Source organism: Natronorubrum daqingense, assembly GCF_001971705.1.
GTDB lineage: Archaea > Halobacteriota > Halobacteria > Halobacteriales > Natrialbaceae > Natronorubrum > Natronorubrum daqingense.
The window spans coordinates 279,752-734,980 of the sequence record NZ_CP019327.1; the positions used below are offsets into that span (position 1 = coordinate 279,752).

431 protein-coding genes, 5 tRNA genes, 1 other RNA gene and 4 pseudogenes (1 of these 441 running past the window's edge) are annotated in these 455,229 nt (G+C 61.3%); 234 read left to right on the forward strand and 207 right to left on the reverse strand.

All coding sequences use genetic code 11. The annotated features are described in order from the left end of the window. From BB347_RS01420 to BB347_RS01430, 3 genes are all read right to left on the reverse strand, one after another. On the reverse strand, positions 1-1,099 hold the 5' portion of the coding sequence (locus BB347_RS01420; RefSeq protein WP_076579115.1) for a cation:proton antiporter domain-containing protein. 551 nt of this gene lie to the left of the window's left edge; 1,099 of the gene's 1,650 nt are visible here — the first part of the coding sequence; it begins with the start codon at positions 1,097-1,099; the stop codon falls past the left edge of the window. Further along, entirely contained in the window at positions 1,092-2,843 is a 1,752-nt protein-coding gene (locus BB347_RS01425; protein ID WP_076579112.1) for a cation:proton antiporter, read from the reverse strand. The genes BB347_RS01420 and BB347_RS01425 overlap by 8 nt, the downstream gene beginning before the upstream one ends. Positions 2,844-3,182: 339 nt before the next feature. Then, the gene (locus BB347_RS01430) at positions 3,183-3,806 is read right to left on the reverse strand and encodes an OsmC family protein (RefSeq protein WP_076579110.1); all 624 of its coding nucleotides are present in this window, start codon (positions 3,804-3,806) and stop codon (positions 3,183-3,185) included. A 364-nt stretch (positions 3,807-4,170) separates the two neighbouring features. Here BB347_RS01430 and BB347_RS01435 point away from each other — a divergent pair, with 364 nt between their 5' ends. Then, the gene (locus BB347_RS01435; RefSeq protein WP_076579107.1) at positions 4,171-5,334 is read left to right on the forward strand and encodes an ATP-binding protein; all 1,164 of its coding nucleotides are present in this window, start codon (positions 4,171-4,173) and stop codon (positions 5,332-5,334) included. Between the two features lie 547 nt (positions 5,335-5,881). On the opposite strand, the gene BB347_RS18880 is transcribed toward BB347_RS01435, so the two are convergent. Further along, on the reverse strand, positions 5,882-6,421 hold the full coding sequence (locus BB347_RS18880) for a hypothetical protein (RefSeq protein ID WP_076579105.1): 540 nt from the start codon (positions 6,419-6,421) through the stop codon (positions 5,882-5,884). Positions 6,422-6,670: 249 nt separating this feature from the next. Between BB347_RS18880 and BB347_RS01445 the strand changes: the two genes are divergently transcribed. Together BB347_RS01445 and BB347_RS01450 are read left to right on the forward strand one after the other, a co-directional pair. Further along, positions 6,671-8,152, forward strand: coding sequence for a hypothetical protein (locus BB347_RS01445; RefSeq protein WP_076579103.1), 1,482 nt, complete (start codon positions 6,671-6,673; stop codon positions 8,150-8,152). A gap of 112 nt (positions 8,153-8,264) precedes the next feature. Further along, entirely contained in the window at positions 8,265-10,304 is a 2,040-nt protein-coding gene (locus BB347_RS01450) for a DUF262 domain-containing protein (RefSeq protein ID WP_076579101.1), read from the forward strand. A 92-nt stretch (positions 10,305-10,396) separates the two neighbouring features. On the opposite strand, the gene BB347_RS18885 is transcribed toward BB347_RS01450, so the two are convergent. Then, a complete protein-coding gene (locus tag BB347_RS18885; RefSeq protein ID WP_139326962.1) occupies positions 10,397-11,476 on the reverse strand; it encodes a hypothetical protein in 1,080 nt (359 codons plus the stop codon). Between the two features lie 63 nt (positions 11,477-11,539). After that, positions 11,540-12,262, reverse strand: coding sequence for a hypothetical protein (locus BB347_RS01455; protein ID WP_076579099.1), 723 nt, complete (start codon positions 12,260-12,262; stop codon positions 11,540-11,542). Positions 12,263-12,341: 79 nt separating this feature from the next. Between BB347_RS01455 and BB347_RS19905 the strand changes: the two genes are divergently transcribed. Together BB347_RS19905 and BB347_RS18890 are read left to right on the forward strand one after the other, a co-directional pair. After that, positions 12,342-13,052: a hypothetical protein gene (locus tag BB347_RS19905; RefSeq protein WP_076579097.1), complete on the forward strand. Its 711-nt coding sequence runs from the start codon at positions 12,342-12,344 to the stop codon at positions 13,050-13,052. A gap of 148 nt (positions 13,053-13,200) precedes the next feature. Beyond that, positions 13,201-14,067: a hypothetical protein gene (locus BB347_RS18890; RefSeq protein ID WP_139326961.1), complete on the forward strand. Its 867-nt coding sequence runs from the start codon at positions 13,201-13,203 to the stop codon at positions 14,065-14,067. A 194-nt stretch (positions 14,068-14,261) separates the two neighbouring features. Here BB347_RS18890 and BB347_RS01475 read toward each other — a convergent pair whose 3' ends face one another. Further along, positions 14,262-14,756, reverse strand: coding sequence for a hypothetical protein (locus tag BB347_RS01475; RefSeq protein ID WP_076579091.1), 495 nt, complete (start codon positions 14,754-14,756; stop codon positions 14,262-14,264). Between the two features lie 209 nt (positions 14,757-14,965). Here BB347_RS01475 and BB347_RS01480 point away from each other — a divergent pair, with 209 nt between their 5' ends. Then, a complete protein-coding gene (locus BB347_RS01480; protein ID WP_076579089.1) occupies positions 14,966-15,475 on the forward strand; it encodes a hypothetical protein in 510 nt (169 codons plus the stop codon). A 33-nt stretch (positions 15,476-15,508) separates the two neighbouring features. Beyond that, positions 15,509-16,030 (forward strand): annotated as a pseudogene (locus tag BB347_RS19910) (tyrosine-type recombinase/integrase); the annotation flags it as partial. A 372-nt stretch (positions 16,031-16,402) separates the two neighbouring features. On the opposite strand, the gene BB347_RS01490 reads toward BB347_RS19910, so the two are convergent. The 4 genes from BB347_RS01490 to BB347_RS01500 all read right to left on the reverse strand — a co-directional run bounded on the left by BB347_RS01490 (position 16,403) and on the right by BB347_RS01500 (position 20,003). Then, complete coding sequence (locus BB347_RS01490) at positions 16,403-16,594, reverse strand: hypothetical protein (RefSeq protein WP_076579087.1); 192 nt, start codon at positions 16,592-16,594, stop codon at positions 16,403-16,405. Between the two features lie 420 nt (positions 16,595-17,014). Then, positions 17,015-18,472 (reverse strand): sodium:solute symporter family protein, encoded by a 1,458-nt coding sequence (locus tag BB347_RS01495; RefSeq protein WP_076579085.1) that lies wholly within the window; start codon positions 18,470-18,472, stop codon positions 17,015-17,017. Then, positions 18,465-18,656 (reverse strand): hypothetical protein, encoded by a 192-nt coding sequence (locus tag BB347_RS18765; RefSeq protein WP_083687692.1) that lies wholly within the window; start codon positions 18,654-18,656, stop codon positions 18,465-18,467. The genes BB347_RS01495 and BB347_RS18765 overlap by 8 nt, the downstream gene beginning before the upstream one ends. 177 nt (positions 18,657-18,833) lie before the next feature. Then, complete coding sequence (locus BB347_RS01500) at positions 18,834-20,003, reverse strand: M20 family metallopeptidase (RefSeq protein WP_076579083.1); 1,170 nt, start codon at positions 20,001-20,003, stop codon at positions 18,834-18,836. 264 nt (positions 20,004-20,267) lie between these two features. Here BB347_RS01500 and BB347_RS01505 point away from each other — a divergent pair, with 264 nt between their 5' ends. The 5 genes from BB347_RS01505 (at position 20,268) to BB347_RS01525 (ending at position 24,249) form a co-directional block, all read left to right on the forward strand. Next, positions 20,268-21,011 carry an SDR family NAD(P)-dependent oxidoreductase gene (locus BB347_RS01505; protein WP_076579081.1) on the forward strand — a complete coding sequence of 248 codons (744 nt, stop codon included), beginning with the start codon at positions 20,268-20,270 and terminating at the stop codon, positions 21,009-21,011. Beyond that, positions 21,011-22,270: an ArgE/DapE family deacylase gene (locus BB347_RS01510; RefSeq protein WP_076579078.1), complete on the forward strand. Its 1,260-nt coding sequence runs from the start codon at positions 21,011-21,013 to the stop codon at positions 22,268-22,270. The genes BB347_RS01505 and BB347_RS01510 overlap by 1 nt, the downstream gene beginning before the upstream one ends. A gap of 197 nt (positions 22,271-22,467) precedes the next feature. Beyond that, positions 22,468-23,202: a glycosyltransferase gene (locus BB347_RS01515; RefSeq protein ID WP_076579076.1), complete on the forward strand. Its 735-nt coding sequence runs from the start codon at positions 22,468-22,470 to the stop codon at positions 23,200-23,202. 127 nt (positions 23,203-23,329) lie between these two features. Beyond that, complete coding sequence (locus tag BB347_RS01520; protein WP_076580181.1) at positions 23,330-23,731, forward strand: pyridoxamine 5'-phosphate oxidase family protein; 402 nt, start codon at positions 23,330-23,332, stop codon at positions 23,729-23,731. 191 nt (positions 23,732-23,922) lie between these two features. Further along, complete coding sequence (locus tag BB347_RS01525) at positions 23,923-24,249, forward strand: hypothetical protein (protein ID WP_076579074.1); 327 nt, start codon at positions 23,923-23,925, stop codon at positions 24,247-24,249. A 30-nt stretch (positions 24,250-24,279) separates the two neighbouring features. Here BB347_RS01525 and BB347_RS01530 read toward each other — a convergent pair whose 3' ends face one another. Then, positions 24,280-24,918, reverse strand: a complete 639-nt coding sequence (locus BB347_RS01530; RefSeq protein ID WP_076579072.1) for a hypothetical protein — start codon at positions 24,916-24,918, stop codon at positions 24,280-24,282. A 206-nt stretch (positions 24,919-25,124) separates the two neighbouring features. Here BB347_RS01530 and BB347_RS01535 point away from each other — a divergent pair, with 206 nt between their 5' ends. Both BB347_RS01535 and speB read left to right on the forward strand, forming a co-directional pair. Continuing rightward, complete coding sequence (locus tag BB347_RS01535; protein WP_076579070.1) at positions 25,125-25,499, forward strand: translation initiation factor IF-5A; 375 nt, start codon at positions 25,125-25,127, stop codon at positions 25,497-25,499. Next, positions 25,499-26,407 carry an agmatinase gene (speB, locus tag BB347_RS01540; RefSeq protein ID WP_076579068.1) on the forward strand — a complete coding sequence of 303 codons (909 nt, stop codon included), beginning with the start codon at positions 25,499-25,501 and terminating at the stop codon, positions 26,405-26,407. Before BB347_RS01535 ends, speB begins: the two co-directional genes overlap by 1 nt. A gap of 51 nt (positions 26,408-26,458) precedes the next feature. Here speB and BB347_RS01545 read toward each other — a convergent pair whose 3' ends face one another. The 3 genes from BB347_RS01545 to BB347_RS01555 form a co-directional block, all read right to left on the reverse strand. Further along, a complete protein-coding gene (locus tag BB347_RS01545) occupies positions 26,459-27,133 on the reverse strand; it encodes a hypothetical protein (RefSeq protein WP_076579066.1) in 675 nt (224 codons plus the stop codon). An 84-nt stretch (positions 27,134-27,217) separates the two neighbouring features. Then, positions 27,218-28,027 (reverse strand): hypothetical protein, encoded by an 810-nt coding sequence (locus tag BB347_RS01550; protein ID WP_076579064.1) that lies wholly within the window; start codon positions 28,025-28,027, stop codon positions 27,218-27,220. Positions 28,028-28,096: 69 nt separating this feature from the next. Further along, positions 28,097-29,014 carry an acetamidase/formamidase family protein gene (locus BB347_RS01555; protein ID WP_076579062.1) on the reverse strand — a complete coding sequence of 306 codons (918 nt, stop codon included), beginning with the start codon at positions 29,012-29,014 and terminating at the stop codon, positions 28,097-28,099. A 205-nt stretch (positions 29,015-29,219) separates the two neighbouring features. On the opposite strand from BB347_RS01555, the gene BB347_RS01560 reads away from it, so the two are divergent. The 4 genes from BB347_RS01560 (at position 29,220) to BB347_RS01575 (ending at position 35,014) form a co-directional block, all read left to right on the forward strand. Continuing rightward, positions 29,220-31,679 (forward strand): cbb3-type cytochrome c oxidase subunit I, encoded by a 2,460-nt coding sequence (locus tag BB347_RS01560; protein ID WP_076580179.1) that lies wholly within the window; start codon positions 29,220-29,222, stop codon positions 31,677-31,679. An 83-nt stretch (positions 31,680-31,762) separates the two neighbouring features. Then, on the forward strand, positions 31,763-32,530 hold the full coding sequence (locus tag BB347_RS01565; protein ID WP_076579060.1) for a Nif3-like dinuclear metal center hexameric protein: 768 nt from the start codon (positions 31,763-31,765) through the stop codon (positions 32,528-32,530). A gap of 274 nt (positions 32,531-32,804) precedes the next feature. Then, positions 32,805-33,794 (forward strand): hypothetical protein, encoded by a 990-nt coding sequence (locus tag BB347_RS01570; protein WP_076579058.1) that lies wholly within the window; start codon positions 32,805-32,807, stop codon positions 33,792-33,794. A 185-nt stretch (positions 33,795-33,979) separates the two neighbouring features. Next, positions 33,980-35,014: a deoxyhypusine synthase gene (locus BB347_RS01575; RefSeq protein ID WP_076580177.1), complete on the forward strand. Its 1,035-nt coding sequence runs from the start codon at positions 33,980-33,982 to the stop codon at positions 35,012-35,014. A gap of 15 nt (positions 35,015-35,029) precedes the next feature. On the opposite strand, the gene BB347_RS01580 is transcribed toward BB347_RS01575, so the two are convergent. The 4 genes from BB347_RS01580 to BB347_RS01595 form a co-directional block, all read right to left on the reverse strand. Beyond that, the gene (locus tag BB347_RS01580) at positions 35,030-35,566 is read right to left on the reverse strand and encodes a small multi-drug export protein (RefSeq protein ID WP_076579056.1); all 537 of its coding nucleotides are present in this window, start codon (positions 35,564-35,566) and stop codon (positions 35,030-35,032) included. Between the two features lie 85 nt (positions 35,567-35,651). After that, a complete protein-coding gene (locus BB347_RS01585) occupies positions 35,652-37,322 on the reverse strand; it encodes an ABC1 kinase family protein (RefSeq protein ID WP_076579054.1) in 1,671 nt (556 codons plus the stop codon). 73 nt (positions 37,323-37,395) lie between these two features. Continuing rightward, entirely contained in the window at positions 37,396-37,770 is a 375-nt protein-coding gene (locus BB347_RS01590; protein ID WP_076579052.1) for an Hsp20/alpha crystallin family protein, read from the reverse strand. 116 nt (positions 37,771-37,886) lie between these two features. Then, the gene (locus tag BB347_RS01595; protein ID WP_076579050.1) at positions 37,887-38,717 is read right to left on the reverse strand and encodes an E3 ubiquitin--protein ligase; all 831 of its coding nucleotides are present in this window, start codon (positions 38,715-38,717) and stop codon (positions 37,887-37,889) included. Positions 38,718-38,844: 127 nt separating this feature from the next. Between BB347_RS01595 and BB347_RS01600 the strand changes: the two genes are divergently transcribed. Next, on the forward strand, positions 38,845-40,143 hold the full coding sequence (locus BB347_RS01600; protein ID WP_076579048.1) for a molybdopterin molybdotransferase MoeA: 1,299 nt from the start codon (positions 38,845-38,847) through the stop codon (positions 40,141-40,143). 42 nt (positions 40,144-40,185) lie between these two features. Next, positions 40,186-40,326: a hypothetical protein gene (locus tag BB347_RS19165; RefSeq protein WP_168170918.1), complete on the forward strand. Its 141-nt coding sequence runs from the start codon at positions 40,186-40,188 to the stop codon at positions 40,324-40,326. A 71-nt stretch (positions 40,327-40,397) separates the two neighbouring features. On the opposite strand, the gene BB347_RS01605 is transcribed toward BB347_RS19165, so the two are convergent. After that, positions 40,398-41,531 carry a serine hydrolase domain-containing protein gene (locus BB347_RS01605; RefSeq protein ID WP_076579046.1) on the reverse strand — a complete coding sequence of 378 codons (1,134 nt, stop codon included), beginning with the start codon at positions 41,529-41,531 and terminating at the stop codon, positions 40,398-40,400. Positions 41,532-41,610: 79 nt separating this feature from the next. Then, positions 41,611-41,934, reverse strand: coding sequence for a hypothetical protein (locus BB347_RS01610; RefSeq protein WP_076579044.1), 324 nt, complete (start codon positions 41,932-41,934; stop codon positions 41,611-41,613). A gap of 296 nt (positions 41,935-42,230) precedes the next feature. On the opposite strand from BB347_RS01610, the gene BB347_RS01615 reads away from it, so the two are divergent. From BB347_RS01615 to BB347_RS01625, 3 genes are all read left to right on the forward strand, one after another. Further along, positions 42,231-44,153 carry a molybdopterin biosynthesis protein gene (locus BB347_RS01615; protein WP_076579042.1) on the forward strand — a complete coding sequence of 641 codons (1,923 nt, stop codon included), beginning with the start codon at positions 42,231-42,233 and terminating at the stop codon, positions 44,151-44,153. A gap of 101 nt (positions 44,154-44,254) precedes the next feature. Next, positions 44,255-44,908: a helix-turn-helix domain-containing protein gene (locus tag BB347_RS01620; protein WP_076579040.1), complete on the forward strand. Its 654-nt coding sequence runs from the start codon at positions 44,255-44,257 to the stop codon at positions 44,906-44,908. A 70-nt stretch (positions 44,909-44,978) separates the two neighbouring features. Then, positions 44,979-45,242, forward strand: a complete 264-nt coding sequence (locus tag BB347_RS01625) for a glutathione S-transferase N-terminal domain-containing protein (RefSeq protein WP_076579038.1) — start codon at positions 44,979-44,981, stop codon at positions 45,240-45,242. 115 nt (positions 45,243-45,357) lie between these two features. Here the strand turns inward: BB347_RS01625 and BB347_RS01630 are convergent, their stop codons facing one another. The 4 genes from BB347_RS01630 to BB347_RS01645 form a co-directional block, all read right to left on the reverse strand. Then, positions 45,358-45,561, reverse strand: a complete 204-nt coding sequence (locus BB347_RS01630) for a hypothetical protein (RefSeq protein WP_076579036.1) — start codon at positions 45,559-45,561, stop codon at positions 45,358-45,360. A 100-nt stretch (positions 45,562-45,661) separates the two neighbouring features. After that, entirely contained in the window at positions 45,662-46,303 is a 642-nt protein-coding gene (locus BB347_RS01635) for an HAD family hydrolase (RefSeq protein ID WP_076579034.1), read from the reverse strand. 89 nt (positions 46,304-46,392) lie between these two features. After that, positions 46,393-46,809, reverse strand: a complete 417-nt coding sequence (locus BB347_RS01640) for a hypothetical protein (protein ID WP_076579032.1) — start codon at positions 46,807-46,809, stop codon at positions 46,393-46,395. A gap of 107 nt (positions 46,810-46,916) precedes the next feature. Beyond that, a complete protein-coding gene (locus BB347_RS01645; protein WP_076579030.1) occupies positions 46,917-48,890 on the reverse strand; it encodes a 3-hydroxyacyl-CoA dehydrogenase/enoyl-CoA hydratase family protein in 1,974 nt (657 codons plus the stop codon). 114 nt (positions 48,891-49,004) lie between these two features. Here BB347_RS01645 and BB347_RS01650 point away from each other — a divergent pair, with 114 nt between their 5' ends. Next, positions 49,005-50,156, forward strand: coding sequence for an acyl-CoA dehydrogenase family protein (locus BB347_RS01650; RefSeq protein ID WP_076579027.1), 1,152 nt, complete (start codon positions 49,005-49,007; stop codon positions 50,154-50,156). Positions 50,157-50,633: 477 nt separating this feature from the next. Further along, positions 50,634-52,202, forward strand: a complete 1,569-nt coding sequence (locus BB347_RS01655; protein WP_076579025.1) for an outer membrane protein assembly factor BamB family protein — start codon at positions 50,634-50,636, stop codon at positions 52,200-52,202. 74 nt (positions 52,203-52,276) lie between these two features. On the opposite strand, the gene BB347_RS01660 is transcribed toward BB347_RS01655, so the two are convergent. Continuing rightward, positions 52,277-53,107: a hypothetical protein gene (locus tag BB347_RS01660; RefSeq protein WP_076579023.1), complete on the reverse strand. Its 831-nt coding sequence runs from the start codon at positions 53,105-53,107 to the stop codon at positions 52,277-52,279. A 60-nt stretch (positions 53,108-53,167) separates the two neighbouring features. Between BB347_RS01660 and BB347_RS01665 the strand changes: the two genes are divergently transcribed. Together BB347_RS01665 and BB347_RS01670 are read left to right on the forward strand one after the other, a co-directional pair. After that, complete coding sequence (locus BB347_RS01665) at positions 53,168-53,917, forward strand: helix-turn-helix domain-containing protein (RefSeq protein ID WP_076579021.1); 750 nt, start codon at positions 53,168-53,170, stop codon at positions 53,915-53,917. A 52-nt stretch (positions 53,918-53,969) separates the two neighbouring features. Next, positions 53,970-56,552 carry a heavy metal translocating P-type ATPase gene (locus BB347_RS01670; protein WP_076579019.1) on the forward strand — a complete coding sequence of 861 codons (2,583 nt, stop codon included), beginning with the start codon at positions 53,970-53,972 and terminating at the stop codon, positions 56,550-56,552. A 19-nt stretch (positions 56,553-56,571) separates the two neighbouring features. Here BB347_RS01670 and BB347_RS19170 read toward each other — a convergent pair whose 3' ends face one another. Together BB347_RS19170 and BB347_RS01675 are read right to left on the reverse strand one after the other, a co-directional pair. Then, on the reverse strand, positions 56,572-56,730 hold the full coding sequence (locus BB347_RS19170; protein WP_168170919.1) for a hypothetical protein: 159 nt from the start codon (positions 56,728-56,730) through the stop codon (positions 56,572-56,574). 96 nt (positions 56,731-56,826) lie between these two features. Continuing rightward, positions 56,827-57,351 (reverse strand): metal-dependent hydrolase, encoded by a 525-nt coding sequence (locus BB347_RS01675; RefSeq protein WP_076579017.1) that lies wholly within the window; start codon positions 57,349-57,351, stop codon positions 56,827-56,829. 146 nt (positions 57,352-57,497) lie between these two features. Here BB347_RS01675 and BB347_RS01680 point away from each other — a divergent pair, with 146 nt between their 5' ends. Together BB347_RS01680 and BB347_RS01685 are read left to right on the forward strand one after the other, a co-directional pair. Next, complete coding sequence (locus tag BB347_RS01680; RefSeq protein WP_076579015.1) at positions 57,498-58,091, forward strand: DNA-3-methyladenine glycosylase family protein; 594 nt, start codon at positions 57,498-57,500, stop codon at positions 58,089-58,091. A gap of 253 nt (positions 58,092-58,344) precedes the next feature. Next, complete coding sequence (locus BB347_RS01685) at positions 58,345-59,781, forward strand: hypothetical protein (RefSeq protein WP_076579013.1); 1,437 nt, start codon at positions 58,345-58,347, stop codon at positions 59,779-59,781. Positions 59,782-59,824: 43 nt separating this feature from the next. Here BB347_RS01685 and BB347_RS01690 read toward each other — a convergent pair whose 3' ends face one another. Further along, positions 59,825-62,929, reverse strand: coding sequence for an efflux RND transporter permease subunit (locus BB347_RS01690; RefSeq protein ID WP_076579011.1), 3,105 nt, complete (start codon positions 62,927-62,929; stop codon positions 59,825-59,827). Positions 62,930-62,980: 51 nt separating this feature from the next. After that, positions 62,981-64,969, reverse strand: a complete 1,989-nt coding sequence (locus BB347_RS01695; RefSeq protein WP_157524976.1) for a hypothetical protein — start codon at positions 64,967-64,969, stop codon at positions 62,981-62,983. A 171-nt stretch (positions 64,970-65,140) separates the two neighbouring features. Between BB347_RS01695 and BB347_RS01700 the strand changes: the two genes are divergently transcribed. Then, positions 65,141-66,985, forward strand: a complete 1,845-nt coding sequence (locus BB347_RS01700; RefSeq protein WP_236995971.1) for a PGF-CTERM sorting domain-containing protein — start codon at positions 65,141-65,143, stop codon at positions 66,983-66,985. Positions 66,986-67,392: 407 nt separating this feature from the next. On the opposite strand, the gene katG is transcribed toward BB347_RS01700, so the two are convergent. From katG to BB347_RS01720, 4 genes are all read right to left on the reverse strand, one after another. Continuing rightward, positions 67,393-69,576 (reverse strand): catalase/peroxidase HPI, encoded by a 2,184-nt coding sequence (gene katG, locus BB347_RS01705; protein WP_076579007.1) that lies wholly within the window; start codon positions 69,574-69,576, stop codon positions 67,393-67,395. 233 nt (positions 69,577-69,809) lie between these two features. Next, positions 69,810-71,168 carry a RimK family alpha-L-glutamate ligase gene (locus BB347_RS01710; RefSeq protein ID WP_076579005.1) on the reverse strand — a complete coding sequence of 453 codons (1,359 nt, stop codon included), beginning with the start codon at positions 71,166-71,168 and terminating at the stop codon, positions 69,810-69,812. Positions 71,169-71,261: 93 nt separating this feature from the next. Then, entirely contained in the window at positions 71,262-72,731 is a 1,470-nt protein-coding gene (locus BB347_RS01715; RefSeq protein ID WP_076579003.1) for an oligosaccharide flippase family protein, read from the reverse strand. A 373-nt stretch (positions 72,732-73,104) separates the two neighbouring features. Beyond that, positions 73,105-73,854, reverse strand: a complete 750-nt coding sequence (locus tag BB347_RS01720; RefSeq protein WP_076579001.1) for a GNAT family N-acetyltransferase — start codon at positions 73,852-73,854, stop codon at positions 73,105-73,107. A 194-nt stretch (positions 73,855-74,048) separates the two neighbouring features. Here BB347_RS01720 and BB347_RS01725 point away from each other — a divergent pair, with 194 nt between their 5' ends. The 7 genes from BB347_RS01725 (at position 74,049) to BB347_RS01755 (ending at position 80,501) form a co-directional block, all read left to right on the forward strand. Then, positions 74,049-75,161 (forward strand): succinylglutamate desuccinylase/aspartoacylase family protein, encoded by a 1,113-nt coding sequence (locus BB347_RS01725; RefSeq protein WP_076578999.1) that lies wholly within the window; start codon positions 74,049-74,051, stop codon positions 75,159-75,161. A gap of 180 nt (positions 75,162-75,341) precedes the next feature. Further along, on the forward strand, positions 75,342-75,737 hold the full coding sequence (sdhC, locus tag BB347_RS01730; RefSeq protein WP_076578997.1) for a succinate dehydrogenase, cytochrome b556 subunit: 396 nt from the start codon (positions 75,342-75,344) through the stop codon (positions 75,735-75,737). Continuing rightward, the gene (locus BB347_RS01735) at positions 75,737-76,099 is read left to right on the forward strand and encodes a succinate dehydrogenase (RefSeq protein ID WP_076578995.1); all 363 of its coding nucleotides are present in this window, start codon (positions 75,737-75,739) and stop codon (positions 76,097-76,099) included. The genes sdhC and BB347_RS01735 overlap by 1 nt, the downstream gene beginning before the upstream one ends. A gap of 2 nt (positions 76,100-76,101) precedes the next feature. Then, a complete protein-coding gene (locus BB347_RS01740; protein ID WP_076578993.1) occupies positions 76,102-76,977 on the forward strand; it encodes a succinate dehydrogenase/fumarate reductase iron-sulfur subunit in 876 nt (291 codons plus the stop codon). Between the two features lies 1 nt (position 76,978). Beyond that, positions 76,979-78,868, forward strand: coding sequence for an FAD-binding protein (locus BB347_RS01745; protein ID WP_076578991.1), 1,890 nt, complete (start codon positions 76,979-76,981; stop codon positions 78,866-78,868). A 96-nt stretch (positions 78,869-78,964) separates the two neighbouring features. Beyond that, the gene (locus tag BB347_RS01750; protein WP_076578989.1) at positions 78,965-79,153 is read left to right on the forward strand and encodes a hypothetical protein; all 189 of its coding nucleotides are present in this window, start codon (positions 78,965-78,967) and stop codon (positions 79,151-79,153) included. 43 nt (positions 79,154-79,196) lie between these two features. Further along, positions 79,197-80,501 (forward strand): 5'-deoxyadenosine deaminase, encoded by a 1,305-nt coding sequence (locus BB347_RS01755; RefSeq protein ID WP_076578987.1) that lies wholly within the window; start codon positions 79,197-79,199, stop codon positions 80,499-80,501. Between the two features lie 39 nt (positions 80,502-80,540). Here BB347_RS01755 and BB347_RS01760 read toward each other — a convergent pair whose 3' ends face one another. Further along, a complete protein-coding gene (locus BB347_RS01760; protein ID WP_076578985.1) occupies positions 80,541-80,735 on the reverse strand; it encodes a XapX domain-containing protein in 195 nt (64 codons plus the stop codon). A 156-nt stretch (positions 80,736-80,891) separates the two neighbouring features. Here BB347_RS01760 and BB347_RS01765 point away from each other — a divergent pair, with 156 nt between their 5' ends. Continuing rightward, positions 80,892-81,116: a MarR family transcriptional regulator gene (locus BB347_RS01765; RefSeq protein WP_076578983.1), complete on the forward strand. Its 225-nt coding sequence runs from the start codon at positions 80,892-80,894 to the stop codon at positions 81,114-81,116. Between the two features lie 24 nt (positions 81,117-81,140). Here the strand turns inward: BB347_RS01765 and BB347_RS01770 are convergent, their stop codons facing one another. Both BB347_RS01770 and BB347_RS01775 read right to left on the reverse strand, forming a co-directional pair. Further along, positions 81,141-81,956: an HD domain-containing protein gene (locus tag BB347_RS01770; RefSeq protein WP_076578981.1), complete on the reverse strand. Its 816-nt coding sequence runs from the start codon at positions 81,954-81,956 to the stop codon at positions 81,141-81,143. An 85-nt stretch (positions 81,957-82,041) separates the two neighbouring features. Further along, on the reverse strand, positions 82,042-82,521 hold the full coding sequence (locus tag BB347_RS01775; protein WP_076578979.1) for a redoxin domain-containing protein: 480 nt from the start codon (positions 82,519-82,521) through the stop codon (positions 82,042-82,044). A 305-nt stretch (positions 82,522-82,826) separates the two neighbouring features. Between BB347_RS01775 and tatA the strand changes: the two genes are divergently transcribed. The 9 genes from tatA (at position 82,827) to BB347_RS01820 (ending at position 93,284) form a co-directional block, all read left to right on the forward strand. Continuing rightward, positions 82,827-83,144: a twin-arginine translocase TatA/TatE family subunit gene (gene tatA, locus BB347_RS01780; protein WP_076578977.1), complete on the forward strand. Its 318-nt coding sequence runs from the start codon at positions 82,827-82,829 to the stop codon at positions 83,142-83,144. An 18-nt stretch (positions 83,145-83,162) separates the two neighbouring features. Next, positions 83,163-83,235, forward strand: a tRNA-Arg gene (locus BB347_RS01785). A gap of 871 nt (positions 83,236-84,106) precedes the next feature. Then, complete coding sequence (locus BB347_RS01790; protein ID WP_076578975.1) at positions 84,107-88,399, forward strand: ATPase, T2SS/T4P/T4SS family; 4,293 nt, start codon at positions 84,107-84,109, stop codon at positions 88,397-88,399. Next, positions 88,396-90,462 carry a type II secretion system F family protein gene (locus BB347_RS01795; protein WP_076578973.1) on the forward strand — a complete coding sequence of 689 codons (2,067 nt, stop codon included), beginning with the start codon at positions 88,396-88,398 and terminating at the stop codon, positions 90,460-90,462. Before BB347_RS01790 ends, BB347_RS01795 begins: the two co-directional genes overlap by 4 nt. A 1-nt stretch (position 90,463) precedes the next feature. Continuing rightward, positions 90,464-90,970 carry a DUF7287 family protein gene (locus tag BB347_RS01800; RefSeq protein ID WP_076578971.1) on the forward strand — a complete coding sequence of 169 codons (507 nt, stop codon included), beginning with the start codon at positions 90,464-90,466 and terminating at the stop codon, positions 90,968-90,970. 67 nt (positions 90,971-91,037) lie between these two features. Further along, the gene (locus tag BB347_RS01805; protein ID WP_236995972.1) at positions 91,038-91,595 is read left to right on the forward strand and encodes a DUF7288 family protein; all 558 of its coding nucleotides are present in this window, start codon (positions 91,038-91,040) and stop codon (positions 91,593-91,595) included. Continuing rightward, the gene (locus tag BB347_RS01810; protein WP_076578967.1) at positions 91,589-91,990 is read left to right on the forward strand and encodes a hypothetical protein; all 402 of its coding nucleotides are present in this window, start codon (positions 91,589-91,591) and stop codon (positions 91,988-91,990) included. The genes BB347_RS01805 and BB347_RS01810 overlap by 7 nt, the downstream gene beginning before the upstream one ends. Further along, a complete protein-coding gene (locus BB347_RS01815) occupies positions 91,987-92,481 on the forward strand; it encodes a DUF7266 family protein (protein ID WP_076578965.1) in 495 nt (164 codons plus the stop codon). The genes BB347_RS01810 and BB347_RS01815 overlap by 4 nt, the downstream gene beginning before the upstream one ends. 65 nt (positions 92,482-92,546) lie before the next feature. Further along, positions 92,547-93,284, forward strand: coding sequence for a DUF7289 family protein (locus BB347_RS01820; protein WP_236995975.1), 738 nt, complete (start codon positions 92,547-92,549; stop codon positions 93,282-93,284). 27 nt (positions 93,285-93,311) lie between these two features. Here BB347_RS01820 and BB347_RS01825 read toward each other — a convergent pair whose 3' ends face one another. The 9 genes from BB347_RS01825 to BB347_RS01865 all read right to left on the reverse strand — a co-directional run bounded on the left by BB347_RS01825 (position 93,312) and on the right by BB347_RS01865 (position 104,902). After that, entirely contained in the window at positions 93,312-94,484 is a 1,173-nt protein-coding gene (locus BB347_RS01825; RefSeq protein WP_076578961.1) for a hypothetical protein, read from the reverse strand. A gap of 97 nt (positions 94,485-94,581) precedes the next feature. Beyond that, positions 94,582-95,430 carry a CheR family methyltransferase gene (locus BB347_RS01830; RefSeq protein WP_076578959.1) on the reverse strand — a complete coding sequence of 283 codons (849 nt, stop codon included), beginning with the start codon at positions 95,428-95,430 and terminating at the stop codon, positions 94,582-94,584. Beyond that, positions 95,427-95,948, reverse strand: coding sequence for a chemotaxis protein CheD (locus tag BB347_RS01835; protein ID WP_076578957.1), 522 nt, complete (start codon positions 95,946-95,948; stop codon positions 95,427-95,429). The genes BB347_RS01830 and BB347_RS01835 overlap by 4 nt, the downstream gene beginning before the upstream one ends. Then, on the reverse strand, positions 95,945-97,201 hold the full coding sequence (locus tag BB347_RS01840) for a chemotaxis protein CheC (protein ID WP_076578955.1): 1,257 nt from the start codon (positions 97,199-97,201) through the stop codon (positions 95,945-95,947). Before BB347_RS01840 ends, BB347_RS01835 begins: the two co-directional genes overlap by 4 nt. After that, positions 97,198-97,803 (reverse strand): chemotaxis protein CheC, encoded by a 606-nt coding sequence (locus tag BB347_RS01845; protein ID WP_076578953.1) that lies wholly within the window; start codon positions 97,801-97,803, stop codon positions 97,198-97,200. Before BB347_RS01845 ends, BB347_RS01840 begins: the two co-directional genes overlap by 4 nt. A 34-nt stretch (positions 97,804-97,837) precedes the next feature. Beyond that, the gene (locus BB347_RS01850) at positions 97,838-102,358 is read right to left on the reverse strand and encodes an Hpt domain-containing protein (RefSeq protein WP_076578951.1); all 4,521 of its coding nucleotides are present in this window, start codon (positions 102,356-102,358) and stop codon (positions 97,838-97,840) included. After that, the gene (gene cheB / locus BB347_RS01855; RefSeq protein ID WP_076578949.1) at positions 102,351-103,598 is read right to left on the reverse strand and encodes a chemotaxis-specific protein-glutamate methyltransferase CheB; all 1,248 of its coding nucleotides are present in this window, start codon (positions 103,596-103,598) and stop codon (positions 102,351-102,353) included. The genes BB347_RS01850 and cheB overlap by 8 nt, the downstream gene beginning before the upstream one ends. Beyond that, positions 103,595-103,957, reverse strand: a complete 363-nt coding sequence (cheY, locus tag BB347_RS01860; protein WP_076578947.1) for a chemotaxis protein CheY — start codon at positions 103,955-103,957, stop codon at positions 103,595-103,597. Before cheY ends, cheB begins: the two co-directional genes overlap by 4 nt. A 144-nt stretch (positions 103,958-104,101) precedes the next feature. Further along, entirely contained in the window at positions 104,102-104,902 is an 801-nt protein-coding gene (locus BB347_RS01865; RefSeq protein WP_076578944.1) for a chemotaxis protein CheW, read from the reverse strand. A gap of 144 nt (positions 104,903-105,046) precedes the next feature. Here BB347_RS01865 and BB347_RS01870 point away from each other — a divergent pair, with 144 nt between their 5' ends. Next, complete coding sequence (locus BB347_RS01870; protein WP_076578942.1) at positions 105,047-105,505, forward strand: chemotaxis protein CheW; 459 nt, start codon at positions 105,047-105,049, stop codon at positions 105,503-105,505. Positions 105,506-105,532: 27 nt separating this feature from the next. Here the strand turns inward: BB347_RS01870 and BB347_RS01875 are convergent, their stop codons facing one another. From BB347_RS01875 to BB347_RS01885, 3 genes are read right to left on the reverse strand one after another with little or no spacing between them, the layout of a single operon-like run. Then, positions 105,533-106,306, reverse strand: a complete 774-nt coding sequence (locus BB347_RS01875) for a DUF5803 family protein (RefSeq protein WP_076578940.1) — start codon at positions 106,304-106,306, stop codon at positions 105,533-105,535. 1 nt (position 106,307) lies between these two features. Next, positions 106,308-107,012 (reverse strand): DUF2110 family protein, encoded by a 705-nt coding sequence (locus tag BB347_RS01880; RefSeq protein WP_076578938.1) that lies wholly within the window; start codon positions 107,010-107,012, stop codon positions 106,308-106,310. Next, the gene (locus tag BB347_RS01885; protein WP_076578936.1) at positions 107,012-107,539 is read right to left on the reverse strand and encodes a transcription factor; all 528 of its coding nucleotides are present in this window, start codon (positions 107,537-107,539) and stop codon (positions 107,012-107,014) included. Before BB347_RS01885 ends, BB347_RS01880 begins: the two co-directional genes overlap by 1 nt. 201 nt (positions 107,540-107,740) lie before the next feature. Here BB347_RS01885 and BB347_RS01890 point away from each other — a divergent pair, with 201 nt between their 5' ends. Beyond that, entirely contained in the window at positions 107,741-108,736 is a 996-nt protein-coding gene (locus BB347_RS01890) for an MBL fold metallo-hydrolase (RefSeq protein ID WP_076578934.1), read from the forward strand. Positions 108,737-108,803: 67 nt separating this feature from the next. Here BB347_RS01890 and BB347_RS01895 read toward each other — a convergent pair whose 3' ends face one another. Continuing rightward, positions 108,804-109,037: a hypothetical protein gene (locus BB347_RS01895; RefSeq protein ID WP_076578932.1), complete on the reverse strand. Its 234-nt coding sequence runs from the start codon at positions 109,035-109,037 to the stop codon at positions 108,804-108,806. Positions 109,038-109,265: 228 nt separating this feature from the next. On the opposite strand from BB347_RS01895, the gene BB347_RS01900 reads away from it, so the two are divergent. Both BB347_RS01900 and BB347_RS01905 read left to right on the forward strand, forming a co-directional pair. Next, entirely contained in the window at positions 109,266-110,165 is a 900-nt protein-coding gene (locus BB347_RS01900; protein ID WP_076578930.1) for a thiamine-phosphate synthase family protein, read from the forward strand. A 1-nt stretch (position 110,166) separates the two neighbouring features. Then, entirely contained in the window at positions 110,167-110,877 is a 711-nt protein-coding gene (locus tag BB347_RS01905; protein ID WP_076578928.1) for a class I SAM-dependent methyltransferase, read from the forward strand. Between the two features lie 28 nt (positions 110,878-110,905). On the opposite strand, the gene BB347_RS01910 is transcribed toward BB347_RS01905, so the two are convergent. From BB347_RS01910 to BB347_RS01920, 3 genes are all read right to left on the reverse strand, one after another. Beyond that, positions 110,906-111,316, reverse strand: coding sequence for an acyl-CoA thioesterase (locus BB347_RS01910; protein ID WP_076578925.1), 411 nt, complete (start codon positions 111,314-111,316; stop codon positions 110,906-110,908). A 120-nt stretch (positions 111,317-111,436) separates the two neighbouring features. Next, the gene (locus BB347_RS01915; protein ID WP_076578923.1) at positions 111,437-112,204 is read right to left on the reverse strand and encodes a DUF7001 family protein; all 768 of its coding nucleotides are present in this window, start codon (positions 112,202-112,204) and stop codon (positions 111,437-111,439) included. A 98-nt stretch (positions 112,205-112,302) separates the two neighbouring features. Beyond that, a complete protein-coding gene (locus tag BB347_RS01920; RefSeq protein ID WP_076578921.1) occupies positions 112,303-113,193 on the reverse strand; it encodes an NAD-dependent epimerase/dehydratase family protein in 891 nt (296 codons plus the stop codon). A 151-nt stretch (positions 113,194-113,344) separates the two neighbouring features. Here BB347_RS01920 and BB347_RS01925 point away from each other — a divergent pair, with 151 nt between their 5' ends. Then, positions 113,345-114,916, forward strand: a complete 1,572-nt coding sequence (locus tag BB347_RS01925; protein ID WP_076578919.1) for an alpha/beta hydrolase domain-containing protein — start codon at positions 113,345-113,347, stop codon at positions 114,914-114,916. Between the two features lie 74 nt (positions 114,917-114,990). Here BB347_RS01925 and BB347_RS01930 read toward each other — a convergent pair whose 3' ends face one another. Beyond that, complete coding sequence (locus BB347_RS01930; protein ID WP_076578917.1) at positions 114,991-115,920, reverse strand: sulfide-dependent adenosine diphosphate thiazole synthase; 930 nt, start codon at positions 115,918-115,920, stop codon at positions 114,991-114,993. Between the two features lie 176 nt (positions 115,921-116,096). Between BB347_RS01930 and BB347_RS01935 the strand changes: the two genes are divergently transcribed. The 4 genes from BB347_RS01935 (at position 116,097) to BB347_RS01950 (ending at position 121,388) form a co-directional block, all read left to right on the forward strand. Then, complete coding sequence (locus BB347_RS01935; protein ID WP_076578915.1) at positions 116,097-116,486, forward strand: FxLYD domain-containing protein; 390 nt, start codon at positions 116,097-116,099, stop codon at positions 116,484-116,486. Positions 116,487-116,585: 99 nt separating this feature from the next. Then, the gene (locus BB347_RS01940; protein ID WP_236995976.1) at positions 116,586-118,277 is read left to right on the forward strand and encodes a flippase; all 1,692 of its coding nucleotides are present in this window, start codon (positions 116,586-116,588) and stop codon (positions 118,275-118,277) included. 281 nt (positions 118,278-118,558) lie between these two features. Next, positions 118,559-121,048 (forward strand): DNA topoisomerase I, encoded by a 2,490-nt coding sequence (locus tag BB347_RS01945; RefSeq protein ID WP_076578913.1) that lies wholly within the window; start codon positions 118,559-118,561, stop codon positions 121,046-121,048. A gap of 121 nt (positions 121,049-121,169) precedes the next feature. Further along, entirely contained in the window at positions 121,170-121,388 is a 219-nt protein-coding gene (locus BB347_RS01950; RefSeq protein WP_170871996.1) for a MarR family transcriptional regulator, read from the forward strand. Between the two features lie 24 nt (positions 121,389-121,412). On the opposite strand, the gene BB347_RS01955 is transcribed toward BB347_RS01950, so the two are convergent. From BB347_RS01955 to lrpA1, 3 genes are all read right to left on the reverse strand, one after another. Further along, positions 121,413-122,006, reverse strand: a complete 594-nt coding sequence (locus BB347_RS01955) for a nitrous oxide reductase accessory protein NosL (protein ID WP_076580169.1) — start codon at positions 122,004-122,006, stop codon at positions 121,413-121,415. 97 nt (positions 122,007-122,103) lie between these two features. Further along, complete coding sequence (locus BB347_RS01960; protein WP_076580167.1) at positions 122,104-122,601, reverse strand: SRPBCC family protein; 498 nt, start codon at positions 122,599-122,601, stop codon at positions 122,104-122,106. Positions 122,602-122,709: 108 nt separating this feature from the next. Further along, positions 122,710-123,138 (reverse strand): HTH-type transcriptional regulator LrpA1, encoded by a 429-nt coding sequence (lrpA1, locus tag BB347_RS01965; protein WP_076578909.1) that lies wholly within the window; start codon positions 123,136-123,138, stop codon positions 122,710-122,712. 170 nt (positions 123,139-123,308) lie between these two features. Between lrpA1 and BB347_RS01970 the strand changes: the two genes are divergently transcribed. Next, complete coding sequence (locus BB347_RS01970) at positions 123,309-123,623, forward strand: hypothetical protein (RefSeq protein ID WP_076578907.1); 315 nt, start codon at positions 123,309-123,311, stop codon at positions 123,621-123,623. Between the two features lie 70 nt (positions 123,624-123,693). Continuing rightward, positions 123,694-124,440: a LolA family protein gene (locus tag BB347_RS01975; protein ID WP_076578905.1), complete on the forward strand. Its 747-nt coding sequence runs from the start codon at positions 123,694-123,696 to the stop codon at positions 124,438-124,440. A gap of 126 nt (positions 124,441-124,566) precedes the next feature. Here BB347_RS01975 and BB347_RS01980 read toward each other — a convergent pair whose 3' ends face one another. The 3 genes from BB347_RS01980 to aroC all read right to left on the reverse strand — a co-directional run bounded on the left by BB347_RS01980 (position 124,567) and on the right by aroC (position 128,844). Next, on the reverse strand, positions 124,567-125,502 hold the full coding sequence (locus BB347_RS01980; protein WP_076578903.1) for a thiamine pyrophosphate-dependent enzyme: 936 nt from the start codon (positions 125,500-125,502) through the stop codon (positions 124,567-124,569). Between the two features lie 2 nt (positions 125,503-125,504). Beyond that, positions 125,505-127,409 carry a 2-oxoacid:acceptor oxidoreductase subunit alpha gene (locus tag BB347_RS01985; RefSeq protein ID WP_076578901.1) on the reverse strand — a complete coding sequence of 635 codons (1,905 nt, stop codon included), beginning with the start codon at positions 127,407-127,409 and terminating at the stop codon, positions 125,505-125,507. Positions 127,410-127,692: 283 nt separating this feature from the next. Then, a complete protein-coding gene (gene aroC, locus BB347_RS01990) occupies positions 127,693-128,844 on the reverse strand; it encodes a chorismate synthase (RefSeq protein ID WP_076578899.1) in 1,152 nt (383 codons plus the stop codon). Between the two features lie 228 nt (positions 128,845-129,072). Between aroC and BB347_RS01995 the strand changes: the two genes are divergently transcribed. Next, entirely contained in the window at positions 129,073-129,555 is a 483-nt protein-coding gene (locus BB347_RS01995; protein ID WP_076578897.1) for a hypothetical protein, read from the forward strand. 119 nt (positions 129,556-129,674) lie between these two features. Here the strand turns inward: BB347_RS01995 and BB347_RS19530 are convergent, their stop codons facing one another. The 4 genes and pseudogenes from BB347_RS19530 to BB347_RS02005 all read right to left on the reverse strand — a co-directional run bounded on the left by BB347_RS19530 (position 129,675) and on the right by BB347_RS02005 (position 133,394). Then, entirely contained in the window at positions 129,675-130,040 is a 366-nt protein-coding gene (locus tag BB347_RS19530; protein WP_236995977.1) for a hypothetical protein, read from the reverse strand. Beyond that, positions 130,040-130,978: an alkaline phosphatase family protein gene (locus BB347_RS02000; protein ID WP_236995978.1), complete on the reverse strand. Its 939-nt coding sequence runs from the start codon at positions 130,976-130,978 to the stop codon at positions 130,040-130,042. The genes BB347_RS19530 and BB347_RS02000 overlap by 1 nt, the downstream gene beginning before the upstream one ends. 873 nt (positions 130,979-131,851) lie before the next feature. Then, positions 131,852-132,598 (reverse strand): hypothetical protein, encoded by a 747-nt coding sequence (locus BB347_RS18895; RefSeq protein ID WP_139326960.1) that lies wholly within the window; start codon positions 132,596-132,598, stop codon positions 131,852-131,854. A 62-nt stretch (positions 132,599-132,660) separates the two neighbouring features. Next, positions 132,661-133,394: pseudogene (locus BB347_RS02005) on the reverse strand (IS6 family transposase). 306 nt (positions 133,395-133,700) lie between these two features. Here BB347_RS02005 and BB347_RS18900 point away from each other — a divergent pair. Next, positions 133,701-133,922 (forward strand): hypothetical protein, encoded by a 222-nt coding sequence (locus BB347_RS18900; RefSeq protein WP_139326959.1) that lies wholly within the window; start codon positions 133,701-133,703, stop codon positions 133,920-133,922. A gap of 304 nt (positions 133,923-134,226) precedes the next feature. Here the strand turns inward: BB347_RS18900 and BB347_RS02010 are convergent, their stop codons facing one another. Then, a complete protein-coding gene (locus tag BB347_RS02010) occupies positions 134,227-135,369 on the reverse strand; it encodes a thiolase family protein (protein WP_076578896.1) in 1,143 nt (380 codons plus the stop codon). 159 nt (positions 135,370-135,528) lie between these two features. Beyond that, entirely contained in the window at positions 135,529-136,824 is a 1,296-nt protein-coding gene (gene aroA / locus BB347_RS02015) for a 3-phosphoshikimate 1-carboxyvinyltransferase (protein WP_076578893.1), read from the reverse strand. Between the two features lie 232 nt (positions 136,825-137,056). Between aroA and BB347_RS02020 the strand changes: the two genes are divergently transcribed. Continuing rightward, positions 137,057-138,247 carry a M24 family metallopeptidase gene (locus tag BB347_RS02020; RefSeq protein ID WP_076578891.1) on the forward strand — a complete coding sequence of 397 codons (1,191 nt, stop codon included), beginning with the start codon at positions 137,057-137,059 and terminating at the stop codon, positions 138,245-138,247. Positions 138,248-138,353: 106 nt separating this feature from the next. On the opposite strand, the gene BB347_RS02025 is transcribed toward BB347_RS02020, so the two are convergent. Beyond that, positions 138,354-139,397: an NAD(P)/FAD-dependent oxidoreductase gene (locus tag BB347_RS02025; RefSeq protein WP_076578888.1), complete on the reverse strand. Its 1,044-nt coding sequence runs from the start codon at positions 139,395-139,397 to the stop codon at positions 138,354-138,356. Between the two features lie 94 nt (positions 139,398-139,491). Next, on the reverse strand, positions 139,492-140,223 hold the full coding sequence (locus BB347_RS02030; protein ID WP_076578885.1) for a GNAT family N-acetyltransferase: 732 nt from the start codon (positions 140,221-140,223) through the stop codon (positions 139,492-139,494). A 174-nt stretch (positions 140,224-140,397) separates the two neighbouring features. Here BB347_RS02030 and BB347_RS02035 point away from each other — a divergent pair, with 174 nt between their 5' ends. The 6 genes from BB347_RS02035 to BB347_RS02060 all read left to right on the forward strand — a co-directional run bounded on the left by BB347_RS02035 (position 140,398) and on the right by BB347_RS02060 (position 145,069). Next, positions 140,398-141,195 (forward strand): NAD(P)-binding domain-containing protein, encoded by a 798-nt coding sequence (locus BB347_RS02035; RefSeq protein ID WP_076578883.1) that lies wholly within the window; start codon positions 140,398-140,400, stop codon positions 141,193-141,195. Continuing rightward, positions 141,192-142,835, forward strand: a complete 1,644-nt coding sequence (locus BB347_RS02040) for a small ribosomal subunit Rsm22 family protein (protein WP_076578881.1) — start codon at positions 141,192-141,194, stop codon at positions 142,833-142,835. The genes BB347_RS02035 and BB347_RS02040 overlap by 4 nt, the downstream gene beginning before the upstream one ends. A 66-nt stretch (positions 142,836-142,901) precedes the next feature. After that, the gene (surE, locus tag BB347_RS02045) at positions 142,902-143,714 is read left to right on the forward strand and encodes a 5'/3'-nucleotidase SurE (protein WP_076578879.1); all 813 of its coding nucleotides are present in this window, start codon (positions 142,902-142,904) and stop codon (positions 143,712-143,714) included. A 65-nt stretch (positions 143,715-143,779) separates the two neighbouring features. Then, on the forward strand, positions 143,780-144,010 hold the full coding sequence (locus BB347_RS02050) for a SelT/SelW/SelH family protein (RefSeq protein WP_076578877.1): 231 nt from the start codon (positions 143,780-143,782) through the stop codon (positions 144,008-144,010). Between the two features lie 202 nt (positions 144,011-144,212). Further along, the gene (locus BB347_RS02055) at positions 144,213-144,599 is read left to right on the forward strand and encodes a helix-turn-helix transcriptional regulator (RefSeq protein ID WP_076578875.1); all 387 of its coding nucleotides are present in this window, start codon (positions 144,213-144,215) and stop codon (positions 144,597-144,599) included. A 323-nt stretch (positions 144,600-144,922) separates the two neighbouring features. Next, positions 144,923-145,069, forward strand: coding sequence for a DUF1328 family protein (locus tag BB347_RS02060; protein WP_076578873.1), 147 nt, complete (start codon positions 144,923-144,925; stop codon positions 145,067-145,069). Positions 145,070-145,262: 193 nt separating this feature from the next. On the opposite strand, the gene BB347_RS02065 is transcribed toward BB347_RS02060, so the two are convergent. Next, complete coding sequence (locus BB347_RS02065) at positions 145,263-145,574, reverse strand: HalOD1 output domain-containing protein (RefSeq protein ID WP_076578871.1); 312 nt, start codon at positions 145,572-145,574, stop codon at positions 145,263-145,265. A gap of 1,058 nt (positions 145,575-146,632) precedes the next feature. On the opposite strand from BB347_RS02065, the gene BB347_RS02075 reads away from it, so the two are divergent. Next, positions 146,633-147,019 carry a hypothetical protein gene (locus BB347_RS02075; protein ID WP_076578868.1) on the forward strand — a complete coding sequence of 129 codons (387 nt, stop codon included), beginning with the start codon at positions 146,633-146,635 and terminating at the stop codon, positions 147,017-147,019. An 84-nt stretch (positions 147,020-147,103) separates the two neighbouring features. After that, entirely contained in the window at positions 147,104-147,691 is a 588-nt protein-coding gene (locus BB347_RS18905) for a hypothetical protein (protein ID WP_139326958.1), read from the forward strand. A 120-nt stretch (positions 147,692-147,811) separates the two neighbouring features. On the opposite strand, the gene BB347_RS02085 is transcribed toward BB347_RS18905, so the two are convergent. After that, complete coding sequence (locus tag BB347_RS02085; protein WP_076578866.1) at positions 147,812-148,846, reverse strand: restriction endonuclease; 1,035 nt, start codon at positions 148,844-148,846, stop codon at positions 147,812-147,814. Between the two features lie 374 nt (positions 148,847-149,220). Here BB347_RS02085 and BB347_RS19535 point away from each other — a divergent pair, with 374 nt between their 5' ends. After that, complete coding sequence (locus BB347_RS19535; protein ID WP_236995979.1) at positions 149,221-149,478, forward strand: hypothetical protein; 258 nt, start codon at positions 149,221-149,223, stop codon at positions 149,476-149,478. Between the two features lie 213 nt (positions 149,479-149,691). Here BB347_RS19535 and BB347_RS02095 read toward each other — a convergent pair. After that, positions 149,692-149,763, reverse strand: a tRNA-Ala gene (locus tag BB347_RS02095). 295 nt (positions 149,764-150,058) lie between these two features. Here BB347_RS02095 and BB347_RS02100 point away from each other — a divergent pair. From BB347_RS02100 to BB347_RS02125, 6 genes are all read left to right on the forward strand, one after another. Continuing rightward, positions 150,059-151,681, forward strand: coding sequence for a long-chain-fatty-acid--CoA ligase (locus BB347_RS02100; protein ID WP_076578862.1), 1,623 nt, complete (start codon positions 150,059-150,061; stop codon positions 151,679-151,681). Positions 151,682-152,159: 478 nt separating this feature from the next. After that, positions 152,160-152,627 (forward strand): 30S ribosomal protein S15, encoded by a 468-nt coding sequence (locus BB347_RS02105; RefSeq protein ID WP_076578860.1) that lies wholly within the window; start codon positions 152,160-152,162, stop codon positions 152,625-152,627. Positions 152,628-152,636: 9 nt separating this feature from the next. Beyond that, positions 152,637-153,827: an exonuclease gene (locus tag BB347_RS02110; RefSeq protein ID WP_076578858.1), complete on the forward strand. Its 1,191-nt coding sequence runs from the start codon at positions 152,637-152,639 to the stop codon at positions 153,825-153,827. Next, positions 153,824-154,159: a KEOPS complex subunit Pcc1 gene (locus tag BB347_RS02115; protein WP_076578856.1), complete on the forward strand. Its 336-nt coding sequence runs from the start codon at positions 153,824-153,826 to the stop codon at positions 154,157-154,159. Before BB347_RS02110 ends, BB347_RS02115 begins: the two co-directional genes overlap by 4 nt. Beyond that, entirely contained in the window at positions 154,152-154,793 is a 642-nt protein-coding gene (locus BB347_RS02120) for a 30S ribosomal protein S3ae (protein WP_076578854.1), read from the forward strand. The genes BB347_RS02115 and BB347_RS02120 overlap by 8 nt, the downstream gene beginning before the upstream one ends. 130 nt (positions 154,794-154,923) lie before the next feature. Continuing rightward, a complete protein-coding gene (locus BB347_RS02125; RefSeq protein ID WP_076578852.1) occupies positions 154,924-156,153 on the forward strand; it encodes an iron-containing alcohol dehydrogenase family protein in 1,230 nt (409 codons plus the stop codon). Positions 156,154-156,265: 112 nt separating this feature from the next. On the opposite strand, the gene BB347_RS02130 is transcribed toward BB347_RS02125, so the two are convergent. From BB347_RS02130 to BB347_RS02150, 5 genes are all read right to left on the reverse strand, one after another. Then, positions 156,266-157,396 carry an ATP-binding protein gene (locus BB347_RS02130; protein WP_076578851.1) on the reverse strand — a complete coding sequence of 377 codons (1,131 nt, stop codon included), beginning with the start codon at positions 157,394-157,396 and terminating at the stop codon, positions 156,266-156,268. Between the two features lie 69 nt (positions 157,397-157,465). Then, positions 157,466-158,197: a 7-cyano-7-deazaguanine synthase QueC gene (queC, locus tag BB347_RS02135; RefSeq protein ID WP_076578850.1), complete on the reverse strand. Its 732-nt coding sequence runs from the start codon at positions 158,195-158,197 to the stop codon at positions 157,466-157,468. 12 nt (positions 158,198-158,209) lie between these two features. After that, positions 158,210-158,995, reverse strand: coding sequence for a 7-carboxy-7-deazaguanine synthase QueE (locus BB347_RS02140; RefSeq protein WP_076578849.1), 786 nt, complete (start codon positions 158,993-158,995; stop codon positions 158,210-158,212). Position 158,996: 1 nt separating this feature from the next. Continuing rightward, complete coding sequence (locus BB347_RS02145; protein WP_083687688.1) at positions 158,997-159,485, reverse strand: 6-pyruvoyl trahydropterin synthase family protein; 489 nt, start codon at positions 159,483-159,485, stop codon at positions 158,997-158,999. 311 nt (positions 159,486-159,796) lie between these two features. After that, a complete protein-coding gene (locus BB347_RS02150; RefSeq protein ID WP_076578848.1) occupies positions 159,797-160,153 on the reverse strand; it encodes a winged helix-turn-helix domain-containing protein in 357 nt (118 codons plus the stop codon). 208 nt (positions 160,154-160,361) lie between these two features. On the opposite strand from BB347_RS02150, the gene BB347_RS02155 reads away from it, so the two are divergent. Continuing rightward, positions 160,362-161,048 carry a competence/damage-inducible protein A gene (locus tag BB347_RS02155; RefSeq protein WP_076578847.1) on the forward strand — a complete coding sequence of 229 codons (687 nt, stop codon included), beginning with the start codon at positions 160,362-160,364 and terminating at the stop codon, positions 161,046-161,048. 21 nt (positions 161,049-161,069) lie between these two features. Here BB347_RS02155 and BB347_RS19760 read toward each other — a convergent pair whose 3' ends face one another. Further along, positions 161,070-161,195 carry a hypothetical protein gene (locus BB347_RS19760; protein ID WP_257787631.1) on the reverse strand — a complete coding sequence of 42 codons (126 nt, stop codon included), beginning with the start codon at positions 161,193-161,195 and terminating at the stop codon, positions 161,070-161,072. Positions 161,196-161,350: 155 nt separating this feature from the next. Here BB347_RS19760 and BB347_RS02160 point away from each other — a divergent pair, with 155 nt between their 5' ends. The 4 genes from BB347_RS02160 (at position 161,351) to BB347_RS02175 (ending at position 165,561) form a co-directional block, all read left to right on the forward strand. Then, positions 161,351-162,460: an ATP-NAD kinase family protein gene (locus BB347_RS02160; RefSeq protein WP_076578846.1), complete on the forward strand. Its 1,110-nt coding sequence runs from the start codon at positions 161,351-161,353 to the stop codon at positions 162,458-162,460. A gap of 103 nt (positions 162,461-162,563) precedes the next feature. Beyond that, positions 162,564-163,595, forward strand: a complete 1,032-nt coding sequence (locus tag BB347_RS02165; protein WP_076578845.1) for a phosphate uptake regulator PhoU — start codon at positions 162,564-162,566, stop codon at positions 163,593-163,595. A gap of 104 nt (positions 163,596-163,699) precedes the next feature. Next, positions 163,700-164,989 carry an MFS transporter gene (locus BB347_RS02170; protein ID WP_076578843.1) on the forward strand — a complete coding sequence of 430 codons (1,290 nt, stop codon included), beginning with the start codon at positions 163,700-163,702 and terminating at the stop codon, positions 164,987-164,989. A 68-nt stretch (positions 164,990-165,057) separates the two neighbouring features. Next, the gene (locus BB347_RS02175) at positions 165,058-165,561 is read left to right on the forward strand and encodes a DUF5797 family protein (protein WP_076578841.1); all 504 of its coding nucleotides are present in this window, start codon (positions 165,058-165,060) and stop codon (positions 165,559-165,561) included. Positions 165,562-165,607: 46 nt separating this feature from the next. On the opposite strand, the gene BB347_RS02180 is transcribed toward BB347_RS02175, so the two are convergent. Further along, a complete protein-coding gene (locus BB347_RS02180; protein ID WP_076578839.1) occupies positions 165,608-166,663 on the reverse strand; it encodes a DUF5787 family protein in 1,056 nt (351 codons plus the stop codon). Positions 166,664-166,906: 243 nt separating this feature from the next. Continuing rightward, complete coding sequence (locus tag BB347_RS02185) at positions 166,907-167,335, reverse strand: bis(5'-nucleosyl)-tetraphosphatase (RefSeq protein ID WP_076578837.1); 429 nt, start codon at positions 167,333-167,335, stop codon at positions 166,907-166,909. Positions 167,336-167,445: 110 nt separating this feature from the next. On the opposite strand from BB347_RS02185, the gene BB347_RS02190 reads away from it, so the two are divergent. The 3 genes from BB347_RS02190 (at position 167,446) to BB347_RS02200 (ending at position 170,516) form a co-directional block, all read left to right on the forward strand. Continuing rightward, positions 167,446-167,781: an uS10/mL48 family ribosomal protein gene (locus tag BB347_RS02190; protein WP_076578835.1), complete on the forward strand. Its 336-nt coding sequence runs from the start codon at positions 167,446-167,448 to the stop codon at positions 167,779-167,781. An 81-nt stretch (positions 167,782-167,862) separates the two neighbouring features. Beyond that, positions 167,863-169,134, forward strand: a complete 1,272-nt coding sequence (locus BB347_RS02195) for an amidohydrolase (protein ID WP_076578833.1) — start codon at positions 167,863-167,865, stop codon at positions 169,132-169,134. Positions 169,135-169,295: 161 nt separating this feature from the next. Beyond that, positions 169,296-170,516 carry a M48 family metallopeptidase gene (locus BB347_RS02200; RefSeq protein ID WP_139326957.1) on the forward strand — a complete coding sequence of 407 codons (1,221 nt, stop codon included), beginning with the start codon at positions 169,296-169,298 and terminating at the stop codon, positions 170,514-170,516. 300 nt (positions 170,517-170,816) lie between these two features. Here the strand turns inward: BB347_RS02200 and BB347_RS02205 are convergent, their stop codons facing one another. Next, positions 170,817-172,223 carry a geranylgeranyl reductase family protein gene (locus BB347_RS02205; RefSeq protein WP_076578829.1) on the reverse strand — a complete coding sequence of 469 codons (1,407 nt, stop codon included), beginning with the start codon at positions 172,221-172,223 and terminating at the stop codon, positions 170,817-170,819. Positions 172,224-172,435: 212 nt separating this feature from the next. Between BB347_RS02205 and BB347_RS02210 the strand changes: the two genes are divergently transcribed. Then, entirely contained in the window at positions 172,436-172,771 is a 336-nt protein-coding gene (locus BB347_RS02210; RefSeq protein ID WP_076578827.1) for a 2Fe-2S iron-sulfur cluster-binding protein, read from the forward strand. Positions 172,772-172,963: 192 nt separating this feature from the next. Here BB347_RS02210 and BB347_RS02215 read toward each other — a convergent pair whose 3' ends face one another. The 5 genes from BB347_RS02215 to BB347_RS02235 all read right to left on the reverse strand — a co-directional run bounded on the left by BB347_RS02215 (position 172,964) and on the right by BB347_RS02235 (position 177,767). Beyond that, a complete protein-coding gene (locus BB347_RS02215) occupies positions 172,964-173,950 on the reverse strand; it encodes a tyrosine--tRNA ligase (RefSeq protein WP_076578825.1) in 987 nt (328 codons plus the stop codon). Next, positions 173,947-174,255, reverse strand: a complete 309-nt coding sequence (locus tag BB347_RS02220) for a hypothetical protein (RefSeq protein WP_076580163.1) — start codon at positions 174,253-174,255, stop codon at positions 173,947-173,949. Before BB347_RS02220 ends, BB347_RS02215 begins: the two co-directional genes overlap by 4 nt. A 291-nt stretch (positions 174,256-174,546) precedes the next feature. Continuing rightward, positions 174,547-174,831, reverse strand: coding sequence for an amphi-Trp domain-containing protein (locus BB347_RS02225; RefSeq protein ID WP_076578823.1), 285 nt, complete (start codon positions 174,829-174,831; stop codon positions 174,547-174,549). Positions 174,832-175,002: 171 nt separating this feature from the next. Next, entirely contained in the window at positions 175,003-176,169 is a 1,167-nt protein-coding gene (gene ftsZ, locus BB347_RS02230) for a cell division protein FtsZ (protein ID WP_076578821.1), read from the reverse strand. Positions 176,170-176,324: 155 nt separating this feature from the next. Further along, entirely contained in the window at positions 176,325-177,767 is a 1,443-nt protein-coding gene (locus tag BB347_RS02235) for a D-aminoacyl-tRNA deacylase (RefSeq protein ID WP_076578820.1), read from the reverse strand. 305 nt (positions 177,768-178,072) lie between these two features. Between BB347_RS02235 and BB347_RS02240 the strand changes: the two genes are divergently transcribed. Further along, positions 178,073-180,562, forward strand: a complete 2,490-nt coding sequence (locus BB347_RS02240) for a PAS domain S-box protein (RefSeq protein WP_076578818.1) — start codon at positions 178,073-178,075, stop codon at positions 180,560-180,562. 87 nt (positions 180,563-180,649) lie between these two features. Continuing rightward, on the forward strand, positions 180,650-181,909 hold the full coding sequence (locus BB347_RS02245; protein WP_076578816.1) for a DUF7344 domain-containing protein: 1,260 nt from the start codon (positions 180,650-180,652) through the stop codon (positions 181,907-181,909). A gap of 81 nt (positions 181,910-181,990) precedes the next feature. Here the strand turns inward: BB347_RS02245 and BB347_RS02250 are convergent, their stop codons facing one another. Both BB347_RS02250 and BB347_RS02255 read right to left on the reverse strand, forming a co-directional pair. After that, positions 181,991-182,935 (reverse strand): calcium/sodium antiporter, encoded by a 945-nt coding sequence (locus BB347_RS02250; protein ID WP_076578814.1) that lies wholly within the window; start codon positions 182,933-182,935, stop codon positions 181,991-181,993. Between the two features lie 136 nt (positions 182,936-183,071). Then, on the reverse strand, positions 183,072-183,488 hold the full coding sequence (locus BB347_RS02255) for a universal stress protein (RefSeq protein ID WP_076578812.1): 417 nt from the start codon (positions 183,486-183,488) through the stop codon (positions 183,072-183,074). Positions 183,489-183,669: 181 nt separating this feature from the next. Between BB347_RS02255 and BB347_RS02260 the strand changes: the two genes are divergently transcribed. The 5 genes from BB347_RS02260 to BB347_RS02280 all read left to right on the forward strand — a co-directional run bounded on the left by BB347_RS02260 (position 183,670) and on the right by BB347_RS02280 (position 188,804). Continuing rightward, positions 183,670-184,473, forward strand: coding sequence for a shikimate dehydrogenase (locus BB347_RS02260; RefSeq protein ID WP_076578810.1), 804 nt, complete (start codon positions 183,670-183,672; stop codon positions 184,471-184,473). A gap of 145 nt (positions 184,474-184,618) precedes the next feature. Next, positions 184,619-185,410: a helix-hairpin-helix domain-containing protein gene (locus BB347_RS02265; RefSeq protein ID WP_076578808.1), complete on the forward strand. Its 792-nt coding sequence runs from the start codon at positions 184,619-184,621 to the stop codon at positions 185,408-185,410. A gap of 155 nt (positions 185,411-185,565) precedes the next feature. Further along, positions 185,566-187,206, forward strand: a complete 1,641-nt coding sequence (gene pabB, locus BB347_RS02270) for an aminodeoxychorismate synthase, component I (protein WP_076578806.1) — start codon at positions 185,566-185,568, stop codon at positions 187,204-187,206. Beyond that, positions 187,190-187,840, forward strand: a complete 651-nt coding sequence (locus tag BB347_RS02275; RefSeq protein ID WP_394329255.1) for an anthranilate synthase component II — start codon at positions 187,190-187,192, stop codon at positions 187,838-187,840. The genes pabB and BB347_RS02275 overlap by 17 nt, the downstream gene beginning before the upstream one ends. Next, positions 187,833-188,804 (forward strand): aminotransferase class IV, encoded by a 972-nt coding sequence (locus tag BB347_RS02280; RefSeq protein ID WP_076578804.1) that lies wholly within the window; start codon positions 187,833-187,835, stop codon positions 188,802-188,804. Before BB347_RS02275 ends, BB347_RS02280 begins: the two co-directional genes overlap by 8 nt. A 43-nt stretch (positions 188,805-188,847) precedes the next feature. On the opposite strand, the gene BB347_RS02285 is transcribed toward BB347_RS02280, so the two are convergent. Further along, a complete protein-coding gene (locus BB347_RS02285; protein ID WP_076578802.1) occupies positions 188,848-189,966 on the reverse strand; it encodes a saccharopine dehydrogenase family protein in 1,119 nt (372 codons plus the stop codon). A 141-nt stretch (positions 189,967-190,107) separates the two neighbouring features. Here BB347_RS02285 and BB347_RS02290 point away from each other — a divergent pair, with 141 nt between their 5' ends. Further along, on the forward strand, positions 190,108-190,608 hold the full coding sequence (locus tag BB347_RS02290; protein WP_076578800.1) for a Rieske (2Fe-2S) protein: 501 nt from the start codon (positions 190,108-190,110) through the stop codon (positions 190,606-190,608). Here the strand turns inward: BB347_RS02290 and BB347_RS02295 are convergent. Both BB347_RS02295 and BB347_RS02300 read right to left on the reverse strand, forming a co-directional pair. Next, positions 190,598-190,972 (reverse strand): DUF7344 domain-containing protein, encoded by a 375-nt coding sequence (locus tag BB347_RS02295; protein WP_076578798.1) that lies wholly within the window; start codon positions 190,970-190,972, stop codon positions 190,598-190,600. The genes BB347_RS02290 and BB347_RS02295 overlap by 11 nt on opposite strands. Before the next feature lie 200 nt (positions 190,973-191,172). After that, the gene (locus BB347_RS02300; RefSeq protein ID WP_076578796.1) at positions 191,173-191,469 is read right to left on the reverse strand and encodes a transcriptional regulator; all 297 of its coding nucleotides are present in this window, start codon (positions 191,467-191,469) and stop codon (positions 191,173-191,175) included. 112 nt (positions 191,470-191,581) lie between these two features. On the opposite strand from BB347_RS02300, the gene BB347_RS02305 reads away from it, so the two are divergent. After that, complete coding sequence (locus tag BB347_RS02305; protein WP_076578794.1) at positions 191,582-192,553, forward strand: sugar phosphate nucleotidyltransferase; 972 nt, start codon at positions 191,582-191,584, stop codon at positions 192,551-192,553. Positions 192,554-192,693: 140 nt separating this feature from the next. Further along, positions 192,694-193,407, forward strand: coding sequence for a hypothetical protein (locus BB347_RS02310; protein ID WP_076578792.1), 714 nt, complete (start codon positions 192,694-192,696; stop codon positions 193,405-193,407). Positions 193,408-193,455: 48 nt separating this feature from the next. Here the strand turns inward: BB347_RS02310 and BB347_RS02315 are convergent, their stop codons facing one another. From BB347_RS02315 to BB347_RS02360, 10 genes and pseudogenes are all read right to left on the reverse strand, one after another. Next, complete coding sequence (locus BB347_RS02315; RefSeq protein ID WP_139326956.1) at positions 193,456-194,328, reverse strand: hypothetical protein; 873 nt, start codon at positions 194,326-194,328, stop codon at positions 193,456-193,458. A 114-nt stretch (positions 194,329-194,442) separates the two neighbouring features. Then, a complete protein-coding gene (locus tag BB347_RS02320; protein WP_076578788.1) occupies positions 194,443-194,907 on the reverse strand; it encodes a DUF892 family protein in 465 nt (154 codons plus the stop codon). Between the two features lie 264 nt (positions 194,908-195,171). Continuing rightward, positions 195,172-195,291, reverse strand: a pseudogene (locus BB347_RS02325) (diphthine--ammonia ligase); the annotation flags it as partial. 116 nt (positions 195,292-195,407) lie between these two features. Further along, on the reverse strand, positions 195,408-196,133 hold the full coding sequence (locus BB347_RS02330; RefSeq protein WP_076578786.1) for a diphthine--ammonia ligase: 726 nt from the start codon (positions 196,131-196,133) through the stop codon (positions 195,408-195,410). Positions 196,134-196,184: 51 nt separating this feature from the next. Continuing rightward, positions 196,185-197,525: a DUF373 family protein gene (locus tag BB347_RS02335; RefSeq protein ID WP_083687686.1), complete on the reverse strand. Its 1,341-nt coding sequence runs from the start codon at positions 197,523-197,525 to the stop codon at positions 196,185-196,187. Between the two features lie 69 nt (positions 197,526-197,594). Beyond that, entirely contained in the window at positions 197,595-198,590 is a 996-nt protein-coding gene (gene sppA / locus BB347_RS02340; RefSeq protein ID WP_076578784.1) for a signal peptide peptidase SppA, read from the reverse strand. A gap of 241 nt (positions 198,591-198,831) precedes the next feature. Next, entirely contained in the window at positions 198,832-200,190 is a 1,359-nt protein-coding gene (locus BB347_RS02345; protein ID WP_139326955.1) for a carboxylate--amine ligase, read from the reverse strand. Positions 200,191-200,248: 58 nt separating this feature from the next. After that, positions 200,249-200,716 carry a nuclear transport factor 2 family protein gene (locus tag BB347_RS02350; protein ID WP_076578780.1) on the reverse strand — a complete coding sequence of 156 codons (468 nt, stop codon included), beginning with the start codon at positions 200,714-200,716 and terminating at the stop codon, positions 200,249-200,251. A gap of 279 nt (positions 200,717-200,995) precedes the next feature. Further along, positions 200,996-201,877 carry a coiled-coil protein gene (locus BB347_RS02355; protein WP_076578778.1) on the reverse strand — a complete coding sequence of 294 codons (882 nt, stop codon included), beginning with the start codon at positions 201,875-201,877 and terminating at the stop codon, positions 200,996-200,998. 316 nt (positions 201,878-202,193) lie between these two features. Further along, complete coding sequence (locus BB347_RS02360) at positions 202,194-204,140, reverse strand: glycoside hydrolase family 2 protein (protein ID WP_076578773.1); 1,947 nt, start codon at positions 204,138-204,140, stop codon at positions 202,194-202,196. A gap of 255 nt (positions 204,141-204,395) precedes the next feature. Here BB347_RS02360 and BB347_RS02365 point away from each other — a divergent pair, with 255 nt between their 5' ends. From BB347_RS02365 to BB347_RS02375, 3 genes are all read left to right on the forward strand, one after another. Continuing rightward, a complete protein-coding gene (locus BB347_RS02365) occupies positions 204,396-204,821 on the forward strand; it encodes a DUF5791 family protein (protein WP_076578771.1) in 426 nt (141 codons plus the stop codon). Between the two features lie 95 nt (positions 204,822-204,916). After that, on the forward strand, positions 204,917-205,813 hold the full coding sequence (locus BB347_RS02370) for an SDR family oxidoreductase (RefSeq protein WP_076578769.1): 897 nt from the start codon (positions 204,917-204,919) through the stop codon (positions 205,811-205,813). A gap of 78 nt (positions 205,814-205,891) precedes the next feature. Further along, the gene (locus BB347_RS02375; RefSeq protein WP_076578767.1) at positions 205,892-207,079 is read left to right on the forward strand and encodes a DHH family phosphoesterase; all 1,188 of its coding nucleotides are present in this window, start codon (positions 205,892-205,894) and stop codon (positions 207,077-207,079) included. Between the two features lie 53 nt (positions 207,080-207,132). Here the strand turns inward: BB347_RS02375 and glmM are convergent, their stop codons facing one another. Next, positions 207,133-208,464, reverse strand: coding sequence for a phosphoglucosamine mutase (glmM, locus tag BB347_RS02380; RefSeq protein ID WP_076578765.1), 1,332 nt, complete (start codon positions 208,462-208,464; stop codon positions 207,133-207,135). A gap of 188 nt (positions 208,465-208,652) precedes the next feature. On the opposite strand from glmM, the gene BB347_RS02385 reads away from it, so the two are divergent. The 5 genes from BB347_RS02385 to BB347_RS02405 all read left to right on the forward strand — a co-directional run bounded on the left by BB347_RS02385 (position 208,653) and on the right by BB347_RS02405 (position 215,713). Next, positions 208,653-208,961: a transcription factor S gene (locus tag BB347_RS02385; RefSeq protein ID WP_076578763.1), complete on the forward strand. Its 309-nt coding sequence runs from the start codon at positions 208,653-208,655 to the stop codon at positions 208,959-208,961. A gap of 127 nt (positions 208,962-209,088) precedes the next feature. Continuing rightward, positions 209,089-209,394, forward strand: coding sequence for a DUF7518 family protein (locus BB347_RS02390; protein WP_076578761.1), 306 nt, complete (start codon positions 209,089-209,091; stop codon positions 209,392-209,394). 111 nt (positions 209,395-209,505) lie between these two features. Next, positions 209,506-213,093, forward strand: a complete 3,588-nt coding sequence (gene smc / locus BB347_RS02395; RefSeq protein ID WP_076580160.1) for a chromosome segregation protein SMC — start codon at positions 209,506-209,508, stop codon at positions 213,091-213,093. Then, positions 213,086-214,096, forward strand: coding sequence for a segregation and condensation protein A (locus BB347_RS02400; RefSeq protein WP_076578759.1), 1,011 nt, complete (start codon positions 213,086-213,088; stop codon positions 214,094-214,096). The genes smc and BB347_RS02400 overlap by 8 nt, the downstream gene beginning before the upstream one ends. Before the next feature lie 153 nt (positions 214,097-214,249). Beyond that, positions 214,250-215,713, forward strand: coding sequence for an MATE family efflux transporter (locus BB347_RS02405; RefSeq protein ID WP_076578757.1), 1,464 nt, complete (start codon positions 214,250-214,252; stop codon positions 215,711-215,713). A 3-nt stretch (positions 215,714-215,716) separates the two neighbouring features. Here the strand turns inward: BB347_RS02405 and BB347_RS19765 are convergent, their stop codons facing one another. Then, positions 215,717-215,839 (reverse strand): hypothetical protein, encoded by a 123-nt coding sequence (locus BB347_RS19765; protein WP_257787632.1) that lies wholly within the window; start codon positions 215,837-215,839, stop codon positions 215,717-215,719. Between the two features lie 133 nt (positions 215,840-215,972). Next, a complete protein-coding gene (locus BB347_RS02410; protein WP_076578755.1) occupies positions 215,973-216,671 on the reverse strand; it encodes a phosphoribosyltransferase in 699 nt (232 codons plus the stop codon). A gap of 137 nt (positions 216,672-216,808) precedes the next feature. On the opposite strand from BB347_RS02410, the gene BB347_RS02415 reads away from it, so the two are divergent. Further along, positions 216,809-218,128 (forward strand): chymotrypsin family serine protease, encoded by a 1,320-nt coding sequence (locus BB347_RS02415; protein ID WP_076578753.1) that lies wholly within the window; start codon positions 216,809-216,811, stop codon positions 218,126-218,128. A 112-nt stretch (positions 218,129-218,240) separates the two neighbouring features. On the opposite strand, the gene BB347_RS19975 is transcribed toward BB347_RS02415, so the two are convergent. Further along, positions 218,241-218,363 (reverse strand): type II toxin-antitoxin system HicB family antitoxin, encoded by a 123-nt coding sequence (locus BB347_RS19975; RefSeq protein WP_449289609.1) that lies wholly within the window; start codon positions 218,361-218,363, stop codon positions 218,241-218,243. 159 nt (positions 218,364-218,522) lie between these two features. Here BB347_RS19975 and thiC point away from each other — a divergent pair, with 159 nt between their 5' ends. From thiC to BB347_RS02430, 3 genes are all read left to right on the forward strand, one after another. Beyond that, positions 218,523-219,989, forward strand: coding sequence for a phosphomethylpyrimidine synthase ThiC (thiC, locus tag BB347_RS02420; protein ID WP_076578751.1), 1,467 nt, complete (start codon positions 218,523-218,525; stop codon positions 219,987-219,989). 76 nt (positions 219,990-220,065) lie between these two features. Continuing rightward, on the forward strand, positions 220,066-221,406 hold the full coding sequence (locus BB347_RS02425) for an alpha/beta hydrolase (RefSeq protein ID WP_076578749.1): 1,341 nt from the start codon (positions 220,066-220,068) through the stop codon (positions 221,404-221,406). A 95-nt stretch (positions 221,407-221,501) separates the two neighbouring features. Beyond that, positions 221,502-222,401, forward strand: coding sequence for a PhzF family phenazine biosynthesis protein (locus BB347_RS02430; protein ID WP_076578747.1), 900 nt, complete (start codon positions 221,502-221,504; stop codon positions 222,399-222,401). A 197-nt stretch (positions 222,402-222,598) separates the two neighbouring features. Here BB347_RS02430 and BB347_RS02435 read toward each other — a convergent pair whose 3' ends face one another. Then, entirely contained in the window at positions 222,599-223,315 is a 717-nt protein-coding gene (locus tag BB347_RS02435) for a helix-turn-helix domain-containing protein (RefSeq protein ID WP_076578745.1), read from the reverse strand. A gap of 213 nt (positions 223,316-223,528) precedes the next feature. Here BB347_RS02435 and BB347_RS02440 point away from each other — a divergent pair, with 213 nt between their 5' ends. The 10 genes from BB347_RS02440 to BB347_RS02485 all read left to right on the forward strand — a co-directional run bounded on the left by BB347_RS02440 (position 223,529) and on the right by BB347_RS02485 (position 234,819). Further along, complete coding sequence (locus BB347_RS02440; RefSeq protein WP_076578743.1) at positions 223,529-224,386, forward strand: SDR family NAD(P)-dependent oxidoreductase; 858 nt, start codon at positions 223,529-223,531, stop codon at positions 224,384-224,386. A 2-nt stretch (positions 224,387-224,388) separates the two neighbouring features. Then, positions 224,389-226,416 carry an AMP-binding protein gene (locus BB347_RS02445; RefSeq protein ID WP_076578741.1) on the forward strand — a complete coding sequence of 676 codons (2,028 nt, stop codon included), beginning with the start codon at positions 224,389-224,391 and terminating at the stop codon, positions 226,414-226,416. A gap of 192 nt (positions 226,417-226,608) precedes the next feature. Beyond that, the gene (locus tag BB347_RS02450) at positions 226,609-227,106 is read left to right on the forward strand and encodes a cupin domain-containing protein (protein ID WP_076578739.1); all 498 of its coding nucleotides are present in this window, start codon (positions 226,609-226,611) and stop codon (positions 227,104-227,106) included. Positions 227,107-227,155: 49 nt separating this feature from the next. Next, a complete protein-coding gene (gene gatB, locus BB347_RS02455; protein ID WP_076578737.1) occupies positions 227,156-228,649 on the forward strand; it encodes an Asp-tRNA(Asn)/Glu-tRNA(Gln) amidotransferase subunit GatB in 1,494 nt (497 codons plus the stop codon). Positions 228,650-228,911: 262 nt separating this feature from the next. Next, entirely contained in the window at positions 228,912-229,913 is a 1,002-nt protein-coding gene (locus tag BB347_RS02460; protein WP_076578735.1) for an MBL fold metallo-hydrolase, read from the forward strand. A 305-nt stretch (positions 229,914-230,218) separates the two neighbouring features. Next, positions 230,219-231,442 carry an ABC transporter substrate-binding protein gene (locus BB347_RS02465; RefSeq protein WP_083687685.1) on the forward strand — a complete coding sequence of 408 codons (1,224 nt, stop codon included), beginning with the start codon at positions 230,219-230,221 and terminating at the stop codon, positions 231,440-231,442. Positions 231,443-231,445: 3 nt separating this feature from the next. Continuing rightward, complete coding sequence (locus BB347_RS02470; protein WP_076578731.1) at positions 231,446-232,327, forward strand: branched-chain amino acid ABC transporter permease; 882 nt, start codon at positions 231,446-231,448, stop codon at positions 232,325-232,327. Next, positions 232,320-233,378, forward strand: a complete 1,059-nt coding sequence (locus tag BB347_RS02475; RefSeq protein WP_236995981.1) for a branched-chain amino acid ABC transporter permease — start codon at positions 232,320-232,322, stop codon at positions 233,376-233,378. The genes BB347_RS02470 and BB347_RS02475 overlap by 8 nt, the downstream gene beginning before the upstream one ends. Beyond that, positions 233,375-234,106 carry an ABC transporter ATP-binding protein gene (locus tag BB347_RS02480; protein WP_076578729.1) on the forward strand — a complete coding sequence of 244 codons (732 nt, stop codon included), beginning with the start codon at positions 233,375-233,377 and terminating at the stop codon, positions 234,104-234,106. The genes BB347_RS02475 and BB347_RS02480 overlap by 4 nt, the downstream gene beginning before the upstream one ends. After that, the gene (locus tag BB347_RS02485) at positions 234,103-234,819 is read left to right on the forward strand and encodes an ABC transporter ATP-binding protein (protein ID WP_076578727.1); all 717 of its coding nucleotides are present in this window, start codon (positions 234,103-234,105) and stop codon (positions 234,817-234,819) included. The genes BB347_RS02480 and BB347_RS02485 overlap by 4 nt, the downstream gene beginning before the upstream one ends. Positions 234,820-234,947: 128 nt before the next feature. Here BB347_RS02485 and BB347_RS02490 read toward each other — a convergent pair whose 3' ends face one another. Together BB347_RS02490 and BB347_RS02495 are read right to left on the reverse strand one after the other, a co-directional pair. Beyond that, the gene (locus tag BB347_RS02490) at positions 234,948-235,415 is read right to left on the reverse strand and encodes an acyl-CoA thioesterase (protein ID WP_076578725.1); all 468 of its coding nucleotides are present in this window, start codon (positions 235,413-235,415) and stop codon (positions 234,948-234,950) included. 69 nt (positions 235,416-235,484) lie between these two features. Then, a complete protein-coding gene (locus tag BB347_RS02495; protein WP_076578723.1) occupies positions 235,485-236,276 on the reverse strand; it encodes an N-acyl homoserine lactonase family protein in 792 nt (263 codons plus the stop codon). Between the two features lie 129 nt (positions 236,277-236,405). On the opposite strand from BB347_RS02495, the gene BB347_RS02500 reads away from it, so the two are divergent. Beyond that, the gene (locus BB347_RS02500; RefSeq protein WP_076578721.1) at positions 236,406-236,540 is read left to right on the forward strand and encodes a transporter; all 135 of its coding nucleotides are present in this window, start codon (positions 236,406-236,408) and stop codon (positions 236,538-236,540) included. A 35-nt stretch (positions 236,541-236,575) separates the two neighbouring features. On the opposite strand, the gene BB347_RS02505 is transcribed toward BB347_RS02500, so the two are convergent. Beyond that, a complete protein-coding gene (locus BB347_RS02505) occupies positions 236,576-238,345 on the reverse strand; it encodes a GMC family oxidoreductase (protein WP_076580156.1) in 1,770 nt (589 codons plus the stop codon). Between the two features lie 78 nt (positions 238,346-238,423). Next, a complete protein-coding gene (locus BB347_RS02510; RefSeq protein ID WP_076578719.1) occupies positions 238,424-239,641 on the reverse strand; it encodes a gluconate 2-dehydrogenase subunit 3 family protein in 1,218 nt (405 codons plus the stop codon). Positions 239,642-239,791: 150 nt separating this feature from the next. Here BB347_RS02510 and BB347_RS02515 point away from each other — a divergent pair, with 150 nt between their 5' ends. Next, complete coding sequence (locus tag BB347_RS02515; RefSeq protein ID WP_076578717.1) at positions 239,792-241,087, forward strand: NAD(P)/FAD-dependent oxidoreductase; 1,296 nt, start codon at positions 239,792-239,794, stop codon at positions 241,085-241,087. Positions 241,088-241,124: 37 nt separating this feature from the next. On the opposite strand, the gene BB347_RS02520 is transcribed toward BB347_RS02515, so the two are convergent. Both BB347_RS02520 and artA read right to left on the reverse strand, forming a co-directional pair. After that, positions 241,125-241,829 (reverse strand): metallophosphoesterase, encoded by a 705-nt coding sequence (locus BB347_RS02520; RefSeq protein WP_076578715.1) that lies wholly within the window; start codon positions 241,827-241,829, stop codon positions 241,125-241,127. Continuing rightward, entirely contained in the window at positions 241,826-242,836 is a 1,011-nt protein-coding gene (gene artA, locus BB347_RS02525; protein ID WP_076578713.1) for an archaeosortase A, read from the reverse strand. The genes BB347_RS02520 and artA overlap by 4 nt, the downstream gene beginning before the upstream one ends. Before the next feature lie 180 nt (positions 242,837-243,016). Between artA and BB347_RS02530 the strand changes: the two genes are divergently transcribed. Continuing rightward, a complete protein-coding gene (locus BB347_RS02530) occupies positions 243,017-243,796 on the forward strand; it encodes a DUF7839 domain-containing protein (protein ID WP_076578711.1) in 780 nt (259 codons plus the stop codon). 86 nt (positions 243,797-243,882) lie between these two features. On the opposite strand, the gene BB347_RS02535 is transcribed toward BB347_RS02530, so the two are convergent. Next, on the reverse strand, positions 243,883-244,779 hold the full coding sequence (locus BB347_RS02535; protein WP_076578709.1) for a glycosyltransferase family 2 protein: 897 nt from the start codon (positions 244,777-244,779) through the stop codon (positions 243,883-243,885). A 116-nt stretch (positions 244,780-244,895) separates the two neighbouring features. After that, a complete protein-coding gene (locus tag BB347_RS02540) occupies positions 244,896-245,603 on the reverse strand; it encodes a class I SAM-dependent methyltransferase (protein ID WP_076578707.1) in 708 nt (235 codons plus the stop codon). Between the two features lie 348 nt (positions 245,604-245,951). Between BB347_RS02540 and BB347_RS02545 the strand changes: the two genes are divergently transcribed. The 4 genes from BB347_RS02545 to BB347_RS02560 all read left to right on the forward strand — a co-directional run bounded on the left by BB347_RS02545 (position 245,952) and on the right by BB347_RS02560 (position 248,771). Further along, positions 245,952-246,233, forward strand: coding sequence for a MarR family transcriptional regulator (locus BB347_RS02545; protein WP_076578705.1), 282 nt, complete (start codon positions 245,952-245,954; stop codon positions 246,231-246,233). 126 nt (positions 246,234-246,359) lie between these two features. Further along, positions 246,360-247,154, forward strand: a complete 795-nt coding sequence (locus BB347_RS02550) for an MBL fold metallo-hydrolase (RefSeq protein WP_076578703.1) — start codon at positions 246,360-246,362, stop codon at positions 247,152-247,154. 29 nt (positions 247,155-247,183) lie between these two features. After that, positions 247,184-247,936, forward strand: coding sequence for a YkgJ family cysteine cluster protein (locus BB347_RS02555; RefSeq protein WP_076578701.1), 753 nt, complete (start codon positions 247,184-247,186; stop codon positions 247,934-247,936). A gap of 70 nt (positions 247,937-248,006) precedes the next feature. Then, on the forward strand, positions 248,007-248,771 hold the full coding sequence (locus tag BB347_RS02560) for a heptaprenylglyceryl phosphate synthase (RefSeq protein WP_076578699.1): 765 nt from the start codon (positions 248,007-248,009) through the stop codon (positions 248,769-248,771). Positions 248,772-248,899: 128 nt separating this feature from the next. Here BB347_RS02560 and BB347_RS02565 read toward each other — a convergent pair whose 3' ends face one another. Both BB347_RS02565 and BB347_RS02570 read right to left on the reverse strand, forming a co-directional pair. Beyond that, a complete protein-coding gene (locus BB347_RS02565) occupies positions 248,900-249,304 on the reverse strand; it encodes a TRAM domain-containing protein (protein ID WP_076578697.1) in 405 nt (134 codons plus the stop codon). 140 nt (positions 249,305-249,444) lie between these two features. Next, the gene (locus BB347_RS02570; RefSeq protein WP_076578695.1) at positions 249,445-251,205 is read right to left on the reverse strand and encodes a radical SAM protein; all 1,761 of its coding nucleotides are present in this window, start codon (positions 251,203-251,205) and stop codon (positions 249,445-249,447) included. Positions 251,206-251,343: 138 nt separating this feature from the next. Here BB347_RS02570 and BB347_RS19175 point away from each other — a divergent pair, with 138 nt between their 5' ends. Together BB347_RS19175 and BB347_RS02575 are read left to right on the forward strand one after the other, a co-directional pair. After that, positions 251,344-251,502 (forward strand): DUF7559 family protein, encoded by a 159-nt coding sequence (locus BB347_RS19175; RefSeq protein WP_168170922.1) that lies wholly within the window; start codon positions 251,344-251,346, stop codon positions 251,500-251,502. 188 nt (positions 251,503-251,690) lie between these two features. Next, entirely contained in the window at positions 251,691-252,188 is a 498-nt protein-coding gene (locus BB347_RS02575; RefSeq protein ID WP_076578693.1) for an Hsp20/alpha crystallin family protein, read from the forward strand. 6 nt (positions 252,189-252,194) lie between these two features. Here the strand turns inward: BB347_RS02575 and BB347_RS02580 are convergent, their stop codons facing one another. Beyond that, positions 252,195-253,379 (reverse strand): NAD(P)/FAD-dependent oxidoreductase, encoded by a 1,185-nt coding sequence (locus BB347_RS02580; RefSeq protein ID WP_076578691.1) that lies wholly within the window; start codon positions 253,377-253,379, stop codon positions 252,195-252,197. A gap of 147 nt (positions 253,380-253,526) precedes the next feature. Further along, positions 253,527-254,306, reverse strand: a complete 780-nt coding sequence (locus BB347_RS02585; RefSeq protein WP_076580154.1) for a DUF7388 family protein — start codon at positions 254,304-254,306, stop codon at positions 253,527-253,529. Between the two features lie 218 nt (positions 254,307-254,524). On the opposite strand from BB347_RS02585, the gene BB347_RS02590 reads away from it, so the two are divergent. Next, on the forward strand, positions 254,525-255,211 hold the full coding sequence (locus BB347_RS02590; RefSeq protein ID WP_076578689.1) for a DUF502 domain-containing protein: 687 nt from the start codon (positions 254,525-254,527) through the stop codon (positions 255,209-255,211). A gap of 53 nt (positions 255,212-255,264) precedes the next feature. On the opposite strand, the gene BB347_RS02595 is transcribed toward BB347_RS02590, so the two are convergent. The 3 genes from BB347_RS02595 to BB347_RS02605 form a co-directional block, all read right to left on the reverse strand. After that, positions 255,265-255,855 carry an NUDIX hydrolase gene (locus tag BB347_RS02595; RefSeq protein WP_076578687.1) on the reverse strand — a complete coding sequence of 197 codons (591 nt, stop codon included), beginning with the start codon at positions 255,853-255,855 and terminating at the stop codon, positions 255,265-255,267. 97 nt (positions 255,856-255,952) lie between these two features. Next, positions 255,953-256,432: a DUF7109 family protein gene (locus BB347_RS02600; protein WP_076578684.1), complete on the reverse strand. Its 480-nt coding sequence runs from the start codon at positions 256,430-256,432 to the stop codon at positions 255,953-255,955. 26 nt (positions 256,433-256,458) lie between these two features. Further along, positions 256,459-257,622, reverse strand: coding sequence for a glycosyltransferase family protein (locus tag BB347_RS02605; protein ID WP_076578681.1), 1,164 nt, complete (start codon positions 257,620-257,622; stop codon positions 256,459-256,461). A gap of 235 nt (positions 257,623-257,857) precedes the next feature. Here BB347_RS02605 and BB347_RS19180 point away from each other — a divergent pair, with 235 nt between their 5' ends. Further along, complete coding sequence (locus BB347_RS19180) at positions 257,858-258,028, forward strand: HVO_0758 family zinc finger protein (protein ID WP_168170923.1); 171 nt, start codon at positions 257,858-257,860, stop codon at positions 258,026-258,028. Positions 258,029-258,089: 61 nt separating this feature from the next. Here BB347_RS19180 and BB347_RS02610 read toward each other — a convergent pair whose 3' ends face one another. From BB347_RS02610 to BB347_RS02625, 4 genes are all read right to left on the reverse strand, one after another. Beyond that, positions 258,090-258,668 (reverse strand): metal-dependent hydrolase, encoded by a 579-nt coding sequence (locus BB347_RS02610; RefSeq protein ID WP_076578679.1) that lies wholly within the window; start codon positions 258,666-258,668, stop codon positions 258,090-258,092. A gap of 91 nt (positions 258,669-258,759) precedes the next feature. Beyond that, positions 258,760-259,941: a bifunctional sugar-1-phosphate nucleotidylyltransferase/acetyltransferase gene (gene glmU, locus BB347_RS02615; RefSeq protein ID WP_076578677.1), complete on the reverse strand. Its 1,182-nt coding sequence runs from the start codon at positions 259,939-259,941 to the stop codon at positions 258,760-258,762. A gap of 140 nt (positions 259,942-260,081) precedes the next feature. Continuing rightward, positions 260,082-261,683: an aldehyde dehydrogenase family protein gene (locus BB347_RS02620; RefSeq protein ID WP_076578675.1), complete on the reverse strand. Its 1,602-nt coding sequence runs from the start codon at positions 261,681-261,683 to the stop codon at positions 260,082-260,084. 60 nt (positions 261,684-261,743) lie between these two features. Further along, entirely contained in the window at positions 261,744-262,553 is an 810-nt protein-coding gene (locus BB347_RS02625) for an RIO1 family regulatory kinase/ATPase domain-containing protein (protein ID WP_076578673.1), read from the reverse strand. Positions 262,554-262,743: 190 nt separating this feature from the next. Between BB347_RS02625 and BB347_RS02630 the strand changes: the two genes are divergently transcribed. The 4 genes from BB347_RS02630 to BB347_RS02645 all read left to right on the forward strand — a co-directional run bounded on the left by BB347_RS02630 (position 262,744) and on the right by BB347_RS02645 (position 265,792). Beyond that, complete coding sequence (locus BB347_RS02630; protein ID WP_076578671.1) at positions 262,744-264,009, forward strand: DUF7544 domain-containing protein; 1,266 nt, start codon at positions 262,744-262,746, stop codon at positions 264,007-264,009. 72 nt (positions 264,010-264,081) lie between these two features. Beyond that, positions 264,082-265,224 carry an acyl-CoA dehydrogenase family protein gene (locus tag BB347_RS02635; protein WP_076578669.1) on the forward strand — a complete coding sequence of 381 codons (1,143 nt, stop codon included), beginning with the start codon at positions 264,082-264,084 and terminating at the stop codon, positions 265,222-265,224. A 10-nt stretch (positions 265,225-265,234) separates the two neighbouring features. Then, positions 265,235-265,459 carry a hypothetical protein gene (locus tag BB347_RS02640; protein WP_076578667.1) on the forward strand — a complete coding sequence of 75 codons (225 nt, stop codon included), beginning with the start codon at positions 265,235-265,237 and terminating at the stop codon, positions 265,457-265,459. A 63-nt stretch (positions 265,460-265,522) separates the two neighbouring features. Further along, complete coding sequence (locus tag BB347_RS02645; RefSeq protein WP_076578665.1) at positions 265,523-265,792, forward strand: hypothetical protein; 270 nt, start codon at positions 265,523-265,525, stop codon at positions 265,790-265,792. A gap of 66 nt (positions 265,793-265,858) precedes the next feature. Here BB347_RS02645 and BB347_RS02650 read toward each other — a convergent pair whose 3' ends face one another. The 6 genes from BB347_RS02650 to BB347_RS02675 all read right to left on the reverse strand — a co-directional run bounded on the left by BB347_RS02650 (position 265,859) and on the right by BB347_RS02675 (position 271,149). Next, positions 265,859-266,566 carry a DUF6517 family protein gene (locus BB347_RS02650; RefSeq protein WP_076578663.1) on the reverse strand — a complete coding sequence of 236 codons (708 nt, stop codon included), beginning with the start codon at positions 266,564-266,566 and terminating at the stop codon, positions 265,859-265,861. A 109-nt stretch (positions 266,567-266,675) separates the two neighbouring features. Next, a complete protein-coding gene (locus BB347_RS02655) occupies positions 266,676-267,176 on the reverse strand; it encodes a DUF2062 domain-containing protein (protein WP_076580151.1) in 501 nt (166 codons plus the stop codon). A gap of 131 nt (positions 267,177-267,307) precedes the next feature. Next, entirely contained in the window at positions 267,308-268,567 is a 1,260-nt protein-coding gene (locus BB347_RS02660; RefSeq protein ID WP_076580149.1) for a Glu/Leu/Phe/Val family dehydrogenase, read from the reverse strand. Positions 268,568-268,675: 108 nt separating this feature from the next. Next, positions 268,676-269,563: an HpcH/HpaI aldolase/citrate lyase family protein gene (locus tag BB347_RS02665; RefSeq protein WP_076578660.1), complete on the reverse strand. Its 888-nt coding sequence runs from the start codon at positions 269,561-269,563 to the stop codon at positions 268,676-268,678. Between the two features lie 89 nt (positions 269,564-269,652). Continuing rightward, entirely contained in the window at positions 269,653-270,387 is a 735-nt protein-coding gene (locus BB347_RS02670) for a cytochrome c biogenesis protein CcdA (RefSeq protein WP_076578657.1), read from the reverse strand. A 177-nt stretch (positions 270,388-270,564) separates the two neighbouring features. Next, positions 270,565-271,149, reverse strand: a complete 585-nt coding sequence (locus BB347_RS02675) for a TlpA family protein disulfide reductase (RefSeq protein ID WP_076578655.1) — start codon at positions 271,147-271,149, stop codon at positions 270,565-270,567. Between the two features lie 95 nt (positions 271,150-271,244). Between BB347_RS02675 and BB347_RS02680 the strand changes: the two genes are divergently transcribed. Beyond that, positions 271,245-271,748 carry a MaoC family dehydratase gene (locus tag BB347_RS02680; protein WP_338141496.1) on the forward strand — a complete coding sequence of 168 codons (504 nt, stop codon included), beginning with the start codon at positions 271,245-271,247 and terminating at the stop codon, positions 271,746-271,748. Positions 271,749-271,780: 32 nt separating this feature from the next. Here BB347_RS02680 and BB347_RS02685 read toward each other — a convergent pair whose 3' ends face one another. Next, positions 271,781-272,131, reverse strand: a complete 351-nt coding sequence (locus tag BB347_RS02685) for a DUF5658 family protein (RefSeq protein ID WP_170871995.1) — start codon at positions 272,129-272,131, stop codon at positions 271,781-271,783. A 306-nt stretch (positions 272,132-272,437) separates the two neighbouring features. Next, positions 272,438-274,252 (reverse strand): acyl-CoA carboxylase subunit beta, encoded by a 1,815-nt coding sequence (locus tag BB347_RS02695; RefSeq protein WP_076578647.1) that lies wholly within the window; start codon positions 274,250-274,252, stop codon positions 272,438-272,440. Positions 274,253-274,844: 592 nt separating this feature from the next. Here BB347_RS02695 and BB347_RS02700 point away from each other — a divergent pair. Both BB347_RS02700 and BB347_RS02705 read left to right on the forward strand, forming a co-directional pair. Beyond that, positions 274,845-276,017, forward strand: a complete 1,173-nt coding sequence (locus tag BB347_RS02700) for a hypothetical protein (RefSeq protein WP_076578645.1) — start codon at positions 274,845-274,847, stop codon at positions 276,015-276,017. Beyond that, positions 276,017-276,256 carry a hypothetical protein gene (locus BB347_RS02705; RefSeq protein WP_076578643.1) on the forward strand — a complete coding sequence of 80 codons (240 nt, stop codon included), beginning with the start codon at positions 276,017-276,019 and terminating at the stop codon, positions 276,254-276,256. Before BB347_RS02700 ends, BB347_RS02705 begins: the two co-directional genes overlap by 1 nt. Positions 276,257-276,329: 73 nt before the next feature. On the opposite strand, the gene BB347_RS02710 is transcribed toward BB347_RS02705, so the two are convergent. The 3 genes from BB347_RS02710 to BB347_RS02720 form a co-directional block, all read right to left on the reverse strand. Next, entirely contained in the window at positions 276,330-277,199 is an 870-nt protein-coding gene (locus tag BB347_RS02710) for a class 1 fructose-bisphosphatase (protein WP_076578641.1), read from the reverse strand. A gap of 1 nt (position 277,200) precedes the next feature. Next, positions 277,201-277,995 carry a class I fructose-bisphosphate aldolase gene (locus tag BB347_RS02715; RefSeq protein ID WP_076578639.1) on the reverse strand — a complete coding sequence of 265 codons (795 nt, stop codon included), beginning with the start codon at positions 277,993-277,995 and terminating at the stop codon, positions 277,201-277,203. 185 nt (positions 277,996-278,180) lie between these two features. Continuing rightward, positions 278,181-279,026 carry a hypothetical protein gene (locus BB347_RS02720; RefSeq protein ID WP_139326954.1) on the reverse strand — a complete coding sequence of 282 codons (846 nt, stop codon included), beginning with the start codon at positions 279,024-279,026 and terminating at the stop codon, positions 278,181-278,183. A 148-nt stretch (positions 279,027-279,174) separates the two neighbouring features. Between BB347_RS02720 and BB347_RS02725 the strand changes: the two genes are divergently transcribed. Both BB347_RS02725 and BB347_RS02730 read left to right on the forward strand, forming a co-directional pair. Next, on the forward strand, positions 279,175-280,029 hold the full coding sequence (locus BB347_RS02725; protein WP_076578637.1) for a 3-hydroxyacyl-CoA dehydrogenase family protein: 855 nt from the start codon (positions 279,175-279,177) through the stop codon (positions 280,027-280,029). Between the two features lie 74 nt (positions 280,030-280,103). After that, on the forward strand, positions 280,104-280,553 hold the full coding sequence (locus tag BB347_RS02730; RefSeq protein WP_076578635.1) for a hypothetical protein: 450 nt from the start codon (positions 280,104-280,106) through the stop codon (positions 280,551-280,553). An 18-nt stretch (positions 280,554-280,571) separates the two neighbouring features. On the opposite strand, the gene BB347_RS02735 is transcribed toward BB347_RS02730, so the two are convergent. Then, entirely contained in the window at positions 280,572-281,618 is a 1,047-nt protein-coding gene (locus BB347_RS02735) for a phytoene/squalene synthase family protein (protein ID WP_076578633.1), read from the reverse strand. Positions 281,619-281,827: 209 nt separating this feature from the next. On the opposite strand from BB347_RS02735, the gene BB347_RS02740 reads away from it, so the two are divergent. Next, entirely contained in the window at positions 281,828-282,466 is a 639-nt protein-coding gene (locus BB347_RS02740) for an SDR family oxidoreductase (protein ID WP_076578631.1), read from the forward strand. Between the two features lie 135 nt (positions 282,467-282,601). After that, positions 282,602-283,750 carry an acyl-CoA dehydrogenase gene (locus tag BB347_RS02745; protein WP_076578629.1) on the forward strand — a complete coding sequence of 383 codons (1,149 nt, stop codon included), beginning with the start codon at positions 282,602-282,604 and terminating at the stop codon, positions 283,748-283,750. Between the two features lie 30 nt (positions 283,751-283,780). On the opposite strand, the gene BB347_RS02750 is transcribed toward BB347_RS02745, so the two are convergent. The 3 genes from BB347_RS02750 to BB347_RS02760 form a co-directional block, all read right to left on the reverse strand. Beyond that, the gene (locus tag BB347_RS02750) at positions 283,781-284,005 is read right to left on the reverse strand and encodes a hypothetical protein (RefSeq protein ID WP_076578627.1); all 225 of its coding nucleotides are present in this window, start codon (positions 284,003-284,005) and stop codon (positions 283,781-283,783) included. A 79-nt stretch (positions 284,006-284,084) separates the two neighbouring features. Further along, complete coding sequence (locus tag BB347_RS02755; protein WP_076578625.1) at positions 284,085-284,384, reverse strand: PadR family transcriptional regulator; 300 nt, start codon at positions 284,382-284,384, stop codon at positions 284,085-284,087. A 57-nt stretch (positions 284,385-284,441) separates the two neighbouring features. Continuing rightward, complete coding sequence (locus BB347_RS02760) at positions 284,442-285,356, reverse strand: DUF3267 domain-containing protein (protein WP_076580145.1); 915 nt, start codon at positions 285,354-285,356, stop codon at positions 284,442-284,444. Between the two features lie 109 nt (positions 285,357-285,465). Between BB347_RS02760 and BB347_RS02765 the strand changes: the two genes are divergently transcribed. The 3 genes from BB347_RS02765 (at position 285,466) to BB347_RS02775 (ending at position 288,010) form a co-directional block, all read left to right on the forward strand. Then, a complete protein-coding gene (locus tag BB347_RS02765; RefSeq protein ID WP_076578623.1) occupies positions 285,466-285,771 on the forward strand; it encodes a DUF7111 family protein in 306 nt (101 codons plus the stop codon). Positions 285,772-285,888: 117 nt separating this feature from the next. Then, positions 285,889-287,328 carry a heme o synthase gene (locus BB347_RS02770; protein WP_076578621.1) on the forward strand — a complete coding sequence of 480 codons (1,440 nt, stop codon included), beginning with the start codon at positions 285,889-285,891 and terminating at the stop codon, positions 287,326-287,328. A gap of 58 nt (positions 287,329-287,386) precedes the next feature. Beyond that, positions 287,387-288,010 carry a thioredoxin domain-containing protein gene (locus tag BB347_RS02775; protein ID WP_076578619.1) on the forward strand — a complete coding sequence of 208 codons (624 nt, stop codon included), beginning with the start codon at positions 287,387-287,389 and terminating at the stop codon, positions 288,008-288,010. A gap of 64 nt (positions 288,011-288,074) precedes the next feature. Here the strand turns inward: BB347_RS02775 and BB347_RS02780 are convergent, their stop codons facing one another. Both BB347_RS02780 and BB347_RS02785 read right to left on the reverse strand, forming a co-directional pair. Then, entirely contained in the window at positions 288,075-289,082 is a 1,008-nt protein-coding gene (locus tag BB347_RS02780; RefSeq protein WP_076578617.1) for an aldo/keto reductase, read from the reverse strand. Positions 289,083-289,157: 75 nt separating this feature from the next. Beyond that, entirely contained in the window at positions 289,158-290,114 is a 957-nt protein-coding gene (locus BB347_RS02785; protein WP_076578615.1) for a TIGR03557 family F420-dependent LLM class oxidoreductase, read from the reverse strand. A gap of 147 nt (positions 290,115-290,261) precedes the next feature. On the opposite strand from BB347_RS02785, the gene BB347_RS02790 reads away from it, so the two are divergent. The 3 genes from BB347_RS02790 to BB347_RS02800 all read left to right on the forward strand — a co-directional run bounded on the left by BB347_RS02790 (position 290,262) and on the right by BB347_RS02800 (position 292,265). Continuing rightward, positions 290,262-291,263 carry an ABC transporter ATP-binding protein gene (locus tag BB347_RS02790; protein WP_076578613.1) on the forward strand — a complete coding sequence of 334 codons (1,002 nt, stop codon included), beginning with the start codon at positions 290,262-290,264 and terminating at the stop codon, positions 291,261-291,263. After that, the gene (locus tag BB347_RS02795; protein ID WP_076578611.1) at positions 291,260-292,033 is read left to right on the forward strand and encodes an ABC transporter permease; all 774 of its coding nucleotides are present in this window, start codon (positions 291,260-291,262) and stop codon (positions 292,031-292,033) included. Before BB347_RS02790 ends, BB347_RS02795 begins: the two co-directional genes overlap by 4 nt. A gap of 159 nt (positions 292,034-292,192) precedes the next feature. Then, a tRNA-Gln gene (locus BB347_RS02800) sits at positions 292,193-292,265 on the forward strand. Between the two features lie 253 nt (positions 292,266-292,518). Here BB347_RS02800 and BB347_RS02805 read toward each other — a convergent pair. Together BB347_RS02805 and BB347_RS02810 are read right to left on the reverse strand one after the other, a co-directional pair. Further along, entirely contained in the window at positions 292,519-293,106 is a 588-nt protein-coding gene (locus BB347_RS02805; RefSeq protein WP_076578609.1) for a hypothetical protein, read from the reverse strand. Between the two features lie 239 nt (positions 293,107-293,345). Next, a complete protein-coding gene (locus tag BB347_RS02810) occupies positions 293,346-294,695 on the reverse strand; it encodes a DNA methyltransferase (protein ID WP_076578607.1) in 1,350 nt (449 codons plus the stop codon). A gap of 163 nt (positions 294,696-294,858) precedes the next feature. On the opposite strand from BB347_RS02810, the gene BB347_RS02815 reads away from it, so the two are divergent. Then, on the forward strand, positions 294,859-296,226 hold the full coding sequence (locus tag BB347_RS02815; RefSeq protein WP_076578605.1) for a DNA methyltransferase: 1,368 nt from the start codon (positions 294,859-294,861) through the stop codon (positions 296,224-296,226). A gap of 525 nt (positions 296,227-296,751) precedes the next feature. On the opposite strand, the gene BB347_RS02820 is transcribed toward BB347_RS02815, so the two are convergent. Continuing rightward, positions 296,752-297,591: an AAA-associated domain-containing protein gene (locus BB347_RS02820; protein WP_076578603.1), complete on the reverse strand. Its 840-nt coding sequence runs from the start codon at positions 297,589-297,591 to the stop codon at positions 296,752-296,754. A gap of 208 nt (positions 297,592-297,799) precedes the next feature. Between BB347_RS02820 and BB347_RS02825 the strand changes: the two genes are divergently transcribed. Beyond that, entirely contained in the window at positions 297,800-300,073 is a 2,274-nt protein-coding gene (locus BB347_RS02825; protein WP_077202625.1) for a DUF262 domain-containing protein, read from the forward strand. A gap of 421 nt (positions 300,074-300,494) precedes the next feature. Here BB347_RS02825 and BB347_RS02830 read toward each other — a convergent pair whose 3' ends face one another. Then, on the reverse strand, positions 300,495-300,746 hold the full coding sequence (locus tag BB347_RS02830; RefSeq protein ID WP_076578599.1) for a hypothetical protein: 252 nt from the start codon (positions 300,744-300,746) through the stop codon (positions 300,495-300,497). A 649-nt stretch (positions 300,747-301,395) separates the two neighbouring features. Between BB347_RS02830 and BB347_RS02835 the strand changes: the two genes are divergently transcribed. The 3 genes from BB347_RS02835 (at position 301,396) to BB347_RS02845 (ending at position 304,868) form a co-directional block, all read left to right on the forward strand. After that, entirely contained in the window at positions 301,396-301,926 is a 531-nt protein-coding gene (locus BB347_RS02835; protein ID WP_139326981.1) for a DUF7344 domain-containing protein, read from the forward strand. A 342-nt stretch (positions 301,927-302,268) separates the two neighbouring features. Then, a complete protein-coding gene (locus tag BB347_RS02840) occupies positions 302,269-302,931 on the forward strand; it encodes a helix-turn-helix domain-containing protein (RefSeq protein ID WP_076578595.1) in 663 nt (220 codons plus the stop codon). Between the two features lie 287 nt (positions 302,932-303,218). Beyond that, positions 303,219-304,868: a right-handed parallel beta-helix repeat-containing protein gene (locus BB347_RS02845; RefSeq protein ID WP_394329258.1), complete on the forward strand. Its 1,650-nt coding sequence runs from the start codon at positions 303,219-303,221 to the stop codon at positions 304,866-304,868. A 99-nt stretch (positions 304,869-304,967) separates the two neighbouring features. On the opposite strand, the gene BB347_RS02850 is transcribed toward BB347_RS02845, so the two are convergent. After that, positions 304,968-306,044 carry a polysaccharide deacetylase family protein gene (locus tag BB347_RS02850; RefSeq protein ID WP_076578591.1) on the reverse strand — a complete coding sequence of 359 codons (1,077 nt, stop codon included), beginning with the start codon at positions 306,042-306,044 and terminating at the stop codon, positions 304,968-304,970. 281 nt (positions 306,045-306,325) lie between these two features. Here BB347_RS02850 and BB347_RS02855 point away from each other — a divergent pair, with 281 nt between their 5' ends. Beyond that, the gene (locus BB347_RS02855; protein ID WP_076578589.1) at positions 306,326-307,963 is read left to right on the forward strand and encodes a flippase; all 1,638 of its coding nucleotides are present in this window, start codon (positions 306,326-306,328) and stop codon (positions 307,961-307,963) included. A gap of 291 nt (positions 307,964-308,254) precedes the next feature. Here BB347_RS02855 and BB347_RS02860 read toward each other — a convergent pair whose 3' ends face one another. Continuing rightward, the gene (locus BB347_RS02860) at positions 308,255-309,310 is read right to left on the reverse strand and encodes a glycosyltransferase family 2 protein (protein ID WP_076580143.1); all 1,056 of its coding nucleotides are present in this window, start codon (positions 309,308-309,310) and stop codon (positions 308,255-308,257) included. A gap of 303 nt (positions 309,311-309,613) precedes the next feature. On the opposite strand from BB347_RS02860, the gene BB347_RS02865 reads away from it, so the two are divergent. The 3 genes from BB347_RS02865 to BB347_RS02875 all read left to right on the forward strand — a co-directional run bounded on the left by BB347_RS02865 (position 309,614) and on the right by BB347_RS02875 (position 313,562). Then, positions 309,614-310,615 carry a glycosyltransferase family 2 protein gene (locus tag BB347_RS02865; RefSeq protein WP_076578587.1) on the forward strand — a complete coding sequence of 334 codons (1,002 nt, stop codon included), beginning with the start codon at positions 309,614-309,616 and terminating at the stop codon, positions 310,613-310,615. A 149-nt stretch (positions 310,616-310,764) separates the two neighbouring features. After that, a complete protein-coding gene (locus BB347_RS02870) occupies positions 310,765-311,910 on the forward strand; it encodes a sugar-transfer associated ATP-grasp domain-containing protein (RefSeq protein ID WP_076578585.1) in 1,146 nt (381 codons plus the stop codon). A 149-nt stretch (positions 311,911-312,059) separates the two neighbouring features. Next, entirely contained in the window at positions 312,060-313,562 is a 1,503-nt protein-coding gene (locus tag BB347_RS02875) for a PKD domain-containing protein (protein WP_083687681.1), read from the forward strand. A 27-nt stretch (positions 313,563-313,589) separates the two neighbouring features. Here the strand turns inward: BB347_RS02875 and BB347_RS02880 are convergent, their stop codons facing one another. Next, the gene (locus BB347_RS02880) at positions 313,590-314,918 is read right to left on the reverse strand and encodes a polysaccharide deacetylase family protein (protein ID WP_076578583.1); all 1,329 of its coding nucleotides are present in this window, start codon (positions 314,916-314,918) and stop codon (positions 313,590-313,592) included. Positions 314,919-315,172: 254 nt separating this feature from the next. Here BB347_RS02880 and BB347_RS02885 point away from each other — a divergent pair, with 254 nt between their 5' ends. Further along, on the forward strand, positions 315,173-316,855 hold the full coding sequence (locus tag BB347_RS02885) for an asparagine synthetase B family protein (RefSeq protein WP_076578581.1): 1,683 nt from the start codon (positions 315,173-315,175) through the stop codon (positions 316,853-316,855). A 153-nt stretch (positions 316,856-317,008) separates the two neighbouring features. Next, the gene (locus tag BB347_RS02890; protein ID WP_076578578.1) at positions 317,009-317,536 is read left to right on the forward strand and encodes a hypothetical protein; all 528 of its coding nucleotides are present in this window, start codon (positions 317,009-317,011) and stop codon (positions 317,534-317,536) included. A 34-nt stretch (positions 317,537-317,570) separates the two neighbouring features. On the opposite strand, the gene BB347_RS02895 is transcribed toward BB347_RS02890, so the two are convergent. After that, on the reverse strand, positions 317,571-318,158 hold the full coding sequence (locus BB347_RS02895) for a DUF7344 domain-containing protein (RefSeq protein ID WP_076578576.1): 588 nt from the start codon (positions 318,156-318,158) through the stop codon (positions 317,571-317,573). A gap of 388 nt (positions 318,159-318,546) precedes the next feature. Between BB347_RS02895 and BB347_RS02900 the strand changes: the two genes are divergently transcribed. Next, positions 318,547-319,551, forward strand: coding sequence for a DUF1616 domain-containing protein (locus BB347_RS02900; protein ID WP_076578573.1), 1,005 nt, complete (start codon positions 318,547-318,549; stop codon positions 319,549-319,551). Beyond that, positions 319,552-320,130, forward strand: a complete 579-nt coding sequence (locus BB347_RS02905; protein WP_076578571.1) for a metal-dependent hydrolase — start codon at positions 319,552-319,554, stop codon at positions 320,128-320,130. A gap of 36 nt (positions 320,131-320,166) precedes the next feature. On the opposite strand, the gene BB347_RS02910 is transcribed toward BB347_RS02905, so the two are convergent. The 5 genes from BB347_RS02910 to BB347_RS02930 form a co-directional block, all read right to left on the reverse strand. Next, positions 320,167-321,249, reverse strand: coding sequence for a sensor histidine kinase (locus BB347_RS02910; protein ID WP_076578568.1), 1,083 nt, complete (start codon positions 321,247-321,249; stop codon positions 320,167-320,169). An 88-nt stretch (positions 321,250-321,337) separates the two neighbouring features. After that, on the reverse strand, positions 321,338-323,317 hold the full coding sequence (locus BB347_RS02915; protein ID WP_076578566.1) for a DUF2206 domain-containing protein: 1,980 nt from the start codon (positions 323,315-323,317) through the stop codon (positions 321,338-321,340). Next, positions 323,307-324,269 (reverse strand): glycosyltransferase, encoded by a 963-nt coding sequence (locus tag BB347_RS02920; RefSeq protein WP_076578565.1) that lies wholly within the window; start codon positions 324,267-324,269, stop codon positions 323,307-323,309. Before BB347_RS02920 ends, BB347_RS02915 begins: the two co-directional genes overlap by 11 nt. Next, complete coding sequence (locus tag BB347_RS02925) at positions 324,266-325,336, reverse strand: DUF354 domain-containing protein (protein ID WP_076578564.1); 1,071 nt, start codon at positions 325,334-325,336, stop codon at positions 324,266-324,268. The genes BB347_RS02920 and BB347_RS02925 overlap by 4 nt, the downstream gene beginning before the upstream one ends. 6 nt (positions 325,337-325,342) lie before the next feature. Next, positions 325,343-326,743 (reverse strand): nucleotide sugar dehydrogenase, encoded by a 1,401-nt coding sequence (locus tag BB347_RS02930; RefSeq protein WP_076578563.1) that lies wholly within the window; start codon positions 326,741-326,743, stop codon positions 325,343-325,345. 598 nt (positions 326,744-327,341) lie between these two features. Between BB347_RS02930 and BB347_RS19870 the strand changes: the two genes are divergently transcribed. The 3 genes from BB347_RS19870 to BB347_RS02945 all read left to right on the forward strand — a co-directional run bounded on the left by BB347_RS19870 (position 327,342) and on the right by BB347_RS02945 (position 331,210). Next, positions 327,342-327,749 carry a helix-turn-helix transcriptional regulator gene (locus BB347_RS19870; protein WP_338141495.1) on the forward strand — a complete coding sequence of 136 codons (408 nt, stop codon included), beginning with the start codon at positions 327,342-327,344 and terminating at the stop codon, positions 327,747-327,749. Positions 327,750-328,651: 902 nt separating this feature from the next. After that, positions 328,652-330,457, forward strand: coding sequence for a glutamine--fructose-6-phosphate transaminase (isomerizing) (gene glmS / locus BB347_RS02940; protein WP_076578559.1), 1,806 nt, complete (start codon positions 328,652-328,654; stop codon positions 330,455-330,457). A 294-nt stretch (positions 330,458-330,751) separates the two neighbouring features. After that, a complete protein-coding gene (locus BB347_RS02945) occupies positions 330,752-331,210 on the forward strand; it encodes a hypothetical protein (protein ID WP_076578557.1) in 459 nt (152 codons plus the stop codon). 316 nt (positions 331,211-331,526) lie between these two features. Here BB347_RS02945 and BB347_RS02950 read toward each other — a convergent pair whose 3' ends face one another. Beyond that, positions 331,527-332,582 (reverse strand): carboxypeptidase regulatory-like domain-containing protein, encoded by a 1,056-nt coding sequence (locus BB347_RS02950; protein ID WP_076578556.1) that lies wholly within the window; start codon positions 332,580-332,582, stop codon positions 331,527-331,529. 540 nt (positions 332,583-333,122) lie between these two features. Between BB347_RS02950 and BB347_RS02955 the strand changes: the two genes are divergently transcribed. Then, the gene (locus BB347_RS02955; RefSeq protein ID WP_076578555.1) at positions 333,123-333,584 is read left to right on the forward strand and encodes an SPW repeat domain-containing protein; all 462 of its coding nucleotides are present in this window, start codon (positions 333,123-333,125) and stop codon (positions 333,582-333,584) included. 108 nt (positions 333,585-333,692) lie between these two features. Here BB347_RS02955 and BB347_RS02960 read toward each other — a convergent pair whose 3' ends face one another. After that, positions 333,693-334,256, reverse strand: coding sequence for a hypothetical protein (locus BB347_RS02960; RefSeq protein ID WP_139326953.1), 564 nt, complete (start codon positions 334,254-334,256; stop codon positions 333,693-333,695). 166 nt (positions 334,257-334,422) lie between these two features. On the opposite strand from BB347_RS02960, the gene BB347_RS02965 reads away from it, so the two are divergent. The 3 genes from BB347_RS02965 (at position 334,423) to BB347_RS02975 (ending at position 338,474) form a co-directional block, all read left to right on the forward strand. Further along, the gene (locus tag BB347_RS02965; RefSeq protein ID WP_076578553.1) at positions 334,423-337,230 is read left to right on the forward strand and encodes a leucine--tRNA ligase; all 2,808 of its coding nucleotides are present in this window, start codon (positions 334,423-334,425) and stop codon (positions 337,228-337,230) included. Between the two features lie 196 nt (positions 337,231-337,426). Beyond that, positions 337,427-337,714, forward strand: coding sequence for a HalOD1 output domain-containing protein (locus tag BB347_RS02970; protein WP_076578550.1), 288 nt, complete (start codon positions 337,427-337,429; stop codon positions 337,712-337,714). Positions 337,715-337,868: 154 nt separating this feature from the next. Next, complete coding sequence (locus BB347_RS02975) at positions 337,869-338,474, forward strand: DUF420 domain-containing protein (RefSeq protein WP_076578547.1); 606 nt, start codon at positions 337,869-337,871, stop codon at positions 338,472-338,474. Positions 338,475-338,593: 119 nt separating this feature from the next. On the opposite strand, the gene BB347_RS02980 is transcribed toward BB347_RS02975, so the two are convergent. Together BB347_RS02980 and ribH are read right to left on the reverse strand one after the other, a co-directional pair. Beyond that, a complete protein-coding gene (locus BB347_RS02980) occupies positions 338,594-339,742 on the reverse strand; it encodes a pyridoxal phosphate-dependent aminotransferase (protein WP_076578544.1) in 1,149 nt (382 codons plus the stop codon). Further along, positions 339,739-340,161, reverse strand: coding sequence for a 6,7-dimethyl-8-ribityllumazine synthase (gene ribH / locus BB347_RS02985; RefSeq protein WP_076578542.1), 423 nt, complete (start codon positions 340,159-340,161; stop codon positions 339,739-339,741). The genes BB347_RS02980 and ribH overlap by 4 nt, the downstream gene beginning before the upstream one ends. Before the next feature lie 351 nt (positions 340,162-340,512). On the opposite strand from ribH, the gene BB347_RS02990 reads away from it, so the two are divergent. From BB347_RS02990 to BB347_RS03070, 17 genes are all read left to right on the forward strand, one after another. Further along, positions 340,513-340,917, forward strand: a complete 405-nt coding sequence (locus tag BB347_RS02990; RefSeq protein ID WP_076578539.1) for a carboxymuconolactone decarboxylase family protein — start codon at positions 340,513-340,515, stop codon at positions 340,915-340,917. Between the two features lie 66 nt (positions 340,918-340,983). Beyond that, entirely contained in the window at positions 340,984-342,195 is a 1,212-nt protein-coding gene (locus BB347_RS02995; protein WP_076578536.1) for a 5-(carboxyamino)imidazole ribonucleotide synthase, read from the forward strand. A 55-nt stretch (positions 342,196-342,250) separates the two neighbouring features. After that, on the forward strand, positions 342,251-342,883 hold the full coding sequence (locus BB347_RS03000) for an AIR carboxylase family protein (protein ID WP_076578534.1): 633 nt from the start codon (positions 342,251-342,253) through the stop codon (positions 342,881-342,883). A gap of 376 nt (positions 342,884-343,259) precedes the next feature. Beyond that, entirely contained in the window at positions 343,260-343,673 is a 414-nt protein-coding gene (locus tag BB347_RS03005; protein ID WP_076578528.1) for an NADH-quinone oxidoreductase subunit A, read from the forward strand. Further along, positions 343,670-344,377, forward strand: coding sequence for an NADH-quinone oxidoreductase subunit B (locus tag BB347_RS03010; protein ID WP_076578526.1), 708 nt, complete (start codon positions 343,670-343,672; stop codon positions 344,375-344,377). Before BB347_RS03005 ends, BB347_RS03010 begins: the two co-directional genes overlap by 4 nt. Then, positions 344,374-346,029 carry an NADH-quinone oxidoreductase subunit D gene (locus BB347_RS03015; protein ID WP_076578524.1) on the forward strand — a complete coding sequence of 552 codons (1,656 nt, stop codon included), beginning with the start codon at positions 344,374-344,376 and terminating at the stop codon, positions 346,027-346,029. Before BB347_RS03010 ends, BB347_RS03015 begins: the two co-directional genes overlap by 4 nt. A gap of 2 nt (positions 346,030-346,031) precedes the next feature. Continuing rightward, positions 346,032-347,120: a complex I subunit 1/NuoH family protein gene (locus tag BB347_RS03020; protein ID WP_076578522.1), complete on the forward strand. Its 1,089-nt coding sequence runs from the start codon at positions 346,032-346,034 to the stop codon at positions 347,118-347,120. Continuing rightward, entirely contained in the window at positions 347,117-347,578 is a 462-nt protein-coding gene (locus tag BB347_RS03025; RefSeq protein WP_076578520.1) for a NuoI/complex I 23 kDa subunit family protein, read from the forward strand. Before BB347_RS03020 ends, BB347_RS03025 begins: the two co-directional genes overlap by 4 nt. A gap of 2 nt (positions 347,579-347,580) precedes the next feature. Then, positions 347,581-347,850, forward strand: coding sequence for an NADH-quinone oxidoreductase subunit J (locus BB347_RS03030; RefSeq protein WP_076578518.1), 270 nt, complete (start codon positions 347,581-347,583; stop codon positions 347,848-347,850). Further along, entirely contained in the window at positions 347,847-348,386 is a 540-nt protein-coding gene (locus BB347_RS03035; protein WP_076578516.1) for a hypothetical protein, read from the forward strand. The genes BB347_RS03030 and BB347_RS03035 overlap by 4 nt, the downstream gene beginning before the upstream one ends. Continuing rightward, positions 348,383-348,688 carry an NADH-quinone oxidoreductase subunit NuoK gene (gene nuoK / locus BB347_RS03040; RefSeq protein ID WP_076578514.1) on the forward strand — a complete coding sequence of 102 codons (306 nt, stop codon included), beginning with the start codon at positions 348,383-348,385 and terminating at the stop codon, positions 348,686-348,688. The genes BB347_RS03035 and nuoK overlap by 4 nt, the downstream gene beginning before the upstream one ends. Position 348,689: 1 nt before the next feature. After that, positions 348,690-350,723 carry an NADH-quinone oxidoreductase subunit L gene (nuoL, locus tag BB347_RS03045; RefSeq protein WP_076578512.1) on the forward strand — a complete coding sequence of 678 codons (2,034 nt, stop codon included), beginning with the start codon at positions 348,690-348,692 and terminating at the stop codon, positions 350,721-350,723. After that, entirely contained in the window at positions 350,723-352,249 is a 1,527-nt protein-coding gene (locus tag BB347_RS03050; protein WP_076578510.1) for a complex I subunit 4 family protein, read from the forward strand. The genes nuoL and BB347_RS03050 overlap by 1 nt, the downstream gene beginning before the upstream one ends. Beyond that, on the forward strand, positions 352,249-353,784 hold the full coding sequence (locus BB347_RS03055) for an NADH-quinone oxidoreductase subunit N (protein WP_076578509.1): 1,536 nt from the start codon (positions 352,249-352,251) through the stop codon (positions 353,782-353,784). The genes BB347_RS03050 and BB347_RS03055 overlap by 1 nt, the downstream gene beginning before the upstream one ends. Before the next feature lie 41 nt (positions 353,785-353,825). Further along, positions 353,826-355,370: a DHH family phosphoesterase gene (locus tag BB347_RS03060; RefSeq protein ID WP_076578507.1), complete on the forward strand. Its 1,545-nt coding sequence runs from the start codon at positions 353,826-353,828 to the stop codon at positions 355,368-355,370. Between the two features lie 113 nt (positions 355,371-355,483). Next, the gene (locus BB347_RS03065) at positions 355,484-356,287 is read left to right on the forward strand and encodes a CBS domain-containing protein (RefSeq protein ID WP_076578505.1); all 804 of its coding nucleotides are present in this window, start codon (positions 355,484-355,486) and stop codon (positions 356,285-356,287) included. Positions 356,288-356,388: 101 nt separating this feature from the next. Continuing rightward, a complete protein-coding gene (locus BB347_RS03070; RefSeq protein WP_076578503.1) occupies positions 356,389-358,089 on the forward strand; it encodes an acyl-CoA mutase large subunit family protein in 1,701 nt (566 codons plus the stop codon). Between the two features lie 20 nt (positions 358,090-358,109). On the opposite strand, the gene BB347_RS03075 is transcribed toward BB347_RS03070, so the two are convergent. Genes BB347_RS03075 through BB347_RS03085 form a run of 3 tightly spaced genes read right to left on the reverse strand, consistent with a single transcriptional unit; the run spans position 358,110 to position 360,516 of the window. Next, positions 358,110-359,069, reverse strand: coding sequence for a hypothetical protein (locus BB347_RS03075; protein ID WP_076578500.1), 960 nt, complete (start codon positions 359,067-359,069; stop codon positions 358,110-358,112). 56 nt (positions 359,070-359,125) lie between these two features. Then, entirely contained in the window at positions 359,126-359,392 is a 267-nt protein-coding gene (locus tag BB347_RS03080; RefSeq protein WP_076578498.1) for a hypothetical protein, read from the reverse strand. Positions 359,393-359,451: 59 nt separating this feature from the next. Beyond that, positions 359,452-360,516: a polyprenyl synthetase family protein gene (locus tag BB347_RS03085; RefSeq protein ID WP_076578496.1), complete on the reverse strand. Its 1,065-nt coding sequence runs from the start codon at positions 360,514-360,516 to the stop codon at positions 359,452-359,454. Between the two features lie 113 nt (positions 360,517-360,629). Here BB347_RS03085 and BB347_RS03090 point away from each other — a divergent pair, with 113 nt between their 5' ends. Then, a complete protein-coding gene (locus tag BB347_RS03090; protein WP_076578494.1) occupies positions 360,630-361,940 on the forward strand; it encodes a M28 family peptidase in 1,311 nt (436 codons plus the stop codon). Between the two features lie 41 nt (positions 361,941-361,981). Beyond that, a complete protein-coding gene (locus BB347_RS03095) occupies positions 361,982-362,860 on the forward strand; it encodes an NAD(+)/NADH kinase (RefSeq protein ID WP_076578492.1) in 879 nt (292 codons plus the stop codon). A 7-nt stretch (positions 362,861-362,867) separates the two neighbouring features. Here the strand turns inward: BB347_RS03095 and BB347_RS19190 are convergent, their stop codons facing one another. Then, entirely contained in the window at positions 362,868-363,158 is a 291-nt protein-coding gene (locus BB347_RS19190) for a HalOD1 output domain-containing protein (protein ID WP_076578490.1), read from the reverse strand. Positions 363,159-363,348: 190 nt separating this feature from the next. Between BB347_RS19190 and BB347_RS03105 the strand changes: the two genes are divergently transcribed. After that, complete coding sequence (locus BB347_RS03105) at positions 363,349-364,260, forward strand: CbiX/SirB N-terminal domain-containing protein (protein ID WP_076578488.1); 912 nt, start codon at positions 363,349-363,351, stop codon at positions 364,258-364,260. A gap of 3 nt (positions 364,261-364,263) precedes the next feature. Continuing rightward, a complete protein-coding gene (locus tag BB347_RS03110; protein WP_076578486.1) occupies positions 364,264-365,454 on the forward strand; it encodes a DR2241 family protein in 1,191 nt (396 codons plus the stop codon). A gap of 30 nt (positions 365,455-365,484) precedes the next feature. Here the strand turns inward: BB347_RS03110 and BB347_RS03115 are convergent, their stop codons facing one another. The 3 genes from BB347_RS03115 to BB347_RS03125 form a co-directional block, all read right to left on the reverse strand. Continuing rightward, positions 365,485-366,060, reverse strand: a complete 576-nt coding sequence (locus BB347_RS03115) for a DUF7524 family protein (protein ID WP_076578484.1) — start codon at positions 366,058-366,060, stop codon at positions 365,485-365,487. Positions 366,061-366,075: 15 nt separating this feature from the next. Continuing rightward, a complete protein-coding gene (locus BB347_RS03120) occupies positions 366,076-366,285 on the reverse strand; it encodes a methytransferase partner Trm112 (protein ID WP_076578482.1) in 210 nt (69 codons plus the stop codon). Positions 366,286-366,386: 101 nt separating this feature from the next. Next, the gene (locus tag BB347_RS03125) at positions 366,387-367,766 is read right to left on the reverse strand and encodes an adenylosuccinate synthase (protein ID WP_076578480.1); all 1,380 of its coding nucleotides are present in this window, start codon (positions 367,764-367,766) and stop codon (positions 366,387-366,389) included. A gap of 376 nt (positions 367,767-368,142) precedes the next feature. On the opposite strand from BB347_RS03125, the gene BB347_RS03130 reads away from it, so the two are divergent. Beyond that, a complete protein-coding gene (locus tag BB347_RS03130; protein WP_076578478.1) occupies positions 368,143-368,448 on the forward strand; it encodes a hypothetical protein in 306 nt (101 codons plus the stop codon). 184 nt (positions 368,449-368,632) lie between these two features. On the opposite strand, the gene BB347_RS03135 is transcribed toward BB347_RS03130, so the two are convergent. The 4 genes from BB347_RS03135 to BB347_RS03150 form a co-directional block, all read right to left on the reverse strand. Continuing rightward, on the reverse strand, positions 368,633-371,194 hold the full coding sequence (locus BB347_RS03135; protein ID WP_076578476.1) for a DUF7527 domain-containing protein: 2,562 nt from the start codon (positions 371,192-371,194) through the stop codon (positions 368,633-368,635). 48 nt (positions 371,195-371,242) lie between these two features. Beyond that, the gene (locus BB347_RS03140; RefSeq protein WP_076580139.1) at positions 371,243-371,521 is read right to left on the reverse strand and encodes a UPF0058 family protein; all 279 of its coding nucleotides are present in this window, start codon (positions 371,519-371,521) and stop codon (positions 371,243-371,245) included. 146 nt (positions 371,522-371,667) lie between these two features. Beyond that, positions 371,668-372,828 (reverse strand): ABC transporter ATP-binding protein, encoded by a 1,161-nt coding sequence (locus BB347_RS03145; RefSeq protein ID WP_076578474.1) that lies wholly within the window; start codon positions 372,826-372,828, stop codon positions 371,668-371,670. Positions 372,829-372,968: 140 nt separating this feature from the next. Next, on the reverse strand, positions 372,969-373,439 hold the full coding sequence (locus tag BB347_RS03150) for a DUF5793 family protein (protein WP_076578472.1): 471 nt from the start codon (positions 373,437-373,439) through the stop codon (positions 372,969-372,971). 247 nt (positions 373,440-373,686) lie between these two features. Between BB347_RS03150 and BB347_RS03155 the strand changes: the two genes are divergently transcribed. Together BB347_RS03155 and BB347_RS03160 are read left to right on the forward strand one after the other, a co-directional pair. Further along, the gene (locus BB347_RS03155) at positions 373,687-374,394 is read left to right on the forward strand and encodes a class I SAM-dependent methyltransferase (protein ID WP_076578470.1); all 708 of its coding nucleotides are present in this window, start codon (positions 373,687-373,689) and stop codon (positions 374,392-374,394) included. A gap of 108 nt (positions 374,395-374,502) precedes the next feature. Next, positions 374,503-374,573 (forward strand) — tRNA-Gly (locus BB347_RS03160). Positions 374,574-374,980: 407 nt separating this feature from the next. On the opposite strand, the gene BB347_RS03165 is transcribed toward BB347_RS03160, so the two are convergent. The 3 genes from BB347_RS03165 to BB347_RS03175 all read right to left on the reverse strand — a co-directional run bounded on the left by BB347_RS03165 (position 374,981) and on the right by BB347_RS03175 (position 378,401). Beyond that, positions 374,981-376,198 carry a sensor histidine kinase gene (locus tag BB347_RS03165; protein WP_076578468.1) on the reverse strand — a complete coding sequence of 406 codons (1,218 nt, stop codon included), beginning with the start codon at positions 376,196-376,198 and terminating at the stop codon, positions 374,981-374,983. Between the two features lie 68 nt (positions 376,199-376,266). Then, entirely contained in the window at positions 376,267-376,926 is a 660-nt protein-coding gene (locus BB347_RS03170; protein WP_076578466.1) for a helix-turn-helix domain-containing protein, read from the reverse strand. A gap of 305 nt (positions 376,927-377,231) precedes the next feature. Beyond that, the gene (locus BB347_RS03175; RefSeq protein ID WP_076578464.1) at positions 377,232-378,401 is read right to left on the reverse strand and encodes a zinc-dependent alcohol dehydrogenase; all 1,170 of its coding nucleotides are present in this window, start codon (positions 378,399-378,401) and stop codon (positions 377,232-377,234) included. A 228-nt stretch (positions 378,402-378,629) separates the two neighbouring features. Between BB347_RS03175 and BB347_RS03180 the strand changes: the two genes are divergently transcribed. Continuing rightward, positions 378,630-379,109, forward strand: a complete 480-nt coding sequence (locus BB347_RS03180) for a hypothetical protein (protein ID WP_076580137.1) — start codon at positions 378,630-378,632, stop codon at positions 379,107-379,109. A 26-nt stretch (positions 379,110-379,135) separates the two neighbouring features. On the opposite strand, the gene BB347_RS03185 is transcribed toward BB347_RS03180, so the two are convergent. Then, complete coding sequence (locus tag BB347_RS03185; protein WP_076578462.1) at positions 379,136-379,690, reverse strand: hypothetical protein; 555 nt, start codon at positions 379,688-379,690, stop codon at positions 379,136-379,138. 142 nt (positions 379,691-379,832) lie between these two features. Here BB347_RS03185 and BB347_RS03190 point away from each other — a divergent pair, with 142 nt between their 5' ends. Beyond that, the gene (locus BB347_RS03190) at positions 379,833-380,471 is read left to right on the forward strand and encodes a GNAT family N-acetyltransferase (protein ID WP_076578460.1); all 639 of its coding nucleotides are present in this window, start codon (positions 379,833-379,835) and stop codon (positions 380,469-380,471) included. Positions 380,472-380,834: 363 nt separating this feature from the next. Here the strand turns inward: BB347_RS03190 and BB347_RS03195 are convergent, their stop codons facing one another. The 3 genes from BB347_RS03195 to nth form a co-directional block, all read right to left on the reverse strand. Continuing rightward, positions 380,835-381,587, reverse strand: coding sequence for a DUF2797 domain-containing protein (locus BB347_RS03195; protein ID WP_076578457.1), 753 nt, complete (start codon positions 381,585-381,587; stop codon positions 380,835-380,837). A 237-nt stretch (positions 381,588-381,824) separates the two neighbouring features. Then, positions 381,825-382,067 carry a hypothetical protein gene (locus BB347_RS03200; protein ID WP_076578454.1) on the reverse strand — a complete coding sequence of 81 codons (243 nt, stop codon included), beginning with the start codon at positions 382,065-382,067 and terminating at the stop codon, positions 381,825-381,827. Positions 382,068-382,200: 133 nt separating this feature from the next. Beyond that, a complete protein-coding gene (gene nth, locus BB347_RS03205) occupies positions 382,201-382,884 on the reverse strand; it encodes an endonuclease III (protein WP_076578452.1) in 684 nt (227 codons plus the stop codon). Between the two features lie 227 nt (positions 382,885-383,111). Between nth and mvaD the strand changes: the two genes are divergently transcribed. From mvaD to BB347_RS03220, 3 genes are all read left to right on the forward strand, one after another. Beyond that, positions 383,112-384,095: a phosphomevalonate decarboxylase MvaD gene (gene mvaD, locus BB347_RS03210; protein WP_076578450.1), complete on the forward strand. Its 984-nt coding sequence runs from the start codon at positions 383,112-383,114 to the stop codon at positions 384,093-384,095. A gap of 233 nt (positions 384,096-384,328) precedes the next feature. Further along, complete coding sequence (locus BB347_RS03215; RefSeq protein WP_076578448.1) at positions 384,329-385,345, forward strand: hypothetical protein; 1,017 nt, start codon at positions 384,329-384,331, stop codon at positions 385,343-385,345. 84 nt (positions 385,346-385,429) lie between these two features. Then, a complete protein-coding gene (locus BB347_RS03220) occupies positions 385,430-386,524 on the forward strand; it encodes a carbon-nitrogen hydrolase family protein (RefSeq protein ID WP_076578446.1) in 1,095 nt (364 codons plus the stop codon). Positions 386,525-386,638: 114 nt separating this feature from the next. Here BB347_RS03220 and fen read toward each other — a convergent pair whose 3' ends face one another. Further along, entirely contained in the window at positions 386,639-387,616 is a 978-nt protein-coding gene (gene fen, locus BB347_RS03225; RefSeq protein WP_076578444.1) for a flap endonuclease-1, read from the reverse strand. A gap of 151 nt (positions 387,617-387,767) precedes the next feature. Here fen and BB347_RS03230 point away from each other — a divergent pair, with 151 nt between their 5' ends. Further along, positions 387,768-388,196: a hypothetical protein gene (locus BB347_RS03230; protein ID WP_211137171.1), complete on the forward strand. Its 429-nt coding sequence runs from the start codon at positions 387,768-387,770 to the stop codon at positions 388,194-388,196. A 107-nt stretch (positions 388,197-388,303) separates the two neighbouring features. On the opposite strand, the gene BB347_RS03235 is transcribed toward BB347_RS03230, so the two are convergent. The 4 genes from BB347_RS03235 to BB347_RS03250 all read right to left on the reverse strand — a co-directional run bounded on the left by BB347_RS03235 (position 388,304) and on the right by BB347_RS03250 (position 393,796). Beyond that, positions 388,304-389,161: a phosphatase PAP2 family protein gene (locus BB347_RS03235; protein ID WP_076578442.1), complete on the reverse strand. Its 858-nt coding sequence runs from the start codon at positions 389,159-389,161 to the stop codon at positions 388,304-388,306. Further along, positions 389,161-390,942, reverse strand: coding sequence for an ABC transporter substrate-binding protein (locus BB347_RS03240; RefSeq protein ID WP_139326952.1), 1,782 nt, complete (start codon positions 390,940-390,942; stop codon positions 389,161-389,163). The genes BB347_RS03235 and BB347_RS03240 overlap by 1 nt, the downstream gene beginning before the upstream one ends. 143 nt (positions 390,943-391,085) lie before the next feature. Continuing rightward, entirely contained in the window at positions 391,086-391,910 is an 825-nt protein-coding gene (locus BB347_RS03245; protein WP_076578438.1) for a phosphatase PAP2 family protein, read from the reverse strand. Beyond that, the gene (locus BB347_RS03250) at positions 391,910-393,796 is read right to left on the reverse strand and encodes an ABC transporter substrate-binding protein (RefSeq protein ID WP_076578435.1); all 1,887 of its coding nucleotides are present in this window, start codon (positions 393,794-393,796) and stop codon (positions 391,910-391,912) included. Before BB347_RS03250 ends, BB347_RS03245 begins: the two co-directional genes overlap by 1 nt. Before the next feature lie 224 nt (positions 393,797-394,020). Here BB347_RS03250 and BB347_RS03255 point away from each other — a divergent pair, with 224 nt between their 5' ends. Together BB347_RS03255 and BB347_RS03260 are read left to right on the forward strand one after the other, a co-directional pair. Then, complete coding sequence (locus tag BB347_RS03255; protein ID WP_076578433.1) at positions 394,021-394,299, forward strand: ribonuclease P protein component 4; 279 nt, start codon at positions 394,021-394,023, stop codon at positions 394,297-394,299. An 89-nt stretch (positions 394,300-394,388) separates the two neighbouring features. Further along, positions 394,389-394,637 (forward strand): YhbY family RNA-binding protein, encoded by a 249-nt coding sequence (locus tag BB347_RS03260; protein WP_076578431.1) that lies wholly within the window; start codon positions 394,389-394,391, stop codon positions 394,635-394,637. A 198-nt stretch (positions 394,638-394,835) separates the two neighbouring features. Here the strand turns inward: BB347_RS03260 and BB347_RS03265 are convergent, their stop codons facing one another. The 4 genes from BB347_RS03265 to BB347_RS03280 form a co-directional block, all read right to left on the reverse strand. Beyond that, entirely contained in the window at positions 394,836-395,630 is a 795-nt protein-coding gene (locus BB347_RS03265) for a LolA family protein (protein WP_076578429.1), read from the reverse strand. A 125-nt stretch (positions 395,631-395,755) separates the two neighbouring features. Next, positions 395,756-396,067: signal recognition particle sRNA (gene ffs / locus BB347_RS03270), an RNA gene on the reverse strand. A gap of 96 nt (positions 396,068-396,163) precedes the next feature. After that, a complete protein-coding gene (locus tag BB347_RS03275) occupies positions 396,164-396,865 on the reverse strand; it encodes a DUF2270 domain-containing protein (protein WP_076578427.1) in 702 nt (233 codons plus the stop codon). Between the two features lie 54 nt (positions 396,866-396,919). Then, positions 396,920-398,602, reverse strand: a complete 1,683-nt coding sequence (locus tag BB347_RS03280) for a potassium channel family protein (protein ID WP_076578425.1) — start codon at positions 398,600-398,602, stop codon at positions 396,920-396,922. Between the two features lie 274 nt (positions 398,603-398,876). Here BB347_RS03280 and BB347_RS03285 point away from each other — a divergent pair, with 274 nt between their 5' ends. Next, positions 398,877-399,095 (forward strand): hypothetical protein, encoded by a 219-nt coding sequence (locus BB347_RS03285; RefSeq protein WP_236995984.1) that lies wholly within the window; start codon positions 398,877-398,879, stop codon positions 399,093-399,095. Positions 399,096-399,282: 187 nt separating this feature from the next. Here BB347_RS03285 and BB347_RS03290 read toward each other — a convergent pair whose 3' ends face one another. Continuing rightward, entirely contained in the window at positions 399,283-399,519 is a 237-nt protein-coding gene (locus BB347_RS03290) for a hypothetical protein (protein ID WP_076578421.1), read from the reverse strand. Between the two features lie 205 nt (positions 399,520-399,724). On the opposite strand from BB347_RS03290, the gene BB347_RS03295 reads away from it, so the two are divergent. Next, complete coding sequence (locus tag BB347_RS03295) at positions 399,725-401,236, forward strand: aldehyde dehydrogenase family protein (protein ID WP_076578419.1); 1,512 nt, start codon at positions 399,725-399,727, stop codon at positions 401,234-401,236. A 62-nt stretch (positions 401,237-401,298) separates the two neighbouring features. On the opposite strand, the gene BB347_RS03300 is transcribed toward BB347_RS03295, so the two are convergent. Beyond that, positions 401,299-401,952, reverse strand: a complete 654-nt coding sequence (locus tag BB347_RS03300) for a hypothetical protein (protein WP_076578417.1) — start codon at positions 401,950-401,952, stop codon at positions 401,299-401,301. A gap of 234 nt (positions 401,953-402,186) precedes the next feature. Further along, on the reverse strand, positions 402,187-403,251 hold the full coding sequence (locus BB347_RS03305) for an enolase-like domain-containing protein (protein ID WP_076578415.1): 1,065 nt from the start codon (positions 403,249-403,251) through the stop codon (positions 402,187-402,189). 247 nt (positions 403,252-403,498) lie between these two features. Between BB347_RS03305 and BB347_RS19915 the strand changes: the two are divergent. Next, positions 403,499-403,687, forward strand: a pseudogene (locus BB347_RS19915) (tyrosine-type recombinase/integrase); the annotation flags it as partial. Positions 403,688-403,858: 171 nt separating this feature from the next. Here the strand turns inward: BB347_RS19915 and BB347_RS03315 are convergent. From BB347_RS03315 to BB347_RS03345, 7 genes are all read right to left on the reverse strand, one after another. Further along, the gene (locus tag BB347_RS03315) at positions 403,859-404,671 is read right to left on the reverse strand and encodes a hypothetical protein (RefSeq protein WP_076578413.1); all 813 of its coding nucleotides are present in this window, start codon (positions 404,669-404,671) and stop codon (positions 403,859-403,861) included. Next, positions 404,668-405,063, reverse strand: a complete 396-nt coding sequence (locus tag BB347_RS03320) for a hypothetical protein (protein ID WP_076578411.1) — start codon at positions 405,061-405,063, stop codon at positions 404,668-404,670. Before BB347_RS03320 ends, BB347_RS03315 begins: the two co-directional genes overlap by 4 nt. Continuing rightward, the gene (locus BB347_RS03325; RefSeq protein WP_076578409.1) at positions 405,053-405,451 is read right to left on the reverse strand and encodes a hypothetical protein; all 399 of its coding nucleotides are present in this window, start codon (positions 405,449-405,451) and stop codon (positions 405,053-405,055) included. The genes BB347_RS03320 and BB347_RS03325 overlap by 11 nt, the downstream gene beginning before the upstream one ends. Positions 405,452-405,454: 3 nt before the next feature. Further along, entirely contained in the window at positions 405,455-405,841 is a 387-nt protein-coding gene (locus BB347_RS03330; protein ID WP_076578407.1) for a hypothetical protein, read from the reverse strand. A 129-nt stretch (positions 405,842-405,970) separates the two neighbouring features. Then, complete coding sequence (locus BB347_RS03335) at positions 405,971-407,896, reverse strand: DEAD/DEAH box helicase (RefSeq protein WP_076578405.1); 1,926 nt, start codon at positions 407,894-407,896, stop codon at positions 405,971-405,973. A gap of 104 nt (positions 407,897-408,000) precedes the next feature. Next, positions 408,001-408,621 (reverse strand): hypothetical protein, encoded by a 621-nt coding sequence (locus tag BB347_RS03340; protein ID WP_076578403.1) that lies wholly within the window; start codon positions 408,619-408,621, stop codon positions 408,001-408,003. 382 nt (positions 408,622-409,003) lie between these two features. Next, positions 409,004-409,078, reverse strand: a tRNA-Arg gene (locus BB347_RS03345). 153 nt (positions 409,079-409,231) lie between these two features. On the opposite strand from BB347_RS03345, the gene BB347_RS03350 reads away from it, so the two are divergent. The 4 genes from BB347_RS03350 to BB347_RS03365 all read left to right on the forward strand — a co-directional run bounded on the left by BB347_RS03350 (position 409,232) and on the right by BB347_RS03365 (position 411,773). Then, positions 409,232-409,414: a DUF7511 domain-containing protein gene (locus tag BB347_RS03350; protein ID WP_076580133.1), complete on the forward strand. Its 183-nt coding sequence runs from the start codon at positions 409,232-409,234 to the stop codon at positions 409,412-409,414. Positions 409,415-409,548: 134 nt separating this feature from the next. Beyond that, complete coding sequence (locus BB347_RS03355; RefSeq protein WP_076578401.1) at positions 409,549-410,397, forward strand: geranylgeranylglycerol-phosphate geranylgeranyltransferase; 849 nt, start codon at positions 409,549-409,551, stop codon at positions 410,395-410,397. Positions 410,398-410,573: 176 nt separating this feature from the next. Beyond that, positions 410,574-411,305, forward strand: coding sequence for an RAD55 family ATPase (locus BB347_RS03360; protein WP_076578400.1), 732 nt, complete (start codon positions 410,574-410,576; stop codon positions 411,303-411,305). Positions 411,306-411,362: 57 nt separating this feature from the next. Next, complete coding sequence (locus BB347_RS03365; RefSeq protein WP_076578398.1) at positions 411,363-411,773, forward strand: CoA-binding protein; 411 nt, start codon at positions 411,363-411,365, stop codon at positions 411,771-411,773. A gap of 92 nt (positions 411,774-411,865) precedes the next feature. Here BB347_RS03365 and BB347_RS03370 read toward each other — a convergent pair whose 3' ends face one another. From BB347_RS03370 to BB347_RS03385, 4 genes are all read right to left on the reverse strand, one after another. Continuing rightward, positions 411,866-412,204: a DUF5798 family protein gene (locus tag BB347_RS03370; protein WP_076578396.1), complete on the reverse strand. Its 339-nt coding sequence runs from the start codon at positions 412,202-412,204 to the stop codon at positions 411,866-411,868. 75 nt (positions 412,205-412,279) lie between these two features. Further along, positions 412,280-413,125: an alpha/beta fold hydrolase gene (locus BB347_RS03375; protein WP_076580131.1), complete on the reverse strand. Its 846-nt coding sequence runs from the start codon at positions 413,123-413,125 to the stop codon at positions 412,280-412,282. A 123-nt stretch (positions 413,126-413,248) separates the two neighbouring features. Beyond that, positions 413,249-414,826 carry a uracil-xanthine permease family protein gene (locus tag BB347_RS03380; protein WP_076578395.1) on the reverse strand — a complete coding sequence of 526 codons (1,578 nt, stop codon included), beginning with the start codon at positions 414,824-414,826 and terminating at the stop codon, positions 413,249-413,251. Positions 414,827-414,910: 84 nt separating this feature from the next. Then, positions 414,911-417,163 carry a VWA domain-containing protein gene (locus BB347_RS03385; protein WP_076578393.1) on the reverse strand — a complete coding sequence of 751 codons (2,253 nt, stop codon included), beginning with the start codon at positions 417,161-417,163 and terminating at the stop codon, positions 414,911-414,913. Between the two features lie 34 nt (positions 417,164-417,197). Here BB347_RS03385 and cobN point away from each other — a divergent pair, with 34 nt between their 5' ends. The 3 genes from cobN to BB347_RS03400 are packed head-to-tail and all read left to right on the forward strand — an operon-like array spanning position 417,198 to position 422,666. After that, positions 417,198-421,094, forward strand: a complete 3,897-nt coding sequence (gene cobN / locus BB347_RS03390; protein WP_076578391.1) for a cobaltochelatase subunit CobN — start codon at positions 417,198-417,200, stop codon at positions 421,092-421,094. Next, positions 421,087-421,878, forward strand: a complete 792-nt coding sequence (locus BB347_RS03395) for a precorrin-8X methylmutase (RefSeq protein WP_076578389.1) — start codon at positions 421,087-421,089, stop codon at positions 421,876-421,878. The genes cobN and BB347_RS03395 overlap by 8 nt, the downstream gene beginning before the upstream one ends. Then, positions 421,875-422,666 carry a cobalt-precorrin-7 (C(5))-methyltransferase gene (locus tag BB347_RS03400; protein ID WP_076578388.1) on the forward strand — a complete coding sequence of 264 codons (792 nt, stop codon included), beginning with the start codon at positions 421,875-421,877 and terminating at the stop codon, positions 422,664-422,666. The genes BB347_RS03395 and BB347_RS03400 overlap by 4 nt, the downstream gene beginning before the upstream one ends. Positions 422,667-422,768: 102 nt before the next feature. Here the strand turns inward: BB347_RS03400 and BB347_RS03405 are convergent, their stop codons facing one another. The 3 genes from BB347_RS03405 to BB347_RS03410 form a co-directional block, all read right to left on the reverse strand. Next, positions 422,769-423,065: a hypothetical protein gene (locus BB347_RS03405; RefSeq protein ID WP_338141494.1), complete on the reverse strand. Its 297-nt coding sequence runs from the start codon at positions 423,063-423,065 to the stop codon at positions 422,769-422,771. 117 nt (positions 423,066-423,182) lie between these two features. Further along, on the reverse strand, positions 423,183-423,347 hold the full coding sequence (locus tag BB347_RS19195; protein ID WP_168170924.1) for a hypothetical protein: 165 nt from the start codon (positions 423,345-423,347) through the stop codon (positions 423,183-423,185). Positions 423,348-423,504: 157 nt separating this feature from the next. Beyond that, complete coding sequence (locus tag BB347_RS03410; RefSeq protein WP_076578386.1) at positions 423,505-424,074, reverse strand: DUF1802 family protein; 570 nt, start codon at positions 424,072-424,074, stop codon at positions 423,505-423,507. Positions 424,075-424,191: 117 nt separating this feature from the next. Between BB347_RS03410 and BB347_RS03415 the strand changes: the two genes are divergently transcribed. From BB347_RS03415 to BB347_RS03495, 17 genes are all read left to right on the forward strand, one after another. Further along, the gene (locus tag BB347_RS03415) at positions 424,192-425,499 is read left to right on the forward strand and encodes a cobyrinic acid a,c-diamide synthase (RefSeq protein ID WP_076578385.1); all 1,308 of its coding nucleotides are present in this window, start codon (positions 424,192-424,194) and stop codon (positions 425,497-425,499) included. 80 nt (positions 425,500-425,579) lie between these two features. Then, a complete protein-coding gene (locus BB347_RS03420) occupies positions 425,580-426,506 on the forward strand; it encodes a ribonucleotide-diphosphate reductase subunit beta (protein WP_076578383.1) in 927 nt (308 codons plus the stop codon). Positions 426,507-426,669: 163 nt separating this feature from the next. Beyond that, positions 426,670-427,266 (forward strand): precorrin-6Y C5,15-methyltransferase (decarboxylating) subunit CbiT, encoded by a 597-nt coding sequence (cbiT, locus tag BB347_RS03425; RefSeq protein ID WP_076578382.1) that lies wholly within the window; start codon positions 426,670-426,672, stop codon positions 427,264-427,266. Beyond that, complete coding sequence (locus tag BB347_RS03430) at positions 427,263-428,081, forward strand: cobalt-factor II C(20)-methyltransferase (protein ID WP_076578380.1); 819 nt, start codon at positions 427,263-427,265, stop codon at positions 428,079-428,081. Before cbiT ends, BB347_RS03430 begins: the two co-directional genes overlap by 4 nt. A gap of 2 nt (positions 428,082-428,083) precedes the next feature. Next, complete coding sequence (locus tag BB347_RS03435; protein ID WP_076578378.1) at positions 428,084-429,019, forward strand: cobalt-precorrin-4/precorrin-4 C(11)-methyltransferase; 936 nt, start codon at positions 428,084-428,086, stop codon at positions 429,017-429,019. A 207-nt stretch (positions 429,020-429,226) separates the two neighbouring features. After that, positions 429,227-430,228 (forward strand): cobalt-precorrin 5A hydrolase, encoded by a 1,002-nt coding sequence (cbiG, locus tag BB347_RS03440; RefSeq protein WP_076578377.1) that lies wholly within the window; start codon positions 429,227-429,229, stop codon positions 430,226-430,228. Continuing rightward, a complete protein-coding gene (locus BB347_RS03445; protein ID WP_076578375.1) occupies positions 430,225-431,100 on the forward strand; it encodes a precorrin-3B C(17)-methyltransferase in 876 nt (291 codons plus the stop codon). The genes cbiG and BB347_RS03445 overlap by 4 nt, the downstream gene beginning before the upstream one ends. A gap of 19 nt (positions 431,101-431,119) precedes the next feature. Next, positions 431,120-432,178: a precorrin-3B C(17)-methyltransferase gene (gene cobJ / locus BB347_RS03450; protein ID WP_076578374.1), complete on the forward strand. Its 1,059-nt coding sequence runs from the start codon at positions 431,120-431,122 to the stop codon at positions 432,176-432,178. Positions 432,179-432,215: 37 nt separating this feature from the next. Next, entirely contained in the window at positions 432,216-432,482 is a 267-nt protein-coding gene (locus BB347_RS03455; RefSeq protein ID WP_076578372.1) for a ferredoxin, read from the forward strand. Beyond that, positions 432,479-433,195: a cobalamin biosynthesis protein gene (locus BB347_RS03460; protein ID WP_076578371.1), complete on the forward strand. Its 717-nt coding sequence runs from the start codon at positions 432,479-432,481 to the stop codon at positions 433,193-433,195. The genes BB347_RS03455 and BB347_RS03460 overlap by 4 nt, the downstream gene beginning before the upstream one ends. A gap of 21 nt (positions 433,196-433,216) precedes the next feature. Further along, entirely contained in the window at positions 433,217-434,452 is a 1,236-nt protein-coding gene (locus BB347_RS03465) for a CbiX/SirB N-terminal domain-containing protein (RefSeq protein WP_076578369.1), read from the forward strand. An 83-nt stretch (positions 434,453-434,535) separates the two neighbouring features. Further along, complete coding sequence (locus BB347_RS03470; RefSeq protein WP_076578367.1) at positions 434,536-434,907, forward strand: DUF3209 family protein; 372 nt, start codon at positions 434,536-434,538, stop codon at positions 434,905-434,907. 2 nt (positions 434,908-434,909) lie between these two features. After that, positions 434,910-436,211, forward strand: a complete 1,302-nt coding sequence (locus BB347_RS03475) for an outer membrane protein assembly factor BamB family protein (RefSeq protein ID WP_076578366.1) — start codon at positions 434,910-434,912, stop codon at positions 436,209-436,211. 172 nt (positions 436,212-436,383) lie between these two features. Beyond that, a complete protein-coding gene (locus tag BB347_RS03480; protein WP_076578364.1) occupies positions 436,384-437,601 on the forward strand; it encodes a prolipoprotein diacylglyceryl transferase in 1,218 nt (405 codons plus the stop codon). Beyond that, positions 437,601-438,134, forward strand: coding sequence for a hypothetical protein (locus BB347_RS03485; protein WP_076578362.1), 534 nt, complete (start codon positions 437,601-437,603; stop codon positions 438,132-438,134). The genes BB347_RS03480 and BB347_RS03485 overlap by 1 nt, the downstream gene beginning before the upstream one ends. A gap of 60 nt (positions 438,135-438,194) precedes the next feature. Next, positions 438,195-439,007: a hypothetical protein gene (locus BB347_RS03490; RefSeq protein WP_076578360.1), complete on the forward strand. Its 813-nt coding sequence runs from the start codon at positions 438,195-438,197 to the stop codon at positions 439,005-439,007. A gap of 84 nt (positions 439,008-439,091) precedes the next feature. Next, complete coding sequence (locus BB347_RS03495; RefSeq protein WP_076578358.1) at positions 439,092-439,880, forward strand: hypothetical protein; 789 nt, start codon at positions 439,092-439,094, stop codon at positions 439,878-439,880. A gap of 18 nt (positions 439,881-439,898) precedes the next feature. On the opposite strand, the gene BB347_RS03500 is transcribed toward BB347_RS03495, so the two are convergent. Further along, positions 439,899-440,114, reverse strand: coding sequence for a hypothetical protein (locus BB347_RS03500; RefSeq protein ID WP_076578356.1), 216 nt, complete (start codon positions 440,112-440,114; stop codon positions 439,899-439,901). 107 nt (positions 440,115-440,221) lie between these two features. Between BB347_RS03500 and BB347_RS03505 the strand changes: the two genes are divergently transcribed. The 8 genes from BB347_RS03505 (at position 440,222) to BB347_RS03540 (ending at position 450,791) form a co-directional block, all read left to right on the forward strand. Then, positions 440,222-440,659 (forward strand): universal stress protein, encoded by a 438-nt coding sequence (locus tag BB347_RS03505; protein WP_076578354.1) that lies wholly within the window; start codon positions 440,222-440,224, stop codon positions 440,657-440,659. A gap of 85 nt (positions 440,660-440,744) precedes the next feature. Further along, a complete protein-coding gene (locus BB347_RS03510; RefSeq protein ID WP_076578352.1) occupies positions 440,745-441,239 on the forward strand; it encodes a universal stress protein in 495 nt (164 codons plus the stop codon). A 154-nt stretch (positions 441,240-441,393) separates the two neighbouring features. Further along, complete coding sequence (gene acs, locus BB347_RS03515) at positions 441,394-443,373, forward strand: acetate--CoA ligase (RefSeq protein WP_076578350.1); 1,980 nt, start codon at positions 441,394-441,396, stop codon at positions 443,371-443,373. Between the two features lie 162 nt (positions 443,374-443,535). Then, complete coding sequence (locus BB347_RS03520) at positions 443,536-445,866, forward strand: bacterio-opsin activator domain-containing protein (protein WP_076578348.1); 2,331 nt, start codon at positions 443,536-443,538, stop codon at positions 445,864-445,866. A 277-nt stretch (positions 445,867-446,143) separates the two neighbouring features. Continuing rightward, complete coding sequence (gene acs / locus BB347_RS03525) at positions 446,144-448,120, forward strand: acetate--CoA ligase (protein WP_076578346.1); 1,977 nt, start codon at positions 446,144-446,146, stop codon at positions 448,118-448,120. A 54-nt stretch (positions 448,121-448,174) separates the two neighbouring features. After that, on the forward strand, positions 448,175-448,579 hold the full coding sequence (locus tag BB347_RS03530) for a DUF4212 domain-containing protein (RefSeq protein ID WP_076578344.1): 405 nt from the start codon (positions 448,175-448,177) through the stop codon (positions 448,577-448,579). Then, positions 448,576-450,330 carry a solute symporter family protein gene (locus tag BB347_RS03535; RefSeq protein ID WP_076578342.1) on the forward strand — a complete coding sequence of 585 codons (1,755 nt, stop codon included), beginning with the start codon at positions 448,576-448,578 and terminating at the stop codon, positions 450,328-450,330. The genes BB347_RS03530 and BB347_RS03535 overlap by 4 nt, the downstream gene beginning before the upstream one ends. Before the next feature lie 2 nt (positions 450,331-450,332). Continuing rightward, on the forward strand, positions 450,333-450,791 hold the full coding sequence (locus BB347_RS03540) for a universal stress protein (RefSeq protein WP_076578339.1): 459 nt from the start codon (positions 450,333-450,335) through the stop codon (positions 450,789-450,791). A gap of 77 nt (positions 450,792-450,868) precedes the next feature. Here BB347_RS03540 and BB347_RS03545 read toward each other — a convergent pair whose 3' ends face one another. From BB347_RS03545 to BB347_RS03555, 3 genes are all read right to left on the reverse strand, one after another. Next, positions 450,869-451,087 (reverse strand): hypothetical protein, encoded by a 219-nt coding sequence (locus BB347_RS03545; RefSeq protein ID WP_076578337.1) that lies wholly within the window; start codon positions 451,085-451,087, stop codon positions 450,869-450,871. Between the two features lie 101 nt (positions 451,088-451,188). Further along, positions 451,189-451,581, reverse strand: a complete 393-nt coding sequence (locus BB347_RS03550) for a PIN domain-containing protein (protein ID WP_076578335.1) — start codon at positions 451,579-451,581, stop codon at positions 451,189-451,191. Next, positions 451,578-451,790, reverse strand: a complete 213-nt coding sequence (locus tag BB347_RS03555; protein ID WP_076578334.1) for an antitoxin VapB family protein — start codon at positions 451,788-451,790, stop codon at positions 451,578-451,580. Before BB347_RS03555 ends, BB347_RS03550 begins: the two co-directional genes overlap by 4 nt. 125 nt (positions 451,791-451,915) lie before the next feature. Between BB347_RS03555 and BB347_RS03560 the strand changes: the two genes are divergently transcribed. Beyond that, positions 451,916-452,482, forward strand: a complete 567-nt coding sequence (locus BB347_RS03560; RefSeq protein ID WP_076578333.1) for a tRNA (cytidine(56)-2'-O)-methyltransferase — start codon at positions 451,916-451,918, stop codon at positions 452,480-452,482. 23 nt (positions 452,483-452,505) lie between these two features. On the opposite strand, the gene BB347_RS03565 is transcribed toward BB347_RS03560, so the two are convergent. Then, a complete protein-coding gene (locus BB347_RS03565; protein ID WP_076578332.1) occupies positions 452,506-453,255 on the reverse strand; it encodes a hypothetical protein in 750 nt (249 codons plus the stop codon). A 189-nt stretch (positions 453,256-453,444) separates the two neighbouring features. Between BB347_RS03565 and BB347_RS03570 the strand changes: the two genes are divergently transcribed. Next, complete coding sequence (locus BB347_RS03570) at positions 453,445-455,013, forward strand: class I adenylate-forming enzyme family protein (RefSeq protein WP_076578330.1); 1,569 nt, start codon at positions 453,445-453,447, stop codon at positions 455,011-455,013. Positions 455,014-455,229: the final 216 nt, after the last annotated feature.

The following is a 455,229-nucleotide window of genomic DNA, read 5'->3' on the forward strand; positions in this document are numbered from 1 at the left end:
CGCCGGCGTGACGACCAGTGTACGTCGCGACGAGCATCGTTACGACTGCAGCGAGGACGATGGCGTTGAAGACCTCCCGAGCGATCTGGTCCGCGGCGAACGCTTCGATCGCGATGAAGAGGCTGAACGTACTCACCTGATCGAGGGTTAGTCCCGTCAGAATCGCGCTCCGTCCGTCGAAACCACGTCTGAGCAGGATGGCTGTGACGAGAAGTGGGTTGACGATCACGACCGCGATCACCAACACGAGCGTATATCCGAGCGACTCGAGCGACGGGAGAGCCACCAGCGCCCCGAGCGTGATGAAGAAGATCGGCGAGAAGAAGTCCTCGAGGTCGTCGACGGTGTCGACTAACTCGAGGGAGTGTGGATAGTCGTCGGCGATGGCGATGCCGGCGGCGAACGCGCCGACGACGATCGAGAGGTCCGCGGCTTCGGCGAGCGCGATGAAGCCGACGACGAACGAGATGCCGATCAGCATCATCACTTCCGAATCGCCGCGAAGTCGTGCCGTCAGCCGGTGAAAGAGAAGGTATCGAATGCCGACTGCGAGCGCGATCAGGCCGCCAGCGACGGCGAACTGTTCCCAGGCGGGCGTCGCGGCGTAGACGAACGCGCTCAACGAGAGGACGACGAGCACGCCGAGCAGGTCCTCCGTGAGGTGGATCGACTCCGCGAGTTGCTGGTAGGTCGGACGGACGTCACGCTCGGTGCCGAGGTAGCTGGTCGCCACGAGCGAGGAACTCAACGCGGCAGCGATACCTAGGTAGCCGGCGTTCAGGGGATCGAGGCCGAACGCGAGCCCGACGCCGACCGTCAGCGCCCCGACGACGGTTGCCTGCACTACCCCGACGGTGACGCTGACCCGGCCGGTCGACCGAAATGCCTCGAGGTCGACGTGGACGCCGAAGAGGAACACGAGGAAGGCGATACCCCACTGCGCGAGGTCGAGCAGTTGCGTTTCGTCGATCGCCGCTCCAGCGACGATGCCCGCGAGGAGGTAAAACGGGATCACCGAGAGCTCTTTCTGGGCTGCGACGAGTAACAACGCGGCTGCGAGCACGAATATCAGCGTCAGCGCGAGGAGGATATCATACATCGTTCTCACCACCGCTGTCGGTCGGGTCGGCATCCGCTCCGCCGTCGTCGGTCGCGACGGTATCGACCGGTCGCTCGTGTTCGCTCACACGGTCGTTCAGCGCCTCGAGTCGCCGTTCGAATTCTTCGGGGTCGTCGAGTAACTCGAGGACGGTTTCGAACTCCTCGCCGACGAGTTCGCGTTCTAACACGACGTAGTCCGCGCCGGCCTCGCGGAGGCGTTCGGCTTCGGCGTCGGTCGTCGCCGTCACGATGGAGAGCGCGTCGGGTGCGTCCTCGACGAGCCGCAGGTTAACGTCCGTTCGCTGGGCGACGCTGATCAGGACGGTCGCGCCGCCGACGTTCGCTTCCTGACGAATGTCGCCGTGTCGAGCGTTGCCGAAGATGAAGCCGTGCTCGCGTTCGGAGAGTTCCTCGACGTACTCGGCTCGGTCCTCGACGAAGACGACGTCATCTACGTCGTCCTCGAGCACCTCGGCGAGTTCGGCCGAGAGGCGGCTGTAGCCGACGCACACCGCGTGGTCAGCGTACTCGACCGGTTGTGCCTCGATGGTGTCCTCGCGCTCGAGTCGTTCAAGGTACGGCCTGACGAGTGCGAATATCTGCCTGTTATAGATCACGTAGTAGGTCGAAACCGGCATCGTGATCAGTGCCATCAGGCTGAGGAAGCCGAGGATCCCTTCTTCGATGAAGCCTTCGTTGACGGCTAACGTGCCGAGGACGAGCGAAAACTCGCTGACCTGAAGCATCGAAATCGTCCCGAGGAACGAGGTCTCGATATCGAAGCGTTGGCTGTAGAAGAGCCCGAAGACGATGAAGAAGTTGATGACGATGAGTGCGACCGCTGCGATAATCGCTTCCTGCCAGTAAGCGAGCAGTTGATCGACTTCCATCTGGAGGGCGATGCTCGCGAAGAAAATCGCGATGAAGAAGTTCGTCGCCGGGCGCATTCGCTCCTTGAGCTCCGTGCTGTAGGGGAGTTGTGCGAGTGCGAGGCCGGCGAGGAAGGCACCGACCTCGACGGAGAGTTCGAGCGATTCGGCGGCGAAGATGAACAGAAACGCCCAGCCGATGCCGACGGTGAAGAGCGTACTCTTGTTCGCGGCGCTGGCGCGCAACAGCGTCGGCAGGAGGTACTTGCTCCCGAGGTAGGCGAGGACGCCGATGAGTCCCATCAACACGAGCACGCGCCCGATACTGAACGCGATCTCCCCGAGGTCATCGACGGCTCCGACGGAGAGAATCGCGAGGGCCAACACGAGGTAGATGTCCTGGAAGATCAGAATGCCGACGTCGACTTTGCCGTAGAGTTCTTTCAGGTCTTCTTTGTCTCCGAGCACCTTGACGATGATCGGCGTCGCACCGAAGGTCGTCGCGAGCGCGATCATCAGCGACTGAAAGAGCGTGAAGCCGAGGAGGAGAGCGACACCCGTCGACGCGATGGCCTGCAAAACCGCCTGGCCGAGCGCAATCGCACCGACGGGGCGCATGATCTCCCTGATGTCGTCGAAGCGCATCTCGATCCCCAGAACGAACAACAAGAAGCCAAGTCCGAGTTCCGCGATGATCTCGATCAGTTGATCCTCGGCGACGATGCCGAGGCCGATCGGGCCGACGACGACCCCCGTCAGCACGTAAGCGACGATCGTCGGCTGTTTCGTCAGCCTGGCGATGTAGCTGAGGACGGCCGCAGCAACGATGAGCAACGCGAAATCCGTAGCCAGTGCAATGCCTCCGAGCGACATAGTCTTCAATCAAACTGATCAGCGACGATTCGACGGTAGTCACTCAATCGTTCCGTACACTGCCAGAAAAGGCTTGTCGCTGCAGTATCTCAGGTTTGGGAATAGTACACGAATGGGTACATATACCACTAGCGAACGGTGAACCCATCACGTTCGTCCATCGAACGACGGGACACCAGTTTGTCCGAGTTGTGCTGTTACTCGAGGCAATAGTGGCTGCTCGAGTCACGTGAGTCGGCAACTGGCCGTCACTGAGTGGGGAGTGCTCGAGCGCAGTACGTGTCTCACTCCGCGAACACGTTCGGTAAGGATCGAAAAGATTGCCGCGCGTTCACGCGTTTACGCTGCCGTCTGGAACTCCACTCGAGGCCTGTTGGGCTGCTCGAGCGTCACGAGCGTGTAGACGGGCGAGCGCTTCGGGTAGTCGCGCACGGCCGATTGCTCCTCGGGGGTCAGGTCGCCAGTTACGTCGACGTCGATCTCGAGTTCGCCGTACATCTCGTCCGCCCGGTCCGTGTCGTGGATACCGAACAGCATGCTGAGATCGACCGGCGCGCGAACGGTCGTCGTCACGCTCTCGACGTCGATCCCTTCGCGGATCGCGTTCCAGACGATCGTGCCGTTGATGCACGCGGTGAGGCCCGCGAGCGCCCCTTCGATCGCCTCGTAACGGTCCGTCGGCTCGAGGTAACCCATTGCCTCCTCGAGTTCCGGTGGGAGACCGAACTCGAGGACGTGTTCGCGTTCGTCACCCATCTCGTCACCGCCGAGCGCCCAGTCGCCGATCGTCGCCGTCGTGCGGTTCGCCACCGCTTCGGTGTCGCCCGAGGCGCGGAACTCGAGCATGCCGTCGTCCGGGTTCGCCTCGAACCACTCGATGAATTCGTGGAAGTCGCCAGCGTCGAGGCCGTGTTCGACCTCGCCGGTTCGCTCCATCGTGGCTTGGTGGTCGTCTGTCGTCATGATACTCCCTCGAGTAGAGGTTCGTCGTCAGCGGTCTTAACCTGTTATTGCGAGACTCGCGTACAGTCCGTTTCGGTGGCTCTACCACACAGCGTGGGTGTCTACCGGAGCGACTAGTACTGAACAGCTGGGAATCGGTTCCGGTCGTCCAGAGAGACAACGGTGTGAGTCGTCGGCTGTTCGGCTTGGCAACCGTCCTCGTCGAGAGCGGGTTCTGCGTCTCCGCCTGCTCACAGGCGTTCGTATTCAATCCACTCGCGGTACAGTCAATACGACGTTACCGACGGACGGACCTCTCAGGCTCGAATGACACTCATCGAATCCGTACAAAACGCCTACCTTTTCAGCGTCCGGATTGGTACTGATGGCGTTCGTGACTCGGTACGTCTCCCCGACCAGTGGCAGAGGGGTCATCCTCTTTCTCGGCCTTACGTACGCAACGCTTTCGCTCGTCTGGGCGAGTTTGCGGTTGTCCAGCGGCGAACCGTACTCGAACGTCGCCGTCATCATCTTACTCACCGGCGGCCCGGCCTTCGTTCTCCTCTACGGCGGGTTCCAGTTGGTACACGCCGATCTCGATTCCGACCTGTACCCGCTGATCGGCGGCTGGACCCTCGGCGCCGTCGGGGTAATGTTCGCTCTTTTGAGTCTCTACCACTTTCAGCCCGCTGACAGTCTTCGCAATCCGTACCGCGAAATCCTCGTCCTCACTGCGCTCAGTAGCGTCGCGGGGCTGGGCGTCGGGATGTACGACGCCCGTGCCAGGACGAGCGCCCGCGAGCTCACCCAGCGCAACGAGGAGTTACAGCGCCTGCAAGCCCAACTCGAGGCGTCGAACGAACGCCTCGAGCAATTCGCTTACGCGGTCTCTCACGACCTCGAGGAGCCACTGCGGATGATCACGAGTTACCTCTCGCTTTTGGAACGTCGCTACGCGGACGAACTGGACGACGACGCCGACGAATTCATCGACTACGCCGTCGACGGCGCAGAGCGAATGAAAGAGATGATCGACGGCCTCCTCGAGTACTCTCGTATCGAGACGCGAGGCGAGTCCTTCGAATCGGTCGACCTCGACGCGCTCCTTACAGACGTCCAGCAAAACCTCGAATTACAGATCGACGAGAGCGACGCAAAAATCACCAGCGACGCGTTACCTCGAGTCACGGGCGACCCACGCCAGCTCCGACAGGTGTTTCAAAACTTGCTCAGCAACGCACTCGAGTACAGCGGCGACGACCCCCCTCGCGTTCACGTCGGAGCGACAGCAACGGACTCGAGGTGGCAGATGTCCGTCCGGGACGAGGGTATCGGCATTCCACCCGAGCAACAAGATCGCGTCTTCGAGGTGTTTCAACGTCTCCACAGTCACGAAGAACACGCCGGCACGGGGATCGGACTCGCGTTGTGCCAGCGGATCGTCGAGCGCCACGGCGGTACCATCTGGATCGATTCCGAACCCGGCGCGGGTACGACCTTTACGTTCACTCTGCCGCCAACCCAAGCACCCTCGAAACCGGCCCGATGAGGCTTTTGCGGGAGACTCGAGTCAGTGTGAACACGACGGCGTGCTCGAGTGCGAGTACAAGCCAGATGCGGAATCGACACGGCTTCTCTCCGAGACGCAGAAATAGGCGAAAACGCTTCGGAAAGCATTCTCGAGACTGGTGTTGAGAACCGTCACTGCTCGAGGAGTGGCACCTGTAAATCGATGGCCTCGGCACTCGAACAGGAACGACTTACCAGTACCACGATATTATCTAAGAAGAATCGATACCATTAGGCCACTTATCGGTATCATTATTATCTGATATGGTGTCTATCTATATGGTGTTTTCGCATGTCCGAAGTCCCACCAGCGCCACGGCGAGCGAGTGATGAAGCCAGAAATCTACCCGAAGATACGACGAGTCTCGAGGTGTATTGCCATCGCCAGCACAAGGGCGAATGGATGAAAGAAGCTGAAGAACAGGGATGCAGTCTTAGTCAGTACGTCTATGACCTAGTGCAAGAAGCTCGCTGGCATCGCCAAGACGGCGACGTCCCGGTGAATGTAGAGTACTGAATACTGATCTCTATGTGCTCGAGTCTGTGACTGCTGGTTCTTCTCCCGGGATTTCCTCTTTAGGAACTATTGCTAGCTTTGAATCATTCTCCTGAGCAGCTTTACATCGACTAAAGAGCGCGTGAACTCGGCCAATACCCTCAGTGAATTCAAACCCGTCCTCATCTTGCTCATCACGGAGTTCACAGTAATGTAGATACGATTTTAATCGCCAGTCACTAGCGACTGGCCACCAAACCGCCGATGGCTCTGCATCCATCTGGCTCTCCCAAGTTTCGATAAGATCACGAACAAAAGGCGAAAGTTCATCCCCTGATTTTCTGAGGCGGAGTTCGTCATCAATCGCATCTTTGAGGAAAGCAGTTTGTTCGATTGATGTCGATGATGAGGACTCGGCTTCTACAAGCTCCTTTAGCGCCCTCAGATCTTCTTGGTAGATCGAAACGGCATATGCGGGCCCATAGGTATCTGAGGGGAAGTGTTCATGCTGAGGTACATTCGGTCCTTCATGTGGTTCATTATTGCCAAAATTATCATCGAATATTCCCATGACTGATACTCATATTCAATAGAAATTAAACTTCTGGTCATCGATAAATCTGAATAGACTTGGATCCCACTGGCGAAATCAACCCCACAATATCGGGTAACACTAGAATTATGATAGTAGGCTAAAAGTCAACTACATGGACACTCCGCAATCACGTGATGCTGATCCCCTGGTCTGTAAACTACGGTCTGCCCATCTCGAGAGTGGCTCTATTGGGAAGAAATCGACATTATATTGCGACATATAACAGTGGATTCAGATATCATTCTCAAGGACGAGGCGGATTCGCTTGAGCAGTATTGCCAGTCGCTAAAAGATCTAACTCACCTTCAGGAGTTCGAAGAAACCTATACGGTAGCAAGACGTACAGCAAAGACTTGGACCTCATATGGCCAATATTTGCCTAGCGAATTGCTTAGCACGGAATATAGGTGGACAAGGATTGAGTGTGGGCGCTTCTTTGTATATTCCTTCTCAATCCTTGAAGATATTTATCCGAAACTCTTAGCTCAGGAATTAGGTGAGAAGCCGAAGAAAGCAGAGAATTATCTATCCGGGATAAGTAAAGCACAACTCGAGGAGCTATTGTATCATTTTGGTATTATTGATGGGAAAACAAAACATGAGTTGGGGAAAATTCGGAAACGTCGGAATACATTCGCACATGGACATGATCCTCAGGAAAATTATTTTGGTGATATAGATCTCTTATCTGCTATTGATCGACGTTATAACGTGATCTCTGATTTTATCGAAAGAGTCTACGATAATTCACTTCCAGATATTGCAAATTATGTTTCAAAGTGTTACGAAGTCCCGATCAAACGTCATGATAGGCTTCAAGACTATGCAACTGCTCAGCTCCTAAAAATTTATAGAGATCTGGAACCAGAGATGGCTGCGTTTCCATCGGGGTTTCAAGAGGAAGTCAGAGAAGACTTTGAAGAAATAATGGTACCTCTTCCTATCAATATTGAAGAAGAGCTTGAGCGGAGGGGTTATGATCCAACCACGATCTCAGAGGTTGTTCCCCCTGCTCGCCGACCTTTAGAACTAAAATCAACTGAATATTCTATAGATGACACCTATATTGATATCACGCTTACTGATTATCAGGAGCTAATTGGCTGGGACCATAATTTCGAGCTCTCATTCCATTTTGAGTTGCTAAATTACTATGCATATAATGGGAAGAGGACAGAGAAACCACCAAAACAGGCTACTGCACTTTTACTGATGGATGGAACGATTGTCGATACTGAGCAGATATCACCAGTTCCAGAAGTAGGTACTCGCTGGAGCGTGAAATTGTCGTACCACCTAGGAGAAGAGTTCTATGCAACCCCCACAGTACCGATTCGATACGGAATTATTGTCGAAGGAGAGGATCGATATCATATGAGTATTCGTGACGAGTCTATCCTTAATATGGTCCCAGTCTCACGTGAATTCACAGAAGCTAAATCCCGACTACATGGGTTGACTGTAAATGATCAATCACGAGAAGAAGTGATTAATACCCTTAGAAATGTGAGGTCTAAGTTGAGATATATTGAACAAACCGTTAACCGGTTTAACTCTGATGTAAATATGTGTGACGTAAATAATTTAGAAGAGATGGACAAAGATGAAATTCTCGAGGAGATAGAAGAATTATCAGGTACTATCGAGGATTACCATCGAGTATTTGGGCTAGACAAAGAGCAGCAGGTGAGAGAAAACAACCATTGAACAGGTTGCACATCTGGCCAGCTGTATACGCGAACGAACTCAGACGGTTTACCAGTACCAACACGATCAAACTGGACAACGCTTACATCCAATCCGTTTGAAACTGTTTCTCATGTCCTCACTGGGGCCGGACCAGAATATGTCGGAACCGCTCGAAAATAACGACTATCGCCTCTATCGACTCTTGGATGGCTATGTCTTCCATATTCCCGAGTACCAGCGTTTCTATTCATGGAGTAAGCCACATTGGGACGATCTGTGGAGCGACCTCCTCAACATCATTGGCGAAGACCGGGATCACTACATGGGAACCATCATCTGTAAGGATGAACAGAAGGCCATTGAAACAGAGGAGTATACCGCTAACTATCGAGAATACGGTATCGTGGACGGGCAACAGCGATTCACAACCCTTGTTCTTCTGGTGAAGGCAATTGTCTCTGACTACGAGTCGATCAATCCTGAGGAACTGTCTGCAGACGCCCGAAAACGGTACGAGAAACTCCCCATAGAGGACAGCAAGAAGTTGTTTGTCCAAGATTCAACCATGGGACCTACCAATGAGGGCTACGAGGTCAGAAATAGACTCAAACTCCAGCAAGAGGATAATCGGATATTCAAAGAAGTCCTCCGTGATGGGACCGACACGGCCACCATATCTACACCCTCGCAGCAACGGCTTGTTGATGCGTATCAGTTCTACAAAGATCGCCTTGAACAACTTCGAGAAGAACAGTCTTCTATCGAATATCTGCATCAGATTGGGCGACTTCTATCTGGTATTCAATCTCTCCAATTCATGCTCTATACGATTGATAACCAGGCACAGGCGACACTCATTTTCGAGTCAATCAACGACCGAGGAAAGGGGCTGAGCAACCTCGATAAGACAAAGAGTTTCCTCATGCACAAGGTGTATCTCACTCGTTCCAATGATCCTTCAGAGGTTACGATCAATGAGGTACAGATGCGGTTCGGTGAAGTGTACCGTTCTCTCCAAACGATAGATACCAAAGATCGGACCTCTGGAATCAGCGAAGACCGGATTCAGAGGTATCATTACATCGCAACCATCGATAGGTCTGTGAATAGTAAATACATCAAGAGTGAGACTGGACGGCGCAACTATACTCTGCCATCGGGAGCAACGGTCTACCTGGAGGCTCTCAAATGGCACTTTAGCCAGCTACATAATGACGCAGACTTCGGACCCTACGAATTGTATCCTCGGAACTGTATCGATGAAATTGACTGGTACACAGATGGCCTCAAACGATATTACTCCCACATGGAAACGATTGCGACTTACGGAGATGATGAAGACCACGATTCCGACCTTGCCTGGGAATTAACCAAGCTATTTTCACTCGGTCGTCTTGGGAACTTTTACCCGCTGTTGCTTGCACTTTGGGACGAATACAACTCTAATCAGCTTACATATGACGAACTCTATGAAATTCTACAGCTTATTGAGGTGGCTTCTTTCAGAATCTACTCGATAGCAGGAAGGCGGTCAGATACTGGAGAATCAAGATTCTACCGTTTAGCCAACAAAATCGCAACCGATGATAAGGACGCAGACTGGATCATCTCAAAGCTCAAAAATAATATTTCATCGCTGGAATACGAATTCACTGAATCACTCCGTGACTCTAACGCCTATAAGAGATTCCGGCGTAAAGACATCCGTTACTTGTTCTACTCGTATGATTTGCATCTGAGAAAGGAACAAAAAGGCGGTGCAGCGCCAACCATAGAGCAAGCCGTCGGAAACGCTGGAAACGATTATAGCATTGACCATATTCGGCCCAATGATACATCTAAATTGGATCTGAACGAAATAGAGGAGCAGCAACATGGGGAAATCAAGCACAGTCTTGGAAATCTAACGCTAACCACCGGCCCCAGAAACGCTGCATGGAAAAACCAACCATACACCGTGAAGCAAGAACGAGTCCAGGAGGACAAACCTGACTATAAGAACTCTGATTTCCTGATGACACGTGAGTTAGCACGAAAGTACGAAACCTGGGGCGAAGACCAAATCAACGACCACTTGGATGACATAATTGAATACGCTGAGAAGCGATGGAATCTCGATGCAGACGTGCGGGAAAAATATGCTTCGATCAAACCGTCGGAAATCGATTAAACAGGCTATCAACTACACGAATCAATTACCCCGCTTACGCGGACATAGGCCAACGATCTACTCTCAAACAATGTCGTCAGAACGTTCTCGCACTAAAAGTTACTCAATGTTCGCTGGTAGACTTCATATCGGTCAACTGCGTGAGCTGCTCCTTCTGAGACGCCTTCTTCACAGGATTCTCCATAGTATCTTAGTTCTCGTTCAAACCTATCAATTCCAAATGCGCAAATTAGCGCGACCTCTGCAGTAGTGATTGCAGAGTATGCTAAAAGTCGCATTCCCCTATCAAGAAACTTGACATATCCTGGACCATACAGCCTGCTGAATATCCCACCATGCTCATAGTTTGCCCATTCTCTGAGTAACTTGAAAACGTGGTAGAATGTGGAGGTATTTCGACCGCTGTCCCAACTACTGACATTTTCTGCTTTACTGTATACCGCTTCCATTTGGCGTTTATAGTAGTCTGCATACGTATCTTCGTGCTGACTACGAAGACGGTCTTTCAACTCTTCATCTTCAACACCTAAGAAATACGGAAATGGTTTCCTGAAATCAAAGAATTGGCTCGAGGCTGGGTCAAAATTGAACGGATAACCATAGAGACAGCGAGCACGTGAGGCCATAAATTGGTTAGAGTGCACGTCTAAAGTTTTCTGATGCGATATAGATAGGTCTGAATTATCCTTTGTGCGGATTATCGCTGAAGCAGATTTGTAAAGTGCGTAATAGCACATCGTAATCCGCCATTCGGCTGTTTTCATCCTTTCTTCCGCTCCGGCATCAACAGGGGCGCTTAAACAATATTCATCTCGCCAAGCATTGGTCAAATTACGAAAGGCCTTCTCTTCATAGATTCTGTCAGAGCCCGAGCGATTTCGGAAGAAACCTAAAAGCTGACCTTTATTGTCTACTGCTTGTTCGAGAGTTGCATAGATAATATGGTCTTTTAACCGTTCGACATCGCGATCACTGCTTGCTTCAGCTAAGTTCAAATCCCAAATTTTCAGTTCATCTGTATCAATCTCTGTATTAGGTGCAACGGAATTCCCTATACCCATGTTTTGACCTCGGTTATATTCATAGGCCCAATAATATCCTTTTGAAATAGTCTTGAAAAACTGACCCACTGGTATAGCCTGCTCTACAAATCTACGTGCAGTATGCGGCATTTCACTTAACTGTATCTACTATTATCTAATCTCTTTTCATTGTCCTGTGTTATTATATTGCGGCTATGACATGTCCCATACACTTAGTCCACGTACTTCTTTGGGACTTACTTGGAGGTGTTTGAGGTGTCGGCAGTCTCTGATATTCTCCGCTAAGGTAAGTAGTTCTCTCCCGCGTAGTTCAAGCCATGTCGTCCCAAGATGGCTCCGTTCAGACTCGGTTGCGGGAATCCAATAGCAGTCTCCGATGAACTCCTTGCTCCCTTTAGAGGCGAACGCAAACGCAGCCGTCTCTTCCGACATTGAGGTCAACGCCTCCTGAGCAGCAATCAAATACTTGGTCCCCAATGCGACGAAGACTAAGTCATAGCCTTCGGCAAGGATTTTCTCGAGGTCTTGAGGAATATTCTTCTCCCAACTGACGGCGGCTACCAGCTCGCTGTTAGTCATCTCTTCTATGTCTAACCCCATCCTCTCTGCTCGTTCTCGAACTTGCTCAATCTCGCTGAATGTACACTCGTAGGAGGGAATTTCGGCCTCAGAGTCGAGCACACCAAACCCAGCCGAGATGATACACCAATCGACGGTAGCGATCTTTGAAAGCTGTTTTACGGCAGATTGAATATGCCCATGTTCGCGCCCCGTATACAACTCGGCAGCCGACGCGACAGAACTAGGGAACTCTTCAATTAAGATTTCCCGATTTTCTTCGTCGACCAGTCTGCAGTCAGCTATCGCATCGTGTCGCTTGCTTCCAGAACAAGGAGACACAACGAGGACGTCCATCACCATCGTCTTTTCTTATTGCTAGCAAGGGAACTATAGCATGAAACTCTTTGTGTGATTACCTATCAACACCATACGTATGGGACGAAGAGATGACCTCGATCGATTCTACCAGCTAATGGGTAACCTCGAGGAACAAGTTGGAGGAACACAAAAACTTAAAGACTGCACTGGGTACATGGATTGGCCCGATCGAGGTGTCTATTTCTTTTTTGCCCCAGACGAAACTCGAGCCTCGAGTGATCAGCTTCGAGTTACCCGTGTCGGGACTCATGCTGTTTCTGAAGGAAGCAGCACATCACTGTGGAATCGCCTTCGAACCCATCGGGGTGCAATGAGTGGGACATACGAAGGAGGTGGAAATCATCGAGGCTCTGTATTTCGAAAACGGGTCGGTGAAGCAATAATCGACCGCGACGAATATCAGGAGGAATATCCCGAGTGGGGAGATGGCTCGAGCGCCGGCCGAGAACTTCGTCTCGAGGAACTCGAGATGGAACGGAAAGTGAGTGAGTATAACCGTGATCTTCCGTTCCTCTGGTTAAACGTAGACGATGAACCCAGTGCCAAGAGCCAACGGTCCTATATCGAACGAAACGCGATTGCACTGCTCAGTAACTACCAGAAGACAGCGATTGATGCCCGTTCTGATGGTTGGCTCGGAAAACACAGTCGAAGTGAGAAAATCTGTCAATCAGGACTCTGGAACGTGAACCATGTGGAGGAGAACTATGATCCGAATTTCCTCGATCAATTAGAACGGAAAATCGAAGAGACCGATTCGATCTAAAACATAGGATCAAAATCAGCTCTGGTCCTTTCAAGGATTACGTAAACAGAGGCCAATTTTAGCAGTCAAAATAGTTTGACGGATCGCTTCGATAAAAGCGATACCATGAGAGAAAGCTATTTCGTGGTGAGTGTTCTGATTTTATTTCGTGCCGGAGCATCTGACGTACCACCGCCGTTTGGATGATGGGACAGTGCTTTCCCTGCAATTTGTTCATCCCGATCAGGAGCGGGTTGAGAGACAGGAAGAAGGGCTACGTCAGGATGCCAATACAAATGATGTCCAGCGCTTCGAATCAGAAATCCAGTCCCAGACTTATGATCAGCAGATCCATGCTCTCTATACTGCAGAAATATACCCTCGCGAATTTCCAGACGAAGATATAGATAGCTTATCTCATAGAGAATCACTCATCATAGATTCCCTCTTGAAAGCGTTCAGGACTATTGAAGACCGGTGGGAAACACAAGGAGACCCGTTAAAGTGGTACAAGCGACCAGACCTCTCTCGAATTATTGAAGAAGTATCTGAAACACAATGGAGACAACCTGTTCCCGATGTCGCTGGGCGTCTCTTATCAAATCTTATCTTTGGCCACGGACTGCCGAATGCTAACCATCGGAGTTCGCTTAGCTTCGTGGAAACGTACCTAAGCACCTTCGAACCCGAATTTGAAATTCCGGATACAGGCGTCCGAGGTGAATGGTTTGATTGGTCTGAACAGTATGTACACGAATCTAAGCGGCTTCTCATGCTATCACGGAAAGCCCCGATGTTTCAATACCTCGAAGACTGGGGATGTGAGTCAGTTATTCGGAAAAACGATATCGTCGTTAGCTTTAAGGAGTATGATATTTCGGTAGAAGATCCCCGATCTCGTTTCCGACAACAACACAAGGAGTTGAGTACTGAATTTGTCTACCAAGTTCTCGAGCGGACGGAATACGACTCGCTCATTGGTGCGGAGGATCCTGGAAAACAGGTGTTTCTCGATAGAATATCGGGAACTCAGTAATCCGGAAGATCAGACAAGGCTCGAGCCTTCCTCTGAATACGCTCACTTACCTCTGGGCGCATTTCTGCCCGTTCACGAACCCGTCGGTATGCCTTATCAGCGTCCATATTAGAAGAAATGATCTGGAATCTCTTAAGGATATGGATTGCAATATCGTCCTTGAGAATCGGCAAAACATTTTGGATTATTCTGGACTAATCCTCCGCTTGGTTATTGAGCGTATTTACCCGATTCATCTCTTCAAATACCTTCTCAACATAATCCTGCTTTTCGTTCTTCTCTTCGATAGTCATTTGAATGGCCTCCGTTGGAAGATCTTTTTGACAATCTCCGTTCTGGAGTGTACGAATATACGCTCTCAATGTCGCCGCAACCTCCAACCAACGGACTTCACGATTAGCAACAAACTTAACGAAATGTTCAGAATCGAATTCACTGATAGAGTCTTCATCTGGTGCAATAGAATCTAAATCTGAATAATAATCCTGCGCGAGGGGAGGAGAGTATGGGCCTCGAAGATGCATTCCGTAAGAATACGGATGTTCAAACCCAAAATCGGAAGAGAGATAAACAAATTTCTGGAGGCGTAGTCGGTCATCGAAGTTGTCTAAGTTAAATTCCCATTCCATCTCTTCCTCGAGCGTGTCCAAAAATGCCTGGAGTGTTGAAAGACTCGACTCAGAACCCATGTTAGTAAAGAGTCTCCTCGTTATCATTGTTAAAGGTATCCCATATTTGATCCTGTCTTCTCAGATGTCGTCTCTATGATTTTCCTCTGAGGATGGCAGCCCATCTTAGCACATACTCTTTCATAGACCGCGCCCTGTGGCCACAGACCCTAACGAATTACCAGTAGTTATAATATTAAGGCGACCATCTATCCTATTGGAGTTACACAATGAGTGACAAGTATGACGAGGGCCGACAAGCTAGCCAAGAATGGGCGAGATTAGGCGAAGACACCGAGCGAGCGGAAGTCTATTGCCACGAAGATCACAAGACAGAATGGAAGAAAGAAGCTAAGCATGAGGGACAAAGCCTCAGCCGATACCTTTACGACCTCGTTCAGGAGGCTCGAGCCTACCGGGAAGGTGGCCTCCCGCTGATCGCATCGAAAGACGAGCGGGTCGAAGAACTACAATCCCGCATCGAAGAGTTACAGGACGAACTCTCTCGAGCCCAAGAAGAACAGTCCGGTAGAACACGGATCACAGTGGATGATCTCACAGAGGAAGTTCTAACCGACCAGTACCAAACACTCGACGAACTCCTAGAGGACGTCAAGGCAACTGAGGATGTATCTGATCATCTTCGTCGATGTCTCGAAGAACGACTCTATTCCCTCGCAGAGGATAAGAAAGTCGAGTTCCAACGAGGACATGGCTGGCGGTTCGCGGAGGGTGAATAAGATGCCAGCCGAACCCAACGAATCCAAGATCTACGAAAACGAGCCACTGGTCGAAGCGAGAAAACGCTGAACTCATACAGTCGTGTACTCCGTGAGTTCTTCTACGATCAATTTCCGGACCTCGAGCCCCAGGACGTCGAAGTTATTCATGTTGAGGATTACGTCATGGCCCTCAATGAGCGTGACCTCACCCAGAACTCAGTAAAGAAATATCTGGAGGTCCTGTCGAGCTTCTACAGCTATGCGATGAAACGACCGCACTTCGAGGGGATCACTGGTAACCCCGCAGCGGTGGTCATGGAAGAGATTCCACGAACATACCGCGACCGTCCCGACTGTGCGACGTGGGAGAGTGCCTGCAAAATCATCCAATATATGCCGGATCCTCGCGACAAGACCGTCGCGATCGTTCTTGCAAAGACTGGCTGTCGTCTTCTCGAGGGACTCTCGATTCGAGAAGAGGATCTGATGTTCGAAGAGGGGTTCATCAGGCTCCGGAATCGAAAAGGAGGGAGACAAACGGTAGTTCCCGTCGACGATGAGACGATCAACGCCGAGTGGGACCACGGCGAGAATCGCGAGCAAGTACCAGAGAACGCCGTCTATCCCCTTGAACATCGAGTAGCTGGCTTGTAAACACTTGGTCAGGTTAGAGTCTCAGCTGAGGCGCTAAAAATCACGCTGATTACTCCTATCGAATGTTACATTGAACCGTTACTGCCAGATGTTCGTGTGGGAAATGATTCTGTGACCTCTCATTGTAGATCAAGGAATGGCACCTGTAAATCGATGGCCTCGGCACTCATAGGGCTCGTCACAACCGAATGCCGAGTCCGGCTCGGAGCGAGTGAATCGTCATCGGCCACTCGAGTCTAACGCAGTCGCTCCAAAGACGGTTTGGATTGTGCGAGAGAACGAATTTCGAACTTACGTGCTCGAGCCGTTGGCGAACGCGGCGTTGAACTCGTCGATCAGGTTCTCGAGTTGGGCCCGGTTCTGATAGGAGAACGTTCGTGGGGCGTGCTCGGTCGTCAGCTGCGTCGTCGCAACTGCCATCGGCTCCGGTGTCTGGGTTGGTCGGTCGGGCTGTGCGTCGGTGTGTGGGTGTTGGGTGCTCATTGTCGGTCGGTGTATGACGTTCGTCGAAATCAGTACGGACTCGTCTGGATGCAGGGGCGAAGTTACGCTACTACGTGTACGACCGACATCTGTACTCACCTCTTCAGCCTCCTTGGTTATAAAAGTTCATGATAGATAATCGTGCCAGTTGTAGAGGGATGAAAACAAGTGCCATGGGTATGGGTGTAATTCGACTCGAGCGACGACACGAGTTGTCGTCCCTGTCCAGTCTGTGATCGGCTGGGAGGCTCGCTCACTGGTGTCGAACCGATGGCCGACTACGCATTCCCGTGGGTGTGAAGGTGGTCTCGGAACGCTCGAGTAACAGTCGCTGAGGGCGCTTTCTCCGAAGTGAGGGGTGTAACTCGCGTGTTCGTGTCGTCGCGAATCTGTTTCCACCAGCAATAACGCACCGACGGGTCAGTCGCCTCCGGTCGGGTCGGGGCCGTCGTCCGAAGCCGGGATGAGGTGGTGGACGACGAGGAGTACGATGGTTCCGGTTCCGATTCCGATGAATGCCGAGGGGACCGCGCCGATTCCACCGTCGATAAGATCGGTGCCGAGTCCGAGGATCCCACCGCCGGCGACCGCGGCGACGATCGCTCGCCCATCGAGGTCGGACCAGTACATCGCGACGTAGACGGGAACGAGGAACGCGCTGGTCAACAACACCGCGCGGAGATTGTACAGTTCGATGATCGTCCCCGGCGGATCGACCGCGGCCGCAGTTGCAGAGATTCCGAAGACGACGGTCGCGATTCGAGAGACCGTCATCAGACGCGTTTCGGCCGCATCGGGCTTGAAGTAACTGTAGATGTCTCGAGCCGTCGTGATACCCGTCGAGTGAAGCCGCGTGTCGGTGGTCGAGAGAATCGCGCTCATCACGGCGAGGATGATGACGACGCCGATTCCCGTCGAGACGTAGTCAGTAATGAGGACGGGGAACGCGGCATCGGGGTCGTCGACGGCTAATCCGCTCTCGAGCAACGCGACGGTCGTTGCGCCGCCGAGGATGATGAGCAGCGAGTAAAATATCGACAACACTGCGCCCGCTCCTGCGAGGTGAATCTTCGCCGTCCGGATGTCTCTGGTTGCGGCGATCCGGATGAGCATATTCTGTTCGGTGAATATCGATCCAAAGAACGCGACGATCGTCGCTGCGATCATGAGGGCGGTGTAGGTACCCTCGTTCGTCGGATGGACCAACGCGGAGTCGACTGCGGCGAGTTCGGCGTTGATCGCGGTGAAACTACCGAGATCGAACAGCATATAGACGAACGTGATGGCGACAGCGGCCACCATAATCACGCCTTGGACCAGATCGGTCCAGGCGACGCTCACCAGTCCGCCGAGGACGGTGTAGATGATGAACACGGCACCGATCACCCAGACCATGTACTCGTAGGGAACGCCCGTGATTGCGGTGATGAGTAAGCTCGCACCGACGAGTTGCATGATGAGGTAGAGCCACGCGTTCGCGAGCAAGACGGACCCGGATATCGGCCGTGCGACGTCGTAGCCGGACACTTCTGCGATCAGATCGGGCAGCGTGAGAACGTTGAGTGCGCGGACTCGGCCGACGACGAAGTACAATCCACTGATCCCGAGCATCAATCCGAGGATGGTGTGGGTCATCAACGAATAGCCCTCGACGTAAACAGACCCGATAAAGCCGATTACGCTCACAGAGCTGACGAAATTCGCGATGAGCGACCACGTCGCGAGGGTCGGCCCCATATCCTGTCCAAACACCCAAAAATCCATCACGTCGTTCGTTCTGGTGTATCCCCAGACTCCCAGCCCCAAGATGAGGAGCATGTAGAGGACGAACGCTGCGAGGTAGTACGGATTGGCATCGCCCGGAATCAGATCAATCATTGACCTCACCCGCTTCGATTACCGGCTCTGCTTCGTCTTCGGTCTCTTCGACGTCGTCTTCGTCACCGAATGGCTTTCCGAGCAGCACGTGGACGATGACGTAGTGAAGTGCGCCGAGGTTCCCTGCAATTATGGTCGCAACGAATATCAGGAACATCGATTCCGGCATGCCAAATACAGTCATGGTAAGTCTAACCAACACATTACGACACTGTGTTATAAAATTACCGGGGAAAGTATGTACTCTATACAAATTTTAACGAGAATATTAGGACATATTCCACAATCTGTAGCGGTTATTTACAACTAATAGTGAAGGGGGATGCCGCAATCGCAGTCTTTCGAGTGAAGCCCACCGTCGTTATCCACCCTCTCCCGCGAGAATTTCCCGACCAGCCGAACGCAAAATCTCGAGGCCGGTCGCTGCGTCCTCGAGATCGACGTGCTCGTTGTAGGTATGGGCCTGCGTCATGTCGCCAGGCCCCCACGTAATCGCCTCGGTCTGTGCGTCGTTTATGAAATTTCGGACGTCGGTCGACGCTTGCACTCCCCACGGCTCTGTTGGGGCGTCAGCGAGTGCAGCGGAGTGATCCCGAAAGGTGGTCGCTAACGGACTCTCCGGATCGATTGCAGCCGATTCGTACGTTCGGGTACGCGTCCACGAGGTGGAAATATCGTGCGCCGATTCGACGTCGGACAGCAACTCGTCGATCTCGGCGTCGATGTCGGTAACGGTCTCGTCGGGCAAGAACCGACGGTCGACCGTGATCGTCGCTCGTTCCGGGACGACGTTCTCTTTCGTGCCGGCCTCGAGCATCGTGACCGTCGCGTACGCCTGTCCCACGAGGTCCGCAGATCGTTCTCGGACGGTTTCGTCGTACGAAGCGAGTGCATCCAGTACCGGCCGCGCACCGTCGATTGCGTTCTCTCCTTGGTCTGGCCGACTCGCGTGGGAGGGGTCACCGACGACGCTGATCTCGTACCAGGCGAGGCCTTTTTCGCTCGTTGCGGTTTTGAAACCGGTTGGCTCGAGCACGACGCCGTAATCACCGTCGTAGCCCTGTTCCAACAGGGTTTTCGTGCCCGGTTCGGCGGTTTCCTCGCCGATAGCAGCCTGAAACACGACCGAACCCGACAGGTCGCCCGACTCGATCGCGCTTGCAAACTCCACCGTTGCGAGCATCCCGATCGCAACACCCGTTTTCATGTCGACGCTCCCGCGGCCATACAGTGAGTTTCCGACGCGTTCTGCACCGTATGGATCGTACTCCCACTGCTCGAGGTCCCCTGCAGGAACGACGTCGATGTGACCGTTGAGAACGAGCGTTGGGTCCCCATCGCCGACGGAAACTCCGACTTGCGGGCGGTCGGGATAGGGGTCGGTAAGTAGGTCGGCGTCGATACCGCGATCAGCGAACCACGACTGAATGAACTCAGCACAGTCACCTTCGTTGCCGGGTGGATTTTCTGTTTCAATTTCGACTAACTCCGCGATGAGTGTCTCCAGTTCGGTATATTGTGTGTCAGTCACACTCACTCGTTCATGAGCATTCGGCAAAACTGTTCCGAACGACACCAATTAAATATGAATAATTATCCCAATAGGTGAGCAGCATTCGGAATAGGTTGGTTTTATTGGACACGATCCTAACTGCACCATCTATTGGTCAAACCCGTATCGCACCATCAGACGGAATAGACGTTCTCACTTGCCATGTTGTCAAATATTGGGGCTGTACTATCTATCCAATTTCATTCCCGAAGATTCATTGCGAGGATATCGATATCATACACCATGGACAGTGACGGTCGCGTTGTACTCGTTACCGGCGCCGGTTCTGGCATGGGGAAGGCAATTGCCCGCGAATTCGGCTCGACGGGAGCTGCCGTCGCCTGCGCCGATATCGACCGACGCGCTGCAACCGAAACGAAACGTGCGATCCAATCGGCCGACGGCGATGCGATCGCGGTCGAAGCCGACGTGTCCGAGTCTGAGGACGTACAGGAGATGATCGAGCGGACTGTTTCCGAGTTGGGCGGACTGGACGTGTTACACAACAACGCTGGCATTCCACAGCGAGCGACGCCAGTCGAGGACGTTTCCGAGGAGACGTGGGATCAGCTCATCGACGTCAATCTCAAGAGTGCGTTTCTCGGAACGAAGCACGCCCTCCCTCATCTGCGAGAGCGCAACGGTGTCATCCTCAACACGGCATCGACGGCAGCGATCCGACCGAGAACGGGGCTTTCCGCCTACGTCGCGTCGAAGGGCGGGATGGTTGCACTGACGAAGCAGTTAGCGAAAGAACTCGCACCGGACGTCCGGGTGAACGCGATCTGTCCCGTCGCGACTGAGACGCCGATGCTCGACGAGTTTTCGGGAGCGGACCTGAGCGTCGGTGATATGGAATCGACGATTCCGATGGAGCAACTCGCAACTCCCCAAGACGTCGCCACAGCAGCCGTCTTCCTCGCGAGTGACGAGGCGGATATGATCACCGGGACCGCACTCGAGGTCGACGGAGGACGAGATATCTGATGACGTCCCAACAGCAGGTGTTCGATGCGATCGACGCTCGCCGAGATCGAATCGTCGAATTTCTCAGTGAGTTCATCGGGATCCCAACGGAAAACCCGCCCGGTCGAGCGTATCCCGAAGGAGCGGCGTTTCTCGAACAGGCGTTGAACGCGCGTAACTACGACGTCGAAACGGTCCCGGTTCCGCGGGACGTCGTCGCCGAACACTATCCGGACCGGGCGGAGCACCCTCGGACGAACGTCCTCGGTCACCGCGAGTACGGCGACGGCCCGACGCTCCACTTCACCGGTCACTTCGACGTCGTTCCGGCCGGCGCCGACTGGACGCGCGATCCGTACGACCCCGTGGTCGAGGACGGGAAACTCTACGGTCGCGGTGCCAGCGATATGAAGTCGGGAATCGCCGCGAGTCTCCTTGCAGTCGACGCGCTCGAGGCGGCCGACGTGGACCTCGCGGGAACGATCACCCAGAGTATGACCGTCGACGAAGAAACGGGTGGGTTCACCGGTCTCGGCTACCTCGTCGACGAGGGGTACTTCGCGGAGACGGACTACTGCATTTACACGGAGTGTTTCGACTCCACTCGCGTCTGTCTCGGTCATCGCGGCGTGTTGAAATTCGAAGTCACGGCCAAAGGGAAGAAATCTCACGGCTGTATGGCTCACGACGGCCAGAACGCGATTACGGCCATGCAGGACTTCCTCGGCCGGATCGAAGAGTATCGTGAGACGCTTCATACGCGGACGACTGATCTTCCCGTTACGCCGCCGGAATCGCGTCACGCGGATATCTCCACGACGATGATCGACGCCGGCTATTCGGAGAACGTCGTTCCCGATCGCTGCACGGCAACGTTCTACCGAGTCCTCGTTCCCGGCGAATCGGTTTCCGATGCACGCTCGGAAATCGCTGATCGCCTTCAGGCCACACATGAGGCGACGGGAGCCGAGTTCGACTACGACGAGATCATGTTTGCAGAACCCGCCGAGGTGCCCCGGGAGTGCACCGTGAGTCAAACGGTCGCAACGCACGTCGAACGCCACCACGGTGACGTCGAATTCGTCGTTTCTCCCGGCTCCGACGATCAGCGATTCGTCGTCAACAATGCCGGAATCGAGAACTGCATCGTCTACGGACCGGGACTCCTCGAGCAAGCGCACGTCGAGGACGAGTACGTGCCGGTCGACGAGGTACTCACGGCGGCCAAAGTGATGGCTGCGACGACGATGGATCTCCTCGGCGAGACCGACGCGAACTGATCGCGAACCGAGCTCGACGTCGCTCCACGGTCAGCCGCGAGTTGGGTTCCAACGGGCGTTCGACGGGTCGTGGGCCGTGCGTACTCACCGTATTTTGACGAGACGAGACCTCGTCGAATCTTCCGTCCGTTGTCTCACCTCGTTGCAGACACCACAAGTTAAGGCCGACCGTGTGCGATTGTTCGAGCAGAGACCGAATGGGGGACACCGTCGACGAACCGGCTATCGACCGCGGGGATCGCTCCGACACCCTCAGTCCAGACGTCAGCTTCGTCGTTCCAACATACAACGAAGGCGAGTACCTCCGGAGTGCACTGGCGAGCATCGCCGGGTTGGACACGGCCTACGAGCACGAAGTGATCGTCGTCGACGGCGGTTCGACCGACGACACGTTAGCCATCGCCCGGGAGTACGACGTGACCGTACTCGAGGACCCAGACTCGAGTATCGCGCAGGCGCGAAATCGCGGCGCGGCACGCGCGAACGGCGAATGGCTGGCGTTCGTCGACGCCGATACGGAGCTGCGAGCGAACTACCTCACCGCGATGGTTGGCTTCGTCGAATCGAACGCCCTCGCCGCCGCCAGTTCGCACTGTCGAATCACCGGCCCGCTGCGGGCGACGCTGATGGCAGCGACGATCAACCACGTCTTTCCGCGACTCGAGCGACCGGTGCTTCCCGGGTTCAACACGTTCGTCCACGCTCGAGCGTTCGACGAGGTGGGCGGATTTCCGGACGTGCCGAACGAGGATACGGCCTTTAGCCGTCGACTCGCGAAACGCTATCCGACGGGGTACTGTCCCGATGTGCTCGCCGAAAGCTCGGGGCGTCGCATCGCCGCGGACGGACTGACCGGGACCCTCTGGCACTACCTGCGATTGGACATGGGTCGCGTTCGCCAATCGGGGGAGGGCGAACGCACACCCGAGTAGTCAGGAGTACGCCAGCGCCAGCCGGCAACTCTCCACCGACGTACACTCTCCGGTGAGCGCGCTGGCCGTCGTCGCCGTGGCACCGCCAAGGAAACCGCTTTTCCCGGACTCCGTTGGATTCACTGTCGTGACAGTCTCCGAGGAAATCGAACGGTTACTCGAGGGCGAGGTTCTGATGGCTCACCTCGCGACCAGCGTCGACGACCGACCCCACGTCGCGCCGGTCTGGTACCGATACCTCGCCGACGACGAGGTCGTCGAAATCGTCACGACCGGACGCAAACTCTCGAATATCGAGGCGAATCCGCGCGTCGCGCTCTCGATCCAATCCGACGACGGCGGGGAGCCACAGTGGATGGTGACGCTCCGTGGATCCGCAGGGGTGGTCGACGACGACGAAGCGACGACCACGGCCAGACGCGCTATCAACGAGAAGTACGGCGCTGAACCCGACGCCTACGACGAAAACACGCTCGTACGTATCGATATTGCGTCGGCGAGTTCACAGACGTATTCGGACGAATCCTAATCGGTGTGTGGAAATCGCGAATCCGACACGACACTCGGTGTGATAACCGACAAAAACTTACGTTCCGACACCATCTCGATACCTGTCACGTTTTCTCGCAGCCGTGAGTATCGCTGGTGATCAGCTGAGACCCCGTTTCGAGCGAAGAACGCCGTTACTCCCGTGTCTGCGGGAGAGCGGACGAAACACGCATGACCGAGAGACTACCACCGATTCAGCCGCTCGTACCGATCATCGACGAAATGCAAGCTATTGCGAAGAAAGCACTTCCCGAGCCTCATACCTGCCGAATTCGGCTGTGGGACGACGGGACGTTCGACGTACACATCTACCACAATTCGATCGGCGACGAAATGGAGGTGATCAGATACGACCGAACGACGAGCGAAATCACCTGGGAGCGCGTCGTCGACGCGACCTGGGATCTGACGACGTTCGCGGACGGCACGACGGTTACCGAACCGACCGCCGAGCGTGAGGTCCGCGTCCTCACGACCGTTACACCACCCTACGAGTAATCGAGCACATCGTCCGCCGACAGCCAGCCCTCACTCGAGTCGCGTCCGGATTGCTGCGGACGACCGACAGGGTTCCCACAGCGCCGTCGGCGTTTCGCCGTCGCGATCCCCGCGTTTGACGTCGCGCCAGAGTTCGAAGGCACCGTAGCGGTCGTCCTCGAGCAACCGATCGGCCAGTTCCGGTGTGACCGACACCCGACGGCACTCGCCCTCGACGAGCAGGCCGTCGGGCCCGAAGGTACACTCGACGTCGTAGTGTGCTACGCGCACGTCACGCGACTCGAGGACGGGGTGAACCGTCTCGAGGACGTTCGCGACGTACTCGAGGACGAACTTCATTCCCGGCGCGTCGGTCGTCTCGAGGTCGATTCGGACGATCGGAACCACCGTCGGCACGTCGTTTTCGCCCTTTTTGTCCTCACCACCCTCACCACCCCCTCCGACCTTCCCGTCATCGTTGCTCTCGATCGAGACGATCCGGCGAACCGACGGCGGCTGCTCGAGGTGGGAGCCGGACCCGGGCCCCATCGCGTCCGCGAGTCGGTCGTCGAGGTCGGTCGCGATGGTTCGCTGTGTGCGGCTTCCTCGCCGGTAGCGAACGACCATCGCTGCGCTTATTCCCGAGAGGAAGAGCGCGACGGCACCGAGAACGACGGCGGTGACTTCCATCGCGTGAACCGTCGTCGCCCAGTCAGTAGTGCGTTCGCCTCTCGGCACGGGTTTCGCCCTGCGCTCGAGGGCTTCACACACCAGTTTCTGCAGATATTCCAAACGCGGAACTGCCGATTCCAGCTGATTTGAGTGGGTGAATCCACCATACTCGAGGGAGCCTCCATTCCAAACGGTTTATGGCCGTCGGTTGATTACCCCGGGACATGGCGAAACAGCAGACCGAAGTTCGCGAACTCCAGGAAGGAAGTTACGTCATGATCGACGACGCAGCCTGTAAGATCAACGCCTACTCGACCGCAAAGCCGGGCAAACACGGCAGCGCGAAGGCTCGAGTCGAAGCGAAAGGCGTCTTCGACGGCAAGAAGCGATCGCTCTCCCAGCCAGTCGACGCGAAGATCTGGGTTCCGATCATCGACCGGAAGAACGGACAGATCGTCTCCGTCGACGGCAACGACATGCAGGTCATGGACCTCGAGACCTACGAGACGATCACGATGCGCGTTCCCGAGGACAAAGATGTCTCCCCCGACGAGAACATCGAATACCTCGAGATGGAAGACCAGCGAAAGATCGTCTAATGTTTCCCGGGGCGAGCGACGAACGCGAGCGATCCGACGCGAACGGCCAAACGGCTGCTCGTGACGGCGAAACCGACGCGCGAGGGCGAGAGTCCGACCGTGGCGGCGTGAACTTCGTGGTCGTCGGTGCGCCCCTGGACGTGTCGACGACATTTCAGCCGGGGACCCGATTCGGTCCCCGACGCATTCGAACGTTTGCAGAACCGTTCGACGACTACGACCGTCGAACGGATCAACACTTTTCGCAACTGGGCGTCACGGACCACGGCGATGTCCGCGCGTGGGACGATGTCGAGGCGTACCTCGAGTACCTCGAGGGAACCCTGCGCGATGTGGTTTGGGACGACGCCGTCCCGTTGATGCTCGGCGGCGAACACACCGTCTCGCTGGCGGGTGTCCGCGCCGTCTCCCCCGAGGTGGTCGTCTGTCTCGACGCTCACCTCGACCTCTACGACGCCTACGACGGTAACGAACACTCCCACGCCGCCGTAATGCGTCGAATCCTCGAGGTCGAGAGCGTCGAGGAGGTGATTCTCCTCGGCGTTCGAACGGGCAGTGAGGAAGAGTGGGGCCGGGCAGCGGCCGAGGACGTGACCGTCGTCCCACCCGTGGACGTCGCCGACTGGGAACCCGGAGCGGAACTCGAGAACCGGGACGTCTACCTCAGCGTCGACATCGACGCCGCCGATCCGGCCTACGCGCCGGGAACGGGGACGACGGAGCCGTTCGGCCTCGAGCCTCGAGAGATGCGAGACGTCGTCCGCGCGCTCGCTCCCCACGCAGGGGGCTTCGACGTCGTCGAAGTCAACGACCGCGACGACGGACAGGCCGCCTCGCTGGCCGGGAAACTGCTTCGGGAGTTCGTCTTCTCGCACGCGGACGCGGCGAGCGAACCCGCAGGCGAGTAATCGGTGCTATCTATCACCATCGATCGAACCGCGAGTCCCGTTTCCGAGCGCTCACAACACCGACAGCGACCACTCTCGCTCGAGGACGGTGTACCCTTGTGCAGCGAGCACGTCGGCGTAGTACCGGTCCGCGACGAGCCCTTGCACGAGGAAGAGCGGCCCGAACCGACGGTCGGTCGAACTCTCGATCTCGAGGCGGGTTTCGCCCCCGTCGTCTCGAACTGAAATCGTGTGCGTTCCCCACGAGCGACCGTTCGTCGTCGCGACGATTTCGAGCGTGGAGACGACGTCCGTCTCCGGCGATTCGCTCGGGCGATCGTCGACGTCGACATCGACGTTCATCGCCGCCGACTGGAGGCCGAAGAAGTACGAGAAGTCGTACGCACCGCCGTCGTCGGTCGAGCGAACATCGTCGGCGAGACCCCACTGGAATGCGAGGTTCGGCGGGGACGCGTCGTCGAATTCGGAGACGACGGTCGACGGATCCGCGTCGGTCGCGACGCTGGTCGCGGTCGTCCGCGTGATCAGCGGTGCTCGAGCGAGCGCAACGAGGCCGAGCGCGACGAGGAGGCCGACGAGAAACGGGAGCGCGAGGATCGCCGAAATCGCGACGACGGCGACGAGCACCGCAATTGCGACGCTCCAGATGCGTTCGACGCGGTGATAACGCTGGACGACGGCCTCGACCTCTTCGCGATCCATTCGTTGGTCGGAGGTGGAGGACATGTATTCCACTCGAGTAATAGGTCAGTTAATCGTACCGATCGAAACGCGTTTGCCGCAATCGAATCGACTGTCGGAGTCGTCCGTCTAAAACAGGTACAGGCCGGTCGCGAGCACGACGACACCCAGTCCGACCTGCGTCAGTGCTCGCCGCCGCAGTCGGTTTCCACCGTCGTCGACTCGGCCACCGACCACCCCTCTCGTGTCCTCGCCTCCCGGTTTCAAGACGGGGCCGTCCTGCGTTTCGTCTACGGTTCCGCCGACAGTGAGTTCCTCGCCCGCTTCGACGACGGTCGCCTGATATCGATTCGGGCTCGCGGACGTCCCGCCGATACTGAGCGAGACCGTCGCATCCGAAAGGAGCCCGTTCTTGCCGATGAGTCGAAGCCGCTCGAGCGCTTTCGTGATCGCACTCGGTTCCCCGAGCCGGACGTCGTGTTCGGGTTCGCCGAGGTGAACCCTCGAATCCGAAAACGGATCGAACGATTCCTCGTTTGCCCCAGGGAGACACTCCTCGGAGACCGGCACGTATCGCCCATGCTCTCTGAGAGCGAACTCGCCGGCGGCGAGTCCCCCGTCGACCGTCCGCCAGCGACTCTTTCCCGAGTTTCCGCTGCCCGTTCGGAGGTGGCTTCGAACGCGCCACGCGACGAGCGCCGCGCGATCCGTCTCGATTTCCGACTCCTCCGGAGGTGCTCGCTCGAGGCTCGCGGGTTCCTCGAGGTCGACCGGTCCCCGAACGGCCGTCGACTCGCCACCGTCGGACGCGAGTGCTGGCTCGGGTGTGAGGCCGGCGACCGCCCGATACTGCCGGTAGGATTTTGTGGACTGATAGAGCGCGCCGGCGCCGAAGAGGAGCAAGAGCATCGGAACGACCGTAGGGATAGACGAGAGCATACGGCAGTTTCGTGGCTAATTGCACATAAATATTAGTCATAAAATTGAATTGACGGTCGACCGGAACGATCAGAACGGCGACGAGAGGTACTCCTTGGGTACCGCGTTGCGCACCGTCACCAGCGGGTCGACCACCTGACTGATCTCGAGGCCGCCCACCAAACTCGAGAGGAGGTAGGCGTCGGTGTCGTCGAACTCGTGTTCGGCCGCGAGCAGGTCGATCGCGTCCCGATTCGCGAGTTTGCAGGCTTCCTCGAGGGTCTCGGCGCTCGCGAGCGGTTTCCACGCGTCGGGCGTCTCGACGAGGGGGCGCTCGAGGTCGATGTCCGCCGCTCCGCCGTCGATCACGTCGACGGTGACGTCGATTTCGGTCGCGATTTCGGCGCCGGTGCCACACATCTCGCCGTCGGCCATCGCGGCCTTGCAGTCGCCCATCGCGAGCATCGCGCCCTCCTGGAAGACGGGGAAGTAGATCGTGTTCCCCGCCGTCACGTCCGTCGTGTCGAGGTTGCCGCCGTGGTCGTGGGGAACGAGCGTCGTGTACGACTCGGATTCCGGTGCGACGCCGATCGTGCCGATGACGGGGTCGACGGGCACCTCGAGATCGTCGAACTCGATGGCGTCGCCGTCGTCCGTCACCGGTGTCGTCTGCGTTCGCGGGGCCTCGATGTCGTCGTATTCGTCGAGCAACCCGAAGCCGTCGATGGTGATGACTCGGCCCAGCGGTTCGTCGAGTCGAACGGCTTCGATCTCGACGGCGAGGACGTCACCCGGCGTCGCACCCTCCACCTCGATCGGGCCCGTCGCGGCGTTGACCTCCTCGGGAATCGAGTCGATGACGTCCGAGTCGTCCTGTATCGCGCCGTCTAAACTGTCTCTCGCCTCGATCGTGAGTTGGGCTCCCGACTCGACCGTCGCGATCGACTCGAGGTTCGGCGTGAATTCGTAGATCGCACCCGTCTCGTGGGAAATCGCCTCGCGTGTCATACGCTGAGACTATCGGCTCGCGGGGTGGTAAATGGCACTCTCGAGTCCTTGCACATGCACCACATACATTGATACGGAGATTAGGTGTCGAATCTGCTGTTAATGGGCTTCCTGAATCGTCTGTCTGATGTTCGACGGGTCAGTGGTACGTCCGAGACGGGAAACCGACTGGAGACTGTGAGTGCCGGTGTGGATGGTGGTACACGTGAGTGACCTGCCACCGATGACGACCGTCAAGCGCTGGTTAGTCACGACGAACCACAAGGACGTCGGGATCCTCTACCTCGTCACCTCGCTGTTCTTTCTCCTCTTGGGCGGTGTCCTCGCGTTGCTCTTCCGTGTCCAGCTCTGGGAAGCGGGCGGAACGGGTTTTCTCTCCGGTGCCGAGTTCAATCAGGCCGTCTCGGCCCACGGGCTGTTGATGGTGTTTTGGTTCCTCTCGCCTATCGCGACCGGGTTTGCGAACTACGTCGTCCCCCTACAGATCGGCGCGAAAGACCTCGCGTTCCCGCGCCTGAACGCGATGAGCTACTGGTTTTACCTGTTCTCGGGGATCCTCTTCGCGATTTCGTTCTTCCAGGGACGGACGTTCGCCGGCGGCTGGACGATGTACGCGCCGCTCAACGTCCCGATGTACACGCCGGCGATGGAAGCGACGTCGGGTGGGAACGCCACGATTCTCGCCTTGATCATATTCGTTCTCTCGATCACCATCGGGACGGTGAACTTCATCACGACGATTCACCGCTGTCGGGCAGAAGGGCTCGGTCTTTGGAACATGCCCCTGTTCACCTGGACGTGGCTGCTTACGGTCTGGATGATGCTGTTCGCGTTCGCCGCTTTGCTCGCTGCGTTGTTGTTACAGGCGAGCGATCGCATCTTCTTGACGCAGTACATGGCGACCGATCAGGGCTCGAGTCTCCTCTGGGCGCACCTGTTCTGGTTCTTCGGCCATCCGGAGGTGTACATCGTCTTCTTCCCCGCGTTAGGAGTTATATTCGAGACGTTCCAGACGTTCACCGGGAGGCGACTCGTCGGGCGGAAGTGGGTCATCATCGCGATGGTCCTCGTCGCTGTCCAGTCGTTCCTCGTCTGGATGCACCACATGTTCCTGACGACGATCAACTTAGAGATCAAGACCCTGATGATGGCGACAACCATCGGAATCTCGTTGCCGTTCGACCTGATGGTCTTCGCGCTGATCTACACGATGGTCAAGGGACGGGTCAGGCTCACGACGCCGTTCCTGTTCAGCCTCGGCGCGCTCGTCCTGTTCATCCTGGGCGGTATCACCGGCGTCTTCCTCGGTGCCGTCGTGTTGGACTACGAGTTCCGTGGCACCTACTGGGTCGTCGCTCATTTCCACTACGTGATGGTTTCGGGCGTGACCGCGTTGGTCGGCGGCCTCTACTACTGGTGGCCCAAAATCACCGGGAAAATGTACTCGGAGGCACTCGGGAAACTCAACTTCGCAGTGTACTTCGTCGGGTTCAACCTGCTCTACTTCCCGATGTTCCTCGCCTGGGAGACGCCCCGACGCGTCTTCAACTTCGGCGAGGGGATGCAGATCTACCACCAGCTAGCGACCGTCGGCGCGTTCGTCCTCGGCGCATCGTTCCTGATCATGTTCTACACGTTCGCGAAAAGTTGGGTCTCGGGCCCCGTCGCACCCGACAACCCCTGGGAGTTCTCCCGGACTGCCGAGTGGGCTACGAGTTCGCCGCCGCCCCTCGAGAACTGGGAGGGACGGCCGAGCTACGCCAGTGGTCGCCTCGAGTTCGTCGAGGACTCACAGGCGGCGACGGACGGCGGCGTCGCCGCCGAGGAGGCTGTCCAAGAGGCCCACGTCGATCACGCGAGCATCTGGCCGTTTGGCATCGGGTTCGGGATATTCGTCTTCTTCCTCGGCGTCTCCGGTATCACACCGTACATGGTTTCGTTCGCGGAGGGAACCGGAACGGCTCCTGAGGCACTCGACGGCACCGCCGCCGCCCCGAACATCGTCTATCCCGTGTTGACGATTTTGGGCGTCGCGATTCTGGGCTACACGCTTTTCCAGTACGGTCGCGAGGAGTTCGTCGCCCCCGAGATGGCGATCGCCGAACGGTGGCCCTTCCAGGGCATCGGAACGACGAAAATGGGCGTCTGGGTGTTCCTCGCGTCGGACGTCGTCGTCTTCGGGGCCGTCATCGGCGCGTTCATCTTCATGCGCCTCCACATGGGCTGGGGCAACTGGGAGACCGTTCCGTTCGCCTCGTGGCCTGGCCTGCTCAACACCTACATCTTGCTCACCTCGAGTTTCACCGTCGTCCTCGCGCTGGCGTTCGCCGAACGCCAGAACAAACGCGGACTTCTCGGTGCGATGAGTGCCACCTTACTGCTGGGGCTGTCGTTCATGGGCGTCAAGGCCTACGAGTACAGCGTCAAATTCGCCGACGGCGAGTACTGGTGGTACGGCCTCGAGTACTCGGTCTACTACGTCACCACCGGCCTGCACGCCTTACACGTGCTCTTTGGTCTCCTGATCGCGATCTTCATGATCTACCGAATCACCAGCATCGACGCCTACCTCGAGGACAGCCGACCGGTGGAGTTCTTCGGGCTCTACTGGCACTTCGTCGACATCGTCTGGGTGTTCCTGTTCCCGCTGTTCTACCTGATGTGAGTCGGCGGACGCGGGACTTTCTCTCCTTCCTCCCGTCGTGATCGACAGCCGGATACAAGAGTCTCGCCGGGCAAGAGCCAGCTATGGAACTCGCCGAATTCGTCGACCGACTCGACGAGGAACTCCGAACCGACGCGTACGCCGACCTCGACGCCAGCGCGAACGGCCTGCAGGTCGGCCCCGACAGCGCCGAGGTCGAACACGTCGCCGTCGCCGTCGACGGCGTGCAAGAGACGTTCGAACGGGCGGCCGACGCCGGTGCCGACGCGCTCCTCACTCACCACGGCATCTCCTGGGGCGGATTCGATCGCGTCACCGGTCGCACGTACGACCAGGTCGAGACGCTCCTCGAGAACGACCTCGCGCTGTACGTCTCCCACCTGCCCCTCGACGGCCACCAGGAACTCGGCAACGCCGCGGGTGTCGCGGACGTGCTCGACCTCGAGGATCGCGCCCCCTTCGGCGAACTCGGCCCCGAGTACATCGGCCAGCGAGGCGTCGCACCAGAATCGTACACGACAGCCCAGGTCCGGGAACGACTGGAAACGTCGCTCGAGGGCCGCGAAACCCCCGTACAGGTGCTCGAGGGCGGCCCCGACGAACTCGAGGAAATCGCGATCATCACCGGCAGCGGCACCGACTGGCTCGCCGAAGCCGAAGCCGCCGGCGCGGACGCGCTCGTCACGGGCGAGGGGAAGCAGAAAGCCTACCACGAAGCTCGAGAGCGTGGCCTGACAGTCTTCCTTGCCGGCCACTACGCGACGGAGACGTTCGGCGTCCGCGCGATTCAGGAGCGACTCGAGGAGTGGGATCTCGAGACGACGTATATCGACATTCCAACGGGATTGTAATCACGTCGCTTCGCTTCTCGACCGTAATCGGCTCGTACGGGCCACGGGCTCGTGAGTCGACAGTCGGACTCGACGTCGAAAACGCTCGCACACCGGGCGCATTTTACGGCGACCAACTTTCGGTCGACGCGACTCGACCAAGGCGGTCCCTACCGTTCGGTGTTCGTGTGATACTCGATCGTACGACGTTTGCAACGGTAACAGTTTCCAGCTAACAATACTCGTCGATCTGCTCGATTCTCACACTCCAGAGGCACATCTCCGGAGTACGATCATGACACGAGAGACTTACTCCAGACGCGAGCAGTTACAGGCACTCGGAGCCGTGGGCGCACTCGTCGGCGGCAGCGCGATCGGCCTCTCGAGCGTGAGCGCCGACGACGATACCGACGATACCGAAGAGACAGACGACACTAACGGCGATGACGACCCCGAGGGTGACGCGACGGGCGACGATCAACCCGAGGAAAACGGCGCGGCCGACCGACTGTCGCTGATTCCGAAGTGTATCGACGAAGCACACGGCAGCGCTGCCTTCTGCGTCGTCAATCGCGGAAAACGCGACGCCGACCTCGAGTGGCGTCTCGAGACGCCGAAAGAAGACGAGAAGGAGCCCGACGAGCCCGACGAGCCCGACGAGCCCGAGGCGGGAATCGAATACCTCGACTGCCAGACGATCCGCGTCGTCGGGGACTTCGCCGAGGTCTCGTTCGAGGCGCTGTTCGTAGAGAACGGCGAGATTGGAAACGTCATCGAGTTCGTCGGACCGGTCGAGGGCGAACAGACGATCGACATCACCGAGGTCGAGACCGTCCCGGAGGACGCTATCGTGGGCTACGCGGAGGCGTTTCACGACGACGGGGAGCCGGTCCCGGGTGACGGCGACGTGACGGCGATCAATCCCGAACTCGAGGCCTGTCAGGAGGCGTTCCTCGGCGAGGTCGTCGTCGAAGGGAGCGAGGACGACGGTGACGAAACGCCAGCAGACGACGAGGCCGCTGCGTCGGAAGAAGCGTCGAGTAGCGTCGAGTCGGCGGACGAGTCCGCCCTCGAGTGCGAACAGGGCGAACTCGTCGTGCCCGCGAAGTCGACCGCGTGCTTCCCGGTCCCGACGACGGACGGGTCTGCGTCGGTCGTCGTGCTCGAGGACGGGCAGGAAGTCGACAGCGCGTCGATCGATGCGGAGACCGGCGAGGCGTGTCCGTGCCCCGTCTATCCCGATCCCGACGCCGAATTCCCGTTCGAGAATCCAGAAGAGGCGTAGGAAACGGCGAAACCGTCGACGACAGCTGAGATGGAGGCGACGACGAAACTGTCGATGATGGCTCAGCTGTCGGAAACTGCCTTCCAGTGACTCGAGGCCGGGAAAACGACGAGGTCCGGCGCGCCCACGCGTTCGCCGTCGCGAAGACCGCGGCGTTCAAAGCGCTGGCGCGCCCACCACCGGACATGAGCGACGATCACGACTCGAGTCACGCGCCCGAACGAGAGACGTTTTCGCACGATCCGATCGGCCACGCCGAAGCCCGCGCTGGCATGACGGTCGGCGAACTCGCCGAGCAGTACGGGAATGCCGGCGTCGGTGCTGCAGACCTGCATACGGCCGTCGACGTGACCGAATCGATGTTCGCCGACGACGTGACCGTCTTCTTCAGTCTCGCGGGTGCGATGGTGCCGACGGGTATGCGACGGATCGTCGCCGATCTGATCCGCGAGGGACACATCGACGTGCTGGTGACCACCGGCGCGAACCTCACGCACGACTCGATCGAGGCTATCGGCGGAAAACACCACCACGGCGCGGCCCACGCCGAGGGGAAGACCGAACGCGAACACGACGAGACGCTTCGCGACGAGGGCGTCGACCGAATCTACAACGTCTACCTGCCCCAGGAGTTCTTCGCGGACTTCGAGTCCCACCTTCGCGAGGAGGTCTTTCCTGTACTCGAGGCAGAAGCCGAGGAATCGGGCCCCGTCTCGATCCAGCGACTCACCGAGGAACTAGGTCGGGCCAACGGCGACGTGAACGAACGCGAAGCTATCGAGGAAGGCCCCGGTATCGCCGCCGCGGCGTACGAACACGACGTGCCGATCTACTGCCCCGCCGTTCAGGACTCCGTGCTCGGCCTGCAGGCGTGGATGTACTCCCAGACCTCGCCGTTCTCGCTCGACGCGCTGGCCGACATGTCGCCGCTCACGGACGTCGCCTTCGACGCCGAGAAAGCCGGCGCGTTCGTCGTCGGCGGCGGCGTCCCCAAGAACTTCACCCTCCAGACGATGCTCGTCACGCCCGGAGCCTACGACTACGGCGTCCAGTTGACGATGGACCCCAAACAGACAGGGGGACTTTCGGGTGCGACCCTCGAGGAAGCCCGCTCGTGGGGCAAACTCGAGAAAGACGCCGAGAACGTCTCGGTCTACGGCGACGCGACGATCAGTCTGCCGCTCGTGATTGCGGCCACGCTCGAGCGACTCGAGGCGTAGGCCGACTCGAGGCGTTCAGACAACGCCGAGCAGGGAGAATCCGAAGACGGAACCAGCTACTAACAGGACAGTCCACGCGGCGATGCCGACGGTCATCCAGCCCGCGACCAGTCGGTTCGACCCCCCCGCCAGCAACGCCACGAGTGCGGCGATGTGTACACCCGTCAGGATCGGCCCGCCGACTGCGATACCAGGCAGTCCGTACCGTTCCCAGAGCCCTCGAGCACGGGCGTATCGATCGCTTGCCGACTCCTCGTTGGGCGGTTCACTCAACTCGTCGCGTGTCCGCGTCTCGCGCCCGCGCCGGCTGTGCCACCACTCTCTGAGCTGTTTGTGGAAGCCGATGAGGACGTAAATCGAGGCGACGTTTCCGGCGAACGCGAAGACGCCCGAGAGCACCGGGTCGAGTCCGACGCCGATCGCGACGGGGATGACCACCAGAATTTCGACGACCGGAATGGCCGCGAGCACGAACACCAGCAGGTACTGAAGAAATCCGCCCGCGTCCTCGAGCGTCGACCCGACATCGATGAGCAGCAGTGTACCCGTCATGACTCTCCATCAGTAATCGTCGGTCGGGAACGAAGCAGTAGCTTTCGATTCGACTCGAGTAGTCCCCGACGATATCCGGCCACGATCACTCCTCTTCGCGTCGCTGGCGCATGTTCTGGCGGGTGAACTGGGGCTTGACGCGCGTCGAACGCGGCTCGCGAAACGACCGGTAGAGTTGAATCGCGACGACGAACGAGAAGACCGCAGCGACGATGCTGGCCTCGGGTGCTTGCAGGGCGTAGAGGACGCCCATCGAGAACAGCGACATCGTAAGCAACATGCCGTAAATCAAGCGCTTGGCGAACGTATTGAAGACGTCCGCCTCGTCCTCGAGCCCGATGCGAACGAAGAGGTCGTCGCGCTCGAGTCGATCGAGCGTCCGTTCGGTCTTGGGAGCGAGTCGCGTCAACGATTCGCCGGTCTGTCGGAGTTGCTGGCCCGTCTCCGCGACGTACTGTCGGGCGGTTTCTTCGCGATAGCCTTCTTCGGTGAGGTAGTCCGTCGCGACGTCGATGAAGTCGAATTCGGGGTCGAGGGTCACGCAGACCCCTTCGACGACGGTTGCGACTCGAAGTACGAGCGCGAGGTTCTTGGGGAGACGAAACGGGAAGACGTAGATCGAGTCCTCGATCTGGCCGACGATTTGGTTGATCCGATACTGCTCGACGTCCTGCCCGCGGGCGTCCTGAATCGCAATCTCCATGACTTCGGCCATCACTCCTCTGTCGGCGTCCGGACTGAGCGTTCCGACCTCGATCAACGCGTCGAGAATGCCGTCAATATCCTGGTTGGCCACCGCGACGTAGAAGTCGACGATCTTCTCCTGGACGAACGAATCGACCCGGCCGGACATCCCGAAGTCGTAGAAGACGATCCGGCCGTCGTCCGTCACCGCGAGGTTCCCCGGGTGCGGATCGGCGTGAAAGACGCCGTCGTCGATGATCATCTGCAAGTACGACCGCTCGAGGTTTTCGGCGATTTGGGTTCGGTCGATCCCCTTCTCATCGAGCGTCTCGACGTCGTTGATCTTCGTCCCCTCGATGTACTCCATCGTGAGCACGCGCTCACCGGAGTGACTCTCGAGGACGTCCGGGACGAGGAATCGGTCGTCGCCCTCGAAGTTCCCTCGGATCTCCTGAAGCATCTCGGCTTCGCGCTCGTAATCCATCTCCTCGCGGATCGTCTTGGCGAACTCGTCGGCGAGGTTCTCGAGCGAGAACGCCCGCGACTCGTCGACGAAGATGAGCAAGATGGGAAGCGACCACTTGATGACCCGGAGGTCGGCCGAGACGAGCGATTCGATTTCGGGACGGCGGACTTTGACGGCGACCTCGCGTTCGCGGGCGTCGCTTTCGGCCGTAGTGTCGGCGGCTCCGTCTCTTCCAGCGAGGTCGGACGCCGGGTCGACGCGTCCTCGGTACACCTGTCCCAGACTCGCGCCGCTGATCGCCTCGGTATCGAGTTCGCTGAAGTAGTCGTCGACGGGCCCGAGTTCGTCCTCGAACACGGCTTTCGCGGCTTCCCACTCGGCGGGTGGCACCTCGTCTTGGAGCGCCGAGAGCACGTCGATGTAGGCGGGTGGCAACACGTCGGGGCGCGTCGAGAGCAGTTGGCCGAGTTTGATGAACGTCGGGCCCAGCGTCAACAGCGACTCGAGGAGCACCTCGGCGCGTTGGCGGTGGGTCTCCGAGTCAACCCGTCGCGAGCGCCCGAAGAGCAGAAATCGCCGTCGGTCACGGGCGAAGGCGACGAGCAGCGGGAGGAACTGCCAGGCGACGAGAACGAATCGCTTGTACGCGCGGAGGGAGCCCAGTCTCTGTCACCTCATGTTACTTGTCCTCGTCCTCGTCCTGGTCGACGACGTCGATCGTCGTCTCGCCGCCACCCGAGCGTTTTGGCAGCGTCAGTTCGAGCACGCCCCGTTCGACCGTCGCCGTCGCCTCCGTTTCGAGTACGTCCTCGGGAACCGGAAGGTCGACGTCGAAAAAGAGCGAGCGGTTTTCCTCGAGGTAGTGGTAGTGGTCGTCGGTGGGTTTCTCGCGGTGTGCGTCGATGGAAATCCGCCCGTTTTCGACCGTGAGATCGAGCAATTCGGCGGAGACGCCGGGAACGTCGAGAACGAGGAGGTAGTCGTCGTCGCTCTCGAGGAGATCGAAGAAGACGTCTTCGGAGAGATCGCCCAGTGCGTCACGAAGCGCTGGCATACCTACTGGTTCGAACGCCGATACGAAAAAGCCCGCGGTAGCGGTTGGTTCGCGGCGTCGCGAACGCGACACCGACTCGGCGCTCACCACTCGGCACTCAGAACGCACTACGACACTCAAAACGCCCAGAAGATGGCGATTCCTGCAGCGAGGAGACCGAGTGCGACGCTGAAGAGTCCGTACGCACCGGCGCGAAGGCCGAGTTGCCGTTCCGTGCTGTCGGAAATGATGAACGGACCACCGAACAGCGAGTGCCGGAGGCGGAGCCAGCGACTGTCGTCGTAGGCCGCCTCGTCGAGGCCGACTGCGGCGTTGACCTGTCCCGGCGCGCTCGAGACGGTCGTGTCGTAGCGGGCCGTCCCGAAGACGTGGACCGACCCGTCGGGAAGGAGAAGGCGTTCGGTGAAGCGTCGGTCAGTGTCCGTGAACCGATCGAGAAGTCCCCGGTCGTCTCCCGTGTTCTGTGCATCGACATCGTCGGTTTCCTCGATGAACTGCGCGACGGCCGACGGCGGTTCCGTCCCGGCGTCGACTTTGACCTGCGCGTCAGTCTCGAGGCGGAAGTCGGCTCCCGGCGGCTCGATCAGGACGTTCGCGTCGTCGTCCTCGAGTCTGAACGGGACGTACTCCTGATCGGTGTAGGCGGTCGACCAACTCGAGGAGTTCTGTGAGCCACTCGATGAGAGGGTCTCGACTTCACACTCGTAGGCGAGACACGGTGTGGCGCTGATCGGCGAGCGACACAATCGATCGGCCTCGAGTGGCTGTGCCGTGCCGCGAAGTTCGACGTGGCCGCCGTCGGTGGTGTCGAGCACCGAATTTGGTTCCGAACGCAGGATTCGGTTCGCGAGTCGGAGTTCGCTGATGCCGTACCAGCAAAACGGGACCGCCACCACGAATCCCACGGCGAGTATCGTCAGCGTCACGGGCTCGAGTTGGAGGGTCATCGGTAATCGTTCCAGCATTCTGATCAGTTGTATATAAGTATAGTGTCGGTGTGGACGACTGCCGACTTGAATCGCGGTTCCGGTCGTGTCCCCTACGTTTTTGGCCCACGGCACCTCGAGTCAGGGTATGAACGGAGCCGACAGCGATCGGAAGCAATCTGGGTTCAAAGTACGGACGCCGGTGGACGAAGCGCGTCGGATACTTCGGGAGGCGGTTGTCGGGGAAGGGGCCGAACTCGAGCCCGAGACGGGCATCGAGACGATCGACGTCGAGCGTGCGGACGGCCGGATACTCGCCGCGCCGATTACGGCGGCGCGGAGCGTTCCCCACTACCAACGGGCGGCGATGGACGGCTACGCCGTTCGCGCGGCCGACACGTTCGGCGCGAGCGACCGCTCGCCCGAAGTCCTCCGAATCGCCGACGGAACGGGCGGTGACGCGTCCGTCTCGCCGGACGTCGCCGCGCGAGTCCACACCGGCAGCGCCCTGCCCGAGGGTGCCGACGCGGTCGTCATGATCGAACACGTCGCCGAACGCGAGTCGGTCGGCGAACTCGAGGTCGAAGACGCCGTCGCGGAGGGCGAGAACGTCGCCCCCGTCGGAGAGGATATCGAGGCGGACCAACACCTCTACGAGGCGGGTCATCGCCTTCGGCCGTCTGACCTCGGCCTCCTGCGGTCTGCGGGGTACGCGAAGGTGACCGTCGCGACGCCGCCGACGGTGGGCGTCGTGCCGACGGGCGAGGAACTCGTCGAGTGCGACCCGGACCCGGGGGAAGTCGTCGAGACGAACGGCCTCACCGTCTCCCGACTCGTCGAACGCTGGGGTGGCACGGCGACGTACCGAGACGTCGTCACCGACGACCCCGACTCGTTGCGCGTGGCGATCCAGCGCGATCTGACGAAGGACGTCGTCGTCACCACGGGCGGCTCCTCGGTCGGCCAGCGAGACCTCCTCCCCGAAGTCATCGACGACCTCGGCGAGGTGCTCGTTCACGGCGTTGGGCTCAAACCCGGCCATCCCGTCTGCCTCGGTATCGTCGAGGATACGCCCGTGCTCGCCCTCCCCGGCTACCCCGTCGCCTGCATCGTCAACGCCGTCCAGTTCCTCCGGCCCGTCATGAACTGGCTCGAGGGCACGACGCCTAACCCCCACCCGACGACGACCGCTCGCCTCGAGCGCAAGATCCCGAGCGAACCCGGCACGCGAACGTTCGCACGCGTGCAACTCGAGGAACGCGAATCCGGGGACGGAGAGTTTGGGCCGAACGAGCCCCAATACCGGGCGATTCCGACCAGGGCGAGCGGATCGGGCGTGCTCTCGAGCGTCGCACTCGCCGACGGCTGGGTGGTCGTCGACGACGAACGCGAGGGAATCCCTTCAGGGGAAACCGTCGCCGTCGAAAACTGGGAGCCGACCGTCTAGGACCACCATCGTTTAATACCACTGTCTCGCTAACCAGCAGGTATGGACGTTAACGAATTCCTCGAAGGGAGTACGCTCACCGGCCGACAAGCAGCGCTCATCTTTATCCTCTTCTTGCTGTTGATTATCGCGGCAGGTATCTTACTCATCCTGTTCAGTGACATCTTCCGGGCGTTCGCCTGAGCGCAAGCGACGACCGGACCAACCACCGTCCTGACAGGCAGTTCGATCCCTGCCGTTCGGACTCGAGGCGCTCACCGAGTCGCGAGTGCGAGTCGGAGCGCGTCCGCGAGGGCGTTTACCCGCGCGGTGTGTTCGTAGGAGCCGTCACGGACGCCGTTCGTCACGTAGGAGAAGGCGACTCCTTCTTCGGGATCGGCCCACCCGACGCTACTGCCGAGTCCGGCGTGCCCGAAGACGCGCTTCGGTGAGAGCACGCCGTACGGTGCGGCCGTCGTCCCGCCTTTCCAGAAGCCAAGCGCGAAGCGCGCCTCGCGATCGAGCGTGCCGTCTGCCTCCGTCTCAGCCTCGAGGGCGATCATCGTCTCGACGGTTTCCTCCGAGAGGATGCGCGTGCCCTCGAGTTCGCCGCCGTTTGCGAGGCAGGCGTAGAAGCGGGCCATGTCGCTCGCCGTCCCGATGCCGGTCGCGGCGGGGATGACGGCTCGGTGGATCGCTTCGGTGTTGAACGGCGCGGCGACGGCGTTGTGATCGCCCATTCCTTCGCCGGGGTCCCGACAGCGGTCGAACTCGTCGAACGCGGTGAGGGTCGCGACGTCGTCGGTCTCGTGGTCTCGGAGTCCGATTCCCGTGTTCGCCATCTCGAGGGGATCGAACACGCGTTCGGCGGCGGCTTCCTCGATGGGCGTCCCCGTGGTCCGGCGCACGAGTTCGCCGACGAGCCAGCCGAAGGTCAGGGGGTGGTACGCTGGAACCTCTCCGGGCGCGTAGACGAGTTCCATCTCCTCGAGTTGCTCGATGACGGCGTCCCAGTCGGGCCAGAGGTCCGGCCGTCGATCGATCTCGCCCCGTGGGAGGCCGGCCGTGTGGCTCAGCACCTGTCGGACCGTTATTTCGGACTTCTCGCTACCAGCGTCGGCGAATTCGGGCCAGTGATCGACGACGTGGTCGTCGTAAGAGAGCAGGCCCTCGTCGACGAGCGTGTGGAGCGTGACGGCCGCGTACGGTTTCGTCGACGAGAAGAGCACGTGTCGCTGGGCGACCGTCTCCTCGTCACCGTTCGGCCCCGTCGTCCCGCCCGCGAGGTCGAGTACCTGCTCGCCGTCGAGAGAGACCGCCAACTGCGCGCCGTGGTGGAGTCCGACCTCGAGGTGTCGGTCGAACAACGAACTAATTCGCTCGCGATCAGATTCGCTAAGCCGTGACATACCAACGAACTCAACTGGGAGCGTTGTAACCGTTCCCCTCGGTGTCACGACCGACGCATCTACGTCGCAGAATGGGCCGTTACTCGAGTCGCTGCCAGTTGGTTGCCGACTCGAGGCGGGGCAACGCCGTCTCGAGGTCCTGTTCGGCGGCGCCGTAGAATCGCTCTCGACCGACTGGCGTTCGGACGCGTAACGTGACGGTGTTGTTCGTGACGCGGAAGATGGACAGCACCCACGAGCGACCCGTCTGCGTCCACTCGCTGTGAAGCGACGCATCCTCGTCGCGGATGACCCGCGAGCCGAGCTCCCAACTCAATCGGGTGAGGTGAGAGAGGTCGAGTGGCACGGCGTCCGGAAGCGACACAGCCGTGTCCGTTACCTGCCGAGAGCCATGCATAGCCATACCACGCCATTTGACGCTCGATCGGAAAAAGTCATCTATCCGTCCGTGAATATAAATGGCCCTCGAGGACGCCACCGTCGAGCGACGCTACTGGCGAATTACCACCCGAACCGGCGTCGGGCCACGTCGACTCGTCACGGATTTGGTTCGGTCCCGCGGGTTCACCGCACACCAGTTGTGTCGACTCGGTCTGGCGGGTCGCTTCGTCCCAATCGTGTCGACTCGAGCGACCCGAATCGCATCGCGACGGATACGAGTCGGTCGACGTTTTTACGCGTGGCCCGTCAACGCCAGGTATGGAACGCAAGGAATTTCGAGATCTCGCGTCGCCGGCGGCCGCACGGGAGGCGATCGAGTCGCTCTCCCTCGAGGGCGGAATCGACCGCGTGCCACTCGAGGAGGCCAGCGGTCGCGTGCTCGTCGCGCGACTCGACGCCGAACTCGACGTGCCCGGATTCGACCGCGCGAGTCTGGACGGCTACGCGCTCGCGGCTCGAGAGACGTTCGGTGCCGACGAGGCGGACCCGGCCGAACTCGAGGTCGTCGGCGAGGTCCACGCCGGCGAAGAACCGACGATCGACCTCGAGGCGGGCGAGGCCGTCGAGATTTCGACCGGTGCGGTGATGCCCTCGGGGGCCGACGCGATGGTGCCAGTCGAGCGAACCGATATCGACACCGAGACGGAGACCGTCCGGATTCGAACGTCGGTCGCACCCGGCGACAACGTCATGTTCGCCGGGGCCGACGTCGCGGCGGGCGAACGCGCGCTCGGACCGGGAACGCGGATTACGCCCCGCGATATCGGCTTGCTCTCCGCGCTCGGCGTCGACGAGGTCCCCGTCCGTGCCCGCCCGACGGTCGGTATCGTCTCGACCGGCGACGAACTCGTGCGACCTGGAGGCGACCTCGAGAGCGCGCGCGGGGAGATCTACGACGTCAACAGCTACACGATCGCCGCGGGCGTCGAAGACGCCGGCGGCGAGGCGGTGCTCTACCCGCACGCGGGCGACGAGCAAGCGGAGATGGAGGAAATCCTCAGACGAGCCGCCGACGAGTGCGACCTCGTCCTCTCCTCCGGATCGACCAGCGCGAGCGCGGTCGACGTCATCTACCGAGTGATCGAAGAGCAAGGCGAACTCCTCCTCCACGGCGTCAGCGTCAAACCGGGGAAGCCGATGCTCGTCGGCCGACTCGGGGGCTCGGACGGGTCGGATGGGCCGAACGGCGAGGATCGCTCGTCAGCTAGCGACTCCGCGTACGTCGGGTTGCCCGGCTACCCCGTCTCTGCGATGATGGTCTTTCGAACGTTCGTCGCGCCGGCGATTCGCGCGGCCGCCGGCGTCCCCGAACCCGACTCGGCGACGGTGTCGGGCGTCATGGCTCGAGAGGAACGCTACGGCGAAGGGCGACTCCGGCTCATGCCCGTGGGGGTCGTCGAACGCGAGGACGAGTCGCCACTCGTCTACCCCGTCGACAAGGGAAGCGGCGCGACGACGAGTCTCGCCGAGGCCGACGGCGTCGTCGAAGTGAGCCCGGAAACGGACTACCTCGAGGACGGTGAATCCGTCGCGGTCACGCTGTTCTCGCCGGACGTTCGGCCACCCACGCTGCTCGGCGTCGGCGAGGACGACCCGACGCTGAATCGGCTGCTCGACGGACTCGAGAACCCTCGGTACCTCTCGATTGGTACGAGACCCGGCCTCCGGCGACTCCGCGACGGCGTCCCCGATGTCGCCGTGGTGTCCGGTCCGCTCGAGCGCGACGTGGACGCAGTCGAACTCGGCCGCTGGCGCCGCGAGTGGGGTCTCGTCGTTAGGCCCGGCAACCCCGACGAACTCGAGGGACTGGCGGACCTGCTCGAGACGGATCTGCGATTCGTCAACCGGACGACCGACTCCGGGCTTCGCTCGAGTCTCGAGGCCGAACTGGACGCAATTGCTGCCGATCGAGACGAGCGTGCGGAGGACCTTCGCGACGCCATCGACGGCTTCGACCTGGCGCTTCGCGCCCACGAGAGTCCCGCCCGGAAGGTAATCGCCGGCGACGCGGACGCTGGACTCGGCCTTCGCGAAACGGCCGACCGACTCGACCTCGCGTTCGTTCCCGTCGATTCGGAACCCGTTCGCGTCCTCGCGAACCCGGATCGAGTCGACACGGAGAGCGTGCGCGAACTCGAGGCTGCACTCGACTCCGACCCGGAGATCGATATCGCCCGCTGACCGTCCTCGATACGTCACCGTTCGGGAGTCGATATCAACGAGGGCGATAGTCACTCTTGTCAGAACAGTGATTTTTAGGCGTGTGTGGTGTACAAGTGGTGATGTCGACGATAGCCGAGTTCCGGCTCCCTGCAGCGGAGACGACGCTGGGGACAGCACTCGAACACGCATCCGAGGCCACGTTCGAACTCGAGTCCTCGGTATCCAAGACTAACCCTTCCCTGTGGGTCTCAGACGTCGACCGCGAGACCGTCGAACGGGCGTTCGAACTGGACGACTCAGTCGCGGCGTACGAACTGCTCGTCGAGACGGACTCCCGACTGCTCTTCGACGTGAGTTTCGAGAACGGAACGAAACGACTCCGCGACGAATTGCTCGCCGACGGCGGCTCCGTCCTCGAGATGTGGGGTACCAACGGTTGGTGGCAGGTTCGCGTGCGATTCCCCGACAGAGACACCCTCGTCGACGCCTACGATAGACTCGAGGAGACGGGCATCTCCGTCGACTTGCGACGAGTCAGCGACGTGAGCACGGTCTCCGGCACCGACACCAGACTGACCCCCCAACAACAGGAAGCGCTCGAGGCCGCACTCGAGCACGGCTACTTCGAAATCCCCCGCGGCATCTCGATGGAGGAACTTGCCGAGGAGTTAGGAATCTCACATCAGGCGCTCTCCGAACGGTTTCGTCGGGCGTACGAGACGCTGGTCGACGACGAACTTCAGCCGGCGCGCGAGCAATCGAACGTCAGGTGACCGCCGCGTTCACTCGAGTGGGAGCGTGCACGGGAAACTATTACAGTCGTCGTCGAGGTCGTTGTCGTCGATGCTCGAACTCTACCAGGCAGAGAGCTGTCCGCACAGCGGCGATGTTCGACAAACACTCACTGATATCGGCGTCTCGTACGTGATTCACAATCCGCGACGTCCAGGCAGTGAGGGTGGCGACGTGCTCAACGAACAGACGCACCAGATGATGACGAAACTGAGCAGCGAGGATTCGATTCCGTTCCTCGTCGACACCGATCGCGAGGAGACGCTCGCAGAGAGCGAGGCAATCGTGGACTACCTCGAGTCACACTACGCTTAATTGGACTATCCAACTGGGAACGGTTCGAACGGAACTCGATTCGTCCGAAGACGCACCACTCGGGAATGAGTGGTCCCGGAACGAATCGCACGATGACGGGCCGTCTCGGTCACGATCAGTCGCTCGAGCGGGCGGGAAGGAGATCCCGAACGAACACTTCCTCGGGGAGGTCGGGCAACTGTGGGGGAACGATGCCGTTACTCGAGTCGATGGTGTGGCCTGTCTCGACGTGATGGTCAATGGCGTCTTTCGAGCGAGTGGCCTTGGAAGGCTCGTCTGCGGGGGTGGTGTACCAGTCGCAGGTAAGGCAGTATTTCATCGTGTCTCTGGCTGTCACTCAGAGTGAAGCACTGAATCTTTTTTGGTGCTGGCTGAGCGCCGTCTCGAGCGCTGAACAGTCAATATTTCTTCACTCTCACTCAGAACAACTCGTCGAACGAATCGACGCGATAGTCGCCCCGAACACACAGCCCGCGTCGGTCGTGGCCGACCCGTTCGACGTGAATCGCATCGAGTCCGGCGTTCCAGGCTGCACCGACGTCGTTCGCCCCGTCGCCGGCGAGGACGCCGACGTGGCCGTTGTCACCGACGCCGAGGTCGTCCATCACGGACTGCACTGGTTCCGGATCCGGTTTCCAGCCAGTCTGCTCGGTACAGCACAGTCGGGCGTCGAACCAGTCGTGAATGTCGAGGTGATCGAGCACCGGCTCGCAGAGAAACTTCTGGCAGTGGGTGACCAGGCCGACCGGCACGTCGAGGTCGGTGACGAACGCGGCGTCTTCGTGGAGGTAGGTCTGTTCGGCCCGAACGAGCGGATCCTCCTCCTCGTGGAAGGCATCCCAGAACAGTGTAGGGTCGATCCCCCACTCCTCGAGTTGACGGTTTCTCGAGCCGGTGAGGCCGCTCCAGAGGATGTCCGCCTCCCGGTCGGTGAACTCGCGTCCGAGTTTCGTGCCGACCCGGTCGAATATCTCACGGGTGTAGGACCACTCGACGTCGATGAGCGTCCCGTCTAAATCGAGCAGCCAGAAGTCGTACTCGTCCTCGAGCGAAGCCGCCATTGGACGCAGAGATACGTCCCTCTCGAGTAAAGATGTATCGCCTGAGGACTCACTCACGCGGGCTGGGACTCGCGACGCGTTCGGCGGCCTCACTTGCTCGGAGAACGGTTCCCAGTGATCCACTGAAACGGGTCGTCGTAGTGTTCGCTCACGGCTAGCAGATAGATGACGACGGCCCCGTAGACGACGATCATCAGGAGTGGAAGCGAACCGACGGACATTCCGAGGAACAATCCGAGGGTGGCCGTTCCGCCGAAGTACGTGAGCGCGAGCAACCAGCCGATCGGATGCCCAGAGAGCAAACAGCCAACGACGAGAAGTGGAAGTATTACACCGGCAATTTCAGCTGTCGTAAGCGCCTCGCCCGCTGCAGCGGGATTGAGGTACGAGAAGACTCCCTCGAAGAAGAGAACTAACACGAGGACGTAGACGCCGGCCGGGAGCTGTCCGAAGTGGTCGACGAGTCGCTCTTGGATCCCGTCGGCGTCGTGCGGTGCTGTCGACATTACTGAAAAATACGAATACTGTCATAAAAGTGTTCCTCTGGGGTTCCTCGGGTTCTCTATCGCGAAAACCCACACGTCCGGCAACGCACTCGCTCTCGAGGCCAGCCTTACTTTCCTTCGAATTCCGGCTCACCGTCTCCCATGAAGGCCGTGATGCCCTCCATGAGGTCGTCGGTCGCCATCAGGTGGCCAAAGGCGGAGGCCTCGTACTCGAGGCCGGCTTCGGTGTCGTGGCGGCCGGTGAGCATCGCGCGTTTGGTGAACTTCTGGGCGACTGGCGGGCCACCGGCGAGATCGGTCGCGAGGTCGAGGGCTTCGTCCTCGAGTTCGTTATTGGCGACCACGTCGTTAACGAAGCCGTAGTCGGCCATCGTCTCGGCGTCGAAGCGCTCCGCGGTGAGGATGATCTCCTTCGCACGGCCCTCGCCGACGATGTGTTTGAGTCGCTGCGTGCCACCCCAACCGGGCAGCAAGCCGAGGTCGAGTTCCGGTTGGCCGAACTCCGAGCGCTCGCTCGCCACGCGGAGGTCGGCACACATCGAGAGTTCCATTCCGCCGCCGAGACAGAAGCCGTCGATACCGGCGACGATGGGCAGGTCACAGGCCTCGAGTTTGCCGAACGTCTGCTGTCCCAGTCGGGACAGTTCCTGGCCCTCGAGGGGGTCCGCGCCGCCCGCGGCCATACTCTGGACGTCAGCACCGGCGGAGAAGGCCTTCTCGCCCTCGCCCGTGATCAGAATCGAGCGAACCTCCTCGTCGTCCTCGAGCAAGTCGACGGCTGTGGCGAGTTCCTCGAGCAAGTCGTCGCTAATGGTGTTCATCCGGTGTGGTCGGTCGAGGACGATGTGACCGACCATGTCGCCGGGGTACTCGACGCGGATGGCGTCGAATTCGACGCCGTCGTCGTCCTCCGCAGCGTCGTAGAAGCCGCCTTCGGACGCTCGCTCCTCGAGGTAGTCAGCGGGCTCGTAGCGTTCGTGGCCCGTCTGCTCGTAGGCGTCTTCGAGCGTCTCGAGGGCGTTCTCGATGCCGAACTTGTCGACAATCTTGACGGGCCCGTCGGGGAAGCCAGCGCCGAGTTTCGTCGCCTCGTCGATCGATTCAGGCGGCGCGACGTCGTTGCCGATCAACTTCGCGACTTCGTTGGCCATCGACGCGGTCAGCCGGGACTCGACGAGATCCGACTGCTCGTCGGTTGGAATGTCGGCGCCGTCGCCGTCCTCGTAGTCGTAGAATCCTTTTCCGGTTTTCTTGCCGAGTTCCTCGTTTTCGACCTTTCGCTCGAGGAGCGGACACGGCTCGTAGGGCTCGCCGAGCACGTCGTGCATGTACTCGAGGACGTGGTAGCTGATGTCGTTGCCGACCTGGTCGCCGAGTTCGAAACTGCCCATCGGCAGACCCATGTCGTACTTCGTCGTCGAGTCGACTTCGGCGATGGTGGCCTCGTCGCTCTCGACGAGCCAGCAGGCTTCGTTCATCAGCGGGACGAGCACGCGGTTGACGATGAAGCCGGGGGAGTCCTTGTGGACGCGAACGGGCGACTTGCCGATGTCGTCGGCCAGTTCCTCGATCACGTCGAGCGTCTCGTCGTTCGACTGCGCTCCCGAAATTACTTCGACGAGTTGCATCCGCACCGGCGGGTTGAAAAAGTGCATTCCGCAGAATTGCTCGGGACGCTCGGTGAACTCCGAGAGGTCCGTAATCGAGAGACTCGAGGTGTTCGTCGCGAAGATGGCTCGGTCGGGGGCGACCGACTCGAGTTCGGTGTAAACCTCTTCTTTGATCTCCATTTTTTCGGGGACGGCCTCGATGACGACGTCCGCGTCGCCACAGGCGTCCGCCATATCGACGAGAGGCGTCACGCGCTCGAGGGCGGCCTCGGCCTCGTCCTCGGAGAGTTGGTCGTTTTCGGCGAGTTTGTCGAGCGACCACTCGATCTGGTCGTAGCCGTTCTGGACGAACTCCTCGTTGATGTCGCGCATGTTCACGTCGTAGCCAGCCATCGCGACGACCTCCGCGATGCCGTGGCCCATGTTGCCTGCACCGAGAACTGCGACGGTGTTGATATCTTCGAGCTCCATGGTCACACATGGAATCGGCACGTGTTTGAACGTTTCCCTCTCTCTGGAGGAAACTATAGTTCCGTTTATCACGGGTTACAAAGCTCTTTATCGCTGGGGTAGAAAGTCGGTGACATGGAATTCGGTCTCACCGAAGAGCAGGAACAGATTCGCGAGGAAGTCGCTCGATTCGCCGAAAACGAAGTCGTCCCCGAAGCGGAGACGTTCGACGAGGAAGAGACGTTCCCCCACGAAATCGTCGATCAGGCCGCGGAGATGGGCCTCGTCGGCTCCTCGATCCCGGTCGAGTACGGCGGCGCGGGCTACTCGGTCATCGACACCGCAATCATCGCCGAAGAGCTGTTCTCCTACGATCCCGGTATCGCGCTCTCGATTCTGGCGTGCTCGTTCGGGACCGAGGCCATCGAAGCGTTCGGTACCGAAGCCCAGAAGGAGCGATTCCTGGAGCCCGTTGCGATGGGCGAGAAGATCTCCGGCGCAGCGATTTCCGAACCCGACACGGGATCGGACGTCTCCTCGGTCTCGACGCAGGCCGAGAAGGACGGCGACGAGTGGGTCGTCAACGGCAACAAGATGTGGATCACGAACGGGACCGTCGGCGACTTCTTCGTCGTCCTCTGTAAGACCAACCCCGACGCCGAGGGCCGCTACAACGGCTTCAGCCAGATCGTCGTTGAATCCGACCGCGACGGATTCAGCGCCGACAAAATCACCGGCAAGATGGGGATCCGTGCCTCCGACACTGCCGAACTCATCTTCGACGACGTGCGCGTCCCCGAAGAGAACCTCATCGGAACCAAAGACGCCGCGTTCATGCAGCAGATGCAGTTCTTCGACGCCACTCGTGTCGGCGTCGCCGCACAGGGCGTCGGGATCGCGAAGGGTGCGACTCGAGAGGCACTCGAGTACGCACAGGATCGCGAACAGTTCGGTCAGCCGATCAGCGAGTTCCAGGCGATTCAGCACAAACTCGCCAATATGGCGACCGAAACCGAGGCCGCGCGTAACCTGACCTACAAGGCCGCCTGGCACGTCGACCAGGGCGAGGACGTCACCAAACTCGCCTCGATGGCCAAGGAGTACGCCTCTCGCGTTGCCGTCGACGCTGCCAACGAAGCCGTCCAGATCCACGGCGGCTCGGGCTACGTCAACGACTTCCCCGTCGAGCGCTTCTACCGCGACTCGAAGATCACCCAGATCTACGAGGGAACGTCCGAGATTCAGAAGAACGTTATCGCCCGCGAACTACTCGGAAAAGGGTTCTAAGCACCCACCCACTCGATCACCACTTCGTTTCACAGACCACTTCGTTTCACACGCTCGTTCGTTCGGCTTCCGCATTCGTTTTCTCGATACTCCTGCAGACGAGTCCGGTTCGTGTCGAATAGGCATCCGAGCACTGCTCTCGAAGCGAACTCCCGTCATAATTGCTAACTGTTTGGATAAGCGAAACAGTTGTCGATCCATGTGGGGCCTCGACACGGCCAGTATCGTCCGATCCCGCGTGTGCGCGCCCGATCCAGTAATCGGGTTCGATTTACGCGAGTCCCGTGTTCGATAACCAGTTTCGTACGTGAAACGGCGTTAGTCCGGAAATAGGTACACACGGTCCGTTGTAACCTGTTCGTATTCATGGCAGACCACAGCAGGCGCGAAATTTTGGCGTCTACAGGCGCAACGGCTGCGGCAATTGGATTATTCTCGACCACAGGGTCGGCAATAAACGATGACGACGAGTCACCGATGGACAGCCCCGACGGCTGGTCGTCACTCGGTGGCGGACAAGGAAACACGGGCTTTCTCGAGGACGAAACCGGTCCCGAGGATCCCGTTGCCCCGGCCTGGGAGTACAACCAAAGCGGCATGCTCGCCGTCGTCGACGACGTCGTGTACCTCGCCGGCGACGACGAGGTTCACGCGCTCGACGCCGAAACCGGCTCTCGAGAGTGGGAAGCCGACGTCGAGGGCGTCGAGGGGGCGCCGGCTGTCGCCTACGATTCCGTCTACCTCGGTGGTGAGCAGTTGACGGCCCTGGACGCTGCAGACGGTGACGTTCGCTGGGAACTCGACCTCGAGCCGGACGAGGTTATCGCGTCGCCTAACGTCGAAGCCGAACTCGTATTGGTCGTCGCCGACGGCGTCGTGTACGCCGTCGACGCACTGGAGGGCGAGGTTGGCTGGGAGTACGAACCGGAGGACGAACAACTCCACGAGCAGGCGGTTGCAATCGTCGAGGATATCTGTATCGCCGCGAGCGAAACGCAACTGTACGCACTCGACGTGCACAACGGCTCGGAGCTCTGGACGTACGAGTCGGACGACGATTCCCTCGACGGGCAGTTCGCCGGCCGACTCGCAGCGTATCCGATGGCGACCAAAGAGTACGTCGTCGCGATGCGAGCGAACGACGAACTGTCGATTCACGACCTGGAGGACGGCGAGGAAGCGGGCCGCGTTAGTAATTTCAGTAATCCGGAGGGGGCGATTACGGACGACCGAATTCTCAACACCACCGGAATGGACAGCTATCACGCCGCTGCACACGACCTGGAAACCGGTGAGTCGGAGTGGGAAGCCGAGGAATCCGGCCTCGGTGCGACACCACCGATCACCGACGGCGACCTCGTCTACTCCGGGCTCACGAGCGAGGACGAATTCAGCGACGGCGAAACGGGGGATCGCTTCTACGCGTTCGACATCGAGGATGGCTCAACTGCGTGGCAGATCGACACGGGTGCCAGCCTGTGGCCCCTCGCCGTCGTCGACGAAACGCTCTACGTCGGAACGCTCTCGAGCGACGGTTTGATCTTCGCCCTGCGGAGCAATTCGGAAACCGACGCCGACGAGGACGATATCGACGAGGAACCGGAGGACGACGGTGACTCCCCGGAAGAAGAGGAAGTCGAGGGCGATTCCGAGGACACCGACGAGTCGGACGAAGCTGACGACGAAGCGCCAGACGGGGACGCTGACGCGGATGGCGACTCCGACGACGATGGCGACGATGATACGGATGGCGATTCCGACGAGGATAGCGATGATGACGACGCTGCGGACGATGGCGACGACGATGATGCGGACGATGACGCAGAGGATGACGAGTCAGACGCTGATGACGATGACGCGGACGACGCGGATGATGACGTAGACGATGGTGCGGACGATGACGCGGACGACGCTGCAGATGACGACGCGGACGGCGACGATAGCGTTCCCGGCTTCACCACCGGTGCAGGCCTCCTCGGCGGTGCCCTCTCACTCGAGTGGCTCCGCCGTCGCGAAATGGAACCCGACGAGGAAGAGGAAGCGTAATCACTGCCTCGTAATCGGGTGAGTTCCCGGAACCAATCGATTATTTTTTGAGTGACTCGAGGCCGATCGACCCGTTAGCTATCGGAATCCGAGTCGGTATCAGTGCCATCTCGATCTGAATCGGTGTCCGTGCCCGGCGGGTCAGTGTCTGTGTCTGTGCCATCCCGGTCGGTGTCCGTGTCGGAACCTGGGGGGTCAGTATCCGTGTCGGTATCACCGTCGTCTCGGTCGAAGTCGGTGTCCATTCCGATCCCGTCGAAATCGGAGTCCGTGTCGCCGTCGTCCTGATCGGTATCAGTGTCTGTCCCGGGTAGATCAGTGTCTGTATCGGTGCCCGGCGGGTCAGAATCGGTATCGGTGCCAGGTTGATCAGTGTCAGTTCCCGCGTGATCTCGGTCGCGACCGGTATCGGTACCGGAATGCTTTGCATCGTTATCTGCGTCCGTTCCCCGGCCATCGAACTCAGTGTCTGTCTCGTGATCCGTGACTGAGACGTTCGACACTCGCCTCGAGGGGCCTGCGTCCTCGGATTGAGCGGGCTTCGACGGCGACTCGAGGTCACGGTGGTTTGCTGAGGGTTCGTCCGCCGAGAGGGGGTCTCGGTCGCGTTCGGCCGATGGTTTCGGTTCGGATTCAGCACTGTGTTTGGGTTCGAACTCGGGTTCGACGGGGGTGACGATAGGCGAGTCGGGATAGAACACGTACAGGACGAGCGGTGGCAGGACGTAACAGGCGATCGCGACTGCGGCAAACCACGCGTCGAGAAAGATGAGCAAGCCGAACATCGCCAGCGCAGCGGTTGCGGCCGTGTGGATGGTCGTGTCCGTATAGCGACGGTAGAACAGCCAGAAGTCACGGATTCGGTTCTGGACTGCCGGGATCGTGACGAGCGACGGCGAAACCATCGTGAGTACTACGCGGTCTATCGAGAAACCATTTGTCGCGTGAGCCCCTATTGAGACGCAATGAGAGAATTCGTCTTCGCCCTCGAGTACGAATCGGGGACGAACCCCGTCGCCGACGTGCTCGCCGACTACCAGGAGGCGTCGATTCGCTCGCTGTCCTGTCACGTCACCGCGGACAGCCTCTGGCGCGTCGACCACGCCGAAGGTTCAGCCGAGGCGCTCGCGGCACTCGAGGACGCCTACACGACGAGTGACTTCTTCGCGGACTGCCTCGTCAAGGACGACTGCGGTGCGGAGTGTGAAGTTCAGGTACTCGATCGCTCGAGCGACACGCTCGTGGTCTACACCTACTGGGACCGCACCGAGGTCTGTACGTCGGTTCCTCACGTCGCCCTCGAGCACCTCGGCGAGGGGCTCCTCTTCGAGACCTATCGCGAGGGGCGGCGCTACCGCTGGCGGATCGTCCTCGGCAGCGACGCGGCGATTCACGACTTCTTCGACGCGCTGGACGAAGAGGTAGACGAGTGCACCGGGATCGAAATGCTTCGCTTGACGGAACTCGATCCGGACCACGGCAGCGATCCGACGCCCGAAACCGACCTTCCTCGAGCCCAACGCGAGGCCCTTCGGGCGGCCGTCGAACGCGGCTATTACGAGACGCCCCGCCGCATCGAACTGGGCGAACTCGCCGAGGATCTCGAGGTACCGCGATCGACGCTCTCCTACCGGCTCAGAAGAGCAGAAGCGAGCCTCGCATCGGAGTTCGTCGCGACGGACGACTCGCACGAGGCGCTGCTCGGTCGGCCCTGAGTTGGCGTGCGCCAAATAAGCGGTAAGGTCGGCGACCGATTACTCTCCAGTAATGACGCAGTCGTCTCCCTCTACTCCCGACGTACCGCCCGATCGCACGCACACGCTCGAACTTCGGGTCCCCGAGATGGACTGTCCCTCCTGTGCCGGCAAGGTCGAGAACAGCGTCGAGCGACTCGAGGGCATCCTTGAGTTCGACGCGCGCGTGACGAGCGGCCGCCTCGTCGTCGAGTACGACCCGACGAAAACGAACGAAGCCGACGTTCGAACCCGGATTCGCGCGGCCGGCTACGAGATCGACGACGGTGGGGCCGAGCGGACGTTCTCGGTCCCCGGGATGGACTGTGCGTCGTGTGCCTCGAAGGTCGAGAACGCACTCGAGGCGACCGACGGCGTGCGAGAGATCGAGACGCGTCCGACCTCGGGTCGAGTGACCGTTTCGGTCGACGACGAAGTCCCAGTAGAGACCGTCACCGACGCAATCGAGCGCGCCGGCTACGACGCCTCGCCGATTTCCGACGAGGGCGGCCCGCTCGAGGAGCGCGAGGCGGTCTGGAAGAGTCGACGTGCCCTCGGGACCGGAATCGGTGGCGTGCTCGTGGCGGTCGGGATGGCTCTCGAGTTCGTTTTCCCTGCCCTCGATCCGGCGCTCACGACCGTCGCAGGGCGAACGTACGCGCTCTCTCACCTATTGTTCATCGCGGCGGTGGTGATCGCGGGGACGCCAATCCTGCGCAACGGCTACTACTCCGCGCGGAATCGGAGTCTCGACATCGACTTCCTGATGAGTCTCGGGATCCTCGCGAGCGTCGCGGCCCACCACCCATTCGAGGGGGCCATCCTCGCGGTGTTGTTCAGCGTCGCCGAGTTGTTAGAGCAGTTTTCGATGGACCGCGCTCGGGACTCGCTGCGGGAGTTGATGGACCTCTCGCCGGAGACGGCGACCGTCAAGCGAGAGGACGGCTCCGAAGCGACGATTCCGGCGGACGACCTCGCGGTCGGCGACACGGTCGTCGTCCGACCGGGTGAGAAGATTCCCGCCGACGGGACCGTTCGCGAGGGCCAGAGCGCGATCGATCAGTCGCCCGTCACCGGCGAGAGCGTTCCCGCGGACAAGTCCACCGGCGACGAGGTCTACGCCGGCACGATTCCCGAATCGGGCTACCTCGAGGTCGACGTCGAGAGCGAGGCCGGCGAGTCGACGATCGCTCGAATCGTTCGAATGGTCGAGGACGCCGAGCGCGAGAAGACCGACCGCGAGCAGTTCATCGACCGGTTCGCCAGCGTCTACACGCCGATTGTGGTCGTCCTCGCGGCTGCAGCCGCGTTCGTGCCGCCCCTCGTCTTCGGCGCGTCCTGGAGCTACTGGTTCGTCGTCGGCCTGACGCTGCTCGTGATCTCCTGTCCCTGCGCGCTCGTCATCTCGACGCCCGTCAGCGTCGTCTCGGGGATCACCAGCGCCGCGCGAAACGGCGTCCTCATCAAGGGCGGCAAGTACCTCGAGTCGGTCGGCGAGAGCGACGTGCTCGCGGTCGACAAGACGGGGACCCTCACCGAGGGCGACCTGACGGTGACCGACGTCATTCCACTCGAGGGTGCCGACGAGCGCGACGTCCTCCGGCGGGCGGCCGCCGCCGAAGCGCGCAGCGAACACCCGATCGGGCGGGCGATCGTCGGCTACGCCGAGGAGGAGGGGGTCGAGGCGGATAGTGATCCCGACGTCTCCGACTTCGAGGCGCTGACCGGCAAGGGTGTTCGGGCCGACATTGACGGCGAGACGCACTACGTCGGCAAACCGAACCTGTTCGACGGGCTCGCGGATCTGGAACACGTCCACGCGACCACCGACGGCGGCGTCGCGCTCGCGGAAATGGGCTACGAGACGACGCCCCAGCCCCTGTGTGACCGCGAGGGCTGCCTTGACGTGCTCGCGGAGGTCGTCCCCGACCTCGAGTCTCAGGGGAAGACGGTCGTGATCGTCGGCACCGAAGCGCGGCCGATCGGCGTCATCGGCGTAGCCGACCGCGTGCGGCCCGAAGCGAAGTGGGCCGTCTCTCGGTTGCAGGACCAGGGCGTTCGCGTCGTGATGTTGACCGGCGACAACGAGGGCACGGCCCGAGCGATCGCGACCGAAGTCGGGATCGACGAGTATCACGCCGAGTTGCTCCCCGAGGAGAAACTCGAGTGGATCCGCCGATTGGACGGCGAATCGCGTCCGGACGAGGACGGCCGAGAAGACGACACTCGTCCCGGACACGTCGCGATGGTCGGCGACGGCATCAACGACGCGCCCGCGCTCGCGACCGCGGACGTCGGCATCGCGATGGGCGCGGCGGGGACGGATACGGCCCTCGAGACGGCGGACGTGGCGTTACTGGGTGACGACCTCACGAAACTGCCCTACCTCTACGAACTGTCGGGGACGGCAAACGGGGTCATCCGGCAGAATATCTGGGCCAGTTTGGCCGTCAAAGCCGTGCTGGCGGCGGGGGCACCCGTCGGAATCGTCACCGTCATCCACGCGGTCGTCATCGGCGATATGGGGATGAGCCTCGGCGTGACGGGCAACGCGATGCGACTGGCGAACGTCGAACCCGAGACTCCTGGGACGCTCGAGGAGTCTGTCGAGAAATAGCGAGTGCGCTTCGTTCGGGTTACTCGCTGCTCGGTTCGGTCTGGGAGTGGATCCACTCGCGCGTTCGTTCGGAAAACGTGCCGATGCCGAGTCCTGCGATGAACGTTAGCAGGCTGGGAACGAGAACCCAGACGAGATTGGGGTGTTCGTGTCCGGCGTGAAGTACGAGTTCTTGCATACGCGAGCACATTCGCGCATGAGTCACCTCAATCTATCGCTGCGACAGGACTTCAGAAAGGCAAATTATTGACACCTCTCTCGCTCGGCGAGGCTTTCAATCGCGGCGAAGCGCACCGAGTCCGGGACGCCCGTCGACCCACCAAAGAGCCACGCCTGCAACCAGAATCACGGCCTCGAGCCAGAGCGTCGTCACCTCGGCCTTGAGTCCGGGGATGGTCCCTAACGGCTTGACGCCGGTGTAGGGTGGCATCGGCGTGAGCGGCCAGAAGAGAAAGCCGAGTTCGTGGAAATCCCCCGACAGCACGTGCCAGGGAACGTCCGTCGCGATGTGCGAGAGGTAGCCGATTGCGAAGGCAACGCCGAGGTCGCGACGCTCTCGTCGAATCGCCAGCACCCAGACGAGGAGGAGCAGCGGAACGACGAACACCAGCGAGTGACCGACGGTCCGCCCGACGGGTGCGATGTCTGCGGCCGCGAGTGGCTTGTCGATGAAATCCGCGAGGCCGGCCGCGAAGACGGCGACGAGGACCGGCACGTCGTTCGGAGGCCCCCCGTCTCGATACCGAACGAACTCCCGATAGCAGATGTAGCCGACGACGAGGTGAACGATCGGTTGCATCCTTCTCGGTCTCTGTTGTGTGCGAAGTAAATTCAGCGTTGTCCCGACCTCGATTCGTGTTGTCATCTGATCGGTTCCGTGTCGTCCCGAGTCCTCACCCACCGAGACGCCTATGAATCTTCGACGCCATCGTTTTTGCAACGAGAATGTTAGCGGAGGCCGAACCCGTGCTCCGAGGGGACCCCGTGATGGCGTCACTCGTCGAGAAGCACGACCCCTACGTCGAGCCGAACTGGACCGAATACGAGCGACTGTGCATCTCGATCATCAACCAGCAGCTTTCGACCGCGAGCGCTGCGGCGGTCCGGGGGCGCGTCTTCGACGTGCTCTCGGACGATGTCACACCCGAATCCGTGCTCGAGGCCGACGACGAGGCCCTTCGGGACGCCGGACTTTCGCGAAGCAAGGTCGAATACATCCGAAACGCCGCGCGAGCGTTTCGAGAACGCGACTACTCGAGGTCGGGGTTGGCCGACCACACGAACGAGGAGGTCGTCGACGCGCTCACCGAAATCAAAGGCGTCGGCGAGTGGACGGCGCGTATGTACCTCCTGTTCGTCCTCGAGCGCCCGGACGTGCTTCCGCTGGGCGACCTCGCCGTTCGCCGCGGAATCGAGCAGTTGTACGCCAACGGCGAGGAAGAACTGACTCGAGGTGAGATGCGCGAGATCGCCGAGGCGTGGCGCCCCTATCGAAGCGTCGCGACCCGCTACATCTGGGCGGAGTACGAGTCCGAGTAACTGCCAGCTCTGCTGCAATCGGCGTTCGTTCGCCGTTTAACGGGGCAACGGGAGTCGAGCGTCAGCCTCGAGGATCGGAGTAACGCAGGACTTCCGTCAGTCGTCGTCGACTCGCGCACACTGTTTGGACTGGCCAATCATCGATTACGCGCGCGAGTATGCAAGCCGGTCGTCCGGATGCGAGAAATCTCATACTGCGTTGTCGAGACGGCCACACCGACTCAAGTGTTCGCTGGCCGGGGTCGGAATCGAGATGGCAAACGAGAGACCAACCGACGACGGGGACGGGCAACGGCGAATGACGACCGACCCCGAACGAATTCGCGAGTGGGCCGAATCGCGCGAGGCGGTTCCCGTTTCGACTCACGGCGGCGAGGGGCACGGCCACTCCTTCGCACGGCAGGGTGCGATCGAGGAGGACCACGAAGAGCACACCTGGGACGACTTCATGGAGACGTTCCGAGACGAGGACCTCGTGTTCGTCTATCACGACGAACCGGCCGCCGGGGACGAACTCGGCCACTTCGAACTGGTCGAGCGCGAAATGGCGTTCGATCGGGCCTCGATCGGTCGCAGCGAACTCGAGGATCAGCTTCGACAGGGCGAGACGGTGACGACCGAAATCGTCGAGACGCAGGTCGTCGAGACCGAAGTCGTCGAGCGCGACACGATCGAGAGTTCGGTCGTCGACACCGAACTCACGGAACGACGCGTCGTCGACAGCGAACTGTTGAACCGAGACATCGTGAACACAGAGTTCGTGAGCGCCGACGTCATCGAGGTGACCACCGACGAATCCCGACTCGAGACCATCGAGGAAATCGAACGCTACATCGTCGAGAGCCGAGTGGTCGACGTCGACATCGAACAACACGACGAGGTCGAGCGCGACGAGATCCAGACCGACGTCGAACTCGAGAGCGTTCAGCGCTCGATCCTCGAGAGCGACGTGGTTCGCTCCGACGTCGCCGCCGACGAGGTCGTCGATCGAGAGGTCATCGAGAGCAAGCGCGGCGAAGGCGACACCGTCCAGAGCGAACTGCTCGAACGCCGAACCGTCGAGGATCAGATCGACGAGCGCTCGATGATGCGCTTTACGCTCGAGGAGACCGAGTTGCTCGAGTCCGAGGTGATCGGCAGCGACCTGCTCGAGGGGGAGATCATCGACGTCGAGGAGTACGAGTCGATGGAGGCGATAGACGCTCCGGCGACTGGCGGCGTGGCTGGCGGCGAGTCGCTAGCTGGCGGTGATCCGATGAATGCGGACGAGACGATGGCCGGAGACGAACCGATGGCGGACGACGACGCGACGGCCGACGCGGGTTCCGAGCAACTCGGCGAAGACGAAGCGATGGCCGAGGTCCCCGCCGAAACGGGAGCCGACGCGGAGCGGGCTGACGAAGCGGGCCCACCCGGAACGGAAGCAACGGGAGCCGCCGGGCCGACCGAACTCTCGGCGGACGAACAGGGGAAGGCAGTCGTCGACGAGACGGGCGAGCAGGTCGGGATCGTGACGGAAATCGACGCACAGACGGCCTACATCGACCCCGAACCCGGACTGACGGATCGACTCAAGGCCCGACTCAACTGGGGTGGCCACGGCGACGACGAATATCCGGTCGACGCCTCGGAAATCACCGAGATCACCGACGAAGAAGTGATCCTCGAGAGCAGACGCGACGCCGAGTAGGACTCGGGTGAGACGACACCCCAATTCGGCGACAGCCCTCGAGCTACCGGCCATTCTGGCTACGCTGGCCATTCTGGGCGTCGTCGTTCTCTCCGCCATCAGCGACGTAGCGCGCCCAGAGGAGCAACAGCGTCGGCAGGACGAGGATGCTCGAAAGAAATGCGTACGCGATCGTCAGCGCCGTCACGAAGCCGAACTGGCGAACGGCGGGGAGGAACGCGAGCGCGAGCGTGGTGAAGCCGAGCGTTGTCGTCGCGACGCTTCCGAACAGCGCGCCACCCGTGCCGGCCATCGTTCGCGAGAGCGCGTCGGCGTCGTCCTCCCCTCTCCGACGCTCGAGGACGAAGCGCGAACTCACGTGGATGTTGTAGGCGACGCCGAGTCCGATCGTGAGGCTCGTGACGGTGCCCGTCAGGACGTTGAACGGGATTCCCAGCAGCGACATCGTGCCGACGATCCAGCAGACAGCGAGGGCGACCGGGAGCACCGTCACGATGCCGAGGGAGGCACTGTGGCCGGTGAGGTAGTAGGCGGCCGTCAGAAACCCGAAAACAGCGACGAGGGTGACCACCAGGCTCTCGAAGATTCCGTCCAACAGACTCTCCTCGACGGTGTGCTCGACGATCTGCGGGCCGGTCGCGCTCGCGTTCCAGCGCTCGTCCGCGCCACCGTCGTCGACCGTCGCCGCAGCCGATTGCACGTCGCTCGTCACCGTTTCGGCCGGCGCGTCTCCGCGAACAGAGACGAGCAGGCGAACCGACTCGTACTCGCCGTCGCTCGTGCGGTGGATCACTTCGCTCGCAGCCTCGGGATCGCTTTCGAATAGCTGGTCGTACAGCCCTTCGAGGTTCTGGTTTGGAACCCCGTCACCCGTCCGATCGGCGAGGTGGAACGACGCGTTGAACGACTCGTCGTCGGCGGCGACGGACTCCATCACCGTCAGCGGATCCTGGTCGTCCGCGCCGGCCGAGTGCGCCGCGTCGGTCGACTCGCTCTCGCTCACCTGCGTCCGTGCCGAATCGACTCGCTCGAGCGTGTCGCCGTCCGTCACGTCGCCCGCGACGACGATTTGGGCCTGTGCGTCCCGGTACTCGAAGCCGTCCTCGAGTGCTTCGTAACCGGCCGTCGCCTGATAGTCTCGGTCGGTCGGCGAAACGTGTTCGGTCCACGACGGATTCTCGGCGAGAAGGTCGTCCTCCTCGAAGTTAGTGTCGACCGAACTCGCCGCGTAGAGGCCGCCCGCGGTCACCGCGAGGACGAGGACGAGGACGACGAGCGGCGCGACGCGAGCCGCGTTCGCGCCGACCGACAACCCGCTGCGAACGGGGCCGTCTTCGATTCCGAGAGCGGGTCGCCGTCGCTCGAGGCCGCGTCGCTCGAGGGACTCGTCGAGTTCGATCTTGACCGCCGGCATCAGGCCGCCGAAGACGAGCAGTGCCGCGACGATGCCGACCGTGCTCACGAGGCCGAACTCGCGAAGCGGTGCGATCGGGCTCACGAGATTCGACAGAAAGCCGATCGCCGTCGTCGCGGTGACCCAGAGGAGGGCGACGCCGACACCGGTAAGCGCGAGCGCCATCGCCGGTCGAACGGCCGTGGCCGCCGTCTCGCGTGACTCGCGATGGCGCATGAAGACGTGGATTGCGTAGTCGATCGAGAGCCCGATCAAGAGGACGGGAATCGCCACGAAGAGTTGATTGAACGCGATCCCGGCCCAGCCCATGAATCCGAGCGTCCAGACGAGCACCGTTCCGATGCCGGCGACGCCGAGTGCGACCTCGATCGGATCGCGGTAGGCGACGGCCAGCGAGACGAGGACGACGCCGAGTGCGAGCGGGCCGACGAAAATCAGGCTGTCGACGATCGCCCGGTCGATCTCGTCCGAGACGATTCCGGGGCCAAAGACGACGTATTCACCGCCGCTCGCGTCGCCGTGATCCGCTGCCAGTTGCTGTACGGCGAGTTCGCTCTCGACGAGTCGGTCGCCGGTCGAATCCGTATTCGTATCCGCGTTCACGTCCCCGTTCACCTCTCCGTCCACTCCCGCCTGTGCGTGCCTGAGAACGGTCAGTCGCTTCTCTGCCTGTGTGTCTCCAACCTCGTACGACGAGGGGAGCAACGTCGTCGCGAACTCGTCGACGGCCGCCGACTCTTCGTCGACGAGTTCCTCGAGGTGGCGTTCGTAGGCCGACTCGTCTATCGACTCGAGCGCCGCGATCTGTTCTTCGAGCGGAGGCTGGTCGAGAGATTCGAGGTCGTCTCGTCGCTCCTCGAGTTCCCGCTGTTCCGCCCACAACTCGTCGTACTCGTCGCCGAGCACGCCGACCGTGCCGTCGGTGTACGCCGTCTCGAGGTCGACCTCGAATCGATCCATTCGTTCGTCGTACGCCTCCGTCTCGATCTCGCCGTCCGCGTACGCCCGCTCGGTGGCGTTGATCTCCGATTGGACGGCTCGAACGCTCCCCGTCGCCCGATCGAACGACTGCGTCTGGTCGTCCTCGAGGTCGGCCGTCGTCTCCTCGCGAACCGACTCGAGTTCGGCGTCGAGTTCGTCCGCGCGGGTCTGATACGTGCTCGAGTCGATCTCGTCGTTCTCGTAAGAGGCGTTTAGCTCCGCGTAGTCGGCTTCGAGATCACGAACCGTCTCGAGGGCCCGTCGCAGATCGGTTTCGGTTTCGTCGAGTTGATCCGCACGTTCCTCGAGGTCGTCTCTGCGCTCGACGAGCGCGTCGACGTCGTCCTCGCGGAGTATGCTCGTCGCGACGACGTTTTCGACGCCGATCGTCGGCGAGTCTGCTGCCAGCGTCTCGTTGACGGTCTCGTTTTCGTGCAGTGCCCGTTGGAACTCGAGCGACTCGAGCAGCGACTCCTTCGCGAGCGCGTCGTCCTCGCTGACGATCACCGCAGTAACCGTCGTGTTCGCGTCCTCTTGGGCCGCGAAGTTCTCGGTCGCGTACTCGAGCGTCTTCGTTTCGTCCGTCTCGCTCTCGAATTGCTCGAGCGAGCTATCGTACTCGAGAAACGCGATTCCGACGCCGAAGACGGCCGTGAGGAGAAGAATCGACGCGATCACGACCGTCGTGTGCGTCGTAATCGCGTCGACGAGCCGGCTGAACCGCGTCGGCTCGTCCCGTCTCCCCCCGTTCATCAGTCGTGACAACTGTTCGGAACGCGTATACTTCTTTCAGTTTCTTGTGCGTCACGCACGAACCGAGGGGCGGGCAGCGTAGAATCCGAGCGTAACTGCGGCGAGGCTGCCTAACACGACGATCACCGCGCCGACGCCGTGCCAGTTGAGTTCGAACGCCTCGCCGCGGTCCAGTTCGGTCTCGAGCAGCGTCTCGACGCGGTCGTAGTCGATTTCGGGCACGTCGGCATCTGCTTCGCCGGACGTGGAGACGGTCGTCTCCGACCCGACCTGCTCGCGGTCTCGGATCTCGGCTTCGGTGGGATCTGCGCCCGTGAACCCGTCGGCGACGACGTAGACGGTACTCGAGCCACCCGTCGTCTCGACGTGGAGTTCGGACGCCGTCAGTTCGTCTTCACCCCCGATCGGGACCGACTCGATCGTCGCGTCCGGATCGGCCGCCGCGCCCTCGAGTTCGTACGTCCCGTCGTCGATCGTGAGGTCAGTTTTCGCGAGTTCGGCCGTCTGCACCAGCTCGTCGACGCTCGACATCGGGACCACGTCGTCAGTGTCGACTCCCACGTCCCCGAGGCAGAGTTCGACGCCCAACACCGTCCCAACGTCGCCGAGGCCGTCGGGCGACCACTCGAGTATCCCGTTCTCCCGGGCCTCAGAGTCGTAGACCACGTCGAGACCGTCTTCGGTCGACTCCGCGTCGAACGTCGCCGTGCGATCGGGCGTGAGCGCCTCGAGCTCGCGTTCCTCGAGCGCGCTCGCGTGGCGTTCCCAGTTTTCGCTGTCGCTCTCCCAGGTCGCGTCGACCGTCGTCAGGTCGTCCGGTCGCTCGGCCGTGACGTCCCACGACGTCGTCCGCTTCAGGTCCGTTTCCGCGCGCACCTCGAGCGTCTCCCTGACGTCGTCGAAGCGATCCGCGAGGTCGTCGTCGACCGACTCGATCGAGTCGGCGAGTTCGACCGTTCCGAGGACGACCTCGTCGTGGGCGTCGGCCTCGAGATCCCACTCGATGTCGGTCTCTTCGCCGTCCCGGTCGACGGTGAAATGGAGTTCCTCGACGTGCGCCTCGGCGAGTCGGTCCGCCATCGCCTGCGCTTCCGTCTCGTCTAAGTCGGTCTCGGCCTGTTGCTGGACCAGCGAGACGGCGGCCGCCGCCACCTCGTCCGTGACGCCCGCGTACTCGACGTGGTACTCGTACTCGACGATATTTTGGTCGCCGTCGGCGTTCTGCTCGCCATCCACGTAGTCGTAAGACTCGATTTCACCGTCGGCCGTCCCGCCCAATCCGACGGCAATACTCGAGTACCGATTCTCGAGGGACTCTCCGGCGTCCTCGCGCGTCTCCCATCGATCCGTCTCCCAGTCTTCGATGACCCGTCGTTCGCTCACCTCGAGGGAGTAGCCGTCGTCTCGCTCGACGACGGTCGCCTCGAGCGAATCCGTGCCGGCCGGCACGCCGTCGATCTCGGCCTCGACGAGCGAGAGCGTTCCCGAACTGGTGATCGACTCCGAGGTCGCCTCTAGCTCTCCGGTCGTCTCGAGTGCGTCGTAATCAGGGTCGTGCTCGGCGACAGTCGCCCGGACGTCACCGCTCGAGGTCGACTCGGCGTCGGTTTGTTCCACGTTGATGGCCGCCTCGAGGTCCGTAATCGGTGCCGGATCTTCGATCAGTACGTCACCGGTGCTCGAGACGTGCTCGTGGTCTGAGTGCACCGACAGGTCACCGCTCACGCCGCGTTCGTCCTCGTCGACGGCACCAGTGTAGTGCGTGTACGCGACTCCAGGATCCGTGTCGAGACCGAACTGCCCCTCGAGTGTCGTTCCAGTCTGGGACGCGTCGTGTGGATAGTCGTACGTGAGCACCGCGTCGCCATCGTCGGACACGTATACCGCTTCGACGTCTTCCGTCGCGTCGATCTCCTCGAGGATTTCCTCAGGGACCGGTTCGTCCGAGTCAGCGTGTGCGCCAGTGACCCCGATGGCCCCCAGGCTCGTCACGAGGAGTATCCCGACGAGTAGCGCGCTCGAACGTCCGAAACTGGCCATTCGTGCTGTCGGTTCTAACCCGATCTTCATACGTGTTTGGACGTTCGTATCACGACTGCGTTGTCACTTACTATCAATATATTCGAAAGTAACATATAGGTGAATGACAATTATCCAATAATGGGAAGGGACTTTGTTAGTGGTGCAACGGTTAGCCGTATAGGTGCAGTCATGATGGCTCTCATCATGATCACGTCGGTCGCAGCAGGCACTGCTGTGGCAGACACAGGGATGGAGGAAGCCGAGCCTGCAGACGAGGTGTTCGTCGACGACGACGGTGGGGCCGTTCTGGTCTACGACGAAGACGACGGGATCGACGACGAAGCGAGCGGTGAGTTCGGCGTCGATATCTCCGAGTCGGTGGCGTACGCGCTTGTCTCCGACGAGATCGAAGACGACGTCTCCGCTGCGTTCTCAATGGTCCTCGACAACGATGGCCTCGAGTCCTCAGGCTCGCTCGCCGCCGACCGACCGGCTGACGTCGAAGACTTCTCGATGGACGTCACTGGCGAGCAAACGGAGTCGACGAACGACTTCGACGCGAACCTCGAGTTAGCACTCGCCGCCGCCGACTCCCCGCCGGAAGCGACCGCCGACGAGTCCGGCTCGACCAGTGGCTCTGTCGTCATGGGTGCTGATGATCTCGCCACGCAGGGCGAGTTCGACGTCTCACACAACGCACCCCCTGATTCACCCGAGATCGGTCTCGACATGGAGATCACGGAGACGGGTGACGATTACACGCTCGAGATGGCTCAACAAAACGAAATCGTCGAGTTCGAAACCGACGACTGGGACACCGAGGACGCCGCACAGGCGACGCTCGAGGACGAGTTCGAAGTCGTCGCACAGGACCTCGGTAGCGACGTCACGGTCACCATCCACGACTACGACTTCGAGGATGACGTCAACGCGATGGGCGACGGTCACCTCGATATCGAGTACACGATCGAACTCGAGAACGCCAAAGACGGCCTCGAGCAACTCGTCGCGGAGGATCTCGCGACCGATCCGACGCTCGACGTAACGCAGAGCGAGGCCGACGAGATCGCCGCGGATATCCTCGACGCCGAACTCGAGACGTTCGAACTCGCGTTCGCCGAGGACGACACGACCGTCGACGGTCACTGGGACGTCGCGTTCAGTGGCTTCGAATCGTCCGCCTACGCGGTGATGGATCTCGCCGAAGCGAGCGACGAGATGGACGACGACGCGGCCGACGAGTTCGACGACTACGAGGAGATGTACGAGGCCCAGGCAGCGGCCGACCTCACCGAGACGACCGAGTGGGACGTGACGTTCGACGCAGCCGGCGGATCGCAAGAATTCGTCGTCGACGTCACCTCCGAGGCGGACAACTGGGACGCCTACACCGACGAACTCGCGGACCGCGATATCGATTCGCCCGAGTTCGTGATCGACGCCCACGCGGAAACGGTCGGCGACGAAATCGATCTCGAGATGGGCCTCGAGGTCGGACAGGAGGCGATCATCGAAACGGCGATCACGACGATGGCTGACGACCTCCAGAACGACCCGACCGTCGATGACGACGCCCTCGAACTCGTCTCCGCCTTCGACGAGGCCGACCTCGAACTCATGCAGTTCGATCTCGACATGGACGACGGAACGGTTACCTTCGAAACCGGTGCCTCCTTCGACGACCTCGGTGCGTTCGAGGCCCACCTCGAGGACGGCTACCACGGCCTGACGGTCGAACACATCTACGGCGACGACGACGCCGGCTACGTCTACGTCACCGACATGGCCGACGACGATGACGACGAAGACGATATCCGCGAGCACTCGATCGTCGCGGACGACACCGAGATTCACATGCCGGGCGACTGGGACGAAGATCACCCGCGACTCGACATGGAGGAAGTCGACAACTACCTCGAGACCGACGTAGGCGACGACGAGTCGGACGATGACGACTCGATCCCCGGCTTCGGCGCAGTCGCCGCCCTCGTTGCCCTCCTCTCGATAGCGATGTGGGCGCGTTTCGATCGGTAACCTCCCGTTTCGGTTGCTGAACGGATTGCGTACGCAACTCGCGGTAATTTTTCGACTCCCGGTCACTCGCTGACGCAGTGTCGACTCCCGGTATGTTGGCCGCAGACGAGGTGTCGGGACGGAGGACGACTGGCGCGTGCCGTCCGCGAGCGACCGCTCACGGTACGTCCGTTCGTCGGTCTCCGAAGCGGATGTACCAGTTGAACTGCACCGGTGTAGGCGACGGTCCCTCGCAGTCGTCCGTCAACGAGCCTGAGCCGACGACGTCATTTTCGAGACGCGTGGGTGTCCGTCAGCGTGGACTTATTTCAGTCACTGGCAGGTGCCGGGTACGTCGAAAGAAAATCCGCGGTCGAAACACGGCGGACCGAACAGCTCGACTCTCGAGGCCGAAGCGCCGAGAGCGATTACTCGAGGTCGAAGCGGTCGAGTTGCATCACGTGGCTCCAGGTGTCGACGAAGTCACGCACGAACTTCTCCTCGGCGTCGGCGGACGCGTAGACGTCTGCGATGGAGCGCAGGCGGGAGTTCGAGCCGAAGATGAGGTCCGCTCGGGTGGCCGTCCACTCGACGTCGCCCGTCTCGCGGTTGCGCAGTTCGAAGACCTGGTCGATCTCGGAGTCAGCGGCGGTTTCCCAGCCGAGGACGTCCTGGGAGTCGTCGGAGGCCTCCCACTCGTAGTCCATATCGAGGACGTTCACGAAGAAGTCGTTGGACAGCGTCTCCGGCTGGTCGGTGAGGACGCCGAGTCCGGAATCCTGGTAGGTCACGTCGAGTGCGCGCAGGCCGCCGACGAGCACCGTCATTTCGGGTGCCGTCAGGTCCAGTAAGTCTGCCTTGTCGACCAGCAGTTCTTCCTGGGACTCGTCGGCCTCGTCGCTGTAGTAGTTCCGGAAGCCGTCGGCCTCGGGCTTGAGCGCCTCGAAGGAGTCGACGTCGGTCTGTTCCTGGGAGGCGTCGGTACGGCCGGGCTCGAACGGCACCTCGACGTCGTAGCCGGCGTCCGCGGCGGCCTGTTCGACGGCCGCGTTGCCACCCAGCACGATCAGGTCGGCGAGCGAGACGCGCACGTCGTCGGAGCGAGCGCCGTTGAACTCCTCCTGAATCGTCTCGTAGGTTTCGAGCGCCAACTCGAGTTCCTCGGGCTCGTTGACCTCCCAGCTTCGCTGGGGCTCGAGACGAATGCGAGCGCCGTTTGCGCCGCCGCGCTTGTCGCTGTCGCGGTAGGTCGACGCCGCCGCCCAGGCGGTCTTGACGAGCTGTGACACCGAAAGCTCGGAGTCGAGAAGCTCGGCTTTGAGATCCGCGATCTCCTCGTCGCCGATCAGGTCGTAGTCGACGTCGGGGATCGGATCCTGCCAGAGCATCTCCTCGTCGGGCACCTCCGGGCCGACGAGCCGTTCCGTCGGGCCCATGTCGCGGTGGAGCAGCTTGTACCAGGCCCTCGCGAACGCGTCCTGGAACGCTCGTGGGTTCTCCTGGAAGTTCTCGATAATCTCACGGAACTCGGGATCGCGCTTGAGCGCGACGTCCGTCGTGAGCATCATCACGTCTTCTTTCTCGTCTGGGTCTTCCGCACCGGGTGCGGCCTCGTCGAGTTCGCCGTTCTGGGTGGTCCACTGCCAGGCACCGCCGGGGCCCTTCTCCGGCCACCACTTGTACTCGAGCAGGTTGTCGATGTAGCTCGTGTCCCACTGGGTCGGCGTGGTGTTCCACGGTCCTTCGATGCCGCTGGTGATCGTGTCGCCGCCTTTGCCCGAGCCGTGACTGCTCTCCCAGCCCAGGCCCTGCTGATCGATCGGGGCCGCTTCGGGCTCCGGTCCGACGTGCTCGTCCGGATCTTCGGCACCGTGTACCTTCCCGAACGTGTGACCGCCGGCGATGAGTGCGGCGGTCTCCTCGTCGCTCATGGCCATCAGGCCGAACGACTTGCGAATTCGCTCTGCGGACGCCTCTGGGTCCGGCTCGCCGTCCGGACCCTCCGGGTTCACGTAGATGAGGCCCATGACGGTTGCGGCGAGGGTCCCCTCGAGTTCGTCGTTTTCGTCGAAGCGCTCGGACGCTTCCCACTCGTCCTCTGGTCCCCAGTCGACGGCGTCGTCTGGCTTGTAGTCGTCCTCACGTCCGCCGGCGAAGCCGAACGTTTCGAATCCCATGGACTCGAGTGCGACGTTTCCGGCGAGGACGATCAGATCGGCCCACGAGAGCTTGCGGCCGTACTTCTGTTTGACGGGCCAGAGCAGTCGGCGGGCCTTGTCGAGGTTCGCGTTGTCCGGCCAGCTGTTGAGCGGGGCGAAGCGCTGTCGGCCGCCGGAAGCGCCGCCGCGACCGTCGCTGGTGCGGTACGTACCGGCGCTGTGCCAGGCCATCCGAATAAAGAGCGGTCCGTAGTGGCCGTAGTCGGCGGGCCACCACTCCTGAGAGTCGGTCATGACGTCCTCGATGTCCGCCTTTACCTCCTCGTAGTCGAGGCTCTCGAACGCCTCGGCGTAGTCGAAGTCCTCGTCCATCGGGTTGGACGTGGGGACGTTCTGATCGAGGATGTCAACGTTCAACCGGTTTGGCCACCAGTCTTGGTTTGACTTAGTCATCACTGTACGATTGCTACTTTCACGTATTAAGATTTGCTAATCCGGTGGTGATGTCTTCGCTGCATAGGAAATAAAATTCGCTCCTCGAGAATTTTTTTAGTCTCGGTCCCGGCGGTAGACACAGTACGACTGGCGACACCCGGCAATTAACCGCATCGAAACACCAATTTCTCGTTTTCTCGTGGGCGTCGTCTCCCGTCTCTGCGGAGTCACTCGGTTTCCAGGAGCGACGCTCACTCCTCTTCGGGCGTATCGGGGGTGTCGCCGTCGACACGACGACTCACGTCGACCTGGTAATTCCCGAGGATGTCGCGACCCAGGATGACGGGATAGTCCATGTGACTGCGATCCTCGACGCTCGCCGTGACGGTGTGTTGGTTGCCCCCGACGCCGACGACGACGTCGACGACGGGTCGGCTTTTGGCCGTCTTGGAACTGCCGGAGCGAATCCGCGTGATCGACTTGATCGGCCCCGCTCCGATCTCCGCGGCGAGAGCCGTATCGATGCTCGTTCTGGTCGCCCCGGTATCGGACTTGGCGTAGACGGACGTCGAGCCGCTGGTCCCCGAGAGCACGATTTCTTCGGTGTAGCCGATGACGCTCGGTTCGGGTTCATTCTGTGGCGTTTGAACCGGCTGTGCCGCGGGCTGGGAATCGTCGAGGACCGCCGAGAGTTCCTCGACGCGTTCGTCGTCGACGTCGCCGCCGGCCCGTTCGATGGCGAGTTTGGCGATGTAGGGTGCCGGGCTCACGTGCGTGGCCGAAAAGAGTCCCTTGAAGCCAGCCGTCGGATTTACCTCGAGAACGAACCACCCTTCGTCGCCTTCGACGAGGTCGACGCCGGCGTAGTCGAGTCCGATCGCGTTAGCCGCCCGTCGAGCCATCTCTCGAGCCTCCGCTGGGAGGTCGTCGGTCGCGTCTTCGACGTCGCCGCCGAGCGCAACGTTCGTCCGCCAGTCGTTATCGGGGGCGTATCGATACATTGCTGCGATAATCTCACCGTCGACGACGTAGATACGGACGTCCCGGTGGCGGGCGTCGTCTCGATCGATAAGTTGCTGTAAAAACGCGTATCGGTTGCCGACTTTGGCGTTGATCGGATCGTCGCCACTGACCTTCCAGGTCCCGCCGCCGTGGGTTCCGATTGCCGTCTTGTAAACCGCTTCTTCCCCGTACCTGTCTCGAACGGCGTTCAACTGCTCGCTGTTCAACGCGAGCGTGACGTCTGGCGTCCGGACGTCGTTCGCCGCGAGCGTCGTCGCCGTCGAGAGCTTGTGGATCGCCGTGAGAACCGTCGACGGTTCGTTGAGCGTCGGGACGAGCTGTGCGAACGTGTTCACGATGCCGAGTTCCTCCGCGGGCTGTTCGGTCTTCGAGAGTAACACTCTGTTCGCGATGATGTCGACGTGTGGCTCGAGGACGACGCTGCCGTCGGTGACACTGATCGAGGTGTTTTCCGTTCGGAGCCACTCGGTCTCGTGGCCCAGTCTGTCGACGGCGTTCAGAATCGCCTTCGTCTCCTTGCTCGTGTGGAGGCTCAACACCCCGACGGTAACGGGATCGTCCACAGGATGAGTATCGGTCGCAGCCATATCACGTCCACGACGAGGCAACGGAAAAGTATGCGGTCGTCAAACGTCGGTACGTGGTTGCTCAGTGATGATATCGTCGATTTTGATACGTCGTTAGCTAATCGCCGCACGAACCTCTCGTGGATCGACCAACCCACTCGCGACGGCGAGGATTGCCCACGTGGACGCGCCGAGTGCGATAGCGCCAAAGAGCATCACGACGCTCGAGACCATCGGCGTGACGAGCATCACGGCGACGGCCATGACGCCGGTGATGAGACAGACTACCCCAATCGACCGCCCCAGACGGAGCAATCGGAGGTCGAGTTCCAGATGGACGATGTAGAGGTTGACGGCGACGTAGACGGTGTGCGTTGCGACCGTCGCGGCCGCCGCGCCGACGACGCCAATGGTCGGAATGAGAACGATGTTGAGTCCGAGATTCGCGACGGAGGTCGCTCCCTTCGCGATGGCCCGATGTCTGGCACGTCCCAGATAGTCCAGACTGTCGCTCGTTAAGTTCGTGATCGCTTGCAAAACGATGAAGCCCGACAGAATCTGGAGTACCGGTACTGCACCAGCGTAGTCGGCACCGAACGTCATCGTCACGAACGGCTCCGCGACGATGGCGAGGCCGACGGCTGCTGGAATGTACAACAACAGCGTGTTCGACAGCGCCGTCTCGTAGATTCGACGCGCCTGCTCGAGTTGGCCCGAGGCCTTCTGCTCGCCGAAGTTCGGAGAGATGGTGAAGCCCAGCGACTCCGCTGGCGCGAGCACAAAGTCCGAAATCTGTTTGCCGAGCGTGTAGAACGCGACCGCCGTCGGCGTCAGAAACACCCCGACGAGAACCGTGTCGATCTGTTTGTCGATGACGTTCGCGCTTCGCGTCGCCGTCAGCGGAATACTGTATTCGAGCAACCGCCTCGAGAGTCCCTCCTCGTACTCTTCGGCCGGTTCGTGGCGACGATAAAACTTGTAGTAGAGCACGAGGAGCCCGGCGACGGCAGAGAGTGCATAGCCGACGATGTAGCCGAGTAAGGCCCCGAGCGCCCCGAGTCCCAACAGCACGAACGCGACGGCGAAAATGAGCCGCGCGAAGCCGCTGAACGCCTGCACGGCGGCGCTGTAGACGAGTTGGTTGTACCCCTGAAAGACGATTTGCGTGAAGGTGGAAAACGACATCGCGACGACGTAGAGGATGCCGACCGCGAGAAACGGCGCGGCCGAAGGGTCGCCCAACGCGATCGCGAGGTGTTCGTGAAAGACGAACAGCAGGTAGCCCACGACCGAGATGATGACGAGTTTGAACGTGATCGTCGAGGTGAGCAAGTGCGGAATCTGCCCGGGATCTTTCTCGCTGTACTCGGAGACGTAGCGCGCGACCGACTTGCCGATTCCGAGGTCTGCGACCAACTGGACCACGGCGAGAATGCCGATGACCCAGTACAACGTGCCGTAGCCGTCCGGGTCGAGCAGATACCGAGCCAGCAAGAACATCAACAGCGCGCTCGAGATCATGTAGACTGCTCGAGCGACGAGCGTTGCTTTGAATCCGTGGACGATGTGCTCCTGTCTACTCATTCGAAATGTGTGGGTGAGCGTTTGACTGTCGAAACGGCGAGTGAGACCGACGTGGTTGATCGGTTAACGATCCGCTCAATTGTAATGCAGTGACAACTGTGCGTGTCGTTGGCCTGCTTTGACTGAGGCGCTTGCCCGACTCGATCAGCATCCGGTTCCGACAGACGGCTTCGAGAACCAGTCCAGACAGAGAATTTGGGTGGTAACGAGGCTCAAACCTGTCGGTAACCGTCGTCTACACTGGGCTATTCCGGGTCGAACCGAACAACTCGTTGAAGGAGACAATCACACATCACGGGCATTCGCGTTTAACTGATCGTCGTCGAGCACCGAACGACCGAAAGACCATCGTCTCGAGTCGGCTTCGAAGCTCTTAGAGGTAGGACGCGTCCCACCGGGTCGCTTTCCGACGGTTGCCACAGACGTTACACTCGATGCGACCCATGGTGTCCATCGTGTTATCGATCGAGTCGCAGTTGCCACAGAACCAGGCGTAGAGTTCCTCCCGGTCCTCGGTTTCGTAGGTCCGGTAGAACGGTGCCTCCGCGCCGCGAGCGGCCTCGCCGTAGCTGACGTAGATCTGCTCGCCGTCGACCTCGAGTTCGTCGACGGCACCCCAGCCCTCGTCACCGATCTCGCTCTCGACGTAGACGTTTTCCGTGAAGGTCTCCTCGCCGATGTCGACCTCGCGCTGTCCGGCCTGCTCGAACCCGTGGCTCGTGTAGAACTCGTTGCCGCCCTCGTTGTCCGCGAGGACGAGACACTGAATCTGTTCTGCGCCCTCCTCGAGGAGGAGTTCCCGCGTGCGAACGAGCAGTCGGACGCCCGTTCCGCTCCCTCGAGTGTCGGGGTCGATGTGGAGCCAGAGGATTCGCCCGGTTCGGTAGCGTTGACCGATCAGATCGTTCTGGGAGAAGCCGATCACGTCGCCGTCGCGCTCGATGACCAACACGAGCGAGTGGTCGTCGTCGATCTGGTCGCTAAAGGAGTCGCCGTACCACTGCTCGACTGCGTCGTCGACGGTATCTTGCTCGAGAAAGTCCGTGTACGTCGATTTCAGCGAACGTTGTGCGATCGACCGGATGGCCTCGATGTCGTCGTCGGTCGCTTCACGAATTTCCATAGCGGGTGCTACCATGCCCTCCTACTAAACGTATGCCCACGTGGTTAGTTTTTCCAGTTGCTGAATTACATCGACGGTAACGGGTTCGAAGGAGAGCGTTCCGCGGGGCGTCGACCGTAGGCCACCCCTTCCGAAGAGGGTATCCGCGTCTGTCGAGGCGAAGATTCAACAGTGACACCATCGGAGTCACTCTCATGAGCGACGAGCAGGCCGGGTCAACTCGGGACGACTCCGACCCCTTAGCCGAAGCGTTTACCTACGACGGCGGACGGATCGATCCCGGCGAGACGGCAAACATCCGCTACGGGATCAGCGAGACCTACCTCGGCGACCCGGTCAGAATTCCCGTCACGGTCATCAACGGCGAACAGCCCGGTCCGACGGTCTTCCTCTCGGCGGCGGCCCACGGCGACGAACTCAACGGAATCGAGGTCGTTCGGGAGGTCGCTCACGACTGGGACCACTCGGAGCTTCACGGTACGCTGGTCTGTCTCCCCGTGATGAACGTTCCTGGTTTCCTCGCACAGGAACGCTACCTGCCGATTTACGATCGCGATTTGAACCGCTCGTTTCCGGGCCGGGAGGGCTCGACCAGCGCCCGTCGAATGGCTCATCGTATCTTCACGAACTTCATCGAGCCGTGCGATCTCGGCATTGACTTCCACACGTCAACGCGCGGCCGGACGAACATGCTCCACGTCAGGGCGAAGGTCGACGACCGTCTGGTCAATCGCCTCGCGAGGGCGTTTAGCTCCAACGTGATCATCGCCGGCGAAGGTCCCTCGGGTACGCTCAGGCGCGAGGCCACCGCGGCCGGCGTGCCGACGATCACCGTCGAGATGGGCAAAGCCCACCGCTTCCAGCGTCGACTCATCGACCGCGCACTCACCGGCGTCGCGAGCGTCCTCGCCGAGTTCGGCCTCCACAGAGAATCGTCGGTGCACTGGCCCGGGTGGCGAACCGTCATCGACGACGAGAACGAGAAGACGTGGCTCCGCGCGGACGCCGGCGGCATCGTCGACATGAAACACGGCCGCGGCGCGTTCGTTCGAGCGGGAGAGGTTATCTGTTCGATCACCAACCCGTTCAAAGAAGAAGACGACATCGTCTCCGTCGAAGCTCCATTCACCGGCCTCATCGTCGGCGTTCTCGAGAACCCGGTCGTCTATCCGGGTAATCCGCTGTGTCACCTCGTCGGCCTCTCGGAGGTCACTCGAACTGCACTCGAGCGCGAGCGAACGGAGACGAGTTCCCGATCGGAACTCCACTCGACCGGCGAGGACTTCGACGACGATTCCGCCGACTAACTCCCCCTAGGATAGTGTGTCTGGTCTTCGCGAGGGCCGTAGTAACACGCGTTCCAGTCTCGTACACTACGGATTCGCCGATAACCGAGTTCGTCGTCGGCAAACTGGCTCGGAGCGGACAGCCTCAGAGCGACAAAAGTAACTTCTATACCCCCGCGGTCTAACGGACAACATGAGCGTATGAGTCAGTCTTACAATCGCGGTCTCATCGAGGACTTCGGTCGCTGGAAGGAGTTCTCAGCCGGCATGTGGGCGTGGATCTTCCACAAGTTCACCGGGTGGATGCTGATCGGCTACCTGTTCACCCACATCGCCGTGTTGAGTAGTGCGTTAACCAGTCCTGAGGCGTATACGAACACCATTCAGGGCCTCGAGTCGCTGTTCATCATCCGCGTCCTCGAGGTCGGCCTGCTCGCCGTCGCGGTGTTCCACATCCTGAACGGGCTTCGCCTGCTGATGGTCGACCTCGGTGTCGGTCTCGACGCACAGGACAAGAGTTTCTACGCCTCGCTGGTGTTGACGGCGATCATTACCATCGCGAGCGTTCCAACCTTCATGGACGGGGTGACGATCTGATGGCGGAACGGTACTCCTCGTTCGCCCCTGGTGGGACTGCGTGGCTCCTCCAGCGCGTTACGGCGGCATTCTTAGTCATCGTTCTCGCGTTTCACTTCTTCCTCTTGCACTTCGTAAACCACGCGGCGGACGTGACGTTCGCAGGAACGCAAGCGCGTATGGAGAACGTGGGCTACTTCCTGACGATGGTCCTGTTCCTCATCGCCGGGACCTTCCACGGCGTCAACGGCGTCTACAACGCCCTGGTCAACCAAGGACTCGCCGGAACCCAGAAGAAAGTCGTCCTCGCAGTGCTTGTCATTGCGAGTGTGGCACTCATCGCACAGGGAACCTACGTTGCAGTCGAGATGGCGGGGTGGTAAGTATGAGTACGCAACAACCCGAACAACCCGAGAGTCAAGAAGCACCGAAAGACCCCGAAATGCGGGGGGCCGAATCGGCGGTCGACGAGAAGGAAAAAGAAGACGGCGAGATCGACCAGACGACGGCTGACAAGTCGGAACTCGAGGGCGAGACCGTCCTCATCAAAGTGTTCCGATACGATCCCGAAGTCGAAGGCAAGCAGGAGCCGCGCTTCGACGACTTCCACGTCCCCTTCGAGAAGGGGATGACCGTCCTCGACGCGGTCATGTACGCCCGAGACCACTACGACTCCTCGCTGACCTTCCGACACTCCTGTCGACAGGCCGTCTGTGGGTCGGACGCGTTCTTCGTCAACGGCAAGCAACGACTGGGCTGTAAGACCCAGATGGCCGACCTTGAGCACCCGGTTCGGATCGAGCCGCTGCCCCACCAGGAGGTCGTCAAGGACCTGGTCGTCGACATGGATCACTTCTACGACCAGATGCACACCGTCGAGCCGTACTTCCAAAACGAGGAGACGCCGGACTCGAGCGACCTCGAAGAACAGCGCCAGACGCGGGAGAACCGCGAGAAGGTCAAGATGTCCACCCGGTGTATCTGGTGTGGTGCGTGTGCGTCCTCGTGTAACATCGCAGCCGGGGACAACGAGTACCTCGGCCCGGCCGCGATCAACAAGGCCTACCGGTTCGCGATGGACAACCGCGAACCCGAGGATGTCAAGGAACACCGACTCCGGATCATCGAGCAAGAACACGGCGTCTGGCGCTGTCAGACGCAGTTCTCCTGTACGGAAGTGTGTCCGAAAGATATCCCGCTCACCGAGCACATTCAGGAGCTCAAGCGGGAAGCAGTCAAGAAAAACCTGAAATTCTGGTAATATGTACGAACACGACGTTATCGTGGTCGGCGCAGGCGGTGCCGGCCTCCGTGCTGCGGTCGCAGCGGACGAGGCGGGTGCGGACGTCGCACTGGTCTCGAAACTCCACCCGGTTCGCAGCCATACGGGTGCAGCGGAAGGGGGGATCAACGCCGCTCTGCAGGAAGGCGACGACTGGGAACTCCACGCCTACGACACGATGAAGGGCTCGGACTACCTCGGCGACGCGCCGGCAGTCGAGACCCTCGCACAGGACGCCCCAGAAGACACGATCAAACTCGAGCACTGGGGCATGCCGTTTTCACGTGAAGAGGACGGGCGCGTCTCCCAGCGTCCCTTCGGTGGGCTTTCGTACCCGCGGACGACCTACGCGGGTGCCGAAACCGGCCACCACCTCCTGCACGTTATGTACGAGCAGGTCGTCAAACGCGGCATTCAGGTCTACGACGAGTGGTACGTCATGGACCTCGCCGTCAGCGACGAAGACGATCCGAACGAACGCGACTGCCACGGCATCGTCGCCTACGACGTGCAGACGGGCAACATTGAGGGCTTCAAGGCGAACGACGGTGTCGTCCTCGCAACCGGCGGTCCCGGACAGGCCTTCGATCACACCACCAACGCGGTCTCCTGTACCGGCGACGGTCACGCGATGGCCTACCGTGCGGGCGCGCCACTCGAGGACATGGAGTTCATCCAGTTCCACCCGACCTCGCTGCCATCGACCGGCGTCCTCATCAGCGAGGGTGTCCGTGGCGAAGGTGGCATCCTCTACAATAACGACGGCGAGCGATTCATGTTCGAGCACGGATACGCGAACAACTCCGGCGAACTCGCTTCCCGTGACGTCGTCGCGCGTGCGGAACTCACCGAAGTGCAGGAGGGCCGCGGCGTCGAGGACGAGTACGTCCACCTCGACATGCGCCACCTCGGCGAAGAGCGTATTCTCGACCGCCTCGAGAACATCCTGCACCTGGCAGAGGACTTCGAAGGCGTCGACGGCCTCATCGAGCCGATGCCAGTCAAGCCCGGCCAACACTACGCGATGGGCGGCATCGAGGTCGACGAGAACGGCCAGACCTGTATCGACGGCCTCTACGCAGCGGGGGAATGTGCCTGCGTCTCCGTCCACGGCGGGAACCGACTCGGTGGCAATGCGCTGCCGGAACTCATCGTCTTCGGCAAGCGCGCGGGCTACCACGCTGCTGGCAAGGATCTCGGCGAACCGGAGATCCGGACCGGTTACGGCGACGACGTCGAAGACGAGACCGACACCGAACTCCCAGTCCAGCCCGGTGCTGCCGGCCTCGGGACCACGGACGACGTCGCTGCCGACGGCGGTGAGCGAACCGACGGTTCGCGATCCTCGTCGGAGGCCCGCTCCGACGGTGGCGTCGTGGCGGACGCAGACGGCGTCCTCGAGCAGACGGTCGAAGACGCTCGAGGACACGTCGACTCGCTGATGGACAAGGATACGGGCGTCCAACACGCCGAAATCCGCCAGAAGCTCCAAAACGCGATGACCGACTACGTCAACGTTTTCCGAACCGAGGAGGGCGTCAAGAAAGCGCTCACACTCATTCGGGAGTGTCGCGAAGAGTACCAGGACGTCTACGTCGATGATCCGTCCACGACGTTCAATACCGACCTCCAGCAGACCATCGAGACGCGAAACCTGATCGACGTCGCCGAAACGATCGCACTCGGCGCACTCGTTCGAAACGAGTTCCGCGGTGCACACTGGCGACAGGAGAACCAGACGCGTGACGACGAAAACTGGCTCAAACACACGCTCATCTCCTGGGAGGATGGCGAACCGAACATCTTCTATCGCCCGGTGATCCTCGAGGGCGAGGAGAAGACCTACGAGCCGAAAGTGCGTAGCTACTAACGCCAATTACCGCCCTCGGTTCGATTCTCGACTGCAATGTGGCGCCCCACTCGAGATCAGCAAAGCTTTGTGTTTTCTGCCGATTGTAGGAGGTAGATGGGTCTCGAGCGATTCGTCCGAATAAATCTCGTCTTGATTCCAGTACTCCTCGTCGCTGGATACCTCTTCGCCGATTATCTGCCGTTGCTATTCCTCCCACTCGGCGTCGGCTACATCACGTTCGCGTCCCTGATCTGTCTCGCGTGGGGACTATCGAAGGCGTCGCTGTCGGTCCGCTCGTCCTGAGATCCACAGAGCTAAGCGGCGCGACTGGTTATCCTCTTTCGATATGTTGTTGTCGGGAACGGTTATCGTCGACGCTGACACCGTACTCCACGACGGCGCGATCGTCGTCGAGGACGACAGAATCGTCGCCGTCGACGATCGAACGACCTGTCTCGAGTCTTATCCCGAGCACGAACACCACGCACTCGACCTCGTCGCGCCGGGAACGGTGGGCGCGCACGTCCACTCCGTCCAGAGTCTCGGTCGCGGGATTGCCGACGACACCGCGTTGCTCGAGTGGCTCTTCGAGTACGTCTTGCCGATGGAGGCGTCGCTCTCGGCCGAGGAGATGCGCGCCGCGGCGGAACTGGGCTACCTCGAGATGATCGAGAGCGGCACGACGACGTGCGTCGACCACCTGTCGGTCTCTCACGCCGGGGAGGCCTTCGAGGCGGCCCGTGAACTCGGCATCCGCGGGCGACTCGGGAAGGTGATGATGGACAAGGATTCGCCGCCGGGCTTGCTCGAGGAGACCGACGAGGCGCTCGCGGAGAGCGAACGGCTCATCCGCCGCTATCACGGCGTCGAGGACGGCCGAATTCGATACGCGCTGACGCCGCGATTCGCCGTTAGCTGTACCGAGACGTGCCTTCGAGAGACGAGAGAACTTGCAGACGCCTACGACGGCGTGACGATTCACACCCACGCGAGCGAGAACCGCGACGAGGTCGCGACGGTCGAGGACGAAACGGGCAAACGAAACATCCACTGGCTCGACGAGGTCGGGTTGACCGGGGAGGACGTCGTTTTGGCACACTGCGTCTGGACCGACGACAGCGAGCGCGAGGTGCTCGCCGAGACGGGGACGCACGTGACTTACTGTCCGTCGTCGAACATGAAGCTCGCGAGCGGCGTCGCACCCGTCGACGACTACCTCGAGCGCGGAATCAACGTCGCGCTGGGTAACGACGGCCCGCCGTGTAACAACACGCTCGATCCGTTCACGGAGATGCGCCAGGCCTCGCTCCTCCAGAAGGTTGACCGTCTCGAGCCTCAGGCCCTTCCCGCGAAGACGGTGTTCGAGATGGCGACGATAAACGGCGCGAAGGCGGCCGGCTTCGAGCGCGTCGGTGCGCTTCGCGAAGGGTGGAAGGCAGACATCATCGGCCTCGAGACCGACGTGACGCGCGGAACGCCGATTCACGACGTACATTCCCACCTCGTCTTCGCGGCTCGCGGCGATGACGTGCAGTTTACGATGGTCGACGGTGACGTGCTCGTGCGAGACGGCGACGTGTTGGTCGCAGACGCCGAATCGATCCGCGAGCGGGCCCGCGAGTTCGCAGCCGATCTCGACATCGACCCTTGACGACCCCAACTTCGTCAACCGACGAACCGTCGCAACTGTTTAGAGTCCAAGCCAGCCAGCGATATCCGTGCTCACGTCCGTGGCCTCGACGAGTTTGTACCCGAGATAGATCCCAACGATACCCATCAATCCGGGCAATTCTGGTGGTGCAGGGATCGGCACATCGACGAGGGCGAAAAACGCACCGGTGATCGCTCCTGTAAGGAGACCTACCAAGACGAGTTCGTAATTCATATCGAGACACGGGATGGGAGGAAGGAAAATCTGCTGACTTCCGACGGAATAGTATCAATATCTGTCACGTGTGCCCGAACAACCCGAAGCCGTCTCTGATATTTCGACTATCGTCGACACGTAGATTTATTATTGTCGAAACCGAGCCAGTTTCGTATGCAACGACACGACAAATCCCGACACAGCGTCGCGGTGCCCGACGACCTCGAGTCACCTCGAGCGAAACTGATCTATCTGTACATCGGTGCTGTCGGTGGGACGACGACCGAAGCGCTCTGTGCGGATCTCGAACTCAAGAAAGGAACGGCGCTCTCGATTATCGGCACCCTTCGAAACCGAGGTCACCTCGAGCGGACGGAATCCGGATACCAACTCACCTAATCGGTGAGGGTGACCGCTGGAGCGTTACAGTTCGATTCGCTCGACTAACTGCTCGCGATTTTCGTTCGTGTTGACGGCGACGATCCGAATCTGTTCCTCGAGGCCGGAGCCCTCTAGCTTCGCCTTGAGGAGATTATCGACCTGGTAGACGCCGGCGGCGTTCGTCATGGCGATTTCGACCATTACCGGGCTGCTATCGCCCTCCTGTAAGGTGACTTGATTGATCGCCTGACTCGAGAGGGTGTTGATGCCGCGCCCGCCGTGTTCGTAGGGGATGCGCGAGCGTCCGCGTTCCATGTCGAGGGCGTCGGCGACGCGGATGACGCCCGCCTCCGTCGTCAGCGGCGTCTCGGTTCGATGGTGACAGAGGATGGCGTGGAGGATTTCGCCCTTCATCCGGACCGTCTCGGCGACGTCGTAGAACTCGGGGAGGACTCGATCGAGGACGTCGGCAGCCAGCGGAATCGAGTAAAACGCGTGCTCGTCGCGGTGGACGACGTGTCCGATGTCGTGGAGGGTCGCGGCGAGTGCGATGATGACCGACTCGTCTTCCTCGGCCAATCCCTGCTGGCGCGCGCCGTTGAAATCGACGGTGCCTGCTTTGAGCAGATCGTAGAGACACAGCGCCCGATTACGGACGATCTCGATGTGTTTCGTGCCGTGGTCGTTGTAGCGCATTCGATCGACCGCGTTGACGTTCTGGGCCTCGAGGTAGGCTTCAATCTCTTCGTCGTCGTCGAGGAACTCGAGGACGGTGTTCAACTTCTCGTCGGGAAAGTGATGGTCCACATCAGGACGGTAGACACGACGCGATGCGTCGTCGCCAGCAGAATCGCTCATACGGGAACGTCGATAGCCGACTAAAAAAGCCCTACGGCAATCGGGTCGTGCAGTCGATCGCCAGTCCCTCTCGCGTTAGTGGCCCTTACGCAGCGTCTTCGACGGCGGCTTCGACTTCGTCGTAGTCGGGTTCGACGCCGGGGTCGTCGCTGACCCACGAGTAGGCGATTTCGCCGTCGGCGTCGACGACGAAGACCGAGCGCTTTGCGACGCCGTAGACGCCGAGGTCGGCGAAGTCCATCGCGATTCCGTAGTCGTCGATGATCTCCTGGTTGAAGTCACTGATCAGGCCGAACTCGAGGCCGTTTTGCTCGCGGAACTCGTTGAGCGCGAACGGCGAGTCTCGGCTGACGCCGTAGACGCTCGCGTCGAGGTCGTTGAACGACGCGAGACGGTCTTGGAACGTACACATCTCGGTCGTACAGACGCCGGTGAACGCGCCCGGGAAGAACGCGAGTACGATCGGCGCGCCGTCCTCGAGGCGCTCTGAGAGCGTGATGGACTCGACGTCGCCAGTTGCGAGCGGTGCGGTAAAGTCTGGTGCTGTGTCTCCGATTTCAGGCATCAGTGGGTAGTTGCGGATAACTGGGAAAGACAGTTTCGTTCGCGGAACCACTACCCCACCGAGATCGTCTCCTCGGACGCTCCGATCGCAGGGAGTGATCGGGAGACACGCACATACTAGAGCGGACACGTATCACCATTACAGCGAGTTACTCCCTCGTCGATCACACGGATGCGATAATACATTCTCGAGTGACGCAGGTGTAATTAGCTCGGAGGTCCCGCTGAAACGGACGTTCGTGGAGTCCCGTTTTACTGTGCGGTCCAAAAAGGTTATAATTGCCAGCGGATAAGCCACGCATAGAGATGGTAGTCGAAATCGCACCGCTGTTCGCCCCTATCCCAGGGGGTCCGGAACTCCTGATCATCCTTTTCATCGCCATTTTGCTCTTCGGGGCAAACAAGATCCCGAAGCTCGCCCGCTCGACGGGGGAGGCGATGGGCGAATTCCAGAAAGGGCGTGAAAAGGTCGAATCGGAACTCGAGGAAATGCGAGAGGAGTTCGACGGCACCGACGAGGAGTTCGAAGAGGAGTACAGCGAGGAAATCAACGAGGCAGAAGAGGACTTCGTCGACACAGAGCCCGTCACCGAAGAAACCGAGACGGAAGCCGAATCCAGCTAACCGATTTCTTTTCTCGAGGGGCGTGTGGCCTAGCGGAGAGGGCAGGAGGTTCCTAACCTTCTGATCGTGGGTTCGAATCCCGCCACGCCCGTCCGCGACGAACGAACGTGAGAAGCGGACGGGCACGGATTCGAACCCTACCAGTCGCGCACAGCGAACGAAGTGAGCGAGCACGTCTGGTTTCGGTTCGAATCCCGCCACGTCCGTTCACCTGCGAACGACAGTGAGCAATGTGAACGACACTGCGGGGTTCGAATCAGGGAGTGAAGCATCGCGAAACGACCGTGGTTCGAATCCCGCCACGCCCGTCATCTACTGCGAGCATAGGCGAGCAGTGATGACCGCACTGCGGGATTCTTGAACGACGGAACGAGCGAGCAACAGCGAACGAAGGCTGGTAATTTGAATCCCGCCACGCCCGCCGCGGTCGCGAGCCGACGTTCGTCTCTCTTGCCCGTACACCTCACAACCCACGGGAACGGGAAGTCGATCCCTCGAGTACCCCTACTCGAGCAACGAGCCAACGTCTTCCGAGCGGTCGGTGGCACGATTGGCTAGATACCCCGCTCGTGGTGAATGGGGCTCCTCCACACTGGACCGCCACGCGTTGGTGTGATTGGTACCACTGGGAACGTTCAGCAATGTGTACGTTGACAAAACGCCGTCTGTGAACGGTTACGAGTTCGTGTTCTCGCTACCGCGTCGCTCTCACTCGTCGTGACCCAGCGACGGTTGCAGTCGTTGTGACGGAGTCTATCCAAGCAGATCGATAGATATTATGACACGTCCGTAGAGAGTTGGTCGTGACCACATATCGTCCCATCCCTGTTATCTCTCACAGAACGCTACGATTACGGACCTACAGAAATCGAGAATACAGAAACTCGGGGCTGTCTGTGTAATTATCAGATATGGTACTGTGTGGATGAATTTTTTGAAGGGTGAGAGTTTGGATGAAGCTAATGGCTATTGACGACGCCGACCAATCGGATTCCGGGGACTTTTCTGAGAGAGAGGAATCCGATCTCGAGTCGGGTGCTGATGCAGACGCGAATCCCAGTGCTCGCGTCGGCGAGTACACGTGGGAGGATTTCATGATCGAATACGGGTACGGGACTGAGGTATCGACACTGTACCCCGACGAACCCACGGGTGACGAGCAACTCGGACTCGACACCGACGAATCGCAGACGGTTCCGACCGGCGCGGACTGGGATCGCGTCGACTTCGACCCCACAGCGTATCTCGGAATCCACCCGGACGACCTCCGCTCGGAAACGATGCCCGTCGCCGGCGACAACGCCGACGTCCTCCAGGACATTTTTCTCGAGTACGTCGACCCGGAGACGACGCCGGTCACCAAAGACGTCTGGACGTGGGAACACTACAAGTGGGAGTACTACTACGACGACGATGGTTCCCGCCCGCGCGACGGCGACGGCGAGATCGTCCGCCACGATAAAGAGGAGGCACTCGGCTTCGATCCCGAGACACTCGAGCAGCGGTTGTTCGCTGGTGACGAGGCCGCGATGGAACTCGACGAACTCGTCGAGGAACGGACGGTCAACATCCAAGACGAAATCGACGAGGACGACTTCTTCTCGAGCGTCGACGGGCATACGACCGTTTCGAATCGCTACGACCTCGAGAAGGCCGTCCCGATGGACAAGAAGACCCACTTCCGGGAGGTCGAACGTTACTGGGTCAACAAGCCCTACGCTTACGTCGTCATCTTCCACTCCGAGAAGGAAAACGAGAAGAAATACTACATGGTCGAGCCGTATCTGAACGAGATCGAGTTGGAACTACAGGAGTTCCTCTCGGGTAAACTCAGAACGGCAATCAAGTACTCTGACGACGGGATCAAAGAGAAAGCGACCGAAGACGGTCGCCGAGTCGTCATCGAAGACGAGGCGCGTCGCCTGTTGAAACGATACGACCTCTTCGAGAAGACGGGAGGTGGCACACAACAGAGCATTCTCGAGACGTTCCAGAGTTTGGGGGACCTACAGAATATCCAGAATCTCCAGAACATCCTCGACGACGAGTCCAACGAGTCCGACGAGTCCGACGAATCCGACGAATCCGACGGGGACGGTTCTGCCGAGGTCGGCACGGACGAATCGGCGTCCGAAGGGGAACTGGAGCCGATGAGCGACCCCGAAACGACGCAACTCGAGGGCATCGAGGTTCGCCCCGAACCGGCGATTCTCGCTGACGATCCGGATACGCTCAACGAGTATCAAGTCGAGAAGTTACTCTATCAACTCAAGCGAAACTTCATCGGATACGAGCGTATCGACGGCATCAAACACGACATCAACGTGGAGGACGTTTCGTGTGACGGGTACAACTCCCCCGTCTTCGTTTACCACTCCGAGTACGAACAGATCATTTCGAACATCTACCACGGCGACGACGAACTCGACGATTTCGTCGTCAAACTCGCTCAACGCTCGGGCAAAGGGATCAGTAAACGGCTGCCACAGGTCGACGCAACACTGCCCGACGGCTCTCGTGCCCAGCTCACGCTCGGCCAAGAAGTGTCGGATCACGGGACGAATTACACGATCCGTCAGTTCAAGGACGTGCCGTTCACCCCGATCGACTTGATCAACTGGAACACCTTCTCGCTCGACGAGATGGCGTTCCTCTGGCTCGCCATCGAGAACCACAAGAGTCTGATCTTCGCCGGTGGTACGGCATCGGGGAAGACGACCTCCCTGAACGCCGTCTCGCTGTTCATTCCGAGCAGCGCGAAAATCGTCTCCATCGAGGACACCCGCGAGGTCGAACTGCCACAGCGAAACTGGATCGCGAGCGTTACGCGTCCCTCGTTCTCCGACGACGAACAGGGTGACGTCGACGAGTTCGACTTGCTGGAAGCCGCGCTCCGACAGCGTCCCGATTACATCGTGATGGGTGAGATCCGTGGTGAGGAAGGACGGACGCTCTTCCAGGTCATGTCGACGGGCCACACCACCTACACCACGTTCCACGCGGACTCCGTCGACGAGGTCCTGAAGCGTTTCACGACGGACCCGATCAACGTCTCGAAGACGATGTTCACCGCGTTGGATCTGGTTTCGATTCAGACCCAGACGCGGGTACAGGGTCGGAAAGTTCGCCGGAACAAGTCGCTGACGGAGATCAACCACTACGAGGCCGAACACGACGAGATCAACGTTCAGGACGTCTACCAGTGGCAAGCGGAGACGGACGAGTACCTCAAGATGGGTGACTCGAACACCCTCGACGAGATCCAGTTCGATCGCGGGTGGAGCAACGAGAAACTCCAGGAAGAACTGTTCAAGCGCGAAGTTATCCTCGCCTATCTCATCAAAAACGGTCTCAACACGTACGCGGAGGTGGCGGCGACCGCACAGGCGTTCATCAACGACCCCGATACGATTCTCACGCTCATCGCAAACGGGCAACTCGAGGAGAGTCTCACCGACCTGCGAGAGATGGAGAGCGTCCTGATCGACGTCGACCAGGAGAAAGAAGAACTCGTTCCGCGACCGGATGCGAGCAGCGAAACGTACAACCTCTCGATGGACATCCTCGAGCGCGCCGAAGAATCGCTGTTCGAAGAGTATCGCGGGAAAGTACCGAGCGGTCTCGCGAGTGCACTCGGCAACATCGAGGACGAAGAACCAATCGATGTCGAACAGGGCGATGGTGACGCCTTCGACTTCGAGGAGAGCGCCGACGGTGCCGTCGACGAAAACGAGTGGGAACTCGACGACGGCTCGAGCGCGTTCGGTGTCGAGACAGCGGATGGCGAACGCGAACCGGCCTGGCTCAGCGATGACACCGGGTTCGAAATCGGCGCTTCCGGCGAAGTCGATACGACAGCCGACGGGTCTGCTTCCTCGAGTCGGGAGGCCCCGAGCGATTCCAACCAACGACAGAGTACAGCCCAAACGACAGCCGATTCACCGTCCGCAGGAACTGCTTCGGAGCAACCGTCGGCGGAGGCTGGTGAGTCGGCGTCGACCCCAACGGTGTCGGATCAAAACGAATCGGCGACGATATTCCCGTCGGACGATCCCGACGAAGACGATCTCGGCGGCCTGTTCGACGATATGGGAGAGACGATCGATCAACTCGAGTCGACCGATTCACCGCCCGAATCGAACTCGCTCGAGGCCGAACCGTCGGCGGACGATCTCGACACCGAGTCACTGTTTCCCGACGGGGATTTCGAGTCGATTTTCGATCCCGACGGGAACGACTCAGCGATGAGCACCGACGCAGGCAGTTCAACGACTGACGTCGAGACGGCTATTTCGAACGCGCAATCTGAAGACTCGGCGGGCGTCGAGTCACCATCGACGACGAGTGGACCGTCGGCAACTGAATCGGACGAATCGGTGAGCGTTGACTCCCCAACGACCGAGGCCGACGAGTCCGATTTAGGCGAGGCGGCGAATGCCGATCCACCAACGATCGAACTGGACGACTCGGAGACAGACGAAACGGAACGTGCGGACCCTCCAACGATCGAATTAGGTGATTCGGGGACGGACGAGACCGAGAGTGTGGAACCACCGACGATCGAACTAGGCGACGCGTCGGATGATGACCAAGACGAGGCGACGGAAAACGACGAGGATGACCCGTCGTCTTCGCCTGAACCGACGGCTGGCGGTCCCACAGAGGCCGCGTCGTCAGGCGAGACCAGTGGCGACGAAGCGATACCCGCTGCACCGCCAGACTCGAGTGAAGAAGACGATGTTGGGGATGGAGAATCGACGACTGCTCTCGAAGATAGGGACGCTGACGATAACACGGCCAGCCAGTCAGAGGGGAACGTCGACGAAGCGGACACTGACGAGGGTTCACCGCTCGAGGAGACAGCCAACGCCGAAGCTGTCGATACTGGGGGGAACGAGTCGGCGGCGAAGACGGAGGATACGCACCGTCTCGCTGGCTCAGGTGACGAGTCGGCGGCAACTATCGCGACGGACGAAGACACCGCTGAATCCGAGTCGCTCTTCGAAGACGAAACTGACTCGATCTTCTCCGAGACCGACGAGACGGCAGACGACGACGGTTCACTCTTCGACTCGACCGATCAGGTGCAGACGGACGATTCGATTTTCTCTCACGATAAGACGGTCGACGATGACGAGACGGCCGACGACAATGAGTCGGCTGTTGATGACGACACGCCCGACCACGAGACGACTGACGACCGGACGACTGACGGCGAATCAACGCCAGACGACAGCGAGGAGACGGACTCATGAGCCTCCAAACCGGTGGCAACCGCGACTCGGGTAGTCTTTCGGGTGGAACCGATCTCCTCGGAGAGGCGTTCTATCCGCTCTACGAGCGCCTCTTCGACGAAGACAGCACGTTCGTCAAAGACGTCGAGACAAAACTCGCGCAGTCCCGGATGACCGATACGGTCGAGTTGTACCTGTCTCGCTCGCTCGGGATCGGATTCATCAGCGGCCTCGCGTTGTGGATCCTCGGACTCGTTCTCGGCTACGGACTCTTCGCAACCGGTCTCATTCAAATCGACGAGTTACTCGGTATTCCGGTCGGGAGCGAAACGGTTCTCAACCTCATCGAAACGCTTCGGGTCCCCGCGCTCGTCTTCGTAACCGGTCTCGTTTTCGGGTCGATCGGGTTCGCACTCGGGTTCGGTTCGCTGGTCGCAATTCCGTACTCTCGAGCGTCCACTCGTAAGCGCGAGATCAACATGTTGCTGACCGACTCCGTCTCGTTCATGTACGCCCTGTCGGTCGGCGGACTCAACCAACTCGAGATCATCGAGGCGATGGCGGAAGCAGACGACACCTACGGAGAGGTCGCAAAGGAGTTCCAGAGCATCGTCAAGGAGACCGAGTACTTCGACGTCGACTATCGAACGGCGATCCGGACACAGGCACTCGAGACGCCGAGTGACGAACTCTCGCAGTTTCTGACGGATATGCTCTCGATCGTCAACAGCGGCGGTGACATGGAGAGCTTCCTCGAGGACAAGAAAGAAAAGCACCTGCGGACCTCCAAACAAGAACAGGAGATCACCCTCGAGACGCTCGAGTTGTTCGGCGAGATGTACATGACGCTGTCGCTGTTTCCGCTGTTGTTGATCATCATCATGGTCACGATGCAGATGATCCCGGATGCAAACGTCGAGGACTCGATGATCTTCATGACCGTTTACGGGCTGATCCCGATGACTGGAATTGGGTTCCTGGTAATGGTTTCGACGGTCAAACAGGACGAACCTGGCGATGGATACCTCGAGATGGACGGCGGCAGTCAGCGAGTCGAGACTGCTCGCGATGACGGACTGTTGGACCTCGGGCTCGTCGAGCAGTTCACCGGCGAACACAGCGTCTTCAGTCGCATCAAGAAACGCGAGGGGACCCACGAGACGAAGAAGATCCTCCAGCGGCCACACATTTTCTTCCGAGATAACCCGCTCTACACGCTCGGGTTGACGGCCCCCCTCACGCTGGTGATCGTCACCGGCGCGATGATGACTGGTTCGGCACCGCTTTCCTGGCAGGGAATGCTCGACAACCCGATCTGGGGGACGTTCATCTACATCTACGCCCCGCTGTACGTCATGGGGATTCCACTCGCCATCTTCCGTGAGTGGAACTTCCGTCACCGAAACTCGGTCATGAGCCAACTCTCGGAAGACCTTCGAAAACTCTCGAGTTCGAACGACACCGGATTGACCTTACTCGAGTCGCTCAAAGCGGTTTCCGATACGACGAGCGGGAAGTTAGCTCGCGAGTTCGAGATGATGCACACGAAAGTCAACTACGGAACGGGACTCAAACAGGCGCTCATCGAGTTCAACAACAAGTACCACATTCCGCGGTTGGCCCGGATTACGCGATTAATCACCGAGGCACAGGAAGCGTCGAATCAGATCTCCGACGTGCTTCGAACGGCAGCACAGGCGAGTGAGAATCAAGACGATATCGAACGCGAACGAAAGTCCCGGACACGGATGCAGGTCGTGATTATCGTCATGACGTTCCTAACCGTCCTCGCCGTCATGGCGATTCTCCAGACGCAGTTCATCGAGACGATGGCCGGTCTCGAGGGCGGCGAAGCCGATGCTGATGCGGGTGGCGGCGGCGGTGGTGACATGGAGGGCATGGACATGACCGAAGCGATCGACATCCAGATGCTGTCGCTGGTGTTCTTCCACGCCGTCACGCTGCAGGCGATCATGTCCGGATTCATCTGTGGATACATGCGAGACGCTGACCTGCTGAGCGGGATCAAGTACGCCGTCTCGCTGGCAACGGTCGCACTGATCGCGTGGACGATGGTGGCCTGAGATGAGACGAGATCGAACAGGAACTGAACGGAATGGCTCGAGAACCCGCCGACAGCGGACGGTTTCGATTTCGTTGCAAAATCGCGGCCAGACCACGCAGGATTTCGCGATCGGAATCGGCGTGTTCATTCTGGCCATCGCGTTCGTCTTCTCGTTCCTACCGACGATCCTGACGCCGTTCGACTCCTCGGCCAGCGGCGGTCAGACGGCACAGGCAGATCGAATTGCGGATCACATCGTGAACGACTCGGAGGACGGTAACGAACTCGATTGGGAGGAGGATGTCCCGGACGAAGAGGATTTCGCCGGAGAATTTGGCCTCCGTGAGAGCGACGACATCGTCTACGACCGAGTTAACGTGACTCTCGAAGAATTCGAAACGGACCAGGAAACCATCGCCGACTCCGGGAACGATTACGACGATCAGTCGGCAGCCAGTTCGTCTCGAACCGTGTCGGAAACCGATAAAGACTGTGACCCGTGTCGACTCGTCGTGAGGGTGTGGTAACGTGAAACGAAAATCGAACGCAACGGAGCGCGGGCAGGCCTACACGCTCGAGGGGTTCATCAGCGCGATGGTCGTCCTCGTCGCGATTTTACTGGCTCTCCAGTCGGTCGTTATCACGCCGACGACCGGCGGTGCAGCAGACCGGACGGTTCAGTCACAGATGCAACAGGAAGCACAGGACGCGTTGGTTGTCGCTGCGGAGGATACGGATGAAAACTCCCTCTCGCAGATGGTGCGATACTGGGACGAAGACGGTGGTTTCGAGGGAACTGACGACAGCTTCGTCGACCCGCACGGAAATAACGTGTACAGTCCGGGTAATTTCAGTGACGAGTCTGAACTCGGTGAGATTCTCTACGATAGATTCGACGAACGCGGGCAAAACTACAACGTTGAACTCCACTACAGTAACGAGTCTGATGAAACAGAAAATCGGTCGTTAGTCTATCAAGGTTCTCCGTCATCGAACGCTGTCTCGGCCAGTTATACTGTTTCGTTGTACAACAACCAGTCAGTGACTGCTAATAACGGTAATTTAGATGAAGAGGAAGATGCACCAATTGAAAACCAGGATAAGGACGAATCACTTTACAACGTCGTCGAGGTGCGGGTGATCGTATGGTAACCGAATCGAATGATCGCGGACAGGTCATCCTCATCGGGGCCATTACGCTCGCGTTCATCATTCTGGGCATCGTCATCGTCTTCAACGGCGTCCTCTTCACAGAGACGATTTCTGCCGGTGACACGAGCCAGAGTGCAGCGACTGCGGATAAGGTTGAGCAAGAGGTTGTGAACGGTGTCGCCTGTTCGATTGTATATGATAGTGATCCTGATTCATTCGCCAGTTCATATCAAAACTCGACTGCTGAATCGAATTCGGCAGTAGTGAATGTCGATGTGATAAATTCCGATGAGTCATCTGCAAACGTTACGATAACCTACGACTCTGCGGATCTAAGTTACAGCCAGACTCGAAATATCACAGACACGGCTGATCAGTGTCCGGAGGAATCATGATCGGCCCCAATCACGAGCGTGATCGTGGGCTCACGGCCGCACTGACGCACGTGCTAACGATCGGAATTACGACGATCCTCATCGCGATGTTGATGATGGGTGCGAGTGCGATGCTCGAGGCGGAAACCGAACGGTCGACGGAAACCTCACTCGAGACCGTCGGCGAACGACTTGCCGGCGAAATCGACAACGTCGATCAAATCGCGTCGGAAGATGATGATTCAGCGACGATCGTTGCCGATCATCCATCCAGCGTCTCGAATTCGCAGTACACGGTCGAGTTATACGACGACTGTGAATCCACAGACGCGCCGCTCATCGACGATGGAGCATGCCTCGAGTTAGCAGCCCACGAGGTGGACGTGACGGTTCACGTTCCGGTTGCCGCTGATGAAGATGCAATCGATGACAGCGACCGGGTTGCCGGTGGATCGATCGAGATCAGCACCGACAGTAATGGTGAGATTTCGATTACGGAGGCTGACCGATGATCGATTGTTCTCGAACGCACCGTTCGGACTCGAGTCCCACTGATACTGACCGAGGTGTGTCGGAAGTGCTCGGATTCATCCTCGTCTTCTCGATTATCTTCCTCTCCGTCGGCCTGTTGTACACGGTGGGGTTCCAGGCGATGAACGACTATCAGGAGACCGAACAGCTCAACAACGCCGAGCGAGCGATGGAGTCGCTGACCGATAACTTCAACGACGTGCTCCGATACGGCGGTGTCAGCGACCGCTACGGTGAACTCACGATGCGTGAGGGGACTATTGCCGTCGATGAGGGTGGGACGGCAGTAACTATTGATATCGTAGACGAGGATGAGGACAGTCCGTTTGACAACTACAGTGACAGCGATGACACGACGATCGACCTGGGTGAGTTCTCCTACACCGCACACGGTGACACCATCGCCTATGAAGGGGGTGCACTCGTCCGAGCCGACGAAGATAGATCAGAGTGGAGTACAGACCTCAAGCAGCCACAGATGCGATGTAGTGACTCAGGTGCATCGATTACACTCGCATCAGTCACTGCAGACGACCAATCGATCAACCCAAGTGACAGCACAGGCGTGACGATAACCGAAATCAATCGTGATACGAAGGTCTACGACGAGGAAAACGTCAAGATATCCGTATCTGAGGACGATACCGCGTACAGTGGGGCATGGGAGAGTTTCCTCGACTCGAACGATTTCAGTGGTAACGAAGAAAATGGCGAACTCACTGGAACCTGCTCAGAGGTCGACCATGTCGTCATCACTCTCGTCGAAGTCGGCTTCGAGTACTAAACGCGTCTCAAACTCTCTTTTGAGCGCTCACTCTCGAGTCCACTCGCCGCTCAACATCACCCGTAATCCTGCTCGAGAAACTAACTCTTCGATCCGTGTCGCCTGCGTTTCTTCGTCGCCACTCGCCTCGAGGTAGAGGCCGTTCGAAAGCTGGTGTGGGGTTTCCATCGGCGTGCCGTCGGGGTGGACCGCGTTTGCGTTCAACACGGCCTTGTCGGCGTCGTCGTCTGGATGCCAGGGAACGGTGACGCCGGAGAGACCGCGTTCGAAGAGGTACTCCGTGGTTCCGACGAGGGCCGTTTCGGGACTCGAGTGACCGATCGCTCCGATCGAGCCCCGTTCGTTGAAGAAACGGACGACGTACGACGACTCCTGGCTTTCATCCTGGTCCCGGTCGGTGGAGGGATGATCGTTTTCGCTACCGGCCGGATCGGATTCCGGCCTCGAGTCCGTGTCCACGTCTTCGGATGTCGACGCACTAGCTTCGTCTGTAGACGTACCGCCGATAACCGATCCCTCGGAGAACTCCATCGAGACGTCGCGCGAGATGTCCTCGTGTTCCGCCTCGGCGCTCGTGTCGTCTGAAAACGAGGTGATAAGCTGGTCGAGAAACCGTTCCGTTGCAGCTTCGAACTCTGCTGTGTGGTCCGCAGCGTTTCCCGTGACCGCCGCGAGTTCGTCGGAAAACGTCTCGAGAAGTGTCGCTCGCTCGATGGCGAGTCGTTTCGAGACGTGTTCGCGCGTGTCTGTCTCGAGACGTTCCTCGAGTTGGACTCGCGTGTAGTGCTCGAGCGCTGACTCGTAGGCCGTCAGTTCCGAATAGTCACACACCAATCGGTCGATTTCGGTAGTGCCAGCGAGAAGGAGCAGATCCCGACCGTTAGTATAGATCGTTCGGTCGATGCCCGTCCACGCCATCGTCTCGACGAGCGACGCGGCGCGTGACTTCTCGAGTGTGTCGTCGAAGGATTCGGTTGCGACGAGCAACGCGGGGATGCCGTCGATCGTACAGACGTACTCGAAATGGGTTCCGTCGACCGCTCTGTTCGTCCGACACGACGCTTCGTGAACGTCCCAACCGAGCGCCTCGAGGAGGGGTTCGACGAGCCAGGCCCTCGTTTCGCCGATGGTCGCAGGGGACGTGGCGTCGACGACCGCCTGGGTCCGTTCGACGAACGACTCGAGGTCGAGTGCACTCATCGCAGACGACTATTCGCCCCATCGATATGTAAGCAACTGTGTGTTTCAGGAACTGGATGACTCGAAGTGTTTCGCTGTCGCCCGAAATCCGACGGGGTTAGGAGTTCGACTCCGGTTGCTCTCGAGCGAGCGTATTCGTCTCGAGTGGCTCGCGGTGGTAGATTCGGAGTCGCGCGTCACGAACTGAAAATGCGGATTTGAGCGTCGGCGGGATGGTCTCCGCTTTCCCGATTACGAGGAAGCCATCCTGACGAAGCGATCGAGCGATCGTTCGCAACATCGGCTGTTTGTACTCGTTGTCGATGTAGATAAACAGATTCCGACAGATGACGAGGTCGAACCCCGTTTTCGGTTCGTCGTTGATGAGGTCGTGGCGCTCGAACGAGACGCTTCGTTTGATCGACTCGTCGATGCGATACGTTCGGTTGTCTCGGTCGACGTACGGGCTGGCGTCGTCGAGAAACGAGAGTTGGTCGTCGAAATCGACCGTTCGAGACTCCTCGTAGATGCCGTTTCGAGCCGTTTTCAGTGCTGGTTCGCTGATGTCCGTCCCGACGATTCGAAGCGACGATTCGTCGATCTGGGGGTCATCGTGAGCGAGCATCGCGACCGAGTAGGGTTCGCGGCCGTCCGCACAGGCGGCGCTCCAGACCCACACGGTTTCGTTGTTCGCACTCAGGCACCGCAGTACGTCCCGGATCCCATCCCAGACGTCTGGATTCCGGAAAAAGCCGGTCACGTTGATACTCAGGGCCTCGAGCAACGCCTCCTGCTCGTCGGGATCGGCCCGAAGCGTCTCGTAGTACTCGGCGTAGTTTTCGCTCTGTGTTCGGCGCATTCGCGAGGAAACCCGTCGGTCGAGATAACTGTCGTTGTAGTGGCTGGTTGCAAACGATAATTCAGACTCGACGTACGAAAGGAGGGCTTCGAACGCCTCGTCACTCACAGTTTCGTCACTCCGTTTTCGGCGCGGTCGTCGGCCGTCCGAACGACGAGCGTTCCCGTCTCGAGTTCGAACTCGACGGTCCGCCCGTACTCGCCACCGACGTCTTCGGCGAGTATGGGGACGCCGAGTTTCTCGAGTTCTTCTTTTGCTGCGGTGACGTTTCGCTGACCGACGCCCTCGCCGAAGCTCTCGAACTCGAACATATCGCTGCCGCCGGCGATTTTTGCTTCGACGGTCGTGTAGCTTGCACCTTGCTCGACCATTCGTCGGAGTAGTGCACGGATTGCGGTGTCGGCGTACTTTCCTGGTTTTCGGTCGCTATTTTCGGCGGCGTCACCATCGGGCAACATCACGTGTGCTAATCCGCCGATCGCGGTGTCCGGATCGTACAACGCGACTGCGAGACACGAGCCGAGTCCGTAGGATTTGAGCGTGTCGTCGCCGTCGCTGACGACCAGTTCGGAGATTCCGACCTGGACGGGTGTTGGCGCGCCCGGTTCTGTTCCATAGGTCTTCATGCGTTCTCGATATCCTGAAATTCAGCAGTCGTCGGCGTCTCTTCGATTCGATCGATATCCAGATCGTTCAGTGCTCGCTCGAGGTCGTCCTCGTCCGGAATCGCGTAGACGTCACAGTCGAACTCTCGCCCGTCGGCGACGACGACGGTGTCGAAGACGAACGCGAACTCCTGGTTCTCGCCTAACTGGATAATGACGGGATCGACCGCTGCAGCCCCCATATCGTGGATGAACTCGGGGGTGGAGTGGTCGATCGTCGTATCCAATACGTTGGCCCAGCCGTCGAGGAAGCCACTCGCCATGATGTTTCCGAGTTCTTTGATGGCGCTCGTGCCCATCTCGCCGAAGCCGTCTTCGTCGAGTTCCATCGGGACCATCGCATCGACGATCTCCTGTGCGGAGTCTTCGTCGAACAAGAAGAGGAGATAGCCACTAGGTAGTCCGTCGAATTCGAAGGCGACGCCCACCAGTTTCTCCTCGGCGACTTGCTCGGGAATCGCCTCGAGGGAGACGAAGTTGAGCCGGCGGATTTCGATGCTCGTCTCGATACCGGTCAGCGTCGTCGCCGTTTTCGCGATTTCTTCTGCGCCCTGTTCGGCCATTCGGTCGAAGCCGTCGAGTTTGTCGTACTCGATCCCGCCGGTCGTCCGAAGCTGTGAGAGGAGGGCGGCCATCGATTCCCGTTTTGGGAACAGGTAGTGGCTGAAGCCGATTTCGCTGCCGACGGTTTCGATCTGGCTCTGGAAGAGCAACGCGAAGTCGTCCGCTGCTGGTGCATCGTCGATATCGTCGAAGAAGGGCTCCGCCGTTTCGCCCTCGACGAATTCGGGCGTCGACACGTCGATAACCGTTTCCAAGACATCGGCCCAACCGTCGATGAACCCGCTGTTCATGATGTTGCCGACCTCGGTCACGGCACTTTCGGTCATCTCGTCGAACTCGTCGTCGACGTTGATGTCCCCGCCCCGATTCGACTCCGCCATCAGCGTTTCGACGACGCGAAGGGCGTTCGCTCGTTCAAACACGACCATCGAGTAGCCGTCGATCGTTCCGGTGAGTTTGACGCGGACGGCGACTTTTTCCGTCGAGTCCTCGAAATCGCGACGAATCTCTCTACCGCGCATGAAATTTAGCTTCGTCACGCCCACTTTCGTCTCGACACCGGTCATGTGTGTCAGTCGACCCGCGGCGAGTCCAGCTCCTTCTCGGGCCATTTCATAAAAGGTCCCGAGTGCGTTGACGTCGAGTCTCATGCCGATTGCACTTCCATCGCGTTGACCATTTCGACGAACTCCTCGAGGTCGGGGAACGCGTAGATCTCCGCCTCGATCTGATAGCTCGGCACGGTCAGGTCTGAATCGAAGAACAACGCAAGGTCGTCGCCACCGAGCCCGGCAGTTCGCGTAACGATTTCTCCAGTCGGTGCGTAGACGAGTTGTGGGGCGGCGATATCGATCGCTCGACCCAACACGTCGGCCCAACCGTCGATAAAGCCACTCGACATCATCGTTCCCATCTCCTCGACGGCGCTGCGTGCCATCTTGCTCGAGACGTCCGACATGTCGTCGACGACGTCACGAAGCATGATTGCAGTAATCTTCTTCGCGCTCTCTTCGGGGAAGAGGATGAGGATGTGGCCGTGTGGCGGGTCGAGTAATCGGACGCGAACGCCGATACGATTCCCGGGATCGACCTGGGACTTGATGTCGTCGACGTCGACGAAGTTCGTCTTCGTTACCTCCATCTGGGCGTTCTCGCCCGTCAGCTTACTCATGTTGTCGGCAACGCCGTTCGTCCCGACTTTCGCCATTTCGTTGATGAAACTCAGCTTTCGAATGTCGACTTGTAACGTCATGGGTTCCTCCGTCTGCTTGATTCAGTATTTGTCATCATAGGGTTGTCACGTCAAGGATGTTGACCACTTCTCCGCGTCCTCGGACTGTCGCCCCGCTGAGGCCGGGAAGACCGCTCATAAAGCCCTCGAAGGGCTTTACAACGACTTCCTGCTGGCCGTGGACGTGATCGCAGTGAATCGCGATCGGACGCACGTCCGTGCGGATCCGAACGACCATTCCGTGGTCGTCACCAGCCTGGTGTGGCGTCTCGAGGGTTTCGTCGAGTCGAACGACGTCGTACTCGTCGTTACCATCGACCAGTACCGTCGCGTCGTCTCTCGTTTCCAGGCGCGTTGCCGGTTCGATATCGAGTACCGTCTCCGTCGGGATGCCAAACTCTTCGCCACCGCACTCGAGGAAGAGGATGTCGTCGATCGCGACCGAGACGGGGAGCGTCATCGTGACGCTCGTTCCCGCACCCGGTTCGCTGTCGATATCGACGGTGCCGTCGAGGTCTTCGATCGTCCGCTCGACGACGTCCATCCCGACACCGCGACCGCTGACGTCGGTCACCTCTTCGGCCGTCGAGAGGCCAGCGTGGAAGATGAGTTCGTAGACGTCGTCGTCGGGCAACTCGCGTGCGTCTTCCTCGGAGAGCACGCCAGCCTCGATGGCCTCGTTCCGGAGACGATCGGGATCGAGACCGCTTCCGTCGTCTTCGACGGTGATCGCCACGCGGTCGCGTTTGCGCTCTGCGTGAACTTCGACGGTTCCGTCCGCTGGTTTCTCCGCATCCTCACGCACGTCTGGTGGTTCGATTCCGTGATCGACGGCGTTTCGAACCAGGTGAATTAGCGGGTCACCGATTCGGTCGAGGATACTCCGGTCGAGTTCGACGTCCTCGCCGTTCATCTCGAACGTGACCTGTTTGTCCTGTTCGCGCGCAATGTCTCGAACGACCCGCGGCAGACGGTTCGTGACCGTCTGCAACGGCACGAGACGGACGTTCATCACCGTCTCCTGTAAGTCCGCCGTGAGGTCCTCGAGATCGTCGAGTTCCGTCTCGAGCGACGCTTTCTCTTCGCCTTCGGAGACTGCGTGGCGAAGTCGAACGCGACTCGTCACCAGTCCTTCGACGAGCGTGAGCAGGGAGTCGATCTGTTCGACGTCGACGCGAACGGACTGAATCTCGTCAGTTTCCGTCCCGACGTCCGTTCTGTCCCCCGCGTCCGGAATCGTGAGATCTGGGACCTCGAACACGGGTTCCTCGACCCGCTCGACGACAGTTTCGCCCGCATCCGTCGTGGACGAGCCACCAGTAGCGGTGTCCGGCGAAGACGCCGTCGACGCACCGTCGGTCGAACTCGAGGACGGTGCATCGAATCCGTTCGCACCCACCTCGAGGTCGTCGCCGAAATCATCGCCGAACGCGTCGTCGTCATCGAACGACGAAGATTCCTCGAACGGATCGTCTTCGAGGGAATCGTCGGCGAACGGATCATCGGCAAACGAATCGTCGGCGAACGAGTCATCGTCGAAGGGGCCAGCAGTCCGCTCATCCTCGGCAAACGGATCGTCCTCGAGTGAGTCGTCAACGAAGGAATCGTCGCTAGCGTCTTCGTCGGCAAACGGATCGTCGAGACCGGCGTCGTCGTCCGATCCGCCGTCTCGGTCCTCGCTGAACGACACTGCACTCGAGTCGTCGGTCGACGCTTCGGCTGTGGATTCTTCGTTGATCGATGACGTCGACTGCGAGTCGTCGTCAACCGTCCCGGCGCTCTCTGTGACCGTCTCGGCGCTTTCACCCGCATCGTCGGGGTCTTCGGCTCCGTCGAACCCATTGTCGGACGGTGTTTCAGAATCGGGACTCGCGGTACTGGTTTCGACGACGTCGGCAGTTTCGGAGGGGTCGTCGATTGCGGCGTCTTCGTCGCCATCGTCGGCCACGTCTGTCGCGTCAGCCGTTGGCGCATCGGAATCGGCTGCCACTACATCGGTGACATCCGCCACGTTGGCCGACATCTCGTCGGTATCGTCCGCGACTCTATCGGTACCGTCCGTTCTCTCGCTAGCGAATTCGTCGGTCGGTTCGGCCATTGAATCGCCGACTGGCTGCTCGTCGCCTTTTTCGTCGATCTCGTCGGTCGGCCCGTCGCCATATTTCTCAGCGGACTCAAACGGTACCTGTTCGCCGTCGTCGATCGGTTCAGTTTCACCGGATCCATCGTCGATTTCGGTCGTCGCCTCGCTCTCGAGTGCCTCGAAATCCGATTCCGAGTCGTCCGATGGCGTCGGTGTTTCGTCCGCCTCATCGTCGGCCGCCTCGAGTGACTCGTCGACGACTGGTTCGTCACGAACAGCGCCATCCATCTCGAACAGTGTTGCATCGTCGGTGGCGGACGACGACGCGGACTCTTCGTCAGCGTGGTCACTCGAGTCCGACTCGAGAGATGCGTCGGCCGTCGTCGCATCCGAATTGTCGAATGCTGGGGTCGATTTCGGTTCCGAGTCGGTATCGTCGCCGACAGCGGGCTGTTTGCCGTCATCGGTTTCAGCGGTCTCGAATGCGTATTCGTCCCCGTCCGACTCTTCGGTACCGACAGTTGTCTCTTCGAAGTTCTCGTCAGTCTCCTCGAGATCGTCGGCCGCTCCTTCGCTGTTATCGATCGTTGCTTCTCTGCCGTCGGTCGCCGCTTCACCGTCGTCGAGTGTCTCTTCGTCAGTATCTCGCTGCTCGAGGCTGTCGACTGGCGTGGCGATTTCGTCGTCAGTTCCGTCATCCTCGTCGGCCGGTTCGTCGAACGCTCCGTCCGAGGCATCGAACTCGTCGCCCGACGCAAACTGGCGCTCTTCGTCGGATTCCGCTCGCGAATCGACGCTCGCATCGGTAGCCGGCGTCTGCGAGTCGGATCCGTCGGCAGCGTCTGGCACTGTCGTGGATTCCGAATCGGTTTCATTGGCCGAATCGGCGGTCATCGAGTCGGACGCGGTGTCGAGTGAGTGCGCGTCGCCCTCGTCCGGCGAGAGATCACCGGAGACGGCATCTGCATTCTCGAGTTCGTCCGAGTGGTCCCCGGCAGGGGCAGTACCCGTTTGCTCGTCCGAGAACGGTGTCGCCGATTCGGACGGTGCCGGAGACACCGAGGGTTCGTCATCCGAGGGGTCGTTCTCGAGTGCCTCGTCGATGACATCGGTGTCGCCGCTCGTCTCGTCGTCGACTGGCTCAGTCGTCTCGCCATCGTCACTACCGCCTTCTTCGATTGGCTCGTCCACCAGCACGTCGTCGACCGCGTCCTCGAGTGCGTCCCCGGCGAGTTCGTCGTCACTCGTTCCGTCGAGGAATGTATCGTCCTCAGGGTCGACATCGTCACCGAGGAGTTCGTCCATGTCCACTTCGTCGTCGTTGTCGAACTCGTCGAACTCGAGTTCGCTGAGTTCGTCCTGCAATTCGTCGAAACCGACCATCTCGACTTCGTCTTTGAGTTCGTCGAACACGCTGCTGGCGTCGTCGACAGACTCGTCTACACCCTCATCGTCTGGGGACGAGTCGGTGGCGGCCTCCGCCGTCTGTCGCTCGTCACCGTCGTCAGCGGCGGTGGCCGGTTGCTCCGTCTCCTCGAGATCCTCGTCGTCGAGGAGTTCGTCGAACGAACCGGCCTCGCCCATTTCGTCGAAGGCATCGAGGTCGTCGTCATCGACGTCCTCGACCATCTCGTCTAAGTTGTCGAACTCGTCGAACTCGTCGAGGAGTTCGTCGACCTCGAGATCCTGTGCCTCTTCCGAGGACATTCCGGAACCGGGTTGGTCCGCTGGGGCCTGACCGTCCGCGTCGGCTGCCTGGCTCGACGCCACACGGTCGAATTGCTCGGTGACGTTGATGAGTTGGAACGTGTCGACCTCTTCGACCGGCTCGAGGCCGGACGTAATGGCGGCCTCGCCGACGGCACTGCCGAAGACGGCGTCGAACTGCCCGCCGTAGTCACCGGCTTCGATCTCTGCACGCGGCGGATCGGTGCCGATCAGATCGAACGCGTCGATCAGCGCTTTGACGACGAGAACGCCGTTGTTGACGTTCTCGCGTGCGGCGATATCGAGGCGAACGAAGTAGGCGTCGTGGTCATCGTTTGCGGGTGGTTCGAACCGTTCGAGGACGGTTTCGATCTCTCTCGCGGAGGGAATCGCGAGCGCGCTCGATGTCGATTCGTCGTCGAGGGACGCACGGAGCCTGTCGATCGTCGCGGTGGGATCCGTCTCGATTTCGCCGGTCGCAGCGACCTCGTCGATCATCGCCTCGAGTTCGTCGACGGCGTCGAAGACGACGTCCATCAGTTCGGGCGTCACCTCGAGTTCGTTCCGCCGGACCGCATCGAGCAGATCTTCGATCGCGTGTGCGAGATCGCTTCCTTCCTCGAGTCCCATCGCGCCGCAGTTGCCTTTGAGCGTGTGTGCGACGCGGAAGATGTTCTCCAGTGCGTCGTCGTTCGTCGGGTCGCGCTCTAAGGTGAGCAACGCGTTGTTCAGCTCCGTAATTCGTTCCTCGCTCTCTTGAACGAAGTCGGTTAGATAGTCACTCATCGGTCTCACCGTCCGTATCGAACGCGTCGACGATCGTCTCGACGAGTTCGGTCGCGGGTGCGATATCGTCGACGCACCCCGTTTGAATCGCCTGACAGGGGATGCCAAAGACCGGACTCGTCGCTTCGTCCTGTGCGATGGTGTGCCCGCCAGCTGTTTTGATCGCCTCGATACCTGTCGCACCGTCGTGCCCCATACCGGTCAACACGACGCCACAGAGCGGGTCGACGACGTGTTCGGCCGCCGACTCCATCGTCACGTCAATCGCCGGACGAACGCCGTGAAGCCGCTCGCCGTCGTCCAGTCCGAGTCGGAGACGGCCGCCGACGTTGTTCAGTACCTCGAGGTGGGACGCTCCCGGTGCGACCACCGCCTCGCCGGACCTGACCGACGCTCTGTGGGTCGCTTCGCGGACGTCGTACTCGCTGAGCGCGTCCAATCGCTCGGCGAACCGTTCGGTAAACCCCGCTGGCATGTGCTGGACGACCAGCACTTTCGCCTCGAGATCGACTGGAAGGCGCGCGAAGAGGCCTTCCACGATCTTCGGTCCGCCCGTCGAGGCGCCGATGACGATCGTCGGATCGTCTGCGTGCGTTCCTTCGAGTTCGAGCGGCGTTGGCGAACCGGCAGCGTCGTCACCGTCTCCGGGTCGCGATCCGGCGCTCGTCGCCCCTCGAAACCGCGGGCCTGCTGGTCGATTCGTCGCCGTTCCGACACGCGTTTCGCTGGCGCCTGCTGCGTTCGTTCGTCCACCGGCGAGTACCCTGTCGCTTGTCGCATCGACGTTCGCGTGATTCGAACGCGTCGCGTACGCGGACGCCGAAGCGCGCGCGAGAGCAATCGATGAGACGTTTGCATCAGCTAGATCGTCGACCTTGTCGACGACGTCCTCGCTCAGGTGGGTCACGGTCCGCGAATCCGATCCGTCGGGTTTGTGTAGAAAATCGACGGCTCCTCGCTCGAGTGCGTCGAGCGTGGACTCAGTTCCTTCGTCGGTGTGAACGCTGAGCATGAGAATTAGCGTTGGATTCGTCGCCATAATTCGCTGGACGGCGTCGATGCCATCCATTTCGGGCATTTCGACGTCCATCGTGACGACGGCGGGATCGAATTCGGCGGCCGTTTCGATCGCTTCTGACCCATTCGTCGCGGTTTCGACGTCGTAGTCGGCATCCGTGAGTGCGTTGGCGATGACTGTCCGCATGAACTTCGAGTCGTCGACAACGAGTACTCGCGTCATGCCGTAGCGACGTCTGTGAGGGCCTTTCTGACGCTGGGTTCTTCGAACGGCTTCGTCACGTAGCCGTCCGCACCAGCTTTCACGGCGAGTTTCATTTTCTCACGCTGGCCGACACTCGTACACATGATGACGCGGGCGCTCGGGTCGATCTTTTTGATCGCCGCGGTCGCCTTGATGCCGTTACACTTGGGCATCACGATGTCCATCATGACGATGTCGGGTTCGTGTTCTTTGTACAGTTTCACTGCTTCTGCTCCGTTAGACGCTTCTCCGAGAATGCGGTATTCCTGTTCCAAAATTTGGCGCAGTAAATTCCGCATAAAATGAGAATCGTCCACGATGAGCACCCCTGTCGACATTCAGTAGTACACCAAACGCTGATAGAAATACGACTACCATAAATGCTGTCTCCCTATTATCAACTGTGATAAACATCGGATACGGAACGAAGACCCCCGTTACAAACCCGACTCCGATTTCCGGACGTTCGCGCGCCAGATTCGCTACGTTTGCGTTCCAGACGCCAACAACAATCGTTCGATGTTGAGCAACGGCGTCGCCTCGAGAACGACTTCTCGGGGCGTCTCTGCGTCAGCGGCGACCGACGACTGCGTCGATTCGTTCGAGCGCTCCGTCGACTCGAGTTCGAACGACTCTCCGTCGCTTTCTCGAGTGTCGCCGTCGATACGACTCTGCATCGTTGACAGTGACGTGTCACCGGAGTCGTCGGCTAGATCGAGTGGATTCGCGGAGTCGGTACCCGTTGGCCTCGAGGCACGGATCGATTGCGTCGAGGGTGAGCGTTCCTGTTCGATGAGCGCATCGACGAGTGGGTGTGCCAACGAGTCGCCCGAAAACGGTCGGTCTTCGACGGTCGATTTGTCGTGTACCTTGCTCACACCGATCGAGTCGACGCCGATCACGTCGTCGACTCGAATGGCTGCTGATTGCTGATCGGTCGGTCGATCCAACACGAGCAATCGCTCGCGCCCGTTTCGCTCGTCGGGTTCGATGTCCGGAAAGTGGACGTGCGGGTCGACGACCGCAGTAATCTCTCCGCGAAGGTCCATCAGGCCCTCGATCGGTTCGGGAGAACGCGGGACGCGTGTCACTTCCTCGGGAACGTCTGCAAGTGTCTGTACCGCGTCAATCGGCAACGCAAAACGGTGTTCGCCCAGTCCGACGAAGAGGAACTGCTCGCGCTCCTCCTGATCGTCTGGGCTGGCACCTTTGCCGTTTCGACCACCGTCGGACGCGTCGTCGATGTCGATTCCGAGGAGTCGCTCGGAGAGGTCCGGAGTCATGTTCTTGCTCGTCAATCACATTCCATCAATAAAACATTGACTCCACCGACACGCCACGACCGCGCCCCACCGCCCGTGACACAGCGGGTTCGACGCCTCGAAACCTAAACACTTTATTCCAGTGGAGAAAACGATCAGAACAGCATGCCGTCGTCGCCACCTCCCGACGATACCAACGAACGTGTCACAGTTCTTACCTTCACCCTCGCAGACGACCGATACTGCGTCAATGCCGATACCGTTGCCTCGGTCTTCGGCATCTCGGACGACGAGGCGCTTGCCGACGCGTCGGATCCGTGGAACGCCGGGTCCGTCACGGTTGACGGGACGCACGTCCAGGTCGTCGACCTCCCCAGAGCCTTTTCCTCGGCTGCCAGAACGACGTCCCGCGTCGACGAGCCAAAACTCATCGTCTTCGCCCCGAGCGACGATACCGAGCGTACCCACGGGTGGCTCGTTGACGAGGTCGACGTCACGAAACGGGTCCAACCGGCCGCCCTCGAGGCGACACAAACGGGAACAGGGCTCGCCCACGTCAAAGGCAGAGTCGAGATCGACGGCGAGGACGCGATCTGGCTTGACGAACGCGCGATTCACGGATAAAAAGGGCAATTTCGAACACCAGGGACGTCAACGCATTCCCGGCGGCGGGCCGTCGTTATCGTCGTCGTCGATATCGATGTCAAGTCCGAGTTCCTCGCGTTGCTCTTTGAGCCGTTTGACCTTTCGGTAGTAGTAGGCGATACCGATCCCGCCGATGACGCTGACGACCGTGACGAGACCGAGGAATATCGGGATGTCACGCGTCTGGTAGTACTGCAGCGCCAGCGTGCTATCTACCTCCTCCCAGGTCAGGTGTTCCTGATCGTCGACCACGTCGCGTTCGTAGCCCCCCGGCGTGACCTCTCCGAAGAGGAACGCCGAGCTACGATATCCCGGCGGCAGGGTTACTTCGTAGGAGCCCTCGACGTACGCCGGGAGGTCGAACGTGTGCCGTCCGGCGTCGCCGGTGAACGCGAGCGTTCCGTTTTCGTCCGGCAACGTCACGACAGTGTGTTCTTGTCCCTGGTCGACCTCGAGTTCCGAGCCCGTTATTTCGGTTCCGTCCGAATCCCAGTACCTGACGGCGCGAATATCGAGTGGTTCGTCAGCGTGGATATTCGACCGATACAATGCTATCTCCTCGCGCTCCTCGAGGTCGTAAACTGCGCGGAACTCGCCGCTACTGAACAGACCGCCACTTTCGATATCGATGGCGACGTCGGCGTCGCTGTCTCTGAGGTCGTCGTACTCCTGGTCCTGATCGAGTTCCTCGTCGGAGATATCGCCGAAGAACATCGAACACCCGGCGAGACCGACGAGCAAGCAAACCGCGATAACGCCGAGGACGAGCCGTCGATTCATATTATGGAACGACACAGCGGAGCTCCGCTGGCAGATACTCGCCGACGCTCGCTAACAGTCCGGGTGGGTCGGTCCCCTCGGTGCAGATGACGCTCTGCTCGAGCAAGCCGAGTCGCTCGACGGTGACGTAATCCTGCGCGTGGCCGGCGCGGTTGAGCGTCGCTCGAACCTCCGCTCGCGTGGCGCTGTTGACGTTGAGTCGGCCGTCGCCGCGGGTCCACTCGTAGAGTCGGTCCTGGGCTTCGTCGGCGAGTCTACTCGGAGACGCGCCATCGCCGCCTTCGTCGGATCCCTCACCACCGTAGACGAACTCCAGTGGCAGGTGCTGGACCAATCCGTAGCGCTCGCGAATCTGCTCGGGCGACCCCGGGCCAAGTCCGAGTTCGTCCGCCGGAATACGCACGCCGTCACCCTGTCCGGCGTCGAGGACGAACCCGTTGTCGTCCCAGGACTCGAGCGTGCCGATGTAGGTTTCACCCGCCTCGAGGTCGGGGACGATTTCGCCGAACTCCTCGCGGAGGACGTTTCTGGCGACGGTCGCGTCTTCGCCCTCGATGGTCACGGACGGGAAGTCGTCGTGGCGGATGCCGATGTCGAACTCCACCTCGAGGTCGCCGACCTCGTTGGCGACGAGCGAGCGCAGGGAATCGAGTGATCGCTCGCGAGCGTCGCCCTCGACGTAGAGTTTGGTTGCTAAGACGACCATTAGGCGTCCGCACCGTCGATGTTGAGTTCGTCCTCGAGCGCGTCGAGGCGGTCGTCCATCGAGGTGACGAGTCGGTCGTTGTCCATCGATTCGAGCGGCGAGCCACACTCGGGGCACTCGAAGCCAAAGTCCATGGCCTCGCCGAACTCGAAGCGGATGGAACAAATTTCACAGAGGTAGAACTCGTGCGTTCGCTCGTACTCGCGACGGTCCTCGAGGGCGTCGTAGAGGCGGTACATCTCCTCCTCGAGATTCTCCGGAATGTTGTCGTACTCGAACGTCCAGAGGTAAGTGAGCCACCCCGAATCCTCGTCTCGCAGTCGGCGATACGTTGCGAGGTCGTTTTCGTACAGGATAAACAGCGCTCGCCGCACATCGTTCAACTCGAGATCCAGTTCCTCAGAGAGCTCCTCGTCGGTCACTTCCCCGTCTGGCGGCGCGGCCGCGACGGGCATTCCTTTGGGACCGACCAGCTCGTGTAGGTACTTTTGGATGACTGGATCCTCGAGCAGGTCCTCAAAAGCCATTACCCACCCGTAACGGCGTCTGACCATTAAGTCTTGTGAGCGACGGCGCACAGATCGGCGTTGCCCACTCTCTGTCGCCACGCTGGCTGAACGTGTCTATTATCTGTTTGGTTCCCTCCGTCCGTATCCGACCGCAGTCTTGCTATTCGGTGAGGCGGTAGAGAGTAACATTCACGGTCGTCCGTCGCCGTTTTCGAATCGATGACGACTGACGCCGACGGTGCTGTTCGAGGCAAATATGCTTTCTCGACGCTTCACCGCCTCGAATTCGACGTCCCGTGGCCGCCCAAACACGTCGCCGCCTACCTCCTCGACGGCCCCGAACCGATACTGATCGACGCCGGCCGACAGACCGACGCGTCCGAAGCGACGCTCGAGCGAAGCCTCGCCGAGTTCGGTTACTCGCCTGCGGATATCGACCACGTGCTCGTCACGCACGCCCACAGCGACCACATCGGACAGGTGCCGACGCTTTCCGACGCCGGGGCGACGATCCACGGTCCGGCGGCGTCGCTCGAGCGCCTCGAGCGAGACCCGGAAACGGTTCGGTCGACCGTCCGCGAGACGGCCCGATCGACGGGCTACACCGGCGAGGATCTCGAGGAGATCGTCGACTCGGAGGTCGATTCCTTTCACCGAGATCGACGGCTGCTCGATCCGGCGACCACGCAACCGATCGAGCCCGGAACGATGGTTTCGATCGGCACGCACGAGTTCCGCGCGTTCGGGACGCCGGGACACGAGCAAAACCACCTGAGCTACGAGGTCGATCTCGAGGGGACGACGGCCCTGTTCTCGGGCGACGCGCTCATCGAACCGTTTCGCGCCGGCACGTTCCACGCGGGGATCGACCGCGGCGCGTACGAGGGCGTCGATCGCTACTACGACGCGATGGATCGGTTCCTCGAGACGAGCGCGACGCACGCGTTTCCGGGCCACGGACCCACGTTCACGGAGCCGAAACGCGTCGCGACGCGAACCCGTGAGCGACTCGATCGGTTGCTCGAGGAAACGCTCGCGGCGCTCGAACGAGTCGAACCCGCGACGCCACTCGAGATCGCCGTGGAACGAGCGGGCAGCGTACAGTACACGGCACCCGTAATGGATACGTTGGGGGCACTCGGCACGCTCGAGAATCGGGGACTCGTCGCCTACGACTGCGAGGACGGCGCGCGAATCTATCGACGGCGAGACTAGCCGGCTGGGACGGCGAGAATAGTGTCTGGTGAGTCGGTCGGATCTGCATTCGAAAGGGTCGAATCGGTTACTCGGTCGAATCCGCATCCGGCGTCTCTTCGTCGCCGCGGACGGTGCTCCAGACGCCTGCCGCAATAACGATGAGTAACGCGAGCATGAGGCCGTAGAACAGCCCCATCGCCACCGCCTCGGGCAGCGGATGGCCGGTGGCGAGCAAGATCCCGACGTTGAGGACGACGAGAAGGAGGCCGAGCATGTACCACTCGATCGGCGTTCTGGGCAGTGATCTGCCTGATCCCATACTCGACGTGTGGATGTCGTCACAGAAAAACCATCCTCATTCACGTGCGGCGAACGGTCGCGTGTGGTGAACGTAGGGCGAACGGTCGCGTGTGGTGAACGTAGGGCGAACGGTCGCGTGTGGTGAACGTAGGGCGAACGGTCGCGGGATACGGAGCGAAATTGTCTCCACCGACCGCTGGGTTCGAGGACCCACAAGTTATTTTGCCGGCGGTCCTAGTTTCCGGTAATGCAATTCGTCGAAGAGATCGTCGTCGACGAGTTTCTCCCGACGGTCCGATCGCTACTCGCCGGGGAACTCCGCGAACGCGGACTCACACAGAGCGACGTCGCAGACGTGCTCGGGATCAGCCAGAGTGCCGTCTCGAAGTACGCCCACGGCGACGTGGCGACCAACGACCGCATCGCCAAGGACGAGCGCGTCGAGACGCTCGTCGGGGAACTCGCCGACGGACTGGCCGCGGGCGACACGACTCGCATTCAGGCGCTCATCGAAATCGAAGTGCTCATCCGCGAACTCGAGGCCGGCGGCGACCTCCTCGCCCAACTCCACGAGGAGGCCGTCCCCGACCTCGCGGATCACGGCTCGAGCTTTCGCATTCACGACCCCGAGAGCGAACTTCGGACGGGTGAACGGGTACTCTCGTCGCTCCGGCGGGGCCTTCGCATCCTCGAGAACTCGAGTGGCTTCACGAGCCTCATTCCCGCGGTCGGCTCGAACCTGGTCGCGTGCGTTCCCGACGCGACGGATATCGACGACGTGGCCGGCGTCCCCGGACGCATCTTCGACGTCAAGGGACGAACCACGGTGCCCGCCGAACCGGAGTTCGGCGTGTCCGAGCACGTCGCGAACGTGGTCCTCGCGGCGCGAAAGCACGGCTCCGACGCCACGGCGGCGATCAACATCGCGTACGACTCGGATACGCTCGCCGATCTAACCGAACAGGGCCACGCAACCGCCGAGTTCGACGAAACGGACGATATCGCCTCGAGCGTCGGCGCGGTGATCGAGGACGACGACGACGTGACGGTACTGTACCAGACCGGCGGGATGGGCATCGAGCCGCTAATCTACATCCTCGGCTCCGACGCGGAGTCGGTCGCTGACACGGTTCGATCGCTGATCTAACATGTCGTCAGTTCGCTCGACGCTCTCCCGGATGGAAACCGAGACGGCCCAGGAGTTTTACGGCCGGTGGGCTGGCCTCTACGACCTCATCGCCCGGCGAACGCCCGGAATCCCCGCGCTGCGACGACGGGCCGCCGCGGCCTGCCAACTCGAGCCCGGCGACACCGTCGTCGAGATGGGCTGTGGCACGGGAGCGAACCTGCCGTACCTCCGCGAGCACGTCGGCCACCACGGCACGGTCGTCGGCGTCGACTTTACGGGGCCCGTCCTCGAACGAGCGCGCGAGTTGACGAGCGAGTACGACAACGTCCACGTCGTTCGCGGCGATGCGACTCAGCCACCGCTCGCGCCGGAAGTCGACGATACGGCTGTCGACGCCGTCCTCGCGACGTTCGTCGTCGGCATGCTCGACGATCCGGCGGGCGCGGTCGACGACTGGTGTGACCTCGTCGGTCCCGACGGGAACGTCGTCCTCGCGAACGCCGCGCGAAGCCAGGAGTGGTACGCCCCGCCGGTCAACGCCGTCTTTCGAGCCATCGTGATCCTCTCGACGCCGCCGACGACGAAGCTTCGCTACGAGAACGAGCCACACCTCCACCTGGACGCCAAAATCGACGCCGCCCACGAGCACTTGCGGACGCGTTCGGCAGCTATCGCAGACGAAACGCACGTTTTCGGTGTCGTCAGGCTCACTGGCGCGCGACTCGAGTGAAGAGCAAAACCAGTTCGTCAGCAGGTAATTACGCTGGCGGAGTTAATCCGTCGAACTCGCTGATGCGAGTCACGATGTCGTCCGGAAGTGGTTCAGGTCTGCCGGTCCCGGCGTCGGTGTTGACTATCGTGGTCTCGGCTGTCGCGGCGACGCCGTCCTCGGTCAGAATCTCGTACTCCATCGTACAACTGCTCTTACCGAGGTCCGTAACGGCGAGTTCGACGATTGGCTCGTCGTCGAGGGTTACCGGCCGCTTGTAGTCGATCTCGAGGTTGGCGATGACGAATGCGGCCTCTTGTTGACGGACGCCGAGCACCTCCTCGATGTAGTCGATGCGTGCGGCTTCGATGTAGCTCGCGTAGACGGCGTGATTGACGTGATCGTGGGGATCGAGGTCGCGAAACCGAACGGGGACCTCGGTGGTGAACTTCTCACTCATTGTGTGTTGTCGAAGACGACTGAGATAAAAGAGGGCTCCGGTTCGGGCAGTCGTTTCGATCCGAAAATCGCGTGGCCGGACGGCCTCGAGTGCGAGGCTGTGTCCGCTGAGGCGTCCCGCTCAGGAGTCGCCGTACACCCGGTCGTGGTCCGGACAGAACAACGGCTCGCGCAACTGGGCGTCGATCAGGTCCTCGTGGTAGTGGGCGTTGAAGAGCCGACAGCCTTCCCGATCGCAAAACGCTTCGCCGGTCTCGAGGTAGTGATAGGCCTGTAACGCGTATCCCTTCAGTGCGTCCGTCGTGCGCGGGTCGTCCTCAATCAGGAACTCGCCGTCGACCTGGTTCTCGAGGACCTCCCGCGGTGGCGTGTCACCCGAAAGGAAGGCGTGACGTTGTTGTTCCTTGTAGTACGATTCTGGCTTCGCGGGGGCCTCGTAGAGTCCCGGCACGGAGACCAGTGCGGGCTGGCCGAGGACGTTCACGCGCTTGTGCCAGCGACCGTCGTGGCTCCCCCACGTTCCGATCGCTCGGTCGAGAATCGGGAGGTGGAGCGTTTCGAGGCCGCGCTCGTCGGCGGGCAATGCTGCGTTGAGCGCGCGCTGAATTTGGACACCGTCGTAGAGCACGCCGCCCTCGCGTTCGGGGTCCTCGAGGGCGCGCTCTTCGTACCGAACCGTTCCCAGCATCGTGTTACCTGTCTCTCTGTCGTGTGGCGAACGGACTCGTACCTGTGCGAATCGTTCGGCGAGTTCGTCGTTTCCATGGACGTCGAGAAATCGGTCGCGGACGGTCACCGACCCTTCGATTCGAGACTCGAGCCAGTCGCCGAGTTCGTCCGTCTCCACGACCGTCGACGGTGCCCGATAGAGGATGACGCTATCGACCATATACTACCTAGTCGTACCACTCGGTGAAATGTTTGCGGTCGCCATTTTCCGTCACTGCACAACAGTCACGGATATCGTCTGTCTGGGCCGGGTGAGGTTCAAGAATCGACGAACGATGGTCCCTCGACGACTTCGGTTTCGGCCTCGCGCCAGGAGTGGATCGGTTTCCACCCCAGTTCGTCCCGGGCTTTCGCCGTCGAAAACGCCGACTCCTCGCCCTCGAGCGCACACTCCTCAGGACGGTCGCCGAAGACCTCCTCGATGGTCGCTGCGGTCGGCTTGCCGAGGCCGTTCTCCGCGGCCGCCGCGAGGTACGGTTCGTGGCCGTCGATATCGGCCTCGAGCGCGGCGTCGACGATCGAGACGACGTCGCGAATATCCACGTACGACCAGAAACAGCCGCTTCGCTCGGCCGTCTCGGGATCGAACGGCGTCCACGCCGCTCTCGCTCGGTACTCACCCGGGTACTGCACCCACGTCGGCCGGATCGAAGCGACCGAGACGTCGTGCTTCCGGACCGTCTTCGCCGCGAGTTCCTCCCCGACGAGTTTCGACGCCCCGTAGTCGTCTTCCGGCCGTTTCGAGTGCGACTCGTCGATCGGCAGATACTCCGGCAGAAACGGCTCCGCGGCGAAGGGCATGCCGTAGAGGCTCTCGCTCGAGGTCCAGATCACGTCCGCGTCGGCGCGACCCGCGGCTTCGAAGACGTGGTGCGTGCTCGAGACGTTCGTCGCGAAGGTCTCGGTGCCGGTCGTGACGCCCATTCGCGGAACGCCTGCGGTGTGAACCACCGCATCCGGGTCGGCCGACAAGACGGCGTCCCACGCCTGTCCTTGTTCGGTGAGGTCGGCCGCGAGGAAAGTTGCGTTCTCGCGTTCGCGAGGCGGTCGCTCGAGGTCGACTCCGACGACCTCGTGACCTGCCTCGGCGAAGTGTTCCACGAGCCAACTCCCCACACCGCCAGTTGCGCCGGTGACGACGAGATTCATACCCGGAGGGTGCCTGCGAATCGCGAAAACGGTGTGGGTTTTCCGCGTGTGAGCACCCGATCCCACCGCGAGCGCAAGCGACGCGACGGTATAATACGATTCAAAACCGAGGGAAAATAATTACGCGATTATCGACGGTAGGTGGTGATGAATGTCACACGACAGCAACGAACATCACCCGTCTGCGCCGAGCGAGGAAACTGAAACGAGCGACCGCCGCGGACTCGAGGACTCGATGGCTCGCCGGTGCGTCCTCGCCGGGATGAGTGGGCTCGTCGCGGGTAGCGCTCTGGTCGGCAGTTCCGGCGCATCAGACCACGAGGGCGACGTTCCACGGCCGGATATCGAGGGGCCGATCGACGGCGGAAGCCAGACCGGAAATCCCCAGACGGCAGCCGTCCACGACGTCGAGTCGTACGGCTACACCGAGGAAGAGTATTTCTTCTCGGGCACTGCGCGCAGCGATACCTACTTTGGTACCTTCGGCGGCCTCGCCGACGAAGACGAGTACCGAACTCGAGCGATCGTCTATCGACCGGAAGACGAGGCCGACTTCAACGGCCACTTGCTCGCGGACTGGAGCAACGTCTCGACGGGTATCGATATGCCAGTCACCTGGATCAATGCGTACGAGTATCTGATGCGGGAAGGGTACGCCGTCGCGGTCGTCTCTGCACAGGCGGTCGGTGTCGATACGTCGTCGCCGATCGGTGAGCTCGGGTCTGGCGAGGGCGAAAATCTGGTCGCCTGGGATCCGGAACGCTACGGCGATCTCGAGCATCCCGGCGACGATTACGCACTGGACATTTTCTCGCAGGTCGTCGAAGGACTGCGCGCTGGCAGCGCGGACGACTCGAGTTGGGGCTCGTCGATCGGTAGCGGCGGCAGTGCCCACCCGCTCGAGGGCCTCGACGTCGAGTACGTCCTCGCGACGGGCCAGTCTCAGTCTGCGGGTTACATGGCGAGTCTCATCGCCGACGTCCAAGAGGAGTACGGCAATATCGACGGCTACCTTCCGGCCGCCAGCGCCGTCACGGACTACCGAGACGACCTCGTGCCCGTTCTCTGGCTGAACACCGAAGACGAGGCCGAGGGACTATTCGGTGATCTCGGCGGTGGCGACCCGCCAGCCGATTCCGATCAGTTCAGGCTCTGGGAAGTGGCCGGCGCCTCCCACGTGAACTACTGGCTCTCCTCGTGGAATGCGGCGATGATCGCTCGCGATTTCGATGGCGAGGACGCCGAGTGGGACGAAACCGCCGCGGGCGACTTCGGCACGCTCGAGGACGGCGAGTACGGCGATTGCGGGGGGAACTACTTCCCGGCCCGCTACGCCTACAGCGCGGCGCTCGAGGCCTTGCGCACCTGGGTCGAAGACGACACTGCACCGGACAGCGCGCCACGTATCGAACGCGAGGACGGATCCGTGGTGACCAACGAACACGGGAACGCACGCGGGGGCGTCCGACTCCCGTCGATCGAGGTCCCCGTCGCCGAGTACGACGCCAGAAGCTGTGACCTCGAGGGCCAGACGATGCCCTTCGATGACGACACGCTCGAGGAGTTGTACGAGTCGAACGACGAGTACGTCGCGCAGTTCGAAGACGCGGCCGACGACGCCGTCGAGAGCGGTTTCCTCTTAGGCGACGACGCCGACGACCTCCTCGAGCGTGCACAAAATGCGGAACTCATCGACGATTCCGACGGGTACTGGTGGCAGTAGCGTCGGTTGGAACAAAAGACGCCGTCCACTCGACGTTTCGCTCGCTACCGGTGAAAAACGAGACTCGGGCGACGTTAGTCGTCTGCGGGGGCCACACGCGAGGTCAGTTCGACTTCGGGAGCGTCGACCTCGAGTTCGTCGAGGGCGACCTGGGCGGCGCGCTTGCCCGAAACGAGCATGGCACCGAAGGTCGGGCCCATGCGCGGGAGGCCGTAGGTCGTCGCGGTCGCCATTCCGGTCGCGATCAGGCCGTCGTGGACGAGTCCGGTGTGCTCGACGACGGCGTCTTCGGACTTGCCGACCCACATCGAGTCGTGGCCGGGCGAGTCGTGGCCGGGCGCGCCGTAGGTGTCGGAGTCGGTCTGGTCCATGACCTTCCCGCGCTCCTTTGCGTCCTGAATGCCGGGGGCGTCGAGGACACCGCGCTCGTCGAGTTTCGTGATCGCCATCGCGTCGTGCCCCGTCGCGTCGATGACGAGGTCGGCTTCGACGGCGATCGGATCGACGCAGGTGATCTCTCGAGGCAGCGCGTGGACCGGCGTCCAGTTCATGACGATTCCCGAGACGCGGTGATCCTCGCGGATGACGATGTCCGTGAACTCGGTCATGTTCTGCATCTTCGCGCCCGCGTCACAGGCGGCCTTGATGAGCCCCGAACAGGCCTCCGGACCGTTCGCGACGTAGAGGTCTTCGCTGTCCTGGGATTCCTTGTAGGAGACCTCGAGTTCGTCGAGAACCTTCTGTGCGGGGTCGCGGACGGTGACCTTGTTCATCAGGAAGCCGCCGAGCCAGAAGCCGCCGCCGAGATAGTTGTTCTTCTCGACGACCATGACTTTCACACCGCGCTCTGCCAGTTCCTTCGCGGCCGTCAATCCCGACGGTCCGCCACCGACGATGATCACGTCCGAATCCGAGAAGTCCATGAACTCCTCGGTCCACTCCTGTCCGATTGCACGCGTTACGTCCGCTTCACCGACGTCGCTGAACTGTTCGAATTCGCTCATACAACTAAGTGGTAGCACTCCGTGGTGAAAAGTCTATCGCGCCCTCGACGAAGTGTTCAGGCCGTTGTCAACACGTGTGAGAAATTCAGGTCCGAAATCGATACGCTGGAGTTGACACCTCGGTGATCAGTTGGCGACCCGAACGCTGAAGGCTCGTCCACCACAATACTCGACAGATGCATCGTCGCGCGTTTCTCGCGTGTGCCGGCCTTATCCCCCTCTCGGGGTGCCTCGAGTACTTCGAGGACAACGGCGAGGAGATCACGGAGCCCGGTGACGTCGAAATCGTCTGGCACGACCTCGTGCGAGACGATCCCGGCACCGACGACGAACGGGTGGTGATCTGGGGGGCCGCCAGAAACGTCGGCGATCGAGCGTTTTCGTACCTCGAGATTCGCGCCACGTTCTACGACGAAGACGGCGAGGAACTCGAGGCCGTCATCGAACACGTCGACGAGGACGTCTCCTCGGGCGACGAGTGGCCCTTCGAGATCGAATTCCCGCGATTTGGCGAGGACGCCAGCGATGTGACGACGTACGAACTCGAGCCGGCGATGGGCGTCTAATCGCCCGTCTCCCGGTACGTGCAGTGACCGTTTCCGGCCGTGAATCGCCGGTGTGGGCGTTGCAAACGACGACTGCTCGAACTCGAGGAAGGACCTGATATGACAGATACCGATCCTGACGGGGATGGCGACACCGGGCGCGAGTCCAGCGGCGATGGCGAGGCTGGCGCCGAACAGGGTATCCACTCCGACACGGGATCGGGTTCGAGGGCTGACACAACGACGCCGGACGATCTCGAGTACGGCGGCTCAGATTCGCGAGAACGGGCGTCCAGTACAACGGAAGACGACCACGACGAGGGCGTTTCGACGCTCGCAAAACAGGGCAGCATCACGTTCGTGGGGAACGTCATCAACGGCATTCTCGGGTTCGCTATCGTCATGCTGATGACTCGTTTCGTCAGCCCGTCGGTGTACGGACTGTTCGTGCTGGCGACGTCCGTGATCCTCTTCATGCAGGTGTTCGCGAACCTCGGATTGCCCCTGGCGATCGACTACTTCGTCCCGCAATACCTGGACAACGAGGAGTACGGCAAAGCCAAAGGCGTGATCGTGCAGGTGACGGCGACCGTGTTAGTGACCTCCTCGTTGGTCGCGTTCGCCCTGGCAGTCAGCGCCTCCTACGTCGCCGAACTCTTTCAGGAACCGGCGATGAACGTCGCGTTGCTCTTTCTGTCCGTGACGATTCCGATGCTCGCGATCTACAACGTCCTCTTGACCTCCTACTACAGCATCAAAAAACTGCAGTACCGGGTCATTATGCGGGACCTCGTCCGCCCGATCGTTCGCTTCGTCGCTACTGCCGCGCTCTTGCTCGTCGGGTACGGACTGCTCGGCTTGATCGCCGGCTACATCGTCGGTCTGTTCATCGCAATCACGGTCGGTGCCGCCGTCTTTACGTACAAAGCCTGGACCCTGCTCACCGCCGAACTCGAGCTCGTCGCCCCGGCACCGCTCGTCAAGTACTCGGTTCCGCTGGCGATGACGAGCGTCGTCTTCGTGTTGATGGGTCACGTCGATTACTTCGTCCTCGGATTCTTCCTCGACTCGGAGGACGTCGGTATCTACCGCGTCGGCTACATGCTCGGCTCGGGGCTCATGATTATCTTCAACTCGCTCTCGCCCGTGTTCAAGCCCCTGATCGCCGAGACTCGAGACGACATCGACTTAGTCGAGCAACGGTTCCGGATCATGGTCCGTTGGATCGCCGGCATCACGCTTCCCGTCACTATCGTCCTCTCACTCGGCGCGAGTTCCTACCTCGCGGTGCTCTACACGCCACAGTACGCGGAGGCAACCGTCGTCGTCGCCTTGTTGGCCGGCGCGTTCTTGTTCAACGTCACGTTCGGCGGCCCGGACGGCTCGTTGCTTCAGGGGCTTGGATACGCGCGGATCGTCTTCGCCAACACGCTCGTCCTCTTCGGGGCGAACCTCGTCGTCTCGTTCACGCTCGTCCCCTTCTTCGGGATGGAAGGCGCGGCGATCGGGTCGGCGACGGCACTCCTCCTCGTCGGCTGTCTCACCCTCGGCGAAATCTACTACTTAGACGGCATTCACCCCTTCACCCGCGATTTCGCGAAGATCGTCGGTGCCGGTGTCCCCGCGGCCATCGCCGGTGCTCCGGTCGTCTACTTCCTCGAGTCCGACCTCGTTATCATCGTCGCGTTACCGATCGTCGTCATCGGAACGTATCTGGCCGCGCTCGTCGCGATGGACGCGTTTACCGACGCGGACACCCAGATGGCTGCGGAGTTCAGTCCGACCCTCCGGAAGTGGATTCCGAGGCGATGAGGCGGCGAGTTGGCTCTTCTCCAGACCCAACCGTCTCCCCTCAGACGGGCTGAGTCGACTCGGGGGGTGTCAGTCGGGCGACAGGGTCGATCTGCTCTGCACGAACGAACGTGGCCACCTCACGCACGCGCGACGCACTCGAGCGTGCGCCACCGCACGCACACCCGCGCTATCGCTCGGTTTTCGGCGAAAGGGTTATCAAATTCTCAGTCGTAGCGCTCGTCAATGCAGATCACTCGTCACCACATTCTGGGAGTGACCGTTCACGGAGGTGATCCCTCGTGGAATTAATCATCACCGAGAAGAACAACGCCGCGAGACGGATCGCCGATATTCTGAGCGGTGGCACGTACGACTCGACTCGGACCAAGGGCGTCAACGTCTACGAGTGGGGTGGCAAACGCTGCGTCGGGCTCTCGGGGCACGTCGTCGGCGTCGACTTCCCCGCCGAGTACTCCGACTGGCGGGACGTCGAACCCGTCGAATTGATCGACGCGGACGTCGAGAAGACGGCGACGAAAGAGAATATCGTTGCGACGCTTCGCATCCTCTCTCGGAAGGCGGAACGAGTGACGATCGCGACGGACTACGACCGCGAAGGGGAACTGATCGGGAAGGAAGCCTACGACATCGTCCGCAACGTGGACGACGACGTCCCGATTCAGCGAGTTCGGTTCTCCTCGATCACCGAAAACGAGGTTACGAGCGCGTTCGACGAACCGGACGAACTCGACTTCGACCTCGCGGCCGCCGGCGAAGCCCGACAGATCATCGACCTCATCTGGGGTGCCGCGCTGACCCGCTTTCTCTCACTGTCCTCGGGCCAACTCGGGAACGACTTCATCTCCGTCGGACGCGTCCAGTCACCGACGCTCAAGTTGATCGTCGACCGCGAGCGCGAGATCGAAGCCTTCGATCCGGAGACCTACTGGGAACTGTTTGCCGACCTCGAGAAGGACGGCGAGGCCACGTTCGACGCCCAGTACTTCTACCGCGACGAAGACGACAACGAAGCCGAGCGCGTCTGGGAGGAAGCCGTCGCGAGCGAGGTCTTCGAGACCCTCAGCGAGCGCGACAGCGCGACGGTCGTCGACGTCAACCGGCGAACGCGGACGGACACCCCCCCGACGCCGTTCAACACGACCCAGTTCATCCGCGCGGCGAGCGCGATCGGCTACTCGGCCAAGCGGGCGATGTCGATCGCCGAGGACCTCTACACCGCGGGCTACATCACCTACCCCCGGACGGACAACACCGTCTACCCCGACGACTTAGACCCCGAGGAACTGCTCGACGACTTCGTCGGCCACCCGACGCTCGGCGAGTCGGCCGAATCGCTGCTCGAGTCGGACGACGACATCGTCCCCACTGAGGGTGACGAGGAGACGACCGACCACCCGCCAATCCATCCGACGGGTGAGATTCCCTCCCGCGGCGGCGACGTGAGCGACGACGAGTGGGAGATCTTCGAACTCGTCGTTCGTCGGTTCTACGCGACGGTCGCCGAAGCAGCCATCTGGGAGCACCTCAAGGTCGTTACCGAGGTCGACGACTACCGCATGAAGTCCAACGGGAAACGCCTCGTCGAAGCGGGCTACCACGACGTCTACCCGTACTTCAACACCAGTGAGAACTTCGTCCCGAACGTCGACGAGGGCGAAGAACTCGCGCTGGTCGACGTCGACCTCGAGGAGAAAGAGACCCAGCCACCACGTCGATACGGCCAGTCCCGGCTCATCGAGACGATGGAATCGCTGGGGATCGGGACGAAGTCGACTCGCCACGACATCCTCGAGAAACTCTACGACCGGGGCTACGTCGAGAGCGATCCGCCGCGGCCGACCCGGCTGGCGATGGCCGTCGTCACGGCTGCGGAGGACTACGCCGACCGCGTCGTCAGCGAGGACATGACAGCCCAACTCGAGGCGGACATGGACGCCATCGCGAACGGCGATGCTACCCTGGACGACGTCACCGACGAGTCCCGCGAGATGTTAGAGGAGATCTTCGCGAACCTCGCGGACTCGCGCGACGAAATCGGCGACCAGTTGCGCAAGTCGCTCAAGGACGACAAACGGCTCGGCCCGTGTCCCGAGTGCGGCGAGGACCTGCTCGTTCGACGCAGTCGCCACGGCTCGTACTTCGTCGGCTGTGACGGCTATCCCGACTGTGAGAACACGCTGCCCCTGCCCTCGACGGGCAAACCGCTCATCCTCGAGAGCGAGTGTGAAGACCACGGTCTGAACGAGGTGAAGATGCTCGCGGGCCGCCAGACGTTCGTCCACGGGTGTCCGCTCTGTAAAGCCGAAGACGCCGGCGAAGGGCCGGTCCTCGGCGAGTGTCCGGAGTGTGGCAGCGACGAGGGAGGCGAACTCGCCGTCAAAACGCTCCAGAGCGGCTCGAGGCTCGTCGGCTGTACGCGTTATCCCGACTGCGAGTACTCGCTGCCCCTGCCGCGTCGCGGCGACATCGAAGTCACCGACGAACGCTGCGAGGAGCACGACCTCCCCGAACTGCTCGTCCACAGCGGCGACGACCCCTGGGAGCTGGGTTGTCCGATCTGTAACTATCAGGAGTTTCAGGCCCGAGAGAGCGACAGCGGCTCCGACCTCGAGTCCCTCGAGGGCGTCGGCGCGAAGACGGTCGAAAAACTCGAGACCGCCGGGATCGAGAGCCTCGCGGATCTGACCGAGGCCGATCCCGATACGGTCGCCGAAGACGTCGACGGCGTCAGTGCCGATCGCGTTCGCTCTTGGCAGGCGAAAGCCTGAGCACGCTCGCTCGTCGAAGCCGTCACTTCTTCCGGTTTACTATTCCCACAGTCGACTAATCATTACTGGAGAATGTTCCGAAACTATTATGACATATTTTGCCGTAGCATGGTGGCAGACGATGACCAATTGCTCGAGTCGAGTGCTGTTAGGGATACTCGACGAGCGCGGGGCGGTCGAAACGACGGCGTTAGCGTCCGCCGTCGATGCCCACCCGATGACGGTGGCCACGAAGTGTCACGAACTGCAGGCGGCCGGCCACGTTCGGCAGGTTTCGGGCGGCGTGTATTCGATTACGGACACCGGAGAGAAACACCTCGCGGCGCTTTCTGAGCACTGATCGATACCGTCGTTACCTGGCTATTTACGCGTCGAGATGGCTCGGTCGATAGATGAGTGCAACGTCGTAATCGATATCCTCGAAGCCGATGATGTCGTCCTCCGAGAGGTCCTCTGCATCCCACTCTTCCATAAACTCCCGTGCGTCGTCTTCGTCTTCGAACACGCGCGGATCGATCCCCATCGGGTCGTTTGCTTCGTCTTCGTCGGTAATTACGACGAAGTACGCCTCTGTGGCGTCGATGAGGTCACCCGTCTCGTGGTCGATCGTCCACGCGCCTTCGACGTCGGCGTCTGCGGAGTTATTGACGTGGTACGCCAGCATGCACCCCGGCGAATCGAAGGCCGCGCCCTGACCGTCGTCGTGTGCGATCTGACTCTGCAAATCGGGGTAGTCCGTCGGGGTCATCGAACAGACCGGACAGCTCTGGTCGTCGCTGAAGTCGACCGGTTCGTCACCCGGATGCTCCATGTTCGGTTCGAATTCGTCGTCTTCCTCGTCCTCATCGTCTTCCTCGTCGTCGCCACCGCTACAGCCCGCGAGTCCGACGAGTGCACTCGAGCCGAGCACGCCGAGGAGGTGTCGTCGGTCAAGTGATCGGCCGCCGTGGTCTGCCATACTCGAGGGTATCGGGCCGACCACCAAAACGGACGTGGTTCCGTCGTCGAACGATCGGTGGACCACTCCAGTCGGGTTTTCATCGAAAACACCCGTTTCACTCGAGAAGCGCCTTCGTCAGCCGATGGCGATACCGAAACGCGGCTTCGAATCCCACCCACGAGAACGGTGTTGCCGCGGCTACGAGTCGACCGATTCCGGGTGTCGTTCCGTACGGCAACTCGTACTCGACGCGGTCTCGGACGACGGTCGCACTGCCGTCAGCGACGAACGTGTGGGTGTGCAACCAGCGCTCGAACGGCCCGTGGGCCATTCCGTCGCGAAACCGAGCGACGCCGTCGCCGCGCTTGCGGTCCACGATCACCGACGTCAGGTACTGGCGCGGCCCGATTCCGAACGGACGCATCGACAGCGAAATCTCGGTTCCGGCCTCGAGGACATCAATTTCCGAGTTCCCGTCGGGGCCGATCCTTCCCTCGACGCGAAGCCCCGTCCAGTCGGGGGTGAGCGCCTCGAGCCCCTCGATTCGCGAGTGAAACTGCCAGACCTCCTCGAGCGGTGCGTCGACGGTCGTTTGCCGTTCGTACGTTGCCACGGGTGAGCCCACGAGTGCCGTGGTGAAAATAGCGTGGCCGTCCTCAGTTTCGATCCAACGCGTCGCGCTCGATCGAGAGAACCGCAAGCAGAGACGGTCCGTGAACGATTATTTGAGTCGCTCTTGAAGGAACGACGGGTGTGCCGCAGTGACGCCGTCGATCTCGAGGATATCGTCGGAGATGATCTCGCCGAGGGCGTCGCCGTCGGCGGCGCGCACCTCGGCCATCAGCATGTGATCGCCACTGGAACTGTAGAGGGCTTCGATCTGCTCGAGGGCCTTGAGCGCCTTCGTCGCCTCGACGTAGCGTTCGCTCGCGACGTCGATCCCCACCATCGCGATCGTCTTACTCGAGAGCTTTTTGGGGTCGATGTCCGCGGAGTAGCCGACGATCACGCCCTCTTCCTCGAGTTGGTTGATGTACTTTCGGACCGTCGGCTTCGAAACGTCCGCCCGGGTGGCGATTTCGGCGTACGATGCCTGAGCATCCTCTTCGAGGACCTCGAGGATGCGATCTTCCGTCGCCTGTGTGCTCATAGGGTATCGTTTTGCTCGGACGGGAAAATATCTTTTGTATACGAAAACGTCGACTATCCTGACGGTATACGGGCTACTGGTCTTACCAGAAACAGATACTGTGCCCGATCGTCGGCGAGTCGGGACCGGGGCACTTATTCGCTCGTTGTCCCCAGACGTGACCACGGCGTATGGTCGACTTCAACCTCGTAAGCGGGACGATCTGGCTGGTCTGTGGAATCGTGATCCTCGTCTTGGGATACATCATCGCCTTTCGGGGACGAGCCGATCTCCACGTCGACTACGACGAGTCCGTCGACCCGGCGTACGTCTCGCGGTGGGCCGGTGGGACCGCCTTGCTCATGGGCGTGCTCGTCGTGATCTATGCGGTTCATCAGCTGCTCTACGGCTACAATCCGGCTGCCTTCGGGGCACTCATCGTTACGCTCTTCGTCTTGAGCTACGCGACGAAGCGCTTCGCGCGCGGGTGGGGCTATCGCGGGTGAGGGCCGTCGACGGAGCGTTTGATACGCCAGCCGGTACACTCAATACGACAGCCAAGAGACACGCACGAAAATGCCACGAACCGATCGCGTATCGACGGTAGTGGTCGTGGTCGTCCTCGCGGTGACGGTCGTCGGTGCCGGTTGTGTCTCCTTTTCTGGCTCCGATTCGCTGGAATCCGAATTTCCAGACGACGTCGAGTCGGCCGAGCCACCCGAGACGATGTCGGCGACGCTCGAGGTCGAAATTGAACTCGAGGGCGAGCGAGAGACGATCAGCGAACCCGTCTGGATAGCCGACGACGGAACGAGTCAAATCGGTGACCTCGACGACGGAAGCGACTTCCTCAGAGTCGACGACGGCAATTCGGTCTGGTACTACGACGCGGAAAACGAGACATCGACCACCCGCGACTCGGACGCCACAGCACACACCTACTTCTCGTTCGTCTACGACGAGCAGAGTCGCTACGTCGAGGAGTACGAGTTGACTGACGTCGAGGAGACGACGAGCGACGGATACGACGCGTTCCGCGCCGGCTTCGATCCGCCGTCGAACGAGACGATCGAACGCTCGATCGGCGTCGCCGTCGGAGACACGGAGTACATCCTCCCACTCGAGACCAGCGACGTCGACGGCACGTACGCGGACAGCGTCGAACTCGTCACTGACGACGAGTACCACTTCCCACTCGAGTATCACGTCCAAGACGACGATCGATCGCTCGAGGTTTCGATCACCTACACGGACGTGACGTTCGACAAGGAACTCGCGGACGACCGGTTCACGTTCGAGCCAAATAACGCGACAACCGTGTAGAACGAATGGAATCGCGGAACTGTCGGGTGATCGGGACGCTACGGAAACCCGGGTCGCTATGGAAACCCGGGCCGCCACGGGAACTCGAGTCGTCGTCGACTCGAGTGTGGGTCGTTACGTGTGTCGCTACGTGTGTCGCTCGAGGAGGTCGTAGCTGCGCTCCCACTCGGCGTCGTCGTCGAAGTAGCGTTCGGCGAGTGGCTCGTCTGGCATCTCGCCGACGGCTTCCTTCTCTTGCGTGTAGGATGGCCGATCCTCGTCGACGTAGTAGCGACCGGTGAGGACGGTGCCCTCGTTGAGCACGTCCTCGGTTTCGTGCATCATCTCGGCGGCTTCGCGTCGGTCGGTGATGTCGAAGTCGTAGTCGTCGGACTCCTGGACGTCGATGTAGGGGACGTACTGACGAGCGTCCTTGTTCCACGTCGGACACTGCGTCAGGAAGTCGACGTGGGCGAAGCCGTCGTGTTCGATGGCCTCCTTGATGATCTCCTTGGCCTGGTTCGGGTTGACGGCCGCCGTGCGGGCGATGTAGCTCGCACCGGCGTCCAGTGAGGTCGAGAGTGGACGCAGCGGCGTCTTCGCGCTTCCGGAGGGCTGGGTCTTCGACTTGTGACCCTTCGGACTCGTCGGTGAAGTCTGGCCCTTCGTCAGGCCGAAGATCTCGTTGTTGAAGACGATGTACGTCATGTCGTGGTTCTCTCGAGCCGTGTGGATCCAGTGGTTGCCGCCGATGCCGTACCCGTCACCGTCACCGCCAGCGGCGATGACCTCGAGTTCGGGGTTCGCGAGTTTCGCGGCGCGAGCCACGGGCAGCGAGCGGCCGTGGATCGTGTGGAAGCCGTACGTGTCGAGGTAGCTGTTCAGCTTGCCGGAACAGCCGATTCCGGTGACGGTCAGGACCTCCTCGGGAGTCTTCCCGACCTCGGGGAGGGCCTGTTTGAGCGACTTCAGGACGCCGAAGTCGCCACAGCCCGGACACCAGGTCGGCTGGGGTTCGACACCGGGGGTGAACTCGTCCCGGTCGATCTCTCGTTCTTCGCCGATTGCGTTGAATGCACTCATGATTAGTCACCTGCGACGGGTTCGATTCGCACCTGTGCTGTCGGTTCGCGGTCCTCGTCGGCGAGATTGACTTCGTAGCCCTCGACGATTTCGGCGGGCTCGAAGGGGTTCCCGTTGAACTTGAGCAGGCTGGTCATCTTGTCGCCGAAGCGACCGAGTTCCTTCTGAATCAAGCCGCGGAACTGGGCTGTCGCGTTCATCTCGACGACCATCGCCTCGTCGACGCTCTCCAAGAACTCGGTCACTTCCGTTTCCGCGAAGGGCATCATGTCGGAGACGCTGATCCCCTTTACGGAGTGGCCTTGTTCGTTCAAGCGACCGATGGCTTCTTCGACGGCACCCTGCGAGGAGCCCCACGTGATGATACCGTACTCCGCGTCTTCGTCGCCGAAGTACGTCTGCGTGGAGTCGCGCTCCTCGTCGAGTTCCTCGCGGATCTTCTCGAGTTTCTCGAGGCGACGTTCCATCTGGAAGACGCGGTTGTCCGGATCTTCGCTGATGTGGCCGACCGGGGAGTGTTCGTTCCCGGTCGCGAGGTAACGCCCGCCCTTCTGGCCGGGGATCGACCGCGAGACGACGCCGTCGGTCGCCTCGTTGTAATCGAAGCGCTTGAATTTTCCAGAAGCGTCGTGTGCGGCCTCCTTCAGTTCTTCTTCGGTCAGCGTCGAACCGAGGTCCGGCGAGACGTCTCGATCGAAGAACTCGACGTCGACGTTCTGGTTCTCGCCGGAGAGCTTCTGGTCGTAGATGACGATCGTCGGGATCTGGTAATCCCAGGCGATGTCGAAGGCCAGTCGTGTCTGCTCGTAGGCCTCCTCGATGTTCCCCGGCGCGAAAACGACGCGCTGGGAGTCACCCTGACTCGTGTAGAGGACGTGCTCGAGGTCGGCCTGTTCGGGCTTCGTCGGCATTCCCGTCGAAGGGCCGGCTCGCATCGATTCGATGAGGACGACCGGCGTCTCGGTCATCTCAGCGAGGCCGAGTGGCTCGGACATCAGCGCGAAGCCACCGCCCGAGGAACCGGACATGGCTTTCACGCCGGCGTGGCTCGCACCGACCGCGAGCGCGGCCGCCGCGATCTCGTCTTCGACCTGTTCGGAGATACCGCCCATATCTGGGAAGTTCTGGCTGAGGATGGTGAACACGTCCGTCCACGGCGTCATCGGGTAGCCGGCGATGAAGCGACAGCCGGCGTCGATCGCGCCGTAGGCGATCGCGTTCGAGCCCGAGAGCAGCGCCTGTTCGGCGTCGTGTTCGCCCGTCGGGGCACGAAGCTCGTGCTCGAAGTCGTACTCCTCGTTGACGGTGTCGTAGGCCTCGTGGAGAATCTCGAGGTTCGCCTCGAGAATGTCCCCACCCATGGCGTCTTCCATCAGGTCCTCGATGTGCTCGAGGTCCATGTCGAGCAACGCCGCGGTGACGCCGACGCCGGCAGTGTTTCGCATGACCTCGCGGCCGTGTTCCTTGGCGAGGCCGCGGAGATCCATCGGGAAGACGTGCCAGTCGTTCTCCTCGGCGCGTTCCTCGAGGTCGACCTCCTCGATGTCTTCGTCGTCGACGAGCCCTTCGTCGTAGACGATGATGCCGCCCTCCCGGAGTTCGTCTAAGTTTTCCGAGAGCGGTTTGATCTCCTCGTTCCCGTAGTAGGCTTCTTCCTGTGGGTTTCGGGCGAACGAGTCGCCCAGCGCGAGCAGGAAGTTGTAGCCGTCCCCACGTGACTGTACCTCGCGTGCTGCAGCTCGGATCTCGACGTACGTGTGGCCGCCGCGAATTCGCGACGGATAGTGCCGATGGGTGAATACGTTGAGCCCCGAGCGCATCAGCGCCTTCGCAAAGTTCTGACTCGTCGAGTCGATCCCGTCACCGGAACCGCCTGCGATTCGCCAGATGAGTTCATCGTCGCTCATAGTAAATCAGTGGCCGGTGGGCCAACCGTACGCAGAAATTTGCCCTACAAAACCTAAAGCCTTTGCTATAGATTATCATGCATCAATCGTGAAGAATGCACAACCACACACTATCGGAGATTATCGACCATTAACATTGGAGGAATTAGCTACAGTTGTGTGTGTTTGTGAATGATCGAACAGCGACTCGATACATCGTCGTCGCTAATTTTGCAATATCAGAAATAGCTATATGATTGGTTGACGGCTCGAGTCGCTGCCTCTTGCTCGCTCGAGGGTCTCCCTATTCGTTCGCCGGATTGCTCGGGTGGTAGTCCGTGTCGTACTCGCCCGGCTGGTCGTCGACGCGGTCGGGGTTGAGTCGTCCGGAGAGGAACATGAAGTCGACGAGCGTCAGTGCGAGCATCGCCTCGACGACGGGAACGCCCCGCGGCGGGAGCACGGGGTCGTGACGGCCGATGACTTTCTCTTCTTTCAACTCGCCCGTCTCCCAGTCGGCCGTCTGCTGGCTCTTTGGAATCGACGTCGGCGCGTGAAGCGTGACCTCGCCGTAGATGGGTTCGCCACTCGAGATGCCGCCTTGAATCCCGCCGTGATCGTTCTCGACGGGCGTCGGGTTGCCCTCGGAGTCGAACTCCCAATCGTCGTTTCGGTCCTTGCCGGTCCACTCTGCGGCTTCGGTTCCCAGCCCGAACTCGAAGGCCGTCGTCGCCGGAACGGCCATCATCGCTTGGCCGAGTCGGGCCGAGAGCGAGTCGAATCGCGGCGCACCGAGTCCGACGGGGACACCCTGTGCTTCGAAGTAGATGCTCCCGCCGATGGAGTCGCCTTCTTCCTGGTAGTCCGCGATCAGCTCCTGCATCTCGTCGGCCGTCTCGGGGTGGGCACAGCGCACGTCGTTTTCCTCGCTGTGCTCGAGTATCTCCTCGAAGGTCACTTCGGGAGCCTCCACGTCGCCGATCTGGTTGACGTGTGCCTTGAGTTCGATTCCTTGCGTCGCGAGGAGTTTCTTCGCGATGGCACCTGCAGCGACCCAGTTGACCGTCTCTCTGGCCGACGAGCGACCGCCGCCGCCCCAGTTTCGCGTGCCGAACTTCGCGGAGTACGTAAAGTCGCCGTGGGAGGGTCGAGGAGCCGTGATGAAGGGCTCGTACTTGCCCGATCTCGCGTCCTTGTTCTGGATGACCATCCCGATTGGCGTCCCGGTCGTGTAGCCGTCTTGCACGCCCGATTTGATCGAGACGTCGTCTGGTTCGCCGCGACTGGTCGTGATCATCGACTGGCCCGGCTTCCGGCGGTCCAGATCTGCCTGAATGTCCTCCTCCGAGAGCTCGAGACCGGCGGGGCACCCCGAGACGGTACACCCCATCGCCTCCCCGTGGCTCTCACCGAACGTGGTCACCTGAAAGAGGCGACCGAAGCGGTTGCCGTTCATTACTCACCTCTGGGAGACGGGGACACTTAGCGGTGCATGATTCGCAGAGCCGGGTCCGGGTCGTCCCGAACTACGCGTCTACAGACGGTTTCGGTCGTTCCACACGCTGTCGTTCCAGCCTCTGTCACCGACGCAACCGGAAACGCCACCGATAGGCGGCAGCGACCGTCCTTTTTCCCTAGCTATCCCAACTGTCTTTGCCACAATCGACGTATGCGCACGTGTCACATGCACCGCCGTTCGTTGCTCGCCGGTGTTGCCCGCTCGACTGTCGCCGCCGCGGGCGGTCTCTCGCTCGCCGGGCCAGTACTCGGGCAAGACGACGACGCACCGCCCCTCCCTGCGAACCCGGACGACCCCGTCGCTCGCGCCGTCCTCGGGTTGGCGTCGGACGACCACCCCTCCCACCGCCTGCGGATCTGGAACCGCGACGTCGACCCCCACTCGCTCGCCCTCGAGATCGAGTCGGGCAGCGGTGACGTCTCCCTCGACGGGACTTACGACCTCACCTCCGAGGATCACGTCGTCGTCGTGCTCCAGGAGCGCGACCGATACACCGTCACGGTCACCGAAGACGGGAGTTCCGTCGAATCGACGACCCTCGAGCCCGCCACGTTCGACCAGCCCTGTCCCGCAACGGAACTGTTGGTTCTCGAGGACGGTGCGGCCGACGTGCGGACGGAGTCGGACGCCGATCACTGCTCGGAGTAATCAGCCACAGCGATCGGCCCCGAAGAGCCATTCGAATCGTGACATGCGACTCGAGTCCCGCCCCGAGACTCACTCGAGTCCCGACCTGAGAACCACCCGACTCCTGACGGGGGTCGTTCTCACACGAGGACGGCCTCGAGATCACACGCTGCGAACGGTACCAGCATCTCGTCGGGGTGGAGGCCGCCGTGGACGCCGACCAACTCGAGGTGGGCGCGGTCGCTGCCGTACCAGACCGACCGGTCGCGGTGACAGACAACCAGATCACCGACTCGTCGCCGAAACGTCTCGCTTATCGGTCCGTCGCCGAACAGTTCCCGTTCGAGGGCTTCCTCTCGGGTGAAGATTTTCGCGTCGAGGCGCTCGGCGACCATCGTCCGCACTCGCTCGCGTTCGCGGTCGGGTTCCTGCAGGTGTAGATGAAGGTTTCGCGGGCTCCCGGCGTACACCGGTTTGCCGTCGGCGTGGTGCTCAAGGTGGCCCATCAGTTGGCGTCGGTCTCGAGGTCGATGTTGTGCTCGGGGACGGTATCGACGTGGCCGTGATCGGCCGTGAGGACGAGCAGCGTTTCGCCAGCCTCGCTGCCGTCGTCCGACCCGATTCGCGAGAGCGCACGCTCGAGGGCGTCGAAGGTGGCCCCAACGGTCTCCCGATAGGCGTCGCTGTGAGTGCCTGAGGCGTGTGCGACGCTGTCGATCTGTGGCAGATAGGCGTACAGATACGCCGGATCGTCGGCGGCGTCGAACGCCGATTCGACTGTGGCCTCGAAGCTGTCGAGTTCGGTGGTCGGATCGGCTTCGACGCCGTCGGATTCGGTGGCCGGACCCGCCTCGAGGTCCAAATCGTAGGTGTGAGCGACCGCGCCGTCGTAGGTCTCCTCGAACGGGACGACGTGGTGACAGTCGATGCCCGCCCTCGAGAGGGCTGGATAGATCGGCGGCCCCTCGAAAACGTCCTGCAGGTCGTGATCGACCGACTCGTCGCCGGCTTTGACGTCGACCGTGAACGCCTCGTAGGAGGCCTCGTCTATCGGATCGTAGACGTCCCACCCGAGCACGCCGTGGGAGGCGGGCAGCCGTCCCGTGTGGAAAGTCGTCATCGCCGCTGCCGTCTCGGAGGGGTAGGTCGCCGTCAGCGGCGAGACGGTCCCCGCGGCCTCGAGTCGCTCGAGCAGCGGGTGGTCGTGGCGGTTCCAGAACTCGAGGCCGAAGCCGTCGACGACGACGACCAGCACCCGGTCGTAGTCGTCGCCGAGATCCGCGAGGACGTCGTGGGGGAGCGGTCGGTCGACGACATCGTCCGCTCCGAGTACTGTCGCGACCGTATCTGGCACGTTGGCGAAGCAGTAGTCCTCGTAGTCGGGAAACAGGTAGCCGTCCTCGGTTTGTCGATTTCGGAGACGCCGCTCGAGGTCGGTGCGCATGGCCAGAGCTACGGCGTCGACACAAAAAATATAGGGGCTTCACTTGAGGCGAAGCAAGCGATCAAGACCTACCGTAATTGCGAGCCAATGCACCAATTCGTAGTCGGTTGCAATGGCTCTGGTGAATTGCCATACTACGCCGGGTTGTAGTGTTACACTATTTTTTGAGTCCAACCGACTGAACCGTCACCGCCGGATTTCTCGAGGTGACAACCACGATCGTCCCAACATGACGCCTCGAGCGGGATAATCTCTGGGAGGAAGTCAACGCCGCCTAGTGATTCACCAGAGCCGTTGCAATCAAAGCACGACGTTGATGAGCCGACGCCAGCGGCTGAGATTTACGGGAGAGACGGTTGGATGGCCATTCGAAAATACGGTGAGGTGATCAGCAACAGTTGGCGGATCATTTCGCTGCGACATGTAATACTCAGTCCTCACTATTCGATCCACTACGACGAGCGCCCACCTACGTATTTCGAGGGCACCCCGGTAGACTCGAAATAGCGACTCCCGAACGGAGACCACGCCGAAGCGCTGCTAGATTAATAGGCGTTACACGTATATCCCTTAATCGGATGGATCAACAACATCGCCGGCGATATTAATATCTAAGGAGCTGAATTTAAAATATCACTTCCGGAAAGATACGAGACGCCCTTGCGCGAACGTGGTGGTATGTGACGGTTCTATACATGCGGTGATCTTGAGATATTATTCCTGCTCTGTCAGGTTAAAGACCTGACCGGTAATTTGGGAAGCAGCGTGGCTAGATAGATCAGGTGGAAACCCCAATAGCGACTGAGTCGAGTGTGATCGAATGGGTTTGGGAGCAGAGTAAGCTTTCGATCCCCCAAATTATTTTAGATTAGCCTACCATACTATGCAGGCATTATCTGACAGATTTTCATGTTTGTCAACTATTTCTGCAGGCCAATAATCACCTCCCTTCATGTGAATATAGGGGCTGTATCCGACGGATGGCACTGGTCCACCTCCAAGATATTGAAATTGGTGTTGGTGGTATGCTTCCCATTCATTTTCATCCATACCAGCGTCATCTTCATCATGTAACCAGGCAGTTGATGTTCCATTATCAGTCCAAGTCGAGTCGTGAACGGTCGAATCAGGTGTTTTTGTCACAGCCATAAGATCACCAATCATATAGTCCCATTCTACTTTGAGTTCAAGCTCCCAGACCTTATGCCCTGTACACCAGTGACGTGCCCAAACAGTAGCAGTCTCTGAGACATTTTGCTCACGATTGATTTGAGTTGATGGGCCATCGTTCACTTCTTCTCCCTCATCTTCCCCAGTCTTTTCACCATTAATCACAAGATCCTCTAATGCCTCAGTGACTGCTTCAGCTTGTGGTTCATTCAAAAGTTCATGAGTCTCCACAATTTCCTTTTCGGATAGATCACGCAGATCCTCAAAGAATTGGCCAATAGCCTCTTCATCATTTGGACTGAAATCAATGTCAATATCCAAATCGGTTTGTCCTCGATTGGTTTTGTCTGGGCTACCAGCTACAGTGCCGCTATTTCCAGCAACTAATAGACCAACAACTGACACATTTCCTGTCTTTTTCAATATACTTCTTCTATTGTATTTTGACATACAATGTTGATTTAGCTGCCCTAACATTAAATGTTTTGGCAATTAAACCGATACTGTTCATTTCAGCACCTCTCAGCTGGCGTTCGACCATCGAGCGCTTGATTCGGCCGATCGTGGTTATAATGGTGTCTGAAGCGTCTGAGCCAGAGGCGTGCACTGGCCGGACTGCGCTGCCGGAAAGATTGAAAACGGTCGATCCCCATCAGACGGTCTGTAACAACTTTTTTACGTAGTTTTGAACTATAGTCGAGCTGACCGCTCAATTCGTGGCGAGTAAGGGCAGTTAGATAGCCGCCAGCATCAACGAGAATCTCTGACTCATCATATCTTGTTTCGCGATGGGTCGATGCAGGAACGCCGCCCCAGGGTCAATCCCGTGACGGCTGAACACGTCGATTCCGAGCAGTAGTTTCGATTCTGTGTCGATCGCGAAGTACGTCTACTTCTTTTCGCCGCCGACCTCGGTCTGTTTCTCGTCGACTGCGACCCGCGACGGCTCCGCTGGTCTCAGAACGTTTCCTTCGCTAAGCTCTCGCAGACATCCGTGGGTCACTCTGAGCCTCCGAAAGCTTGTGCGTCCCCCTCCAAATTGCGGTATGAGAACGATTGACAACAAGTAATTTGAACACTGAGACGAACTCCCGAACTGACAATTCTGACGAATGCAGTCGCACCTCAAATACCCTGACGGGTGTCGGGGTGCGCTTGTTCTCCCAAACTCACCACAATCCACGTCTAAGGCCTTTCTGAGCAAGTTAGCAAGTTGTACGAGTACTTCTCTCCACCACCCGCTCATTCCTCAAACCCTCATCTAAACAGTGCTCCAAATCACATTATTAGACATTTTGTTGAAGTTTATTTATATTTTAGCATAATAAGCCAGTTCTAAGTCTTAGAGGTGTATATGGATGGTTTGCGAGAAATGAGAGACCAAGGTATATGTAATGGTTATTTCGGAAATCATATATTTATAGGTCAAATAAAAATCCTATTGGAGTATCACATGGCGTTAGAACCAACGAGTCACCTACAGTTTTTGAATTCACATTTTCCTGAGCAGCAATAACACAAATTATTATACGCTCGAGGCCATAGTAAATCTATGGTGGTTGTTGGCTTACCTGAGTTGATAATGGCAACATTATTGATTGTCTTCATTTCAGTTCTTGCTGGGAAATGGGTCTATGATGATGCAAAATCGCGGCAGAGTGGTTGGGCTTGGCAGTGGGGTGTCGGAATTGCGTTCCTATTCTTAGCTGGGATTTTTCCAGGAATAGTTGGTTTACTCATATACGTCATAACCCGCGGGGAGCGCGTAGATTGATCAATCAACTGCACAGACGCATACCCAGAGATGACGCGCCACTTAATAATCGCTACTCGCACAGTGCTGGAAGCTAGCATTCGTCGAGCTGTATTGAGTCCTACTAGCAACCGATCTTGAGTGGCGCGCTTCGGGTCGGTGTGAGAACCACGCAAGTGACCGGAGAGCGACGCGAACCAGAAGCGGATCCATTGACCCGACAACGTCTGGAAAGACAGGAACTCCCGTGCATCGTAGACTCTTCGCTCACTACGTTCGCGAGCAAACTCGAAAAATCAGGACCAAAAGGGCTAGCGAAAACGCTTCAGGGCAGTTCGAACTCGATCGCCGCTCCCTGACCGAAGCCGACGCACTCGGTCGCAATCCCTCGCTCGACGCCGCGGCGGTTCATCTCGTGGACGAGCGTGACGGGCAGGCGAGCACCGGAACACCCGAGTGGATGACCGATCGCGATCGCGCCGCCGTTGACGTTCAGTTGATCCATCGGAATGCCGAGTTCCTGCTGGGAGTACAGCGTCTGGCTCGCGAACGCTTCGTTGATCTCGACGAGGCCGTAGTCGTCGATCTCTCGACCCGCACGCTCGAGCAAGCCTTCAGTCGACGGCACTGGGCCGACACCCATGACCGTCGGATCGACGCCGGCGACGTAGCTCGTACCGACTTCCGCGAGGACCTCGAGGTCGTTCTCCTCGGCGAATGCGCGGCTGGTCAGTAAGACGCCCGCGGCCCCGTCGGCGATCTGGGAGGCGTTACCCGGCGTGACGGTGCCGTCTTCTTTGAAAACGGTTGGCAACTCCGCGAGTTTCTCGGCCGTCGTTCCCGGACGCAGCCCTTCGTCAGTGTCGTGGGTTCCGTCCTCGGTCTCGAGGGGAACGATTTCGTCGTCGAATCGACCTTCCTCGGTCGCGTCGACGGCGCGCTGTTGGCTGCGAGCACCGTACTCGTCTTGTTCTTCGCGCGAAATGCCGTGCTTCTCAGCAACCTTTTCGGCCGTGACGCCCATTGCGAGGTTCTCCATGCCGTACTCCTCGTCGAGTTTCGGGTGCATCTCGCCGCTGTCGGCGGCTCCCATCTTCACGCGGCTCATGCTCTCGACGCCGCCCGCGAAGACGGCCTGCTGGCGGCCTGCAGCGATCGAGTCGGCGGCACCGATAATTGCCTGCGCGGAGGATGCACACTGACGATCGACCGTCGTCGCCGGGACGCCCTCACCGAGATCCGAAAAGAGCGCGATTTGGCGCGCAATGTTCGTTCGCTGCTCGCCGCGTTGCTGGGCGCAGCCCCACATCAGATCGTCGATATCGTCGCCGGAGAGGCCGGTCTCGGCGAGCATCTCGTTGACCAGCGGAATCGAGAGGTCTTCGCTTCGAAACTCCGAGAGTGCGCCGTCTTCTTTGCCTTGTGCCGTCCGAACTGCACTAACGATCACCGGTGTCGTGTCTGCCATTGGCTACCACTCGTTGCCCACGCGTAAATAAATGTGTGAATCGGTAACCAAGTTGCCGGGAGCAGTTACGAGTGGAAGGGGCGGGCGGCGGGCGTGGAAGGAACAAACAACGAGAGTGGAAGGGCCAAACAACGAGAGTGAAAGAGAGCAAACGGCGAGTTATGTTCGCTCGAGCGCGACACCCAGGTCCTCGAGCATCTCGAAGAAGCCGGGGAACGAGACGTCGACGTGGTCGGCACCCTCGACCGTCGTCTCGCCCTCGGCCACGAGGCCGGCGAGTGCGAGCGACATGATAATTCGGTGATCGTGCCGACCGCGAACGGTCGCGCCGGAGAGCGTGGAGTCGCTGCCGTGGACGGTCAGGGAGTCGCGTTCCTCGGTCGTCTCGACGCCCATCTTGCCCAGTTCTTCGGCCATCGCGCTCACGCGGTCGGTTTCTTTGTAGCGAACGTGCTCGGCGTTCGTAATCCGCGTGTCGCCATCGGCCACGGCCCCCAGCGTCGCGATCGTCGGCAGCAGATCCGGCGTATCTTCGACGTCGACCTCGATACCCGAGAGCGGGGCACTCGAAACGTCGATCGTTCCAGCGTCTCGGTCCCACGTCACGTCTGCACCCATTCGGTCGACGATGTCGACGATGGCGGTGTCCCCCTGTGCGCTCGGATTTGCCCCCGTAATTCGGACGGAGCCGCCGTCAGCCGCGGCAATTGCACCGGCCGCGAGCGGGTAGGAAATCGAGGAGAAGTCGCCGGGCACGGCGTACTCTCCGTTGGTAGTCCCGTAGGATTGGCCGCCCTCGACCGAGAATCCGTCACCGGTCTTACGTGCCTCGACGCCGAAATCCGCGAGCACCTCGAGGGTGATGTCGACGTACGGTGCGGACTTGAGTTCGGTCTCGAGAACGACGTCGACTCCCTCCTCGGTGACGGCACCAGCCATGAGCAAGGCGGTGATGTACTGCGAGGAGACGTCGCCCGGAATTGCGACTTCTCCGCCCGAAATCGGGCCCGTCACGACCAGCGGGGCCTGGCCGTTGTCTCGAGTGCTGAACGCCTCCCCGTCGAGATCACCCACGGCTTCGAGCAGCGGACCCTGTGGCCGCGAGCGAAGCGATTCGTCGCCGGTGAGCACCGACGTGCCGTCCGCGAGCGCGGCCGCGGCCGTAACGAGTCGCATCGTGGTCCCGCTGTTGTCGCAGTCGATGACGTCCGCGGGGACCGAAGGCCGCCCGTCGAAGCCTTCGACCGCGAGGCTAGCGTCCGCGCGTCGCTCGACACTCCCGCCGAACAACTCGACGGCGCGGGCGGTTGCCTGCGTGTCCGCACTCCAGAGCGCGTCGCGGACGGTCGTCTCGCTCGCGTACCCTGCCGCGAGAATCGCCCGGTGCGTGTAGCTCTTCGAGGGCGGGGCTCGTGCCTCTCCCTCGAGACTCGAGGGCGTGATAGTGACGTTCATGCTCGCTCTGTGGAGTGGCCGCCCTATACCGATACCGATCCTCGGAGTGTTTCGACGTGATGGACTGGCCAACTCATCGAGCGAACCGACACGAAGCGATAGAGGAAGTGACTCGCCGGGATTGAGCAAACCACAACGGTTTGCGATGTTCGGCGAGTTCACGATCGATGGAGCGAAGCGACAGAGGAAGTGACTCGCCGTAATTATGTGGGTGCTCGACACAGACTCTCGTATGAGCGCAACCGTCGACTTCGCCCCGTTGCGAGACTATCTCGAGGCGACCGACCTGGATGGCTACTGTATCGACGCGGACGCGTCGGATTCCGACCAGCGCTACGTCTCCGGCTTCACCGCTCCCGATCCCTATCAGACCGTCGTCACTCCAGACGGTGTTCACCTGCTCGTTTCGGGACTCGAGTACGGCCGAGCGAAGACGGAAGCGGCAGCCGACTCGGTGACGCGTCGCTCCGAGTACGACTACCGAAAACTCGTCGCCGAACACGGCCCGTACGAGGCGAAGAGCCGACTGATCGCCGCGTTCCTCGAGGATCACGGCGTCGACTCCCTCGCCGTCCCCCGGAACTTCCCGACCGGGACGGCGGACGGCCTTCGCGAGCAGGGACTCTCGGTGACGGTCGAACCCGAGGGCCTCGTCGAAGACGTTCGATCGACGAAAGACGAGTGGGAACTCGAGCAGATCCGTGCGACCCAACGTGCCAACGAGGCCGCGATGGCGACCGCAGAGGAGTTGATCGCGACGGCCGACGTGGCCGACGACGGCAGTCTGGTCCACGACGGCGAGGTGCTGACGAGCGAACGGGTCAAGACGGAGATCGAAGTGACCCTCCTCCGACACGGTTGCGGACTCGACGACACCATCGTGGCCTGCGCGGCGGACGGCGCGGATCCACACGACCGCGGCAGCGGCCCGCTCGAGGTGGACGAACTGATCGTGATCGACATCTTCCCGCGCGACAAGGAGACGGGCTACTTCGGTGATATGACGCGCACGTTCGCCCGCGGCGACCCCGGCGACGAAGCGCGACGGCGTTACGAAGTCACGGAAGAAGCGTACGAGGCCGCACTCGAGGCCGTCGAGGCTGGCGTCACCGGCGAAGCCGTCCACGACGTCGCCTGCGACGTGATCGAAGACGCCGGCTACGAGACCCTCCGAAGCGATCCCAGCACCGAAACCGGCTTCATTCACAGCACCGGCCACGGCGTCGGCCTCGACATCCACGAACAGCCGAGCGTCGCCCCCTCCGGCGGCGAACTCGAGCCCGGTCACGTCATCTCGATCGAACCGGGAATCTACGATCCTGCCGTCGGTGGCGTGCGAATTGAGGATCTGATCGCGGTGACTGAGGACGGCTACGAGAACCTGACCGACTACCGGGTCGGGCTCGAGCCCTCGAGCGAATAGCAACCGTCGCTGACCGAATAGCGATCGTCGCAATCGCTGTGAGTGCGCGCGAGCGTGGTTGCCCGCACCGCCGGGGTGACTTTCGACTGCCAAACAGAATGCCTACTTAGTTGCGCTCGACGATGCGCTCGCCACCCTCGAGTCCGCAGCCTAACGCGGCGTGGACTCGCCCCTCGCCGACGACCCAATCGCCCAGACAGTACAGCCCGACGCTCTCCGCCCGTCCCAACGGTTCCTGTGAAACCTCCGCTTCGGGCTGGGCGTACCGCCAGCACTGGTGGTCCGTCCAGTCGGGCTCGAGCAGCCGGTCGTCCTCGAGCAGCTCTGCTGTCAGTTCGGCGAGTTCCTCGAGCGTCGCCTCCGGGTCCGCGTCGGTGCGTTCGACCGACCACTCGTGATTCGCCTGCACGATCAACAGCGACTCGCCGTCGGGGACGTGGCCGGGTTTGCACTCCTCGCGGGCGAGCCACCCGATTTCGTGGTCCTTGTCGGTGTTGACCAACGCGTAGTAGGGTCGCTCGAGCGCGAACGGATAGTGAAAGACGCCCGTCCAGATCGTTCGATACGGAACGCCGTCGATGGCTTCGACGAGCGAATCTCGACTGTCGTGGTCCCACTCGGCCGTACGCACGAGTTCGGCCGTTTGCGGCGCTGGCGGGGTCACCACGATGGCGTCGAACGGGCCCCATCGGGTGCCGGATCCGTCCTCGAGTCGCCACGTCTCGTCGCTCGCGTTCCGACTCAGCGTTTCGACCCGGGTCTCGCGGTGAACCGTCGCGTCGGTCCGTCCGAACAGTCGTTTCGCGAGTTGTGTCACTCCGCTCTCGTACGTCCACTTGCGTTCGTCCGCGTCCCGGCCTTCCGACACCTCGCCTGTGCCATCGAAGGTCCAGATCGGCTCGCTCACGTCGGACAGCCCGTCGGTCTCGAGCGTTTCCGTGAGCAGTTCGTCGACTCGCTCGTCGCCCGATTTGACGTAGTTCGCGCCGTAGTCGTAGCGAACGTCGCTACGGCGTCGCGTCGCTGCGCGACCGCCCAACCCGCGGGATTTCTCGAGGACAGTGATCGATGCGTCCTCGAGTCCGGCGTCGATCGCGTGCGCTGCGCCGGCAGCGGCCGCACCAGCGCCGACGATCCCGATTCTGCACATAGTGGATCTGCATTCGGGGCGGACGCCCAAGTACTGTCGGCCGGTGTGTTCGACACCGCGATACTGGTTCAGAACGCGAGTGTGGACGTGGCGCTCACAGTTCGTAGGCCATCATCACCTCGTCGACGCACTCGCCGTCGATTTCGTAGTGGTCGCGGCGGATGGCCTCGGTGTCCCAGCCGTGGACGGTCAGGAACTCGAGGGCGCGGTCGTTGGTGATCGGGACGCTGTTGTACACTTTCCGGTAGCCGTTGGCTTCGGCCCACTCGATTCCGCGGGCGAGCAGTTTCGTGCCGATGCCGTTGCCGCGGTAGGCCTCGCGGACGCCCACCGTTTGCTGGGCGGTCCCCTGCATCGGCTCGACCTGCGGCAAGTCGAGGTGCGTCCAGCCGACGACCTCGCCGTCGACGCTCGCGACGAAGAACATCCGCGATTTGACGGCGTTGTGTCTGCTCACTGAGTCTTCGTAGAGCAACTCCTCGGCGATGGTCTCCGCGACGACGTACGTTTCCGCCGCCGTCACGTCTCGAATCGTCTCGATGAGGCCGTCGAAGTCGTCCTGTCGCCCCGGTCGAACGAGGAAGGAGAGGTCGTCGATCTCGTACTCCGTGATCGCCCCGAACTCGAGGGAAATCTGGAGGGTTCCGCCGTCTTCTTCCAGATAGCCGTCGGATTTGAGTCCTTCCAGGTGATCTCGAAACTCGTCGGTCGGGAGCGACACGACGTCCAGTAACTTGTGTCGCTTGACGGTTCCGTTCCGTTCGACGTACTCGTAGAGTTGTCTGCTCGCGTCCGACGAAAAGGTCGGTCGCTCGATCGCTCCCATAGAGTCAGTACGACGACCACTGATTTAGAACTTGGGCGTTGCTACCATACCACTGACAGCCGAGCGACGGATGTGGTGACTGAACGCCCTCCTGCAACCGAACCAACTGCACGGACACTCACGCGAGACAATCGATCGAACGCCTTTTGCGACGCCGGGCGGTAAGAGCGACCGATGGACGTACTGATCGTCGGTGCGGGGGCGATGGGGACGTGGTTCGGCCGGGCGATCGACGCCTCGGTCACGTTCACCGACGTGGACGCCGACGCCGCAACCGCCGCAGCCGATGCAGTCGGAACCGACGCCGAGACGGCCTCCCTCGAGGAGACGGACAGCTACGACGTCGTCTGTCTCGCCGTGCCGATGACTCACGCGACGGATGCGATCGCGACTCACGCCGGGAGAGCGGACGACGCGATCGTCGACGTCTCGGGCGTGATGGGGCCCCCACTCGAGGCGATGGCGACGCAGGCACCCGACATCGAGCGCGCGAGTCTCCACCCGCTGTTCGCACCCGAGCGCGCACCGGGTTCGATCGCGGTGGTTCGCGACGACGCCGGATCGACGATCGACGCGCTGCTCGCCGACCTCGAGGGCCGCGGAAACGACCTCCTCGAGACGACGGCGGGAGAACACGACGACGCGATGAAATCGGTGCAGGCCGCGACGCACGCCGCCGTACTCTCGTTCGCGCTGGCGGCCGATCCAGTTCCCGAGGGATTCCAGACGCCGATTTACGACGGCCTTCGGACCTTAGCCGAGCGGGTTACCGACGGCACGCCGCGAGTGTACGCCGACATTCAGGACACCTTCGACGGTGCCGACGCCGTCGCCCGTGCTGCTGCCGAGATTGCCGAGGCCGATCCCGCGGAACTCGAGTCGCTGTACGACGAGGCGTCTCGACGGTGGCACTCTCCGGAGTTCGGGGACGCTGACTCGACGGCCGACTCGGGCGACGGTGATCGCGTATGAGCGACCAGCGCGACGCGGTCCGATCGAACGCGAAGTACCTGCGCAACGTGCGCCCGGTCGATCCCGAGGAGATCTGCGAGTACATCGAGGGCAACCCGCACCCGGCAGTCGTTCGCCAACTCCTCCGCGAGGAAGCGGCGAGCCTCGGACTACTCGAACAAGACGACGAGACGTTCGTTCCCGTCGACGACGAGCCGGTAGAGCCGAATCGCGGACCCGTCGAGAGAGTTCCCGAAACCTACGAACGCCGACTCGAGGACCTGCTCGTCGAGCGCTACGGCGTCAATTGGCACGAGGACGCGACAGGGGACTTGCTCCGCTCGACGATCCGACGGTTCAAAGCGAGTTACCTCGAGCGCGACCCCGTCGAGTACGACGAGGACGTCGCGGCGGGCTACGCGATCTACCACCTACCGGGATACTACGCCGCCGTCCAGTACGCCCTCGACGACCTGGCCGAACGCGGCCTCCTCGGGCGACGGTTGCGCGTGCTCGACATCGGCGCGGGCGTCGGCGGCCCCGCCCTCGGCCTCTGTTCGTACCTGCCCGACGACGCCCTCCTCGAGTACCACGCCGTCGAGCCGAGTGCCGCGGCAGACGTCCTCGAGTCGTTGCTCGAGGAGACCGGCCGAAACGTACACGCGACGATCCACCGGTCCACCATCGAGTCGTTCGACCCGACCGACGTCGTGGGGGAGGACGGTGGTGATGAAGGAGGAAACTCGGACAGATTCGATCCGACCGCCCCGGACGACGGCTTCGATCTCATTCTCGCGGCGAACGTGCTGAGCGAACTCGAGGATCCGACCGCCGTCGCGCGCGACGCGCTCGAGTGGCTCGCGCCCGACGGCACCCTGCTCGCGATGGCTCCCGCAGATAAGAACACGAGCACGCAGTTGCGAGCCGTCGAACGCGACCTCGAGGACGACCGCGTCTGGTCGCCAGCCCAACTGGGAGCCGCTGAGGACGGGGCGAGAGAGCGTGGCGAAAGCGACGATGGCGATCGACCCGAGGCTGGTGGAACGGACGGCCGCCGTGACGGTGACGGTGACGCCGACCGCCGCGGACTGGTCACCGTCTACGGCCCCACGGTTCGACTCTGGCCGGGCGAGCGGCCCACAGATCGGGGCTGGTCGTTCGACGCGCGACCGGACCTCGAGGTGCCGTCGTTCCAGCGAAAACTCGACGAGGCGACGCCGGGCGACGACGAGGAGCACGCACCCGGCGAGTTCGTCAACGTCGACGTCCAGTTTTCGTCTTCCCTGTTGCGTCTCGACGGAACGCGACGAATCGACGTCGCCCTCGAGACCAGCGACTGGGCGAAGATGGCCGAAATGGAGCGCCACGTGACCAATCGAATCGACATCGCCGCCGCAAAACTCAGCCGTTCGCTGAGCGAGGACGAGAATAGCGGGTACGACGCCTCGAGCACGAATCCGCTGTTCAAGATCAGCGACGGTAGCGAGTCGACCGACCACTACGCCGTCCTCACGTCGGAAACGTCGCTCAATCGGCCGCTGCTCGAAGCGGAGTACGGCGAAGTCTGCACGTTCGAACAGGTACTCGCGCTCTGGAACGACGACGAGGAGGCGTACAACCTGGTCGTCGACGAGCAGACGATCGTCGACCGAATCGGCTGACGGTGGCAGATACCGTCGGTACGACAAAGCGGTGGGCTTTTCGTACCCGCCTTCGACTCGAGTGGTATGAGCGACTCCCTCGAGATCCTGTTGACGAACGACGACGGGATCGACAGCACGGGAATCCGGGCGCTCCACGATGCCCTGGCGGCTACCGCGGACGTGACCGTCGTCGCCCCGGCGACGGACCAGAGCGCCTGCGGACGATCGATCTCACACGAGGTCGACGTCGACGAGCGCGAACTCGGGTACGCGGTCCACGGAACGCCCGCCGACTGCGTCGTCGCCGGAATGGCCGAACTTTGCCCCGATCCCGATCTGGTCGTCGCGGGCTGTAACAAAGGAGCGAACCTCGGCGAGTACGTCCTGGGTCGGTCGGGAACGATCAGCGCCGCCGTCGAGGCTGCCTTCTTCGACGTGCCCGCCATTGCGACTTCAATGTACGTCCCCATCGACGACACGCCCCTCGGCGAGGTCGCCCTCGAGCCAGACGCGTACGCGGAAGCCACTCGAATCACGACGTACCTGGCCGAGCACGCACTCGAGGTCGGCGTCTTCGACCACGCGGCGTATCTCAACGTCAACGTACCCATCGCCGACGGCGACCCTGCTCCGGTCGATATCACGGACCCCTCGAAACGCTACGAGATGGACGCCGAACGCGATGGCTCCCAGATTCACATGAAAGACCTCATCTGGGAGTCCATGGATCCCGAGACGATTCCGGATCCAGAGGGGACAGACCGTCGAGCCGTCGCTGAGGGCCGAATCAGTATCTCGCCGTTGACCGCCCCACACTCGACGAACCACCACGACGCGCTCAGCGCACTCGCGGAAACGTATCACGAATCCGTTGGGTCGCCGGCACGCCAACAGTAGCGGTTCGATGTGCAGAAGGCACCCACTACCGAACTGATATGTATCGGGATGGTGAAGCGATACGTATGACGAGCGTCGAGATCGAATACTGCGTCCCCTGTGGTTTCCTCGAGCGTGCCGAGGCGCTCCAACACGCGCTGTTATCGACGTTCGGCGAGCAACTCGAGTCAGTGACGCTGCGGACCGGTGTGAACGGAATCTTTGCCGTCCGCGTCGACGACGAACTCGTCTACGAGAAGAGCGAGAGCGCATACGATATCGACGAAATCGTTCGTCGGGTGCGTGCTCGACTATGACTCGAGTCCGAGACGGCCATCGGAATCGCTTCGGGAATGTGATAACTGACTTGCGGGTCGCAAGGTCGTCGCTATTCGACGACGGTAGCATTACGATAGTCATACCATACTGAGCCGCGAGCGAGAGTAGTAAGAAATGAGACAGGAACACGAGGCAAATGCGCGCACACACTGCGAGGAATTTCACCGCTGGTGATCGACAATGGTATTCAAAACACTCTGGACACGTCTTTCGTCGGTCTGGTCGGCCACCTCGACTGGACAATCGGGAGACGATAACTCCACAGCAGGCGAATCGGACGATTCGAGCGACGAAACACTGAGTTACGCGGAGGAGATCGAATACGGCGTCGACGAACACGACCTTCCAGACGAGGATAAAGTCCTCAGGTTGCTCGTCAAACGCGGCGGTCGCGTCGACCGATCGACCGTCCTTCAGGAGACCGGGTGGGACGACACCTACCTCGAGGAGGTCATCGACAACATGGAAGACGACGGCCAGGTCAGTGCGATCACCGTCGGCCGCAAGCGGGTCATCTGTCGGCGTGGTTTCGAACCGAAAGGCTATCGCTCGCATCTCAACGAGTGAGTCGGCCGTCAATACGTACGCGAGACCGTCACGAGTACGATTCGTTTCTCCGACTCGAGTAGCGATTGCGCTGACCGACTCCCTCGGTGAGGTGTCTCGAGCGAGCGCGAGCAGTGTTCTCGTCTCGGAGGCAACTCGCGTATCTCGGGTCGCGGAGACAAATCCCAGTCGTGAGTATCGGTCTATTTGCCGAACGAAGTGGTATGAAGATCGACAGATACCACGGTCCAAGGACGGGGAAAATCGATATAGGCAATCGATGCACCCCCACTCCGGCGTATTAAGGCCCAATTCATTTCTCTCGAACAAACCACGGTAACGGTATGTTAGAACTCGCACTGTTGTTCTTCGTAATCGCGCTCATCGCCGGCGCACTCGGTGCCGGTGGCGTCGCTGGGTTGAGTATGTCCATCGCAAAGTGGCTCGTCCTGATCTTCCTCGTCCTCGCCATCATCTCGCTGCTGCTGTAGCACTCGAGTGGGCGAGGGGGCGATCGCCGCTGCACTCTGGACACGGAAATCAGGGTCGACGTCGCCGGTCGGTCGGTCGGTCACAGCGGTCGGAATAGCGTGCACTGTTCAGCGGTCAGTGAGCCACCCCTATCAGCCAAACCGATAGCTAGTTGACGGCCTCCAACACGGTACATCGACGGTGGGACTCGAGCTAGCTGTACGCACAGGTCGACGACTGGCGCTCGAGCGCGAGGTCGGTTCGACAGAGGACGCCATCGACGAACAGTCGGCCGTCACTCGTTACCGTCACTTCGTGATCGGCGACGTCGAATCGAAACGTCCACGTTCCGGTGTTACAGGCCGCCAGCTCGCTCAATATCGTCGGATTGATGTACTCGTAGAGGGTGTATTCGACCTCCTCTAACTCGAGTCGGTCGGCCTCGGCAAGTGCTTCGACGATGTCGATGATAATCTGTTCCTCGTGGTCCAGTGATCCACCGTGTCGACGCGTATGCGACGTCATCGACAGACACCTCCAATCGATACTCGCCGTTCGTTTTCCCGATTCGGCAGGCCGTCGAGTCCCCAACTTCCCCACTCGATTGCGGCGACGTCGCCTTCCGTCGATCGGACTCGAGTGACCATCATCAACCACTCGTAGGGCCGTATACGCTCTGGAGGGCATACTGTCGGCTGCTGTCGTGAGACGAGCCGTCGTGGCACGTCCACCCCCGCGTACCCGACTCCACGCCCACAGCCCAGAAACTGACTGGTCATCGTTACAGAAACGTCGACTATCGGACCAATATTAACTAAGTAGTCACTACAGGGAGTCGATTCTTCGCTTGTAAACGAGTACGTCGTCCCTGACACAATTTACCGGGGGTAGACTTATCAGGGGGGCAGAATCGTATCGGTTTTCGTTACGATCACAGACCTACCCTCCTCGGCAGATGAACGTGCTGAGGGACCTCAATACATAATCATTCGATTCATTGGGAATTCGCAGACGGCGTTTTGCCTTCTACTCTTATGGCAACAATTTTCCAAATAGAAACATTCATTCTGGTCCTCTTCTATCCAACAGCGTAGCAATGGCGCACAACGACGACGTATCACGTGTGCTTGCCGCATGTGGTGCGTGTAGCTCAGTGTATGCAGCCCGACAGTGGCCAAACGGTGATATCCGAATCATCGGCCAACAAGGATGTTCTTGTGGCGGAGAGTCCTTCGAACTCGTCGACGACGAATCATCACTCGATATCGAATCTCCATCCGACGCCGACTCACCGACGAATACTGCGTCCCCGACGGACATCGACTCACCCACAGACACCGAGTCGCCGACAGACACCGAGATGGAGTGACGAGTATCCAATTCCACCCGCGTTCGTTCTCAGTCGATCACGATTCACACTCGGGACGATTGGTTACTGGATAGCCCCGTGCCCGCCACTTCCGTGTTACGTCTGTCGTCTCGTTTCTCCTCGAATCTCGATGACAACGAAGGACGGAAGCCTTAGTACGCCAGCCCTGCGGTCCTCTAGTAATGCGTCTACGCACCGACTCGAGGTGGTGTCGATGATCCTCGACGATACTGACCGCCCCGCCGAGGAGTACGAGGAACTGATCGAGGGACTCGAGGACCTCCGAGCGGAGGCGGCGAACGAACCGATCAAAGTCGGACGACTCGACGGACTGTTCGACGAGGCGACGACCAGCAACCCGAATATCTGGAACACCGTGACGGCGTTTATCGACGTCGAAGACGGCGAAGCCGTCGTCACCGACGAATCGAAACTCGCCCAGGGCAAGTGGGCCCCGGAAATCGTCGACGACTGCGACGCGATGCTCACCGTTGACATCGACTACGGCCAGATGCCTGACGACTTCAAGTACGTCGTTCTGAAGAAGCTAGACGAGAAGATCGAGGCAGCCGAGCAGCGAGCGGAACGCACTCGAGAGTAACCGGTTCGACTCGGAATCGTGTCGCCTGACGATTCGCAATTAGGTGGCCAGAACGGTTATTTATTTTCCATTTAAACGGAACGTGTGAACCGACGGGCATTTTTGATGACGGGGGGAATGGTCGCCAGTACACTGCCTATTGCTGGCTGTCTCGGTGTGAATGAACCGGACCTAGAAGTAACACAGTTGGTCCATCCGGATCCACGAATGGTTTCGATTACTGAATCTAATAGGAGCGTTTCTGGAACAATCCAAAACCAGGTCCACAGTGGAAATGTTACCGCTAGATTATTTTGGTTCCTCGATGAATCTGCTCCCGATCCGTCGAGTATTGAGCCCCAAGATAATCCAGACATCGAGTTCGACGTTGCACGCACATGGCACTTTGATCGGGACGAACGACGAGAAGAGTCAATCCATGGTGAACCACCAAGCGAATGGGTTGAGTACGGGATGGTTCCGGAAGCAGCATCATACGGTGCAACGATAAGAAATAATGGTGAATCTGGTGAGGGTGAAATAAAATTGACGTATCCTGAGTCCGACGATGAATCACTCGAGCAACCAGGTGAGAAAGTCGAATACATCGCATCTGACGACGAGCTAACGGTCATGTTTGACGTAACGATTGCAACGGATGTGTATTACGAAATCACTGCAAAACCCAACTAATTGCGTTGACGAGCACTGTTTTTGACGGCGTTCAGTTACTGATTCGTGGTCGTAGCGAACTGACGTACTGATCAAAAAGCGACTTCGAGCGGTGTCTCGACGCAAGCATCACCAAATTGATTAATCGGCCGGCGTTTCGCCCGCTTGCTGCTCGAGTTTTCGTCGTCGCCAGAGATAGACGACACCGGGAACGATGGCGACGATCCAAAACAGCGAGACGAGCACGTATACCCACGTGTACTTCGGCCAGTCGGTGTGTGGACTGAGCGCCTTGCTGTCCTGGTAGAGTGCTATCGGAAGTGCAACCCACGAACCGAGCACGAGTAATCCGCCGATACCGGCAGGGAGGACGTTGAGAAAGACGACCGAAACGATCCACCCGAGCGTCGCCGCCCCGATGACCGTTCGCCAGCGAGTTTCGGGGACGAACGACGGGGGAGGCGAAGCGCGAGCGGTGGGTTGCTCGTGTCCGGGATCGGCCCGTGGCTCGGATCGATCTGTGTGCGTTTCTGACGCTTCTCGAGTAGCCGACTGGTCGTCGTTCAATGAGACGAACTCGAGGTACTCCGCCACCAATTCGGCGGCCTCGTTCTCGCCGAGCAAGTCGACGAGATCACTGCCGTCGACGAGTTTGACGTTGAGTCGCTGGGCTAACTCTCGCCCCTGGGCAGTGAATTCGTTGGTCGTAACGACGACGACCTTGTCGACGCCGTCGTACTGATTTTTGAGGCTCGCGTACTGCTGAATTTCCGGCGAGCCGACGGTCGTGTTCGGGCCGTAGCGTTTCGCCTGAATGAGCGTCGTCTGGTCGTAGGGCGTCGTTTTGGTGGCGACGACGTCGACTCCCTGGTCGGCAGCTTCCGACGAGACTTCAGTCTGCCACCCCATCTTCGCCCAGAGGTCGGCCACGAAATGCTCGAAGTCGTAGGGATCCATCTGCTGAAGCACGGCCTGAAGCTGTTCGGGACTCTCGACTGGACCGTCATCGAAGGGGACCTCGGTGTTGGAGGACGGAGTGTCTGGCGAGGATCGACCGGCGGGTTGGGTGGTTCCGTCGGTGCGTTCCGACTCGTCGCTCGAGTTCGTACCTCGGGTCAAATCCCGAAGCTGCCGGTAGAACTCGCGATAAAAGACGTAGCGGAGCAACCGTTTCATACGAACCGCTAGTGTATCGTGTCGAGTTATGTGTTCTCCTCTGGAAAGTCCTCGAGACGGTCACAGACCTGTCGTGGTTCCAAGGTATACTGTGTGTTTTTTCTGCGTCCAGGGTTAGTAAAATATCATAGTAAAAGATTTACAAGTCAATAGGTAATTTTAGTACCTCGTCACTTCAATGGCTGGCTATGAGTATCGCACAGGTCGAGTGCACCCGTTGTGAGCACTCGTTCGAGGTCGACACGGAGTATTTTCGGCGATACGGGGCCGATCCGTTCTGCGCTGATTGTCTGATTCACACCGTCTGCTATCAGTGCAACCGAGGGTTGCGTCTACAGCCCTCTCGATATCAGGAACTGAACGGTGATCCGGTGGTGTGTACTGACTGCGACCCTCAGCCCGAAATTGAGCCACCTCGAGCACCGACGGAGACACCATCGTTCTGGCAGGGTCTGACGACCGGCGAGAAAGTATTGTTTCCGCTCGTCGTTCTCATCGGTCTCGTCGCCATCGGTGCCACACTCGTCGATCCAGCGACGCCGACCACCGACGTCTCGAGAGTGGTCGCAACCTGTGCCATCATTGCCGTCTGGATCTATTCTCGAGGTCGGAAAAACAAGATAGATGAATGATAGGTCCCCATTTACGAATATCGTGGTCGTATTTCGACGGTAATTGGCGGGACTCACGCGCTTGTGAATCGAGTAAGAGTAGTTGACTCGCCGGGATTTGAACCCATAGGAAGACGGTCGCTCGCTTCGCTCGCGCTGCGACTTCCGGGGCTTCAAATCCCGTCTTCGACGAAAATTTGTGGCGCTCACGAATTTGTTCGCGCCGCAGAATAGTGGACTCGCCGGGATTTGAACCCGGGGCCTCTCCCATGCCAAGGGAGTGATCTACCTCTGATCTACGAGCCCTCGTTCGCATTGCAGTATTTCCGTGGGGAATAGATAAACCCCTCGAAATACTCGAGGCAGTACTCGAGTTATCAGACAGACGCGGTTCGCTCGAGGAACTGCTCACGTCCAGTCCGTGTGAGTCAACACCCATCGCAGGCAGTTGTGTGAGTATCGCCTACTACCGGGACTGGGTCGGCTGTTTCGCTAGCCACGGATTTGCTGTTGACCATTCGGTGCCACCACTCCTCGAGTCGACCACCCGTTGGAGGTAACCATTTCACTCAGAACGTGAACGGTGCTATCAGAACACACGATGAAACGGGAGATGCTCACCACGGACTTCCTCGAGCGCGCGGTCTACGACTACGGCGACGTCACCGGCGTCGTCGCCCACGACGGGACCGAGTACACGTACGAGGAGGTCGACGACCGAGTGAATCAGCTCGCACACGCCCTCGAAGACCGCGGCGTCACGCAGGGAGACCGTGTCGCCCTTTTAGCACCGAACACGCACTACTTCATCGAGACGCTGTACGCGACGAACAAGCTGGGTGCGGTGTTCGTTCCGCTGAACTACCGCCTCGAGCCCGAGGAGTACGCCTACATCCTCGAGGACTGCGCGGCAGGAACGGTTATCGCGGACTACGACTACGCCGACAAGATCGAGGCGATTCGCGAGGAGATTCCGGCGACGACGTTCGTCGGCTACGAGGCCGACCAGATCGAGGGGGCCTCCGACGGTTCGTGGGAGGACTACGAGGGTGTCCTCGAGGGCAAGCCCGCGACGGAACCCGACCGCCCGGAGGTCAGCGAGGACGACGACGCGAGCATCAATTACACCTCGGGGACGACGGGCGATCCGAAGGGTGTCGTCCGCACCCACCGCACGGAACACTGGCACGCGCTCGTGCTCAACCAACACATGGAGATCCGGGACGACGACACCTACCTCTGGACCCTGCCGATGTTCCACTGTAACGGCTGGGGCCACACCTACGCGATCACGGGCACCGGCGCGAGTCACGTCTGCCAGCGCACGTTCGACGCTGCTGGCGTCTTCGAGCGCGTCCGCGAGTACGACGTGAGCTTCATGTGCGGTGCACCGACGGTGCTGAACAATCTTATTCAGTACGCTGAGGACCGTTCGGACCTCGAGACGACGGGTGACCGCGACGTCCGTATCGCGACCGCCGGCTCCGCACCCGCGACGGCCACCATCGAGACCGTCGAGGACGAGTTCGGCTGGCGGATCATCCACATCTACGGCCTCACTGAGACGGCGCCGATCATCACGACGAGCAACTCGCCGCGCCGACTCGCCGAGCGCGGTCGCGAACTCAAAATCAAGCAAGGCAGCCAGACCCTCTGTACAGACGTTCGCGTCGTTGACGAGGACGGAGAAGACGTCCCCCGCGACGGCGAGACCATCGGCGAAATCGTCGTCCGGGGCAACCAGGTGATGGATCGCTATCTCAACAAGCCAGCTATCACCGAGGAAGCGTTCTCCGAACGCCTCGAGGGGTACTTCCACACCGGCGACCTTGCTACGATGGACGAGGACGGCATGGTCGCCATCCAGGACCGCAAGAAGGACATCATCATCTCCGGCGGCGAGAACATCTCGAGCATCGAACTCGAAGACATTCTTTACGACCACCCGGACGTGGGAAAGGCCGCCGTCGTCCCGGTCCCGAGCGAACAGTGGGGAGAGACCCCGAAAGCGGTGGTCGTTCCGCGAAGCGACGACCCCGACGACGCGGACCGCCTCGAGGACGACCTCCTCGAGTTCGTCGGCGAGCGTCTGGCGAGTTACAAGAAACCCTCGAGCGTCGACTTTGTCGACGATCTGCCCGAGACGGCGACCGGAAAGGTCCAGAAGTACGAACTCCGCGAGGAGTACTGGGACGAAGAGGAGACGCGCGTGGGACAACAGTGATCGATTGACAGCCTGATAGCCTCACACTACTTCGAAACTATCGGACCCGAGAACACCACGAAAGCCCCTGTCGGCCTCCAGTCGAAGGGCTCGCTGTGCTCCTCGGACTTCGTCCTGCGGTGCTTGCGTCGCCCGTCTTCCCGGAGGCCGACAGCCCCTTTCATTCCCACCCGCGGTGGCACGACCGGCCAGCCGGTACTGGTGGGAATGAAAGGGCTTTCGTGGTGTTTGCGGGACAGTAACCGACGCTCGAGGATCGTCTGCTCTCGAGGACCATCTGGGAGGTTCGAGAATTCGCCGATTCCAGTCTAGAAACCCTTTAGTCCGTTCGAGAGAGACGACACAACGGGAAGCGCACGGCCGCAAATCTGACGGCGCCGTCCACTCTTTCGGACGGCTTGGGATTGCGGAAGTGCACCGACAGTCGACTGTCGACTGTTTCATACACGAGCGGTCAGTGCGGTTCCTATCCTCACCAATGGCACGAATGCATACCCGCCGCCGAGGCTCGTCCGGATCGGACAAGCCAGCGGCAGACGAACCGCCGGAGTGGAGCGACGTCGACGCCGAGGAGATCGAATCTCGCGTCGTCGAACTGGCAGAGCAGGGCTACGAACCGAGCCAGATCGGAATGAAGCTGCGTGACGAAGGTGTCACGGGCACGCCGATTCCCGACGTCAAACTGGCCACCGGGAAGAAGCTCACGACGATTCTCGAGGAGAACGACGCGACGCCCGAGATTCCCGAGGATCTGTACAACCTGATGGAGCGCGCAGTCCGCCTGCGCGAGCACATCCAGGAGAACCAGCAGGACTACCAGAACAAACGCGCCCTGCAGAACACCGAGTCGAAGGTCCGCCGTCTCGTTCAATACTACCGCGGTGACGAACTCGAGGCGGACTTCGAGTATTCCTTCGACGTTGCGAAAGAGATCGTCGACGAGTAACACAGCGACATGTCCACAGAGGGTCGATCCGAAACCGCGTCGTCCGCCCCTGCGAGCGCACTCGAGAGCGCGAGCTTCGTCCACCTCGTGGCGCGAGCCGACGGGGACGCACTCGCGGCGAGTGGGCTCCTCGCGAGAGCACTCGCTGCACGCGAGACGCCGTATCAGGTGAGCATCGGGCGAACCGTCGCGGATCGAACCGACCGCGTCAATGACCGCGACCCGACAGCCGACGACGCTACGATCGCCGTCGGTGCCGTCGATGCGGACGTGACGCGACTCGAGACGGACGATCGACCGGCCACGCTCGCTGCACTCGAGGTCGTTCGCGACCTCGAGGCGTCGCCGGATCCCGTCCTCGCACTCGCCGGCCTCGTGGCCGCGGGCGTCGAGCCGGGAGCCGGCGAGTGCGAGTGGATTCTCGAGGCGGCACGCGAACGCGAGTTGGTCGAACGCCGACCCGGACTTGCGGTGCCGAGTGCGGATCCGGTCGGCGGCTGCGCGCATTCGACGCAAGTCGCCGCGCCGTGGTCGGGCGACCCGGACGCGACGCGAGCCGCTCTCGACGACCTCGACGTGGCGCTCGACGACCCCGACTCGCTCGCCGACGACGACTACCGAGCGATCGGGTCTGCCGTCGCTCTCGACGTCGTCGGCGACGACCGCGCGGTCGACGCTGCGGCGGAGACGATTCAGCGAGCGCTTCGCCCCTACGCGACGCCAGAGCACGCCTTCGAAACCGTCGGCGGCTACGCCGACGTGCTCGAGGCGACGGCCCGGACCGAACCGGGAACGGGCGCTGCGCTCGCGATGGGTCACGACGCACACGAGCCGGCACTCGCCGCCTGGCGAGAATACGGCCGACGTGCGCATACGTCGCTCGAGGGTGCGTCGACCGGTCGCTACGACGGTCTGTTCGTCCTCGGTATCGACGACGGGCCGGTCGAAGCGGTCGCTCGACTCGCCGTCTCGTTTCGCTCGCCGGAGCCGACCGTACTCGTCGTCGCCGAGGATGAAGCGGCAATCGCTACTCGGGGCGACGACGCACTCGGCGCGACGCTCGAGGCGATCACGCGAGACCTCAAGGAAACGGGCGCTGCGGGCGTCACCTACGACAGCGCCAATCGCCGTGGCTATCTCAGATACGACCCGGACGTGGACCAGTCGACGATCATCGAAATCGTGAGGGCGTTACGATGAGTCGACGCGCGACGATTCGAACGACGCACGAGGACGCCGACGTCGTCGCTCGGGCACTCCGCCCGGGCAATACGGACGAGATGGAGACCGTCGTCGAGACGGACGCTGAGTCCTCGAGCGAGGAGTCGGCTACCGACGACACCCACGACACCGTCCGCACGCGTATCGAACGCGAGACGACCGGTGGGCTCCACTCGAACGTCGACGACTACGCGGTCAATCTCGAGGTCGCGATGACTGTCGCAGACGCCACTCGAGAGGAACAGTTCGACCAACCGATGGACGCGGGGTGCGCGTCCGAACACGAACACGATACTACCAACAATGAGTGAACGATCAGTTTCACGCGCAAAACAGGAAAAGCGGTGGTACACCATCCTGGCACCGGAGCAATTCGACCGGCAGGAACTCGGTGAGACACCCGCTGACGAACCGGATCAAGTCTACGACCGAACCGTCGAAACGACGCTCGGCGAGTTGACGAACAACGCCAGCGAGAACAACACGAAGCTGACCTTCAAGGTCACCGACGTCGGCAGCGACTCGGCGTACACGGAGTTCATCGAGCACTCGCTGACTCGAGACTACCTGCGTTCGCTGGTCCGTCGCGGTGCCTCGAAGATCGAGGCCTACGTCACCGTCCTCACGACGGACGACTACCGCGTCCAGATCCAGCCCGTCGCCTTCACGACGAAAAAGGCCGACGCGAGCCAGGAGAAGGCCATCCGCGAACAGATGGTCGCCATGATCGAAGAGGCCGCCGCCGAGCGGACGTTCGAGGAACTCATCGACAGCGTCGTCGAAGGGCGACTCTCCTCGGGCATCTACGGCGAGGCCAAGACGATCTACCCGCTTCGCCGCGTCGAGATCCAGAAGGCGACCCTCGAGGCCCGACCCGAGGAAGTCGCCGAAGAGGAAGCGACCGCGGTCGACGTCGACGAAGAAGACGTCGCCACGGACGACTAACGCGACGACCGAACGCGAGGCGTTTTTTCTACTGGGACACATCACGCGACGGAGAGCCGTTGCTCCCCTCGAGTGAGATCCCCACCCCCACTCGTTCGCATTTAACACGGCTCCCCACGAACGAGCGTCTATGACTCCAGTGGATGCTACCGACGGACGGGAGCCGACGACGCGCTTCGAGTACGAGCCATCGACGATCCGACTCGGCCCGAACTGTGTCGACGACCTCGAGGACGAACTCGCGGCCAACGGCTTCGAACGCGCACTCGTCGTCTGTGGCTCGACCGTCGGTAGGACACCGGACGTGATCGGCCCGGTTACCGACGGAATCGGTGACCGATTAGTGGGCGTTTTCGACGAAACGACGCCGAAAAAACGCCTTGCGACGGCCGCGAACGCCCTCGAGCGCCTCGAGGCGGAGCGAGCGGACGTGCTCGTGAGCCTCGGTGGCGGAAGTAGCCTCGACGTGGCGAAGGCGGCGAGCGTCCTCGCGGCGAGCGACCGTCCGACGGCTGAAATTGCCGACGAGTTCGCCCGGACGGAGACGATCACCGTTCCGGACGAGGGGCTGGTGCCAATCGTCGCCGTCCCGACGACGCTCGCCGGGGCCGACCTCTCGATGAGCGCGGGGGTCACTGCCGGACCCGAGTCGGGATTGGTCGACACCGTCGTCGAAGGCGGGATCTCACATCCGGGACTCATGCCTGCAGCCGCAGTGTACGACCCGACGATGCTCGAGACGACGCCGGAGACCATCCTCGCTGGGTCGGCGATGAACGGCTTCGACAAGGGCATCGAGACGCTCTACTCGGCCGCTGGGTCGCCGGTAACCGACGCCACGGCCAGACACGGTCTCGAGAAACTCGCGGACGGGCTACGCGCGTTCGGTGACGGTGCCCGGGATATCGATACGTATCAGACTCTTCTCGAGGGAATCGTCCTCGTCCAGTACGGAATCTCTCGCGCCGACGGGTCGACGCTCTCGATCGTCCACGCCTTCGGACACGGTCTCACACGAACGTACAGCGTCCAGCAGGGGGCCGCTCACGCCGTCGTCGTTCCTCACGTCCTCGAGTATCTCTTCGAACAGGACGACGTCGACGCTCGAGCAGGGATGCTCGCGGACGCCCTCGGCGTCGAAAATGCGGCCGATCACGGTAGTGCAGTCGTCGAGGCAGTCACCGAAATTCGGGACGCACTCGGACTCCCCGCATGCCTGCGGAACGTCGACGGACCCGAACCCGACGAGTTCGAAGCCGTTGCGACCCACATTCTAAGCGACCGATTGATGGCGAACACGCCGCCGGGACTCGAGCCGACGGTCGACGACATCGACGGAATCCTCGAGCGAGCGTGGTGAGCAGTCGACGGACGCAGTCTCGACGATTCGGATCCGATCGTCGGTGGCGGCTCGAGAGGGCGTCGCTGTGGGCCGATTTCGGGACACACGGATTAGGGAAGGTGGATGGGCTTTAGCGCTCAGTATCGATTACCGGGAGCGTGACTGAGAACGTCGACCCCTCGCTGAGTTCGGACTCGACGCTGATCCGGCCCTCGTGGCGTTCGACGATTCGTTCACAGAGTGCCAGACCAATTCCGACCCCAGGGTGGTCCTCACGGCTGTGAAGCCGCTGAAACACGTCGAAGATACGTTCTTGATCGTCAGGCGCAATACCGATTCCGTCGTCCTCGACGGTAACGTTCCACCAGGGACCGTCTCGCGTGGCGGAGACGTGTACCGTCGTCGGGCCAGTGCCCCCGTACTCGATCGCATTCGTCAACAGGTTTTCGAACACCTGCCGCAACTGCCGTTCGTCGCCGGTGACTGCCGGTAGCGAGTCCATGGTGACCTCGACATCGCTCTCCGAGAGCGGTCCGTGCAAATCGTCGAGGACGCCCTCGAGGACTCGATCCAACTCTACGCGCGACAGTGGTTCGCCCTGGGTTTCGACCCGGGAGTACTCGAGGAGTGACTCGATCATCCGTCGCATCCGGTCTGCGCCGTCGACCGCGAAGGTGAGAAATTCTTCAGTCTCCGCCGACAGCTCGTCGGCGGATCGACGCTCGATCAACTGCAGGTAACTCGAGACCATTCGAAGTGGCTCCTGTAAGTCGTGGGAGGCGGCGTAGGCGAACTGTTCGAGTCGCTCGTTCGAGGCTTCGAGCTTTGCTACTGTCTCCTCGAGTTCGGTTGCTCGCGTCTTCGCTCGTGCGTCGTAGATCCCGACCCCGAATCCGGCGAGACTGCTGAACGACGTGAGAAAGAGGATCGCCCGGGCCGGATTCGAAATGCTATCGGCTGGCTGACTATTGTACACGACGAGCATGCCGAGCATCGCACCGAATCCGACGAGCGTCCAGCCCGCGACGTCGGGATAGAACTCGGGCCGAATGTCGCTTCTCGACAACGCCAACCCGCCGTAGACGAGGGCGACGCCGAGCAGGCCGATCAGCGAGGAGACGACTACCACGTTTCCGGCTGGCGTTCCGCCCTGGACCCGAACGGAGCCCCAGACGAGACTGAAAACGATGTAGAACGCGCCGAGACCGATAACAACGGTCCTCGGACCGATTGAAGAGAGCACTCGTTTCCAGCGATCCATCGTCGTGGTAGAGGAAAGAGTAACTATTAGTCGTTCGGGAACGGTGTTAAGTAAACCTCCCAGTCGTTGCTAGTTCTCTGCGTACGACGGCCGTTCGTCGTACTCGATCGGATCTCGAACGCCGATGTTCTGGAACGCCTGTAGTCGAATCGCACAGGAATCACAGGTGCCACAGGCGGGCTCGTTTTCGCGGTAACAACTCCAGGTATGCTCGTATGGTACCTCGAGGTCGTCACCCCGCTCGGCGATGTCGGTTTTCGACCATTCGACGAACGGCGCTTCGATCGAAATCTCAGTCTCGGGTTTCGTTCCGACGTCGACCACCTGCTCGAACGCCTCGAAGAACGCGGGACGACAGTCGGGATAGCCGGCGAAATCCTCGCTGTGCGCGCCGATGAAGACGGCCTCGCAGTCGTTGGCTTCCGCGTAGGAGACGGCCATCGCGAGCAGATTGGCGTTCCGGAATGGAACGTACGACGAGGGAATCTCGTCGCTCTCCAGGTCAGCGTCTTCGACGGCCAGTTCGTCGTCGGTGAGACTCGAGTTCCCGATGGCGGAGAGATGGCCCGTTTCGATTCGCAAGAGGTCCGCGAGGTCGAACGCGTCGGCGAGACGACGGGCGCACTCGAGTTCGCGCGTTTCGGTTTGCTGGCCGTAGGAGGTGTGGAGCCCGTAGAGGTCGTAGCCACGGGCTCGAGCGACGGCAGCGGCGGTGGCGCTGTCCATTCCCCCCGAGAGGAGGACGACGGCGCGTTTAGCGGTCGATTCGTCGGTCGGTTGGTTGGTTGATCGGTTGGTCATGGGCATGCTCACTCAGGTTTCGGGGGCGTCGTTCCAGAGGTCGACGTGCAATCGAGGCGTGTACCGAAAGCCGTGTTCGATCGCGAGTTGGGCGACTCGAGTACGGGTGTCCGCGAGTTGCTCACGCGTCGCCCCTTCGGGCATCAAGAGGACGTCTTCGTCCCGGATCGGAGCGTTACTCGCCGCACGCAACTCCGCGAGGAGGTCGAGGGTCTCCGGAATGTCGCCGTCGTCGGTGACGACGAACTTCAACTGGAAATCGAACGTTTCGACGAGGCTGGTTAGCGCCTCGAGGTCGATTCGGTCGGCCTCGTGTCGCCGTTCCCATTGGCCCGCATCGACGCCGTCTGGCGCGCGTTCGGGAGTCGGCGTACTGCTCTCGAGTTTCGGGCTGATCGACGCGAGATCGATCGGCGCGTCGGGGGCGACGGTGCCGTTGGTCTCGACGGTCGTGTGGTACCCGCGCGCGGAGAGTTCCTCGAGGAGGTCCACGGCCGTTTCGTGTATTAGTGGCTCGCCGCCCGTCAAGACGACGTGATCAGCGTTCTCGTAGGACTCGATCTCCGCGAGGATCGTGTCGAGGTCCATCCAGGCGTGTGTCGGCTCCCAGGACGTGTGATAGGAATCACAGAACCAACACCGGAGGTTACAGCCGCTCGTTCGGACGAACACGGAGGGAACACCCGCGAGACGTCCCTCGCCCTGGAGCGAGCAGAACAACTCGTTGATCGGGAGCCCGTCACCCGACCCGACTTCCTCGGGCGAGTCGTCTCGATCCACTGAATCTGAGACCGGCATCTCAGAACGCGCTCCCTCCGCAGAGTTCGCTGGTTTCGCTCACCTGGACCGCGATCTCGGAGACGTTCTCGGGGAGGGCGGCCTCGAGTTTCTCCTCGAGGACGACGCTCATGACCTCCGCCGTGGGCGGGTGCTCGAGGACGATTAGGGCGTCGTCGTCACCGGCCGACTCGAACGCGTCGACGAGTGGGTCGCCCGCCTCGAGCAAGAACATGTGATCCCACTCGTCGATGACCTCGGTAATATCCCCTTTGTCGGCAACCCACCCTTCTTCGGTGAGTTCGCCGACGAGTTTGACGGTGACCTCGTAGTTATGGCCGTGGGGCCGCGAACACTTCCCGTCGTGGTGTAGAATCCGGTGCCCGGTACTGATTCTGATCGGTCGTTCGCGCCCGATGTAAAGTACTCGCTCCGTGCCGGTGACCGAGTATATTCTCTGACCGGTGTCGGTCCCGCCACGGCGACCTCCCGACTCTCCGCTCTCGTTCATACCATGGTATTATCACAGGATTACTTAAGGATGATCAACCGACGCCGTGAGTACTGGCGGTCGGATTTCTCGAGTCGCGTCGGTGTCTGCGAGATAGGGACCCGTTCCGTTGTACACGCGATGTTTCGACTCAAATCGAAGTCTGGACTGGAACCGTCTGGAATAGTCAATCGCTCCCTCGAACCGAGTGCACCTCGCCGCACACGGTCCTCCCCGTCTCCCGCGCCCCTCGTTTGCGTGTCGCTACCACATCTCGAGCGAATTTGATCGCCGCGAGCCCGACCCGTTGACACTCGTGTCTTCGACGCCCCTTACTCGTGAAGCTGATCGTGAAGCCGGTTTTTGGCCTCCGTTCGTCGCTTCTGTGAGTACTGGGGCTCGGTGTCAGAGAAGTCGACCTCGATTTCGTCGAGCGTTCGTCGGTAAATGTTCGTTCGTCGCCCCTCCTCCGAGAGCTGCCGTCCCTCACATGTCAAGAGCCCGGCGTCGACGAGTTCTTCGATCCGACGATAACACGTTGCAATCGGGATTTTGATATCTTCGCTGAGAGCCTGTGCTGATTTCGGTGAACCTGCAGCACAGAGGATCTCTGCGCTGTATTTGTTGCCGAGTGCTGAGAGGACTGTATTCGAGTCCGACTCGGTTCGTTCCCTCCGACTATGAGACATCGTTCACTCTATAGAGAATTATCAGAATTTAATCTTGTGGTTATATTGTGACTATCACGTATTGTAATATTTGTTATCTGGTGACACAGGATCGGTTGCGCGCGGACGCTGGGTAGTGATAACACGGTATCGCGCTCCTAACAGCATTCAATAGCGGGGTGGGCGACTCCTCGATACTCGTTTGATGTTTGAGCCCAAACCAGCCGGTATGAACGCAGCGGTCCTCACAGTCGGTGACGAACTACTCGCCGGGCGGACGACGAACACCAACGCTACCTGGCTCTGTCGGCGACTGAACGATCGAGGCGTCTCGGTCGAACGAGTCACCACCGTTCCCGACCGAACCGAAGACATCGCTCGCACCGTCGAGGAGTACCGGCAGGCGTACGACGCCGTCGTCGTCACCGGCGGACTCGGCCCGACGCACGACGACGTGACGATGGCCGCCGTCGCGAGCGCCCTCGAGCGAGACCTCGAGGAACACGCGGACGCGATCGCCTGGCTCGCGGACGACGGCTACTCTCGAGGCGACCTGACCGATGGCACGGCTGACCTGCCGACGGGTGCGCGAGCAATTCACAACGAGGTCGGCGTCGCGCCCGGTGCCGTTCTCGAGAACGTCTACGTTCTGCCCGGGGTCCCCTCCGAGATGAAAGCCATGTTCGAGTCCGTCGCGAGTGAGTTTACGGGGACGACCACGTACCGCGAGGAAATCGTCGTCGACGAGCCAGAGAGTGCGCTTCTCGACCGAATCGCGGCCGTAAGAGAACGATTCGACGTGACCGTCGGCAGTTATCCGGGCGGATCGGTTCGACTGGCACTCGAGAGCACTGACGAGGCGACGCTCGAGGAGGCGACGACGTGGCTTCGCGAGCGCGTCGACGAAGCCGAGTAAGGTGAGGGCGTCGTGTCGTGATTATCGGTAAAAGTAGACGAGCCAGCCGATCGTGAGGAGCAGACTCAGTGCCAGGACGCCCCAGCCGGCGATCTCCATCGGTAGTTCCGTCTCTGCCTCGAGTACGACGAACGCGAGTTGGTTCATGTTCCGCGGTGGGTTCCCATCCCTCTTAATCTTTCAGAAAGACGTTGACATCGTCGTCGCTCGGTAGCAGTCATTCGAGGTGACCCCGTCCCGCCACGTGGAAACTGCGTGAGAACACCACACGGCTTTTGCGAGGGCCACGCCTACCATCGAATATGGAGTCGCTCGGTGTCGTCGTGAATCCGATCGCCGGGATGGGCGGTCGAGTGGGATTGAAGGGAACTGACGGCAAACTCGAGGAAGCGCGCCGACGCGGTGCCAAAGCGAGGGCACCGGATCGCGCACGGGAGGCACTCGAGGCGTTTGCCCGTCGAGCGCCCGAGGCCGCGGTCTACACGGGTGCGGGGGTCCTCGGCGAAACGGTCGCTCGAGACGTCGGGCTCGATCCACACGTCGTTTCCGGACCACAAACCGACGTGAGCGATGACGTCGGTCCCGCCGACGCCGATACGTCCGCGGCTGATACGCGAGCGACCGTCGAGGCCCTCCTCGGCCAGGGAGTCGACCTCGTCCTGTTCGTCGGCGGCGACGGGACGGCCGTCGACGTCGCGACGGTACTCGAGGACGCGGGCGCGTCGACGCCCATGCTCGGCGTTCCTGCCGGTGTCAAAATCTACTCGTCGGTGTTCGCCGTTACACCCGCCGACGCCGGTCGAATCGCGGCCGAGTTCGACCGCGTCGAAACCCGCGAGGTCAACGACATCGACGAAGCGGCCTACCGGGAGGGCGAGGTTCGCACCGAGCTACGGGCCGTCGTTCCCGTCCCCGTCGCGTCGGACGTCCAATCGAGCAAGCAGGTCTCGAGTGGCAACGTCGACTCGCTGGCGGCGGGATTCGCACGGGAGGTCGACCCCGAGAGAGCGTACGTGTTCGGTCCCGGCGGAACCGTCGGTGCGATCGAATCGGAACTCGGTATCGACCCGTCTCCCCTCGGCGTCGATATCTGGCACGACGAGAAAGTGCTGGCCCGAGACGCCACGGAAGACGATATTCTCGAGTGCCTCGAGTCGGTCGACGGCCCGGTCACGATCGTCGTCTCGCCCATCGGCGGGCAGGGGTTCCTCTTCGGTCGGGGGAATCAACAGCTCTCGCCGGCCGTAATCCGGCGCGCTGACGAGGTCGACATCGTCGCCTCGGGGGCGAAACTCGACGGAATAGACGCGTTGCACGTCGATACGGATGACCGAGACCTCAACGATGAACTTCGTGGCTGGCAACGCGTTCGAACGGGGCGATTTACGACGCGTCTCGTGCACGTTGTTTAAGGATGGTGTGAGAATCGAGCTTCCAATGAACCATATAACTATCCGAATCAGATATAATGGCCATATAGTCAAGATTAAGGTCGGTCCCGGCTAGGGGTCTCGTATGGAAACGCGGAAAGTCCAGCGTCTGGGACCATCGACGCTCGCCATGACCCTCCCCGCCGAGTGGGCCTCCGAACACGACGTCGAGAAAGGAGACGAAGTCTCCCTTCGAACGAGCGGAAAAGGAACGCTCACCGTCATGCCCGAGTCGGCGAGTTCGGAAGAGACCGAGGCGATCATCCACGCCGACGACCTCGACGCCGACGCCGTCGAACGAGCCATCGTCGCACAGTACGTCCTCGGCCGGCGCGTCATTCGAATCGACACCGAAGACGGCGCGCTCGAGTCCGAACACATCAACGCTGTCTATCAGGCCGAAACCCAGTTGATGGGTCTGGGCGTCATCGAGGAAACACCCGAGAGCATCTCGATTCGCTGTTCGGTCGACCCGGAGGACTTCACGCTCGACAACCTCTTAGAACGCCTCGAGCGAACCGGTCAGACGATGCGTGGTGAGGCGATCAAGGCACTCGCCCACGGCAATCCCGATCTCGCCCAGCGCGCGCTCAACCGCGAGCGCCAGGCGAACAAGATCTTCGTCCTCTTGCTTCGATTGATCTTCACGGCCTACCAGAATCCAAATCTCGCGCGCGCAGTCGGGCTCAACACCGGCTTCCCGCTGATCGGCTACCGATCGATCGCGAAGAACCTCGAGTTGACGGCCGACAACGCCGAGGACATCGCCGATATTGTCATCGAAACCGAGGGACACACGCTGAACGTCGATAGTTCGGTCATGCGCGACATCCGGGAGTTAAACGAACTGGTCGACGAGATCACGTCGATCGCCGTCGAAGCCGCCGTCGAACGCGACTACGACAAGTCGAATCAGGTCCGAGCGCTATTCCACGAGATTTCCGACCGGGAGAAGGAAATTCTCGACGAACTCTCGGAGCTGTCGAACGACGACTTGCTCCGCGTCCGCGAGGTACTCGTCAGCCTACAGCAAACGGCCCAGTACGCCATGCGAAACGCCGAAATTGCCGCCAACCTCGCGCTCAACGAAGAGTCCGAGCACACGACGATCAACTGAGGTCGCTCAAATCGTTCTCGAGAAAGGAACTCTCGAGGGGGCCGATCTGCTGTGGGTGTTTCGATTCGAAACGATAATTGGCAGGGACGTCACACATTCGTTCGATGAGGAATCTCTTTCGTCGGATTCTCGCTCAATTTATCGTCGACCGACGGGTCCTCACGCTCGCGTTCGCTCGGATGGCCGACGGAATCGGGAACTCGTTTCTGATCATCGTCATTCCAATCTACGTCGGCAGCGAACTCATTACCGGAACGACGTTCGGTCTCGGAGAGTCGATGGTCATCGGTATCATCCTCTCGATCTTTGGATTTTTAAACAGTAGCTTTCAGCCCTTTACCGGTCGACTCTCTGACTTCGTGGGGCGGCGCAAGCCGTTCCTCATGGTCGGACTCGCCGGGTTGGCGGCGATGAACGTCGCGTACGTCTTCGCGGAGTCGTATCTCACGTTGCTCGCGATCCGTGGAATCCAGGGGATCAGCGTCGCGTTCATCGTCCCCGCGTCGGTCGCGCTCGTCAACGAACTCGCGACGACGCAAGACCGCGGCGGTAACATGGGCGTCTACAACACCTTCCGGCTGATCGGGTTCGGTGCCGGACCGGTAGCCGCAGGCGCGGTCGTCAACCTCGGACCCTACACGCTGCCGGGTGGACTCGCGATCAGTGGCTTCGACGCAGCCTTCTACATCGCCGCGATAACGGCCATGCTCAGTTTGCTCCTCGTGACGGTCCTCATTTCGGATCCCGACGCGACGAAGGCCAACGCGGGCGCAGACCTCTCGATTGCAATTCGCGACCCCACGGGAAAGAACCTGCTCGATCCGATCTTCACGCTCGGCGTCGCGTCGCTGTTCATGGCCACGGCGATCGCGTTGTTCGCGACGATCCAACCACAGGTCAACGAGCGCCTCGGGCAAGGCGAGACCTGGTTCGGCCTCCAGTTCGCGGCGTTCGTCCTCGCGCAGGTTGTGTTACAGACGCCGATCGGACGCGCCTCCGACCGGTGGGGACGTCGACCGTTTATCCTTGGCGGCATGATCCTCCTCGTCCCGTCGACGCTCGTCCAAGGGTTCATCCTCTCCTCTGAACTCATGTTCGTCGCTCGCCTCGTACAGGGTGTCGCGGGGGCGATGGTGTTCGCACCGTCGCTCGCACTCGCAGGAGACCTCGCCGGCGAAGGCGAATCCGGTTCGAAGCTCTCGATTCTTACCATGGCGTTTGGCTTCGGAATTGCCATTGGCCCTCTCTCCTCGGGTGCACTCGTCGACTACAGCTTCGAAGCGCCGTTCATCTTCGGCACCGCCCTCGCCGTGCTCGGAACGATTCTCGTCTACACGCAGGTCGAAGAGACCCTCGAGACGGCACACTCGGTACCCATCGGCAGCGACGATTAGCCACCGTGGCGCGCACGCGGGTCGACGGGACGCAACGCAAAAGTAGTGGATACGCATACGAACCGACAATGACGCTCTCGGAGGAGGCGACGGAACGGTTAGCAGACGTGGTGGAGCTCCAGCCGACGAAAAATTCCGAACTCCAGGACCGCTGGGACATGGAAAGCGGCAGCGAAGTGCACCAGTTCCTCGAGAACGAACTCGGGGACTACTACTTTCGCGACGACAACAGTCTGATACGCGCCACGGCCGAAGCCAACGATCTCGTCGACGTCGAACCCGGCATCGAGAGCGATCCGGAGAGCGACGGTGCGCCCTCGCGCATCCGCGTGCCGGAACTCCACGCCCAGATCGTCTCGGTGCTCGCCGGCCCCGAGGAGGAATCCGAAAGCGTCGTCTCGGTCCTGCACGCGCTTCGCGACGAGTACGACGTCGATCCCGAGGCCGAAGACGTGCGCTCGAGTCTCCAGAGTCTCCGCCGAAAAGACGTCGTCGACGTCGAGTACCGCACCGTCCCCACGTTCCGGCTAACGGTCGAGCGCGACGACCTCGAGGTTAGCGTCTCCGAGTGAATCGGCGTCTGTTCGACACACTCGGTTGCCACTATCGCCAGCCGAGTCACGGCTCCAACCCGGGCCGTCGTCGCCGTCGACGATCCTCGAGCACCTGCCGACAGCGCGCCCCCGGGCCGCCGTCGATCGGCCATCCGTTGGTTCGCCAGGTCGGGGGCTCCGGTTCGAACTCGGGGCACCGGCCCGAACACTCCGTCGCCGTCTGACACCCTCCCTTCGCCGTACAGTGCGGGCGGAGTCCGATACCGTCGCGCGTTCGCAACTCGAAGTACCGGCAGTCGGGTCGCATCGTGTCGGCGAAGGATCGCCAGCCGCGTTCGTACGCTCGCTCGGCGATCTCGAGTCGTTTTGCAGCCTTCTCTTCGGGACTGACGTACTCGAATCGAGCCGCGGAGCCGTCGCGGCGGCCGCCGTCGGGTCGCTCGAGGATTCGCGTTCCGGGTTCGTCGACGGCGAGCGTCCGGGGATGCCACGCCACCTCGGCGTCGGAACTTGCTTCCTCGAGCGTCAAGATGCCCGCTTCGACGGGGAGGCCCTCCAGCAATGCGGGTTCGACGCGTTCGCCGGTTTTGTGGGTTCCAACCCAGACCTCGTCGGCCAGCGCCATCGCCACGTCGTACTCGAGTTGCGAGCCGAGCACTCGGGCCGCGCTGGCGTCGAGGTCCGGCTTGTTCTCGACCGCGACGATTCGCTCGACCCAGTCGGGATAGACCCACTTGCGGCGAATCTCGATCCGATTGCCGTTCCGTTGGGTCTCGAGGATCCCCCTGTCGTCGGCTTGATGAATCGCCTCGCGGACGTAGCGCCACGGATAGCCGGGATGGGGGAGGCAGTCGCGATAGTACGCCCAGTCTTCGGGGGCGTGTCGAACGACGTGCAACAGGTCGCTCTCGAGTCGTTTCGGACCGAAGTTCGCCCGCCGTTGGAGGGCGTCGGCGTCGCACTCGAGGACGATGGTGTCCCAGCGTCTGCCTCTGGTTCCGAGTTGTCGGGCGACGAGAGCGGCCGCGTCGTCACTGGCGGTGGGTGCTGGCGGCCAGTTGCGCTCGGCCCAGTGACAGACACCGAGTTCGAACGCGAACTCGCTCGTCTCCTCGTTCATCGTCTCCGGTTCACGGTCTTCGTTGTGTGCGGGCAGCGAAAAAGCTCTTCGTACGTTTCGCTTCCGGCACGTCGAGTGTGCCGATCGAGTGAGGTATCTCGTACGTGCCGAGTGAGGTATCTCGAGTGACCGACTGAGTCACGACGCGCAGGTGTCGCACGCACCCTGCGAGCCAGCGACCGCTCGAGGCCGGCGAGTGAGAGTCGGAGTTCGATGGCGACGCTCGTGGTCGCGACTCGGGCGTTACTCCTCGAGTTCTTCGTCGAGAAACTCGTGGGCCTCCTCTAAGATCTCTCGTGGGCCGTCTTGGGTGACGGTGTTGACTGCCTGTTCGTAATCGCGCCACTGGAGGTCGCGGTGTTCGTTCGACAGTTCCGCACTGGCCTCGAATGACTTCGCAATAAAGAGGTGAACGGTCTTGTGGATCGTCGTGCCGTTCGCCTCGAAGACGTAGTCGTAGTCTTCGCGAAAGCCATCGAGGAGCCGGAACTGCTCGATACCTGCCTCTTCCTTTATTTCGCGGATCGCCGTCTGCTGTAGTTCTTCATCTCCTTCGACACCGCCCTTGGGAAACTCCCAGTCGCCTGGGCGGCTCTTGAGTAGAAGATACTCGCGCCGGCCCCGCGTATCGCGGAAGAGGATTGCGCCTGCGCTCGTAGCTTCGACTGCCATTATCCCTGCTAACAGGCGCGACGTTAAGAGAATATCGGACTGTTCGTCTTGCGTAGGCGTATCTCAGCAGGTTTTTACGCGCCGGGCGTACAACTACGCACAACACAGCAATGACCTTCGTCACCCGTCTCACGCTCCAAAGCGGCGATCGAGCCGCACTCGACGGCATCGTCGACGACATCAAATCAACGGCAGAACGCAAGGGGGCCGCGTTGAAAGGCCCACACTCTCATCCTCCCGAAACCATCTCCGTTCCACAGCGCTCTCGCCTTCACGCCGACGACGACCGACACTTTTCGTCGTGGGAGTACACCGTCTTCACCCGCGAACTCGAGATTCACGGGCACGACAATCTCGCGCGCAACATCGCCTCGCAGAACTTTCCCGACTCCGTCCACATCGAAGCCGAAGTCGAGCAGATCCACGGCGCGGGACGGGGCAACTAACTGTCGAGACGGGCGGGAAGTCGTCGAGTCGGGTTTTTCTGCGTTCGGTACCATTTTGAGCGCTCGAGGTGAGTATTTGGTATGTCACACGATCTCGTCTCGCTGCGCCGAGACCTCCACCGACGACCCGAACCCGCCTGGCGGGAGTTCTACACGACCGCTCGAATCGCCGCGGAACTCGAGTCGCGTGTCGATCTCGACGAACTCCACGTTGGTCCCGATGCGATCGCGAGCGAGCACCGATTGGCCGTGCCGGACGACATCGAACTCGCCGAGTGGTACGAACAGGCTCGAGCCACCGGTGTCGACGAGACGATTCTCGAGTCACTCGAGGGCGGCCAGACGGGTCTCGTCGCCGTTCTCGAGCGCGGCGAAGGGCCGACCGTCGGCCTTCGGGTCGACATCGACGGCCTTCCGCGACCGGAGAGCGACGACCCCGCCCACGTTCCCGCCGCAGAGGGCTTTCGCTCGGAACACGAGGACGCGATGCACGCCTGTGGCCACGACGCCCACGCGGCGATCGGCGTCGGTGTGCTCGAGCAGATCGCCTCAAGCAGCTTCCAGGGGACGCTAAAGGTGTTTTTCCAGCCAGCCGAGGAGGTCGTCGGCGGCGGGAAGTCGATGGCGAAAAGCGAGCACATCCGAGACGTCGACGCGTTGCTCGCGGTTCACGTCGGACTCGACCATCCGACCGGCGAAATCGTCGCCGGAATCGACGGCTTCCTCGCCGTTCGACACCTCGAGGCCGAGTTCACCGGCGAGTCCGCACACGCCGGTGGTCACCCCGAGCAAGGCCGAAACGCCGTGCAGGCGATGGCGGCGGCCGTCCAGAATCTCTACGGCATTCCGCGACACAACGACGGCCGAACCCGGGTCAACGCGGGCGTCGTCGAAGGCGGCAGCGCGGCGAACGTCATCCCAGAAGAGGCGCGAATCCTCGCCGAAGTTCGCGGCGAGACGACCGAACTCATGGAGTACATGGACCGAAAGGCTCGCCACACAATCCGCAACGCGGCTGCGATGCACGAGTGTGACGTCGCGTTCACGACGGGTGCCGAAGCCCCGAGTGCGACGAGCGATCAGGAACTCGTCGATATCGTCGCCGACGTAGCGGGACGAACGGCGGGCGTCGAGAACGTCCTCGAGCGCGACGAACTCGGCGGCAGCGAGGACGCGACGTTCCTGATGCGAGCCGTCCAGGAAAACGGCGGGACGGCCTGTTACGTCGGCGTCGGGACGGACCACCCCGGCGGCCACCACACCGCGACGTTCGACGTCGATGAGGCGAGTATCGACCACGGCGTCGACGTTCTCTCCGGTGCCATCGAACGGATCAGCCGGACTCGAACCTGAGCCACGGGTCGCCGCAGCGACGAGACAACCGAATCGACACCAGCCACTCCCTCCACAAGCCTCGTGAGGGGAGATGGCAGCGAATCCACCTCGAGTCCGTGATCGACTCGAGTCGATAGCCACTGATCGATTGAGCCATGTCACTCACCAGTCGTCGTCGAATGCGAGTCGGTCTCTGGATTCGAATGACGCTCGCGTTCGCCGCGCTACTCGCTTCGGTGCTCGTCTTGCTCGCAGTCGAATTTTTGACGATCTGGTTGTTAGTGGGGATGGTCCACTTCGGGGCCGTCTACGTGAGCTACGTCGTGCTCTCGCCGGTTCCGCTGGCGGCGTTCGCCGTCGGCTACGTCGCGTTCGTCGGTGCGCTCTGGTTCGCTTACAACGAGTACCGGTTGGTTCGAGAACCGGATCGAGACGCCAGCCGAGCGGCGGTCGTCGACGCAATGGGCGCAAACAGACGAACGATTCGCGAGCGCTACGGACTCGTGGGGTACGCCTTCGTCGTCGGCGTCCTGGGAGCCAGTTTCGGGACGAGCCTGTTGCTCGGTGAACGATTCGGTGAAACTGCGTACTACGCGTTCGTACCACTGTTCGTGGCCCTCACGGTCGTCTGGCACCAATTTTCCACCACCCTTCGTACGGAACGACGCAACGAGGCGGCCGTCCTCCGATCGCTCGAGGACTCGATACGTCGGTCGGACGACGAGCAGCGCCACCCCGAACTCCACGACCTCCGTCGACGCGTCGAGCGACTGGCCCGGCAAGCCGACGTGCCGGTTCCGTCGCTCGAGGTTGCCGTTCGGCGAACACCCATTGCCCTCACCGTCGGTTACCGGCCCGAGTCCTCCACCGTCGTCGTCTCGAAGGGCCTCGTAGAGACGCTCACTGAGCAGGAACTCGAGGCCGTGCTGGCCCACGAAATCGCGCATATCGCGAATCGCGACGCCGCCGTTGCGTCGGTAATGGCGATCCCGATCGCGACAGCCGAGCGAATCGAGCAGGCTCAAGGTGGCCACGCTGGCGCGATCGCTCTCGTCCTGCGCGGATTCTCCCGCTGGTGGCTCCGGATCGTCACGCGATACCGAGAGTACGCAGCCGACGACGGTGCCGTCGCGATCACCGGCGATCCGGCCGCCTTAGCCAGTGCGCTCGAGGAACTCGATCGATCTGTCGCCCGGCGACCCGTGGCCGACCTCCGAAACCACCGGACAGCGGCTGCGTTCTCGATCGTCCCCTCGCCGTGGGAAGAACGCCGCTTCTTCGATCGGGTCTATCGGTTCGTCGACCGACGACTGTTTGGAACCCACCCGCCGACCGACGAGCGGATCGAACGCCTCCGCGCTCAGACGGCCGATCCACAAACCGGCACCGCCGAGTCATAGAGTTGCGCAGTCGAGTGAGAAGCTGGCTCGAGACGGATTCGCTCGAGACGGATACCTGTGGCCGGGAGCGCGTCTCGAGCACCGCGAGAGTCGCGCGACCCGGGGAAGGGCAGGCTACCACCCGAAAACGACCGCGAGCGAGCCCGAAGGGCGAGCGAGCGGGCCGACGACTGATGTGGAGGGGTGCGACGCACCCCGGAACGGAAGAAGGAGTGCTTTTGATCGAAATTTTACCGAGGGACGTTGCGAGCGAGACAGTTCTGTCTCGCTCGCAACAGATCGCAGCGTAAAATTTCGGTGTTAGTACTTCGGCTCCGCCCCGGTCGCCTCGTAGACCGATTCCATGAGTTCGTCGCGTCGGTCCTGCCAGCCCGCGAGCCCCTCGGGGCTGGTCGGGTAGTTCTCGTAGTGTGCCAACAGGTCATCGGCACAGCGTTTGGTCTGGTAGAGATTCCAGATGGTGCCCCAGTGGCCGCGGCTCTTGATCAGGGACTCGAGTTTGAGCTTCGTGCTGATGTTCGTACTCCCCGAGTAGAGTGCCTCGGCGAGTTTGTCGCCGGGCATGGCGGCGAGCAAGCCCATGAGGTCGTCGACGTCGATGGCCGTCGCGAGGATGTTGTAGACGTCGAGGGCAGCGTAGCGTGCGCCGAAGTGGTCCATGACGAGTTCGTTGTACTCCCAGAACGTCTCTTCGCTAATATCGCCCGTCTCGAGGCCTTCGATGGCCTGCTCGGCGGCGTACGTGCCGGCGTAAGCCGCTCCGGCGATGCCGCCGCCGGTGGTCGGGTTGACGTGTCCGGCGGCGTCACCGACGGCCATGTAGCCGGGGTGGACGGCCGAGTCGTAGGGCCGACGGGTCGGGAGGGCCGCGCCGAGTTTGTCATCAACTGTCGCGCCCTCGAACTCCGCGCGGTTCTCGAGGTCGTGTTTGAGGTCCTCGACGAGTTTCATCGGCTCTTCGGTCATCTGGAACCCCAGGCCGGCGTTGATCTCGGTCTCCGTGCGCGGGAAGTACCAGAGGTAGCCCGCGGCGCGGTCGGTCGGCTTGAAGACCAGTGCGTCGTCCCACTCGACCGGTTCGTTCACGTGGACGACCTCGCGGTAGGCCGAACAGAAGTGCGAGTAGTTGACGTTCGTATCGAACGTCGAGTCCGAAAAGTCGACGTTGTCCTGCAGGACGGACAGCGAACCCGCGGCGTCGATGACGATCTCTGCGTCGTAGGTGACTGGCTCACCTTTTCGGATCGCTTCGACTCCCGTCACGCGACCGTCGTCGGCCTGCGTCACGTTCTTGACGACGGTGTCGTAGTGGAAATCGACGCCGGTATCTCCGGCCCCCTCGATGATGCGACGCCCGTACTCCCAGCGGTCGATGACGGCCAACTCGCCGGGAATCGGAATCTCGAGGACGGTGTCTTCTTGTGGAATCTCGAAGCGACCGTGGTCGACGCCCGTGTTGGTGAACGCCGGCTCGAGTTTCGACTTCGGAATCGAATCGGGGAACTCGTCGGCCCCTTTCAGTGCGTCGCCACAGGCGATGTGACCCGCCTCTTCCTCGGTTTTGCGCTCGAGAACGACGACGTCGTAGCCCTCGCGTGCGACGGTGGCTGCGGCGTAACATCCGGCAGTTCCGGCACCGACGACGGCCACGTCCGGGGTGTGGGGCTGAGACGTGGCGGCGTTTGCCGAGCGCTCCTGGGTACTCATACTACCGTTTCCACACCACGGGAAGAAAACGTTTTATGTCACGTGTCGGATTCGCAGGAGAGAGATTCCGGGTTTCAGTGCCAGTAACGGAGCGGGCCGCCCGCTCGAGAGTCGAAATTCACGGGATAGGTTCTCTCGAGGGAGTCTCGTTGTCCCGAGGGAAACGAATCGGGGAATAAAGAGTTTTAGTGCGGTCGTTCGTACCAGCGTGTATGACGGAGTACACGATCGAATTCGTCGGAACGGGTGAGACGATTACCTGTTCGGACACGGAGACGATCCTCAGTCGCTGTCTCGAGGAGGGTATCGCGCAGGAATACTCCTGTCGCGTCGGCATGTGTCTGGCCTGTTCGGCAGAGATCCTCGAGGGCGAGGTCGTCCAACCCGCCGCGCGGGGCTTTACCGAGGCGGAAGCCGAGAACTACGCGCTCACCTGTATGGCCCGGCCACAGTCGGACCTGAAACTCGAGCGCGGAGTGTACCCGCCGAGTATCGACGGCGACCTCGAGAGCGAGGGGACCGACGGCGCTGCTGTCGCGGACGACTGATGCAGTGACGAGTCGGTCTCGTCGTCTCTATCGTGTCCCGGCAGGCGGATTCTCTCTTTGTTCGACACAGCTGGCGGTACGCTGACTCGAAGACTATCAGTAGTCTGGTGGCTCCATTTCTTTATTTAGAGAAACACTAGAAACCGGAGTGAGCGATTCAGGAACTACAGATGCGAATTGAACGACTTCGACTTATTCGCTCGGTAGTTCCCGGAGCATTTTTCGCCCGGGAGCGATCAGTTCATCGAGATACCCGGCTACTGTCTCTTTCGCATCTGCCGGGTGCAACTCTCCGGATTCGAGCGCCGCCGCAAGGTCATCGTAGCAGTCGTAGGTCTGATTTCCACCGTACTTCTCGGGTCGTCGTACGATCACCGACTCGAATCGCGAAAACACGTAGTACTCGAACAATTGGAGAACGGGGTTCTCGCGATCACCCTCGGGATCACGGGTCGGGGGACAAAACGCCGTCTCGATCTTTCGCTCGAGGTCATCAGTGGAATCCTCCATCGAGATCGTCGTCCCCTCACTCGAGGACATTTTCCCCTCGCCGGTTTCGAGATCAGCGAGTATGGGTGTGTGCAAACACGGTCGCACCTCGTATCCCAACTCTGGCAATTTCTCTCGAGCAAGCATATGCACCTTCCGTTGATCGGTTCCACCGACAGCGAGGTCGATGCCGAGGAACTCGAAATCGAGGACCTGCATCAACGGGTACACGGTATGGCTCACCGTTGCGGTGTCGCCGCTTTGGAGTTCGGCGACCGCTCGCTTGGCACGGTTGAGCGTCGTCGAGACGCCGAGTTCGTGTAGATCGAGTGAGTAGTACGCTTCGAGTTGGAAGTCGGACCCGTAGACGTATTCGGTCTTCTCCTCGTCGAGGCCGTACGCGGCGAACTGTGCCCTCATTCGCTCCGCTGTCTCGTGGATCTCCTCGAAACTACCCTTCCCGTTGAGATGTGCGTGAACGTCCGCCAGTAGGACGACGACGACGTCCATCCTTGCTTCCTGCGCGTCAATGAGTTTGTTCGCCGTCAGAAGGTGGCCAAGGTGGAGGACACCGGACGGTTCGTAGCCGACGTAGACTCGTTTGTCTGCCGGCTCAGCGGCGAGTTCACGCACCTCCTGGTCGGTAACGACTTCCTCAGTGTTCCGGATGAGTAACTCGTAGGTATTCATACGGATTGTAGCTCTACTGACTCGGAAATTTTCATATCATCCAATGCGTCGATCACAGTTGCCAGCTCATCGTTTAGTGTCTCGACGAATTGGCGGGCGTGGTCTGTCGTCGTTGCCCCCGCTGAACACGGTTCAATGAGTCCTTCTTCCTCGAGAACGCGAAGTGAGTATCGAACCTTGTGATGCGGGAGATCAGTCCGGGTAGATAATTCGACGATGCCAATCGGTTCGGCCTGCCAGACGAGGACAAAGACCGCTAAATGCCGATTGAGAACATCGACCTCTTTCTCGAGACGGTCAATGATGGTTTGCGCGACCATACCACCTCAGCCTATTCACCGAGAATATATAAATTAGTTTAAGGTATGATATGACGCCTGTAATACTAAATGCTATTCTACCACATGGTGTTCGAATCAATAGGTGCACACCCTGTATTGAACGTGGATTTCACGCTCAACTCTTGATAACGAAATCGTACTATCGACTACTGCTAGCGTAGCCACTGCAAGTCAGTGCACATCTAATCGCTACATCGGCGATCAGCGCGTAACTCGTTTCAGGTGTTCTGCTCGACGAGAAGTCGACCGGTATCGTTACTCGATCGTCAACTCACCGTCACCGCCGTCACCGTTTCCGTTCTCGTCCCACTCGAGTTCGAACTCGATACTGAGTTCGCCGGGGCCGTCGGTGGGGCCTTCGCGTTCGGCTTTCACTTCGAACGTCGGCTGAGCGGGCGGATCCATCGTCACGGATTGGTCGCCGGCGCTGAGCGTGAGTTCGTCGCCGTTCTCGAGTGAGTCGGCGACCGTTCGGAGGTACGACGCGATATCTTCTCGGCGCTGGCGACTCTCGGATTCGAAGAGTACTTCCTCTGGCATAGGTTCGTATTGGTGCTCCAGGCTGATAACTGCGTCTGTGGTGAACGCGTCGCTGCTTGGTTTATGGTGAATACGTCGTTGAAACCGAGTACCGAGTGGTGAAACGTGGACTCCTCCCGTATTTGCTGGGCGTGCTGGATTTCCGTCGGTCGGTCTCGAGTCGCCTTCGAATCAGTCGACGAAGTCGATGTCTTCGCCCTGTGCGGGCGCTTCGGGCTGGACGGCCTCGCCGTCGGGCTTGCCGTAGATCTGTGGCGACTCGACGCCGGTGACGACGATCATCGTCCGCATGCTGCCCTCGAGTTGCTCGTCGATCGAGGTTCCCCAGATGATACGGGCGTCGGGGTCGATCCGGTCGTAAATCTCTTCGACGACGCCTTCGGCCTCTTCGATTGCCATGTCGTTGCCACCGGTGACGTTGACGAGTGCGGAACTCGCCCCGGAGATGTCGACGTCGAGCAGCGGCGACCGGAGCGCGGTCTTGACCGAGTCTTCGGCTTTCGCTTCGGAGTCGGACTCCCCGAGACCGATCATCGCGACGCCGCCGCGTTCCATCACGGTGCGAACGTCGGCGAAGTCGAGGTTGACGAGGCCGGGTTTCGTGATGAGTTCGGTGATTCCCTTCACGGAGCGCATCAGCACTTCGTCGCTCACTTTGAACGCTTGACGGACTGGCAGTTTGCCGACGGAGTCGAGCAGGCGGTCGTTCGGGACGACGATGACGGTGTCAGAAACGTCGCGCAAGCGCTCGAGGCCGGCTTCGGCGTTGGTTCGGCGGACCTCACCTTCGGCAGTAAAGGGCGTGGTGACGATCGAAATCGTCAGCGCGCCGGCTTCTCGGGCGGCTTTAGCGACAACGGGGGCCGAGCCGGTTCCGGTTCCACCACCGAGACCCGCCGTGACGAAGACCATATCAGAGCCGTCGATCGAATCGTAGATATCCTGTTGGCTCTCGAGTGCGGCTTCCTCGCCGACCTGTGGGAGCGAGCCGGCGCCGCGGCCGCTGGTCTTTTGTTGGCCCATCAGAATCTTCGTGTCGGCTTCGATTTCGACGAGGTGTTGAACGTCGGTGTTCGCGGCGACGAGTTTCGCGCCGTGGATGCCCTCCTCGTGCATGCGGTTGACGGTGTTCCCGCCGGCACCGCCACAGCCGACGACGGTGATGTCGGTCTGGAGGTCCTGAAGCACGTCCTCGAGTTCGTCGTCGGTCATCGTCCCGGTCTTGTTCGCGTCCCCGTCTCCCTGGCTGTGTCCATCCTGCGGAGACGCATCGTCGGGAGCGGTGTGTTGCTCCCCATTTTCGGCCTCGTCGATAGCTTCGTCGATGATGGAGTCCATTCTTGGTCCAGACTAGTAGATGGAGCATAATTACCTTTCCCCTACTAGTCAGACACCTGTCTGACAGGTATCGTGAGATTACCGTTGACGGATACGTCGACGGTGAACGCCACGCCGGGTCCGATAGTCTCCGCTTACTCGAGGGAGACGGTGGGTTACAACGGGAATCGTTCGATTTGGCGTGAGTGTACCGTTTCGGGATCGATCGACTCGCCGTTGACGGTGACCGATTCGCCGTCTGCCAGCGCGCCAAACTTCGGCCCCTCGGGAATCCCGAGTGTGTGGGCTAATTCGGGATCGAACGTCGTTCGCTCGGCCACGACCCCCTCGTCCTCGAGCGTGACGCTGTCGTACTTCTCCTCGAGAACGGCTGCGAGTTCCTCGACGAGCGAGACGTGAGGCGGGCCACTCGACTCCTCGTCGTGGCTGTCCGAGTCGACAGGGAGGGCTATCCGCGAGCCGATTCGGCTGCCGCCGTTATCGGTTTCGAACGCGACGGTTCGCGATTCGACGACCGTCCGGACGCGCTCGGCGTCGATCCCTTCGGCGGTGTCGACGAGGTCCGCTGGCAGGTCGGCGATAGTGAACGACGGCGTTCGATGGTCGCCAAAGCGAACGCCCTCGTCGATGGCACCGAGTTCGGATTCGACGGCGTCGACGACCTCGAGCGAGCGATCTCTGACAGACCGGATCCACGTCTCGCTGACGATTCGGTAGCCGAGGTCCTCGAGCGTCGACTCGAGGACGGGCCACTCGCCGTCGAGGACGGCGATATCCGCGCGGCTGGTCTCGAACGCCGCTTCGAGGACGTCCTCGTGGGCGCTCGGATGGTCCATTGCCTCGAGCGCCCAGTCGGCGGCGATGTGCCCGACGGCCCAGGGCGTCTCGCGGACGATGCGGCCGAACCGCGGCGCGTAGTGGTTGCCGCCGAAGCCGACGAACTGGCGTTTCGCGGGGTGAGTGTGGCTCGCGTTCGGGTCCTCCTCGCCGTGTCCGTGATCGTCCGTCGCTTTCTCGTCGTCACCCAGCCGGGGCGGGTTGTGGGGCTGAATGTCTCGAAGGTCGGCGATCGCGCGAGCGACCGCCGCTGCTGCGTCGGGGTCGTCCCACTGCTCGTCGCCGCTGCCCAGTTCCGCGAACAGCGAGGGACAGCCGACGTCGGTCGGTCCGTGGTGGGTACACTCCATGCCGACGTCGTAGCCCTCAGGGGCGTACGCCTCGAGCGCGTCCAAAAAGTGTTCGAGGGCGTGCGGACAGGCTGCGGCGAGGGTGTCTGGCTCGCCACCGAACTCCGCCGGCCCGAAGTTTCCGGTAAAGTGTCCGGTCAAAAGCGCTCCCGTCTCGCCGGAGTGACGGGAGGCGAAGACGAGGAGGTCGGGATCGCTCTCGAACGCGTCGGCGGGACGCTCGAGGTCGAGGTGTAACTCCTCGAACGAACGGAGTTCGACACCGTCGAGTCGGTAGTAGGTGCCCCCGCCGGCTTCGGGTGGTCGCGTGTCGTCTTCGTGGACGTCCCACTCGAGGTGGTCGCGTAGGTGCTCGCAGATGTGGACCGAGGCGCGATCGGCCCGGCTCTCGACGATAGCGAGGTCGGTCATACTCGAGTGGCTGGCCTGAGTCCCGGTAACGTCGTCGGTTTCGAGTGGCTGGCCTGAGTCCCGGTAACGTCGTCGGTTTCGAGTGGCTGGCCGACCGTCGGATGCGTAGCTGAGTGTTGACGCCACGTGGTGTGTGAGGGGGTCGACGACGCGGCTCTCCCCAGACACCGCAATAAACCCTTGGCAACAGCTACCACAGCCTTTTCTGTTGTCCCAGTCGTCACAACTAGCCGTAAGTATAATTGGTAGACGCAATGCCGATTGACGATACGCACTGTCGATCACTCGATCTCCGCTGACTCCCTATGACAGACTCACCGTCTAACCAAAACAGCAATTCGGCCGAATCAGCGCCCGCAGCGAGCGATCAGTTCCCTGCCGAGTTCACTCTCGACGGGCGGCAACTGACCAGTCTCATCAGCGACCACGCCGTCTGGCTACTCGATACGGAGCGCCGCGTCGTCAGCTGGAACGACGCCGCAGCGAGACTCATGGAGTACGACGAGGAAACTGCACTCGGCACGGCGTATCAGTCGTTCTTCCCGGCTGACGCTCGAAAGCGCGGCAAGCCAGAACAGCTTCTCGAGCGAGCCAGAACGGACGGAAAAGCCGTCGATGACGGCTGGCGACTCACTGGAGAAGGAAATCGACGCTGGGTACACGAAGTACTCGCGACCGTTCGAGACGGGGACGTGGGCGTGGCCGAGCAGCCGGATTCGACGGGAACGGCGGGCGACAAGCAATCGACACTCTCGGGGTACGTCGTGTTCGTTAACGAGCGGACCCAACTCCACGAACGCGAGCGAGAGCGAAGCGAAGAGCGCGCGTTCATGAAGAGCGTCTTCGAGGCGCAACCGGACATCATCTACGCGTTCGACGCCCGCCGGAACTTGGTGGACTGGAACGACCGCGTTCCCGAGGTCACGGGATACTCGACCGAGGAACTCGATCAGATGGGCCCACTCGAGTTCATCGCACCGGAGCACCAGGAGCGAATCGCAGACGCGATCTCCCGTATTCTCGAGGAGACTGAAGCGGTCACGATCGAAGCGGATCTTCGAACGAAAGACGGAGCGCGCATTCCCTACGAGTTCAACAACGCACAGATCAGCGACGCCGACGGTAACATTCTCGGATTTACCGGTGTCGGCCGAGATGTTAGCGATCGAAAGGCTCGAGAGCGAGAGCTCAGACAGGAGAAAGCGTTGACCGAGAGCATCTTCGAAGCGCAACCGGACCTGTTGTACGCCTACGACGTCGCCGGGAATCTCATTCAGTGGAACGAGCGCTTCGAGGAGCTCACCGGATACGAGGGCGAGGAACTCGAGGGCATGCACCCGCTCCAGTTCATCGCACCGCCCGACCGAGATCACATCGGCAACGCCATCGACCGGATCATGGAAGCCGGTGAGCGGGTGAGCGCCGAGGGGCGGGTGGCGACGAAACAGGGCGAGTACATCCCCTACGAGTTCAACAGTGCTCGGATCACCGACGATAGGGGAACAGTTCTCGGATTTACGGGCATCGGTCGGAACATCAGCGACCGAAAGGCCAGAGAACGAGAACTCGAGCGACTCGAGCGACTCAACGCGACGATCCGTGCGGTCGACGAGACGATGGTCTCCGCGGAGACGCGCGACGAGATCGAGACGGCGATTGTCGAGGCGTTCGAAGCGACCGACGCCTATCGGTTCGCGGTCATCTGCCGGGTCGATACGACCGGGCCCGTAGACCATCACTCCTGGTCGCCACAGGCGTGGGCGGGGCTCACCGAAGACTCGATCGATGACGTCCTCTCGCCGTTCGTCGACCCACTCGTCGAGGACGGTGACGACACACCGTTCGAAACGGGAACGGTCTCGTGTTACCAACACCTTCGCGAGGATGACGACGGGGAGTGGCGAGAACCAGCCCGAACGCACGATTACGGCTCGCTCGCGGCCGTCCCGATCATCGCGAGCGGACGGTCGTACGGCTTACTCGTCGTCAGCGCAACCGAGTCCGAGGCGTTTGCCGAGCGTGAACGAGAGGTCTTACAGGAGTTTGGCGGGACGATCGGTCACGCGATCAACGCGATGACGATCCGTCGACTGCTCTACTTAGATACCGTCGTCGAACTCGAGTTCGAATCCACCGACAGACAGGACATCTGTATCGACCTCTCTGCGCGGGCGAACTGCCACCTCTCCTTAGAGCACGTGCTGCCGTTGACCGATCGCATGTTCGTCTATTACGTCACGATCAGCGACGTCGAACCCGACGAGATGAAATCGATCGCCGATGAACACGCCTCGATTTCCGAGTTCCGACTCGTCGACACCGCCGACGGTAACAGCCACTGGGAACTCGTCGTTAGCGGGCCGACGATCACCGGCTTGCTCGCCGACTACGGCGCACGAATGCGCTCGAAGGTCGTCGACGAAGGCGACTCGAGTTCGGTCGTCCAGGTCAGCCGAGACGTGAACATTCGCGAACTCGTCGACACGATTACGACAACGTATCCCGACACCCAACTGGTCTCGAAGCGCACCGCGGAACGTCCCGTCGAGACTCACGGTGACTTCCGAAACCACGTCGAGCGCGAACTGACGACGAAACAGCAAGCGGCGCTCGAGGCGGCGTACTACGGCGGCTACTTCGAGTGGCCGACGCGCCACAGCGACGCGAGTGAAATCGCGGAAAAGCTCGGTATCGCCCGCCAAACGTTCCATCAACACCTACGCGTGGCACAGGAGAAATTGCTCAGCGCGTATTTCGACCCGAACACCGCCGCCGAAGACGAGCAATTCGCATGACGGCGCGTAATTCCACCGTCATATATCCAGGTCATACCAGAGCACGCTGGTACAGTTCTTTCCCCCGCTCATCGTTTGTATCCGGTAATGAGCTCCTGTCAATCGACACCGTGGACGACCACCGCGTTCGACATTCTCGCGGACGCGAATCGTCGATATTTGCTTTCGACGTTGTACAAGCGAACAGAGTCACTCCCACTAGAGGCGGCCGCAACCGAAGTCGCCGTCCAAAAACACGACTCGCCAGTCGTAACCGACGAGCAGGCTCGGACGGCCCACATCGAACTCGTTCACTGTCACGTGCCACGACTCGTGGAAGCAGGGCTCGTTCGCGAGCTGACTGAGGGGGGGACAGAACAGCTAGCACTCGCCGACCACCCGATTCTCGATATCGAGTGGGTGACTCGGCTGCTCGAGAAACCCACTGGCGGGTCGACCGCGGACGAAGAACTGGTCGATCGGACCCTCGACGTGGTCCAATCCGAACAGCGTCGCCGCGTCTGTCAGTTCCTCGCAAAACAGGACCAGCGAGTGCCTGTGGCCGATCTGGCCGTGACGCTCGTCGCGCGCACACAGGAGACCAGACTCGTCGACGTCGAGCGAGACGACTGGCAGCCGATGGAAACCGCGCTCGTCCACAACCACTTGCCCGCGCTCGCAGACGTCGGCCTCGTGAATTTCGATCGCTCGAGTGAGACCGTCGCGCTCGCGACCGATGCCCCCCAGTGGCGTTCGGAGTGGCTCGCAACGAGTCCACTCGGTACGGTCACCGAGACACTCGAGCCGACTCGGAAACCGTTTGCCGACGACGCAGACGAGGCGACCCAGCCGGGCGCGAGTGCCTCCGCGACCGCGAAATGCTGGACGATCGACGGGCGCGAACCGGTCCTCGAGCGAAGCGACGAACTCGCCGACAGTGCAGACGACGAACTGTTCGTCTCGATTCCGGACCCCTCGATGCTTCAACAGGAGTGTCTCGACCACTGGCAGGACGCTGCCGAGCGCGGCGTAGATATTTACGTTGGCTCGCGCTCACGGGACGTTCGCGACATCGTTCGCTCTGTCATCCCCCAAGCGACGGTCTGTGAGCCACAGTTCGACTGGCTCAACTTCCCCGTCGACGGTATTCACCACGGCTGTGTCGTGCTCGCCGACAGAGAACAGGTGATGCTCGTCACGGTCGACGACGAAGCCGACCGAACCGCGACTATGAGCGCAGTCACCGGGGAGGGACCGGACAACGCGCTCGGACGACTCGTCCGTAACCACGTCGGTCCTCGTCTCGATAGACTCGAGTCACGCAGCGTCGAGGACTGGGAGGGACAGACGACGCCGTTCCCGATGTAACCGTTCGCGTCGCAAGGATCAGGCCAGGAGCTCGACACTGTTTTTCTCGGCCAACCGTTTCCGTCCGGCGAACACGCCCCCTCAGAGCGCGAGCAGCGTGAGAAAGATGCCGTACCCAACCACGAGGACGGCCCCATCGACTCTCGTCAGTTCGCGGCCGTTGCCCATCATCGCGACGATGCCGAGGGTAAAGCCCACCAAAACGGGAAGTTCGAATCTGAGCGTGCTCGCGGCGATCTCGATCGGCGTGATGAGCGCGACGATGCCGAGAACGGCGAGAATGTTGTAGATGTTCGAGCCGACGATGTTACCGATGACGAAGCCGGTTTCGTTGCGGACGGCCCCCACGACGGAGGCGGCCAGTTCGGGTAACGAGGTCCCGAAGGCCAAAACCGTGAGCCCGATGACGAACTCGGAGACGCCAAACGCCGAGAGTAAGCCGATTCCACCCGAGATGAGCCACCGCGAGCCGATGACGAGCGCGAGCAAGCCGCCGACGACGAGCGCCACGTCCCGCGCCGAGGCACCCGAACCGGCCGCAGGATCGTCCGTGATGGGCGGGGTGTCGGACCCGGTATTCGAGAGAAGATAGCCAGTGAAGCAGGCGAGCGCGAGAAGTAAAATCACCCCGTCGAGGCGACTGAGGGTCCCGTCGACGCCGAGAACGACGACCAACACGGCTGCAAATACCATACACGGAACGTGGCGGCGCATGACGACCGAACCGATCTGCAACGGCGTAATGAGGGCGGCGACGCCGAGAACTAACCCGATGTTCGCGATGTTCGAGCCGATGATCGCGCCGAGACCGATATCGCTCGAGACATCGAGTGCACCGATGGTCGCGACGAACAGTTCCGGTGCGGTCGTCGCGAACGCGATGACGGTCACGCCGACGGTCGCCGCGCGAAGACCGATCCCCATCGCGAGTCGGCCCGCACCGGCGACGAGTAATTCGGCACCGACGTACAACGCGACGACGCCGGCGAGGAGGAGGGCGATATCCAGCGGGGTGCCGGTGAGCATCGTCCCTACGTAGACGCAAGTAGCCTAAAAACAGCCCGAAAACGTGCTGTCGGAACCGTACTCGACTCCTCGAGATCGTCACGTCGTCTGTCCCCCTAGTCCCCGACGCTGCGTGATATGAGCGATCGTTCGGCGTCTATCGAACGATCGTGACTGGAACTGGCGCCCGACGAACGACGCGTTCGGCGACGCTTCCGAGTAACACGCGTCTCGCACCGTCGCGGCCACGGCTGCCGATCACGATGTGGTCGATGTCGTGTTCGTCCGCGTAGGCGACGATCTCTCGAGACGGGTTGCCGACGACCGTCTTAGTCGAAATCGACACGTCGTGTGCCGCGGCCGCTTCTCGTGCCTTGTCGAACTGGCTCTGGATGGCTTCTCGGCGGGATTTGATCACCGAATCGTACGCGTAAACGCCACCCTCGCCGTACATGGACACGTTCGGATTGACCACGTGCAACACCGTAATCTCCGCATCCGAATACTCGCGAACGGCGTGCTCGAGTGCCTCCTGTGCCGGGTCGGAATTGTCGAGTGGAACGAGGACGTGCATACGCTCTCTACGAGGCGTCGTTGCATAAGCGTGCGGGCTATTCCCATGCTAACGGAGGTGTCCTCCGGGACGACACGCTCGAGAGATCACCACAGCGACCCCAATATGAGAGATCACCACAGCCGACCCGGAGAGAAGTCACATCGATTATGAGCCCTCACACCCGAGCATCTCCATGGCTATGGACGTGTTCGGATTACTCGGGAACCCGGTCGGCCACTCGCTGTCGCCACCGCTTCACGAGGCTGCTTACGACGAACTCGGGCTCGAGGCGCGCTACGTGACGTTCGAACCCGAACCGGAAGCGATCGATGCGGCGGTCGAGGGCGCGGACGCCCTCGGAATTACGGGCCTGAACGTCACGATTCCGTTCAAACGGGACGTCCTCGAGTGCGTCGAGGCGGACGAGTTGGCCACCCGAATCGGTGCGGTCAACACGATCGATTTCACCGGCTCCGGGCCGCCGACGGGACACAACACCGATGCGGCGGGCGCTCTGCGCGCGCTTCGAGATCACGACGTGACGCTCGCGGACGCTCGAGCCGTCGTCGTCGGCGCAGGCGGTGCCGGTCGAGCGATCGCGTTCGGACTCGCAGACGCAGGCGCGACGGTCGACGTCGCAAACCGAACCGAATCGACGGCACACGACCTCGCGGACGAGGTCCCGAACGCGACTGGATACGGCCTCGACTCCCTCGAGCGCATCGTCGCAGACGCCGACGTGCTGGTCAACGCGACCAGCGTCGGCATGAAAGAAGACGCGACGCCGGTTCCGCCAGCCCACCTCCACGGTGATCTAGCCGTCCTCGACGCGGTCTACCAGCCACTCGAAACGCGACTGCTTCAGGACGCTCGCGAGGCGGGGGCGACGACGGTCGACGGTGCGTGGATGTTACTCTACCAGGGCGTCGAAGCCCTCGAGTTGTGGACGGGGCGAGATGCGCCGGTCGACGCGATGAACGAGGCGCTTCGCTCACAATTGTAAGGGAGCGACCGTTCTTGTAAGTCAGCTATCGTTCCGCCCGATTTCGATAAGACGGTCCCGTTTAGGCACCGAGAACCGCCACTAGACGTGCGACACGACGATCGTATCAGACGAATTTAAGTGATGGACCCACTATATCGGGATAATGGCAATCCTGCAGAAGCTCAAATCGCTGCTGGGATTCGGTGACTCGGACCCCGAGCGAGGGCATTCTCGAGAGGTAGGCGTCACGGTCGAACGGGAACGGTCGGACGAACACACCACGGATAGCGTCGACGAATCGGCCGCAGCGGAGTCGACCGCAGCGGCATCGACCGATTCGATGACGGACCCCACGGGCGAAACAGACGGTGCAGCCGAGCCGGCTGAGGCCGCTGGCCCCGTCTCGGAAGACGCGGTTCCCGAAGCCGAGAAGACGCCGGACGGTTCTACCGCAGACGAGACGCCGGACGAGGGAATCGAAGAATCGACCGACGAAGACGTCCTCGAGTCAGTCGAAAGCGAAACGGAGGTCGAAGACGGCGACGAGGCCGACGGTGCTGACGAGGCCGACGATGATGGTCTCCACGGCGTTGACGACCAAACCGACGGTGACGTCGAAGCCGACACAGATCCTGAGACGGACGACGCGGACGAAACTGACCGCACGGAACTCGTCGAGGATGCGGAACCGAACGCTGCCGAGGTCGACGAGTCGACCGATACCGAATCAACGGCTAGCGAGGACGAGTCGGCCGAGTCTGACGGCGATTCGGGCACTCAGGAGCCGGTCGATACGATCAAGGGAATCGGCCCCGCCTACGCCGACAGGCTCACCGCTGCCGGCGTCGAAACCGTCGGCGAACTCGCCGATGCTGACCCAGCCGCCCTCTCGGAAGACACCGACATCTCCGAAACCCGAATTCAGGGCTGGATCGACCGCGCAGAAGTCAGATAGCACCGTCGACGGCTGTTGACCCACCTCTCTCCGAATCGGTACCGCGATTCGGATTTTCTCGCGATTCGAGTGTCTCTGTCGAACAGTTACTTCGGCGACGAGTGTCGCTCACTCGAACCGCAAAACGATTAGGCGTACACTCCCTCTCGAGTGACATGCGCGAGCCGCGCGTCGAAACGTCCATCGAGTCGGTGCGAGCGACCCTCAGCGAGTGGCTCGAGCGAGACGCGCCGACCGCGGCGACGAGCGTCCCGACGCACATTCGAGTCCCGATCGAGGTTAGCCTGACCGTCGACGATCCGTTTCTCGCGTACCGTCGAGCACGCGACGGGACTCGCGACGGGGTGTTTCTCGAGACGACCGGCGGACAACCCGGCTGGGGATACTTCGGCGTCGATCCGGTCGATCGACTCACGGTCCATCCCGACGCACAGACGATGACGCAGCCGACTGACGACGACTCGAGCGAGCCACACGAGGACGAGTCGGCCACGCTCGCCGCGCTCGAGGGACTCCTCGAGCCCGAAACGCTCCTCCGGGGCGAGTGTAACGTGCCCTACCCCTGCGGAGCGATCGGGTGGCTCTCCTACGATATCGTTCGAGAACTCGAGTCGCTTCCCGAATCCGCGATCGACGATCGAGGATTGCCCAGACTCGAGGTCGGCGTCTACGACTGCCTCGCATCGTGGGAGGCCACACCGGATCGAGACGGCGACGGGTCGGAGACGACGCTCCGTATTACGGCCTGTCCCCGACTCGAAATTGCGGAGTTGGCCGTCCACGGAGAATCCAGCGAACCGGTCCCGGCGGCGACACTCGAGGAACTCTACGATCGAGGGCGAACGCGGGCACTCGCGTTCGCGAAACGAATACTCGAGGGCGAAGCCTCGGTCGGCGACCCCCCCGCGAGCACGGCGACGGCGACCTTCGAGAGCGAGTGCGGTCGCGAGGCGTTCGCCGAGCGCGTCGGTCAGGTCAAAGCCTACGTTCGCGACGGCGACACGTTTCAGGCGAACATCTCTCAGCGACTGGTCGCACCCGCGGCCGTCCACCCCGTCGCCGCCTACGACGCCCTCAGAGCGGTGAACCCGGCACCGTACTCCGGGCTCCTCGAACTTCGCTCGACCGACCTGGTGAGTGCCAGTCCGGAGTTGCTCCTCGAGCGAGAGGGCTCGTTCGTCCGAACGGAACCGATCGCGGGCACGCGAGCACGCGGGGAGACGCCCAAGGAAGACGCCGAACTCGAGGCCGAACTCCGCAGCGACGAGAAAGAACGCGCCGAGCACGCGATGTTGGTCGACCTCGAGCGAAACGACCTCGGGAAGGTGTGTGCGTACGGTACCGTCGACGTCGAGGAGTACCGGCGGATCGATCGCTACTCGGCGGTCATGCACCTCGTCTCGGACGTGACCGGCGAGTTGCGCGACGGCGAAACGCTGGCCGACGCCGTGGCCGCGGTGTTCCCCGGCGGAACCATCACCGGCGCGCCGAAGCCGCGGACGATGGAGATTATCGACGAACTGGAGTCGACCCAACGGGGTCCCTACACCGGGAGCATCGGCATCTTCGGCTTCGACGGCCGCGCGACGCTCAATATCGTCATCCGGACGCTGGTTCGTCACGCCGAGGAGTACCACCTGCGCGTTGGAGCCGGCATCGTCCACGACTCGGATCCGTCCCTCGAGTACGACGAGACGCTCGCCAAGGCTCGCGCGCTGCTCTCGGCCGTCGACGACGCACTCGGCGACCGGGCCGCGATGGCCCTCGAGTCGGACGGTGGTGAGTCGCGTGAGTGACCACACTACTCGCCTGCTCGTGATCGACAACTACGATTCGTTCGTCTACAACCTCGTCCAGTACGTCGGTGCCGTCGCCGAGGAAATCGTGGTCCGTCGGAACGACGAACTCACGCTCGCCGACGTGGAGTCGATCGATCCGACCGGCATCGTCGTCTCGCCGGGTCCCGGAACGCCACAGGACGCGGGGATCTCGATTCCCTTGTTCGGCGAGACGGAGTACCCCATCCTCGGCGTCTGTCTGGGCCATCAAGCGCTGTGTGCGGCCGCCGGGTCAACCGTCGGCCACGCCGACCGGGTCGTCCACGGCAAGCCATCCACGATCGAGCACGACGGCGAAGGAATTTTCGAGGGACTGCCCGCCGATGTCCAGGTCGGTCGCTACCACTCGCTGGCGGTCGAACGCGACGAGCTTCCGGACGAACTCGTCGAAACGGCGCGAACGGCGGACGAACGGGGCGTCGTGATGGCTGTTCGTCACCGCGAGAAACCACACGTCGGCGTCCAGTTCCACCCCGAGAGCATCCTCACGCGCCGTCGAGACGAGGGTGACGACGACGATATCTCACTCGAGGTCGGCACACGGATGATCGAGAACTTCTGCCGATTCGCCACGGAGGAACGACATGGCTGATCGAGACGGCGAGGCGACCGGTGAGGGAGAGCGCGAGCACGAACACGAGCAAGAGCGAGAACGAGAGCGCGTCTACCACGTCGACGGCGACCTCGTCCCGGCCGACGAGGCCACGGTCAGCGTCGACGACCGCGGCTTTCGCTACGGCGACGGCGCGTTCGAGACGATGCGAGCCTACGGCGGGACGATTTTCGAGTGGGACGCACACCTCGCGCGCCTCGAGCGGACCTGCGACGCGCTGGCGCTCGAGCACGGCCTCGCGGCGGACGACCTCCGAGGCCGAATCGACGAGACGCTCGAGGCGAACGGACTCGCGGACGCCTCCGTTCGACTGTCGATCACCCGCGGCGTCCAACCGGGCAAACTCACTCCCCGTCCCGAGGTCGACCCGACGGTCGTCGTCTACGCCAGTCCGCAGCCGCGGGGCGGACTCGAGAGCGAGTCGGTCTGGGACGAACCGGCGACGGTACGGACTGTCGAAACTCGCGTGATACCCGACGCGTCGATTCCGGCCGCGGCGAAGACGCACAACTACCTCAACGGCATCCTCGCTCGCGCGGAACTCCGGTCCGAACGCGACGGCGACGCCGGCGTCGCCGACGAAGCGCTCGTCCGCGACCTCGAGGGGTACGTCGCGGAGGGGACGACGAGCACCCTCTTTTTCGTTTGTGACGGCGTGCTTCACACCCCGAGTACGGAGCGAGACGTCCTGCCCGGCATCACTCGACGTATCGTCCTCGAGCGAGCGGCCGAGGAGGGACTCGCGGTTCGAGAAGGAGCCTACGAAGTCGACACCGTCCGCGACGCCGACGAAGCGTTTTTGACGAACCGGACGTGGGAACTCAGACCGATCGCGACGCTCGACGGGCGCGATATCGGCGGTGGCCCGATTACCGACCTGCTCTCGAGGCGATACGACGAGCGCGTCGAGCGGGCGTGTTACGGCGATTCGTCCGAAAACTGACCGCGGACTGGCGAACTGCTTCTGTCGGAAACTCGATCCTCGCTCAGTCGTCGGACTCGAGTGCAGTCGCCTCCGGTTCGTTCGACGTATTCGGGGCGGTGAGGAGTTCGCGCTCGGTGCCCGGGAGCGCGAGAAGGAATTCGGAGCCGAGCGCCGACGCCGGCGTCTGAAAGCCCCTCGGAACGCGGTCTCGAGTCTCACCACTCTCGCCGAGCAAGCGCGTGGCAGCGCTGACGGCCGCCGTCGTCGTGAGCGCGTAGGGATTCGGCGTCCGAACTCGTGCACTCGCTCGCTCGCCCGTGGCCTCGTCGATCACCTGGCCCCAGACGGTCGCCGTGTCGGTCGCAAGCTCCCGTTCGCTCGGGCCGTCGACAGTTGCGTCGACGACTCGCTCGAGCGCGTCCTTGACCGGTCGTCGCTCGAGGAGCCATCCCAGCGAGTCGACGGCCGCCATTCCGTGGGGGGCAACGCTGGGTACGGCCGCGTACACTTCGATCGAGGGAATTCCCGTGCTGTGTGCCGCGGTGACGACGTCTGGCCAGGGAACCGTTACAGTGTGTTCCGGTCCGTCACCGAAATCGACCTCGCGCGTGTCGAACGCGAGTGGCACCTCGAGCAGGCGGTCGTTTCGGCGGACGACGCCGCTCGTGCCGAGTTGGTCGACGAACGTCCGGGCCGTCCCGCGAGAGAGCGGCCCGTTCCCCTTCACGCCGAGTGTGAGCGTGCTCGCCGAGGGCACCCGTTCGTGGAGAAACGCCGCCAGACAGTCCGAGGGAACGACCTCGAAGCCGACGCCGGGCAGCAGCGTGACGCCCGCATTTTTCGCCGCCTCGTCCCGATGGCGCAGTCGTTCGAAGACCTGAAACTCGCCCGTGATGTCGAGGTAGTCCGTTCCCGTCTCGAGACAGGCGTCGACGAGCGGTTCGGCCGTTTTCACGAACGGACCCGCACAGTTCAACACGGCGTCGAACGCCTCGATGTTGGCAGCGACATCGCCCTCGAGGTCGAAAACGCGTTTCTCGACGCCGAGGTCGGTCGCCTGTCGAGTCAGCGCTCGTTCGTCGCGCCCGGCGAGAACCGGCGTCCCTCCTCGAGAGACGGCTTCACGCGCGATCAGTCGGCCGGTATAGCCGTACGAGCCGTAGACGAGGAGGGAGTCCATAGACGATGATTGGTGACTCGAGGTGTTAAAATTGCGTCAGACACTCGACGGGTGATCGATAGCCGACCGTCCACGCGCCGACGCGCCACGCGACGGCGGACATCGCAACGTTCAGGGGCGGTGACCCAAAACGACGCGCCAATGGACGGCGCAATCGTCGCACTCGAGGATATTCCGACGGATTCGACGGTTCTCTTTCGCGTGACGGACGGCGAGGACGAACGAGAAGCGATCCTCGTGACGAACGGTGATGCGGGCGACGGAGACGGCGAAATCGACGGACACAGCGAGGACGGCAGAGACGGCGAGAACGACGGGAACAGCGCGGACGATAGTCGAGCAGAACCACACGTCACCTGCTGGTTAAACTACTGTCAACACCTGACCCACATCAAAATCGACAAAGGATCGGGTGCACCGATGCGAGACGGGGAATTGGTCTGTGCGAACCACGGCGCGTACTTCGATACGACCTCTGGCGAGTGTACGTACGGCCCCTGCGAGGGGGCGTACCTCACCGAACTCGAGGTGAGCGTTTCCGACGGAACGGTCTATCTGACCGACGACGAGTACGCGTTCGTCGGCGACGGGCCGATCGACGACGATGACGACCTCACGTCGACGTCGAACGTCAAAATGTGAGATCCCGGAGCGCGGCGGGAAAGACCATGTCCCGTTCCTGATCGTACTCGAGCAAGCCGGAATCGACGAGTCTCGGGAGGTGATCGTGATACAGCGAGATGTAGACCTCGTGGACGCGTTCGGCCGAAATGCTCGAGACGGGTTTGCCCGTTTCACGAACGGCGACCTCCTCGGCGGCGTCCGGTAGCGTAATCGGTTCACCGAACGTGCGCATGACGTCGACGAGAAGCCGTCGGCGTTGCTCGGCAAGGAGGCGAAACACCTCGTCGACAGTCGTCGCCGTCGTCTCGCATGTATCGAGGGTGTCGAGAATCGTCAGCGCAAACTCGACACAGTCACTCTCGGAATGGGACGTAGCAGTCATGCATGTTCTCCGTTGGACCGCTCGAGGCAGACGGATACCCAGTGAAGGGCCGATAGTGGGGGTTAGCGGGACGGTTAGGGAAATCCGCACCCGTCTTGCGGTCGAGGGTTCGTACCGATTTCTCGGCGTCGCACTAAATATTAGTACCGAATCCGTTTCAGGTTGTCACCGGCCGTTGATCTATCCACAGTCGTGACGTGTTACTCGATCGTGAACGCCGGCTCGGAAACGGATTCGCTCTTGCAACTGGGGCAACGCGATGGAACGTTCAACAGGTCGTCGAACGAGTCGAATCCACAGTCACGACACGTCGGCGGGGCGACGAGGAACCGTTCGTCGGTTTCGTCGCCGTCGATCGAACGGGAAACGTGCTCGACGTGACGGAGGACCGACTCGGGTGTCAAGTCTAGCTCCACGGCCAGTTCACTCGGCGTCGCGGGTTCCGCTCTGAGCGCACCGGCCAGTCGCTGTCGCGTCGTTTCGTCGGCCTCGCGCATACCTCGAGCAAACGGCCGGCGGGCACTTACGTCTCCTGCTTTGGTTGGTTCGCGGGCGTGCTCACCGTTGAAAGGACAAACCACTTACCGTACCCAGCGGAATACTCGTGCTATGAAAGCCGTCGTCCTCGCCGGCGGGTACGCGACGCGGATGTGGCCGATTACGAAACACCGGCCGAAGATGTTCCTCCCCATCGGCGAATCGACCGTCATCGACCGTATCTTCGCCGAACTCGAGGCGGACGAGCGAATCGACGAAGTGTACGTCAGCACCAACGAGCGTTTCGCCGCCGACTTCGAGGCGCACCTAGCCTCGAGCGAGTTCGAAAAACCGACGCTCTCGATCGAACAGACGGACGAAGAAGACGACAAGTTCGGCGTCGTCGGCGCACTCGCCCAGCTTATCGAGCGAGAGGAGGTCGACGACGACCTGCTCGTCATCGCCGGGGACAACCTGATCAGTTTCGACGTCTCCGACTTTCTGGATTACTTCGAGGGCGTCGACTCGCCGACGCTGGCCGCCTACGACGTCGGATCGCGCGAAAAAGCGAAATCCTACGGCCTCGTCGAACTCGAGGACGACCGCGTCGTCGACTTTCAGGAGAAACCCGAGACGCCAAAGAGCACGCTGGTCTCGATCGCCTGCTACGCGTTTCCCCGCGACTCGCTCTCGTTGCTATCGACGTACCTCGAAGAAGGGAACAATCCGGACGAACCCGGCTGGTTCGTCCAGTGGCTCCAAAATCGCGAACCGACGTACGCCTACACGTTCGAAGGCGCGTGGTTCGACATCGGTACCCCCGAAAGCTATCTCGACGCCGTCGCCTGGCACTTAGACGGTGACTCGTTGATCGCCGATTCGGCGGCCCTCGAGAACGTCTCGATCGGCGATAACGTCCACGTGATGGGCGACGTCTCACTCGAGAACACGACGCTCGAGCACGCCGTGATTTTCCCGTCGGCGACGGTCCACAACGGCAACATCCGACGGTCGATCATCGACGAGGGAACCCACCTCGAGGACTTAGACCTCGCGGGCGCGCTCATCGGTGCCCACACGACCATCACGAACGGCTCGCCGTAGTAGTCGGAACGCAGACACCTCGATGGCCTCTCGTCCTACGCATTTGCTGGAGAACCGGGAGTCCCACTCGAGAGAAGCGACGAGACTCGATGTGGCGATACAGCTATACGTCTCCCGTGTGACGTGTTCGGACGAGAGACATGAACGAGGCGGTTCAGAACGTCCTCGATCAGTACGCAACTGCCAGTTCAGGCGAGCAACTCGCGAGGGCGTTTCGCGAGTACCAGCGGTGGACGGGCGACGAACCGCGACTCCTCGTAGCCGAGGTCGCCGCCTCGACGACCGGCCAGCGGTTTCTCAGCGGGGTCAAGCCGGCTGTCGACTCGTTTCGAGAAGCGTTCGTGGAAACGGATCGCGTCGATTCGTTTGCCACACTCGCTGCACTCGAGGTCGACGACGAGGACCTCCTCGAGGCGTTCAGCGTCCGTCGGAATCGAACCGTGTTACTCAAGACCGCACGCGTACTCGCCGAGCGACCCGAGAACGACGACCTCGAGTCGCTGGTCGGCTGGGCCAGGTCCGCGGACCACTACCGCTACGATTCGGACCCGATCGGCTCGATTTCCGGCGTCGGCCCCTCGAGCTTTCAGTACCTCCGCCAACTCGCCGGCGTCGAGACGATCAGGCCAACCTCGACGGTCGCCACGTTGATCGAATCGGTAGCCGCGGAACTCGAGGCTGCGCCGCTCGATACGTCGACGAACATTCGAACGATCGCTTCGGGCGAGTGGCTGTCGTTCGTCTCGTCGTATTCGCCCCTCGAGATCGATCGACTGGCGTGGTGTGCCTTTGCGGACGAGGAGACTCAACGAGCCATCGCAGCCGTCCACGAGGGCACAGACGAATCGACGTGAGTCGCGCCGCGGTGGCGTCGTCCGCTCGTGTCGAGACAGAGCGGTTGATCAGAGGTAGTCCTCGGCCGCCATCGCATACTCGAGCCTAACGAGTCGGCCATCCACGTCACTGTCTTCGACTTCGAACTCGTCTCCGCTCTGTTCTGCGTGGATTTCGGATTCGAGTCGCTCGTTGTCGGCGTACTCCTCGTCTGCGTACAAAACGGCGAGATCGACGTGCGCCTCCTCGCCGTCAACCGATGCGACCGAGGCGTCCGCGACTGGGGAACTGTCGGGTTCGTCCTCGAGGGACGACTCGGCGTATCCGGTGATCGTCGTGTGCGTCCCCGCCTCAATTTCGTCGGTTATCCGCGCGAAATCGTCGCTCGTGTCGACGAAGCGCGCTTCGTCGCCGTTGTACGTATCGATCGCGAGTTCGAGTAACTCGCGACTCGCGTCGTCTGGCGCAGCGATTCCGGGCATGGCAACGAGGAACGTTCCGTCGGACGCGAACATCGTCTCGCCGTCTTCGTCGAACGCGATATCGAACTCCTCGTGGCCGTCTTCCGACGATGCGTCAAGCGCCTCGAAGACGTCATCGGCGTCGAACGATCCAGCCAAGATTTCGATCGGGGCGATGGAAACGAACGATTCGACGTCGTCGGCCTCCAGTTCGTCGTGAAACGTCCCCTCGAGTAGCTCCCGAAATACATCCTCGTCGTGCGGGTCGTCCCCGGCCAGGAGTGTCTCGATGTCGATTGCTAGTACCGTAATGTTCGGTTCGTCGAGTGTTTCCGGATCGAACGTCCACTCCCTGTAATCGAGCGATTCGTCGGTGTGAGTGTCGACGACGGGGAGCTCGCTACAGCCCGCGAGTGCCGCCATCGTTGCACTCCCAAGTACTCCCGTTCCCATCCCCAACACGTCGCGTCTCGAGTTCATTCACTCGGAAATAGTTACTATTCGTATATATTCATTTTGATTGAATGTATTGAACGTATCGTTAAAGTGCGAAAGGTCTCCCAGCCGACTTGGCACACTGGCGCCCGTCTTCGATTACATCGGCATTCCCTGTAGCTGCTCGAGGCCCTGTTCCGCGTCTCGTTTCGTCTGTTCCAGCGGATCGACGATCTCACCGGGCAGATCCATTCGATCCGCGAGCGTCAACAGCGTCTCGAGTTTCGTGATCTCGAGGCGTTCGATCGCCCGTCCGAGTTCCGCATCTGCGAGATCGCCCAGAATGGGGTCCATCAGGTCGTCGACGATCGCCTCGCGTTCGCTTCGCAAGCCGTCGAGCGACGAACTCTCGATCGGTCCGGGCTCTACCTGTAGCCCCTCGAAAATCGGCTCGAGTCTGGCGATCTGATCGCTCGTCGTCTCGCTGTGAGCCACGTAGTACTCCTCGAGATCCTCGTCGGTGGCTGACTCGGCGAGTTGTGCCTGTAGCTCCTCGAGTTCGCGTTCGATGTGGTAGAGTTCGCGCAACTCTCGAACGAAGAGGTCTCGTTCTGATTCAATCATGCAGGCGGTGTCTCATCGTCACACGGCATAGCAATTCGGCCGTCGCACGAAACGTCTCCCCGGTCGACGCGTTCGTCCCACCGTGTCCCGTTCGGGTGGTTCACGGCGTTCACCACCGCTCACGCAAAAATCTGTCTGGCGAGAGCATCGCTCTCGCTGACCTTCGCTCACTCCGTTTGCGAAGAGACCAAAAAGCCGCTCGTTCGCTTCGCTCACTCGCGGGTCGATACCGCTTAGTCGGATGTTACTCGAGCACTGTCGCCCTCACTCGAGTCGCGCGTCGGTAATCTGTAACCGTCCGCGCGTTCCATCCCACTCGGTCTCGTACTCGAGGTCGATTCGGCGCTCCATGTGTGGCCCATCCAAAACCAGTGTCTCTGAACCACCTTTTTCCGTTCGGGTGGTTCACGCCGTTCACCACCGCTCACGCAAAAATCTGGACCAAAAAAGCCGCTCGTTCGCGTTGCTCACTCGCGGGACAACAACGTTCAGTGTGGATGTCACTCGAGTCGCGCGTCAGTAATCTCCAACCGTCCGCGTGTTCCGTCCCACTCAGTTTCGTACTCGAGGTCGATTCGGCGCTCCATATGCGGGCCATCCAAAACCAGTGTCTCGAATTCGCCACCCTCCCCCAGGATGTGAACGCCGTACTCCTCGTTCAGGGCCTCGAGTTCCCTGATCGCGTCGTGATCGAGCGTTCTGCCGAGCCACGACTCGTCGAGTCCGTGGGCTGCGACCTGGATGATCGCGATTTCGAACCCGGCCTCGAGCATCGCGTCGACGAGGTCGCGCGGATCTTCCTGCCAGAGCGGAGCGAACAACTCGCAGCCGAGCCGGTCGCACATCGCTTCGATACGACTCGTCTGGTACTCGCTCTCGACGGCACCGGCCGTGACTCCGGCGATTCCTTCCTCGAGTTCTCGATCGAGGTCGACGAGTGCGGCCTCGAGTGGCTCGAGTTCCGCATCACCCTGCGCGCCCGAATCGACCGTCTCCTCGGCCTCGAAATCGGCGGGCTCGACGTCGATCAGGGGAATTCCAGTACTGTCGGCCGCCAACGCGGCGAGGTCCGTCGCCGGTACGTGATACATGTAGGAGTCGCCCGTCGGATGAACGGTGACCAGGTGTGAGACGTCGAGTCCCTCCTCGAGTGCCCGATAGAGCGCCCACGAGGAGTCCTTTCCGCCGGAAAAGAGGCTAATCCACGTCCCGTCTGCGTCGCTCATATACACTCGCTGGGTACACACGAGTAAAGGGATAACGAGTCGGCCTGCTTCTCACTCCGAGGCGTCGGTGTCGTCGTCCGTCTCGGAAGGCTGGCCCGGTCCAGATCCGTAGCGGTGGGAGACATCGGCGTCGTCCGAATCCTCTGTCCGGGAAGAATCAGGATCGCTCGAGGGGCCGCCGTCGGTGAGTCCGGAGGGAGCGTCGGCGTCCCCAGCCACCTCGGTGTTGGGTGGTGTCGATCTTGTGCTCGCTGACCGTTCGGATTCGCTCTCGTCTCGGGTCGTACTGATGGACGAAGCCGCTTTCGCCCCGAGGAGACTGACTGCGACCGCGAGGACGACGAACACCACCAACCGTTCGCTGGCCGTCACGACGAAACTCTCGCTCGAGACCGCGCCGAGTTCGTACGCTGGCACCTCGAGTGGACCGATGACGCCCTGTTGCTCGAGAAAGTACGCTGAAAACCCGCGGACGACGAGTCCGACGGAGACGACGATAAACGGCAAGTTGAGAAACGACGTGCGAATCGGTTCGTCGCTGATGGCCTCGTCGAGCAATCGACCGACGCTCGCCGTCAGCGCGGCCATCGCGAGCCACAGCACGCTGTCGAACGCGAACTGGGCGGTCGGCGTCAAGATACCTCCCGGATCGTCGAGGCTCGAGACACCCAGCATCCCCGCGAAGACCCCCACGAGCGTCAATCCGGCGGCGACGACGTAGGTGACGACCGAGACCTGTCCCGAGTACAGCGCCTCTCGAGCCTGATGGGTTCCACGCGTGATCAGATCGTCGACGTTGAATCCCTTGTACAGGAGAAAGACGCCGATAACGGTCGTGATCGCCGCTGCTCCCTCCGCCGGACCGAACACGGTCGCGAGTATCGGAAACACCAACAACGTGAGTCCGATCGGGACGAGCACGGTCTGTCGGAGCTCTTCGTCGGCGAGGAACTGCTTGAGCAGGTAGTACGTCGATTCGATGTCGCGGGCCTGTCGAACGACGACGCGGTCGACCGAGTCGACCTGTACGCGACTCTCGACGATCGGAACCAATCGCTCGTCCTCCGCACTGTCGATGATGACAACGGCGGAGTCGGGGTCGTGCGTGGCAACCAGTTCGTCGATCTGGGAGGCGACGGAGCGGTCTGCAGAGACCATCGACTCCCGGTCTCCCGAAACGACGGCGGCGACGACCGATTCGTTCTCGTCGCGCAAGTCCTGGGCGACGCGCAACGTCTCGAGCAAGGAGTTGACCCCGGAGTCCTCCGGGTCCGCGAGCCCGACGTCGGTTACGAGCGCGCGGATCGCTTCCCAACCGACGATCGGCGACCGCAGCCCGGTCCTGCGGCCAACGTCGTCGGTTCGATCGAGACAGACGACCAGCGTAGTCACGGTAGTCGATGCATTCTGTGCGACGATAAAACCACTTACTCGTTCGGTTGCTTGAGGAGTAAACGGCGACTAGAGCCGAAGTCGAAACGTCTGATCGTCGGTGAGGCCAGCGATACCGGCACCGAAGGCGTAGGCTACCTGCTGTGCACCGGTGCCAAGACGGGTCATCAAAGGCCGATCGGGCTCGAACTCCTCGATCGAAACTTCGGGTCTGTCGAGTCGCTCCGCCAGTTCGTCCTCGAGGTCACGACGCGTGCCGATCGTGTCGACGAGCCCCATCTCGTGGGCCTCCTCGCCGAGGTAGATGCGAGCCTCCGTGTCGCGGACGAACTCCTCGTCTAAGTCGCGGCCGTCGCTCACTCGATCGACGAACGTCTCGTAGTAGTCGTCGATCAGCGTCTGCAGGTACTCGCGTTCGTCTTCCTCGAGTTCTTTGAGCGGCGTGCCGGCGTCTTTGTACTCACCGGCTGCGAATCGCTCGTAGGAGAGGCCCACCTTTTCGGCGAGGTCGCTCGCGTTGACTCGAGAGCCGATGACGCCGATCGAGCCGACGATAGAGCCGTCGCGCGCCCAAAGTTCGTCGCAACCGCTCGCGATCCAGTAGCCGCCACTGGCACAGACGTCGGTCGTGTAGGCGACCGTCGGCCCGTCGAATCGCTCGGCCGCGAGGCGAATATCGTCGCTCGGAACGACTTCGCCGCCGGGCGTGTTCAACTTCACGAGCAACGCGTCTACGTTCTCGTCCTCGTCGGCCCGGTCGATCTGCTCGACGATATCGTCCGCCGGCGTCGACTGTGGACCCGTCGGCATGCGTCCACCCCCGCCGTCTCGAGTGATCGGACCGTCGACGGCGACTTCGGCGACATCGTATCCCGGAAACAGCGTTCGGGCGATGTTGCTCGCAATTCGCAGCCCGAAGACGAGGGTTACGAGCACGAGGAGCACGCCGAGGAGTTCCGAGAGCGTCGCCGGATAGACGACGAAGAGCGCGATTCCAACCGCAGCGAACACTGCTGTGCCAATACCGACGATTGCCAGTCGACCGAGCCCTTCAGTACTAACCATTGCTCACACCTCGAGTCATACACTATCGTCCGTCTGGCACCCGTTAAGCACTGGTGGTTCCGGAATCCTCTCTTTTCCGTCGTCGACTCGAAACCGTCTCCCAGCGCTCGAGGCCGACGGCCCTCGAGTCTCCTGTCGCAGTGTCTCTGCGTTGGTTGGTCGTACGGTCCGCTGGACGTCGTTGCCGGGACAACCGCGACCCGTCTGCAGTCACACCGGTACACAGTTCCAGCAGTCCGTATCAGTCGTCGAGTTGGGGAGATGTCTGTGTAATTCCCTGCGATGTCGGGGACGGCGGTTCCGCCTCGTCTTCGTCTCGAGCGAGCGGTTCCAGTTGGGGAAGTTCGTTCGACCGCGAGCGTTCGTGGTCGGTCTCACCCTCGACGCCCGGTTCTGGGTCGGATCGACTGTCTCGGAACGCGCGGAGCAAGTTCAGTCCATCCTGGAAGAACGGAGCTGGGTCGTCGGCGACGGCGTAATCGAACCTCGGCTCGCGGACGAGCGAGGTGGCGACGTTGGCGAGCGTCGACGTGAGCGACGGCCGTTCGACCATCGGATACTCCTCCGTCAACACGCTGTGGACGTGGCTGAGTTCGCCGCGGAGTAGGTGTCCACCAATCCCGACCTCGTAGCTCGCGTCGTCCTCGACCGGTTCGCCGAGTGCTTGCTGCCAGTAGTAGTACGGAAAGTCAGCACCTGCGCGGACTGAAAACGGTAACGACGACCAGAAGCGCGGATTGATCTCCATCAGTTTGTACTTCTCGTCGGCCTCGTCGCGGAGGAACTCGACCATCGCGAGACCGTGCCACTCGAGTTCGTCGAGGATGGCCCGACCCGCGTCCTCTAAGTCCTGATCGTAGACGGTTTCGCGGTAGGCACTCGGCCCGCCACAGTACTTCCACCCGCGGCGTTGACAGTGCTGGAACGTCGCGACCGGCTCACCCTCGTCGTAGAGTGCGAAGAAGGCAAACTCCCGCGAGTCGTCGATTCGCTCCTGCACGAGCGGCATGTGGCCGCGTTCCTCGACGAGCGCCTGCGGGTCCGGCGGCGCGCCCGGAATCTGGTACTCCGTGGAACCGATCGATTCCACGTCGGTGTTGGAACCGAGGTACGCCGGTGCGGCGACCGTGTATCGCGGCTTGACGATCGTTTCTCGCTCCCAGTCGTCCCACTGATCGAACACTGCGGTTTCGGGCACCGCGACGCCCGCCGCATCGGCTGCGGCGAACAGTTCGACGCGATCTTGGACTCGCCGGAGCGTCTCGAAATCGGGCCAGTTCGTCTCGACGACCTCGGCGAATGCGTCCTTGCGGTTGGCGAGGACGTACACGTCTTCCTCGCGAACCGGGATGATCGTTCGAACGTCCGGTCTGTTCGCGACCTCGAGCAGTGCGTCGCCGTACGCCTGCAAGTCCGCTCTCGGATCGGGCACGCGCACGACGTCGTCACAGTACGTTGAGGACGCTGCTGGCGTCTCCGCCGTCTCCGAGGCGACGACTGTCGGAATCCCTCGGGGGCGAAGCGATCGTAAACAGGCGACGGTACTCGGAGCGCCGATGCCGGGAACGAGGACACCCGCGTCAGTTTCGTGTCGGTGCATGTCTAGTGAGTTCGTGTCGACTGTCATGGGTATGCGGTGGATACTTTGATTCAGACGGTCAGTTCCGTGGCGGACGCTGGTCGACCGCGTCGGCGTGAACGAGTGTGGCCCCTTCGATCGGCGATTCAGCGTACGCTCGACAGTGGTGAATTAGTCCCTCCTCGAGTTCGAAGATATGCACGAACGGCGTGTCGAACGACGTTTCGTCGATAGTCCCGACGTACGCGCCCTCGACGACCACGGTCTCACCGGCGTCGATGACTCGTTCTGGGAGCGCCTGGAGGTGATCCGTCGTCTCGCGAACTGACGACACGATCTGTTCGATCACAGCGTCGATCCCGGTATAGGTTGCTTCGGTTCGGTCACCGGCCGTTACTGTCTCCCAACTGATATTTCTGTGGAACGTCTCAGCTAACTCGTCGTCGTCATCGAGACTCGTAACTGCAGTGTTAAATTCACCGTAGAACTCGATGAGTACTTCCTGATTTGTTGCCCCCACAGCCGATGCAGCTCTGTTCTCTCCCATCGTCGTAATATATCACACAGAATACGAGTACATACAAAATAGCTCACTTCGTTCACACGAAGTGAAAAGACAGTCGTAACTGACAGTAACACGGAGTAATTCTCGATATCGCTCGAGTTCACTGTGCGTGCTAACCGGTCCGTCGTTCAGGAGTCACAGGTCCGACTCAGCGGCGGAGGGTGGACGAAGTGAAACTGTGTCGCCTCGAGTAACAGTCGCAGATCAAAACTCGGCCGAAAACAGGCAATATCGCCAGCACTACCGGTAGACGAACCTGACTTAGAGTAGCCCCGTCTTCTGAAGTTTCATCAGGTCCTCGGTGTCGAGGGTTTCGCCTTCCTTGAACTTCTGGTAGATTTCCTCGGCTTCCTCCTTGGCCTCTTCTTTCTTCTTGTCCCGCTCGGACTTGCGCTCTTCTTCTTCCTGCTTGTCCAGTTCGCGCAGGCGCTTTTGGACGCGGACGAAGTCCTCGTGGTGCTGGTCGGCAGCCTCCTGGGCCTCGACGAAGGACTCGTGCATGTCGTCCGCTTCGTCGCGGATGTCGTCCGCTTCGCGGTAGGCTTCGATCATCTGGTTGTGATGTTCCTGGGCCTTGTCCGCGAGTTCCGTCACCTTCTGGTGGTGTTGGGACGCTTCCGAACGGACCTCTTCAGCCTCCTCGACGAGTTCTTCGAGATCCTCGTTCTGATCGAGTTTTCCCTTGCGCTCTTCGTACTCCTCGCGCTTGTCCTCGATCTTCTCGATGAGTTCTTTCTCCTCTTCGCTCGAGAGGACCTCGGTCTGTTGCTTGAACTCGAGTTGCTCGATCTCTTCTTTGAGCTCCTCTAAATCCTTGCCCTCGTCGAGTTCCATGTCCGATTTGAGGTCCTCGACCTTGTCGAAGAGTTCGTTGGCTTCGGCGTTGAGCTCGTTACGGCTGTCCTTGTGCTCTTGGACTTGCTCGTTGAGCTCGTCGCGTTTTTCGCGGTGTTCTTGGGCCTCGTCGACCTTTTCGCGCGTCTCGGCGTTCAGGTCGTCTCGGTTGGACGCTCGTTCGGAGGCCATCTGGTTGAGATCGTTTCGTCGATCTCGGAGCTGGCCGGCCATTTTGATGAGCTGTCCTTTCGATTTGTTTTCGAGGTCGTCTTCTGTCAGTTCGATGTTTTTCGATTCGTCTACCATGTGTTACTCAAACCTCTGTGCCATACCCGCACCGGAAAACGCGGTCGACTGTCTCGAGTGTGACCCGTACCCGTCGCTCGGAATAGCGTGTCGTCGGATAAGACGAGCGACCGTTTAGCGTTCGCTCAGGATCTGCGAAACCTCGGTGAATAAGATTTCCTGTCATCGATCGTCGAGCGATACGCGCCCCGGTGGCGTTCTGGTAACTGTACGTACTGGCGCTTCCAATTTAAATGTACCGGTCGGCAAAGACCGGAAAACCGCGAGCAGGGGCCGCCTCGGCCTGTGTTGGACGTTGTCATGGGTACTCGAGAGCTTATAAATGATAGCGGTTCGAGATCGATCGGTCGTCGTCGTGTACGGACAGATGCACCTCCGTCGCATCCCGTGGCACGTCGGCCGTTCCAGCGGCGGCCGTCTCGAGTGGACCGACGGAGACGGTCGTCTCTCCCTCGTTTTCGCCCGCCGTCCACCCGACGATCACTTCTCGCTCGGCGTGCGTGTCGTTACAGAGCACGATTCCGACCTCCCCCGGCGTTGGAGGCGACTCGAGAACGGCCTGGACGGGTTCGAACGAGTGAGACAGTGCCCGGTAGGCGGGCTTTTCCTCGCCGTCGTGGCTCACGACGCCGAGCCCGCCACCCGGAACCCGATCTTGAATCGGTGAGGCGACCAGCGTCTTCGACTCGCGGCGGCGAAGCGCCTCCACGACCGTCTTCAGCGTTCGAACTTGATATCGCTCCAGCGTCTCCCTCCCGTCGTCAGCGTCGAATCGACGGTCGAACGCGGCCGACTCGAGCGTCGACACCGTCTCCGGGTCCACGTCCTCGTCGGTGAGCGTCCCCACGTCGATTCCGGCAACCGTCTCTCCCAGCGACGGGTTCGACTCGAGGAGCCACTCGACGTCCTCGGCAGCGAGATACTCCCACCCGAGTGCCAACTGCGTCGCGTCGGGGTCCGTCCCGGGCGGGCCCGCACGCGAGATAACCGGATACTCGTCCGGAAGTGCCGTTGCAATCGTCTCTGCGACCGAGTCGACTCGCTCCGCCGTCTCGACTGCGCTCGCACGCCACGCACGGAACCGAAAGCGAAGTTTCGAGAGGAACCCGCTCTCGTAGGGCCCGTCGTATCGCTGGCTGCGTTCTGTTGTGACGCCGTACAACGAGGCGCTCGGATGGTGAGACGCCCGTCGCTCGAGCGACGAGCGAAGCGTGGCAGTTCCGTCTGCAGCCCCGTCGCTTTTCGCGTTCGGTTCCCCCTCTGAGTCCGCCACCTCCAGTCCGTCCGCCGACGGGGCGTGCCAGAGGAGAATTCCGGCTTCGTCACACGCGTCGTAGAGCGCCTCCGGCGGCGCGTTCGCTTCGACGCGAACGACGGTCGCGTTCGCGGCCGCCGCGCGTTCGATGTCCGCAACTGGATCGCTACCGGGATGCCACCGAAACCCGCGAAGCCGAACGGGTCGGCCGTTGACCAGCACCTCCTCGCCGTCGCGCGTGACCGAGCAGAATCCGACAGTCTGGGTCATCGAATCCGCGCCGAGTTTGGCTTGCACCGCATACTGATGCTGTGGGCCGTAGCCCTGTGGCCACCACAACGACGGCTCTCTCACCTCGAGCGAATCGCACACGACGACTCGCTCGCCCGCGTTCGCCTGCACTGCGAGCCGTTGCATGGCCGCACTCCCCCGAAACCCCTCCGGTCGCAACGAGAGCGTGATCGCGTCGTCGATTGCCCGACCGGCGTCGATCTCGAGTTCCACGTCGATGATGCCTCCGTCCTCAGTCAATCGCGGGCGTACCTCGAGTCGGCGCAAAAAGGTCTGCGGCCGAGCCTCGACGTCGACGGACCACCGAACTCCCGGCGGCTGTCGGGCACGAATGGACGTGCTCGCCTCGCCGACCTCCTCCGTCCCGGCCGACTCTGGATCACGGTTGGACCCATCGGGCTCACAGACGACGATCAGTTCCGACTCGGTCTCCGGGTCGAACTCGAGGGGCAGCGGTCCGGCGAACGGTTCGTACTCGCCCCGCTTCGACCCGCCGAGCCAGAGTTCGACTCGAGGGGCGTCGCCCTCGAGCGTGAGCAATGCCCGGTCGCTCTCGTTTCGACGAGGGTCCTCGAGGATCGTTCGATAGGCGAGCGCGTCGGAGTCAGCCGTTGAGGGCTCGAGATCCCCAAACTCGGAGATCGGCCGCCAGGTTCGCACCGTCGGTGGCCCCTCGTCCCGATCTGTGAGGTGCCCACCAGTCCACTTGTCATCCATTGAACCCGTCACTGAACGCGAGGGAAAAAGCTGTTCCGACGCGTATCGACGGTATCGTGGTTGAAAACAACCCCGGAGAATAACGTGATGGCGAACATGCTCTACTTCTAATCTGTTGGGGAGAGTGCTCCCTCGAACGGTGTGAGGTCGAACTCGAGGTGGAGAGGCGAGGCGAGCACGTCGACGGTGGTTTTCGCCGCGAGAGCGCCACGTCCAATAACAATACCTTTCAGCACTATCCCCGTTTTGTCGCCCATGTTCTACGAGCAACGGATGCAAGCCCCGGAGTCGCCCGCCGGGCTCCGCGAGGAGTACCTCGAGGACCTTCGATCGATCGTCAACCAACACGGCGTCGAGACCGTCGGCGAAGCGACCGACGTCGACGAGAACGCCGCCGCCGCCATTCACGACGGCGGCGACCCCGAGTTGCTCCTCTCGGAAGTCGCCCAGATCCACTCGCTCGAGCCGGACGAACCCGCCCCCGACGAACTCGTGACCATCGCGTGCGAGCACCTGTTGTTGGGAATGTCGACGGCCGTTCTCGACGTCGACGCCATCGAGAGCGAACTCGCACTCGAACTCGACGCGAAGGAAATCCAGCAGAAACTCGAGCAGCGTTCGCCGATGACACTCGAGGAGTTCGTACACATCCAGTACGTGATCGTCGACGGCGCACCGTAACGGAACAGACGTCCGGAATCGCCGTATTTTCTCTCACGTCTGGAAATTCCTGTCTCGAGCGGCGAAATTATGTGCGTGTAGTCACGAGGTTTCGCATGGACGTTGCAATTCTCGGCTGTGGTCACATCGGCCTCGAACTCGGCCGGCAACTCACCGAACGCGGACACGACGTCGTCGGCGTCCGTCGATCCGACGATGGCATCAGTCAGATCGACGCTGCCGGTTTCGACGCTGTGCAGGCGGACGTGACCGACGCCGCACAACTCGAGGCCGTGGCTGACGTCGACGCCATCGTCTTCGCCGCCAGCAGCGGCGGGCGTGGCGCGGAGGCAGCGCGAGACGTCTACGTGAACGGCCTCGAGACGGCTATCGAAACTTTCGGCGAGCGTGAGCACTCCCCCGAGCGACTGGTGTACACCTCCTCAACCGGCGTACACGGCGATCACGACGGCGAGTGGGTCGGTTCGGAGACGCCGATCGATCCGACCACCGAGAAGACCGAGGTGCTCGCGGCGGCCGAGCGAATTGCCCTCGAGCACCCACCCGAGTACGGCTTCGAGGGAACCGTCGCTCGGTTTGCAGGCCTCTACGGGCCTGGGAGATACCGTCTCGAGCGATATCTGGAGGGACCGGTGACCGAGGGCTATCTGAACATGGTCCACCGTGACGACGCCGCCGGTGCCGTTCGCTTCCTGCTCGAGGAAGACCGTGCACGCGGCGAGGTCGTCCAGGTCGTCGACGACGAACCGGCCCACAAGTGGGAGTTCGCAGATTGGCTGGCCGAACAGTGTGGGCTCGAGCACCCGCCAAAACAGACGAAAGCCGAGCGACTCGAGGAGTCGGACATCTCGGCCGCTGGCGAACGTCGAATTTTGACTAGCAAACGCTGTTCGAACGAGAAATTACGCGAGTTGGGCTACGAGTTCGCGTATCCAACGTACCGAGAGGGATACCGTGACGCGATCGACGCCTACCGTGAGGAGAGGGACTGACGAAGCGAAATAGTCAGTGATAGCGAGTTTTCATTATCGGGGGGTAATTTCTTGGGGGTGCGTTTTGATAGTGAGGTAATGAGCGATTGGAGTGGATCGGTCAGCAACGCATTTTTCGAGGGGGGTGCGTTGCTCACGGATCAGGCCGAAGAGTGGCTCACGTCGCTCGAGCCACTCGTTTTGTCCTTGCTCGTCGTCGTTTTCGTGGGTCTCGTTTTGGGTGGATGGTGGCTCGTTCGCTGGTTTCGGCGACCTCCCGGCGTTCGACTCCAGCGACTGCTCAGCAACTACGACGACGTGGCGGTGTTGATGCATCCCAATCCGGATCCGGACGCGATGTCCTGTGCGATGGGCGTCGCCCGAATCGCCGACACCGTCGGAACCGAGACGACGTTGCAGTACGCCGGGGAGATTCGCCACCAGGAAAATCGGGCGTTTCGAACCGTACTGGACCTCGATCTCGAGTCGATCGAATCGAGTTCTGAACTCGCCGCCGACGCGGTCGTACTCGTCGATCACAATACCCCACGCGGATTCACCGGCTCACAGACCGTCGAGCCGGTCGCAGTCGTCGACCACCACCCCGGAAACGGTGCGGGAACGGAGTTTACGGACGTTCGGACGGACTACGGTGCGGCCTCGACTATCCTCGTCGAGTACCTCCTCGAAATCGGCGCGGATTTTGGCGACAACGAAGACGGTGGATTCGAGATCTCAGAGGAACTCGCGACGGGACTGTTGTACGGCATTCAATCGGATACGAACCAGTTGACGACAGGGTGTTCGAGAGCGGAGTTCGACGCCTGCGCCGCGCTCTTTTCGGGTATCGACGAGGACCTGCTAGACCGCGTGGCGAATCCGCAGGTCAGCGACGACGTCTTGCAGATCAAGGCGAGAGCGATCACCGAGAAGCGAATCGAAGGGGCGTTCGCCGTCTGTGACGTCGGCTCGGTCTCGAACACCGACGCGATTCCACAGGCAGCGGACGAACTCATGCACCTAGAGGGCGTCACGGCCGTCGTCGTCTACGGCGAGAGCGACGGGACGATCCACCTCTCGGGTCGCTCTCGAGACGACCGCGTCCACATGGGCGAAACGCTCCGCCACGCGATTAGCGACATTCCGATGGCAAACGCCGGCGGACACGCCCGGATGGGCGGGGGCCAACTCTCGCTCGATCACATGAACGGGATCGGTCCCTCGGACGGAATCGGGAGCGAAGAGTTCGAACAACGACTGTTCTCGGCGATGGCCGGCGAACGGTAAGTCACAGCGTCAACCGACCGCCGATCCGGAATCAGCAATCGGTTCTCGAACCGTTACTCGGCCGCCTCGAGCACGAGTTCTCGCGCCTCGGCGAACAGTTCGTCCGCGCGCTCAGGGTCGCGCGCTTCGGCCGTGATCCGCACGACCGATTCCGTGCCACTCGGCCGAATTAAGGTCCAGCCACCCTCGTGCTCGAGGCGAACGCCGTCGAGGGTGTCGACCTCGACGTCTCGGTCACGGACCGTGGTTTCGATGCGATCCATCGCGGCGGCCTTGTCCTCGAGCTCGATGGAGGTGCGTCGAATGGGATACGTCTCGAGGTCGTCGACCAGTTCCGCGAGCGATCCACTGTCGGCGGCCATCGCGACGAGTTTGCAGGCCGCGAGGGGGCCGTCCGGACAGAGCGTTTCCGCCGGCCAGATCCACGCGCCACTCGGTTCGCCCCCGAAGGTGACGTCGGCTTCGGTCGCGCGTTCTGCGACGTACACGTCGCCGACGGCCGTTCGGGTCACCGACGCACCGACGGCCGCCAGCGCGTCGTCGACGGCGAGGCTCGTATCGACGGGGGCGGCCACCCGCTCGCCTTCCCCCGCGGCTTCGCGCGCGAACAAGGCGAGGAGCAAGTCTTTCGGGACGAATCGCCCGCGCTCGTCCACGGCGACCAGTCGATCACCGTCGCCGTCGAGGGCGACACCGATCGCAGCGTCCGTCGCGCCCACCAACTGCTGGAGGTCCTCGAGCGTTTCTTCGTTCGGTTCGCTCGGCCGCCCGGGAAAGCGCCCGTCCGGTTGTGCGTTGAGCGTTCGGACGGAACAGCCGAGGTCGATCAACGCGTCCGCAGCCACGCTTCCCGCGCCGTTTCCGACGTCGACGACGACCTCGAGGTCCGTGAGTGCGTCGTCCCCAGTGCTCGTGACCGTCTCCGTAATCGTCTCGACGTGGCGCTCGAGGAGTCCCTCGTGGCGTCGCCTCGTGCCGAGGCCGTCCCAGGCCTCGAGATCGTAGTCGTCTGCCTCGACGCGGGCCGTAATCGCCTCGCGGCGCTCGGCGTCGAATGCCTGCCCCGTCGGCGACCAGAGTTTAATTCCGTTGTCGGTCTTGGGATTGTGCGAGGCGGTGATCACGACGCCAGCGTCTGCGTCGAGCCACTCGACGCCCCGGGCCACGGTCGGCGTGGGGGCGACGCCAATCTCGAGGACGTCGCCGCCACACTCGCGAATCCCGGCGGTGAGTGCGTCGGCGAGTATCGACCCGCTTTCGCGGACATCCCGCCCGACGACGACGCGTTCGTACCCCTCAGACGCGAGTGCACGGCCGACGGCGAGCGCAAGGTCAGCCGTGACGTCCTCCCCGACCGCCCCCCGAATACCGCTCGTTCCGAACATACGCGATGGTAGCAGGAGTAGGTATATAAAAATCAGATTTGTGTCTGGCGTTTTGAGAGCGATTGACATCTCTCCCGAAATCCCGTTTCCTCGAGCGGGCACGATGTGGATATCGGTCATTGCCGTGGACGCCCTCGATGGCGGCAAACGGGTCGTTTAAGTCGCCCGGCCACCGTAGCCCGGATACCATGGAATTCTGCGACGAATGCGGTTCGATGATGAAAGCGGACGACGGCGTCTGGGAGTGTGGCAGCTGTGGGTATTCGAAACCCAAAGGTGACACGGACGAATACGTCGTCACCGATAGCCAGGAGGCGAGTGAGATTATCGAATCCTCCGAGGAGACCTCGCTTCCGGAAACGGACGCACTCTGTCCCGAGTGCGGTCACGACCGAGCGTACTGGTACATGCAACAGATTCGCTCCGCCGACGAGTCCGAGACGCGCTTCTTCATCTGCAGCGAGTGCGAGTACAAGTGGCGCGAAGACGATAACTGAGGTCTCTCTCCGGTCCCGAGAACACGTTTCCAGTTCGAGCGGTTCGGTGTGTCTCCGTTCCGAAGCTACCAGAACAGTTAGTCATGTCTGACGTACGTTTATGTGTCCTGATGGATCCCTAGACAGTATGTCGAAAAACCGCGTCGAGAAACTCGAATCCACGGTCGCAGAACTCGAGTCGACCGTCGATGGCCTGACGGACGAACTCATCGAAGCCAAAGAGCGCATTCGCGTGCTCGAGGCCGAACTCGATACCGAAACGCCGACCCGCGTTCCGGATCGTCGAGCCAGTGAAGAGACGACGGAAGCAGAAGAGACTCAGGAAGCAGCCCCTGACGAGGTCGAACAAGCGGCTGCGGACGCAGACGATGACGCGGACGCGACGCCCGACGAAGCGGAAGACTCAGGTAGCGACGACATTATTGTCGCATAACTACGCGACACCGTCGGCATCTCGAGACGAGTGGCGAACCGTGGAGTGGTCCCACTCGTCTCGAGTCCGACCGAAACGTTCCCCGATACGGACGGAGGGCTCGAGGAGAGAATGTACATCAAAGCACTCGTTCTGGACAATTTCAAGAGTTTCGGCCGGAAGACGAAGATCCCATTCTACGAGGACTTTACGGTCGTCACGGGACCCAACGGCTCCGGGAAATCGAACATCATCGACGCCGTACTTTTTGCGCTCGGATTGGCCCGCACGCGCGGGATCCGCGCGGAGAAACTGACCGACCTCATCTACAACCCGGGTCACGAGGACAGCAGTTCCTCGAGCGGCCCGCGCGAGGCGACGGTCGAGGTAATCCTCGATAACTCCGACGAGACGCTCACTCGCACGCAGGTCGTCAACGCCGCGGGTAGCGACGACGTCGGCGAGGTCGACGAAATCCGCATCCGACGCCGGGTCAAAGAGACCGAGGACAACTACTACTCCTACTACTACCTCAACGATCGCTCGGTCAACCTCTCCGACATTCAGGACTTACTCGCTCAGGCCGGCGTCACCCCGGAGGGCTACAACGTCGTCATGCAGGGCGACGTCACCGAGATCATCAACATGACGCCGTACGCGCGCCGACAGATCATCGACGAAATCGCCGGCGTCGCCGAGTTCGACGCGAAGAAAGAAGACGCGTTCGAGGAACTCGAGGTCGTCGAAGAGCGAATCGACGAAGCCGAACTCCGCATCGAAGAGAAACGCGACCGACTCGGCCAACTCGAGGACGAACGCCAGTCGGCACTGCGCTACCGACGGCTCCGTCGCGAGAAAGAGGAGTACGAGGGCTACAAGAAGGCCAGCGAACTCGAGGAGAAACGCGAGGAACTGACGACCGCCGAGGATCGGGCCGACGGCCTCGAAGACGACCTCGAGGAGTTACAGCGCGAACTCGACGAGCGCCAGGGAACCGTCGTTCGCTTACAGGAAGATCTCGAGGATTTGAACGCCGAAATCGAGCGCAAAGGAGAGGACGAACAGCTGCGGATCAAAAGCGAAATCGAGGAGATCAAAGGCGAGATTTCGCGCCTCGAGGACAAGATCGAATCCAGCGAGGCCCAGATCGAGGAGGCCGAAGCGAATCGCCGCGAAGCGTTCGTCCAGATCGATCGGAAGCAAGAACAGATCGAGGATCTCGATGGCGAGATGCGCGATCACAAACTCGAGAAGGCCTCGATCAAGAGCGAGATTCAAGAGCGCGAGAGCGAACGCACGGAACTCGAGGCCGAAATCGACGCCGTCGACACCGAGTTCGACGAACTCAAAGCCGACCTCGCGGAGCACAAAGACGACCTAGAGGAGGCTAAAACGGAGAAAAACGACCTCCAGCGCGAGCAGGATCGCCTGCTCGACGAGGCTCGTCGACGCTCGAACGAGATCAGCGAGAAAGAAGACACGATCGAGCACCATCGCGAGGAGATTCCCGAAATCGAGAGCAAGCGAAGCGAACTCGAGCGGGAACTCGAGAAGGCAGAGAAGAATCGCGAGAACATCGCCGGCGTCGTCGACGATCTCAGAGACGAGAAGCGACGGATTCAGTCGGACGTCGACGACGTCGACGATACGATTCAGGCGAAACAACAGGAGTACGCCGAACTCGAGGCCAACGCGGGAGAGAGCGGCGACTCGTCGTTCGGCCGCGCGGTGACGACGATTCTCAACGCGGGGATCGACGGCGTTCACGGCGCAGTCGCCCAACTGGGGAACGTGGCCGGCGAGTACGCCGTCGCCTGCGAGACGGCGGCGGGCGGGCGACTCGCGAACGTCGTCGTCAGTGACGACGTCATCGGCCAGCAGTGTATCGACCACCTCAAATCGCGCAACGCGGGGCGGGCGACGTTCCTCCCGATGACGGACATGAACCAGCGTCGGCTGCCGAACGCGCCCAGCGATCCGGGGGTCGTCGACTTCGCGTACAACCTGGTCGATTTCGACGGCCAGTACGCGGACGTCTTCTCCTACGTCCTCGGCGACACGCTCGTCGTCGAGGATCTCGAGACGGCCCGCTCGTACATGGGCGACTATCGGATGGTCACCCTCGACGGCGACTTAGTCGAGAAGAGCGGCGCGATGACGGGCGGTTCCGGCAAGGGCTCGCGCTACTCCTTTACCGGCGGCGGCGAGGGCCAACTCGAGCGCGTCGCAAAACAGATCACGGAGCTTCAGGAGGAACGCGAATCGTTGCGCACCGACCTCCGAGACGTCGAGGAGCGACTCGACGACGCTCGAGACCGGAAAACCGACGCGGCCGACGAGGTGCGTTCGATCGAGAGCAAACTCGAGGGGCTCGACGACAAACGCGAGTCCATCGAAGCCGACATCGAGACGCTCGAGGACGAACTCGAGGAACTCGAGGCCGAACGCGAATCGGTCGACGACCGGATGACCGAACTCGCCGACGAGATCGAGACGAAAACGGCGGCAGTCGAGTCGATCGAAGCCGATATCGACGACCTCGAGACCGAACTCGCGGACTCGAAGATCCCCGAACTGACGGCCCAGATCGAGGAACTCGAGGACGAGATCGACGAGCGCGAGGAGCGAATCGCGGATCTCGACAGCAAACTCAACGAACTGAGCCTCGAGAAGGAGTACGCCGAAGACGCGATCGAGGACCTCCACGACGACATCGAGACGGCCCAGAACCGAACGGCCGAGCACGAAGACCGAATCGAGGAACTCGAGGCCGAAATCGAGGACAACGAGGCGAAACTCGAGGAAAAACGCGAAGCCGTCGAAGACTTAGAGGAGGAACTCACCGAGTTGAAAGACGAGCGAAGCGACCTCAAGGAAGAGCTCTCGGGGGCCCGAACGAAACGCGACCAACAGCAGGATCGAGTCAACGCCGTCGAGAGCAAACTCGAGGAAACCCGCGGCCGAGTGAGCGACCTCGAGTGGGAAATCGAGAGCCTCGAGGGCGAAGTCGGCGAGTATGATCCCGAGGACGTACCTGACCACGAGACCGTCCTCGAGATGATCGAGTACCTGACGGCGGATATGGAGGCCATGGAGCCGGTGAACATGCTCGCGATCGACGAGTACGACGACGTTCGCAGCGACCTCGAGGAACTCGAGGACGCGAAGGCGACGCTGGTCGAGGAGGCCGAGGGGATCCGTGATCGGATCGAGCAGTACGAGACGCAGAAGAAACAGACGTTCATGGACTCCTACGACGAGATCGCCGAACAGTTCACCGAAATCTTCGAGAAACTCTCGGAGGGGACCGGCGAGTTGCACTTGGAGGACGAGGCGGACCCGTTCGAAGGCGGGCTGACGATGAAGGCGCAGCCGGGAGACAAACCGATTCAGCGTCTGGACGCGATGTCGGGCGGCGAGAAGTCGCTCACGGCGCTGGCGTTCATCTTCGCCATCCAGCGACACAATCCGGCCCCGTTCTACGCGCTGGACGAAGTCGACGCCTTCCTCGACGCCGTCAACGCGGAGCGAATCGGCCAGATGGTCGACGAACTCTCCGAGAAAGCTCAGTTCGTCGTGGTCTCCCACCGAAGCGCGATGCTCGATCGATCCGAGCGCGCCATCGGGGTCACGATGCAACAGGACAACGTCAGCGCCGTGACCGGCATCGACCTGAGCGAGGGCTCGCCGGAGGGCGAGGAGGTGCCCGCCGGTGACTGACGACGACATCCCGCTCGATATCGCGGGTCACGAGGACCGCGAACGTCCGTCTGCAGCCGGCGACGAGGAGGAGGCCGTCTTCGAGTTTTCGGAGGACACCGCCACCGACCTCGAGTCGGGTCAGGGTAGCCACGCAAGCGATCCGGCCGACACCGACGGCGAGGTCGAAGGTGTGGGCGACGATGACGATGAGGACGTCGAACCGGTCGAATTGCTCGTCCAACTCGCCAAAGACGGCGAGATCGACCCCTGGGACATCGACATCGTCGCGGTGACGGACAAGTTTCTCGAGGCCATCGACGAGGTCGACCTGCGGACCTCCGGCCGGGCGCTGTTCTACGCGAGTGTCCTCTTGCGGATGAAAAGCGACGAACTGTTCGCCGTCGACGAACCCGACGAGGAGGAACTCCCGCCGTGGGAAGCCCCCTTCGCAGACGACGGCGGGATGGCCGGGGGAGAAGACGACGGCACCGACCATCCGCCGGGGTTCGATCCCGTCGAGAACCTCGAGGCGGAGATGGAGCGACGTCTCGAGCGAAAGCAGGTCCGAGGTAAGCCCGAGACGCTCGACGAACTGGTCAGAGAGCTTCGCAGCGCCGAACGCGGCTCGTGGTGGAAAGAATCGCGAACGTACGACACGAGCGACTCGCCGCGTGGCTACGACCGAGGCGTCCAGGAACTGAGTTACCACTCGGGGGACGACTTCCGAGTCGACGACGAACCGACGAGCGACGACGTCACGCACACGACTCACGAGGAGGACATCGAAACCGTCATCGACGACGTCGAAGCCGAACTCGAGTCGCAGTACGATCACGGCCGGGAAGAGGTGTTGTACGCCGAAATCGATCAGATCGGCGGTACGCGCGTCATGACCTATCTGGCGTTGCTCTTTCTCGCCCACCGCGGGCGCGTCCGCCTCGAGCAGGACGAACTGTTCGGCGACCTGTGGGTACAGGACGCGACGCTCGAGGCGGAGCCGAGTGAAGCCGTCGCAGACTGATTTTCGCCGTCGTCGGAACGGAGACGAACCGGCCCACGTGTCAACAGCAGCGTCCGTCAGCGTCAGTGCTCGAGGCGCTCGATCAACTGACAGAGTGGTTGCGGATATCACACCTCACGAGGTGTCAAGTGGATCGGGGGTCACTGTTGGGATATGTCTGCAGGCGATCCGGGAGGTGAGCACGACCTGACGGACGGATCGCTCGTGGGGCCGATGTTCAAACTCGCGTGGCCCCTCGTCGTGATTCAGTTACTCCAGGTCGCCTACAACGTCGGTGACACCTTCTGGCTCGGCGCGCTCTCACCCGACGCCGTCGGTGCGGTGAGCCTCGCCTTTCCGCTGCTCTTTCTGGTGATCGCGGTTGGTGCCGGATTCACGACGGCAGGTGCAATCTTGATCGCCCAACACACGGGCGCAGAGAGCGGGAAGGGAGGCCTGATCGCCGGGCAAACGATTTCGTTCATCTCGCTCGTCGCGATCGTCCTCGGCGCGATCGGCTACGTCGCGACGGAGCCGATGCTCGAGGTCCTCCCCGCCGATAGCGACACGGAGGCGGCCATCCTCCCGCTGGCGGCCGACTACCTGCAAATATTCTTCCTCGGCGTGCCCTTCGTCTTCGGCTTCTTCGTCTTCGCGGCGCTCATGCGCGGGTACGGCAACACCCGCGCCCCGATGCGCGTGATGGCGATCAGCGTCGTGATCAACCTCGTCATCGACCCCTTGCTCATCTTCGGCGTCGGTCCGCTCCCCCGCCTCGAGATCGCCGGGGCCGCCGTCGCGACCGTGGTTTCGAGAGGGATCGCGACCCTCATCGGCTTCTACTTGCTGTACTACACCGACGTGGGGCCCGACATCGAATTCGGGCACCTTCGCCCGCGACTCGAGTACGTCTCCGAAATTACCCGACTCGGCGTTCCGACGGCGATCGAGCAGTCGATGACGGCGATGGCGCTGGTCGCGATGACGGCGATCGTCGTCACCTTCCCACCCGCAGTCGTCGCGGCCTACGGACTCGGCAACCGACTGATCTCGCTCGCGTTCTTGCCAGCACTCGGGATGGGACAGGCGACGGACTCGATCGTCGGCCAGAATCTGGGTGCAGGAAGGGGTGACCGTGCGGAGCGGGCAACGTGGATCGGCGCGGGCGTGATCGGCGGGATCATGGCCGTCGCCGGCGCGATCGCCTTCCTCTTCCCGGAGCCGTTCGTCTCGGTGTTCCTGACGGCCGAGGAGGCGGGACGAGCCGAGACGCTCGAGTACGGTGTCACGTACCTGCGTTACGCCGCGTTCGGTTTCGTCTTCATGGGCGTCATGCAGGTGATTCTGGGGGCGTTCCGAGGTGCTGGCAACACGAAGACGGCGCTCGTTTTCTCGGTGCTCGGCCTCTGGATCGTCCGCGTTCCGGTCACCTACGTGTTGATCTTCGTCGCCGACTGGGGGACAACGGGGATTTGGCTCGGCGTCGTCATCGGCGACATCGTCGGCGCGCTCGCGGCCGTCGCGTGGTTCTCCCGGGGTACGTGGAAAGCGTCCTTGCTCGAGGAGGGAGGGGAGACCCAGGTCGACTCGAGTGGCGAATCAGCTGACGGAAGCGAATCCGAATCGGTCACGGACTAAGTGCTACTCGTTCGTCTCGTCGTCCGCCCGTCGCTGCATGTGCCACCGAACGTGTATCCAAGCGGGGAGACCGAGCGTGAATACTCCGATGATGAAGGCGAGAATCAATACGGCAGTCTCGATCATTCTGTGTCTCTCGATTTCGATGCAATCGTGGTCTCGGCGTTCGGTCTGGCCTCGCGTCGGTCGATGTCGCGTGTTCGATGAGCCGGAAGAGACGCCGTCCGTCGTATCGGGGACGAATCCGTCGAGCCGTCCGTTACTCGCCGGCGAGCGCCCACTCGCCCGGCCCGGCCGACTCGAGGATGTCGCGTCGCTCCATCTCGTTGAGCACCTCTGGAATCCGATCCGGTTGGGCGATTTCCATCTCGATTCGGTCGACGCCGTGGAATTCGGCGAGGTAGTGTCGGATCTCCGCCTGGGTGAACGACTCCTGGTCGGCCCGATCCATCACGCTCGTGATGAGATCGATCATGTCCTCGATGAAGTTCCAGGGGTAGACGATCCAACTCCACTCCTCTAAGTGCTCGCCGACGTAGTCGGGTTCGAATTCGCTGGTTCCGAGCAGTTGGAGGGTGGCAGTTCGCACGTCGCCGGCGTTGCGCTCGGTGACGTACTCGTAAGCGCGCTCGATAGAGCCGCCGGTGTCGGCGATATCGTCGATAATGAGGACGTCTTTGCCCTCGACGCTTCCCTCCGGCATCGGATAGCGCACGGACGGTTCGTCGCGTTTCTCGGCGGTGCCGACGTAGTGTTCCATCTTCAAACTCGTCAGGTCGTCGAGTCCGAGGAAATCACAGAGACACCGACCGGCGAACCACCCACCGCGGGCGAGCGCGACGACGACGTCCGGTTCGAATTCGTCGTCGCGCACGTCGTCGCTGACGTCGCGACAGAGGCTGTAAATGTAGTCCCACGTCGTGATCGAACAGTCGAAGTCGTCCGGTAGTTCGGACATCTGGGTGCACCTACTCGAGGGGAGACGCGCAATGCTCATAAGTGGGCTGAAACCCGGACTGTGCTCGCCATCTGTGAACATACAGTAAATTTAATACGTTGGAACAACAGAATCTTATACGTGTGGTGAGATAACAAATGCCTTCCTCACAGGATTACGAGTACCTCCTCGAGTGTAAGAACGTCATCGGCGTCGACTACGACGCAGAGGGCGATCGGGTAACCGTCTTCGTCACCCAAAAAGAGTCGGACGAGTGTCTCTCGGACGAAGATCACGTCGAAAAGCGTATCGCTGCTGCAGGTGACGACGTTTCTCTCGACGTCGTCGACGCGGGCTACGACGAAGAGCGAGCGGGGTTCGACGCGCTCTCGACACTCGAGCCGGTTCCCGAAGCTGCGTCCGGTCGGACGGACCGTCACCGACCGATTCCGGCGGGCGTCAGCGAGATCAACGAAAACTCGACGGCGGGAACGGGCGGCCCGTATCCGGCGCGCGTCACTGACGTCGGTGCTGGGGACGCAGTCTGGGACGGCGACGTCGACTCGGGCGATATCGTGCGGCTCTCGAACAATCACACGTACGCTCGGTCGAACGCCGCGGATCTCGGCGAGGTAATCTTGCAGCCGTCCCCGGAAGACGGCGGTGACGCAGACGACGCCGTCGGCGAACTCGTCGGCTACGTCCCGATCGAAGAGGGCGTTCGCGTTGACGTGGCCGCTCGCTCCGTCGACCCCGAACAGGAGTCTACGGCGTACTACGAACTCGAGGAGTCCTGGCCGACGGCCGTTCGACGCGAGGGCTACGGTGACCTGCAGGGCGAGACGGTTACGAAAACGGGGCGAACGACGGGCGTAACGAGCGCGACCATCGAGGCGACGAGCGCAAGCGTCCGGGTCGACTTCGGCGAGGACCACGGCCCGGTACTGCTCCGCGAACAGCTCGTCACCGGCCCGATGTCCGAGGGCGGCGACAGCGGGTCGCCGGTCTTCCTCGAGGACGGAACGCTCGTGGGGCTGCTCTTCGGCGGGTCTGTCGAGCAGACGATCTGTAACCGAATCGCGACCGTCGAAACTGAACTCGGCGTCGAGATTCTCACGGCCGAGCCAGACGGGGAAGACGGGCGGACCGGCCGTGAGGACGTTCCCGTCCAGACGACGGCGTTCGATCACACCGTCTCGGTCGACCTCGAGACGCCGTCGGTGTCGCTCGAGGCGATCCGGTTCGAGGACAGAATCCGGCCCGGCGAGTCGGTCGACGTTGCGATCACGATCGACGCAGCGCCCGGGACGTACTGGCTCGCTATCGACGACGAACGAACGACGGTTTCGGTCGACGTAGACGAGAACGAAGAATCGCGAGCCAACGCGACGGGGACCGTTCCCGTTTCGCTGCCCGACGAACTCGAGGACAGGATCACGTTCCGAATTCGGGGCGGTCCTATCGGGACGCTCGCGTGAGCACGGGATCGATAATCGAGTTCCTCGCGAAAGGACCCGTGAGGGTCGTCGATCCACTCGCCCCCGCCCCGTCAAGTTTGGGGGCTTCTACCAGCTGGGAACGTGCCTTTGGTCAGGTGGTGCCACCGCGAATGAGGCCGGTTTCGATATCCATCACGGTGACAGTCCCATCACTCTCGGAATAGAATTCGACCACCTCGGTGCGGTCGTTCCGCATTGAATACGCCAGAGACATCCTCAGAGGAGAGAGACAGTGATAGGCGTTCGTTCTCACTCGAGGATGGCGGAACGATTTCAGTCACCACTAGTCGGGCGCTTCACTCGGTGCCAAGTTCGCTCGACCATCCTGTTGGCAGCACAAGTAATATAATCGAGTAGTACAACCTAGTTTTCGATGGCGCGAACACAACTCGAGGCCGCCCGCGACGGAACCGTGACCGACGCAATGACTCGAATCGCCGAACGAGAGAAGTGCGATCCGGAGTTCGTCCGGGAGCAAGTCGCAAGCGGTCAGGCGGTCATCCCGGCGAACCGACATCACGACGCGCTCGATCCGATGATCATTGGCCGCGAGTTCGCGACGAAGGTCAACGCGAACATCGGCAACAGCGACACGACGAGCGACCTCGAGACCGAACTCGAGAAACTCCACACGGCGGTTCACTACGGTGCGGATACGGTGATGGATCTCGGCACGGGTAGCGACCTCGAGGAGATCCGCGCGGCCCACGTCGAACACTCCCCCGTGCCCCTGGGGACGGTGCCGCTGTACGAGGCCGTCAAGCGGGCGGGTGATCCGGAGGCGATCACGACGGAGCTGTTGCTCGAGGTGATCGAATCGCAGGCCGAGCAGGGCGTCGACTACATGACGATCCACGCGGGAATCCTGGCGGAGCACTTGCCGTTGACCAACGACCGGAAGACGGGCATCGTCTCTCGAGGCGGATCGATCATGGCGGCCTGGATGGAAGCCCACGGCGAGCAGAATCCGCTGTTTCAGGTCTACGACGAAATCTGTGAGATTTTCGCAACCCACGACGTGACGTTCAGCCTCGGCGACAGTCTCCGACCAGGCTGTCTGGCCGACGCCTGCGACGAGGCGCAGTACGCGGAACTGGATACGTTGGGTGCGTTGACCCGTCGCGCCTGGGACCACGACGTCCAGGTGATGGTCGAAGGGCCCGGACACGTTCCCATGCACAAAGTCGCCGAAAACGTCGAACGCCAACAGGAGGTTTGTGACGGCGCGCCGTTTTACGTCCTCGGCCCGCTCGTCACCGATATCGCGCCGGGCTACGATCACATCACGAGTTCCATCGGGGCCGCGATGGCCGCACAGGCGGGGGCGGCGATGCTCTGTTACGTCACCCCGAAAGAACACCTCGGACTGCCCGAGGAAGCAGACGTGCGCGACGGTCTCGCGGCCTACCGAATCGCCGCCCACGCGGGCGACGTGGCGAACGAGCGTCCGGGCGCTCGAGACTGGGACGACGCCCTCTCGGAAGCCCGGTACGAGTTCGACTGGCGCGAGCAGTTCCGTCTCGCGCTCGACTCCGAGCGCGCCCGCGAGTACCACGATCAGACGCTGCCCGAGGACAACTACAAGGACGCTCGCTTTTGCTCGATGTGCGGCGTCGAGTTCTGCTCGATGCGGATCGATCAGGACGCGCGAGCGTCAGCGGCGTCGGCCGACCAGCCTCGAGACGACGGCGAAATGGGGCGACTCGAGTCGACGACGGACCTCGAGGCCTCGCTCGCTGCCGACGTGAACCGACCGCCGGTCGGCGCACACGAACTAGGACGGTTTTCACCGCTCGAGGGCGGTGATGCGTCCACGGTCGAATCCACTGGCGACGACTAAGTACCACGCTCACCTCTCAGTCCGTGAGAGTCCATTGTTGGTTTATTATGCGAACCTGTGATATTTATCGCCAGTGATGGCTTCCTTCCAACGGCGTACCGTGTTGACGGCTGTCTCGACCGCAACCGTTTCGGCCCTCGCCGGCTGTACCGACCTGCTCGCAGACGAGAGTGACGACGAGGACACGAGCGCTGCTGAAGACGCAGCAGTGACGTTCGTCGAAACACTAGCAGACGGCGAGTTCGAAGACGCTCGAGAGGAGTTTATCCCGGAAATGCGCGACGACATCGCGACGCTCGGACAACTCGAGCAAGCGTGGATGGGGTACACGGCCATCGGTGGTGAGTTCGAAGGCGTCGAGTCGACGACGGCTGACAAACAGGATGGGGTCTACAACGTCCGCATTACGATGTCGTTCGAACGCGGGTCACACGATCTGTTGTTCGCGATGAACGACGAGTACGAGTACGGCGAGTACGCGCCCGCGGACGAGTACGAACGCCCGGCGTACGTCGATGCCGCCGCGATCACGGACGAGGAGATAACGCTCGAGACAGACGACGACGAGTGTGAACTCCCGGGCCTCGTGACGATGCCCGAGGACGCGGACGACGTGCCAGGCGTCGTGTTCGTCCACGACGCCGGACAGGTGTCGATGGACAGCGACACCACCGCGACGAAACTGTTCGCCGATCTTTCCGAGGGCCTCGCGAGCCAAGAGATCGCAACGATTCGTTACGACAGCCGACTGGCCGAATGCGACGTCGATCCCGACGACCACGGAATCGATACCGTCGCGGTCGACGACGCACTGACTGCGATCGACGAACTTCGGGACACGGACGGCGTCGACGAGGACGAAATCGTCGTCGTCGGTCACGGATTCGGCGGTCTTGCAGCACCACGGATCGCCGACGAAGACGGCGACCTCGCCGGAATCGTCGGGCTGGCCGCACCGGCACGACCGTTCTACGAGGTCACTCTCGAGCAGATCGAACACCAGGCGACCGTCGGTGATCACGAGTGGGAGGCCCGAATGGAGCAGTACGAAGAGTGGGAAGAGGACGTCGAACGAATCGAAGACGGCGACTACGACGCGGACGAGCCCGTCTGTGGTTACTACGGCTCGCTCTGGGAGAGCCTCGAGGAGTACGATCACGTCGAGGAAGCCGCCTCGCTCGAGCTTCCGACCTACTTCCTGCAGGGCGAGCGCGATACGCGAGCCACCGTCGAGGGCGACCTCGAGCGGTGGGAGAGCGAACTCGAGGATCCCGAGCCTGAAACGTCGGTGTACGATGACCTCAACCGCGCGTTCATGCCGGGCGATGGACCGGCGACGCCGATGGAGTACGACCTTCGGAACAACGTGGACGAACGGGTCGTCGACGACGTTGCGGCGTGGATTCACGACCTGTAACGAGGAATCGTCGGGTGTCGCGAACTGCGATGCAAACGGTCCTCGCCCGCCTCGAGGGCAGAGGATTCATACCTCGTTCGGTCCACGGACGTGATATGGATACAATCCGGATCGTGCAGGTCGACGCCTTCACAGACGAAGCGTTCGGCGGCAACCCCGCCGGCGTCGTACCCGAGGCGGACGATCTCTCGGAACATCAGATGCAATCGATCGCCGCCGAGATGGCCCTCAGCGAGACCGCCTTTCTTCGCTCGAGTGACGACGCAGACCACCGCGTTCGCTACTTTACGCCGACCCAGGAGGTCGACCTCTGTGGACACGCGACGATCGGTAGTTTCGCACACCTCCACGACGAGGGGCTCGAGGCCGGGACGACGACGCTCGAGACGAACGTCGGGACGCTCGAGATCGATGTGGCCGACGACGGAACGGTCTGGATGACGCAGGACGCACCGCAGGTCCGGGAAGTCGATGTCGGCTACGGCCGCGTCGCCGACGCGCTCGGAGTGGATCAGGCCGCACTCGAGGGGGCGAGCGACGACATTCCCCTCGCCGCCTCCTCGACCGGCCTGCCCTTCCTGATCGTGCCGATCACGTACCTCTCGGACGTCGGCAACGCGCAGCCGGATATGCATGCGATCGAGAAGTTGTCCGACAGCGTCGACGTGACGGGCGTCTACCTCTTCACATTCGACGCCCTCGAGCGCGAGTCGACCCTTCACGGGAGGATGTTCGCGCCCGGTGCGGGAGTGCCGGAGGATCCGGTCACCGGTACTGCGAGCGGCGCAGTCGGTGCCTACCTCGAGCACTTCGGCGCGTTCGACGACGACTTCCCCGAGGAACTCCGTCTCGAGCAGGGCCACTACGTCGACCGCCCGGGACGAGTCCGTGTCCGTGTCGGCGATTCCGTCCGCGTCGGTGGCCGCGGCGTGACGGTGCTCGACGGCTCTATACTCGTCCCCGAGGACGACGAAGACGAGATTCTCGAGGCCTGAGGCGAGCGTCACGTGCGAATCCCCGTCGAATCGAGAGATGCCGTCTACGTCCGGAGGGCGGACCGATCGCCGTGTAGTTGCTGCTCGTGTCCGTGGCCGCAAGCGAGAAATGAAACGGACGCTAGCGGATGATACCCGCAGAACCGACGGCGTCGATCTTCGCTCCGGCTGATCGACGGACGGAAGCCGTCGGTTGCTCAGCAGGTCTTTGCGTCCTCGAGACTCTCGAGTGCCGAGAGTGCCGCCTTCAGTACTTTTCGCTCGCCGCGGCGAAGGTTCATCGAGACGGCCGTCTTCGAGACGTCGAACTGTGCAGCCAATTCCTCGAGCGTCGTCTCGCGTGGCGTCTCGTAGTAGCCGTTTTTGCAGGCCGCTTCGAAGGTCGTGCGCTCGGTTTCGGTGAGCGATCGACAACCCTCGAGCAACCCGATCGCACTCTCAGAGTTCTCGAGCAAGTCGAATAGCGCCGTCGGACCAAGCTGGTCGCGGTCTTCGACGGTGAACTCGTTGTGACGCTCGAGGTCGGCGAGCGCGTGGTCCTCGTCTTGATCGTCGTCGAAGCCGACGTGCCAGCGCTCTCGCCCGTCCTCGATCTGGAACGGTCCGGTGATGTAGCCGCCGTTTCGGTCGATCGTCCGCATCGCGTTCGTCTCCTCGATCGTCGTCCCGATCTGGGCGACGGCGTCGCGTTTCGAGAGAATGTAACACTCCGTCATGTTCGGGTGCTCGCGCAACTCACGAAGGCCGGCGTCGAGCGCTCCAACGGACCCTCCCTTCGCGATGAGTCGCGTCTCGAGCGATTCGTCGTCGGTATCGAGTTGCCACTGCACGGCCGAGAACGCGATATCGACGTCGTCAGTCGTATCGATGAACGGACAGTCGTACTGGCGCATGTCGATATCGAGGTCGATCATTGGTAGCCAATATATACCATACAAGGTATTACTACTTGTACATGAGTGTTAACATAGTGGCGATTTCGGGCCGTTCGACGGTGAGGTGATCGACTTGCTGGTGGTCTACCGAGAGCGCGTATCAGCGGTGTCCTGAATCTCGGTAGCGCAGGGGTTGATATGTTAACAGTTGACTTTTAGCGCGTGCCGAAGGTACATCTATCGAGTACGAGCATGTCTCAGCAGGAGGTTACGCCACCGACGGTCTCAGCAGCGGACATCCACAGGGTCCACGACGACTCCTTCACCGGAGAAAACGTCTGTCTCGTCACCGGGGCCGGGTCGGGAATCGGTCGCGCGACGGCGCTTGCGGCCGCCGGAAACGGCCTTACCGTCGCCGCGACGGATATCGACGAATCCGGGCTCTCCGGAACGATCGAACGCCGCGACGAACTCGGCCTCGAGGGCGAGATTCATTCGATCGTCGGCGATTTAACGGTCGACGACGACCTCGAGCGAATCGTCGACGACGCCGCGGCGTTTGGCGAACTCTCCTACCTCGCCAACGTCGCCGGGATTCAACACATCGATCCGATCGACGAGTTTCCGATGGAGGCCTACGATCGAATGCACCGAATAATGCTTCGAGCGCCGTTGTATCTCACGAAGCTGTGTGTACCCCACTTTCGAGCGAGTGCGGACGGGCGAGGCTGCGTCGGCAACATGAGTTCGGTCCACGGTCACTACGTTACCAGCGACAAGGTCGGGTACAACGTCTCGAAATTCGGGCTTCGGGGCCTCACACAGTCCATCGCCGCGGAAGGTGGGGGCGACGTTCGCGCGTTTTCGATCAGCACGGCGTACGTCAAGACGCCGCTCGTGACGGCCCAACTCGAGGACACTGCCGAACAGCGAGGAATCTCCGTCGAGGAAGTGATCGAAGACGTGATGCTCGGGCAATCCCGCGTGACGGAGATGATGGAACCGATCGACGTCGCGAACCTGTACCTGATCGGCTTCTCCCACCTTGGCCGACATCTTAACGGCGGAGACCTCATGTTTGATGGGGGCATGTCGCTAACCTACGAGTAACGATGTCAGGGGACACACCACAATCGAGTCTCGCGGACGTCGATCGCGTCGTTCACGAACCGAGTCAGTCGTTCGTCGAGTCGACGAACGTATACGATTTCATGCAGACGCACGACGTCGACGACTACGACGAACTTATCGAGCGAACGACGACCGATATCGACGGTGTCGAGGAGTCGGGCCTCGAGTGGTTCTGGGACGAACTCGTCGACTACCTCGATATCGAGTTCTACGAGCCCTACGACGCCGTCAGAGACGATAGCGAGGGACCACAGTTCAGCGACTGGTACCCCGGGGGCGAACTCAACATCGCCCACAACGTCGCGGATCGCTACGCCGCCGTCGACGAGGAGCGTCGAAACAAGGTCGCGACCATCTGGGAGGGCGAAGACGGCGACGTGCGCGAAGTAACGTACCACGAACTCGAGCGCCAGTCGAGTCAGGTCGCGAACGCGCTCGAGGAACGCGGTATCGAAACGGGCGATACGGTGGGGCTCTACATGCCGATGGTCCCCGAAGTCGTCTCGATTCTCTACGGCTGTTTCAAGGTGGGGGCGATCGCCGTCCCGATCTTCTCGGGCTTCGGGGTGGATGCGACGGCGACTCGGATCGAGGACTCCGAGTGTACGGTGCTCTTCACGGGGGATGGATTCTACCGCCGAGGTGATCCGGTATACCTCAAATCCGCAGCCGACGAGGCGATCGAACAGGCGGGCTACGTCGAGGACACGATCGTCTTCGACCGACTAGGCGCAAGCCAGGAGTCCTCAACACACGAGGTCCCCTGGAACGACGACCGTGATTCGTGGTGGGCAGAGGCCATCGAAACGCGAGACGACGACTACGAGACGAAATCGCTCGACTCGAGTCAGGAGTCGATGCTCCTCTATTCGTCGGGGACGACGGGGAAACCGAAGGGGATCGTCCACACCCACGCGGGCGTGCAGGTGCAGTGTGCGAAGGAAGTCTACTTCGGAATGGATCTCAAACCCGCGGATCGACTCTTCTGGGTCTCGGACATCGGCTGGATGATGGGACCGTGGACGCTCATCGGCACCCACACCTTCGGCGGCACCGTCTTCATGTACGAAGGGGCACCCGACCACCCGCAGCCGGATCGCTTCTGGGAGATGATCGACCGCCACAGTCTCACGCAGTTCGGCATTTCGCCAACCGCCATTCGCGCGCTCCGAAAGTACGGAGATGACTGGCTCGAGGGCCACGACCTCTCTTCGCTCCGGCTACTCGGATCGACCGGCGAGCCCTGGGACCCCGAATCGTGGCAGTGGTTCTACGAGAACGTCGGCAACGGCGAGGCTCCGATTATCAACATCTCCGGCGGGACGGAGATCTGTGGTTGTTTCCTGATGCCGTTGCCAAACCAGCCGCTCAAGCCCTGTACGCTGGGTGGCCCGGGGCTCGGAATGGACATCGACATCGTCGACCGCGAGGGCAACTCCGTCGAAGACGACCACGAACGGGGGTACCTCGTGGCTCGAGACTCCTGTCCGTCGATGACCAAGTCGCTGTGGTCGGGCGACGACCGGTATCTCAACGAGTACTGGTCGACGTTCGAGGACATGTGGAATCACGGCGATTGGGCCCAGAAGGACGAAGACGGCTTCTGGTTCCTCCACGGCCGCGCGGACGACGTACTCAACGTTGCTGGCCGGAAGGTCGGCCCCGCGGAGGTGGAGAGTGCGTTGATCGACCACGAGGCCGTCAACCAGGCCGCCGCCATCGGCGCGCCGGACGACACGACCGGAACGGCGGTCGTCACCTACGTCGTCCTCGACGACGGCCACCAGGTGTCAGACGCGTTGCGCGAGGAACTGCGCGCACAGGTCGGCGAGGAGTTAGGCAAACCGTTCCGTCCCCGCGAGGTACTGTTCGTCGACGAGTTCCCCAAGACGCAGTCGGGCAAGATCATCCGCCGCGCCATCGAAGGCACCTACACGGGCGAGGAATTGGGCGACATGAGCAGCATCGAGAACCCCGATGCGCTCGAGGAACTCGAGAACGCGCAATAGTACCGGCTCGAGAGACTCTCGTTGTGAGGGCATGAATCACCGTTCTGTTGTCGAAGCGGTGTCTCCCACTGTCCTGAACAATCGTTATATTCTCCGGGCGCGTTTCCTCACGTGATATAGGTCGCCCTACGGCGAGTCGACACGTTTCGTGCCGTCGTGAGACGGCCCATAATCACACGGGGGAGTACTACCATGGCGACAACATCGAAGAACCACCAAGAAGCGCCTCGAGCCGTCGACCTCGACCAGTTCGAGGGTGCCGACGTGTATCAGGAGAGCGACGAACACGCCCGAGTCCGCGGGTACTTCCCGCTGACACCCGGAATGCCGAACGGAACCGACGCCGGTGCCGAGGAGTCGATGCTCGTTTGTATCGAAATCGAGCCCGGAAATTACCTGCCGTCCCACGAGGACAGCAACGAGGAACTCCTCGTCGTGACTGCAGGGACCGTCGAGGCGACGGTCGGTGACGACACGGTCGACCTGCGAGCTGGACAGTGTGCGGTCGTCCCCGAGATGGTGCCACACGCCATCTCTAATACGGGCGAGGAGACGGCCTTCGTGATCGGATTCTTCCCTAACACCGAACTGACCGCGACGTTCGACGAGACGCTCGAGCCGTTCGGTTCGACGGAAGTAACTATCGGCCCCGTGCCACCGGAAGATCGAGGAAACGGCGACGAAGCGTAAGTCACCCGATCCCGTTACGTTTTACCCCACCCGGACCGAACCCCCTCCAATGACTGCCCAGACCGTCCAGCAGGGCGACCTCGTCACCGTCATCGGCCTCGAGGTGCACGTCCAGTTGGAAACCGACACGAAGATTTTCTGTGGCTGTTCGACGGCACAGACGGACGAGCCGAACGAAAACGTCTGTCCGGTCTGTCTCGGCCTGCCGGGTGCCCTGCCCGTGCTCAACGAGGCTGCCGTCGAAGCCGCGGTCAAGATCGGGAAGGCGATCGACGCCGAAATCCCAGAGGAAACGCGATTCCACCGGAAGAACTACTACTACCCCGACCTGCCCAAGAACTTCCAGATCACCCAGTACGACGAACCGATCTGTGCCGACGGCGACCTCGAGATCTCCGTCGAGGGCGACCGGCGCACGGTCACCATCGAACGGGCGCACCTCGAGGAAGACCCGGGCAGCCTCCAGCACGTCGGCGGCGGTGGGGGAATCGACTCCGCGGACTACACGCTGGTCAACTACAACCGCGCGGGCACGCCCCTCATGGAGATCGTCACGGCACCCGACTTCCGAAGCCCCGGCGAAGTTCGAGCGTTCCTCGCCGAACTCGAGGAAGTGCTCGAGTACCTGGGCGTCTTCGACGCGGAGCGAGACGGCAGCCTGCGGATCGACGCCAACCTCTCGATCATCCCCGAGGAGGACATCGAGAGCGACGACGTGACCGAGATCGGCACGGACGCCCTCGAGTCGGCCAACCGAACCGAGGTCAAGAATATCTCGAGTCACAAAGGTTCCGAGAAGGCCCTGGCCTACGAGGAGACCCGCCAGAAGAACGCGATCCAGCGCGGCCGTGCGGTCGAACAGGAGACGCGTCACTGGGACGAGTCTCGCGGTATCACGGTCTCCATGCGCTCGAAGGAAGAGGAGAAGGACTACCGGTACTTCGAGGAGGCCGACCTGCCGCCGCTTCGGGTTTCCCACTGGAAAGAAGAGATCGACATTCCGGAGCTTCCGACGGCCCGTCGCGAGCGCTTTCAGGCGGAGTACGACTTGAACGAGGAAGCCGCCTCGAAGCTCACGTCGACGAAACAGGTCGCGGACTTCTACGAGGACGTCGCGAGCGAGTTCGACCCCGACCTCGCAGCCACCTGGGTCGCGGACAACCTGCTCGGCGAACTCAACTACCGCGACATGGAGATCACCGACCTCGAGGGGCGACTCGAGGACGTTACTCGTCTCGTGGAACTCGTCGCCGAAGACGAGATTACGTCGAAGAACGCCCACGAGACGGTGCTTCGCTCGATGCTCGACGACGGGGCTACACCCGACGAAATCGTCGACGAAGAAGGACTCGGCAAGACGAGCGGCGACGAGGTCCAATCGGCAGTCGTCGAGGCCATCGACGAGAATCCCGAGGCGGTCGAGGACTACGAATCGGGCGACGACGGCGCGATCAACTTCCTCGTCGGACAGGTGATGCAAAAGACCGGTGGCAGCGCGGACCCTGGTGACGTGAACCAGTTGCTGCGGGCGGAACTCGAGTGAACGGTACCGAACGCGAAGAGACGAACGGACAGCGTCCGTAAGTCACGAGCGTTCGGCTTTTGGTCCAGGTTTTTCTCGGAGTGGGTGCGAGTCTCGCGAGCATCCCGACGAGAAAAAGGTGGCAAAACTGACCGGCGGCAGCGCGGACCCTGGTGACGTGAATCAGCAGTTGCGCGCCGAACTCGAGTGAGAGACGGAGGGTTCGCGGTCGGCCCCGATCCTATCAGGTGAATTAAGAGCGAGGAACGTGTTCTGTGTCGACATGGATCGGATTACGCTGGGGAACGACGAGTTCGAGGGCCGAAACAACGCGTACGTGCTCGCAGACGACGAACGGGACGAACTCGCGCTGGTCGATACCGGCATCGCGACGCCGGACATTCGCGAGCAGTTGCGTGTCGGACTCGAGGAACGGGGGTACGCGTTTTCGGACGTCGACGACATCGTCCTGACGCACTTTCACGTCGATCACGCGGGACTCGCCGGAGAGATACAAGCGGCGAGCGACGCGACGGTGTACGTCCACGAGGCCGACGCGCCGATGGTCGAACGCGATTCCGAGGCGATCGCCGCCGTCGAACGGCGGCGACAGGCGTACTTAGACGAGTGGGGCGTTCCCGAGGACGAGCGAGCGGAACTGTTGGCGTTTTTCGAGGACGCGATCAGCATCGAAGGCGATGGCGCATCCGTGACGCCGGTCGAAGACGGGGATCGACTCGAGGTCGGGGGAGACATCCTCGAGACGGTACACGCACCCGGTCACTCGGCCGGCCTCAGTTGTTTCGACGTGGCCGATGGAACTGAGGCGTTCGTCGGGGACGCACTGTTGCCGGTCTACACGCCGAACGTTGGCGGGGCAGACGTTCGCGTCGAGCGCCCACTGGAGCAGTATCTCACGTCTTTGCGTCGAATCGCCGACCACGAGTACGACCGAGTCTGGCCTGGCCACCGCGATCCGATCGAGAACCCGCGCGAACGAGCCCTCGAGATCCTCGAGCACCACCGCGAGCGAAGCGAGAACATCCTCGGCGTACTCGAGGAACACGGGCCGGCGGACGCGTGGACGGTCAGCGAGCACTTATTCGGCGACCTCGAGGGAATCCACATCGTCCACGGGCCGGGCGAGGCGTTCGCGCACCTCGATCACCTGACGCACGAAGGGGTCCTCGAGAAGGATCAGGGCGTCTACCGAATGCCGGAGTCGGTGGACGGAATACAGAATTCGGCGGACGACCTCGAGTCGGTATTTTCTCGAGAGACGTAATCCGACCGCGAAACGAGTTCGACTATTTACCATATTGTCGAGTTAGAGACAACAATTGGCCAATCAGCCTCGCTTACAAATGTGAATTGGTAACGGTAGCATAGTTACCTGTGTACATCGCTCATTTCAGGAGCCTAATATTGGATACATACATTTAATAGATGCCACTGGAAAATCAGCGATGGCACGAAGCGTGTCTGTGTTCAACAATGTCAAATATAACTGCATCTGGGGATAAACGGGATCGAAATGCAACTGGAATGAATCGTCGACGGTTTTTGGCTGCAACCGGTGCAGGGGCCGTCATGACGACAGTTGCAGGGTGTGCTGGCCGTGGTGGTGACGACGACGTCTTCCGAATCGGTCACATTGCTCCGACGACCGATCCAATGGGGATCGGGTCGGAACGGAGCGCGGAGATCGCGGTCGATCAGATCGACGAAATTCTCGATCAAGAGGTCGAACTCTTGACTGGTGATACGGAAGGAGAGGTCGACGAAGCGGAATCGGATATCGAGACGATGATCGTCGAGGACAACATCGATCTCCTCGTCGGGACGTTCGTCACCGAGGTAACGCAGGGGAACATGGACTTCGTCGCCCAACGCGACGTGCCGTTCATCATCACCGGTTCTGCCGACACCGAGACTGTCGTCGACTACCACGGCGAGGACTACGAGACGTACAAGAACATCTTCAGAACGGGACCGATCAACTCGTCGCTTCAGGCGGAGTCGGTCGTCGAGTACGCGGAGTTCCTCGCCGACGAACACGGCTGGACCTCGTTCGGATTGCTCCGCGACGACGCCGCGTGGACGGTGCCATTCGGCGACGAGATTCCCGGCCTGTTCGAGGAAACTGACCTCTCGCTCGATTACGAGACAGCCGCCGACATCGAGACGGATGACTTCTCCTCGTACTACGATTCCTTCGAAAGCGAAGGAGTCGACGTCGTCCTTCGGATCGCTGCACACGCCAATGGGGCGAATCTGGTCTCCACGTGGCAAGGGGAGTACGACTTCGCAATGGAGGGTATTCACGTCACGTCGATGTCCCCAGAATTCTGGGATCAGACCAACGGAGCCTGCCTCTACGAGTCGACGGGACAGGCGGGCGCTGGCGGCGTCACCGAGATGAGCGAGGGCGACGAAACGATGTCGTTCGTCGAGGCCTATCAGGAGGAGTACGGGGACGAAGAGCCGAGCATGCCGATGTACATGGGCTTCAACACGTACGACGCGATCAACTTCTACAAGGAAGCCGTCGAGGACGCCGGAACCGCCGACTATGACAACGACCTCGACGACATCGTCGACGCCATGCTCAGTCTCACCTACGACGGGACGGCGGGCGAGATCAGCCTCTACGGCGAAGACGGCGAGTATCCACACGACGTTCAGGAAGTCCGCGACGAAGACGGCCGAATCGTCAACTTCCCCTTCACACAGTGGCAAGAAGGCGGGGAAGTCGAGTGCGTCTTCCCGGAGACGTACGCGACGGCAGACCACCAAGCCCCCGACTGGATGTGAGGCATGTTAGATAGTATTATTTCGATACTCGTCACCGGAGCGATGCTCAGCGCAGTCTACGCGCTCATCGCCGTCGGCTTCACGATGATCTTCGGCGTCGGCGGCGTGCTCAACCTCGCCCACGGCGGGTTGATCATGATCGGTGCGTACACGTACCTAGTCGTCACCGATGCCAGCTTCGTCGGACTCCACCCCGTCGTCGGGTTCGTCGTCGCGATTGCAATCGCCGCAATCGCGTCCTACGTCCTCTACATCGGACTGGTGCAGTTCATCGAAGACGACATCGTGATCACGTTCCTGGCGACCGTCGTCGTCGCGCTCCTCCTCACGCAACTCGCGACGATGCAGTTCACGACGAACTCGTACACGCTCGCCGTCTGGGGCGGCTCGTTCCACCTCGAGTCGGTCGGCGTTCGCGTCAGGTACAACGATCTCCTCGGGTTCGTCGCCTCGTGGATCGCCATCGGCTTGCTCTGGTACTACGTGACGAAGACGGACCAGGGTCGCTCGATTCTCGCGGCTTCTATGAGCGAACGAGGGGCGCAGTTGACCGGCGTCGATCTCCGCGCCGTCAAGGCTCGAACGTGGCTGATCGCCGGCGGCCTCGCCGGCCTCGCCGGGATCTTCCTCGGCACGCGGACCTACCCCGCGGACCCGGAGATGTGGTTGAACCCGCTCGCACTGGCGTTCATCATCGTCGTCATCGGCGGGATCGGGAGTATCAAAGGCTCGATCGTCGCCGCGTATCTGATCGGCTACCTCGAGACGATCGCGATCACCCAACTGGGTGCGAGTTATCAGGGCATCTTCGCGCTGATCGTGCTCGTGGCAGTGTTGATCGTCCTGCCGGAAGGCCTCTACGGGAGGGAGTTCGTCCATGACTGATAGCACGCCGCGATTCACGACGCCGTTTGGATCGATGAACACGGTACAGTTCGCGTTCATCGCCGCGTCCGTGCTCGCACTGCTCACCGCGCCGTTTTGGAGCGCAATGTTGCCGAGTCACCTCGCGCTCATGCAGGCGTTGACGATCGCGTGTATCTGGGCCATCTTCGCGATGGGTTGGGACATTCAAAGCGGGTACACCGGCTACATCAGCTTCGGGCATTCGGTACTCTCAGGCGCTGCCGGGTACACGACCGCGATGTTGATCTACAACGTCGACCCGAACATGTCCCTGTGGATCACGATTCCACTGTCGATCATCGTGACGGTGCTTATCGGACTCGTCATCGCGTTGCCGTCGCTTCGGCTGCGCGGTCCGTACTTCTCGCTGATCACGTTCGCCGCGGTGCTCGTCTTTTACCGAATGCTCCGACCGCTCAGCGAGTACACCGGCGGAGAGACGGGCATCTCGAGGAACATCTACACCTACGGCAGCGACACGACCATCCTCGGGTTCGAACTGTTCTACTACGAGGTTCGCTACTACATCGCGCTCGTACCGATGCTCCTCGTCGCGCTCGGATTGCTCTACATCTCGCGGTCGAATAACGGGATGGTGTTTAAGGCGATCCGTGAGAACGAATCGGCCGTCGAGGCGGCGGGACTCGACGCGACGAAGTTCAAGATCTGGTCGTTCGCGGTGAGTTCGGTGCCGATGGGTATCGGTGGTGTCTTGCTCGTCCACCGATTCGGGAGCGTCGACCCGGAGCTGTTCGTCATCGTCGACAACAGCATCGAAATGATCGCGATGGCCGTCCTCGGCGGAATCGGGTCGATTCTCGGGCCGATCGCCGGGGCGTTCTTCTTCATCGTCGCGAACGATTACCTCCTCCCAGGATTCGGTAACGTCCTGCCGATAATCGATTTCGGGACGACGACCAGATACGCCGTGCTCTGGACGCTCGTCCTACTCGTCCTCGTGTTCGCACGGGACGGGCTTGGCAGGAAACTCTGGAACTGGCTCGGACGCCTCGGAGGTGACGACCGATGACGCTGCTCGAGATCGACGGACTCACCAAGCGATTCGGTGGCCTCGTCGCCGTCGACGACTTCGACATGACCGTCGAGCGCGGCGAGATCGTCGGCTTGATCGGCCCGAACGGCTCGGGCAAGTCGACCGTCTTCAACTGCCTCATGGGGATCTACAACGTCACCGACGGACAGATTCACTTCGACGGAGAAGAGATCACGAACGACTCGACTCACGAAATCGTCAACCGCGGGCTCTCTCGAGTCTCCCAAGAGTCGAACCCGATCGACGACATGACCGTTCGTGAGAACATCAAGTTGTTCACACTCCCGAACTCCATTCTGGCGTTCTCCGGCGGCGCGAGCGACGAGGAGATCGCCGAGTACGCCGCGCGCGTAGACATCGAAGACCAACTCGAGGAGCATCCGGGGTCGATGCCCCACGCGGGCGTTCGTCGCTTAGAAATCGCGAAAGCGTTGGCGACGGAGCCGGAGATGTTGCTCCTCGACGAACCGTTCGCCGGGATGAACCAACAGGAGATCACCGAACTCGCGGCGAAGATGGAGGAGTTCCGCGAGGAGGGAATCACCCAGGTCGTCGTCGACCACAACATGGGCGGTCTGATGGGACTGGTCGACCGAATCGTCGTCATCAACAACGGCGACTTCCTCGCGGCGGGGACGCCAGAGGAGATCGCCGGCGACAACGACGTCCAGGAAGCGTACCTCGCTGGTGAGGTGACACAATGAGCGACCCACTACTCGAGATCGACGATCTACACGTCTACTACGGCAAAGCACACGCGCTCAAGGGCGTCTCGGTGTCCGTCGAGCGCGGCGAGATCTACGGCGTCATCGGCCCGAACGGGGCCGGCAAGACGACCATGCTGAACGCCGTCGCCGGCTTCGTCGACTACGAGGGAACGATCCGCTACGATGGCCGGGATCTCGCCGACGAGCGAGCCCAGGATATCGTTCAGGATGGCCTCATCTACTGTACCGAAGATCGGGATCTGTTCCCGTTCTTCTCGGTCCACGAGAACCTGCTCATGGGGGCGCAGTTCAGAGACGATCGCGAGGCCGTCGAAGCCGACCTCGAGATGGTCTACGACCTGTTCCCGCGCTTAGACGAGCGACGCGAGCAGGAGGCCGAAACGATGAGTGGCGGCGAGCAACAGATGCTCGCCATCGGTCGCGCGCTGATGAGCGACCCCGAGATGCTCATGCTCGACGAGCCCACGATCGGGCTCGCGCCGGTGATCATCCAGGACATCAGCGAGGCCATCGAACGGCTGCTAGACGAGGGGCTGACCATCTTGCTGGCCGAACAGAACTCGACGTTCGCGTTGCGCCACGCCGAACGACTCTCGCTGATCGAAACCGGCGAAATCGAACTCGAGGGAACGGCCTCTGAGTTCCACGACAACGAGTACGTCCGCGAGGCGTACGTCGGCGTTCACTGAGCCGGGTTCCGGTACCGAATTCCCGGTGCAACCGCGACGTTCCTCGGTCATTTTTCGCGAAATCCGGGTCGTTCCCTCGAGCGAGGTCCGTATGCACGCCTCCGTTCCCCTCGAGACCGAGCCCTCAGTTAGGGGTCGCTCTCCAAGCCGCCCTGAAACGAGGCGACCGCTTCGCGAAACTCGTCCGGAACGGTGATCGGGCGCTCGGTCTCGAGATCGACGGCGACCTGCGTGACGCTGCCGTCTGCGAGTAGGTTCTCGTCCTCGAGGCGTTTCACGCGGTAGTCGAACGTGAAACTCGAGGTTCCCATCTCGACGATTCGGATTTCGTTGACGAGTCGGTCGCCGAACTCGGCCGCGGCGCGGTAGTTCAGTTCGGTGTTGACGACGTGGACCTGCCAGTTGTCGGCTTCCATCTGCTCGTAGCTGTACTCGATCTGGCGGAAGAACTCGGAGACCGTCTCGTCCTGAAAGGTGAAGTACTCGCCGTAGAAGACGATTCCCTGCTTGTCGGTTTCGGCGAATCGCACGCGATTCTCGAAGACTGGTTGGTAGTCGGGTTCGACGGTTGCGTCCGCATCGTCAGTTGTTCCCATACCACCTACCGCTGGTTCGACCGGCAAAGTCGTACCGACCTCGGCAACTCGCTTCGGTACCAGGCGGTGCTATAACTCCGAGAGCACCTCGAGATCGTCGCCGTCGTGTCCGCAGATAACGGTCGCGTCGTGGCGACGCTCGAGGTCCTGAACCGTTCGCAGGCTCTCGAGCCAGTGGCGTTTGCTCCAGAGCAATGCGCCGCCCATCGGGAGTTCGTCGTAATAATTCGCGCGGGTGTAGGCCTGGTCGCCGGCGAGAACGACCGTTCCGACGCCGTCGAGGTCGAGTTTCACGCCGAGTAACCCGGGTGTGTGACCGGGAAGGTGAACGAACTCGAGGTCCGTGAAGTGCTGTTCGCGATCGTCGTGAACGATCCGCCAGTTCAGGTCGTGATCGAAGTCCCCGGCGATGTAGGCGTCGTCGCCCTCGTCGGTCTTTACGCTGTAGTAGGCGAACTCGAGTTCGCGTTTGTGGACGTAGATCGGCGTCTCGGTGCCCGCGAATGCCCCAAGGCCGCCCGCGTGATCGAGGTGGAGGTGCGTCTGGATCACGCAATCGATATCCGAGATGGTGTAGCCGGCGTCGGCGAGGTCGTCCTCGAGCGGACGCAGACCGGTGTGTTCGAACGCGGCGTAGAGGCCGTCGGGCCAGTGACCCGAATTCGCCTCGGGATGAGAGCCGGTGTCCCAGAGGATCGTCGCCTCGGGGTGATCGATCACGAGGTTGTAGACGGGGCCATCACCCATCAGCGTCTGCGGATTCGGCTCGTCGGCCGTCCCCAACGTCTGGCCCTCGATGATGTTGTTCACGTCGGTCGTGATCGTTCCGCGCTCGAGTACTGAAAGCGTCGCATCGACCATACGACAGCGTCTCTCTCCGACGGTTTATAGCTCAGGTCGGCCAAAATTTGCCCGAATCGGTACGAGATGCGCTCGAGTCGCTGTTCATGCCAGCCGTAGCACTACCCGTCGGGCCGTCGAACGGCCCGTATGGTCCGAGTCTCGACCCTCGTCATCCTCGCCGGTATCGTCTTGTTGTTCATCCCGATTCCGCCCGTCGCGACGGTATCCGGCGTGATCGTCATCCTGATCGGCCTCGCGCTCAGGTTTCTGACGGATCTCTGAACGGCTCACGGAGACGCCCGCATTCGGCGGGGCACCTACGTCTCCGGATCGGCCAGCACCTCCGGTTCCTCGAGGTATTCCTCGATTCCCTCTGCCGCGCGAAATGCTAGCGCGCCGACGGTGCCGGTCGGGTTGTAGCCGCTGTTGTGGACGAACGCCGACGCTCCGGGGACGAACAGGTTGTGGGCGTCCCAACACTGGAGGTAGTTGTTGACGACCGATTCGTCGGGATCGGCACCCATGATTGCCCCGCCGGTGTTGTGAGTCGTCTGATACGGGATAATGTCGAAGTCACCCTCGAGGCCGCCGCTGGCGTCGACCTGATCGGCCCCCATCTCCGCCATGACCTCCTCGCAGACGTCGCTGCCGTACTCCGCGAGCGCGTAGTCCTGATCGTGCCAGTTGAACGTCATTCGAAGCAGCGGCAGGCCGTAGTCGTCAGTGTAGTTCGGATCGAGGTCGAGGTAGTTGTCCTGGAACGGCAAGACGGCTCCCTGACAGGATATCTCGAGGCGGCTGTGATTGTACTCGAGACTCGCCTCTTTGAACTCGGAGCCCCACGAGGGAGTGTCCTCGGGGACGGGGTTGTTGGCGATCGGTCGTTCGCCCGTCTGGTTGATGGCGACGTTCCCACCGTGGAGGAAGTCCTCGTCCTCGTGATCGAAGTTATCGCCGTTGATGTCGTCGAATGAGGCTCCGAGTGCGCCCGCGCCCATGTAGAGGTTCCACTCCTCGTCCTCGAAGAAACCGGTGGCGCTGCCGCCCATATTCTGGTAGCAGTAGTTCTTCCCGACGACGCCCTCGCCCGTTTCGGGATCGTACGGCTCCCCGATACCCGACAAGAGGAGCAGGCGCACGTTGTTGAGCACGTACGCCGTGAGGGCGACGACGTCGGCCGGTTGCTCGTAGACGGTGTTCGTCCTCGAGTCGACGTACTTCACCCCCGTCACCGCCTCGTCGTCCTCGTCGTAGAGCAACTCGACGACGTTCGAGTGCGTCCGGAGTTCGAAGTTCCCCGTGTCCTCGGCGGCGGGAAGGACGGTGACGGTCGGATCCGACTTGGCGCCCCACTCGCAGCCGAAGCGTTCGCAGTAGCCACAGTACTCACACTGCCCGAGGTTGATGCCGTCGGGGTTCTCGTACGTTTCCGAGAGGTTCGCCGAGGGCTGCATGAACGGTTCGTAGCCGGCCGCGTCGGCCCCTTCCGCGAACACCTCGAGCGAGGGCGTCTGCATCATCGGCGGTAGCGGGTAATCCCTGGCTCGCGGCCCTTCGTATGGGTTCCCTTCGTCCTGTATCTCGCCCTCGATGTTACCGGCAACACCGGAGATGCCGGCCGTGTACTCGAACTCGTCGTAGTAGGGCTCGAGTTCCTCGTAGGTGATCCCCCAGTCCTGGAGTTGCATGTCCTCGGGGATGGCGTCCTCACCGTACTCGTCGATCGTCTCCGATTCGATCTCGAAGTCGTAGGGGAGGAACCGCCACGTGATGCCGTTCCAGTGGACGCCAGCGCCGCCGACGCCGGTCCCGGGCAGGAACGCGCCGTAGCGACGCATCGGTAACGCCGTATCGTCCGGTTCGTGACGGAAGGTGAGCGTCTCCCTCGAGAGGTCCTGCATGAGCTTATAGCGCAGCGCGTAGCCCAGTTCGTCGTGAACGGTCAGCCAGTCGTCCGTGTCGCGCTCGCCGCCGCGTTCTAAGCCGACGACGTCGTAGTCGGCCTGTGCCAGTTCCTTCGCGATGATGCCGCCAGTCCAGCCCACGCCGACGGTGACGACGTCGACGGGATCGAGTTCTTCTGCCATTGTATCAATCTGTGAGTGTGTCGCGATTCGGTCGGTCGTCGATACGCCGCAGATTCGCACACCGCTTCGTCGCTCGGCTCAATGGTCGTGGTCCCCGTCCGGATTGAGGCCGATCTCTTCGACGTCGTCCGCGATGCTCCGGGGTTCTTCCACCTCTTGGTACTCGTCGTCCTCGATGTGCTCTCGAAAGCTCCCCAGTGCGCCTGGAGAGCCGGGGAAGTTCTTCAGCCGCCAGCCGACCATCTCCTGATTCCCGCCGTACATCGGGTCGGAAAACATGCCCTCGAGCGTGTTCTCGCGCAAGAGGAGGAAGAAGTCACTCGGCTCGAGTCCCTCGAACGTCTCGACCTCGTCGTCCTCTAAGGCCTGAATGACGTCGTCTTGCTCCTCGCCCTCGAGGTCGACAAAACTCTCGTCGTACTCCTCCTCACAGTACGCCTCGACGAAATCGATCGAGTACGTGTACGCGTCCGCGGGCGTCATGGGGTGTTGCCAGCCCTGACCCGCCGCTGGCTCCTCGTCCGCCCACGCGACTTCGGTCTCCTCGTCGTCCGGATCGTCCGGATCCTCTTCGAACTCCTCGGGAGTGTCTTCCGTGTCATCCTCGTCATCTTCGACGTCGTCCTCACCGTCCGCGACGTCCTCGGCTTCGTCGTCATCTCCCTCGTCGACTTCTTGGATACCTGCGTCGGTAGCAGTGAACGCAATCGAGTCAGCAGTGTCGCCGTCGTCGCCGTCGTCGCCGTCGTCGCTCTCGTTGTTCCCTCCGTTCTCATCGTTCGCGCCGTTCTCGTCGTCCCCGTCGGTTTCGTCATCCTCGCCGTCGTCCGGCTCCGCCTCCTCGGCGTGGGCTGGCGGCGTTCCGACGCCTTCGGCCTCGGTGGGATCGCCGACCGGATCGGCCGCTTCGACCGCCGTCTCCAACTCGAGTTGCTCGACGCCGGGAAACGGGCCGTCCATGTACCAGCGCTCGCCCTGGCCCCAGTCCTGGTTCATCTGTCGGTCGATAAAGTAGACGACACCCGCCTCGGGCGCGCCGGGGCCGTTGTCGTCCGAAGGATAGATCCGATTCGCCATCTCCTGAACGATTTCGGCTTGCTCGAGCGTGAAGAACTGGAGTCCCTGCTTTTCGATTTCGGCCTCCTCGACGTCCTCGAGCGAGAAGTCGGTCGTCTCCGCTCGCGCCCGCCTCGTGAGGATACTCGCGCCGATGAACGCGCCCCCGCTCATCATCGCGCCTCGTCGTGTGAAGTCGAACTTCGCCTCTCCGTCTGGTCCTGTCTCGTCGTCCGGCATGGGGGTTCCCGACTCTCGAGAGCCGTGTAGTTCGGTACCCTTCGTGTGACGGTATCACACACCAGTAGTGTCGCCGATACCCCACAGGAATGGTACGCGCCAGCAGCGAGGGGGTCAATCGCTTTCCGTCCACTCGTCGTAGGCGCGGGTATGCAGTCGACTCCACGGGTACTCGTCGCGGGCGGTGGACTGGCCGGCCTCGTCGCGGCGCGTCACCTCGCGGGCGGCGGGGCCGACGTGACCCTCCTCGAGCGCCGCGACGCGGTCGGCGGTCGAGTTCGGACTATCGAACGGGACGGGTACCGATTCGACAGCGGATTCCAGGTGCTCTTCCCCGCGTATCCGGCCGTCAGGCGGGAACTGGACCTCGAGGCCCTGGACCTCCGTCGGTTCACCTCCGGAGCCACTATCGCCCGACCGACCCACCGTTCCGTCCTCGCAAATCCCCTCGACGCGCCGCGAACGCTCCCGTCGACGCTGTTCAACGCCGATATCACAATCGGTGACCGACTCCGCGTCGCGGCGCTCTGGTGGGACTTTCGGGATCTCGAGCCAGAGACGTTCTTCGACGACCTGGAGGGTGGCGACGAGTCGATCGAACGATACCTCCGCGAGCAGGGTTTCTCGGATGGATTCGTCGAGCGGTTCGTCGCGCCCTTTTACGGCGGGATCACGCTCGATCGCTCGCTGTCGACCTCGAGACGGGTCTTCGAGTACACGTTCCGAACCCTCGCTACGGGTGGAGCTGCGGTGCCCGCAGAAGGAATGGAAGCGATTCCGAACCAACTCGCCAAGCGTGTTCGAGAGGTCGGCGGAGCCATCGAGACCGGTTGCGAGGTGACGGAGGTTCGAAACGGACCGGGCGAGGGCTCCGTGCGAGTAACGACCGATGGCGGAACCGACGACTGGGACGCCGTCGTTGTCGCGACCGACCCGCCGACGGCGCGCGAACTCACCGGCCTCGAGTCGATCCCCACCGACGCCCGGAGTTGCGTCACGCAGTACTACGCGCTGGTCGATGACTCGAGCCTCGAGACGGGGAAGCGACTCCTGTTGAACGCGGTCGACGACGAGGGGCCGAATCACGTCGTCCCACACAGCGCGGTCGCGCCGGAGTACGCACCCGACGGGGTGACGTTGCTGAGTGCAACGTACCTCGGCCAGCCGGAAGCGGACGACAGCGAACTGGCCGAGCGAACGCAGACAGCTCTCGAGTCGTGGTATCCCGACGGTGGGTTCGAGGACCTCGAAGTTCTTCACACCGAACGCGTCGAGTTCGCGCAGTTCGAGCAGCCACCAGGCATCCACGGGGAGTTGCCAGACGCCCGCGACCCCGACGAATCGGTATATCTGGCCGGCGACTACACCCGCTGGTCGTCGATTCAGGGCGCGATGCGAAGCGGCCGAGACGCGGCTCAGGCCGTTCTCGAGGACTGCTCGCAGTAATCGGGTTCAGAGGATGATGCTCGACGTCGAGTTGATTTCAAAGTAATCGCCGACACTCACCGAGCGGCGGGAACCACAACGGTTCGTCGCTCGAGTCGTCCCAGACGCCGGGATGAAACCGATCCACGTTCGAAATCAGCGGCGACTGAAAGTCGCGCGCGTACATTCCGTTGACCGTCGCACCGGCTGCGAGGGGAGTGAACGCGGGCACCATCATCACGTCGGCACCGTCGTAAACGTTCGGTCCGTAGAGGAAACACGGCAGTTTGCGACCCTCGACCGACAGCGCCGGATGATCGTGGCCGACGACGTATCTCGCGGCTTCCGTCTCCGGCCGTTCGTGGCCGTGACAGACCACCGTCTCGCCGTCGGCGAGTCGATACTCGCTCGCGGTCTCACCGTCGAAGACCGACTCGAGCATCGAGTCGTGGTTCCCCAGCGTCACGACGAGGGAGGCCCCGGCATCGTTGATGGCTTCCTCGAGCGCGGCCAGGTCCCGCTCGACGCCCCGCGGAATCGTCTGGAAGGAGTGGAGAAGGTCACCGGCGACGACGACCGTTGCGGGTTCTGTGCGAGCGAGGAGTGACTCGAGCGCGTCGCGGACGGCCAGTCCGTCGTCGATGGGCGCGTCGACGCTCGAGTCGGCGGCCCGACCGAGGTGTATGTCGGCGATCACGAGCGTGTCGGCTGCGGGAACGAAGAGCGCGCGATCGGAAAGCGAGAGGGAGGGAGTCGCGGTCACTGTGAGGAGTAGCGGTGATCCGGACGGGCGTCGGATTTGCCGAGCGCCTCGAAGAGGTCGTACTCGGTGCCCGTGAGGACGAAGAGGACTTCCTCGAGTGGCGCGAGGATCTCGGGGAGAATCTTGACGAGGACGTACGTGATTCCGACGAGAGCGACGACAGCGAGCACCTGCGAGATGTAGTTGTGGGCGACCAGATACGAGACGCGGTCGGGCTGTGCGCCCATGTACGTCGTCATGAACGAGACGAGCCACTCTTGTTGGAACCAGCCCCACGGCGAGGCGAGTCCGATGAAGACGTTGCGAACGAGGTTGAGGAACCAGATGACGACGATAGAAAGCGAGAACGCCGCCGCTTTGCGTTTGAACGGTGCGTTCACGGCAGCGATGAGGCCACCGAAGATCGCCATGCTACCGAGGCCCGTACACGCGAGGACGATGTACGTCGTCCGACCGGTCACCGTTTCGTCGGGATCGAAGTCGAAACGACTCTCGTAGCCGTTCGCTCCTTCGTTGATGCCCGGACTGTGGCCGAGGAGTTCCATCGCGACGTGCGTCTGGGCCGCCGTCGTCTCGATCAGCCACTGGCGAACGAACGGGATCGTTTCCGCCGGCAGATAGATCAGCCCCATCAGGGCGATCGCTTTCGTCAGGAGGAACAGCGAATTCCGTCCGTTCCAGAGGAGGTAGCCGGTGTAGACACACAACGGCAGCGCGACGACTGCGAGAACGGTCTGCAACGGACTCTGGGCGTCAGCGTAGTAGTACGGCACCATCGTGAGCCAGAACACGCCGAAGGTGAACCACGCACCCGTCCCCAGATAGCGCGCCGGTTCTCGGACACCCTGCCACTCGAGACCCAAGGCGAGGAGAAACGCGCCGATTGCAACCCACGCCAGTGCGTCCGTCATCCCAATCGACGAGAAGAGCGCTGGCGTCGTGCTTGCAGCCTCGAGGCCGACGACCGACGCAGATTCGGCCGTCGAAAAAGCGAACGACATAGTCATCGAATACTGACGAACCCTCCTGCTATCAACTTGACGACTCGTGGTTCAGTTGCCCGATTCGTCAGTGTGTCACAGTACCGGTACGTGTCCGGCGAAGAACGTCGAACTCGAGAATCGATAGCCCAATTCGGTCGTCGCTGACCGAGGGGCTTTTTGGCACGCTCGTGAAAGTACCGGCGTATGGTCGACGTCCTCGATAACAAGCGGGCTGCAACGCGCTTTCGGATCCTCGTCCAGATCGCAGAGCGCCAGCCCGCCGTCAGTCAGGGTGAGATCGCCGAGGAGGTCGGCGTGACGAGTCAGGCAGTCAGCGAGTACATCCGCGAACTCGTCGACGACGACCTCGTCGAGAAAGAGGGACGCTCGCGCTATCGCGTCACTCCGGAGGGGGTCGACTGGCTGTTTCGGGCCGCAGACGACGTCCGTCGATTCGCAGATCACGTCACGGGCGACGTCCTCGGTGCGATGAGCGAGGCGGCGTACATCGCCACCGATGCTATCGAGGAAGGCGAAACCGTCACCCTCTCGGTGCAAAACGGATTGTTACACGCGAGTCCCAGCGATGACGGGCCGGCGACTGGCGTGGCGACCACTGACGCCGACGCGGGAACCGACGTCGGTGTCACGAGTTTCGAGGGCGTCATGGATCTCTCACCCGGTTCGGTGACCGTTTTGCAGGTCCCTGCGGTCAGATCCGGGGGCAGTGAAGCCGTCGACTCGTCGGTTATCGCCGACCACTGTGAGTCGTCCGACCTCGTCGTCGCTGCCGGTGTCGAAGCCGTCGTCGCCTGTCGACAGGTCGACGCCGACCCGACGGTCGCCTTCGCCGCCGCCGAAGTCGCCTCGGAAGGTGCCGAACGCGGCCTCGAGGTGACGACAGTCGCGACGACCGACGAAGTCGGGCGAGTCACCGATACGCTTCGAGATTCCGATATTTCCTACGAAGTACTCGAGATCTAAGGCACTATTCAGTGACTGAGAACTTCGAAAGTAACGCGCGACTCGATTTCGAGGGCAACGTGACGAACCGCGCCCGAAGTGCGTGATTATCGTCGGTCGTAAAGTTGAACCGCTCGGTCGTGACGAATCGAGATACCGTTTGGATTGCGTTTTGCCGACCGATCGGTGTAGCGAGCGCGGAGTCCGCTGGCAATGCCGCGCGCGATATTCGAGACGACGTCGGTGCCATCCGACGTCCAGTCAGTCGGCGTCTCCTCACCGGTGACGATACTTCGAACGCCCCGAACGCCGTCGCGGAGCGCACTGACGAAAATCCGGGCGAAGATCGTCGGTCGCGGGCCGTAATTCTTCGTGAGTCGGTACGCGAACGAATAATAGGCCATCCCCCACTCTCGGTCGGGCGTCCCCCCGTCGGTCCCGAGTTCGTCGTTCGCCGCCATCTCCGCGTTCCAGGTAACGTCGAAGTCGAACCCGGCGACCCGATGTGCACAGTCTCGTTCGCCACCGACCTCGAGCGCTTCGTCGAACCCATCTAAGGCCTCGAGAACGGTGCGTGCGAACGCGACGTTGGTGCCGTCGAACTCCGTCACCTGCCGACCGGCGACCGTTCTGGCCGACTGTTCGTAGTCGGTGTCACGACCCGTGACGGGGCCGGTGACGACATCCGTTCCGGACGTGATCGTCGCCTCGATGGCGTCGTACCAGCTGTGAGAAACGGTGTACTCGCCGTCGAGGAATGCGACGACTTCGCCGGTCGCACTCTCGAACCCGGCGTTCCTCGAGACGTTCGAGTTCCGTTCGGAAATTTCGACGAGCACGTCGACATCGTCTCGATCACGGACCACACCGGACGTGCCATCGGACGACGGCCCGTTGACGACGATAATCTCCGTCGTATCCGAGGTCCGTTCGGTGAGCGCATCGAGACACGAGAGCAACTGCTCCCGATCGTTGAGCGTCGAGACGACGACCGAGAGCTTCATATACACCCCTAACGGTCATCGGTAGTAAAAACAAGGGGGTTTTGGTATTGCGTCCCAGCAATCGTGTCCGATTTCGGACACCGATCGCAGGTAGGGTGCTATGAATGGTCTCCCGATCAGCGCACGCGCGTATCCCAGTAGGAGACGGACGCGAGATGATCCGTCACCGGAAGTTTGCCAATCGTCTCGTCGACCGTTCTGATCGGCGATGCGAGCCCGTTCGGAATCGACCGATAGAGCCCATACGGCGCGAGGAAATCGTCCTCGACGTCCACGAGCGTTAGTTCGGTTTTTGCGAGTAGGACGCTCACTTCGCTCTTCGAGTACAGTCGCGACCCCATCGGTAACGCCCAGTTGTAGATGCTTCGGGCGCTGAATCGGTTGAACGTATCGAAGACGATCTGGTCGCTCGAGACCCGACGCATCTCCGTGAGAAACGCCTCCGGGTCGTCAGCGAGGTGGAAAAACCGCATCGCGATGACGGTATCGAAGTGATCGTCCGGGAACGGCAGTCGCCCTGCGTCTCCGCGGAGGAACTCGAGCGTCCCCTCGAGTTCGACGTTCTTGGTTTTCTTGCGGCCCTGCTGTAACATTGCCGCCGAGATGTCGAGTCCAACGACGTCTGCCCCCTGTTCTGCGAGCATCACCGTAAACCGCCCGGTACCACAGGCGATCTCGAGGATGTTCCGGTCCTCGACGGGCATGATAGCCTCGAGGACGGCTTCTTTCTCGCGGCGGTCGATCAACTGACCGCCCTGGGAGAAACGCTTGTCGTCGTACTCCTCGGCGACGTCGTCGGCTTGGTACCACTCCTGTCCTTTCACACTGGACGCAACTACAGTAGCCGGAGGATAAAACGATACTGGAGTCTATCGACGAAACACACCGTCAGCCACCCCGAGAGGTGACTCCCGCGTGTCATGATGTGGCCGCATGCGTTGTGAGTGTCCGCCCTCCGAATTCGAGTTACTCACGCTCGTGTCCCGAAAAGTTGCTCGAGATTGCCACGTAGAGTGCTGTGTGCCTGTGTTCGATTACAATCGCGCTGATTTACAAAGACGCGTCGTTCGCATTGCTTGTGTTTATACCTCATTTATACCCCTTATACAAACTTCACTATTCGTATCCACATATAGGGAAGGTTTACCATCAGGGGTTCCGCTGGAATAGACATGAGCATGAGTACAACCGAGGACGGTGCCGCCGCCGGCGAAGAGACCCTCTCTGAGGACGAATACCGCGAGCGTCTTCGTGACCTCCCACCGAGTGCGAAACTGGTCGCGAAAGTGCTCGAAGCCGATTCGCCGCTCTCGCAGGGCCAACTCGCCGAGGAATCGCTCCTCCCCGACCGCACCGTTCGCTACGCCCTCAACCGACTCGAGGATGTGGACCTCGTCGGCTCTCGATACAGTTTCCGCGACGCGCGGAAACAGGTGTACTACCTCAAACGCTGACCGGGCCGGACGAACGCTGCCTGCTACCACGGTTCACAACACGGGGATGCAGTGTGGGGTGGCCGACAGGCGCTTTGCATCGACGTGCCGATATACACTTTTTCGTGCGCTCGGAAGTCTCGAGGTATGTCGCTCACTCGCTGTCCGGTCCCGGTATCCACGTACGCGCCGACTGGAACGACGAACGCCTATCTAATCGGCCGTGAATCGGCAGTTCTCGTCGATCCGGCGGCGCGGACCGACGAACTCGATCGACTCGTCGCCGACCGGTCGGTCGAACACATTCTCGCTACGCACACCCATCCCGACCACGTCGGCGCACTCCAATCCTACGCGAACGAAACCGACGCGACCGTCTGGGCCAGGTACGGCCGACGGGAGCGATTCGCCGACGCGACCGGTCTCGAGCCCGATCGAACCCTCCAACCGGGAACGACCCTTTCCGTCGACGACGAGCGAATTCGAATCGTCGGAGCGCCCGGACACGCGGCCGACCACATCGCTCTCGAGGTCGGGTGCGGTGGCCCGATTCTCTGTGGCGACTGTGCGATACGCGAAGGCAGCGTCGTCGTCGGCGCACCCGACGGCGACATGCGCGCGTACGTCTCGACCCTTCGACGCCTCTGGACGATGGACCCGCCGACGCTTCACCCCGGTCACGGCCCCGTGATCGACGACCCTCGAGCCACCCTCGAGCGACTGCTCGCACACCGTCGACGCCGCGAACGAACGGTCAACGACGCGGTCGAATCCGGTGCCAACGATCTCGAGGAAATCCTCGAACGTGCGTACGAGAAAGACCTCTCGGGCGTCCGCGAACTCGCCCGCGCAACGGTCGTCGCTCACCTCGAGAAACTCGATGTGGAAGGGCGACTCGAGTGGGACGGCGAGCGAGCGACCGCTCGAGCGCGGAGCGACTGACTTTTCCCCGCTCGCGGGTAGTACTCGGTGTGCAATCACTCGAGGCAGAACTCGAATCCGCTCGTGCACTCGACGTCGCCGACCTCGCGGACGCCATCGAGTCGATCGGCTTCGAGTGCACTCGCTGTGGGGCCTGCTGTAAAGGCCACGGTGAAGAAGAACACACGGCGACGGTGTTCCCCGAGGAGATCCGGACGCTCGTGGATCGAGAGACGAGCGATGGCGACCCGACCGACAACGTTTCGGCGGCCAGCGAGGCGTCCGATGACGAGACAGACGACGACAATCACGAGACGGACACCGGCGAATACGACTGGCGAGACGTCGCTCGCCCGATGCCCTACGGCCTCAGCGAAACGGACGACGGCCTCGAGGGGGAGACCTTCGAGTGGGCGCTCCAGACCGACGGCTGTGGCGACTGCACCTTTTATGAGACGACGGCCGACGGGACCGGCGCCTGCAGCGTCCACGAGGATCGGCCCCTGATCTGCCAGACGTACCCCTTCAGTATCGACCTCGCTGGAACCAGCCAGCCGATGGGCGAGGCGGTCGACGAAGCGGGCGACGTTCGCGCCCACGAGTGTGAAGGACTCGGACGAGACATTTCGCGCGAGGACGCCGAGGCCCTCGCCCGGACGCTCAAAGACCGGACGATCACCGAACTCGAGCAAGCGATCGGCGTCCGAGACACCTACGAACCCGCCGACCCTGACGCCGGCGAAATCGTCGTTCACGACGCCGAAGGAGCGAAACGCGACGACGGGACGCCACTCGAGAAGTAACGACGGTCGGAGTCGTATTTCTGACACCGAAATCGATAGGCCATTGAGGGCCTTCTTCGAAGCAATTCGCATGAGCCTCGAGTGGGAACAGATTACGCACATCACGAAAGTCGACCCTGCGAAGCCCCTCCCGTCCGATCTCGGCGTCCTCGAAGGAACTGATCTGGTAATCGTCGGCGGCTCCGACGGCGTGACGGAGGAAAATACGATCGACGCCATCGAATCGATCGCGAACACGTATCCGTCGGTTCCCGTCTTTCAGGAACCCTACAGTGCAGCCCACGTCTCACGCGAAACGATCGAAACGGCGGACTTCGTCGCCGTCCCGGCCGTCTTCAACGGCGACCGAACGCACTTCGTCGGAAAACACACCGCCCTCTTCACCGAAATCGCTCGCAAACCCGAAGACCTCCTCGGGGCGAGCCTTCCCGTCGTCGGTAACTTCATCGAGTCGAAGGGCGTCGACGCTGTCGCCGACCTCACGGAGACGCTCGTGGGCGAGGGGTACGTGGTCCAGCACCTCGACTCCGCCGCGGCTTCGGTCTCGGGGGTCGACACCACGTACACGCCCGAACAGGTCGCCGGCGCTGCCCTCGCGACGGAGACGTTCTACGGCTTCCCTATCTTCTACATCGAGTACTCTGGCACCTACGGTGGTACCGACGACGTCGAAGCGGCCGCTCGCTACCTCGAGGACACCCAACTCGTCTACGGGGGTGGGATCGACAACCAGGAGAAGGCCACAGCCGTTCTCGAAGCCGGTGCGGATGCGATCGTCGTTGGCGACTGTTTCCACGACGACCCGGCACAGTTCCGAGCGACGATCCCGAAATAAGGCGACGCTGTGGGTGCTCGGTCGTTTTCATCCGCCGTCGCAGTCGTTGTCTGTACACTCCGTCGCAGTCGTGTCAGTACTCGGCGCGTACGCTGTATCGGTGACTTGTCGGCAAAAGGGCGGTGTCGTTAGAACGTCTCTTCGACGATCTCGCCGACCGCGAAGTTCGATTTGACCTCGGTGACTTCCACCTTGACGCGTTCGCCGACGTCGGCGTCGGGGACGATGATAACGTACCCACGCTCGACGCGAGCGATACCGTCGCCCTGCTTCCCGATGTCCTCGATTTCCACGTAGCGCGTTTCGCCGACGTCGACTGGCGGTTGTGGCTCCGACGGCGCGGTCTGTGGCTGTGCCGTCGTCGACTCACTCTCAGTCGCTTCCTCACGTGAAATGAGTGCGACGCGATAGACATCGTCGGGATCGATGTCCCCAGTTTCGACTTCTTGTCGTGGCACTTCGATGACGTAGCGATCCTCCTCTTCTGTAACGTCCGCACTGAACAAACACAGGAGCTTTTCAGATATTTCCACAGGTAGACCCTCGTTTCACCTCTGACTCTCATTCGTAATAGAACTACCGACAGGATACCACGCCAACATGGTACCACACCGTGCCTCGAAACTCGCTTCACTCGCCACATCCGCAACATAGCGCGCGTTCGGGTCCGGATTTACTGTACGGGCTCGAACGCCCGCGTCGTCATGAATTGTGAGACATCGAACGTCGTGTCGAGTTCGGCGTCTGCCACCGTCTCGTAGGGGCGGTTGACGACGATGTCGCCCGCCGTACTGTTCCCGACTCCGGGAATCACCGTGAGTTCGTCCATCGACGCCCCGTTGAGATCGAGCGGATAGGGGACGCCGGTGACGGAGCGATACCCGTGGTCGACGACGGCGACGTCGAGCGTCGATCCGAGTTCGCGCTCTCCCGGAATCCCGACCAACAGCGGATAGGTCCCGAGTTGTCGACCGAAGGTCTTCCCGTCCTGGTGGTACTCGAGGTGGACGTCAGGCAAGACGGTTCCCGGCGGCGCGACTCGCTCGAGCATCGGCTGGTCGATCTCTTCGCGTACTTGCTGTTTGTAGCGTTTGAACAGCTTCTTGTGGTCGTGAGCGATTTCGGCACCCGTGTCGGACATGTCGGTGCCGTCGAAGGACATCACCTGCCGGATATTGATCCGCCGGAGCATGTAGCCCTCGTTGTAGACTCGCTCGAGGAATTTCCGATTCCGTTCGTACGTTTCCTCGCGTTCGCCCTTGAGCCCGTGGAGCAGGTTGATGCCGGGAAGGAGTTTGGGCAGCCGTCGCGGCGTGTCGTCGTCTTCGCCCGTGATCACGGCGCCGTCGCTCGCGCGGTCGGAAGGCCCCGGATCGTCCGGTCCCCCCGGCCGCCAGCCAGCCTCCTCGTTGACGATTCTGACCGCTTCGAAGCACTCCTCGGCGCTGACGTTTAGATTGTTCTCCTCTTGGACGAGTGGATCTGCGGACTCGAGGCCGAAGGCGGCCGTATCACCCGGCGTATTGTGTTCCGCGATGATCCGAATCCCCTCCCGACTCGCTTCGGGCCACTCGACGATGGTAATCGGGTTCATGTTGTCGAGGTGAAGCGTCTCGAGGTCGGGCGCAACGTCGCGGATACCGCCGTAGAGCTGGCTGAGGGCGTCGGGATTGGGCGCTTCACCGTCGCCGCCGTAGGCGAGGATGTCGGCCTGTCGGCCGATTCGGAAGTGCTTGACGCCGTAGTCGGAGAGCGCGTCGACTTCGCCGACGACCGTGGGCGGGGGCCGGAAGGTCGGATTGCCGTACAGCGGTTCGGTACAGAACGAACAGCGATAGGCACAGCCTCGAGAGGTCTCGAGTTCGGCGATGAGGTAGTCGGGGTGATTCGGATGCTGTTCGACGACGAACGCCCCGCCTTGGGCCCAGCGAGAGACTTCGTCGACGTCTCGCATTCGGTTGTTGAAGCCTTCGAGACCGCTCTCGACGAGGTCGTAGACGGCGGCCTCGACGTCACCTTTCGCGACGAAGTCGAAGTCGAGGTCCTGTCGCTCGGTTTCGGTCGCGCCGGCGTTCTCGTCGCCGACGCCGAACTTGATGGGGCCGCCCATCAGGCTCGTGCCGTTGGCGGTCCAGGCGAGTTTGCGCACCTCGTCGGGTTCCGCGGGCGTGCCACCGACGTACTTTCCGGGGACGGTCATGCCGCCGAGGTAGATCAAGAGGTCGGCCTCGTCGACGTCGCGCCAGCGACCGGGCTCGTCGCGCAGGCCGTCGATCGTGTGATAGGTGATCTGGCCTTCGGGGACGCCCGCGTCGACGAGCGCACCGGCCGTGTATCGCGGGTACGTCGAAATGTACGGCGGCACCCCGAAGTGAGCGGGCTCGTCGACGTAGCCGTCGACGATCGTCACCGAGAGCGTCTCGGGGTCAGTCATAGCGACAGGTAGCGCCTCGAGTGGTAAAACGGTGACTACACGCACGTAGGCGTGAGTGGCCCCCGGCCGAAGGCGACAGCGAGCAGACTCCGACGACGAACCCCGACGTTGATAGTCGTGCTCACACTACAGGTGGGTATGCCACCAACCGAGGAACTCGTCTGTACCGACGACGATTGCGTACTCGACCTCTTCGAGAATCACTACACCTACGACGTGCCGGACGACCTCGAGGACCTCGCGCTCTCGTGTCCCGTCTGTGGCGGGAGCACCTGCCTCGAGCGCGTGGACCTCTGACTCGAGTACCCCCAACCGGGTGACGTGGCTCCTCAGACACACCGCAGATCGGTCGGACGTGTCAGACGTTTATTTTGGCGCCACAAAAAATATAAATAGGTATGTTGTACCCGCACATACCAAATGACGTCAATGGCTTTCTCGGTCTTCGTTACACATTCACATCCTCGTTCCGTCGGTGATTACGTATGACTCCAGGGTACCTTCGGGAGTCGATCGGTAACGCCCTCTATCGACAGGTCGGGCGGGCGAACGGGCAGGTCCAGAGCCATCGCTCGCTCCCCGTCGACATTCTCGAGAGCGAAACGACCTACCAGGTCGTCTTCGATGCACCGGATGCCGAACCCACTGACATCGAGGTCAGGTATCTCGAGGGGACCGTCAAAATCCGAATCGAGCGCTTCCGGCAGTATCGCGACGGCTACGAGATGCGCTTTCCCGGCCGCGGAATGGAGTTGACCGGATCGGCCGAACTGCCAGCAGACGCCATCGTCGAACCCGACGCCGGCGAGGCGACGCTGACGGAAACCGGAACCCTGCGCATTACGATCCCTAAGGGATCCCGCGAGGAGGAACCGACGGCAGAGAGATCAGCTGATTCGTCGGCCGAGACCGACTCCGTTTCTCACTCGTCGTCGACCGACTCGTCGACACCGGCCGGCGAACTCGCCGTCGACGAGCAGTAACTCGGATTACTGCTCGGAGTCGAGCGTCATTCCGTCGACGATATCGAACGATTCGTCGCCGTCGAATCGAGTCGGGTCGAACGCGTCGATACCGTCGTCGCCGAGGACCTGCTCAGCCAGTCGCTCGCCGATCGCCGGCGCGCGCATGAATCCGTGTCCGTGGAATCCAGTCGCGACGTAGAGTCCGTTCTCGAGTTCCCCGACGAGCGGATCGCGATCCGGCGTCGCCGTACAGAGGCCCGCCCACGCCCGCTCGAGTTCGATCTCGAGGTCGGGAAGACGGGTTTCGACGCGCGCGAGAATGTCTTCGGTGAACTCGCCGTCAGCGCTCCGATCGACCGAATCGGGGTCGGCTTCGACGAACTCTGTGCCGTCACCCGCGAGCAAGCCGTCAGGGTGGGGCCGCACGTAAAATTCGTCGCTCGCGTCGTACCACATCGGCTCCTCGAGGTCGGCGCTCGCGACGAGCGCCTGCACGCGATACGGTTTCATCGCGATCGACACGCCGTCGTCATCGAGCAACGATTTCGTGTGCGCGCCCGCCGTAACGACGACGGCGTCGACCTCGCGTCCGGCTCCGTCCGGGAGGACGACTCGAGAGGGGTCGGTTCGGACCTCGACGGGCGTGTTCGCCTCGAGCGTCGCGCCGGCACCGGTCGCGGCCGCGGCGAGACTCGCCGTGTACCGCCTCGGATCGGTGTAGCCCGCCGCGCCGGCGATTCCCGCGACCGCGACGTCGTCGGTCCGGAGCGTCGGGAACCGCTCGGCGAGGGAGTCGGCGTCTGCCTCGAGGGCGACGATGCCCCGTTCTTGCATCTGGCGAACCTGTTCGCGGATCGCCTCCGCCCGATTCGAGTCGCCGTCCCGTGCGAACCAGACGTAGGGACACTCGACGAACGGGAACGTGTCGTCGCCGGAGAACGCCCGAAATCGTTCGATCGCCTCGCCGGCGATTTCGGCGTCGAGGGAACCCGCAAACGCGTTGTAACAGATGCCAGCAGCGCGCCCGCTCGCACCGCTTGCGACCTCGCCGGCGTCGTAGAGCGTCACGTCCGCGCCCGCTCGAGCGAGGTCGTACGCCGTCGTCGCGCCAACGGCACCAGCACCGACGACGGCGACCTCGAGTCCGGTACCCGATTGCGTGAACGCGTTCGCGCCGACTGCAATATCGGGGTCGTCTTCGGGCGTCATCGTCGATCACGTACCGAGTGTCGATACCAACCCCGTCGACGCGATACCCTTCCACCACCATCGTGTGTACTCGTCGTCATGTGGGGTACTGTGGAGAGGAGGTACTTACCTCTGGGTGGTACGCGACGCGTCCTGTGGCCGACCGACTCACGAGCGAAGCGACTCGAGGCCCTGTGCCGGATAGCCGACGACGGTGGTCGCCCCGGAGTCGCGAAGTCGCTCGACCCGTTCGCCGACCGCTTCCGGGGAGCCGACGAGCGCGTACTCCGTGGCCGCCGCGAGCAAGACCTCACGTGCGCGAGCGCTCGCACTCGAGTCGGTCGCTGCGCCGTCGGGGAGTTTCCGGGAGACCGGTCGGCGACGGGCGACGTACTCGCCGACGGCATCGAGAATCGCGTCGTCGTCCGTCGTCAACACCGTCGGGGCGTAGACCGCAATCTCGCCGCCGAAGCCTGCCGTTCGGAGGGCTTGTAGTTCCTGTTCGGTCGTCCGCGAGAGGAGGTCGTACTGGGTCGCGCCCGTCGCCATGGCGATCCGTTCGACGCTCTCGGTGCCGACCCAGGCGTCCGGATCTGACTCGAGGGCGCGACCGAATCGGGGAGCGACGGTTCGCTCTCGCTCCGTCTCGGTGAGATACCCAGGGTGGCCGGCGACGAGAATTCGACTGACTGCGTCGGGGACGTCCGTCCAGAGCGAGTCGTCTCCGAGCGGATCGAACCCGTCGGCACGGACGGGCGTCGTGAGGTAGACGGAGCCCTCGCGGGCGAGAGAGCGCAGCGTTTCGGCGGATGGGACGTGCTCTCGGCCCTCGTAGTCGATTGCGAGCGTGTCGACTGGAAGTACTCTGGCCGTTTCGACGGCACATTCGGTTGGCTTCAGCGCGATTGCATCCAGACCGGCGCGGGCGACGGTATGTTCGGTCAACATCGATAACGTCACTCGCTCGACGCGCGGTAGGTTCCGACGTGGTCTCCATCGATCGGTCTACCGTCGTCGACGCGATTGTCGGGTCTGCGGGGTCGACGCGCAAAAATCTGGCGTTCCGTCAGGATCGATCGATCGCTCAAAGCCGATTGCCTTCGGCCGACGCGAGTCCACAATCTACTCGTATGAGGGACACAGACTCTGTGTGTGAACGTCGCCACATGAGTTCGCTGAAAGGGGATTTCGGTCGGGGGCTGATCGTCGTTGGACCCGTCCTCGTGACGCTCGTACTCCTCTACATTCTCTACTCGTTTATCGCGCGATTCACGCCTGCCGTCCTCATCAACGCCGACGTACTCGGCGTGTTCCTCCCCGGCGTCAACGAGTTCGTCCTCGCCCAACTCGCAGCCGTACTTCGCGTCCTGACCTTCGTCGCCCTCCTCTGTCTCGCGATGTACGGGATCGGACAGACGACGGACACGACGACGGGCGAAGTCCTCGAGGGAATCGTCGACTATCTCGCCAACCGCGTTCCCCTCATTCGAGTCATCTACAACGCGTCGAAAACTGCCACCGAAACGGCCCTCGGCGCGGGCGATACGCTTCAGACGCCCGTCAGACTCGAGACGTGGAACGGGCTGCGGATGACGGCGTTCAAGACGGGCCGCACGACGACCGACGGTCGCGTCTTGCTCTTTTTGCCCACCTCACCGAACATCACGACCGGGTTCGTCCTCGAGGTCTCACCCGAGGAAATAACCGAACTGGACGAAACCGTCGAGGAAGCGCTCACTCGAGTCGTCAGCGCCGGATTCGGCGATGCCGATCGAGCGGAGGCGGACATCGACGAACTCTCCCTGTCCGTCGTCGGCGAGATGGAGATCGAACGGGGCCCGCCCAAGAAATAGCGGCGTCGTGGCTCGCTCCATCGTCGTAGCTCACTCGACATACCGACGGCGGTTCACTCGGCCCGGTCGACTCGCTCGGACGCGTCGAAATCGGTCGCCAACTCGAGTAACTGGACGAGCATTCGGCCCGTGGCGCCCCAGACGGTGTAGCCGTCGACGTGGAAGTAGTGGATGACCATGTCGCCGTAGTAGGGGTGATCGCGGTGCTCGTACTCGTAATTCGCCGGATCGAGGAGCTCGGTCAGCGGCAGGACGACGATTTCGGCAACCTCGTAGCCGTCGCGTTCGTACTCGCGGTCTGGCACGTGGCCGACGAACGGCGTGACGGCGTACTCGGAGACCGTTCGAATGTCGTCTAACCGGCCGACGATTTCGACCTCGTGGGGCTCGAGTCCGATCTCTTCGTGAGACTCTCGAAGCGCGGTCTCGAGGATCGTTTCGTCGATCGGTTCGGCACCCCCGCCCGGAAAGCTCATCTGGCCGGGGTGTTCGCCGAGGTCGTCCGATCGCCGCGTAAACAGCAGGTGGTCCTCACCGTCGCGTTCGACGATGGGGGCGAGGACCGCGGCGTCGTACTCCTGATCGTCGATCTCGAGCGGTTCGTGGCTCGCGACGGGCTCGAGCGTTAGTGTCGTCTGGGTCACGCGTGATCACACTCGTTCGGAGCTGGCCGAACTCGAGTCGGAAACCGGGTGAGGCTCGTCCGCGTTCGTCGGTCGCGCGGCCGGGGGAGCGGTCGATTCACTCGAGTGACGCCTCCAGTTGGTCGCGCTCGTTCGCGAGGTCGACCGGCGCCCACGCTTCGACGTCGTAGCTGATGTCGATCAGTTCCTCGAGATCCGCGTCGGCCGGGTTCTCGGTCGCCGTCTCGACAGCCTCGAGGAACTGCTCGCGGGCGGTCTCGCCGAGCGCGTCGCGGTCGAGTCGCCGTCGGTCGACGTCGAGGATGTGCGGGACGTCTTCGGCGTGAGCCGGCACCGACGGGAACGCCGTCGGACCGGCGACCAGTACCGTCGTCTCAGCCCCGTTTCCGCGTGGCTCGTGGCGAACCAGCGCAAACGACTCGATGGCGTCGTCGATGGCCGCTTCGAGGGACGCTTCGTCGAGCGATCGGCCGTCGGCCCGATATGCGGCTTCCGAGAGCGCCCGCTCGAGTTCGGAGCGAGTCAACGCGCCGAAGAGGTCGACCACGCCGGCGAGTTCGTCGGCGGTCGCGTTCATACCCGCCACAACGAAGGGCGGGAAGATTAGTCTTGTGCGCTGCCGTCGACGCGCCCGAGCGAGCGCCGTTCGGATCGCTGGTCCGTTCGCCAGGGGCGTGTCGCCTCGAGTACCGCCGTCGCGTCGAACGGCGCGTCCGCCCAGCGCGGTAATCTTCGGTCCGGACCCGGCGGCGTGATCGACTCGGCGTATCGAGCGAGCTGGTCTCGCTCGCTCGCCGGATCGTACGCGAGGCCGTTGAACGCCGCGTCAGCGCGATAGTGACCGACAAGTCCCTCCCCAGTCGCGAGAAACCGCTCCTGGAGGGTCTCGTAGTCGGGATCGACGCCGCGTTCCTCGACGACGCGCAACAGTTCGCTGGCGACTTCGCGGCTCATCCCCTCGAGTCCGGTCTCGCCGGAGACGCCGCGGTGGTCGTGTTCGTGTCGCCCAAGGTCGACCTGTGCGGTTCCGTCAAACCCGGCGGCGTCGAACGCGTCGCCGAGCGTTCCGACCTCGAGCCCCCACGCTCGCGGGGCACGGAGTTGCCGTGCGAGGTCCGAACGCGCGGCGAACTCGCCCGCGAGGGCGTAGCGAAACGAATCCAGATACGCCAGAATATCCTCGTTGTGTTCGTCCGCGAGCGTCCGGACGAGTGGCGTGTAAAAGAGCCGAAAGAGACGACCGTAGAGCCGTTCGTCTTCGATTCGCGCGTAGTAGCCCTTCGAGAACGAGAACCCCATCGTCAGCGGGGCGAGCAGTCGGTGGACGTGCGAGGCGTCGTAACTCCGGACGTCGGCGTCGTGGACGACGACGAACTCCGCCGCTGTCGTGGCGGGGCCAAGCGCCAGCCAGACGTCGCGTCCTTTACCCGCACCCGGGGACACTCCGGCCGCCGCGAGTCGCGATTCCATCGCTGGTGAGTTACACCAGAGCACCTGAATCGGGAGCGAGAACGACTCGAGCCACTCCCGAACCGGGCCGATACTGTCGGCGTCGGCGCGAACGGGAACGACGACGGCCGCCGGCGCTGGTGCGAGCGACTCGAGTTCCTCGAGCACGCGTTCGGCCGCGGGACTCCCATGCTCGCGGTCGGTCATCGGGACGACGACGGCCGTCTCGGCTATCGCCGCCGTCGTGTCGGCGCTATCTTCGCACGCCGAGCCACCGAATTCGTGGAGCGTCGCGATTCGCTCCTGGACGTACTCCATCGGTGGAGTGTTCGGCTGGACCGGTAAAATGGTCACGACTCCGGCCAAAGACTGTCGCAACGCAGGCTCGCGTCTCGAGCGTGCTTTTCGCCACCCTCGATACGTGGTTTCCGTGACGAACGAAGAACGCTCGTTCTTTCACCAGCTTTCTCTCAAAAATATTGTCGTTCAGCTGATGGGAATAGTTCGGAAAAAGCACCGGTCTTTTTCTCCCCCTCCTTCGTAGGAGCGCAACATGAAATCGATCCGAAAGGCACTTCGCGAGGGTGAACTCGATAAAGACACCTACGATAGACTGGTCTGTGGCGAGTGTGAACAGCCACTGAAGACCGAAAACGACCCGGACAAAATCGCCACACTTCGGATCTGTCCGGAGTGTGACGATACCTGGAAGGAGATTCGCTAGCGCGGTCACGAAACTGTCCGGAAACGATCACGGTGACCGATCGGTCACCCTTGGCCACAGATCACTCGAGTTCGTCGCGGCGAGGCTCACGGTGACGGCCCGTCACTCGCTCGAGGGCACGTTGTAGCGGCCCGAGACCGGGATAGCCGTGTCGTCGCCAGAGGACGAACGCGAGTGCAGCGAAGACGAACTCCGAGAGAAAGTACGGATCGGTCAGCGAGTCTTGGAGGAGGGCCGTGATGGTCGGCGGCCCCTGCTCGTACTCCTCGACGCCGACAACCGGCCAGAGGAGGTGATCGGCACTCCCTTCTTCGCCCCAGAGGGCTGGGACGGCATCGACGATAACGTGTGAGAGCGCACCGATCGCGAAGGCAACGCCGTACTCGCGACGATCGTACGCTCGAGCGAGGACGTAGGCCGCGAGCGAGAGCGGAACGATCGTGAACAGTGAGTGTGTGAGCGTCCGTCCGGTCGGAATAACGCCCAGATACCACGCCAGCGGTTTGTCGACGAGGTCCGGAAACTGACTCCCGAAGACGAGAATAATGACTGGAATCGCTGCTGGCCGCGCATCGAAGCGAACGCGGGTCGCAATCGCGTAACAGAGATAGGCGACGGCGACGTGTCCGAGTGGCCACATGCTGGGGTGTGAGATGTGTCGACGGCCTATAACAGATGTGATCGAACTCAGCGACCGTTCAGCTTCCTCGGAAAGCGAGTCCGTCGTCGATCTATCGGTCTCGGTCGACTGTCTCGCCGGGTTTCGTCGTCGCTCCGGGTGAGAGTTTTAGCCCCGGCGTGAGACTCGAGTTGATACCCGTCTTGACGTCGTCACCGGCGACGATTCCGAACTTTCGGCGGCCCGTCGAGACGCGTTCGCCCTTGACGGTAAACTCGATAGCTGCATCGTCGTGTCGCAGGTTCGCGACGTTCGTTCCCGCGCCGAGGTTGACGTCGCGACCGAGGACGCTGTCGCCGACGTACGAGAGGTGACTGACCGACGCGTCGCGTGAGAGCACGCTGTTTTTCACTTCCGCGGCGTGGCCGACTTTCGCGCCTTCGTCGATCAGCGTTGCGCCGCGAACGTACGCGTTGGGCCCGACGGTTGCACCCGAGCGAATCAACGCGGGCCCCTCGATCACGACGCCGGATTTGACCGTTGCACCCGGCTCGACGACGACGTCACCCTCGAGGTGGGCGTCTTCGCTCACGTCGCCGTCGACGCGTCGCTCGAGGACGGAGAGTTTCCACTCGTTGGCCTCGAGTAGTTCCCAGGGGCGGCCGACGTCGAGCCACCGCGAGAGCGTGACGGGGCTGACGTCGAACTCGTCTATTACCGTCGCGAGCACGTCCGTGATCTCGTGTTCTCCGCGGTCGCTTTCGGGGACCTCGAGCCACTTGCGGGCCGCCTCGGGAAATGCGTACGCGCCCGCGTTTGCGAGATTCGTCGGCGGATCGGCCGGCTTCTCGACGATGCCGGAGACCGAGTCGCCGTCGGTGCTGAGGACGCCGTAGTTTCGCGGGTCGTCGACTTCGATGGCGCAGACGGCCGGACACTGTTCGAAGAGTTGCGCGATCGCGGCCGGATCGTAGAGGTTGTCGCCGTTCAAGACGGCGAACGGGCCATCGAGGTGTTCGCTGGCAGCGTTGACGGCGTCTGCCGTGCCAGCCTGTTCGGTCTGGACCGCATAGGAGACGGGAACACCGCGATATTCCGGGCCGAAGTACTCGCGGACGGTATCGGCTTCGTAGCCGATGACGAGGACGATTTCGTCCGCGCCGGCGTCGATTGCAGCGTCGATCGTGTGGGCGACGAGGGGCCGGTCGGCGACCGGCAACATTGGTTTCGGGACCGAATGAGAGAGTGGTCGAATACGCGTGCCCTGCCCAGCCGCAAGAACGACTGCTTTCATGTATCTCGTTTGTTCCACGAACCGTCGGATAAGCGATTCGCTACCTCGCAGAGACAAGTATCTATTTTCTAGTATAAAGCGTGCAGATATCTTGAACGAGAACATACGAGAGCGATCTCGTTCGGTAGCCGACGACGGGGTTAGTCGTCGGTCGTCGTAATGTCGGCCGAAAGTCCCTGTGCCATCTCGATGTCGTCGGCGTTGTTGATCGTCCAGGCCGTTCGCTCGGTGACGGCCTCGATGGCCTCTCGAGCGCTCGGATAGCCGTTTCCGGACTTCTTGACGCCGCCAAAGGGTAACTGCACCTCCGCGCCGATACACGGGAGGTTCGCGTACGCGAGACCGATTTCCGCCCGATCTCGGAACGCGTTCAACTGCCGGTAGTCTTCGGAGACAATCGCGCCCGCGAGGCCGTAGGGGGTATCGTTGTGAATCTCGAGCGCGCGGTCGATGTCGCCGTCGTACTCGATAAGGGCGACGTGCGGGCCGAAACACTCCTCGTTCAAACAGCGCAGGTCCGGCTCGTAGTCGATTTCGTAGACGAACGGGCCGACCCAGTGGCCGTTCGCGAAGCCATCGGTTCGCTCACCGTCGCCAGCGATGGCCGCTCCCTCCGCGTGACCGTCGGGAATCTCCTCGGCCTCGAGTTCGAACCGATCGACGAGCACATCGGCACCCTCCTCGACGGCCAGTTCGTTGTGCCGGCGGATCTTCTCGACGTGGTCGTCTTCGATGACGGGCCCCATGAACGTGTCCGCCTCGAGCGGGTCGCCGACGGCGATGTCTTCGGCGATGTCGACGAACCGCGATTTGAACTCGTCGTAGACGTCGGTGTGGACGATCAGGCGCTCCGAGGAGACGCAACGCTGGCCGGTCGTCTTGAAACTCGACATGATCGCCGAGTGGACCGCGACGTCGAGGTCGGCTTCTTCGGTGACGACGATGCCGTTCTTGCCGCCCATCTCGCAGGCGGCGAGTTTGCCCGCTTCGCCGCCGACTTTGCCCGAGATTTCGTGGCCGACTTCGGCGGAGCCGGTGAAGAGGACGGTGTCGACGCGGTCGTCGTCGGTGATCGCCGCGCCGGCGTCGCCGTAGCCCTGGACCATGTTGAACACGCCGTCGGGAACGCCGGCCTCGTCCATCATCTCGGCGATGACCTGCCCGCACCACGGCGTCTGTTCGGCGGGTTTCCAGACGACGGTGTTGCCTTCGACCAGCGCGATAGCCATGTGCCAGAAGGGGATCGCGACGGGGAAGTTCCACGGCGTGATACAACCGACGACGCCCCGTGGTTTGCGGCGCATGTAGGCGTCCTTGCCCGCGACCTCGCTCGGAACGACGTCGCCGTGGGGATGGCGGGCGTTGCCGGCGGCCCACTCGACCATGTGCCAGGCTTCGGTCACGTCGGCTTTCCCCTCCGAAATCTCCTTCCCGCACTCTTTCGAGACGATTTCTCCCAACTCGTCGTGACGCTCGCGGAGCTCGTGGTAGATGTCCCAGAGGTACTCCGCGCGATCGATGTACGACAGTGATCGCCACTCCTCGAACGCCCCCTCGGCGGCCTCGAGCGCCGCGTCGACGTCCTCCGCCGTTCCGCGCTCGAATGTCGCGAGCGATTCGCCGGTTGCTGGGTTCTGACTCTCGAAGCGTTCGGCCTCCTCCGATCGAGACGCACTCGAGTCGTCCGTCCACTCGCCGCCGATGTAGTGGCCGTGTACCTGTGTCGTGGCTTGTTGACTCATGGCAAATATTACGACGAGTATCGTGAAAACCCTGCTGGTGAGTTACACGACGAGGAGTGGTTATCGGCGACCGAGGTCCGCCGCTCGCTCGAGTTCGCTTCTGAGCGTCGCGGCGTCGAACTCGTGGTCGGGGCGCATGCGGATGAAATCGAGGAACCGGCGGGCGGAGAGCAACTCGTCGGGGTCGTAGACCATCGCGGCGGCGCGAACGGTGTCGCGGGCACCGATTCGGGGCTCGAGGATGGCGAGCGCGCAGGCGAGGTCGTAGGCGGTGGTCTCGTCGACGCGGTCGTCGTGGACGTTCGTTGCATCGATGACGTAGAATTCGTCCTCGAAGAGCAAGATGTTCTCCGCGCGGAGGTCGCCGTGTGCCATGCCGTGGTCCCGAAACGTCGCCAGCATCGAGAACAATTCCGGCGCGCGTTCGGTGACGAGCCAGTCCGGCGCGTCGTCCAGCGAGCGGAATTCCGGGAGGTACTCGAGGACGAGCACGCCGAGGCCGTTGACCTCGAAGGCGTCGATCGGTCTGGGCGCGTTGATCCCGATGTCGCGCATCCGTTCGGTCGCCTCGTACTCGTGTTCGACCATCTCTCGGGGCGTGTCGAATCGGCCGAAGAAGCCGCCGGTGCCCGCCGAGACCGCGCCGACGTTTCGCCCGGTCGTCAACACCGCGTGGACGAGGGCGTTTTGCCGTGAAACGATCTTGACGAACCACTCCTCGTCGATGACACAGGGCGTCGAGAGCCAGTTGTCAGCCTCGAGAAACTCGACGCGAACCTCCTCGCGGTCGTACCGATCCGCCAGCGTCTGGATCACGCGCTCGAGGCGGTCCCACTCGACATTTCCTCGCGCGAGCCGGCGGATATCCATATGTCTGGTGTGGGTGCTCGGGCGTTAAATGCATCCCGAACTATCGCAATCGGTACGTGTCAGGGACGAAGTCGATGGCTGATTCGGCGTCGTTCACCCCTCTCACCGGCGCACGAAATGTGCCGTTTTGCGTCCGTCTGCGGACGAGAACAGTATTATTATCATCGAGGCTACTGAACTCGTGGCTAACATGGACGCGATCGACGATCTCAGCGACGCACTCGAGACGACACGGAACGTGTTGACCCCGGTGAGTCTTGGCTTCTGGCTCAAACTCGCGGTCGTCGTCTTCTTCGTCAGTTCCCTCGGCCTCGGCGGACCGATGCTCCCGGGTGGCGACGTGGGTGCGATCCTCGAAGAGCCAACCGCCGGCGAGCAGGGAGGCGAAGAACTCGAGGCGCTCGAAGAGGACGTTCCCGTCGATGAGATCTTGCTCGCATTGGCAATACTGCTCGTGATCGGGTTAGTTCTCTGGCTCGTCTACGCGTTCATTGCCGCGATCATGGAGTTCGTCTTCATCGAGACGTTGCGCTCGAGTGAACTCAATTTGCGGAGTTACTTCGGAGCCAATCTCGGAAACGGCGTGCGATTGTTCCTGTTTCGAATCGGCGTATTGCTCGCGATGGGGGTGCTCGCAGTGGGGCCAGCGCTCCTCCTCGAGGTGACGGGAACCGGACTCGAGGCCGCTTCGGGCGGAACGTTCGGCATCTACTTGCTTTATGGCATCGCCGTCTATCTGGGCTATTCGATCGTCCAACGGTTTACGAGCGAGTTCGTCGCTCCGATCATGCTCCTCGAGGATCGTGGCGTCCTCAGCGCCTGGGGGCGACTGTGGCCGACCGTCACGTCGAACGTGTCGGAGTACCTGGTCTATCTGATCCTCGTTTGGATCCTCTCGTTCGCGATTTCACTCGGCGTGTGGTTCCTGATCTCTTTCGGTATCCTCGCCCTGATGATCCCCTTCGTCATCGGCTTCGTACTGCTGGCGTTTTTGGGAGAGATCGGGTTCGTCCTCATGCTCCCGCTCGGCGTCCTCGCGTTCGTGTCGGTACTGCTGTTCGTCGCGCTCGTCTGGACGCCGATCACGACGTACTTCCAGTACTACGCGCTGCTCGTCCTCGGTGACACGAACGACGAACTCGACCTCATTCCCGACCAGCGCAACGCCGTTCGCTCCGGTAACGGCCCACAGACGCCCCGCGATGGAACTGCGAGTCGAGGGGACACCCAAAGCGGCGACGGCGCGTGGGGACGCGACTCGAGTGGGAGCGACGAGGGAAGCCTCTGGGACGATACCGACGACTCGGACCCGTGGGGTGAACCAGACGACGGCGACGGCACCGGCGATACCGACGATGGGCCGTCGTGGGACGACGCCGGCGGCGACGACGACCGAGATCGCACTGGTACCGAGGACGAATCAACCGACCGTGACGATGACACGCGCGGCTGGTAACGTCGCCTCCAACCGTCCCGTGGCCGGGTAACTCGGCGGTGCGTTTAACCTCCACCTCGGAAACTATTGTGTATGGACACGACGTTGCCCGACGAACACCGGATGATACGCGAGACCGTCAGGGACTTCTGTGAGAGTGAAATCGAGCCGATCGCACAGGAGATCGAAGACGAGCACCGGTTTCCCGAGGAAATCTTCGAGGAACTCGCGTCGCTCGATATGATGGGCGTGCCGATTTCCGAGGAGTACGGGGGACTCGGCGGCGATACCCTCATGTACGCGCTGGTCGCCGAGGAACTGGGGCGGGTGTCAGGATCGATCGGCCTCTCCTACGTCGCCCACACGTCATTGGCGTCCAAACCGATCGAACACTTCGGGACGGAACGCCAAAAGGAACGCTGGCTCCGCCCACTCGCGGAAGGCGAGTATCTCGGCGGCTGGGCGCTGACGGAACCCGAAAGCGGCTCCGACGCCTCGAGTATGAACACGACTGCACGCAAGGAGGGCGATGAGTGGGTGCTCGACGGCACCAAGCAGTTCATCACCAACGCCTCCGAGGCCGGGTCGATCCTCGTCAAAGCGGTTACGGACCCCGACGCTGGCTACGACGGCATCTCGACGTTCATCGTCGATCCGCGCGAGGACGACGGCTTCGAGGTGACGACGATCTGGGACAAGATGGGGCTCAACGCCTCGCCGACCTGTGAGATCCACCTCGAGAACGTTCGCCTTCCCGAGGATCGACTGCTCGGCGAGGTGGGCGAGGGCTGGACCCAGACGAAGAAGACCTTAGACGGCGGTCGAATATCGATTGCCGCGCTCTCGACGGGGTTAGCACAGGGTGCGTACGAACACGCGAAGGACTACAGCCAGGAACGCGAGCAGTTCGGCGAGCCGATTTCGAAGTTCGACGCGATTCGAGACAAGATCGTCGACATGCACCGCAAAACCGAGCGCGCACGGTTGCTCACCCACCGCGCTGCGCGGAACTACGACGACGGTCACGACGTAACGCGAGAGTCTGCACTCGCGAAACTCGACGCTAGCGAGGCCGCTCGAGCGGTCGCCGAAGACGCCGTCCAGGTGTTGGGCGGGTACGGCTACACGACCGATTTCGCCCCCCAGCGCTTCTACCGGGACGCGAAACTGATGGAAATCGGCGAAGGGACGAGCGAGATTCAACACCTCGTGATCGGGCGCGAACTGGGACTCTAACCCGGATTCTATGCTCGTCACGCTCGTTGGTATCGGCTTCATCGCTCTCGGCCTCGTGGGTGTTCGATACGCACCCGCCATCGTCGCCGCCCAACACCAGGAGGGGATGGCCCCACTCGAGGACGGTCGCGACGAACTGGACGACACAGACAGGGTGAGCGTGACGAAGTGGACGGGTGTCGCGTTCGTCGCGCTCGGCGTCGTCGCCGTCGCGTACGGCGTTGGAATCGTATAACGACGTCGCCATCGAGTACCGCCAGAGGGAAGTTCTATACGGAACGGAGGAAATGTACGACCAATGACCGATTCGGCACTCGTTTGGATTGGACTTATCGCGATTGTCGGCGGCGTGTCTACTACCCATCTCGTCCGAACGTGCGTGACTGCCCGTGAACTCGATTACTGGGCGGTTTCAATCGCGTCCCTCAGCTGTGCGGGGGTTCTCGAACTCGGGATGGCCAATAGCTACCTCCCCGCCGCCAAGCCGCTTACAGTTCTCAGTGGACTCGCGACGGTTACCGCGCTCGTCCTCGCTGCCGTCGCAATCCGAACACGAACAACGGGATGATCGACGATTCGAGTGACTCGAGTTCGCCACCGCCGTCGAATACCCAAACCGTGCGCCAAACTCCTGTTAGAGCAACTCTCTGACGCCGTCGTCGTCTTCGTCCGTCGAGTCTTCGTCCGTATCGTTCGTCTCCTCGTCGCTACTCGCCCCTTCCATCATCTCGAGGGCGTCCCCCTCTTCGTCGTCTCGAGCGTCCTGTGGATAGAGACAAATCGTCAGGAGCAAGTCGTCGTTGTCGGTCGGGACGGCCTCGCTGACATGAAGATCGATCGTCGTGTCGTAGCCGTCGTAATTCGCGTCCGCGACGAATCTCGAGCGGGTCGTCTCGGTCCCGAGAATCGTGATTTCATCGTCCTCGTCGTGGGAAACGTTACTAATGTCGTCGTACTCGTCCTCGAGCATCTCGACGAACTCTTCGGCCGACTTGTCCTCGATCGGATTGAAGTTCTGCCCGGCGACCCCGATCTGGGGCGTCGTGAGGACGATCGCGATCGCACCGGACTGGTTTCCGAGCGGACCCATAGAGACTTCCTTCTGGTACTCGGTCGCGTAGTTAGTAACCGAGATGCGCTCCGAATAGGGACCGATGCTCACCTCCTCCTCGGCGGCGATATTGGTCACGACGGACGGTTCGTACCCGGCGTCTTCGTAGACGCCTTCCTCGACACTCCCCGGCGACGCTTCGTGTTCGTCCATGCCGACCACGCCGAGACAGCCCGAGAGCGCCGTCAGTCCCGCGACGCCGACACCGCCGAGTAGTGTTCTTCGGTTCATAGCCGACACAATTTCAGTCCAGTTCATAAGTGTTTGTTGAATCGGCGATTGTCTGTCGGTTCGACAAGATGTTTCTCGAGGCGCGAGAGATCCTATCCTCGCGTTCGAACTACCGTTTGAACGGCCCCAGAACGAACGAGAGCAGTGACATCCCGACGTGTTCGCCACTTTGACGCCGATGGACTCGAGTGAGATGGAGGACGACGACGTATCCGATCACGGAGAGGATGACTGCGATAATGACGTTTCCAACGAGTAATTGCTGGAGTGCGACCCAGGCGAACTCACTCGAGAGCATTTCGTACGACGCGGCCGACTCCGATCCGAGGACGAACGCACCCACCTGAAAGCTCACGACGTAAACGGCGGGCTTTACGAACGGGTTGAAGACCGCAACTGAGGCAAAAAGCGCCGGTTTGGAGATCCACGGCCAGATCGAGACGAACACGAAGAACAATCCGAGACCGAGACCGCCGGTTGGGAGCGCCGTCACGAACACTCCCATCGCAAAACTCGCAGCCACTTCTCGAGGCGTGCGCTCTTCGCTGAAGGCCTTCACGAGCCCCGCCCTCACTCGGTCTCTGTACGCCTGCAGGCGTTTTCTCACTATTCGCTCTGTCGGGCCCTCACGAGCAATCGCCAAAAAGCTACCGAGTGTCTCGACGAAACTGTTAGAAATTGCTACACTTCGGCCGTCCCATATCGCCCGACAAGATGGGATCGGCGTGATGTCGACTCGTCTCAGGGGAACGTTCCGGCTTCCTCGAAGGCATCGGCGACGCGTTGAATCGCGACGACGTAGGCTGCAGTCCGGGGATTGTCGAGATCGTGTTCTTCGAGGGTATCGACGAGCGCGTCGAACGCGTCGACGATGATCTCCTCGAGTTCGTCGTTGACCTTCGATTCGCTCCAGTAGAAGCGCTGTCGGTTCTGGACCCATTCGAAGTAACTGACCGTCACGCCACCCGCGTTCGCGAGAATATCGGGGATGACGAAGACGTCTTCGTCCTCGAGAACCTCGTCGGCTGCGGGCGTCAGCGGCCCGTTCGCGGCTTCGGAGATGACGTCCGCACTCACGTTTTCGGCGAGGTCGGCGTCGATAGCGTTCTCGAGTGCCGCAGGAATCAGGAGATCGACATCCATCGTCAGCACGTCTTCGTTCGTGAGTTCTTCGACGCTCTCCTCGTAGCCGAGGATGCTTCCCGTTTCGTTCTTGTGGTCTTTCGCTGCGACCGGATCGAAGCCGTCGGGATTGTAGATGCCGCCACTCGAGTCGCTGGCTGCGACGACGGTCGCGCCCATCTCGTCGATGAGTTTCGCGGCGATCCAGCCGGCGTTTCCGTAGCCCTGGACGGCGACGGTCGCTCCCTCGAGGTCCTTGTCGAGGTAGTCGAACGCCTCGCGGGCGGCGATCACGGTCGAACGGCCGGTCGCTTCGACGCGGCCTTCGCTTCCGCCACTCGCGAGGTTCTTGCCCGTGATGACGCCGGGTTCGGTCGTGTTCTCGAGCGATTCGTACGTGTCCTTGATCCAGTTCATCTCGCGTTGACCCGTGTTGACGTCGGGTGCAGGAATGTCACGGTCTTCGCCGATCAGGGGGCGAAGCTCCGTCGCGAACGTGCGAGTAACTCGCTCGAGTTCGTCGTCAGAGTACTCGTCGGGGTCGATGATGATGCCACCCTTGCCGCCGCCGAGTGGGATGTCGACGATCGCGGTCTTGTAGGTCATCCACCCGGAGAGCGCCTTTACTTCGTCGCGTGAGACCTGTGGATGGTATCGAATGCCGCCCTTGTAGGGGCCGCGATCGGCGTTAAACTGCGATCGAAACGCCGTGAATCGCTCGAGTTCGCCGTCGTCGCGTTCGACCGTCAGGTTCGTCTCGAGCACCCGTTCGGGGTGCTTGAGTCGCTCGATGAGGTCGTCGCCGATCTCGAGGTGGGTGGCTGCCTCGTCGATCTGTGACTGCAGGCTTTCGAATGGATTCGTCGTGCCTTCGGCCATATCTGCCTGTTTCTCGGACGCAGGGATAAGCATAGCGAATACCTATCATAGGGAAACGATCCCCTACATTCGAGGATATTGATATTCCCTCCTATCGTGGACGTTCGTTCACTTTTCCCCCGTCGCTGCGTCGGCTCGCTCCTGGATTCGTCGGGCCTGTGCGATCAGCGGTGCATCGATCATCTCGCCGTCGACCTCGAAGACGCCTCTGTTCTCGGCGTCAGCCTCGCGTTTGGCCGCCAGCACTCGCTCGGCCCACTCGCGTTCCTCGTCGCTCGGCGTGAACGTCTCGTTGATCGGGTCAACTTGCGCCGGGTGAATCGCCAGTTTGCCGTCGTACCCAAGTTGGAGCGCGAATTCGGTATCATCCCGGAGTGCCCGCTCGTCGCCGAAGTCCGTGACGACGGTGTCGATCGCGAGACACTCCTTGGCCGCTGCTGCGAGTACGACGCGTTCGCGTGCGTAGAGGACTTCCGTGCCCTCCGACGTTCGCGAGGCACCGATGTCAGCGGACAGGTCTTCGGCGCCGAACACCAACGCGTCGGTCGCCGGTACGGCGGCGATCTCCGGCGCGTCGAGCACCCCGGACGCGTTCTCGATCAACGCGAACACCGGCACAGTGTCGCCGATTCGTCCGAGTTCGTCCTCGAGCGAGCGAACGTCGGCCGCCGACTCGACTTTCGGGAGCACGAGGCTATCGAGTCGTAGGCCGTCAGCAGCGCCGTCGCGGTCAGCCCCTCCCGATTCATCGAAGATCGCCTCGAGATCGTCCGAGTACGCCGACTGGGAGGCGTTGACCCGAACACAGACCTCACAGTCCGGGTCGAACTCGGGATCGGCGAGGACGTCGCGGACGGCGTCTCGAGCCTCGTCTTTTCGCGCGGGGGCGACGGCATCCTCGAGGTCGAAGATGATCACGTCGGCCCCGGCGTCAGGTGCCTTTCTGAGCATTTCCGGTCGATCGCCCGGCGTGAACAACAGACTTCTGCGAGCCATACGCCCCCTCTCTCGTCCACGAGTAAATGGCTATGTGTGCCCCCTCACGCGTACCGGAAACGGCGGTGAGGATGGTGTGTCGCGTCACTTCACCATCGGCGTAGCGAACTCTCGATCGGGTTCTCGAGCGCACCAGTACCGGGAATCACCTGAAAGACGAAGAGCAGGTAGTACGCGGAGACGACGAGCAAGACGACGCCGACGACCCGGTTGATCGGATCACTGTAGCGCGCGAGGGTCTGGGTCACCTGGCGACTGTAGGGCTGTGAGACGAGTGCGAAGGCGAGAAGCGGGGCACCGATACCGAGTCCGAACGCCAAAAATCCGAGCATCACCTCGAGTTGGGTATCGAACTCGGGGAACGCGACCGTCGAGCGACTGAAGAACAGCGCGATGAGACCGGGGTTGCAGGGAATCACGATCGCACCGAAACCGAATCCGTACCCGAATGCAGACAGCGTCGGGTACCGCGAGTGTGGCGGTTCGACCGTCGGAAGCCTCGAGAAGCCGGCGGGCGCAACGACGAGTACGAGGCCGACGACGGCCAATACGGCGAACGCGACCGGCGAGAGCTGTGTCACGGCCCTCGTGACGCCGCCGCTGAACGCGACCGTCCAGAGCGAGCCGACGACCGCCATGAACGAGAGGACACCGGCGACGACGAGACTGCCGAGGACGCCCGTCGAGGGACTCCGACCGTGCTTCCCCGTCGACGCGAGATAGGCGATGAAACTCGGGTACAGCGGGAGGACGCACGCCGCGGTTAACGGCGTCGCGAGGCCGATGAGGAAAAACTCGAGGAGTGCGCCGGTCGTCGACGTCATACTCGCGCTCGCCCCAGGGTAGCGGCTATCGCGACTGAGTCGGTTATGGACCGAGAGACGGCCGCGACTGAGTCGGTTGTGGACCGAGAGACGGCCGCGACTGAGTCGGTTATGGACCGAGGGACGGCCGCGACTCGAGCGCCGGCCGCGTTGCTCGAGGTGACCAAAACCGTCCGCTCAACACTCATCGTCGATCATCGATTCGAACTCGTCGGCGTCGACGCGTTTCTCGTAGCGGTAACTCTCGCCGTCGGGACAGATCATGACCACCGGGGATCTGGCGCTGTTGGTGACGTCACGGCCGACATCGCTCACGAGCCCCTCGATGACCTCCTCTTCAGCGATTGCGAATCGCCACTCGTAGTCGTCGTCTTCTGCATAGGCCCGAATGTCGTCCGGACTGGCACCGACGTCCGTCGTCACGTCGACGATTTCGACGTCCCCCTCGGCCCGTTCGTAGAACTCTTCGAACTCGTAGTGTTGACTGTGGCAGGTCGCACAGCCAGTCGAAAACGTGTGAAGGAAAAGCGGGTGGTCGAACTCGCCGAGCGTAAACTCCTCGTCGGTCCGCACGTCCGTCAACGACGTCGTTTGCCACGCCGCGTCCTCGTCGCTCGAGACCGGCTCTGGCTCGTCGCTCGAGTCGTCGTCCGTACCGTCCTCACTCTCGTCGAGACATCCCGCAATGGCACCGATAGCCCCCACAGCGATCGATCCGAGCACGGCGCGTCGCTCGATCGGGTTCCGTTGTGGTGTGCTCATGGGATGGCTCCAGTGTGTAAATACAGTGTCTGTGGCCTGAAATTCGATTCGGTTCCGGACCCCACTCTCAGGCCGAATCGTGCTCGAGGAGCGACGTGAGAACGAGCACGACGTTTTTAGGCTCGCTGGACAACGTCTGTCGTATGGCTGGACTGTACTACGAGGAGTTCACCGTCGGAGAGACGATCGAACACGAGCGTCGGCGCACGATTTCCGAGAGCGACAATCAGCGCTTTTGCGATATGACGATGAACCAACAGCCGTTGCACCTCGACGCGGAGTTCGCGGCCGACACCGAGTTCGGCGGGCGACTGGTCAACGGGCTCTACACGATGTCGCTCGCGACCGGGATTTCGATTCCGGAGACGACCGACGGCACCATCGTCGCGAATCTGTCGTACGACGACGTCGAGCATCCGAAGCCGGTCTTTCACGGCGATACGATCCGTGCCCAATCGACGGTCACCGAAAAACGCGAAACCAGCGACGGCGAGCGCGGAATCGTCACGATGTGCGTCGAGGTGTTCAATCAGGACGACGACCTCGTCTGTTCGTTCGATCGAACGATTCTCTCGCTCAAACGCGCACTCGAGGAGTGACGACGGGGTCGAAATACGACGGCTGAGACGGCTCAGATCACCGTCGATATCATGTAGAGATTGATGAAGACGGCCGCCGTCCACGGGACCGCCAACCCGGCGGGAACGATCGCTCGATACGCGACGGGTAACAGCGGTCGACAGACGAGACCGATTCCAACCGCGAACGCTTTCAACGCGATCATGCCCACCAGTCCGTACCCCTCGATTGCACTTCGTGCGATCGGATTCGACTCCGCTAACCCCATGTGGAGGCCGACGAAGGTCGTCACGATATCGCCCACGAGCGAGACCCCGACGAGGATCCAGCAAAATCGCTCGAGTGCAACTGGCGACACATCGACTGGGAAGTGAACGCGTGCGTGAGCGCCGTCGGAACTCATACGCTCCCCGCCGGAGTCGAACCGGCTGTCGCGGTGACCGTCGGGAGGTATCCTCTCGCACCCGACGCTTTCAGCAAACGGGCTATTGTTATGCCAAGCGTAGAGTCTCTGTACGTGGCACTAAGCGGGAACTACCCGCTGGAATGCGCCTGCTACCAGGTGCTCGAGAGAATTGTTCCGACGCCGAATGCTATCGAAATTGAGCCTGCGCTCGCTACCGACGCGAATGGAGTTCTGCTCGAGTGGCCCAAAGACACGACACTCGAGTAGCTGGCAGACGGCCCGTGACTGGAGACGCCAACCGGATTACAGAATCGTGCCGTGTTTTTTGTCCGGCAGAGACTTCTCGACGTCTTCGTAGAAGTCGAAGCGGGCGGCGAGTTCCTCGCGTAGCTCGCTGGGCGGGACGATTTCGTCGATAACGACCTCGCTCGCCATCCGGTGGACGTCGATGTCTTCGCGGTACTCCGCTCTGAGTTCTTGTTCCATTCGCTCGCGTTCATCGGGGTCGTCCACCTCGGAGAGCTTTCGGGCGTACACGGCGTTGATCGCGGCCTCGGGCCCCATGATGGCTATCTCCCCGGACGGGAGGCCGAGCACGCTCTCCGGGTCGTACGCCGGCCCGCCCATCGCGTAGATGCCGGCTCCGTAGGCCTTTCGCACGACGACGGTCTGTTTTGGCACCGTCGCCGACGACGTCGCGTAGATCAGCTTCTTCCCCTGCTCGAGAATGCCGTCTTTTTCGACCTGCGAGCCGGCCATGAACCCCGGCGTGTCACAGAGGTAGAGCAACGGAATGTTGAACGCGTCCGACTTCCAGACGAACTCCGCGGCCTTCTCCGCGGCGTCCGGGAAAATCGCGCCCGCCCGCGATGCGGGTTGGTTCGCGACGATGGCGATCGGCCGCCCGTCGATTCTGGCGTAGGCCGTGATGATCTCCGAGCCGTACTCCGGGCGCACCTCGAAGTACGACCCTTCGTCGACGATGCGGTCGATCACGTCCGTCATGTCGTAGCCGCGATTCGGTTCCTGGGGAACGACGGCGTCGATCCCCGCCGGAGCCCTGGCTGGTGGTTTCGACTCCTGTTTGGGCGGCTTCTCGTCGGCGTTGTTCGGCAGGTAGGTAAGCAACTGGGAGACGAGTTCGCGGGCGTGTGCTTCGTCGTTCGCGATCAGGTCCGCCGAACCCGACTCTCGAGCGTGGACGTCCGGGCCGCCGAGTTCCTGCAAGTCGATATCTTCGCCCGTAACCATCTGTACCATCCGCGGAGAGGCGATCGCCATCGCGGACATCCCTTCGACCATAATCGTGAAGTCGGCGAAGACGGGCGTGTACGCCGCACCGGCGATAGACGGGCCATAGAGGACGCAGATCTGTGGCACTCGTCCCGAGAGCATCGAGTGATTGTAGTAGTACTTCCCGATACCCTCTCGATTCGCGAAGAAGCCCGTCTGCTGGTCGATCCGACCGCCGGAGGAGTCCATCAGGTACAAGACCGGCTGGCCGGTTTTCAACGCCCGTTGTTGCATCCGAAGGAACTTCTCGACGCCTTTTTCGGCCATACTGCCGCGCTTAACGGTGTAGTCGTTGGCCATGAAGTGGAGATTTCGTCCCTCGAAGGTTGCACCGCCCGTGATGAGGCCGTCCGCTGGCAGTCGATCGTCGGTCTCTCCACCCACGCCGTCGGGATGCCAGTCGTCGAACGCCGCGAACCGACCGTCCTCGAACTGCAGTTCGCAATTCTCGGCGTCGAACCACAGCGCGAGTCGGTCCCGGACGAACAGTTTCTCCGACTCCGCTAATTGCTCACGATACTTCTCGGGACCGCCCTCGAGAATGTCGTCGATCTCTGACTTGAGACGCGCCTCGCGTTCGGTCGGTCCGAGATCTTCGCTCGAGTTGGGCGGTTGCTCGCGCGTCGAGGCCCCAGAATCGGCGTCGGTACCGGAGGATGCGCCGTGGGCCTCGTGACTCGAGGTCGACTCGAACTCGTGGACGGCGACGGGGTCATCGTTCCCGTCAGCGTACACTTCGACCGTCTCGCCGACGTGTTCGGCGAGCGCAGCGGCGATCGCTGCCGCTTCGTCGTCGGATGGCGCTGACGTGATATGAACCTGCATGACACATGCTGTGTCGGGGGGTCAAAAACCATTTTCGCCCGCGACGCGTAAAAACCGGCCCGCGTCCACCGACCGCGACTGACCGGAGAACTCGCCACGAGTGTGTTGAGGATCGCCTTGTGTGGACGCGGATCGGTCGGGAGTGAGTCGGCTGTCGAGCACGCGTACCCAACAGTCAGTTGTCTCCGTGGTCACCAACACGAAGACAGCGTTGAGTGGAGTGGCGTCCATCACGAACGCTTGCGTTTAGTCGTCCAGTCGTTAAGACGGGGCCGCTCTTTCGAATGGTGCGTTCGTACCCGTGGGATTGGTGCGACCGCTGTGGGTCATAGTCGCCGGATTTCCGCTATATGAGCGACGGGTAGCAGTCGGTTTCGCTTTCCCAGCGAACGTTCACATTTGGCCTGAGTAGACGGCTGTCGGACCTGTCCGAATAGCGGGAAATTACGCGGTAGAACGGACGTAGCAGGTGCAGGCATAACGAGTATCGGCAATATTCTCGTCAGTTCGGGTGCTGACAACTGTCCCGTGTACGTGAGTATTAGCTTTAGCCGCCTGGGGTGAACGCCCGTTACGACCTTCGATTCGCGGCATGGACCACCCACACACTGAGAACCTCGTCCATCGACTAACGACGATCCGCGACCACCTCGAGGCCGGCATGGATCGTCGCGAGTTCGTCCGAACCCTCGTTACTGGCGGGTATGCGATTGGACTCGCCGGGTTCCTCGGTGTCGACGACTTTCTGGCGGCCGGCGACGACGAGGTTCCGATCGTCACGGCACTCGTCCGAGAGGATCCCGACGATCCGTGGTCGCTCGAGGAGCGAACGCAGTACGTCCCGGCGGAGTGGTACGCCTCCGTCGAGAAGGCGATCGAACTGAACGAGTTGCTGGCCAGAACGGCCTTTACCGGCTACTTGGGCAGTGCCGTCGTCCCAAACTCTTACGAGCGCGGGACGGCAGCCGTCTCCGTCGGCCTCTCGAGTGATCTCGAGTCGATCCGCGAGGCTATCGATGGACTGTTCAACGGTGTTTCACTCGACCTCGAGTCGATCATCGATATCGAGGACAGCCGGGACAAGCCGGACGATATCGAACCGCGAGTCATCGATTCGATCTCGAACCCCGATATTCCCAGCGGGATCGCCTGCGAGACGGCAGAGAGTATCGCGACGTTGGCTCCCGTCATGTACGACCCCGAGACTGAACAGGAGTTTTTCGTGACGGCCGAACACGCCTTCAACGACGGGGCCGAACCGGACAGCGATCGTCTGTCGCTCCCGACCGAAAACGACGACTCGGTCGAGTTGGGGACCGTCGAGTACGCACACCCGACCGAAGATATCGTTGCGGTCGTCCCCGATGATCGCGTTCGGCCGTCGAACGTCATCGACGCCGACTCGCCGGTTCGCGTTCGCGGGCAACTCACCCGAATGGGGCTCGCAGACCTCATCGCTCGAGACGAAGACCTCGAGAAAGTCGGCGCGGTCACCGGACACACGAGCGGCGCAATTCAGGGCTTCGACGCAGTCACCTGCTTTACCGACAACTTCTGTCGATACGGCCAGATACGCTGGGGTGGCGAAATGGATCTCACCGACGGTGACAGCGGCTCCGTGAGCTACTATCACGACCCGGACGGGGAGGACGAAGACGTACTCGTCGCGGGGTTCAACAACGCACGGACGTGGTGGCCGGGTCAGAGTTACGTCTGGGGAATCGGCGCGTACACGCTGAACGAAACGTACGGCTATCACTTCTAATGGCGACAGACGACACATCCACGACGAACCGCCTCGGCGATACCATCCGACGGACTGTCCGAACGATCGCTCGGTTCGTCGGTGACCTTCTCATCGTCACCTGCTGGGTCGTCTTCCTGACGCTCGTCTTTCTCGAGACCGCGTGGCCGGGGTGGACGTTTTATCTCCTCCTCGTTCTCGGAATCGGACTCTACGTCTCCGTCACTGCCACGTGGACAAATTCTGGTAGTGACCAATAGCACGGGAGGAGTCGGCGGGAAACTGTCGCAAAAACCGTTCGCAGAAAATCGCCGTCGAAGCAGCCACCCGAGTCTACGCGAGTCGATCCTCGAGTCGCTCGATCAGGTCGGCGTTGCCGACGTGAACCGGCGTTCGATCGTGGAGTTCCGTCGGTTCGACGCTCAACAGCGACTGTGAGCCGTCAGAGGAGCGCCCGCCGGCGCGTTCGACGATGTAGCCGATCGGGTTCCCCTCGAACTGAAGACGCAACTTGCCTTCGGGGCGGGACTCGAGGCCGGGGTAGCCGAAGATGCCGCCGTAGGTGAGCACCTGATTGACGTCGCCGATCATGGCCCCGCCGTAGCGGAGTTTGAGTTCGGATTCGATCTCGCGGGCGTAGGCCTGGAAGTCCTCGGGCCAGTCGGGAACGCGACCGCCGAAGCCGTAGACGACGGGGTCGTCGGGGAGCGTAAGGTCCGTCTCGACGACGGTCCGTTCGCCGCCGGTCAACTCGTACTCCGAGACCGTCTCCTCGGTCGCGAGCACCATCGTCGTGATTGGTCCGTAGAGGATGTACCCCGCGGTGACGAGGGCGTCCCCTCGAGCGGGAAGGGCGTCGTCGTAGACGCCGAAAACGGTCCCCATCGCGTTGTTCGATTTGAGGTTCGAGGAGCCATCAAGCGGATCGACCGCGACGGCGAAGCTTCCTGACGTCGCCGGGTCGTCGCCGCAGTCGTCGACCTCGGCTCGCTCTTCGCTCGCGTACTGCCCGACGCCGTCGATCGCTCTGAGACGGTCGCCGAGTAACTCATCCGCCCAGATGTCGGCTTCGACCTGCGTCTCGCCGCTCGGATTCTCCTCGTCGACGGTGCTACGACGGCCGATGAGCCCCTGTCTGATCTCGGTCGCCGAGCGCGAAATCGTCGCGACGATCGACTCGACGACTGGATCGGACACCGTCATCCTACTGGGTCGCCTCGAGCGCGGCGTCCGCCGTCTCCTCCTCGTAGATGACCTTCTCGAGGGCGTCGAGCAGTTGGGTTGGGTCCTCGCGCTGCCAGACGTTACGACCGACGGCGAGGCCCTTACAGCCCGCGGCGACGGCGTCTTCGACGGTCGAGAGGAACTCGTAGTCGGAGGTCTTCGAGCCGCCGCTCATGACGACGCTCATGTCTCCCGCGGCTCTGCAAGCGTGTTCCATCGCTTCGGGGCTGCCGGGGTATTTGACCTTCGCGATGTCCGCACCGAGCTCGAGGCCCAGACGGGTCGCGTAGGAAATCGTACTTGGTTTGGTGTCGTTTTTGAGTCCCTGTCCGCGCGGGTACGACCACATGACGACGGGGAGGTCGTGTTCGCGGGCGTCCTCCTGGACGTCGCGAAACTCTTCTGCCATCTCGACCTCGTGGTTCGAACCACCATAGAGGGTGAAGCCGACGGCGTCGGCACCGAGTTCGGCCGCGTAGTCGACCGAGCAGTTTACGGCGGAGTCGTACTCGCCCATCCAGAGATTCGAGGTCCCGTTGACCTTCAACAGGAGATTCACGTCGTCATCGTAGCTGGGGTAGTAGCCTTCTGCGATACCCTTCTGGACGGCCATCGCGGTGACGGCGTCGTGGGTCGCCGTCTCGAACACCGTCGACGGATCGAGTTTCTCCGGAACGTCCTCGAAGTCGACGGGACCGTGTTCTAACCCGTGGTCCATCGCCAGAATCAGTGACTTGCCATCGCGTACGATCGGAGAGTCGTCGATCGGAATCATCTGTTAGCAGGTCCAACAGGCCGCTATAAATCTCTGATGGTCCGGACCATCGAAATTACGTACTATTGTAGTTGTTGTTGCGGTGAGGCGGCCGATTTGGGAGTGAACATCCCCCACAGTTTGCGAGAAAAGTTGTCGATATTCGAGGAGATGTTACTCGCCGATATTCGAGTCCACGACGTGTGCTATTCGAGCAGTTCTCGAGCGTTGTGTCGCCACGTCCGAACGTGCAACACCTGTAAATCGAGCACCCGCGCGACCTCGAAGGCGCTGGCGCGTGCTAACTGACTCGCCGAGTGGATCCCCGCCGTGGCCAACGCGTCCGCGTCGTCGGGACCGACCCCCGCGACCGCCGTCACCGGCGTCGGTTCGGGCCACGGTCGTTCAGACGGCTGCTCGCGACCGACAGCGGACTCGACGGCGTGTTCGTACTCGAACGATTGCCACTCCTCGTCATCGCTGAGAGCGATCCACTCGCGTTCGGCCGCACCTAACCCTCGAACCTCGCTCGAGCGTCGCTCGAGGTCGCCGTCGCTCTCGAACGACCAGGGGAGCGAGAATCGCCGCCGGAGCGTCGCTGCGGTCGACTCCTCGACCTCGGCGTCCAGTAGCATGCGATAGGAGCACGCTTTCTCTCTAATTTCGGCCGGGTCGATGTCGGCCGCCTCGAGCGACTCGCGCTCCGTCGGCGTGATTGTGCGCGATTCGATCGGGCGAGCGTCGGTCGTCGGACGTGTGGGGTTCCCGTGCGTTCGCTCGTCGCGTGCGCCGTCGGTCGCCGTCGCTCCCACGGATCGTCTGTTCTCCCGCGCTCGTCCACCGTCGTTATCGCCGCCCTCTGGTTCTTCGATGTCACTCGCTTCGTCGAACGTGAGTTCGACGGTCTCCGTCGACTCCATCTCGAGGTCCTCGAGACGCTCGACGCCGAGATCCACCGTGATGCCGATTCCCAGATCGACGGCGCTCTCCCCACCAGCGTCGTCGCTTTCGGTTCCCGTCCCCGTATTGCCTGCAACGTGTTTCTTGCTCACGCGTTCCACCGGATAGCCGGTATCTCTCACTGTCCAGTCTTCAAACTTCCCCTCGAGAGGTGACTGAGAACTATCACGTCCGATCGATCCGTCGGACGTGACGGATGTGACCAGTACCCTTACGATCGAGTCTCCGGTAGCAGCGGGTATGGTTCGTGACCAGATCGATCGTATCGGCGTCGTCGGCGCGGGGACGATGGGCAGTGGCATCGCGCAAGTCGCGGCAACCAACGGCTACGACGTCGTCCTCCGCGACGTCGAGCCGGAATTTCTCGAAAACGGGTTCGAAACCATCGACCACAGCCTCGAGCGACTCGAGAATCGCGACGCGCTCGAAGCGGAGCCGGAGACGGTCCGCGGTCGAATCGAGGGAACGACGACGCTCGAGGACCTCGCGGAGTGCGACCTCGTCGTCGAGGCGGCCCTCGAGGAGCTGGCGGTCAAACGGGAGATTTTCGCCGACCTCGAACGAGTCTGTGCGGACGACGTAGTGCTCGCGACGAACACGAGCACGCTCTCGATCACCTCGATTGCGTCGAACCTCGAGCACCCAGAACGCGTCGTCGGCTTGCACTTCATGAATCCGGTCCCGATCATGGAGGGCGTCGAGGTCGTCGTCGGTGAGTTGACGGCCGAAGCGGTGGTCGACCTCGCCCACGAACTGGCCATGGATCTCGGGAAGACGACGTGGGAGGCGGACGACAAACCCGGCTTCGTGGCGAATCGAATCCTGATGCCGTGGATCAACGAGGGGATTCGGGCGTACGACGAGGGCGTCGCCTCGAAGGAGGACATCGACGCCGGAATGGAACTCGGGACCAACGTTCCGATGGGGCCGCTCACCCTCGCGGACCACATCGGACTCGATATCTGTCTCCACGCCACCGAGACGCTTCACGAGGAACTCGGCGATCGGTACAAACCGGCCTACCTCTTGAAGCGGAAAGTCGAGGCCGGAACGCTCGGCAAGAAGACGGGATCCGGATTCTACGAGTACGACTGACGAGTGTACACGAGGTGTGCGAGATCCCCCCTGTTCGGGAGAGCGTTTATATCAACTGATGATCAGTAACGGGCATGTGCTCTCGATACGGTCGTCGGACGATCCTCGGTGCTGGAGCGGGCGGAGTCGGTGTCCTCGCTACCGGCTACTACGGCTGGTCCCAGTACGAACGGCGGACCCACCTGCGACTCAGACCGCTCGAGATCCGTTCGGACGCCGACGAGTCGGTCACGCTCGAGGTGACGCTGACGGACGAAACCGGCCACCGCGAGGAGACGGAGACGGTCAGACTAGAGCCGAGCGAGGGAGACACCGAGACCCGTCTCAGCGGACCGTGGATGAAGTACGCCGGCGAGTGGCGACTCGAGGCGTCGACCGAGAGTGAGTCCCTCGAACTCACTGCAGAGACGATCACCGATCGACTCGATGACGCCGGATGGGGCGTCGACTGTGCACACATCACGATCGTCCTCACGGTAGAGCGGACGCTCGAGAGCCAAATCGAGCAATCAGATAGCTGCTAAGCCGAAAACGGCGCGGCCTTACTGGTGCAAGGGCTTTTCTGCCATCTCCTTGCGAAGGTCGGCCAGTGCCGCACGGGAAATTTCACCCTCGAACGTCTGCAAGAGCGCGTACACTTCCGCTCGAGAGACTTTCACGTCACCGTCGCGGATGACGTCCTCCGGACGTTCGCGAAGCTCTCGCATCGTGCCGACGGCGAGGAGGTACGGAATCGCCCACGCCGAGAGGCGATTGCCGTGGGTTTCGGGGACGACCTCGAGGTAGCGATGGGCGTCGTCGAGGTACGTCTCCGCGCGGCCGGTGACGCGTTTGATGACGTTCGTGACGCCGCGTTGATTCGAGTCGTCGGTGACCTGCTCGATGTCGATATCCTCTTCCTCGAGCCACTCTGCGGGGAGATAGACGTTGTTTTCCTCGTGATAATCAGACTCGACGTCCTTCGCGATGTTGACCAGCTGTAAGAGTAACGCGAACGACCGCGCGTTCGCTCGCATCTCAGCGGCTCGCTCCTGTGACGCGCCACGGGCGACCAACCCCGTGATGAGCGTGCCGACGGTTCCGGCGGCGTACCAGCAGTACTCCTCGAGTTCCTCGAGCGTCTGTAGGCGAAGCCCGCCTTCCTCGGCGTAGCGACTCGTGAACATCGCCATCCCGTCGACGAGTTCTCGAACGGGTTCGCGCATGATCTCGCGTGGCTCTTCCTCGAGCGATTCGAACGTTCGAAGAATGCGCGGCGTCTCGGCGACGACGTCCCAGTCGTCGGTTCGCTCGTCCGGAATCCACGGCTCGACGTCCGACATGAAATCGGCGACCGTCTGGTCGGCCGTCGGATCGAGTAACTGATCGTACGTCGTCAGCAGTTCGGTCTGCGCTTCCGGCGGAATGTGACCCGCGTCCTCGATCGTGTCCGCGACGCGACAGAGGAGGTAGCCGAGACAGATGTGTTTCGCCATCGGCTCCTCGAGCCGATCGATCGTGATCGAAAAGGTCCGCGAAACGTCGTGGACGGCGTCGTAACACCACTCCAGATCGGCGTCAGTCGGCGGTTCGTGCTGGCCCGTGGTCATCTACTCTCTGTTTCTTTGTGCTGACCCCGGAAAAACACCGCGGTCTCGGCGGACTGTTCCGTTCGATACGAGGAGCACCCGTCTCACTCGAGTCGAACGGCGGACGTGGTATCGATTTCGACCGACCGGGCAACCACCCCGGAAATTGCCATTGGTTCCCCAGCGTATTCCAACACTGGATCTATTCCTGCGGAAAGAAGAGGGGAAACATGGCACAGACTGTACTCGTCGCTGGCGCACACGGACAGGTCGGACAACACGTTACCGAACGCCTCGGAGCGAGCGATCACGAGGCCAGAGCGATGGTCCGAGACGAAGACCAGACCGAGGAGATGGACGCGATCGGTGCGGACGAGACGGTCGTCGCCGATCTCACAGAGTCGGTCGCACACGCCGTCGAGGGCTGTGATTCGATCATCTTCGCGGCGGGTTCCGGCGGGAACGACGTCTACGGCGTCGACCGCGACGGCGCAATCGCGCTAATCGACGCCGCCGAAAACGCGGGAGCCGATCGATTCGTCATGCTCAGTTCGATGGGCGTCGACGAGCCCGAGGACGCACCCGAGGCCCTCCAGGACTACCTGATCGCCAAAGCGGAAGCCGACGAGTCCCTCCGCGAGAGCGCCCTCGAGTGGACGATCGTCCGGCCCGGCGAGTTGACGAACGAGGACGGAGACGGACGGATTCGCGTCGGCAACTTCGACCTCGGGGACGGCGATATCCCGCGCGAAGACGTCGCCCAGACGCTGATCGCCGTCCTCGAGCGAGACGGACTCGTCGGCGAGACGTTCGAACTGTTGGGCGGCGAGCAGTCGATCGACGAGGCCCTCGAGTCGCTGAGTCGATGAGGGAACCGATACGAAATCGACGACGCGGGTAAAATCAAACCGACGGAGAGTGGCGATATCAAACCGACCGACAGCGGCGATATCAAACCGACCGACAGCGATACTACTAACAATGGACGCCGCGATTGCTCGAGCATGGACTTCGCACTCTCGGCCGAGCAACGCCAGATTCGGGAGATGGTCTCCGAGTTCGTGGACGAAGAGGTCGTTCCCGTCGCGGACGAGATCGATCACGAGGACGAGTTCCCGGCCGACCTCGTCGGCGAGATGGCCGACCTCGGGCTCATGGGCATGCCCTTCCCCGAGGAGTACGGCGGCGCCGGGTTAGACTATCACTCCTACGCGATCGGCCTCGAGGAAATTTCTCGAGGGTCGGGCGGACTCGGGACGGTCGTCGCAGCCCATACCTCGCTTGCGGGCAACATGCTCTACGAGTTCGGCGACGAGTCCCAAAAAGAGGAGTTTCTGACGCCCGTCGCGGCGGGCGAGGACGTCGGGGCGTTCGCGCTCTCGGAAGCCGGTGCGGGCAGCGACGTGCCGGCGATGGAGACCACTGCCGAGAAAGATGGAGACGAATACGTGATCAACGGCGGAAAGCTCTGGATTTCCAACGGCTCGGTCGCCGACACCGTCACGCTGTTCGCGAAGACTGATCCGGACGCGGGCAACAAGGGAATCTCGTCGTTCGTCGTTCGTCCCGAAGAGGACGACGGCTTCATCGTCGAAGGGACGGAGGACAAACTCGGCGACAAGGGCTGTCCGACGGCCGAACTTCGCTTCGACGACCTCCGAATTCCGGAATCGCGCCTGCTCGGCGAGGAGGGCGACGGCTTCGTCCACGCGCTTAAGACGCTCAACGGCGGGCGGATCACCATCGCGGCCCGCGGGGTCGGTATCGCCCGCGCCGCCTTCGAGGCGGCTCGAGACTACGCGGGAGAACGCGAGCAGTTCGGCCAGCCGATCGGCGAGTTCCAGTCGATCAAACACAAGCTGGCGGACATGGACACCAAGATTCAGGCTGCAAAGCTGCTCATGCACAAGGCCGCGGACAAGAAGATCCGCGGCGAGGACTACATCAAAGACGCCTCGCAGGCCAAACTCTACGCCTCCGAGGTGAGCCGCGAGGTCGCGAACGAGGGTATCCAGATCCACGGCGGTTACGGCTACACGAAGGACTTCGCCGCCCAGCGATTCTACCGCGACGCCAAACTCAACGAGATCTACGAGGGCACCAGCGAAGTGCTCCGGAACACGATCGGCGATCAGTTGCTCGAGGACGCCTGAAACCCGCTCTTTCGACTCGATTTTCGACGGTCACTCGCGCCACCACAGGGCGAACACCGTAATCCCGATCCCGCTGAGCACGCTCAGCGTCACCGCGACGACCAGCCCGAGCATGAGGTCGATCTGTACGAGGACGAGAATAAGCGCGAGGAATCCCAGATGAGCGACGCCGATAACGACGCCGAATAAGAACCACTTGCGCTCGACTGTCGGCTCGTCGAACGCCGAATCCGGATCGAGTTGGGAGTCGGTCATCGCCACTCAGTCGCGAATACGGGCTCGAGCGGGATAGCTCCCTCGAGACGAGTGACAATTCTGACAGTTACCTCGACTCTCAGGAGTTCTCTTCTCCGTTCTCGAGACACGTCTGAATCCACTCGGCGTGCTCGCGGAGTCGTTTGTCCCCGCCGTCGGTGAGCGCGTACACGTCGTGAATCCCCTCGGTTCGCTCTTCGACGAATCCCGCGTCCACGAGCGCCGACAGGGACCCGTAGAACGACTTCGGCTCGAGGTGGTCGTCGTAACGGGACTCGAGGCGTGATTTCAACTGCTGGCCGCGCAGTTCGCCGTCCGAAGCGCCGGCGAGGAGTACACAGATGTCGCGCCGGCGGCCACTCTGGAGCCACTTGCTCATAGGCGCTCGTCCGTCCCTCGCGCGCACGAACGTTTCGGTTTTTCCCGAGAGCGACGGTCAACTCGGGACCGTACGGAGTGCAAGCACGCTCTCGACGAGGGTCGCCCAGAGGACGCCACCGATACTCGCGAGGGTGAGCACGACTGTGGCACCGATCTCGAGGAGCACCGTCCCCGACTCGGGATCGAACTCGTGTCGGAAGAGGAGCCAGCGACTGCCCGGGTCGCCGATTACGACGGTACCTGTGCCGACGGCGAGCGAGAGGAACACCGTTCCGGCGAGTGCTGTCGCCACCACGACGAGCGTACCGATTGCACCAGTGACGGCTCGCACGGCGAATCGATGTCGAGACCGGCGACGAACGTCGCCGTCGTCGCTCGAGGCGTAGATGCCGAATCCCTGCGCGCCACCGGGAGGTGGGGCGACTCGGACGGAAGCGGGGTACTGGAGGAGCACACCGGCCATCCAGAGATCGCCGATCGAGCCGGCGGCGTTCGCGGCCAGCGGTACGATCAGTAGCGGCGAGGGGTGGACGAGCATCGCCATTACACCGATCGTCGTAATCCCCACGAACGGTGCGAAAAGGGTGATGAGCAACTGGTTTCGCGTAAAGCTCTCGCCGACCGTTTCCGCGTAAGCATATGGTAACACGAAGTGGGAGACGCCGACGCCGTAGGACGGCGACGCGCCGTAGCGGGCCATAAATACGCCGTGGAGCAACTCGTGGGGAACGACGACGAGGGCCACCAGCACGAGAGTAATGGCGAGCCAGACGAGCGCATCAGGTGGCGTGAACGCGTGAAAAACGATCGGCTCGAGCGTCGCTCCCCGAATGGTCGCCCGAACGTGAGCGAACCCGTAGGCGAACGCGAAGAAGCCGACGACGGCGACGACGACCCACTGTATCGCGAGTGCCCGCGTCTGGCGGAACGTCGCGACTGCCTCGAACGTGGAGGGGTCCCCTCGGCTCACGAGCACATCCTCTCAACAGACGAAAAAATCTGTATCGGTTCCTCGTCGCACGCTCGCTGCACTCGCGGAAACCGATACCTTCCCGGTGGTTGATCCGCGAGTGTCGAGTATGACCGACGATCGGACGGCTACCGCAAACGGTATCGAAGCGACCTACGACGAAACGGAGACGGAACGTCTCCTCGAGTTTCGCGCGGTTAGCACCGACGGCTCCGAGACCACCCCCGGAGCGAGCGCGGTGATCGCCCAAAACGTCGAGGGCTACGCCATGCTGAAGGTTCGGCCGACGGCCGACGGTGACGAACTCGAGCGCTACTACGGGTTCGATATGGCGCTCGATCACGCTGGGGAACTACTTGGCGTGTCACCGCACGATCTTCCGATTCCTGAAGCCGGCGACGACATGGGAATGTGAGCGTTCGCCACGGGCGTTCGCGCACCCACGTCGTTCTGTCACCCGTCATTCCCGCTAAATGGGGATAAAACGGGACTCCTAAATATGCCGAGTCGAAGGTAACAGACAAGGATAGCCGTGGCAACTGAATCTTCGTCGTTTCCCCGTCCGATCGACACACGACAACGGTTTTCTGCACTGCTCGCAGCGACGGCGCTCGGTGTCTACCTCCTGTTGATCATCGGCGCGACGACCTCACTGACGAACGCCGCGTCGGCGTGTTCGACCTGGCCGACCTGTCACGCACCCGCGGATCCGCTGAATCAGACGGAACTCGCCATCGCGTGGGGCCACCGACTCGCCGCCGTCGTCGTCGGCGCGCTCGTCGCCGCGACGGCCGTCGCCGCCGTCTTCGGCGACGTCTCGAGGCGCGTCCGCTGGACCCTCGTCGTCGCTGCGGCCCTCTACATCGTGCAAGTGGGCGTCGGCGCGCTCACGGCGACGGTCGGCCCCGCAGCGATCGTCCCCGGACTGCATCTCACGCTCGGTCTCGTGATCTTTACCGCAATCGTCCTCGCGCTCGCCTGGGACCTCGAGCTCGCAACGGGCGAAGCAGACGACACGATCGAGACACCCGAGCCACTCGAGCAAGCCGTCGCCTCGGGCGAGGCGTCCGCACCCGACGTTCGCCCGCTTCCCGACGGTCGCCTCGCTCGCGCTCGGCTCACCGCCTTCGCGTACTTCAAAATGATGAAGCCGCGGTTGATGTGGCTGCTCTGTCTCGTCGCCGCGGCCGGAATGGCACTGGCCGCTGGACCGAATCTGACCATTTCGCTCATCGTCGCGACGCTCGGTGGCGGCGTCCTCGCGATCGGTGCGAGTGGGACGTTCAACCACGTCCTCGAGCGCGACGTCGACCAGCGGATGTCCCGGACGGCCGACCGACCGCTGGCGACCGAACTGATCCCCGTCCGAAACGCGATGGCCTTCGGCCTGCTCCTGACGGCCGCCTCGCTCGGCGTCTTCCTGACGATCAACCCGCTCGCGGCCGCACTCGGCCTCGCCGCGATTATCTTCTACAGCGTCGTCTACACGCTCGTGCTCAAGCCAAACACCGTCCAGAACACGGTCATCGGCGGCGCTGCGGGTGCGCTGCCGGCGCTCATCGGCTGGGCGGCGGTGACCAACGAGATCGGCTGGCCGGCGCTCGCACTCGCCGGCGTGATCTTCCTCTGGACGCCCGCTCACTTCTACAACCTCGCGTTAGCGTACAAGGACGACTACGCTCGCGGCGGGTTCCCGATGATGCCCGTCGTCCGCGGCGAGACCGAGACTCGAAAGCACATCGTCTACTACATCGGTGCGACGCTCGTCAGCACGATTGCACTCGCGTGGATCACCGACCTCGGCGTCATCTACGCCGCGACGGTCGCCGTCTTCGGCGGTATCTTCCTCTGGGCGGCTATCCGACTCCACTTCGAGCAGACGGAAGCCGCCGCGTTCCGTTCGTTCCACGCCTCGAACGCCTTCCTCGGTGCCGTGCTCGTGGCCGTCCTCGTCGACGCGCTCGTCATCTGACCGGCGACCCGACGCAGACCGATATTCCTAACAGACGCCCATCCATAATGATAGTCAAATGAATCGTCGAACGTTTCTTGCGACGGCCGCCGGAACCACGCTGGCCATCGGGCTCGCTGGTTGTAGCTCCCAGACGACTGATATCGACGGCGTCGACCCCGACCGTCAGCTCTCGGCGCCGGCCCTCGGCAACGGCGAGGTCACCGTGGAGGTGTACGCCGACTTTACGTGCCCGGCCTGTCACAGATTCCAGTCGGGCGTGTTCCCCACCATCGAAGAAGAACTGATCGAAACGGACGAGATCACCTACCAGCACGCTGATTTCCCAATTCCAGTCGAGGACGAAGCCGTGCCGATGGCGAACGCCGCTCGTGCCATCCAAGCGGAAACCAAATCCGACGACGACCCGGCTGGCGAGTTCTTCGCCTACAAGGAGGAACTGTTCGCGACCGACGACTGGGGCAACGACAACCTCGAGTCGACCGCGGAGGACGTCGGCGTCGACCCCGACGTCGTCGCGGACGCCCTCGAGGACGAAACCTACCTCCAGACGCTCGCGGCGGACAAGGAACAAGGCGAGGACGCAGGTGTCGAAGGGACGCCAGCAGTGATCGTCGACGGCCAACTCCTCGACGAACCCGACGCCGAGACCATTATTGCAGCGGTCGAAGACGCCTCCTGAATCGACGTTCGGAGGACGAGCGTTCGGATACCGGCGAAACTCCTTCTCGACGGAGCGGAGACGGTCACTCGCTGGACGCTCGAGCCGCGTCGATCCGTTCGAACTGCTCGCCGCTGAGATCGAGGTCGACGGCGCCGACGTTCTCCTCGAGTTGCCCGGGCGTGCGAGCGCCGACGATCGGTACGCAGGTGAATCGATCCTGCTCCATCAACCACCGCAAGGAGACCTGCGCCGGCGAGGCGTTCGCTTCGTCGGCGACGGATTCGACGGCCTCGAGGACGTCCCACGCTCTGTCGGTCGCGTACCGATCCTCGAACAGGTCGTCGAAGCTGCCTCGAGAGCCGTCCGGCGCTTCGACTGAGCCGTCGTCGGCACGCTCGTACTTGCCCGTCAGAAAGCCGCCAGCGAGCGGCGAGTACGGACAGACGGCGAGGTCCCGATCCGCACAGACGTCGAGGTAGTCGCCGACGGCGTCGTAGTGGGCGGCGTTGACCATCGGCTGGGTGACGTCGAAGCGCTCGAGTCCCTCGACGTCGCTGGTCCACAGCGCCTTCGTGAGTTGCCAGGCGGCCATCGTCGACGCGCCGAGGTGGTTGACTTTACCCTCGCGGACGAGGTCGTTCAGCACGGACATGGTCTCCTCGATGGGCGTCTCGTCGTCCCAACGGTGGATGTAGTACAGGTCGAGGTAGTCGGTTCCCAGACGCTCGAGCGTGCCCTCGATCTGGGCGCGAACGTGCTTGCGTCCGAGTCCGGAATCGTTCGGGCCGGGCTCGCCCCAGCCGTCGAACTCGAAGTAGACCTTGGAGGCGATGACGAGGTCCTCGCGGTCGACGTCACGGTCCGCGAGCCACTCGCCGATCCACTCCTCGCTGGTGCCGTCGGGGGTGCCGTAGACGTTCGCCGTATCGATGAAGTTGATCCCGTGGTCCAGACAGGCGTCGAGCAGGTCGTGGGCTTCCTCGCGCGTCGTCTCGTTCTCGAGGTCGCCAGTCTCCCGGCCGAATCGCCAGGTGCCATAGCAAACCTTCGAAACGGTCGTTCCCGTGTTCCCGAGCGTGGTGTACTCCATGGGCGTCGTTCGTCCGCGAGCGCCAAAATGGGTGGGGAAGCGGCGACTCGAGTCAGGGCTTACTCGAAGCCGTCGTTACGCGAACGACGGCAGGACGTCCTCCTCGTAGAACTCGATCGCCGCGTCCTGCTCGGGGCCGATCTGGTGGAAGTAGACGTGATCGTAGCCGACGTCGATGGCTTGCTCGAGGCTGTCGATGTGATCTTGGGGATCGGGGCTGGTGGTCGTGCCTGCCTCGGCGATGTCTTCTTTCTCGACCATCTCGGCGGCCTGCTTGAAGTGTGCGGGCGTGGGTAGTTCCTGACCGAGTTCACCCGGAATCGAGCCGTTCGGCCAGTACTTGTAGACCGTCTCGATCGCGTCTTCCTCGGTCTCGGCGTAACAGCCGTGGAGTTGCGTGTATTTCGGCCCCTCCCCACCAGCGTCCTCGTAGGCCTCGACCGGACCCTCTTTCGGCCCCGAACACCAAAGGCCGTCGGCGTTCTCGGCCGTCCACTCGGCCGTCTGCGGCCCGAACGCGCTCGCAATCGTCGTGGGTTGCTCGTCGGGACACGTGTAGAGTCGGGCGTTCTCGACCGTGAAGTGCTCGCCGCGATGGCTGATCGTTTCGCCGGTCCAGAGCTTCCGCATGACGTTCATCGACTCCTCGAGCATCTCGAGGCGAACGTCGTGTTCGGGCCAGCGCTCGCCCGTGACGTGCTCGTTCAGGTTCTCGCCGGTGCCGACGCCGAACGTGAAGCGGTCGCCAAGCATTTCGTCGACGGTGGCGACGGCGTGTGCGACGTTGAGCGGGTGAATGCGGATCGTCGGGCAGGTCACGCCGACGCCAACCTCGATCTCGTCCGTCGCGTTCGCAATCGCACCCAACGTCGACCAGACGAACGGCGATTCACCCTGCGCGGAGACCCAGGGGTGAAAGTGATCCGAAATCGAGAGAAAGTCGAAGCCCGCTTCCTCGGCACGTTCGGCGATGTCGACGAGCTCGGTCGGCCCGTGCTCTTCGCTCGAGAGCGTATAGCCAATTTGGGTCATTGTGCCCGTCCTACCACGAATTCTCGGGTAATAGTTGAGCCTGCGTGGGCAAGAACGGCAGAGTCGAGGGCGCTCGAGACGGGAAACGCTCGACCGACAGCCGACGGAATCGAACACCTTACCCGGGATGCGTGGCTACCTCGGCGCATGGACGCCGAAGCCGTGGTCGACGCGACGGACCTCGAGAAGACCTACGACGAGACGGTGGCGCTCTCGGGAGCGTCGCTCTCCGTCGGGGGCGGCGAGGTCTTCGCGCTCATCGGCCCGAACGGTGCGGGAAAGACGACGCTCGTTCGCGCGTTGACGGGGACGACGACGCCCGACTCGGGATCGGCTCGAGTGCTCGGCGAGACCCCCTCGGCTATCGACCGAGACCGACTGGGGGTGCTCCCACAGGACTTCTCGCCGCCGGATCGCCTCAGTGCCCGCGAACTGCTTTCGTACTACGCCGGACTCTACGACGACCCTCGAGACCCCGACTCCGTGCTCGCCGACGTCGGTCTCGCAGACGCTGGTGACACCTGGTACGAGGATCTCTCCGGCGGCCAGCAACGACGCGTCTGCGTCGGCTCGACGCTGGTCAACGATCCGGACGTGCTCTTTCTGGACGAGCCGACGACGGGGATCGATCCTGCCGGCCGACGGACGGTCTGGCGCTTGATCGAAGACCTCGCAGCAGGTGGGACGACCGTCGTGCTCACCACCCACGACATGGCTGAAGCCGAGCGCCTGGCCGACCGCGTCGGCTTACTCGCCAACGGATCCGTCGTCGCCCGCGGAACGCCGACCGACCTCGTGGCCGAACACGGCGGCTCGAGTCGCCTCACGATCGAAACGACGGCCGAACTGGACGCGTTCGCCGACCTCGCGTTCCCCGTCGACCGACCGGAGCAGGGGCGCGTTCGCGCTCGGCGGTCGAACGACGCGGTCGTAGTCCAGGAAATCGAGCCGGCCGAGATCGGGGCGGTCGTCGACTTCCTCGAGGGACACGACCTCGAGTACACCGGGCTCTCGTGGGCGGAACCCGACCTCGAGGACGTCTATCTCACGCTGGCCGACGAGACGGAACTCGAGCGAACGAATCACGGGACGGAATTCGGAGACGATTCGACGGACGACGGCGTCGCCCAAACGGGTGAGACAGCGTGAGCCGGCTTACTCGCGTTCGTGCGGAAGCCAGCGCCGGCTGGCGGTCGTTCGTCCGCAGACGGACGGCCGTCTTCTTCACGTTTTTCTTCCCCGTCATCCTGATCGTCATCTTCGGTGCGCTCGTTCGAACGGATCCCACCGGCGAGGGACTGTTCACCGAACCGCCGGCCTACTACGTCCCGGGCTACCTCGCCGTCGTCGTCCTCTTTACGCCACTGTCGAGGATGGGCAGCGAAGTCGCTCGCCACCGTGAGGGCAATCGCTTCGAAAAGCTCGCGACGACGCCGGTCACTCGCGGGGAGTGGCTCCTTGCACAGACGCTCGTCAACGCCGTTATCATCGGCCTCGCGAGTATCCTCATCCTTATCCTCGTGGTCGCCCTGACGGGCGCTGAAATTGCGTTCTCGCCGCTGCTCGTGCCCTACATTCTGATCGGCGTCGTCTGTTTCTGTGGCGTCGGCGCGATGCTCGGCAGCTACACCGACTCCCAAGATGGAGCCGTCGCCGCGAGTAACGCCATCGGACTCCCGTTGCTCTTTCTCTCGGAGACGTTCGTCTCCCTCGAGCAACTCCCCGGTTGGTTCGCCCCCTTCGTCGACATTTCGCCGCTGACGTACTTCGCTCGCGGCGTCCGTGCAGCGACCGATCCTGCGGCTGAAACAGTTACCGTGGCCGGCCTCGAGCCTGCAGTCGGGAATCTCCTCATCCTCTCGGTTCTGGCAGTGCTCGCCTTCTGGCTCGGTGCACGTTCGATTCCACAGACGGATTGATCTCCTCGAGAGGGACGAGCGGCATGATCGAAACCGGTCGACGCCGCCATCTCCTCGCACCGAAAAGTAACACTATTGTGCGGTCATCTCCTATCCCGGAAGTGACGCCCGCTCGACGGCCGACGTCGGTTTCGGCTGTCGGCTCTGTCCGGGCATTGCAGTCCCGTGGTGTAGTGGCCAATCATATGGGCCTTTGGAGCCTATGACGGCGGTTCGAATCCGCCCGGGACTATTTTCGCGCGAACAACTTCGTGAGCGCGGAATACGTCCAGCGGATTCGAATCAGGGAACGAAGCGAAGCGGAGTGACCGTGGTTCGAATCCGCCCGGGACTATCCTACGACAAACGGATGTGAAGAGTGAACCGTCTCGAGCGGGAATGACATCGATTCTCGCATCTCGGAGCGCTGTACAACCGCTGAGTCGGTATTTCCAACTGACAACTGGAGAAGTGCTAACACTGATACACTTCATGACAACCCGGTCCTATTCACCTACCCAGATGATCACTTGGTCATCACCTCTGCCGCGGCGTTCAATCTCACCGATCCGCTCTAGCATAAGAAGACTCGCATTATGGCTGCCACCCGTCTCCGGCGCAAAGCCTTGCCGCTTCGCCCACCGGTCGAACTTTGGCCGAGCGATCTGGTCCTCGTTACGGATTAGACGACGATACTTCGCTGGCTGAGAATTGGTGTTTTCCACTAATCGTTGATAGTGGGCATTGTCGGTTGGGGTCTTGAGGCCATCGTCGTCGGGAATCGGAGGCATATTTGACCGATTGGTTTGTTTGAGACTCTGCGTGAGTTCTACAGCACTACAATCTTGTACTTCAGCGTCCGCCTCACGAATCTCTACAACACTTGTCTTGAATGAGGACACGTTTAGCTCAACCCCATTTGAGTGGATCGAGGCTATTAACTCGTCAAGGGGTACTGTTCCCTCCACATTGAGATGAAGTTCGTATTCACTAAATTTGTCCCGGTTAACTGTTAACTCAGACGCTTCGAGACCCCCGAACGTCTCCTCAATGAAGACGGCCGCTCCTTCTCTGAACTCAATGTAATCTGCCATAACTCCGTTCACACATCTAGACTAGAGGTAAATAAAATCAACTTAAGATACTCTAAGATACTTTGAGCTCATAGATCTCCTAACTAGGCTTCAAACAGGTCTCATATTTCTTTCACGGTATATTATTCGGGAAGTAGTTCTGCGAAGTGAATACTGGAGTTTCTATTAGGTCCAGATGATGTCCAGCAAGCCGTACTGCATAGATAGGGCGGATTTTACAGTAAAATCCCTTGTTCCTACTACTCGGGCCCGCTAGCGATTACGATATACTCCTCGGTCATCGTGTCCCCCGCACGATTGCTGTGAGGTAAGGTTTTGGCCTTGATCGAGCGAGGCAAGACCGCCCGAGTTGTGTAATCGGCAGTTTCACACAGTTCGCGGGCGATTTCGTGAGTCGGAATCCAGATGTCGCTCATTCGACGATTGGCTACGATCCAGGCCACCGGCTGGCCTGGTTTGATGATTTTTCCGACTTCCTCAATGACTGCATTGAAATCAATGAAGAACTCGAGTGCGTCTTTCGACCGACCTCCAACTGACTTTAGATCCTCAATGACAGAGTGTAGCGATTCCGAGTTAGCCTGAAGATCAGAAAGCGTGCGTTCGACGTTGATACCGCCGAGGCCGCGTTTATCGACGTCGACCATGCGTTCGTAAGATTCACCGAACGCGAGTGTCGAGAGGTTCGTAGAAAATTCACCGTAGGCGACCGTTGTTTGATGATCGCCGTACGGTGGAGACGTAATAATGATGTCCGCGCAGTTCTCCTCCAACCCTAGCACCGGGTTCTCTAGGGAGTTCCGTGAATCGGCCTGTTCGACCCGAGCATCTGTCGATGGATCTGCTACATTTAGGAAGGCCCGCATCCGTTGTCGATTATCTCGTAGAACAGTCGTGAGCTCATTGAAGACATTCGGATCGTGGGCCGCACGGTCGGCCGGCGCTAGTCTGTAGCGTTTGAATTCACCTTGTCGTTGGTAGCTTACTTTTCGTGCACACTTCGCCAGCCCAATACGCAAGAACCGGATGATGTCTGTCGAGAATTGGTCGGCCAGGGCATCCAACCGCTCACGGACAACGAACAGCTGTGTTAACTGGGGTTCGGGAAACCAGTCAGTGCTGACCTGTTCGGCTTCGGCCGCAAGATCCGGGGAGAGCACGTCTTCGCCACAGTCGACGGCCGACCCGGCGTGCCTGAAGCGAGCTTGGAGGTCCCCCAGGAGTTCCTCTATGGCGGCATCTAACTTGTCCAGATCGAGGGGTGTCGACTTAGCCCGACTCAGTTCAACTGCGAACGGATTAATGTCATTGGTGATAGTATTGATTCCCCGCAGCCGTGCTTCAGTTACGGTCGTACCGCTCCCAGAAAATGGGTCGTACACTGTGTCTCCGCTCGAAATCTCTCCAGCGGACTTAAAGTGAGAGAACAACCCTGCTGGGAGCTGTGGGGGCATTCGGGCGGGGTATTTATGGATCCCATGGGTCAGGTACTGTGTATCGGCGTTCGCGAACGTCCAGTCATAATCCTCTAAGGAGTGTGATTGTTGACCGACCGCATTCAGGGTGAGTTGGTTCGAATGCTGTCTCATAAGAGTATCCAAAAGCTCCGATGTTGGTCTAGTCCGCAGGGATGGTTGATGAGTTCACCGATCTGTGGGCTATAGTGAGACTGGTGGCGTGTCTGTCTGACACACAAGAAGATTCAATAGCAAAGAATTTACCAGGAGGCCTAGTGAGTGAAAGCAGAGCCCAATGGCGAGCCATTCGGAAAATCATTCTACTACCGATCCCGGTAATCGCGACCTCGCGGAGATCAACTTCGAATTCGCGAACTGCGATACCTCGTATCTAACGCATGGCTTGCATAGCTATCCAGCCCGGATGCCACCACAGATTCCGAAGTTCTTTTTTGGTCACTATCTCGGAACGGACGATATCCAACCAGGTGACACCGTTTGGGATCCGTTCGGGGGTAGCGGGACCACCGCCTTGGAGGCCCAACTCTTGAATCTGCGAGCGACAGTCAGTGACATCAACCCGCTTGCGTGTATGATCACACGAGCAAAGACAACCCAAATCGATATTGAGTGTTATCGCGAGGCTTGGCGGGTCTTTGCCCACGGCCGACTTCCGGAATTCTCGGACCCCATCACCGAAGCTTTCCAGCAGATCGACGAGTCATACGCCCGCGGGGACGATATGGCGGCGCTGCGCCCCGAGGTAAGCGAGCGATTCGAGTGGTTCCCCAAACCACAACTCTACCACCTCCGTCATCTCCGCGAGCGTATTGATGCGGTCGAAATCCACTATGAAGAGGCTATCGCTCGGTTCTTCCGCATCGCTCTGTCCATTACTGCGCGCGAAGTCAGCTTCCAGCGAACAGGCGAGTACAAGCGCTATCGCATCCCCGAAGAGGCGCGTGCAGAGCATAACCCAGACGTGTTTCGGATCTTTACGCGGGAACTTCGGAGTAACCTCCAACGAATGGATCAGTACGTGAATGCAATTTCAGATCCCAAGCCAGTAGTAGTCTCCCATGGGGACTCGCGGACGGCGACTCACATCCCAACTAACTCAGCAGACATCGTCCTTACATCACCGCCATATGGTGACCATGATACTACCGTAGCGTATGGCCAATACTCCCTTGATCCGGCCGTCATTTCGATGAAAGTTTCACGTGCCATGATGAAGGAAGTAGACAAGATGGGCTTGGGCGGACGCAACAACCCGAGTGACGGGCTTAGGTCACTGGCGACGCGATCCGAGATGCTTGGTGATGTTCTGCACGTACTTCGGTCCCAAGATGGACGGAGCGAAGACACTCTCTCCTTTTTCAACGATTACTTCGACGTGATAAAGCAGGTCAAGCGCGTGCTTCGTGGCGGGCAACCGGCCGTGTTCGTCGTGGCGAACCGCACCGTCTCAGACGTACAGATCCCCTTGGACCAGATTACGATGGAGTTGCTGGAGAGCCTTGGCTTTGAACCCCAAATGATTCTGTCTCGCTCGCTGCCATATAAGACGCTCCCGTACGCAAACTCCCCACAGAACGTGGCAGGTCAAACAGGTTCGATGATGTCCGACGAGAACATTGTGATCGCCCGGAGTCCAAACTAAGCGGAGACCTTTGGGTCAATCTTCACACTATTCGAGGATCGCTTTTTGGATGTGATGGACTAACTCGAAGAGGCGGCGTTCTGCACGTACGATACGATCTGCCAGGCGGACCACAACAGGGCCTGTGAGGATTGTTTGTTCCTCTCGAACATCACCTGCACCAATTCCAACAAGAATCTCAGTCGATCACTCCTGTTTGGCGGGGAGTTCGACGGGAGACCGATCGATGGGTACCTGTAGGATCGGGGGCGCCTCGAACCGATCAAGATTTGTCGCGTATTTCGGTGACCCGACCGCGTTCGAAGGCAGGATGTACACAGTTGGGTGACTGATGGCGGCAATCCACGCAGATTGGTCCGCTATCGGATTGGGAATACTGGCTCGCATTAGCCTTCCTGAAATTTCCAGGGAGTTCCACAAGGAGGTTATCGATAGTTCCGAACGGCTTGGTCCTATAGTCTATGCTCGATAACTGACATCTCCCCGGAAAATCCACAGTCTGTCCCATCAAATACTCGATCACTCTTAGAGCTCAGTCTGCATTGCTCGCCGGATCGCCAATAATACTTCCTCAAGATGGTCTGGATCGGACGAATCGTCAACATGGATTGAGAGGACACAATTGACTTCGCCCTCCGAATCAATCGTGAGTTCTGTCTTCACATCACCCAAGCTGAATGACTCGCCAGTGATAGTGGTCTGGATCCCATCATTCGTTGTCCCTGAATCAGTAGGTTCGTCAATATCAACCGAGCCCAAGTTAGCCTGATCCTCTTCGTAGCTGACGTTCAATCTATCTTGTACGCTAGTATCGCCAGATTCTGACCCAGACCCCGAATCGTCTGGAGAGTCGCTTGCAATCCAAACCGTCCCCGGAAGGCGATCGCGGAACTCTTCATCAAATTTGAAGTGACTGATGGTGTTCCTAGATGCAAAGACGTACTCGCCCATTCCTGCAGCCTCCAACGTCGCAAAGAACGTCCCGACACGTTCTTTCAGAGTTTTCGTGCTCAACTCAAGTCCGTATTCATCTTTTAATAACGAGAGTACCGTCTGGCGCTCTAAGGGGCCTTCGAAGAGCACTCCCTTGTCGTCCAACGAGCGGAGGATCTGGCAGTACGGCTCGTGGTTCGCCAATCCAGTTGCAAACACGTCCGCTCGCTTACGGCCGGCCTTGGTGATTAACTCCGTTCCCAAGTCAGTCGTAACAACACCTTTGTCGGTCGCTGAGAGGAAACCTAACCACTCGCCGAGCCTGATTGTATCATAGACTGCGTCGTTGTTTTCCACGAGATCATCAACTAGCTGGGATTTGCTCCTAGGCTGGTCAGTGACGAGTTGGCAAATCTCCTCAAGTCGGTCCACGGAAGCTTCGCGGGGGAGGGCAGCAGTATTCGCGATAGTAGGTGTCAATTTCCTCGTCGAGTATGTCAGCCCGAATATAATATATCTACCGGTACTTCATCGTAGTAGTGGTACTTCTTAGACTGCCATCACTGTTTACATGTGACTATCGTGAGAGGGTGACTGCCCATAATAAAGACTTAGGTGTATGTATTGGGGTACGAACAGTATGGCAAAAGCGGAACAACAGAGCCTCCAACAGATCTTCCATGAAGCTCGACTCAATGTTCCCCGATATCAGCGGAGTTACGCCTGGACAGAGACCGAGGTTGCGGACCTGCTTGAGGATATCAACTATGTTATCCAGCGGGACACCGCTGTCGGTGATTCTCGTGATGTCGTCCACTACTTCGGGACAGTTGTTCTGGATGACGTACGCGAGATTGACAGCCCAACACCTAATGACTGGACGCTGTACAACGTCGTGGACGGGCAACAACGCCTGACAACGACGAGTTTGCTTGTAGGGTGTCTCTGCGAGGAACTGCAGAACCTGAATGGTATCGTAGATGTAGACACGTCCAGACGCAACTCCCCTGACGAGCTCTATCAACAGTACCGGGATCTATATATCAAATATCGGAATAAACAGAACGGTCGGCGGTTCAAACCAGCCCGATTGACCAAGCAAGCCTACAGCCAGCTCGTAGTCGCTGAGAAGCCCCCCGTAGTAATCCTCGACAAAGATGAGGCCCTGCTGCCTGCACGCCGACTCGCGGAAGCCAAGCAAGTCATTCAAGGCTGGTTAGAAGACAAACGCGAAGCCCATCTCGAAGCATCACTTGAGGACGCAGAACAAGAGAACCTCCGTGCGTATTTCGACCACCTCTATGACGTGCTCTCGGCGATCGACAATATTTTCGAGGTAACCAAGTACGAAGTCGACGACGCCGCGGAAGCAGGGCGTCTCTTCGAGGTTGTTAACGATCGCGGCAAGGATCTAACGATTGCTGAGAAAATCAAAAGTCACCTGTTGTATTGTGCCGGCGAAGTCGAACAGTTGGATTCGGAAAACGTTGCTCGAGACTTCAATGACGCTGTCGAGACGATCACGCTTGGGGGTGGCGACGAAGAGCTTGTCGACCAGTTCGTCAAGCGTCATTGGGAGATGTTCACCGGCGAGACGAAGCGCCGGCGCCCGCATTCAGACATCTCAGACATCCATCGTCGAATCAAGCAGATCGATCGCTATGCCTCTTTAGATCGACCGGAATCGGATCTCACTGACTGGATCAATAGATATGTCGAATCGCTTCGAGAGGCCGCGGAGGCGTTCAATGCGATTTATGATCCCGACCGGCTTGGCGATCAGTACGATGGCATCGACGCAGCGACGCTGAACATGCTCACGGCCGTGGATACCTGTGGGGCGGCCTCTACGTTCCGACCTCTGCTTATGGCGGCGTATCTCAAGACGGACGTCGAGAGCGACGAATTCGCTGACTTGGTGCGGGCCTGTGAAGTATTCGCCGTTCGATCCTTCGAGATTATGAACCGAAGTACGATGTTGCTTCGGCGACAGCTCAAACGCGAATCGCACCGACTGTTCATCGCCGACTGGACTGAGACAGACATCAGGGACCTATTCGATGCAGTCACGATAGATGACCGTTATAGTGGTGTCGATGATGCCGTCACCTCAATCATCCATAAAATTGATACCGAGACTGGCAACCGCGCTCCTGAATCGGATATCATCGATTGCTTAACCCGGCAAGATGTCATCAGCGGTGAATTCAATCGGGGTTGGGGGGGCTTCGGAAACGGGAAAAACACCGTGCTGTACCTCCTATATGAGTACGAACGCTCACTGCGCAGCCAGATGGGTACGACCGGACTCCATACCCTGGTCGGCTTCGGGACGTTCGTTGCCGAAGCTGAAATCGAACATATTGCGCCGCAGAACCCTGACGTCACAGAGGCACGTCTGGAGAACCACAACGAAAACCGTCACCGCTTGGCGAACCTCGCATTCCTTTGGCCCCAAGACAACAAGACCGTCGGCAATGACGTATACGAAAGAAAATATAATAAGATCTACAAGGACTCGAAGATCGCTCTTCTAGAGCGCCTCTCTGACCCCACCGATGGATGGGACCTAGATGCCCTGGAACAGCGGGAAGAAGAGTTGGTAGAGTTCGTGCTGGAGCGCTGGTCAGGACACAAGCGTGCACGTGTGCTGCTTACAGAGGAACCAACCACCGACCAGAAGGCCTTGCTGCGAGAGGAGATCCAGACACACTACAGCGGTATGGAACACGGCAACACGCTTCCGACGATCGTCTTCGAGACCAGTGCAGACAACTCCGTTCAGGACAACTCTTACAAACGCTACAAGCCCTGCAGTAATTGTGGCGGGCTAAAAATGGAACTCAACGGGGATGACTTTCATTGTGCCTGCGGCACAAACATTCGGGTACCGAACTACCAAGTATCGAAATAATCCGGGCAACCGGCGCCTAACAATCGATTAGTACTGCTATATTATCGCCATATTGGACCTGAACTTTCGCTAGCTTCAACGGATATGGTCGGTTACTTGCTACGGTCCGACTCATAGAATGGACCTATGGCTGTCCGGATTAAAACCTCCGGGTTAGTAGTCCCGGGCGGATTCGAGCCCAACGGACTAGAGGACTCGAGTCTGCGCGGTTCGAATCCCCTCGAGACTACTTCTGTCGCACACAAAACCACGAGCGACGACTGTCTTCGAATCCATCTACGACTGCGACCCCCAGTCCGTGAGCGATAGCGACAGCAAGCACGGATACCTCGAGGGAGACGGAAGTCACACGATACAATGGGTAAGGCCGGAGTGGTCCGAACTCGAGCCACGCCCGCCACAGGCGTCCTCGAGCATCGACTTACTCGTACAGTAGGCTAAGAAGGTACACGATTACCACAGCGCCGATCAGGTACGGAACGACCCCAGCGTACAGCAGTGTCCGATCCTGTGGATCCAGATAGGCACCGAACGTCAGGTAGAAAAAGCCCATCGTGACGAAACAGATCATCGCACCGATGGTAAACTGCAGGACGAGGACCAGTTTGAGTAGATGGTGTTCGAGGATTCCAGCCCGAAATCGCAACTGCAGGCCTTCGTGATCCGTGTTCATGCGGAGACAACTCGTTCAGGCACTCTTAAACGTTCTTGCCAGTTGACGTACATTCCCCGCTCGAGAGTACGGTCGGCTATCGAACGACGAACGTGCGTTCGTCTTCCAGCGCATCGACGCTGGACCGAAGTGAACTCGAGCGAACGAATTCGATACCTGTTCGGGGAGAACTCGACTGTGCTGAGCCACCGCGAAACAGTCCCGATTGGTGAAATCGGTCGCCCGTGACGGGTCGAACGATCGAGCGAGACGGCGGTGACCCCCTCGAGCGGCCGGACGAAGTTGCACGCAGAAAATGCGCCTCGAGTCCCAGCGCTAGCTATTGTGTCTCAGGGACCAAATTTTGTTGGTACTACGCTTTTTTATATGTAGGATAGAGTGTCAGACCAGCACTGAAGATCAGAAAGCTAACTCGACCCGATGGATGTTGTTTCACCCATAGAGAGTTCGAGAAGTATTATTTACAAATGATTTTTCAAAATCTTCCGGTTTTATTCCAAGAACAGAAGGTTTACGTATGGATACGAACCCATTCAAAGCACAGGGTATGACGACCACACAAAACCACCAGCGCTGTCGTCCTGAGGGGTCTGACGACCCAGCGTCGTCAGGCCGGGAAGCGCGGCTCTCACAAGACGAAATCTTCCACATCCTCCAAACCAATCGTCGCCGAGATGCGATCTCGTACCTCGTAGAAAAGCGTGGACCCGTCAAGATGAGTGACGTTGCAGAGTACGTCGCAGCACGTGAGCATGGGACGACTGTCGAGGAGCTCACGTCGACACAACGTCAGCGCGTCTACATCCCGCTGTATCAATCACACCTCCCGAAACTCGACGAGAAAGGGATCATCGACTACAACAAACCACGCGGCATCGTCGAGCCGACCGACCGAATTTCGGTATTCGAGCCGTATCTCGAGCCGCCGGAAACGACAACTGAAGCAGAATCCGAGCACTCACCGACCTCACAACTGACGAGTTTCGTCGACGACTACTACGTGAGTTCAGTGTGCATGAGCACGGTCCTGTTGGCTGCGACCGCATTCGGTGTGTTCCAGATTCCGCAGTTGCTCCTCGCAGTGTCAATCGTCGGATTGTTCACACTGGCAACGATTGCGACGATGGCGTCCGAAACGCTCGTGACGAGCGACTCTGTCGATCCGCACTCGACACATTAGGCGAGCGATCACGATTTCGTGAGTACGACAATCAGGCGGGAACTATCGTCATCGGTGTCGCACAACCAATGGTTGTCGATAGTTGGGGGGCCACGTTCGGCCTCGAGTGGGCCGAACTATCGATACGATTCGATAACAGACATTCGTTCCGGAGGACTCGTCTTATCCATGTCACGGCTGACATGAAGTTGGGGAAGTATCATAGAGGGTGGGAGTCTGAAACTGACGATTGAACGACTTCCCAGTGATAGCGCCGACGGTCCCAGAAACTGCAACAGCCGGTTACACACCCTATAGGTATGATCGAATGGGACCTCTGATGGGCCACGTCACGGGTATCGTATGGGATTCATTGCAGAGATCCAACTCGTCCACGACAATCTGGCGTTAGCACCGACGATAGCTCGCTATCCGGATGTAACGTTCAGACGTGAGTACGAGGAGACCACCGACGACGAAACGTTTCAGTTCGTCTCCGTCTTCAGTGATGAGTACGAGACCCTCGAGTCGGCGATGGAAGCGGACCACACGGTCTCGAACCCGACACGGGTCGCGACGTTCGAGAACCGGGCGATCTATCGGATGACACGCGAGACCGACCTCGAGATCGTCCCACCGCGGTGTGCTGAAGGTGGTGTGTTCGTGTTTACCATCACGAGCGGTGAGCGAGGGTGGATCGCGCGGGTCCATCTCCCAGACAGGGAGACGTTGAGCGCGTTTCGAGCGTGGAGTCGCGAACGCAACATGTCGTTCCGTGTGACGCAGTTGTACGATCTCTCTGCATCAGATGCTGGCACGTACTTTTTGACCGAACAACAACACGAAATTCTCCTGATGGCCTACTACACCGGCTACTTCGACATTCCTCGAGGAATCACTCAAGACGGCTTGGCCGATCGGTTGAACGTTTCCGATTCGGCAGTGTCTCAGCGCATTCGGCGAGCGGTCTCGGAGCTGATCGGGGCAACACTAGAGGACGATCGGACACCGTATATGCGAATATGAGTGGGGCCAATCGCGACCTGTGGGCGGTGTCAGATTCCAAAGAGCGCAAGTGCCCCTCTCGTCACAAATCAAACACATAACGAAATCTATGCAATTTAGTCTACGATCGAAATGTGACTCGGTCGAGGTGTCACGACCAGTAGCACACATTTGCCCCTGAGGCAACTGTTTAATTCTTCATTTCTGTTGGTCGGGTGATGTTTCGGCCAGACGCACGTTCACTTAAAGGCTTGCTATCCGAATCCATAGCTATTGGATTGTATGATTACTCAAAAAGAATGACTATCATGTCGGAACGAAGTAGTACGAAGTCAACAGGTCATGAGGTGGTCCCTCAGACCGACTCGAGTAACGAACAAAACGGACGCCGTTCGGATGTACACTCATGTGGAAGTGGGTCACGACGAACATTCCTTCGTGGAATCGTTGGAACGGGCGTTGCCGGACTCGGTCTGGCAACAGCCATGCAGGCAACGGCGAATCCGGAATCAGAATACGGTGGCAACTACGACAACGTCGTCAACGTCGCCGATGCTGGTGCAGATACCAGCGGATCACAATCGATCAATCCCGTCCTCGAGGACGTCCGAGCAGATAACACGCTGCTCGTGTTCCCCGAGGGGCGATACTATATGGACGAACAGTTCCGCTTCACGGGATTCGACCAATTCGGAATGGTTGGGGACGGCGCAACGCTGGTCCCGGCGAATTACCACGACTTCGCTGGCCCGCAGTTCAGGCTCTTTCGCCTCGGCGTCTCTTACAGCCCCGGTGGAGACTTGCTCTTCGAAGGCTTCGACGTCGATCAGACGGCGTCCGATACGGGTATCAGGGTAATCGAAGCGAACGTCTCCCAACACCTCGAGGTGCGAGATATTACCATCGACGGCGAGCACGATAGCGGAACGTGGGGGCCGGGGATGTTCGCCATCACCGACCCGAACGGGCACGGAACCATCGAACGGTTCCGGGCTCCTGACGGTGGACTCCACGCCGATCAGACGCCGAACGCGGGGAACATCTGGCGAGGTCCGATCGGAATCGAGGCGAACACGAACGTCGGCGAACTCGAGTTCATCGACTGTGAACTCGGCGGATTCCCCGACAACGGTATCTACGCTATCAGCGAGGAGGGAACGGTCGTCGTCGAGGGCGGTCGGTTCGCGAACAGCAACGGTGCAAACGTCCGCATCGGCGGCCAGGATAGTGTCATCAGAGACGTGAGCGTCGTCGTCGACCGAACGCGCTCTTACGACAACAGTCAGCGCGCGGTTCGACTCGAGAACGCAGACGATATTCACGTCGACAACGTCGACATCACGATCACCTCGCCACAGTCGACCAGCCACGCGATTGCCGTGATGAACACCTGTCGGAGCTCTCGAATCGAGGAGACATCGGTCGAAATCTCCGGGGACGAGGTAAACCACGGAGTCGTCGTCTCTCCCGAGGCGGGCGACACGCACATCGTCAACTCCGAGATCGTCCACGAAGCGGCCGGCGGCTACCCGCTCTGGATTCGAGACAGCACCAAAGACGATCGCGTCCTCGTCGAACTCACCGAGATTTCGGGCGAGGCGGGCGTCACCAACGCCGGCTTCCAGGACGGCATTCGCTGCGGTCGCGACAACTGTCGCTTTAGTCACGTGAGTGTCGACCAACCCGGCCGCGACGGTGTCGACCGAAACGGTCTCGTCGTCACCGCCGACGAGACGACGGTCTATCAAGGAACGTTCCGTGCGAGTCAGTACCCCTACGTCGACCAAGGAAACGGGAACGTGTTCCGAAATGCCCACGCAGAATCCGACAACAGTTCTCGCGAGGGCGTTCGACTCTATCCCGATATCGATGGCCCCGAACTCCGTGTGAACACCATCGTGAACGGAATCGACGACCTCGGTGCGACGAACGTCACCGACTGGCAAAACTCGACCTAATCGACCGAGACCGCCCCGCCGGCGCGAGGTGAACGCTGCCGGTACGGACTCGTCGGACGTGGTATCCGGCGACGGGGTCTCCATGTGAAAGTCATACCCTCAGCCCTCGAGCGCTCCTGTCGCGTGGAGGGCCTCGCGGAACGTGAGTACCTCGAGGTCGTGGTCTTCGACCCATTCGAGCGTCTCGCGAATTCGCTCCGCTGTCACTTCCTCTTTGAACGTATGCGCGCCGATGATACCGATCGCCTCCTCCTCGGCGACGTGTTCGAGGTCGGCCTCGACTTCTGCTGGCGTCGTAAACTCGATGAAGTAATCCCGGTTCGTATCGAAGGCGTCGAACGAGTCTGGATCGTTGTACATCGACCCTGGGTTGACGTTGGCGATGCCGTCGTAGTACTCACGCGCGACGTCGATCGCCCAGTCGTCGACGATGTCGTACGGAGCCAGCAACGTATCGATCTCGAAGCCCAGCGACTCGAGTTCCGACTTCGACTCGCCGAGGAACTCGTGCATGACGTCTTCGGGGTAGCGTTCGACCGTTTCGCCGGCGGCGAAGGATTCGCCAACGGACTCGTCGAACTCGAGATAGCCACCGGTATCGTCGGTATCGGAGTCGACGACCGTTCGCAGGACGCTTTCCTCACCGTCAGTAATTTCGATGTCGTAGCCCTGGTGGAAGCCGTGGTTGCGCTCTTCCGGATAAATTCTCTCGTCGTCAGGCTCGACGTCTTCGACGAGTTCGAACGAGCCAAGCGCGGTGTGTGCCGTCGTATGGGACATGATCTCCCAGCCGGCGTCGACGAGTTCCTCCAGGTGCTCGACGTCCATCCAGTCGCTGTCGTTGAAGTCTTCCCGACCCATCCACTCGGTGACGATCCCCGTACTGGCGGGCGCGTCGAACTCCTCGTGGACGGGAAACGCGTCGTCGTAGTCTTCCATCGGACCGTCGTCGTAGACGAAGACGACCGCGCCGCCGTCGAGGTCCGGAACGTCTTCGCCGTCGTCGATGCCGTCGTCGATGCCGTCCGAATCGTCACCGTCCCCGTTCTCGTCGCTCCCGGTATCGTCCGACTCGGTGCCATCGTCGGTGAGCGAATCGGTACACCCAGCCATCAATCCGATCGCACCGACTCCGCTCGCACCGATGAAGCGACGGCGCGTCGATTCCTGACTCATCGTGTTCGATTCCGACTCGAGTGAGCCAGCCTATACTTATCCGGCCGCTAAGCTCATCCCGAACGAGCATCGAGTTCGACCAGCTTGACATTCCGGTGACGGCGGGCGTTTGATCGACGCGTACCCGAAGCGTTACTACCCACTCTCCTCGCACGCACGGTTAATACGGGTATAATAAGGCACCAGTAGCGTCATCACTCGATATCATGCGTTTGGGATGCTGGTATCGTTGTGTGGGTGCATGTGGCATACGGGGCCCGTCGACGACGGGTGGGTGAGACGTGAACAGAAGTATCGCGAGTGGAGTCTTTTCCGTCGTCAGTTCGAAAGTCGTCGTTCTCATCCTGACGGCGGTTTCGACGCCACTTCTGTACCGGTATCTCGGTGCAGCGGGGTTCGGGGACTACGCGTTTTTGATGTCCGTCTTCGCCATCTACATGATCTTCGTCAGTTCGGGGATCACGGACGGCGTCAGGAAATTCCTCGCGGAAGACCGTCGGGAAGCGAACTGGAGCGAACACGTCGTCGGCTTTTACTTCCGACTCGCCGTCATCCTCGCCGTCCTCGGTGCTGGCGTGATGATGTGGGCCGCCTCGAATGGGGTCGTCGACGCCGCGTTCGGCAGCGAGTTGACGCCGTACTTCTACGTGCTCGCCGTCCTCGTGATTACGGCGCAGTTTCGCGATTACGCCAGAAAGACGCTGATGGGATTCGGCCTCGAGCGGTACTCGGAGCCGCTGAAGATACTCGATACGGTCGGATTCATCTTCGTCGCGATTCCCCTCGTCGCGCTCGGGTTCGGCGTCACGGGGGCGCTCGCGGGCCACCTCGTCGCCAGCGTGCTCGTCGCCGTCGGCGGGTTAGTGATCGTCAATCGTCGCGTCTCGCTGTCGTGCGTGGCCAGCCTGCCGTCCCGGGAGTTCCCGCGAAAGCAGATGCTCACGTTCAACACGATGAGCATCGCGCTCGTGTTCTTGTTGATGTCGCTCTATCACATCGACATCGTCATGCTCCAGCAGTTCACCTCGAGCGACGACGTCGGAAACTACCGGGCGGCACTGACGCTCGCCGAATTCCTCTGGTTCGTTCCGCTCGCGATTCAGACCGTGTTCGTCCACTCGACGTCGGAGCTCTGGTCGCGAAACCGCCGCGAGAAGATTTCGGAATTGGCGGCTCGAACGACCCGGTACACGTTCTTGCTGACGGCCGTGATGGCCGTCGGTCTCGCCGCGCTGGCAGACGTCGCCGTCCCGATTTACTTCGGCGACGAGGCGATTCCAGCCATCGCCCCGCTACTGTTGTTGTTGCCGGGATCGCTCGGGTTCGCACTCGCGCGCCCGGTTCTCGCGATTTCACAGGGGAAGGGGACCCTTCGATTCCCCGTTGCTGCCACCGGCGCTGCGGCCCTGATCAACGTCGTCCTCAACGTCGCCCTCATCCCGACGTACGGGATGGTCGGTGCGGCGGTCGCGACCAGTATCGGCTACGGGACGATGTTCGCGTTCCACTGCTGGAGCGCCCGCGTCGTCGGGTTCGATCCGCTCGAGGACGCACGCCTCCTCCAATCGACCATCACGACCATCCTGGCGGGCATCCCCATCGTCGCGCTCGCGACGACCATCTCGAATCCGTGGCTCGCACTCGCCGTCGTTCCGCCCCTCGGATTCGTGATCTTCGTTTCCTTCGCGCTCCTCGTCGGCGCGCTCGATCCGAGCGAGCCGTTCGAGATTCTCGCGTACGCGCCGGGAACGGTGGGCTCGACGGCGGAGTCGGTTCAGGAGCGAATCGAAGAGACGATCGGCGCCCACCCTCCGCTTGGAGGCGTCCAGTGGCTGTTGTTCCTCACCGGCCTCTCGTTGCTCTTCTCCGGGTTCGTTCTGGGATTCCTGGGTGCCGAATTGGAGTTCATGTCGCCGTGAGTCTCGGATTGGCGTTCGCTTTCGTCGAGAGAGCTGTAGAGACACGCCCAGCCAACCTGTCCACTCCTCGAGTGCGGAGCGGGACGGTCTCGAGTGGTGAGGACGAATTACTCGACCGAATGCTAGGTCGATATTGAAACTCCGTGTTGCAGCGCGATCTGGCGACAACTCGACCATCAGAATCACCCGGCCTGTGGCGTACCAGTTGCGAAAAACGGCTTCAGTGGGCGGCGAGACGCTCTCTCGGCTCCGGTCACCAACGGCGACCTCCGCGTCCGAATACCGGCTCGCTTACTGCACCTGCACCTCGAGGCGCTCGCTCTCTGCCATGTCGAACACCATTGCGAACAGCAAGAACGCGACGCCGGAGATCAACAACAACAAACTGGTCGTCGCGCCGACGAGCGTCGGAACGACACTCGAGAGCATCGAGACGAGCAGCGCGCCGATCGCGAGGGTCCCGCTCGCGGCCAATCCACCGCCGACGAGGTAGAACAGCGCAAGCGGATGGAAGTCGACGGTGAGGTACTTCGTCTTGAGCCGCCAGAGGAAGTTCTGGAGCAGCATCGTCGAGACCTTCGGAATGTAGTGTGAGTACTTGATACTCGACTCCTCGTCACCGTAGACGGCCGGCATTGCAACGTCGGCGACGCGCATCTCCTCGACGTTGAGTTTGACGAGAATGTCGTTGCAGTAGCCGTAGTACTCGTAGAGGTTCTCGAGGTCGATCGCGTCCAGCGCGTCGTGTGAAATAGCCGTGTACCCGTTTTGCGGGTCCATCGTCTTCCAGTAGCCCGACGCAATCTTCGTCAGAAACGTCAATATCGAGTTTCCGATGAACCGAAACCGCGGCATGGTCGCGCGATACTCGCGCGAGAGGAGGCGATTCCCTTTCGCGTAGTCGGCCTTGCCGTCGACGATCGGATCGAGCAGTTTCGGGAGCTGGGAGAGATCCATCTGGCCGTCCGCGTCGACGGTTGTCGTCACGTCGACGCCGTCCTCGCGCGCCGCGAGGTAACCCGTCTTGATCGCGCCGCCGGCCCCGAGATTTTCGGTGTGGCGGATCGGGACGACGCGGCCGATGGTCTCGTGAACCGAGGCGCGATTGAGGACGGACGTCCCGCCGTCGGCGACGAGAGCCGCCCGTTCACCGGATGGGGATCTCCCGTTCGCGGTGGCATCGTCTCGAGCAGCGTCGAGGATCTCCTCCCACGTGCTGTCGGTCGATTGATCGTCGATAACGTACATTCGGTCGACGTACTCGGGCATCTCCCGGATGACGTCGCCGACGAATCCCGCCTCGTTGTACGCCGGAAGCACGACGCCCACGCTCGCACCGCGATACATTAGGCCACCTCCACCAGTCGCTTCCCGTCGCAGCGTCGGCGTCGCCGTCGCTGCACGAACGGATCGTCGGCGCATTCGCTTGATCGCCAGCGTACTCGTCGGTCTCGATTCGTCATTGTGGGCGTCGACGACCGATTCAGCCTTTCTTATACACGTCTTAGGTCGGTCGCTGTCTCGAGTATCTCCCGAATCTGTCGACGCGTATTGGTCTCCCCCGACGCCGACGCTAATTGCTCGAAACCGCCGCTTCGAGCGGTTTACCGACCCGATAATAATGGAATCCACTGACCCAGGGTCGTCTATATGACCCGTGTCAGCGTCATTATTCCAACGTACAACAGAGCGGGGTCGCTCTCGCGTGCGATCGATAGCGCACTCGCACAGACGGTCGACGACCTGGAAGTGGTCGTCGTCGACGACGGTTCGACCGACGGGACGGCGGCCGTGCTCTCGGCGTACGACGACAGGCGCGTCCGGCCGATCGTCCACGCGACGAACCAGGGAGCGAACGTGGCTCGAAACACCGGACTCGCACACGCCCGCGGCGAGTACGTCGCCTTCCTCGACTCTGACGACGTGTGGGACCCGACGAAACTCGAGCGACAACTCGCCGTTCTCGAGGGGCGCTCCGAAGCGTGGGTCGGCGCGTACTGCGACTCGACGCTCGAACTGTCCGGGACGAGTGGGCTGCTCCGCACGACGGCTGCAACGGTGCTCGCGAGCGGTGACGAACAGCCGACGATGGAAGGCGGCGACGAACTGATCGGTGAAATTCTCGCCGACAACGTCCAGCCGGGTGCCGGTTCGACGCTGCTCGTTCGGACCAACGTCGCCCGGGCCGTCGGCGGCTTCGACGAAGAACTCGATCGATTCCAGGACCCGGAGTTCTGTCTCCGAGTGCTCGAGGCGGGGAACCTCGCCTACGTCGACGAGGAACTCGTGGTGCGCGAAGATACCGGTCAGCCGTCGGCCGATCTGATCAGGGGTGCAAACGAGGCCTATCGGGAGCGATACGCCGATACGATCGATCGTTTCGAGGCGGAAGGGTACGACATTCGCTCGAGTCACGAACTCATCCTCGCGAAAGCGTACGCCAGCGAGGGACGAATCCTTCGAGCAGCGTGGCACTTGCGGAACGCAGGTGTCGCTCCGCGACAGTATCCCGGTCTCGGCTGGGCCATCGCGACGGGAGTCCGCCGTCGACCGGCACCAGTTGCAGTGACCATAACGGTACTGACACTGCTCAGCGCGATCGTCGTTGCGTACGGCGTACACACGGTCTCAGGCCGCCTCGAGGACGAGTAACTTCGAATCGTTCGTTTCGAGTACTGTTTTGTGGACCCTAGTGGGTTCCCCGTTCGTTCTGCGTGTCGAACGATCCCGGTGACCGATACTGGTCGTGCAACGGCCTTGTCGGATCGATAACTAACATCGGTTCGCTGTGTTATTCGGACGTGAACGTCCGCAAACTCTATCACACGGCTCGGGGGGTACAGGACCTCGTGACGACCGAACGCGAAGCGTCGGTTTCACCCTCGATTCAGCGACGACTCTGGCTCTGGCGTCGTGGTTTTCTGAGCCGATCGGACGCCATTTTCGGTCTGACGAAAAAGAACCACGACTCGTACTTGACCGATTATCAGCGATTCGTCAAAACCAAACGCATCAACGGTACGTGGTCCGTCGCGCTCTCGAACAAACTCCTCTTCCACCAGCTCATGGGCCCATTCGACGAGCATCGGATGGACGTCTACGGCATGATCCGTGACGGGTCGTTCCACTCGATCGACTCGCTCGACGCTCGCCACGAGTTGACTGACGGCGGAGCCGTCGTCTCGAGTGATGGTCCGTCGATCGACGACCAGAGCGGACTAACCTCACCCGAACCGAACGACGCGGCACAGCGAGTCGTCGACCGACTCGAGTCCGAATCGCAACTCGTCTTGAAGTGGGTTCACGGCGGTGGTGGAAACAACGTGTTGTTGTGCAAACGCTGTGAAGACGGGTATACGGTCAACGGTGACCGCTACAGCGAGTCAGCGTTTCGGTCGCTGGTCGCCGACCTCGAGGAGTACCTCGTCTGTGAACACGTCGAGCAGGGCACGTTCTCGGGGGGGCTCTATCCGGTAACGCCGAACACCCTTCGAATTATCACGATGTACGACGAGGAGGCCGGGGAGCCCTTCATCGCCGCAGCCATCCACCGAATCGGAACCGAGACGTCCGAACCGCTGGACAACTTTACACAGGGTGGCCTCTCCGCAGAAATCGACCTCGAGACGGGCGAACTCGGTCCCGGCGTGAAACTCAGCGACGGAAACAGACTCGAGTGGCACTCCGACCACCCCGAGACCGATACGACGATTGACGGAACACATGTTCCCGGCTGGGAGGACATTCGAACGCGGTTGCTCGAGGTTGCAGATGCGTGCTCGTTCGTTCCTTACGCCGGGTGGGACGTGATCGTGACCGGTGACGACGGCGAGTTCAAAATCATCGAAGCCAACAGCTATCCGGGGATGAAATCGATTCAGGTCCACGGGCCGTTACTGACGGACGACCGCGTTCGGCGCTTCTACGAGCGACACAACGTGTGCTGAGCGCGTTCGTAGCGTGTTAGCTGTCGAACCATTTCGTCGCTGAAACGACTATTCGAGTCGTCTCAATAACCATTTCGGAACTGAAAGTTGTCAACGTTCGAGTTATTAGAACGATAGTTAACATCACCCTATCTGAAGGGAACACCCGGATGCAACGGAATTCACTCACACGACGGACAGCACTGTCTCTCACGGCAGGGTCAGTACTGGCGAGTATCGGTGCCGTGACGGCGAGCACGACCGACGGTGGCGTCTCTCGAGAGTCGTTCAACATTCGCGAGGGAACGGACGAAGAGACGACGGTGTACGTGACGACGGCAGACGCCGATGGGCCGACAGCCGTCGTCCTCGGTGGCGTTCACGGCAACGAAGTTGCGGGATTCACCGCAGCGGAAGATATTGCCGATTGGTCGATAGACGTTGGAACGCTCGTCATAATTCCCGAAGCGAGCGCTGTCGCAGTCGAACGAGGGACCAGAACGGACGACGAAGGGGACGACCTCAACCGCCAGTTCCCAGAAGGGTCCGAACCACGGACAGAACTGGCACAAGCGCTCTGGGATGTCGTCACCGACTACGACGCCGACGCGGTCATCGACCTTCACGAATCGACCGGAATCTACGCTGGTGACCCGGTTGACGGCGTCGGCCAGGCTATCTTCCACTCGAGCGACGAGGAGGCGACTGCCGCTGCGAGTAATGCGATCGAAACCGTCAACGAAGACTCAGTCGACGATCCGGACAAATCGTTTCAATCTGGCGGGTTCACCGGACCGAACTCCGATCCGCGGGGCCTGCTCGTCCACAAGGCTTCTCGAGAACTCGATGCGCAGAGCTATCTCGTCGAGACTGTCTCGACCGACGTCGACCTCGATACTCGAGTCAACTGGCAGTACCAACTCGTCGCGTATCTACTCGAGGACGAACTCTTCGTCAACACCGAGTTCCAAACTGACGACATCCCGGCTATTTTCGAAGCAGATCCATCCGAAACGCCAGGAGAAGACCCAGAAGAGGAACCCGACGACGCTGAGGACGAGGAACCCGACGACGCTGAGGACGAGGAACCCGACGACTCCGAGGATGAGGAACCAGACGAGTCTGAAGATGAACCTGACGAACCCGCGGACGACGAGGACGATGATGCAGACGACGAGGATGCGGATGACGTAGACGACGAAGACGAGGACGAAGTTGAAGACGACGATGAAGCAGACGACGATGACGAAGCTGAAGACGAAGACGAAGACGACGATGACGAAGCTGAAGACGATGAGGATGAAGAAGACGTAGACGAGGATGCGGATGACGTAGACGACGAAGACGACGAAGACGAAGACGACGATGAAGCAGACGACGAAGACGAAACTGTGGAGCCACTAACTGCAGAGATAGAGACGACCCCCTCCGACGCCGACGACCGAACGTTCGACTGCGGTGAGACGATCGAGTTCGACGCGTCGCCATCCTCGACACCGAACGAGGAAATCGTCTCCTACGAGTGGGACCTCGGTGGTGACGGCTGTATCGACGAAACCGAGGAGTGCATCGACATCACTATCGGTTCGAACGGGGATCACACGGTCGTCTTACACGTCACTGACGATGCTGGTGAAGAGGCGACCGATGAAATATCACTGACGACGAACTAATCGCTCGAGTCGTCGAACGAAGCGGATTTATTCGTGATGCTGGGCCGTCCGTAGTTCCCAGAGGTCATCGAAAGTGATGACCTCGACATCGGCCTCGTCGATGTGCTCGAGGAGTTCTTCGTAGTCGTCTTCTGACATCGTGTTGTCTTCCTCGAACTCGTGGAAGTTCAAGATCGTACACTGATTGTGTGCCTCCGCGAGGTCGACACATCGTGTTGCGATGTCGAGGTCGTGACCGATCGTTCGCGGTAACACCAGCGGATCGAAGCCGTAAACGCTAGTCGTGTTGACGTTACCCGACTGGTTGAACCCGCCACAGTAGTGGTAGTCCGAGATGTGCTCGAGACTGGTCTTGTCGAAGCTGTTGTGAGGATAGACGATGTAGTTCGCGCCCTCGAACTCGTTGTTGATGAACCACTGTTTGTCGTTCTCGAGGCGGCTCTGGATGTCCTCCTCGTCTTCGTATTCGTGGATCGGGTCGTGTGTCCCGTGGAGAACGATCTGATCGCCTTCGTCCTGGCGCTCGAGGAGTTCCTCCGTGGTCATAATGCCGTCACGTCCCTGTTCGGTCCACTGTGGCACTGGTGCCTGAATCGTCGAGAAGTCGTACTCGTCGTGGAGCGGCGAGGCCGTCTCGTAGTAGTCGGTAAAGCCGTCGTCCCAGACCAACATCACGTATCCGTTATCCGGACGCTCGTGCATGCGAAGGTCGTCGACCCAGACCTCCGCCTCGTCCATGGAGTGGAGAACCTGTATCTCGATCCGGTCGAGTGAATCCATCGCCGGGTCGTAATCGCTTTGTTCGAACACGCCGGGACTTGCTCGGAACCAGCCTACGTCGGGCTCTCTGTAGGTTACTTCCCGCAGCGAGTGGACGCGGTCACTACCGAACTGGTCGACGAGACGAAGGTTGATTGTGATATTCTGGGGCGTCGTGGTACGCATCGCGATGGAGACGTCCATATCGGACAGATCCTCACCCGAAAGATCGCGTTCGACGACGATGTTGTCGCTTCCGTCCGACTCTAAATGCAAACTGTGGTCGCCGTCGTACACTTCGTCTTCGTCCGCTTCACCGGATCCCTCGACGACGTCCCACTCGTCGATGTCACTGAAGTCGTCCAACGACGATCCCGGCTGGGCGTACTCTTCTCGGCTGTTGTACTCCGTTTCGAGTGATGGAACACCGTCCGCGAGCGCCGATGCACTCGATCCGGTCTCCGATCCTTCGCCATCGTCATCATCGGAGTCGCCTAATACGGAATCGAGGCGGTCACTGCAGCCTGCCAGGCCTGCGATTGCCGCTGTGCTCGACAGTGCGATGGCACGTCGCCGTGTCATCCGGTTATCTGTCATGGTCGAGTCGAATCTATCGACAGCTAGCCCATTATTATAGATCCGATAGTCGGATACCGGTAATCCGTTCAGAACCGTCTGTTCGGTCGTCTAACCGTTTAACAATGGAATAGTTAACGCCACCACACTCCGATAGGCGAACCAACGTCAGCGTACGTTCGTGACGATCGGTTCGACTGGGGCCTCTCACCCGCCCGTCCGGTCGACTCGCATTCGTCAACACCCGTACGCTACTTAGATAGTGGACTTCGACGATGAACAGGGAACTCTTCGGCGTATTCGGTGCTATCGACACGTTCAATCGATTTCGGTCCAACGACGCGTTCGACGAGGTGGTCACCGGCCCATCGCTCACGGTCGGCATTCGAGACCCAGACCTCGGCGAACCCGGATGGAGCGCGCTGTGTGCCACCGACGATGGATTCTGTCTTATCTGGGGCGAAATCTTCGTCCCCGACGACGACGCGAACGCGGCACGGTGGCTCCTCGAGCAGTATCCGGAACACGGGCGTGACGCGTTGTCACAGCTCAACGGCTCGTACGTCGCCGTTCTCGACTCTGCAAGCGCCGACGAGGCGTTCGTCGCAACGGATCCCGTCCGTTCGCGTGCGTGTTTCTACACCGACGAAGGTGGGACACGACGCTTCGGAACCGACGCGTCACAGATTGCGCAATCGGTCGACGACCCGACGCTCGATCGCAACGGAATCCTCGAGTTTCTCCACCTCGGCGTGACCCTCGGGGAGAAATCCGCACTCGAAGAGATACAGCGGCTGCCGATCGACAGTTGTCTACGCTCGAAATCTGTTGAGGACCTCGAGCGATTCGTCTACGATCCTCGTGAGTTCGACTACGTGGACGAACTCGCACAACGCCTCGAACGGGCACTTCGTCGGCGCAGAGTGCTTCCCGGGAAGAAGGGTATCCTTCTCTCAGCGGGGTACGATTCGCGGGTTATCCTCTCTCGAATTCCGGATATCGAGCGAAGTTATACCGTCGGTGCACCCGCAGCACAGGAAGTTCAGGGTGCAAAACGGCTCTCAGAACAGTACGACGTCACGCACACCGCATTCGAACCGGACGAGCGATACCTGCGCGCCGACGAATCGAAAATCCGCTACGGCCAGGGCATCAAAGAATCGTTGCACATCCACCACGCGGGATACACGGACGAGTTCGACGTCGATACGGTGTATCACGGATTGCTCTGTGATACGTTCTTCCGCGGGCACTTCAATGCGGAACAGTCGGTCGACGTCCTGGGAAAGCACATCCCGACCGGTCATATCGAGACCGATCCGGAGCCCGCAGAGGTCCTCCTTCGAAAGTTCGGGTACACTCGCGACGCGAGCCTCGATTTGACCGATCGGACGGACTTCAACGTCGATCCGCGCTCGTTCGTCAGAGAGACGCTCAACGAACAACTCGAGGAGAAAGAGACGCGCGCAAAGACGGTTCAAAATCGGCTCAATTGTGTTGGCATCGCCAACCAGCCTTCCGTTCCGTTTCACGATCACCTTTCGGATCACTTCCTGACGTCGTTTCTGGCGATCGATCGGGAGCTAATCGAGTGGCACCTCCAGACGCCACCTGCGTACCGAACGACAGAGACGTTCCTCGCGGCGTGTACACAACTCGACGACGACATTCTCGAGCATCGGCCACCGGATCGACCCCACGATACGATGTTGCTCAACGAAATCGAGCGGTTCGTGCGGCGGAAGACGCCGTTTTTGGCATCGTTCCAACCACCGTGGCCCGACAGACAAACGTTGTTCGAGCGCCACGATTACGATCAACGTCTCCTTGCTGACGTCGAACACGTTCACGACCTGCCAGCCAGGCACAAACTTCGACTCATCGATCTCCGGACGTGGCTTGGCTACTGGCGCAATTCGGGCGATCAGTCACTTCCGTGGCTCGAGAACTCGAACTAGACAATCTCCGTTACTTTCACGAGTTCTTACTTGTGTTCACGCACGTTCTCAGTGTAGAGAATAGCCCTTGAAACGGCACTAATGACGGCGTAGATCGTTTGCGGGGGATAAACTGAGACAATACTTATATACTGCGCAATGATAGCGCGAAGTATGCGTCTGACGCCGTCTTGGGTCCGTTCTTCGTCGGAAGATGCCGCTGGGGACGGCTCCGCCGATTCCGACGATAGCGGGGGCGTGACGATTTATCACACCCCATTAGACGAAGGAATGGAGGTCGGTTCGCGAGTAGACGAACAGGCTTCGACGTACATTCCAGACTCTGATATCGAACTCGTAGCCGAAATCGATGAACTGAACACGCCCGTCACGGTCGACGAGGTAGCCGACCAACTCGTCGGATCGGAACGTCCGCCGGTCGAAACCTGGGCGAGCATTCACGAGCAGTTACACGAGGTGCGACTCCCAGCGCTCGCTGACACCGGCACCCTCGTGTTCGATAAGAGCCAGGGGCTCGTCGAGCGACCGGCACACACGGAACCCGGGGCCCATAGCGGCGTCGCCGTTGCCGCATCCGGCTCGCGAGCCGCAGTGATGAACTCGTCGACGACACTGTTCGTGTTGTTGTCGCTCTTGTTGGTCGGAACGATGCTGTTCGTCGCGTTTACGTTCGTCGTCTAAGTTTCGATAGAACTGGTGCGGCTATCGACGCGAATTACTCGAGGAGTCGACTGACGGTCAAGACTGTAAAGAGCAGCAAGATTACAGCGCTCAGTGCAATTCCCGAGAGGAACGACGTGAACGGTAATTCGATAACGGCACCGATTAGGAGCACGTAACAGAGGACTGTCGCGCCGATGTAGTAGTCGTCCCAGTTTTCAGTCGTCTCTGGTCGTGCTGGCGAGTCGTGTTCGGGGTCGATCTGGAGGTATTGGTCTACCTGGTCGGCGAAGGGCTTTCGTTCGACGATACCGCGGTTCTTCTGGTAGTCGATGATACCTGCTTCATCGAGCTTCGAGAGGTGTGATTGATACAGCGGGATGTAGACGCGCTGGCGTTGTGTCGACGTGAGTTCGCTAACGGTCGTATCGTGTTCCCATGCTGCGACTTGCTCTGCAATGTCGCGCATGCGTACGGGGCCACTGGTGCCACGGAGGTACCTGAGAACCAACCGACGGCGTTCATTTTGCAGGAGATGGAAGATTTCGTCTTTCGAGAAGTCAGGTGTTTCAGACGACGTGGTCTCTTCGTCATCCGTCTCGTGCTCACCCTGTTCTTCTTCGTTGATATATGTCGATTTCATCGCACCAGTTACCCCGTAAACAGAAGGGAGTAATAAAGCATTGAAACTGTACATCCACAGTAGTGACGATTTCGTTGAATTCATTTCGTTCAGCGGATCCTTTTAGTCATTTTATACAGCCAGAACGAGAGTTTGAGGCGCTAATACGGCAATATACAGTTCGAGTGAAACAGTTAATTTCTCGTGTATGTGCAAAGAATTTGAAAACGATCATCTGTGATTTGTGACTGTTGTATATCGTAGGAGAGTTCGTAACCGCCGAAAGGGACTTATGGGGAATCTGTATCCGTATTTTGATATATTGGCGTAAGACGGTCGGCTGACACCCCCCTCGATACGGCCCTTACCGTGCCGATAATAAACCCTCGAGTCTGCGTTGAGTCGTATAATGAGTGACAGCCACTGGTGGTATTCTGACTTGGCAGCCGTCATTGCGATCACTGGCATTAGCACGTTCGCCGTATTCTACGGTGTCGGAACCATCGCACGAACGCTACTCTTGATGCCGCTTATCCTCTTTATTCCCGGGTATGCGCTCGTCTCCGTGATGTTTCCAGATAACCCGACCGACGAGTACCAGTCCTTCGATGATGAAAAGAGTCGGTTTGGAACACCACTCGTCGTCACCGGCGGCATCGAGTCAGTCGAGCGGTTCGTCCTGTCGGTCGTCTTTAGTGTTGCACTGGTTCCGTCGATTGCCATTCTAGCCTCTGCAACCCCGGGGGGTCTTACCCTCGAAACGGTACTCTCCGGGATTGCGTTGCTCACGATCGTCCTGTCGTTGCTCGCTATCGTCGCTCGTTACCGCTGTCCGGCAGAGAGACGGTTCGTACCGTCGCTTTCGTCCGGGATATTCTATCGAACACAGACACGCGATCAACCCGGATTTCAAACCCGCTCGCAACCGAACCCACACCTGTTCAACGTCGCGATCGTCATCGGACTCGTCTTGTTACTCGCGACCGGTGGCTTCGCAATCGCGAACCCGCCACAACACGACGGGTTCACCGAGTTTTCGATCGAAACCGAGAACGTGACTGGTGAAACCGAGACGATGTACGAATCGAGTTACGCCGCAGGTGAGAACGAAACGCTCACGACGACGATCACGAACGAGGAACACGAAGAACACACCTATACGACCGTCGCCTTACTCGAGGACGTGAGTTACGACGACGACGGCGAGGCAAGCGTAGAGGAAGCCGAGGAACTCGATCGCGAATCGACGACCGTCGCCGACGGCGAAACCGTCGAACAAGATCTCGAAATCGTGCCGTCGATGCAGGGAGAAGACCTTCGAATCACGCTGTTGCTCTACACCGAGGAGCCACCATCCGACCCAACGACCGAGAACGCAGACGAAGCGATTCATCTGCCGATCGAGGTCGAATAGATGTGGCCGTGGGAACATCTCGCCGCCGCGTACGTGTTGTACTCGATCGTCTCTCGAATCGTCCTCGGGCGACCGCCGAAGGCCTGGGATACGCTTGCCGTCGTCGTCGGCTCCCAACTGCCGGATCTCATCGATAAACCCCTCGCCTGGACGTTCGGTGTTACTGAGACGGGGTATTCGATCGGTCACTCGATATTTTTTGCGACGGCCCTCTGTCTCGTCGTCTTCCTCGTCGCCTCGAGGTACGGCGAGCGAGTGCTCGCCGGAGCGTTCACACTCGCGTACGTCTCCCATCTCGGGACCGATGTGTACGATCCGTTGCGACCGAATCCCACCTACGAACCGCGGGTCGTGCTCTGGCCCCTCGAGTCGCCGCCAGCGGACGACCACGGAGGATTGCTCGATCACTTCGGGATCTACTTCCTCCGGTATGTCGACGAAATTCTCGCCGGTGGATTGACGCCGCCAGTCGTCATGCAACTGTTTCTGGGCGGGGCCGTCGTCGTGTTGTGGATCGTCGACGGGGCACCGATCGCGGCCGACGCCTGGCGGTGGCTCCGAACCCAGCTTCGAGCGTGAGGCGTACTCCTGCGCGGTTTTGTGGTCCGTGTCCACTTACTGGTCTGTAGCTGGTAACGTACACGAGACCGTGAGGCCGGTCGACGGTTCGGTATCGATCCAGATCGCACCGCCGTGGTCCTCGACGATCCGCCGACACAGTGCGAGGCCGATCCCCGTTCCCTCGTGTTCTTCGAAACTGTGGAGGCGCTCGAAGACGTCGAAGACTCGATCGGCGTCCGACGGATCCATTCCAATCCCCTCATCACTGACGGACACGATCCACTCGTCACCCACTCGTTCGGCCGAAATCGTTACTCGCGGCGAATCCCCACCGCTGTATTCGAGTGCGTTATCCACCAGGTTCTGGAAGACTTGCCGGAGTTGGCTCGCGTTGCCCTCGACGACTGGCAGCGAGTCGGTCCTGATTTCGGCCTCGGTCTCCTCGATTCGTCGCTCGAGACCTGCCCGGACGTCGTCGAGGACGGCCTCGAGATCGACCGGTTGAACGAGCGTGTTTTGCGTGTGAACTCGAGAGTACGTGAGAAGTCCCTCGATCATCGCCTCCATCCGAGTGGCTCCCTCGACAGCGAATTCGATGAACTCGTCGGCCTCCGCATCGAGTTCCCCTGCGTAGCGCTGTTCGAGGAGTTCGAGGTAACTCGTCACCATTCGAAGCGGTTCCTGAAGGTCGTGTGAGACGGCGTAGGCGAATTGCTCGAGGCGTTCGTTGGACGCCTCCAGTTGGTGTCGAAACTCGTAGCGCTCGGTAATGTCGAGGTGTGCGACGGCGACGTAACGCTCGCCGTCCTCGGTGAACGAGACGGCTCGCATCAAAAACCAGCGTCGCTCGTCGGGGGAGTGACACGGGTACTCGAGTTCGAATTTCTCACGGTCGCCCGAAAGCGTCTCGGATAACCCGGTTGCTGCCGACCGAGCGTGTTCCGTCTCCCCTTGTGCGGTGATCGCGAGGTAATTCGTGCCGACCGTATCGGGGTGCATCTCGAGGTCGTTTTCCGTCGCGAACTCGGACCAGGCGCGATTCGTCTGGAGAATGGTTCCCTCGTCGTCGAGGACAGCGATGGTAATCGGGAGTGTGTCGATCGCTGAGACGACGAGTGAGTCCTCCCGTGAGTGCATACGCCTCGCAATTGGCCGAGCGAGAAAACGCTGCTCCCGACGAGTGTCGGTCTCGAGACCGAACACCGCCGGTAGCTCGACTTCGTTTCTACGAGTTCGGACCGGGCGTACACATCGTCACGTCGCCGTTCGTGTACACCGTTCCCTGATCCGGTCCACAGAGTTGCCCCTCGGAGATCTGCGTGACGCGTCGGTCCTCGTTCTCGTCTTCGAAGTGTGTCGCCGCATTCGATTGGGCCGATCGGTAGACGGTGTAGTCGTGCTCGGCAGCGCCGTCGTCGGGCACCATCGCGGTCTGTGTCCCGGTCTCAGCATAAGCCCCGGTCCGATAGATTACCGTTTGGTACGGATGATCCGTGTACAGCCGCTGATCTTCACGGATCTCACTGCCGTTTGGCGCGCCCGTCAACTCGCCGATACTGTCGACTGCGGCGAGTTCGGCTTCGTTGTAGGCCAACTGTTCGTGATTCTCGTCGAATACTGGTTGGTCGATGTTACTTTCGGCTGCAAAGATCATCGCGCCGGGGTAGACGAGGGCGAATACGAGGAGCACGGAGACGACAACTCGTCTATCGAGACTCCCGACGAGCATCCGAAGGCCGATCGCTGCGAGAATCGCCATCGGTGCAAAGAGAAACGCGAACCATCGCGTCGGGATGAAGTTTCGAATGCCGAACATCGGCAAGAGCAGGACGAACACCAGCATAATCGCCGACGCGAGCAAGAGCGTGAACACCGACTGTTCGGCTCTGCGTCGGTGGACGACGTACAGACACCCGACGAACGTGGCCCCGAGCAAAAAGAGAAAGCCGAGCGTATCGATGTAGGGGAGCACCTGATCGAGGAACGTCGTCGCCGCTTCTGTGGCCTCGGCGTCGTCGTCGCCGGTGTCACTCGCGATGTTGAGGAACCCGGCACTTTCCTCGAGCGTTTCGGTGAAGAATCCGAGCACCGTCGCGAGGAACGACTGTTCGCGATAGGGCGTCAGCGACCACATGAAGATCGTGAGTCCGAAGTTGAAGACGACGAGACCGATCAGGTTGACCGGCTTCTTCGTTCGGAAGACGCTCGTGTCGACTCGAGTCAGACCGAGCGGATCGATCTCGAAGACGAGCTGGGCGAGGAACGCCGACAACAAGAGCACGAGCATGATGAACGTCGACACCTGGTGGGTCAGGATGACGGCGACGCTGAACAGGACTAAGAGTGCGAAGTCTCGAAGCGTGTACTCGATTCGCATCACTCTGACGAGCGCGTACAACATGCCGAGGAAGAAGACGAGGCCGAGACTCGTCGGGATTAAGTGGAGTCCCCACTGGGTGACGTGACTCGCGAAGGCGAACAGCGCCGTCGCGAAGATTGCCCACCGCGTCGACGTCAGCAGGTTCGTCGTCGCGTAGACGAGCAACACAGACAGTGGCATCACGACGCCGACGGAGAGGTAGATCGCGCTCCGAAGCGGGAGGTCGAACAGGATCGACGACGAGGCAGCCAATAGGTGATAGAACGGCGACGCGTAGTGTTTGTCGTGGTCGATACCGCTGACGGATTGGGCCTCGAGAATGTCCTGAGTCAACTCGGCGTGCGTCCAGATGTCGATTCCGATGTACCCCGGTGTCGCGTAGAGCGCGGTGAAACGGAAGACGAACGCGAAAGCCAAGATCTGAAACAGCATGAGGCCGGGGTGAAGGTCGCGCTCGTGGACGAAGAGGATTTGGCCGAGGACGAGCGACCCGACCACGCTCGCCAGGGCGAAAAACACCGTCGTTCGCTGACCCTGAATCACCGTCAGCCCGACGAGTGCCGAGAGACCGACCAAGACGATACTCGGAAGCGCCATCGCCACACCCGAAGGCAACGTCGGTAGTTCCGACTCCGTCTCCCCTTGATACAGGGCGATGAGATAGAGGAGACACGCCGTCCCCAGAACGATCGGGACGGTGTTGAGATAGATCTGGGAAGCGAAAAACCGCAGCGGAAGCATGAGTAACGCGAGGCCAAGCCCGACGATCGCGGCGACGGTGTCGATCCGCAGCGGGCGCAGTTCAGAGAGCGTATTAAACGCCATGGCTGACCCCCGCCTGCGTTCCTGCGGACTCCTCGCGATCGAGCACGCGTCGGTACACCCCAAGCAGATTTTCGCCGAGTGACTCGAGGCCCAATCCGTCGACGACCGCTCGGCCGTTAGAGCGGGCGCGAGTGGTTGCGACGGACTCGAGGCCGTCCCGGAGTCGGTCGTCGTCGTCGCTGACGACGCAGTGACTGACGTCCGCGACGGTCTCCCGGACGAAGCCGACGTCGGTCGAAATAACTGGCAACTGACACGCCGCGGCCTCTTTGACGACCATCGGGCCGCTCTCGCGTCTCGAGGTTACCAACAGCGCGTCGCTCGCGTTCATGTAGTATGGTATCATATCGTGGTCAACACCGGAGACTGTCCGCAACTCGAGGTCGGCCTCGACGGCGTCGACCAGCCGCCGGGCTCGCTCGAAGTCCTTGACGTCTCGAGTTCGGTCGTACGGAAAGAGTGCAATTGGATCCTCGCTCTCCCAGCCGATTCGCTCGCGAGCTTCTTCTCGTGGAATTGGGTGGAACGTGGTCGTATCGACGCCGAAGGGAATCAGTTCGTGCTCGGTCTCGAGTTCGCGAGCCATCGGCTCGCTCGGAACGATCGTCGCGGCCGCGCGGCGAGCGCCGACGCGACTAATCGAGCGAAGCCACTGCTTGTCGCTCATGAGGTCAGACCCCCACAGCGTCATCACGACTGGCCGCGTCGGCTGAGCGAGGGCGAACGGCGCGACGAGCCCGTAGTTCGCGTGCACGAGGTCGAACTCTTCCGACCTGATCGCATCGATGATAGCCGGATAGTAGCGGACGTAGTCCGCCGGCGACCGGCCCGAGTCGCCGCTGTGAGCCCCCGGAACGGCGCAGACGGTACAGTCGACGCCGCGGCGTTCGAGTGCCGATACCTGCTGGTCGAAAAACGGCCGGGGGGAGGTAACCAACTGAAGGACCTTCATCGGTGGTGTGAGTCGGCTGTCAAGGGTCGTTCGATCGGTCGATGGCGCGCGTGGCGCTCGAGTCGATCGACGACGAACGAGGTCACGTCGATTCTGTCTTCGAGCATGCGATTTCGTCGGTGCGCCCACGTCTCCTCGTCTTGCGCGAGAATCGAGTCGATCGCCTCGAGCGTGCAACGCTGGCGGTTCTCGTCGGTACACTCGAAGAGCAGACCGTACTCCGACTCGAGTTCGGCCGTGTAGCCCAGCGAGAGCGGGTTCGCGTAGACGGCCGGCGTGCCGAGGACGGCGGCTTCGGTCGCCGTCGTCGCACCCTCGCTGACGACGATGCTCGCGTGCGCGAGTAAATCGTGGAGTCGATCCGGCGGCGTCGAGAACTGGGCCGACTCGAGGTCCGCGGGCGGACGTCCCTCCGCAGTGAGGAGCACTTCCAAGCCGGCGTCCTCGAGTCGGTCGACGACCGCACGCGGATCCGAAAGTCCGCCGTGGCCGACGTCGTGGGAGGCCTCCCAACTGCTGAGGCGGACGACGGCGAACTCGTCGTCGCCGTCGAGGCCGACCGACTCGAGGACGGACGAGTCGGGGTCGAATCGGTCGGGGTGGAGGTATGCGAGTTCGTGATAGCCCGGGTAGCGCACCTGCTTCGCGCCGAGGTCGTCGCGGTAACACGACGGCGTGCAGATCACGTCTGCAAACGGATACGCGAGTTTCGTGATGAGCGTCGCGTGTTCCGTGTCGTAGAAGACGACGCTCTTCGTCCGCAGGACCGACGCGACGTGGGCGGCGGCGACGCCACCGATCGCTGTGATCACGTCGGGATCGACCCGTCGCGCTCGAGCGAGGAGCCGGCTTTCGTAGGTGGCCTGGACCGCGGCGAGCGAGAGCAGCGAATCGGACTCTCCGGCTAACACCTCGTGGTCGATGTCGTACGCCTCGAGTAGTGCGATTGCGACGTCGCTCTCGCGCGCGAAGACGTGCACATCGTGGCCCCGCGCTTCCAGTTCCGCGATCGGGTGTCGGAAGAAGTGGACGTGACCAGGGTGTTGAATCGTAATCACGACTCGCATTATCGGTTACAACCTCCGATAGACGAATCCTGCCGCGTGTGCTGCGTCTTCGTCGAACGTCCCCGTCACGTCGACGAGTGCGGGGTTCTCGCCCAATTCGGCGGCCATCCGCTCGAGCTCGAGCGATTCGAACTCGGCGTGTGGGGTCGCGAAGATGACGGCGTCGATTCCGTCGAACGAGAGGTCGTCCTGGACGTGCAGGTCGAACACCTCGCTGACCGCGTCGTGATCGGCGTGTGGGTCGTAGCCCTCGATATCCACGTCGTACTCGCGGAGATTCTCGACGACATCAGCGACTTTGGAGCTGCGAATGTCACCGACGTCCGGTTTGTACGAGAGGCCGAGTACCAACACGCGACTGTCGCGGAGCGTCTTGTGACACTGATTGAGCGCTTTGATCGTCAGGTCGGCGACGTGATTCGAGACCGACTCGTTTACTTTCCGGCCCGTGCGCATGAGGTCGGGGTCGAACCCTTCTTGGGCCGAACGATACGCGAGGAAGTACGGGTCGACCGGGATACAGTGTCCACCCACCAATCCCGGCTGATAGTCGTGGAAGTTCCACTTGGTTCCCGCCGCGTCGAGGACGGCCTGCGAGTCGACGTCCATGCGCTCGAGTGCCATCGAAAGCTCGTTGACGAACGCGATGTTGAGGTCCCGCTGGGTGTTCTCGACGACCTTGGAGGCCTCGGCAACTTCGATCGACGCGGCGCGATGGACGCCGGCGTCGACGACCGATTCGTACAGCGTCGCGACGTCATTTAGAATCGTCTCGTTTTGACCGCTGACGACCTTCACGACGTCCGCAAGCCCGTGTTCAGAGTCACCGGGCGTCGCCCGCTCCGGCGAGTAGCCGACGAAGAACTCCTCGCCGGCGGTGAGGCCGGAGGCCGACTCGAGTTCCGGGACGAGCACGTCGCGCGTGGTCCCCGGGTAGACGGTCGACTCGAGGATGACGGTCGTGCCGACCGTGAGTTTCGAGCCGACGGTCGCGGCCGCGCTCTCGACGTACTGCAAGTCGGGTCGGTCGCCGTCGTCGATTGGCGTCGGGACGGCGATGATAACGTAATCCGCCTCGGCGATCTCGGCGTCGTCGGTCGTGTACGTGATGTCGTCGTCTGCAACCGCTTCGGAAGAGAGATCGCCGGTCGTGTCGACACCGTTTTGGAGCTTTTCGACAGTCGATTCGTCGACGTCGTAGCCGATGACGCGATAGTTCGACTGGGCGAAGCCAACGGCGAGCGGCAAGCCAACGTATCCGAGGCCGACGACACAGATCGTCGCCTCCCGGACGTCGCGTTCGTCGACGTGCTCGAGTGGCGTATTCCCGTCGCTCGAGGACAGGGAATATCGATCGTGGTCTCGTTCGTCCGCTCGCGTTTCGGTGTCGCTGAGTGTCGTAGTCATGGGTGAGAGAGGTTATTGTACCGCCACACGCGCTCGTGTGGGGAATGTCGTGGTCCGGAAACGATAGGTCCGGAGCGATACCGTTCACGTGCCTCACTCGAGTAGAGCCGTCGTGGGCCGTTTACTATAGCCAAAATAAACAGTTGTGTCAGGTTCATCTACCAGGAGACGGGCGTGTTCGTCGAAATTGTTGCCGTTCGATGACTTTTCGATAATAGCGAGTACAGCGGCTTATACCGATGTTAAACGGACCTATACGAATCCATAATGAAGGGGCTCGGTCCGTGAGTTGTTACTACGGTCGGCCCCGAGAACGACCATCGGCAATCGGCCATGCACCGACCGTACAACTACCGTGAAAACCATGGTTCAACCTTCCCAGATCGGAGTTACGCCGGCGATCGATGCGCTTTACAGCAGTGTATCGGCAGGCACGATTCCGACGTCGATTCGTCGATTCGATAGTCAGTCGGACATCTCGACAGTGACGAGTGTTGGCGAACACGTCAGTGAGCCACTCACCTCGGTCGCGTTACTCCGTGGCTCGTCACTCTGGGAAGTGGCAATGATCGTGGTTTTGTTTGTGTTGATAAGTGGTTTGGTTGGCATACGCCTGCGCGAAATCATTTCGAGACGCGACGTCGATCTCGCGTCGAATTCGCTGCTCGCGGAGTCAACCACCGATTCAAAAGCCAGCGCACGCTCACCCACCGACGACCAACAACCCTACGAACAGTACCTCTCGCCGGAGACGCCGGTCGAGCTCTTGAGCGACAAGGGAGAAGTGGTTCGCCTGCTCGTCGCGAACCACGGTCGCATTCGACAACATCAGATCGCAGAAGAAACCGGCTGGTCGAAATCGAAGGTCAGTCGTATCTGCTCACAGATGCACACTGACGGCACGATCGAGAAGACATCGGTCGGCCGAGAGAACGTCATTACCCTGGCCGATCAATCGCCAGACTCGGAGTCACACACCGGGGATCCGACGAGTCCACTTCAGTAACACTCCGTCGCTCATCGACATCGACACTCGGTTACATTTTCCACTCGCGTCACTTCGCCGTATACAGTACGTCCCGCTCAAATCGCTTCATCGCGCACGGTCTTTCCTCGAGTGAGGAGTGTTCGCCTCACCGTCCTCGAGCACACTCGAGTCAGCCACGAACGGTGTTGACTTCGTGGAAGCCGCCGATCCGGAAGAAGCCTCAGCAGCGTTTCCATCGATCGAACGGACTCACGTTGGGTGACACTTTCCACCCATCTCGTTGATACTGCCCTATTGAATAGCTCACTCCTCCCTCTCGCAGTTGCGTCTCAGCCCGTTTTGTCAGCCACACGCACCCATCGTTCCCCGCTCCGATCTGCGTACCCCTCCCCCATGTTCTTCCCCCTCTCCGATCTTCGAGCACCCCTCGAATCGAGGCTGTGTTCTACCCATTTATACTAACCACATGATTTCGTTACGCGCACGTATCGGACGCGAGTGCTCGAGTACACCCGACGACGAAGCTGTTGTGAACGGCGATAACAGGTCAATCTCCTCGAATTACAGGCATTCACAGAAGGTCGCTGGCTGGCACTACATTCGGGAGTGACTGTCACAATCGAGTGCTCGTTTGCACGAAATGCAACCGAATTTCAGCGCAATCTGACCATCACCCTCAGCTTATTCGTGGTATAGTAATGGCCCGCCTCTGTCTTGGAGTGAATAGTGACCCGGCCTGTCGGCGATCGGCCATTGGTCGGGTAGGTGACAATAATGACATACAACGGCACTGTACGGCAGGTATCCGTCTCGAACCGACTCTCGATGACCGTTCTACAGACGGTTCGACTCGCTGTCGACCGGTTATCCAGTCGTGCGACGTCGTCCCGAACTCGTATCCGCCTCGAGGTGAGCGGCTAATGTGCGGAATTATCGCACGCATTGGGCACGGAAACGCAGCAGAGACGCTGCTTTCCGGCCTCGAAAACCTCGAGTATCGCGGCTACGACTCGGCGGGAATCGCGGTACAGAACGGCTCCGGCGTCAAGATCCACAAGTGCTCGGGCGAGGTCTCTGATCTCAAATCCTCCCTCGAGTCACGACCCCACGGCAACATGGGAATCGGACACACGCGCTGGAGTACCCACGGTCCGCCGACGGACGAGAACGCACACCCACATACGGACACGGCAGGTGACGTCGCGGTCGTCCACAACGGCGTCATCGACAACTACGACGAACTCCGCTCGGAGCTCCAGGCCAAGGGCCACGAGTTCGAAAGCGAGACCGACACCGAGGTAATTCCACACCTCATCGACGACTACCGCGAAGAGACTGGCGACAGCGAAACGGCAGTCCGTCGCGCCGTCGAAACGCTCGAGGGGAGCTACGCGATCGCCGCGATCGTCGACGGCGAAGAAGCGGTGTACGCCGCGCGAAAAGGCTCGCCGCTCGTCCTCGGTCTCGACGAGGAGGAGTGGTTCCTCGCGAGTGACGTCCCCGCGTTCCTCGATTACACCGACGAAGTCATCTACCTCGAAGACGGCGACCTCGTCGTGCTCGAGCCGGATTCCTATCAGATCACCGACCTCGGCGGCGAGACGGTCGAACGATCGACCGACACCGTCGACTGGGACCCCGAAGACGCCGGAAAAGGCGAGTACGACCACTACATGCTAAAGGAGATCAACAGCCAGCCAACGACCCTCGCGAACACGATCGAGGGGCGGGTCCAAGACGGTGATGTCGTCTTCGAGGATCTCCCAGAAGGGACGTTTGCAGACGTCGAAACAGTTCAGTTCGTCGCCTGTGGGACCTCCTATCACGCGGCGATGTACGCAGACCAGTTGCTGCGATCGGCCGGTATCCGAACGGACGTCGTCCGCGCGAGCGAGTACGACTCGATGTCCGGCCCAGTCGACGAGAACACGCTCGTCGTCGCGGTCACCCAAAGCGGTGAGACGGCAGACACGCTCGACGCCGTCCGAACGGCGAGTGCGAACGGCGCGCGATCGCTCGCCGTCACCAACGTCGTCGGTTCGACGGCCGCTCGAGAGACGGACGACGCCGTCTACATCCGTGCCGGCCCGGAAGTCGGCGTCGCCGCGACGAAGACGTTCTCCTCGCAGGCGGTAACCCTCGCGTTGCTCTCCCAGCAACTCGCGGCCGACGTTCCCGACGTCAGTCCACCCGAGGACAGCGATGCGATGCTCGAGTCACTCGACGCGCTCCCGGGACACCTCGAGACGGTCCTCGAGAACTCGAACGCCGAGTCGCTCGCGTCGGACCTAATCGACAGCCAGTCGTTTTTCTTCATCGGCAACGGACTCGGTCACCCGGTCGCACTCGAGGGGGCGCTCAAGTTCAAGGAGATCACCTACGAGCACGCCGAAGGGTTCGCTTCCGGCGAACTCAAACACGGTCCACTCGCACTCGTGACGCCGGAGACTCCCGTCTTCGCGGTCGCGACGGGCTCCGACAGTAAGACGAAGACGAATGCGATCGAGGCCCAGACGCGTGGCGCGCCGATCGTCGCCGTGAGTCCGGACGACAATCCCCTCGTCGACGTTGCCGAGGACCACCTCACGATTCCGGACACGCACCCCGTCTGGGCTGGCCTCCTCGCGAACGTGCAACTCCAGTTGCTCTCGTACTACGCGGCGGACGAACTCGGCCGGTCGATCGACAAACCACGGAACCTGGCGAAAAGCGTGACGGTCGAATGATTTCCGCGACACTTTTCTAACCTGCATTCACGTCCCGTTCGCTGGAAATCGACGACGAGAGCTGTTTTCGTGCAACGCTGTCCATCTCTCGTCCACTGACGAGGGAGAGAAACGGTGCATCGACGTGCGGTGAAATCGTTCAGTGGCGAGTCACTTCCGTGTCGACGAGAGCAGTGGCCGAGTAGTGCCAGTTACGAACGGAGAGGAGAGGTGTGGATACACATTTGACTAGCCACTCACTTCGAGGACACTCATCGCCAGAAATAATATAGGCATTCGTGCTTTTCAAATTATATGATGATCCCCTCTCGCCGACGGCTCCTCCAGGTGTCCGGCGTCTCGCTCGTGGCGGCCGGTGCCGGCTGTGTGTCACTCCAGAGTCTCGGGTCGGAGGAAACTCGTCTCGAACGACTCGAGGTCGTCAATTCGGACACGACAGCGTACACCATCCACGTTTTGATGGCTGAAAACGGCGACCCAGCGTACTTTGACAGTCAGGAACTCGACGCACGGTCAGACGATGGGGACGAGGCGGGCAACGTGGTTTTCGACGGTTATCCCGATGAGACCGGCTCGTATACGATCTACTCGTGGGTCGACGACCAACCACCGGAAGAGTGGTCCGAATTCGATACGACCGAACGCGACGCGTGCACCGAGGTTACCATCACTGTCGGTGGACCGGACAGAACGGGTGACATCGTGATCCGCTCGACGGATGGCTGTCCACCGGATGACGAGACAGAGTCCTAACGCTCGAGTCGAGTACGACGCCCTCGACGCTACGACGGCTTTAGGTCGGTTCTGATGCCCTCGAGTCGTTCCTACACCCTCGAGCGGAATTCGAACGAAGTTCCCCTCTCCACAGAACTGTCACCTCCGAACGAATCCGATCTTCTGTCAACTGTCTCTCCTGCAGGTGAGCACAGGTGCGACAGGCTACGTAGCGGATCAGACGATCGCAGTTGGTCCGTCCGTTTAGATAACCCACTCCCTGCTGTGTACTGGCGAGGAAATCCGCGCCGAATGCAACTAACTGAGAGGCGTCGAAATTGTTCAGTCCGTTACGTCACTCTTCTTCGAGTTCGAAGGCGATGCCTTCGTCGTCGCCGTCGACTTCGACGGTCGTTTCTGCGGGCTCGTAGTCATCTGCCTCCGCTGTCAGGTCGTATTCGCCGTCTTCGACCTCGAATTCGGCCATGCCGTCATCGTCGACCTCCTGGGTCTCACTCGAGGCGAAGAAGTCCGAACTGTCCTCGAGTGAGACGGTTGCGTCGTCGATCGGATCGTTGTCATCGTCGTCGACGACGGCCGTCGTGAGGGTTGCGCCGTCGCCGTCTGCATCGCCATCGTCGCCGTCGTCGTCATCGTCATCGTCGTCTTCGGCCTCGAGCTCGAGGGTGAGTTCCTCGTCGTCGCCGTCGACTTCGATGTCGTCTTCGGCGGACTCGTGGTCGTCTGCATCCGCGCTCACCGTGTAGTCGGTGTCTTCGACCTCGAAGACTGCTTCGCCGTCGCCGTCGACATCTTGTTCGTCGCTCAGGCCGAAGCCGCCGTCGATTTCGACCGTCGCGTCGGTGACCGCGTCACCGTCGTCGTCCTCGGTCGTGACCGTGAGTGTCTGTTCGTCGTCTTCGTCTCCATCACTGTCGTCACCGTCAGACGGATCTTGATCGTCATCGTCGCTATCGCCGTCATCGCTATCGTCTGCGTCGTCATCGTCACCTGCGTCGTCGTCATCGCTATCATCTGCGTCGTCGTCATCGCTATCATCTGCGTCGTCGTCGCTATCGTCTGCATCGTCGTCGCTGTCGCCATCGTCCGCGTCGTCATCGCCACTGTCGCCGTCGTCCGCGTCGTCACCGTCATCACCCCCGTCGTCTGCATCACCATCGTCGCTTTCGTCTGCGTCGTCACCGTCCGCATCGTCGGCATCGTCGGCCGGTTCCGCATCGTCGTCTCCGTCGTCCGAGACGGAGCCGAGCATGCCGCCGACCGATGCACCACTCGCAGCGAGTCCGAGGCCGACGATCAAAAAGACGATTCCGCTGACGGTGAGCAGGATCTGGACGGTACTCTGAATCGACTGGGCTTCGGCGTCGCGTTGATCGACATTGGGGCTCATAGATTGAACTCTCAGTTAGGTCCCCGAAGTATCGCCAGCGGTCTTCGACACGTCCACTCGCGATCGACCGACAGTCGACTGACGGCGTGCCATCGCACGAGTACCGAAAGCTGGCGTGGCCACCGTGGCCGCGCGTCGGACCAGCGCTCGACTCGAGTGGCGGTTCGAGCCACAGGGGTGGGCACGATGTCTATCGCGTCCGCGTGTCGGGACAGTCATTGTCGGTTCGTTTCGTCTATCGGCGGATGACTATACCGCCGGTAAGACTGTTTCAGCAGTCGAAAGCGTATGCGCCATCAAGAGGGGGCCGACAGCACACATAGATGGTTGACACGATAGTAACCGAGAGTGGATCGAGTAACCACGGGCTACCGCCGACGAGCGGAATCCATCAGTCGATGATTGGCGAAGTGAAACCCGGAGTTAGCTAACTGCGGAGAGGCGAAGCGAGACAGCGGTTTGATCCAGTTTCGGGCCGGAGCGTGGAACGGTCTCGAGCGCTTTTGTGCGGTCTCACCTTCCCTCGAGATGGGAAGAAACATGAGCGAATCGACAACCAACGACCCGACGAGCGGAGAGGCGAGTGCGCGAGACCAAGGAGAGCCGGACGGACAGAAGTGGCTCAGCGGCATCGTGTCGGTGATCGGTCTGTGGATCGCCGTCTCGCCGACGATGTACGAGACGGCGGCATCGATCACCTGGAACAATACGCTAGTCGGTGGCGCGATCTTCTTGCTCGCGGGGTACAACTTCTATCGAATCGTCGCCGGCCATCCGACGAGTACGGGCGTCCTCTCACTCGTGACCTTACTCGCGCTGTGGACCGTCGTCGCGCCGTTCGCATTCGAGGGCCAGTTCGCGATGGCAGACCTCGGCGTCGCGAGCGAGGGACTCGTCTGGAGTAACGTCGTCTCCGGACTCATCGCGGCGGGACTCGCGGCGTACATCGCCTACGCTGCGGGTTCGGACGTTCAAACCGGAACGCCAGCCGAAACGCGTTGACGAATCGCCACGAAACCGTTACCTCGTTTTGAGGATGCTGTTCGGGACAATGGAAGTTCACTCGAGTAGTTGCGCCACTATTCGACCGTCGAAACGGCGGTGTCACGGTCAGTCGTCGTCGCCGTCATCGTCACTACCGAAGAGTCCGTCAGATCCGAACGGGCCATCGTCACCGAAGGGGCCGTCGTCGTCATCGTCGTCATCGTCGGCCTCGGTTACGTCATCGTCATCATCTGTCCCGGTTACGCCATCGTCGCTATCGTCCGCGTCATCGGAATCGTTGTCAGCCATCGTATCGTCCCCGACGGACTCGTTCGCCGGTTCGTCGTCCGATTCGTTACTCCCGAAGAGGCCATCGCCGTCGCCAAACGGCGGATCGGTCTCGTCGGTATCGTTCTCACTCGAGTCGTTGTCCGCCGTCTCGGAGTCGTCATCGTCCGCGGCATCCTCGTCGCCTCCATTTTCGGCCAGAGACTCGACGCTCGAGTCGTTCGCCGGCGAGTTCGAATCGGAGTTCGCCTCCGGTCCGAGGAAATCGGGGCCGAGTCCGGGCGTAAACACCATCGCGAGCGCGACGAACGTGAGCAAGACGACGACAGCGGTAACCAAGACTGTCGATGTGGGCGGTCTCGTGTCGTCGCCAGACCTGTGGGGATCACCTGAGCGAGCCATTCGATACTCGTCTTGTTCGGGGAGAGTGACTTTGTTAAGGTCAGCCAACTTCGAGCGGAAACGACGCTCGAGGCGGTTGCGCGAATTCCATCGGCGGTGAACATCCGAGCGAGCCGAACAATGAAATAGCCGGCACGCACACTGTTCGCCAAGAGCGCTCGCTACTATGACGAATCATTACGATCACGCGAAGGTCCAGGAGTTCTGGCAGTACGTCTGGGAACGCGACGATGTCTACAAGCTCTCTGCAGACGCCGAGGACCCGACGTACGTCCTCGGAATGTTTCCTTACACCTCCGGAACGCTCCACATGGGACACGTCCGAAACTACGCGATTACGGACGCCTACGCCCGATATCGACGAATGCGCGGCGACGACGTGCTCCACCCGATGGGCTGGGACGCGTTTGGTCTCCCCGCCGAAAACGCTGCCTTCGAGCGGAAGACCGACCCGCGCTCCTGGACCGAAGCGTGCATCCGTCGGATGCGCGAGGAACTCGAGACCATGGGCTTTGGTTACGACTGGTCTCGAGAAGTCACTACCTGCGAGCCGGAGTACTACCAGTGGAACCAGTGGCTGTTCAAGCGGTTCTACGAGGCCGGACTCGTCGAGTACGAAGCGGCCTCCGTCAACTGGTGTCCCGACTGCGAGACGGTTCTCGCCGCGGCCCAGGTGGAAGACCGCGAGGTTGAACACAGTGAAACCTCGGATGGAGCGAGCGGCAACGCCGCGAGCCGCGAGGCCGAACGAGATGGGATCTCGGACGGAGCGAACGGTGACGCCGCGAGCCGCGAAACCGAACGCGTTTGCTGGCGCTGTGAAACTCCCGTCAGCCGACGCGAACTCGACCAGTGGTTCTTCACGATTACCGACTACGCCGAAGAACTCCACGACGGACTCGAGGCCCTCGAGGGGTGGCCCGACGGCGTTCGCGAGATTCAGCGAAACTGGATCGGTCGACAGGAGGGTGCGCGAATCACGTTCGAGGTTCCACAAGCGGACGGCGGCGAGGTCGACGTCTTCAGCACCCGTCCGGAGACGGTTTTCGGGGCGACGTACCTCGCCGTATCGCCGGGTCACGAGCTAGCACGAGCGCTTGCCGAAACTGACGAGGAAGTCGCCGAGTACGTCGAGTCGGTCCGCGAGACAGATCCGAGCGACGTCGGATTCGCCGGCGTCGAAACCGACGCAACGGCGATCAACCCGTTAACCGGCGAGGAACTGCCGGTGTACGTCGCGGGGTACGTCCTCGAGGACGTCGGCACCGGGGCCGTCATGGGCGTCCCCGCGCACAACGACCGAGATCACTCCTTCGCGCGCGAACACGACCTGCCGATCGAACAGGTCGTCGTCCCGTCCACGCCGGCGGCTCACGACAGTTTCGAGAGCGGTCCCTACACCGAAGACGGAATCGTCGAGTACAACGGCGATGCCGAAGACGGCTCCGAAACGGACTACGACGGCCTCGAGAGCGATGTCGCCCGCGACCGAATCGTCGACGAACACGACGAACTCGAGGCCGACGTAACGTACCGTCTGCGCGACTGGCTGATCTCCCGCCAGCGTTACTGGGGGACGCCGATCCCGGTCGTTCACTGCGAGGACTGCGGGCACGTGCTCGTTCCCGACGAGGAGCTACCGATCGAACTTCCCGAGTTCGTGCGGACGACGGGGAACCCCCTCGAGGAACACGACACCTTCCGTGAGACGACGTGTCCGGACTGTGGTGGACCTGCCCGCCGCGAGACGGACACGATGGACACCTTCGTGGACTCCTCGTGGTACTTCCTGCGATTCCTCTCGCCCCACTTCGAGGACGCGCCGTTCGACACCGACCTCGCGGACGAGTGGCTGCCCGTCGACGTCTACGTCGGCGGCGAGGAACACGCCATTCTCCACCTGCTTTACACCCGGTTCTTCACGAAGGCGCTGGCCGATCTCGACATGCTCGAGCGTCGCGAACCCATCACGGAACTCAAGAGCCAGGGAACAGTGCTCTACGACGGCGAAAAGATGTCTAGTTCGAAGGGGAACGTCGTCGCGCCACAGGAGTACGGCGCGGAGACGACGCGGCTGTTCGTCCTCTCGGCGGCCCACCCCGAACAGGACTTCGAGTGGACGGCCAACAACGTTCGCGGGGCCTACGACCTCCAGCAGAATTTGTACGGCATGGCGGCCGCGTTCGTCGAGGAAGGCAATACGCGCGTCGAACGCGAGCCACACGACGAGTACGTCAGCCGGGAGATAGACCGAACTATCGCCGCCGTCACCGACGAGTACGACCGATTCCGGTTCCACCGGGCCGCGACGGAGATACAGGAACTGGCACGGCTCCTCCGCCGGTACAGGGCCTACGACCAACCACACGACGAGTGCTACCGACGCGGGTTGCTCGCACTCGCCGCGCTGATCGCACCGATGGCCCCCCACCTCGGCGAGGAGTGCTGGAACAAGCTCCGGGGCGACGGCCTCGTCGTCGAGGCCGACTGGCCGACGCCGGAACACGCCATCGAGAACTACCGACTCGAGCGACGCCTCGTCGACACGACGCTCGCCGACGTGCGAGACATCGTCGAGACGGCGGCCATCGACGATCCGGAGCGGATCGAACTCGTCGCGGCACAGGGGTGGAAGTACGACGCAACGCGCGCGCTCGAAGACCGCGTCGACGCCGCCGGCGCGAACGCGGATCCGACGTCGATGATCGACGCCGTCCTCGACGATGATACCGTCGCGGAACTCTCGGTCGATCGCGAGCGCGTCGCCACGTTCCTTTCAGCGCAGGCGACGCGGGGTGAGCAACGAGACGACGAGCCCTCGCTTCCAGCGACCGAGGAGCGAGCGATACTCGAGCGAAGTTCGTGGCTCGTCACCGACGAGTTCGATGCGTCCGTCGTCGTCCGTCAAGCCGAGGCGGACGACGAGTTGGCCACGCGAGCGCGACCGGGCAAGCCCGCGATTCGAATCGAGTGAGTGTGGCAGCCGAGATACTGGTCAAAACCATGTCACTACTACGTTGTCGTTGTGCTGACTTGGCGGAACGAACCGTCGCGGCCTGACCAAAGTTTGGTCTCGCCGTCCTTCGGTATCGAAGGTTTTCAGCCGGTTCCGATCAGGTTTTCGGGACGGAAGGACAGTTTTATTCCATCTGATTCGGTAGAGTGTCAGTATGACGGAGGGGGACGGCGACAGTGTTGACATGTCCTGCCAGCAGACACCGAGTCAGGCGGTAGTCGAAGCGGTCGCTGCGGCCGAAGGAGTTCCGCCTGAAGAGTTGTGTCCACCGGCCTACGAATCGTTGTACACTGTCGTCGATCCAGAAGCGCTCGACTCGCTCTTTGCATCACAACCCGACGGCATTCAACGACCGAACGGCGAAATTTCGTTTCCATTCTGCGAATACGACGTTACCATCGAGTGGAACGGCGAGATAACGCTCGAGGAGTTGTCCGACTGAGGGCCACGTCGTTGCGAACGAACGCCGTCGAGTTGTCGACGTACTCGAGGCTGCCATCGTGTTGACGTGCCTGCATCGCTCGGACTCTCGGTTCGTGGCGTGTGCCCGACGGCGAACAGCAAGACAGATACGGCGTCTGTTCAAACGTCCACTAATGGCGACTGCTTCCGCGAGACGGCGGCTTCGAGAACAGCCGATCGGTGCCACGATAGCGCTGACGATCGTCGGGTACGCGCTGGTTTTCGGGACGTTCCTCCTCGACTTGCCGATCTACCCGGATCTAACGCCCGATCAGGTCACGATGTTCACGCACGCGATTGCGGTGATCAACGCGGTGACCACGGTCTTCATCGTCGCGGGTTGGTACTGGATTCGAGTCGGCGAGGTCGAAAAACACCGAAAAGCGATGATCAGCGCGTTCGCCTTCATCGTGTTGTTCTTAGTTACGTATCTGACTCGAGTCGGCGGCGGAGACGGCGAGAAGCAGATCGTCGCACCCGCACTCGAGACGCTAGCCTACCAGATCATGCTCGGAATCCACATTATCCTCTCGATCGTCGCCGTTCCGGTCGTGCTCTACGCGCTGATTCTCGGGTTGACGCACACCCCGTCGGAACTTCGGAACACGTCCCACGCGAAAATCGGTCGCATCGCCGCGGCGTCGTGGGTGGTCAGTCTCGTCCTCGGCGTCGTCACGTACCTGCTGCTCAACCACGTCTACACCTACGAATTCGCCATCGTCGTTGCCCCGCTGATCTAATCCGGATCCGGGCGATTCGCTCGACGGCAACTCGTTTTGCATTCGCTCACACGTCCGCCAGTCCTGACGAAAACAAGAACGAGAAGCCGTTACGAAACCGAGACGCGAGGAGTACGCGATTACAGGTAACCTTCGTCGGCCAGTCGCTCGATCCCTTCCTCGAGTCGCTCCTCGCTCGCGGCGTAGGAGATTCGGGCGTAACCGGGCGTGCCGAAGGCGCTGCCGGGCACCGTCGCGACGTGAGCGTCTTCGATGGCACCCTCACACCAGGCCTGATCGTCCTCGGCTACGGGTAACATCATGTAGAACGCCCCCTCCGGCACGGCGACGTCGACGTCGTGGTCCTCGAGCAAGTCGACGACGAGTTCGCGGCGCTCGCCGAAGGCCTCGACCATCTCCGAGACCGCGTCGTCGGTGTTCTCGAGCGCCTCGATACCGGCGTGCTGGACGAAGTTGACGGCCGAGGAAACCGAGTGGCTGTGAAGCTTGCCGGCCTGGTCGATCAGTTCTTCGGGGCCGGCGAAATAGCCCAGTCGCCAGCCGGTCATCGAGTAGGCCTTCGAGAAGCCGTTGACGGTGACCGTCCGGTCGGCCATCCCCTCGAGCGTGCCCAGACTCGTTGGCTCGACGCCGTAGGTGATCTCCTTGTAAATCTCGTCGGAAATGACCGTGATGTCGTGTTCGACGGCGAGGTCGCGCACGCCCTCGAGTGCGGCGTCGGTGTAGACCGCGCCGGTCGGGTTCGACGGCGAGTTGACGATTAGGAGTTCCGTGTCGTCGGAGACGGCGTCGGCGAGGTTGTCGAGGGCCGGCTCGAGTTGGAAGTCGGTATCCGAGAGGTCGACGCGAGTCAGGTCGCCGCCGGCCATCTTGACCATCGCCTCGTAGGAGACCCACGCGGGGTCGAGCACGGCGACTTCGTCGCCCTCGCCGATCAGGGCCTGAATGATTTCGTAGAGCGCTTGTTTCGCGCCCGGCGTGACGATGATCTCGTCGGTCGTGTGCTCGAGGCCGTCGTCGGCGAGTTTGTCGACGATCGCCTCGCGGAGGTCGACGATGCCGGCGGAGGTGGTGTAGCCGGTGTGGCCGGCATCCATCGCGTCTTGGCCGGCGTCGACGATGTTCTGGGGCGTCGGGAAGTCGGGTTCGCCGACGGAGAGGTCGACGACGTCCGCGCCGTCGTTCTCGAGTTCGGTCGCGAGCGCGGAGATGGCGAGGGTTGCGGACGGTTCGACTCGGGTCAGGCGGTCGGTAAATTCCATGGTCATTGTTCTGCGTCGGGATCTGGGAGTGCTTCGACGAGGTCGAGCGCGCCGTCGACGGCCTTCGCGGCGTTCTCGACGCGTTCGCGTGATTCGGCGGCGGACATGCCCGGTCCCGTCACGCCGAGGGTGACGGGCGTATCACGCTCGAGGCCCACGTCGGCGAGACGCTGTGCGGCCGCGTCGGTGATAACCTGATCGTGGTCAGTGTCGCCAGTGATGACCGTCCCAATGACGGCCACGGCGTCGACGGCCTCGAGACGGGCGAGGCGATCCGCCGCGAGTGGCGCATCGTACACGCCCGGAACGGTGACTGTGTCGTACACCTCGGCACCCGCCGACTGGGCGGCCTCGAGGGCGTCGTTCTCCATCTGCTCGGTGATCGGACGGTTGAACTCCGCGACCACCAATCCGAGCGTGGTCATACGCGAGCGGTGGAGAGGGCGGGTAAAAGAGGTACCGTTCTCGAGTGAGGTGATGGCAAAATTCGGGTGCCGAACCAACAAGGATGACGAGACTACGAGGGGTGGCGTGGCTGGAGGACAACGGCTTCGTGTGACCCGCGGCGTCGACCGATCACGTCTGTAACGTGAGAGTGACACTGGCGTTTTTCGGTATCACGCTAATTCTATCGCCCTTGCTATCAGATACCAGTCGGGTAGGTTCATGACCGTCCGTGTCGTACCATGACATGGGTTTCCCACTCTCGTGAGCGGCGAGTCGGTCGGGCGCAAGGAGTAGTCGAACGGCGGGTGAGAATCCACAGGAGGGTCCCAATGGTATCGACAGAAATTCAGGAAGAAATCGAGGCGTATCTCGGAACGGTTCCAAGCTGGATCGAATCACTTCCGGAACCGGCCGCAGATCACAGTTGGAAACTCGTGCGCGACCTCCAGTTGGAGGAGACTGAGCTATCGGCACGCGAGAAGGCACTCGTCGGCCTCGGCGCGGCGAGTGCGACCCAGTGTCCGTACTGCGTACACTTCCACCGAGCGGAGGCCTCGCTCGAGGACGTAACGGACGAGGAACTCCAAGAGGCAGTCAACATCGCGGGTGAAGTCCGGTACTTCTCGTCGGTCTTACACGGATCGGAGATCGAGTACGATGCGTTCGTCAGCGAGACGGCGGAGATGGTCGAACACATCGAAACGCAACAGGCCGCGATGTCGGGGAGCGACTGAGCCTCTGGCTCTGCGGGCTGTATTTTTTGAGAATCCTTAAGCGCAGTCACCGTAAACCGCCGTGCAATGACCACGCTCGAGACGCCGGGACCGACAGTCGGCGTCGTCGGAGGGGGACAACTCGGACGGATGCTCGGCGAAGCGGCTGCACCGCTTGGCATCGAGGTGATCGTACTCGATCCGACGCCGGAGTGTCCGGCTGCACCCGTCGTCAGCGACCAGCTCGTCGCCGGGTTCGACGACGAGGAAGCCATCCGTGACCTCGCTTCACGCGTGGACGTACTCACGTTCGAAATCGAACTCGCCGACCAGGACGTTCTCGAGCGCGTCGAGGCGGAGACGGGCACGCCGGTTCACCCGAAACCCGCGACGCTCCGGACGATTCACGACAAACTCGTCCAGAAGCGCGAACTCGAGGACGCTGGAATCCCCGTTCCACCGTTCCGGGAAGTCGAGGACGCCGCTGACATCCGGGAAGCGATCGACGACTACGGCGCGCCGGTGATGCTCAAGGCCCGAACGGGCGGCTACGACGGCCGCGGCAACGTCCCCGTCGAGTCGAAAGACGAGGCTGCGGAGGCCCTCGAGTCCGTCGCCGGCCCCGCGATGGTCGAGGCGTTCGTCGAGTTCGAGCGCGAAGTGTCCGTCATCGCGGTGAAGGGTGAGGACGACGTCGCAACCTTCCCACTCGGGGAGAACGTACACGTCGACGAGGTGCTCCGAGAAACGATCGTTCCCGCGCGCTCGAGCGCGGACGCGACCGAACGCGCATACGAAGTCGCGCGGGACGTCCTCGAAGTGATGGACGGCCGCGGCGTCTACGGCATCGAACTGTTCGAGACGAGCGAGTCGGCGCGCGCTGACGGTGACTCGGGTGAGAACCGAGCGGGCGGCGGCGAAATTTTGCTCAACGAGATCGCACCGCGCCCGCACAATTCGGGCCACTGGACGATCGAAGGGACCCATCACTCCCAGTTCGAACAACACCTCCGCGCGGTGTTGGGGTGGCCCCTCGGTGAAACCCAACTTCGCTCGCCGACCGTACTCACGAACCTGCTGGCCGACGTCGAAGACGAACGGACGGCGCAACTGCGCGATATTGATTCGGTGCTCGAGACGCCCGACGCGCACCTCCACTGGTACGGCAAGGAGCAAGCCCGTCCGCTCCGGAAGATGGGGCACGTGACGGTGTCGGGTCGCGAGGAAGACGCCGACATCGAGGCCTTGCTCGAGACCGCGCGCGACCTCGAGGACGGACTCACGTTCCGACCCGAGTGACGAATCGCGCGACGTTTACCACCGTTTGAAGTCACCCGCCCGACGACTCTCGAGTATGAGCGACAGCGTGAGCGACCTGATCGATCGGTTACACCGCGAGGCCGGACAGGACCTCCCGGACGAGGAGACACCCGACGTCGGCATCGTCATGGGAAGCGACTCGGATCTCACGGTCATGTCCACCGGCGGCGACCGCCGCGGGGCGTACGACGCCTTCGTCGACGAACTCGGCTTCGTCGAACAGACCGACTACGACGAGCCACCCGAGGAACGGTTCACGTTCGAGACGTCCGTCACCTCCGCCCACCGAACTCCCGACCTGATGGCGGCCTACGCGGAGACGGCCGAAGATCGCGGCCTCGAGGTGCTCATCGCCGGTGCGGGCGGCAAGTCGGCAGACCTGCCGAACATGACCGCGTCGATCGCCTATCCGCTGCCGGTGATCGGCGTCCCGGTCCAGGAGAAGTCGGTCGATAGCGTCATCGGGATGCCGACCGGTGCCCCACTCGTCGCCGTCGACGCGGGCAAATCGTTCAACGCTGCCCTCTCGGCCGCCCAGATTCTCGCGCGACAACACGACGAGGTTCGCGAGCGCCTCGTCTCCTACCACGACGACCTGCGAGCGGGTGTCGGGGACGTCTCTCGAGAACTTCACGACGAGGGAACCGTCTCCTTCTCGAATAAGTGAGTGGATGAGTGGATAAACCGGTCAGTAAGTGGGAGAGTACGCGAGTAACCACGGTTGCGGATCGGGCGACTCGAATCGGAAGTAAGTGCTCGACCGTCGCGGCGAATTGTAGTGCAGCCGAATCGATCATTCGTCCGATTGTTACTGATGGGATCGCGTTCTTCTCACCGTCGAACCCGCCGCAGTCCCGTGGTTTCTTCGCCGTCGTGATCTTCGTCCGACGGTTCGTTCGATCTTGAAACGTGAATATATTGTATAAGGGGATAAGTCAATTTCGCGTCAGATCGCAGAAGTCGGGGATGTAGCCCGTCTGCGGCCCCTAAACGAACAATCAACCCTTATATGCGTGCGGTCTGAATCTCCGAACGTTATCGAGATGAACGATTGGATCGCTATCGGGGCACTGGCGCTCGTGGGGCTGTTGATACCATTTGGCATGATGGTGGTCTCAGCACTCCTGCGACCGTCGGTTCCCGAAACGAGTAAGCGTGCCACCTACGAGAGTGGCGAGATTCCCACCGGCGGAACGCGCATTCGCTTTAACATCCAGTACTACATGGTTGCGCTACTGTTCGTGGTCTTCGATATCGAGACCGTTCTCTTGTTCCCCTGGGCGGTCGTCTACCAGGATGCGCTGGCCGCGCCGGAGTACGGGCTTCTCGAGGCGCTGGGTCCGATGTTGCTGTTCGTCGCTATCCTCCTCGTCGGACTCGCGTGGGCGTGGCGCACCGGTGCGGTACAGTGGGCACAGACACCTCGTCAGGCAGCGTCTGAGAGTGACCGACAATGAGTAGTAACAATCCACGGCAATCGATCTACGACAGTACCGACCCGTCGACGGATACCCGCGACTCGCGGATCGGTGAGGGTCCCGACAACCGGTTCAACTCGAAACTTCGAGAGGCTTTCGGCGCGTCGCCGTTCATCCTCACGAAGTTCGACCAGTTCATGAACTGGGTCCGCGGAAACTCGATGTTCATGCTGCAGTTCGGGATCGCCTGTTGCAGCATCGAGATGATCCACACGTACGCGATCAGACACGACATCGATCGCTACGGTGCCGGTGTGCCACGCGCCTCGCCGCGCCAGGCCGACGTGATGATCGTTCCCGGAACGATCGTCTCGAAGTTCGGCCCGCGCATGAAGCGCGTCTACGACCAGATGCCCGAGCCAAAGTTCGTCGTCGGCATGGGCTCGTGTACGATCTCCGGCGGCCCGTTCCAAGAAGGGTACAACGTCGTCAAGGGTGCCGAGGAGATCATCCCCGTCGACATCCACGTTCCCGGCTGCCCGCCACGACCCGAAGCGCTGATCTACGGGGTGTTGAAGCTTCAAGAACGAATTCAAAACGGCGAATCCTCGCCGGTCGTCGTCAAACCCTACGAACTCGAGCAATTCGGCGACTTGCCGAAGGACGAACTCGTCCAGAAACTCGCAAACGACATCGACGAGGAGGACCTCGTCATGCGCTACAACTGGGCTGATTCGCCATGAGCACGGGACTCGAGCGACAGTCGTCGGTCGAAGTGACGGAATCGGACCTCGAGGCAGTAATCGGTGATCGCGCGCTCGCGCGTGACGACCACCTGAACGCACCGGGATTCGTCATTCGTCCGAACGACGTCGAGGACGTGCTGACGGACCTACGTGACCAAGCGGGCTTCGACCACTGTTCGTGTCTGACCGCACAGCAGTACGAAGATCGCTACGAGTCGATCTATCACCTGAAGAAGTACGCCGATCCAACGCAGGAAGTCTCGATCGTCGTGCCGACGCCGACGGACGACCCCGTCAGCGAGTCGGCCGCGTCGGTCTACCGGACGGCAGATTGGCACGAACGGGAAGCGTTCGACCTCGTGGGAATCGACTACGAGGGCCACCCCGACCCCCGACGAATCTTGCTGCCTGAAACTTGGCAGGGACACCCACTCTCCAAGGGATACAATCAGGAGAAGCCACAGGTGGTAACGCTCGCCGAACACGAGAACCCGATTCAGCCGGATCATCACGAGGCCGAATCGGACACGATGTTCCTGAACATCGGGCCACACCACCCGGCGACACACGGCGTGTTACACGTCAAAGCGGTGCTCGACGGCGAAACGATCGTCGACATCGACCCCGACATCGGCTACCTTCATCGCTGTGAGGAGCAGATGTGCCAGCAGGGAACCTACCGCCACCAGATCATGCCCTATCCGGACCGCTGGGACTACGTCTCCGCGGGGCTGTTGAACGAGTGGGCGTACGCGCGCGCAGCGGAGGATCTGGCGGACATCGAAGTGCCCGAGTACGCACAGATCATCCGCACGATGGGTGCCGAGTTGTGTCGGATCGCGTCACACATGCTCGCGCTCGGAACCTTCTGTCTCGACGTCTACGGCGACTTCAACGCCGTCTTCCAGTACGCCTTCCGCGACCGAGAAGTCGTCCAGGATATTCTGGAGGACCTCACCGGTCAACGGCTGATGTTCAACTACTTCCGTCTGGGCGGCGTCGCCTGGGACCTCCCCGAACCTCGCGAGGAGTTCATCGAGAAGACGCGGGACTTCCTCGACGAACTGCCCGCGAAAATCGACGAGTACAACGACCTCGTCACCGGAAACGAAATCTTCCAGATTCGCTGCAACGACACGGGCATCTTAGAGCCCAGCGTGGCCAAAGACTACGGCTGTACCGGCCCCGTCGCCCGGGGATCGGGCATCGACTACGACCTCCGACGCGACGACCCCTACGGCTACTACCCCGAACTGGACTGGGACGTCGTCACCAAGGACGGCTGTGACAACTACAGCCGCGTCCTCGTGCGCATGCAGGAAGTCGAGGAGTCCGCGAAGATCATCGAGCAGTGTCTCGATTTGCTCGAGGAGTGGCCGGAAGACGACCGGGAGGTACAGGCGAACGTCCCGCGAACGTTGAAACCCGACGCGGACACGGAAGTCTATCGCGCCGTCGAAGGGGCGAAGGGGGAACTCGGGATCTACATCCGATCGGACGGGACGGACAAGCCTGGCCGGTTCAAGATCCGCAGTCCGTGTTTCCACAACCTCTCGGCGCTCGGCGAGATGACCGAAGGGGAGTACATCCCCGATCTGATCGCCTCGCTCGGTAGTCTCGACATCGTTCTCGGCGAGGTGGACCGGTAAGGATGGTAGCCGAACTCACCACCGCGCCGCTCCAGAACGACGAACCGGTCTTGCTCCCCGAGCGAATCGGGGACTTGACGGGACTCGATGGACTCGGCGTCGGCGGGGAACTCCTCGCCGCGTTCATCGCCGCGTTCATCATCGGCAACCTGATGCTCGCGATGACGGGCGTCGCCGGCCCGTGGGCGAAACGAAAGATCACGGCCGCGTTCACGGATCGAATCGCGGTCACGCACCTCGGCCCGGCAGGGCTGTTCATCATCGTGGCAGACGCCGTGCGACTGCTCTCGAAGGAGCTGATTATTCCAGAGAACGCCGATCGACCGGCCTACGACCTCGCGCCGATCGTCGTCGCCTCCTCTGCGCTCCTTGGATTTGCCGTGATTCCGATGGGCAGTGGCATTCACCTCGCCGACCCCGAAGTCGGACTGGCGTTCGTCTTCGCCGTCGCCGGCATCGCGAGTATCGGACTCGTGATGGCCGGCTACGCGTCGGCGAACAAGTACTCGATGCTCGGCGGACTGCGCGCGGTCGCACAGAACGTCGCCTACGAGATCCCGCTGGTCGTCACCGGGATGTCGGTCGTCATCTTCGCCGGCTCGTTGCAGATGAGTACCATCGTCGATGCACAGGCCCAGACGCTGGTCGATCTCGGTGCCGTTTCGATTCCGGCGTGGTACGCACTGGTCAATCCGTTCGCGTTCGTCCTGTTCTTGCTGGCGAACTTCGCGGAAGTTGGCCGAAACCCATTCGACACGCCAGAGGCACCGACCGAGATCGTCGCCGGCTACCAGACCGAGTACTCCTCCGTGTACTTCGTGTTGATCTACCTCGGAGAGTTCCTCCACATCTTCCTCGGCGGCGCGATCATCGCAACGATCTTCCTCGGCGGGCCAGCCGGACCGGTACTACCGGGAATCGTCTGGTTCCTCATCAAAATCTGGGCGGTGTTCTTCCTCACCCAGTGGCTCCGTTCTGCGGTGCCACGCGTCAGGATCGACCAGCTAATCGAGATCGGGTGGAAGGGACTGCTCGTCCTCTCGTTTGCGAATCTCATACTCACTGCAGTCATTGTGGGGCTGATAGCATGATCGGACTACTCAAATCCATGGCCACGACGATGAAACACGCACTGGACGGCTCGACGTTCACCGTCGAGTACCCCGACACCGCACCCGACGTCTCCCCGCGATTCCGAGGCGTCCACAAGTTCAGTCAGGAACGGTGTATCTGGTGTCGTCAGTGTGAGAACGTCTGTCCGAACGACACCATCCAGATCGTCATGGACGACCAACGAAACGGCGAACAGTACAACCTCCACATCGGACAGTGCATCTACTGTCGACTCTGCGAGGAGGTCTGTCCCGTCGACGCGATCTTGCTCACCCAGAACTTCGAGTTCACGGGTGATACCAAGGACGATCTGGTTTACAACAAAGAACAGCTCAAAGCCGTACCGTGGTACAAGGATATCGACCCACTCGAGTCGCGCGAGCCCGACCGAGGCGCGTGGATCGGTGAGGGAGAGGGGGACGTCGATTACCAGTAACAATGATGGAAACGATTGCGTTTGTGGTGTTTGCGTTCGTGACGCTCGCCAGCGCGCTCGGCGTTGTCCTCCTCGAGGACCCTTGGCACGCGGCGCTCATGCTCGGCGTTGCCCTGATGAGTATCGCGATTCACTTCGTGATGTTGGCGGCGGAGTTCGTCGCCATGATGCAGGTGCTCGTCTACGTCGGCGGGGTGCTCGTGCTCATCACGTTCGCCGTGATGCTCACCCAGCGTGAGACGGGAGCGTCCGAAGAGGTGGTACAGCCATGACGACCGGACCGAAACTCAAACTCGGGAAGACGCTCGTCCCCGGGCTTCTCGCCGTCGCGCTGTTCGCGTTGATGGCGCTGGTCGTCCTCAACACGCCGTTCGACTCGATGGCCGACGGCGGCTTCGAGGCGGAGTCGATCACCGCCGCCATCGGCTACTCACTGTTCAATTTCGACGCGCTTCAGCAATCCGACGGCGTGCCCGGAACCGAGCCGTTCCTCGCCGCGTTCTTGTTGATCGCGGTCGCACTCGACGCCGCACTCGACGCCTCGCTCGTCCTCGCAAAGCGCGAGGAAGACGGTGAACCGGTGTCGGCGCTCGGGAGCATCGGTCCGAGCGATGCAGCCCCCGGAACCGGCTCCGGGGACTCGAGTGGTTTTAGCCACCCCGGGCCGGCGGCAACCGACGGTGGAACGGGTGGCGCTGACGGGACGACGGACGACGTCGCCACCGATGACGGTGACGACGGTGTCGCTGCTGGTCCCGACGCGGATGCGGATGACGACGACGCGTCGTCGGGAGGTGAAGACCGATGACGGTTGGCGTCGAGTACTACGTTTTGCTGTCGATGGCCCTGTTTTGCATCGGGCTTGTCGGCGTGTTGACGCGTCGAAACGCACTGATGTTCCTGATGTCCGTCGAACTCATGTTGAACGCGGCGAACATCAACCTGATCGCCTTCGCGTTCTACCACGGCAACCTGACGGGACAGGTGTTTGCCCTGTTCACGATGGGACTGGCCGCCGCGGAGGTGGCCGTCGGGCTCGGGATCATCCTGGTGTTGTACCGAAACTTCCGTGACGTCGACGTCACGGTTCCAACGACGATGAGGTGGTAAGATGGAAGGGGCATTCTCCTACGCGCCGGCGATAGCGGCGTTCCCGCTCGTGGCCTTCGTGGTCGCGCTCGTCTTCGGCAAGTGGTTGCCGAAGAAGGGGGCGATTCCGGGCATCGCAGCGACCGCAGCGTCACTGCTGTTCTCGCTGTGGATGCTCGCGGTGGTCGCGAGCGGCGAAGTGTACAACGAGACGCTCTACGAGTGGACAAGCGGTGAAGCCGCAAGCGAGGTCGGTGCCGATGGAATCGAGTTCTCCTTCGGTATCCTGATCGATCCGCTGGCGGCGCTCATGCTGGTTATCGTTTCGCTCGTGGCGTTTCTCGTCCACGTGTTCAGCCTCGGCTACATGAACGCCGAAGGCGAGACCGGACTCCCGCGCTACTACGCCAGTCTCGGCCTGTTTACGTTCAGCATGCTCGCGTTCGTCTACTCGGACAACCTGCTGATGGCGTTCATGTTCTTCGAGCTCGTGGGCCTGTGTTCGTACCTGCTGATCGGCTTCTGGTTCCGCACGAAATCGGCCCCCTCGGCCGCGAAGAAGGCGTTCCTCGTCACTCGTTTCGGGGACTACTTCTTCCTGATCGGGGTCGTCGCCATCGCTGCAACGTTCGGCACGGTCGGCTTCGCCGGCGACGACTCGTTCGTCACGGCCGCGGAAACGGCGATCAACGACGGCGAGACGCTCTTCGGGTTCGGCGCTGAGACCTGGGTGACGATCACCGGGTTACTCGTTCTCGGCGGCGTGCTGGGCAAGTCGGCTCAGTTCCCGCTTCACACGTGGCTTCCGGACGCGATGGAAGGGCCGACCACCGTCTCCGCGCTGATTCACGCGGCGACGATGGTCGCAGCAGGTGTCTACCTCGTCGCCCGGATGTTCGGCTACTACGCGCTCTCGCCTACCGCGCTCGCGATTATCGCGTTCGTCGGCGGGTTCACCGCGCTCTTCGCCGCGACGATGGGCGTCGTCAAAGACGACATCAAACAGGTGCTGGCGTACTCGACGATCAGCCAGTACGGCTACATGATGCTGGGACTCGGCGTCGGCGGCTACGTCGCCGGGGTCTTCCACCTGATGAACCACGCCTTCTTCAAGGCGCTCCTGTTCCTCGGGGCCGGTGCCGTCATCATCCTCATGCACCACGAACAGGACATGTGGAAGATGGGCGGACTGAAGGACAAAGCGCCCGTCACCTACTACACGTTCCTCGCGGGCGCGCTCGCGCTCGCCGGGATCATCCCGTTCTCGGGCTTCTGGTCCAAAGACGAGATCCTCTACGACGCCATGATCGTCGGCCTCGAGGAGCCGATCATCCTCGCGGCGTACGCGATGGGACTCGCTGCGGTCTTCTTCACCGGCTTCTACACCTTCCGGATGGTCTTCTTGACCTTCCACGGTGAGCCACGTTCGGAAGCGGCAGAAGACCCACATCCGGTAGGCTGGAGCGTCAAGGTTCCCCTCATCACGCTCGGCGTGCTCGCGCTCGTCGCGGGTGCCGCAAACCTCGCGCCGGTCGCCAAAATCGTCGGCGTGGACATCACGTTCTTAGAGCACTGGCTCGACGGCGAGTATGGTGCGATCGACGCGCTCACCTACAGCGCGTACAGTGAGATGATCGCCTTCGAGAGCGGTGTCATCGGCTCCGAGCAGGTGACGGTGCTCGTCGCTGCCGGCCTGTCATTACTCCTTGCATTCTCCGGGGCTGGACTCGCCTGGAAGCTCTACAACGTCCCCGAACCGGTCGCTCACAAGGAACGACTGGGAAGCGCTCGCAAGATCGTCGAGGACAACTACTACCAAGACGAGTTCCAGGTCTGGCTCGCTCGAGGCGTCACGCTGCCACTCGCTCGAGTCGCGAACCGATTCGACCAGACCGTCATCGACGGCACGGTTAACGGCGTCTCGAGCGTCAGTCTGTTCGGCAGCAACTGGGTGAAACGCATACAGACCGGCCTCGTGACGAACTACGCGGCGTTGATCGTCGCGGGCGTCGTCGCCTTACTGGCCGTTCTCGGCGTCTACGGAGGGTGGTTCTGATGATGATCGAAGCACTAATCGCGGTCGCACTGGTCGGCGCACTCCTCACGTTCATCGCGCCGAATCGCGTGGCGGGCAAACTGGCGTTCGCTATCAGCCTGATTCCCGTCGCCCTCAGCCTCTGGATGTTCGCGACGTTCGACGGCAGCGGCAACGCGTTGATCGACGGCACGCTCGCCTTCGAATCCCACCTCGAGTGGATCCAACTCGGCGAGTACTCCATCTCGTGGTTCGTCGGCGTCGACGGCATTAGCCTGCCACTCGTCGTGTTGACCACGATACTCTGTTCGCTCGCGATCATGAGTTCCTGGACGCCGATCGACGAGCGCGAGTCCCAGTTCTACGGACTCGTGCTCTTCATCGAGGCGAACCTGATCGGCGTCTTCACCGCGCTCGATTTCTTCCTCTGGTTCATCTTCTGGGAGGCCGTCCTCATCCCGATGTACCTGCTGATCGGCGTCTGGGGCGGCCCGCGCCGGAAGTACGCGGCGATCAAGTTCTTCGTCTACACGAACGTCGCCTCGCTCGTGATGTTCGGCGCGTTCATCGCGCTCGTCTTCGGCCTCGGCGACGTCACGAGCTTTGCCCTGCCGGAGATCGCGACGGCGATGGTCGAGGGCGGCCCCGACGGCCTCTTCGGCCTCGAGGGATCGACGCTCGCCGCGGTCGTGTTCATCGCGATGTTCCTCGGTTTCGCGGTGAAGGTGCCGGTCGTGCCGTTCCACACGTGGCTGCCGGACGCTCACGTGCAGGCACCGACGCCCGCGTCGGTGTTACTGGCGGGCGTCCTCCTGAAGATGGGGACCTACGCCCTGCTCCGGTTCAACTTCACGATGTTCCCCGAGCAGGTCGAGACCTACGCGGTTCCGATCGCCGCAATTGCGGTCATCAGCGTCATCTACGGCGCGATGCTCGCGCTCGCACAGACCGACCTGAAACGGATCGTGGCGTACTCCTCGGTGTCGTCGATGGGCTACGTGATCCTCGGTCTGATCGCGTTCACCCACTTCGGCGTCGGCGGCGCGACGTTCCAGATGGTCTCACACGGCCTCATCTCGGGGCTGATGTTCATGGCCGTCGGCGTGATCTACAACGCGACCCACACCCGCCTCGTCACCGACATGTCCGGCGTCGCCGACCGGATGCCCATCGCCGTCGGCATCCTCGTCGCCGGCGCGTTCGGCTACATGGGACTGCCGCTGATGAGCGGGTTCTTCGGCGAGTTCACGATCTTCTTCGGGGCCTTTGGCTCCGAGGCGCTCGCGTACTCGCAGGTGTTCACGGCGCTTGCGATGTTCGGCATCGTCATCGTCGCCGGCTACCTGCTCTTTGCACTCCAGCGCGCCGTCTTCGGCCCCTACGAACTCGAGACCGACTACGACGTGACTCGCGCCCCGCTACACGACGTCGCACCGATGTTCGTGTTGCTCGGATTGATCATCCTGTTGGGCGTCGCACCGGACCTGATCTTCGAGATGATAACCGATGCCGTCGATCCGATTCTCGAGAACGGAGGTGACAGCTAATGGAACCGTTACAACTTCCCGAGTGGGCTGCACTCGCACCGGCCTTGCTCCTCGTGGGCACGGCGCTGGTGTTGTTCGTCTTCGATAGCATCTCGCCCCACTCCACGAACCGATCACTGATCGCCGCCACCGCTGCCGGCGGCTCGCTCGCATCGCTCGCCGTCGCCGCGTGGTTCACCGTCGCCGGCGTCGGCACGCCGACCGCAGCCGGCGGTCTCGGCGAGATCGATCCGATCCACGGCTTCGTCGTCGACCAGCTCGCGCTGTTCTTCATGATCATCGTCGCGATCGTGACAGCGCTGGTCGTCGTCGCAAGCTACGACTATCTGGTCGACCACGCCTACCAGGCCGAGTACTACTCGCTGATCATCCTTGCCGCGTCGGGGATGTCGCTGCTCGCGGCCGCAGACAGCCTCGTGACGATCTTCATCGCGCTCGAGCTGGCGAGTCTGCCGTCGTACGCGCTCGTGGCGATCCTCAAGGATAATCGCGGCAGCGTCGAAGCCGGGCTGAAGTACTTCCTGATCGGCGCACTGTCGTCGGCGATCTTCGTCTACGGCATCTCACTGGTCTACGGCGCGACGGGCTACCTCGAGTTGTCCGCGATCGCGAACGTCATCCTCGAGGGCGAGGCGGCCGACTACGGCGGGTTGCTCGGACTCGGCATCCTGCTGTTGATCGGTGGCTTCGCGTTCAAGACGGCGAGCGTGCCGTTCCACTTCTGGGCACCGGAAGCCTACGAAGGCGCACCCGCACCCGTCAGCGCCTTCCTCTCGTCGGCGTCGAAAGCGGCCGGCTTCGTCGTGCTCTTTCGGGTGTTCACGGAAGCGTTCCCGCTCGGTGAGGAGATGCGCGTCGCGATCGGCTTCGATTGGACGATCGCGTTCATCATCCTCGCCATCGTCACGATGACGCTCGGGAACTTCGCCGCGGCGACCCAGAACAACGTCAAGCGCATGCTCGCGTACTCCTCGATCGGCCACGCCGGCTACGCGCTGATCGGCCTCGCGGGACTCACCGTCGACGGCGGCGAACTCGTCATGGGCGCGGCGATGATGCACTTGCTCGTCTACGGCTTCATGAACACCGGCGCGTTCCTGTTCGTCGCGCTGGCCGAACACTGGGGCGTCGGGCGGACCTTCGAGGACTACAACGGCCTCTCCGCGCGGGCACCCGTGGCCTGCGGGGCGATGGCCGTCTTCATGTTCAGCCTCGCGGGCATCCCGCCGTTTGGCGGCTTCTTCAGCAAGTTCTTCCTGTTCATGGGCTCGCTCGAGGCAGCCGCAACGAACACGGCGATGCTCGCGGTGGCCGCCGCGCTCGTCGTCAACAGCGCGCTCTCGCTGTTCTACTACTCGCGACTGGTCAAGGCGCTCTGGATCGAAGAGCCCGCGACAACGCGTGACCGACTCGCGAAGCCGACGGGACTCTACGCGGCAATCGTCGTCGCCGCGGTGATGACGGTCGTCATCCTCCCCGGCTTCGGCCCGGTCGTCGACGCCGCACTCGAGGCGGCGACGGCGCTGCTGAACTGAACCCGGTAGCTTTTCCCCATCGGAATTGCAAAGCGCGGTATATGGTTTTCCGGCTCGTGCTCGGGTGTACGACGGTCGGCCGCCAGGTGGTCGAGCAGATACCCGAGCGCACCGGTGACGACAGCGACCGACTCCACGTCGTCACCGAGAACGAAAGCGTCGTGGAAGCGCTTCGCGACGAAAGCATTCCCGCTCGAGCGGGCGATCCGACCGACCCGTCGATGATCGCCAACATCGAGCGGCCGGACGTCATCTTCATCGGGAGCGACCGCACCGACGTCAACCGCGTCGCCCTCGAGCGAGCGCGCGATCGATTCCCGATGGCGTCGATCGTCGCCTACCTCGGCGGGAACGCGACGGAATCCGACCGGCGGGTGTTCGAGAACCTGGCGGATCACGTCGCCGATGCGACGGACGCGATGGTTTCACACATCATCGACGGCGTCGCCCGACCGTCGGCCGGGGCCGCGATCGGTCTCCGAAAGCACCTGACGGCGATCGACGGTCGCCTGGGTGTCTTTATGCACGACAATCCGGATCCGGACGCCATCGCGAGCGCCGTCACGCTCGTCGACATCGCCGCCGAGGTCGGTGTCGACGCCGACGCCTGCTACTTCGGCGATATCTCCCACCAGGAGAATCGAGCGATGGTCAACTTACTCGACCTCGATTTGCGAAACCTCTCGCCCGACGATTCACTCGAGGAGTACGAGGCCTTCGCACTGGTCGATCACTCCCGGCCCGGCGTCAACGACCAACTCCCCGAGGACCTCCACGTCGATATCGTCATCGACCATCACCCGCCCCGCGGGCCGGTCCCCGGCGAGTTCGTCGACCTTCGAGAACAGGCCGGTGCGACGAGTACCGTCATGACGGATTACCTCACTCGCTTTCGCCTCGAGCCCCGGGAGTCGACGGCGACGGCGCTGCTCTATGGCATTCGAATCGATACGAACGATTTCAGCCGGGAGGTCTCACCGGCCGATTTCGAAGCCGCGTCGATCCTCTGGCCACACGTCGACGTCTCGCTCCTCGAGCAGATCGAACAGCCGACGATCGAGGGGGAGATTTTAGAGACCATCGCGCGGGCCATCAAGAATCGCATTCAACACGACTCGGTCGCCGTCGCGAGCGTCGGCCAGATCAACAACCGCGATGCCTTGCCACAGGCTGCCGATCAGTTGTTGGCGATGAACGGGATCGAGTCGACGCTCGTCTTCGGCTTCAAAGACGAGATGGCGTTTCTCTCCGCGCGCTCGCGGGGGAGCGATGTCGACCTCGGCGAAACGCTTCGAGACGCCTTCGAACGAATCGGCAGCGCCGGTGGACACGCCGGGATGGCCGGTGCCCAACTCGAGGTCGGCATTCTCGCCAGCGCCGATGACGAAGACGAGGTCGAATCGATCGTGAGCGTCGTCGAAGAGGTGATCACGAACCGATTCCTCGAAGCGATCGACACGCAACCAGGGTCCTCAGTTGGCGCGTACTCCCAAACGAGTCAGTGGCTGTTCGATATCGAAGAGGGCGAAACCGAGGGGCCACCGACGGCCGACGACGGAAAGCAACGGGGCGAAGAGTCCCAGTGACACCGGGACGGGCGACCACTCCGCATCGAACCCGATTGGCTCAGGAGACGGACTCGATCGAGTGAGAGCGACGGGAAGACACGCTTTTGCGCGCGGAGACCGTGGAACCTGCTATGGAGGTCGCGTCGGACGGAACGAAGCCCCAGGTCAACGAGTACATGACGCGCGATGTCGTGACCGTCACCCCCGATGAAACCGTCGGTGACGTCGCGGAGCGAATCGCTGGCAGCGACGAGCACAGCGGTTTCCCCGTCTGTGAACGACGACGCGTCGAAGGATTCGTCAGCGCTCGAGACCTGTTACTGGCCGACGACGACGAACCGATTTTCAAGGTGATGACGACGGACCTGCTGGTCGCACACCCGGATATGAAAGTAACCGACGCCGCCCGCGTCATCCTCCGTTCGGGAATCCAGAAACTTCCCGTCGTCGACGACGCGGGCAACCTCGTCGGGATCATCTCGAACGCCGACGTGATCCGTAGCCAAATCGAACGCGCGACGCCCGAGAAGGTCGGGAAGTTGATGCGGACGCTCGAACAGATCCACAACACGAACTTAACGCAAGAACGCCGAACGGTCTCGCTAGCGGAACTCACGCCGACGCAGGGGCGTGTCTACGCAGACGAACTCGAGGGACGGCGCTACGAACTCGAACGCGGCCTCGCAGAGCCGTTAGTTGTCATCGACAACGATGGGACCTTGTTGCTCGCAGACGGCCATCACCGGGTACTTGCCTCGGACCGCCTCGGCATCGACGAGATGGACGCCTACGTCATCGTCGTCGATCACGAAATCGAACTCGGCATGGCCGAGACGGCCGAAAAAGAAGAACTCGAGGAAATCGACGATATCGACATCGTCGACTATGCGCGTCACCCGCTCGTCCAGACGACGAAACGTCTCCAATCTCGCTAGCATAGTCGTCGCGGAATGCTATTTCGCAAACCGATGACGAGTCTCGTCCCAACCTGTCGGCTCCCGAATCCTTACGTCGGTCGGTGGCAAATATTACGAGCATGTACGACGACGAGGACCTCGAGGCGATTCGAGAGTCTGGCGAGAAGTGGGAGACTGACACGCTCGACCCGGTCCTCGAGCGTCACGGTGAACGACAGGAAGACTTCGCGACCGTCTCGAATATCGACGTGGACCGTCTGTACACGCCCGAGGATGTCGCCGACCTCGACTACCTCGAGGACCTGGGCTTTCCGGGCGAGGAACCCTACACTCGCGGCCCCTACCCGACGATGTACCGCGGGCGCACGTGGACGATGCGTCAATTCGCCGGTTTCGGGACCGCAGAAGAGACCAACGAGCGATTTCACTACCTGATCGACGAGGGACAGACCGGACTCTCGGTCGCGTTCGACATGCCGACGCTCATGGGACTCGACTCGGACGACCGCATGAGCGAGGGCGAGATCGGCAAAGAGGGCGTCGCGGTCGATACGCTGCGGGATATGGAGATCCTCTTCGACGGTATCGACCTCGAGGAGATCTCGACTTCGTTTACGATCAACCCCTCCGCGCCGGTGATCTACGCGATGTACGTCGCGATGGCGGACCAGCAGGGAGTTCCCCGCGAGAACATCCGCGGCACCCTCCAGAACGACATGTTCAAGGAGTTCATCGCCCAGAAGGAGTGGGTCGTTCCACCGGAGCCGTCCCTCGACCTCGTGACGGACGTCCTCGAGTTCAGCACCGAAGAGACGCCGCAATTCCACCCCATTTCGGTCTCCGGGTACCACATCCGTGAGGCGGGCTCCACGGCCGTGCAAGAACTCGCCTTCACGCTCGCCGACGGCTTCGCGTACGTCGAGGACGCGATGGAGAGAGGGCTCGCCGTCGACGAGTTCGCACCGCGCCTGTCCTTTTTCTTCAACTGCCACAACTCCTTTTTCGAGGAAATCGCCAAGTACCGGGCTGCCAGGCGGATCTACGCCCGCGTGATGGACGAGTGGTACGACGCGCAGCGAGACGAATCGAAGCGCCTGAAGTTCCACACGCAGACCGCGGGCCAATCGCTGACGGCCCAACAACCGATGAACAACGTCGTTCGAGTGACGATTCAGGCGCTCGCGGGCGTCCTCGGCGGGACGCAGTCCCTGCACACGAACAGTTTCGACGAGGCCCTCGCCCTCCCCTCCGAGGATGCGGTCCGAGTCGCACTCCGCACCCAGCAGATCATCGCCGAGGAGTCGGGTGCCGCAGACATCGTCGATCCGATGGGCGGCAGTTTCGCGGTCGAGGCCCTCACCGACGAAACCGAAGAGCGAACGATGCGCTACTTGACGGAGATCCGCGAGATGGGTGAAGGTTCCATGCGCGACGGCGTCCTGAAGGGAATCGACGACGGCTACTTCCTCCGCGAGATTCAGGACGCCTCCTACGAGTACCAAGAACGCGTCGAGCGCGGCGAGGAGGTCGTCGTCGGCGTCAACGAGTTCACCCTCGAGGAAGACACCAGCCCCGAAACGCTCAAGATCGACGAGACGACGGCCGAACGCCAACTCGAGCGCCTCGAGCAGGTCAAAGCCCAGCGAGACGACGCGGCCGTCGAGGACGCACTCGAGGAACTCCAACGAACGATCGACCGCGGTGAAAACACCATTCCGGTGCTCGTCGAGGCCGTGAAAGCGTACGCAACGGTGGGCGAGATCATGCAGGTTTTCGAGGACGAACACGGCGCGTACAGCGAGGAGATCGGACTCGCGTAAGCTCCTCGCCACCAGATTCGCTACAAGACGAGCGTCGAAAGGAGGCCGACGAGTCCCGCCACCGAGAAGCCGAGCCCCGGAACGAGGAGTAAGCCGCCGAAGAGGACGTACATGGTGCCGGTTCGTCGCTTGGCTGCGAGCACGTCGAAGTAACCCGCGTTCGAGATTTCGAACCAGCCAGCTTCAGCTTCATCGGCACTGACGGTGACGACGGGGCCGGAACCGACGGTCCCTGCGGACTCATCGTAACCGACGGTACCGACAGAGTCACTCGAGTCGGTGACGCGGCCACCGAGCACGGAGACGTCGTCGCCGGGCCCGAGGCGTCGTTCGCGGTACTGCCGGACGATTCCGTCGGGCTGGTCGCTCGCTTCGTGACCGTCGTGGACACCGGAGGTTCCGGAGTCGCCCCCGCCGAAATCGCCGGACCGAAGGAGATCCTCATCCTCGAGTCGGCGTCTCGCTGGCGCGGAAAGTGTTTCTTCGTCGACCCACGACGGCGTTGGTGTCGTCGGTGTCTCGGGGTCCTCGATGGGCTGTCCGTCAGAGAGCGAGAGGGTGGCGTTCGCCGGATCCACCGAGACCGCGTCGTACTCGTCTTCGACGACGAATCGCGTTCGGCCCGTCGCCTGTCCGTCTCGCTGACGGACGACGTCGGCGGCGGTGTGTTCGCTTGCTGCGCGCTCGCCGCCGCCACTCGCTTCGACCACCGACCGAGCGTCGACGGCGTACGCCACACACGAGTCGCCGGAAAGCGGTGCCTCGAGCGTTCCGTCTTCGCCCGCCCGTACGATCCCATCTACCCTGATCGGGTCCGTGGTCGTGGTGAGTTCACCCACTGGCGTCGGGCCGTTCTCGCGAATCGTTCGAACCGTCCGAACCCGTCGCATTCCGGTCCGCACGATAGTGATGCTACCGGTAACGATACCAACCCCCACCATGGCGACGGCACTGACGACGAGAACGTCTGCGAACGACATACCGGCCGGTTTCCGGCGAGCGCGCATAATTCCCCCGACTGCGCGGACGAGGTCGGTCAGACGGTCTCGTCGTCGAAGTGTGAGACCGCAGCGACGACGAGACCCAGCGTGAGGAGAAAGACGCCGACGGTTACGCCCGCGTACAGGCCGACCGACGAGGGCGTGATCGGCACCGCCATCTCGAGGACGACCAGTTCCTCGATGCCAACGGCCGTCGGAAGGACGAAGCCGAGGAGGGCGCCACCGACGGTGGCGACGGCGGTCGCTGCGAGGAGCGTTCCTACGAATCGCCGTCGGTTGCCCGGTTCTCGGTCGACGCTCACGTTCCAGTGTTGGACGGAGGCAACCGAGACTGTTGTGGTTTCCGGCGGAATACGGGGTGCTACTCCTCGCGTTCGATCACGAACTCGGTGAACTCTCGGAGCTTTCGAGTGGTCTCTTCGTCGAAATCGAGCTCCTCGACCGCCGCGCGGGCCTGTGCTGAGAGTTCGAGAGCCTGTTCGCGCGCGTACTCGAGACTCCCCGCATCCTCGATGATCGAAAGGGCCTCCGCGACTTCCTCGTCGGTGTTAGAGTCCGCACTCAGAATGTGCTGGAGACGCTCGGCCTGATCGGGGGCGCTCTCCTGGAGAGCGTGGATGACCAGCAACGTTTGCTTTCCTTCGCGGATGTCGTTGCCGAACTCCTTGCCGAAGTCGCCGGCTCTGCCCAGCGAGTGTTCGACGTCGAGAATATCGTCGCCGATCTGGAAGGCGACGGCCGTCAGTTCAGCGTAGGTGGCGACGGCCTGCTCGACTTCGGCAGGTTGGTCGGTGAGGATCGCTGCGAGGCGGGCAACGATCCGCGCGAGACACCCTGTCTTGCACGCACACATCTCGAGGTACTGCTCGGGGGTAGCGCGGATGGCGTGTTCGTTGTGCCAGCAGATGTCCATTCCCTGTCCGAGGTGGGTTCGATTGAGTTCGTGCATGAGCATCTCGAAGGCCTCGAGGCGACGATCCGCTGGAATCTCGTCCGCCCGGTCGCTCAGGACTTTCAGCGGCAGGAAGTACAATGCGTTTCCCGCGTTGAGGGCGATGTCCTGCCCGTAGAGGTGGTGGAGGGCTCGTTCACCCCGACGGATCGTCGCGCCGTCTTCGACGTCGTCGACGATGATCGTCCCGTTGTGGAGGATCTCGGGGATACAAGCGTAGTGGACGTACTCGGCGGGATCTTCGCCGAATCCCTCGACGAAGACGAGAAAGAGCACGGCCCGCCAGCGTTTCCCCCCTCGATCGAGCAAGTCCCACAGTGGCGTCGAGAGCGATCGCTGAACGGCGTATGGGTCGTACTCGTACGTCGGTTCGCCGAAGTACGACTCGAGGTACTCGGCGTCGATCTCGCGTGGGACCAGATCGGCGATTGCGTCGTCGATAGCCGGGCGCCAGTCGGCAAGCGTCTCCCGCATACTCGAATCGTGAGAGAGTGGCGTAAAAAAGATTCCCAGTTTCACTTGTCAGTAGTGAAACTATCTCTTCCGCGAACGGTACAATTACCCACCCCTCCGTTCTGTGTAACCGTATGACAGCGTGGATTAGCGAAGTCTTCACGAGTGACGTCGGCTGGAACCACCTCGAGACGCTCGTCGACCTCGAGACCAGAATGGCGGGTAGCGACGGCGAGCAAGTCGCAGCCGAACGAACGCGAGACGCGCTCGAGGAGGTAGGGGCACGAAACGCCCGCCTCGAGTCGTTCGAAATTCAGGGCTGGACGCGCGGCGACAGTTCGATCGGGGCCGGCGAGACGACGCAGGAGTGTATCGCCCTTCCCCGAAGTCCGTCCGCACAGGTCACGGCACCGCTGGTCGATCTCGGCTACGGACTGCCCGAGGACTTCGCTGAGGCCGATCTCGAGGGCACGATCGTCATGGTGCGAAGCGACATTCCGAGCCACTACGAGCGCTACATTCACCGTCGAGAGAAGTACTACAACGCCGTCGAGAGCGGTGCCGTCGGCTTCGTCTACCGGAATCACGTCGAAGGGTGTCTCCCACCGACGGGGAGCGTGGGGACCGAAGACGATCCGATCGGCGAGATTCCGGCCGTCGGCGTCTCGAGCGAGACCGGCGCGCGATTGGCTCGTCGGTTCGACGGCGACGAAATCGAACTGACGATCGACGCCGATATCCACGCGGCCGAGAGCCAGAACGTCCACGCCGAACTCGGCCCGGAGACGGACGAACGCGTCCTCGTGACGAGCCACGTGGACGCTCACGACATCGCGGAGGGGGCACTCGACAATGGGGCTGGAACGGCCATGGTACTCGAGATCGCGAACGCGCTCGCCGCGCGCGAAGACGACCTCGAGACGCGCGTCGAGTTCGTCGCCTACGGCGCGGAGGAGGTCGGCCTCGTCGGCTCTGCGTACCACGCCGAGACGACCGACCACGACACGATCGCGGCCATCGTCAACAACGACGGCGTCGTCCGCGATCGAACGCTCTCGCTTACCACCCACGGATTCGACGATCTCGAGGCTGCGGCGGACGAGATCGCCGCTCGGTACGGTCATCCGATCGAGACCGTTCCGAAACTCGGCCCTCACAGCGACCACTGGCCGTTCGTCCAGTGGGGCGTCCCCGGCTACCACGTCAAATCGACGTCCGATGACGTCGGTCGCGGCTGGGGACACACCTTCGCCGACACGTTCGAAAAACTCGAGCAGCGCACGCTTCGCGAACAGGCGATCTTACTGACCGATCTGACGGTCCACCTCGCGCGCGAATCCGTCGACGTCGACCGTCGTTCACCTGAGGAGATCGCGGGCGACCTCGAGACGCAGAACCTCGCAGAGGGTATGCGCCGAACCGGCGATTGGCCGTACGACGAGTAACCACCCCGCACGCTTTTTTCTGCGCTGGCCGAACTCGTGGTATGGACCTCGAGTGGCCCAGGAACGAGCAGGCGGTCGTCGGAGTCGTCTCGTCGGGAGCCGACGCACTTCCGCTCGGCGACACGATCAACGCCAGCGACGACGTGACGACGATCCGCGACGACGTAGAGAGCGTTCTCGCCGCAGAGCCGACACTCGTCGTCGCCGACGGAGAGTCGTCTCTCTCAGCCCTCGCGCGCGCCGAACCGTCCGTCCCCGTCTTACCCGTCGGCGACGTTTCCGGGGTCGACGCCGTTTCGCCGACAGCGCTGCCTGGCGCACTCGAGGCGATCGCCAACGGGGATGCGACCCTCACAGAACTGGCAGTGGTCGACGTGAGGGTCGAACCGAAAGGTGACGACGTGAGTCCGAGCCGTGACGCCGACTCGTCGATCGAGCGCGGTGATGGAGACGACCGCGCGGATTCGATCGGGAACACTACCGCCCCGGCCGCGACTGTCGGCGAGGACTCGACTCGAGCCCTCTTCGACGTGACGCTCGTCACCGACGAACCGGCACGGATCTCCGAGTACGGTCTCTCGAGTCGCGGCGAGACGGTCGATACGATTCGGGCGGACGGTCTCGTCGTCGCCACCGCAGCCGGCACGTCCGGGTACGCCAGTGCGCTCGAGACGCCACAGTTGTCCACGGCCGTCGATGCTGTTGCGGTTGCACCGATTGCCCCGTTCGCGACCCAAGCCCGACGCTGGATACTGCCGACGGACGACCTCGGACTGACGGTCGAGCGAGATGACGGTGACGTGAGTCTCGTCGTCGACGACCGCGTCGTTCAGACTGTTGGCGTCGACGACCGCATACGACTCAGCGTCGACTCGACGCTGTCGACGGTGGTCGTTCCAGCCGACGTCCCGACCGTCTAACGCATCGTTACGTGTCTGTAATCGTTATCTCGCCACTTGTTGTCACTAAAATATTATAACCTTCGTACCTGAACGTAACTGAGACAGAGCAGTTCTGGCGTCGGGAGTGTCGTATCAATTCGTTTAACGGTTCTGGGCCGACACTCTCGTAGAGGACCTCGAGGTCGGAATAGCCAGTGTCCTCCAGTGTCGAAATCCCACGGAGGATGGCCTGAGACGTCGACTCACTCGACTTTTCCTCGACGACGACTTCCGATCCGCCATCCGGTCGTCGGTCACGGTGGGGGGAGTCAGTCATGTGCTACGGTGTAAATTCACAGACCTTTCAAACATTAACCAAAACAAATAGGAATATCGCTGTTTAGATTATATCATTCAAAGTTTATTATAGGCGTGTAGAACGGTTATCCGCATCCCGGTCTGGCAAAAATCCGGCGACGAACGTCGACAGCGAAGTGGCTAAACCGTCCCACTCCCAAGGCGAAGGTATGCAAGCGCTGGTTATTGCGGCGCACGGCTCACATCTGAACCCCGACGCCTCGGACCCGACGTACGCCCACGCAGACACCGTTCGGGAGACGGGTGCGTTCGACGAGGTTCGCGAGGCGTTCTGGAAGGAAGAACCGCACTTTCGAGAGGTGATCCGCACCCTCGAGTCCGAGGAAGTGTTCGTCGTCCCGCTGTTCATCAGCGAGGGCTACTTCACCGAACAAGTCATTCCTCGAGAGTTGCGACTCGAGGACTGGAACCCCGACAAGTGGGACTCCGACGGAACGGCCGCCTCCACCGTCACGCTCGAGGCAACCGACGTCGACAAGACGGTCCACTACTGCGGCCCGGTCGGCACGCACGACGCGATGACGGACGTAATCGTCCAGCGGGCTGAAACCGTCACCGAGGACTCCGACGTCGGTGCGGGGTTCGGCCTCGCAGTCGTCGGCCACGGCACCGAGCGCAACGAGAACTCGGCGAAGGCCATCGAGTACCACACCGAGCGAATTCGCGAGCAGGGCCGATTCGACGAAGTCGAGGCGTTGTTCATGGACGAAGAACCCGAAGTCGACGACGTTACCGACTTCTTCGAGGCCGAGGACGTCGTCGTCGTCCCCCTCTTCATCGCGGACGGCTACCACACCCAAGAGGACATCCCCGAAGACATGGGGCTGACCGACGATTACCGCCTCGGCTGGGACGTCCCGGCAGAAGTCGATGGCCACCGAATTTGGTACGCCGGCGCAGTCGGCACCGAAGGACTGATGGCCGACGTCCTTCTCGAGCGCGCCGTCGATGCCGGTGCAGACGTCGGCGACGCACTCGAGGCCGTTCGAAACGAGGTGTCGCTTCGGGACGGTGGCACATCCGACAGCACGAGCGGACCGACGACCGAGGCGGGGGACTGACGCGTGGATCGAACGTCACCCGAATTCGAAGCGGTCCTCGAGACCGTCACCGACGAGGAGCGTATCGCGTTCGACGGACTCACTATCGAACGCGACGGCGACACGTACACCGTCGAGACCCCCGCCGGCGCGCAGACGGGTCTCGAGCGATCGGATCTTCCCCAGGCACTCGAACCCGTCTCCGCGTACGTCACGAACTGGTACTACTGGCAACGGACGGTCGGCGGCGAGGACACCGCCCGGCGGGCGTTCCTCCGGTGGTGTGAACGAGCACCGATAGAGACTGAGGGTACCGGAGCTGACGAACCAGCCACCAGTGACGCGAGTACCTACACAAACGCCGACGATGGAACCGTCGCGGTCCCGGCGCGCGACGAGGCGCTTCGAGACGGGATCGACAGGGAGTGGGGCGAACTCGTCGTCACGACACGGCTCGTCGACGACGTCGACCGACCCGAGAGCGAACGCGTCTACGATTGTTGGCACGTAGCGGACGCCGGTACCGACCTCGCGGAACTCGAGGTCTATGACGACCCGCGTGCGGCACGGGAGCTCGCAACGCACGACGAGGACGGCCGCTATCGGCCGCTGAAAACGGCTCCAACGCTCGTCTCCGGGTGGGCGTTCACCGGCCTTTCGGGAGCCGAACTCGTCGACACGATCGGCTTCTTCTATCCCGCGACGGTCGCTAACTGGCATCGCGAGCAACGCGACGCGCTCGACGTCGACCACTGGGCCGAGACGGCAGACCGCCAGAGCGGTATCTACGACGTCGTCGACGAACTGCCACGCGAGGCCGTCGAGTGGATGACCGAAGCCTGCTGTGTCGACTCGCAGTGTCTTCGCCGACGCGAGTGGCACTTCGAGGAAGACGACGAACTCGCCGTCGACGGCGGCGACGGGCAGTTCCCGTGTCGAGAGCCGTGCTCGCTCGTGATCGCCGCCGCTCGATCGTGGGCCATCCTCGAGTCCGAAGACGAGCACACGTACGAACTCGAGTTGACGACGAGCGAGCTCAACCAGCTTACAGAGATCGTCGACGCCGTTGCCGACGGACGAACGGACGAAATACGCGAAGCGGACGTCAACGACGGCGCGAATCGATTCCGCGCACGATACCTTCGTGCCAAGCGATTCGACGACGATGGTGGATTCACAGCGCGGCGACGAGCAGACGAAACCGACGCCGACTAACGCGTCGGCCGACCGTCGACACGCTCGCCGCTATCGAACCAACAAAACGAGTGCGACACAAAAGCCAACGGCGACGATCCCGACGCCGATCATCGAAAGCGTTCCACCGACCGTCGCTGCCGTTACCGTCGCGATTCCGATGGCGACGAGCCCGAGGGCGACGACGGCGAGAGTCGCCGGATCGAGCCCACTCACCGTGAGGACACGCTCGAGTGTGGATGGCTCCGGTGTCGGGTTGGCCGGTTCGGCGAGTGACTCGTCGACGTCGACCGGCCCCGGTGCGGGTTTGACGACGACGGGGACTGTGACCGTCTCGGAACCGTAACCCGTGACGACCTCGAGTTGCCCCTCGATTGGGGCCTCGAGATTCTCCGCAGCGACGTGAACGGGGACGACCGTTTCGCCCTCGGTCTCGACGTAATAGTTCGACGTCTCCAGCGTGGCGATTCGCTCGAGGTCCCCGTGTAGACGACAGTGGACGTGTGCGGGTCGTTCGTGTCCGTCGAGTAGCAGGTTGAACGAGCCACGCGTCTCGAGAGTACTGACGGCTGCCTCGAGGGAATCTGTGGACCCGCGATTGACGTGAACGGTGACCTCCTGGGACACGATGAATCAGGCCGGTTAGGCCGGGGACTCCTCGCGCATATCCGGTGGAAGCAGGTTTGGAATACCGTCTTCGAGGGGGTATCGTTCACCACACTCTTCGCAGACGAGCGTTCCGTCGATGATCTCCTCGCTGTCGTCTTCGCCGGTTTCGTACTCGGCGTCCTCGAGTTCCAGTTCGTGTTTGTCGAGCGGACAACAGAGAATTTCCAGCAACGACTCCTTCATACTACGTAGGCTGGCCGCATCCAGCAAAAGGTTTCGGGAACGCGCCGCGCGAAGAGTGTGGCGGCGGCCCGCGTGCGGTACTCGTGGTCGTGGCCGTCGCGTTACTCGTATGGGTTCTCGACGACGACGGTTTCCTCACGGCCCGGACCGACGCCAACCGCATAGATCGGTGCCTCGAGTTCGTCGCTGAGATACTCGAGGTAGGTGCGGGCGTTTTCGGGGATGGCGCCGTAGCCCTCGGCGGCGACTTCAGCCCAGTCGACCTCGTCCCAGCCGTCGAACGTACGGAGATTCGCCTCGCAGCGGCCCCACTCTTCGGTCGTTGGGGGCATCGCGAGCAGCTCCTCACCATCAAGGTCGTAGCTGTGGCCGACTTTCACTTCGTCCAGCCCGGCGAGCACGTCGATGTGGTTGACTGCGAGTCCGGTGAAGCCGTTGACGCGCGCGGAGTGGCGAAGCATTGGCATGTCGAGCCACCCGACGCGGCGCGGACGGCCGGTGACGGTGCCGTACTCGCCGCCTTCCTCGCGGATGTACGTCGCGAGTTCTTCGTTCTCGCCGTCGCCTTGCGTATCGTATCCGGGCGTGTCGCCTTCGACGCCGCCGAGTTCGGTCGGGAGCGGCCCGCTGCCGACGCGCGTGAGGTAGGCCTTGACGATACCGATGATCTCGCCGTCAGCAATGACGTTCGGGCTCAGTCCCGTGCCGACTGCTGCGCCGCCCGCGGTCGGGTTCGAGGACGTAACGTAGGGGTAGTTCCCGTGGTCGATATCGATAATCGTCCCCTGTGCGCCCTCGAACATGACGGTCTCGCCGCGTTCCATCGCGTCCGTAAGGAACGCGCTGGCGTTGACGGTCATGTTCTGGTCGGCGAGGCGCTCGCCGATTTCGCTGAACTCTTCGAAGAGTGCGTCGACGTCGAACGCCTCCGGATTCTCGAGATCCGAGACGTCCGCGCCGTAGACATCTTCGATGAGCGCCTTCTTCTGTGGGACGACGTACTCGAGGCGTTCGCGCAGAGTTTCGGGGTCGAGCAGGTCGCCGACGCGGACGCCGCGGCGGCCGGCTTTGTCCTCGTAGGTTGGGCCAATGCCGCGCCCGGTCGTGCCGACTTCCTGGTCATCTTCGCTCTTGACATCCTCTTCGATGCCATCGAGGACGCGGTGGAACGGCAGGATGACGTGAGCGCGCTCTGCGACCCGAACGTCCGGAGAGAGCCCTTTCTCCTCGAGCGTCAAGATTTCGTCGAACAGCGTCCGCGGGTTGATTACACAGCCGTTGCCGAGGACGCCGATCTTCCCCCGAACGGCACCCGACGGAACGAGCGATAGCTTGTACTTCTCACCGTCGTGAACGACGGTATGCCCGGCGTTGTCTCCGCCCTGATACCGGGCGACGACATCGGCAGCGTCGCCATACAGGTCGACGACGCCACCCTTGCCTTCGTCGCCGAGTTGCGACCCGACGATTGTGACGGTCATAACAGCGGCGGATTCTTGCCGGTCCGATAAACAGATTACGGTCTGGATGAGCCGTTCCACCTAATATATACACACACGTGGGTATAATTGACCAATCCGAATTCGGTCTTTCGTGAGAGAATATAAAAGCAACTCCGCGAGAGGAACAGAACGTTGCTACTCGAGCGCCGATTGCCTGGCAATCGACACGATCACTGTTGGTTCTAACTGCGTACCCACTCACACGAGGCTCACGCCAGGGTTGAATATACGCGCGTTCGACCGTCTCGAGAACGGAACGGTTAACTACTGCCAGAAACGAACATCGGGTTGAGAGTGGGGGAGTCAATCTCCGAGAGTAACTTTTAAAAGGAACAACGACAAGTTAACAAATGCCATGATAGACCGACTTGAGAAGGAAGTGGATATGTTGGAACGACATCTGCAGGTCCTGAAGATGGTTATCGAGAACGAACCGATCGGGATCGTCAAGATGTCGAACGAGACCGGGTACCCCCACCACAAGGTCCGCTACTCGCTGCGCGTCCTCGAGGAAGAAAACCTCATCGAGCCCTCCAGCCAGGGTGCGATCAAGACGGAGCGAACGGCCGAGTTCGTCGACGAACTCGACGGGAAACTCGACGACATCATCGACAAACTCGACGGCATGAAGATCGAAGACGTCGCCGAGATCGAAGGCTAATCTCTCTCCCGACCACCTGACTCGAACACCCGTTTCACTCGAGTCGCCCTGAGGGGGGAGCAACGGGAAAAACGTCTCCAAGCAGTCGAATCGCAGTTTTTACTCCTGTCGAAGACGATTATCGCTGGCCACGACTCGTGGCTCAGTACGGACACGTCACTCGAAAAAAGCGACCGAGACCGGACTACAACTCGGGGACGTTCATATGGAACCCTTCCGAGCGCGCCTCGACGAGACAGAGGTGATACCCCTGTTTTCGCGAGAGCGAGACGTAACTCAGCTTCGAACCGCGGCTGAGGAACCCACCTCCGGTCGCTCGTTCGGTGACCTCGAGTGCACCCGGTTCGAAGTAACTCGAGGTGACGACCATCGCCGCCGCGAGCGTCTGATAGTTCGCCTTGACCGCCGAAGCGGCTTCTTCCATCTCCTCGAGCATTCCCTGCGTTGCGGGCTGGCGCGAGTCGTTGAGGTTCGCGACGACGAGTGGATTACCCATCTTGTCGAACGCGACGACGTCGAACGTGACCTCGTCGGGAACGTGTTCAGTCTCGTCGTCGGTGAGCGAAATCGATGCACCCAACTCCGCGCGGTCGATTCGCGGAATTGCGTCGTAGAGATCGGCGAGCGCGTCAGCCTTTCCAGTGTCTCGAACCTCGTAGAGCACCGTCTCGGTCAACCACGTGACGAACTGGTGTTCCATCGTCCCGGTCAGAAAGTCGTCGAATGGCTCTCCATCGACTGCGACATCGGCGGCATCGAACCCTGTATGATGCTCGAGTCGCAGGTTCGAAGCGACCTCGCTTCGATCGGCGTTCGCGTCGTGAGCCGTATCGAGCGTCGGTTGACTCTTCGAGGCGTATCGAACGAAGAGGTTCGTGTCGGAAAGCGCCCGCTGGCGCGACAGTTCGGTTCGCGTTGGCGTCGAATCCGTCTCTGCGGGGCTCGGAGCCTGCGTCTCGCGCGCCTGTTGTAGGGACTGCTCGAGATCGTCGATTCGGGCCTGTAAGCGCTCGACCGTCGAGGAGAGTTCCTCGTTTTCGGATTTGAGTCTGTCCCGGTCAGCTTCTAACTCCTCGTACTTCCTGACGAGTGCGTCGCGTTGGTCCTCGAGGGACCCAACCTGTTCGGTGAGGTCTGCGACTCGATCGTCTTGCTCCTGACTCGAGGGAGCGGGCTTCCCTCGACCGGGCGCTGACTCGCTTGGAGTCGTGCGTTGTCGTTGCTCTTCCCCCAGGGCTGTCGATTGTGTGGCCGTCGCGTCCGTCGACGACCGGGACACGGTCGATCTCGAATCAGGGTCGGTGCGCGTCGCAGCCTCGGCAGTTGTCGTCGGTTCCTGGGTGTTATCGGGGTCGATCGACGGAATATTCCGCGTTTCCCGCCACTGTTCTTCTTCATCGAACCGCTCGCCATTTTCCGTCGACTCTGGTTCTTCAGTCGTGGCGTCGACGTCGTCTTCCGTCCAGGAAATATCGTTCTGCTCTAACTGTTCTGCGGCAGCTTCGACCTCGGCGAGGTCTGGTCCTGGATCGGACGGATCAGCGTCTCCATCAGCAGTCGACTCGTCTTCTGGTTCGTCGGCCGTCTCGGTCGACACAGCAGATTGGTTCTCCGTCGTCTTCGGCTCCGACTCTCGGGGCTGACGATCGGTAGGCGGCGATGGGTCGATTCCGTCCCCAGGTGTCTCAGTTGAGCGCTCGGCCGGTACCCCGGTCTCCGGTTCGGCCGGTGACTGCTCGTTCGATTCGGTTACCGACTGGTCTTCCGGATCCGAGTACGTGTGCGTTTCGACGCTCGAGGAGGTGATGCCACTGGGTGCCGACTCGAGATCGGTCCCCTCGGGTTCAGTCGGCGTCGAGGAGTCGGCGTGATCCGCCGCGTTGGACGTATCGACGGTCGTCTCCTCGCCCAGCGTTTCCTCGAGTGCGATATCTTCGATCGACCGGCCCTTCGGCGTTCGATCGTCTGGCTCCGCCGTCGATTCCGCGATGTCGATCGACTCGAGTGATGACGACGAAGGGGGGACCGATACGTCGTCTGTCGAGTCATCTCGTCCGCTTGGCGTCTCCGGGCCGGGAGGTTCCGAGTCGCTCGTGTCTTCGGGACTCGAGGAAGCAGTCGGCTCGGTCTCAGGGGCAGCAGTCGGCTCGGTCTCGGAGACTGGGTCGGAACTTGCCTGTGTCTTTGCACTGGCGTCATCGGATGTCCGTCCGGGGACGTCGGTGACGTCGATTTCGACGTCTCGAACCTCGTAAATCCCGACCTCGTCGTCGGCCCGTTCGAACGCTTCTTCACCGGTGAGCAACCGTTCGGCGTTGCCGATGTAGGCGGCTGCCATCCGGCGACCGCCGTAGTAGACGGCGTAGTAGTCGCCGCTCAGAACGTTTTCGCTGAGTTCGACGTAGCCGGTGAACGAATTGTGCTGTAACGTCTCGTCGACCTCTCGAAGCGGAGTTTTGTTGGTATAGTACCTCGCTCGCGTCTCTCCGCCCGTCTCTTCCATCGTACAGAGCAACGGCAACGCGGGGTGTGGTGCGTCGTAGATCGTCCCTGAGGCGGCTTCGAACGACTCGAGTTCCCCGTCGACGACGCCGACGATGCGACCGTTGAGCATGAACAGCCACGTTCCGGCGCTGACGACGGCACCCGAGAAATCACTCGAAGCGAGATCGGAAAGGCCGTCGTATCCGCCGCTGAACGGGCGAGAATCCCATTGTTCGGCGCGCTCTTTCGTGCGCGGTTCCATAGTTCAACAAACAAGAAGTACACTAAATACGTTTCGCCTATCTCGTTGCTATATTTTCGACTCGGCGTCGTCGGCTAATTCCTTCATTCGTTTGCCAATTCGACCGGCACTCGAGAACTCGTCTTCGCTCATTCCCTTCGCGAGGGCGTTACCGAGTACGAATACGGCGTGTTTGTGCTCACTTTTGGATTTGTGGACGTGTGAAGGGTCGACGTCGAGTTGATGGTACGGGTCGAACAGTTCCTCGTCGACGTCCTCCCGCTGGGAGAAATACTCCATAATCACGACGAGTTCTTCGTGGAGCTCGAGGAGTTCGTCTTTGTGCATGGTGTGGCGTACGAACGGTTTCGGCATAAACGTTGTGTGCAACACCGATACAAGCCACTACGGAAGCTGAATCCACCCGATAGCGGTGATTGTTCTACGCGATCAGACCGATGTGAGCGGCGTCTCGAGAACAGTCCGTCCGCGAGTTACGCTGTTGTGGTCGTCTCCGTCTCCGTCTTCGTCCGCTGGTTGGCGGGGAACCACGCGAGTTCGTGGTCTGCGGTGACGCGAACGGCGACGCGTTCGTCTAAGTCGATTCGATCCGAGTGGTTGTGCATGCACTCGATCGTCTCACCGGAGTCGAGTTCGACGCGGTAGAGCACCGTTGGCCCGAGATACCGTCGATAGACGACGTGACCGTTGGCCTCCGACCCGGACGCCGGAAACGCCGTGACGTCGTCGGGTCGAACGAGTAAGTCGATACTGGTGCTGTCGTACTGCTCTGCGAGTCCGTTAACGTCGTCGCGGAGGACTCGCCCGAGGGCCGTGTCGACGCTATCACCGTGAACGTCACCCGAGAGGAAACTCGCGTGTCCGAGAAAGCCCGCGACGAAGCGGGATTCGGGTTGCTGGAACACCTGCTGGGGCGTATCTATCTGCTCGACGTCGCCGTCGTTCATCACGGCGACGCGGTCGGAAATCGACAGCGCCTCTTCTTGATCGTGCGTGACCGAAACTGCAGTGACACCGGCTTCTTTGATGATTCGACGAACCTCCTCTCGCATTTCGACGCGCAAGTCGACGTCGAGATTCGAGAAGGGCTCGTCGAGTAACAACATCGCCGGTTCCGGGGCGAGCGAGCGAGCGAGCGCGATTCGCTGTTGTTGGCCGCCCGAGAGCTCGTCCGGGTAACTCTCACCCTGTGACTCGAGGCCGACGAGGTCGAGGAGTTCTTCGACTCGAGCGTCGCGTTCGTCTTCCGGCCACTCCTGTAAGCCGAAGGCGACGTTTTCACGGGCGCTCAGGTGGGGAAACAATGCGAACTCTTGAAACACGACCCCGACGCCGCGTTCTTCCGGTGGGACGAATCTCCCGTTGCCGGCAACGTCGTCGTCGCGAAGCTGGATTGTCCCGGTATCGGGTCGCTCGAGGCCGGCGATTAGCCGGAGTGTCGTCGTCTTTCCACAGCCAGATGGGCCGAGCAACGTGAGGATTTCACCGTCGCGAACTGACAACGAGAGGTCCGGAATGACCGCTTCACTGCCGTAGTGTTTCGCGACGCTATCGAGTTGGAGGACCGCATCGTGGGCGTGTGACTCCGGAGCTTGTTCCTCGGCTGCCGTCGTGAGTAGTTGTCCGTTCGCCATTGATCGCCTCCGCCGTCTCTCGGCGTCTATTCTATTTAGGCTCCCCTAAAACACTTATACCTGCCGGTCGCTTCCAGAACTGTCGCAAAAACATCAGTCACACTGAATATACGCTCGCGGATTACCTTGGTGAGCGCAGATTAGAGTTCGACGCCACTCGGAATCAGACTGTGTTGACGCATGAGATTCCCGTCGACGTCGTAAACCAGAAAGGTCTGTTTGTCGTAGGTGACGAACTGCTCACCTTCGATGAGAATTTCGACTTCGTACCGACCGTCGTCTTCCGTCTCGCTCTCGCCGTAACTCCGGGCCGCCTGGATGAACGTCAGCACGTTCTCGGCGGTTTCGTTGAGTTCGAGGACGAACTCGCCAGTGACCCGATTTGTGACGCTGATTACGCCAGTCGTGTCGGTGTCCAGTGGCGCCTGAAGCCGAAGGGAGACGTCGGTTTCACCGGCATCGAGGAGTTCGCCGTCGGGCCCTGTAAGGCGCTCGCGGAGCATCGTCGTCGAGCCAGTGACGTCGATCGATACTTCGGGTTTCCGTGGCTCGCCGTTGGTCTCGGCCCACTCGATATTGCTGACAGTTACTGTGAAGTGCTCGCGCCTCATTCCGTACCCGATGATTCGGACTCACACCGTATCAACGTAACGCACACCAATCGGATATCCGTACACTAACGAGATTCGTTTCGTGACGATTCTATTCGCACGGTACCCGCAGGTGACAGGAACTGAGCTTTACGGCGATGGTATGATGACACACATCTGATATGTGCAGTGGCGATGGGGGAAACTGGCGACTTCCGTACCGAGGAGTGCGAACGCTTTTTGCGCGTTCCACGACGAACGTTCGACGATGGCCGACCAGCAGGACCCACCGGCGACGGACGACCTCGCGCGTCGCGCCGACGTCCGGGACACGTACGACGAGATTGCGACTCACTTCGCGTCGACCAGAGCGTACGCCTGGCCGGAGGTCGAATCGTTCGTCGACGCGCACGCGGCGTCGAACTCACGGTCCGGCACTCGAGTCGGTCTCGACCTCGGCTGTGGCAACTGCCGGCACGCCGAGTTGCTCGTCGATACTTGTGAGACCGTCGTCGGCCTCGACGCCAGCGCCGGCCTCCTCGAGACTGGTCGCGAGCGCGCACGCGAACGCGGATTCGAGGTTGCGCTCTGTCAGGGAGATGCCGCCGCGCTCCCACTGGCGACCAACACCGTCGACATCGCCGTGTACGTCGCGACGCTTCATCACCTCCCGACTCGACGTGCCCGGCGGGCGAGTCTCGACGAACTGGCGCGCGTTCTCGACCCCGACGGGCGAGCACTGCTCAGCGCGTGGTCGACCGCCCACGACAAATTCGACGAAACCGACGGCTTCGATACGACCATCGAGTGGACGCTTCCCGGCGGGGAACCCGTCGACCGATTCTATCACATCTACGCCCCAGACGAGTTCGACGCCGACCTCGAGGCGAGCGACCTCGACGTCCTCGAGTGGGAACTCTCGAGTGGGAACTGTTATGCGACGGTTGCAGGTTCTGAATCAGATCTCAGCGAATGAGGATTTGAGACGGCCGAGTTTGGAGGGTGTGGTGGGCAAAACGACGGACTCGAGGCGAGTAGTCGAAAACGGAAGCGCCTTAAACACCGAACCAGAATAGCAGACTGCGCGCGGATGGTCTAGTGGTAGGACCTGAGCCTTCCAAGCTCATGGCCCGGGTTCAAATCCCGGTCCGCGCATTTCTGCTGCGAGCAATACCGCGAGCAGCAGAAATCGTACGAAGGATTTGAAGTAGAGAAGTCGCAGTGCACGAGCGAAGCGAGTGCAACCGTCTTCGCGTGGTTCAAATCCCGGTCCGCGCATTCCTGTCTTTAAAGAGCGCGCCGCGCTCTTTTGGACCTCGCAAAGCTTCCCTTTGCGTAGCTGCGAACAAATACGTGAGTCGCAGGAATCGTAGGGGAGGTTCCGTGGTGTTAATGAAATAAGACAGACATTTACTCCACAGCACATCATGTGGGTTCAGAAACTTATCCCCGCGCAATCTTGCGGTTTTGGATGAACTATTCGTCGTCCGGCTGAGAGAACGTCGACGTACTCGTGATGAAGTTCGTAGCGGTGTTCGAGGCGGTCATCTCCTCGTCAGCGGTCACTGATTCTCGGAGAGCCCGGTGCCGTCGGATGTCGTCGCACGTTCCTCGAGGGCAATCAGAGTGAACGAAAACGTCGACCCCTCGTCGGGTTCGGAGTCGACCCAGATCTCGCCCCCGTGGCGCTCGACGATCCGACTGCAAATCGCCAGTCCGATGCCTGAACCGGCGTGTTCGTCAACCGAATGAAGGCGCTGAAAGATATCGAAGATACGGTTAGATCCAGCCGGATCGATTCCGATCCCGTCGTCGTGAACCGAAATCGTCCACGTCGATTCCTCGGCGGTCGACGACACGTGTATCCGTGGCGACTCGTCGCCGCTGTACTCGATCGCGTTCGACAGGAGGTTTTGGAACAGTTGCTGCAACTGCCTCGCGTCGCCTTCGACGGTAGGCAAGGGCTCTCGAGTGATCGTGGCGTCCGTCTCGTCGATGGTGACCTGAAGGTCAGTAAGGACGTCGTCGAGCACGCAGTCCAGGTCGACGGCGTCGAACGAGTTTCCCTGCGTGTCGACCCGGGAGTACGCGAGTAAACCGTCGATCTTGTTGCTCATACGGTCGGCACCGTCGGCGGCGTATTCGATGAACTCCTGGCACGTGTCGTCGAAGTCGTCCCCGTACCGTTCGATGGCGAGGTCGAGGTAGCTCGTCACCATGCGGAGCGGTTCCTGTAAGTCGTGGGAGGCAGCGTAGGCGAACTGCTCTAACTCTTCGTTCGACGCCTCCAACTCCGCGACGGCGTCCTCGAGGCGCCGTTCGGTTCGTTTCAGTTGTTCGTTTTTCTTCTCGAGCATCGCGGCGCGGGTGAGCGCCTGTGCTTCGTGGACGCCGATCCCCAGGCCGGCGATCGAACCGACCGCGAACAGGACCGCCTGCGTCCCGAACGTAAACTCGACGTCGACACTGGGATGGAGAAAGCGGAGCCCCTGAACGAAGCCGACGGCGACGACACCGCCGACCGTCCAGGCCACGATGCGCGGATAGCATTCAGCCTCGAGCGACGTGTTCGGCAACCGGAGCCCAACGTACAGCATCACGAGGCCCGGAACGCTCAGCAAGATTAGGTCGAGCCCCGCTTCCAGCAGTCCGCCGGTACTGGTCAATTCGGCGATTGATTTCCCGACTGCAGCGGTGAGAAGAAGCACACCTAACGCGGGTATAACGAGGTACCAGTAGCTCGTCTTACTCCGACCCGATTCGACAGAATCTCCCCTCATCACACGTACCGAAGATGTCCCGTGCTGTTTAGCCTGCCTTTTTACTATCCAAAACAGTTTTACGCAGGCTACCGACTCGAGGAGTCGACCTCCGAAAGCGTGTGTCCGAGGATCTGGTCGATACCGCGCCGAAGTCGAGACGCGACGGCCTGTGGTGAGATCCCGAGTTCGTCTCCGATCTCTTCCATCGTCACGTCCCGCGGCGAGTTGAAGTAGCCGCGATTGTAGGCGAGTACCAACGCCTCTTGTTGCGTATCCGTCAGCGCCGCTTCGGTATCCGTTTCGATCGGCGTTAGCGCTTGCAGCCTCGTCAGGGTGATCGAAATTCCCAGGTCCCCACAGCGCCGTTGGAAGTCAGCGATGTCGCTCCGGTCGTCTGCCCGAATATCGAACGTCCACTGTTGATTCGTGCCGACGGCTTTGATGAGCGGAACGTTCGTCTCGGTCAGGGTGCTCAGAACGCCGTCATACTCGAGCGTCCACTCAACGCGCAACAGGTACTCGTCCCCGACTGAATCGACGAGTTGGATCTGCTTTACCCCCAGATGGTCCGTAAATGATCCCTCGATGTCGTCGACGGCGCTCCCGCGGACCCAAAAGTAGGGAACCACCACGTCGCGTGCCGGAATGATTCGTTCGAGTTCGACCGTGACGCCCGGGAACCGTTCGAAGATGCTTCCCAGGGGGAACTGGTCGGACGGAACCGTAAATGTCGCTTCGGTGGCCATTGTCGAACCGAAGGTCGCTGGTACTAAAGCCCTATCACTCCTACGCGAGGGCCCCATTTCATGGCTCCATGAAGTGTCCGGCGACTCGGTCATCGTCCGGGCGAGAGAACCTCGACGTACCTGTGATGAGATTCCCGTGTGCGGCGTGAAGCACGCGAGTCGCAGCGCGAACGAAGTGAGCGCCCGTCTCGCAGTCGGGTTCAAATCCCGGTCCGCACCCCGTTAGCTGCCCGCGCCAACAAACTACCGCGCAACGACAGCTGTCGCACTCGAGGCGACTCCCAACCCTATAACCGAGCCCTCGTTCAGGGCGTCATCACGACCTTGATACAGTCGTCGTCCTTGTCGTTGAACGTCTCGTACATTTCGGGACCGTCCTCGAGAGACGTTTGGTGCGTGATCACGAACGAGGGGTCGATCTCGCCGTCTTCGATCTTCTCGAGGAGGGGGTCGAGGTAGTGTTGGACGTGGGTTTGTCCGGATTTCACCGTCAGGGCCTTGTTCATCAGCGGACCGAATGGGATGTTGTCCGATTCCCTGATGTAGACGCCGGGGACGGAGAGCGTCCCGCCCTTTCTACAACACTTGATGGCCTGGCGAAGGACGTGCGGTCGGTCGTCCTGAAGATGCATTTCCTGTTTGACCTGGTCGGTTACTCCCTCGAGGCCGGTGCCGTGGGCTTCCGTGCCGACGGCGTCGATACACCGGTCTGGGCCCCGGCCGCCGGTGAGGCTCTGCAGTCTATCGTAGACGTCCTCGTGTTCAAAGTTGACCGTCACGGCGTCGCCGTGATCGCTCGCCATGTCTAAGCGCTCCTGAACGCGATCGATCGCGATGACCTGATTCGCACCGAACATCCAGGCGCTCTGGATGGCGAACTGGCCGACGGGGCCACACCCCCAGACGGCGACGGTGTCGCCGTCCTCGATGTCTGCGTTCTCGGCGGCCATGTACCCCGTCGGGAAGATGTCCGAGAGGAAGAGGACCTGCTCGTCCGGCAGGTCCGAGTCGACCGTCACCGGGCCGACGTCGGCGTAGGGGACGCGAAGGTACTCCGCTTGTCCGCCGGCGTACCCACCCAAGAGGTGCGAGAAGCCGAAGAGACCCGCCGGAGAGTGCCCCATCGCCTTGCTCGCCAGTTCGGCGTTCGGGTTCGAGTTGTCACACAGCGAGAACATCTCGTTCCCGCAGAACCAACACGAGCCACAGCTAATCGTGAACGGGACCACGACGCGGTCGCCGACCTCGAGGGTCTCGACATCCCGTCCGACCTCGACAACTTCGCCCATCGGTTCGTGCCCCAGCACGTCGCCTTCGCGCATGCCGGGCATGTAGCCGTTGTAGAGGTGGAGGTCGGAGCCACAGATCGCGGTCGCCGTCACCTCGATGATCGCGTCCGTCGGATTCGCGAGTTCGGGCTTTGGAACCTCCTCGACGCGGATATCCTGTTCGCCGTGCCAGGTGAGCGCTTTCATCGAAGCGCCTCACCTCGTCGATCGCGACTCGAGTCTGGTGTCACAGTCGGCTTGTTGTCAGTCATCGAAGAATCCTCGATAGCATTCGACAGGCAAGACTCGAGTAAAACCCGGGCTTACGCTTGCAACGACCGTGAAATTCGGGTTACTACGTCCATCGAGGCTCGCCAGCGGGATACTTGCGTATCCGTGCACGGGGCCTACCAGGATCGCCGGACGAACCTGCGTATGAGCGAGTCGACACCCAGCGTTTCGGAAGGGACCGGGGTCGCGACGCCGGACGGTCGCGGAGTGGTTGCGGCCGTCTTGACGAGCGACTTCGAATTTCCCCAGGGAGAGGACGAACTGACCGACGTCTCGGCCAGTGACGACGAACCAGCGTACGTCGTCGGCCTCGAGTCCGTCGGTTCGGCCGTCTATCGTGAAACAGCGCTCGAGTCGACTGATTTCGAAGACGACGGTGCGCCGGAATCGACCGATGGCGAGGCCCTCACTGGCATCGTCGACGAGGATGTGAACGGACTCGACGACCTGCCGGAGGGCTGGGATCGAGACAGCGTTCTCGAGTACTGGTCGTCGATCGGCGGCTCGTGGGAGGAGTGCACCGACGAGATGCGCGACGAACTCGGCGAAGAGCGAGCGAAACAACACTGTTCGGCGATGAAAGACGAGGTAGTTCGAACCCAGCGCTGGCGGAATCGGTTTTGAGCGGATTCGGAAAAACGCGAGTCGAGTTACTCCTCGAGCGGTCGTTCGTCAGATCGGCCGTAGAGGTCGACGGTGGCGGCGAAGACGAGCCCGAGGACCGTTCCGAACACGAGGTGGCCGACGAGACTTTCGACGGCGTCCGTCGGAAAGTCGCCGATCTCGCCGCCCACGCCTGCTGTTTCGACCCAGACTGGAAGGACGAGCAACGGGAGGATCGCCCAGACGGCAAGCCCAAAGACGAATCCAGCGCCGACGAGCCTGAACATGACTCCAGTTCGAGAGAGGCTTTCGGTCTCGACGTCCGTCAGTAAGACGCCGAGGACGGCCTCTCGAGTGATGATGACACCGAAGATGAGACCGAGCACGATTCCGTGGACGATGTGCATTCCCCACCCGACGACCCCGACGGGCTCGAGTCCGTAGACGGCGGGGATCGCCACTTCGACGATAGCGGGATCGAGCAACCACATGAGCAGGCCGAACGCGGCGGCACCGAGTGCGCCGCCGACTGTGCCGCCGACCAACCAGCCGGTTGCGCCACTGATACCGAACGCTGCCGCGTTATCGGACTCGGTACTCATACCCGCGCCTTCCACGGGCCCCGCCAAAAGTGTTCGACCGGCAACCACAACCACAGGCACAAACAACAATGGTTGCAGCGACAACCACAGTTACTCGACCGGGCCACCAGAAGCTTAGTAGCTACGGTGGAAACCCGTTTCTGTGGAGTTCGAACTACTCGGCTGGCCAGTTGACGGCCCGACCCTTCGGCTCGATTACGAGCGCTTTAGCTACGCCGGCAAGTTCGTCATGTCGAACACGGGAAAGGCCGTGGCCAGAACCGACGCCGAGGGGGACGACCCGAATTCCGACCAGCAAGCCGACGACATCGTCGCTGCCGTCGCGTTCAACGAGGACCGAACCGACTCGAGCACCCTCTGGCTCCGGTACGTCACCGTCGAACGGTCTCACCGGGGCGAGGGTATCGGCCCCAACCTCTGCTCGTTCGTCCGCGAACGCGCCCTCGAGCGAGACTACGAACGGCTTCGGATCGCCGTCAACAACCCCTTCGCCTACGAAGCCCTCTACCGGAGTGGCTTCGAATTCACCGGCGAGACGACGGGCATCGCCGAACTCGTCCTCGAGTATCCCTCGCCCAACCCGGTCGAAGACACCGACGACACCGATGACACCGATGACAGGGACGAGTGCTATCAGGTCGGACTCGAGGAATTTCGAGACCGAGAACTCTCCGAGGGCGAACACGCGTTCCTCGACGACCGGCGACACGACGGTGCACCCGGCCTCGAGACCGACGACACCCCCCGCGGCCACGATACCAGTCGCGGCGATCGCCGGTAAATCGATTCGCTGGCGCGCGGTGGCGCGGCGAGCACTCGCGAGACGCGCCACGACTCGCGAGGGGCGAGCGAGCGTCCGGCGGACGCGAGTGAGTCGGCTGGGGAGGGTGAGGAAATCCCTGTGTCCAGTAATCGAGGAACGAACGAACGCGTTATCCAGCCGTGTCCAGTAATTGAGGAACGAACGAACGTGTTATCCAGCCGTGTCCAGTAATCGAGGAACGAACGCACTCGTTGTTCAGGAATGACGTACGAACCCCTCCAGTATCCAGAAATCGCTGGCAGACGTACTCATCACCACCGTATTCATCAAGCTAACCGCACCGAGAACACTACTCGAGCACCCACCGGACGACCAACTCGTTCATCCAAACGAGCCGAGCGAGGACTGGAGGTTCTGTCGCGTCGTCCCAGCATCCACCTCGTAGCCGACGAGGTCTCGCATGTCCACCGCGTATTCGGTTCCGTTGTGCTCGAGGACGAGCAGCCGCCCCTTCACACCGCGAACGGTCCCTGAGAGCAGCGTCTCGCGCACGGGCTGGGTCTCGAGTCCGAGCCCGTAGTCGAACTCGAAGCGCTCGAGGATGTCGAACGCTGCGAGCACGTCCTCCCACGCTCCATCCTCCACAGTAGCCGCGAGAGATTCGACTTTCGCGGGCGTCCGAACGCGATCGACCAACCACTCCGCGATTTCGGCCTCGAGTTCGCGAGCGATCCGGCCGTTCGAGACGGTGTGGACGTGGGCACCGCGATCTGCACCCTGCTCGCGAAGCCGGGTCTCGAGTCGTCGGCTCTTGGTAACGCCGACTTTGAACGTGTCGGGGGCGAACGCGGCGATGTAGACGGCGTGTTCTTCGTAGCAGTCCATCTCGTCCTTCAGACACGTCCCGGTACACCGGGCACAGACCCACGTGCTGGTGTGGTACTGGCAGTACGGGGTTCCAGAACGGTCGCAGGCGACGTGCTCGCCGTCGTCGATCGTGCCGGCGCAGTGGCGTTCCCCCAGCGAGTGCGAGAGCGTCTCGCCGGCTTCGAGAGGCCGTCGCTCGACGCTCCCGCCGTCACCGAACACCACTGCAGAGCCGCGTCCGCGGGGCTCGTAGCCGACCAGTTGCACGATCGTGGCTTCGCAGCGACGGCAGAAATACCGTTCGCCTTCTCCACTCGTCCGTCGACACCTTGCTGTCCGTCGGCACCCCCGTCGCGTGAAGTCGAACGAGAACCGCGTCGGGAACGAGCAGAGACGGAATCCAGCGGATACCAGAGAGACGTGAGTACCGAGTGACGGGCAAAAAAGCCGAACGAAACCGCGGGAAATCGGCGAGCGGACGAACGCGCGAGGGCTCGAGCGCGATTAGCTGTTGAACGGCTCCTCGTCGCGATGGTTGTCCGGGTTCTGGTGCTCGAGGGCGTCGTCCTCTCGGTCGTCGGATTTGTGTTCGATGTCCTGGCGACGCTGTTCTTCTTGCTGGCGTTCGCGAGCCTCCATTTCCTCTTCCGTGAGTTCTTCTTCGTCCTCGTCGTCGGTGTCTTCGTGGGTTAATTCGACGTCGCGTCCGTGCTCGTCTTTGCCGGTCTCGCCAGTATTGTCAGACATAGTTCTTCACTCGAAAAGACGGGAAACGGACAAAAAGGCGTTGGGGTTGCAATCGCGCTCGCGCGTCGAGATGTGGTCCCCAGATGATCGTTGTCGCCGATCAAAATCTCCGTACGTGTGCTACGTCAGGAGGTCACCAGTCGTCGCCAGACGCGAGGTCGACGTCGCTGTCGCCCTTCTCGGAGGGGCAGATGTCAGCCAACACGCAGTCGCTACAGTCGGGGTTTCGGGCCGTACAGGTCGCTCGTCCGTGGTCGATACAGAGGTGAGTGAACTGCTGCCAGTAGCCCTCGGGGACGAGTTCCATCAGTTCCTGTTCGATTGCTTCGGGTCGTTCCTCCTCGGTCAACCCGAGTCGTCTCGAGAGTCTCTGCACGTGCGTATCGACGACGATTCCTTCGACCACGTCGTGGCCGTGTTGCAAGACGACATTCGCCGTCTTCCGACCGACGCCCGAAAGTTCCGTCAGTTCCTCCATCGTGTCCGGCACCTCGCCGTCGTGTTCCTCGAGAATCGTCTGACAGGAGTCGCGAACGTACCCCGCCTTGGAGTTGTAGTACGTAATCGAGTTCAGGTCTTCGGCGAGTTCGTCCTGGGGCGCGTTCGCGTACTCCGCCGCGCCGTCGTACTTCTCGAAGAGGTGTTCCGTCTCCGTGTTCACACGCTCGTCCGTACACTGTGCGGAGAGGATCACCGCGATCAACAACTCGAGGCGATTCGAGTACCGAAGCGAGATCGTCGAGTCCGGATACGCCTCCTCGAGGCGGTCGACGATCTCAGCGGCCTGTTCCTCGCGCCTCTCGAGTCGGGTTCCCATGCTGTCGCTCTTACGAGAGCAGCCATTTGAGGGGTTCGAATTCGGACCGGTGGGACCACCGGTTGAACACGTTACCGGCCCACGCCACCGGCTCGTAAGTCACTGGTGAGTCTCCTCACGTACCGCTCTCGGTCGGCTGCGTGCCCCACAGAATTACTCCGAAGAGAATCGAGATCGATCAATCGGATGCCGTGAACTTTAAGCGGCCGTCCTCCACCTATCAGGGTATGAAAGCTACGGCCATGGCCCACCCGATTCAGGGGCTGGTAAAGTATCACGGGATGCGCGACGAGGTCAAGCGACTTCCCTACCACGACAGCATCAGCCTCTGTACGGCACCAAGTCACACGCGCACGACCGTCGAGTTCTCGATGGACTACGACGAGGACACCTTCGTCGTCGACGGCGAGGAACTCGACGGGAGAGCCTACGAGCGCGTCGAGGCCGTCGTCGAGAAGGCGCGCTCGAAATCCGACGCGGCCCACACCGTCTATCCGGTTCGACTCGAGAGCGAGAACAGTTTCCCGTCGAACGTCGGGCTCGGCTCCTCTTCTTCCGGCTTCGCCGCGGCCGCGATGGCGCTCGCCGAAGCGGCGGAACTCGACGCCTCGCGACAAGAAATCTCGACGATTGCCCGCGTCGGATCGGCCTCGGCCTCGCGCGCCGTCACCGGCGCGTTCTCCCAGCTTCACACGGGACTCAACGACGAAGACTGTCGGTCCCGGCGTATTCCGTCCGATCTTCACGAAGACCTCAAAATCGTCGTCGGGCTCGTTCCGTACCACAAGGAGACCGAGGATGCCCACGACGAGGCCGCAGACAGCCACATGTTCCAGGCACGCAACGCCCACATCCACGGCCAGCTCGCCGAGATGCGCGATGGCCTACGAAACAACGAGTTCGACACCGTCTTCGAACTCGCCGAACACGACTCGCTCTCGCTGGCCGCGACGACGATGACCGGTCCATCCGGCTGGGTCTACTGGCAACCAGCTACGCTCTCGATTCTAAACACCGTCCGAGAGCTTCGCGAGGAGGAGGATATCCCCGTCTACTTCTCGACCGACACGGGTGCCAGCGTCTACGTCAACACCACCGAAGAGTACGTCGACCAAGTCGAGGAAGCCGTCGCCGACTGCGGCGTCTCCACCACCGTCTGGGACGTCGGTGGCCCCGCAAAACTCCTCGACGAAGAGAAACACCTCTTCTAACGGTACCTGCGACTCGAGTTCGCTCGCGACAGTCTCGGTGAGCACGAGTGTGGGTTTTTGGTGCGACGGGAACCGTCTCTGTCGACGGTCGTGAGACGGGTCGTCCTATCTGCTCCGCTCACGTTGTCTATCGCGCTGTTCTCCGTTTGGAGTGTGTCGATAGTATCGATTGTAACGAAACTACGAAACTTCCCATCCACACATTGAATACGAGAACCAGTCATTCTGTATATATGTCGAATCGACCGATACTATCCCCGCACCGACGTGCTGACGATCGCTCGCCTACCACCGCTGTCAGTCGGAGACACCTCCTCCAAGGGGGGAGCGTCGCCGGTATCCTCGCCATCGCCGGCTGTCTCGACTCGCTCAGCAGTGGCGGGGGCGACGATGGTGACGACGAAAACGACGATGGTGACGACGACGGAACCGAGCGCACAAGTGACGACGACGATGACGACTCGAGCGAAACCGAGTCGGATCCGCTCACAGTCGTCGATACCTACTTCGAGGCCGCTGCAAATGGTGACACGGAGACGATTAGCGGGATTTCCCACGAGTTGAACCCCCTCGAGCCGACGATGTGGGAAGACGAAGGCTGGGAGTTCCAGGGCGGCGACGGTGAGGAGCCAGAATACGATGCCGACGTTCGGACGGAAGACGGCTCCGTCGACGACATCCACGCACTCGAAGGATCCGAGTTCTGGTTCGGCGATGTCGATCTCGAAACCGAACTCGAGGGCGAATCCATCGCAGTCGTCGAGATAGCGGGCGAGGACGAAGACGGGGAAGCGACCTGGATCCTCGCCACCGACGACGGTGAGTGGCAACTCCTCGTACAGGGTGAAGAAGACGAGACGCCCGACGACCCCGAGGAGGCCTTCGACGAACCGATCGAAGACGAAGACGAGGACATCGTCGTTGACGTCGACTGGGAGCACGAGAGCGAAACCGGAGTCGACTCGGACGAGGAAGACGACGCGACTGGAGGCGACGACGAACTCGACCTCGAGGTTCACCAGGTTGCGGTCTCGCTGACCGACTCGCCGGGAATCGACGCCGAAGCCGTCCGCGCCGAAACGGCGATTGCCGGCAGCGAGCCCGAAGTGTACAGTCCGGACAGGGAGGCCGGCGGGTGGGCCGGCTCGATAATCTACCCGACGTTCGATCCCGATGGTGACCAACTCGAGGTACTCGCAATTGACGGCAACGAGGAGACGGTCGTCCACCGAGAACACTACGAGCCCTGAACTGACTCCCAGTCTCGAGCGCGCCGAATCGGAGACCATCGCCTCCATCCGCATCTTTTTGCCAGACGTTACCAGTCAACACGTATGGTCGCAGAGACGTTCACCGCCGCTGCCGCACAGGTCGAACCCGTCTACCACGACAAGGAGGCCACGCTCGAGAAGACCTGCCAGTGGATCGAACGGGCCGGAACGCGAGACGTCGACGTGCTGGTCTTCCCGGAGACGTACTTCCCGGGCTATCCCTACTGGCGTGGTTGTTCGATCAGCCGCTGGAGCGAACTCGTGGTCGAATTACAGAAAAACAGCCTCTCGGTCGGAGACGACGCACTCGAGATCATCGGCGAGACGATCGACGAAGCGAACCTCCACGTCGTCCTCGGGACGAACGAACTCTCGGAGCGGCCGGGAAGCGAGACGCTGTACAACTCGCTGTTTTACTTCGATCGATCGGGCGAGTTGGTTCGTCGCCACCGGAAACTCATGCCGACACACGGCGAGCGAGCGATCTGGGGACGCGGGGATCCGTCGACGCTCGACACCCACGACACCGACATCGGCCGAATGGGCGGACTCATCTGCTACGAGAATCACATGACGCTCTCCAAGGGTGCTCTGGCCGCGATGGGCGAGGAGATCCACCCCGCCGTCTGGCACGGCTTCTGGGAACAACACGGCCATCCCGGCAACAAGACGAAAGCGACGGACCGAGAGGCGATCGAGACGTGCGATCAGTACCCCGCGATGCGCCAGTACGCCTTCGAAACCCAGTCGTTCGTCATCTCGAGTTCGGCGTACGTCAGCGACGAGATGCTGGACTCCGTCTCAGAGGAAGTCGGCCTCAACATCGCCGCCGGCGGGAGCATGCTCGTCAACCCCGCCGGAATCGTCAAAGCCGGACCCGTTCTGAACGAGGAAGCGCTGCTCACCGCCGAGTTCGACCGGGACGAACGTCGTGCGACGAAGGCCTACTTCGACGCGATGGGCCACTACACCCGCTGGGATGCCGTGAATCTGAACGTCCGGAATACCGATCTCGAGCCACTCGAGTCCGACGACGCACGCGTCGACCGCGCCAGCCCCGCAGCCCCGAGTCCGGCGGCGATCGAAGAAATCGCGACGGAACACGACCTCTCGATCGAGACGGTCGAGTCGGTCGTCGACTCGATTCACTCGCGGTAAAACGCAAATATCGGAAGACCGGAAGATCGGAAGACCGGAACACCGGCAGACCGGAAGGCGGAGGGACAGAGAGACGAGAAGACGCAAAAGCGGACACACTGCCAGCGTCGTCGTTCAGGTCCAGCGATCGAGTCCAGTTTGGCTGACGCTCTCTTCGATCCGTTCGAAGCCGCGATCGACTTCGTCGGCGTGTACTTGCCACTCCTCGCAGACGTAGTCTCGAGCCGCCTCGAGGTCCGGATCCAGCGACGGATCGAACGCGTAGTCGTCGGTCACGTTCGGATCGCGAAACAACTGCCTGACGCGGTCGCCGTACTCGACGTGGGCGTCTCGCGCCTCGAGGACGCTCCAGAGGTCGCCGTGTTCGGTGATGGCCGAGATGGCCGTTTTGGGCCCGATTCCCGTCACGCCCTCGTTGAAGTCCGTCCCGATGAGGATGGCCGCGTCGATCAGTTGCTCGAGGGTGAGGTCGTGGTGTGCGAGCGTCGCCTCGAGATCCATCAGTTCGGGGTCGCCCTTGCTCGTGAGCTGGCGAAGCGTCAGCGGCGAGCCAAAGAGCAAGGCGTCGTAGTCCTCCGATCCAACGTAGTCGGCGTCGCCGCGTCGAACCATGTGCGCGGCCTGTGCCTCGCCCTCCGCGGGGGCTTCGACGATCGGCACGTCGAGCAGTTCCAGCAGCTTCCGGCTCGTCTCTTGGATCGTCGGCGTCAGTCGTTGGGTCCGGGACTCGAGTTGGGCGATGGCCACTTGATCGCCTTCCTCGCGAGCGGTCTCGAGTTGTTCCTCGTAGGTTTCGCGCTGCTCACGGCGGGACTCGATTTCGTCTTCTTTGAGTTCGGAGGGGCCGCCGTCGAAGACCATCACGGGCGTGATGTCGTGCTCGAAGAACTTCGGCAGGCCCTGGACGATCCCGACGAGATTCGCGACTTCGGTGTCGTCTGCGGTCGTGTACTTTTCGCTCGAGGTCCACTTGACCGTCGTCGTCAGGTACCGATAGAGCCAGTTGTGGGCGTCGACGGCGACGACCCCCTCGATATCGTCGAACGGCACCTCCTCGATCGCGGCGATGTCACGGAGTGCAGCGTTTCCCATTGGTCTTTCCTTAGGAGGTGTGGGATTTGTATCATTGCCTTCCCGTCAGCCCGATTGGAGGTCCACTCGAGGAGCGCGGTCGATAGTCGACGAAATCTGACAAGTAGAGTCGCGAACCGTCAGGGGCCCACACTGTCGCGCGATCGAAGACATGACAATCCTTTTCCGCGGCGATAGAGAATCCGAGGGTATGTCCGACGAGGATCAACCAAACGACGCCAGCGACGACGGAGAGGAGAAGTCCTTCCGCGAGCGAGTCGAAGAGATTCGCGAAAAGCGCGCTGAAGAGGGCGAAGGCGAGGGCGAACCGCCGGAGAGCCCATTCGGCGGCGGCGGTGGCGGCCCAGGCGGGATGGGCGGTGGCGGCAACCCGTTCGCCCAGATGATGGGCGGCATGATGGGCGGCGGTGGCGGCCCGCCAGGCATGGGCGGCGGTCCGGGCGGTCCCGGTGGCCCCGGTGGCCGCAGCGAGGAGGTCGGCAACGAAGAACTCGTCCAAGAGGTCCGTCAACTTCGCGACGAAATGCGCGACCAGACCCGCGCCCTCAAGCGGATCGCTGACGCACTCGAAGACAACTAACCACTCCCGCTCGGTGCGACTTTCCGTGTGATACTCTATCGCGTAGTGACTGGTGTCGTCCTCGAGAACCTCCTAAAACGCTACACAGCAGGACGCCAGATTCGAGCCTACGAGTCAGAGTCGCGATTCCGAACGCTCGAGAGTGACGGGAGTCGACCGTTGGCCCACTCGTAAACCGACCAGCGGCCGACGAGCAGGCGGGAGAGTTCGACGCAGACGTACGCGAGGACGACGCCCGCGACGACGTCGATCGCCCAGTGAATGCCGAGGTACATCGTCGAGATGACGACCGAGAGGCCCAGAATCGAAGCGACGAGAGCCCACTTCGGGTAGACCGACCGCGTGTGGAACGCGAGGATCGAGACGGTCGCCGCCAGGGACGTGTGGAGAGAGGGGAAGACGTTCGTGTTTCGGTTGACCTGGCGCGTGAGGTGTTGGTACTGCGGGTACGTGTCGTAGAGCAACGCGTCGACGAGCTCCGGCATCATGTTCCGCGGCCCGTAGGCGATGATGAGGATGTAGAGTACCGTCCCGAGAACGTAGTTCAGCGTGTACGCCGTCAGGAGCTCTCGGAGCGGCCGCGTATTCGAGAGCGCGAAGTAGGCAATGACCGGGAACACGAGCAAGAAGACGTAGCCGTAGATGTAGATGAACGAGAAGTACGCCGTCACCGCCGGCGTTTCGAGCGACTGTAGCCAGACGATGAACTGGCCTTCGATGTCGTAAATCGCCCACGTCAGGTTCCAGTCGATCAGCCACGATATTTCGGGGACGAACTGCCTCGAGAGTCCGTTGAGCGAGAGGACAGCGGCGAGGAGGACGGTCGCCGGGGCGGCCGCCCGGAGGCGGTCTCGCCACTCGACTTTCGTATCGCGAAGCCGGTATCGGCCCACGAAGAGCGCGATCGAGACGAGCGTCATGAACGTGACGACCAGCGCCAGCTGAATCAGGACGTTCGCGAGCATCAGTGTCTCACCCGAAGGGTTCCGTCCTCGCCGTATCGGAAGCCGGCGTCTTCGAACGCGGCCCGTGACGCATCGACGTCGACGTCGCCGTCCGTTCCGAGAAACGGCATAGCCGGATCCTCGCCGTCCCACTCGAGGTCATCAGGTAGCCACTCCTCGTCCGTAAGCGGCGTCGCGATCGGGTCGGCGTAGCCGTCGAACACCTCCTCGGTCAGCCACTCCTTATCGATCAACCGCGCGACGGCCCGTCTGAACTGCGGGTTGCTAAACGGCGCGTTTCGGGTGTTGAACCCGAGGTGATAGAACGACCACGACGGCGATTCGAGTAACTGGACGTCGTCGGTCTCTTCGATGTCGTTGACCACGTACGTCTCGAGTGCGGAACTCGTGACGTCGGCGTCGCCGTCTTCGATCAACTGGATCGCGGACGTACTCCGCGGATCGATCTGTACGCGGAGTTCCTCGACGGTCGGTTCGGGGAGGTCGACGTCATCGCGCAGCGTGAAGTGGTCGTCGAATCGATCGAACGTCACGTGTTCTCTGTCGGTGTGATCTGCGTACTGAAACGGCCCGGTGCCGACCGGCGGAATGTTGTTCGAGACGACCGCATCGGTCGTCCCCTGTGCGACGCGGACACCGCGGACAGATGCGTGCTCAGCGCGGTCCGCCCAGACGTGCTCGGGAAGGATCGGAACCGTGAGCGCGCGTTCGCCGACCGTCTGGTTCGAGTCGGTCGTGAACTCGAGGGTGCGTTCGTCAGTCGCCTCAACGTCGTCGATCGCACTGACCACCCCGCGATACCGTGGGGAAGGTGCAGGTGCAGAACCGTCCCCGTTTGCAGTATCTGAGAGGAACTCGTACGTGAACTCGACGTCCTCGGCGGTGAGCGATTCGCCGTCGTGAAACGTCAAGTCGGTGTGGAGGGAAACGACGAGCGTCGATTCGTCTTCCCACTCCCACTCCTCGGCGAGCCACGGCGTGAACGTCTGTTCGCCGTCACCGGAGACGGCGTCGATCGCGAGGGAGTCGTAGACGAGGTCCATTATCGTGTCACGGTAGCGGTATTCGACCGTCAACGGGTTGAGGTTCTGTGACGGACGCGCGTCCGTGTGAACGGTTCGGAGGTGTTCGCTGTGCTCGTCTGCAAGTGGTTCGACTCCGAGATAGCCACTTCGCGTCGCGAGATGACCGTCCGTCCAGCCGTCGTATCGACCTGCTCTGGCCAGGCGGTGTTCCGTCGGCGTACAGATCGGGACGAACGGCTGTTCGGCCACGAACCCCTCGAGCATCGATTCGACCGCCTCTTCGCGCTCGTCCTCGTCGGCCTCACGTTGCTCCTCGAGTAACTCGTCGAGTAACAGGTTCGTCACGCCGAATGGGTTCTGCCAACCGGATTCGTCGGCATACTGTGAGTGGAGCGCTTCGTAGAGAAAGTCCGGGTCGGTACCACCCGGATGTTCACCGACGTAGATGTCGAAATCGTGGTTAATCAAAACGGCCCGCAAAAACTCCTCGCTCGAGCGCATCTCGATCGACGACTCGATTCCGGCCGCCTCGAGCGCGTTTGCCACTTCTCGAGCGAGTCGGATCGTCTCTCTGTCGCCGTCTGCAGGGAGCGTCGTAATCGTCACGGAAAGCGGATCGATGTCGTCGCGATTGACGATGCTCCGGAATTGACTCAGACAGCCACTCGTCGCCACCGTGAGGCCTGCTGCGCCCGCAAGCGTGGCCCGACGGCTCAGCCCACCAGTGGAGGAACCACCGGCGTTATCGTCGTTCATCTCGTCTCCGACCGGTGTGCCTCCGCGTTTGCTCATTCGGTTCGTTTACGACAGTTGGCTGGCCGTGGTATAACAGTATTGCGTTGGGCCCGGTTGGTGTCGGAAGGATGAAGTCAGCACCGAGCCAGCGATAACGGACGGAATTACCGGTCGAGGGCCTCTCGAGTACGATCGACGATATCCGAGAGTGTCCACCGCCCGACGAGTTGATCCGACGCCCAGACACAGAATGCGGCGAGTGCGAGGCCAGCAACGACGTCAATCGCCCAGTGGATCCCCAGGTACATCGTCGAAATGATGACGCTGATCGAGAGGATGAGCGCGACGACGAACCAGTAGGGGTACTCAGAGCGCGTGTAGAACGCGAAGATACCGACCGTCGCGGCCAGAGACGTGTGCAGCGACGGAAACACGTTCGTGTTCCGGTTGACCTCCGTTGTGACGTGTGCATATTCGGGTCCGAAGTCGTACAGGACCACACCCATTTCCTCGGGGTACATGAACTGACGGGGCCCGTATGCTCCGACCAGGAGATACACTGACAATCCAATGAGGTAATTGAGCGTGTAAGCTGTCAGCAGTCGCCGAAACATTCGCGTGTTAGAGAGGACGAAGTAAGCGATAGCGGGGAAGATGAGTATATAGGCGTATCCGTAGACGTACACGAAGGAGAAGTACATCGTCAGCCTCGTCGTTTCGATATCTTGGAAGACGTAGATGAGGTCTCCTTCCAGCCTTCGAATCACCTGCGTCATCGGGAAAATCCCGTCTTCCTCGCTTTGACGCATCAGTCGGTTTATCAACAACGCGATACCCAAGACGACGAGGACCGGCCCGGTGATCTGTAACCGAGATCGCAACTGTGCGAGCGTCGTTGTGAGTGCTTCGCGGCTGATAAAGAGCGCAATCGAGATCGCCAGCATAATGCCGACGATCTGTACCATTCCCACCAGAACCTCCTGAAGCATTAATTACGCCTCAGAATCTCCTCATCTTCATCGTATCGATAGTCGATTGAATCGATCGACTCAAATGCAGAAATCGCACCATTGACGTCCACTTCACCGTCGCTCCCAGCAAATGGTGTTTCCGGATCCACTCCATCCCACTCGAACGCCTCTGGAACCCACTCGTCGGTCACTGGAACGGCAATTGGATCGGCGTAGCCGAAGAAGAACTCCTCGGCGATAAATTCCTTGTCGACTAGTCGGCAGATCGCACTCCGGAATTGGGGGTCGTAAAACGGTGGTCCATCCACACGTCCCGCATTGAATCCGAGGTGGTAAAACGTCCACGAGGACGCTGGCATCGTTTCGAGACTATCGTCGTCGGGAACGTCGTCTATCGCGTAGGCTTCGAGCATCGTTCCGGTAAAGTCGGACCCACCACTCGCAATTCGTTCGACAGACGATGCACTTCCAGTATCGGCAACGAACGTGAGTTCTTCGACGATCGGCTCGAGGAGGTCTTCCTCGTCCGACCCGATCGAGAAGTGATCGTCGAATCGCTCGAGCGTGAGGCTATTCTGATCGGATTGATCGGCAAACTGGTAGGGGCCGCTCCCCACCGGTTCGATCGCGCTGCTCGTCACGAGGCCCCACTCACCTTTCGGTGCCGAGAGGTCGTCACTCGATCCGATTCGCTCGTCGAGTTCGTCCTCGAGCCAGATGTGCTTCGGTAAGATCGGGACGGTAAACGCCCGCTCGCCGACCATCGTACTGGTGTGGAAGGGAATTCGAAGTTCGTACTCGTTTTCGATCTCGATACCGTCGACGTCGACCGCGCTCACGTGGCCTTGATAGCGGGGTGCTGGTGACGTGTTGCCCTGTCCGAGCGTCGTGTTCTCGAGGAGTTGGTAGGTAAATTCGACGTCCTCGGCGGTGAGGGGTTCACCCGTCTCGTCCTCCTCGAGGGTGTGGAACGTGACGTCTTCTCGAAGCGTGACGTGCGCGGTATTCGTTCCATCTTCGTCGTCGATCCACTCCCACGATTCGGCGAGCCAGGGTTCGACACGGTATTCGACGACGTGGTCGTCGGTGTCGACGCCGTCCTCGCCGTCTTCGTCGTCCTCGACGATGACGGTTCCGAGAGAGTCGTACACCAAATCGATAATCGTCTCCCGTTCACGGTTTTCTGCCATGAGCGGGTTGATGTTCTGCGTCGGTCGCGAGTCCGTTATGAGCGCCTCTAGCTCGTTGTCGTCGTTACTGTCGGTGGGTTCGAGACCGAGATACCCCCGCTGGGTAGCGAAGTGCCCATCGTGCCAGCCGTCGAATCGGTCTCCACGCCCAATTCGAAACTCGTGGGGTCGACAAATCGGCTCGAACGGTTTTTCACTGACGAATTCCTCGAGCAGATCGGTGAGTATCTCCTGTCGCTCTTGTTCGTCGTCCGCCCGGCGCTGATCCTCCAGAAGGTCGTCGACGAAGTTCCTTCCAGTCGAATACGCGTACGGGTTTTGCCACCCGGGTTCGTCCGCGTACGTGGAGTGGAGGGCCTCGAAGAGATAATCGGGATCGAAGTCGCCAGGGTGCAAGCCTACGAACATATCGTAATCTTGCTCGATGAGGACCATTTCCAGAAACTCCGTTTGGGATCGCATATCGATAGTGGCGTCGATGCCGGCTGCTTCGAGATTCCCTTCAATGTGGCGGGCGATCTGAGGGGACTGCCTGTTATCGTCCTGCGAGACCGTGGCGATGGAGAGCGAAAGCTGATCGTCGGTTGTGCCGGTGACGACGCTTCGGACGTTGTCCATACAGCCGCTCAGCGAGAGCGAGAGCCCGGCCGCACCTGCAGCGAGTACTGACCGGCGGTCGACGCCGTCAACCGGATCAGTTGTAGTGCGATTCATTCAGTCTATTACACCTCTTTGCTGTTGATATATAACAAGATTTCGTACTGTGTTCGACTAGAGGGAAGGGTCAAAAACGTTTTCAATCGGCCGCTGTTTTGTGACATACTACGGAGAATGTGCTATTTGTTGGCAAGGATGTAGGCCGCCAGTAACTGGGTTCTGTGTCCGAAATGCGATCACTGGAAGAAAACATCAATATGTGAACCCCCGAAAGACGAGGTATGGATATCGCTGCCGAACGGCTCGAGCGACTCCACAAACTGGCTCGAGAAGCGGCAGCGGACCGCGAAGACGACAGGGCCAGAACGTACGTCCGTCTCGCACGCCGTGTCGCAGAGCGAAACCGACTCGAGTTGCCACGAGAGTTCCGTCGGTTCACGTGTGACCGGTGCGATTCGTACCTCCGACCGGGCGTGAACGCGCGTGTGAGGCTTCAGGACGGCCACGTCGTGATTACCTGTGACTGCGGGGCTCTCGCCAGGTACCCCTACGAGGAGTGAGGAGGGGTGCGCTGTAGAGCCATTCGCGCCACACAGTTTTGAAAAGCCAATCGAGAAGATTGAAACGGCTCGCGTCGTTATTCAGGGGTATGGATACACAACGGCTCAAAGAACGAGCGCACGACGTCGACGTCACCGTCTGGGTCGGCAAGAGCGGTCTCGAGTCAGTCGTCGACGAACTCAACGACCAGCTATCAGACCGACAGCTCGTGAAGGTCAAATTCCTCCGTGCGGCCCGTGCGGGGAGTTCGACCGAGGAAAAGGCAGCCGATCTGGCCGAGCGCGTCAACGCGACGCTGATCGACACCCGCGGACACACCGCCGTTATCGCCAGATAACACCTCCCCTGCACGCTCGGCGATGCAACCGGAGAAACTCCTCGCGGCCGAGCGGCGCTTCGGAGAACGCGGACTCGAGGGCGACTTCGTACTCGAGGAGTCGTACTCAAACTACTCGAGGAGTTGTACCCGAACGCCGTCGACCGTCCGTCCGTTTGGGCGAGAAGTGTGCTGTCGTACCCTTCTAACCACTCCGAATTATGAGGCTGTGACTGTCGTATTCGCCGGCGGCTCGAAGTCGAACGTCTCGTCGCCGAGATCCTGATTGAACGAGACCGTTTCGTACCGTTCGGTGAGTTCGTGGCGGTCGTCGTCGGGGTCGTCGACGACCAGGTGCTCTTTGAGCGGGAACGCGTACTCGGTGTCGATCCAGATGGTCTGTTCGACGACGTCGAGTTCGTCATCGGGATCGACCGTCTCGAGGGCGTAGACGTACTCGGTATCACCGACCAGAATCGAGAGTCCTTCTTCGACGGCCTCGTCTTTCGCTTCGACGTCGAGGACGTGCGCCTCTCGATCCGCAATCGTCTCCGTCCCCTGGTACTCGAGGTCGTACAGGTCGCGTTGTTCGTCGGCCATCTCAGCGCGGTCCGCGCGCACCTCGTCGCTGTCGAAGGGGTCGTCACTTTCGAAGTACGTCGCCGCTTGCGCGTTCGAGTCGTACCACCACGACATCGACTCGTTCGAGACGTAGACCTCACCCTCGCGATCGTCGTCCGTCGACTCGAGGGTTTCGCTTCGCTGTTCGACGTACGGCCGCTCGGCGCGTTCCTCGCGCTCTTCGATCGTCTCGTTCCCGTCGGTTACCGTCGTCGTAAGGGTGCCTTCGACATCCTCGAGGTCGTCGCTGTGGACGAACGCGCCCTCGAAGACGTCCTCGGGTGCTGGGTCGTCCGATTCCTGAGACGAGATCGACTCGAGTGCAACGCACCCACTCAGCGTGAGTGTGAGGGTGAGTACACAGACAGTGGCCGCGACTCGACGAGACGCCATTGGGTGAGTGGACCGACAGAAACGCCCTAAGTGTTTTCATTGCTGTCGGGCTCACGAAAAATTCAACGACGGGATACCCCACTGATTCGACGGGCTCCGTCGCTAGGAAGGGTGAATACGGTATGAATGTGGAGGCCGCGATTGCCCGGCGTTCCGGCCGGGGGAATCCCGGTTGCCTTCTCCACCCCGCAACCCGTCGAGCGACAGGTGTCCGGCGGTCCACTGCTCGCTTCCGCGCCTGATGGGCTGTCGCCGGCTAACCACGCTGGGACGTCCCTGCGGACGGCCACCGTGGACCGCTGTCCCCGACGGACGAGGCTTCTCTGTTGGCTCCCGAGGCCCCGGCCGGTCTGACCGGACGCCCGCGGTGTTCGGTCCCCGCTAATGACCATAGCGCGGGTAACGAGCAGGGCCAAACTGCCCGACCTATCCACCCGTACGTAGACGAGTGGGACGTAAGGGTCTTTCGCTCCCCGAATATCCAAGCGGGCGTCGGGATACGCGCCCCTCGAACGGAGAAGATGCGCCCGAGTTCACTCCTCGAGGTCGCCGTGTTCCGCGCTGCCGGATTCGCCGCGTTCTTTCGAGGAGAGCGGGATGGCCAACACCAGCAACGCGACGTAGTAAACGGCGACGGCGGCGACGACGGTAGTACCCTCGACACCGGGCAAGGCTGCGCTCTCGAGGAACGGTTCGTCGGGGTTGAACGACCAGATGTGAAAGATCCAGCCGAGTAACATCGCCGTCATCAACGGGAGATAGACCCGTCGAAGCCGGTGGCTAAACGCACCACGGTAGCTGATTTTGCTCTCGGGGTCGCGATAGTCTTCACTCAGTTCCTTGCGCCACGCGTCCCGTTCGATTCCCTCGGAGGGATCGAGCGCGTTCGCGAAGAGGTTCTCCTGGAGGACTCTGACGCGCGAGCGCCAGATATCGTAATCGCGGAACCGACGCGCCTCGATGAACAAAAAGACGGTTCCCATGATGAGTCCAGCGAGGATGACCGCGTGTGAGACCTCGCCGGAGAAGGCGTACGCGACGATGGCCGACATCACCGTCACCGCCCAGTTCGTCGTCGTATCGAGGCGACTGCGCCACTCGACCGTTCGTTCCATCTCGCCTCGATAGAGGTGAGCAGCGACCGAGCCGAGGCCGGTGCTTTCGTCGACCATTTCGCGACCGATCTCTTTCTCCTCGGGTTCTTCGGGATCGAAGTCGGCTTCCCCGTCGGCCATACCTACTTGTTCGATATCCACACACAACACGCTTTTACTGGGACGTGCCAGGGGTTAGCTTCCCACTCGCTTTCGAAGCCGTTCGATCTCCTCTTCGGTCCCAGCGACGACGAGGCGATCGGGTGGCGTGAACGACTCCCCCTCGCGCGTCGGACGCAGGCCGCCGTCGCGCTCGAGTGCAATCACGACGCAGCCGGTCTGTTGTCCGATCGTATCGCCCTCGAGTGACTCGTCGAGTGACGCAGTAATCTCGACGGTTCGGATCTGAAGTTGGTCGCTGAACGTCATCGTCTCGTACTCGAAGATTCGAAGCGCGAGCATACGACCGGCGACGTTCGACAGGCCGAGCGTGTAGTTCGCACCAGCATCGCGGAGCCGGACGACGTTTCCCGTTCGGGTAACGGCCGCGAGAATCTCGAGGTCTGGGTTGAGTTCGCGGGCGACCAACGTCGCGAGAAGCGTCGTGAGATCGTCACCGAGCGCGAGAATCAACGTTCCGGCGCCGGGGACGCCCGCTTCGAGCAGTCCGTCTTCCGTCGTCGCGTCGCCGACGACGTCGACGATTTCGTCGTCGTGGATATCGAGAACGGTGGTGTCGATACCGGAACGCGCGAGCGTGCCGATGACCGACGCGCCGACTGTCCCGGTTCCCGCGACGACGACCGGTTCGCGCTGCGGTCGGTACGACGACCCGCGTAGATCGGATTCGTCGGTAACGGACTCGAGCGTGTCCGGCGTCCCGGCGATCAGTAGAGTCGTGTTCTCGTCGACGTGCACGTCGGCCGGCAGGGACCGAAGGAAGTCGCCGCGCACCCACGCGCCGAGGATCGTCACGCCGACGGACTCGAGACGTCCGCAGTTCGAGAGTGGTTCCCCGTAGAACTCGCTAGTATCGTCGAGTGGGAATTCACGCAGGCGAAGGTCATCGTCGAACTCGGTAGTCGACGTAGCGGAGGTTTCAGCGGCGTCCTCGAGTTCGATGTCGACGACCGGTCTGACTTTGTCACCGAGTGCTTTTCCGAGCCGGTGTTTTGGTGAGAGCACTTCCTCGGCCCCGGCGTAGCGCAAGTACCGAGAATCCCCGGGATCGACGACGAGCGCGAGCACCCGCGGCTCCTCGTCGCGACGGCAGAGTTCGATGACCGAGCTGATGTGTTCGGTCTCCGAGGCGTCGACGACGACCGCTAACGCATCGTCGACCTGTGCGTCCTCGAGGGCCGCTGCCGACGCCGGATCACCGTGGAGGACGACGAGGCCGTCCTCGTGGAGCGACTGGGCGCGCTCTTCGTCGCCCTCGAGGACGACGTAGTCGGTCCCGCTCGTCCGGAGTTCGTCGACGAGTGACTCACAGAGTGGCGTGTATCCGACCACGACGACGTGGCCGTCGAGTTCCGCGACGTCCGACGGTGGCGTCGGTTCGACGAGCGTCTGGAGCCACGGCACGAAGAACAAGGGTACCGCCACGAAGATGTAGGCAATTCCGGTCGACTGAATAAGGACCATGAACGCCGTCATTTCGAGCGTTTCCCACGGTGCGTCCTGTCCGTACCCCGTCGTCGTCATGGACTGGATGACCACCTCGAGTGCGTGATACCACGACCGACTTTCGCCCTCGAGCGTCGCCATTCCCCACTGGTATCCGATCGCGTAGATGACTGTGAGCACGACGAACGAACCGGCGTAAACGACGAGTCGGTAGCTCAACCCCGTCACTGCTCTGTGTCGGCTGGTCCGCATCGACGCTCGTCGACCCGTTCGTCGCCGTTCGTGGGCACAGTACCGGCCATGAGATCCACCCCGTGTACGCGCCCCCAGAGTATCGTTCTTGGTGGGGCCTGTGCAAGGCACGCATCGAACACGAGGTAACGAGGCCGAGGTTTCGGCGGAGGCCGGGACGGGGTTCGAGCGGACTGGCATCGTCCGAACATGGGTGGTGAACACGTGGCGATTCAGCCGGAGGAGCCAACACACATTGGAACAATGATGATCCCTATCCGTCGCGTTATCTTCGATGATGAGTCAATCAGAACCGGTGACGAGGATCGTTGCAGTGTGTCGTTCCTGTGAATCGGTGTTCGTCTCCGAGCAACAGCCCGACGGGACGATCAGACCCATCGGCGTCTCCGAGGAATGCACCTGCGGAGACGGCGATTTCCGGCGGGTGGAGGCTCCGACCGAGAGCGATCCGTCGGAGGCAGGCGGCGCGGCGATTCCGCGACCATCGGATTGATCAACCACAGTTACTCGAGTCTTCTCGAGCAAGAACGCTATCGTTTTTGTGAAAAGCCTAACCACGGAGTGAGCCATCGATAGCCGGGGGTAGACACAGACCGACGAGTTCCTTACGCGAATATGGGTCGTATGGTTCGTCGCTTCACGTATCACGTCCACGTAACCCCGATCGCGCGGACTACCGTTCACCTGCTCTCGCGTTCCCACCGCAGTCGTTTCGCGTCCATCGTCTCTCGCCCCGCACGAACGTACTCGGCGTGATCAGCCGGCCACCGCCCGAACCCGTCTCCGAACTTGCCGGCCGTCGTCTCGGCGAGCAGTCGCTCGAGTACGTCGTTATCGCACTCGCCGTGTCGCTTTCGGACCTCGAGTTCGCGTTTGACCCGCGGACTGACCCATAGTTGTTCGGTTGGCGATCCCATATATCACACCTCGCGGCGAGACGATATCGCCTTTGTGCCCGGGTAGTCAGCCGTGTGAACGGTCTCGTGCGATGAAACGCTACCGACCGACCGGTGACTCGAATCACTATCGAGGTTGAGACGTTCTACCGAGGAGCCCGCATCCGATTATCTGGCGTGAATATCAGAACAAAATACATAAGCAGATTCCGAAGAAGCCATAGACATGACAGAACCACGTGCTGTCTCTGCTGATCGGATCGACGTCGACGACCTCGAGATTGCCCCCGAACGCGGCTGGAACGGACTGTATCTCGACGGCGAGTGGAACCCAGCGGGGGACCGAAACCCGATCGACGTCGAAAATCCCGCGACGCAGGAGACGCTGACTACGGTCCCCGCTGCGACCGAAGCCGACGTCGACGAGGCGTACGCCATCGCCGACGATGCCCAATCGGAGTGGGCCGACTATCCCCCGCAGGAACGCGCCGCCATCGTCTCCGAAGCCTCCCGACTCCTAAGCGAGTACGCCGACGACCTCGCGACGCTGTTCGCCCTCGAGTGTGGCGGCGTGCAGTTGAAAACCGGCTTCGAGATCCAACTCGCACAGGGGACGATGGACGTCGGTGCCGGGCTGGCCATGCGCGACGGCGGCCGACGCAAGGAATCGGTCACGCCGGGCAAGGAGAACTTCCTCGTTCGCGAGCCAGCGGGCGTCGTCGGCGTCATCACGCCGTGGAACTTCCCGCTGTACCTCTCGAGTCGCGTCGTTGCCCCCGCTCTCGCATTGGGCAACAGCGTCGTCCTCAAACCCGACGAACACACCCCCATCACGGGTGGGCTCGTGCTCGCGAAGATCTTCGAAGAGGCCGGGCTCCCCGACGGCGTCTTGAACGTCGTCCCCGGCAACGGCCACGAAATCGGCGACCACTTCTCCGGCCATTCGGTTCCCTCGGTGATGTCCTTTACCGGTTCATCCGAAGTCGGCCGCGGCGTCGGCCAGCGCGCCGTCGGCGCGTTCACGGAGCCCGCACTGGAACTCGGCGGAAACAACGCCCACATCGTCCTTGAGGATGCCGATCTCGAGCGAGCGATCGACGCCGGCGCGTTCGGCTCGTTCACCCACCAGGGCCAGGAGTGCATCTCGATCAACCGCCACCTCGTCCACGAATCGCTCTACGACGAGTACGTCGCTGGCCTCGCCGAGCGTGCCGAACAGCTCCCCATCGGTCACCCACTCGAGGAGGGATCCCTCGTCGGCCCGGTCATCAACGAGAGCCAGCGGGACAAGATCGTCGGCTACGTCGAGGAGTCGATCGAACGCGGTGCGACAGCAGAAGCCGGTGGCGACCACGACGGCCTGTTCGTCGAGCCCACGGTGCTTTCGGGGGTCACCAGTGACATGCCGGTAGCGTGCAACGAGCATTTCGGACCGGTCGCACCGGTAATCCCCTTCGAATCGGACGAGGAGGCAATCCGCCTGGCCAACGAGACCGAGTACGGGCTGTCAGGTTCGGTTCACTCGAGCGACGTCGCTCGCGCCCGAGACGTCGCCGACGCCCTCGAGACCGGAATGGTCCACATCAACGACCAGCCGTTGAACGACGAGCCCCACGTTGCATTCGGCGGCGTCGGCGCGTCGGGCATGGGCCGGTACAACGATGAGTGGATTATGGACACCCTGACGACGTTGAAGTGGATCTCCGTTCAGCGCGAGCCTCGCGAGTATCCGTACTGAGTCGGCCCAATCGTGAAGAAGCCAAATCGGTTGTCACACGAAGCGCCGTCGCTCGAAGCGGGTTAGATCCACTCGACGCGATACGTACAGCGCTGGTCGTCGTCTTCTCGACACTGTTCTCCGATCTCCTCTACGTCGACGTGGTTGTCCGTGAACTTCTCCGCGACGCCCATGATGAGTCCCTTGTCGAATTCACAGGGATACGGCGTCTCACAGGTCATGATTCCCTCACTCGAGCCGTCCATCTCGAACTCGTAGAAGCCGATTTCGTCACCGCGGTGGTTCTGTTGATAGGCTCGATCGATCGCGTGCAACGCGTTCTCGACCTCGGTGAGTTCCGGCGGGAATTCGACGTGCTCGGGGACGTTTTGACCCATGTTGCGCATTCTGACACCACCGTACTCGTCTCGCATATCGTACAGCATTGCGAGCGGGATCGCGAGCGAATACCACTCCTCGGGCTCGATTTCCTCGAGTCCGTACTCCGAGAGTTTGTGTGTCACCTGTTTTCCGACGTACGATGATACCGACTCGCCCGCTTCGACGTACGACTGTGGGCTTCGACCGATCACTTCCGCACCCTCGAGCGAGCCGTCGAACCCCATTCGGGTATCGACTGCCGACAACACGTCGTTCGATTCAGATTCGTCGTCTGAACGTCCGACGAGCGACTTTATCCACGATGTAGAGATGAGAACCGTATTGATCATTGCCATACTGATTGCAGCGTGTAACCGACACAACAAATAAGTTCTCGTTAGTGTCACCCGATCTGTTATTGCGTAGTTACGACGGCGTTACCGGAGAGGGTTCGCTGTCCGATGGGCCAACGATACTAATGATCGTCAATGAGGGCACTGAAATACAGTAATTCACCGGCGTGAACGGTTGGGTCCGATTCGTGGTGTCGGATTGGGGCGATTCTGCGTATCGTGTGAGGACGGTTCTGCTTAGGACGAGTCCGCGTACTTCCACGCGAGTCCACGAGTGCTCGACGGCGGGGCGAGCGGACTCGAGGGGAGATCATCGCTCGGTTCCGGTTCGTTGTACCCCTTCGGCGCGATGTCGTTCGGCGACTCCGGATAGAACAGCGACGCGATGGCGTGGAGGTGTTCACGTCCGACGCCGAGTTCGAACTGGCCGCCACCGTACATCCGTATCCCGTTGTTCTCACAGTACTCGAGCGTGTCGAACAGCGCTCGAAGCGAGCCGAAGCGCGACGGCTTGATATTGAGCCACGTCGGCTCCCACGGAAGGTCCTCGATGGTCTCGACGCTCCGGATCGGGTAGTCCCACGTCACGCTGTCCTCGTGATCCTCGAACAACGGTCGCGTCTCGTCGGTCAACGCCGGATCCTCGATGAGTGCCTCCGGGAAGCCGTCGATGACGCGCTCGTAAAGCGCCGGATCGGCCGGCTGATCGACGGTCGTCCCGTGGTATTGGCCCTTGAGGTCGAGCACGCGAACGGCGTCGGTTTCGGCCAGCCGGGAGACGGTGCCGTCCGTCCACTCCGACGTCGGATCGAGTTTGAACTCGAGAGTTGGATCTTGCTCGAGCCACTCGAGGATTCGATCTCCCGTCGGCGGCTCGTCCAGACGGGTGCTCACGACGAACCTGACGGGACGGTACTCCCGACCGAGACGCTCGGCGAGCGTCGTTTCGGCTTGTTTCAACGCGAGGTCGAGCGCGGCGCTTTCGAACGCCCACCGTCGGTAGTTTCGAAAGATCGATTGGTCCGGTTCGGTGCCGGGAAACAACTCCTGTGTCGACAACTGAGTCGAGAACTCCTCGAGCGTGTACTGGCCGTTCAGGGAGAACTCCTCGGGCGCGTTTTGCAACGCGTTGTGGTCCTCGTTGTCGTACGTAACGTCTTCACCGGTTCCGGTCTCGTCGCCGCCGTGCAACGCGACGGTGGTCGTCACGCGGTCGAAGCCACTCGACGTCGCTCGCTCGTGGCGGTGGAGGTCGTACCCATCGATATCGACGCTGAGCCCAGAAACGTCGTCGTAAAGCATACTCTGTCGGTAGTACGTCACCCAGTCACTTATACCAAAACGGGGGCTACGGCGCGATCAAATCTCGCTTTTACTCCGCGATCCGTGATCGAGTGTTTCGTGGACCTCGAGGGGGTCGAATATCGTGAAAACATGGGCGCTGCAGGCGCACGTTCACGGGAGGAACGATTCGACCTTTCGGACCCAACACATCCGATATCGAGCACCGATATTGGGGCTCCAAACGTGGTTCGCACCACAAAGAGCGATGAGTCTCGAACCAATCGATCCAAAAACTGCGCTAGAACTGTACCTCGCTGACCGCGATACCGAAGTGTCGAAAGCGACGCTGTACTCTCACAGCTCGCGACTCGGCCACTTCGATCGCTGGTGTGATGCTGAGGAAATTGCCAATTTAAACGAGCTATCGGGGCGGACACTCCATGAGTACCGCTTGTGACGTCGTTGCGAGGGAAGTCTCGCATCTGCTACGGAAAAAATCTCGAAAAGAAATGTTTTAGAATCGAAAAACTGGTGCTAGAAGCACGGTCTAGTGGTTCCCGGGCCATACTACAACTGAGCAAAACGAAGTGAATTGAGGCCGTGTTTCTATCCAACATATCGGACATCAATTAGCCATTTGTTTATTTCTGCGCTCCATGTCTGGGATTGCTCCATTAAAATATTCTTCAACAATTTCCTCGGCTTTTTCTACCCCAAGGGGCGTGATTTTCGCCTTCCCGTCGTCATAGTGTACCTGTCTAGATTTCTTCATACTTCCGAGATTACTCTTTACACTATGCCCGTTCGATCCAACAATCCACTCTGTCAGTTTCTCAGCAGCAACTTCAGTCCCGAGAGCATACAGATGCACTAACAGTTCCTCTTGTAGACCGAGTTCACGATGCATCACCAAACGATTTCCATTGTAGCTATCGATATATGGTGTCATCGGGGCGGCAAGTTGCTCAATGATTTCTGCCACATTATCGAGATGGTCCTCGTCACTGTAGACTCGCAACATCTCGGCTAACATCCATGTGCAGAGACGGACTGCTGTCTGCGTATCAGAGTGGTTAACTTCGACCTCTAGATTCACGTGGACCGAGTCGCGATTATTCCGGAGATCATAAGCAACTCGCATTGTCCGTGGAATGGTTGTGTAGACCTCATAATCCAGTCCGTTCTTTGGGAAATTACCGTTGAGAATGCTGTCTAAAAAATTCCCGACTCCAATGTAGGGATCAACTCCCTCACCAGTTTCGGCCCGGATGATGTTCGCGAGGTTCTCACAGAAATTACCCACATGAGCGCCCGCTTCCACGTAGTTTTCATTTGCTAAGTGGAACCGCATATCACGATAATGCTCAATAAGGTCGTTGACAGACTCTTCATGGAGGTCCGCATCAAGCAACTCACCGCGGACAAACTTTACACTCATTCTTGAGATCCCTCGATACGAGAAAGGGCTTTAGGAAGATTATCGGGTACAATTTTCCATTCATCGCTCTCATCATCTTTCTCGACAATAAGGTCATCATCAAGCTTATTCATATAGGAACGAACAGTACTCTCGTCAACATCGACTCTCGCGTAAAAGTAGCTGTAGGGGAGAGAAGGTGCGTCGGCCTTTCCACCTTCATATGCGTATCGCTGTCCAATGAGATAGATCAAAACTAGCTCTCGCCAAGGTGCATTGTCGAAGTCTGATTTAGGATCAATCATTCCATCCTCGAAAATACGGAACAACTGATTCGACTCCTCAAAGTATTCCTCAAGAATCGATTCAGCATCAACGACCATCTCCTCGTTGATCCGGTCTTCAAGACTCATTATCCAATACCTCCTCAACCTTTTCAATGCCGGACTTCGTGAGCTGGCGAATCGTCGTTTGACCGTCTTTCCCTTTCCGCATTACCCAGCCCTTGTCCTCGCAGCTCGCAAGTGCGTCGCTCATATTCGCAGGGGGGCTGAAGCGACACTGTTCATATCCTGTTCGGATATCTTTCACCGTAAACGTCTCTTGGTCTTTATAAGCTTCCAAATAATAAGCGATGGCTGTCGCACGTTCGGAATGATTGCTTGGGCCAAACTCTTGTACGAACGTCGAGAGGTCCATCGACCGCGAGATAGTCTGTTGCTCTCCTTCCATTTTAGATTCCAGAACTGCAACCCTTTCCTTTAAGCCTTCTAACTCTTGTTTAATTTCTTTTCCAGCCATAGATTAGTCCTCTGCAAGATATTCTTTCGCCTGCTCAACCTTCACCGAGGGAATCATGTAGTCTCCATCGTCATCACTGACGATTCCGTCGTCGGTGAGTTCGCGAACTGCCGGATAGATTGTTCCTGTCTTGACACCAGTCATCTCGTTGATTTCCGCTGGAGGAAGCCACTCCTCCTCAACCATATCCAATTCGAAACGAGCTTTCTGGGCAAGAAGAGCAACTACAATCTTCTTTTTCGAAATTAGGTCGTTATACCTCTCATTTGGAATGAGATCACCGCTATCTTTTCCAATTTTCACGTACTTGCTGACGGTTCCTGCTAAAAGTTCCTTGTTTAGCTTCTCCTCATCTACGAGAAGGTCCTCAAGTGAAGTCTGGTTTGACATTCAAGTATACTTTAATCATTGGTTTATTAAAAACTTTCTTGTTTCTGGACTATCACCACCTATCTCACCACGGTTTATATACTGACTATGAATACCTCGGAAAGGATAGAGACAGACCAAGGACCAAGTTTAATTTAGTTTCAGGTCTGTTTTCGTTACATCGATACCTTTCTCTGCCAAATACTGAGTACTCTCTCGACCCCAGTCTTCTTCACCAGAACCTTTCGTGAGCAAAATGTATACTTGTGACTCACCGTACGGACGCATCGTTCGCCCCGCTCTTTGGCCGGTCTGTGCCCGAGAAGAGCCCCGAGTCGACGCTAAAATAGCAACTTCAGCATCTGGGAGATCGATACCTTCATCCCCGATTCTCGAAACAATAAGTACATCAATATCCCCATTTCGGAACTCCTCGTATCTACGCTCTCGCTCGTCATGCGAGGTTTCCCCACAAATGAACGGAACACTAAGCTCTGAGGACAATTGTTCTCCTTGTTCGATCCAGTCCACAAAGACTAAGATCTTCTCCGATTCATGACGATGAATTAGTCGCTTGATGGCTTCGCGCTTTGCCGGGTTTTTCGCAGCTTCAATGAGCTGTTGGTTTCCCTCGGCACGCTTGTATCGTTCACGAGCCTGCTCGGAACCCCACGGGGTCATTAGAACGTCTACTTTTGGTTTCGAAACCCATCCATCTGTGAAAAGATTACCCCAGTCAGATCCAACTGGTGGTCCAATAAGTGTGTAAATCTGCTTCGCGTCGCCGCTCTCGCGGATTGGTGTTGCACTAAGTCCAAGCCGTGATTTTGACTGAATTTCTCGGAATCTCTTCCAAGTACTCGCAACAGCATGGTGGCACTCGTCCGCGACAATGAGTCCCCATTTCCGTTCATTGAATAGCTTCCGGTGTCGACTCATCGCCGCTGTGTCGTAGGTTGCAACGGTCACCGGTCGGATTTGCTTTTCATTGCCGTGATACTGCCCAATCTCATATGGACTCAAGTTTGTCTTCTCGATGAGCTCATCCTTCCACTGACGAGCAAGGTCCTGCGTAGGAACCAAAATGAGTGTTTCACCTTTGATCTCAGCCATCACAGCGATCGCAGCGACTGTTTTTCCGGAGCCAGAAGGACCGACGAACACACCGGATTTCCGGTCCGTGAAATGGCTGAGCCACTCTTCTTGGTAGTCACGGAGTGTGAGGTCGTCATCCAATTCGATAGAAAGTGTCTTCCCCTCTTCGAGGTGACGGTTGTCGATAACTGGATAGCCCTCTTCGTATAGTCGCTCCTTGACATCCGCCTCAGCCTCATTACGGACGCGGAGATCAGTGTCTGAGAGGAACTCCGTGTAATGTTTATTGTGCTTCAGCTTTCGCTTCGCTACATCCTCGAAAACTCCTGCGTTGTCTGCCTGAAGAACAGTATACTTGTGCCCATTCTCATCGGTTTCTGTTCGCAGTTGGAACTGGTGAGCACGAGTCCAATCATTTTTGATGCGACTCTCAAATCCTTTATCCCACTTATCACCAAAAACCTCTTGGAGATCATTCCGTAATACGTTGAACTCATTATAAGGCGTACTCCAGATATCTTCCTTACTAACTTTATAGAGGTATGAATTTGCGGTTGAGTCAACTAGGTGGGCAGTCTGGGAAAGAATACTTCGAGTATTCTTAGTAGGATGATCAACAGCGATCTCTCGACGACTTGGGAAGAATAACACGCGTTCGTCTAAACTATTATTGTCTGTTTTTGCTGGCGAAGTATCTTTCTCGTTGGTAGGTTGCCTCGATACAATTTCTTCCGAGAATTGTGATGCTACACGCTGCATCTCCATCGGGAAGTAGACCATCGCGCCACCACCTACCTGTCGCCGATCTAGAACCCCTTCGTGAAATTTTCCTTTAAGATATTGACGTGCGCGCTCTCGGGAACATCCCACCAACTCTGCGATCCATCGGGAGGTTACCACAGGAGATTCCTTGAGTACCTCGTTTACCGCGGTCTTGAAATCATCTGACTGAAATCCTCGACTTGGTTTAGATTCACTCATAACTATGTTACTATGTTAGCGCAAACATCAACCTGTACAGTCATATTGCGCCGGCGCAACTATAATCTTTCGGACTGTGAACAACTTTTGAAATTTTTTATGGCTTATTTAGCATTAGATTCCAATAGAGCTTTCAGATATTTTTTAGCCTCTCTTTTTCCCGGCCCTTTGAGGCTAACCTTAGCTGATCTCCCTTTTCCAGTTTGAAACAGACTGTCATCCCAAGCACGGTATAGATTACCATCTGAAATTCCGGCGAATGTGAGCAATTCTTTAAATTCTGCTGTTTCAATTTCTTCCTCATCATAGCACTCTTCGAGTACGGTTAAAATGATGAATGCTGCATGACGCTGCCTCTCAGGTACACTACTTCCTAGTTGCTCGCTATTGGCCATTAATTGTGGGCGCTCTTCCCCGAATGGGTCGACAAAAACGATTTCATTAATTGCCTCTATAGTCACATCGAACTTCCGAGCAAGGCTTTTGAGAGATGAGCCATCGTCTTTCGACTGCTCTTGCTGACCGTCATTGTTTGACCACTCTGTTGCGCTAAGTTCAGTCTGACTGCTCCCATTCTGAACAGTTAGATCCAATCCTTTGAACGCCTCATTATTTTCTTCAAGGAAATCAATAACCTCTAAAAGGTTTTGTTGTACCTCTTCCCTTTCATCACTGGATAGCTCAATTTCTAGTGTGCCGTAATCTACAGTTGCAGTTATTTCCATGTTCAAATGTAATTCTATAACAAGACCTCATATCTGTTGGGGAAAACCAATAGTCAATGTGAACAACCTGAATAGATTCTCTTTCAAAAAATCCACAGAACTTCTTACGTGGGAATAAATCCATCAGTATATATTCTCTAACACCCTGTTTGGATATACGCGAACCGCAAGAGGACTCCAACCCCCGTTACGCGACATAACGAAATCAACTTCGTGAGTGTGCGTCCCCTTATAAAGGATGTGCTGCCGTCTGTCGGATTTGAATCGTCCGGAAAACGAATGGGCGCTGCATGATTTGAACCACGGTCGCAGCGTAGCTGCTCCCTGATTCAAATCCTTCGCGGACATGATTTGCTCCTCACGTCCGTTCGTCGCAAAATCATGGGCGCTGCAGGATTTGAACCCGCGACGGTTTGGTCCGAAGCCAAGCACTCTGTCCAGACTGAGCTAAGCGCCCTCACTTGAGCAATTTCCGTCGACCCCGTATAAGTCGCTCGGTTTGCAACCATTTCGACAGGGGCCACCATACCATCCAAATTGTGCGGTGCTTCTCACTCGATGAAAACGACCGAGGGTGGTCTTTGTCGTCGGGTTCTACGACCAAGTACGTATGACGGTGAACGAGGCTACGGGTCCCGACGATGGTCGCTCGCAGGACGTACCACTCGAGTTGCTCACCGAAGACGAAGAGAGCTGGACTGCCGTCCCCGCCGATGCGTCCGGCGACGACAGGGTGAGCAAGTGGCTCTCGATCGATGGTGATGCACTCTGTGATCTCGAGGCGTGGCGATAGCGCCCGCACTCTCTTCTCATCGCGCACTGAGAGCGAATTCCGTCGCACCCGAGCGCCGCTCCTGTCAGTACACCTGTGAGGAGTCGCGGCGGCATATCGTACCGTTTAACCACGCCCGCTGACCAGTGCTGGCAATGACAGCGGGAGAGACGGTTCGTGGGTTACTCGAGTTAACGCGGCCGGTGAACGTCGTCGCGGCCAGCGTGTTGACGTTCATCGGGGCGTTCGTCGCCGGCAGCGTGAGCGAGTACCCGTTTGCAGTGGCCGCTGCGGTGGCGGCGACTGGGCTGGCCGTCGGTGCGGGCAACGCGATCAACGATTACTTCGACCGAGAGATCGATCGAATCAATCAGCCCGGACGAGCGATTCCCCGCGGTGCGGTGTCGCCACGCGGTGCGCTCGTATTCAGTCTCGTGCTCTTCGGGGCTGCGGTCGCGCTCGCGCTCGTGCTTCCACGGCTGGCGATTGCGATTGCGGCGATCAACCTCGCCGCGTTGGTCGCGTACACGGAGGTGTTCAAGGGCCTCCCCGGAGTCGGGAACGCGTTGGTCGCCTATCTCGTCGGGAGCACGTTCCTCTTCGGGGCGGCAGCGGTCGGCGAGTTAGGGCCAGCCGTGGTCCTCTTTTTGCTCGCAGCGATTGCCACGTTGACTCGAGAGATCATCAAGGATGTCGAGGATATCGAGGGCGATCGAGAGGAGGGGCTGAACACGCTTCCGATCGCTATCGGTGAGCGACGAGCACTGTTGGTCGCAACGGGATTGCTGCTCGTGGGCGTTGCTGCGAGTCCATTCCCCTATTTCCTCGGGGAATTCGGCGCTGCGTATCTGGCGCTCGTCGTTCCGGCCGTCGCGATTATGTGCTACGCGACCTACGAAAGTTTCGACGATCCAACGGCTGGACAAGAACACCTCAAGTACGGGACGTTTCTCGCTGCTGTCGCATTTATCGTTGGTCGAGGCGTGATCGTCTTCCCGGCGTAACTAGCGAATGACCCGTTGTGACAAACGACGTCTTGCTGTTCGACTACCATCACTATCGATCGTTACTGTTCGACCAAAAACAATATAACCTCGCTTGAACATTTGACTGGCAGACGGTATCATCGTCAGCGTTCGATTGCTGGCCGGTACAACGGTTGATGGATGTGAAATTAGGTATGCATGGTCTCGCCGATAGCCTCCCAGAGAAAGGCTTCCAACCAGGGACAAACGTGCTCGTTGCTGGCCCCCCGATGACGGGGAAACGAACCCTCGCGTTCGATATCCTCGCAAACGGTGTCGATCGAGGTGGTGGCTCGATCGTCGTCTCGACCGAAGACGACGCGACGACGGTACTCGAGGCGATCGACGAGTCGGTCGACGACCTCCAGACGGCCCCCAAATCTTCCGGCGCGGACGCGGCTGTCGCGGAGGCAGCGACCACCGCGACTGGCTCGAGTGGGGGTCGCGAGTCGACGGCCGGTTCCCGGGCCGGCGGTCCCGTCGGTGTCGTCGACTGCGTCACGAAACAACGCGGGGTCGGAACCGTTGAGGACGATCCGCGAGTGAAGTACGCGTCTTCGCCAGTCGACATGACTGGTATCGGAATCAGCCTCTCGGCGTTTCTCGAGGAGTTCTACGAGGGCCGGGGCGTGACCGAGAACCGGGTGCTCCTCCACTCCGTGTCGACGCTGTTGTTGTATTCGAATCTCCAGACCGTGTTTCGATTTTTGCACGTCTTTACGGGACGGGTTCAGAGTGCCGATGCGACCGGTATCTACGTCATCGATTCGACGGCCCACGACGGCCAGACGATGAACACGCTCAAACAGCTCTTCGACGCTGTCATCGAACTCGAGGACGGTGAAGACGGCACTCCGAACATCACCACGGCCGGCTTTTCGTCCTGATCGGGCAGCCCTGTGTCGACCCCGAAAGGTTTCGTCGTCGAACGCGTACGCTCGCGTATGCCACTCGACACACCAGCGGAACTCGAGGATGTGCTCGACGCCGAGACGATCGCCGTCGTGGGCTGTTCGAGCACCCCCGGAAAAGCAGCTCACGACGTGCCGAAGTACCTGCTCGAGCAGGGGTACGACGTCATCCCGGTCAACCCCTTCGCGGACGAGATTTTCGGTCGGTCGGTTCCCGACACGCTCGCCGATGTCGACGACGAAATCGACGTCGTTTGTGTCTTCCGACCGAGCGAGGAAGTCGGTGAGATCGTCGACGCCGCACTCGAGCGCGAGGACGTCGACGTCGTTTGGACCCAACAGGGGATTCGCGACGACGACGCTGCGGCCCGCGTCGAAGCCGATGGTCGAGCCGTCGTCCAGGATCGCTGTATGAAAGTCGAACATCGGCGACTCGTCGCGTGAGTAGTGTGAGTCGCGTGAGTCGCGTAGCGGAGTGTCGGAAGGTCAGGATGGAGAAACGCTAGCTAACCAGGAGACAAAAACAGAGGAATTGCTCACTCAGACGGTGCGTCGACGTTTTCGACGGGTTCGTCGGTTCCGGTCTCAGCCTCGGTTTCGGCCTCCGTGTTCTCGTCGTCCTCGAGTTCGGCTTCGTCGATTGCGGCTTCGGCTAAAATTTCCTCGCCGTCGATACCCTGTTCCTCGGCGAGTGCGAGCAACAGCGCGCGCTGTTCGGTCAGTTGGTGGTCGATCTTCTCGACCGTTTGGTGCGTGTCGTCGACTTCCTCCTCGAGGCCGATGATACGTTGTTGAAGCTCCTGTACTTGCTTGTACATCGCTTCGGCGCGGTCCGACAGACCCTGAATCTTTTTCGCAGTGCTGCCAAGTCCCATATGCAGCTACTGTGTCGGGGAGCTAATGGGCTTTTTCCTCTGTCTCTCGATTGGCAATCAACGGCTCACGACGGGTCACTCGCTCGAGGCCGGTTTCCGGCGCTCGAACGCCGACTCGAGGAACGTCGCACACGTCGTGTTGAACGCCGCTGGTCGATCCTGGTTGACGAGGTGTCCCGAGTCGGGAATCTCGACTCGCTCGCCGCGGGGAAGGCCCGCGACGAGCCGTCGGCCCTGGCGTTTGACCAGCGGTGCCTCACTCCCGCCGTGGACGACGAGCGTTGGCGTGTCGACGGAGAGGTCGGGCGGGTTGTAGCGATAGAGCGCGTCGAAGATTTTCCGAAATTCGGCTTCGTCGATGTCGTCGACGGCCGCGATTGCGTCGCGTCTGATTTCGGGGTTGACGGAGAGCCAGTCGCCGCCGGTCGCCGCGCGAATCGAACCGCACATCGATCGAAACGTCGCCGTGGAGCCACTCAGCGCGACCGACGCTGCGATTGCTGGCGTGGGTGAAAAGAGCGCCTTCGTCGAGTTGGGCACCTCGAGTGGCGGCATCGAGCGAACGGCGCCCGCGAGGATCGCACCCGCAACGTCGTTCGGGTGTCGGTTCAGAAACTCTTGAACGACCATCGACCCCAGCGAGAGCCCACAGAGCACCGGCTGCTCGAGATCGAGGTCGTTGAGCAGTCGCTCGAGGTCGTCTGTGAAGCGTTCGATCGAGTAGCGCTCCGAGTCGGTGGCACCCGTGTTGCCGTGGCCGCGAACGTCGAGCGTGAGAATCTGGTATTCGTCTGCGAAACGGTCGACCTGCGGGGCCCAGGCCCGGGCGTTCGACCAGCCGCCGTGGATGAACACCAGCGGGCGACCCGTTCCCTGCAGTTCGTACCAGAGGTGACCGTCCTCGAGTGCAAGTTCCGCCATTGTCACGTCGACCACGCCGAGGGGCATAGCTCGCCGGGTTGCACGCACCGACAGCGGCGGCAGTCGTCTCGAGTGAAATGACCTGGAAGAACCGAGAAACGAGACGACGAAACGAATCGAGGGTTACTGATCCTGCTCGGAGCCGCGCCAGCGCTCCCAGAACGACTCGAACTCGTCGTCGTCTTCGGTGATCTGCTCCCAGGCGGCGAGTCCGCGTTCCTCCCGGCTTCCTGGAATCGTGTTGTCGAGCAAGAGCGCGGCGAGTCCCCCGATGGCCATCCCCGTCGAGCCGATGATGTACACCGTGTCGACGACGGCCTCGCCGGCGGTCTCGAGCCAGCCCGGTTGCCCGGCGAGAGCGGCTTCGACGCCGACCTCGTCTCGGAACGCGAGCGTGGTCTCGAAATTGCCCATGTACGCCGGCATCGCCATCCCGATGAAGAGGGCGAAACCGATGATGAAGACGTTTCGCGAGGACTCGAGGTCGACGTGTTTGAGGTTGCCAATTCCGACGGCGACGATCTGGGCGAACATGGCGATGAAGAGGCCGCCGATGATCGGGTCGGGAATCGTCGCGACGAGTTGGCCGAAGTAGCCGACGAATCCGAAGACGAGCATGACGACGGCACCGATCTGGACGACGTACCGGGAGGCGACGCCGGTCAGCCCGATCGCGCCGACGTTCTCCGAGTAGGAGGTCGATCCGCCGGTTCCCATCACGCCCGAAAAGATGTTCATCAGCCCCTCCATCCCGATACCGTGGTTGATCCGTTGCTCGCTGGGTGCGCCGTTTCCGGTCATGTTCGCGACGGCGTAGTAGTCGCCGATGCTCTCGACGATCGACGCGAGCACGCCCGCGAACATCCCGATGATGAAAGCCGTCGTGAACTCGGGCATCCCCCACTGGAAGGGGTAAATCGGCATGAGCAGCGCCGTATCCGTCACATCACCGAGTGGGACGTGTCCCGGGTGGTCGCTTCCGAGCACGTTCGTAACCGAGAGGCCCGCCGCCGTGATCCACGCGATTCCGATACCCAGAATAACCGGATACAGCCGGAACGCCTTGTGTTTGAGCTCGAGGTACTGCGAGAACAACAGGATGAGACCGAGGGTCAGCCCGAGCAACAGCCAGCTTTGGTCCATCTGGGTGATCTGATCGGCGTCGAACAACGAGAGACCGATCAGGGCAATCGTCGGCGCGACGACGACGGGAGAGAGGTAGTTTCGGAGCTTCCCGACGAGGCCGAAATACCCCATCGCGACCTGCACGGTCGCGGCGACGATAATCGCGCCCTGTAGCTGCAGTAACGCGGCCTGCCAGTCGTCTCCGCCGCCGACCCCGCCAGCGGTGACCACGGCGATGATCGCGATCGCCGGTGCGAGCATCGAGAACGGTGCGCCCTGCACGATCGGATACCGGTTCCCGAACGTCGTCTGTGCCAGCGTCGCGATCCCACTCACGACGAAGAAGGTGCCGATAAACTGCGCCGTTACGTCGGCCGGCATCCCCATCTCATCCGCGAGAATGAGCGGGACGGCGATATTCGCCCCGACCATCGTCAGATAGTGTTGAATGCCGAGCACCGTCGATTCACCGACTGGCGGTTTGTCGTCGATGCCGTACTCGATATCGTCGCTGACCTCGCGGTCGTCCCCGCTATCAGCGTCCCTGTCCACCGAAGTATCCCCCGCGTCAGTCATCTCGTCGGATAACGGAACAGCGGGGTCAAATGAATGTTGATCCGGATTCGGCGCACACAACCACGACACTGCATCCGCTCTTTCTCACCTCGAGTCGTCCGATACGGCTCGATCCGCGGCCTCGCGGACTGCCTCGACAGACAGCGACTCGAGGGGGACCAACTCACCGCCGGCCTCGCTCGCGACCAGTTTCGAGAGCCCCGCTCGAGAGTCGTCGCCGGCATCGACGACGAGTACAGTCACGTCGTCGCCAGCGAGCCCGCGTGCGGCCCGCCGAGTCGCCTCGGTCGGACTGCCGTCAGCGACGTTCGCCCGGCCATCCGTCACGCACACGACGACCGAGGCGTCCGTCTCCGCGCGCTCGAGGACCCGCCTCGAGGTCTCGAGACCCGCCGGGAGCGGCGTCCGATCGCCCGATGGCAACTCCTTCAGGTGGCGCGCGGCGAGCGAGACGCTGTCGGTCGGGGGCAACAGTACTTCGCTCTTCTCGCCAGCGAAGGCGACGAACGCGACCTGATCGCGCTGTTCGTAACTCTCGCGAAGTAACTCGAGGACGACGCCCTTCGCCGTGCGCATCGCGGGTCGCATCGAGGCGCTCGCGTCGACGGCGAAGACGATGGTCACCGACGTCTCGCCGGCGCGAACGGACTGGCGGAGATCCTGCTCGCCGACTCGGGACTCGCCGCGCGCCGCGGCGGTGCGAACCGACGCAGCCGCGTCGATAGGGCCGTCATCCGACGCGGGTTCGGTTCGGACGCGTGCGCCGCGGTTTCCGACGCTGGGCGTCGTGCTCGCTCGCGTGCCGCCGCCGTCGGAGACGTTTCGACTCGCCGTGGCGGACGACTCGAGGTCGGGTGCTCGTGCATCCCCGACTGCCGAGACGGCTCCGCGCTGCTGGCCGGGAACGAGTGGTTGGGCTTCCTCGTCCTCGTTTTCGTCGCCATCGTCGTCCCCCTCGGTCCCCTCCTCGCTACGTTCGCCGGTATCGCCAGCGTCTGACCCTTTCCCGCCTGAGTCGTCAGACCCAGAACGCGTTCCATCACCGCTGCCCGCCTCGGCGGGTCGGGGACCGCGACCGTCCGAGTCGCTCGATTCGTTCGGACGATTGGAGTCGGAGTCGTCCGCTCCGGAATCGCCGTCACTACCCTCGCTTGAGTCGCGTGAGCCGTCGTCACTCCCGTCGCCATCTGTCTCGTCGCGTTCCCCCTCACCACCGGACTCGGATTTCGGTTCATCTCCCTCGCCGCCTTCGCTGCACTCGTCGCGTTCGTCGCGCTCGCCCTCCGCGTCTCCATCGCCGGGCGACTCCTCGTCGAATCGATCCTCGAGCAGGTCCTCGAGATCGGGTTCGTCCTCGAAGGGGGTGCTCCGGAGACGGTGGGGAAGGGTGTAGCTCGCCGCTTCGTAGATGTCGGGCTCGATGACCGTCGTTCGCCCCTCGAGTGCGGCGAGGGTCATCGCCGTTCTGGCCGTCGCGACGTCCCCGCGGTGGCCGTCGACGCCGGCCTCGAGGCAGAGTCGTGCGATTTCCTCCTTGAAATCGGTAGGGAGGGAAACGCTCGAGAGACGCTCGCGAGCCGCGGCGAGTTGCTCGCGGAGGGCCGCCGTCTCGTCCGCGAACTCGGTTTCGGCGGAGGGGGCGTCGTCGGCCTCGAGCGCGCGGTCGATGATCTCGACGCGGTCGTCGACCTCCCGACAGCCCTCGACGGTGGCCTGGAGAGCGAAACGATCCCGCAACTGGGGTCGGAGGTCGCCCTCCTCGGGATTCATCGTCCCAATGAGGGTGAAGCTGGCGGGGTGAGAAACGCTGATTCCGTCCCGTTCGACGGTGTTGACTCCGCTCGCGGCCGAGTCGAGGATGACGTCCACGAGGTGATCGTCCAGCAGGTTGACCTCGTCGACGTAGAGAATCCCGCGGTGAGCGCGCGCGAGCAACCCGGGATCGAAGTCGGCCTCGCCGGCGAGGGCGTCTTCGACCGAGAGGGTGCCGACGACGCGGTCTCGAGTCGCCCCCAGCGGAAGCGTCACGAGGGGGACGGGTCGCGTCTCGACCGGCAACTCGTCGGGGGTGCGGTTCCGGCACGACTCGCACTGTAGACTCGAGTCCGCGGGGGCACAGCCGTAGGGACAGTCCGCGACGACTCGCTGGTCCGGAAGGAGGTCTACAACGCCACGAACGGCGGTCGACTTTGCGGTTCCTTTCTCGCCGACGATGAGTGCACCATCGAGGCTGTCGTTCGCCGCGACGGCGAGCAACGCGCGTTTCAACTCCGCCTGTCCGACGATCGCCGGAAAGGGGAGTGACGACAGGTTTTTGTCGCCAGCGTCTGCAACCATACTTGAGCTAATACAATAGAGGTTTAAAAACTCGATGACAACGATCGGGATCTACACGGCGACGGAGAACGAACTCGGCTCGATCGGCCAGGCCGCCGAGCGCCTCGAGAACGTCGAACTGGTCGTTCGCTCGGAGAGCGACCTCGAGGAGGAAGCCGATATCGAGGAGTTCGTCGAGGAATTGCGCGACGCCGCGGCAGCACTGTTCTGGCTGCACGGCGCCGAAGACAGCATGCCGGGCTACGAGTACGCGACGGACGCGCTCGAGGACGCGGGCGTGCCGCTGATCGTCAAATCGACCGGCGACGCCTTCGCGTTCGAGGATACGACGGTGAGCCCGGATCACCGCGACACCGTCTACGACTACCTGGAGAAGGGCGGAACGATCAACGTCGAGAACTGCTGTCGCTTCCTCCTCGCGGAGTACGAGGGGCGAGACGGCGAGTACGACGACCCGACGACGCTGCCGACGGAGGGCGTCTACCACCCCGATTACCCGGGGATCGGCTACGAGGAACTGCTCGAGACCCACGAACCGGAGCAGCCGACGGTCGCGGTCTGGTTCTACGAATCCCACTGGACGCACGAGAACACCCGCTACGTCGACGCCCAGGTCCGGGCGCTCGAGGAGCAGGGCGCGAACGCCCTCCCGATCTTCTGCAACCCGGCGACCGATACGGAGGAACAGGAAGATGCCGAGTGGGTGACGGACGAGTGGCTCCTTGACGAAGCGGGGGACCCGGTCGTCGACGCCGTCCTCTCCTCGTTCATGTTCTCGCTCTCGATGGACGAACGTGGTCGGAGCGCCGACGACGAGGGCTCGAGCGCGGAGGACGTCTTCCTCGACCAACTCGGCGTCCCGGTCCTTCAGACGGTCACGACGATGCGCTCGCGTTCGCGCTACGAATCCAGCGACACTGGCGTGATGGGCTTCGAACTCGCCCTCTCGGTCGCCCTGCCGGAGTTCGACGGCAACGTCATCACGCACCCGATTTCGGGGAAAGAACGAACCGACGACGCGGCCGAAATCGGTTCCGCACCGAAACACCACTATCCCATCGAGGACCGCGTCGACCACGCGACCCGACTCGCGGTCAACTGGGCGAAACTGCGACACACGCCGAACGAGGAGAAGAACGTCGCCGTCGTCCTGCACAACTACCCGCCGAGCGACGACGGGATCGGCACCGCGTTCGGACTCGACAGTCCGGAATCGACGGTGAATCTGCTCGAGGAACTCGAGAGTCGAAATTACGACCTTGGCGGCGAGATGCCAGACAGCGGCCAAACACTCGTCGAGAAACTGACCGCACAACTCACGCTCGAGGACCGCTGGGTCGCGCCGGAGGACGTCCGCGACCTCTCGGTCGACGTCGTTCCGACCGACACGTACGCAGACTGGTTCGCGGAGGCCGACGAGCGCTTCCAGGAGAACATCGTCGAGGAATGGGGCGAGGTCCCTGACCGTCCGTTCGCCATCCCCGGCGTCGAGTTCGGCAACGTGCTCGTCACCGTCCAGCCGCCACGTGGCTTCGGAATGGACCCCTCGAAGGTCTATCACGACTCGGACCTGCAGCCGCCACACGACTACTACGCCTTCTACGGCTGGCTCAAGAATACGTTCGAGGCCGACGCGGTCGTCCACCTGGGCACCCACGGCAGCCTCGAGTGGCTCCCCGGCAAGACGGTCGGGCTGAACGGCGAGAGCGCGCCGGACCAACTGATCGACGACCTGCCGAACGTCTACCCCTACATCGTGAACAACCCCGGCGAGGGGACCCAGGCCAAGCGCCGATCCTACGCCGCGATCGTGGACTACCTGACGCCGGTCATGCGAAACGCGGGAACCTACGACGAGTTATCGGAACTCGAGGAACTCGCGAACCAGTACCGCGAAGCCGGGATGGAAGATGCCCGCGCAGACGACGGCGAGCACCTCGAGGACCTCATGCGCGAGAAGGTGAACGAGATGGATCTCGCGGTCGAACTCGGAATTTCGGGCACCATAGACGAGAAGGCCGACGTTCGCGGGCCCGACGAAGCGGGATCCACGCTGGCCGAGGGTGACGTGGACGGCGAGGACCTCGAGATCGACGACCTCGTCGAACGGATCCACGAGTACCTCACCGACGTCAAGACGACTCAGATCCGACTCGGACTGCACACCATGTCCGAGCCGCCGGAGGGTGAGCGCCTCGTCGAGTATCTGGTCGCGCTCACGCGCCTCGAGAACCCGGGCGCACCGAGCCTTCGCGAAAGCGTGGCCGGCGTGCTGGGAATCGACTACCAGACGATGCTCGACTCGCCGGGGACTTACGACGACGACCTCGGGATGACCTACGCGGAGGCCGCCGATCGTGTCTTCGAGACCAGCGTCGAGTTGCTCGAGACGCTGGCCGAGAACGACTTCGACGTCCCGGTCTCCGAACTCGAGGGTGGACCTGACGATGAAGTCAACATGAATCTGCTCGTCGTCGATCTCGAGACGATCGGGGACGCCCGGGCGAAATCCGGCGCGCACGACGACCTTCGAAAAGCGCTGGCGTACATCTGCGAGGAAGCCCAGCCCCGCGTGCAGGGAGCCGAGGACGAGATTCCGCGAACCGCGGACGCCCTCGAGGGCGAGTACGTGCCGCCGGGTGGCTCCGGCGCACCGACGCGCGGCGGCGTCGACTTGCTCCCGACGGCGCGGAACTTCTACACGCTCGACCCGCGCAAGGTGCCGGCGAAGGCCGCCTGGCAGGTCGGACGGGAGGTGGCCGAGGGCGTTCTCGAGCGCCACCACGACGAAAACGACGAGTACCCCGAAGAGATCGGCGTCGTCGCGTGGGGGACCCCGACTGTCCGCACCCGCGGCGAGACGATCGCGCAAGTGCTCGCGATGATGGGCGTCGAACCGCAGTGGACGGACGCCGGCCGAATCGACGACGTGGAGCCGATCCCGCTCGAGGAACTCGATCGACCGCGAATCGACGTGACGACGCGCGTCTCGGGGCTCTTCCGAGACGCCTTCCCCGCAGCGGCGGGCGTCATCCACGACGCCGTGGACGCCGTGGTCGACCTCGAGGAGCCCCACGAGATGAATTACGTCAAGAAACACGTCGAGGAGGAGGCCGAGCAACTGCAGGAAGAAGAAGGCCTCGACGAATCTGACGCCAGAAAGGCGGCCCTCCATCGGGTCTTCACGACCAAACCCGGCGGCTACGGTGCCGGGACGAACAAGGCCGTCGACGAGGGCAACTGGGACGACCGCTCGGACCTCGCGAGCGTCTACGTCCAGTGGGGCGGTTACGCCATGGGCTCGAGAGGGAAGGTCAGCGACGCCCACGCGTCCTTCGAGCGCCGACTCTCGAGCGTCGACGCCACCGTCAAACTCGAGGACACGATGGAGCAAGACGAGTTCGACTCCTCGGACTGGTACGCCTTCCACGGCGGCTTCATCTCGGCCGTAAGCGAAATTTCGGGCGAGGAGCCGGCCTCGTACGTCGGCGACTCCTCCGACCCTGACAACGTGGACGTCTACACGAACGAGGAGAAGGTGCGCAAGGCCATGCGCGCTCGCGTGCTCAACCCCGATTGGCTCGAGTCGATGGAAGAACACGGCTACAAGGGTGCGGGAGACCTCTCGACGACGGTCGACGTGACCCTCGGCTGGGACGCCACGACGGGCGTCGTCAGCGACACGCTCTGGGCGGAAGTCGCCGAGAAGTTCGCCTTCGACGAGGATCGCCAGGAGTGGATGCGCGACGTGAATCCGTGGGCGCTCGAGTCCATCACGGACACCCTTCTCGAGGCCGTCGAACGCGACCTCTGGGACGCCGACGAGGAGACCGTCGACCGACTTCGGGATCTCAACCTGAGCGTCGAGGGCGATCTCGAGGCCAGAACGACAAACGAGGTCGTCGGCGCGGAGGTGACGAACGATGACTGAGGGTGAGCGACTCAAAACCGACGGCGGCCAGGAGTACGAGCGGGAGTACGCCGACCTCGGAGCCACGACCCAGAACGCGATGGATATCGCTGAGACGAGCATGGACATCGTCCGGCAGTTCGTTCCCGACGAGACGCTGGGCGACCGCATCCGCCAGAAGTCGGTCCACTCGATGGGCGACATCGAGTTCCAGCACCTGATCGAATTTACGGGGAGTGACGACCTCGGCGACGACGAAGACGCGCCAGTTCGTGCCGGCGCGAGGGCCGTCCTCGAGGAGTCGACCATCGTCACCGACATCACGATGTCCAAAGCCGGCATTACAGGGAGAGGCCACGACTGCGAGAAGCGCAAGGCAATCGGCAACGGCGCCGAACTGGCGAAAGAGACGGGGATGACCCGAACGGCCGCATCAGTGCTCGAACTCGACAAGCAGGGCGTCTACGACGGCTCGATTGCCGTGGTTGGCAACGCGCCGACGGCCGCGTTCGCGCTCGCGGACTGTATCGAAAACGGCACCAGGCCCGCCGCCGTCGTCGCCACCCCCGTCGGCTTCGTCAAGGCCGAGGAGAGCCGACAGCGCATCCGCGAGATCAGCGAGGAGTTCGACGTACCGGCGATCACGAACGTCGGCCGTCGCGGCGGCAGCGGACTGGCGGCCGCGCTGACGAACGAACTGATTCACGTCGCGAAAGACGTGCGGACTGACGAACTCGAGTTGGAACTAACGGCCGACGAGCGGGGCGATCAAAACGGCGGACACGAGGACGGCGAGGACGCATGAGCGGCGAGTACGACCTCGAGTCGGGGCCGGACCCGGCGACGTTCGCGGCCGGGACGGCGGAGCCGGATATCGACGAGGGGAGCGACGACCCGGTCTACGCCGTGGGCGTCGGCCCCGGGAATCAGGAGTTCCTCACGCCTCGAGGGCGGCGCGCGATTCGCGAGGCGGACGTCGTCGTCGGCTTTACGACCGTCGTCGAGTTCGTCGAGGACCTGACCGACGCCGACTTGCTGACCTGTGGCTACAAGGACGAAGCGGAGGCCCTCGAGACGTTCGGCGAGCGCGTCGCAGCGGGCGAGTCGGGCACCGCCGTCGCGATGGGCGACCCGAACCACTCGGGCTACCAGTTCGTCGGGAAGGTACAGGACGCGGTCGAGCGAGAGGACCTGGATACTCCGGTTCGCGTCGTTCCCGGCATCTCCTCGATCCAGTTGGCCGCCAGTCGTGCTCGAACGCCGATGGAAGACACCGAGTTCGTGACCTTACACAAGAGCGGCGACCTCGAGGCCGATATGGACCGGTTAGCCGGCGCTGTCGTGACGGACGGCCGGCATCTGCTCGCGTTGCCCCGACCCTACGATCGAATGCCCGGCGACCTCGCCCGGTTCCTGCTCGAGGAAGGGGCCGACCCGGAACTCGAGGCGCTGGTGCTCGAGAAGTTGACCCACGAGGACGAGACGATTCACCGGTTTACCCTGGCGGAGCTGTCGGCACACGCGGGCGGGGACGGCCCCGAGGAGACGCCGTTTTCGGATCTGGTCGTACTCGCCGTTCGCCAGCCGGTGTAGTCGATAGTCGGTTGTCTTTCGCCGATCGTCGTTCGTCGTTCGTCGGTCGGCAGGGTCGGGAGAAAACGCATCTGACGACGGTATGTTCGGGTTTCGTCTATTCTATTCCGAGATGGGTTCGACGCGGAAGACGTAGTCGTCGTACGCACCGTCGAGGTTCGCCGGACTCTCCTCGTCGGTGTGACCTCGGCAGAGTTCGGCTCGGGCCTCGACGGCACCGTGGCCGGTCTCTTCCTGGTAGCGCTCGAGGACGACGAAATTCGCCGGTTCGTCGCACCCGCGTCGGTGACACTGGCGAGGCGAGTCCGAAGCGCCGCCGTCCGGGCGAAGGGCAGCCGTTGCGTGCCGTTCGGCGGTCATCCCAGGTGTCTCGGCTCGGTCGTCGGTCTCACCCGTCATATCGGAGTAGACGGGAAGGGGCGGGATAACGCTGTGGCCGGATCTCGAGCGGTCGTCCGACGCCGCGGATCTGCGGCCGTCGTCTGAGCGGACACCGAATCGAAATTGCGATCGTCGCTACTCGTCTTGGCTGTGTTCGTGAAGGACCGTCGAGACGGTGGTGAGGACCTCTTCGATGGCGACGTCGTGCGTCTTTCGAAGGTCCCCGTCTTGGGCCTCACTGAGGTGTCGAATCGCCTCTCGAAGGTGGTGCTCGGTTTCCTGATCAGCGTGTTCAGTCATAGGGACCAGCGAGGACGACGTAACGGACTCGAGTGGTTAAGTTCGTTGGTGGGGGAGATCAGCGGGGTCGATGGCCAGGGAGATCAGCGGGGTCGATGGCCAGGGAGATCAGCGGGGTCGATGGCCAGGGAGATCAGCGAGGGTAATGGCCGCGTGGTTAGTCGAGGGCGTCGCGAACAGCCGCCGTCCGCTCCGAAAACGTTGCGTCGTCGAGCACCGGCGTTGCCGACTCGAGGGACACGTCGACAGCCTCCACGAGGGAGATCCAGGCCCGACAGCCACGATAACTGCCTTGTTCCTCGATGAGGCGAGGGGACTCGAGTTCGCTCACTCGAAGTACCAGTACGCGGAGGTCGTCGTCTGGGTCGTACTTGTCTCGCAGGCCTTCAGGAGTGTAGACGTAGTGTCTGGCGAGAGCCTCGAGGTCGTCACTCGAGACGGCGTGCTCCTCGCAAACCTCGGCGACGGCTCGAATTGGGACTCCCGCGTCTGGCTTTGTACTCGCACGATGGTAGTAACCTTCGTACCGAGACTGGTACCGAGCCGGCTCCTGATGGCTGTAGGAGGGGTACAACACGAACGGCTCGTCGATCGTTCCCGGATCGAGCGTCGGGTGGCGAACGAGTACCGTCTGAGTGCCCTCGAGCAGCGCGTTCACGACGCCGGCGCGCTCTTTCAGTGCGGGTCTCGCGTCGGTCGTCGCGGTCCGTGTGTCGGTATCGTTCATAGCTGATATCCGGGTGCAGGCGGCCGACCCCCAACTCGATTTCGGTCCCGCCCCGCAGTCGAGACGACGCTGCCAGCACCGACGGATTCAAGTTCAGTTGTCCGAACGAAACCAGTAATGAACGGATTCGTCCTCGGCGGTGTCAGCTCCGGTGTCGGGAAAACGGTCGCGACGCTCTCTATCGTCCAAGCACTCGAGGACGCGGGCTATTCGGTACAGCCGGCGAAAGCCGGGCCTGACTTCATCGATCCGAGCCACCACGAGGCAATTGCAGGTCGGCCCTCACGAACGCTCGACTTGTGGCTCTGCGGGGAGGACGGTCTCGAGCGGAACTACCAGCGCGGCGAGGGAGACATTTGTGTCGTCGAGGGCGTGATGGGACTCTACGACGGCGACGGCTCGAGCACGGCGATGGTCGCCGAGGCGCTCGACGTTCCCGTCGTGCTCGTCGTCGACGCGAAGGCGGGCATGGAAAGCGTGGCTGCGACGGCGCTGGGGTTCCAACAGTACGCCGACGCCGCCGGTCGAGACATCGAGGTGGCCGGTATCGTCGCCCAGCGCGCGCACGGCGGTCGCCACGAGCAGGGGATTCGCGACGCGCTTCCGGACGATCTCGAGTTCTTCGGGCGGATCCCGCCGAACCCCGACCTCGAGATTCCGGATCGGCACCTGGGCCTCGAGATGGGCGAGGAAGCCGCGCTGCCGCGAGAGGCGCTCCGGGAGGCCGCGGGGACGCTCGAGGCGGAACGACTGGCCGCGATGGCGAGCGAACCGGCCCCACCCGAGACGCCCTCGGAATCGAGACCGTCGGTCGACGCGCGCGTCGCCGTCGCCGACGACGCGGCCTTTTGCTTTCGGTATCCCGCGACGCTCGAGCGATTCCGCGAGCGAGCGGAACTCGTGACGTTCTCGCCGGTTGCGGGTGATCCGGTGCCCGAGTGTGACGGCGTTTACCTGCCCGGCGGGTATCCCGAACTCCACGCGGAGGCGCTCGAGTCGGCGGGGACGCTCTCGGAACTCGGCAGGCGGGCGAGCGAAGGACTCCCCGTTCTCGGCGAGTGTGGCGGGCTGATGGCGATGAGCCAGTCGCTGACGACTGTCGAGGGCGAGAGCCACGAGATGGCGGGCATCCTCCCCGCGGACGTCACCATGCACGAGCGCTATCAGGCGCTGGATCACGTCGAACTCGAGGCGAGTACGGGAACGCTGACTGCACCAGCAGGCGAGACGATCCGCGGTCACGAGTTCCACTACTCGAGTGCGTCGGTCGACGCCGACGCCCGCTTCGCGTTCGAGACGGTTCGCGGCGACGGTATCGACGGCGAACACGACGGGCTACTGGAGTACGATTCGCTGGGAACCTACGTCCACGTCCACGCCGAGAGCGGCGCGTTCGATCGGTTTCTCGAGGCACTCGACGCGTAATCGACCGGCGGAACAACTCGTTTGAACCGACCAAGTGTTTCTTCCGTAACAGTAATGAGGAACTGTCTGGTGGTAGAAGTATGCCAATTGAGTACAGTAACCGTGAGAAGTCCTACGAGCTCTACCGAAAGGGCAAGCAGGAGGGAACCTGGGACCCGGATCACTACGACCTCGAGGACGACAAGGAAGACTGGGAACAGTTCAGTGAAGCCGAACAGAACCGGTTTCTGGCGACCTGTGCCGGCTTTTACGACGGCGAAGAGGACGTTACGCGAACGCTCGCGCCGTACATGATGGCCCTCGACGCGCTCGACAACGACGAGATGCCCTTCGACACCGTCCAGGAGGAGATGTATCTGGCCCAGCAGGTTTACGAGGAGGCCAAACACACGGACCTGTTCAGTCGGTACTTCGAGGAGGTCTTCGGGACGCAGAATACCGATCCCTACCGCGAAGGGGGCTACCAAGAACACGGATACAGCACTGACAACCTGTACGACACCGCTGACGAACTGCTGGCGGCGATCAACAGCGGCGACCAGCAGGAACTGGTCTACTCGCTCGGCGAAGCCTACCTGAACTACATGGGCATCGTCGAGGCGCAACTCGCTCGCAGCGGTTACCTCTCGTTCGACCAGATGATCGATTTGAAGGCCAAAGAGATGGGCCGGGATATCGTCCTCGAGTCGTTCCAGGAGTCGATCGGAAAGGTCCGACAGGACGAGACGCGACACATCGAGAACGGGCGCTGGGTAATGAAACAACTCGCCATCGCCGAACCCGATATCGTCCAGGACGTCTACGAACCCCGAATCGAGGAGTACGTCGAGAACCGCCTGCTCGCGGACGTGCCGATGGAGATGCCCTTCGAGGGCTACGATCAGGCCAAAATCGGCAAGCAGACGACACAGTACCTGCAGGATACGATCGACTACATCGGTCGCGAGCGCTTCGAGGAGTACAGCGACGTCAGGCAGGTCGTGCAGACGGCACGCGCCGCGGACTGATCGACCCGTCTCGTTTCTCCCCAGCAATACTACCTACTTCGAGCGACAGCGGCACATGGTTAACTAGCTACTCCGATTGTGCTACTGCAACCACACTTTGACAATGTAGCTTGTTCTACCACAAACAAAATTGTTTTAGGAGAGGCCTCTGTTCACTCAGGTGATGCCACCCATCGCGCTCCCACACGACGCGAAGGCCGGACCCACCAAACCAGAGGTCCGCGCCGTCGTCCACTCGAAGCTCGCACTCGAGGACGACGACCACTTTGCGGAGGTCGGCTCCTGTACGGGAGCCATCACGATCGACGCCGCACGCAGAGCCGGAGACGTGACGGCCCTCGAGCGAAAGGCCGAGCGACTCGAGACGACGGAAAAGAACCTCGCGGCGAACGAGGAGTCGCTCCGAGCGGACGTCGAACTCCGAAACGCAGAAGCTCCGGAGGGATTGCCGGACGACGCTGACGCCCTCTTTCTGGGCGGCAGCCGGAACTTCGAGGCCGTTCTCGATCACGCCGTCGACACCGAGGTCGACCGAATCGTGATGAACGTCTCGCGACTCGAGGTCGCGGGGAAGGCGACGGAAGCCTTCCGCGAACGCGACATTCTCGAGGAAGTCGTCCAGTTTCAGGTGAGTCACGGCTACGAACTCGCCGGCGCGACGAGTTTCGACTCGGAGAATCCGGTGTACATGCTGGTCGGAAGCGCAACGGCGGATTCGGACGGCGAGACGGAAGCCGAGTACCAGGGTGAGAACCAGTGACACTCTACGGCGTTGGACTCGGCCCCGGTGAGGCCGACCTCGTAACCGTTCGCGGGAAGCAGGTGCTCGAGGAGGCCGACGTGGTCTACTCGCCGGGTCGCCTCTCGCGAAGCGTCGCCTTAGCGCACGTCGACGAGTCGAAAATCGGGGATCTGGATTTCCCGATGACGAAAGACGAGGAGAAGCTTCGCGCGGCGTGGAAGGAGGCCGCGGCGGAGATCGCGCCAAACGCACGCGAGGGCAACGTCGCCTTCGTCACGCTGGGTGATCCGAACGTCTACTCGACCTTCGGGCACCTGCGCCGGACGATCGACGCCTTCCATCCCGACGTCGAGTTGGAGATCGTCCCCGGCGTCAGTGCGGTGACGGCCTTCGCGACCGCGATGGGCGTCGAGATCGAAGCCGGCGCGGGACTCTCGCTTCGCGAGGCCGCGAACGGCCACAGCCCGACGGGCCCGGATCGAATGATCTGCTTCAAGGTCACCGACGCGCCGGCGACCCACGAGGGGCTCCTCGAGGCGGGTTACGACGTGACCTACGGCCGTCGGCTGTTCATGGAGCAAGGAGAGACGCTGGTGACGGACGATCCCGAGGATATCGACGAACGCGATTACTACACGTTGGCGTACGCGGTGAAGGAGGATCTCGAGGTCGAGCAGGCGACGGCTGCCTTCGAGGCGGAGGCCGAAAGCAGCGAGCGTGGCGCGAGCGAGGACGAATCGACCGCGAGCGAGGAGCCGTTGGCAGACGGCGGAGCAGTAGTGACGGAAGAAATCGCCGAGGGTTGCACCCACGGCGACTGTGGAGGCCACTGAGAATGACGGAGACAACTACGAACGACGACGCTGCGAGACCGGTTGCAACGGATGGTGGCGACGACCCCCAGCAGGCGATCGACGCGCAGGGCGAACGTCGCCGCGAGGAACTGGACGACCGAATTTTCGAACACAACGCCGGCGACGAACAGGAGGGAATTCCCTTCGTCGGCGCTGGCCCCGGCAACCCGCGGCTGCTGACGGTGGCCGGGAAGGAACTGCTCGAGAGGGCAGACCTCGTCGTTCACGCGGGGTCGCTGGTCAACAGCGAACTGCTCGAGGAGTACTGCGCCCACGCCGAACTCGTGAACTCCGTGGGGAAGGACCTCGAGGAACTGATCCCGTTGATGCGAGATTCCTACGAAGAGGGCGAAAACGTCGTCCGTCTGCACAGCGGCGATCCCGCGATCTACGGGGCCGCCCTCGAGCAGATGGACGCCTTAGAACACGAGGACGTCCCGACCTACTTCGTTCCCGGCGTAACGTCTGCGTTTGCAGCCAGCGCGACGCTGCGGACCCAACTGACGCTGAACGAGGTGTCGAACCACGTTGCGTTCACCCGGCCACAGGGCAAGACCCTGACCGAGGAGGAAGACCACATCTCCGAGTTCGTCGGAATGGGCGACGTGACGAGTTGCATCTACCTCGGGACCCACGCCGTTCGGGATACGATGGATCGCCTGCTCGAGGACGGCCACGACCCCGAGACCCCGGTCGGCGTGATCTACCACGCCTCCTGGCCCGACGAGGACGTGATTATCGGAACGGTCGGGACTATTGCGGATAAAGTGGAGGAAGCAGGCTACCGGGCCTCCGCGATGGTGGTTATCGGCGACGCCGTGACGGGTGCCGGTTACGAGCGATCCTTCCTCTACGGCGACTGGGCGAATCGGGGCTCTTCGGGAAGTTCGGGAGAGACGGAGGCGAGCGATGACTGAAATGAGTTGGAACAACGAGCGCGGATACCTCGAAAGCCCCTGCCTCGCTCGACCGGTTGCGACTCGCTGCGGTCCTCACTCCGTTGCGGTCCTTACGTCGTCTCACCGGGTCGACCGAGCCAGCCCCTTTCAGTCCCACCCCCGCGGTGGTCCGGACGGGTCTGTAGCGCGTGGAACGGACGGGTTTGCGACGATGGAGGTTTCATCATGAGTTCAGGAACGAAGAATACGGACGAGACGGGCGACTCGAGTTCGAGTACAGATTCGGGCGGCCACTGTTCGACGGCCGATTCGGACGGCGAAGTCGCCGAAGAGATCGCGATCATCTCCTTCGGTCGAAAGATGGAGACCGCCGAGGAGATCCAGGCCGAACTCGAGGATCGATACGAGCAAATCGACATCATCGAGTACCACGGCACGGTCTTCGAGGAACACTGGGGCGAGTACGACTGCTTCATCGGGCTGATGGCCTCGGGGATCGCGATGCGAAAGACGGCCCACCTGCTCGACGACAAGTGGGAGGACCCCGCGATCTGCGTCGTCGACGAGGAACTCACGTGGGCGATTCCGATCACGGGCGGCCACCACGGCGCGAATCAGGTCGCACAGGATCTGGCGACGATGGGCGCCGTTCCGGCGATGACCACCGCGAGCGAGGCCGCGGGCAAGCAGGGCGTCGAGTCCCGCGCGAAGGCGATGGACACCCACGTCGTCAACGGCGACTCGACAGTGAAGACGAACCTCGCCGTACTGGACGATAATCTGGGTCCCGTCGAGCGACTCGAGGGCCCGAAGGCCGTCCTCGTCGGCGACGACGTGACTGTCCTCAAGCGAAATAAAGCAGACGGGATCGTCATCGGCACCGGCAGCGTCTCCGGCGCGAGCAAAGAGTCCTTTATCGCCGCGTGGAAGGAGGCCCTCGAGCAAACAGAGTACGACCTCTCGGACGTTGAATTCGTCGGCACCGCGACCCGAAAGGAGGACGAGGAGGGTCTCCTCGAGGCCGCCCAGGAACTCGACCTCGGCGTCGTCGCCTTCGACAAGGAAACGCTGCTCGAGCACGAGGGGCCGACGCCCTCGAAATCGAAGGAGCTGATCGGCTGGCCCGGCGTCTCCGAGGCCTCGGCGATCGCCGGCGGTGCCGAGCAGGAACTCGTACTCGAGAAGATCGGTTACGAAAACGAGGTTACGGTGGCGATCGGTCGATGAGCGTCGACGATTCAGCTGCCGATACCAGTGACGGCACCCCCGACGACCACGGCACCCTCTACGTCGTCGGCATCGGTCCGGGCCTGCCGGATCACATGACCGCGAAGGCAAAGCGCGTCATCGAATCCTCGGAGGTCGTCATCGCCTCGAGTCTCTACCAGGAGTTCCTGCGCGATGACGGGACCCTTCCGCCTGAGGACGCCGTCGACGACGAAGGATTCGCGACTCGAGATGACGGCTTCGAACAGGAGATCGTCCGCTCGACGATGGGCCGACAGATCGAACTCGCCCGCGCGGCGTTCGATTACGTCCGCGAGGGGAAAGACGTCGCTCACGTCTCGGGTGGCGATCCCTCGGTCTACGGCAAGTCCGACCTCATCTTCAAGATGGCCGAGGAGGAGGACGCTACCGACGTGCCGATCGAAATCGTCCCCGGAATCACGGCCGCACTGGGCGGGTCGGCAAACGTCGGCGCGCCGCTTTGCAACGACTTCTGTACGATCTCGCTGTCGGACAAGTGGCGCGGCTGGGACGAGATCGAGGAAAAGCTTCGCGCAGCCGCAATCAGCGACTTCGTGATCGTCCTCTACAACTGCTGGCGAAACTACGAGAAGGCGGTCGATATCGTTCGCGAAGAGCGAACCGACGACGCCCTCGTGGCTATCGTCAACGACGCCGGCCGCGCGGACGCCGGCCGAAACGGCGAGAGCGAGTTCGTCACCACCCTCGGCGAGGCCGCCGACCACGACGACAAGGTCTCCGGGATGGGCACCTCGTTGATCATCGGCAACCACGAGACCGAAACCTGGCGCAACGACGACCGAACGTACCTCGTCACCCCGCGCGGCGGGCGTGACGTCGACGATTTCTAACGAGACACAGAATCCAACCATGAGCACTGACACAAACGCAGACGCCGACGAATCGACCTCTAAATGCGGTGCCTCGAGTACCACTGAAACCGAGACCGAAACCAGGACTGAATCCGAGGCCTCGAGCACCTCGAAGTGCGGTGCCTCCTCGAGCAACACGAGCGACGACTCGGGCTCCAAATGCGGGGCCTCGAGCGCCTCGTCTTCGGACTCGTCGGGATCGAAGTGTGGCGCCTCGAGTTCGGACGACGACTCGAGCAGCAACGAACAGGAGGTCGGCGCGAAAGTCGACGATTTCGACGCCGATCCCGGCCAGCTAACCGCCGTCGGACTCGGCCCCGGCCACGCGGAGGGGATGACCGAGCGAGCCAAGACGGCGCTGCTCGAGGCCGACCACATCGTCGGCTACACGACCTACATCGAACTCATTCCGGACGAGATCACCGAGCAGGCCGACGACATCTACGACACGCCGATGTGTGGAGAGGTCTCCCGAACCGAGGAGTCCATCGACCGCACGCTCGCGGGCAACGACGTCGCCATCGTCGGCAGCGGCGACCCCAACGTCTACGCGCTGGCGGGGCTGGCGCTCGAGATCCTCGAGTCCAAGGGCGCGACGGCCTCGATGGTCGACTTCGACGTGATCCCGGGCGTGCCGGCGGCCCAATCCTGTGCGGCCCGCCTGGGCGCGCCGCTGGTGAACGACACCGTCTCGGTCTCCTTGTCGGATCACCTCGTGCCCATGCCCGAGATCGAGTCGCGGCTGCACTCCGTGGCCAGCGAGAGCTTCACGATCACGATCTACAATCCGTGGAGTCGCAAGCGCCGCGACAACTTCCAGAAGTGCTGTGAGATCCTGCTCACGCACCGCGAGCCGGACACGCCGGTCGGCATCGTCCACGGCGCGGGCCGCGAGGACGAGCAGGTGATGATCACCGAACTCGCCGAACTCGAGGAGTTGGGCGAGAGCGAGATTATCGACATGACGACGACCATCGTCGTCGGCACCGAGGACACCTACGTCTGGGACGACCGGATGGTGACGCCGCGGGGCTACGAGACGAAGTACGACTACTGAGCGACCGATTCGACCAGCGACACGAACCCAACAACCAATGTCACGATACGAAGTTACCATCGAGAAAGACGCCTGCGACGGCATCTTCGCCTGCCTGACGCGCGACCCGCGATTTGTCGAGGGCGAGGACGGCCTCGCAACGATCGACCCGAGCGCGGATCCCGTCTACGACTGCGAGGGCGAGGTTACCGACACCGCCGAGCGCGTCGTCGCGACGTTCGACGACGACCGCATCGACGAAGCGAAGCAGGCCGCCGCAGCCTGTCCGACGGACGCGATCATCGTCGAAGAGGTGGGCAAATGAGCGAGACACAGCCCACAGGCGACGAGGACGCGCTCGAGATCGAGGTTCCAGCCGATCCGCTCGCGGGCCACCCCGCGTCGGCGTACCTCTGGGGCCATGTCGCCGGAAGCGGCGACGTTGCTACCGATCAGATCGAGGTCGTGACTAACGACGAGTCGTCCGCACAGGTCCTCGCCGCGATTGCGGGCGGCAACCTCGAGCACGAGACGACCAGTCGAGACTACGCGCACGATACGTCGATCACCCGAACGGAGGACGAGTACACGCTCTCGATCGGCGGGGGTGAGGGCGATAGCGACTCGACCCTGCTGGGACGCAACGGCGCACTGGGCCTCCCCGTCGACGGCCGCGGACACTACCGTTTCGGCGCGTTCTCGAGTCACGACCGAGAGCTCCTCCGCGGACTGCTCGAGGGCTGTGGCACGATCTGCTTCAAGTCCTCGAGCGGAACGGTCGGCATCTCGTTCGTCCACGAGGATCGAGAGTTGCTCGAGTTAGTTCGGGAGTTGATCGACGACTGTCCCGTGGACGCGCCCTACGGCGACCTCGGAGAGACTTCCTCGGGCGGCTACTGGTTCGGCGTCGACGACGAGGCCGCCCCCGCCTTCGGGACGTGGCTCTACGAGAACTGCGGGGAGACCGGCCTGTTCGCACCGAGTCGACGACGCAAACTCGAGGCCAGCCTCGAGCAGGCCGAATCGTACGACGACTAGCGGTTTCGATACACTACCACGATGAGCACACCCGACGAGTCACGATCCGCGATGTCGACGGCCGCTTTCGACGACGAGGCCGTCCTCCTGATCGGTCACGGCTCGCGTCGAGAGAAATCGAACGATCAGGTCCGCGAACTCGCAGCGGGCCTCGAGTCCCGTCTCGGAATCCCGGTCGACGTCGCTTTCCTCGAGCTCGCGGAGCCGTCGATCGACGAGGCCGTATCCGGGCTCGCGCCGGTCGCCTCGCAGGTGACGGCCGTCCACTGCTCGCTGTTCGCCGCGAGTCACGTCAAGAACGACGTGCCACTGGCCATCGAGCAGGCCCGCGGACGCTACGACCTCGAGATCGACACCGGCGCGCACCTGGGCATTCATCCAGCGATTTTGGACCTGCTGGACGATCGGGCCGGCGCGGTCGAAGCCGAATTGGGCGTCGACCGCACCGAAGACGACGTCGCCGTCGTGCTCTGCGGTCGGGGCTCGAGCGATCCGGACGCCAACGGCGACGTGCACAAACTCGCCCGACTGCTCTACGAGGGCCGCGAGTTCGACCGCGTCGAGGCGTCGTTTATCGGCGTCACGGAGCCGACGCTCGAGGAGAGCCTTCACGGGCTCTCCAAGCATCGACCCGACGCGGTCGTCGTCCTGCCGTACATGCTCGGCGACGGCGTGCTCACCCAGCGCGTTCGCGACTGGACGGGCGAGTTCGACGACGAGTACCCCTACGTCGACGCGCTGGCCGGGGACCCGTTGGGAACCGACTCCCGGCTGCTCGACGTCTTCGCCGATCGCTGGCAAGAAGCGCGCAGCGACAGCGTGGAGATGTCCTGTGACACCTGTAAGTACAAGGTCGACCTCGAGGGCTACGAGGAAGACGTCGGCGGCGCTCGCGCCATGTTGCGCGCGCTGGCTCATCAGGACGCCCACGCGGACCGGGAGAACGTCGACGATGAGCCACACACCCACGACGCACCCGCAAAACACGTCACGGTCTGTACGAACCGGACCTGTGCCGATATGGGCTCGCCCGCCGTCCTCGAGCGCTTGCGACAGGAAGCCAGAGACTCCGAGCACTGCGACGCGCGAATTACGCGCTCGTCCTGTCTGGGACGCTGTGGCGACGGGCCGATGGTCGCCGTCTACCCGGACGGCGTCTGGTACGGCGACGTCGAGAGCGAGGACGCAGAACGGATCGTCGGCGACCACCTCGATCGCGATCGAATCGTGAGCGACCTGGTCGATCAGACGCTCTGAGAGACGAACGGTAGGCTACCAAACGAACAGTACGCTGACTACGACGACGAACTTCGACACCTAAACCCACGACAATCATACCCATGAGCTGCCACGAAATCGAAGCACTACGACTCGGACTGATGAACGTCCTCGGCGTCGGGGACCAACACGCCCGCGACCACGCGGAGAAAGAACTCGAGGGCCACCTCGAGGGACCGATCGAGGCCCTCGTCGAGGCCGAGAACCTCGCGGCGATCGAACGCCACCTCGACGCGGCGCTGGTCGACCTCGAGGAGGAGGTCGCTGCGATGGATCGCGACGATGTCGAATACGACTACACGCGGGGCCGATTGCTCGAGGTTCGAAACGCCGAGCGAGCGATCAAGCGCCTTCGGGTGCAAAGTGAGAGCATCGTCGACGGGCTCGGGGAGGCCCACGACACGCTGCACGAACTCTTCCCGACCGAGGAGTGAGAATGGCTGAAACCGCTGATACCGACCGAGACGGCCGAACGGACGGACGGGAGACCCTCGCGTTTCAGTCGGTCCCCCTCGGCGACATCGAGTCGGCTCGCAGTCGTCACATGTGGACCAGATCCGCGGTTCACGTGGCCGACGACGGCGAGTGCGTCGTTACCGGCGAGTGGGACGGAACCGTCACCGCTCGAGCAACCGGGTCCGAATCGTTCGAGACCCGCTGGTCGGTCACCCACCCGGAGCACGCGGTCGGGATCACGACGCTCGAGGACGGCGGAACTGCTGAGACGGTGGTCGTCGCCGGACGCGGCGACACGGGAACCATTGCGGCCTACGACGCGACGACGGGCGACCAACGTTGGCGCTACGACACCGTCGACGACCTCGGCGAAGCCGTCAAAGACACGATCTTCTACCTCCCCTACGTCGTCGCCCTCGAGGTCGCTCCCGACGGTGAGACGCTCTACGCCGCCGGGAGACGGTACGAACGCGACGGCGAGACGCGGCGGTGGCACAGCGTCGTCTACGCGTTCGCACCTGACGGCTCGGTTCGCTGGACGTACGAAACCGACGCCTCGCCTATCGCGCTGGATATAGACGCCAGCGGGGAACGACTCGCAGTGGGATACAACCGCTGTATGGGCGACCACGACACCGGACTCGTCGTCCTCGAGACGGGGTCGGGAGGGCTCGAGTGGACGTGGGACCCGGGCACGGACGGCGACCGCCGCGTCGGTGACGTCTCCTTCGACGGCGACTCGATCGCGGTCTCGAGTCACGGCGACAAACGCGGGTACCTGCTCGGCCCCGGCGGCGCGGAGCGCTGGCACGTCGACCTCGCAGTCGAAACCGAACGCGAGGGAGAGACCCTCTACGCGTACCCGAACCACGCCGTCGCGAGCGACGGGACGGTGTCGTTCGTAACCGGGAACACCTACGCCGTCGACGCTCGAGAGACCGAGCACCGGCATCCACACGAGCACCGTCTCGCAACGTTCGACGCCGACGGCGACCTCCTGTGGGCTGAGGGCGTTCAGGGATTCGTCCATGGCCTCGCGACGGACGGCGAAACGGTCGTGACGCCGTGTGCGCAGAACTTCCGCGTTCGCGACCCCGACACCCACGCCGTTCGGTGGTTCGACCGCACGTCTGGCTCCCGCGGCGTCGAACCGTTCGAGGGTATCGCTACGGCTTGTGCGTTGGCCGGGAACACGCTCGCAGCGATCGAAGAGTCCGTGGCGTACCACGACGAAGACCGAACCCGCGGCGAGTACGCACTCCACGTCGCAACGCTCGAGTAACGCACGTCGCTACTCTCGAGTAAGATCGGCACAGACCGACTCGTTTTCGCGGTTTCGACGCCGACAGTCAGGACGCCGTTGATGTCGTCTACCCCCGGTTATCGACCTGCTCGAGAGTCGCACACGCAAGGCCAATTACCACAGTGCCGACTGTTGTGCGTATTCTCGTATAATGACAACGGGTCCGGAAGATGATGACCCAGCGGAGTGTCTGGCTCCCGCGACGGATGCAGACGCCTCGAGTCATCGTCACGACGACGGCGGCGAAGAGCGTTCGGTCACCCGACTAGTGACCGACGGCGGACAGGCAGAGCTCTCGGAAGCGTCCGAGGGTGAAGAAGAACAATCCGAATCGGAGTCGGACGACGCGGACGCGGAAACAGACGACGGTGACGATGTGGAGGCGGACGAATCGGACGAGACCGAAGCGGCGGACGATGGATCGGACGAGACCGAAGGGGAACCCGACGACGAATCGGCCGACGATTCCGGAGACGGAAGTGACGAAACCGAATCCGACGATTCCGATGAATCCGCGGAAGACGCGGAAACGGAAGACGAATCCGACGAGGACGAAACGGAGGACGACGACGCACAACCCGACGACGCAGATGCGGACGACGGAGACGAGGAATCCGAAGACTACCACGTCGAAGACGCCGACGACGTGTACGAAGGAGACGAGGCGTCCGGCGTGCTTCACCTCGACCTCGACGGCCTCTTTCTCGATGTACTCGGCCTCGAGGTCAACCTGAATCCGGTCACGCTCGACGTGTCTGCTCGCCCGGGCGAGAACAACCTCCTCGGGAACCTGCTTTCGGCCGTCAGCGGGCTTCTGGACAGCACGATGTCGATCCCGAAGAAACTGAAATCGATGCTCGGGAAACCCGTGGAAATGCTCAAAGGGCTGCTCGAGAAGCCACGACAGGTACTCGAGAGCGTCGGCGGGAAGCTCAAAGGCCTTCTCAGCACGCTGGTGAGCAAACCCAAAGAATTGCTCTCCGCGCTCGCGAGCAAGCCGAAGGAACTGCTCAGTACGCTCGCGAGCAAGCCGAAAGCGATACTCAACAAACTCTTGGGCATCGGCGAGTCGGACGAAGAGGCTGGTGGGGACGAAGAAGATGGGGAAGCGGAGTCCGAGATGGACGACGAGGACGAAACCGAGGAGTCAGCGGACGAAGACGCCGAATCGGACAGCCGAATCAGGGCTGCCGGAAGCTGGCTCAGAGAGAAACTGGCCGGATTGATTCCGGGGTCGCCACTCGAGGACCTCATTTCGATCGTCCTCGAGCAGGCGATCGAACAGGTTCTCAAGCAGTTAGAACCGGACCAACGAGCGGACGAATCGGGAGACGAATCTGACGCGCCGTCGCAAGCGGAGGCCCAATAATGAGCGAACAATCCGAGTCACTGACCCAGCGAATCGACTACCAAAAAATCACCGAGAACATCGACGTTCACGAACTCGTCGAGGGGACCCAGTGGGAGGACGAAATCGACGACGACAAGCCACTCGGGGAGGCATTGGGCGGCCAACTCGGCGCGCTCATCGGTCGAAAGATCGGCGAATCGATCGGGGAGACGATTGGCGACATGATCGTCGACGAACTGCTCAGCCCGGACGAGGATGCGGACGAAGAGACCGATGCCGAAGACGACGAAGCGACGGACGAGGACGAAGAGAGCGAAGACGACGAAGAATCAGAGGGCGATGACGAGACGGCAGAAGACGGCGACGAGACGGCAGAAGATGCGGACGAAGAAGACGAGGAAGCCGAATCCGAGTCGGAAAGCGACGACGGATCAGCAACAGACGACGCCAATGAGGGTGAGGAAAGCGACGACGCGGGCGAGGAATCGGCCGACGACTCGAGTGAACAGGCGGACGGCGACGGCGAGGAAGCCGACAGCGAGGACGACTAACCATGCACGTAGGCCAGCGTCTCGAGGGCAGAATCCGGCGTTGTACTCGAGGTGACGGCGATGAGTGAGGGCGGATTGTCGGAACTGGTCGCACAGGAGGTAAGCGACCAACTCGAGGTGAGCGATTTGCTCGGTGAGGGATCGATCGAGGAGAGTATCGACGGCAGTGCTGTCGGTGCTGCGGTCGGGCGGGAAATCGGTGAACGCGCCGGTCGCGAACTGGGTGCGGGGATCGGACGCGGCATCCATCAGTCGCTCGCCGCCGGGTTCGAGGAGGGAAAAGACCGAACGGAGATGCAATCGGACCTCAAGACCGAGATCAAAGCCGCCCTCAGCGAGACTCTCTCGGAGAGCGCGTCGTCGGAGACGATCAAGTCGTTGACCGAACGCGTCGCAGACGACGAGGGACTCGAGGACCTCCTCGAGGGGGAGATCGGTGGCGACGAGGCGGACGAGTCCGAGTCCGACGACGAACTGTCAGACGATGCAGACGAGACGGCTGAGAGTGAGGAGGAGGAGGGTGACACAGCCGAAGACGATGAACAAACCGACGAGGAGGGGGCGGATACCGACGACGACGAAGCGGACCAGACCGAGGAGGGTGAGGAGTCCGAGGAGCCGACGGCGGAAGACGAAGAGATGTCCGTCGAAGACATCGAAGACCTCCGCCGGGATACCCTCGAGGACTTCCTCGGAGTGATGTCCTACAACGACCTCCAATCGGTCGCAAAAGACGTCGACGTGAAGGCGAACCTCAGCCGCGAGGAGATGACCGAAGAGATCATCGCTGCGGTAACCGACGAGGAGGAGAGCGCGGAGGACACAGAAACGGAAACCGACGATACGGAGGAAGCAGAGGCGAACGCGTCGTAACCCCGCTTTCGCTCGAGGTCCCCCGACCGACCGTCATCGGCGGGCGACCCGAACGGCGGACCGGCGACACGAACGAGGCCACACATGAGTGAACCAACTACCGAAGACGTACGCGAGATTCTCCACGACGCGGAGACAGCGAGCGCGTCGATGCTCGGCGACGATGGGAGCGAGTCGGACCAGCCCGACGTACTCGAGGCGGCCGAACAGGCGAGTGCGTTTCTCGAGTCCGCAGACCCATCGGAGATACTCGAGGCGGTCGGATTGGAGACGTTGCCGGACGGCAGCGAGCCGGATTCGATCCCGGAGGCGATCGCGCAGGGGGATCCGGAACGCGTCGACACGCTCCAGCAGCTATTCCACCTCGCGAATCTGGCCGAGGCCGATCACGAGGGACTCGAGACGGTAGCCGACGCGCTCAGGCACTCTCGGGAGGAACCACAGGAAGAAGAGATGAGTACCGACGATCAGGCGGACACAGACGAACCCGCCGACGATGACGAGGCGGACGAATCGGAGATCGGCGAGCAACTCCGAGACGCGTTTCAGTCGACGGTAACCGACGTAAGCGACGACCTCGAGGGCCTCACACAGCGACTCGAGGAAGCGACAGCCGGTGTCGTCGACGGTGAGGATGAGGAGGCGGACGAGGCGACCGACGAAGTGGAGGAGACGGACGAAGAAGGAGCCGAAAAAGAGGGTGCCGAAGGCGACGAAGACGACGACGGACTGCTCGATCCCGGACTCGGTTCCGACGACGGCGACTCGGGGGGCAAAGATCGAGAGCGGCTTTCGACCGTCGCACCGTCACCCTCCGAACGGGCGGACATGAACGTCTCGACCAACTATTCGACGATGCCGGATTCGAAGTGAGAACGACTCGCGTCGGAGCTACTCCTCGCGCCAGTCGTCGATGAAGAGTCGAGCGCCCATGACTGGGATAAACAGGAAGAACGCCAGAAGCATCATGCCGAGAAAGACGATGCTGATGAACTCGGGTGTGAGTTCGACCGGCGCGAGCAGCACCGCCAGTACCACCCCACCGACGAGCGAAACAACCGCGAGCGCGAGTAAATCCACACGATTGACCGGGACTTCCTCGGACATACGTGACCGTATGACTGACACCATATAGTAGCCGTCGAAAGCGCGAGCCAGCCGCGTTCATCCGGTCTCGAGCACAGGACTTTCTTCGAGGGGAACGAACACACACCATGGACGACGCAATTCTCCTCGCCACGGACGGCAGCGACGCGGCAACAAAAGCAACCGAGCGTGCAATCGACCTCGCAAACTCCCTCGAAGCGACACTGTTCGTCCTCACTGTCCTCGAGAGTCGGACCGAGTACGACAACGCAATCGTCGATCCGGAAAAAGCCGAACGGCACCGTCGTGAACGCGCAACTGAGATTCTCGAGGACGTGACGGTGGCGGCCGATGACGCCGGGATCGCCGTCGAAACGGCCGTTCGATCCGGGATCCCACACGAGGAGATCCGTCGCTACGCCGGCGAGAAAGGTATCGACGTGATCGTCATCGGCGCTCGCGGTCACTCGTCGTTTCACGGGTCGCTGCTGGGAAGTACCGTCGACAGATTGCTGCGGTCGACGTCGCGGTCGGTGCTGGTCGTGGGCGGAACGGAGCAACCGTGAGTGAAACGGCGTCGTCTCGAGCGGCGTGAGAATTATGCGAGCCTCTGGGCGAACATTTACCACCGACGTCGTGGCACAGAGGGGTATGACGGTACTCGCGCCCTTCGATGGGTCCAGGTTAGCGAACAAGGCACTCGAGACCGCGGCCACGTTCGGGGACCTCCTCGACGAAGAACTCGTCGTGTTGACGGTGATTCCGGACGACTCGGAGTACGCTCGAGAGCGAAACTGGATCACGATGGGCGAGCCCTTCGACGTCGACGCGATCGAACGCGGATTGCAGACTCGAGCGGCCGAAATCGCACCAGAGGCGACGTTCCAGACCGAACGCGTCAGTTCCGAGGAACCGACGGCGACGGCGACGACGGCCGTCGTTCGAGAGATTCGACGCGTCGCGAGGGAACTCGAGGCGTCGGTCGTCTTCATCGGCTCGGAGAACGCGGGGTCCGTGATCGCGCCCCACTCGAGCGTCGGGAGCCCGGTTGCGAACGATCAGCGTTACGACGTCTACGTCGTTCGTGAACCCGGTGACGAGGTCGATCCTGCGGAGCGAGCGGATATCGACTCGACGATCGAGTGAGCGCGGGGTCCCTTGCGCGACCACAGCGTGGAATTTACGTGATAGCGTCATAGCACCGACGCGACGGCGGCGTGACAACCCGGTGTCCGACGGCGATTCGTGCGTGCTGCCAGAGGAACGTTTATTCACCTGACTGCCATCGGTTCGAACGTATATGGTCGATCGGAATGGGTGGGCCCGTGACCACCCCGTCCTGACTGGATCCCTGCAACGTCCACCGGCGGCGTTCCTCGAGCAAGCGAACGTCACGGATTCGGACATCTACGACGAGTTCGACGAACGCTGGCCCGAGTGCTGGGAGCGCGCCGCCGACCTCCTCGCTTGGGATCAGCCCTACGAAACCGTTCTCGAGGACGAAGACGCACCCTTCTACCGGTGGTTCGCTGACGGGCAATTGAACGCCGCCGAGAACTGTATCGATCGTCACCTCGAGAATGGTCGAAAGACCCACACGGCCATTCGATGGGAGGGAAAACACGGCGAGCGAGAGACGTACACGTATCGGGACCTCTACGTCGCGACGAACGAGTTCGCCGCCGCGCTTCGATCGCTTGGCGTCGACGCGGACGACGTCGTGACGATCTACCTCCCGATGATTCCCGAACTACCGATCGCCATGCTCGCATGTGCTCGCATCGGTGCGCCCCACAGCGTCGTCTTCGCGGGGCTCTCGGCCGACGCGCTCGCGACGCGGATGGACGCCGCCGACAGCGAGTACCTCGTCACGTGCGACGGCTACTACCGCCGCGGCGACGCGTTCAACCAGAAGAGCAAGGCCGACAACGCCCGACTCGAGGTCGATCAGGACGTCCGGACCGTCGTCGTCGACCGACTGGGCGAGGAGATGCCCCACGTCCTCGGCGACGACGAGTACGACTACCACGACCTGCAGCGCAAATTCGCCGGCGAAACGGTCGATCCGGTCTCGAGGGACGCTGAGGACATGCTGTTCTTGATGTACACGTCGGGTACCACCGGCGAGCCCAAAGGTGTCGTGCACACGACGGGTGGCTACCTCTCTCACGTCGCCTGGACGACCCAAGCCGTCCTCGACGTCAAACCCGAGGACACCTACTGGTGTGCGGCCGACATCGGCTGGATCACCGGCCACTCCTACATCGTCTACGGCCCGCTCGCGCTCGGAACGACGACGGTGATGTACGAAGGGACGCCGGACTACCCGGACCGAGACCGCCTCTGGGAGATCGTCGACCGGAACGCCGTAGACATCTTCTACACCGCCCCGACGGCGATCCGGGCGTTCATGAAGTGGGGTGAGTCGTACCCGAACGAACACGACCTCTCCTCGCTGCGGCTGCTCGGTACCGTCGGCGAACCCATCAGTCCACGGCCGTGGCAGTGGTATTACGAGCACGTCGGCAACGAGGAGTGCCCGATCGTCGACACCTGGTGGCAGACCGAAACCGGTGCCGTGACGATTTCGACGCTACCGGGCGTCGACGAGATGAAACCCGGCGCTGCCGGCCCTGGACTGCCGGGGATCGATGTCCAGATCGTCGACGACGACGGGACGGAAGTCGAGGCCGGCGACTCCGGCTACCTCACGATCGCCCAACCCTGGCCGGGGATGGCCCGAACGCTCTACAGCGGCGACGACCGGTTCCGCGAGGAGTACTGGGAACGGTTTTCCAATCCGGAGGAAAACGAGTGGCGCTACGGCAGCGGCGACGCGGCCACGATCGACGACGACGGCTACATCACCGTCCTCGGGCGCGTCGACGACGTGATCAACGTCTCCGGTCGGCGACTCGGGACGATGGAAATCGAGAGCGCGATCACCGACGTCGACGGCGTCGCGGAGGCCGCCGTCGTCGGACGCTCGAGTGAATCGAACGGAACGGATATCTACGCCTACGTCAGCACCGAAAGCGGGCACAGCGTGGACGAGTCCGGCATGAGCGAGATGATCGAACGAAGTATCGAAACCGCGATCGGGCCGATGGCTAAACCGAAATCGATACTCTTCACCCCCGAGTTACCCAAGACTCGCTCCGGAAAGATCATGCGCCGCTTGCTCGAGGCCGTCGCGAACGGCGAGGAACTCGGTGATACGAGCGCGCTTCGCAATCCGGAGATCGTCGGCGAGATTCAAGCCGAGATTCGCGAGGAGTGACGGCCGGCGACACTGCTCGGTTTCTCCCGACATCGTTTCGGAGTATCTATTCAGGCGAAACGAGAGCGCCTGTTGGTATCGGTGACAATCGGGTGAGACGCCCGCTCGAATACGACCGGGACGATACAATTATATTCGCGTCACCTGAAAGAGCGAACAACGATGCTCGAGGATCGAGATTCGTCGGCGTTCTCGCGCCAGCAGTTCGAATCGCTCCTCGACGCCGCCGAAACGTACCGAGAGGCGCTCGTCGTTCGCCTCTGTGGTGACGTCGGCCTTCGACCGAGCGAACTCACCGAACTCACGATCGATCACGTCGAGCAGGTTCGGATCGATCCGCCGCGGTACCTCGTCCGCGTTCCGGCCGTCGACGAGGACGAGGAACGGACGGCGTATCTACCGACACACGTCGAGCGAGAGCTTCGCCGCTACGCCCGGAGCAACGACCTTTCGACGAACGATCGAATCTTCTCGGTGACGCCTCGACGGCTCCAGATGCTCGTCTCCGACGTCGCAGACCGTGCGAGCGACCTGTTCGACCAGCCAGCACTCGGCGACGTGTCGACGAGCGACCTCCGCCAACACTTCGCGCGGCGAGCGCTCGTCGAGCACGCGGTCAATCCGCGCGTCGTCAAGCGCGTCGGCGGCTGGCAGAGTTTCGAAGCCCTCGAGTCCTATCTCCCCGAGCCGACGGACGCAGCGATCGTCGACGCCTTCGACGCCGTCGAACGCCCCGCGGGATCCGAACGCAGCCAGCAGCGTCGACGCCAACGCAGCTCGATGGTCAGCGACGACAGCGTTATTCGCTTGCTGCTTGCGGCGAGCGAACGGTACGCACTCCTTCGCCTCGACGCGGAGGGCTACGTCGACCGCTGGAATCGAAGTGCGGCCGCGATGTTCGGCTACCGCGCCGGCGAAATCGTCGGGACGCACGTCTCCGCATTTCACACGGACGAGGCCGTCGACGACGGCGAACCCGATCGAATCCTTTCTGCAGCACTCGAGGAGTCGGGCACCGAAGCCGACGGCTGGCGCGTTCACGAAGACGGCTCGCGTTTTCGAGCGACAGAAGTCATCTCACCACTGCGCGACGAACAGAGTCGCCACCGCGGGTTCGCCGTCTTCGTCCGCGACGTCACGAGCGCACACGAGGACCTCGAGTCGACCCGGTCGCGACGGGACGAACTCGAGCGACGGTATGCGGTCGCCCAAGCCCACCGCCGGGTCACGCAGTCGCTGTTCGTCTCGACAGATCACGCGGAAATCGAGGCGGAAATGTGTGCGGCGATGACGACGGGGCCAGCCTACGAGTACGCCTGGATCGACCGGACGACGATCGCCGAGCGTCGACAGGACCGACGTCCCGCGAGCGGGATCGACCCCGGCGACGTCGAAGAATTCGTACCCGAGGCGTGGGACGCCGGGTCGTCGTCTCCCCCCGACGACTCGCGGTCGCTTCCGAGCGAACGGCGGGGACGGACGGACGAACCGGCGGCGGCCGACGACGGGTCGATGTCGGTGACGGTGAAGCGCGGCGTCTCACTGAACATCGACGGAGAGGCGAGCGACGAATCCGAACGCGGCGATGGCGCTTCGGCCACAGACGGCGACGGTGCGATCGCCCGCGTCCCCCTGGCCTACGGCGATACGTCGTACGGCTTCCTCACGGTCGCAACCGACAGAACGGACGCGTTCGACGACGACGAGCGACGGTGGCTCGAGGTCATCGGCCGACAGGGTGGCTACGCGATCGCTGCCGTTCGTCGGCGTAACCTCTTGCTTTCCGATCGCGTCGTCGAACTCGAGGTCGCCTGTCGGGATGACTCCTCGTTCCTGGTGAACGCGTCGCGACGACTCGGGTGTCGCTTCATACTCGACTCGCTGGTCGCGATTTCGGAGTCGACGCAGGTCTACTACCTTCGACTCGAGGAGGCGTCGCCGGCCGACGTCTTCGACCTCGCCGCCGACGATCCCGGCATCGACGATTACCGGCTGGTCGAGACGGACGAGGACGGCTGTCGCGTCGAGTTCGTCGTCGACGGCTCCTGTCCGATCGTGACGCTCACCGAGTACGGGACCACCGTCCTCGACGCGCGATTCGAGGGTGGTATCGCGACGATCACGGCCGAGTGTGCGGCCGACGCCGATCTGCGAACGATCGTCGACGGCCTCCGGAGTTCGTTTCCGGACTCGGAACTCGTCGGCAAGCGCGAAGCAGAACGCACCGTCCAGACGGCTCAACAGTTTCGCGAGGGTCTCGAGGATCGTCTGACGGATCGACAGGAGGTGTCGCTTCGGGCCGCGTACTTCGGCGGCTACTACGATTGGCCACGGGAGAGTACGGCAGAAGAGATCGCCGACGCGATGGGTATCTCGTCCCCGACGCTTCACAACCACCTCCGTAAGGGCCAACACGAACTCCTCCGGACGTTTTTCGACGAGCCGGATGGAGAAGATATCGCCGTCGACGACATCGAGTATCGACGCGAGTGATCGAACTCGAATCTAGCACTTGCAGTCTTTCGTCCGAAACAGACACTAAGCTTCTAGAGCGAGTTCCGTTCTCTCGCGATGTCGTCCTCGAACGCTGGCAGCCAACGGGTGACGTGTCGTGTCGTCCCAGCGAAGAGGCGAGACTGTCGGCCGGTATAACCAGATATAACTCCCTAATATATTCGCCGTTCGTCACGTGACCACTTCGTTTTCGATCCCGTTTTGTACACCTAGATGGCGGATTTACTATACTGGTTGTCCATTGGAATGGTGTATCATGTCACAGGAGGAAGCCAGTCTCGAGGCACGACTCGAAGAGCAGGAAGCCTTCGAGCCTCCCGAGTCGTTCGTCGAGCAAGCGAACGTCACGGATCCGGGAATTTACGACGAGTTCGAGGAGAATTGGCCCGAGTGTTGGGAACAGGCAGCCGACTTGCTGTCCTGGGAGAACGAGTACGACACGGTGCTCGACGACAGCGACGAACCGTTCTACGAGTGGTTTACCGGCGGCGACCTGAACGCGTCGTACAACTGTCTCGACCGACACGTCGAAGACGGCGCGAAGAACCGCGCGGCGATCAAGTGGGAGGGCGAACTGGGCGAGACGCGCACGTACACGTACGGTGACTTGTTGAACGAGGTCGAAGCGTTCGCCGCGACGCTGCGCGACCTCGGCGTCGAAGAAGACGACGTCGTCACCCTCTACATGCCGATGATCCCCGAACTTCCGATCGCCATGCTCGCGTGTGCCCGTATCGGCGCGCCTCACGCGGTGGTCTTCGCCGGCTTCTCGGCCGACGCGCTCGCGACGCGGATGAACGCCGCCGACAGCGAGCACCTCGTCACCTGCGACGGCTACTACCGGCGTGGTGACGCTCTCGACCACCTCTCGAAGGCGAACGAGGGTCTCGAGGGCGTCGAACACGACGTCTCGGACGTCGTCGTCGTCGACCGACTCGGCGACGCCCTCGAGCACTCGCTCGCGGACAATCAGACCGATTACGACGAACTCGTCGACGAGCACGAGGGCGAGAGCGTCGAACCGGTCTCGAGAGACGCCGAGGACATGCTGTTCTTGATGTACACGTCGGGGACCACCGGCGAGCCCAAGGGTGTCAAACACACCACGGGCGGCTATCTGGCCTACACTGCGTGGACGAGCCACGCCGTGTTGGACGTGAAGCCGGAGGATACCTACTGGTGTGCGGCCGACATCGGCTGGATCACCGGCCACTCCTACATCGTCTACGGCCCGCTCGCGCTCGGAACGACGACGATGATGTACGAGGGAACGCCCGACTACCCCGACAAGGATCGGATGTGGGAACTCGTCGAGAAGAACCGAGTCGATACGCTCTACACCGCACCGACGGCGATCCGGGCGTTCATGAAGTGGGGCGAGGAGTATCCGGCTCGACACGACCTCTCCTCGCTGCGCCTGCTTGGCACCGTCGGCGAACCGATCAATCCGCGTGCGTGGAAGTGGTACTACAAACACATCGGCGGCGAGAGCTGTCCGATCGTCGACACCTGGTGGCAGACCGAAACCGGCGGCCACATGATCACGACGATACCGGGGATCGATACGATGAAACCCGGCTCCGCCGGCCCAGCCCTACCGGGAATCAGCGGCAAAGTCGTCGACGCTGAGGGCAACGAAGTTGACGCCGGGAACGCCGGCTACCTCACCGTGGACAAACCGTGGCCGGGGATGTTGCGCACGCTCTACCAGAACGACGAGCGCTTCCTTCAGGAGTACTGGCAGGAGTACTCCGACCAAGAAGCCGACGAGTGGGTGTACTTCCCCGAAGACGGTGCAAAAATCGACGACGACGGCTTCATCACCGTCCTCGGACGCGTTGACGACGTGATCAACGTCTCCGGACACCGACTCGGCACGATGGAAATCGAGTCGGCCGTGGTCGGCGTCGAAGGCGTCGCCGAAGCCGCCGTCGTCGGCGGCGACCACGACGTGAAAGGCGAAGCCGTCTACGTTTACGCGATTCCAGAAGACGGCCACGAACCCGACGACGACCTCGAGGAGGGCGTCGTCGAGGGCATCCTCGACTCGATCGGCCCGATCGCCAAGCCAGAAGACGTGATCTTCACGCCCGAACTGCCGAAGACCCGCTCGGGCAAGATCATGCGCCGCTTGCTCGAGAACATCGCGAGTGGCAACGAGCTTGGCAACACCTCGACGCTCCGGAATCCGGAAGTCGTCGACGATATCGCAGAACAGGTCGAATCCGAGTAACCACGTCGTTCTTTTTTCAACTAAAAGACGACGAACATACCAAACTCTCAGAATATGTCAGATAATACCAGCCAAGATACGGAGCACGCCGCCGAAACGGACGGCGGCGTCAAGACCGAAGCGTACCTCGATAAGGAAATAAATATCTTCAAGCCGGCGACGCCGTTCATGCGGGATCACTTGCGCGTGATCTGGCTCTCGTTCGTTGCGTGGATCGTCGTCGTGTTCGGACCGACGACGGCAATTCTGTTCGCGCCGGAGTTCATGACCGAGACGACTGTGCTCGGGGGCTTCCCGCTGCACTTCTTCCTGGCGGCGATCGTTACACCGCTTGGCGCGTTGTTGCTCTCGGTCGGCTACGCGATGCAACGGGACCGACTGGATACGAAGTACGGAATTTCACACGAAGAAGCGGCGGAGTCCGACGGAACCGTCGCTGCGGACGGAGGTGAACCATGATCGAAGCGGTCGATCCGGTGATCCTGCAGGAGACAGCCCTCGACGTCGGTGAGTTCAAACTCGTCCCGGCGTTGACGGTGGCTGCCATGCTCATTTTGTTCCTCGGTGTCGGCTACTTCTTCCGAGTTGCCGCAGTCGACGAACTCTGGGTCGCCGGCCGCTCGATCGGATCGATCGAGAACGGGATGGCGATCGGCGCGAACTGGATGAGTGCGGCCTCCTACCTCGGCGTCGCGTCGCTCGTCGCCCTCTCGGGGTACTTCGGGTTGGCGTACGTCGTCGGCTGGACGACGGGGTACTTCATCCTGCTCATCTTCCTGGCCGCGCAGTTCCGCCGGTTCGGAAAGTACACCGCCCCCGACTTCGTCGGAGACCGGTTCTACTCCGACTGGGCGCGCGGAATTGCAGCGTTCACGACGCTCGCGATCGCGTTCACCTACGCGATCGGCCAGGCCAGCGGAATGGGACTGATGGCACAGTACATCTTCGGCATCTCCTACGAGATGGGGGTCATCCTGTTGATGGGCGTCACCATCGCCTACGTCGCCCTCTCGGGGATGCTCGGGACGACGAAGAACATGGCCATCCAGTACGTCATCCTCATCATCGCCTTCACGCTCGGCCTCTACGCAGTCGGCTGGTCACAGGGGTACTCGACCGTCCTGCCCTACCTCGAGTTCGGATCCGAAGTCTCGGCGGCCGCCGCAATCGAGACGCAGTTCGTCGAGCCCTTTGCCGCTGCGGGCTACTACGGCTGGATCGCACTGGCGTTCAGCCTGATCGTCGGGACCTGTGGGCTTCCGCACGTGCTCGTCCGTTTCTACACGGTCGAAAACGAGCGGACGGCTCGCTGGTCGACCGTGTGGGGCCTGTTCTTCATCTGCCTGCTGTACTGGGGAACGGCTGCCTACGCCGCGTTCGGTGGCTTGCTCTACAACGAAGAAGTAACCGAGGGAGGCGGGTTCGCGACCGGCGACGGTGAGATGCTCGGTATCGAGGCCGACGCGCTCGTCGTCCTCACGACGCAACTCGCCGACTTGCCGGAGTGGCTGGTCGGACTGGTCGCCGCGGGTGCGGTCGCTGCGGCGCTCGCGACGACCGCCGGACTGTTCATCACCGCCTCGTCGGCGGCAGCACACGACATCTACACGAACCTCTACAAGGACAACGCGACCCAGCGCGAGCAGATGATCGTCGGTCGAGCGACGATTCTCGGAATCGGTGCGCTCGTGACGCTCATCGGCCTCAACCCGCCGGCGCTCATCGGCGAACTCGTCGCGATGGCGTTCGCCATCGCCGGCAGTATCTTCTTCCCCGTGTTCTTCCTCGGCCTCTGGTGGGAGAACACGACCAAAGAGGGCGCGATCGCCGGCATGCTCGCGGGAATCGTCCTCTCGTTCGGCGCGATCCTCAACGACACGGCGATTCCGATGTACACCGGCGTCGAGGAGGCCGTATTCCCGACGGTTGCCACGTGGTTGCCCGGAACGTCCTCGGCGCTGCTCGGCGTTCCGATCGTCTTCAGCGTGATCATCGTCGTCTCGGTGCTCACGGACGAGCCACCCGAAGACGTCAAGCGCCTCGTTCGACAGTGTCACAGTCCAGAGCCGATGCAACAGATGGAATCGGCGGAGGACATCGCGACCGACGGCGGCCTCGAGGACGGAGCGGCCGACGGTGGATCGGCCACTGACGTTGCCGATCGTCCGACAGACGACGACACCGATAGCGAACCTGAGACGGAGGAGTAACCATGTACGACACGATTCTCGTTCCAACCGACGGAAGCGACGTTGCGGAGAACGCGGTCGACCACGCTGTCGACATCGCAGATCGATACGGCGCGGACGTCCACGCGCTGTACGTCGTCGACACGAGCACCATGGATATCACGCTCGGCGCCGAACAGGTCGACCGAATTCACGCGGGCCGATTCGACGAGATGCCCGAACTCGAGGCTCGAGCCAGAACGGCGATCGACTACGTCACCGGGCGGGCCGGCGAGCACGGTATCGACGTGACGGAGGCGATCGTCGGCGGGCAGCCCCATCGACAGATCGCAAAGTACGCCGACGACAACGGGGTCAATCTGATCGTAATGGGATCTGCCGGACGCGGCGGTGTTCGGCGAGCACTCCTGGGCAGCGTCGCCGAGCGAACGCTGCGAACGACGGACATCCCGGTCCTCGTCGTCGACGTTCGCGAGGACTGACCCACGACGCGGTCGACGCGAGTCCCCTCCTGTGATTTTACTCGAGTCGGCTCAGGTCCTATAAGCTGATTTTCCGCTCACTCTCGATTCGCCGTCGCCATCTCGAGGCTGATGAAGAAACCGAAGTAGGCGACGATGCCGGCGAGCATGAACATGTAGTACGCCCAGTCCGGGCCCTCGAGGACGCGAAAGAGCAGGTCGACCATCGTCACCCAGACGATGGCGAATACGAGGTCGACGAGAATTCCCCACCGGTCCTCGCGCGCGTGTCGAATCCACTCGGCGACGTTCGTCATCGACCGATCACCCGACCGTCCGCCTGATCGCACATACTGAGAGCGTTTCGCAGGGATGGCCAAGAGCCTATCGGCGCGAACTGGGACGCGTTCAGTAGTGCTCAGCCGTACAACTGACGCGGATTTTCGACCTCGAGCGAGTCGATATCGGTGAACCCGTCGTCGCACGTAACAACGGGAACGCCGAGTGACCGGGCTACGCCCGCGATCATCATGTCGGGATGCTGGAGTCTGTTTCCGTTGTGTTCTAATTCGGTTAGAATACGAGCTGCCGCCAATCCGTGTTCGGGGGTGTACTCGAGTCGGCTGACCCAGGGTAAATCCCGATCAACAGTTTCCGGATCGCGACCGACTTTGAGCGCACCGTGGTACAACTCGTAGAACCCGATAGCGGGCAAGGCGAGTACCTCGTTCTCGTGTTCGAGTCGAAACTGCTTCGCGTGATCGTACCCACGCAGAAAGTCCGCGCAGAAACTGCTATCGAGAACTTTCACGGCTCACGCCCGAAGTCGGCGTCCATCTCCTGTTTGACCTCACGGACGGCTTCATCGATTGACGTCTCACTCCACGCACCGAATCCAGCGAGTGGGTCATCATCCTCGAGTTCGCGCTCGATGACCTCATCGAAGCTCTCGCTTCCCTGCTTTCGTGAGCGAAGCTTTTGCCACGTCCGTTCGGAGACTCGAATGGTTTTGTCCGCCATGTATACATGTATGTATACGTCGGAGTATCTTCAGTATTGCCCTCCCTTTCGGTATCTACCGTCCACAATCCAAACCAACACTCCAAAACGAAACCCCCTAACCTCGTCCGAGAGTGGGTTAGGGCATGCACGACGAGAGCGAGGTCGCCGTCCTTCGACTGGGCCACCGACCCGGCCGAGACGAACGGATGACGACCCACGTGGGCCTGACGGCGCGGGCGCTGGGTGCCGACCGCGTCTGGGTCCCCGACAACGCCGGCCAGTCCAGAGACACCGTCGCGGACATTACCGACCGCTTCGGCGGACCGTTCGAGGTCGAACTCACCGACTCCCCACAACGGATTATCCGCAACTGGGAGGGACGGGTCGTCCACCTCACGATGTACGGCGAGCAGGTCCAGAATGTCGAAAGCGAGATTCGTGACGCCCACCGGCGCGACGGTGAACCGATTCTCGTCGTCGTCGGTGCCGAAAAGGTCCCCTTCGACGTCTACGAGGAAGCCGACTGGAACGTCGGCGTCACGAACCAACCACACTCCGAAGTCGCCGGACTCGCCGTCTTCCTCGACCGCCTGTTCGACGGGCGCGAACTCGAGCGCGAGTGGGAGGACGCCGACCGACGCGTCGTCCCGATGGAGACCGGCAAACGCGTCGAATCGGCGGACGGAGAACGCGACGGCGACAACGAGTGAGTGCTCGCTCGAGCGACGCCTGATTAGCCAGACGCTCGAAAGACGCGAAACGGCCGGAGGACGCGGCCACCGACTCCTCGAGCGACGGTTTCGACCATCGCCCGGGCACCCATTTCGGACTCGTCTACCGTGTAGCCGTTTCCGACGCGTTCGATCGGTCCCGACTCACCGTGGATCTCGAGCAGGCGCTCGAAGTCCTCGTCGGTGAGTCCCGTCTCGGATTTGATTTCTGCGGCGGTAAGCGGTCGGTCGGCCTCACGGAGCGCCTCGACGAGCCAGCGGTTGTGCTCGCCGACGAGGTACACTTCCTCGTTGGACATATCGTCTTCGTCGGCCGGTTCACCGTCTGCGTTGGTCGTGTCGACGTTCGCGTTGGGTGCGTCGACGCTCACAGTAGTTGCGTCGATGTCCGAATTCGCCGTGTCGTCGCCATCGTCAGGGTGTCGCCACGTGTCGACGGCGTCCAATAGAAGCCAACCGCCAAGCGCGGCGAGTGCGCCGCTGAGCCACAGGTCGCCACTCGAGGAGCCATGGATACCCGCGACAGCGACGATTACTCCGAGGATCGTCTTCGCGAGTACCGGGCCGAGGTCGAGTCCGAGTGCATCCATCGTCGCTCGGAGCACTGGCGCGACGACAACGATTCCGAGGAGGATCGAAATCGCAGTTGAGTCCATTCCAGCCGCGGAGAAGACGCCGAGGAAGACGATTAGGGCACCCACGTCGACGATGTCGACGCGCTCGCGGAACTGAGACACGACCTGTCGGACCATCGGGAATATCGTCCAGACACGCGTCCTTAACAGTATTGAATGGTGTCTCGACGTCACTGACCGCAGAACGGCTGACTCGCCAGGCTTACACTGAGTTGAGCGACGAGTCTCGTCGAGGAGTGGCCGTCTATTTTGGGCGAAGGTATCGTCAACGAGAAATTTTATAGGTGCACCTCGGTAACGTCCGCCATGGATCTTACAGATGTGCCTCAGTCTGCCAGAGAGGGAAACGTTGGTAAACTCTTCGACGAGACGGCCACACACCACGGGAACGGGCAGGCGATGGAACACCACGACGAGCGCACCACGCACGCCGAACTCGAGGCGTGGACGGCCGAATTCGCTGGCGGACTCCACGACCTCGGCCTCGAGCCCGACGACCGCTTGCTCCTCTTCTTGCCGAACTGTCCGGAGTACCTCGTCGCGTCGCTCGGCTCGTTCAAAGCCGGCGTCGTGATATCGCCGGTCAATCCCCAGTACAAGCGCCGCGAGGTATCCTACCAACTCGAGGACACCGACGCGAAAGCCGTCGTCACGCACCCGGCGCTTCGACCCGTCGTCGATCAGGCGCTCGAGGAGACGGGTCGGGACATTGCGGTGATCACCGTCGAGAGTCAGTACATGGATCGAGACCCGGAGGATATCTTCTTCGAGGACGTGCGCGGAGCGCCGACGCTGGTCGAGCGAGCGGACGACGACGTCGCGTTGCTTCCCTACACCTCGGGGACGACGGGCAAACCGAAGGGCGCCCAGTTGACTCACCAGAACACGCGTTCGCAGCTGAACTGGACCCTCGCCGCCTCGAGCGACGACGTCGAACCAGAGAACGTGCGGAGTCTCACCTGGCTGCCTCTCTATCACATCACGGGCTTTACGCACACGGCCCTCCAGCCGCTCGTCGGCGGCGGGAGCCTCTATTTCCGGAGCGCTCTCGAGTGGGACGCACAGGAGTGCATGCAACTAATCGAAGCGGAGGGGATCACCCACTTCGTCGGCGTGACGACGATGTACTCCGATATGGTCGCCGCGGACGACTTCGGCGAGTACGACCTCTCGAGTCTCGAGTCGGCCGCAGAGGGCGGCGCGAAGCTCTCGACGGCCGTCCAGGAGCAATTCGAGGAGACGGCCGGCGTGGACATCTCCGAAGGGTACGGTCTGACCGAAACCCACGGCGCGACGCACACCCAGTCCGGGTCTTCGTTCGGTCTGCGCCACGGGACGATCGGACAGCCGCTGCGGATCACCGACTGCAAGATCGTCGACAGCGCCGGCGAGGAGGTCGCTTCGGGCGAGGAAGGCGAACTCCTCGTGCGCGGCCCGCAGGTCATGAAGGGCTACCACAACCTTCCCGACGCCACCGACGCCGCATTTACGGAGAACGGCTACTTCCGCACCGGTGACATCGCCCGTCGCGACGGGCTGAACTACTACGAAATCGTCGACCGCAAGAAGCACATGATCAACACCGCGGGCTACAACGTCTACCCCAGCGAACTCGAGAACCTGCTGCTCGAGCACGAGGCGGTCGCTGACGCCGCCGTCGTCGGAATTCCCGACGAGCGACGCAACGAAGTGCCGAAGGCGTTCGTCGTCCCGGCCGACGGGTTCGAGGCAGGCGAGGACGTCACGGCCGAGGAGATCAAAGAGTACTGCCTCGAGCGCGTCGCGAGTTACAAGCACCCCCGAGAGGTCGAACTCGTCGAGGACCTCCCGCGGACGACGAGCGGAAAGATACAGAAGTACAAACTCGAGGAGTGAGCGACGGTCTACGCTCGAGTCGTCTCAGGATTTCTAGACGTTTCGAACCGGCTTCAATACGTGCACAGAACGTCCTGAGGCGTCGATTTCACAGCCGTTTCAGTAGATATAAGTTGAATTACGACAGTAATTAGGGCGGAAGTCACGCTCCAATAAGCCGCGGGGGCATACGTCTGAAATGCCCCGGGTGCCACAACACCCGAGACGTGGCTTCCG

What these genes read in the sequence shown, in the direction of transcription:
- BB347_RS02600 (WP_076578684.1), bottom strand. Translation starts at nt 256,432, where the DNA reads ATGAACGCGACCGCCGACGAACTCGCCGGCGTGGTCGACCTCTTCGGC.
- BB347_RS03245 (WP_076578438.1), bottom strand. Translation starts at nt 391,910, where the DNA reads ATGCTTCAGGAGGTTCTGGTGGGAATGGTACAGATCGTCGGCATTATG.
- BB347_RS03500 (WP_076578356.1), bottom strand. Translation starts at nt 440,114, where the DNA reads ATGTCCGAGGAAGTCCCGGTCAATCGTGTGGATTTACTCGCGCTCGCG.
- BB347_RS03250 (WP_076578435.1), bottom strand. Translation starts at nt 393,796, where the DNA reads ATGAATCGCACTACAACTGATCCGGTTGACGGCGTCGACCGCCGGTCA.
- BB347_RS02110 (WP_076578858.1), top strand. Translation starts at nt 152,637, where the DNA reads ATGTCCACAGAGGGTCGATCCGAAACCGCGTCGTCCGCCCCTGCGAGC.
- cheY (WP_076578947.1), bottom strand. Translation starts at nt 103,957, where the DNA reads ATGTCGACAGGGGTGCTCATCGTGGACGATTCTCATTTTATGCGGAAT.
- sdhC (WP_076578997.1), top strand. Translation starts at nt 75,342, where the DNA reads ATGAGTCAGTCTTACAATCGCGGTCTCATCGAGGACTTCGGTCGCTGG.
- BB347_RS02140 (WP_076578849.1), bottom strand. Translation starts at nt 158,995, where the DNA reads ATGCCGGTCTCAGATTCAGTGGATCGAGACGACTCGCCCGAGGAAGTC.
- BB347_RS02125 (WP_076578852.1), top strand. Translation starts at nt 154,924, where the DNA reads ATGACTCCAGTGGATGCTACCGACGGACGGGAGCCGACGACGCGCTTC.
- BB347_RS01750 (WP_076578989.1), top strand. Translation starts at nt 78,965, where the DNA reads ATGGGTCTCGAGCGATTCGTCCGAATAAATCTCGTCTTGATTCCAGTA.
- BB347_RS02515 (WP_076578717.1), top strand. Translation starts at nt 239,792, where the DNA reads ATGCAGTCGACTCCACGGGTACTCGTCGCGGGCGGTGGACTGGCCGGC.
- BB347_RS01660 (WP_076579023.1), bottom strand. Translation starts at nt 53,107, where the DNA reads ATGGTTTCGCCGTCGCTCGTCACGATCCCGGCAGTCCAGAACCGAATC.
- BB347_RS02305 (WP_076578794.1), top strand. Translation starts at nt 191,582, where the DNA reads ATGAAAGCCGTCGTCCTCGCCGGCGGGTACGCGACGCGGATGTGGCCG.
- BB347_RS01795 (WP_076578973.1), top strand. Translation starts at nt 88,396, where the DNA reads ATGAGCCTCCAAACCGGTGGCAACCGCGACTCGGGTAGTCTTTCGGGT.
- BB347_RS18885 (WP_139326962.1), bottom strand. Translation starts at nt 11,476, where the DNA reads ATGCCGCATACTGCACGTAGATTTGTAGAGCAGGCTATACCAGTGGGT.
- BB347_RS01630 (WP_076579036.1), bottom strand. Translation starts at nt 45,561, where the DNA reads ATGAAATACTGCCTTACCTGCGACTGGTACACCACCCCCGCAGACGAG.
- BB347_RS02705 (WP_076578643.1), top strand. Translation starts at nt 276,017, where the DNA reads ATGGCGACAGACGACACATCCACGACGAACCGCCTCGGCGATACCATC.
- BB347_RS02550 (WP_076578703.1), top strand. Translation starts at nt 246,360, where the DNA reads ATGTCGCTCACTCGCTGTCCGGTCCCGGTATCCACGTACGCGCCGACT.
- BB347_RS02915 (WP_076578566.1), bottom strand. Translation starts at nt 323,317, where the DNA reads ATGGCGTTTAATACGCTCTCTGAACTGCGCCCGCTGCGGATCGACACC.
- BB347_RS03470 (WP_076578367.1), top strand. Translation starts at nt 434,536, where the DNA reads ATGAGCTGCCACGAAATCGAAGCACTACGACTCGGACTGATGAACGTC.
- BB347_RS01430 (WP_076579110.1), bottom strand. Translation starts at nt 3,806, where the DNA reads ATGACGACAGACGACCACCAAGCCACGATGGAGCGAACCGGCGAGGTC.
- BB347_RS02055 (WP_076578875.1), top strand. Translation starts at nt 144,213, where the DNA reads ATGGTATTCAAAACACTCTGGACACGTCTTTCGTCGGTCTGGTCGGCC.
- BB347_RS01975 (WP_076578905.1), top strand. Translation starts at nt 123,694, where the DNA reads ATGCCACGAACCGATCGCGTATCGACGGTAGTGGTCGTGGTCGTCCTC.
- BB347_RS03420 (WP_076578383.1), top strand. Translation starts at nt 425,580, where the DNA reads ATGCCAATTGAGTACAGTAACCGTGAGAAGTCCTACGAGCTCTACCGA.
- BB347_RS03370 (WP_076578396.1), bottom strand. Translation starts at nt 412,204, where the DNA reads ATGGGACTTGGCAGCACTGCGAAAAAGATTCAGGGTCTGTCGGACCGC.
- BB347_RS03315 (WP_076578413.1), bottom strand. Translation starts at nt 404,671, where the DNA reads ATGAGTGTAAAGTTTGTCCGCGGTGAGTTGCTTGATGCGGACCTCCAT.
- BB347_RS01870 (WP_076578942.1), top strand. Translation starts at nt 105,047, where the DNA reads ATGCCGTCGTCGCCACCTCCCGACGATACCAACGAACGTGTCACAGTT.
- BB347_RS03350 (WP_076580133.1), top strand. Translation starts at nt 409,232, where the DNA reads ATGACGGTGAACGAGGCTACGGGTCCCGACGATGGTCGCTCGCAGGAC.
- BB347_RS01755 (WP_076578987.1), top strand. Translation starts at nt 79,197, where the DNA reads ATGTTGTTGTCGGGAACGGTTATCGTCGACGCTGACACCGTACTCCAC.
- BB347_RS01565 (WP_076579060.1), top strand. Translation starts at nt 31,763, where the DNA reads ATGGAACTCGCCGAATTCGTCGACCGACTCGACGAGGAACTCCGAACC.
- BB347_RS03130 (WP_076578478.1), top strand. Translation starts at nt 368,143, where the DNA reads ATGATAGACCGACTTGAGAAGGAAGTGGATATGTTGGAACGACATCTG.
- BB347_RS02295 (WP_076578798.1), bottom strand. Translation starts at nt 190,972, where the DNA reads ATGACTGCTACGTCCCATTCCGAGAGTGACTGTGTCGAGTTTGCGCTG.
- BB347_RS02900 (WP_076578573.1), top strand. Translation starts at nt 318,547, where the DNA reads ATGAGTGACAGCCACTGGTGGTATTCTGACTTGGCAGCCGTCATTGCG.
- BB347_RS03330 (WP_076578407.1), bottom strand. Translation starts at nt 405,841, where the DNA reads ATGTCAAACCAGACTTCACTTGAGGACCTTCTCGTAGATGAGGAGAAG.
- BB347_RS02105 (WP_076578860.1), top strand. Translation starts at nt 152,160, where the DNA reads ATGGCACGAATGCATACCCGCCGCCGAGGCTCGTCCGGATCGGACAAG.
- BB347_RS02065 (WP_076578871.1), bottom strand. Translation starts at nt 145,574, where the DNA reads ATGACGTCGCATACGCGTCGACACGGTGGATCACTGGACCACGAGGAA.
- BB347_RS02810 (WP_076578607.1), bottom strand. Translation starts at nt 294,695, where the DNA reads ATGAGACAGCATTCGAACCAACTCACCCTGAATGCGGTCGGTCAACAA.
- BB347_RS02225 (WP_076578823.1), bottom strand. Translation starts at nt 174,831, where the DNA reads ATGCCAGAGGAAGTACTCTTCGAATCCGAGAGTCGCCAGCGCCGAGAA.
- BB347_RS02495 (WP_076578723.1), bottom strand. Translation starts at nt 236,276, where the DNA reads ATGGTCGATGCGACGCTTTCAGTACTCGAGCGCGGAACGATCACGACC.
- BB347_RS19765 (WP_257787632.1), bottom strand. Translation starts at nt 215,839, where the DNA reads ATGATCGAGACTGCCGTATTGATTCTCGCCTTCATCATCGGAGTATTC.
- BB347_RS01455 (WP_076579099.1), bottom strand. Translation starts at nt 12,262, where the DNA reads ATGGACGTCCTCGTTGTGTCTCCTTGTTCTGGAAGCAAGCGACACGAT.
- BB347_RS02815 (WP_076578605.1), top strand. Translation starts at nt 294,859, where the DNA reads ATGGCGAGCCATTCGGAAAATCATTCTACTACCGATCCCGGTAATCGC.
- BB347_RS02775 (WP_076578619.1), top strand. Translation starts at nt 287,387, where the DNA reads ATGAATCGTCGAACGTTTCTTGCGACGGCCGCCGGAACCACGCTGGCC.
- BB347_RS02995 (WP_076578536.1), top strand. Translation starts at nt 340,984, where the DNA reads ATGACCACGCTCGAGACGCCGGGACCGACAGTCGGCGTCGTCGGAGGG.
- BB347_RS01815 (WP_076578965.1), top strand. Translation starts at nt 91,987, where the DNA reads ATGATCGGCCCCAATCACGAGCGTGATCGTGGGCTCACGGCCGCACTG.
- BB347_RS03365 (WP_076578398.1), top strand. Translation starts at nt 411,363, where the DNA reads ATGCCACTCGACACACCAGCGGAACTCGAGGATGTGCTCGACGCCGAG.
- BB347_RS02970 (WP_076578550.1), top strand. Translation starts at nt 337,427, where the DNA reads ATGACGGAGGGGGACGGCGACAGTGTTGACATGTCCTGCCAGCAGACA.
- BB347_RS19195 (WP_168170924.1), bottom strand. Translation starts at nt 423,347, where the DNA reads ATGACTGAACACGCTGATCAGGAAACCGAGCACCACCTTCGAGAGGCG.
- BB347_RS02195 (WP_076578833.1), top strand. Translation starts at nt 167,863, where the DNA reads ATGTCACACGATCTCGTCTCGCTGCGCCGAGACCTCCACCGACGACCC.
- BB347_RS02285 (WP_076578802.1), bottom strand. Translation starts at nt 189,966, where the DNA reads ATGGACTCCCTCCTCGTCTACGGCTCGTACGGCTATACCGGCCGACTG.
- gatB (WP_076578737.1), top strand. Translation starts at nt 227,156, where the DNA reads ATGACTGCCCAGACCGTCCAGCAGGGCGACCTCGTCACCGTCATCGGC.
- BB347_RS03325 (WP_076578409.1), bottom strand. Translation starts at nt 405,451, where the DNA reads ATGGCTGGAAAAGAAATTAAACAAGAGTTAGAAGGCTTAAAGGAAAGG.
- BB347_RS02510 (WP_076578719.1), bottom strand. Translation starts at nt 239,641, where the DNA reads ATGCCGGACGACGAGACAGGACCAGACGGAGAGGCGAAGTTCGACTTC.
- BB347_RS03275 (WP_076578427.1), bottom strand. Translation starts at nt 396,865, where the DNA reads ATGGCCGACGGGGAAGCCGACTTCGATCCCGAAGAACCCGAGGAGAAA.
- BB347_RS03075 (WP_076578500.1), bottom strand. Translation starts at nt 359,069, where the DNA reads ATGTCGTTCGCAGACGTTCTCGTCGTCAGTGCCGTCGCCATGGTGGGG.
- BB347_RS03465 (WP_076578369.1), top strand. Translation starts at nt 433,217, where the DNA reads ATGAGCACACCCGACGAGTCACGATCCGCGATGTCGACGGCCGCTTTC.
- BB347_RS01845 (WP_076578953.1), bottom strand. Translation starts at nt 97,803, where the DNA reads ATGACGTTACAAGTCGACATTCGAAAGCTGAGTTTCATCAACGAAATG.
- BB347_RS02755 (WP_076578625.1), bottom strand. Translation starts at nt 284,384, where the DNA reads ATGAGCAAGTGGCTCCAGAGTGGCCGCCGGCGCGACATCTGTGTACTC.
- BB347_RS02505 (WP_076580156.1), bottom strand. Translation starts at nt 238,345, where the DNA reads ATGGCAGAAGAACTCGATCCCGTCGACGTCGTCACCGTCGGCGTGGGC.
- aroC (WP_076578899.1), bottom strand. Translation starts at nt 128,844, where the DNA reads ATGAACGGCAACCGCTTCGGTCGCCTCTTTCAGGTGACCACGTTCGGT.
- BB347_RS02645 (WP_076578665.1), top strand. Translation starts at nt 265,523, where the DNA reads ATGACCGATTCGGCACTCGTTTGGATTGGACTTATCGCGATTGTCGGC.
- mvaD (WP_076578450.1), top strand. Translation starts at nt 383,112, where the DNA reads ATGAAAGCTACGGCCATGGCCCACCCGATTCAGGGGCTGGTAAAGTAT.
- BB347_RS03355 (WP_076578401.1), top strand. Translation starts at nt 409,549, where the DNA reads ATGACAGCGGGAGAGACGGTTCGTGGGTTACTCGAGTTAACGCGGCCG.
- BB347_RS03260 (WP_076578431.1), top strand. Translation starts at nt 394,389, where the DNA reads ATGGATACACAACGGCTCAAAGAACGAGCGCACGACGTCGACGTCACC.
- BB347_RS01875 (WP_076578940.1), bottom strand. Translation starts at nt 106,306, where the DNA reads ATGAATCGACGGCTCGTCCTCGGCGTTATCGCGGTTTGCTTGCTCGTC.
- BB347_RS02475 (WP_236995981.1), top strand. Translation starts at nt 232,320, where the DNA reads ATGACTGATAGCACGCCGCGATTCACGACGCCGTTTGGATCGATGAAC.
- BB347_RS01590 (WP_076579052.1), bottom strand. Translation starts at nt 37,770, where the DNA reads ATGCCAGCGCTTCGTGACGCACTGGGCGATCTCTCCGAAGACGTCTTC.
- BB347_RS03520 (WP_076578348.1), top strand. Translation starts at nt 443,536, where the DNA reads ATGCTCGAGGATCGAGATTCGTCGGCGTTCTCGCGCCAGCAGTTCGAA.
- BB347_RS03490 (WP_076578360.1), top strand. Translation starts at nt 438,195, where the DNA reads ATGAGTGAGGGCGGATTGTCGGAACTGGTCGCACAGGAGGTAAGCGAC.
- BB347_RS19905 (WP_076579097.1), top strand. Translation starts at nt 12,342, where the DNA reads ATGGGACGAAGAGATGACCTCGATCGATTCTACCAGCTAATGGGTAAC.
- BB347_RS02320 (WP_076578788.1), bottom strand. Translation starts at nt 194,907, where the DNA reads ATGATTGAATCAGAACGAGACCTCTTCGTTCGAGAGTTGCGCGAACTC.
- BB347_RS02955 (WP_076578555.1), top strand. Translation starts at nt 333,123, where the DNA reads ATGAGCGAATCGACAACCAACGACCCGACGAGCGGAGAGGCGAGTGCG.
- BB347_RS03480 (WP_076578364.1), top strand. Translation starts at nt 436,384, where the DNA reads ATGACAACGGGTCCGGAAGATGATGACCCAGCGGAGTGTCTGGCTCCC.
- BB347_RS01995 (WP_076578897.1), top strand. Translation starts at nt 129,073, where the DNA reads ATGCACCGCCGTTCGTTGCTCGCCGGTGTTGCCCGCTCGACTGTCGCC.
- BB347_RS01525 (WP_076579074.1), top strand. Translation starts at nt 23,923, where the DNA reads ATGACCGAGAGACTACCACCGATTCAGCCGCTCGTACCGATCATCGAC.
- BB347_RS01685 (WP_076579013.1), top strand. Translation starts at nt 58,345, where the DNA reads ATGGCAAACGAGAGACCAACCGACGACGGGGACGGGCAACGGCGAATG.
- BB347_RS02910 (WP_076578568.1), bottom strand. Translation starts at nt 321,249, where the DNA reads ATGCACTCACGGGAGGACTCACTCGTCGTCTCAGCGATCGACACACTC.
- BB347_RS01950 (WP_170871996.1), top strand. Translation starts at nt 121,170, where the DNA reads ATGACCAATTGCTCGAGTCGAGTGCTGTTAGGGATACTCGACGAGCGC.
- BB347_RS01605 (WP_076579046.1), bottom strand. Translation starts at nt 41,531, where the DNA reads ATGTCACGGCTTAGCGAATCTGATCGCGAGCGAATTAGTTCGTTGTTC.
- BB347_RS03170 (WP_076578466.1), bottom strand. Translation starts at nt 376,926, where the DNA reads ATGGCCACCGAAGCGACATTTACGGTTCCGTCCGACCAGTTCCCCCTG.
- BB347_RS01695 (WP_157524976.1), bottom strand. Translation starts at nt 64,969, where the DNA reads ATGGCCAGTTTCGGACGTTCGAGCGCGCTACTCGTCGGGATACTCCTC.
- BB347_RS02675 (WP_076578655.1), bottom strand. Translation starts at nt 271,149, where the DNA reads ATGAGCACACCACAACGGAACCCGATCGAGCGACGCGCCGTGCTCGGA.
- nuoL (WP_076578512.1), top strand. Translation starts at nt 348,690, where the DNA reads ATGGAAGGGGCATTCTCCTACGCGCCGGCGATAGCGGCGTTCCCGCTC.
- BB347_RS01840 (WP_076578955.1), bottom strand. Translation starts at nt 97,201, where the DNA reads ATGAGACTCGACGTCAACGCACTCGGGACCTTTTATGAAATGGCCCGA.
- BB347_RS02210 (WP_076578827.1), top strand. Translation starts at nt 172,436, where the DNA reads ATGACGGAGTACACGATCGAATTCGTCGGAACGGGTGAGACGATTACC.
- BB347_RS01725 (WP_076578999.1), top strand. Translation starts at nt 74,049, where the DNA reads ATGAGCGACGAGCAGGCCGGGTCAACTCGGGACGACTCCGACCCCTTA.
- BB347_RS03380 (WP_076578395.1), bottom strand. Translation starts at nt 414,826, where the DNA reads ATGACTGACGCGGGGGATACTTCGGTGGACAGGGACGCTGATAGCGGG.
- BB347_RS02545 (WP_076578705.1), top strand. Translation starts at nt 245,952, where the DNA reads ATGAGCATGAGTACAACCGAGGACGGTGCCGCCGCCGGCGAAGAGACC.
- BB347_RS03560 (WP_076578333.1), top strand. Translation starts at nt 451,916, where the DNA reads ATGCACGACGAGAGCGAGGTCGCCGTCCTTCGACTGGGCCACCGACCC.
- BB347_RS01615 (WP_076579042.1), top strand. Translation starts at nt 42,231, where the DNA reads ATGGAACGCAAGGAATTTCGAGATCTCGCGTCGCCGGCGGCCGCACGG.
- BB347_RS03360 (WP_076578400.1), top strand. Translation starts at nt 410,574, where the DNA reads ATGCATGGTCTCGCCGATAGCCTCCCAGAGAAAGGCTTCCAACCAGGG.
- BB347_RS18900 (WP_139326959.1), top strand. Translation starts at nt 133,701, where the DNA reads ATGGTGGTTGTTGGCTTACCTGAGTTGATAATGGCAACATTATTGATT.
- BB347_RS02405 (WP_076578757.1), top strand. Translation starts at nt 214,250, where the DNA reads ATGTCTGCAGGCGATCCGGGAGGTGAGCACGACCTGACGGACGGATCG.
- BB347_RS03535 (WP_076578342.1), top strand. Translation starts at nt 448,576, where the DNA reads ATGATCGAAGCGGTCGATCCGGTGATCCTGCAGGAGACAGCCCTCGAC.
- BB347_RS18880 (WP_076579105.1), bottom strand. Translation starts at nt 6,421, where the DNA reads ATGGGAATATTCGATGATAATTTTGGCAATAATGAACCACATGAAGGA.
- BB347_RS01905 (WP_076578928.1), top strand. Translation starts at nt 110,167, where the DNA reads ATGTCGTCAGTTCGCTCGACGCTCTCCCGGATGGAAACCGAGACGGCC.
- BB347_RS02145 (WP_083687688.1), bottom strand. Translation starts at nt 159,485, where the DNA reads ATGAACGAGAGCGGAGAGTCGGGAGGTCGCCGTGGCGGGACCGACACC.
- BB347_RS02450 (WP_076578739.1), top strand. Translation starts at nt 226,609, where the DNA reads ATGGCGACAACATCGAAGAACCACCAAGAAGCGCCTCGAGCCGTCGAC.
- BB347_RS01765 (WP_076578983.1), top strand. Translation starts at nt 80,892, where the DNA reads ATGCAACGACACGACAAATCCCGACACAGCGTCGCGGTGCCCGACGAC.
- BB347_RS02480 (WP_076578729.1), top strand. Translation starts at nt 233,375, where the DNA reads ATGACGCTGCTCGAGATCGACGGACTCACCAAGCGATTCGGTGGCCTC.
- BB347_RS02730 (WP_076578635.1), top strand. Translation starts at nt 280,104, where the DNA reads ATGTGCTCTCGATACGGTCGTCGGACGATCCTCGGTGCTGGAGCGGGC.
- BB347_RS01475 (WP_076579091.1), bottom strand. Translation starts at nt 14,756, where the DNA reads ATGGGTTCTGAGTCGAGTCTTTCAACACTCCAGGCATTTTTGGACACG.
- BB347_RS01985 (WP_076578901.1), bottom strand. Translation starts at nt 127,409, where the DNA reads ATGAGCGACGATGAACTCATCTGGCGAATCGCAGGCGGTTCCGGTGAC.
- BB347_RS03400 (WP_076578388.1), top strand. Translation starts at nt 421,875, where the DNA reads ATGAGCGGCGAGTACGACCTCGAGTCGGGGCCGGACCCGGCGACGTTC.
- nth (WP_076578452.1), bottom strand. Translation starts at nt 382,884, where the DNA reads ATGGGAACCCGACTCGAGAGGCGCGAGGAACAGGCCGCTGAGATCGTC.
- BB347_RS18765 (WP_083687692.1), bottom strand. Translation starts at nt 18,656, where the DNA reads ATGACTGTATTTGGCATGCCGGAATCGATGTTCCTGATATTCGTTGCG.
- BB347_RS02590 (WP_076578689.1), top strand. Translation starts at nt 254,525, where the DNA reads ATGAGTTCGCTGAAAGGGGATTTCGGTCGGGGGCTGATCGTCGTTGGA.
- BB347_RS01895 (WP_076578932.1), bottom strand. Translation starts at nt 109,037, where the DNA reads ATGGGATCAGGCAGATCACTGCCCAGAACGCCGATCGAGTGGTACATG.
- BB347_RS01885 (WP_076578936.1), bottom strand. Translation starts at nt 107,539, where the DNA reads ATGGCTTTTGAGGACCTGCTCGAGGATCCAGTCATCCAAAAGTACCTA.
- BB347_RS03055 (WP_076578509.1), top strand. Translation starts at nt 352,249, where the DNA reads ATGGAACCGTTACAACTTCCCGAGTGGGCTGCACTCGCACCGGCCTTG.
- BB347_RS02780 (WP_076578617.1), bottom strand. Translation starts at nt 289,082, where the DNA reads ATGGAGTACACCACGCTCGGGAACACGGGAACGACCGTTTCGAAGGTT.
- cbiG (WP_076578377.1), top strand. Translation starts at nt 429,227, where the DNA reads ATGAGTTCAGGAACGAAGAATACGGACGAGACGGGCGACTCGAGTTCG.
- queC (WP_076578850.1), bottom strand. Translation starts at nt 158,197, where the DNA reads ATGACCAACCGATCAACCAACCAACCGACCGACGAATCGACCGCTAAA.
- BB347_RS02950 (WP_076578556.1), bottom strand. Translation starts at nt 332,582, where the DNA reads ATGAGCCCCAATGTCGATCAACGCGACGCCGAAGCCCAGTCGATTCAG.
- aroA (WP_076578893.1), bottom strand. Translation starts at nt 136,824, where the DNA reads ATGAACGTCACTATCACGCCCTCGAGTCTCGAGGGAGAGGCACGAGCC.
- BB347_RS02875 (WP_083687681.1), top strand. Translation starts at nt 312,060, where the DNA reads ATGCAACGGAATTCACTCACACGACGGACAGCACTGTCTCTCACGGCA.
- lrpA1 (WP_076578909.1), bottom strand. Translation starts at nt 123,138, where the DNA reads ATGAGCACACAGGCGACGGAAGATCGCATCCTCGAGGTCCTCGAAGAG.
- BB347_RS19165 (WP_168170918.1), top strand. Translation starts at nt 40,186, where the DNA reads ATGGACGTTAACGAATTCCTCGAAGGGAGTACGCTCACCGGCCGACAA.
- BB347_RS03305 (WP_076578415.1), bottom strand. Translation starts at nt 403,251, where the DNA reads ATGCTTTACGACGACGTTTCTGGGCTCAGCGTCGATATCGATGGGTAC.
- BB347_RS02175 (WP_076578841.1), top strand. Translation starts at nt 165,058, where the DNA reads ATGACGCTCTCGGAGGAGGCGACGGAACGGTTAGCAGACGTGGTGGAG.
- BB347_RS02185 (WP_076578837.1), bottom strand. Translation starts at nt 167,335, where the DNA reads ATGGCAGTCGAAGCTACGAGCGCAGGCGCAATCCTCTTCCGCGATACG.
- BB347_RS01550 (WP_076579064.1), bottom strand. Translation starts at nt 28,027, where the DNA reads ATGCTCTCGTCTATCCCTACGGTCGTTCCGATGCTCTTGCTCCTCTTC.
- BB347_RS02155 (WP_076578847.1), top strand. Translation starts at nt 160,362, where the DNA reads ATGAACGCAGCGGTCCTCACAGTCGGTGACGAACTACTCGCCGGGCGG.
- BB347_RS02885 (WP_076578581.1), top strand. Translation starts at nt 315,173, where the DNA reads ATGAACAGGGAACTCTTCGGCGTATTCGGTGCTATCGACACGTTCAAT.
- BB347_RS02575 (WP_076578693.1), top strand. Translation starts at nt 251,691, where the DNA reads ATGACTCCAGGGTACCTTCGGGAGTCGATCGGTAACGCCCTCTATCGA.
- BB347_RS02960 (WP_139326953.1), bottom strand. Translation starts at nt 334,256, where the DNA reads ATGGCTCGCTCAGGTGATCCCCACAGGTCTGGCGACGACACGAGACCG.
- BB347_RS02570 (WP_076578695.1), bottom strand. Translation starts at nt 251,205, where the DNA reads ATGACTGACCCCGAGACGCTCTCGGTGACGATCGTCGACGGCTACGTC.
- fen (WP_076578444.1), bottom strand. Translation starts at nt 387,616, where the DNA reads ATGGGAAACGCTGCACTCCGTGACATCGCCGCGATCGAGGAGGTGCCG.
- BB347_RS01625 (WP_076579038.1), top strand. Translation starts at nt 44,979, where the DNA reads ATGCTCGAACTCTACCAGGCAGAGAGCTGTCCGCACAGCGGCGATGTT.
- BB347_RS19530 (WP_236995977.1), bottom strand. Translation starts at nt 130,040, where the DNA reads ATGGGCCACCTTGAGCACCACGCCGACGGCAAACCGGTGTACGCCGGG.
- BB347_RS03485 (WP_076578362.1), top strand. Translation starts at nt 437,601, where the DNA reads ATGAGCGAACAATCCGAGTCACTGACCCAGCGAATCGACTACCAAAAA.
- cobJ (WP_076578374.1), top strand. Translation starts at nt 431,120, where the DNA reads ATGAGCACTGACACAAACGCAGACGCCGACGAATCGACCTCTAAATGC.
- BB347_RS02895 (WP_076578576.1), bottom strand. Translation starts at nt 318,158, where the DNA reads ATGAAATCGACATATATCAACGAAGAAGAACAGGGTGAGCACGAGACG.
- BB347_RS02330 (WP_076578786.1), bottom strand. Translation starts at nt 196,133, where the DNA reads ATGAGCGACGCAGACGGGACGTGGATTAGCCTCTTTTCCGGCGGAAAG.
- BB347_RS01480 (WP_076579089.1), top strand. Translation starts at nt 14,966, where the DNA reads ATGAGTGACAAGTATGACGAGGGCCGACAAGCTAGCCAAGAATGGGCG.
- BB347_RS02075 (WP_076578868.1), top strand. Translation starts at nt 146,633, where the DNA reads ATGATCCTCGACGATACTGACCGCCCCGCCGAGGAGTACGAGGAACTG.
- BB347_RS02290 (WP_076578800.1), top strand. Translation starts at nt 190,108, where the DNA reads ATGGACGGCGCAATCGTCGCACTCGAGGATATTCCGACGGATTCGACG.
- BB347_RS02930 (WP_076578563.1), bottom strand. Translation starts at nt 326,743, where the DNA reads ATGACTACGACACTCAGCGACACCGAAACGCGAGCGGACGAACGAGAC.
- smc (WP_076580160.1), top strand. Translation starts at nt 209,506, where the DNA reads ATGTACATCAAAGCACTCGTTCTGGACAATTTCAAGAGTTTCGGCCGG.
- BB347_RS01835 (WP_076578957.1), bottom strand. Translation starts at nt 95,948, where the DNA reads ATGAAGACCTATGGAACAGAACCGGGCGCGCCAACACCCGTCCAGGTC.
- acs (WP_076578350.1), top strand. Translation starts at nt 441,394, where the DNA reads ATGGTCGATCGGAATGGGTGGGCCCGTGACCACCCCGTCCTGACTGGA.
- BB347_RS02390 (WP_076578761.1), top strand. Translation starts at nt 209,089, where the DNA reads ATGTCGAAAAACCGCGTCGAGAAACTCGAATCCACGGTCGCAGAACTC.
- BB347_RS01505 (WP_076579081.1), top strand. Translation starts at nt 20,268, where the DNA reads ATGGACAGTGACGGTCGCGTTGTACTCGTTACCGGCGCCGGTTCTGGC.
- BB347_RS02165 (WP_076578845.1), top strand. Translation starts at nt 162,564, where the DNA reads ATGGAAACGCGGAAAGTCCAGCGTCTGGGACCATCGACGCTCGCCATG.
- BB347_RS02120 (WP_076578854.1), top strand. Translation starts at nt 154,152, where the DNA reads ATGAGTGAACGATCAGTTTCACGCGCAAAACAGGAAAAGCGGTGGTAC.
- BB347_RS01915 (WP_076578923.1), bottom strand. Translation starts at nt 112,204, where the DNA reads ATGGTCGATAGCGTCATCCTCTATCGGGCACCGTCGACGGTCGTGGAG.
- BB347_RS02150 (WP_076578848.1), bottom strand. Translation starts at nt 160,153, where the DNA reads ATGTCTCATAGTCGGAGGGAACGAACCGAGTCGGACTCGAATACAGTC.
- BB347_RS02765 (WP_076578623.1), top strand. Translation starts at nt 285,466, where the DNA reads ATGACCGACGATCGGACGGCTACCGCAAACGGTATCGAAGCGACCTAC.
- BB347_RS02605 (WP_076578681.1), bottom strand. Translation starts at nt 257,622, where the DNA reads ATGGAGTACGTCCAGGAGCGAATCGCGACGCTCCACGAATTCGGTGGC.
- BB347_RS02670 (WP_076578657.1), bottom strand. Translation starts at nt 270,387, where the DNA reads ATGACGTCGACGACCGGCGCACTCCTCGAGTTTTTCCTCATCGGCCTC.
- glmM (WP_076578765.1), bottom strand. Translation starts at nt 208,464, where the DNA reads ATGTTCGGAACGAGCGGTATTCGGGGGGCGGTCGGGGAGGACGTCACG.
- BB347_RS02130 (WP_076578851.1), bottom strand. Translation starts at nt 157,396, where the DNA reads ATGGATCGCTGGAAACGAGTGCTCTCTTCAATCGGTCCGAGGACCGTT.
- BB347_RS02415 (WP_076578753.1), top strand. Translation starts at nt 216,809, where the DNA reads ATGCCTTCCTCACAGGATTACGAGTACCTCCTCGAGTGTAAGAACGTC.
- BB347_RS01900 (WP_076578930.1), top strand. Translation starts at nt 109,266, where the DNA reads ATGCAATTCGTCGAAGAGATCGTCGTCGACGAGTTTCTCCCGACGGTC.
- BB347_RS03230 (WP_211137171.1), top strand. Translation starts at nt 387,768, where the DNA reads ATGACAATCCTTTTCCGCGGCGATAGAGAATCCGAGGGTATGTCCGAC.
- BB347_RS01450 (WP_076579101.1), top strand. Translation starts at nt 8,265, where the DNA reads ATGTCCTCACTGGGGCCGGACCAGAATATGTCGGAACCGCTCGAAAAT.
- BB347_RS02750 (WP_076578627.1), bottom strand. Translation starts at nt 284,005, where the DNA reads ATGACCGACTCCCAACTCGATCCGGATTCGGCGTTCGACGAGCCGACA.
- BB347_RS01760 (WP_076578985.1), bottom strand. Translation starts at nt 80,735, where the DNA reads ATGAATTACGAACTCGTCTTGGTAGGTCTCCTTACAGGAGCGATCACC.
- BB347_RS03570 (WP_076578330.1), top strand. Translation starts at nt 453,445, where the DNA reads ATGGATCTTACAGATGTGCCTCAGTCTGCCAGAGAGGGAAACGTTGGT.
- BB347_RS01980 (WP_076578903.1), bottom strand. Translation starts at nt 125,502, where the DNA reads ATGAGTGCATTCAACGCAATCGGCGAAGAACGAGAGATCGACCGGGAC.
- BB347_RS03030 (WP_076578518.1), top strand. Translation starts at nt 347,581, where the DNA reads ATGATGGAAACGATTGCGTTTGTGGTGTTTGCGTTCGTGACGCTCGCC.
- BB347_RS03455 (WP_076578372.1), top strand. Translation starts at nt 432,216, where the DNA reads ATGTCACGATACGAAGTTACCATCGAGAAAGACGCCTGCGACGGCATC.
- BB347_RS01940 (WP_236995976.1), top strand. Translation starts at nt 116,586, where the DNA reads ATGACAGATACCGATCCTGACGGGGATGGCGACACCGGGCGCGAGTCC.
- sppA (WP_076578784.1), bottom strand. Translation starts at nt 198,590, where the DNA reads ATGGTTAGTACTGAAGGGCTCGGTCGACTGGCAATCGTCGGTATTGGC.
- BB347_RS03510 (WP_076578352.1), top strand. Translation starts at nt 440,745, where the DNA reads ATGACGGTACTCGCGCCCTTCGATGGGTCCAGGTTAGCGAACAAGGCA.
- BB347_RS02250 (WP_076578814.1), bottom strand. Translation starts at nt 182,935, where the DNA reads ATGCTCACCGGCACCCCGCTGGATATCGCCCTCCTCCTCGCCGGCGTC.
- BB347_RS02035 (WP_076578883.1), top strand. Translation starts at nt 140,398, where the DNA reads ATGGACGTACTGATCGTCGGTGCGGGGGCGATGGGGACGTGGTTCGGC.
- BB347_RS02375 (WP_076578767.1), top strand. Translation starts at nt 205,892, where the DNA reads ATGAGCGATTGGAGTGGATCGGTCAGCAACGCATTTTTCGAGGGGGGT.
- BB347_RS03020 (WP_076578522.1), top strand. Translation starts at nt 346,032, where the DNA reads ATGGTAGCCGAACTCACCACCGCGCCGCTCCAGAACGACGAACCGGTC.
- BB347_RS03300 (WP_076578417.1), bottom strand. Translation starts at nt 401,952, where the DNA reads ATGGCAATGATCAATACGGTTCTCATCTCTACATCGTGGATAAAGTCG.
- BB347_RS01770 (WP_076578981.1), bottom strand. Translation starts at nt 81,956, where the DNA reads ATGAGCGATTCTGCTGGCGACGACGCATCGCGTCGTGTCTACCGTCCT.
- BB347_RS02355 (WP_076578778.1), bottom strand. Translation starts at nt 201,877, where the DNA reads ATGGTAGACGAATCGAAAAACATCGAACTGACAGAAGACGACCTCGAA.
- BB347_RS03240 (WP_139326952.1), bottom strand. Translation starts at nt 390,942, where the DNA reads ATGAACGACGATAACGCCGGTGGTTCCTCCACTGGTGGGCTGAGCCGT.
- BB347_RS03175 (WP_076578464.1), bottom strand. Translation starts at nt 378,401, where the DNA reads ATGAAAGCGCTCACCTGGCACGGCGAACAGGATATCCGCGTCGAGGAG.
- katG (WP_076579007.1), bottom strand. Translation starts at nt 69,576, where the DNA reads ATGACTAAGTCAAACCAAGACTGGTGGCCAAACCGGTTGAACGTTGAC.
- BB347_RS01935 (WP_076578915.1), top strand. Translation starts at nt 116,097, where the DNA reads ATGCATCGTCGCGCGTTTCTCGCGTGTGCCGGCCTTATCCCCCTCTCG.
- BB347_RS02580 (WP_076578691.1), bottom strand. Translation starts at nt 253,379, where the DNA reads ATGACGCCCGAAGACGACCCCGATATTGCAGTCGGCGCGAACGCGTTC.
- BB347_RS02300 (WP_076578796.1), bottom strand. Translation starts at nt 191,469, where the DNA reads ATGCGCGAGGCCGACGAAACGACGCGACAGCGACTGGCCGGTGCGCTC.
- BB347_RS02640 (WP_076578667.1), top strand. Translation starts at nt 265,235, where the DNA reads ATGCTCGTCACGCTCGTTGGTATCGGCTTCATCGCTCTCGGCCTCGTG.
- BB347_RS02530 (WP_076578711.1), top strand. Translation starts at nt 243,017, where the DNA reads ATGGTCGACGTCCTCGATAACAAGCGGGCTGCAACGCGCTTTCGGATC.
- BB347_RS03220 (WP_076578446.1), top strand. Translation starts at nt 385,430, where the DNA reads ATGGTCGCAGAGACGTTCACCGCCGCTGCCGCACAGGTCGAACCCGTC.
- BB347_RS02920 (WP_076578565.1), bottom strand. Translation starts at nt 324,269, where the DNA reads ATGAAGGTCCTTCAGTTGGTTACCTCCCCCCGGCCGTTTTTCGACCAG.
- BB347_RS01545 (WP_076579066.1), bottom strand. Translation starts at nt 27,133, where the DNA reads ATGTCCTCCACCTCCGACCAACGAATGGATCGCGAAGAGGTCGAGGCC.
- BB347_RS02345 (WP_139326955.1), bottom strand. Translation starts at nt 200,190, where the DNA reads ATGCACCGACACGAAACTGACGCGGGTGTCCTCGTTCCCGGCATCGGC.
- BB347_RS03155 (WP_076578470.1), top strand. Translation starts at nt 373,687, where the DNA reads ATGGCCGACCAGCAGGACCCACCGGCGACGGACGACCTCGCGCGTCGC.
- BB347_RS02280 (WP_076578804.1), top strand. Translation starts at nt 187,833, where the DNA reads ATGGCTGATCGAGACGGCGAGGCGACCGGTGAGGGAGAGCGCGAGCAC.
- BB347_RS01805 (WP_236995972.1), top strand. Translation starts at nt 91,038, where the DNA reads ATGGTCGTCCTCGTCGCGATTTTACTGGCTCTCCAGTCGGTCGTTATC.
- BB347_RS19975 (WP_449289609.1), bottom strand. Translation starts at nt 218,363, where the DNA reads ATGTCTCTGGCGTATTCAATGCGGAACGACCGCACCGAGGTGGTCGAA.
- BB347_RS02215 (WP_076578825.1), bottom strand. Translation starts at nt 173,950, where the DNA reads ATGAATACCTACGAGTTACTCATCCGGAACACTGAGGAAGTCGTTACC.
- BB347_RS03150 (WP_076578472.1), bottom strand. Translation starts at nt 373,439, where the DNA reads ATGAGGCGCGAGCACTTCACAGTAACTGTCAGCAATATCGAGTGGGCC.
- BB347_RS02840 (WP_076578595.1), top strand. Translation starts at nt 302,269, where the DNA reads ATGGGATTCATTGCAGAGATCCAACTCGTCCACGACAATCTGGCGTTA.
- BB347_RS02785 (WP_076578615.1), bottom strand. Translation starts at nt 290,114, where the DNA reads ATGACCCAAATTGGCTATACGCTCTCGAGCGAAGAGCACGGGCCGACC.
- BB347_RS01570 (WP_076579058.1), top strand. Translation starts at nt 32,805, where the DNA reads ATGACACGAGAGACTTACTCCAGACGCGAGCAGTTACAGGCACTCGGA.
- BB347_RS03290 (WP_076578421.1), bottom strand. Translation starts at nt 399,519, where the DNA reads ATGGGATCGCCAACCGAACAACTATGGGTCAGTCCGCGGGTCAAACGC.
- BB347_RS02975 (WP_076578547.1), top strand. Translation starts at nt 337,869, where the DNA reads ATGGCGACTGCTTCCGCGAGACGGCGGCTTCGAGAACAGCCGATCGGT.
- BB347_RS02485 (WP_076578727.1), top strand. Translation starts at nt 234,103, where the DNA reads ATGAGCGACCCACTACTCGAGATCGACGATCTACACGTCTACTACGGC.
- BB347_RS03060 (WP_076578507.1), top strand. Translation starts at nt 353,826, where the DNA reads ATGGTTTTCCGGCTCGTGCTCGGGTGTACGACGGTCGGCCGCCAGGTG.
- BB347_RS03340 (WP_076578403.1), bottom strand. Translation starts at nt 408,621, where the DNA reads ATGGAAATAACTGCAACTGTAGATTACGGCACACTAGAAATTGAGCTA.
- BB347_RS02735 (WP_076578633.1), bottom strand. Translation starts at nt 281,618, where the DNA reads ATGACCACGGGCCAGCACGAACCGCCGACTGACGCCGATCTGGAGTGG.
- BB347_RS01655 (WP_076579025.1), top strand. Translation starts at nt 50,634, where the DNA reads ATGGACAGCCCCGACGGCTGGTCGTCACTCGGTGGCGGACAAGGAAAC.
- BB347_RS02890 (WP_076578578.1), top strand. Translation starts at nt 317,009, where the DNA reads ATGCGTCTGACGCCGTCTTGGGTCCGTTCTTCGTCGGAAGATGCCGCT.
- BB347_RS02620 (WP_076578675.1), bottom strand. Translation starts at nt 261,683, where the DNA reads ATGAGTCAACAAGCCACGACACAGGTACACGGCCACTACATCGGCGGC.
- BB347_RS02490 (WP_076578725.1), bottom strand. Translation starts at nt 235,415, where the DNA reads ATGGGAACAACTGACGATGCGGACGCAACCGTCGAACCCGACTACCAA.
- BB347_RS03375 (WP_076580131.1), bottom strand. Translation starts at nt 413,125, where the DNA reads ATGGCGGAACTTGCACTCGAGGACGGTCACCTCTGGTACGAACTGCAG.
- BB347_RS02315 (WP_139326956.1), bottom strand. Translation starts at nt 194,328, where the DNA reads ATGAACTCGAGACGCGACGTGTTGGGGATGGGAACGGGAGTACTTGGG.
- BB347_RS01640 (WP_076579032.1), bottom strand. Translation starts at nt 46,809, where the DNA reads ATGTCGACAGCACCGCACGACGCCGACGGGATCCAAGAGCGACTCGTC.
- BB347_RS03335 (WP_076578405.1), bottom strand. Translation starts at nt 407,896, where the DNA reads ATGAGTGAATCTAAACCAAGTCGAGGATTTCAGTCAGATGATTTCAAG.
- BB347_RS03105 (WP_076578488.1), top strand. Translation starts at nt 363,349, where the DNA reads ATGCAAGCGCTGGTTATTGCGGCGCACGGCTCACATCTGAACCCCGAC.
- BB347_RS02715 (WP_076578639.1), bottom strand. Translation starts at nt 277,995, where the DNA reads ATGATTCCGATCGACGACTCTCCGATCGTACGCGATGGCAAGTCACTG.
- BB347_RS03235 (WP_076578442.1), bottom strand. Translation starts at nt 389,161, where the DNA reads ATGCTCGCGAACGTCCTGATTCAGCTGGCGCTGGTCGTCACGTTCATG.
- BB347_RS01535 (WP_076579070.1), top strand. Translation starts at nt 25,125, where the DNA reads ATGGCGAAACAGCAGACCGAAGTTCGCGAACTCCAGGAAGGAAGTTAC.
- BB347_RS01910 (WP_076578925.1), bottom strand. Translation starts at nt 111,316, where the DNA reads ATGAGTGAGAAGTTCACCACCGAGGTCCCCGTTCGGTTTCGCGACCTC.
- BB347_RS02040 (WP_076578881.1), top strand. Translation starts at nt 141,192, where the DNA reads ATGAGCGACCAGCGCGACGCGGTCCGATCGAACGCGAAGTACCTGCGC.
- BB347_RS02845 (WP_394329258.1), top strand. Translation starts at nt 303,219, where the DNA reads ATGTCGGAACGAAGTAGTACGAAGTCAACAGGTCATGAGGTGGTCCCT.
- BB347_RS02925 (WP_076578564.1), bottom strand. Translation starts at nt 325,336, where the DNA reads ATGCGAGTCGTGATTACGATTCAACACCCTGGTCACGTCCACTTCTTC.
- BB347_RS01810 (WP_076578967.1), top strand. Translation starts at nt 91,589, where the DNA reads ATGGTAACCGAATCGAATGATCGCGGACAGGTCATCCTCATCGGGGCC.
- BB347_RS01510 (WP_076579078.1), top strand. Translation starts at nt 21,011, where the DNA reads ATGACGTCCCAACAGCAGGTGTTCGATGCGATCGACGCTCGCCGAGAT.
- BB347_RS03545 (WP_076578337.1), bottom strand. Translation starts at nt 451,087, where the DNA reads ATGACGAACGTCGCCGAGTGGATTCGACACGCGCGCGAGGACCGGTGG.
- BB347_RS02740 (WP_076578631.1), top strand. Translation starts at nt 281,828, where the DNA reads ATGGCACAGACTGTACTCGTCGCTGGCGCACACGGACAGGTCGGACAA.
- BB347_RS02660 (WP_076580149.1), bottom strand. Translation starts at nt 268,567, where the DNA reads ATGGCCGAAGGCACGACGAATCCATTCGAAAGCCTGCAGTCACAGATC.
- BB347_RS01515 (WP_076579076.1), top strand. Translation starts at nt 22,468, where the DNA reads ATGGGGGACACCGTCGACGAACCGGCTATCGACCGCGGGGATCGCTCC.
- BB347_RS02205 (WP_076578829.1), bottom strand. Translation starts at nt 172,223, where the DNA reads ATGAGTACCCAGGAGCGCTCGGCAAACGCCGCCACGTCTCAGCCCCAC.
- BB347_RS03395 (WP_076578389.1), top strand. Translation starts at nt 421,087, where the DNA reads ATGACTGAGGGTGAGCGACTCAAAACCGACGGCGGCCAGGAGTACGAG.
- BB347_RS02365 (WP_076578771.1), top strand. Translation starts at nt 204,396, where the DNA reads ATGTTCTACGAGCAACGGATGCAAGCCCCGGAGTCGCCCGCCGGGCTC.
- BB347_RS02945 (WP_076578557.1), top strand. Translation starts at nt 330,752, where the DNA reads ATGATGATCCCCTCTCGCCGACGGCTCCTCCAGGTGTCCGGCGTCTCG.
- BB347_RS02745 (WP_076578629.1), top strand. Translation starts at nt 282,602, where the DNA reads ATGGACTTCGCACTCTCGGCCGAGCAACGCCAGATTCGGGAGATGGTC.
- BB347_RS02470 (WP_076578731.1), top strand. Translation starts at nt 231,446, where the DNA reads ATGTTAGATAGTATTATTTCGATACTCGTCACCGGAGCGATGCTCAGC.
- BB347_RS02625 (WP_076578673.1), bottom strand. Translation starts at nt 262,553, where the DNA reads ATGGATATCCGCCGGCTCGCGCGAGGAAATGTCGAGTGGGACCGCCTC.
- BB347_RS01490 (WP_076579087.1), bottom strand. Translation starts at nt 16,594, where the DNA reads ATGAGCACCCAACACCCACACACCGACGCACAGCCCGACCGACCAACC.
- BB347_RS03120 (WP_076578482.1), bottom strand. Translation starts at nt 366,285, where the DNA reads ATGAAGGAGTCGTTGCTGGAAATTCTCTGTTGTCCGCTCGACAAACAC.
- BB347_RS01620 (WP_076579040.1), top strand. Translation starts at nt 44,255, where the DNA reads ATGTCGACGATAGCCGAGTTCCGGCTCCCTGCAGCGGAGACGACGCTG.
- BB347_RS01880 (WP_076578938.1), bottom strand. Translation starts at nt 107,012, where the DNA reads ATGGTCGTCTTAGCAACCAAACTCTACGTCGAGGGCGACGCTCGCGAG.
- BB347_RS03385 (WP_076578393.1), bottom strand. Translation starts at nt 417,163, where the DNA reads ATGGTTGCAGACGCTGGCGACAAAAACCTGTCGTCACTCCCCTTTCCG.
- BB347_RS03530 (WP_076578344.1), top strand. Translation starts at nt 448,175, where the DNA reads ATGTCAGATAATACCAGCCAAGATACGGAGCACGCCGCCGAAACGGAC.
- BB347_RS01425 (WP_076579112.1), bottom strand. Translation starts at nt 2,843, where the DNA reads ATGTCGCTCGGAGGCATTGCACTGGCTACGGATTTCGCGTTGCTCATC.
- BB347_RS02830 (WP_076578599.1), bottom strand. Translation starts at nt 300,746, where the DNA reads ATGAACACGGATCACGAAGGCCTGCAGTTGCGATTTCGGGCTGGAATC.
- BB347_RS19760 (WP_257787631.1), bottom strand. Translation starts at nt 161,195, where the DNA reads ATGAACCAACTCGCGTTCGTCGTACTCGAGGCAGAGACGGAACTACCG.
- BB347_RS03435 (WP_076578378.1), top strand. Translation starts at nt 428,084, where the DNA reads ATGACGGAGACAACTACGAACGACGACGCTGCGAGACCGGTTGCAACG.
- BB347_RS02825 (WP_077202625.1), top strand. Translation starts at nt 297,800, where the DNA reads ATGGCAAAAGCGGAACAACAGAGCCTCCAACAGATCTTCCATGAAGCT.
- BB347_RS02905 (WP_076578571.1), top strand. Translation starts at nt 319,552, where the DNA reads ATGTGGCCGTGGGAACATCTCGCCGCCGCGTACGTGTTGTACTCGATC.
- BB347_RS02725 (WP_076578637.1), top strand. Translation starts at nt 279,175, where the DNA reads ATGGTTCGTGACCAGATCGATCGTATCGGCGTCGTCGGCGCGGGGACG.
- BB347_RS01740 (WP_076578993.1), top strand. Translation starts at nt 76,102, where the DNA reads ATGAGTACGCAACAACCCGAACAACCCGAGAGTCAAGAAGCACCGAAA.
- BB347_RS02650 (WP_076578663.1), bottom strand. Translation starts at nt 266,566, where the DNA reads ATGAACCGAAGAACACTACTCGGCGGTGTCGGCGTCGCGGGACTGACG.
- BB347_RS01745 (WP_076578991.1), top strand. Translation starts at nt 76,979, where the DNA reads ATGTACGAACACGACGTTATCGTGGTCGGCGCAGGCGGTGCCGGCCTC.
- BB347_RS01710 (WP_076579005.1), bottom strand. Translation starts at nt 71,168, where the DNA reads ATGGCTGCGACCGATACTCATCCTGTGGACGATCCCGTTACCGTCGGG.
- BB347_RS02710 (WP_076578641.1), bottom strand. Translation starts at nt 277,199, where the DNA reads ATGACGGTGTCCGATCCAGTCGTCGAGTCGATCGTCGCGACGATTTCG.
- BB347_RS03140 (WP_076580139.1), bottom strand. Translation starts at nt 371,521, where the DNA reads ATGCACAAAGACGAACTCCTCGAGCTCCACGAAGAACTCGTCGTGATT.
- BB347_RS03405 (WP_338141494.1), bottom strand. Translation starts at nt 423,065, where the DNA reads ATGACGGGTGAGACCGACGACCGAGCCGAGACACCTGGGATGACCGCC.
- glmS (WP_076578559.1), top strand. Translation starts at nt 328,652, where the DNA reads ATGTGCGGAATTATCGCACGCATTGGGCACGGAAACGCAGCAGAGACG.
- BB347_RS03460 (WP_076578371.1), top strand. Translation starts at nt 432,479, where the DNA reads ATGAGCGAGACACAGCCCACAGGCGACGAGGACGCGCTCGAGATCGAG.
- BB347_RS02060 (WP_076578873.1), top strand. Translation starts at nt 144,923, where the DNA reads ATGTTAGAACTCGCACTGTTGTTCTTCGTAATCGCGCTCATCGCCGGC.
- BB347_RS01670 (WP_076579019.1), top strand. Translation starts at nt 53,970, where the DNA reads ATGACGCAGTCGTCTCCCTCTACTCCCGACGTACCGCCCGATCGCACG.
- BB347_RS01890 (WP_076578934.1), top strand. Translation starts at nt 107,741, where the DNA reads ATGACGACTGACGCCGACGGTGCTGTTCGAGGCAAATATGCTTTCTCG.
- BB347_RS03285 (WP_236995984.1), top strand. Translation starts at nt 398,877, where the DNA reads ATGATGAGTCAATCAGAACCGGTGACGAGGATCGTTGCAGTGTGTCGT.
- BB347_RS19190 (WP_076578490.1), bottom strand. Translation starts at nt 363,158, where the DNA reads ATGACTGACTCCCCCCACCGTGACCGACGACCGGATGGCGGATCGGAA.
- BB347_RS03125 (WP_076578480.1), bottom strand. Translation starts at nt 367,766, where the DNA reads ATGACCGTCACAATCGTCGGGTCGCAACTCGGCGACGAAGGCAAGGGT.
- BB347_RS01645 (WP_076579030.1), bottom strand. Translation starts at nt 48,890, where the DNA reads ATGGAGCTCGAAGATATCAACACCGTCGCAGTTCTCGGTGCAGGCAAC.
- BB347_RS02435 (WP_076578745.1), bottom strand. Translation starts at nt 223,315, where the DNA reads ATGATCGACCTCGATATCGACATGCGCCAGTACGACTGTCCGTTCATC.
- BB347_RS03005 (WP_076578528.1), top strand. Translation starts at nt 343,260, where the DNA reads ATGAACGATTGGATCGCTATCGGGGCACTGGCGCTCGTGGGGCTGTTG.
- BB347_RS03165 (WP_076578468.1), bottom strand. Translation starts at nt 376,198, where the DNA reads ATGAGGGGAGATTCTGTCGAATCGGGTCGGAGTAAGACGAGCTACTGG.
- BB347_RS02700 (WP_076578645.1), top strand. Translation starts at nt 274,845, where the DNA reads ATGGACCACCCACACACTGAGAACCTCGTCCATCGACTAACGACGATC.
- BB347_RS02410 (WP_076578755.1), bottom strand. Translation starts at nt 216,671, where the DNA reads ATGTCCGAACTACCGGACGACTTCGACTGTTCGATCACGACGTGGGAC.
- BB347_RS02535 (WP_076578709.1), bottom strand. Translation starts at nt 244,779, where the DNA reads ATGAAGCTCTCGGTCGTCGTCTCGACGCTCAACGATCGGGAGCAGTTG.
- BB347_RS02850 (WP_076578591.1), bottom strand. Translation starts at nt 306,044, where the DNA reads ATGAGTCAGGAATCGACGCGCCGTCGCTTCATCGGTGCGAGCGGAGTC.
- BB347_RS02585 (WP_076580154.1), bottom strand. Translation starts at nt 254,306, where the DNA reads ATGTTGACCGAACATACCGTCGCCCGCGCCGGTCTGGATGCAATCGCG.
- BB347_RS03085 (WP_076578496.1), bottom strand. Translation starts at nt 360,516, where the DNA reads ATGCGGGAGACGCTTGCCGACTGGCGCCCGGCTATCGACGACGCAATC.
- BB347_RS01690 (WP_076579011.1), bottom strand. Translation starts at nt 62,929, where the DNA reads ATGAACGGGGGGAGACGGGACGAGCCGACGCGGTTCAGCCGGCTCGTC.
- BB347_RS03555 (WP_076578334.1), bottom strand. Translation starts at nt 451,790, where the DNA reads ATGGCGGACAAAACCATTCGAGTCTCCGAACGGACGTGGCAAAAGCTT.
- BB347_RS02460 (WP_076578735.1), top strand. Translation starts at nt 228,912, where the DNA reads ATGGATCGGATTACGCTGGGGAACGACGAGTTCGAGGGCCGAAACAAC.
- BB347_RS03445 (WP_076578375.1), top strand. Translation starts at nt 430,225, where the DNA reads ATGAGCGTCGACGATTCAGCTGCCGATACCAGTGACGGCACCCCCGAC.
- BB347_RS01435 (WP_076579107.1), top strand. Translation starts at nt 4,171, where the DNA reads ATGGCGTTCGTGACTCGGTACGTCTCCCCGACCAGTGGCAGAGGGGTC.
- surE (WP_076578879.1), top strand. Translation starts at nt 142,902, where the DNA reads ATGAGCGACTCCCTCGAGATCCTGTTGACGAACGACGACGGGATCGAC.
- BB347_RS03255 (WP_076578433.1), top strand. Translation starts at nt 394,021, where the DNA reads ATGGATATCGCTGCCGAACGGCTCGAGCGACTCCACAAACTGGCTCGA.
- BB347_RS02465 (WP_083687685.1), top strand. Translation starts at nt 230,219, where the DNA reads ATGACGACAGTTGCAGGGTGTGCTGGCCGTGGTGGTGACGACGACGTC.
- BB347_RS02190 (WP_076578835.1), top strand. Translation starts at nt 167,446, where the DNA reads ATGACCTTCGTCACCCGTCTCACGCTCCAAAGCGGCGATCGAGCCGCA.
- BB347_RS18895 (WP_139326960.1), bottom strand. Translation starts at nt 132,598, where the DNA reads ATGTCAAAATACAATAGAAGAAGTATATTGAAAAAGACAGGAAATGTG.
- BB347_RS01715 (WP_076579003.1), bottom strand. Translation starts at nt 72,731, where the DNA reads ATGAGTAGACAGGAGCACATCGTCCACGGATTCAAAGCAACGCTCGTC.
- cbiT (WP_076578382.1), top strand. Translation starts at nt 426,670, where the DNA reads ATGCCACCCATCGCGCTCCCACACGACGCGAAGGCCGGACCCACCAAA.
- BB347_RS01850 (WP_076578951.1), bottom strand. Translation starts at nt 102,358, where the DNA reads ATGAGTGACTATCTAACCGACTTCGTTCAAGAGAGCGAGGAACGAATT.
- BB347_RS02860 (WP_076580143.1), bottom strand. Translation starts at nt 309,310, where the DNA reads ATGTATCGCGGTGCGAGCGTGGGCGTCGTGCTTCCGGCGTACAACGAG.
- BB347_RS02020 (WP_076578891.1), top strand. Translation starts at nt 137,057, where the DNA reads ATGAGCGCAACCGTCGACTTCGCCCCGTTGCGAGACTATCTCGAGGCG.
- BB347_RS02980 (WP_076578544.1), bottom strand. Translation starts at nt 339,742, where the DNA reads ATGACCATGGAATTTACCGACCGCCTGACCCGAGTCGAACCGTCCGCA.
- BB347_RS03180 (WP_076580137.1), top strand. Translation starts at nt 378,630, where the DNA reads ATGAGCGAGTCGACACCCAGCGTTTCGGAAGGGACCGGGGTCGCGACG.
- BB347_RS03145 (WP_076578474.1), bottom strand. Translation starts at nt 372,828, where the DNA reads ATGGCGAACGGACAACTACTCACGACGGCAGCCGAGGAACAAGCTCCG.
- tatA (WP_076578977.1), top strand. Translation starts at nt 82,827, where the DNA reads ATGGTAGTCGAAATCGCACCGCTGTTCGCCCCTATCCCAGGGGGTCCG.
- BB347_RS02370 (WP_076578769.1), top strand. Translation starts at nt 204,917, where the DNA reads ATGGACGTTGCAATTCTCGGCTGTGGTCACATCGGCCTCGAACTCGGC.
- BB347_RS03025 (WP_076578520.1), top strand. Translation starts at nt 347,117, where the DNA reads ATGATCGGACTACTCAAATCCATGGCCACGACGATGAAACACGCACTG.
- BB347_RS01865 (WP_076578944.1), bottom strand. Translation starts at nt 104,902, where the DNA reads ATGACTCCGGACCTCTCCGAGCGACTCCTCGGAATCGACATCGACGAC.
- BB347_RS01680 (WP_076579015.1), top strand. Translation starts at nt 57,498, where the DNA reads ATGTTAGCGGAGGCCGAACCCGTGCTCCGAGGGGACCCCGTGATGGCG.
- BB347_RS03215 (WP_076578448.1), top strand. Translation starts at nt 384,329, where the DNA reads ATGTCGAATCGACCGATACTATCCCCGCACCGACGTGCTGACGATCGC.
- BB347_RS02880 (WP_076578583.1), bottom strand. Translation starts at nt 314,918, where the DNA reads ATGACAGATAACCGGATGACACGGCGACGTGCCATCGCACTGTCGAGC.
- BB347_RS01775 (WP_076578979.1), bottom strand. Translation starts at nt 82,521, where the DNA reads ATGCCTGAAATCGGAGACACAGCACCAGACTTTACCGCACCGCTCGCA.
- BB347_RS02025 (WP_076578888.1), bottom strand. Translation starts at nt 139,397, where the DNA reads ATGTGCAGAATCGGGATCGTCGGCGCTGGTGCGGCCGCTGCCGGCGCA.
- BB347_RS03000 (WP_076578534.1), top strand. Translation starts at nt 342,251, where the DNA reads ATGAGCGACAGCGTGAGCGACCTGATCGATCGGTTACACCGCGAGGCC.
- BB347_RS01825 (WP_076578961.1), bottom strand. Translation starts at nt 94,484, where the DNA reads ATGAGTGCACTCGACCTCGAGTCGTTCGTCGAACGGACCCAGGCGGTC.
- BB347_RS02085 (WP_076578866.1), bottom strand. Translation starts at nt 148,846, where the DNA reads ATGAAACGGTTGCTCCGCTACGTCTTTTATCGCGAGTTCTACCGGCAG.
- BB347_RS02665 (WP_076578660.1), bottom strand. Translation starts at nt 269,563, where the DNA reads ATGGCTCGCAGAAGTCTGTTGTTCACGCCGGGCGATCGACCGGAAATG.
- BB347_RS02050 (WP_076578877.1), top strand. Translation starts at nt 143,780, where the DNA reads ATGACGAGCGTCGAGATCGAATACTGCGTCCCCTGTGGTTTCCTCGAG.
- BB347_RS01700 (WP_236995971.1), top strand. Translation starts at nt 65,141, where the DNA reads ATGATGGCTCTCATCATGATCACGTCGGTCGCAGCAGGCACTGCTGTG.
- BB347_RS03135 (WP_076578476.1), bottom strand. Translation starts at nt 371,194, where the DNA reads ATGGAACCGCGCACGAAAGAGCGCGCCGAACAATGGGATTCTCGCCCG.
- BB347_RS02500 (WP_076578721.1), top strand. Translation starts at nt 236,406, where the DNA reads ATGGTCCGAGTCTCGACCCTCGTCATCCTCGCCGGTATCGTCTTGTTG.
- BB347_RS03265 (WP_076578429.1), bottom strand. Translation starts at nt 395,630, where the DNA reads ATGGCGTCTCGTCGAGTCGCGGCCACTGTCTGTGTACTCACCCTCACA.
- BB347_RS01720 (WP_076579001.1), bottom strand. Translation starts at nt 73,854, where the DNA reads ATGGAAATTCGTGAAGCGACCGACGACGACATCGAGGCCATCCGGTCG.
- glmU (WP_076578677.1), bottom strand. Translation starts at nt 259,941, where the DNA reads ATGAAAGCAGTCGTTCTTGCGGCTGGGCAGGGCACGCGTATTCGACCA.
- BB347_RS02245 (WP_076578816.1), top strand. Translation starts at nt 180,650, where the DNA reads ATGAGCTCCTGTCAATCGACACCGTGGACGACCACCGCGTTCGACATT.
- BB347_RS02610 (WP_076578679.1), bottom strand. Translation starts at nt 258,668, where the DNA reads ATGTGGCCACTCGGACACGTCGCCGTCGCCTATCTCTGTTACGCGATT.
- BB347_RS01575 (WP_076580177.1), top strand. Translation starts at nt 33,980, where the DNA reads ATGAGCGACGATCACGACTCGAGTCACGCGCCCGAACGAGAGACGTTT.
- BB347_RS02360 (WP_076578773.1), bottom strand. Translation starts at nt 204,140, where the DNA reads ATGGATGACAAGTGGACTGGTGGGCACCTCACAGATCGGGACGAGGGG.
- BB347_RS02990 (WP_076578539.1), top strand. Translation starts at nt 340,513, where the DNA reads ATGGTATCGACAGAAATTCAGGAAGAAATCGAGGCGTATCTCGGAACG.
- acs (WP_076578346.1), top strand. Translation starts at nt 446,144, where the DNA reads ATGTCACAGGAGGAAGCCAGTCTCGAGGCACGACTCGAAGAGCAGGAA.
- BB347_RS01650 (WP_076579027.1), top strand. Translation starts at nt 49,005, where the DNA reads ATGGAATTCGGTCTCACCGAAGAGCAGGAACAGATTCGCGAGGAAGTC.
- BB347_RS03565 (WP_076578332.1), bottom strand. Translation starts at nt 453,255, where the DNA reads ATGGTCCGACAGGTCGTGTCTCAGTTCCGCGAGCGCGTCGACATCGTC.
- BB347_RS02180 (WP_076578839.1), bottom strand. Translation starts at nt 166,663, where the DNA reads ATGAACGAGGAGACGAGCGAGTTCGCGTTCGAACTCGGTGTCTGTCAC.
- BB347_RS03035 (WP_076578516.1), top strand. Translation starts at nt 347,847, where the DNA reads ATGACGACCGGACCGAAACTCAAACTCGGGAAGACGCTCGTCCCCGGG.
- BB347_RS02350 (WP_076578780.1), bottom strand. Translation starts at nt 200,716, where the DNA reads ATGGGAGAGAACAGAGCTGCATCGGCTGTGGGGGCAACAAATCAGGAA.
- BB347_RS02000 (WP_236995978.1), bottom strand. Translation starts at nt 130,978, where the DNA reads ATGCGCACCGACCTCGAGCGGCGTCTCCGAAATCGACAAACCGAGGAC.
- BB347_RS19180 (WP_168170923.1), top strand. Translation starts at nt 257,858, where the DNA reads ATGAAATCGATCCGAAAGGCACTTCGCGAGGGTGAACTCGATAAAGAC.
- BB347_RS03540 (WP_076578339.1), top strand. Translation starts at nt 450,333, where the DNA reads ATGTACGACACGATTCTCGTTCCAACCGACGGAAGCGACGTTGCGGAG.
- BB347_RS03065 (WP_076578505.1), top strand. Translation starts at nt 355,484, where the DNA reads ATGGAGGTCGCGTCGGACGGAACGAAGCCCCAGGTCAACGAGTACATG.
- BB347_RS02695 (WP_076578647.1), bottom strand. Translation starts at nt 274,252, where the DNA reads ATGCAGGTTCATATCACGTCAGCGCCATCCGACGACGAAGCGGCAGCG.
- BB347_RS03495 (WP_076578358.1), top strand. Translation starts at nt 439,092, where the DNA reads ATGAGTGAACCAACTACCGAAGACGTACGCGAGATTCTCCACGACGCG.
- BB347_RS03010 (WP_076578526.1), top strand. Translation starts at nt 343,670, where the DNA reads ATGAGTAGTAACAATCCACGGCAATCGATCTACGACAGTACCGACCCG.
- BB347_RS02560 (WP_076578699.1), top strand. Translation starts at nt 248,007, where the DNA reads ATGAGCCTCGAGTGGGAACAGATTACGCACATCACGAAAGTCGACCCT.
- BB347_RS01955 (WP_076580169.1), bottom strand. Translation starts at nt 122,006, where the DNA reads ATGGCAGACCACGGCGGCCGATCACTTGACCGACGACACCTCCTCGGC.
- thiC (WP_076578751.1), top strand. Translation starts at nt 218,523, where the DNA reads ATGGCGCGAACACAACTCGAGGCCGCCCGCGACGGAACCGTGACCGAC.
- BB347_RS03095 (WP_076578492.1), top strand. Translation starts at nt 361,982, where the DNA reads ATGGACCTCGAGTGGCCCAGGAACGAGCAGGCGGTCGTCGGAGTCGTC.
- BB347_RS19170 (WP_168170919.1), bottom strand. Translation starts at nt 56,730, where the DNA reads ATGCAAGAACTCGTACTTCACGCCGGACACGAACACCCCAATCTCGTC.
- BB347_RS02445 (WP_076578741.1), top strand. Translation starts at nt 224,389, where the DNA reads ATGTCAGGGGACACACCACAATCGAGTCTCGCGGACGTCGATCGCGTC.
- BB347_RS01790 (WP_076578975.1), top strand. Translation starts at nt 84,107, where the DNA reads ATGGCTATTGACGACGCCGACCAATCGGATTCCGGGGACTTTTCTGAG.
- nuoK (WP_076578514.1), top strand. Translation starts at nt 348,383, where the DNA reads ATGACGGTTGGCGTCGAGTACTACGTTTTGCTGTCGATGGCCCTGTTT.
- BB347_RS03320 (WP_076578411.1), bottom strand. Translation starts at nt 405,063, where the DNA reads ATGAGTCTTGAAGACCGGATCAACGAGGAGATGGTCGTTGATGCTGAA.
- ftsZ (WP_076578821.1), bottom strand. Translation starts at nt 176,169, where the DNA reads ATGGACTCCATCATCGACGAAGCTATCGACGAGGCCGAAAATGGGGAG.
- BB347_RS03295 (WP_076578419.1), top strand. Translation starts at nt 399,725, where the DNA reads ATGACAGAACCACGTGCTGTCTCTGCTGATCGGATCGACGTCGACGAC.
- BB347_RS02170 (WP_076578843.1), top strand. Translation starts at nt 163,700, where the DNA reads ATGAGGAATCTCTTTCGTCGGATTCTCGCTCAATTTATCGTCGACCGA.
- BB347_RS02255 (WP_076578812.1), bottom strand. Translation starts at nt 183,488, where the DNA reads ATGCACGTCCTCGTTCCACTCGACAATTCCGACCCGGCACAGGAGGCA.
- BB347_RS02440 (WP_076578743.1), top strand. Translation starts at nt 223,529, where the DNA reads ATGTCTCAGCAGGAGGTTACGCCACCGACGGTCTCAGCAGCGGACATC.
- BB347_RS03070 (WP_076578503.1), top strand. Translation starts at nt 356,389, where the DNA reads ATGTACGACGACGAGGACCTCGAGGCGATTCGAGAGTCTGGCGAGAAG.
- BB347_RS02385 (WP_076578763.1), top strand. Translation starts at nt 208,653, where the DNA reads ATGGAATTCTGCGACGAATGCGGTTCGATGATGAAAGCGGACGACGGC.
- BB347_RS02310 (WP_076578792.1), top strand. Translation starts at nt 192,694, where the DNA reads ATGAACGAGGCGGTTCAGAACGTCCTCGATCAGTACGCAACTGCCAGT.
- pabB (WP_076578806.1), top strand. Translation starts at nt 185,566, where the DNA reads ATGCGCGAGCCGCGCGTCGAAACGTCCATCGAGTCGGTGCGAGCGACC.
- BB347_RS02865 (WP_076578587.1), top strand. Translation starts at nt 309,614, where the DNA reads ATGACCCGTGTCAGCGTCATTATTCCAACGTACAACAGAGCGGGGTCG.
- BB347_RS02265 (WP_076578808.1), top strand. Translation starts at nt 184,619, where the DNA reads ATGGCAATCCTGCAGAAGCTCAAATCGCTGCTGGGATTCGGTGACTCG.
- BB347_RS02965 (WP_076578553.1), top strand. Translation starts at nt 334,423, where the DNA reads ATGACGAATCATTACGATCACGCGAAGGTCCAGGAGTTCTGGCAGTAC.
- BB347_RS02160 (WP_076578846.1), top strand. Translation starts at nt 161,351, where the DNA reads ATGGAGTCGCTCGGTGTCGTCGTGAATCCGATCGCCGGGATGGGCGGT.
- BB347_RS02260 (WP_076578810.1), top strand. Translation starts at nt 183,670, where the DNA reads ATGGACGTGTTCGGATTACTCGGGAACCCGGTCGGCCACTCGCTGTCG.
- ribH (WP_076578542.1), bottom strand. Translation starts at nt 340,161, where the DNA reads ATGACCACGCTCGGATTGGTGGTCGCGGAGTTCAACCGTCCGATCACC.
- BB347_RS02240 (WP_076578818.1), top strand. Translation starts at nt 178,073, where the DNA reads ATGACAGACTCACCGTCTAACCAAAACAGCAATTCGGCCGAATCAGCG.
- BB347_RS02635 (WP_076578669.1), top strand. Translation starts at nt 264,082, where the DNA reads ATGGACACGACGTTGCCCGACGAACACCGGATGATACGCGAGACCGTC.
- BB347_RS01735 (WP_076578995.1), top strand. Translation starts at nt 75,737, where the DNA reads ATGGCGGAACGGTACTCCTCGTTCGCCCCTGGTGGGACTGCGTGGCTC.
- BB347_RS01635 (WP_076579034.1), bottom strand. Translation starts at nt 46,303, where the DNA reads ATGGCGGCTTCGCTCGAGGACGAGTACGACTTCTGGCTGCTCGATTTA.
- cobN (WP_076578391.1), top strand. Translation starts at nt 417,198, where the DNA reads ATGACAACGATCGGGATCTACACGGCGACGGAGAACGAACTCGGCTCG.
- BB347_RS03475 (WP_076578366.1), top strand. Translation starts at nt 434,910, where the DNA reads ATGGCTGAAACCGCTGATACCGACCGAGACGGCCGAACGGACGGACGG.
- BB347_RS03050 (WP_076578510.1), top strand. Translation starts at nt 350,723, where the DNA reads ATGATGATCGAAGCACTAATCGCGGTCGCACTGGTCGGCGCACTCCTC.
- BB347_RS01495 (WP_076579085.1), bottom strand. Translation starts at nt 18,472, where the DNA reads ATGATTGATCTGATTCCGGGCGATGCCAATCCGTACTACCTCGCAGCG.
- BB347_RS02430 (WP_076578747.1), top strand. Translation starts at nt 221,502, where the DNA reads ATGGATACAATCCGGATCGTGCAGGTCGACGCCTTCACAGACGAAGCG.
- BB347_RS02685 (WP_170871995.1), bottom strand. Translation starts at nt 272,131, where the DNA reads ATGAGTTCCGACGGCGCTCACGCACGCGTTCACTTCCCAGTCGATGTG.
- BB347_RS01675 (WP_076579017.1), bottom strand. Translation starts at nt 57,351, where the DNA reads ATGCAACCGATCGTTCACCTCGTCGTCGGCTACATCTGCTATCGGGAG.
- BB347_RS01555 (WP_076579062.1), bottom strand. Translation starts at nt 29,014, where the DNA reads ATGACACGCGAGGCGATTTCCCACGAGACGGGTGCGATCTACGAATTC.
- BB347_RS01925 (WP_076578919.1), top strand. Translation starts at nt 113,345, where the DNA reads ATGTCACACGACAGCAACGAACATCACCCGTCTGCGCCGAGCGAGGAA.
- BB347_RS01580 (WP_076579056.1), bottom strand. Translation starts at nt 35,566, where the DNA reads ATGACGGGTACACTGCTGCTCATCGATGTCGGGTCGACGCTCGAGGAC.
- BB347_RS03200 (WP_076578454.1), bottom strand. Translation starts at nt 382,067, where the DNA reads ATGTCTGACAATACTGGCGAGACCGGCAAAGACGAGCACGGACGCGAC.
- BB347_RS03505 (WP_076578354.1), top strand. Translation starts at nt 440,222, where the DNA reads ATGGACGACGCAATTCTCCTCGCCACGGACGGCAGCGACGCGGCAACA.
- BB347_RS03185 (WP_076578462.1), bottom strand. Translation starts at nt 379,690, where the DNA reads ATGAGTACCGAGTCCGATAACGCGGCAGCGTTCGGTATCAGTGGCGCA.
- BB347_RS03410 (WP_076578386.1), bottom strand. Translation starts at nt 424,074, where the DNA reads ATGAACGATACCGACACACGGACCGCGACGACCGACGCGAGACCCGCA.
- BB347_RS01600 (WP_076579048.1), top strand. Translation starts at nt 38,845, where the DNA reads ATGAACGGAGCCGACAGCGATCGGAAGCAATCTGGGTTCAAAGTACGG.
- BB347_RS01595 (WP_076579050.1), bottom strand. Translation starts at nt 38,717, where the DNA reads ATGACCCTCCAACTCGAGCCCGTGACGCTGACGATACTCGCCGTGGGA.
- BB347_RS03415 (WP_076578385.1), top strand. Translation starts at nt 424,192, where the DNA reads ATGAACGGATTCGTCCTCGGCGGTGTCAGCTCCGGTGTCGGGAAAACG.
- BB347_RS01970 (WP_076578907.1), top strand. Translation starts at nt 123,309, where the DNA reads ATGGTCGACTTCAACCTCGTAAGCGGGACGATCTGGCTGGTCTGTGGA.
- BB347_RS02010 (WP_076578896.1), bottom strand. Translation starts at nt 135,369, where the DNA reads ATGGCAGACACGACACCGGTGATCGTTAGTGCAGTTCGGACGGCACAA.
- BB347_RS02630 (WP_076578671.1), top strand. Translation starts at nt 262,744, where the DNA reads ATGGACGCGATCGACGATCTCAGCGACGCACTCGAGACGACACGGAAC.
- BB347_RS01930 (WP_076578917.1), bottom strand. Translation starts at nt 115,920, where the DNA reads ATGAGCGAATTCGAACAGTTCAGCGACGTCGGTGAAGCGGACGTAACG.
- BB347_RS03280 (WP_076578425.1), bottom strand. Translation starts at nt 398,602, where the DNA reads ATGCGGACCAGCCGACACAGAGCAGTGACGGGGTTGAGCTACCGACTC.
- BB347_RS02115 (WP_076578856.1), top strand. Translation starts at nt 153,824, where the DNA reads ATGAGTCGACGCGCGACGATTCGAACGACGCACGAGGACGCCGACGTC.
- BB347_RS01665 (WP_076579021.1), top strand. Translation starts at nt 53,168, where the DNA reads ATGAGAGAATTCGTCTTCGCCCTCGAGTACGAATCGGGGACGAACCCC.
- BB347_RS02790 (WP_076578613.1), top strand. Translation starts at nt 290,262, where the DNA reads ATGGACGCCGAAGCCGTGGTCGACGCGACGGACCTCGAGAAGACCTAC.
- BB347_RS02805 (WP_076578609.1), bottom strand. Translation starts at nt 293,106, where the DNA reads ATGGCAGATTACATTGAGTTCAGAGAAGGAGCGGCCGTCTTCATTGAG.
- BB347_RS02030 (WP_076578885.1), bottom strand. Translation starts at nt 140,223, where the DNA reads ATGGGAGCGATCGAGCGACCGACCTTTTCGTCGGACGCGAGCAGACAA.
- BB347_RS03015 (WP_076578524.1), top strand. Translation starts at nt 344,374, where the DNA reads ATGAGCACGGGACTCGAGCGACAGTCGTCGGTCGAAGTGACGGAATCG.
- BB347_RS01920 (WP_076578921.1), bottom strand. Translation starts at nt 113,193, where the DNA reads ATGAATCTCGTCGTCACCGGCGCAACTGGCGGTGTGGGGAGTTGGCTC.
- BB347_RS02235 (WP_076578820.1), bottom strand. Translation starts at nt 177,767, where the DNA reads ATGACCGACCTCGCTATCGTCGAGAGCCGGGCCGATCGCGCCTCGGTC.
- BB347_RS02200 (WP_139326957.1), top strand. Translation starts at nt 169,296, where the DNA reads ATGCGAGTCGGTCTCTGGATTCGAATGACGCTCGCGTTCGCCGCGCTA.
- BB347_RS03090 (WP_076578494.1), top strand. Translation starts at nt 360,630, where the DNA reads ATGACAGCGTGGATTAGCGAAGTCTTCACGAGTGACGTCGGCTGGAAC.
- speB (WP_076579068.1), top strand. Translation starts at nt 25,499, where the DNA reads ATGTTTCCCGGGGCGAGCGACGAACGCGAGCGATCCGACGCGAACGGC.
- BB347_RS01610 (WP_076579044.1), bottom strand. Translation starts at nt 41,934, where the DNA reads ATGGCTATGCATGGCTCTCGGCAGGTAACGGACACGGCTGTGTCGCTT.
- BB347_RS01800 (WP_076578971.1), top strand. Translation starts at nt 90,464, where the DNA reads ATGAGACGAGATCGAACAGGAACTGAACGGAATGGCTCGAGAACCCGC.
- BB347_RS02425 (WP_076578749.1), top strand. Translation starts at nt 220,066, where the DNA reads ATGGCTTCCTTCCAACGGCGTACCGTGTTGACGGCTGTCTCGACCGCA.
- BB347_RS19175 (WP_168170922.1), top strand. Translation starts at nt 251,344, where the DNA reads ATGCCACCAACCGAGGAACTCGTCTGTACCGACGACGATTGCGTACTC.
- BB347_RS02100 (WP_076578862.1), top strand. Translation starts at nt 150,059, where the DNA reads ATGAAACGGGAGATGCTCACCACGGACTTCCTCGAGCGCGCGGTCTAC.
- artA (WP_076578713.1), bottom strand. Translation starts at nt 242,836, where the DNA reads ATGACTATGTCGTTCGCTTTTTCGACGGCCGAATCTGCGTCGGTCGTC.
- BB347_RS01530 (WP_076579072.1), bottom strand. Translation starts at nt 24,918, where the DNA reads ATGGAAGTCACCGCCGTCGTTCTCGGTGCCGTCGCGCTCTTCCTCTCG.
- cheB (WP_076578949.1), bottom strand. Translation starts at nt 103,598, where the DNA reads ATGACGCGAGTACTCGTTGTCGACGACTCGAAGTTCATGCGGACAGTC.